At 67.8% G+C, this 461,373-nt stretch carries 375 protein-coding genes, 2 tRNA genes and 14 pseudogenes (2 of these 391 running past the window's edge); 200 read left to right on the top strand and 191 right to left on the bottom strand.

The window, feature by feature from the left end; all coding sequences use genetic code 11:
* From GobsT_RS36040 to GobsT_RS36030, 3 genes are all read right to left on the bottom strand, one after another.
* On the bottom strand, positions 1-43 hold the beginning of the coding sequence (locus GobsT_RS36040) for an inositol monophosphatase family protein (RefSeq protein WP_010037203.1). 767 nt of this gene lie to the left of the window's left edge; 43 of the gene's 810 nt are visible here — the first part of the coding sequence; it begins with the start codon at positions 41-43; its stop codon lies off the left edge, out of view.
* Between the two features lie 157 nt (positions 44-200).
* The gene (locus GobsT_RS36035) at positions 201-2,270 is read right to left on the bottom strand and encodes a HEAT repeat domain-containing protein (protein ID WP_010037206.1); all 2,070 of its coding nucleotides are present in this window, start codon (positions 2,268-2,270) and stop codon (positions 201-203) included.
* Between the two features lie 12 nt (positions 2,271-2,282).
* Entirely contained in the window at positions 2,283-3,461 is a 1,179-nt protein-coding gene (locus GobsT_RS36030; protein ID WP_010037209.1) for a metallophosphoesterase, read from the bottom strand.
* A gap of 151 nt (positions 3,462-3,612) precedes the next feature.
* On the opposite strand from GobsT_RS36030, the gene GobsT_RS36025 reads away from it, so the two are divergent.
* Positions 3,613-4,299 (top strand): dioxygenase family protein, encoded by a 687-nt coding sequence (locus GobsT_RS36025; RefSeq protein ID WP_010037213.1) that lies wholly within the window; start codon positions 3,613-3,615, stop codon positions 4,297-4,299.
* Between the two features lie 21 nt (positions 4,300-4,320).
* Positions 4,321-4,899 carry an EF-hand domain-containing protein gene (locus GobsT_RS36020; RefSeq protein ID WP_010037220.1) on the top strand — a complete coding sequence of 193 codons (579 nt, stop codon included), beginning with the start codon at positions 4,321-4,323 and terminating at the stop codon, positions 4,897-4,899.
* 138 nt (positions 4,900-5,037) lie between these two features.
* Here GobsT_RS36020 and GobsT_RS36015 read toward each other — a convergent pair whose 3' ends face one another.
* The 7 genes from GobsT_RS36015 to GobsT_RS35985 all read right to left on the bottom strand — a co-directional run bounded on the left by GobsT_RS36015 (position 5,038) and on the right by GobsT_RS35985 (position 14,832).
* Entirely contained in the window at positions 5,038-6,486 is a 1,449-nt protein-coding gene (locus GobsT_RS36015) for a RecQ family ATP-dependent DNA helicase (RefSeq protein WP_010037222.1), read from the bottom strand.
* Between the two features lie 89 nt (positions 6,487-6,575).
* Positions 6,576-8,402, bottom strand: a complete 1,827-nt coding sequence (gene treZ, locus GobsT_RS36010) for a malto-oligosyltrehalose trehalohydrolase (protein ID WP_010037225.1) — start codon at positions 8,400-8,402, stop codon at positions 6,576-6,578.
* 78 nt (positions 8,403-8,480) lie between these two features.
* Complete coding sequence (gene pdeM / locus GobsT_RS36005) at positions 8,481-9,116, bottom strand: ligase-associated DNA damage response endonuclease PdeM (protein ID WP_010037227.1); 636 nt, start codon at positions 9,114-9,116, stop codon at positions 8,481-8,483.
* Positions 9,113-11,644: a ligase-associated DNA damage response DEXH box helicase gene (locus GobsT_RS36000; RefSeq protein WP_010037230.1), complete on the bottom strand. Its 2,532-nt coding sequence runs from the start codon at positions 11,642-11,644 to the stop codon at positions 9,113-9,115. The genes pdeM and GobsT_RS36000 overlap by 4 nt, the downstream gene beginning before the upstream one ends.
* On the bottom strand, positions 11,641-13,293 hold the full coding sequence (locus GobsT_RS35995; RefSeq protein ID WP_010037231.1) for an ATP-dependent DNA ligase: 1,653 nt from the start codon (positions 13,291-13,293) through the stop codon (positions 11,641-11,643). The genes GobsT_RS36000 and GobsT_RS35995 overlap by 4 nt, the downstream gene beginning before the upstream one ends.
* Positions 13,290-14,330 (bottom strand): ligase-associated DNA damage response exonuclease, encoded by a 1,041-nt coding sequence (locus GobsT_RS35990; protein WP_029600767.1) that lies wholly within the window; start codon positions 14,328-14,330, stop codon positions 13,290-13,292. Before GobsT_RS35990 ends, GobsT_RS35995 begins: the two co-directional genes overlap by 4 nt.
* 55 nt (positions 14,331-14,385) lie before the next feature.
* Complete coding sequence (locus tag GobsT_RS35985; protein WP_010037234.1) at positions 14,386-14,832, bottom strand: hypothetical protein; 447 nt, start codon at positions 14,830-14,832, stop codon at positions 14,386-14,388.
* A gap of 983 nt (positions 14,833-15,815) precedes the next feature.
* On the opposite strand from GobsT_RS35985, the gene GobsT_RS35980 reads away from it, so the two are divergent.
* The 3 genes from GobsT_RS35980 (at position 15,816) to GobsT_RS35970 (ending at position 18,081) form a co-directional block, all read left to right on the top strand.
* On the top strand, positions 15,816-16,067 hold the full coding sequence (locus tag GobsT_RS35980) for a hypothetical protein (protein WP_029600768.1): 252 nt from the start codon (positions 15,816-15,818) through the stop codon (positions 16,065-16,067).
* 249 nt (positions 16,068-16,316) lie between these two features.
* On the top strand, positions 16,317-16,607 hold the full coding sequence (locus tag GobsT_RS35975; protein WP_010037237.1) for a type II toxin-antitoxin system PemK/MazF family toxin: 291 nt from the start codon (positions 16,317-16,319) through the stop codon (positions 16,605-16,607).
* Positions 16,608-16,866: 259 nt separating this feature from the next.
* Positions 16,867-18,081 carry an NADP-dependent isocitrate dehydrogenase gene (locus GobsT_RS35970; protein ID WP_010037241.1) on the top strand — a complete coding sequence of 405 codons (1,215 nt, stop codon included), beginning with the start codon at positions 16,867-16,869 and terminating at the stop codon, positions 18,079-18,081.
* A gap of 39 nt (positions 18,082-18,120) precedes the next feature.
* Here the strand turns inward: GobsT_RS35970 and GobsT_RS35965 are convergent, their stop codons facing one another.
* From GobsT_RS35965 to GobsT_RS35945, 5 genes are all read right to left on the bottom strand, one after another.
* On the bottom strand, positions 18,121-18,387 hold the full coding sequence (locus tag GobsT_RS35965) for a hypothetical protein (RefSeq protein ID WP_010037242.1): 267 nt from the start codon (positions 18,385-18,387) through the stop codon (positions 18,121-18,123).
* A 368-nt stretch (positions 18,388-18,755) separates the two neighbouring features.
* The gene (locus tag GobsT_RS35960) at positions 18,756-20,978 is read right to left on the bottom strand and encodes an alpha/beta hydrolase family protein (protein WP_010037244.1); all 2,223 of its coding nucleotides are present in this window, start codon (positions 20,976-20,978) and stop codon (positions 18,756-18,758) included.
* Positions 20,979-21,088: 110 nt separating this feature from the next.
* Positions 21,089-22,177: a DUF1501 domain-containing protein gene (locus GobsT_RS35955; RefSeq protein ID WP_010037247.1), complete on the bottom strand. Its 1,089-nt coding sequence runs from the start codon at positions 22,175-22,177 to the stop codon at positions 21,089-21,091.
* 81 nt (positions 22,178-22,258) lie between these two features.
* The gene (locus tag GobsT_RS35950; RefSeq protein ID WP_029600770.1) at positions 22,259-23,440 is read right to left on the bottom strand and encodes a glycosyltransferase; all 1,182 of its coding nucleotides are present in this window, start codon (positions 23,438-23,440) and stop codon (positions 22,259-22,261) included.
* Between the two features lie 75 nt (positions 23,441-23,515).
* Positions 23,516-24,157 carry a TIGR03000 domain-containing protein gene (locus tag GobsT_RS35945; protein ID WP_010037249.1) on the bottom strand — a complete coding sequence of 214 codons (642 nt, stop codon included), beginning with the start codon at positions 24,155-24,157 and terminating at the stop codon, positions 23,516-23,518.
* A 399-nt stretch (positions 24,158-24,556) separates the two neighbouring features.
* Here GobsT_RS35945 and mqnE point away from each other — a divergent pair, with 399 nt between their 5' ends.
* From mqnE to GobsT_RS35905, 9 genes and pseudogenes are all read left to right on the top strand, one after another.
* A complete protein-coding gene (gene mqnE, locus GobsT_RS35940) occupies positions 24,557-25,699 on the top strand; it encodes an aminofutalosine synthase MqnE (RefSeq protein ID WP_010037250.1) in 1,143 nt (380 codons plus the stop codon).
* Positions 25,700-25,760: 61 nt separating this feature from the next.
* Positions 25,761-26,687 (top strand): ADP-ribosylglycohydrolase family protein, encoded by a 927-nt coding sequence (locus tag GobsT_RS35935; RefSeq protein ID WP_010037252.1) that lies wholly within the window; start codon positions 25,761-25,763, stop codon positions 26,685-26,687.
* Between the two features lie 188 nt (positions 26,688-26,875).
* A complete protein-coding gene (queG, locus tag GobsT_RS35930; RefSeq protein WP_010037255.1) occupies positions 26,876-27,997 on the top strand; it encodes a tRNA epoxyqueuosine(34) reductase QueG in 1,122 nt (373 codons plus the stop codon).
* Between the two features lie 228 nt (positions 27,998-28,225).
* Positions 28,226-28,510, top strand: a pseudogene (locus tag GobsT_RS41385) (hypothetical protein); the annotation flags it as partial.
* Positions 28,511-28,650: 140 nt separating this feature from the next.
* A complete protein-coding gene (locus GobsT_RS35925) occupies positions 28,651-29,553 on the top strand; it encodes a transposase (RefSeq protein ID WP_232068511.1) in 903 nt (300 codons plus the stop codon).
* Positions 29,554-29,641: 88 nt separating this feature from the next.
* Positions 29,642-30,568 carry an aminotransferase class IV gene (locus GobsT_RS35920; RefSeq protein WP_010037260.1) on the top strand — a complete coding sequence of 309 codons (927 nt, stop codon included), beginning with the start codon at positions 29,642-29,644 and terminating at the stop codon, positions 30,566-30,568.
* Entirely contained in the window at positions 30,568-31,506 is a 939-nt protein-coding gene (locus GobsT_RS35915) for a hypothetical protein (RefSeq protein ID WP_010037262.1), read from the top strand. The genes GobsT_RS35920 and GobsT_RS35915 overlap by 1 nt, the downstream gene beginning before the upstream one ends.
* A 217-nt stretch (positions 31,507-31,723) precedes the next feature.
* Complete coding sequence (locus GobsT_RS40300; protein ID WP_010037264.1) at positions 31,724-34,696, top strand: proton/sodium-translocating pyrophosphatase; 2,973 nt, start codon at positions 31,724-31,726, stop codon at positions 34,694-34,696.
* Positions 34,697-34,950: 254 nt separating this feature from the next.
* Entirely contained in the window at positions 34,951-36,294 is a 1,344-nt protein-coding gene (locus GobsT_RS35905; protein ID WP_029600771.1) for an IS701 family transposase, read from the top strand.
* 546 nt (positions 36,295-36,840) lie between these two features.
* Here the strand turns inward: GobsT_RS35905 and GobsT_RS35900 are convergent.
* Positions 36,841-38,073, bottom strand: coding sequence for an ISKra4-like element ISGob7 family transposase (locus GobsT_RS35900; RefSeq protein ID WP_232068452.1), 1,233 nt, complete (start codon positions 38,071-38,073; stop codon positions 36,841-36,843).
* Between the two features lie 255 nt (positions 38,074-38,328).
* Between GobsT_RS35900 and GobsT_RS35890 the strand changes: the two genes are divergently transcribed.
* Positions 38,329-38,973, top strand: a complete 645-nt coding sequence (locus tag GobsT_RS35890; RefSeq protein ID WP_010037277.1) for an MBL fold metallo-hydrolase — start codon at positions 38,329-38,331, stop codon at positions 38,971-38,973.
* Between the two features lie 359 nt (positions 38,974-39,332).
* Here GobsT_RS35890 and GobsT_RS35885 read toward each other — a convergent pair.
* Together GobsT_RS35885 and GobsT_RS35880 are read right to left on the bottom strand one after the other, a co-directional pair.
* A pseudogene (locus GobsT_RS35885) lies at positions 39,333-39,750 on the bottom strand (VOC family protein).
* A 50-nt stretch (positions 39,751-39,800) separates the two neighbouring features.
* A complete protein-coding gene (locus tag GobsT_RS35880; RefSeq protein WP_010037281.1) occupies positions 39,801-40,283 on the bottom strand; it encodes a VOC family protein in 483 nt (160 codons plus the stop codon).
* Between the two features lie 133 nt (positions 40,284-40,416).
* Between GobsT_RS35880 and GobsT_RS35875 the strand changes: the two genes are divergently transcribed.
* From GobsT_RS35875 to GobsT_RS35865, 3 genes are all read left to right on the top strand, one after another.
* On the top strand, positions 40,417-41,574 hold the full coding sequence (locus GobsT_RS35875) for a transposase (protein WP_010033207.1): 1,158 nt from the start codon (positions 40,417-40,419) through the stop codon (positions 41,572-41,574).
* A 190-nt stretch (positions 41,575-41,764) separates the two neighbouring features.
* Complete coding sequence (locus tag GobsT_RS35870; RefSeq protein ID WP_010035721.1) at positions 41,765-42,145, top strand: hypothetical protein; 381 nt, start codon at positions 41,765-41,767, stop codon at positions 42,143-42,145.
* Positions 42,146-42,233: 88 nt separating this feature from the next.
* Positions 42,234-43,394, top strand: a complete 1,161-nt coding sequence (locus GobsT_RS35865) for a hypothetical protein (RefSeq protein WP_010035719.1) — start codon at positions 42,234-42,236, stop codon at positions 43,392-43,394.
* A 198-nt stretch (positions 43,395-43,592) separates the two neighbouring features.
* Here the strand turns inward: GobsT_RS35865 and GobsT_RS35860 are convergent, their stop codons facing one another.
* From GobsT_RS35860 to GobsT_RS35850, 3 genes are all read right to left on the bottom strand, one after another.
* Positions 43,593-44,774, bottom strand: a complete 1,182-nt coding sequence (locus GobsT_RS35860; protein WP_010040886.1) for a cupin domain-containing protein — start codon at positions 44,772-44,774, stop codon at positions 43,593-43,595.
* 365 nt (positions 44,775-45,139) lie between these two features.
* On the bottom strand, positions 45,140-46,696 hold the full coding sequence (locus GobsT_RS35855; RefSeq protein ID WP_010040888.1) for a Na+/H+ antiporter: 1,557 nt from the start codon (positions 46,694-46,696) through the stop codon (positions 45,140-45,142).
* Positions 46,697-46,723: 27 nt separating this feature from the next.
* Positions 46,724-47,464: an SDR family oxidoreductase gene (locus tag GobsT_RS35850; protein WP_029600928.1), complete on the bottom strand. Its 741-nt coding sequence runs from the start codon at positions 47,462-47,464 to the stop codon at positions 46,724-46,726.
* Between the two features lie 543 nt (positions 47,465-48,007).
* Here GobsT_RS35850 and GobsT_RS35845 point away from each other — a divergent pair.
* Together GobsT_RS35845 and GobsT_RS35840 are read left to right on the top strand one after the other, a co-directional pair.
* On the top strand, positions 48,008-50,707 hold the full coding sequence (locus GobsT_RS35845) for a DEAD/DEAH box helicase (protein ID WP_197905169.1): 2,700 nt from the start codon (positions 48,008-48,010) through the stop codon (positions 50,705-50,707).
* Positions 50,708-50,730: 23 nt separating this feature from the next.
* Complete coding sequence (locus GobsT_RS35840) at positions 50,731-51,591, top strand: SWIM zinc finger family protein (protein WP_010040892.1); 861 nt, start codon at positions 50,731-50,733, stop codon at positions 51,589-51,591.
* Between the two features lie 30 nt (positions 51,592-51,621).
* Here GobsT_RS35840 and GobsT_RS35835 read toward each other — a convergent pair.
* Positions 51,622-52,362, bottom strand: a pseudogene (locus tag GobsT_RS35835) (methyl-accepting chemotaxis protein); the annotation flags it as partial.
* Positions 52,363-53,062: 700 nt separating this feature from the next.
* Between GobsT_RS35835 and GobsT_RS35830 the strand changes: the two are divergent.
* Positions 53,063-53,476, top strand: coding sequence for an FHA domain-containing protein (locus GobsT_RS35830; RefSeq protein WP_010040894.1), 414 nt, complete (start codon positions 53,063-53,065; stop codon positions 53,474-53,476).
* A gap of 610 nt (positions 53,477-54,086) precedes the next feature.
* Here the strand turns inward: GobsT_RS35830 and GobsT_RS35825 are convergent.
* The 3 genes from GobsT_RS35825 to GobsT_RS35815 all read right to left on the bottom strand — a co-directional run bounded on the left by GobsT_RS35825 (position 54,087) and on the right by GobsT_RS35815 (position 59,196).
* A complete protein-coding gene (locus tag GobsT_RS35825) occupies positions 54,087-54,689 on the bottom strand; it encodes a cytochrome b (RefSeq protein ID WP_010040896.1) in 603 nt (200 codons plus the stop codon).
* A gap of 2 nt (positions 54,690-54,691) precedes the next feature.
* On the bottom strand, positions 54,692-55,795 hold the full coding sequence (locus GobsT_RS35820; protein WP_010040898.1) for a catalase family peroxidase: 1,104 nt from the start codon (positions 55,793-55,795) through the stop codon (positions 54,692-54,694).
* Between the two features lie 269 nt (positions 55,796-56,064).
* On the bottom strand, positions 56,065-59,196 hold the full coding sequence (locus tag GobsT_RS35815) for a PAS domain S-box protein (RefSeq protein WP_081471662.1): 3,132 nt from the start codon (positions 59,194-59,196) through the stop codon (positions 56,065-56,067).
* Positions 59,197-59,327: 131 nt separating this feature from the next.
* Here GobsT_RS35815 and GobsT_RS35810 point away from each other — a divergent pair, with 131 nt between their 5' ends.
* A complete protein-coding gene (locus GobsT_RS35810; RefSeq protein WP_010040900.1) occupies positions 59,328-60,764 on the top strand; it encodes a sigma-54-dependent transcriptional regulator in 1,437 nt (478 codons plus the stop codon).
* Positions 60,765-61,062: 298 nt separating this feature from the next.
* On the opposite strand, the gene GobsT_RS35805 is transcribed toward GobsT_RS35810, so the two are convergent.
* The 11 genes from GobsT_RS35805 to GobsT_RS38540 all read right to left on the bottom strand — a co-directional run bounded on the left by GobsT_RS35805 (position 61,063) and on the right by GobsT_RS38540 (position 70,141).
* Positions 61,063-61,539 carry a hypothetical protein gene (locus tag GobsT_RS35805; protein WP_010040901.1) on the bottom strand — a complete coding sequence of 159 codons (477 nt, stop codon included), beginning with the start codon at positions 61,537-61,539 and terminating at the stop codon, positions 61,063-61,065.
* 193 nt (positions 61,540-61,732) lie between these two features.
* On the bottom strand, positions 61,733-62,788 hold the full coding sequence (locus GobsT_RS35800) for a hypothetical protein (protein ID WP_010040902.1): 1,056 nt from the start codon (positions 62,786-62,788) through the stop codon (positions 61,733-61,735).
* Positions 62,789-62,967: 179 nt separating this feature from the next.
* On the bottom strand, positions 62,968-64,368 hold the full coding sequence (locus GobsT_RS35795; RefSeq protein WP_010040903.1) for a 3' terminal RNA ribose 2'-O-methyltransferase Hen1: 1,401 nt from the start codon (positions 64,366-64,368) through the stop codon (positions 62,968-62,970).
* 59 nt (positions 64,369-64,427) lie between these two features.
* Complete coding sequence (locus GobsT_RS35790) at positions 64,428-65,348, bottom strand: hypothetical protein (RefSeq protein WP_010040904.1); 921 nt, start codon at positions 65,346-65,348, stop codon at positions 64,428-64,430.
* A gap of 2 nt (positions 65,349-65,350) precedes the next feature.
* Entirely contained in the window at positions 65,351-66,235 is an 885-nt protein-coding gene (locus GobsT_RS35785; protein ID WP_029600929.1) for a DUF58 domain-containing protein, read from the bottom strand.
* Between the two features lie 80 nt (positions 66,236-66,315).
* Entirely contained in the window at positions 66,316-67,845 is a 1,530-nt protein-coding gene (gene glpK, locus GobsT_RS35780; protein WP_010040912.1) for a glycerol kinase GlpK, read from the bottom strand.
* Positions 67,846-67,920: 75 nt separating this feature from the next.
* Positions 67,921-68,361, bottom strand: a complete 441-nt coding sequence (locus tag GobsT_RS35775; protein ID WP_010040914.1) for an SRPBCC family protein — start codon at positions 68,359-68,361, stop codon at positions 67,921-67,923.
* A gap of 595 nt (positions 68,362-68,956) precedes the next feature.
* Positions 68,957-69,292 (bottom strand): hypothetical protein, encoded by a 336-nt coding sequence (locus GobsT_RS35770; protein ID WP_010040917.1) that lies wholly within the window; start codon positions 69,290-69,292, stop codon positions 68,957-68,959.
* Between the two features lie 81 nt (positions 69,293-69,373).
* Positions 69,374-69,619: a hypothetical protein gene (locus GobsT_RS35765; RefSeq protein WP_010040919.1), complete on the bottom strand. Its 246-nt coding sequence runs from the start codon at positions 69,617-69,619 to the stop codon at positions 69,374-69,376.
* Positions 69,620-69,651: 32 nt separating this feature from the next.
* Complete coding sequence (locus tag GobsT_RS38545; RefSeq protein ID WP_010040922.1) at positions 69,652-69,891, bottom strand: transposase; 240 nt, start codon at positions 69,889-69,891, stop codon at positions 69,652-69,654.
* Position 69,892: 1 nt separating this feature from the next.
* Entirely contained in the window at positions 69,893-70,141 is a 249-nt protein-coding gene (locus tag GobsT_RS38540; RefSeq protein WP_010040925.1) for a hypothetical protein, read from the bottom strand.
* A 557-nt stretch (positions 70,142-70,698) separates the two neighbouring features.
* Between GobsT_RS38540 and GobsT_RS35755 the strand changes: the two genes are divergently transcribed.
* Positions 70,699-71,943, top strand: a complete 1,245-nt coding sequence (locus GobsT_RS35755) for a serine/threonine-protein kinase (RefSeq protein ID WP_162542192.1) — start codon at positions 70,699-70,701, stop codon at positions 71,941-71,943.
* An 86-nt stretch (positions 71,944-72,029) separates the two neighbouring features.
* Here the strand turns inward: GobsT_RS35755 and GobsT_RS35750 are convergent, their stop codons facing one another.
* The 11 genes from GobsT_RS35750 to nusA form a co-directional block, all read right to left on the bottom strand.
* Complete coding sequence (locus tag GobsT_RS35750; RefSeq protein ID WP_109571392.1) at positions 72,030-74,423, bottom strand: hypothetical protein; 2,394 nt, start codon at positions 74,421-74,423, stop codon at positions 72,030-72,032.
* Between the two features lie 85 nt (positions 74,424-74,508).
* Positions 74,509-75,906: a transcription antitermination factor NusB gene (locus tag GobsT_RS35745; RefSeq protein ID WP_010048092.1), complete on the bottom strand. Its 1,398-nt coding sequence runs from the start codon at positions 75,904-75,906 to the stop codon at positions 74,509-74,511.
* Entirely contained in the window at positions 75,903-76,910 is a 1,008-nt protein-coding gene (gene fmt / locus GobsT_RS35740; protein ID WP_010048093.1) for a methionyl-tRNA formyltransferase, read from the bottom strand. The genes GobsT_RS35745 and fmt overlap by 4 nt, the downstream gene beginning before the upstream one ends.
* Positions 76,911-77,008: 98 nt before the next feature.
* Positions 77,009-77,563 carry a peptide deformylase gene (gene def, locus GobsT_RS35735; protein ID WP_010048094.1) on the bottom strand — a complete coding sequence of 185 codons (555 nt, stop codon included), beginning with the start codon at positions 77,561-77,563 and terminating at the stop codon, positions 77,009-77,011.
* Between the two features lie 189 nt (positions 77,564-77,752).
* Positions 77,753-78,079, bottom strand: a complete 327-nt coding sequence (locus tag GobsT_RS35730) for a DMT family transporter (RefSeq protein WP_029601220.1) — start codon at positions 78,077-78,079, stop codon at positions 77,753-77,755.
* A 69-nt stretch (positions 78,080-78,148) separates the two neighbouring features.
* Positions 78,149-79,402, bottom strand: coding sequence for an aminotransferase class I/II-fold pyridoxal phosphate-dependent enzyme (locus tag GobsT_RS35725; protein ID WP_010048097.1), 1,254 nt, complete (start codon positions 79,400-79,402; stop codon positions 78,149-78,151).
* Positions 79,403-79,614: 212 nt separating this feature from the next.
* Positions 79,615-80,421 (bottom strand): endonuclease III domain-containing protein, encoded by an 807-nt coding sequence (locus GobsT_RS35720; protein ID WP_010048099.1) that lies wholly within the window; start codon positions 80,419-80,421, stop codon positions 79,615-79,617.
* Between the two features lie 72 nt (positions 80,422-80,493).
* Positions 80,494-80,985, bottom strand: coding sequence for a 30S ribosome-binding factor RbfA (gene rbfA, locus GobsT_RS35715; RefSeq protein WP_010048100.1), 492 nt, complete (start codon positions 80,983-80,985; stop codon positions 80,494-80,496).
* A 339-nt stretch (positions 80,986-81,324) separates the two neighbouring features.
* Positions 81,325-81,621, bottom strand: coding sequence for a DUF503 domain-containing protein (locus tag GobsT_RS35710; RefSeq protein ID WP_010048101.1), 297 nt, complete (start codon positions 81,619-81,621; stop codon positions 81,325-81,327).
* A 105-nt stretch (positions 81,622-81,726) separates the two neighbouring features.
* Positions 81,727-85,311: a translation initiation factor IF-2 gene (infB, locus tag GobsT_RS40755; protein WP_010048045.1), complete on the bottom strand. Its 3,585-nt coding sequence runs from the start codon at positions 85,309-85,311 to the stop codon at positions 81,727-81,729.
* A 234-nt stretch (positions 85,312-85,545) separates the two neighbouring features.
* The gene (gene nusA, locus GobsT_RS35700; RefSeq protein WP_010048046.1) at positions 85,546-87,039 is read right to left on the bottom strand and encodes a transcription termination factor NusA; all 1,494 of its coding nucleotides are present in this window, start codon (positions 87,037-87,039) and stop codon (positions 85,546-85,548) included.
* Between the two features lie 598 nt (positions 87,040-87,637).
* On the opposite strand from nusA, the gene GobsT_RS35695 reads away from it, so the two are divergent.
* Together GobsT_RS35695 and GobsT_RS35690 are read left to right on the top strand one after the other, a co-directional pair.
* Entirely contained in the window at positions 87,638-89,116 is a 1,479-nt protein-coding gene (locus tag GobsT_RS35695) for a hypothetical protein (protein ID WP_010048048.1), read from the top strand.
* A 501-nt stretch (positions 89,117-89,617) separates the two neighbouring features.
* Positions 89,618-90,136 carry a general stress protein gene (locus GobsT_RS35690; RefSeq protein ID WP_010048051.1) on the top strand — a complete coding sequence of 173 codons (519 nt, stop codon included), beginning with the start codon at positions 89,618-89,620 and terminating at the stop codon, positions 90,134-90,136.
* Between the two features lie 332 nt (positions 90,137-90,468).
* Here the strand turns inward: GobsT_RS35690 and GobsT_RS35685 are convergent, their stop codons facing one another.
* From GobsT_RS35685 to GobsT_RS40745, 12 genes are all read right to left on the bottom strand, one after another.
* On the bottom strand, positions 90,469-91,665 hold the full coding sequence (locus GobsT_RS35685; protein WP_029601218.1) for a M20/M25/M40 family metallo-hydrolase: 1,197 nt from the start codon (positions 91,663-91,665) through the stop codon (positions 90,469-90,471).
* 393 nt (positions 91,666-92,058) lie between these two features.
* Positions 92,059-93,753 (bottom strand): GH3 auxin-responsive promoter family protein, encoded by a 1,695-nt coding sequence (locus GobsT_RS35680; protein ID WP_010041530.1) that lies wholly within the window; start codon positions 93,751-93,753, stop codon positions 92,059-92,061.
* A 73-nt stretch (positions 93,754-93,826) separates the two neighbouring features.
* Entirely contained in the window at positions 93,827-94,660 is an 834-nt protein-coding gene (locus tag GobsT_RS35675) for a hypothetical protein (RefSeq protein WP_010041531.1), read from the bottom strand.
* A gap of 63 nt (positions 94,661-94,723) precedes the next feature.
* Positions 94,724-95,716 (bottom strand): alpha/beta hydrolase, encoded by a 993-nt coding sequence (locus GobsT_RS35670; RefSeq protein ID WP_010041532.1) that lies wholly within the window; start codon positions 95,714-95,716, stop codon positions 94,724-94,726.
* Positions 95,717-95,870: 154 nt separating this feature from the next.
* The gene (locus GobsT_RS35665) at positions 95,871-97,160 is read right to left on the bottom strand and encodes a beta-ketoacyl-[acyl-carrier-protein] synthase family protein (protein WP_010041533.1); all 1,290 of its coding nucleotides are present in this window, start codon (positions 97,158-97,160) and stop codon (positions 95,871-95,873) included.
* A 106-nt stretch (positions 97,161-97,266) separates the two neighbouring features.
* Entirely contained in the window at positions 97,267-98,541 is a 1,275-nt protein-coding gene (locus GobsT_RS35660; RefSeq protein WP_033198501.1) for a beta-ketoacyl-[acyl-carrier-protein] synthase family protein, read from the bottom strand.
* Between the two features lie 226 nt (positions 98,542-98,767).
* A complete protein-coding gene (locus GobsT_RS35655; protein ID WP_010041540.1) occupies positions 98,768-99,259 on the bottom strand; it encodes a 3-hydroxyacyl-ACP dehydratase FabZ family protein in 492 nt (163 codons plus the stop codon).
* 86 nt (positions 99,260-99,345) lie between these two features.
* Positions 99,346-99,735, bottom strand: a complete 390-nt coding sequence (locus GobsT_RS35650) for an acyl carrier protein (protein ID WP_010041541.1) — start codon at positions 99,733-99,735, stop codon at positions 99,346-99,348.
* A 27-nt stretch (positions 99,736-99,762) separates the two neighbouring features.
* Positions 99,763-100,527, bottom strand: coding sequence for a 3-oxoacyl-ACP reductase family protein (locus GobsT_RS35645; RefSeq protein ID WP_010041542.1), 765 nt, complete (start codon positions 100,525-100,527; stop codon positions 99,763-99,765).
* Between the two features lie 80 nt (positions 100,528-100,607).
* A complete protein-coding gene (locus GobsT_RS35640) occupies positions 100,608-101,096 on the bottom strand; it encodes a 3-hydroxyacyl-ACP dehydratase FabZ family protein (RefSeq protein ID WP_010041543.1) in 489 nt (162 codons plus the stop codon).
* A 244-nt stretch (positions 101,097-101,340) separates the two neighbouring features.
* Positions 101,341-101,736 carry an ISAs1 family transposase gene (locus tag GobsT_RS40750; RefSeq protein WP_232068475.1) on the bottom strand — a complete coding sequence of 132 codons (396 nt, stop codon included), beginning with the start codon at positions 101,734-101,736 and terminating at the stop codon, positions 101,341-101,343.
* A 28-nt stretch (positions 101,737-101,764) separates the two neighbouring features.
* Entirely contained in the window at positions 101,765-102,487 is a 723-nt protein-coding gene (locus GobsT_RS40745; RefSeq protein ID WP_010035860.1) for an ISAs1 family transposase, read from the bottom strand.
* Positions 102,488-102,927: 440 nt separating this feature from the next.
* Here GobsT_RS40745 and GobsT_RS35625 point away from each other — a divergent pair, with 440 nt between their 5' ends.
* The 5 genes from GobsT_RS35625 (at position 102,928) to GobsT_RS35605 (ending at position 109,607) form a co-directional block, all read left to right on the top strand.
* Positions 102,928-104,298: a patatin-like phospholipase family protein gene (locus GobsT_RS35625; RefSeq protein WP_010041547.1), complete on the top strand. Its 1,371-nt coding sequence runs from the start codon at positions 102,928-102,930 to the stop codon at positions 104,296-104,298.
* Between the two features lie 166 nt (positions 104,299-104,464).
* Entirely contained in the window at positions 104,465-106,174 is a 1,710-nt protein-coding gene (locus tag GobsT_RS35620; RefSeq protein WP_033198504.1) for a DNA repair helicase XPB, read from the top strand.
* Between the two features lie 41 nt (positions 106,175-106,215).
* Entirely contained in the window at positions 106,216-107,214 is a 999-nt protein-coding gene (locus GobsT_RS35615) for a hypothetical protein (RefSeq protein WP_148087993.1), read from the top strand.
* A 43-nt stretch (positions 107,215-107,257) separates the two neighbouring features.
* Positions 107,258-107,485 (top strand): hypothetical protein, encoded by a 228-nt coding sequence (locus GobsT_RS35610; RefSeq protein WP_010041553.1) that lies wholly within the window; start codon positions 107,258-107,260, stop codon positions 107,483-107,485.
* 25 nt (positions 107,486-107,510) lie between these two features.
* Positions 107,511-109,607 (top strand): hypothetical protein, encoded by a 2,097-nt coding sequence (locus tag GobsT_RS35605; RefSeq protein WP_010041555.1) that lies wholly within the window; start codon positions 107,511-107,513, stop codon positions 109,605-109,607.
* Between the two features lie 4 nt (positions 109,608-109,611).
* Here GobsT_RS35605 and GobsT_RS35600 read toward each other — a convergent pair whose 3' ends face one another.
* A complete protein-coding gene (locus tag GobsT_RS35600; protein ID WP_010041556.1) occupies positions 109,612-109,863 on the bottom strand; it encodes a helix-hairpin-helix domain-containing protein in 252 nt (83 codons plus the stop codon).
* Between the two features lie 157 nt (positions 109,864-110,020).
* Here GobsT_RS35600 and GobsT_RS35595 point away from each other — a divergent pair, with 157 nt between their 5' ends.
* The 10 genes from GobsT_RS35595 (at position 110,021) to GobsT_RS35550 (ending at position 124,693) form a co-directional block, all read left to right on the top strand.
* The gene (locus GobsT_RS35595) at positions 110,021-110,659 is read left to right on the top strand and encodes a metal-dependent hydrolase (RefSeq protein WP_010041557.1); all 639 of its coding nucleotides are present in this window, start codon (positions 110,021-110,023) and stop codon (positions 110,657-110,659) included.
* Between the two features lie 419 nt (positions 110,660-111,078).
* Positions 111,079-111,927: a TIGR01457 family HAD-type hydrolase gene (locus tag GobsT_RS35590; protein WP_010041559.1), complete on the top strand. Its 849-nt coding sequence runs from the start codon at positions 111,079-111,081 to the stop codon at positions 111,925-111,927.
* A 493-nt stretch (positions 111,928-112,420) separates the two neighbouring features.
* Positions 112,421-112,795, top strand: coding sequence for a carbon storage regulator (locus tag GobsT_RS35585; protein WP_010041561.1), 375 nt, complete (start codon positions 112,421-112,423; stop codon positions 112,793-112,795).
* 295 nt (positions 112,796-113,090) lie between these two features.
* On the top strand, positions 113,091-113,723 hold the full coding sequence (locus GobsT_RS39175; protein ID WP_197905167.1) for a YHS domain-containing protein: 633 nt from the start codon (positions 113,091-113,093) through the stop codon (positions 113,721-113,723).
* 159 nt (positions 113,724-113,882) lie between these two features.
* On the top strand, positions 113,883-115,523 hold the full coding sequence (locus tag GobsT_RS35575) for a DUF1800 domain-containing protein (protein ID WP_010041573.1): 1,641 nt from the start codon (positions 113,883-113,885) through the stop codon (positions 115,521-115,523).
* Between the two features lie 126 nt (positions 115,524-115,649).
* The gene (locus GobsT_RS35570; protein ID WP_010041575.1) at positions 115,650-117,026 is read left to right on the top strand and encodes a DUF1501 domain-containing protein; all 1,377 of its coding nucleotides are present in this window, start codon (positions 115,650-115,652) and stop codon (positions 117,024-117,026) included.
* A gap of 280 nt (positions 117,027-117,306) precedes the next feature.
* On the top strand, positions 117,307-119,241 hold the full coding sequence (locus GobsT_RS35565; protein ID WP_010050398.1) for a hypothetical protein: 1,935 nt from the start codon (positions 117,307-117,309) through the stop codon (positions 119,239-119,241).
* Positions 119,242-119,330: 89 nt separating this feature from the next.
* Positions 119,331-120,596 (top strand): alpha/beta hydrolase family protein, encoded by a 1,266-nt coding sequence (locus tag GobsT_RS35560; protein ID WP_010050401.1) that lies wholly within the window; start codon positions 119,331-119,333, stop codon positions 120,594-120,596.
* A gap of 159 nt (positions 120,597-120,755) precedes the next feature.
* The gene (locus GobsT_RS39170; RefSeq protein ID WP_010050404.1) at positions 120,756-122,270 is read left to right on the top strand and encodes a TIGR02996 domain-containing protein; all 1,515 of its coding nucleotides are present in this window, start codon (positions 120,756-120,758) and stop codon (positions 122,268-122,270) included.
* A gap of 395 nt (positions 122,271-122,665) precedes the next feature.
* Positions 122,666-124,693 (top strand): hypothetical protein, encoded by a 2,028-nt coding sequence (locus GobsT_RS35550; RefSeq protein WP_010052675.1) that lies wholly within the window; start codon positions 122,666-122,668, stop codon positions 124,691-124,693.
* A 169-nt stretch (positions 124,694-124,862) separates the two neighbouring features.
* Here GobsT_RS35550 and GobsT_RS35545 read toward each other — a convergent pair whose 3' ends face one another.
* Together GobsT_RS35545 and GobsT_RS35540 are read right to left on the bottom strand one after the other, a co-directional pair.
* Positions 124,863-125,363 carry a hypothetical protein gene (locus GobsT_RS35545; protein ID WP_010044676.1) on the bottom strand — a complete coding sequence of 167 codons (501 nt, stop codon included), beginning with the start codon at positions 125,361-125,363 and terminating at the stop codon, positions 124,863-124,865.
* Positions 125,364-125,498: 135 nt separating this feature from the next.
* Complete coding sequence (locus GobsT_RS35540) at positions 125,499-125,975, bottom strand: hypothetical protein (protein ID WP_010044677.1); 477 nt, start codon at positions 125,973-125,975, stop codon at positions 125,499-125,501.
* Between the two features lie 695 nt (positions 125,976-126,670).
* Here GobsT_RS35540 and GobsT_RS35535 point away from each other — a divergent pair.
* The 3 genes from GobsT_RS35535 (at position 126,671) to GobsT_RS35525 (ending at position 128,828) form a co-directional block, all read left to right on the top strand.
* Complete coding sequence (locus GobsT_RS35535) at positions 126,671-127,744, top strand: AI-2E family transporter (protein ID WP_010044678.1); 1,074 nt, start codon at positions 126,671-126,673, stop codon at positions 127,742-127,744.
* Between the two features lie 90 nt (positions 127,745-127,834).
* The gene (locus tag GobsT_RS35530) at positions 127,835-128,410 is read left to right on the top strand and encodes a hypothetical protein (protein WP_010044679.1); all 576 of its coding nucleotides are present in this window, start codon (positions 127,835-127,837) and stop codon (positions 128,408-128,410) included.
* An 88-nt stretch (positions 128,411-128,498) separates the two neighbouring features.
* Positions 128,499-128,828 carry a low molecular weight protein tyrosine phosphatase family protein gene (locus tag GobsT_RS35525; RefSeq protein ID WP_010044682.1) on the top strand — a complete coding sequence of 110 codons (330 nt, stop codon included), beginning with the start codon at positions 128,499-128,501 and terminating at the stop codon, positions 128,826-128,828.
* A gap of 4 nt (positions 128,829-128,832) precedes the next feature.
* Here the strand turns inward: GobsT_RS35525 and GobsT_RS35520 are convergent, their stop codons facing one another.
* Positions 128,833-129,444, bottom strand: a complete 612-nt coding sequence (locus tag GobsT_RS35520; RefSeq protein WP_232068447.1) for a CE1 family esterase — start codon at positions 129,442-129,444, stop codon at positions 128,833-128,835.
* A 486-nt stretch (positions 129,445-129,930) separates the two neighbouring features.
* Here GobsT_RS35520 and GobsT_RS35515 point away from each other — a divergent pair, with 486 nt between their 5' ends.
* The 9 genes from GobsT_RS35515 (at position 129,931) to GobsT_RS35475 (ending at position 142,776) form a co-directional block, all read left to right on the top strand.
* Positions 129,931-130,380, top strand: a complete 450-nt coding sequence (locus tag GobsT_RS35515; RefSeq protein ID WP_010044686.1) for a hypothetical protein — start codon at positions 129,931-129,933, stop codon at positions 130,378-130,380.
* A gap of 166 nt (positions 130,381-130,546) precedes the next feature.
* A complete protein-coding gene (locus GobsT_RS35510) occupies positions 130,547-130,891 on the top strand; it encodes a hypothetical protein (protein WP_010044688.1) in 345 nt (114 codons plus the stop codon).
* A 647-nt stretch (positions 130,892-131,538) separates the two neighbouring features.
* The gene (locus GobsT_RS35505) at positions 131,539-131,748 is read left to right on the top strand and encodes a carbon storage regulator (protein ID WP_010044691.1); all 210 of its coding nucleotides are present in this window, start codon (positions 131,539-131,541) and stop codon (positions 131,746-131,748) included.
* A 338-nt stretch (positions 131,749-132,086) separates the two neighbouring features.
* Positions 132,087-133,253 carry an ROK family transcriptional regulator gene (locus GobsT_RS35500; RefSeq protein ID WP_010044694.1) on the top strand — a complete coding sequence of 389 codons (1,167 nt, stop codon included), beginning with the start codon at positions 132,087-132,089 and terminating at the stop codon, positions 133,251-133,253.
* Between the two features lie 229 nt (positions 133,254-133,482).
* A complete protein-coding gene (locus GobsT_RS40740) occupies positions 133,483-137,820 on the top strand; it encodes a PVC-type heme-binding CxxCH protein (protein WP_010044696.1) in 4,338 nt (1,445 codons plus the stop codon).
* A 191-nt stretch (positions 137,821-138,011) separates the two neighbouring features.
* A complete protein-coding gene (locus GobsT_RS35490) occupies positions 138,012-140,561 on the top strand; it encodes a PSD1 and planctomycete cytochrome C domain-containing protein (protein WP_010044698.1) in 2,550 nt (849 codons plus the stop codon).
* Between the two features lie 36 nt (positions 140,562-140,597).
* On the top strand, positions 140,598-140,876 hold the full coding sequence (locus tag GobsT_RS35485; RefSeq protein ID WP_010044700.1) for a hypothetical protein: 279 nt from the start codon (positions 140,598-140,600) through the stop codon (positions 140,874-140,876).
* The gene (locus GobsT_RS35480) at positions 140,873-141,292 is read left to right on the top strand and encodes a type II toxin-antitoxin system VapC family toxin (RefSeq protein WP_010044704.1); all 420 of its coding nucleotides are present in this window, start codon (positions 140,873-140,875) and stop codon (positions 141,290-141,292) included. The genes GobsT_RS35485 and GobsT_RS35480 overlap by 4 nt, the downstream gene beginning before the upstream one ends.
* Before the next feature lie 20 nt (positions 141,293-141,312).
* Positions 141,313-142,776, top strand: coding sequence for a DUF1501 domain-containing protein (locus tag GobsT_RS35475; protein WP_010044707.1), 1,464 nt, complete (start codon positions 141,313-141,315; stop codon positions 142,774-142,776).
* 277 nt (positions 142,777-143,053) lie between these two features.
* Here GobsT_RS35475 and GobsT_RS40265 read toward each other — a convergent pair whose 3' ends face one another.
* Positions 143,054-143,815 (bottom strand): hypothetical protein, encoded by a 762-nt coding sequence (locus tag GobsT_RS40265; RefSeq protein ID WP_010053007.1) that lies wholly within the window; start codon positions 143,813-143,815, stop codon positions 143,054-143,056.
* Positions 143,816-143,979: 164 nt separating this feature from the next.
* Here GobsT_RS40265 and GobsT_RS35465 point away from each other — a divergent pair, with 164 nt between their 5' ends.
* On the top strand, positions 143,980-144,717 hold the full coding sequence (locus GobsT_RS35465; RefSeq protein WP_109571394.1) for a YebC/PmpR family DNA-binding transcriptional regulator: 738 nt from the start codon (positions 143,980-143,982) through the stop codon (positions 144,715-144,717).
* A gap of 130 nt (positions 144,718-144,847) precedes the next feature.
* On the opposite strand, the gene GobsT_RS35460 is transcribed toward GobsT_RS35465, so the two are convergent.
* The gene (locus tag GobsT_RS35460) at positions 144,848-148,435 is read right to left on the bottom strand and encodes a VPS10 domain-containing protein (protein ID WP_010050660.1); all 3,588 of its coding nucleotides are present in this window, start codon (positions 148,433-148,435) and stop codon (positions 144,848-144,850) included.
* Positions 148,436-148,980: 545 nt separating this feature from the next.
* Here GobsT_RS35460 and GobsT_RS35455 point away from each other — a divergent pair.
* The gene (locus tag GobsT_RS35455) at positions 148,981-149,664 is read left to right on the top strand and encodes an NfeD family protein (protein WP_010050662.1); all 684 of its coding nucleotides are present in this window, start codon (positions 148,981-148,983) and stop codon (positions 149,662-149,664) included.
* Between the two features lie 132 nt (positions 149,665-149,796).
* Here the strand turns inward: GobsT_RS35455 and GobsT_RS35450 are convergent, their stop codons facing one another.
* The 4 genes from GobsT_RS35450 to GobsT_RS35435 form a co-directional block, all read right to left on the bottom strand.
* Complete coding sequence (locus GobsT_RS35450; protein ID WP_109571395.1) at positions 149,797-151,161, bottom strand: DUF1501 domain-containing protein; 1,365 nt, start codon at positions 151,159-151,161, stop codon at positions 149,797-149,799.
* Positions 151,162-151,240: 79 nt separating this feature from the next.
* A complete protein-coding gene (locus GobsT_RS35445) occupies positions 151,241-153,802 on the bottom strand; it encodes a PSD1 and planctomycete cytochrome C domain-containing protein (RefSeq protein WP_050790373.1) in 2,562 nt (853 codons plus the stop codon).
* 187 nt (positions 153,803-153,989) lie between these two features.
* Positions 153,990-154,403, bottom strand: coding sequence for a hypothetical protein (locus tag GobsT_RS35440; RefSeq protein ID WP_010049187.1), 414 nt, complete (start codon positions 154,401-154,403; stop codon positions 153,990-153,992).
* 16 nt (positions 154,404-154,419) lie between these two features.
* Positions 154,420-155,337 (bottom strand): DUF1559 domain-containing protein, encoded by a 918-nt coding sequence (locus tag GobsT_RS35435; protein ID WP_010049185.1) that lies wholly within the window; start codon positions 155,335-155,337, stop codon positions 154,420-154,422.
* 341 nt (positions 155,338-155,678) lie between these two features.
* Between GobsT_RS35435 and GobsT_RS35430 the strand changes: the two are divergent.
* A pseudogene (locus GobsT_RS35430) lies at positions 155,679-156,413 on the top strand (IS701 family transposase); the annotation flags it as partial.
* Between the two features lie 806 nt (positions 156,414-157,219).
* Entirely contained in the window at positions 157,220-157,681 is a 462-nt protein-coding gene (locus GobsT_RS35425) for a hypothetical protein (RefSeq protein WP_071529350.1), read from the top strand.
* A 76-nt stretch (positions 157,682-157,757) separates the two neighbouring features.
* Here the strand turns inward: GobsT_RS35425 and GobsT_RS35420 are convergent, their stop codons facing one another.
* Positions 157,758-158,420, bottom strand: coding sequence for a hypothetical protein (locus tag GobsT_RS35420; RefSeq protein ID WP_010043121.1), 663 nt, complete (start codon positions 158,418-158,420; stop codon positions 157,758-157,760).
* A gap of 540 nt (positions 158,421-158,960) precedes the next feature.
* On the opposite strand from GobsT_RS35420, the gene GobsT_RS35415 reads away from it, so the two are divergent.
* From GobsT_RS35415 to GobsT_RS35400, 3 genes and pseudogenes are all read left to right on the top strand, one after another.
* Complete coding sequence (locus GobsT_RS35415; RefSeq protein ID WP_148087992.1) at positions 158,961-159,218, top strand: hypothetical protein; 258 nt, start codon at positions 158,961-158,963, stop codon at positions 159,216-159,218.
* Between the two features lie 18 nt (positions 159,219-159,236).
* Positions 159,237-159,793: pseudogene (locus GobsT_RS41380) on the top strand (transposase); the annotation flags it as partial.
* A gap of 333 nt (positions 159,794-160,126) precedes the next feature.
* On the top strand, positions 160,127-161,983 hold the full coding sequence (locus GobsT_RS35400) for an RNA polymerase sigma factor (RefSeq protein WP_010043133.1): 1,857 nt from the start codon (positions 160,127-160,129) through the stop codon (positions 161,981-161,983).
* Between the two features lie 141 nt (positions 161,984-162,124).
* Here GobsT_RS35400 and GobsT_RS35395 read toward each other — a convergent pair whose 3' ends face one another.
* Both GobsT_RS35395 and GobsT_RS35390 read right to left on the bottom strand, forming a co-directional pair.
* Entirely contained in the window at positions 162,125-166,939 is a 4,815-nt protein-coding gene (locus GobsT_RS35395; RefSeq protein ID WP_010043136.1) for a hypothetical protein, read from the bottom strand.
* A 359-nt stretch (positions 166,940-167,298) separates the two neighbouring features.
* Positions 167,299-168,240 (bottom strand): HEAT repeat domain-containing protein, encoded by a 942-nt coding sequence (locus tag GobsT_RS35390; RefSeq protein ID WP_148087991.1) that lies wholly within the window; start codon positions 168,238-168,240, stop codon positions 167,299-167,301.
* Between the two features lie 239 nt (positions 168,241-168,479).
* Between GobsT_RS35390 and GobsT_RS35385 the strand changes: the two genes are divergently transcribed.
* Positions 168,480-169,331 (top strand): hypothetical protein, encoded by an 852-nt coding sequence (locus tag GobsT_RS35385; RefSeq protein ID WP_010043139.1) that lies wholly within the window; start codon positions 168,480-168,482, stop codon positions 169,329-169,331.
* Positions 169,328-170,137 (top strand): RNA methyltransferase, encoded by an 810-nt coding sequence (locus GobsT_RS35380; RefSeq protein ID WP_010043142.1) that lies wholly within the window; start codon positions 169,328-169,330, stop codon positions 170,135-170,137. Before GobsT_RS35385 ends, GobsT_RS35380 begins: the two co-directional genes overlap by 4 nt.
* Before the next feature lie 500 nt (positions 170,138-170,637).
* Here GobsT_RS35380 and GobsT_RS35375 read toward each other — a convergent pair whose 3' ends face one another.
* The 9 genes from GobsT_RS35375 to GobsT_RS35335 all read right to left on the bottom strand — a co-directional run bounded on the left by GobsT_RS35375 (position 170,638) and on the right by GobsT_RS35335 (position 182,024).
* Positions 170,638-172,359, bottom strand: a complete 1,722-nt coding sequence (locus tag GobsT_RS35375) for a hypothetical protein (RefSeq protein ID WP_010043146.1) — start codon at positions 172,357-172,359, stop codon at positions 170,638-170,640.
* 98 nt (positions 172,360-172,457) lie between these two features.
* Complete coding sequence (gene pilM, locus GobsT_RS35370) at positions 172,458-174,041, bottom strand: type IV pilus biogenesis protein PilM (RefSeq protein WP_010043148.1); 1,584 nt, start codon at positions 174,039-174,041, stop codon at positions 172,458-172,460.
* 110 nt (positions 174,042-174,151) lie between these two features.
* Complete coding sequence (locus GobsT_RS35365; RefSeq protein WP_010043151.1) at positions 174,152-175,798, bottom strand: type II secretion system protein GspK; 1,647 nt, start codon at positions 175,796-175,798, stop codon at positions 174,152-174,154.
* Positions 175,795-177,276, bottom strand: a complete 1,482-nt coding sequence (locus GobsT_RS35360; RefSeq protein ID WP_063744609.1) for a prepilin-type N-terminal cleavage/methylation domain-containing protein — start codon at positions 177,274-177,276, stop codon at positions 175,795-175,797. The genes GobsT_RS35365 and GobsT_RS35360 overlap by 4 nt, the downstream gene beginning before the upstream one ends.
* Complete coding sequence (locus tag GobsT_RS35355) at positions 177,276-177,737, bottom strand: type IV pilus modification PilV family protein (RefSeq protein ID WP_010043153.1); 462 nt, start codon at positions 177,735-177,737, stop codon at positions 177,276-177,278. The genes GobsT_RS35360 and GobsT_RS35355 overlap by 1 nt, the downstream gene beginning before the upstream one ends.
* Positions 177,734-178,279, bottom strand: coding sequence for a pilus assembly FimT family protein (locus tag GobsT_RS35350; RefSeq protein ID WP_010043155.1), 546 nt, complete (start codon positions 178,277-178,279; stop codon positions 177,734-177,736). Before GobsT_RS35350 ends, GobsT_RS35355 begins: the two co-directional genes overlap by 4 nt.
* A gap of 30 nt (positions 178,280-178,309) precedes the next feature.
* A complete protein-coding gene (locus GobsT_RS39165) occupies positions 178,310-178,774 on the bottom strand; it encodes a prepilin-type N-terminal cleavage/methylation domain-containing protein (protein WP_010043157.1) in 465 nt (154 codons plus the stop codon).
* Positions 178,775-178,913: 139 nt separating this feature from the next.
* Positions 178,914-180,125 carry a type II secretion system F family protein gene (locus tag GobsT_RS35340; RefSeq protein ID WP_109571397.1) on the bottom strand — a complete coding sequence of 404 codons (1,212 nt, stop codon included), beginning with the start codon at positions 180,123-180,125 and terminating at the stop codon, positions 178,914-178,916.
* Positions 180,126-180,254: 129 nt separating this feature from the next.
* Positions 180,255-182,024: a GspE/PulE family protein gene (locus tag GobsT_RS35335; protein WP_010049246.1), complete on the bottom strand. Its 1,770-nt coding sequence runs from the start codon at positions 182,022-182,024 to the stop codon at positions 180,255-180,257.
* Positions 182,025-182,541: 517 nt separating this feature from the next.
* On the opposite strand from GobsT_RS35335, the gene GobsT_RS35325 reads away from it, so the two are divergent.
* Positions 182,542-183,774 carry an ISKra4-like element ISGob7 family transposase gene (locus GobsT_RS35325; RefSeq protein ID WP_232068452.1) on the top strand — a complete coding sequence of 411 codons (1,233 nt, stop codon included), beginning with the start codon at positions 182,542-182,544 and terminating at the stop codon, positions 183,772-183,774.
* A gap of 45 nt (positions 183,775-183,819) precedes the next feature.
* Here GobsT_RS35325 and GobsT_RS40730 read toward each other — a convergent pair whose 3' ends face one another.
* Both GobsT_RS40730 and GobsT_RS40725 read right to left on the bottom strand, forming a co-directional pair.
* Positions 183,820-184,215, bottom strand: coding sequence for an ISAs1 family transposase (locus GobsT_RS40730; RefSeq protein WP_232068475.1), 396 nt, complete (start codon positions 184,213-184,215; stop codon positions 183,820-183,822).
* A gap of 28 nt (positions 184,216-184,243) precedes the next feature.
* Positions 184,244-184,966, bottom strand: a complete 723-nt coding sequence (locus GobsT_RS40725; RefSeq protein WP_010035860.1) for an ISAs1 family transposase — start codon at positions 184,964-184,966, stop codon at positions 184,244-184,246.
* A gap of 182 nt (positions 184,967-185,148) precedes the next feature.
* Here GobsT_RS40725 and GobsT_RS35310 point away from each other — a divergent pair, with 182 nt between their 5' ends.
* The 3 genes from GobsT_RS35310 to GobsT_RS35300 all read left to right on the top strand — a co-directional run bounded on the left by GobsT_RS35310 (position 185,149) and on the right by GobsT_RS35300 (position 189,267).
* Positions 185,149-185,937 carry a DUF1571 domain-containing protein gene (locus tag GobsT_RS35310; protein ID WP_010049248.1) on the top strand — a complete coding sequence of 263 codons (789 nt, stop codon included), beginning with the start codon at positions 185,149-185,151 and terminating at the stop codon, positions 185,935-185,937.
* Between the two features lie 69 nt (positions 185,938-186,006).
* Positions 186,007-186,738 (top strand): Bax inhibitor-1/YccA family protein, encoded by a 732-nt coding sequence (locus GobsT_RS35305; protein WP_109571398.1) that lies wholly within the window; start codon positions 186,007-186,009, stop codon positions 186,736-186,738.
* A 195-nt stretch (positions 186,739-186,933) separates the two neighbouring features.
* Positions 186,934-189,267: a COG1361 family protein gene (locus GobsT_RS35300; protein WP_010043533.1), complete on the top strand. Its 2,334-nt coding sequence runs from the start codon at positions 186,934-186,936 to the stop codon at positions 189,265-189,267.
* Positions 189,268-189,447: 180 nt separating this feature from the next.
* On the opposite strand, the gene GobsT_RS38530 is transcribed toward GobsT_RS35300, so the two are convergent.
* On the bottom strand, positions 189,448-190,335 hold the full coding sequence (locus GobsT_RS38530; RefSeq protein ID WP_010043534.1) for a hypothetical protein: 888 nt from the start codon (positions 190,333-190,335) through the stop codon (positions 189,448-189,450).
* A 149-nt stretch (positions 190,336-190,484) separates the two neighbouring features.
* Between GobsT_RS38530 and GobsT_RS35285 the strand changes: the two genes are divergently transcribed.
* A complete protein-coding gene (locus tag GobsT_RS35285; RefSeq protein ID WP_148087989.1) occupies positions 190,485-190,760 on the top strand; it encodes a hypothetical protein in 276 nt (91 codons plus the stop codon).
* Between the two features lie 2 nt (positions 190,761-190,762).
* Here GobsT_RS35285 and GobsT_RS35280 read toward each other — a convergent pair whose 3' ends face one another.
* From GobsT_RS35280 to GobsT_RS35250, 7 genes and pseudogenes are all read right to left on the bottom strand, one after another.
* Positions 190,763-191,266 (bottom strand): DinB family protein, encoded by a 504-nt coding sequence (locus GobsT_RS35280; RefSeq protein WP_010043537.1) that lies wholly within the window; start codon positions 191,264-191,266, stop codon positions 190,763-190,765.
* Between the two features lie 282 nt (positions 191,267-191,548).
* Positions 191,549-192,454 (bottom strand): S1C family serine protease, encoded by a 906-nt coding sequence (locus tag GobsT_RS35275; protein ID WP_010043539.1) that lies wholly within the window; start codon positions 192,452-192,454, stop codon positions 191,549-191,551.
* Positions 192,455-192,747: 293 nt separating this feature from the next.
* Positions 192,748-193,188, bottom strand: coding sequence for an ISAs1 family transposase (locus GobsT_RS40720; protein WP_010043542.1), 441 nt, complete (start codon positions 193,186-193,188; stop codon positions 192,748-192,750).
* Between the two features lie 43 nt (positions 193,189-193,231).
* Positions 193,232-193,861, bottom strand: a pseudogene (locus GobsT_RS40715) (ISAs1 family transposase); the annotation flags it as partial.
* A 176-nt stretch (positions 193,862-194,037) separates the two neighbouring features.
* Positions 194,038-194,337 carry a hypothetical protein gene (locus tag GobsT_RS35260; protein ID WP_010043546.1) on the bottom strand — a complete coding sequence of 100 codons (300 nt, stop codon included), beginning with the start codon at positions 194,335-194,337 and terminating at the stop codon, positions 194,038-194,040.
* Positions 194,338-194,757: 420 nt separating this feature from the next.
* Positions 194,758-195,009 carry a hypothetical protein gene (locus tag GobsT_RS35255; protein WP_148087988.1) on the bottom strand — a complete coding sequence of 84 codons (252 nt, stop codon included), beginning with the start codon at positions 195,007-195,009 and terminating at the stop codon, positions 194,758-194,760.
* A gap of 321 nt (positions 195,010-195,330) precedes the next feature.
* Positions 195,331-196,527 (bottom strand): amidohydrolase family protein, encoded by a 1,197-nt coding sequence (locus GobsT_RS35250; RefSeq protein WP_010043547.1) that lies wholly within the window; start codon positions 196,525-196,527, stop codon positions 195,331-195,333.
* A gap of 15 nt (positions 196,528-196,542) precedes the next feature.
* Here GobsT_RS35250 and GobsT_RS35245 point away from each other — a divergent pair.
* Together GobsT_RS35245 and GobsT_RS35240 are read left to right on the top strand one after the other, a co-directional pair.
* A tRNA-Ile gene (locus tag GobsT_RS35245) sits at positions 196,543-196,614 on the top strand.
* A gap of 108 nt (positions 196,615-196,722) precedes the next feature.
* Complete coding sequence (locus GobsT_RS35240; protein WP_010043548.1) at positions 196,723-197,925, top strand: tyrosine-type recombinase/integrase; 1,203 nt, start codon at positions 196,723-196,725, stop codon at positions 197,923-197,925.
* A 673-nt stretch (positions 197,926-198,598) separates the two neighbouring features.
* Here GobsT_RS35240 and GobsT_RS35235 read toward each other — a convergent pair.
* Positions 198,599-198,901, bottom strand: a complete 303-nt coding sequence (locus tag GobsT_RS35235) for a hypothetical protein (RefSeq protein WP_010043550.1) — start codon at positions 198,899-198,901, stop codon at positions 198,599-198,601.
* A 411-nt stretch (positions 198,902-199,312) separates the two neighbouring features.
* Between GobsT_RS35235 and GobsT_RS35230 the strand changes: the two genes are divergently transcribed.
* The 33 genes from GobsT_RS35230 (at position 199,313) to GobsT_RS35085 (ending at position 224,564) form a co-directional block, all read left to right on the top strand.
* Positions 199,313-199,639 carry a DUF1580 domain-containing protein gene (locus GobsT_RS35230; protein ID WP_010043552.1) on the top strand — a complete coding sequence of 109 codons (327 nt, stop codon included), beginning with the start codon at positions 199,313-199,315 and terminating at the stop codon, positions 199,637-199,639.
* Positions 199,640-199,784: 145 nt separating this feature from the next.
* On the top strand, positions 199,785-199,985 hold the full coding sequence (locus GobsT_RS35225; RefSeq protein ID WP_010043554.1) for a hypothetical protein: 201 nt from the start codon (positions 199,785-199,787) through the stop codon (positions 199,983-199,985).
* A gap of 41 nt (positions 199,986-200,026) precedes the next feature.
* Complete coding sequence (locus GobsT_RS35220; protein WP_010043556.1) at positions 200,027-200,251, top strand: hypothetical protein; 225 nt, start codon at positions 200,027-200,029, stop codon at positions 200,249-200,251.
* Positions 200,248-200,718 (top strand): ribonuclease HI family protein, encoded by a 471-nt coding sequence (locus GobsT_RS35215; protein WP_010043558.1) that lies wholly within the window; start codon positions 200,248-200,250, stop codon positions 200,716-200,718. Before GobsT_RS35220 ends, GobsT_RS35215 begins: the two co-directional genes overlap by 4 nt.
* Positions 200,718-200,873 (top strand): hypothetical protein, encoded by a 156-nt coding sequence (locus GobsT_RS38525; protein ID WP_010043559.1) that lies wholly within the window; start codon positions 200,718-200,720, stop codon positions 200,871-200,873. Before GobsT_RS35215 ends, GobsT_RS38525 begins: the two co-directional genes overlap by 1 nt.
* Positions 200,870-201,226, top strand: coding sequence for a hypothetical protein (locus GobsT_RS35210; protein WP_010043562.1), 357 nt, complete (start codon positions 200,870-200,872; stop codon positions 201,224-201,226). Before GobsT_RS38525 ends, GobsT_RS35210 begins: the two co-directional genes overlap by 4 nt.
* Positions 201,223-201,555, top strand: a complete 333-nt coding sequence (locus tag GobsT_RS35205) for a hypothetical protein (protein WP_109571403.1) — start codon at positions 201,223-201,225, stop codon at positions 201,553-201,555. The genes GobsT_RS35210 and GobsT_RS35205 overlap by 4 nt, the downstream gene beginning before the upstream one ends.
* The gene (locus tag GobsT_RS35200; RefSeq protein ID WP_010043566.1) at positions 201,552-201,962 is read left to right on the top strand and encodes a hypothetical protein; all 411 of its coding nucleotides are present in this window, start codon (positions 201,552-201,554) and stop codon (positions 201,960-201,962) included. The genes GobsT_RS35205 and GobsT_RS35200 overlap by 4 nt, the downstream gene beginning before the upstream one ends.
* Positions 201,959-202,537, top strand: a complete 579-nt coding sequence (locus GobsT_RS35195; RefSeq protein WP_010043568.1) for a hypothetical protein — start codon at positions 201,959-201,961, stop codon at positions 202,535-202,537. Before GobsT_RS35200 ends, GobsT_RS35195 begins: the two co-directional genes overlap by 4 nt.
* Positions 202,538-202,548: 11 nt before the next feature.
* Entirely contained in the window at positions 202,549-203,271 is a 723-nt protein-coding gene (locus GobsT_RS35190; protein ID WP_010043570.1) for a sigma factor, read from the top strand.
* A gap of 137 nt (positions 203,272-203,408) precedes the next feature.
* Entirely contained in the window at positions 203,409-204,179 is a 771-nt protein-coding gene (locus tag GobsT_RS35185) for a DNA-methyltransferase (RefSeq protein ID WP_010043572.1), read from the top strand.
* 51 nt (positions 204,180-204,230) lie between these two features.
* The gene (locus tag GobsT_RS35180) at positions 204,231-206,969 is read left to right on the top strand and encodes a DNA primase family protein (RefSeq protein WP_232068444.1); all 2,739 of its coding nucleotides are present in this window, start codon (positions 204,231-204,233) and stop codon (positions 206,967-206,969) included.
* A gap of 290 nt (positions 206,970-207,259) precedes the next feature.
* Positions 207,260-207,472 carry a hypothetical protein gene (locus GobsT_RS35175; RefSeq protein WP_010038304.1) on the top strand — a complete coding sequence of 71 codons (213 nt, stop codon included), beginning with the start codon at positions 207,260-207,262 and terminating at the stop codon, positions 207,470-207,472.
* Between the two features lie 25 nt (positions 207,473-207,497).
* Entirely contained in the window at positions 207,498-208,238 is a 741-nt protein-coding gene (locus GobsT_RS35170) for a hypothetical protein (RefSeq protein WP_010038306.1), read from the top strand.
* Between the two features lie 4 nt (positions 208,239-208,242).
* Positions 208,243-208,872, top strand: coding sequence for a terminase small subunit (locus tag GobsT_RS35165; RefSeq protein WP_010038307.1), 630 nt, complete (start codon positions 208,243-208,245; stop codon positions 208,870-208,872).
* The gene (locus GobsT_RS35160; RefSeq protein WP_010038308.1) at positions 208,853-210,379 is read left to right on the top strand and encodes a hypothetical protein; all 1,527 of its coding nucleotides are present in this window, start codon (positions 208,853-208,855) and stop codon (positions 210,377-210,379) included. The genes GobsT_RS35165 and GobsT_RS35160 overlap by 20 nt, the downstream gene beginning before the upstream one ends.
* On the top strand, positions 210,376-211,095 hold the full coding sequence (locus GobsT_RS35155) for a TIGR02996 domain-containing protein (RefSeq protein WP_010038310.1): 720 nt from the start codon (positions 210,376-210,378) through the stop codon (positions 211,093-211,095). Before GobsT_RS35160 ends, GobsT_RS35155 begins: the two co-directional genes overlap by 4 nt.
* A gap of 16 nt (positions 211,096-211,111) precedes the next feature.
* A complete protein-coding gene (locus tag GobsT_RS35150; RefSeq protein ID WP_010038311.1) occupies positions 211,112-215,509 on the top strand; it encodes a phage portal family protein in 4,398 nt (1,465 codons plus the stop codon).
* Positions 215,510-215,642: 133 nt separating this feature from the next.
* A complete protein-coding gene (locus GobsT_RS38520; RefSeq protein ID WP_010038312.1) occupies positions 215,643-215,792 on the top strand; it encodes a hypothetical protein in 150 nt (49 codons plus the stop codon).
* A 13-nt stretch (positions 215,793-215,805) separates the two neighbouring features.
* On the top strand, positions 215,806-216,978 hold the full coding sequence (locus GobsT_RS35145; RefSeq protein ID WP_010038313.1) for a hypothetical protein: 1,173 nt from the start codon (positions 215,806-215,808) through the stop codon (positions 216,976-216,978).
* 59 nt (positions 216,979-217,037) lie between these two features.
* A complete protein-coding gene (locus tag GobsT_RS35140; RefSeq protein ID WP_010038315.1) occupies positions 217,038-217,751 on the top strand; it encodes a hypothetical protein in 714 nt (237 codons plus the stop codon).
* A 50-nt stretch (positions 217,752-217,801) separates the two neighbouring features.
* The gene (locus GobsT_RS35135; RefSeq protein ID WP_010038316.1) at positions 217,802-219,007 is read left to right on the top strand and encodes a phage major capsid protein; all 1,206 of its coding nucleotides are present in this window, start codon (positions 217,802-217,804) and stop codon (positions 219,005-219,007) included.
* A 64-nt stretch (positions 219,008-219,071) separates the two neighbouring features.
* A complete protein-coding gene (locus GobsT_RS35130) occupies positions 219,072-219,482 on the top strand; it encodes a hypothetical protein (protein WP_010038317.1) in 411 nt (136 codons plus the stop codon).
* 57 nt (positions 219,483-219,539) lie between these two features.
* Positions 219,540-219,776 carry a hypothetical protein gene (locus GobsT_RS35125; RefSeq protein ID WP_010038320.1) on the top strand — a complete coding sequence of 79 codons (237 nt, stop codon included), beginning with the start codon at positions 219,540-219,542 and terminating at the stop codon, positions 219,774-219,776.
* Between the two features lie 33 nt (positions 219,777-219,809).
* Positions 219,810-220,034, top strand: a complete 225-nt coding sequence (locus GobsT_RS35120) for a hypothetical protein (RefSeq protein ID WP_010038321.1) — start codon at positions 219,810-219,812, stop codon at positions 220,032-220,034.
* 3 nt (positions 220,035-220,037) lie between these two features.
* A complete protein-coding gene (locus GobsT_RS35115) occupies positions 220,038-220,400 on the top strand; it encodes a hypothetical protein (RefSeq protein WP_010038323.1) in 363 nt (120 codons plus the stop codon).
* Between the two features lie 6 nt (positions 220,401-220,406).
* Positions 220,407-220,880 carry a hypothetical protein gene (locus tag GobsT_RS35110; RefSeq protein ID WP_010038324.1) on the top strand — a complete coding sequence of 158 codons (474 nt, stop codon included), beginning with the start codon at positions 220,407-220,409 and terminating at the stop codon, positions 220,878-220,880.
* Positions 220,877-221,161, top strand: coding sequence for a hypothetical protein (locus GobsT_RS35105; RefSeq protein ID WP_010038325.1), 285 nt, complete (start codon positions 220,877-220,879; stop codon positions 221,159-221,161). Before GobsT_RS35110 ends, GobsT_RS35105 begins: the two co-directional genes overlap by 4 nt.
* Positions 221,162-221,164: 3 nt before the next feature.
* Positions 221,165-221,566 (top strand): hypothetical protein, encoded by a 402-nt coding sequence (locus GobsT_RS35100; protein ID WP_148087986.1) that lies wholly within the window; start codon positions 221,165-221,167, stop codon positions 221,564-221,566.
* The gene (locus tag GobsT_RS35095; protein WP_010038327.1) at positions 221,563-222,075 is read left to right on the top strand and encodes a hypothetical protein; all 513 of its coding nucleotides are present in this window, start codon (positions 221,563-221,565) and stop codon (positions 222,073-222,075) included. Before GobsT_RS35100 ends, GobsT_RS35095 begins: the two co-directional genes overlap by 4 nt.
* Before the next feature lie 80 nt (positions 222,076-222,155).
* A complete protein-coding gene (locus tag GobsT_RS40710; RefSeq protein ID WP_010038329.1) occupies positions 222,156-222,284 on the top strand; it encodes a hypothetical protein in 129 nt (42 codons plus the stop codon).
* Positions 222,281-223,465: a hypothetical protein gene (locus tag GobsT_RS35090; RefSeq protein ID WP_010038331.1), complete on the top strand. Its 1,185-nt coding sequence runs from the start codon at positions 222,281-222,283 to the stop codon at positions 223,463-223,465. The genes GobsT_RS40710 and GobsT_RS35090 overlap by 4 nt, the downstream gene beginning before the upstream one ends.
* A 1-nt stretch (position 223,466) precedes the next feature.
* Positions 223,467-224,564, top strand: coding sequence for a hypothetical protein (locus GobsT_RS35085; RefSeq protein WP_010038332.1), 1,098 nt, complete (start codon positions 223,467-223,469; stop codon positions 224,562-224,564).
* Here GobsT_RS35085 and GobsT_RS35080 read toward each other — a convergent pair.
* Positions 224,545-224,952 (bottom strand): hypothetical protein, encoded by a 408-nt coding sequence (locus GobsT_RS35080; protein WP_010038333.1) that lies wholly within the window; start codon positions 224,950-224,952, stop codon positions 224,545-224,547. The two genes, GobsT_RS35085 and GobsT_RS35080, sit on opposite strands and share 20 nt — an antisense overlap.
* A gap of 103 nt (positions 224,953-225,055) precedes the next feature.
* On the opposite strand from GobsT_RS35080, the gene GobsT_RS38515 reads away from it, so the two are divergent.
* From GobsT_RS38515 to GobsT_RS35020, 11 genes are all read left to right on the top strand, one after another.
* Entirely contained in the window at positions 225,056-226,642 is a 1,587-nt protein-coding gene (locus tag GobsT_RS38515; RefSeq protein ID WP_029600821.1) for a hypothetical protein, read from the top strand.
* A 28-nt stretch (positions 226,643-226,670) separates the two neighbouring features.
* Positions 226,671-229,142, top strand: a complete 2,472-nt coding sequence (locus tag GobsT_RS35060; RefSeq protein ID WP_010038335.1) for a glycosyltransferase — start codon at positions 226,671-226,673, stop codon at positions 229,140-229,142.
* 60 nt (positions 229,143-229,202) lie between these two features.
* Positions 229,203-229,445, top strand: a complete 243-nt coding sequence (locus GobsT_RS35055) for a spike base protein, RCAP_Rcc01079 family (protein WP_010038336.1) — start codon at positions 229,203-229,205, stop codon at positions 229,443-229,445.
* Positions 229,438-230,262 (top strand): hypothetical protein, encoded by an 825-nt coding sequence (locus tag GobsT_RS35050; protein WP_148087985.1) that lies wholly within the window; start codon positions 229,438-229,440, stop codon positions 230,260-230,262. Before GobsT_RS35055 ends, GobsT_RS35050 begins: the two co-directional genes overlap by 8 nt.
* Positions 230,263-230,264: 2 nt before the next feature.
* Entirely contained in the window at positions 230,265-230,609 is a 345-nt protein-coding gene (locus tag GobsT_RS40245) for a hypothetical protein (RefSeq protein ID WP_010038338.1), read from the top strand.
* 33 nt (positions 230,610-230,642) lie between these two features.
* Positions 230,643-231,257 (top strand): hypothetical protein, encoded by a 615-nt coding sequence (locus tag GobsT_RS35040; protein ID WP_010038340.1) that lies wholly within the window; start codon positions 230,643-230,645, stop codon positions 231,255-231,257.
* A 53-nt stretch (positions 231,258-231,310) separates the two neighbouring features.
* Positions 231,311-232,474 (top strand): C1 family peptidase, encoded by a 1,164-nt coding sequence (locus GobsT_RS35035; protein ID WP_010038341.1) that lies wholly within the window; start codon positions 231,311-231,313, stop codon positions 232,472-232,474.
* A gap of 76 nt (positions 232,475-232,550) precedes the next feature.
* Positions 232,551-233,399 (top strand): hypothetical protein, encoded by an 849-nt coding sequence (locus tag GobsT_RS35030; protein WP_197905166.1) that lies wholly within the window; start codon positions 232,551-232,553, stop codon positions 233,397-233,399.
* Positions 233,400-233,474: 75 nt separating this feature from the next.
* A complete protein-coding gene (locus GobsT_RS38510; protein WP_010038344.1) occupies positions 233,475-233,615 on the top strand; it encodes a hypothetical protein in 141 nt (46 codons plus the stop codon).
* Positions 233,616-234,154: 539 nt separating this feature from the next.
* A complete protein-coding gene (locus GobsT_RS35025) occupies positions 234,155-237,202 on the top strand; it encodes an HsdM family class I SAM-dependent methyltransferase (RefSeq protein WP_232068443.1) in 3,048 nt (1,015 codons plus the stop codon).
* A 3-nt stretch (positions 237,203-237,205) separates the two neighbouring features.
* On the top strand, positions 237,206-237,946 hold the full coding sequence (locus tag GobsT_RS35020; RefSeq protein ID WP_010038347.1) for a hypothetical protein: 741 nt from the start codon (positions 237,206-237,208) through the stop codon (positions 237,944-237,946).
* Between the two features lie 132 nt (positions 237,947-238,078).
* On the opposite strand, the gene GobsT_RS35015 is transcribed toward GobsT_RS35020, so the two are convergent.
* Both GobsT_RS35015 and GobsT_RS35010 read right to left on the bottom strand, forming a co-directional pair.
* Positions 238,079-238,438, bottom strand: coding sequence for a hypothetical protein (locus GobsT_RS35015; protein WP_010038349.1), 360 nt, complete (start codon positions 238,436-238,438; stop codon positions 238,079-238,081).
* Positions 238,435-238,683 (bottom strand): hypothetical protein, encoded by a 249-nt coding sequence (locus GobsT_RS35010; RefSeq protein ID WP_010038351.1) that lies wholly within the window; start codon positions 238,681-238,683, stop codon positions 238,435-238,437. Before GobsT_RS35010 ends, GobsT_RS35015 begins: the two co-directional genes overlap by 4 nt.
* Positions 238,684-238,819: 136 nt before the next feature.
* On the opposite strand from GobsT_RS35010, the gene GobsT_RS35005 reads away from it, so the two are divergent.
* From GobsT_RS35005 to GobsT_RS34980, 6 genes are all read left to right on the top strand, one after another.
* Entirely contained in the window at positions 238,820-239,083 is a 264-nt protein-coding gene (locus tag GobsT_RS35005; protein WP_010038354.1) for a hypothetical protein, read from the top strand.
* Between the two features lie 66 nt (positions 239,084-239,149).
* Positions 239,150-239,440 (top strand): hypothetical protein, encoded by a 291-nt coding sequence (locus GobsT_RS35000; RefSeq protein WP_010038357.1) that lies wholly within the window; start codon positions 239,150-239,152, stop codon positions 239,438-239,440.
* A 75-nt stretch (positions 239,441-239,515) separates the two neighbouring features.
* A complete protein-coding gene (locus GobsT_RS34995) occupies positions 239,516-239,857 on the top strand; it encodes a hypothetical protein (protein WP_010038358.1) in 342 nt (113 codons plus the stop codon).
* Between the two features lie 53 nt (positions 239,858-239,910).
* A complete protein-coding gene (locus tag GobsT_RS34990; RefSeq protein WP_010038360.1) occupies positions 239,911-240,102 on the top strand; it encodes a hypothetical protein in 192 nt (63 codons plus the stop codon).
* Positions 240,099-240,482 carry a hypothetical protein gene (locus GobsT_RS34985; protein ID WP_010038362.1) on the top strand — a complete coding sequence of 128 codons (384 nt, stop codon included), beginning with the start codon at positions 240,099-240,101 and terminating at the stop codon, positions 240,480-240,482. Before GobsT_RS34990 ends, GobsT_RS34985 begins: the two co-directional genes overlap by 4 nt.
* 19 nt (positions 240,483-240,501) lie before the next feature.
* The gene (locus GobsT_RS34980) at positions 240,502-240,804 is read left to right on the top strand and encodes a hypothetical protein (protein ID WP_010038364.1); all 303 of its coding nucleotides are present in this window, start codon (positions 240,502-240,504) and stop codon (positions 240,802-240,804) included.
* A gap of 196 nt (positions 240,805-241,000) precedes the next feature.
* Here GobsT_RS34980 and GobsT_RS34975 read toward each other — a convergent pair whose 3' ends face one another.
* Positions 241,001-241,597, bottom strand: a complete 597-nt coding sequence (locus tag GobsT_RS34975) for a hypothetical protein (RefSeq protein ID WP_148087984.1) — start codon at positions 241,595-241,597, stop codon at positions 241,001-241,003.
* Positions 241,598-242,009: 412 nt separating this feature from the next.
* Here GobsT_RS34975 and GobsT_RS34965 point away from each other — a divergent pair, with 412 nt between their 5' ends.
* A complete protein-coding gene (locus GobsT_RS34965) occupies positions 242,010-242,474 on the top strand; it encodes a hypothetical protein (protein WP_010038368.1) in 465 nt (154 codons plus the stop codon).
* A gap of 832 nt (positions 242,475-243,306) precedes the next feature.
* Here GobsT_RS34965 and GobsT_RS34960 read toward each other — a convergent pair.
* Positions 243,307-244,089 (bottom strand): GNAT family N-acetyltransferase, encoded by a 783-nt coding sequence (locus tag GobsT_RS34960; protein ID WP_010038370.1) that lies wholly within the window; start codon positions 244,087-244,089, stop codon positions 243,307-243,309.
* A gap of 158 nt (positions 244,090-244,247) precedes the next feature.
* Between GobsT_RS34960 and GobsT_RS34955 the strand changes: the two genes are divergently transcribed.
* Positions 244,248-244,706 carry an NUDIX domain-containing protein gene (locus tag GobsT_RS34955; RefSeq protein ID WP_010038373.1) on the top strand — a complete coding sequence of 153 codons (459 nt, stop codon included), beginning with the start codon at positions 244,248-244,250 and terminating at the stop codon, positions 244,704-244,706.
* Between the two features lies 1 nt (position 244,707).
* Here GobsT_RS34955 and GobsT_RS34950 read toward each other — a convergent pair whose 3' ends face one another.
* Complete coding sequence (locus GobsT_RS34950) at positions 244,708-245,307, bottom strand: isochorismatase family protein (protein ID WP_010038375.1); 600 nt, start codon at positions 245,305-245,307, stop codon at positions 244,708-244,710.
* A gap of 152 nt (positions 245,308-245,459) precedes the next feature.
* On the opposite strand from GobsT_RS34950, the gene GobsT_RS34945 reads away from it, so the two are divergent.
* Positions 245,460-246,170 (top strand): hypothetical protein, encoded by a 711-nt coding sequence (locus tag GobsT_RS34945; protein WP_109571404.1) that lies wholly within the window; start codon positions 245,460-245,462, stop codon positions 246,168-246,170.
* A gap of 136 nt (positions 246,171-246,306) precedes the next feature.
* On the opposite strand, the gene GobsT_RS34940 is transcribed toward GobsT_RS34945, so the two are convergent.
* Entirely contained in the window at positions 246,307-248,940 is a 2,634-nt protein-coding gene (locus GobsT_RS34940; protein WP_010039493.1) for an AAA family ATPase, read from the bottom strand.
* A gap of 310 nt (positions 248,941-249,250) precedes the next feature.
* On the opposite strand from GobsT_RS34940, the gene GobsT_RS34935 reads away from it, so the two are divergent.
* The 3 genes from GobsT_RS34935 to GobsT_RS34925 all read left to right on the top strand — a co-directional run bounded on the left by GobsT_RS34935 (position 249,251) and on the right by GobsT_RS34925 (position 252,669).
* Positions 249,251-250,012 carry a hypothetical protein gene (locus tag GobsT_RS34935; protein WP_010039495.1) on the top strand — a complete coding sequence of 254 codons (762 nt, stop codon included), beginning with the start codon at positions 249,251-249,253 and terminating at the stop codon, positions 250,010-250,012.
* Positions 250,013-250,428: 416 nt separating this feature from the next.
* Positions 250,429-251,148 carry a Cys-Gln thioester bond-forming surface protein gene (locus tag GobsT_RS34930; protein ID WP_010039499.1) on the top strand — a complete coding sequence of 240 codons (720 nt, stop codon included), beginning with the start codon at positions 250,429-250,431 and terminating at the stop codon, positions 251,146-251,148.
* 162 nt (positions 251,149-251,310) lie between these two features.
* Positions 251,311-252,669, top strand: coding sequence for a homoserine dehydrogenase (locus tag GobsT_RS34925; protein WP_010039501.1), 1,359 nt, complete (start codon positions 251,311-251,313; stop codon positions 252,667-252,669).
* 359 nt (positions 252,670-253,028) lie between these two features.
* Here the strand turns inward: GobsT_RS34925 and GobsT_RS34920 are convergent, their stop codons facing one another.
* Positions 253,029-254,231, bottom strand: coding sequence for a lactate racemase domain-containing protein (locus tag GobsT_RS34920; RefSeq protein ID WP_010039503.1), 1,203 nt, complete (start codon positions 254,229-254,231; stop codon positions 253,029-253,031).
* Between the two features lie 118 nt (positions 254,232-254,349).
* Here GobsT_RS34920 and GobsT_RS34915 point away from each other — a divergent pair, with 118 nt between their 5' ends.
* From GobsT_RS34915 to GobsT_RS34890, 6 genes are all read left to right on the top strand, one after another.
* Positions 254,350-255,855, top strand: a complete 1,506-nt coding sequence (locus tag GobsT_RS34915) for an aldehyde dehydrogenase family protein (RefSeq protein WP_010039505.1) — start codon at positions 254,350-254,352, stop codon at positions 255,853-255,855.
* Between the two features lie 149 nt (positions 255,856-256,004).
* Complete coding sequence (locus tag GobsT_RS34910) at positions 256,005-256,241, top strand: hypothetical protein (RefSeq protein ID WP_148087983.1); 237 nt, start codon at positions 256,005-256,007, stop codon at positions 256,239-256,241.
* A 23-nt stretch (positions 256,242-256,264) separates the two neighbouring features.
* Positions 256,265-257,668, top strand: a complete 1,404-nt coding sequence (locus GobsT_RS34905) for an acetyl ornithine aminotransferase family protein (protein WP_010039510.1) — start codon at positions 256,265-256,267, stop codon at positions 257,666-257,668.
* 100 nt (positions 257,669-257,768) lie between these two features.
* Entirely contained in the window at positions 257,769-258,794 is a 1,026-nt protein-coding gene (locus tag GobsT_RS34900; RefSeq protein WP_010039512.1) for a methyltransferase, read from the top strand.
* A 59-nt stretch (positions 258,795-258,853) separates the two neighbouring features.
* Positions 258,854-259,867, top strand: a complete 1,014-nt coding sequence (rfbB, locus tag GobsT_RS34895) for a dTDP-glucose 4,6-dehydratase (RefSeq protein WP_010039514.1) — start codon at positions 258,854-258,856, stop codon at positions 259,865-259,867.
* 88 nt (positions 259,868-259,955) lie between these two features.
* A complete protein-coding gene (locus tag GobsT_RS34890; RefSeq protein WP_010039516.1) occupies positions 259,956-260,684 on the top strand; it encodes a sugar phosphate nucleotidyltransferase in 729 nt (242 codons plus the stop codon).
* 45 nt (positions 260,685-260,729) lie between these two features.
* On the opposite strand, the gene GobsT_RS34885 is transcribed toward GobsT_RS34890, so the two are convergent.
* Positions 260,730-261,800, bottom strand: a complete 1,071-nt coding sequence (locus GobsT_RS34885) for an FAD-dependent oxidoreductase (protein WP_010039518.1) — start codon at positions 261,798-261,800, stop codon at positions 260,730-260,732.
* 204 nt (positions 261,801-262,004) lie between these two features.
* Here GobsT_RS34885 and argA point away from each other — a divergent pair, with 204 nt between their 5' ends.
* On the top strand, positions 262,005-263,306 hold the full coding sequence (argA, locus tag GobsT_RS34880) for an amino-acid N-acetyltransferase (RefSeq protein ID WP_010039520.1): 1,302 nt from the start codon (positions 262,005-262,007) through the stop codon (positions 263,304-263,306).
* Between the two features lie 292 nt (positions 263,307-263,598).
* Here the strand turns inward: argA and GobsT_RS39160 are convergent, their stop codons facing one another.
* From GobsT_RS39160 to GobsT_RS34865, 3 genes are all read right to left on the bottom strand, one after another.
* Positions 263,599-265,086 (bottom strand): protein kinase domain-containing protein, encoded by a 1,488-nt coding sequence (locus GobsT_RS39160; RefSeq protein WP_261340050.1) that lies wholly within the window; start codon positions 265,084-265,086, stop codon positions 263,599-263,601.
* Positions 265,087-265,166: 80 nt separating this feature from the next.
* Positions 265,167-265,697: a protein kinase domain-containing protein gene (locus GobsT_RS40705; RefSeq protein WP_029600869.1), complete on the bottom strand. Its 531-nt coding sequence runs from the start codon at positions 265,695-265,697 to the stop codon at positions 265,167-265,169.
* Entirely contained in the window at positions 265,697-266,323 is a 627-nt protein-coding gene (locus tag GobsT_RS34865; protein ID WP_063744591.1) for a sigma-70 family RNA polymerase sigma factor, read from the bottom strand. The genes GobsT_RS40705 and GobsT_RS34865 overlap by 1 nt, the downstream gene beginning before the upstream one ends.
* A 269-nt stretch (positions 266,324-266,592) precedes the next feature.
* On the opposite strand from GobsT_RS34865, the gene GobsT_RS34860 reads away from it, so the two are divergent.
* Positions 266,593-267,729, top strand: coding sequence for a DUF6268 family outer membrane beta-barrel protein (locus GobsT_RS34860; protein ID WP_010039526.1), 1,137 nt, complete (start codon positions 266,593-266,595; stop codon positions 267,727-267,729).
* Positions 267,730-267,797: 68 nt separating this feature from the next.
* Here GobsT_RS34860 and GobsT_RS34855 read toward each other — a convergent pair whose 3' ends face one another.
* Positions 267,798-271,214: a cation-translocating P-type ATPase family protein gene (locus GobsT_RS34855; protein WP_010039528.1), complete on the bottom strand. Its 3,417-nt coding sequence runs from the start codon at positions 271,212-271,214 to the stop codon at positions 267,798-267,800.
* Between the two features lie 241 nt (positions 271,215-271,455).
* Entirely contained in the window at positions 271,456-272,085 is a 630-nt protein-coding gene (lexA, locus tag GobsT_RS34850; protein ID WP_029601378.1) for a transcriptional repressor LexA, read from the bottom strand.
* Positions 272,086-272,358: 273 nt separating this feature from the next.
* On the opposite strand from lexA, the gene trpD reads away from it, so the two are divergent.
* Entirely contained in the window at positions 272,359-273,396 is a 1,038-nt protein-coding gene (gene trpD, locus GobsT_RS34845) for an anthranilate phosphoribosyltransferase (RefSeq protein WP_162542193.1), read from the top strand.
* A 42-nt stretch (positions 273,397-273,438) separates the two neighbouring features.
* Here trpD and GobsT_RS34840 read toward each other — a convergent pair whose 3' ends face one another.
* Positions 273,439-273,813, bottom strand: a complete 375-nt coding sequence (locus GobsT_RS34840) for a hypothetical protein (RefSeq protein ID WP_010039538.1) — start codon at positions 273,811-273,813, stop codon at positions 273,439-273,441.
* Between the two features lie 424 nt (positions 273,814-274,237).
* On the opposite strand from GobsT_RS34840, the gene GobsT_RS34835 reads away from it, so the two are divergent.
* Positions 274,238-276,094, top strand: a complete 1,857-nt coding sequence (locus tag GobsT_RS34835; RefSeq protein ID WP_010039540.1) for a methyl-accepting chemotaxis protein — start codon at positions 274,238-274,240, stop codon at positions 276,092-276,094.
* Between the two features lie 63 nt (positions 276,095-276,157).
* Here GobsT_RS34835 and GobsT_RS34830 read toward each other — a convergent pair whose 3' ends face one another.
* Positions 276,158-276,517 (bottom strand): 2Fe-2S iron-sulfur cluster-binding protein, encoded by a 360-nt coding sequence (locus GobsT_RS34830; protein WP_010039542.1) that lies wholly within the window; start codon positions 276,515-276,517, stop codon positions 276,158-276,160.
* A gap of 133 nt (positions 276,518-276,650) precedes the next feature.
* On the opposite strand from GobsT_RS34830, the gene GobsT_RS34825 reads away from it, so the two are divergent.
* Both GobsT_RS34825 and GobsT_RS34820 read left to right on the top strand, forming a co-directional pair.
* The gene (locus tag GobsT_RS34825) at positions 276,651-277,619 is read left to right on the top strand and encodes an ABC transporter ATP-binding protein (RefSeq protein ID WP_010039544.1); all 969 of its coding nucleotides are present in this window, start codon (positions 276,651-276,653) and stop codon (positions 277,617-277,619) included.
* Positions 277,620-277,622: 3 nt separating this feature from the next.
* Positions 277,623-279,137 carry an ABC transporter permease gene (locus GobsT_RS34820; protein WP_010039546.1) on the top strand — a complete coding sequence of 505 codons (1,515 nt, stop codon included), beginning with the start codon at positions 277,623-277,625 and terminating at the stop codon, positions 279,135-279,137.
* 89 nt (positions 279,138-279,226) lie between these two features.
* Here the strand turns inward: GobsT_RS34820 and GobsT_RS34815 are convergent, their stop codons facing one another.
* Positions 279,227-279,922: a 5-oxoprolinase subunit B family protein gene (locus tag GobsT_RS34815; protein WP_033197983.1), complete on the bottom strand. Its 696-nt coding sequence runs from the start codon at positions 279,920-279,922 to the stop codon at positions 279,227-279,229.
* Between the two features lie 188 nt (positions 279,923-280,110).
* Between GobsT_RS34815 and GobsT_RS34810 the strand changes: the two genes are divergently transcribed.
* The 4 genes from GobsT_RS34810 (at position 280,111) to GobsT_RS34795 (ending at position 284,656) form a co-directional block, all read left to right on the top strand.
* Positions 280,111-280,602: an RNA polymerase sigma factor gene (locus tag GobsT_RS34810; RefSeq protein WP_010036681.1), complete on the top strand. Its 492-nt coding sequence runs from the start codon at positions 280,111-280,113 to the stop codon at positions 280,600-280,602.
* Positions 280,599-281,045, top strand: coding sequence for a hypothetical protein (locus GobsT_RS34805; RefSeq protein WP_010036683.1), 447 nt, complete (start codon positions 280,599-280,601; stop codon positions 281,043-281,045). The genes GobsT_RS34810 and GobsT_RS34805 overlap by 4 nt, the downstream gene beginning before the upstream one ends.
* A gap of 20 nt (positions 281,046-281,065) precedes the next feature.
* Entirely contained in the window at positions 281,066-282,559 is a 1,494-nt protein-coding gene (locus GobsT_RS34800; protein WP_010036684.1) for a hypothetical protein, read from the top strand.
* A gap of 387 nt (positions 282,560-282,946) precedes the next feature.
* Positions 282,947-284,656, top strand: coding sequence for a YegS/Rv2252/BmrU family lipid kinase (locus GobsT_RS34795; protein WP_010036686.1), 1,710 nt, complete (start codon positions 282,947-282,949; stop codon positions 284,654-284,656).
* Between the two features lie 46 nt (positions 284,657-284,702).
* On the opposite strand, the gene GobsT_RS34790 is transcribed toward GobsT_RS34795, so the two are convergent.
* On the bottom strand, positions 284,703-285,227 hold the full coding sequence (locus tag GobsT_RS34790) for a hypothetical protein (RefSeq protein ID WP_010036688.1): 525 nt from the start codon (positions 285,225-285,227) through the stop codon (positions 284,703-284,705).
* Between the two features lie 64 nt (positions 285,228-285,291).
* A complete protein-coding gene (locus tag GobsT_RS34785; protein WP_029600744.1) occupies positions 285,292-285,834 on the bottom strand; it encodes a hypothetical protein in 543 nt (180 codons plus the stop codon).
* A gap of 181 nt (positions 285,835-286,015) precedes the next feature.
* On the opposite strand from GobsT_RS34785, the gene GobsT_RS34780 reads away from it, so the two are divergent.
* The 3 genes from GobsT_RS34780 (at position 286,016) to GobsT_RS34770 (ending at position 294,918) form a co-directional block, all read left to right on the top strand.
* The gene (locus tag GobsT_RS34780; RefSeq protein WP_010036690.1) at positions 286,016-287,278 is read left to right on the top strand and encodes an MFS transporter; all 1,263 of its coding nucleotides are present in this window, start codon (positions 286,016-286,018) and stop codon (positions 287,276-287,278) included.
* A 125-nt stretch (positions 287,279-287,403) separates the two neighbouring features.
* A complete protein-coding gene (locus GobsT_RS40700; RefSeq protein WP_010036694.1) occupies positions 287,404-292,518 on the top strand; it encodes an alpha-2-macroglobulin family protein in 5,115 nt (1,704 codons plus the stop codon).
* A 516-nt stretch (positions 292,519-293,034) separates the two neighbouring features.
* A complete protein-coding gene (locus tag GobsT_RS34770) occupies positions 293,035-294,918 on the top strand; it encodes a M61 family metallopeptidase (protein ID WP_010036697.1) in 1,884 nt (627 codons plus the stop codon).
* Between the two features lie 7 nt (positions 294,919-294,925).
* On the opposite strand, the gene GobsT_RS34765 is transcribed toward GobsT_RS34770, so the two are convergent.
* Positions 294,926-295,507: a hypothetical protein gene (locus tag GobsT_RS34765; RefSeq protein WP_010036698.1), complete on the bottom strand. Its 582-nt coding sequence runs from the start codon at positions 295,505-295,507 to the stop codon at positions 294,926-294,928.
* Positions 295,508-295,706: 199 nt separating this feature from the next.
* Between GobsT_RS34765 and GobsT_RS34760 the strand changes: the two genes are divergently transcribed.
* Together GobsT_RS34760 and GobsT_RS38500 are read left to right on the top strand one after the other, a co-directional pair.
* On the top strand, positions 295,707-296,183 hold the full coding sequence (locus GobsT_RS34760) for a DUF1579 domain-containing protein (protein WP_010036699.1): 477 nt from the start codon (positions 295,707-295,709) through the stop codon (positions 296,181-296,183).
* Positions 296,184-296,739: 556 nt separating this feature from the next.
* Positions 296,740-296,892, top strand: coding sequence for a hypothetical protein (locus GobsT_RS38500; RefSeq protein ID WP_010036700.1), 153 nt, complete (start codon positions 296,740-296,742; stop codon positions 296,890-296,892).
* An 812-nt stretch (positions 296,893-297,704) separates the two neighbouring features.
* Here GobsT_RS38500 and GobsT_RS34750 read toward each other — a convergent pair.
* Together GobsT_RS34750 and GobsT_RS34745 are read right to left on the bottom strand one after the other, a co-directional pair.
* A complete protein-coding gene (locus GobsT_RS34750) occupies positions 297,705-298,157 on the bottom strand; it encodes a hypothetical protein (protein ID WP_010036701.1) in 453 nt (150 codons plus the stop codon).
* Positions 298,158-298,301: 144 nt separating this feature from the next.
* Positions 298,302-300,674, bottom strand: coding sequence for a tetratricopeptide repeat protein (locus GobsT_RS34745; RefSeq protein WP_071529254.1), 2,373 nt, complete (start codon positions 300,672-300,674; stop codon positions 298,302-298,304).
* 18 nt (positions 300,675-300,692) lie between these two features.
* On the opposite strand from GobsT_RS34745, the pseudogene GobsT_RS41375 reads away from it, so the two are divergent.
* Positions 300,693-300,884, top strand: a pseudogene (locus tag GobsT_RS41375) (transposase); the annotation flags it as partial.
* A 115-nt stretch (positions 300,885-300,999) separates the two neighbouring features.
* Positions 301,000-301,869 (top strand): IS3 family transposase, encoded by an 870-nt coding sequence (locus GobsT_RS34735; RefSeq protein ID WP_197905165.1) that lies wholly within the window; start codon positions 301,000-301,002, stop codon positions 301,867-301,869.
* Between the two features lie 328 nt (positions 301,870-302,197).
* On the opposite strand, the gene GobsT_RS34730 is transcribed toward GobsT_RS34735, so the two are convergent.
* Genes GobsT_RS34730 through GobsT_RS34720 form a run of 3 tightly spaced genes read right to left on the bottom strand, consistent with a single transcriptional unit; the run spans position 302,198 to position 305,116 of the window.
* Positions 302,198-303,343 (bottom strand): ISAs1-like element ISGob5 family transposase, encoded by a 1,146-nt coding sequence (locus GobsT_RS34730; protein ID WP_010033957.1) that lies wholly within the window; start codon positions 303,341-303,343, stop codon positions 302,198-302,200.
* Positions 303,344-303,377: 34 nt separating this feature from the next.
* The gene (locus GobsT_RS34725; protein ID WP_010036707.1) at positions 303,378-303,752 is read right to left on the bottom strand and encodes a protein phosphatase 2C domain-containing protein; all 375 of its coding nucleotides are present in this window, start codon (positions 303,750-303,752) and stop codon (positions 303,378-303,380) included.
* A 44-nt stretch (positions 303,753-303,796) separates the two neighbouring features.
* A complete protein-coding gene (locus GobsT_RS34720) occupies positions 303,797-305,116 on the bottom strand; it encodes a 3-deoxy-D-manno-octulosonic acid transferase (RefSeq protein ID WP_010036708.1) in 1,320 nt (439 codons plus the stop codon).
* 427 nt (positions 305,117-305,543) lie between these two features.
* Between GobsT_RS34720 and GobsT_RS34710 the strand changes: the two are divergent.
* A pseudogene (locus GobsT_RS34710) lies at positions 305,544-306,563 on the top strand (IS3 family transposase); the annotation flags it as partial.
* A 7-nt stretch (positions 306,564-306,570) separates the two neighbouring features.
* On the opposite strand, the gene GobsT_RS34705 reads toward GobsT_RS34710, so the two are convergent.
* Positions 306,571-307,728 (bottom strand): transposase, encoded by a 1,158-nt coding sequence (locus GobsT_RS34705; protein ID WP_010033207.1) that lies wholly within the window; start codon positions 307,726-307,728, stop codon positions 306,571-306,573.
* Between the two features lie 91 nt (positions 307,729-307,819).
* On the opposite strand from GobsT_RS34705, the pseudogene GobsT_RS34700 reads away from it, so the two are divergent.
* Positions 307,820-307,978, top strand: a pseudogene (locus tag GobsT_RS34700) (IS3 family transposase); the annotation flags it as partial.
* A gap of 87 nt (positions 307,979-308,065) precedes the next feature.
* Here GobsT_RS34700 and GobsT_RS34695 read toward each other — a convergent pair.
* The 6 genes and pseudogenes from GobsT_RS34695 to GobsT_RS34670 form a co-directional block, all read right to left on the bottom strand.
* Positions 308,066-308,602 carry a transposase gene (locus GobsT_RS34695; protein ID WP_081471511.1) on the bottom strand — a complete coding sequence of 179 codons (537 nt, stop codon included), beginning with the start codon at positions 308,600-308,602 and terminating at the stop codon, positions 308,066-308,068.
* A 10-nt stretch (positions 308,603-308,612) separates the two neighbouring features.
* Positions 308,613-308,861 (bottom strand): annotated as a pseudogene (locus GobsT_RS41370) (transposase); the annotation flags it as partial.
* 201 nt (positions 308,862-309,062) lie between these two features.
* Positions 309,063-309,533 carry an RNA polymerase sigma factor gene (locus tag GobsT_RS34685; protein ID WP_010036718.1) on the bottom strand — a complete coding sequence of 157 codons (471 nt, stop codon included), beginning with the start codon at positions 309,531-309,533 and terminating at the stop codon, positions 309,063-309,065.
* 2 nt (positions 309,534-309,535) lie between these two features.
* A pseudogene (locus GobsT_RS34680) lies at positions 309,536-309,802 on the bottom strand (RNA polymerase sigma factor); the annotation flags it as partial.
* 205 nt (positions 309,803-310,007) lie between these two features.
* Positions 310,008-313,754, bottom strand: a complete 3,747-nt coding sequence (locus GobsT_RS34675; protein WP_010036719.1) for a sigma-70 family RNA polymerase sigma factor — start codon at positions 313,752-313,754, stop codon at positions 310,008-310,010.
* A gap of 194 nt (positions 313,755-313,948) precedes the next feature.
* Positions 313,949-315,391 (bottom strand): ABC transporter permease subunit, encoded by a 1,443-nt coding sequence (locus GobsT_RS34670; RefSeq protein WP_010036721.1) that lies wholly within the window; start codon positions 315,389-315,391, stop codon positions 313,949-313,951.
* Between the two features lie 269 nt (positions 315,392-315,660).
* Here GobsT_RS34670 and GobsT_RS34665 point away from each other — a divergent pair, with 269 nt between their 5' ends.
* Both GobsT_RS34665 and GobsT_RS34660 read left to right on the top strand, forming a co-directional pair.
* Positions 315,661-317,781, top strand: coding sequence for a S9 family peptidase (locus tag GobsT_RS34665; RefSeq protein ID WP_010036724.1), 2,121 nt, complete (start codon positions 315,661-315,663; stop codon positions 317,779-317,781).
* A gap of 279 nt (positions 317,782-318,060) precedes the next feature.
* A complete protein-coding gene (locus GobsT_RS34660; RefSeq protein WP_010036726.1) occupies positions 318,061-318,495 on the top strand; it encodes a TIGR03067 domain-containing protein in 435 nt (144 codons plus the stop codon).
* 121 nt (positions 318,496-318,616) lie between these two features.
* On the opposite strand, the gene GobsT_RS34655 is transcribed toward GobsT_RS34660, so the two are convergent.
* Positions 318,617-319,513: a WD40 repeat domain-containing protein gene (locus GobsT_RS34655; RefSeq protein WP_010036729.1), complete on the bottom strand. Its 897-nt coding sequence runs from the start codon at positions 319,511-319,513 to the stop codon at positions 318,617-318,619.
* Positions 319,514-319,631: 118 nt separating this feature from the next.
* Between GobsT_RS34655 and GobsT_RS34650 the strand changes: the two genes are divergently transcribed.
* Positions 319,632-320,879 (top strand): tetratricopeptide repeat protein, encoded by a 1,248-nt coding sequence (locus tag GobsT_RS34650; RefSeq protein WP_010036730.1) that lies wholly within the window; start codon positions 319,632-319,634, stop codon positions 320,877-320,879.
* A 932-nt stretch (positions 320,880-321,811) separates the two neighbouring features.
* On the opposite strand, the gene GobsT_RS34645 is transcribed toward GobsT_RS34650, so the two are convergent.
* A complete protein-coding gene (locus GobsT_RS34645) occupies positions 321,812-322,534 on the bottom strand; it encodes an ISAs1 family transposase (RefSeq protein ID WP_010036735.1) in 723 nt (240 codons plus the stop codon).
* 193 nt (positions 322,535-322,727) lie between these two features.
* Between GobsT_RS34645 and GobsT_RS34640 the strand changes: the two genes are divergently transcribed.
* The 6 genes from GobsT_RS34640 to GobsT_RS34615 all read left to right on the top strand — a co-directional run bounded on the left by GobsT_RS34640 (position 322,728) and on the right by GobsT_RS34615 (position 330,525).
* Positions 322,728-326,111 (top strand): AsmA family protein, encoded by a 3,384-nt coding sequence (locus GobsT_RS34640; RefSeq protein ID WP_109571411.1) that lies wholly within the window; start codon positions 322,728-322,730, stop codon positions 326,109-326,111.
* Between the two features lie 100 nt (positions 326,112-326,211).
* Positions 326,212-327,444 (top strand): LptF/LptG family permease, encoded by a 1,233-nt coding sequence (locus GobsT_RS34635; RefSeq protein ID WP_010040997.1) that lies wholly within the window; start codon positions 326,212-326,214, stop codon positions 327,442-327,444.
* Between the two features lie 438 nt (positions 327,445-327,882).
* On the top strand, positions 327,883-328,356 hold the full coding sequence (locus GobsT_RS34630; RefSeq protein ID WP_010040999.1) for a UvrB/UvrC motif-containing protein: 474 nt from the start codon (positions 327,883-327,885) through the stop codon (positions 328,354-328,356).
* Positions 328,357-328,423: 67 nt separating this feature from the next.
* A complete protein-coding gene (locus GobsT_RS34625) occupies positions 328,424-328,897 on the top strand; it encodes a UvrB/UvrC motif-containing protein (RefSeq protein WP_010041001.1) in 474 nt (157 codons plus the stop codon).
* 96 nt (positions 328,898-328,993) lie between these two features.
* A complete protein-coding gene (locus GobsT_RS34620; protein ID WP_010041003.1) occupies positions 328,994-330,061 on the top strand; it encodes a protein arginine kinase in 1,068 nt (355 codons plus the stop codon).
* Positions 330,058-330,525, top strand: coding sequence for a VanZ family protein (locus tag GobsT_RS34615; protein ID WP_010041005.1), 468 nt, complete (start codon positions 330,058-330,060; stop codon positions 330,523-330,525). Before GobsT_RS34620 ends, GobsT_RS34615 begins: the two co-directional genes overlap by 4 nt.
* Positions 330,526-330,569: 44 nt before the next feature.
* On the opposite strand, the gene GobsT_RS34610 is transcribed toward GobsT_RS34615, so the two are convergent.
* Positions 330,570-331,037, bottom strand: a complete 468-nt coding sequence (locus tag GobsT_RS34610; RefSeq protein WP_010041006.1) for a VOC family protein — start codon at positions 331,035-331,037, stop codon at positions 330,570-330,572.
* 195 nt (positions 331,038-331,232) lie between these two features.
* Positions 331,233-333,665: a DNA translocase FtsK gene (locus GobsT_RS34605; protein WP_010041007.1), complete on the bottom strand. Its 2,433-nt coding sequence runs from the start codon at positions 333,663-333,665 to the stop codon at positions 331,233-331,235.
* Between the two features lie 202 nt (positions 333,666-333,867).
* On the opposite strand from GobsT_RS34605, the gene GobsT_RS34600 reads away from it, so the two are divergent.
* Both GobsT_RS34600 and GobsT_RS34595 read left to right on the top strand, forming a co-directional pair.
* On the top strand, positions 333,868-334,386 hold the full coding sequence (locus GobsT_RS34600) for a tRNA (cytidine(34)-2'-O)-methyltransferase (RefSeq protein WP_010041008.1): 519 nt from the start codon (positions 333,868-333,870) through the stop codon (positions 334,384-334,386).
* A 118-nt stretch (positions 334,387-334,504) separates the two neighbouring features.
* Complete coding sequence (locus GobsT_RS34595; protein WP_232068442.1) at positions 334,505-334,819, top strand: hypothetical protein; 315 nt, start codon at positions 334,505-334,507, stop codon at positions 334,817-334,819.
* A 34-nt stretch (positions 334,820-334,853) separates the two neighbouring features.
* Here GobsT_RS34595 and GobsT_RS34590 read toward each other — a convergent pair whose 3' ends face one another.
* Both GobsT_RS34590 and GobsT_RS34585 read right to left on the bottom strand, forming a co-directional pair.
* Complete coding sequence (locus GobsT_RS34590) at positions 334,854-335,483, bottom strand: redoxin domain-containing protein (RefSeq protein WP_010041011.1); 630 nt, start codon at positions 335,481-335,483, stop codon at positions 334,854-334,856.
* Positions 335,484-335,509: 26 nt separating this feature from the next.
* The gene (locus tag GobsT_RS34585; protein WP_010041015.1) at positions 335,510-336,475 is read right to left on the bottom strand and encodes a GNAT family N-acetyltransferase; all 966 of its coding nucleotides are present in this window, start codon (positions 336,473-336,475) and stop codon (positions 335,510-335,512) included.
* 135 nt (positions 336,476-336,610) lie between these two features.
* Here GobsT_RS34585 and GobsT_RS34580 point away from each other — a divergent pair, with 135 nt between their 5' ends.
* Entirely contained in the window at positions 336,611-337,843 is a 1,233-nt protein-coding gene (locus GobsT_RS34580; protein WP_010041017.1) for an outer membrane protein assembly factor BamB family protein, read from the top strand.
* 301 nt (positions 337,844-338,144) lie between these two features.
* Here GobsT_RS34580 and GobsT_RS34575 read toward each other — a convergent pair whose 3' ends face one another.
* Entirely contained in the window at positions 338,145-340,673 is a 2,529-nt protein-coding gene (locus tag GobsT_RS34575; protein WP_010041023.1) for a DUF1553 domain-containing protein, read from the bottom strand.
* Positions 340,674-341,087: 414 nt separating this feature from the next.
* On the opposite strand from GobsT_RS34575, the gene GobsT_RS34570 reads away from it, so the two are divergent.
* Complete coding sequence (locus GobsT_RS34570) at positions 341,088-342,416, top strand: serine/threonine-protein kinase (protein WP_010041026.1); 1,329 nt, start codon at positions 341,088-341,090, stop codon at positions 342,414-342,416.
* Between the two features lie 3 nt (positions 342,417-342,419).
* On the opposite strand, the gene GobsT_RS34565 is transcribed toward GobsT_RS34570, so the two are convergent.
* Entirely contained in the window at positions 342,420-343,862 is a 1,443-nt protein-coding gene (locus GobsT_RS34565) for an MFS transporter (RefSeq protein WP_010041029.1), read from the bottom strand.
* A gap of 625 nt (positions 343,863-344,487) precedes the next feature.
* Between GobsT_RS34565 and GobsT_RS34560 the strand changes: the two genes are divergently transcribed.
* Positions 344,488-344,718, top strand: a complete 231-nt coding sequence (locus GobsT_RS34560; RefSeq protein ID WP_029600934.1) for a hypothetical protein — start codon at positions 344,488-344,490, stop codon at positions 344,716-344,718.
* An 11-nt stretch (positions 344,719-344,729) separates the two neighbouring features.
* On the opposite strand, the gene GobsT_RS34555 is transcribed toward GobsT_RS34560, so the two are convergent.
* On the bottom strand, positions 344,730-345,290 hold the full coding sequence (locus GobsT_RS34555; RefSeq protein WP_010041031.1) for a GNAT family N-acetyltransferase: 561 nt from the start codon (positions 345,288-345,290) through the stop codon (positions 344,730-344,732).
* Between the two features lie 171 nt (positions 345,291-345,461).
* On the opposite strand from GobsT_RS34555, the gene GobsT_RS34550 reads away from it, so the two are divergent.
* Positions 345,462-346,787 carry a DUF1501 domain-containing protein gene (locus GobsT_RS34550; protein WP_010041033.1) on the top strand — a complete coding sequence of 442 codons (1,326 nt, stop codon included), beginning with the start codon at positions 345,462-345,464 and terminating at the stop codon, positions 346,785-346,787.
* A gap of 10 nt (positions 346,788-346,797) precedes the next feature.
* Entirely contained in the window at positions 346,798-347,466 is a 669-nt protein-coding gene (locus GobsT_RS34545; RefSeq protein WP_010041038.1) for a DUF1349 domain-containing protein, read from the top strand.
* Between the two features lie 14 nt (positions 347,467-347,480).
* Here the strand turns inward: GobsT_RS34545 and GobsT_RS34540 are convergent, their stop codons facing one another.
* From GobsT_RS34540 to GobsT_RS34470, 15 genes are all read right to left on the bottom strand, one after another.
* Positions 347,481-348,338 (bottom strand): WD40 repeat domain-containing protein, encoded by an 858-nt coding sequence (locus GobsT_RS34540; RefSeq protein ID WP_010041041.1) that lies wholly within the window; start codon positions 348,336-348,338, stop codon positions 347,481-347,483.
* A 26-nt stretch (positions 348,339-348,364) separates the two neighbouring features.
* A complete protein-coding gene (locus GobsT_RS34535) occupies positions 348,365-349,282 on the bottom strand; it encodes a WD40 repeat domain-containing protein (protein WP_010041044.1) in 918 nt (305 codons plus the stop codon).
* Positions 349,283-349,309: 27 nt separating this feature from the next.
* Complete coding sequence (locus GobsT_RS34530; RefSeq protein WP_010041046.1) at positions 349,310-350,359, bottom strand: WD40 repeat domain-containing protein; 1,050 nt, start codon at positions 350,357-350,359, stop codon at positions 349,310-349,312.
* A 21-nt stretch (positions 350,360-350,380) separates the two neighbouring features.
* On the bottom strand, positions 350,381-351,286 hold the full coding sequence (locus GobsT_RS34525) for a WD40 repeat domain-containing protein (RefSeq protein WP_010041048.1): 906 nt from the start codon (positions 351,284-351,286) through the stop codon (positions 350,381-350,383).
* A 98-nt stretch (positions 351,287-351,384) separates the two neighbouring features.
* Positions 351,385-352,329, bottom strand: coding sequence for a TIGR03009 domain-containing protein (locus GobsT_RS34520; protein WP_010041050.1), 945 nt, complete (start codon positions 352,327-352,329; stop codon positions 351,385-351,387).
* Positions 352,330-352,412: 83 nt separating this feature from the next.
* Entirely contained in the window at positions 352,413-353,594 is a 1,182-nt protein-coding gene (locus GobsT_RS34515; RefSeq protein ID WP_033198442.1) for a VWA domain-containing protein, read from the bottom strand.
* Between the two features lie 151 nt (positions 353,595-353,745).
* Positions 353,746-356,175 (bottom strand): DUF5682 family protein, encoded by a 2,430-nt coding sequence (locus GobsT_RS34510; protein WP_148087982.1) that lies wholly within the window; start codon positions 356,173-356,175, stop codon positions 353,746-353,748.
* A 222-nt stretch (positions 356,176-356,397) separates the two neighbouring features.
* Positions 356,398-357,591, bottom strand: a complete 1,194-nt coding sequence (locus tag GobsT_RS34505) for an ATP-binding protein (protein ID WP_010050046.1) — start codon at positions 357,589-357,591, stop codon at positions 356,398-356,400.
* 21 nt (positions 357,592-357,612) lie between these two features.
* Entirely contained in the window at positions 357,613-358,734 is a 1,122-nt protein-coding gene (locus GobsT_RS34500; protein ID WP_010050047.1) for a hypothetical protein, read from the bottom strand.
* A gap of 2 nt (positions 358,735-358,736) precedes the next feature.
* Entirely contained in the window at positions 358,737-359,087 is a 351-nt protein-coding gene (locus GobsT_RS34495; protein WP_010050048.1) for a hypothetical protein, read from the bottom strand.
* 569 nt (positions 359,088-359,656) lie between these two features.
* On the bottom strand, positions 359,657-362,152 hold the full coding sequence (locus GobsT_RS34490; protein ID WP_010051522.1) for a pentapeptide repeat-containing protein: 2,496 nt from the start codon (positions 362,150-362,152) through the stop codon (positions 359,657-359,659).
* Between the two features lie 158 nt (positions 362,153-362,310).
* A complete protein-coding gene (locus tag GobsT_RS34485) occupies positions 362,311-362,832 on the bottom strand; it encodes a hypothetical protein (protein WP_010051524.1) in 522 nt (173 codons plus the stop codon).
* Between the two features lie 277 nt (positions 362,833-363,109).
* Positions 363,110-364,255 (bottom strand): pentapeptide repeat-containing protein, encoded by a 1,146-nt coding sequence (locus GobsT_RS34480; RefSeq protein ID WP_010050674.1) that lies wholly within the window; start codon positions 364,253-364,255, stop codon positions 363,110-363,112.
* A gap of 178 nt (positions 364,256-364,433) precedes the next feature.
* Positions 364,434-365,918 (bottom strand): DUF1501 domain-containing protein, encoded by a 1,485-nt coding sequence (locus tag GobsT_RS34475; RefSeq protein WP_010050678.1) that lies wholly within the window; start codon positions 365,916-365,918, stop codon positions 364,434-364,436.
* A 46-nt stretch (positions 365,919-365,964) separates the two neighbouring features.
* Positions 365,965-366,639, bottom strand: coding sequence for an HAD family hydrolase (locus GobsT_RS34470; protein ID WP_010050687.1), 675 nt, complete (start codon positions 366,637-366,639; stop codon positions 365,965-365,967).
* Between the two features lie 88 nt (positions 366,640-366,727).
* On the opposite strand from GobsT_RS34470, the gene GobsT_RS34465 reads away from it, so the two are divergent.
* Positions 366,728-367,414 (top strand): metallophosphoesterase family protein, encoded by a 687-nt coding sequence (locus GobsT_RS34465; protein WP_010050690.1) that lies wholly within the window; start codon positions 366,728-366,730, stop codon positions 367,412-367,414.
* Positions 367,415-367,504: 90 nt separating this feature from the next.
* Here the strand turns inward: GobsT_RS34465 and GobsT_RS34460 are convergent, their stop codons facing one another.
* A complete protein-coding gene (locus tag GobsT_RS34460; RefSeq protein ID WP_197905164.1) occupies positions 367,505-367,933 on the bottom strand; it encodes a VOC family protein in 429 nt (142 codons plus the stop codon).
* Between the two features lie 29 nt (positions 367,934-367,962).
* On the opposite strand from GobsT_RS34460, the gene GobsT_RS39155 reads away from it, so the two are divergent.
* The 3 genes from GobsT_RS39155 to GobsT_RS34450 all read left to right on the top strand — a co-directional run bounded on the left by GobsT_RS39155 (position 367,963) and on the right by GobsT_RS34450 (position 371,523).
* Positions 367,963-368,238: a hypothetical protein gene (locus GobsT_RS39155; RefSeq protein ID WP_010047475.1), complete on the top strand. Its 276-nt coding sequence runs from the start codon at positions 367,963-367,965 to the stop codon at positions 368,236-368,238.
* Positions 368,235-368,666, top strand: a complete 432-nt coding sequence (locus GobsT_RS39150; protein ID WP_010047477.1) for an HNH endonuclease — start codon at positions 368,235-368,237, stop codon at positions 368,664-368,666. Before GobsT_RS39155 ends, GobsT_RS39150 begins: the two co-directional genes overlap by 4 nt.
* Before the next feature lie 85 nt (positions 368,667-368,751).
* Complete coding sequence (locus tag GobsT_RS34450) at positions 368,752-371,523, top strand: PSD1 and planctomycete cytochrome C domain-containing protein (protein WP_010047480.1); 2,772 nt, start codon at positions 368,752-368,754, stop codon at positions 371,521-371,523.
* Between the two features lie 238 nt (positions 371,524-371,761).
* On the opposite strand, the gene dxs is transcribed toward GobsT_RS34450, so the two are convergent.
* The 7 genes from dxs to GobsT_RS34415 all read right to left on the bottom strand — a co-directional run bounded on the left by dxs (position 371,762) and on the right by GobsT_RS34415 (position 381,496).
* Positions 371,762-373,672 carry a 1-deoxy-D-xylulose-5-phosphate synthase gene (dxs, locus tag GobsT_RS34445; RefSeq protein WP_010047482.1) on the bottom strand — a complete coding sequence of 637 codons (1,911 nt, stop codon included), beginning with the start codon at positions 373,670-373,672 and terminating at the stop codon, positions 371,762-371,764.
* A 136-nt stretch (positions 373,673-373,808) separates the two neighbouring features.
* Positions 373,809-374,711, bottom strand: coding sequence for a polyprenyl synthetase family protein (locus GobsT_RS34440; RefSeq protein WP_417936416.1), 903 nt, complete (start codon positions 374,709-374,711; stop codon positions 373,809-373,811).
* 107 nt (positions 374,712-374,818) lie between these two features.
* Positions 374,819-375,136, bottom strand: coding sequence for an exodeoxyribonuclease VII small subunit (gene xseB / locus GobsT_RS34435; RefSeq protein WP_010047486.1), 318 nt, complete (start codon positions 375,134-375,136; stop codon positions 374,819-374,821).
* 76 nt (positions 375,137-375,212) lie between these two features.
* Positions 375,213-376,511, bottom strand: a complete 1,299-nt coding sequence (gene xseA / locus GobsT_RS34430) for an exodeoxyribonuclease VII large subunit (protein WP_010047488.1) — start codon at positions 376,509-376,511, stop codon at positions 375,213-375,215.
* Positions 376,508-377,980: an ArnT family glycosyltransferase gene (locus GobsT_RS34425; protein ID WP_010047490.1), complete on the bottom strand. Its 1,473-nt coding sequence runs from the start codon at positions 377,978-377,980 to the stop codon at positions 376,508-376,510. Before GobsT_RS34425 ends, xseA begins: the two co-directional genes overlap by 4 nt.
* A gap of 350 nt (positions 377,981-378,330) precedes the next feature.
* Positions 378,331-380,067: an apolipoprotein N-acyltransferase gene (lnt, locus tag GobsT_RS34420; protein WP_010050473.1), complete on the bottom strand. Its 1,737-nt coding sequence runs from the start codon at positions 380,065-380,067 to the stop codon at positions 378,331-378,333.
* A gap of 223 nt (positions 380,068-380,290) precedes the next feature.
* Positions 380,291-381,496 (bottom strand): molybdopterin molybdotransferase MoeA, encoded by a 1,206-nt coding sequence (locus GobsT_RS34415; protein WP_010050475.1) that lies wholly within the window; start codon positions 381,494-381,496, stop codon positions 380,291-380,293.
* Between the two features lie 176 nt (positions 381,497-381,672).
* Between GobsT_RS34415 and GobsT_RS40235 the strand changes: the two genes are divergently transcribed.
* Complete coding sequence (locus GobsT_RS40235) at positions 381,673-382,323, top strand: hypothetical protein (RefSeq protein ID WP_010050477.1); 651 nt, start codon at positions 381,673-381,675, stop codon at positions 382,321-382,323.
* 48 nt (positions 382,324-382,371) lie between these two features.
* Here GobsT_RS40235 and GobsT_RS34405 read toward each other — a convergent pair whose 3' ends face one another.
* Complete coding sequence (locus GobsT_RS34405; protein ID WP_148087981.1) at positions 382,372-382,893, bottom strand: hypothetical protein; 522 nt, start codon at positions 382,891-382,893, stop codon at positions 382,372-382,374.
* A gap of 96 nt (positions 382,894-382,989) precedes the next feature.
* On the opposite strand from GobsT_RS34405, the gene GobsT_RS34400 reads away from it, so the two are divergent.
* The 3 genes from GobsT_RS34400 (at position 382,990) to GobsT_RS34390 (ending at position 387,612) form a co-directional block, all read left to right on the top strand.
* Entirely contained in the window at positions 382,990-383,445 is a 456-nt protein-coding gene (locus tag GobsT_RS34400; protein WP_010050483.1) for a YaiI/YqxD family protein, read from the top strand.
* A gap of 429 nt (positions 383,446-383,874) precedes the next feature.
* The gene (locus GobsT_RS34395) at positions 383,875-386,082 is read left to right on the top strand and encodes a DUF1549 and DUF1553 domain-containing protein (protein WP_010040599.1); all 2,208 of its coding nucleotides are present in this window, start codon (positions 383,875-383,877) and stop codon (positions 386,080-386,082) included.
* 168 nt (positions 386,083-386,250) lie between these two features.
* On the top strand, positions 386,251-387,612 hold the full coding sequence (locus tag GobsT_RS34390) for a DUF1501 domain-containing protein (protein ID WP_010040600.1): 1,362 nt from the start codon (positions 386,251-386,253) through the stop codon (positions 387,610-387,612).
* Positions 387,613-387,619: 7 nt separating this feature from the next.
* Here GobsT_RS34390 and GobsT_RS34385 read toward each other — a convergent pair whose 3' ends face one another.
* A complete protein-coding gene (locus tag GobsT_RS34385) occupies positions 387,620-388,186 on the bottom strand; it encodes a hypothetical protein (protein WP_010040602.1) in 567 nt (188 codons plus the stop codon).
* A 365-nt stretch (positions 388,187-388,551) separates the two neighbouring features.
* Here GobsT_RS34385 and GobsT_RS34380 point away from each other — a divergent pair, with 365 nt between their 5' ends.
* Both GobsT_RS34380 and GobsT_RS34375 read left to right on the top strand, forming a co-directional pair.
* Positions 388,552-388,857, top strand: a complete 306-nt coding sequence (locus GobsT_RS34380; protein WP_010040603.1) for a hypothetical protein — start codon at positions 388,552-388,554, stop codon at positions 388,855-388,857.
* A 901-nt stretch (positions 388,858-389,758) separates the two neighbouring features.
* A complete protein-coding gene (locus GobsT_RS34375) occupies positions 389,759-391,081 on the top strand; it encodes an RNA polymerase sigma factor (protein WP_010040604.1) in 1,323 nt (440 codons plus the stop codon).
* Between the two features lie 194 nt (positions 391,082-391,275).
* Here GobsT_RS34375 and GobsT_RS34370 read toward each other — a convergent pair whose 3' ends face one another.
* From GobsT_RS34370 to GobsT_RS34345, 6 genes are all read right to left on the bottom strand, one after another.
* Positions 391,276-392,979 carry an RNA polymerase sigma factor gene (locus tag GobsT_RS34370; protein WP_010040605.1) on the bottom strand — a complete coding sequence of 568 codons (1,704 nt, stop codon included), beginning with the start codon at positions 392,977-392,979 and terminating at the stop codon, positions 391,276-391,278.
* A 236-nt stretch (positions 392,980-393,215) separates the two neighbouring features.
* Positions 393,216-394,514: a hypothetical protein gene (locus tag GobsT_RS34365; RefSeq protein WP_010040606.1), complete on the bottom strand. Its 1,299-nt coding sequence runs from the start codon at positions 394,512-394,514 to the stop codon at positions 393,216-393,218.
* 834 nt (positions 394,515-395,348) lie between these two features.
* Complete coding sequence (locus GobsT_RS34360; protein ID WP_010040607.1) at positions 395,349-395,567, bottom strand: hypothetical protein; 219 nt, start codon at positions 395,565-395,567, stop codon at positions 395,349-395,351.
* A gap of 662 nt (positions 395,568-396,229) precedes the next feature.
* Entirely contained in the window at positions 396,230-397,663 is a 1,434-nt protein-coding gene (locus GobsT_RS34355; protein WP_162097345.1) for a transposase, read from the bottom strand.
* 184 nt (positions 397,664-397,847) lie between these two features.
* On the bottom strand, positions 397,848-398,123 hold the full coding sequence (locus GobsT_RS34350; RefSeq protein WP_010040610.1) for a hypothetical protein: 276 nt from the start codon (positions 398,121-398,123) through the stop codon (positions 397,848-397,850).
* Positions 398,124-398,947: 824 nt separating this feature from the next.
* A tRNA-Thr gene (locus GobsT_RS34345) sits at positions 398,948-399,019 on the bottom strand.
* 982 nt (positions 399,020-400,001) lie between these two features.
* Here GobsT_RS34345 and GobsT_RS34340 point away from each other — a divergent pair.
* A complete protein-coding gene (locus tag GobsT_RS34340; protein ID WP_010040612.1) occupies positions 400,002-400,892 on the top strand; it encodes a hypothetical protein in 891 nt (296 codons plus the stop codon).
* A gap of 406 nt (positions 400,893-401,298) precedes the next feature.
* Here the strand turns inward: GobsT_RS34340 and GobsT_RS34335 are convergent.
* A protein-coding gene (locus tag GobsT_RS34335) for an IS3 family transposase (protein WP_417936319.1) occupies positions 401,299-402,427 on the bottom strand; the annotation gives its coding sequence in 2 pieces (ribosomal slippage) (positions 401,299-402,147 and positions 402,149-402,427; 1,128 coding nt in all).
* Between GobsT_RS34335 and GobsT_RS34330 the strand changes: the two genes are divergently transcribed.
* Both GobsT_RS34330 and GobsT_RS39145 read left to right on the top strand, forming a co-directional pair.
* Positions 402,426-403,301, top strand: coding sequence for a ComEC/Rec2 family competence protein (locus tag GobsT_RS34330; protein WP_010040614.1), 876 nt, complete (start codon positions 402,426-402,428; stop codon positions 403,299-403,301). The genes GobsT_RS34335 and GobsT_RS34330 overlap by 2 nt on opposite strands.
* 249 nt (positions 403,302-403,550) lie before the next feature.
* Positions 403,551-403,817, top strand: a complete 267-nt coding sequence (locus GobsT_RS39145; RefSeq protein WP_010040617.1) for an H-X9-DG-CTERM domain-containing protein — start codon at positions 403,551-403,553, stop codon at positions 403,815-403,817.
* A 732-nt stretch (positions 403,818-404,549) separates the two neighbouring features.
* Here the strand turns inward: GobsT_RS39145 and serS are convergent.
* Together serS and GobsT_RS34315 are read right to left on the bottom strand one after the other, a co-directional pair.
* Positions 404,550-405,845, bottom strand: a complete 1,296-nt coding sequence (serS, locus tag GobsT_RS34320) for a serine--tRNA ligase (RefSeq protein ID WP_010040619.1) — start codon at positions 405,843-405,845, stop codon at positions 404,550-404,552.
* A gap of 67 nt (positions 405,846-405,912) precedes the next feature.
* A complete protein-coding gene (locus tag GobsT_RS34315) occupies positions 405,913-406,407 on the bottom strand; it encodes a DinB family protein (RefSeq protein ID WP_033198392.1) in 495 nt (164 codons plus the stop codon).
* Between the two features lie 690 nt (positions 406,408-407,097).
* Between GobsT_RS34315 and GobsT_RS34310 the strand changes: the two genes are divergently transcribed.
* The 5 genes and pseudogenes from GobsT_RS34310 (at position 407,098) to GobsT_RS34295 (ending at position 412,118) form a co-directional block, all read left to right on the top strand.
* Positions 407,098-409,314, top strand: coding sequence for an FG-GAP-like repeat-containing protein (locus tag GobsT_RS34310; RefSeq protein ID WP_010040623.1), 2,217 nt, complete (start codon positions 407,098-407,100; stop codon positions 409,312-409,314).
* Positions 409,315-409,701: 387 nt separating this feature from the next.
* Positions 409,702-410,232: an NADAR family protein gene (locus GobsT_RS34305; RefSeq protein ID WP_010040625.1), complete on the top strand. Its 531-nt coding sequence runs from the start codon at positions 409,702-409,704 to the stop codon at positions 410,230-410,232.
* Between the two features lie 68 nt (positions 410,233-410,300).
* Positions 410,301-410,768 carry an SMI1/KNR4 family protein gene (locus tag GobsT_RS34300; protein WP_010040629.1) on the top strand — a complete coding sequence of 156 codons (468 nt, stop codon included), beginning with the start codon at positions 410,301-410,303 and terminating at the stop codon, positions 410,766-410,768.
* Positions 410,756-411,274 (top strand): annotated as a pseudogene (locus tag GobsT_RS41445) (DUF7822 domain-containing protein); the annotation flags it as partial. The gene GobsT_RS34300 and the pseudogene GobsT_RS41445, both read left to right, overlap by 13 nt.
* A gap of 490 nt (positions 411,275-411,764) precedes the next feature.
* On the top strand, positions 411,765-412,118 hold the full coding sequence (locus tag GobsT_RS34295) for an RNA recognition motif domain-containing protein (RefSeq protein WP_010040634.1): 354 nt from the start codon (positions 411,765-411,767) through the stop codon (positions 412,116-412,118).
* A gap of 104 nt (positions 412,119-412,222) precedes the next feature.
* Here GobsT_RS34295 and rpsU read toward each other — a convergent pair whose 3' ends face one another.
* Positions 412,223-412,441 (bottom strand): 30S ribosomal protein S21, encoded by a 219-nt coding sequence (gene rpsU / locus GobsT_RS34290; RefSeq protein ID WP_029600920.1) that lies wholly within the window; start codon positions 412,439-412,441, stop codon positions 412,223-412,225.
* A 521-nt stretch (positions 412,442-412,962) separates the two neighbouring features.
* Between rpsU and GobsT_RS34285 the strand changes: the two genes are divergently transcribed.
* From GobsT_RS34285 to GobsT_RS34275, 3 genes are all read left to right on the top strand, one after another.
* Entirely contained in the window at positions 412,963-414,894 is a 1,932-nt protein-coding gene (locus GobsT_RS34285; protein ID WP_010052785.1) for a YncE family protein, read from the top strand.
* A gap of 485 nt (positions 414,895-415,379) precedes the next feature.
* Complete coding sequence (locus tag GobsT_RS34280) at positions 415,380-416,084, top strand: DUF6629 family protein (protein ID WP_010052051.1); 705 nt, start codon at positions 415,380-415,382, stop codon at positions 416,082-416,084.
* A 45-nt stretch (positions 416,085-416,129) separates the two neighbouring features.
* Positions 416,130-417,107: an acyl-CoA desaturase gene (locus GobsT_RS34275; RefSeq protein ID WP_232068440.1), complete on the top strand. Its 978-nt coding sequence runs from the start codon at positions 416,130-416,132 to the stop codon at positions 417,105-417,107.
* 82 nt (positions 417,108-417,189) lie between these two features.
* On the opposite strand, the gene GobsT_RS34270 is transcribed toward GobsT_RS34275, so the two are convergent.
* A complete protein-coding gene (locus GobsT_RS34270) occupies positions 417,190-417,381 on the bottom strand; it encodes a hypothetical protein (protein ID WP_148087980.1) in 192 nt (63 codons plus the stop codon).
* Between the two features lie 532 nt (positions 417,382-417,913).
* Between GobsT_RS34270 and GobsT_RS34265 the strand changes: the two genes are divergently transcribed.
* The 4 genes from GobsT_RS34265 (at position 417,914) to GobsT_RS40230 (ending at position 420,641) form a co-directional block, all read left to right on the top strand.
* Positions 417,914-418,201, top strand: a complete 288-nt coding sequence (locus GobsT_RS34265) for a hypothetical protein (protein ID WP_010052054.1) — start codon at positions 417,914-417,916, stop codon at positions 418,199-418,201.
* The gene (locus GobsT_RS34260; RefSeq protein ID WP_109571416.1) at positions 418,198-419,244 is read left to right on the top strand and encodes a hypothetical protein; all 1,047 of its coding nucleotides are present in this window, start codon (positions 418,198-418,200) and stop codon (positions 419,242-419,244) included. The genes GobsT_RS34265 and GobsT_RS34260 overlap by 4 nt, the downstream gene beginning before the upstream one ends.
* Positions 419,245-419,428: 184 nt before the next feature.
* Positions 419,429-419,881 (top strand): universal stress protein, encoded by a 453-nt coding sequence (locus tag GobsT_RS34255; RefSeq protein WP_010053284.1) that lies wholly within the window; start codon positions 419,429-419,431, stop codon positions 419,879-419,881.
* A gap of 130 nt (positions 419,882-420,011) precedes the next feature.
* A complete protein-coding gene (locus tag GobsT_RS40230) occupies positions 420,012-420,641 on the top strand; it encodes a hypothetical protein (protein ID WP_010053266.1) in 630 nt (209 codons plus the stop codon).
* Positions 420,642-421,484: 843 nt separating this feature from the next.
* Here the strand turns inward: GobsT_RS40230 and GobsT_RS34245 are convergent.
* Positions 421,485-422,576, bottom strand: coding sequence for a HEAT repeat domain-containing protein (locus GobsT_RS34245; RefSeq protein ID WP_148087979.1), 1,092 nt, complete (start codon positions 422,574-422,576; stop codon positions 421,485-421,487).
* Positions 422,577-423,253: 677 nt separating this feature from the next.
* Here GobsT_RS34245 and GobsT_RS34240 point away from each other — a divergent pair.
* From GobsT_RS34240 to GobsT_RS34230, 3 genes are all read left to right on the top strand, one after another.
* Positions 423,254-425,050: an RNA polymerase sigma factor gene (locus tag GobsT_RS34240; protein WP_010052802.1), complete on the top strand. Its 1,797-nt coding sequence runs from the start codon at positions 423,254-423,256 to the stop codon at positions 425,048-425,050.
* A gap of 557 nt (positions 425,051-425,607) precedes the next feature.
* The gene (locus tag GobsT_RS34235; RefSeq protein WP_010052806.1) at positions 425,608-426,294 is read left to right on the top strand and encodes a DUF6677 family protein; all 687 of its coding nucleotides are present in this window, start codon (positions 425,608-425,610) and stop codon (positions 426,292-426,294) included.
* Positions 426,291-426,488, top strand: coding sequence for a hypothetical protein (locus GobsT_RS34230; RefSeq protein WP_010052805.1), 198 nt, complete (start codon positions 426,291-426,293; stop codon positions 426,486-426,488). Before GobsT_RS34235 ends, GobsT_RS34230 begins: the two co-directional genes overlap by 4 nt.
* Before the next feature lie 327 nt (positions 426,489-426,815).
* Here GobsT_RS34230 and GobsT_RS34225 read toward each other — a convergent pair whose 3' ends face one another.
* Complete coding sequence (locus GobsT_RS34225; RefSeq protein WP_010047082.1) at positions 426,816-427,805, bottom strand: DUF1559 family PulG-like putative transporter; 990 nt, start codon at positions 427,803-427,805, stop codon at positions 426,816-426,818.
* 287 nt (positions 427,806-428,092) lie between these two features.
* On the opposite strand from GobsT_RS34225, the gene GobsT_RS34220 reads away from it, so the two are divergent.
* Positions 428,093-428,488 carry a response regulator transcription factor gene (locus GobsT_RS34220; RefSeq protein WP_010047085.1) on the top strand — a complete coding sequence of 132 codons (396 nt, stop codon included), beginning with the start codon at positions 428,093-428,095 and terminating at the stop codon, positions 428,486-428,488.
* A gap of 69 nt (positions 428,489-428,557) precedes the next feature.
* Here GobsT_RS34220 and GobsT_RS34215 read toward each other — a convergent pair whose 3' ends face one another.
* The 8 genes and pseudogenes from GobsT_RS34215 to GobsT_RS34175 form a co-directional block, all read right to left on the bottom strand.
* A complete protein-coding gene (locus GobsT_RS34215; RefSeq protein ID WP_010047088.1) occupies positions 428,558-429,082 on the bottom strand; it encodes a general stress protein in 525 nt (174 codons plus the stop codon).
* A gap of 166 nt (positions 429,083-429,248) precedes the next feature.
* Positions 429,249-430,202: a TIGR01777 family oxidoreductase gene (locus tag GobsT_RS34210; protein ID WP_010047090.1), complete on the bottom strand. Its 954-nt coding sequence runs from the start codon at positions 430,200-430,202 to the stop codon at positions 429,249-429,251.
* Between the two features lie 67 nt (positions 430,203-430,269).
* On the bottom strand, positions 430,270-430,566 hold the full coding sequence (locus GobsT_RS34205) for a hypothetical protein (RefSeq protein WP_010047091.1): 297 nt from the start codon (positions 430,564-430,566) through the stop codon (positions 430,270-430,272).
* Between the two features lie 361 nt (positions 430,567-430,927).
* Positions 430,928-431,407, bottom strand: a complete 480-nt coding sequence (locus tag GobsT_RS34200; RefSeq protein ID WP_010047093.1) for a hypothetical protein — start codon at positions 431,405-431,407, stop codon at positions 430,928-430,930.
* A gap of 100 nt (positions 431,408-431,507) precedes the next feature.
* Positions 431,508-432,449 carry a DUF1559 family PulG-like putative transporter gene (locus tag GobsT_RS34195; RefSeq protein ID WP_010047095.1) on the bottom strand — a complete coding sequence of 314 codons (942 nt, stop codon included), beginning with the start codon at positions 432,447-432,449 and terminating at the stop codon, positions 431,508-431,510.
* Positions 432,450-432,871: 422 nt separating this feature from the next.
* Positions 432,872-434,758, bottom strand: coding sequence for a glucosamine-6-phosphate deaminase (gene nagB / locus GobsT_RS34190; RefSeq protein ID WP_010047098.1), 1,887 nt, complete (start codon positions 434,756-434,758; stop codon positions 432,872-432,874).
* 173 nt (positions 434,759-434,931) lie between these two features.
* On the bottom strand, positions 434,932-437,571 hold the full coding sequence (locus tag GobsT_RS34185; RefSeq protein ID WP_010047100.1) for a beta strand repeat-containing protein: 2,640 nt from the start codon (positions 437,569-437,571) through the stop codon (positions 434,932-434,934).
* A 106-nt stretch (positions 437,572-437,677) separates the two neighbouring features.
* Positions 437,678-438,292 (bottom strand): annotated as a pseudogene (locus GobsT_RS34175) (IS3 family transposase); the annotation flags it as partial.
* A 116-nt stretch (positions 438,293-438,408) separates the two neighbouring features.
* On the opposite strand from GobsT_RS34175, the pseudogene GobsT_RS41365 reads away from it, so the two are divergent.
* Positions 438,409-439,492 (top strand): annotated as a pseudogene (locus GobsT_RS41365) (IS3 family transposase).
* A 50-nt stretch (positions 439,493-439,542) separates the two neighbouring features.
* On the opposite strand, the gene GobsT_RS40225 reads toward GobsT_RS41365, so the two are convergent.
* The 4 genes from GobsT_RS40225 to GobsT_RS34150 all read right to left on the bottom strand — a co-directional run bounded on the left by GobsT_RS40225 (position 439,543) and on the right by GobsT_RS34150 (position 443,983).
* Positions 439,543-440,154 carry an NADH-quinone oxidoreductase subunit B gene (locus GobsT_RS40225; RefSeq protein ID WP_010052562.1) on the bottom strand — a complete coding sequence of 204 codons (612 nt, stop codon included), beginning with the start codon at positions 440,152-440,154 and terminating at the stop codon, positions 439,543-439,545.
* Positions 440,155-440,157: 3 nt separating this feature from the next.
* A complete protein-coding gene (locus GobsT_RS34160; RefSeq protein ID WP_162542196.1) occupies positions 440,158-442,830 on the bottom strand; it encodes a serine/threonine-protein kinase in 2,673 nt (890 codons plus the stop codon).
* Positions 442,827-443,351, bottom strand: coding sequence for an NADH-quinone oxidoreductase subunit A (locus GobsT_RS34155; protein WP_033197972.1), 525 nt, complete (start codon positions 443,349-443,351; stop codon positions 442,827-442,829). Before GobsT_RS34155 ends, GobsT_RS34160 begins: the two co-directional genes overlap by 4 nt.
* Positions 443,352-443,428: 77 nt before the next feature.
* Complete coding sequence (locus GobsT_RS34150; protein WP_010036612.1) at positions 443,429-443,983, bottom strand: NuoI/complex I 23 kDa subunit family protein; 555 nt, start codon at positions 443,981-443,983, stop codon at positions 443,429-443,431.
* A gap of 191 nt (positions 443,984-444,174) precedes the next feature.
* Here GobsT_RS34150 and GobsT_RS38495 point away from each other — a divergent pair, with 191 nt between their 5' ends.
* Entirely contained in the window at positions 444,175-445,395 is a 1,221-nt protein-coding gene (locus GobsT_RS38495; protein ID WP_010036616.1) for a response regulator, read from the top strand.
* Positions 445,396-445,406: 11 nt separating this feature from the next.
* On the opposite strand, the gene GobsT_RS34135 is transcribed toward GobsT_RS38495, so the two are convergent.
* Positions 445,407-446,918 (bottom strand): hypothetical protein, encoded by a 1,512-nt coding sequence (locus GobsT_RS34135; RefSeq protein ID WP_010036620.1) that lies wholly within the window; start codon positions 446,916-446,918, stop codon positions 445,407-445,409.
* Between the two features lie 27 nt (positions 446,919-446,945).
* Positions 446,946-448,511 carry a hypothetical protein gene (locus tag GobsT_RS34130; protein ID WP_148087978.1) on the bottom strand — a complete coding sequence of 522 codons (1,566 nt, stop codon included), beginning with the start codon at positions 448,509-448,511 and terminating at the stop codon, positions 446,946-446,948.
* 694 nt (positions 448,512-449,205) lie between these two features.
* Between GobsT_RS34130 and GobsT_RS34125 the strand changes: the two genes are divergently transcribed.
* The gene (locus GobsT_RS34125) at positions 449,206-449,763 is read left to right on the top strand and encodes a hypothetical protein (protein WP_010036626.1); all 558 of its coding nucleotides are present in this window, start codon (positions 449,206-449,208) and stop codon (positions 449,761-449,763) included.
* 51 nt (positions 449,764-449,814) lie between these two features.
* On the opposite strand, the gene GobsT_RS34120 is transcribed toward GobsT_RS34125, so the two are convergent.
* Positions 449,815-452,280 (bottom strand): PEP/pyruvate-binding domain-containing protein, encoded by a 2,466-nt coding sequence (locus GobsT_RS34120; protein WP_010036629.1) that lies wholly within the window; start codon positions 452,278-452,280, stop codon positions 449,815-449,817.
* 1 nt (position 452,281) lies between these two features.
* Positions 452,282-452,920, bottom strand: coding sequence for a ribonuclease HI family protein (locus tag GobsT_RS34115; protein WP_010036631.1), 639 nt, complete (start codon positions 452,918-452,920; stop codon positions 452,282-452,284).
* Positions 452,921-453,043: 123 nt separating this feature from the next.
* Here GobsT_RS34115 and tsaB point away from each other — a divergent pair, with 123 nt between their 5' ends.
* Complete coding sequence (tsaB, locus tag GobsT_RS34110) at positions 453,044-453,730, top strand: tRNA (adenosine(37)-N6)-threonylcarbamoyltransferase complex dimerization subunit type 1 TsaB (RefSeq protein WP_010036633.1); 687 nt, start codon at positions 453,044-453,046, stop codon at positions 453,728-453,730.
* Positions 453,731-453,766: 36 nt separating this feature from the next.
* Here the strand turns inward: tsaB and GobsT_RS38490 are convergent, their stop codons facing one another.
* On the bottom strand, positions 453,767-454,201 hold the full coding sequence (locus tag GobsT_RS38490) for a hypothetical protein (protein ID WP_010036635.1): 435 nt from the start codon (positions 454,199-454,201) through the stop codon (positions 453,767-453,769).
* Positions 454,202-454,915: 714 nt separating this feature from the next.
* On the opposite strand from GobsT_RS38490, the gene GobsT_RS34100 reads away from it, so the two are divergent.
* Together GobsT_RS34100 and GobsT_RS34095 are read left to right on the top strand one after the other, a co-directional pair.
* A complete protein-coding gene (locus GobsT_RS34100) occupies positions 454,916-456,157 on the top strand; it encodes a molybdopterin molybdotransferase MoeA (RefSeq protein WP_010036637.1) in 1,242 nt (413 codons plus the stop codon).
* A gap of 690 nt (positions 456,158-456,847) precedes the next feature.
* The gene (locus tag GobsT_RS34095; RefSeq protein ID WP_010036639.1) at positions 456,848-458,863 is read left to right on the top strand and encodes an FG-GAP-like repeat-containing protein; all 2,016 of its coding nucleotides are present in this window, start codon (positions 456,848-456,850) and stop codon (positions 458,861-458,863) included.
* Between the two features lie 39 nt (positions 458,864-458,902).
* On the opposite strand, the gene GobsT_RS34090 is transcribed toward GobsT_RS34095, so the two are convergent.
* From GobsT_RS34090 to GobsT_RS34080, 3 genes are all read right to left on the bottom strand, one after another.
* Positions 458,903-459,271 carry a hypothetical protein gene (locus tag GobsT_RS34090; RefSeq protein ID WP_010036643.1) on the bottom strand — a complete coding sequence of 123 codons (369 nt, stop codon included), beginning with the start codon at positions 459,269-459,271 and terminating at the stop codon, positions 458,903-458,905.
* 59 nt (positions 459,272-459,330) lie between these two features.
* Entirely contained in the window at positions 459,331-460,764 is a 1,434-nt protein-coding gene (locus tag GobsT_RS34085) for a transposase (RefSeq protein ID WP_162097345.1), read from the bottom strand.
* An 89-nt stretch (positions 460,765-460,853) separates the two neighbouring features.
* A protein-coding gene (locus GobsT_RS34080) for a HEAT repeat domain-containing protein (protein ID WP_010036645.1) crosses the window boundary here: on the bottom strand, positions 460,854-461,373 show its 3' portion. The gene runs 383 nt beyond the window's last position; 520 of the gene's 903 nt are visible here — the last part of the coding sequence; its start codon lies off the right edge, out of view — the gene reads right to left on this strand; its stop codon occupies positions 460,854-460,856.

Here is a 461,373-nt window from a genome sequence, read left to right as displayed (position 1 = left end):
CCACGGACAGGTACTCGCGCAAACGGTCGGGTTCGGTGCTCATGCCAGAAATCATACGGAACGCAGTCGTTTCAAGTTCCAGGTTCCAGGTTCCAAGTTGGGAACCGGCTCGGCAAAAGCCCCAAGCCATTCGTGCGCCTTGAGCTTTACGTGGAACTTGGAACCGGGAACGTGAAACGATTGGAACCCGTCGGGCGGCGTTACTTCACCCCGGCCCGCTTCGCCGCCTCGGGGTCGATCGCCTTCAGCGCGGCGCGGGCCGCGGCGGCCAGCGCCGCGTCGCGGTGGCTCACCAGCTTCACCAGTTCGGGAGCGGAGTCCTTGGCGTCGACCCCGATGCGCCCGAGCGCCCGAGCCGCCATGCACCGTTCGCCCTCGCGGCGAGTGCCTTCCAGGTTGGACTCCTCCAGGGCGCGAATGAGCAGGGGCACGACGCGGGCGTCCTTGTTGAGCAGCCATGCCGCCTCGGCCGCGGTAATGCGCACCTGGTGGGCGCGCCACTCCAGGGCCGCTTCCAGCTCCTTCTCGCCGGACCGGTCGTCGGCTGTGCGGAGCAGCGCGAGCGCCGCCTGCGCGCGGACGAGCGCGTCGGGGTGCTTGAGCTTCCGCTTGAGGGCATCGACCACCTCCCCCGAGTCGGCAGGGCGGATCAGCCCGAGTGCTTCGACCGCCGCGGCCTGGACGAGCGCGGGCTCGTCGCCGTCGAGAACCGCGAGCAGCGGCTGAACGGCGTCGCGTGCGTCCGGTCCCACGCGCCCGAGCGCGCCCGCGCTCGCCGCCCGAACCGACGCGAACGGGTCGAACAACCGCTTGACCAGTTCGGGCACCGCCGCCTTCGCGTCGGGTCCGAACTCACGGCCGATGTCGGTCGCGACCGCTTCTCGCATCCTGGGCTCGTTGGATCGCAGCAGCCGGATCATGGCCGGCAGTGCCCGGGGGTGCCGCTCGATGCGCCACAGCGCGACCGCGCACGCGAACCGCACGTGTTCGTCGGACGCGTCGAGCGCCGCGAGCAGTTCGATGACCACCGCCAGCCCCGCGGGGCGCAGCTCTTTGAGCGCCTCGGCCGCCTCGCGGGCGCGGCCCTTGTCCTCAAGCAAGTCGGTGATGGCCCGCACCGCTGCTGGCGTGGGCGCGATGCGATACAGCGCGACGAAGTCCTCGGCCCACGCCCCGCTCCGCCGCGCGTTCATGTTCTGCCGGATCGGCTCCAGAGCGTCCCGCGCGGCCGGCCCCAGTTCGCCGAGCGCGGGTACCGCGAGCGCCCGGGCGGTGGAGTCGCCCTTCAGCAGTCTCAGCAACGCCGGTAGCACGGCGTCGGAGGCCGTGCCGAGCGTCTCGGCTGCGAGCACCACGTCACTCGAGTCTTCGGCTTTGAGCCACCGCTCAAGCACCGCCACCGTTTCTTTGGACCGGTCGATGCGCCACAGCGGGGCGAGTGACGAAACGCCCTCCTTCGTACCGGCGGACCCGTGTAAGAGCGCCACGGCCGCCGGGTCGCGATCGACGCGCCACAGCGCGAGTGCGGCTTGCGTGCGGTACAGGGCCGCGCCCGTACCCTCTTTCGTTCTGGCGCGGAGTGCAGGTAGCGCGTCCCTGGCCCCCGGGCCGATCCGCCCCAGCGCGTCGGCCAGGAGGCCGGTCAGGAGCGGGCTCGCATCGGCGAGGCGGTCGATGATCGCGGGCACCGCGGGGGCCGCCTCCGGGCCGAGATCGGCGAGCAACCGCGCTGCGACGTGGGCCTCATCGGGCTGTTCCGCTTTCAGCGCCTTTGTCAGTACGGGAATGACGGTGTCGGCACTCGCGCCCAAGGCAATCAGTGCCTCGGCCGCGCGCAGCCGGACCAGGGCCGACGGGTCATCGAGCAGCTTGGTGAGGGCCGGAACCGCTCGGTGCGCGCCAATCGCCCCGAGCGCGCGAGCGGCGGGTGCGCGCACCGACGGGTCGTCGTCGCCGAGCAACCGCACCAGGGACGGGGCGGCGGCACGCGCGTCCGGGCCGATCTGCGCCAGCAGCCCCACGCACGCGCGCCGCGTCGCAGTGTCGCCCCACAACCCACGCGTGAGCGCCGGGACCGCCGCCGGCCCGAGGGCAACGAGTTTGTAGGTCCCCCCAAAATCATTGCGTGCGTCCGAAACCATCGCGTCGAGTTCGGCTTCGGACGGCGACCGATGAGGCTTGGGCGACTCCGGCGTGGGTTGCCCCGTTGCCGGTACCACCGCGACACCGGCAACGACCGTGAGCACTGACGCAGCGATGAGCGTTCGCATAGCGTTTCTCGTTCAGGAAGCGGCGGACACCAGCGTGATACGAATTGCCTGCGGGTTGCACCGGACGCGCAGCGGTTCCTTCCCGCTCACCCCGCGGCCCACCACCAGCACCGAGCCGCGTTCGGCGAACACCCCGCAGTCGAACCGGCGGCCGTACACACTCGGCACGAAGATCGAACCGATGACGGGCACCCGGATTCCGCCGCCGTGGACGTGCCCGGACAGCATCAGACCGACCCCGTGCGCCGCGCCCCAGTAGAAGTTGTCCGGGGTGTGGCTCACGCAGAGCCGGAACGCCTCGCCGGGGTGCGGGGCGCCACTCAGATCCGGCCCGGGTCGGACCCACGGACCCTCGTGGCCGACGGTAACGCACCGAACCCCGCGGACGCGAACCTCCTGCCACCCGTTGCCGAGCACCGTGTAGCCCGCCGCCGCCAGTTCCGCGCGCACGCGGTCGGGGTCGTGGTACAGGTCGTGGTTCCCCAGCACTGCCAGCTTCGTCTCTTTTGCACGCAGCCGGCCGAGCAGCGGGCCGATCCACGCGCGGTGCGTGTCGGTGTCCACGAAGTCGCCGCCCAGGCACACCAGATCGGGCTCCGGCCCGGCGGTCAGCTCGTCAATGATACGCTCGAAGTAAAGTCGGCTCGGGGTGCCGTGAAAGTGGACGTCGCTCACGAACAGGATCGTGAGGCCGTCCCACGCGGGCGGCAGGCCCGGCAGTGCGAGCGTCAGCTCCGTGAAGTCGAACTTGAACACGCCGTTGCCCGGCAGCCGGGTCGCCGACTGCCCCTTCCCGTCGCCGACGAGCTTCTCCCCGAGTTCGGGCCACAGGTCCAGCGTCCGCGTGCGCTCGCTCACGACACAAGCCGGCGGCTTCCGCAGCGCGCGGCGGAGCGTGACGAGCGGGAACACCAGCCCGCCGAACGCGAGGCACGCGACCGCGTAGGCGAGCAGCCCGCGTTCGAGCGGCCCCTTCTCGGATTCGTGCGGTTGGTCGAGGAGGGGGTACGGGCCAAGGGGGCCGAGCACGAGCCACGGGAACGCGAGGATCGCGGCCCCGGTGGCGAACCGCCACACCTTGAGCGGCCCCTTCGGAAGCGGGCGGGCGTAGAGGTTGTTCAGAACCGCGACCCACACGCATGCGTGCCCGACCCACGCGACCGCGACGGCGAACAGTAGGAGCGTGATCATACCGTGTCATTTTACGGCGGGGCGCGGCAACCGGCCGGGCGCGCCCCGCGTGAACATCCGGTGAAGACAGTCGCAGCCAGGGGGCCGCCGCGTTTATACTGGGGACGCATGTTCCACTTCGTTCCCCTCTCACCGATCCGAGGCCCGGCTCATGAACGGTTCCCTGTTCGACCCCACGCGGCGCGCGTTCCTGGGCGCGCTGGGCGCGTCGGCGCTCACCTCGCCGGCGCTGTTCGCCGAGCAACTGCTCCGCACCCCGCCCCAGACCGAGGGGCCGTTCTACCCGGACAAGATCCCGCTCGACACCGACAACGACCTGATCGTCATCGGCAAGAACACCACCCCGGCGCTCGGCGAGGTCGCGCACCTGACGGGTAAGGTGTTGGACGTGAACGGCGCCCCGGTGAAGAACGTGCTGGTCGAGATCTGGCAGTGCGACGCCAACGCGGTGTACCTGCACTCGGCCGACAGCACGCCGAAGGCCAAGCAGCAGGACAAGAACTTCCAGGGGTTCGGCCGCTGCGCCACGACGGACAAGGGCGAGTACCGGTTCCGCACCATCAAGCCGGTTCCGTACCCGGGCCGCCCGGCCCCGCACATCCACTTCAAGGTCAAGCGCAACAACCGCGACCTGCTGACCAGCCAGTTCATGGTCCGCGGGCACGCCGGCAACGCCCGCGACGGGGTCTTCAACCAGATCCGCGACCTGATCGACCGCGAACTGGTGCTGGTCGACTTCAAGCCGGTCAAGGACTCGAAGATCGGCGAGCTGCAAGCGTACTTCGAGATCGTCATCGGCCTCACGCCGTCCGAAGCGGATATGAACCAGAAGAAGTGACCCCTAATAAGGAACCCGGCGATGCGCGCGATTGCTCTGGTACTGTTCACGGCGGCACTTCTCGGGGCCGCGTCGCTGACGTCAGCGCAGCCCCCGGGGCAGCCCGGTGGGAAGGGCGGAAAGGGAGGTAAAGCGGGCGGACGGGCGGTCACCGTCGATGACATGGCCGCCCGCGTCTTCGCCTACGACGCGAATAAGGACGGCAAGCTTACTAAATACGAGCTGACCGACGGGCGACTGCACGCACTGTTCGAGCGGGCCGACGCGAACAAGGACGGGATTCTCACGAAGGACGAGCTGACCGCGCTCCTGACGAAAGAGTCCGCCGCGACGGCCGGCGGCAGCGGTCCGGGCGGGTTCGGCCCGGGCGGCCCCGGTGGTCCCGGAGGTCCGGGGTTCGGGCCGCCGCAACCGGGGCAGGTGCTGCCGCCGTTCCTTCAGGATCAACTGAACCTGACCGACGCGCAGAAGAAGGAACTCGCCGCGCTCCAGAAGGACGTGGACGCGCGACTCAACAAGATTCTCACGGACGAGCAGAAGAAGGCGCTGCGCGAGCGCGGGCCGGGTGGCCCGGGCGGGTTCCCGCCGCCGCCCCAGTAACCACTCCAGCCCCGCACCAAGCGGGGCTTTTTGCTTGGCGATGAGCAAAATCCTTGGGCCGCAAGAAGGCCCGGACGGCACCGATGGGGCGAAGCCCGAACCGGCGGCGCGTGACGATCCTGCTCGGTTGGACCGCGGTCAGCAGCGGTCGCAGTGGCCGCACTTCGGCGTTGCCAGTTCGGTCCCCTCGCCGAAGTACTTCAGCACCGTGTGCCAGCGACAGGCGCGGCCCTCGGCGTACCCGACCAGGGTTTGCAGCTTGGCCCGGTCGCGCTCCTCCCGCTCGCGGTACGCCTGACCCTGGCGGGCCACCTGGTCGCGGTCCAGCCCGCGCGCGGCGAGTTCGTACCGGGCGCCGTCGGCCCGCGCGACGCCGCGGCCGGTCAGCAGGTCGAGGCACAGCTTTAAACGGGCTTTGGGCAATGGCGAGATCGCGAGCAGTTCGGTCAGGGTCGCGCCGCCCGGGGCGCGCTCGAGGGTGTGGTACGCGTTGACGAGGTCGGTATCGTCCGGGTACCGGCCGCGGCCGAAGAACCGCTGCAACTTTTGGTCGGCCGGGTCGTACAGCAGCACGCACCGCGCGGTGCCGCCGTCGCGGCCGGCACGGCCGAACTCCTGGTAGAACGCCTCCACCGTGCCGGGCAGGTGGTAGTGAACGACGGCGCGGATGTCGGGCTTGTCGATCCCCAGCCCGAACGCGTTGGTGGCCACCATCGTCCGCACCGCCCCGGACATGAACGCGTCCTGCGCCGCGGCCCGCTGCTTCGGCGGCAACTTGCCGTGGTACGCGGCCACGTCCACCCCCTCGCCGTCCAGGTACTCGGCAACGGCCTCGACCGCCTTCACGGTGGCCGCGTACACGATCGCGGGGCCGTCGGTGTTGTCCAGGATTTTGCTCAGCAGCGCGCACTTCTCGCGGTCGCCGGCCGCCGGGATCACGTCGAGCGTCAGGTTCGGCCGGTAGAAGCCGGTGTGAACCACGTCGGCATTCGGGATGCCGAGCCGCCCCAGCACGTCCTCGATCACGTCCGGCGTGGCGGTCGCGGTAAGGGCCAGCACCGGCGGGCGGCCGAGGTCGTCGATCGCCCGGCCGAGGGCGAGGAAGTCCGGCCGGAAGTCGTGCCCCCACTGGCTGACGCAGTGCGCCTCGTCCACCACGAACAGGTCGATGGGCACCCGCTTCAGGACCGCACGAAACTCCGGATTGGCGAGTTGTTCGGGCGTGGTGTACACGAACTCAGCCCGGCCCGACGCGATGTCCTCTTCCGCCCGGTGCCGCTCGGCGGCGGTCAGCGTGCTGTTGACGACGGCCACGTCTACGCCCTTGGCCCGCAGGGCGTCGGCCTGATCCTTCATCAGAGCGATGAGCGGACTGACGACGACCGTCGTGCCCTCCAGCTCGAGCGCCGGAAGCTGGAAGCACAGGCTTTTGCCGCTGCCGGTGGGCATGACGATGAGCACGTCGCGGCCCTCCATCGCGCACCGCACGGCTTCCAACTGGCCGGGGCGGAACTGGCGGAACCCGAAGTGCGCACGGAGCTTCTCTTGCAGGGCGCGAGCGGTGACGGTCGGCGGGAGAGCGGACATCGAAAACCTCGTGGTGCGGGGCCTGCACGCACAGAGGCAAAACCCGCGCCGCCCGGCCGCCACCGCGGGACGCGCCGAGCCGGCGGCGGTCACATGGGCGCCGGGCCGAACACCAGACATTCGTGTGGGTGCAGCTCCGTGTGGGCGTCGCCTTCCGCGCGCGGCCCGCCGTAGGTGCGCCACTCCGAGCTGTGGAGCACCTGCGCGCCTGCGGGCGGCCCGGCCGGTAGCGGTTGCGGGGCCGCGGACAGGTTGAAGTAGGCGTGCAGTGCCGACGCCGGATCGGCCCCGCGGACGAACTCCAGCACCGGTCCTTCGGCGGGATCGGGTACCAGCCGGGCGCGACGGTTCACGAAGTCTCGTAGTGCCGGCCACTGGCGGCAGGCGGCGAGCAGGTCGCGGTACAACTGGCGCAGCCCGGCCCGTGGCGATCCGTCCGGCCAGGACCAGTTCAGCCGCGACGCGGTGAACGACAGCGTGGCCTGCGGGTCCGGCACCTCGCCCGCCAGCGCGTAGTCGCGCCGCCGCCCCTGGCGCACGCCCTCGATCAGCCCGCGGTCGCCGAACGAGCAGAAGAACAGGAACGGGTTCGTCTCCCCGTACTCCTCGCCCATGAACAGGAACGGCAGGTGCGGGGACAACAGCATCAGGCTGGCGGCGAGCCGCTGCACCGGCGGCCCGGCCAGCGCCGCCAGCCGCTCGCCCCGCGCCCGGTTGCCGACGTGGTCGTGGTTCTGCACGCCGACCACGAACCGGTCCCCGGGCACGTCCCCGGCCGACGCGCCCCACCGCCGCCCGCGGTGCCGGCTGTACCGCCCGTCCAGCAGGTACGTGCGCTCCAGCACCCGCGGCAGGTCGGCGGCCGGGCCGAAGTCGACGTACTTGCCGTGCCGCTCGCCGGTCAGGAACGCGACCACCGCGTGGTGGAAGTCCTCGTTCCACTCGGCGTCGAGCCCGTACCCGCCGCGGTCCGGCGGGAGGACGATGCGCACGTCGTTGAGCAGGCTCTCGGCAATCACGTGGAACGGCCGGCCGAGCGGCGCCGCGGCCCGGTCCGCTTCGCGCTTGATCTCGGTGAGGATGTGAACGGGGCTGATGTCGAAGATGCTCTGGGTGGCGTCCAGCCGCAGCCCGTCGAGGTGGTACTCTTCGGCCCAGTGCCGGACGTTGTCCAGCACGAAGTCGCGGACCCCGTCGGACCCCGGTCCGTCGTAGTTGAGCGCCGCGCCCCACGCGGTGCGGTAGCGGTCCGAGTAGTACGGGCCGAACTCGCCGGCGTAGTTGCCCTCCGGCCCGAGGTGGTTGTACACCACGTCGAGGACCACCGCGAGCCCGTGCGCGTGGCACGCGTCGACCAACCGGCGCAGGGCGTCGGGGCCGCCGTAGGTGTCCTGCGGGGCGAACAGGTGGACCCCGTCGTAGCCCCAGTTCCGCGCGCCCGGGAACTGAGCCACCGGCATGACCTCGATCGCGGTGACCCCTAGGTCGCGCAGTTCCGGCAAGCGCGGGATGACCGCGTCAAACGTGCCCTCCGGGGTGAACGTGCCGACGTGCAGCTCGTAGAAGACCAAATCGTCACGGCTGACCCCGCGCCAGCCGCGGTCGGTCCACGGGAAGCGGCCCGGGAACACGACCGCCGATGGCCGGTGGACGCCGTCCGGCTGCCAGCGCGAACACGGGTCCGGGCGCTCCGGGCCGCCGTTGAGCCGGTACGCGTACCGCTGCCCGTCCGGCACGCCCGCACCGGCGTGAACGAAGTAGCCGTCATCCTCCGGGCGCATGGCGATCGGTTGCCGGCGGTCGCCGTCGATCAGGACCAGCTCGACGCGGTCCGCCTTGGGCGCCCACACCCGCCACGTCACGGCCCCGTCGGACCGGGTGACCGCGCCGCACCGCCGGATCTCCGCTGCTCCCATTTCGTCTCCCCGTGTCGCGTGCGCCCGCCCCACGGCGTTCCGTTTACTTCGGCCGAACGCGCAGTCAAGACTGCAACATCAGGGCCGCGACACGTCCACCACCGCGGTCCCGGCGACGGCGAATGCCCGATCGCCGCGCCGGATCGGCACGTTCGCCGCTCCGGTGAACGTACCGAACGCCGGCAGCACCCCGACCCGCGGCCCGAACCAGAAGCACGGCAGCCGCAACCGCTCGCGGCCCAGTACAACGCCCGGGTGAAGGTGCCCGGCCAGCACGTACCCGCCGTCGGCCGGTTCCGGGAAATGGGCGAACACGAACGGCTCGACGCGGAGGTCATTCGACCAGTCGCCCCACCCGTCCGGCGGCGGGCCGGCGCGGTCGTGGTTCCCGCGCACCAGCCGTACCAGCAGGCCCTGCCGTTCATTGCGCCACGCAGTCAGCCCCTCGACCACATGGGCGGTGCGCCCCTCACGCGCGTGCCAGAAGTCGCCCAGGACGAACAGGTGCTCGGCCGCGGTGTCGTCGAGCGCGGCGGCGAGGCGGGTGAGCGGTTCGGCCGAATCTCCCGGCACCGGTACTCCGGCGGCGCGAAACGCCTCGGCCTTGCCGAAATGCGGGTCGGCGATCACCAGCGCCCGCGCCCGCGGCCAGAAGAGGGACCGGTCCGGGCGCAGGACCAGCCGCTCGCCGGCGATTTCGATCTCTGCGGTCATTCCGGACCCGCCTTCCGCTCCAGCGCCGCGGCCAGCTTCCGCACCCGGTCGGCCAGCGTTTCCGACGACACCGCCGCGCGCATCCGCTCGACCAGCAGCGGGAACGCGAACGGCGTCGGCCGCGGCGGGTCGGTCACGACGAGCCGGGCGGCGCCGATCCGGTCGAGCGCGGCGCGCAGCCGCGTCACCTCGAACTGGCGGTCGAGCACCTCGCGCCGGGCCTGCCACAGGAGCAGGTTCGACGGGTCGTGCTCGCGGAACACGTCGTAGAACAGCCCGCTGGACGCCTGGAGCTGCTTGGCGGTGCGGCCCGCGTGCGGCAGCCCGGGGTTCACCAGCCCGGCGACGCGGGCCACCTCGCGGAACTGCCGCTTCGCCAGCTCGGCGGCGTTCAGCGACGCCAGCACGTCGTCCGTCAATCGGTCGGGGACGAGTAACTCTTTCAGCGCGATCGCGTCGAGGTCGAGCTGGTCGGACGACACCAGTTCGAGGCCGTAGTCGTTGCACGCCAGGGTGAACGTCTGCGGCCGCCGGCGCGACAGCCGGTACGCCAGCAGCGCGGCCACGCCCTCGTTGACGAGCCGCCCCTCGAACGGGTAGAGGAACAGGTGGTGCCCGTCGCGGGTGCTGAGCCGCTCCGCGAGCACCTCGCCCGCGGCGGGTACCCGTGACCACCGGGCCTGCACCTCCAGCACCGGCCGCACCGCCCGCATTTCGGCGTCCGCGAACAGCCCGCGGGCGGCCTCGTCCAGTTTGGCCCGCACCGCCGCCGACAGCTCGCCGGACAGCGGCAGCCGCGACCCGGACCAGCGGGGCTTCGTGTCGGCGTCTTTTTTCGCCAGCCGCACCCACGCCGTCATCTCGTACAGCTTGACGAACTCCAGCGTGCGCCCGGCGAAGGTGAACCGGTCGCTGGTCTTGAGCCGGGCGGCGAACGACTCGTCCACCGTCCCCAGCTTCGGCCCCCGGAGGAACCGCACCAGCACCGCGGCTTCGGACGTGATGACGCCGACCGACTGCCGGTGCCGGCGGGCGACCTTCGCGTCCGGTACGCCGTACACGCCGTCGCGCACCTCGACGCGGCGGTAGTCTGGGTACGCTTTCAGTGCCTCGCCGCCACGGGTGACGAAGTCGAGTACCCACGTCCATTCCGCGCCCGACAGGTCGCGGTACGCGTGGGCCGTCCGCACCTCCGCCAGCAGTTCGTCGGCCCGGAACCCGCCGGCCAGCGCCGAGCCGACGCAGTGTTGCGCCAGCACGTCGAGCGGCTTGTCGATCGGGAACCGGCCCTCGATCCGCCCTTCGGCTGCGGCGGCCCGCGCCGCGGACACCTCAACCAGTTCGAACGCGTGCGTCGGGACGCAGGTGACGCGGCTGGTTTCGCCTGGCCGGTGCCCGCTCCGCCCGGCCCGCTGCAACAGCCGCGCGACGCCCTTCGGGCTCCCCACTTGGAGCACCCGCTCGACCGGGGCGAAGTCCACGCCGAGGTCGAGCGTGCTGGTGCAGACCACGCACCGCAGCGTCCCGGCGCGGAGCCCGTCCTCCACCCAGTCGCGCGCCTTCCGGTCGAGCGAGCCGTGGTGCAGCGCCACCTGCCCGGCCCACTCGGGGCGGGCGTCCAGCAGCGCCTGATACCACTGCTCGCACTGCCCGCGGGTGTTGGTGAACAGCAGCGCCGTCTTGCCCTCATCGATTGCCGTGAGCACTTGCGGCAGGAGGGACAGCCCGAGGTGTCCGGCCCACGGGAACCGTTCCACCCGCGGCGGCAGGATCGCGTCGATGGCGATCGGCTTCGGCACGTGCCCGCGGATCACTCGACCGCGCCCGGTCTGCGAGCACGCTTCCGCAGACGTATCGCGCCCGGCCCCGGCAAGTGCCGCAAGCGCGTCGTCCAAGTTGCCGAGTGTCGCCGATAGCCCCCAGGTCCGCAGGCGCGGGCAGAACGTGCGAAGGCGGGCGAGCGCGAGTTCGGTGAGCACTCCGCGCTTCGAGCCGAACAGCTCGTGCCACTCGTCGCACACGACGCACCGCAGGCCCGCGAACTTCTCCCGCGCGTCCGGGTAGGTCAGCAGTAGCGACAGGCTCTCGGGCGTGGTGACGAGCACCGTGGGGAGCCGCTTCTGCTGCCGCGTGCGGGCCGCGGCCGACGTGTCGCCGGTGCGCGTCCCGACATCCCAGTTCAGCCCCAGCGGGCGGAGCGGCGCTTCAAGCGCCAGTGCGGTGTCGGCCGACAGCGCGCGAAGCGGGGTGACCCATAGTACGCGAAGCGGCGGAGGAGTTACCGCGGGGGGCTCGCTCACCGCTTCGAACAGAGGGCCGAAGTACGCCGCATACGTTTTACCGGTGCCGGTGGAAGCGTGAACGAGCCCGCTCGCGCCGGCGCGGTACGCCGCCCAGGTCTCTTGTTGAAACGGGAACGGTGCCCACCCGCGGCGCGCGAACCACTCGTCCGGCGGCACCACCTCCGCCGGGTCGATCGGGCGCGGCTTCGGCGTCTTGGTGCGGGGGGGCTTCGGGATGCCTCTCACGCCCCGCCCTCCGCCGGCACGTTCAGCAGTCCCTTGACGCGGTCGAGCGTGTCCGCCTCTTCCGGCTTCTTGTCCGTCCGCCAGCGGAGCATCCGCGGGAACCGCACCGCCACCCCGCTCTTGTGCCGCGACGACGCCTGAATGCCCTCGAACCCCAGCTCGAATACGAGTTCCGGCTTGACCGTGCGGACCGGGCCGAACTTCTCCAGCGTGTTGGCGCGGACGAACGCGTCCACCTTGCGGATCTCGGCGTCGGTCAGCCCGCTGTACGCCTTGGCAAACGGCACCAGCGCCCCGCCGTCCCACACGCCGAACGTGTAGTCGGTGTAGAGGCCGCTCCGCTTGCCGTGCCCGGACTGGGCGTAGATGAGCACCGCGTCCACCGCGAACGGCTCGACCTTCCACTTCCACCAGTCGCCGCGCACCCGCCCCACGCGGTACGGGGCCGCGCGGCGCTTCAGCATCATCCCCTCGACGCCCCGCGCCCGACTGCCCCGGCGCTCGGTCGCGAGCGATTCCCACGAGTCGAACGCCAGCCGCGGGGACAACCGCAGCGCGGGGTGCGGGGCGCGGGCCGCGAGCGCCTCGAGCCGTGCGCGGCGCTCCGAGAGCGGGCGCTCGCGCAGATCCGCCCCGGCCTCCTCCACGAGGTCGTAGGCCATGAGCACTGCGGGCACGTCTTCAAGCAACTTCTTTGAGAGCGTCTTGCGGCCGATGCGCTTTTGCAGCTCGCCGAACGGGAGCACTGTGCCTCCGAATTCGGGGGAACCCCCCGCGGGTTCCCCCGTGACCCCCTCCTGCCTCTTCCACGGCAGGATTTCGCCGTCGATCACGGTGCCGTCCGGCAGCGCCGCGGCGAGCGCCGCCAGTTCAGGGTAACGGTCGGTGACCAACTCCTCGCCCCGGGACCACACGAACGATCGGCCCCCGCGGCGCACCACTTGCGCGCGGATGCCGTCCCACTTCCACTCGGCCTGCCACTCGTCCGGCGAACCGAGCGCGGCCGGCTTACCTTCGAGCGGGTGCGCGAGGAAGAACGGGTACGGGCGGCTCACGTCGGCGTCGCCCGAGTCGGGCGCCACTAGGGCGGTGTAGAAGGCGGGCGTCGGTTCCCACGCGCCCATGAGCCGGTGCGACACGGTGTCGGTCGGGAGCCCGCTCACCTGCGCCAGCGCCCGCACCACCAGCAGTTGCGACACCCCGACGCGGAACTCGCCCGTGATGAGCTTGTTCCACACGAACCGCTGCCGCTCGTCCAACTCGTCCCACGCCGCCACCGCCGCTGCGCGCTGGTCCGGTTCGTCCATGGCGCGGAGCGGCAGCAGCCGGTTCTCGACCCAGTCGGCCAGCGGTCGGGTACTCGCGGCGGCAGCGGGCGGCAGTAGTAGTGCGATCGTTTCGGCCACATCGCCGACGTGGTGGTAGCAGTCGTCAAACAGCCACTCGGGCACGCCGGCGAGTTCCCGCGCCCACAGCCGCAACCGCTTCGACGGCACGGCCTGCCGCGGCTTACGACCGCTAAGGAAGTAGACCGCCCACGCGGCGTCGGCCGGCGGCGCGGCGGCGAAGTAGCGGGCCATCGCCGCGGTCTTCTCGGCGGTGCGGGTGGTCTCGTCCAGCGCCGCGTACAGGTCGGCGAACGCTTTCACCCTTCTACCTCCTGCTTACCCGAATCGCTGCCCTCTTCTTCGTCGCCGTAGCGCGTGGCGATCACCCCGGCGTCGAGCCCGCCCTCGCGCAAGTAACGAGCCAGTTCGGCCGCGAACCCGTGCGTCGCCAGAACCCGGGACGCGCCGGACTCGCGCACCGCCGTCAGGAGGCCGGGCCAGTCGGCGTGATCGGATAGCACGAACCCGCGGTCCACGGCCTTGCGCCGCCGCGCCCCGCGGACCCGCGCCCAGCCGCTCGCCACCGCCTCGGACGCGGGCTCGAACTTGCGCGCCCAGGGCGAACCGGCCGCCGACGGCGGCGCGAGCACCAGCGCGCCGGCCCACGGTTTCGCTTTCCCCCGTCCGGTGGTCACCTCGCTCACCGGCACCGTGGGCGGGAGCAACACCCCACTCTCGCGGTACGCGCGGGTCACCTTCTCGACCGCGCCGTGCGTGAAGATCGGGCCGATAGACGGATCGACACCGGCCATGACCCGTTGTGACTTCCCGAGCGCGTACGCGTACACGATGCTGCACTTGCCGGCCGCTTTGTTCGCCGCCCACCAGGCGTTCACACCGCCGAACAGCACATCAGGGGTTTCCCAGCGGTAAATGGGCAGGCCGAACGTCGATTCGGTGATGAACGTGTGGCAGCGGAGCGGCTCGAACGGCTGACAGGTCGGGTCCGGGTCGAGTTTGTAGTCGCCGGTGACGACCCACACTTCGCCGCGGTACTCCACCCGCACCTGTGCCGAACCGAGAACGTGTCCGGCGGGGTGAAAGGAGACGTGAACCCCATTGTGCTCAGTCGGCTGGCCGTACGGCACGGTTGCGATGTCGGCCGTCGCGCCCAGGCGGGTGTGGAGCAGGTGCGAACCGGGCGCGGCGGCCAAATAATGGCCGCACCCCCAGCGGGCATGATCGGTGTGGGCGTGGGTGACCACCGCCCGCGGCACCGGGTTCCACGGGTCGATGTGGAACCCGCCGGCCGGGCAGTACAACCCGTCGTCGGTGAGTGAAATCAGATCTTCAGACACCGACTTGCTCCACCCGTGTATGGCGCCCGTCGTGAACCGCAGCCGCGGGCGCAAATTAACGGCCGGCGCGGCGGTCCGCGAGCGCCCCGAAGGTCGCGCCGGCCACGAGCCCGCCCAGGGCGTACAACCCAACCGTCATGAGAGCGGTACGCGAGGTTCGGCGGCTCGGCGCGGTGCCTAAACCGAGCGGGCCGGGTAAGAACACCGCGCCTAATCCCGCCGCCAGCCCCAGCAGCGCGCCGCGGGTGACCGCTCCGTCCGCCCCGCCCAGGCCGACCAGTGCGTAGTACGCGCCGTTCGAGGCGAGGTCGCCTGCGAGCGTGACGGCGTGCATGGCAGGTTCCCCCGGCGGTGCGACATCGGCCGCGCGAAGGCCGGCCGCGAGCGCCCGCTTGCCGAGCACGTCCATTCGCGGTGCGTCGGCCACGGTGCAACGGGTCGCCTCGTGGGCCAGGGTAAGCGCTACCGCCCCGGCCGCTCCGCTCGCAATTGAGTCGATCATGAAGTGCCTCCGCGCAGTACAGCCGCGCCGTAAAGCGAACGCAAACGGTGGGCCGCTCCGGTGTATTTCGGGTGGCTTGTTCCGCTTCGGTGGTGCCGATATCCGCCGCATTGGTGGATTGCGGGAATTCGGCGTTGCGCGGGTGCGACTGCTGTCGGTCGCAGGTGTACTGGAGGTACACCTTGAGGACGTAAACCCAGGGGATGGCACGGCACTGGGGCGGCGTCCAAGAAACGGTGGCGGAATGGGCGGCTGTCGTGGTTTCGCTTCGTTTCGGCCCACGCGGGCCTTGCGTTCATGAAGGCCGGTTTTGACAGGATTTACCGGATCAAAACAGCTCTATTTGGAATCATGTGGACGGCCCTCGACTGTTGTCGGTTAACGCTTGCCCGACACCGTTCAGTCCAGGTGCGTCACGATCTGCCCGCGGGGACGGAGGGGGGCGCGCAGCTTGCGTCAGGTTCTGTCTTTTCGTTGAGTCAATTTGCAGGATCGCACACGGCCTGTATTGAAACAACGCGAAAAGCCGGTCAAAACGGGTGGTCATCCCGTTTCCACCACTGGTCACGCAATAATTTCTCAGCGTAAGGCGTTAAGATTCAACTGGTTAAGTGATTCGCGAATTCCACACGGCGCAATTGGCACATCGCGTGCTTTTTAGTGTGTCGAGCCGGTTTGCGAGTCCCGGCTCAGGTAAGATCTTCCCCACCAAACATGGGCACGGGAATAGCGGGGGTATGCGAGTCCCCCCGCCGAATCCCGTGCCCCACTTCTTTTTTACTCTTTCACTAACTGTCCATCCGTTCTTCACAGTCCGATTTTCAGCCCGCAGCACCGTCCGCGACAGTTGTTTCAGGTTCCGAGTGGGAACCGACCCGGCTGGGTCCGGTTCGGGCGCGAGCGGGGAGTCGGTCTTTCATTCACGGTCCGGTTGCTGGCGTCCGTTCCTGTCTGATGTCTTTGTGGGGCAGACATTCCTGTCCGTGCGACGCCGCGAATTCGGCGATTACGTTGTCGCGGGGAAGCCGTTGCTTTTCGGTACGTCGCTAACCAAACTATCTGTCCGACGCAACCCTCTGCGGTCGTTCCGGCTGTGCCCGGACGCTCAACTCGCGCCCGACATCGCGAAGCAACTGAGCCTGACGCCCAACGACCTGTTCGTCTGCCTCGACGCAGCCCTGGACGACACGCTCGCCGCGAACCGCGCGCTCCAGTGCCGGCTGAGAACCGTGTGACGGTTCGGCCTTTGCGCCGGCCCGCGGACCGGAGATGATGGAAGGGACACCTACCGCGATAAGGCGACCTCATGCCGCACGAACCACCGACCGACGCGACCGAACGCGAACAGGCGCTTCTGCGCGCGGTCGTTGCGGGCTACGAGGCCCTGGCCGCGGCCCCCGACGCGCTCGCCGAGGAGCGCGCCGAGCGGGCGCACTGGGACGCGACGCTCGCGGACGAACTTCCGGCGCCCACGGGAGAAGCTGATGACGGCCCCGGTCCGCGGAGAGGTGTGGATGCTCGACCTGTCCCCGGTGCGGGGGCACGAGCAGCAGGGCACGCGGCCGGCGCTGATCTTGAGCGTGGACGCCTTCAACAGCAGCAAGGCGGAACTGGTCGTGGTCCTGCCGGTCACGTCGAAGAAGAAGTACGCCCTCCCGACCCACATTCCGCTTGACCCGCCGGAAGGCGGGCTGACGATGCCGAGCGTGGTTCTGTGCGATCAGGTGCGCGCGGTCAGCAAGGACCGGCTCATCCGCCGGCTGGGCGCCGTCTAACCGGCCCCGCTCGCGTGCGTCGAGCCGGCCACGCTCGCGTGCCCTGCTGGGCCTCTCACTTTCCCGCCCCGATTGCCCCATGAAGTTCCCGTTTGATGCCAACCAGCCCGACCCAGGCGGAGCGCGGCACATCGCGCTCGGTCACCCGCCCGAGAACCGGCCCGCCCCGAAGCGCCGGGGCCTTCTGTTCACCTCACCGCGCCACGGATAAACTAGCCGCTTCACGCCGTCCGCTCGTTACCCTTTGGAGCCGTTCCCCGTGGCCAAGATCAAGGTGAAGAACCCCGTCGTCGAGATGGACGGCGACGAGATGACCCGCATCATCTGGCAGAAGATCCGCGAGAAGCTCATCCTCCCGTACCTCGACATCGACCTCAAATACTTCGACCTCGGGATCGAGTACCGCGACCAGACCGACGACAAGGTCACGTTCGAGAGCGCCGAGGCCACCAAGCAGTACGGCGTCGCGGTGAAGTGCGCCACCATCACGCCGGACGAGGCCCGCGTCAAGGAGTTCAACCTCAAGCGGATGTACCCGTCGCCCAACGGCACCATCCGGAACATCCTCAACGGCACCATCTTCCGCGAGCCCATCGTGTGCTCGAACGTGCCCCGTCTGGTGAAGCACTGGGACAAGCCGGTCGTGGTCGCCCGCCACGGGTTCGGCGACCAGTACAAGGCGAGCGAGATCCTGTTCCCGGGCGCCGGCACGGTGAAGCTCACCTACACCCCCGCCGACGGCGGCCCGCCGGTCGAGAAGGAGGTGTTCAAGGCGCCGAGCGGCGGCGTCACGCTCGCGATGTACAACCTCGACGACAGCATCCGCGGGTTCGCGCGGGCGTGCTTCAACTACGGGCTGAACCGCGACTACGCCGTGTACCTCAGCACCAAGAACACCATCCTGAAGGTCTACGACGGCCGGTTCAAGAACCTGTTCCAGGAGGTGTTCGACGCCGAGTTCAAGTCGCAGTTCGAGGCGAAGAAACTCACCTACGAGCACCGGCTGATCGACGACATGGTGGCCGCGAACCTGAAGTGGAACGGCGGCTACCTGTGGGCGTGCAAGAACTACGACGGGGACGTGCAGAGTGACACCGTCGCGCAGGGGTACGGCTCGCTCGGGCTGATGACCTCGGTGCTGACGACGCCGGACGGCAAGACGGTCGAGGCCGAAGCGGCGCACGGCACGGTGACGCGGCACTACCGCGAACACCAGAAGGGGCGGCCGACCAGCACGAACCCGATCGCGAGCATCTACGCCTGGACCCGCGGGCTGATCTACCGGGGCAAGATGGACGGCACGCCGGACGTCGTGACGTTCGCCGAGACGGTCGAGAAGGTGTGCGTCGATCTGGTCGAGGGCGGGAAGATGACCAAGGACCTCGCCCTCCTGATCGGGGACAAGACGCCGTACCTCACCACTGAAGAGTACCTCGACGCCGTGGACGCCGAACTGAAGTCGCGGATGGCGTGACGCCGCCGGCGCGAGCGGGGCGCCCGCCCCGCTCGCCGCTCACCACACCTCATCGTCCGCTTCCCGCACCGGAACCGGCTGCCAGTTGCACCGGCGGGCGGACCAAACGAGACCGATCAGACCGCCGACCGTCGTGCCGAGGAGCAGGGTGCGGAGCCACGCCTGCACCGAATCCCAGGCGGACGCGTACCGGACAAGCCCGATCTCTTCGCAGGCGATCGTTGTAACAACGCTCACCGCGCCCCCGACGAACGCGAGCCCGATCACGCAGACGGGTATTTGCAAGATTTCCTTGATGAGTCGCACGCTGGTGCTCCGATCACCGGAACGGGTTCCGAACTCGCCCAACCGTAGCACGCGTGACGTGCGTATGCGGCGAGTTCTGCCACGTAAAGGGGGCGGCGCGCGTTTTTCACGAAATACCTAAACAATTCGCATTGTCTGCGCGAAAAATTGCTTGACCGCAAAAGCACCGATGTCGGCCCGGCGGGGCGTTGATGTGGCGCCTTCGGTGTGGTCCGGTTAGACGCGACAAAAATTCGCTTCTGGTCTTCAGTGTGGTCCGCTCGCTCCGCGAGCGGTTGCATTATTGCAAGTGACGATACGAGAAGTACACCTGACGCGCAGTACCGCAATGCCGCACCGATTCATGCCACCGGGTACGAGACCGGCAGCTACTTCGGGTAATCGAGGTGGTTCTTCAGGAACGCGAACGTGCCCTCCGCGTTGATCTGGTGCCCGCCCGGGAAGAACTCGATGGCGGTGCGCGCGGGGATCTTGAGCCGGTTGGCGTACAGGTAGCGCACCTTCGCGTACTCGGAGGCAACCATCTCGTCAGTGCCCACGCCGTCGTCGTGCCCGCGCTCCACCATGAACGGCCGCGGGGCGATGAGGTACGCCATCTCGGCATAGTTGAACGTGTTGCCCAGGTCGAACTCGTACATCTCGTACTCGCCGGTCCACATGTAGCTGCGGTCCAGATCGACGGACACGTTCTTCCCGATCCACTCGTTGAAGTCGCCGGAGCAGATCGAGAGGCAGTACCGTTTCTCCACCGCCGGGACGCGCATGGCGGTTTTGCCGCCGTAGCTCAGCCCGTAAAAGGCGATGCGATTCGGGTCCACGTTGGGCAGCGTTTCGAGCCAGTCGAGCGTGCGTTGGTGCTGCCGAATGATGAAGCTGAAGAGCGAGAGCTTCAGCGGGTTCGCTTTGCGCTGGAGCTGTCGAAAGGTGTTCTTGCCGTAGTAGGGGTTCTGTGGGGCGTACACGATGTAGCCCAGCTCCACGAGCCGCCGCGAAAAGTGGTTGTAAACGGGCCGCTTCTCCACCTCGATCGTGTCGCGCGGCGTGCCCTCCAGCCCGTGCTGGCACACCACCACCGGCCGCTTCTCGCCCGGCTTCAGATCCTTCGGCAACAAGAGAATGCCGGTCGCGAACACGTCCTCGTAGCAATCAAGCACAACCTCGTAGCCGGTCCAGGTTTTCTCGTCGTACACCTGTCGCGTGCGCGGGTTCAGCGGCATCGTCGGTTCGGGCAGCTTCCCGATCACCTCTGTGTGGAAGTAATCGCGGTACGCGTCGCAGGACTTCTCCCACGCTTCGGGTGAACTGGCATCGGCCTTCGCCCAATACAATTTGCGCACGGCTTCGGAGTCGCGCCAGAGCTTCTGCGTGTACGAAACGAGCTGGTCGAACTGCCGCTTGTGGCGGTGTTCGGGGGCCGGCAGTTTCACCTTGGGAGTTCGAAACGGCACTCGGTCCGATTGTTTGATCCCCAACCCGCTCAGGAAGCACTTCGTGTCGACCCCGTGGTCAATCAACCCACCGCCCTCAATGACCACATCATTCCTGAGCTTCGGATCAAAGAAACTGCGGTATCGGTGCCCCTCGACGAAATCGTTCCTCATCTCGCCTAGCGTTCCGGGGGCAGCGCCCGCGCGTCCGGGTTTCGACGAAACAGGACCGGTCCACTTGGGGGGCTCGTCATGGAGCCCGGGATTGAACCATCGCGGGTGAATCATCGCACCAAGTTCCGCATCGCCGAACTCGGTGAGCAGCCCCCACACGTTGCGGTCGATCGGCTCTTGGTGTAGTTTCTCGCGCTCGTTGAAGTAGCCGGCGAGTTGAACAGACGCGAGACGCTCGTCGATCGCGCCGGCGTACAGCGCGATCATCCCGCCGTCACCGTAGCCAATCACGCCGACCGGAAGTTTGGCGTCCTGCGATTTGAACCAGTCGACCGCCGCGAACACCTTCTGCACTTCGTACCCGGTGAGCGTGCGGCCCATCTCGTAGGCCATGCGGTACACGAACTCGCGGTGCGGGAGGTTCGTTTGCCGGTTCAGCTTCGGGTTGCCCGACAGGTCATCCTTGCGGTCGATGAGAACGGGAACCAGCACACGGCACCCGTTCAGCGCGAGTTGAAGCGCGAACGCATCGCCTTTCGCGAGCCCTGCGATTTGCTCGGGTGTTTGGTCGGAATGCGGAACGGCGATGGCACACGCTTTCGGGGCGCCCTTCGGCTCAATGAGCAGCCCTTCGGCGTCGATTCCCGGTAGCACCGCCCACCGCACCGCATGAACCTTGCACCCGCCGATTTCGGCGAGCAGTGACGGCCGCCCCGGGCCGCTCACGTACTCGAGGTTCGGCTCGGAACGCGGATCAACCACGCCGAGCAGTTTCTTGAGTCGCTCCCGCTTAGCGGGCAGTGACTTCGCAAGCGCCTTTTCCGACACGAGCGCGTCCTTCCATACCGCGTCGCGCTCCTTCCGCACCGCGGCGAGGGCACGATCGAGGTACTTGTGCATCCCGGCAACCTGCTTCTCTGCGAGGTTGCCGTCTTCGGTGAGGAGCTTCGTGTTCGGTAGCGGTTCCGCGCCGCGGGACGAATAACTCACGACAAGGGCACAAAGGAGACACAAAGGCGCACGAAGGGGGCGTTTCTTGAACACAGTTACGTCCTGCCTTTGTGTGCCAGAGAGGACCGACGCGGTGCGCTCTTTCGCGATCAGAACAGTTCCGCGACCGGCGTGCCCGGGTACACGTTCACCGATGTGCCGTCCGGCCCGGGGATCGTGGCGTTGTGAGGAACGCCGAGCGCATGGAAGACGGTGCTGACGAGTTCTTGCGGCGTGACGGGCCGCTCCGCGGGTTCGCAGCCGGTGGCGTCGGAGGCGCCGATCACCTGACCGCCTTTCACCCCGCCGCCGGCGACGAGCGCGGTCCAGCACCCGGCCCAGTGGTCGCGCCCGCCGTTCGAGTTGAGCTTCGGGGTGCGCCCGAATTCACCTGTCGCCACTACGAGTGTCGATTCGAGCAGGCCGCGCTCTTCGAGGTCGGTGAGGAGTTGCGCAACGGCGGTGTCGAAGCTCGGGGCAACGATGTTGCGCACGTCCGCGAGCGTGGTGCGGAGTGATCCGCCGTCCGCGTGGCAGTCCCAGGAAGGGGCATCAAAGACGGTGGAGTACATGTTGACCGTCGCGAACAGCCAGCCGATTTCGATCAACTTCGTGGCGTAGTTCAACTTCTCGCCGAGACTCGACGGCCATTCGAAAATATCGACGTCGGGCGCCCAGGCGTTTTCGATCCATCCTCGCCCCTGCCCGTGAGAGACGGCGATTCCGGTGTCGATCTGGGCGGCGTCGGCAATCACAGTGGACGAGCGGTGCGTCAGGCGCGAAACCACCGCGCCGGCGCTCGGCCACTCGGGGCCGTCGCGGAACAGCCGGCCGGTGTTCAGCAACTGGAACCCGCTCTCGTGGACCGGCGGGGCGTCGTGGTGCATCGACCGCACCAGCGCGAACTTATCGCTGACCGCGGCAAGCTTCGGGAACAGTTCGCTCAGGTGCAGACCCGGCACCTTCGTTTGAATCGGGCTGAACGGCCCGCGCACATCAGAAGGCGCGTTCGGCTTGGGGTCGAAGGTGTCGAGGTGCGCCGGTCCGCCCACCATGTTGATGAAGATGCACGACTTCGCTTTTCCGATGGCGAGCGGGGGGCGTGAGCCCCCCGAGGCGCTCGCTGCGAGGGTCAACCCGACGGCTCCGGCGGCGGTGGTGCGGAAGAAGTCGCGGCGGGTGGGGTGCGTGGCTGGCATGGCGCGGTCCGTCCGGTGGGTGCGGGGCGGGTCGAAGTGGCCCCATCGTACCGAACTGAGCCGCTGATGCAATCAGGCGGCTTACTTCTTCAGTACGGCGAGCGACTGTTCCAATCCTTCAGACGCGGTCCGGGCGGCCGTGTCCCAACTGTGGTGCCGGACCACCCACGCGCGGGCGGCCGTGCCCGCCGCGGCGCGCTTCCCGGCATCGGACCACAGCTCGCTTAGCGCGCCGGCCCAGTCTTCCGGCGATTTGGCGAGTCGCGTGCCGCTCTCGGACGGGCTGCGGAGGCCGTTCAGCGCGACCGACGAGCAGACGATGGGCTTGCCCATCGCGGCGGCTTCGAGGAACTTGTTCTTGATGCCCCCGCCGCTCACGAACGGGAACACCACGACCTGATGCGACGCCACCGCGGGGCGTAAATCCGGCAAATCGGGAATGAGTTCGATGCCGTCGCGCCCCACGAGCGCCCGCACCGCCGGGGTGGGGCTGAAGCCGTAGACGGTGAACGTTGCGTCGGGGTGGGCGGCGCGGACCCGCGGCCACACCTTCCCGCAGAACCACTCGAGCGCCTGCACGTTGGGGCCGAAATCGAGCCGCCCCCAGAAGGTGCAGCTCCGCTCGCGCTGCGGCACGTCCTGCGGCTTGAAGTGTTCGGCGTCCACGCCGTTGGGGACCACATCGATACCACGCACGCCCGCGACCAACCGCATCGCGCGGCGGTCGGCGTTGGTGACCACCCACACGCGGTCCAGCATGGAGCGGTACGCGCGCTCGTACAGTCCCTTAACGAGGGCCTGCTTGAACTCGCCCCACGTGTGGCGCTGGAACAGCCGCACCTGAGAGGTGTGGTGCCAGGCCCACTCGTCGGCCGCGTACCACACCCGGAGCTTCCCCTTCACCGCTCCCAGGTAGGGAAGGACGTTCAGCCCCACCACGACCACGCCGTCGGCGCCCATGTCGAGCGCGGACTGCCCGACGCACCGCACGCGGTTCTCGTCGATGCCCCAGTAGCCCTGGAACTTGCGCTGGAGCCAGCGGTAATTGGGTACTGGCCCGTCCGCCGGTTCGCCCCGCTTGGGGAACGTGCGCTGGAAGCTGAGCGGGAGCCCCGCGACCGCTTCGGGAAGTGGATCGGCCGCGGTGAGGAGGCCGACTTCGTGGCCCAGGCGGGTGAGCGCCTGCATCATGTGGAAGCAGTGAACGTCGTGCCCGCTCGACCGCGGCCAGGAGAGCGAGTCTTTAACGAACAGCAAGCGCATTGAAATCCCCATCGCGCCCCCGGTTCGTTCGCGCGAACCGGGGAACGCCGCTGATCCGTTACCGCCGCGCCGGGGTCACTTCGCGCCGGCGGTCGCGATGCCGGTCGGCGCGAGGGTCACCTGTGCGGTTTCACCCGCCCGCACCACCACCGTCTCAGTGACGCGCTCGGTGCGCCCGTCGCGGGCCACCTCCGCGGTGAGTTCGTACCGGTAGCTTACGCCCTTCTGGAGTTCCGGCGTGCGGAACGTCCGGACCGCGCCGGTCCCGGCCGCCGGGGCGCCGTTGAACAGCAGCTTCGCGTCGGCCGGCAGGGTCACCGCCACCTCCGCCGCTGCCGTCCCGGGGTCGGCCTTCGGCGCGTCCTTCTGTTCGGCCGGTGTGCTCGGCGCGGCCGGCGCGGCGTCGCCGCTCGTGTGCCCGCTGAGCGGGTAGTTGTAGTACCCGGCCGGGCCGTGGTACGAGTACCCGGCGTACCCGCCGCTCGCGGCCCAGTTTGCGTACGGGCCGTAGCTGAAGTCGTAGTACGCGTACCACGGGTAGAACCACTGGTGCTTGTACGTGCTGGTGTACCAGCCCGGCGGGTTCGCCGACGGCCACGTCACCGAGCTGACCACCGGCTGGTGGGGCCGGTGGTGGCGGTACTGCGCGTCCGCAGTGCCCGCCGCACCCACCAGCCCACCGCCCGCGAGCACCGCCGCCAGTAGCAACTTGCGCATGAGAGCCTCCGTGATGCCTGTTTCAGTCGTTCCAAGTTCCAGGTTCCAAGTTCCACGTGAAAGCTGAGGCACACGAATTGCCCGGGCTTTTGCCGAGCCGTTACCAACTTGGAACCTGGAACCTGGAACTTGGAACTACTGTGTTCGCGTTGAAATGCGCGCACCAACCCGATTCTGCGCCATAACCCGGCGGGTTCAATCAGTTCGCCCAGAGTTCCGGGCTTATCGCGTGCCGGAGATACGGGTTAACCCTCCGGCGCCGATTGCGGTTAGCGCGGGGAGCGATAAAACATCGTGGAGCGTTCCAGGCTCTGGGTTCCAGGTTCCGACCGGGCGCCGGCCCCGCCCGGGTCTCGACTTGTGACGCCCGGAACGTGGAACCCGGAACTCGGAGCGCACATGACCACGACCGCAGCCCGGCTCGCCGACATTCGCGACAAGGTCCATTCGGGCACGCGACTCACGTTCGACGACGGACTGTTCCTCGACCGGAACGCGGACCCGTTCACCCTCGGCGAACTGGCCAACTTCGTCCGCGAGAAGAAGAACGGCAACGTCACGTATTACAACGTGAACCAGCACCTGAACCCGACCAACGTGTGCGTCTACCGGTGCGCGTTCTGCTCGTTCCGGGCCGACCTGAAGTCGCCGTCCGGCTTCGTGATGACCGACGAGCAGATCCTCCAGCGCGCCCGCGAGGCGAGCGCCCAGGGGGCTACCGAGTTGCACATCGTCGGCGGGCTGCACCACCTGCTGCCGTACGAGTGGTACCTCAACATCATCCGCAGCATCCACCGCGAGTTCCCGGACCTGCACCTGAAGGCGTGGACGGCGGTGGAGTGGGACTGGTTCGAGCGCATCACGAAGCGCCCCACGAAGGAGCTGCTCGCGGAGATGAAGGAGGCGGGCCTCGGCTCGCTCCCCGGCGGCGGGGCGGAGATCTTCCACCCCGAGGTGCGCTCGAAGCTCTGCGACTATAAGGCCGACGCGGACCAGTGGCTGCGGGTCCACCGCGAGTGGCACGAGCTGGGCGGGAAGTCGAACGCCACGATGCTCTACGGGCACATCGAGACCGCGGAGCACCGCCTCGACCACATGCTCCGGCTGCGCGAGCTTCAGGACGTGACGGGCGGCTTCCAGACGTTCATCCCGCTGGCCTTCCACCCGACGAACAACCCGCTCGGCAAGGACATCCCGAAGCCCAGCGGGCTGATGGACCTGAAGGTGATGGCGCTGGCGCGGCTGATGCTGGACAACTTCCCGCATATCAAGGCGTACTGGCAGATGCTGACGGTGAAGGTGGCGCAGGTGGCGCAGAGCTACGGGGCGGACGACATCGACGGTACGGTGGTCCACGAGACGATTTACCACGCCGCCGGGAGCGATTCGCCGCAGGAGCTGACGGTCCGCGAGTTGCGGCGGCTGATCGAGGAGGCGGGCCGCGTGCCGGTCGAGCGCGACACGCTGTACAACGAGGTGGTGCGCCAGGCGCCCGCCGAGAAGAAATGGGCCACGGGGCGGAAGCTCGTTCCGTTAAACTGATGCACGTCTGCTGCCCCGTGCGGCCGACGCGCATCGATCTCCTCTGACGAGAGAACGCCCAATGACAACTCTCGACCGCTACCGCGGCTGCCTGCTCGGGCTGGCCGCCGGTGACGCGCTCGGCACCACTCTGGAGTTCGAGCAGCCCGGCTCGTTCGAGCCGCTAACCGACATGGTCGGCGGCGGCCCATTCAACCTGAAACCGGGCGAGTGGACCGACGACACCTCAATGGCCCTGTGCTTGGCAGAAAGCCTCGTCACGCGGCAGGATTTCGACCCGGTTCACCAGCTCGAAACGTACTGCCGGTGGTGGCTCGACGGGCACCTGAGCGTCAAGGGGCGGTGCTTCGACATCGGGAACGCGACTCGCGGCGCGCTGGCGCTGTTCAAGCGTAACCCGCACCCGTTTTGTGGCGATCCCAGCCCGAACGCGGCTGGGAACGGGTCGCTGATGCGGCTGGCGCCGGTGCCGCTGGCGTTCGCCCGCGATGCCGAGAAGGCGATTCACCTCGCCGGAGAGAGTTCGCGCACCACACACGCTGCTGCCGAGTGCGTCGAGGCGTGCCGCTACTTCGCGGGCCTGCTGCTCGCGGCCGTCAGCGGGATGCCGAAGGCACAGATCCTGAACAACAACCACGAGCCGGCGCTGGCGCACTTCCTCCGCAGCCCGCTGACGGGCAAGGTCGCGCAGATCGCCGGCGGGTCGTTCGCGGTGAAGGAGCCGCCGCAGATCCGCGGCAGCGGGTACGTGATTCATACACTCGAGGCGGCGCTGTGGGCGTTCCACGGCACCGACACCTTCCGCGACGGCGCGCTGAAGGTGGTGAACCTCGGCGAGGACGCGGACACAACGGGCGCCGTGTACGGGCAGATCGCGGGCGCATACTACGGCGCCGACGGCATCCCGGCGGAGTGGCGTGCGAAGCTGGCGATGCGCGACCTGATCGAGCAGCGGGCCGCCGAACTGCACCAAATGGGGCTGGAGTGATTCGCCCGGACGGGGCCGGTAGCTGTCGCTCAGATGGAAAGGCCCAGAAGATTTTGACAGGATCGACAGGATAAACAGGATGAAGATAGATCAATTTGAAATCCTGTCGATCCTGTCAAAATCTGTCTTCGCGAACACGAGGGCTGAAACGAAGCCACGGTCATTCGCCCCTTCCGCTACCAGTTCTTATGGGTGACATCGAAGAGCGTCTGAAGGCCGAGGCCGCGCGGCTGGGGTTCGCACTGTCGGGCATCGCCCCCGCGACCGACGCCGACGGCTTCGGGCGGTTCGCGGTGTGGCTCGACCGCGGGTTCGCCGGCGAAATGAGCTACCTGCCCAAGTTGCGGGCGGAGCGACAGCACCCGCGGAGCGTGCTGGACGACGTGCGCAGCGTGTTGATGGTGGGTCTCGAATATAGTGGAGTGCGGAGTGCGGAATTCGGAATTCGGAGTGAAAACGAAACCCAAGAGAAAGGCGAAACGAGCAGCACGAATTCCCCTTCTGCTGTTCCGCATTCCGAATTCCGCACTCCGCATTTCGGAAGGGTCGCCGCCTACGCCGCCGGACCGGACTATCACCGTTACATCTGGGACCGGCTCAACGCCCTCGCGGCGTGGCTCGAAGAGCAGGTGCCCGGATCGCGCACCGAAGCGGTCGCCGACACCGCCCCCCTTCTCGAACGCGACTTCGCCCGGCGCGCTGGGTTGGGGTGGGTCGGCAAGAACACGATGCTCATTAACACCCGCCGCGGGAGCTTCTTCTTCCTCGGCGCGATTCTCACGACCCTCGAACTGGCACCCGACCCGCCTGCTACCTCTTCGCACTGCGGAACCTGTACCCGGTGCCTTGAGGCGTGCCCGACCGGCGCGTTCACCGAGCCCTACGTCCTCGACGCGCGCAAGTGCATCAGCTATTTGACCGTCGAGCTGCGGTCGGAAATTCCGGTCGAACTCCGCGAGCCGATGGGGCACTGGCTGTACGGCTGCGACGTGTGCCAGGACGTGTGCCCCTGGAACCGGAACGCGGGCGAGCGGACCGTTGCGTTCCCGCACGACCCGGAACTGGCCTGGCTCGACCCGATTGAACTCCTTGGGCTCGACGCCGACGCCTTTCGCAAGCGCTTCAAGAAAACGTCCCTGTTTCGCAACCGCCGGCCCGGTCTCCTGCGGAACGCCGCCATCGTTTTAGGTAACATCGGCGACTCGCGGGCCGTTCCGGCGCTGGAGCAGGCGCTCACCGATTCCGAAGAAACGATCCGCGAAGCCGCCGCGTGGGCGCTCGCGCAAATTTGCCTACGGTCAGGCGGGTGAGGCCCACTCGCGCCAGGTGCGCATCAACTCGGTGAGCACCGCGACGTTATCCACTTCGTAAATCTTGTGGCTGAACCACCCCCAGTTGCTTTCCTTCTTCAGCAAAGCTGCACTTTCCGCGAATTTATAGGCCGTTGGCGTGTTGGCGTGAGCCCCGGGATTGGTAGTAGACGAGTGCCGGTCCGCCCGGGACGATGGCGTTACCCACCACCAACGTACTCCGAACGGATGCGGCCACGTTATCGTCGCATACCCCGGTCCCTCGATACCAGTGGTTTTCGGTGCTCGCGGGGGGCGTTGGACCCGCGGTCCGGGTGCCGGCTGGTGGTCCTGTTCTTGGGCCTGATCCGGACCCGCGGGCGCCGCGCCCTCAGCAACAGGATTCGGGCCGCCGGGCGCTCCACCCAGTACCGCCGGTGCTACGCCACGGTCGCGGCCGTCGGGCGCCGCGCCGACCGCATCGCCACGCGGCTGTTGCTCAAGGTGCTCAAGCCCGTGGTGGCAACGGGGCCGCGGGTGGTGCTGGCGTTGGACGACACCCCGACGGAGCGGTACGGCCCGAAGGTGCAAGGGGCCGTGGTGCATCACAACCCGACACGAGAGGGCGGGAGTGCGTTCGCGTACGGCACGTGTGGGTGGTCCTCGGGTTATTGGTGTCGCACCCGCTGGGCGGGGGCGTGGCGCTCCCCCTGTTGGCCCGGCTGTACATCCGGAAAAAGAACCTGGGGGCGGCCCGCGCGGCCGACTGGCCGCCGTTTGCGACCAAGCGGACGATGGTCGTGGGCTTGGTGCGGTGGCGCCATGGGTGGCTCCGGTTGTGGGGCAAGGCGGTGTGGGTGGCGGCCGACGGGGCGGACACCCAGGGGCCGGTGCTCAAGCCCCTGCGGCAACTCGGGGTGACGGTGGTGAGCCGGTTGCGGCGGAACGCGGCCCTGTGCTCGGTGCCTGGCCCGCGAGCCCGGGCACCCACGGGTGTGTGGCACGGACCGGGGGGCACTGGTCAAGCGGGCCGCCCACCACGGCGGGTAGAGCACCGGCACATTTACCGTGTACGGGAAGACCGTGCAGAAGCGGTACAAGACGTTCGTGGCCACGTGGCGCCCGGCCGGGTGTGCGACCCGGGTGGTGCTGGTGAACGAACCCCACGGGTGGGGCGCGTTCTTCGGCACCGACACGGCCCAACCGCGGCCCATGTCCTGGAACGGGTGGCCGACCGGTTCGCCCTGGAGACGTGCTTCCGGGACCTCAAGCCGACCGCCGGTGCGGGCCGCCAACAGGTGCGCCGGTTGCCGGCCGATATCGGATCCTTTCATCTGTGCCTGTGGTCGTTCACCATGACCGAGGTATGGGCCTGGGACCGGAAGGCCGAAGAACTGGTCGGGCATCGGTCCGCCTCTCCGTGGGATGACCCGAACCGGCGCCCGAGTCACGCGGACAAGCGCCGAGCCTGGCAGCACCAGTTGCTGGCCGAGGAGATTCAGGCCGTTGTGGGGGACCAACAGGATCCCGCGAGAATATGCGCCCTCGCGCGCCGGTGCCTGGATCTCGCCGCTTGAGACCTATAACTTCGCGGAAACTACATCTGTTGCGCGAGCGGGCAGTGGGACCCGTCCTCGTAGCCGAAGCTGGACTCAGGGATAAGCCGTGAACGCCCCGCTCGCGTACTTCAACGGTCGGCTCGTGCCTTTTTCGGAAGCCGCGCTCTCACTCCACGACGCCGGGTTCGTTTCGGGCGCTACGGTGGTAGACAACGCCCGCACCTTCCGCCACAAACTGTTCCGCTGGGCGGACCACCTCGCGCGTTTTCGGCGGGATTGTGTCGCGTGCTACGTTCCACTCGGTTCGACCGACGAACAGCTCACCGCCGCCGCCCACGAATTGGTTGCGCACAACGCGAAACTGCTGCCGCCCGGCGGCGAACTTCAGTTGGTGACGTTCGCAACCCCCGGGCCGCTCGGCTTCTACCGCGGAGAGCCGCAGAACGGCCCGCCGACCCTCGGGATGGTCACTTACCCACTTCCATTTGCCCGGTACCGGACGTTTTTTACCGAGGGCGTCCGACTCGGTGCCGTCGCCAACGTCTGGTCGGCGCCAAACGGTGTCGTTCCGCCGGCGGTGAAGCACCGCAGCCGCATGGCGTGGCACGTCGCGGACAACCAGGCTCGTGCGCTAGCCGGAAGCACCGCCTTGGCCCTCGCCGTTGAGGACGAGTGCCTCACAGAAACCAGTGTCGCGAACATCCTTATCGTGCGCGACGGAGGGGTCGTTAGCCCACCGCCGGGAACCGTCCTTGATGGGATCAGCTTGAAGGTGACGCGCGAGCTGTGTTGTGCTGTCGGTGTTCCGTACACCGAGGCCCTGGTTCACCATCGGGATGCCGCTCACGGGTCCGAATTTCTGCTCACAGGTACCGGATTCTGTCTCGCCGCGGCGCGCGAGCTGGTCGGCGGAACGGTGTGCGCCTCGCAAACGTTCGAGCCGTTCGGGCCTGTGCTGGCGAAACTGCTCGCGGCGTGGTCCGATCTGGTCGGCGTAGACGTCGCGCGGTCGTTCACCGACGCGAGGGCGTGATGCCAGCGAACCCGTTCGATAAGGCGGCGCGATACGTCACGAAGATGGACCCGCTTGCGTTCCTCGCGTGGGCGTTTGGGGTTCCCACATCGGAAATCACGTTCGGCGGCTGGCTCGACACGCGGGCCGTTCCCCTACCGCATGAGCCGGACCAGATCGGCGATACGGTGGCCCGCGCCCGTAACTTTGGAACCGAAGAGGCCCCGTGGGCGATCGCGATCGAGTTCCAGATCGAGCCGGACCCGATGATGTTTGGGCGGCTGATGATCTACCTCGGGCACCTGTGGCAATCGCTGAAGCCGGACCCGGAGCGCGGCAGTCGGTTCAACATCGGGGCGGTGGTCGTAAACCTGACCGGTACGGGTCGCGCTTCGCGCGAGATGCGCTGGCCCGGCACGCCGCTGGTCACGCACCTCGGCGTTGTCGAACGGAACCTCGTAACCGAGCGCGCCGCCACCTTGCTTGCGGGAATTGAGGCCGGGCACTGGTCGCGGGCGCTGCTGCCGTGGCTCCCGCTGATGACCGGTGGCGACGATGCGGGTATCATCGACCGGTGGAAGGTGCTTGCGGAAGGCGAGTCGGACCGCCGTGCCCGAGGCACCTACGGCGGTTTGGCGCTCGTCTTCGCCGCTGCCGCTGGTCGCCGCGAGGTTTGGGAAAAGGCACTGGAGGGTTGGAACGTGATCGAATCACCCGTCGTGAACGAGTGGATCGCTCTGGGTAAGGCTAAAGGCGTGGCCGAGGGGCGCGCCGAGGGGCGCGCCGAGCAGGCGGTCCTGATGCTCCTGAACGTCCTCGTGGCCAAGTTCGGAAGCGCCCCGGCCGAAGTGGAAGCGGCCGTTCGCTCGTGCGCCGACCTCGTCAAACTTCAAGTGTGGACGACCCAGGCGGCGACAGCAGCTACGCTCGCCGAGTTCCGCACCACGACCGGGTTGTGATCCGCTTCTTCTTCGGAGTGGCGTCCACAATGTCCGAATCTGGCGAGTAGACGGCGCGTTCTTCACAGAGTATTCTTACCACCCTTGCTGGGGTTTGTGACAGCTTGTTACAAGCCCCGCGCTGTTCCGGTCGAGACCGCCGAACGGTGGGCTTTCGCTCTTTCCGCTCGCGACCGAACGGCTCGGACCGCCAAGACCCAAGCGCCAGGACACTGTAATGTCCCTCTCTCGCTCTCGCGCCCGCCGGCCGCGGTTCCCGTGGCTGCTGCTCGTCGTTTGCGCCCTCCCGATCGGGTTGCTCGGGGCGGGCGACTTCTCGGGCCGCCCGACTGCCGATTGGACCGTGTTCGGCTCCGCCTGGGAGCCGTTCGCGTTTCTTACGTCGGGCGCTTACGGGTTCGGTGAGAAGCTCGGCCTGCTCGGGTGCCTCGCGGTCGCGGTCGGCGGGCTCGTGTACGCCGCCCGGCTGATGAAGGAGGTGTACGCGGCCGACACCGGCACGCCGGCGATGCAGAAGGTCGCGCAGGCGGTGCGCGAGGGGGCGAACGCCTACCTTCGACGCCAGTTCGCGGTGGTCGGCGTGCTGATCGTGCTGCTGACGGGCGTCATCATCGCGTCGAAGTGGCCGTGGGAGGCCGAGCCCGGGATGCACTCGATCGACGAGCTGAAGACGATCGCGGTCGGGCGCGGGGTGGCGTTCCTGATGGGCGCTCTCTTCTCGGCCGCGGTGGGCTTCACCGGGATGCGGCTCGCCACGGCGGGCAACCTGCGCGTCGCCGCCGCCGCCCGCGCGCGGCGCGAGGCCGGCGACACGAGGGCGAACTTCGGCGCCGCCATGCGGCTGGCGTACAAGACCGGCACCATCACGGGCATGTTCACCTGCGGGCTGGGGCTGCTCGGCGGCACGCTCATCTTGCTCGTGTTCGGCGAACTGGCTTACGAGATCCTGATCGGCTACGGGTTCGGCGGGTCCCTTCTGGCGCTGTTCATGCGCGTGGGCGGTGGGATTTACACCAAGGCCGCCGACGTCGGCGCGGACCTCGTCGGGAAGGTGGAGCAGTCCATCGCCGAGGACGACCCGCGGAACGCCGCGACCATCGCCGACAACGTCGGCGACAACGTCGGCGACTGCGCCGGGATGGCGGCCGACGTGTTCGAGAGCTACTCGGTCACGATGGTGGCGGCGGTGATGCTCGGGTACGCGGCGTTCGGGTTCAAGGGGATGATCTTCCCGCTGCTCGTGCAGGCGGTGGGCGTGGTCGCCAGCGTCATCAGCACGTCGCTGGTCGGTGCCGGCATGACGACGGGCAGCAGCTCGACCGCGATGGGGGCGATCAACCGCGGGTTCTGGCGCAGTGCGGTCATCAGCACCCTCGGGTTCATGCTGTTCGGCCTCATCTATCTGCGGTTCGACGCGGCCTACATCGTGGAGCGGGGCATCGACCGCGGGATGTACCAGGAGCTGTTCGACAACACCGACCTGCGCGCCGAACTGGGGCTCACGCACGCCGGCCCGCGGACCGTGGCGTCCGAGGTGAAGGAGCTGCGCGACCTGCGGAGCGGGGCCGAGCGGAGCGCCCCGAAAACGGTCGCGCTGGAAGCGGAGGTGGACCGGCACCGGACCGACGCGCTGGCGGTGTGGCGCAAGCTCGCCCCCGAGGCGCGCGACCAGCTCGCGCAGCGCCGGGTCAAGGTGGCCGCGGCCGGGGGCGAGCACGAACTGCAACTCGTCACCGACCTGCGGACCCGTCGTGTGGCCCAGGACGGGGAGCTGCGTGCGACCGCGACGCTGCTCGAACTGGCGCAAGCCCGGTACCACGTGCCGCTGCGGCCGGGGCTGAACCTGGCGGTCGCGTGGTGCTGCCTCATCGGCATCCTGCTCGCGGTGCTGCTCAACAAGTGTACCGAGTACTGGACCAGCACCGAGTACAGTCCGGTGCGGGAGGTGGTGCGGGCCAGCAGCACCGGGCACGCGACCAACATCATTTCGGGCCTGGCACTCGGCCTCGAAAGCTCGGTGTGGGCGGTGCTCCTTATTTCCGGCGCGATCCTCGCTGCGGTTGCGGTGTGCGGCGACTCGCAGAACCTGTTGTACCTCGCGTTCGGGGTCGCGATGACCGGCATCGGGATGCTCACGCTGACCGGCGACACGATCAGCATGGACGTGTTCGGCCCGATCGCCGATAACGCGAACGGCATCGGCGAGATGTCGTTCAACCGTGACGTGAACGGCCAGAACTTGAAAGACGGTGAACCCGGGTTCATGCCGGACGCCGAGAACGCGGACGCGCGGCAGATCCTCGCCGACCTGGACGCCGTCGGGAACACCACAAAGGCCATTACCAAGGGCGTGGCGATCGGCTCGGCGGTGATTGCGGCGGTGTCGCTGTTCGCCAGCTTCATCGCGGTGCTGGTGACCGGCTCCGAGGAGAAGATCGGCCAGCTCCTGATCGGCGATTTCACGCAAGGGGCCTCGAAGCTCACCGTCGCCGAACCGCTGGTGTTCATCGGGATGCTGATCGGCGGCGCGGTGCCGTTCCTGTTCAGCGCGATGACCATTCGCGCGGTGGGGCGCGCGGCGTACCTGATCGTGTTCGAGTGTCGCAAGCAGTTCCGCGACCCCGAGATCATGGCGGGCACGAAGACGCCGGACTACGGGCGCGTGGTGGCGATCTGCACGGCGACCGCTCAACACGAGCTGATCGGCCCCGGGCTGCTCGCGATCGGCACGCCGCTCGTGGTGGGCTTCCTGCTGGGGCCGTTCGCGCTCGGCGGGTTCCTCGCCGGGATGATCCTCACCGGCCAGCTCATGGCGGTGTTCATGTCGAACGCGGGCGGATCGTGGGACAACGCCAAGAAGATGATCGAGGACGAGCCGAGGGACAAGGAACGCAACACCGGTAAGGGCAGCGAGAAGCACAAGGCGAGCGTCACCGGCGACACGGTCGGCGACCCGCTGAAGGACACGAGCGGCCCGGCGATCAACCCGCTCATCAAGGTGATGAACATGGTGAGCCTGCTCGCGCTGCCGCTGGTGATGATGCACAACGTGAAGGACGGGGCCGGGAACTGGACCGTGGGCGCCGCGGTCGCGGGCGTGGCGGGGCTGGCGGTGCTGTGGGCGTGGTGGCAGTCGAAGAAGGAGACCGCCGAGATGAGCGCGATGGACAAAGAGCCAGTTCAGAAGTAAGTGACCGCGACCGCCCCGACCTCTGGGGAGCTCTGGCCGCGGTGTTCGTGCCGTCGCCGGTTACAATGACCGGCGACGGCGAAACGTGAAACTGGCGAAGATTCGTATCGAGAATTTCCGGCACCTCGGCACCGGCCTGTACTTTCCGCGAATTTGTAGGTCGGGAGGTGATGGTGGGTTCGGAGTAGACGAGTGCCGGCCCGTCCGGGAGGATGGCGTTACCACACGACCAGCCACCCCGAACGGACACGGCCATGCCATCTGCGCATACTCCGTCCCCGCGTTGCCACTGGTTTTCGGTTCTGGCCGGGGCACTGGATCGGCGCTCGGGTCGGCGGTTGGCGGCCCTGTTCCTGGGTGTGCTGCTGGCCCGCGGGCGGCACGCCCTGAGTTGCTGGATTCGGGCGGCCGGATTATCGTCCCAATACCGCCGCTGTTACCCCACCGCGGCCGCGGTCGGGCGCCGGGTCGAGCGCATCGCGACCCGGTTGTTGGTCGAGATCCTCAAGCCCCTGGTGACCGGGCCGCGGGTGGTGCTGGCGTTGGACGACACACCGACCGCCCGGTACGGACCGAAGGTACAAGGGGCCGGGGTGCATCACAACCCGACACCCGGGCCGGCCGGGAGCGCATTCGTGTACGGGCACGTGTGGGTGGTGCTCGGGTTGCTGGTGGCGCATCCACTGGGTGGGGTCGTGGCTCTGCCCCTGTTGGCCCGGTTGTACATCCGGAAGGCGAACCTGGGCGCGGTGCGGGCGACCGATCGGCCCCGGTTCGCCACCAAGCTGGCGATGGCCGTTGACCTGGTGCGGTGGGCGCACGGATGGCTGAAGATGTGGGGCATGGCGGTGTGGGTGGTGGCCGACGGGGCGTACGCCCAGGGGCCGGTGCTGAAGCCGGTGCTGAAGCCGCTGCGGAAGCTCGGGGTGACGGTGGTGAGCCGGCTCCGCCGGGATGCGGCCCTGTGCTCGTTACCGCCCGCGCGGGAGCCCGGGCTGCGCGAGCGCCCGCGGGTGTACGGAACGGCACGGATCTCGTTGGCCAAGCGGGCCGGGCACAACGGCGGGTGGAGCACCGGCACGTTCACCGTGTATGGGAAGACCGTCGAGAAGCGGTACAAGACGTTCGTGGCCACCTGGCGCCCGGCCGGTGGGGCGATCCGGGTGGTGCTGGTGGACGAGCCCCACGGATGGGTCGCGTTCTTCAGCACCGACCCGGGCGCGACGGTGACCGACATCTTGGAACGGGTGGCCGACCGGTTCACCCTGGAGACGTGCTTCCGGGATCTCAAACAAGTCGCCGGGACGGGCCAGCAACAGGTGCGCGGGGTGCCGTCGAACGTCGGGTGCTTCCACCTGTGTGCATGGGCGCACACCCTGACCGAGGTGTGGGCCTGGGCTCGGAACGCGGACGAGTTGGTGGGGCACCGGTCCGCGTCCCCGTGGGACGATCCGAGCCGGCGCCCGAGTCACGCGGACAAGCGCCGGGCCTGGCAACACGAGCTGTTGGCCGAGGAGATTCGGGCCGTTGTGGGCGAGCACCACGACCACACGAAAATCCGCGACCTCGCCTACCGGTGCTTGGACTTGGCCGCGTGAGCACGGCTGATTCGCGGAAAGTACAGACCGGCGGAAAACCGTTCGAGTTGGACTTTACGGACCCGCTCGGCCGGGGCACGATTTCACACTTCTGGTCGGCCTAAACACAAGCGTCAAAACGATGGTCCTTGCCGCGATTGCCGCGGCGCTCGGGCCGAGCCTCGAAATGCCCACGCTGAGACCTGGCTTCAAACTGAGCCCACGAACGGTCGTTTCTCGCGGCGCGCTTCAGGCCAAGGTGATGTGCTGGCTGCGATCTGATGATGAGGAGATTCGGACTGCGGATGAAGTGCGAAAACGGGCCGACCTCTCGGGCTTTGCATCCGCCCTCCCGCTCACACCAAATCGGAAGCTGACACTGTTGCCGTCAGCGTCTAACGCGGTGGAACGCGCCAACCGCCGCCACCACAAGATGTAGAAAACCGTCTACCGGGTCCGCACCCGCGAGCACACGCACAACCGCATCGCCTTGGACACGCACCGCGAGTCGCAGACCGAAACTCGCCGGCAAACTCTCGTACGGGTGCCCCTCTGGATTTTGGCCCGTTATTGGTTTTCCCAAAACCCCTTCCACTCCGGCCCCGCTGCTAATGCCCCCAGTTCGACAAACGGTGCCACATGCCCCAGATTCCATCTCGCCCCAGTTTGTTTCATTCTGATGTTGAGCAATTGCTTAACCGTTCCCTCCACCAACCCGCTTCCAATCGACTGCCCCCGCCGCAAACGCACCGCATAATTCAACCGCCCCTGTTGGCCACAAAAGTAATTCAATACGCCGCCCAAGGCGGCTCCGTCGCCTCCGGCGGGCATCTGCCCGGTCAGTTCTCCGATCCAGTCCACCAACCCGGGATATCCGTCTTCCAGCAGCTTCGACTTGCCCCGGACAAACGCCGTCGCGGCTTGGACCCCGGGACCGAACACCGCCTTCGCCCCGCTGGCGAGGTACTCCGCCCCATGCCAGAAGTCGAGGACCTGGGTCGCGTCACGGAAGTGCTGCTCGGACACGTTCCACAACCACTCGGCCCCATCCCCCAGTACCGTCATTTGGCTCGAATCGGTCCACTCCAGTCGCGTGGCCTCGTCGTGACACCGCTTCCCGAACAGGCTCGCCTCCTCCACGGCCGCGATCACCGACCGCGCCAACGGGGTTGGCAGGTCGCGTCCCTCCCAGTCCATCGCCGTGGTCGGCGCACTTCGCTCGCGCCGGGCAAAAACGGCCATCTTGAGATCCCGCCAACCGTCCTCCACAGTGTTGACCTTGCCCGCGTCGATGTGCAACTCGCTGTCCACCGGCCGCTCGGTCCTGGCCGCGGCTTGGGCTCGGGTGAAGACTTCAGCGGTCGAGCGGTGTTGCCGGGTGGCGGTGGCCTGGGCCGCCGTGGCGTGGCAGAGTTGCCGGATGGTGTTGTCGTCCAATTCCCAGCCGACCACCTCGGCCAGAGTCACTTCGGCTTTGGCGAAGGACTGTTGGACGCCCAGCAAGACGGCCATCCGACAGGCGCCCGGGGTGACGTAGCCGCTGAGGCCCAGCCCGCGATCGGCTCCGAACTCGCCTTGCCCGCAAGTGGGGCAGTGGAAATACCTCCGCTCCAGCTCAATCGGACCAACGGCGGTCACAACCGTTCGGGTGTGCGGTCCTTTGGAGCGCCCGGGGTGCGTCTTCGCGCAGGTGCGGGCGCGCCCCCTTTTTGCTCGTCCTTCTCGATCCGTGAACCCAAGGCGGCACCGAGTGTGGTCCGCAACAGTTTGCGCCCTTGATCGAGTGCATGCTTCTCGCAGGCGGCCAGGACCGTGCCGTCGGGAGCTTCTTGGGCCAGACGATTCAGGTCCGTGAAATAGCCCAGCAGTTGTTCCAAGGCCAACCGTTCGGATTCGGTACTGTATTCTATAGTCAGCGTCGGCATCAGTATCCCTCCCAGATTGCCACGGCTTCCCCAGCCGGCTCCCATACCGTTCACAAATGCCAAAATCCAGAGGGGCACCCCGCGTAAGATTGCTGTCAACGCGCCCCGTCCCCGATTGTGGAAGGCCCCGATGGCGGTCCAGATTCTTACCGTCGAGTCGCAGCCGTTCGCCGAGAACTCGTACCTCGTGTGGAAGGACGGCAGCCCCGAGGCGTTCGTCATCGACCCGGGGTTCGAGCCCGATCTGATCGAAGAGGCGCTCGCCGAGCGCGGGCTAAAGTTGGTCGCGCTCGTCTGCACGCACGGCCACTGCGACCACATCGCCGGCAACGCCGCGCTCAAGCAGGCGCACCCGGAGGCCCCGATCGTCATCGGCGCCGGCGACGCCGCAATGCTGACGGACGCGAACAAGAACCTGAGCGGCCCGTTCGGCTTCGAGGTGCTCAGCCCGCCGGCCGACCGGGTCGTGGGGGAGGGCGAAACGCTGACCGTCGCCGGGATCGCGCTGGAGGTGTTTGAGGTGCCGGGGCACTCGCCGGGGCACGTGGTGTACGTGGTCCGCGAGACGCAACCGGTTACGGTGCTGGGGGGCGACGTGCTGTTCCGCGGGGGCGTGGGCCGCACGGACTTCCCGGGGGGCAGCTTCGAGCAACTGAAGGCCGGCATCCAACGGGTGCTGTGGCCGCTCCCCGCGGACGCGGTGGTGTACCCGGGCCACGGACCAGTCACCACCATCGGGCACGAGAAGCGCACGAACCCTTTCGTTGCGGACTGACACCGAATCCAGTCGTTTCAAGTTGGTGTGGCGGCCGTGCGTTTCTGGCCGTTGAGTGCCGCGCCGCTCATTCCGTGGCGGTCGCTTTGGGGCTCGGAGGTGCGTTGCGCACAGTAGCCAGACCGGCCGCACGAGGAGCGAACCGGGGCCGCGGAGCAACCGCTCACAGAGTGAGCGGATTGCAATCAATAAATTAAAAGAATCAACAAAATAGAAAAAATAAGATTTTTAATCGGACGCGCGATGGCGGCGCAGGTGTTTCGGCACCGAAGATTCGAAGGTAATGGCGCGGCAATGTGCCCCAGGCCGTCGGCGGACGGGCGCGGGGCGTGGCATGGCGTTGTAATCGAGCCCCGAAGTCATGCCCCCGGGGCCTTTTCGCAGTTGATCATCCACGGGACGCCGAACTTGTCGGTGACCATGCCGAAACGAACGGACCAGAAGGTTTCGCCGAGCGGCATCTGGACCGCCCCCCTCGGAGAGTGCCGCGAACAGCCGTTCCGCCTCTCCGGGCGTCTCGACCTGGACCGCGACATCGCAGCCCCTGATCCCGTCATACGGCATGGCGGGGTGGGCGTCGCAGCCCATCAACACCTGGTCGCCCAGGACGAGGCGGGCGTGAATGATCCTGGCCCCAGTGTCGGCCGGCATGTGATCCTTGGCGGGGGTATCACCGTAGCCGATCATGGCGACGATCTTGCCGCCCAGGTGCTTCTCGTAGAACTCAAACGCCTCTCGGCACTGGTTGTTGAAGGCGATGTGCGGGTTCCACTTCATCGGCTCGCTCCTTGTATTGTGTTGGTGACATTGTTCGCGGCGGCGCCGTCTCAACCGCGGCGTGCCGCGTCGATCGCGGCGACATCGATCTTCGTCATCGTCATCATGGCGGCGAACGCCCGCCGGGCCTCGTCGCCCCCTTTGGCCAGCGCCTCGGTCAGCGTCCGCGGGGTGATCTGCCACGACAGACCCCACTTGTCCTTGCACCACCCGCACGCGCTCTCCTGCCCGCCATTGCCGACGATGGCGTCCCAGTACCGGTCGGTCTCCTCCTGGGTGTCGGTGGCCACCTGGAAGGAGAACGCCTCGCTGTGCTTGAACACCGGTCCGCCGTTCAAGCCGATGCAGGGGACGCCGAGGACGGTGAACTCGACCGTCAGCTCGTCGCCCGCCTTGCCGCCCGGGAAGTCGCCGGGAGCTTTGTGGACGGCGGTCACTTGACTGTCCGGAAAGGTGGCGGCGTAGAACCGGGCCGCCTCCGCCGCGTCTTTGTCGTACCACAGGCAAATCGTGTTCTTCGCGGGCTTCGCCACGTCGCATCTCCAAAGAGAGGAACTCCGGAACCGGAACAAATCCAGTAGTTTCAAGTTGGGCGATTTATGAGTAGCGGGCCGCATGGGTTTACCGGTCAATGGTGGTTACCACGCCTCCACTGTCGGAGCCCCCATGCGACCCAAACGTCAGTCTATCCGAGCCACCCCGGCCCACGCCACCCGGCACCTCCGTCCGGTCCTGACCGACTGGCTCGGCCGTGCGGTCCAACTGCCCAAGCGTCGCCGCACCTGTACACCCGAGGTGGTGTGGCGGGTGGTGCTGTTCGCCGCGGCGTTCGCCCGCTCGGTGGCCGCGGCCTGTGCCGCGATCGCCGACGCCCCGTCCGGGCAGGCCATCTGGGATTGCTTGTACCTCACGCTGCCCAAGCGGCGCCGCACCCTCGAGCGGCGGTTGCGGCCGGCCCTCCACGCCCCGCTCGGCAAGCGGAAGCGGGCGGCTCGGGTCGCGATCGACTACCACCGGATCGGGTACTTCGGGACGCCGAACCGGGACACCACCCGGTCCAAGGGGGCCGGCGGCACCCACACGTTCCACACGTACGCCACCGCGTGCCTCGTCGGGGGACCGGACCGGTACACGCTCGGGTTGACGGCCGTGGGCGAGAAGGAGCCGATGACCGCGGTGCTCACCCGGCTGTTGGATCAGGTGACGGCGGCACGGGTTACGGTCCGGGTCGCGCTGCTGGACAAGGCGTTCTTCTCGATCGCGGTGATGCGGTTGCTCCAGGCGCGGGGTGTGCCGTTCGTGATCCCGGCCGTGGTCCGGGGCCGCAAGCCCCGGCCCGGGGTGAAGGGGGTCGGGTTGCGGGCCGTGCGGCGGCGGGGCGCGGGTCGATATGCGTACACCCACGCGGATCGGGGCACCTCGGTGCGGGTGCACGTGGTGATCGCTCACAAGAGCTACCGGTACCGGCGGACCGGGGGCCGGCGGAGCAAGAAGTTACTGTACGCGGCGTGGCGGGTGAGCGGGAGCCCGGTGGCGATTCGGGACCTGTACCGGACCCGATTCGGGATCGAGAGCAGCTACCGCCAGTTGGGGCAGGTTCGGCCCCGGACCTCGACTACCGATGGGGTCGTGCGACTCCTGTGGGTGGCCGTCGGGCTGATCCTGCGTAACGCCTGGTTGTGGTCCCGCTCAGCCCGCGGCCTCGGGTGGACACTGGCGGCGGTATGCCTGATACTGTTGGCCGATGGGCTGGCACCTACAGATGGCGAAAATAAGTCCATTACTACTGCACGATCGGCCAACAAAACCAAGCCGCCAACTTGAAACTACTGAAATCCGGTTTGGTGGGAGGGGGGTGAAGCTAACCACGGCCGGGTGACGTGTCAAACTGCGTAGCCGGTTCAGCGTTTCTGCGGAGGTCACGCCACGGTTTGCAGTAGGCCTTGCGGTCCTCGGGGCACGGGATAGGAAAAGCGCGGGGCGATTTCGCCGCAACTCTCGTGCGGGGCGAGTCATGAGCACACCGCGTTTCACGGCCGAGGAACTCGACCGCCTTCGAGCACTGGCGGCGGAGTGGGGCAAAATCGTTTCCAAGCGGGCGTTCGGGGACGACGGGCCGGGATTGGACGTGGACTTCCGGACGATGGAGCAGATCGCCACCGCGGCGGCACAAGGGCTCACCGAAGGTGCCCTCCAGCAGATGCTCCACCAGCAGGCCCGGAAGGTGCCCGAACAGGTTCCGTGTCCGGTGTGTGGCGAGCCGTGCCCGACCCGACCACACACCCGCACCCTGGCGGCCCAAGGGGCCACGGTTCAACAGGCCGAACGGATCGCCCATTGTCCCGCCTGCCGGCGGGACTTTTTCCCCCCTGCGGCTGGCCCTCGGGCTGGATGAGCACGGGTACAGTTCCTCGGTCGTTCAACGCATCGTCACGGCCGCCGCCCGGTTCTCCTCGTTCCGGGATGCCGCCGAGGCGGTGCGGATGACCGGGGTCACGATCAGCGACAACCAGGTGCGCCGACTGGCTCACGAGGTCGGGCACGAGTTGATCGCGCGGCGCGATCGGAAGGCGGTCGAGCACCGGCGCCGCCAGTTAGAGCCGCGGACCGCGGTGGTGCCCGTGGCCGTGGTGGTCGAGGTCGATGGGGGGCGCATCCGCACCCGCGCCGCGGGCGCCGGCCCGGGTGTTCACGAGGCCCAGAACAAGGAGGACAAGGTGGCGTGCCTGGCCACCCTGAGTGGCCCCACGTTCGCCACGGACCCGTGCCCCGAGCCGCCCGAGTCGTTCCGCTGCCCGCGCCGGGTGCGGCGCCTGGTGCAGCAGATGAAGGGCCCGGCGGGCGAGGTCGCGCCCCCGGAAACCGTGGACGAATCGACGCCCCCGGTGCCGGCCGGGGAACCCGAAGGGGCCGAGCGGTGGTCCCCGACGCGGTTGGTGCGGACGTGCGTGGCGAGCCTGGAGGGGAGTACCGCGTTCGGCCCGATGATGGCCGCCGAGGCCCAGGAGCGGCGCTTCTATGAGGCCCCGCGTCGGGCGTTCGTAGCCGACGGTCAGGCGTACAACTGGACCATCTGGCGCGGGTACTTTGGTGCGTTCGAGCCGATCGTGGATTTCCTGCACGCGGTGTGTTACGTGTTCTCGTCGGCCGCGGCCGTGAGCCCCGATGAGGCGTCGGGTTGGTCCCAATACGTGGCCTGGATGCGCGCGTGCTGGCAGGGTCGCGTTGGAGAAGTGCTCACCGAACTGGATCAGTGGCAGGCGCGGCTGGGTGAGCCCCCACCGGGTGAGGCGGCGACGGCCGAGGAGCGCCGGGACCCGCGCCGGGTGGTGGCGCACGCGCGGACCTACTTGGGGAACAATCGGGATCGCATGGCGTACCCGCGATACCGGCGCAACGGGCTACCGACGACGAGTAGCTTGGTCGAGTCACTGGTGGGCGAGATCAACGCCCGGGTGAAGAGCACACAGAAGCATTGGACCCGGCCCGACGGTGCCGAATCGATCCTGCAACTGCGGGCCGCCGTGCTGAGCCAAGACGACCGGCTCCCACGGTTCTTCGCCGAACGGCCGGGCTCCTCGTTCCGCAAACGAGATACACTCTGCCACAAATCAGAGGGTGCCACAGCACAAACCGTGGCGTGACCTCGTTTCTGCGGAGGTCACGCCTCGGGCCAGTGGTGCGCCCCAGAGCGAGTCTCGTGTTCGAGAAGAGAGCGTTGCGGAAACGGAGCCGCTATCCGGATGTGCCGCGCCCCCGCGGCCCCAGAAGTAGCTGGGGCCGCGGGGGCGCGGCACATCCGAATAGCGGCTCACGCTGGCGGGCAAGTGGTGCCCCGGACGTTACTCCCGCGCTCCGTTCGCCGGCGAGATGAACACGTCTTTCTTCGGGAACTTCTCGAACACCGCAGCCGGCTTGCCGAAGTTGGTGGCCAGAACGTCGATCGGGTTACCGGCGATCCACTCGGTCAGGTCGATGTCCTCGTACACACCGGAGTTGAACCCGATGAGGATACGAGCCGGCTTGTCGCCGGTGTTCTCGAGCGAGTGCCCGTACCCCTGCGGGATGTACCCGACATCGCCCGCCTCCAGCGTCTCGGTGCGGTACCGCCCGCCCGACCCGAACATCGTGACGCTCACGTTCCCGCCGAGCACGTACTGCCACTCGTCGGCCGTCGGGTGCCAGTGCAGTTCCCGCAGCGCGCCGGGGGCCAGATCCAGCACCGCGCCGGTGATGGTCTTGGAGATCGGGAACTTGTTGGAGTCCACCATCCACAGCTTCCCGCCGCGGTTGTCGACCAGCGGGGCGTCGGCGAACAGCCGGTACTTGTGCGTCAGCTTCGGCGGGTAGCGCCCGGCCAGCGGGTTGGCGGCCGGCTCGGGCGGCTTCGCCCCGCGGGCGAAATAGACCTCGCTCTTGGGGAACCCGTCGAAGGTCGACTCGGGGACGCCGAAGTTCTTCGCGAGGAGCGGCTTGGGCGTGTGCCCCATCCAGTCGGTGATGCTGAACGTGCCGAACTCCGAGAAGTAGCCGTTGTCGAAGATCAGGATGAAGTGGCAGGGCTCGTCGCCCAGGCACTCGAGCATGTGCCCGTGGCCGCGCGGGAAGTACCAGATGTCGCCCGGCTCGAAGTCGTTCGTCTCCGCGCTGCCGCCGGGGGCGATCACGGTTGTCCGGACCCGCCCCTTGTGGACGAACGCCCACTCGGCGGCGGTGGCGTGCCAGTGGAGTTCCCGCATCGCGCCCGGCTCGAGCCGCATGGAGACGCCGGCGATGCCTTTGGAAATCGGCAACTGTTCGACGGTGGCCTCTTTCCCGGAACTCTTGCCGATCACCTTCCCTTCCGTCTTCTCCAGGGCGAACTTGAACGTGGGCAGTTCCTTCCCCGCGAGCAGCGGATCGGGGACGTTGTTCGCGAAGCTCGGGTCACCGGCGGCGACCCGGCCGCCGAGGCCCATGGCCCCCGCCGCGGCACCGAACACCATCGAGCGGGCCAGGAAGTCACGGCGCTGAAGCATCGACATCGCATCTCCTTGTTAAGTGACATCGTAGCCGGTGAGAGCAAACGCACGTTACGTGTACCGCCGGAGTGAGCGATCGCGGCCCGTCCGTGTTCGGACGGCTTGCGATCTCGTTGCCCTTCTCGGGGCCAGCCAGTCGGGTACGCAGGACCTAATTGCAACGGGTGTGCCGACCACGTAGAAATGCGATTTCGCCCTGAAATCGCAGGAGATGAGCCCAAATGAGCGGAATCAGGGAGGGTGATTGGTGCAGGAGGTGCCAGTCTGTAATCGATCGATCCACCGCAACGTCGGGGACCGGTGGAACGAGCGCGTTTGCCGGTGAGACACGTGTCAGTTTGCGACCGATCAATCCACGGCGCGGGCGCCTACGCCCCGAAGGTCAGCTCCTCGTGATCCAGCGCCTGTTCCGCCCGGCGGCGCGTCTCGTCGCCGATCCGCCCGTCCGCCCACAGCGTCCGGACCGCTTCGCGCTCGGCTTTCAACAACTCCCGTGTCAGCGCGCTCAGACCGCCCCCGGTGCCCGCCGGGGACGGCGCATCGAGCCCGGTCTGGTACTGGCGCAGGCAGAACTGGTACATCTCGCGCAGGTGCCCGAGGGCGTCGGCCGGCCCGCCATGCGCCGCCTCGAGTTCGTCGAGGCGCCGGAGCGCAGCCGCCACCGCGGCCAAACGGGCAACGGCGTCCTCCCGGCGCTCGGCGTCGTCCGACGGCAGCCCGAGCGTGCGGATCAGGATCGGCAGCGTGAGCCCCTGGAGAACAAGCGTAACGAGGATCGTGCTGAACGCGACGAGGGTGATCAGGTCCCGTTGCGGGAACGGCGTCACGCCGTCGGCCATTACCAGCGGCAGGGCCAGCGCCGCGGCCAGCGAGTCCACCCCGCGCATCCCCGCCCAGCCGATCAGCACCGCGTGCCGGAACCGGGGCACGTGATCGGGGGCGGCGCGCCGCGCGAAGAGCGGCGCGTTCCAGGCGAGCGTCCAGATCAGCCGCACGGCAACGGTGGTCGCACAGACGACCGCGCAAGTGACCCAGGCGCTGGCAGGCACGGGCTCGGACAGCACGGCGCGGAGCTGAAAGCCGATCAGAACGAACGCCAGCCCTTCGAGCAGGAACCGCGTCCCGTCCCAAAACGCGACCGCCTGGATGCGATCGGTCGGGGGCAGCGTCGGAAGCAACACGTGCCCGACGAACAGCCCGGCGGCGACCGCCGCGAGCACCCCCGACGCCCCGACCGCTTCCCCGCCGAGGTACGCGGCGAACGGGGTCAGGAACGAAGCCGCCGTGTTCACGGCGGGGTCGCTCACGCGGCGCCGCGACCAGGTCGCCAGGGCGCCCACGGCCAGGCCGACGCCGATCCCGCCGACCGCCCCCCAGGCCAGACTCAGGCACGTCAGGCCGGGGGAGAACGTGCCGGTCGCGACGGCCCGCACTGCCTGCTGGTACGCGACCAGCGCCACCACGTCGTTGAAGAGGCTCTCGCCTTCCAGGATGCGCTCGACGCGGCGGGGGATCGGCAGCCCCCGCGCGACCGCGGCCACCGCGGCCGTATCGGTCGGCCCCGCGACGGCCGCCAGCACGAACGCGGCGGCCCACGAGAACCCGTCGTCCGCCCACCGCACCACACCGGCCACGCAAATCAGGTTGAGGAGCATCAGCCCGACGGCTAGCCGGAAGATGGGCCACCGGTGGTGCCGCAGGTCCCGCAGCCCGAACCGCGACGCGACCTGGTAGACGAGCGGCGGTATGAACACCAGGAACGCCACGTCCGGGGGGATCTGGATGTGCGGAAGCCCCGGCACGAAGCCCAGCGCCAGCCCGCCGAGCACCAGGACCGCCGGGTACGGGACCCGTAAACGCTGAGCCGCCGCGGCGAGGACCACGGCGACCAAAATGAGTCCGACAACGATTTCGACCGGGTTCATACGACGAGCCGCCGCACGGTCAGAGGATCAAATCAGCCCGCCGTTGGCCCGGACGTTCTGGCCGCTCACCCACCGGCCGTCCGGCCCGACCAGCGCGGCGACCACCCCCGCGATGTCTTCCGGGGTGCCCAACCGCCCCAGCGCCGCCATCCGGGCGTAGAACTGCTTCTGTTCCTCGGTCTTGCCCTGGCCAAACAGTTCGGTGTCGGTCGGCCCCGGCGAAACCACGTTGACCGTGATGCCGCGCGGCCCGAGTTCCTTGGCCAGCACGTGGCTCAGTTGCTCGACCGCCCCCTTGGTCGCACAGTACGCCGCGTAGCCGGGCAGCATCATGGCCGTGGTGGACGACGACAGGTTAACGATCCGGCCGCCGTCGGCCATACGCCGGGCGGCCTGCCGGCAGCACAGGAACGTGCCGCGCACGTTCACCGCGAACAACCGGTCGAACTCTTCGTCCGTGATCTCGGCCACGGGCTTGGTCAGCAGCGCCCCGGCGTTGTTCACGAGCGCGTCGACCCGCCCCCACGCGCGCACGCTCTCGTCGAACAGCCGCGCCACCTCGTCGGTCTTCGACACGTCGGCCCCGACCGCGATCGCTCGACCACCGGCCGCGGTGATCTGGGCGGCAACCGCTTCAGCGGCAGCGCGGCTCCCGGCGTAATTAACGGTCACAGCGAACCCGTCGGCGGCGAGCCGTAACGCGATCGCCTTACCGATGCCGCGTGACGCGCCGGTCACGATAGCTGAACGGGGTGCTTCTTGGCTCATGTCATTTCTCACTACTGTTGGACGCGCGGAATTAACGATTGGCGGTAGCGCCTCGCGGTATCGTTTGATACCGGTGCGGTTGATGTGTATTTCTGCCGGCCTCGACCAACGGATTTCAATCGCTGGATGGTAAATCCGGGCAACGACTTAGGAAACCCGTGCGGGGGTATTGTTCGGAGCGGGTCAAAACCCGTCGCTACCTCACTCGCGGCAGAGTGACATAAGCATCACGAACCCCATGAACAATGACAACATCGCCTGCCAGTATCCGTTCACGGTTTGGCTATCGGTGCGGGGAATGGGGTGCGGGTGTGCCGTTTCGGGGGGCCGGAATGGCGGCGGCCAGGAAGTTGCGCCCCGGCGGTCGGTATAAGGCGACGGCGGTGTGCGCCCGTCCGACGAAACGTGGGGCGCGGGCCGCCGCACGAGCCAGCGCCCGGGCAACGGGACACAAACCCGAACGCTGACTCAACGTCCCGCGCTCGCGCCCATGCGCCCAGCAATGTAGAATGGTGGCACCGGACCGGATTCCCTCCGAACGTCGTGAGTAGCGGCAAGATGTACGAGCTGGCGATCACACCACAAGGTCACCTTCTCGTTCGGGAAGAGCCGTCCGAAGCGTCGGATCCGAAGCTCCCGAAAGGGTTACTGGACGCCTACCGCGAGAGCCCGGCCGGCGGGATGCTCCGCTCCGCGAGTGAAGACGCGGAGGCCGTGCTGCCCCCGTCCTTCGAGTTCGCACGATCGATTGCCCGGCTCTACCTGACGGCGCTCTGCAGAGTTGCTCCCGCGGAAGTCGGCGCGACGGTGCCCGAGCTCCCGCCCCCCGCGGGCGACCTGGACCGGGCCGTTCTTCAGGCCCCGCCCATGACCGGGCTGGAGTACCTGACGCCGGCCGCCCTTTCCGACTGGTGGCGCGAGCTCGACACGCTTGTTCGCGGCGAGATCGAACGGCACCCGGGCGGCGCGCACGGCTACCTGCGCGAGCGCAACCCCCAATGGCGGTTCGTCGGCCGGGTCACGTTCCACCTCGCGGAGAACAAACGGAACCCGGACTACCCGTTTGCCTTCCTGGCGACGTTCGCGAACGGCCTGACGCCGCAAGGTAAGGTGCGGCACGAGCCGCTGGGCCAGGCCCTTCAGCAGTACGCCGGGGAGCAGAACCGCGCGGCGATGCTGAACCTGCTGCTCCCGGTCTCTCGGGCCGCGGAGTCCTCGGAACTGGTGCGGCGGCTCGTCGACTCCGGGGAGATCTACCGCCCGCTCGCGTGGTCGCCGCGCGAGGCGTACGCGTTCCTCCGGGCGATCCCGCTTTTCGAGTCGAACGGGTTGATCGTTCGGGTGCCGGACTGGTGGAGCGCTCAGAAACCGCCCCGCCCCCGTGTCAGCGTGAAGGTCGATTCGAAAAATGCCACCGGCATCGGCGTCGATGCCATGCTGCAATTTTCTGTCGGCGTGAGCCTCGACGGGGAAGCGCTCGGCCCGGACGAGATCGCCCAGTTGCTCGAATCCAGCGGGGGGCTGGTCCCGTTAAAAGGGAAGTGGGTCGAGGTGGATCGGGAGAAGTTGCAAGAAGCGCTGAAGCACTGGAAGGAGGTCGAGCGGGACGTTCGTTACGAGGGGATTTCGTTCTTCGAGGGCATGCGGCTCCTGTCCGGGGCGAACATCGTCAAAGAGGACGGCGGCGAGCACCCGGCGGCGGACCGCGAGTGGTCCGGCCTGACCGCCGGCCCCGGGTTGGACGCGATCCTCGAAGGGCTGCGCTCTCCGGACGCTCAACGGGAACCGGCCCCGCCCGGCCTGAAGGCCGAACTCCGCCCGTACCAGCGGGCCGGCTACGGGTGGCTGCGCTTCGCCACCCGCCTGGGGTTGGGCGCGTGCCTGGCCGACGATATGGGGCTCGGCAAAACGATCCAGGTGATCGCGCTGCTGCTCGACCTGAAGCGCGACGGGCGGAACAAGGCGAGCCTCCTGGTCGTGCCGGCGTCGCTGATCGCGAACTGGAAATCGGAACTGGCAAAGTTCGCGCCGTCGCTCTCCTTCGCCGTGGCGCACCCCTCGGAGACGGGCGCCACGGACGAGGAAATCGCGTCCGCCGCGGATTCGCTCGATCTGGTTGTGACCACTTACGGAATGCTGGTTCGCCAAGACTGGATGAAGCGGCACAACTGGCGGTTGGCGATTCTCGACGAGGCCCAGGCGATCAAGAACTCCGGCACGAAGCAGACCCGCGCGGCGAAGGAGCTGACGGCCGACGGCCGGATCGCGATGACCGGCACGCCGGTCGAGAACCGCCTCTCGGACCTGTGGTCGCTTTTCGACTTCTTGAACCCCGGCCTCCTGGGCACGGCCAAGCAGTTCGGCTCGTTCGTCAAGCGGCTGCAAAGCGCCCCGACGCCCTCGTTCGAGCCGCTGCGCAATCTGGTGCGGCCGTACATCCTCCGGCGGCTCAAGACCGACAAGCGGGTGATCTCCGACCTGCCGGACAAGACGGAGGTGAAAGCCTACTGCGGGCTGAGTAAGCACCAAGCGGCCCTCTACCAGCACGCGGTGGATGACCTCGCCCGGCAGTTGGAAGGCACCGACGGCATCCAGCGCCGCGGCATCGTTCTGGCGCAACTGATGCGGCTGAAGCAGATCTGCAACCACCCGGCCCAGGTGGCCGGCACGGGCGACTACGCCGCCGACCGGAGCGGCAAGTTCCGCCGGCTGGCGGAGATCGCCGAGGAGATCGCTTCCCGACAAGAGAAGGTGCTCGTCTTCACGCAGTTCCGGGAGATCGCGGACCCGCTGGCGGAGTTCCTCGCCACGCTCTTCGGCCGGTCCGGGCTGGTGCTCCACGGGGGAACGAGCGTAAAAAAGCGAAAGGAGTTCGTCGACCAGTTCCAGCGCGAGGACGGGCCGCCGTTCTTCGTGCTGTCGCTGAAGGCGGGCGGCACCGGCCTGAACCTGACGGCCGCCGCGCACGTGGTCCACTTCGACCGCTGGTGGAACCCGGCCATCGAGAACCAGGCCACCGACCGCGCCTTCCGGATCGGCCAGAAGAAGAACGTCCTGGTCCACAAGTTCATCTGCCGGGGGACGGTGGAGGAGCGGATCGACGAGATGATCGCCCGGAAGAGCCGGGTCGCCGACGAGGCCATCGGCGGGAGCGACAGCGGGGAAGTCTTGTTGACCGAAATGGACAATGATACGCTGTTACAATTCGTAAAGCTGGATCTGCACCAAGCGTCCGACGGCTGATGCGGACCGTCCGGGAGCGACACATGGGCTGGTACGAATTCAAGCCTTACGTCCCCGTCGCGCAGCGGCGCGCGCAGGCGGCGAAGGAAGTCGCCAAGCGGAACAAAAAGGGGCCGCCGTGCTCCCCCGTGAACATCGAAGGCAAGTCCATCGCCGCGACGTTCTGGGGCAAGGCGTGGTGTACCAACCTGGAGGGCTACAGCGACTTCGCCAACCGCTTGCCGCGCGGCCGGACCTACGTCCGGAACGGGTCCGTCATTGACCTGAAGATCGAGAAGGGGCGGATCAAGGCCCTGGTGAGCGGGTCAGAGCTGTACGAGATCCGGATCGACATTGCGGCCCTGCCGGCGCACACGTGGGCGGCGCTGAAAAAGCAGTGCGCGGGCAAGATCGGCACGATCGTTGAGCTGTTGCAGGGCAAGCTGTCGAAGGCGGTGATGGAGACGGTCACGGACCGGACGCGCGGGCTGTTCCCGAAACCGAAAGAGATCGAGATGAGCTGCACCTGCCCGGACTACGCCGGGATGTGCAAGCACATCGCCGCGACGATGTACGGGGTGGGCAACCGGCTCGATTCCGCGCCGGAGTTGTTGTTCACCCTCCGGTGCGTGGACCACACAGAACTGATCGAGCAGGCGATCCCCGCCGCACCGCTCGCGAACCCGAGCGGCCCTGCAATTGCGGCGGACGATCTGGGAGCCATCTTCGGCATTGAACTCGGCGGCGCGGAAGCCGCACCACCGACGCCGCCGGCTCAGAAAAAGCCGACGGCAAGAGCGGCTGTCAAGAAACCAGCGGCCGAAAAGAAAACGCCCGCGGCGAAAAGGGCCACCACGAAAAAGCCGGCCGCGCCGAAGAAGAAATCGGTTCCGAAGAAGGGGTAGCAAGCGGGCACAACCGCCGCGCGTGCTGGCTCAGAACTCGGCGAACCCGTTGCCGCCCTCGTGCGAGTGCCCGTTGCTGAGCGCTTTGGCCACCGCCGGGTGGGGCTTGTGCCCGGCCTTCTTGGCAGGCTTGGCGGCCGACCGGGGCGCCCCTCGGCCGTCGCCGCTGAGTTCGAACCGCGCGACTAGGTTGTGGAACTGCTCCGCCTGATCGGTGAGGGCCTGGGAGGTGGCGCTCATCTCCTCGGTCTGCGAGGCGTTGCGCTGGGGCACGCTGTCCATCTGGCTGACCGCTTTGTTCACCTGCTCGATGCCCGTCGATTGCTCCCGGCTCGCGGCTGCGATCTCGGTCATGATATCGGCCACCCGTTTGACACTGGTGACGATCTCGCCGAGTGTGGTGCCGGACCGGTTGACCAGTTCGGTGCCCGCATCGCCTTTCTTCACCGAGTCCTGGATCAGGATCTTGATCTCCTTGGCGGCGGTGGCGGACCGCTGGGCCAGGTTGCGGACCTCGGTGGCGACCACCGCGAACCCGCGCCCCCGCTCGCCGGCGCGGGCCGTCTCGACGACGGCGTTGAGGGCCAACAGGTTGGTCTGGAACACGATCTCATCGATCGTCGTGATGATGTCCGCAATCTTCTTCGACGACTCGTTGATCTCGGCCATCGCTCCGACCGCGCCACCGACCACCTGACCGCCCTTCTCGGCGACCTCCTCGGACCCGTCCACGAGCTGCCGCGCCTGCTGGGCGTTGTCCGCGCCCTGCCGCTATTTTCACTGAATAAAACAATGCGATTTTGATTATTCGACGAATCATGACCCGTGTTCCGGACCCGCACCCGGGGCGTGCCGCGGCACCACCACTCGGCTCTGGAGCCAACCTTGGCACCGAAACCGGGCCCGAATCGGCCTGCAAACGTACGCGCGAGTGCCGACCGCGCGAGAGAGCACGGGCGGCCGGTGCGTGGTATCACTTGGTTTTGTAAACAGTTGCGCCTCCTGGCATTATCTGGTGCGGCCTGCGGCATTTGCCTGCCTGTGTCGCGTGCAGTAATCCCGGCGCGTTGTGAACGCGTCCAGCCATTCCCGCAGCGCCCTCTCTCTCACCTCCTCATTCAGTCCGTTTGGGTGTCGGATTTCACGTCAGTGTCCGATTCACGTGCGCAAAATTGCCACCCTGTGCCGTTGCTCGCATGTTCCGCGCACTAAGGTGCGGTGAGCGAATTCATTGGCGGGCTGAGCCCCACGGGGTCAACGCCCCAATACCGGCGCCAGTGCCCGTAATCGCATATCGGGCGCGGGCGGCGACCGGCGCGGGCGCGGGCCGGTGGACGAGTTCGCACTCGCGCGACGCTCCGGCCCGCGAACCTGGTATGCCACGTTCGGCCCGTGGCACCGTTCGGCGACCCGGCAACCGTCTCCAACCACCCGCGGACCAAATCGGGCGGCAAACGCTCCGGATTATCCGATGAACGATCTCGAACAACACGCGGTCCACCAAACGATCCCCGCAACCGATCCGGCCGATCACCAGCCGACCGCGCCGGCGGTGCCGGCGGTGAAGCCGAAACTGGTGGTGCTTCGCGGCATGCGGATCGGCGCCGAGTACCCGGTCTACGAGGGGCGAAATGTGATCGGCCGGTTCGCGGACAAGCCGGTGGACATCGACCTCGTGAGCCAGGAATCGGTGGAGCAAATCTGGTGCTCGCGGCAGCACGCGGTACTGGTGCTCGACGACGGGAACGTGCAGATCGAGGATCTGAACAGCTTGAACGGCACGTGGCTCAACGGGGTGCGCGTTCGTGCCGGTCAGCCGCGCCCGGTCAAGCCCGGTGACGTGGTGCAAATCGGCACGGTTCAAATGAGACTCATGTTGGTCTGATCGGCCCGGCCGGACGGTGCCCGTTCGCTCCGGCCGTCCGAAACGGGTCTCCCCTTGCAGCGATCGTCACCCGCCCGCTCGCGTCGCGCCACGGACAAGTCCGTGTAGCCGTCCACCGACATCCCGAGCGCCCCACCAGCCGCGCGTACGCGTGCCCCCCGAACGCGAACGGTAGCTTCGCGGTGGGCACCCGCACCAAACGTGTCACACAGGCGCTCGATTAATTGATTGATCTATAGTTTCCAGCACGCCAGCGATTATGATCGCCCGTATGACTCGAGCGAGGTTTATCTACATATTACTTATGCGAATGATACAACCTGCCCGGTTTCCTAAATCAACGAAATCGACAAATCAGCACTCGCTCGAGGCGTTCAGGCTCAACCCCGCGCCAGGCTCGGCGGGCCGACTTTCCAACGGCCCAACATGCGACTCCAACGGCAGATGTACGCCCGCGCCGCCGAGGGCAGGGCGCCGAATGTGGGACCCGTCGGAAGGGCGCGAGAAGGCACTACAACTGGCTACCGCAGCGAAGCGGTTACACCCGCCACGTTTGAAATCCGTTGGTAGAGCCCGGCTACAGAAGAAGGTTACTCTTATCGCCTACCGCTCAACTCACTCCGGCCTTTCGTGCGGTAGCCGGGTCGCTCGGCCCGGCCGATGGAGCGGCACCGGACCGCACGGGCCATGGCACCATCCGCCGCCAGAGGCCGTCTCCCACCACGAGCGAATGGAACAGCACCGCCGCCAAGTGGGAGAGGATCACCAGCAAGAACCCGGCCGCGAGTACGGTGTGCGTCTTCCGCAGCACGGCGTAGAGCGGGGCGCTGTGCGGCAGGATCTCGGGCAAGTGGAACGAGCCCCACATCACGGCCGGGTAATGTGCCGCGGACAGCATCCCCCACCCGACCAGCGGGAGAGCAACCATCAACCCGTACATGGTGTATTCGGCCCCGATGGCCGCCAGTCGCTCGGTGCGCGAGATCGACGCGGGGAGCGGCGGGGGCGGGTTGAACAACCGGTTGACCAGCCGAACGACGGCCAGAACCAGGATCGCGATCCCGAGCGGCCGGTGAAGCGCCAGTAGCGCGTGGTAGCTCCCCAGCGATGCCCACATCGCCGTGCCGGTCCCGAGCGTCGTGAGGATTATCGCGGCCATCAGCCAGTGAAGCAGCCGCGAAAAAGCGGTGAACCGCGGTTGGTCGGCGGGCATGGTTATTTCCCTCCCCGGGCGTCGGCCGGCGTGACCGCGGCCGGTTGCTTCGGCTCGCCCGCGCGCCGGGTGTACGAACGCGCGTAAACGGCCGATCGGGCACTGAGCAGCGGATCGTTCGAGGGCGCGATGCCCGCGGGCAGCACGAGTGGATCAAAGGTGATGTCCGTAGATAGAGCCGTGTCATCGCTCTCCACCCCGTCCAGCACCAGCGTGCCGGCGTCGACTCGTTCCCGATCGGCCGGCCACGGAATTGTGGCGTCGTCGGTCGGGTCGCCCGGTTGGCCGACGACCAGAATCAGCCGCCACCGGAGCGGCTGTCGCGGGATCTGCGTGATGATGTCGTCGAACAGGTAGCTCTTGTCGCGTTGACCGGGTGCCGCATCGGCGGCAACGAACGGCTGTTCCGGGGTCAGTTCCCAGCGGACCGGCGTAGACGCGCCTGCGGCGGCGGTAAAGAGGAACGCGTTCAGCCCGTGGTACGCGCTGTTACCGAACCCGGAGGGCACGGGCAGGGCCTTGAGCGCCCCCAGAACACGCGCGGTTTCCGGGTGCCGGGCCAGGAACGCTTGCCCGCGGGCCGGGTCGGGCTTGCCCGTCTGGGGATCGGGTTTCGACGCTTCGAGGTTCTCGTGAAACGCCTCGGGCGTGCGGAAGGGGAAGATCGGCAGGTTAATCATCGCGGTCCGCCAGAGTTCCCCGTTAGTCTGGGTGAACTGGAGGCCGAGCCCGCGCACGGCGGCCGGTGAGTCCGCTCCATACGGTTGACCGCCGCCCAGAGAGAACCGCCCGATCACCGGGACCCGCCCGGGGCGGAACACCAGCGCCTTCGACAGGCGCTCACCCTGTCCGTTGCTGTCGAAGTGCCCCGTCACCCCCACGCCCTTCGCGTGGTTCCGCCGGAACCCCGGGTGGGGGCCGTCCACCTGCTCGAACGTGTCGGTGAACCGGTCCGGGGTCAGGCGGCCCGGAGTGAACCAGCCGCGGAGGTACGCGAACGTCCCCCCGATTGCGGCGAGAACGGCCCCGATCAGGGCCAGCCCTACGACGACACGGGCGCGGGGCGGGCGCGGCGCGACGGGCGCGTGCGGAGTGTGAACGTCCATCGGTGCTCCGATGTCGAGAGCGGGGTGTACGTCCCGCGGGTTCGTGAGCAAACGGTGATGCCATCGCAACGCGGATGCCGGACCATAGATTCTGCGCGGGAGGGGGCAAAATGTGGCGACCGACCGCCGGTGCGGACCTGTAATTTCAAAGGGAGCGCGGGCACCGGACGAAAAACAAAGAACGCACCGCACGGCCCCGTGAGGAGAACCCGCCTTCAACCCGTGGCCCAAGTGAGCCACGGGCCGTGGCCAGTCGGTTGCCAGCTTGGTCACTCCGGTTCCGTCGGAGCGCGCCCGGCCAGCGTATAGAGATCGGCAAGCATCAAGCCGTCAACGGCCCGGAGCAGCGCCGCTGTCGCACGCTCGACCTGTGCCGCCAGTTCTGCGGCGGCGGCCGCTTCCCCGGCTGCGGCCCGGTCCTCGGTCGCGGACGCGAGTTCTCCGGCGGCCGTCGAGAACGTGGCGAGCATCGCGCTCAGTTTGTGAGCGGCCTCCCGTAGCCGGACGGTATCGGCGGCCTCGCGAGCCGCCGCCAGCGCGGCCACGTGCCCAGGCGCGCGGTCCTGGAACGACTGGCACAGCCTGCCGAGCAGCCCGGCGTCGCCGTCGCACGCCATCAGCAGCACCTCCGGGCTGAGCCCGACTGGGACGGCAGGCGCGTTAGTCGGAACGAGCCGCTCCATCGCGGCCAGTAGGTCGGGGAGCCGGACGGGCTTGGTCAGGAAGTCGTCCATCCCGGCAGCCAAACACTCCTCGCGGTCCTCGGGTCGGGACCGAGCCGTCAGCCCGATCACCGGCAACTGGCTGCCCGCGGCCCGGAGCGCCCGAACCACCTCGAAGCCGTTCAACTCGGGCATGTGAACGTCGAGGAGCAGAACGTCGAAATCGTTTGTGCCGGCGCGTGATAGGGCCTGGCGCCCGTCGGCCACGACTTGAACGCGGTGCCCCCGGCGGACCAAAAGCTCCTCGACGAGCCGGGCGTTGAACTCGTTGTCTTCGGCAACCAGAACACGAAGCGCCCGCGCCCCTGTGGCCGGCTTCTCGGGTTCCCGTTCGGGCACTGTCTCGGCCGAAGTGCGCATCACCCGGCGGATCACGCCGAGCAGCAGGTCGGCCTGGATCGGTTTGAGGACGTGCGCGTCGATCCGGAGTTCGCGCGAACGGGCCGGGTCGTCCGGCCGATCGCCGGAGGTCAGCAGCACGATCCGCGTGGCGGCCAGCGCGGGCGCCTCCCGAATCCGCGCGGCCAAGCTGAACCCGTCGGTCCCCGGCATCCGGGCGTCCAGCACCACGAGCGGGTACGGTTGCCCCTGGCCGGCGGCGTGCCACAGCGCCGAAGTAGCGTCGGCGGCGTCCCCGGCCGTGTCGGGCGACATCTGCCAGTTCCGGAGGGTGGCGGACAGGATGCGCCGGTTGGTGGCGTTGTCGTCCACGACGAGCACCCGCAGCCCGCGCAGGGCCTCGGGCGTCGGGATCAGTTCGACACCAGAGGGACGGGCGCACCGGCCGAACCGAGCGGTGAACGCGAACGTGCTCCCCCGCCCGGGCTCGCTCTCCACTCCAATCGCGCCGCCCATCAGCGCGACCAGTCGGCCCGAGATCGTGAGGCCGAGCCCGGTACCGCCGTACCGCCGGGTGGTCGACGTGTCCTCCTGCTCGAACGCGTGAAAGATCCGGTCGAGCTTCTCGGGTTTGATCCCGATGCCGGTGTCCCGAACCGTGAACCGAACGGCAGATCCCCCGATGTCTGACGGGTCGGCGGGCTCGACGCCGACGACCACCTCACCCGCCGGAGTGAACTTGATCGCGTTCCCGATCAGGTTGAACAGCACCTGCCGCAACCGGCCCGGGTCGCCCACCAGCGCGTCGGGCACCGCCGGGTGGACGTCGCCTACGAGTTCCAGCCCCGCCCGGTGTGCGCGGGCGGCCAGCGCGCGGAGGGTGTCCCCGACCACCGCCCGAAGGGAGAACTCGGTCGGGTCGAGTTCGAGCTTACCCGCCTCGATCTTCGCAAAGTCGAGCAGGTCGTTGAGGATGCCGAGCAGGTTATCGGCGGCCGACTTCACGGTCGCGAGGCACTGCCGCTGGTCCTCACGCAGTTCCGTCTCCAGCACCAGTTCGGTCATACCGAGGATGGCGTTCATCGGGGTGCGGAGTTCGTGGCTCACGTTCGCCAGGAACTCGTCCTTGGCCCGGTTGGCCGCCTCCGCCGCCTCTTTTGCAACGAGCAACTCGCCTTCCAGGCGCTTCCGCTCCGAAATGTCCTCGACCACCCCGATGCTGTGGAGGGTTCCCTGAACCGGGTCCCGCTGTGCCGAGACGGTCACGACGGTCCACTTCACCGCCCCGTCCTTACACACGTGGCGCTTTTCGAGCGAATAGCTGCGGACCTCGCCGCGCATCAGGCGCTCGAACTGGGTGCCGCTCCCGGTCCGGTCGTCGGGGTGCGTGACGGCACGGAAGTCCAGCCCGATCAACTCCTCCCGCGGGTACCGGAGGATGTCGCAGTGCTTCTGATTGACGCGAAGGAACCGGCCCTCCGGGTCGCAGTGGGCGATCCCGACGGCGGCGTTCTCGAAGGTCCCGCGGAACCGCTCCTCGCTCTCCCGGAGGTTGCCCTCGGCGCGCTTCCGCTCGGTAATGTCCTCGCACAGACCGGCCACCCGCGGCTCCCGGCCGGCCTCATCGCCGAGCGGGAACGAGCGGAGCCGGACCCACCGGACGGCGCCGTCCGGGCGGACGATGCGGAACTCGCGGTCCGTGCGCGCCCCCCGCCGAACGTGGTCGAATTGTTCGGTTGCACCGGAACGGTCGTCCGGGTGAACGGTGTCCAGCCAGGCGCCGGCCGCGGACCGGTACAGTTCCTCCCGGGAGCGACCCCACACCTCTTCGTAAGCGGGGCTAACGTAGACGGGTCGGCCGACGGGGTCGAGCGCCCAGAAAATGTCACGGATGTTCTCGGCCAGATGAAGGAACCGGGCTTCGGCGTCTTTGACGGCCGTCGCCGCCCGCGCCCGCTCCTCGGCAACGAGCCGCAACCGGGTACGGTGGAGGGACTCGCACAGGGCGCTCATCATCGCCCCGACGAGCAGGAACATCGGCAGCGCGACGGCCGCGTTGATGCTCTTGATGCTGAGCTCGAAGTGCGGCGGGGTCAGGGCGAAGTTGGCGATGAAGGCCCCGATGGCGGTGGCGAGCAGGCCGGGGCCGAGCCCCCCGTAGTAGGCCGCGATCAGCACGGCCGGGAAGAACCCCATGTGGGGCACGTCGTCGTGCAGGACGGGCCAAACGGCCCACCGGACCAGCGCCGTAACCACCGTCGCGGCGACCGCGACGGCGTACCCCCTCCGCCGACCGGTGCGTAAGCTCTCCATCAGGTCAGTATGCTGTTCCGGTCGCATGATCGGCAATTGCTGAGTTTTCGGTTCAGGACCGGCGGCGCGGCCGCGTCGCCGGGTGGACAGCCGCAGCGGGAGTGCGGATACTGACGGTAGCTCTCACACCTCTCCGCCCGCTACCGTTCCGGAGCCACATGGCCCACGTTCTGCTCATCGACGACGACCCCGAACTGCTGGCCGATCAGGTGCGGCACGCGTTCCCGCCCCCGGCCAACCGGGTCGAGGTGGCCCGGACCGGCGCGGAGGGGGTCGCCCGGGTCCGGGCCGAGCGGCCGGACGCGGTGCTCCTCGATCTGCGGCTCCCGGACCGCACCGGGCTGGAGGTGTTCGAGGAGATCCGGGCGCTCGACGCGCGGGTGCCGGTCGTGTTCGTCACGCTGTCGAAGGCCGCCGACGCGGCCATCGAGGCGATGCGGCGCGGGGCGCTCGACTACCTGTTCAAGCCGGTCGATCCGGCCCAGCTCCGGCGGGTGATCGGCGAGGCGGTCGAGGTGGGCAGGCGGATGCGGGAGCCGGCCGTACTCACCGAGACGCCGCCGGACGAGGACGGGGGCGGCGCCATCGTCGGGGCGTGCCCGGCGATGCGCGAGGTGTATAAGGCGGTCGGCCGGGTCTCCGCCCAGGACGTGGCGGTCCTTATCACCGGCGAGAGCGGCACCGGCAAAGAGGTGATCGCCCGGGCGATTTACCAGCACTCGAAGCGGGCGGACAAGCCGTTCCTGGCTCTTAACTGCGCGGCGATCCCCGAGCCGCTGCTGGAATCGGAACTGTTCGGACACGAGAAGGGCGCGTTTACCGGTGCCGACCGGCGCCGGATCGGGCGGTTCGAGCAGTGCAACGGCGGAACGCTGTTCCTCGACGAGATCGGGGACATGCCGCTGGCGCTCCAGTCGAAACTGCTCCGGGTGCTCCAGGAGCAGACGTTCGAGCGGGTCGGCGGCGGCGAAACGGTCACCACCGACGTGCGAATCATCTCCGCCACCCACCGCGACCTGAAGACCCGGGCGGCGGACGGAACGTTCCGGGCCGACCTGTACTACCGGCTCGGGGTGTTCACGGTCCACCTGCCGCCGCTCCGCGAGCGCGGGGACGACCTGGCGCTGCTCGCCCGATACTACGTCCGCCGGTTCGGCCGGGAGCTGGGGCGGGACGTTCGAGATGTGAGCGCGGAAGCGCTGGACCGGCTGCGGGCGTATTCCTGGCCCGGTAATCTCCGGGAACTCCAGAGCGTGCTGAAGCAGGCACTGCTGCGAGCGGTCGGATCGGTGCTTTTGCCGACGATGCTTCCCGAACTGTCGACCGAGCCGCCCACGGCCCTGCCGCCAGCGGCCCCGACCGCCGGTCTGGCCGAGTTCATCGGCCGCCGGCTGGGTGAGGGCTCGGAATCGTTGCACGAAGAGGCCCACCGCGAACTCGATAAGATCCTGCTCCCGCTCGTGATGGAGTACACGCGCGGGAACCAGTTCCAGGCCGCCAAGGTGCTCGGCGTTGCTCGTCAAACGTTGCGGCGCCGGCTGCGCGAACTCCAGATCGTGCCGCGGTTCACCGACGAACCGGACGACGCACCCTGATACCTTTTTGTTCGGGGATGAGCATAGCAACCGGCGCGCCGTGCCTTGTTTGAAGTGTGTCGGCCCCGCGCTACAAGGTACAGCACGCACAGCGAGCGCGGACCGTTGCGCCCCGGTTGTCAGTTAGGACATTTCCGTACCAGTAAGACTGCATACGGACGTGAGAGGCGTTCTGCCCAAACGCTGCGAAGTTGCGATTCATCTACCGTATCAGTGGTGATTCCAATGCAACGAAGCCGGGGCGCCACACGCGGCGCCCCGACCTCGTTGTGATGACCACATCCGCAGGCCGCTACCGTCAATCGTCGTAATCGACCCGTACCGTGCCGTTGTTCCGGAACTCGATCTCCACTTCACGGCCGCCAACGAACTCGAACCGGATCGAGCGTTTATCGACTTCAAAGTCCCTGAGCTTCCCCGGAGGCAGCGTGAAGCACACCTTCACCGGCTGCCGCGTAACCGGGTGAACCACCCACACGTCGTGCTTGCCCGGGGTCGGGGTGAAGTACCGGGAGAATTCGCCCAGCGTGAGCGCCGCGGGCGCGACCGGCTCCACCGGCACGGAAATGTCCGGCGGCGGGTACAGCGCCGGCGGGGGCGACACCGGAACGACCACCACGGGCGGACGCGGCGGCACGAGGACGATCGGCGGGCGCGGGGCCACAACTATGACCGGCGGGCGCGGCCGCACGACAACGACCGGCGGGGGCGGAGGGGGAAACGCGGGCGGGTGGGCCGGGGCGGTCAGCGTCATCGAAAGGAGGAGGGCGTTCATCGGATTCGCTCCGTTGGGGTTCGGCGGTCAGTTGTGCCAGTTGAACGCCCCCGCTGCCCCAACTTGCGCTTCCGGCCAGAATCGCTAAAGCTGCGCCCGCGTTGACTGCGGCACTCGCACAGAATGCCCCTTCCACACCGTTTGGAGAATGCACCGCACGTGTTGTGACGCACGGAGTTTCCTGAGAACCGTATCAGCTCGAAACCGCTAATGTACGGCTGGCTTCTTCTGACATGATTCGGTCCCACAGCCGAGTGCGAAGAGTGTAGATTTCGTGCCTTGGAACCCAACCCTTGTCACGAACCAAGCCGCTGAGCGAATCGTCTCCGTTAGCCGAAGACCAGTCGAACGCGCCGGAGCACACATCCACGGCTCGCTCCGGGGTGTAACCCACGTTACAGTGTGGCGGGAGCGGATCGTCGAACCAGTGTTGCACGAGTTCGAGCCACACACGCACGCGGTACTCCCAGCTCTCATACGACATCGCCGAGTGGCACGCCCGTAGCTGACGCGCGACCTCGGCGACACTACCGCCAAGGTGCCGAAACCCGTGGTAGGTCCATCCACCCGTACCGGTGCCCGGTCCGTGTGTCTCCCAGTGGGAGTCGAAAAGGAGCCGATCGAAGTACGGGCGCCCGGTTTCGCCGAACAGCGCGATCCCATACACCAACCCGCCGTTACAGTCGGTGGACGCGGTCGTCTGTCCCATATCGAAGAGGAGCGGAAGCAGCTCCGGGTTGCCGACCTTATGCGCGAGTATCGGGAGAAACTCTGGGAACAGGTTCTTTCCGGCACACGCCCGAACCGCGGACTCGATTTCTCGTTCCAACCCGTCGCACGGCAGGCTCAACAGTCCGAGAGCCGCGCACTTCTGTTGGTAGTAGCCTGTGTCAGTTTCACCCGCGGCGTACTGCCAGAGGACATCGCGCACTTCCATGCAACCAAGGAACCCAATTGCGTGTAGCACATCTCCTCGAACCTTAGCCCGCAACCGCCCGCCGGCGAGACACGCGGACGCGAGCTTGCGGGCCGTGTCGCGGGTGCCGCGCCGCATGACCGCGTCGAGTACGCCTGCGCGTTGGTAATCGGCCGGGTCTTCGAGAAACACTTCGAGCAGCGCGTCGGCGTCTTCCGGACTGCCGTGCCGCGCGACGATCGCAACGCGAGCGCTGGTGAGAACGCAGGGCGCGTGCGCACCTGGAGAGAAGGCGCGAAGGCTGTCGATCAGTTCGCGGGTAACCTTCAGCACGATCCGCCTCCGAGGCCGACGGTGAATCGCCGCGAACGCACAGCTACTTTAGTTTAGCAGACCGTTGATCCGACCTCAGCAGACCGATCGAGGTCACAGTTTTCCTGCGTGCGGCAATTCAGGTCCGATTGACGCGCTGTCAGAGACTTTGGCGAAGGTGATGCGGCTGACTGGACCGCTCACGTGCGCGTGAACGTCGCCACCTGGCTCGGCGCCCCGACCTCCGCATCGGTGGCGCCGAGCGGGTCGATCCGGACCGCGTACCCGTGAGCCGCACACACCTTCGCGCACCACTCCGCGAACTGTGCCCGGGTCCACTCGAACCGGTGGTCCGCGTGGCGGAACTTGCCCGCGGGCAGGCCCTCGAAGCGAACGTTGTACTCGCGGTTCGGCGTCGTCAGGATCACGACGCGTGGCTTCGCACCCCCGAACAGCGCCCGCTCGAACGCCCCCAGCCGCGGGAGGTCCAGGTGTTCGATCACCTCAACGACCGCCGCGGCGTCGAAGCCCACCAAGCGCGCGTCCCGGTACGTGAGCGAGCCGTGGAGCAGTTTCACGCGGGCGCCGAGGTTGTCGGGCAGGCGCTGCCGGTCGAGCCGCTGGCGGGCGATTTCCAGGCTCCGCACCGACACGTCAACGCCGACCACCTCCGTGAACCGCGGATCGGCGGCGAGCAACCGGAGCAGTTTCCCTTCACCGCACCCCAGATCAAGAACGCGCGTCGCGCCGGTGGCCTGGAGCGCGCCGAGAACGGTCGCCAGCCGGTGCTCGTGGAGGCTGACGCGGGATTCCAGCCGCTCCTCGGCGAGGTCCTGTGCCGCCAGCGCCTCCGCGGGCTCCTCAGTGTCGTTCGGGTCGAGTGCCGCCAGGACCGACCGCACCAGCTTGCTCTGGCGCCGTAGGTAGCGCTCCGCGATCCGTTCTTTCTCCGGGTGCGAGTTGAGCCAGCCCTCGCCGTGCCGCAGAAGCTTCTCGACCTCGTCGTTGCTCACCCAGTAGTGCTTTTCGTCGTCGAGCACGGGGACCAGAACGTAGAGGTGCGAGAGCAAATCCGCGAGCCGGACCGTGGCCCGCAGCTCGACGGTGAAGTACGGCGACTCACCCCATTCGGGGAACTGCGCGTCGAGTGGGTGGCGGGTGGCAGTAACGACATAGCCGAGCGGCTCGAACAGCCGGCGCAGGAACCCCTCACCCCCACGGCGACACGGAAGCACGCTGAGCCGGGCCACAAGGGGTAACGGCTCTTCTGTGAGTTCCGGCCGGGCTTTACAACTGCCGTTCAGCGCGCTCCCGAGCACCTGCGAAAGGGCGACGCTGAGGAACGACGACGCGACATACGGGCGGTCGTTCACGTACTGCGCGAGCAACTCGTTTCCGGTGTTCCGGCGCTGGCGGGCGAGTCCGACGGGATCGACTTCGAGCAGGAGGGCGGCGGCACAGCGTTCCTCGCGTGCTTCCGGGTAGAAGACGTGAGCCTGCCCGAACGTGAGAGGGAATGATTGCGCCTTGTCCGGGTGCTTGTGCAGCAACCACCCGAGGTCGGTGGCCGGCGTGCGGGTCGTGGAGATCGTGAGCAGCATTCGTTGCGCCCGTTGGGATGCGGGTCAGATTGGTAGGAGGCGCGTGAGCCGGTGCAGGTTCACGCACCGGGCTCCGGGTCGGTGCGGTCGAGCCAGTCGCGTGCGGCGCCGATCAGCGTGGCGCAGCCCTCAACATCAGGGGCCGTGCCGGCGAACTTCGCGAGGTCGCACTCGTCGAGCAGCCCGCGCAGCACCCGCGCGCCGTCCACGGGCCATCCGCCGAGTGTAATGGCTTCGTACAGTTCGGCGGTAGTTAGGCGTGTGGCCGGGATCGCGAACCGGCGCTCCACGTACCGCCGCAAGACGCTCGCGAGCCGCTCGGCGAAGTCCGGACCGCCGACGTATTCGGCTTCCAGTGCCGCGAGGGCGGTCCGTGCCCACGCGCCGGGAGGGACCGGTTTCGGCCGCCGCACGCGGCGCCAGACGAACACGAGAAGCATCGCACAGACCGCCGCAACGGCCGCGGCGACCAGAACCGTGCCGGGCGAGCGCCCCGCGGGCGTATCCGCCGGCGGCGGAAGTTCTTCGATCGTGGTGACCGGGAGTGATTCGGGCAGCGGGGTGTCGTCCCCGCCGGTGCGCTCGACCGTCACCTCAACGGCGAGGGTTTGGGTGAGCGGCTTGCCGTTCACGCCGACCGGCGCGAGTTCCGCGCGGAGCGGTTTTCCCGGCGCGTGCGGGTCGAGCCGGAACGTCTGCTTCCACCGCTCGCGCCCGTCCGGGAGCGGGAGCACTTCGGCGTCGCCCTTCGGGCGGATGCGCCAGTCGCCGTTGGTGGCGTCGGTGAGCAACTGCTTCGGCAGTTCCACGGCGGCGCGCATCGGGGCCGGGCCGTCCACCGTTAACGTCACCTGAACCGGTTCCCACAACTTGATCCGGTCCCGGTCGGCGCGGACGGACGCCTCGTATTTCGGCGGCTGCGCGGCGCTCGCTCCGGCGCTGAAGGCCAGAGCGAGCGCGGCGAAGAGCGTGTTCCGCATTTCTACCCGTGCCTCCGGCGCCGGTCCCGCCGGCGGAAGAAGTTCAGCAGCGCGTCGAAGTGGTCGCCGTCCGTGCCCGCTTCGATGAGGTCGGCCTGGCACCCGCGGGCGAGTTTGGCGAACTCCTCGTCGCGGGTCTTGGCGGTCGCGGCGAATTCGGCACGGACGCGGGCGTCGCTGGTATCGACGAGCCGCTGGCGACCGGTTTCAGCGTCCTGTAGCCGCACCAGGCCGACCGCGGGCCAGTCGCGCTCGCGCGGGTCGCTGGTCCGCACCGCGATCAGGTCGTGCTTGTGCGCCGCCCGCCGGAACGCGCCGGCGAAGTTGTCGCCGACGAAGTCGCTCATGAAGAACACGATCGCCCGGCGGCGCTGCACCTTGTTCAGGTGGTCGAGCGCGCCGGCGAGGTCGGTGCCGGTGTGCTTGGGCTCGAACGCGAGGATGTCGCGGAGCAACCGGAGGACGTGCCGCGGCCCCTTGTTGGGCGGCACGAACCGCTCGACCTGGGACGTGAACGCCAGCAGCCCGACGCGGTCGTTGTTGCTCACGGCGCACAGCGCGAGCAGCGCCGCGAGTTCGGCCGCGGCGGACCGCTTGGTGAGCACCCGGGTGCCGAACGACTGGCTCGCGGACACGTCCACCGCGAGGATCATCGTCAGCTCGCGCTCCTCGACGAACCGCTTGATGAACGGGTGCCCGACGCGTGCCGTGACGTTCCAGTCGATGGTGCGCACGTCGTCGCCGGGCTGGTACTCGCGCACCTCCTCGAACGACAGCCCCGCGCCCTTGAACGCGGAGTGGTACTCGCCGCCGAGCAGCGTTTGAACGAGCCGCCTGGCCCGCAAGTGCAACCGTCGAACCTGGCGCAGAACGTCGGCGGGTAGCACGATCAACCTCGGGTGTTCGGTCAGTTCATTTTATGCCCGGTCGCGCGCCCTCAAACGGATACGGTTCCGGGCCGCGGCGATCAAGCCCCGCCCGCGTAGAACGCGACCACCGCGCGAACGGCCTTGCGCCACACGGCGAGCTTGGCGGCGCGTGCGGCGGCCGGCAACTTCGGCTCGAAGTGTGTTGCGCCCGACACCAGCTTCCCGAGAGCCGGTTGGTCGGCGAGGCCGGCGCCGACGGCCGCAAGGAACCCGGCCCCGAGCGCGGTCGATTCGCTCTGGGAGGCGCGGGCGACCGGTCGGCCGAGCGCATCGGCTTGGAACTGCAAGAACCAGTCGTTGTTCGCCATCCCGCCGTCGACGCGCAGCGGCCCGGTCCCGGCGCGCTCCCCTCCGGGGAATGAACGATCCCCCCGCGCGTCTTGTTCCGCGGCTTCGATCAGATCCGCGACCTGAAACGCCACGCCTTCCAGCGCCGCCCGCCCCAGGTCCGCGGCCGTGGTGGCCCGTGTAAGGCCGAAGATCACGCCCCGCGCTTCGGGCACCCAGTGCGGCGCGCCCAGCCCGACGAATCCCGGCACGAACGACACCGGCTCCGACGGGTTCGAGGCGTGCGCGAGCCGCTCCACGTCCGCGGCCGACGCGAACAGCCGCAGCCCGTCGCGGAGCCACTGTACCGCCGCCCCGGCGATAAACACCGCGCCTTCGAGCGCGTACTTGGGGCGGGAATCGGTCATCGCGGCAACGGTGGTGAGTAACTTGCTCCGCGACACTACGGCTACGTCACCCGTGTGAAGCAGGTAGAACGCGCCGGTGCCGTACGTGCATTTCGCCTCGCCCGGGCTGAAACACCCCTGCCCGAAGAGCGCGGCCTGCTGGTCGCCCGCGACGCCGCGAATCGGCACCCCGTCCGGCAGGAAGTCGAGTCCCTTCGTGGTGCCGAATTCTGCGACGCTGGGCTTCACGTCCGGCAGCGTGGCGCGCGGCACGCCGAAGTAGCTCAGCAGTTCGTCGTCCCACTGAAGGGTGTGGATGTTGAACAGCAGCGTGCGGCTGGCGTTGGTGGCGTCGGTGGCGTGAGCCCTTCCCGCGGTGAGCCGCCAGATCAGAAACGTGTCGATGGTTCCGCACGCGAGTTCGCCCCGTGCGGCTCGCGCCGCGAGTTCAGAATCGCGGGCGAACAGCCAGTGCAGTTTCGTACCGGAGAAATAGGGATCGAGGACGAGGCCGGTTTTGGCGGTCAGCGCGGGCTGGTCCGCCGCCCGGGTGCGGCAGAAGTCGGTGGTGCGGCGGTCCTGCCACACGATCGCCCGGTGTACGGGTCGGCCGGTGGCGCGGTCCCACACGACGACCGTTTCGCGCTGGTTGGTGATGCCGACCGCCGCGACGCTCTTGGGATCGCGCCCGGCCTTCGCGAGCGCCTCACGCACGGTCCGCGCGACCGAATACCAGATGTCTTCGGGTTCGTGCTCGACCCAGCCGTCGTGCGGGTAGTGCTGTTCGATCTCCTGTTGCGCGGCCCCCAGAACCGTGAACGTTGAGGCGTCGTACACGACGGCGCGCGAGCTGGTGGTCCCCTGGTCGATGCTGAGCAAAACGGGAGAGGTCACGTCACGGACTCCGGCGGGGAGAATCACGGTGAGAGAAACGCACGAGCCATCGCCGCGTACTCGGCGCGGTCGGCCTTAGTGCCGCCCCATCACGGCGAACACCTGCGCGAGCCGCCGCTTGACGATGCCGCTCCCGAGTACCCGTCCGGGCCAACCCAAGGGGACGCGATACTCGATGCGGTCTTCGAGGAACGAGCGGTCCGGGCCGTTCGGGATGAAGTCATGGTTGTGGTTGAAGGCCGCGAACGGCCCCTCGATCTGTCGGTCCCGGAACCCGAGCCCCGGGCGGAAGTCGTAGGACTCGGCGAGCCACGTTCCACTGACCGGACCAACGACGTTGGTGCGGAGGGTGACGCGGAACCCGTCCGCACCGAACGCCCCCTCTTGCTTCACGACCCGGGTATCCTCCCAGGGCGGCGCGCGCCGCCGGAACGCGAGCGGGCGGGCGTGCCAGGCGTACAGTTCGTCGGCCGACACGGGCATCGGCGAACGCAGGGTGAACACATCATCGGGCATGAGCGGACCTCAAGTTCGGCGCGGCCAGTTGGTGAACCGCAACAGGCGCGCCGGCCACCACCGAGCACCGGCCCACGTCGTCGCAAGTCGGTCATTCCCGCTCTTTTGTCCCTCACGGTTCCGAGCCGAAGCTCGGATTCGAGCGCGGGAAATATCAATTCGCCCGCAAAGCGGCGAATGCAAAGCTAAACACGGCAACGTGTTGCATCTCATTTCCTGATTAATGCTGGGGCCGCGTTCCGAGCGTTGAAGCGTGGAATTCGTGGTAGCAACCAACCAGCGAATTGCCAGTCCGCGACCCGCCCACCGGCAGCGAATGTCCCGTCGGCGTCCCATCAGTGCCCCCGTTACTTGCGGGCGGTGACACGCCGTATACTCCGCTACTTCCCCGGTGAATTGAGCCGCTCATCGCACAAGCTCCGCCGAAATCATCGGGCATTCGGGTTGTCGAAGGGCGCGGTTGCGACCGGTCGCGCCCCCACATCAAACCGCTTCATGCACCGGATGCTGATACCGCCGTTGCCGCGACGCGCTGCCCCATTCGGCAGATGGCACCGCGGGCGGCACGTCACGTGCCTGGGTGTATCGACTCGGGTTAACTTTTGCCCAGTACCAAGTCTACCACCCAGCACCCGCGGACGTGCGGCCCCGGCCCGCGGCAGTGCGCAAGAACGATCTTGCTGTCGCACCCGGCGTCTTGAAGGGCGTCGGCAAGAATCGGCATCGCGCTGAAGTCGCGTGAGTGGTACATCTCGCGCGATAGGGCCACCGCGGTGTCGGTGATCCATTCCGGGGAGAGCGCAGCCGGGTTGAACAGGTCACCGAAGATGTCGCGCAGCAAACCGACCTGGGCGCGCCGCTCCTCGAGCGGACCGCTCCAAGAGGCCTGAGAAAGCGCGTCGACCGCCCCGACGATTTGGGTCAGCGTCATCAAGGGGTTTGAGACATCCGATGACGCTCCAGCCAGATGGATCAGCCGGTCGTCGCGTTCCGCAACCGCTTCTTCGAACGCTTATTCGAACGCTTCTTCGGCCGCGGCCGAGAGCCGATCGAGTTCGCGTTCCGGCAGCGAATCATCGGCGTACCGTTCAGACGCCTCGATCGCTTCGCGGCACCGCCGGTCTTCGATCTCGTCCCAAAGCCGGCGACAGGCCGCACATCCGAACAATCGGATTTTCCGTCCGGTCACGACTTCGGACATCGCCCCGTGCAGCATGAAGCGAGGGTCTTCACACGCCAGCCACTCGGCTTCCGTCATCGCGTCACCCCGGATGACTCATCTTGCTCGCCTCAATCCCACACATATCGTTCGTCCCATTCCTGTTCGTGCCGGGTCAGGAACTCGCGGTACTCGTCCTGGTAGTTTTGCTTGCGGTGGTGCTCCTCCTGGCGTCCGATGTAGGCCCGCACCGCCTCGACGTTCGACTTGCTGACCGCGAACGCCCCGTACCCGGCCTGCCACGCGAACCGCACCGCGGGGAACGTCTCATGAACCCACGCGGACGGGGCCGCCTTCAGGTCGAGGACCAAATCAGCAACGCACCCGCCCCCCGCATCGACCGAGCGACACGAGCAGGTGGATGTGATCGACGCCCCCGCCGACCGCAATGAGCGGCGATCCGGCGATCCGGGCTGCACCGAAGTAGCGGTAGAGCCGCGGGGCCAGGTCTGAAATGATGAGGGGTTCGCGGAACTCCGCATGCTTGAGGTGGTCCCACCCACCAGTGTCCCACGGGTTGAGATCCGGAGCTGCCCCCGGCGACCGTTCGACCTCGATCACTCGACCCTCGGGCTGTGCAAGAAGTCCATCACGAGCGCACGCCGATTCATCGGCGAGCCGTCCCGAATCACACACAACCGCGATCCCGCGTGACGTACCACGTGCCGCAAGAATTCCAAACTTGCCGTTCCCATCTGACAGGTCAAGAGTGTGCTTCGGGCCGAAACAGCGCACGTTCTCCACAGTTAGCGACGGGAAGCGTGCCGGCAGGCACTCCGGATCGGCTCCAGACGACGGGGCACCGTTGGTCGGTGGCTTCGGAGAGGTGCTTTCTGCCGAGCCATATTCGTGCGGGTGCTGAAAGAATTCGGGGGCGCGACGGCATTCACTTTACCGCGACGCCACGGGGGTGTCGAGTTGGCCGGGACATTCCTTTGGCAAACGTTTGACTTCGCGCCGGCGTTCTGGCATGCTGACTTTTAGTGTGGGTTTCACTTTCCATCCGTTCGCTAGGCAATTAAAATCTCCGCGGGTTTGGTCGGCCCGCGCCCGGGATCGCCATGTCTCCGCCGGGCTCGCGATTCGCAGCGCGCCCACTGCCTTCAGGGTCACACCGAATGCCCGAACCACCTCGCACCGGTGACGCCGTCCTCGAACTCGTGCGGCGCGCCGAGATCACGGACGACGACGCACTCAGCGGGTTCGTCAGCCGGTCCGGGCCGCTCCCCCCGACCGCGTCCGACACCGCGACGCGACTGGTACAGGCGGGCATCCTCACCCCGTTCCAGGCGAAGCTCATCCTCCAGGGTAAGCACAAGGGCTTCCGGCTGGGGCCGTACCGCATCCTGAACCAGATCGGCGCCGGCGGCATGGGAACCGTGTTCCTCGCCGAACACGCCGCCCTCCGCCGCAAGGTCGCGCTCAAGGTGCTGCCGGGGCGTCAGGCCCTCGACCCCGTCAACGTGGAGCGGTTCTACCGTGAGGCCCGCGCCGCCGCGACCCTCGACCACCCCAACATCGTTCACGCCTACGACGTCGCCTGCGACAAGGGCACCCATTTCCTCGTACTCGAGTACATTGACGGCGAGACCCTCGACCGCACCCTCACCGCGCGGGGGCGGTTGCCCGTCGGCGAGGCGGTCAGTTACGCCGTGCAGGCCGCGGCCGGGCTCCAGCACGCGCACGACAAGGGCGTCGCCCACCGGGATATCAAGCCCGCGAACCTGCTCGTCGGGGGCGACGGCATCGTGAAGGTGCTGGACCTCGGCCTCGCGGAGTTCTTCGAGGAATCGGGAACGAAACTTGCCCGCAACAGCGGGCTACTGGCGACCACGGACTACGCGGCCCCCGAGCAGCTCCGCAATTGCGAGAGCGCGGATCATCGGGCCGACATCTACAACCTCGGCGCCACCCTCTATCACTTGCTGACCGGCCGCCCGCCGTTCGCCGGGACGACCGCGGCGAAGATGATCGCGCACCAGCTCACACCGGTGGTCCCGCCACGCGAGCTGCGCGACGAGATCCCCGAAGCGCTGTCCGACGTCGTCGAAGTCATGCTCGCCAAGGAGCCGGGGGACCGTTACCCGACCGCCGGCGTGGCGGTGCAGGCGCTGCTGCCGTTCGTGAACGTCCCGGACCGGCACGGGCAGCCGTCCGGAAAGCTGCCCCCGCTGGCGGCGGCGGCGGTGCAGGAAAGCACCGGCGGGCTCGATGTGGGGCCGATCCGCGAAGCGGCGGCGGCGGCCGAAGCGCTGGCGCGGGCGCAACGCACCGCACGGCTCGCGATCACGGGGATGATCGCGGGGGTGCTTTTCGGGCTCGTGTGGCTCGCGGTTGCGGTCGTGATCTACCTGGCGAAGTAGTGTTCGGTCCGGGCGTGCGAAAACGGCAGGGGGGCGAAGCCGGAACAGCTTCACCCCCCTGCCGTTTCGCACGCCCGGACCGAACACTACTTCGGTTCCGGGGCGAACCACTTCGTCAGCCAGTATCCTCGGCTGTACTCTTTTTCCTCACCGGTCTGCGGGAACGCCGACGGCGGCAACTTGTCGAACGCCTCCTTCATCCGATCCCGAATCGCCGCCATGCTCACCGGGTCGTTGTTCTGCTTGAACGCGTGGTACATCAGGCTCAAGATGATAAGCTCGTCGACCGTGCCCTTGTGTTGATCCAGCAACCGGCTGGCCTCGCCCAGCAGATCGTTCGACTTGCCCATCTGCTGGTACGCCTTCAGGATTCGGAGCGAGGCCTGGAGCCGCAGCCACTGCTCGCCATCCTTGAGCTTTGTGTTCCGCTGCTCGATCCGGTTACAATCCGCCACGATCTGTTTGAACGCGGCCACCGCCTCCTCGCGCCACTTCGCCGCGTCCGCGGGCTCCGTGCCCGGTGCATCGGCCTTCCACAGCAGGCACACGCCCAGGAGCAACCGCGCGAGCGGCGCCTCGGGGCCGTTCGGGTAGATGCTCAGTTGCGTCCGCACGCGCGCTTCGGCGTCGTTGAAGTTGCCCTGCTGAATCAAGTCGTTCGCCAGTTCGGTGAGCGCCCGCTCGTGGTACTCGCGCTCGGCCGGCGAAACGTTTTGCTGTTTCGCGATCTGCTCGAACAGCGCCCGCCCCATGGGCACCAGCCCCGCGTGTCGCGAGTCCACGAACTGGCGTGCCAGCCGGTACCGCGTGGCGGTGGACGCGTACCCTTCGGTGGCCATCACCTCGTTGAACACGCGCCACACCCCGTCGGTCTGCTTCGCGGCGAGCATCGCGTCGGCCAGCTCCAGCCACACCGAGCCGATGAGTTGCGCGGGGATGTTCGGGAGCTTCACCGCCTCCTGCAACCGCTGCACGGCCGCCCCCGGGTCGTTGGCGCGGCGGTACAGTTCCGAGGCCCGGCGCAGCAGTTCCAGTTTTCCGTCGGTCCCGGGCTGAAACGCGACCAGCGCCGCGTACTCATCGGCCGCAGCCTTCAATTTCGGCCCCGCTTCGGTCGGGCTCTGGGACTTCATAATTGCCGTGCCCCACGCGGCCAGCACGTCGGCCCGCTTCTCGCGCTCGCGCCCGGATGCCGCCACCGCGCCGTACGCGTCCGCGACCGTCAGCGCGGGCTCGAACGCACCGTCCGCGAGCAGCGTGGTGACCGCGAGTTCGAACGCGGCCTGCACCTCGGCAACCGCCACGAACTCGTTCCGGAAGTCGGCGGCGCTCTTGGCGGCCTTGACGGCGTCCATGAGCAGCGGCACCGCCGCCTTGTGTCGGTTCTGATCCTGGGACCGGAGGTGCAATTCGGCCAACTGAACGGCGGCGGCGACGGCCTCTTCGCCGGTGCCCTTCACGGCTTCCTCAAAGAGTTTTAACGCGGCATCGGGCTCGCGCAACCGCAGCTTGCACACGCCGAGGTCGTAGGCCGACCCCACACGGTACACGGTCGGCAACCCGGGCACGGCGCGCAGCGCGTCCAGCTCCTTCGTGGCTCCGGCGTAGTCGCCCTCGGCCATTAATACCCGGGCCATCTCCGCTTTCGCGGGGGCGAACACGTCGACGGGCGCGTCCGCGCCGATCTGCCCGAGCCACTTGCGGGCGTGCTCGTATTCCTTCGTGAGGAGGAAGATGGCCGCCAGCTTGAGCCGCGCGCGTGCGAGCGAAGCGGCTGGCGTGACCGGACCGGCCGACCGGACATAGTCGTTCAATGCGACTTTCGCACCCGCCAGGTCGGGTGGGTTTTGGCGCAGGGCCAGGTCCGCAATAAGGCGCTTGGTGTCGCCCCCCTCTTCGCCCGGCGGGGGAGCGTTCAGTACGGTGGTGAGGAGCGCGAGGTCGGCCGCCGGTGCGTCCGCCGGCAGCCCGACCGCGGCCCGCACTTTTGCCTTGCGGAACGACAGCCGCGGGGCGTCATTCGGGTCGCGAATCTGGTTCTCATCGACCCGCTCGAAGTGCTGCCGGGCGAGCGTCCAGTACCCCCGAGACTCCTCCAGAGCGGGGGTGATCTCGGCGAGCCGAACGTACCCGCTGCCCAGGTGGAACCGGGCGAGCGGAGCGTGTTCGGGGAAGGTGTCGATTTCGGTCGCCACCCTGGTGAGGTTGGCTTTCAGCTCCTCAGGATCGGGGGCGTGCTTCTCGTAGCTGCCCCGAAGTGACTCGACGGCGCGCCGGAACGCGGATGCGGGGTCGCTCTGCCCGGCCGGGAGCCACCCCTGCCACGCGGACACGAACACGCCAACGCCGATCAGCAGCACCGGCAACTGCCACAAGTGCGTCGTGGGGTCGGCGGCCGACGTTTGAGCGCGCCCCCCCCGCGGAGCGGGGCCAAGGGCGCCGCCGGGGGCGGGCGAAGGCGGGGCCGTGTCCGTGGCCATAGACGTGTTCCGGTTGGTAATCGCGAGAACCCGAACCGAGAGTAGACCCGCCCCGGTCGGACCGCGTCAAGGCCAACCGTGCCGGCTACGCGTTCGCCTTCCGAAGTCGCGCCCAGTACCCGCCATCGGACGGCCGCCCCGGGACCGAGTGGTGTTCCGCTTCGAGCGTCAGCCCGCGCATCCCGCGGAGCACCGCTTTCACGACACCCTCGTTCTCGTCGGGCTCGATGCTGCACGTGGAGTACACCACCGCACCGCCGGGCTTGACGCGATCGGCCGCGAGGATCAGCAGTCGCGTTTGAAGGCGGATGAGGTACTCGAATTCGTTCGGTTTAAGGCGCCACCTCACCTCCGGACGGCGCCCGATCACGCCCGTATTACTACACGGCACGTCCACCAGGGCGGCGTCGAACGGCCCCGCGGGGAACTCCTCATTATCCTTCAGCAGAACGGTTTCGATGCCCGTGAGCCGCATCCGCTGTGCGAGGGCGGCGACCGTTTCGAGCCGCTTCGGGTCGATGTCGCACGCGGTGATGTGCCCGCGGCCGTCCATCAGTTCCATCAGGTGCGTGGTCTTCCCGCCCGGCGCGGCGCAGGCGTCCAGAATCCGCATCCCGGGCTGGACACCCAGCGCGGACGCCACCAACATCGACGAATGGTCCTGCACCGCGAAGTCGCCTTCGGCGTACCCGGGCAGGTCGCGGATGCTGTGATGCTGCGAAAACCGCAGCGCCTGCGGGTGCTCGCCGGGTTCGACCTCGATCGTCTGCGCCGCGAGCTGGATGCGGTAGCTCTCGCGGCTCGCGCGCAGTTTGTTCACCCGAACCCACAGCGGCGGTGCGGCATTGAACCAAAAACCCAAGCGGACGCACTCGTCGACGCCGTACCTCTTCAACCAGCGGTTCGCGAGCCACTGTGGGAACGAGAACGCCGCGGCGAAGTATGGTGCCGGATCGGTTGCGGGATCAGGCAGAACGGGTTTGGTAAGCCGGCGGTAAGAACCCCTCCCGCCCCCTTCCGACGGCGTCGGGGCGCTTTCGACCAGCGCGAACGGCACCGCAGCGGCCCCAGGCGCGTCCGTGAACTCGTCGGTGGTCAGCTCCGCGATCCGGCGCAACACGCCGTTGACGAACCCTTTTGCCTTCGGCGCGCCGACGTGCTCCGCGAGTTCGACGGTCTCGTGAACGGCCGCGTGCTTCGGAACGTGCGTGAGAAACGTAAGCTGGAACGCCCCGAGACGCAGCAAATCCCAAACGCGGTCCTGAACCGCGTGCGTTGGCAGGTGGATGAACGGCTTGAGCAACGCGTCCAGGGTGCCGCCGCGGCGGATCACCCCGAACACCAGTTGCGTAACGAACCGACGATCCTGCGGAGAGAGGTTCGCGGCGTTAACGGCGTCGTCCACGAGTTCGGCGGCGAACCCGTCGCGCGACCGGGACCGGTTCAGCACGTCGGCCGCGACCTGTCGTGCGGTGATACTCATGACAGCACTTCCGGTCCGAACCGCATACCTTCAACGATCGGATAACCACGAAGGAACTCCTCCGCGGTCATCTTCTTCTTCCCTGCGGGCTGAAGTTCGGAAAGGTCGATGGAGATGTTGTCTCCCACCCAGACACTAATGACCACGTTGCCGGACACAGGGTCCTTTCTGCTGCCGCTGACAGTCCCCGTCGCGGGGCGGTTGGGGCCACACGGGCACATCGCACCGCACGCGACTTTACTCACGATCACCCGCATCGGCTCCTTACCGGGGCGGTGCAGGAACGTGTACGCGGTCGGCCACGGCTGCATCGCACGCACGAACCGCTCGACGTAGCCCGCCGGTTTCGTCCAGTCGATGAGCCCGAACTCCTTCTTGATCTTCGGCGCTTTCGTTACTAGCGCGGGGTCTTGCTTCGCACCTTCGACCGGGCCGCCCGCGGCGTACTTCTGCGTGGCCTCGACCGCCATCCCCGCGCCAAGGGTTGCGAGGCGAGCTTCCAGCGTGCCGGTAGTATCGGTCGGGAGAATGTCGAGCGATTCCTGAAGGACCATGTCGCCGGAGTCGAGCCCGGGCGTCACCTTGATGATGGTCACGCCGGTTCGGGCTTCGCCCCCGAGGATCGCATAGGCGACGGGCGCGGCCCCGCGGTACTTCGGCAGCAGCGAGGCGTGAACGTTGATGATGCCGCGGGTCGGTGCGTTGATGACGTCCTTCGACAGGATCTGCCCGTATGCCGCAACCACGAGCAGGTCGGGCGCCATCGCCTGAAGTTGTGTTAGCCCTTCGGGTGTGTTGATGCTCTCGGGTTGAGCGACCGGGATGTTCGCCGCGCGGGCGATGTTCGCCATACCCTTGCCGGTCTGGCGCGTGCTGCCGCGCTTGTTGCCGGTGTCGCGCTCCGGTTGCGTCACCAGCCCCACCACGTCCGCACCGAACGCCGCGATCAGCGCCTCGAACGTCGGCTCGGCGAACGTACCCGTCCCCATCATCACGATGCGCATGAAGTTGTCGGTTCTCGGCGGGCGGGGTCAGTCAGCGGAGCGAGTGGCCGGTGCTGTCAGCGCTGACTGATAGCTGACAACCGATTACGGGCCGAACGTCACAGCGCCTGGACCATGTCCGGGGGCAGATCGCCCTTCTTCTTGTCTTTCTCGAAGTCCGAGATGAACTTCTCCAGATCCTTCTGGCTGCGTGACAGGCCGAGCGACCCCATCTTGTCAATAAACAGCGTGCCCTGAAGGTGGTCGATCTCGTGCTGCCACACACGGGCCGCAAGGTCGTGCGCCGTTGTTTGAACCAGTTCGCCCTTCAGGTTATAGAACTTGACCGTCACGGTCTTGTACCGGCGCACGTTTTGGTACAGCCCGGGGAAACTCAGGCACCCCTCGCGGTCGTTGATCGTGGAGCCCTTCGCCTCGACGATGACCGGGTTGATCGCAACGACCTCCTGGTCCGGTTGGTCGGCCTCGCCCAGCGGGTTCAACACGATCATCTGGTAATCGAGCGTCACCTGAGGCGCGGCCAGCCCCAGGCCCTCGCTCCGGTACATCAGCTCGACCATCTGCGCCGCAGCCTTCTGCACGTCCGCGTCGATGGCGATCACCGGTTTGGCTTTCGCCCGCAGTGCCGGGTGCGGGTACCTCACGATCTTCATTTCACCTGCTCGTTGAGCTTCGATTCTCGGGACGTTGAATGTGATTATAGCAGAAGCGGTTCGGGCGGCGGGACGTCGGAAAATGACCGCAGGAAAGGCCCCAAAGTGGGTGGAACCGAGCCTGAAGGCAGGAACAAACGCCCCCGACTCCGCGCCCCCCACTTTTGGGGCCTCGTTGCGGCCGATCCCTCACTCTTTTTCTGGCGAGACGATTTTCAGCCCGATGATGCAGCCGATCAGGCCGGCCAAAAAGAACAGCCGCCAGAACGTGGCAGGGTCTTTGAACCACACGATCCCGATGATCGCAGTGCCGGCCGCGCCGATACCGGTCCACACGGCGTAGGCCGTGCCGAGCGAGATCTTCTGAGCCGCGAGCGTGAGCAGCCCGAAGCTGATGATCGACAGCAACACGAATGCGAGCGCCCAGCCGAGCTTGGTCAGCCCTTCGGAGAGCTTCAGGCAGGTGGTGAACCCGCACTCGCAGCAGCCCGCGAGGATCAGATAGAGCCAGTGCATCATTCGGTTGCGCGTAGCACTCCTTGGCTCCTCGTCTGATACCAGTCTGACCCTACAAGCACGGGGAAATCATGCCGCAGCCGCGGTCGCCGGTTCGGGAACTGCGGTCCCGGCTGCCAGGGCGGTGAGTGCGTCGAGCAGCCCATCGACCTGTGCCGGTGTGTGGTTCGCGTTGACCTGCATCCGCAACACCCCGTGCCCGTGCGGCACCGCCGGGAACACGACGGACTGTGCGTAATAGCCCTGTTCGTACAGGAACCGCCCGGCCTTCAGGGTCGCCTCCTCGCCGCCGATCAGCACCGACACGATCGGCACCAACCCGCCCAGTACGGTGAACCCTCTTCGCGCGGCACCCTGGGCGAGCTTGCGCACGTTCGCGTCGAGTCTGGCCCGTAGCGCCGGATATTCGGGCGACATCAGAATGTCGACGACGGCGCAAACCGCTTCGAGATACGGCGGCGGCACCGGGCCACCGAAAATCAACGAGTTCGAGCGTAGTTTGAGCACGTCAACAGCCGCTTGTGAACCGGCGACGAACCCGCCCAGACAGGAGAAGCCCTTCGACAGTGAGCCCACCGTCAGCACGTTGTCGTAGTGCCCGAGCGAGGCCAGCACCGTACCGCGACCGTGCTCGCCGAGCACCCCGCTCGCGTGCGCGTCGTCCACGTACAAGCACGCGTTGTGCGCCCGGCAAATGCGGTCGAACTCCTGAAGCGGCGGGAGTTCGCCGCTCATGCTGTACACGCCGTCCACTGCTACCACCGCGTGCCGGAACGGCTGCAAGCCCCGGAGCGTTTCTTCAAGCGCCGCGGGCGAGTTGTGCTCGAACTTCGCCGTCCGCACCCCGCGAGCCTTTGCGAGCTTCAATCCCTCGTCAATGGAGTTGTGCGCGAACTGGTCCGCGACCAACACGTCCTGCCGCGTGACGAGCGCCGGCAGCGCCCCCACGTTCGCGAGTGTGACGGACGGGTAGATGAGCGCCGCTTCCGTGCCGAGCCACTCGGCGAGTTTACGCTCGGCACGAACGTTCGGTTCGGCGCTGGAGAAGGCGCGCGAAGTGCCGTTGTGCGTGCCCCACGTCCGCACGCCCCGTTCGAGCGCGGCACACACGCGCAGGTCTTGGTCCAGGCCCAGAAAACTGTCGGAACCGAAGTTGGTGACCCACCGCCCGCCGAGCTTGATCGTGCGGTCGGGGTTCACGGCCTCGACCGTCAGGTCCTTCATCAGGAGGTCGGGGTAGTCGTCGAACATGCGGCGGAAGAACCGGGTCATTCCGGTCCCCGCGAGCGATCCCACGAGCCGATCGAGCGGCGCGGACGTCATAGAGCCTCGACGGATTAGGCGGCTGGCAACAGGCTTGATCGGCCATGAGGGCCGTGCGGGTTGAGCAATTTGTGCGGCCCGTCCTCATCGGGCAGACGAGGCCATGACCCGAGCTTGCGCCAGTTAGATTGGGAGAAGTGGAGAAAAGGAGCGGCAAAACGTGACGTGTCGGCGGACGGGGGCATGAGCCCCCGGTTCGTTAGAAAACGGGCTCAGCGCGACTTCTTCGGCTTCGGCTCGGCCTTCTCTTTGTCTTTGTCGGACTTCTTCGACAAGAGTTCGATCCCGGTGGGGCACTCGCCCTTGAGCACACACTGGCCGCACAGCGGGGTCTTCTCGATGCAGGTCTCCTTGGCGTGGATACTCATCAGCTCCGTGAACTCCTCGCCACGCGCCTTCGGGATCACGTGCTCGATGCCGCCGCGGAGCGACTCCATGTCCTCGGCCTCGGCCTCCTCGACCACATTGAGCCGCCGGAGCACGCGAAAGGTCGGGCCGTCCAGGGGGATCGCGTGCCCGCCGAGGGACCGCTGGACCACCCACGCCACCGCGAAGTCGTTCACCCGCTTGAACCGCTCGATCTGCTTCGCGGCCTGCTTGAGCCCCTTCGTTTCGAGGTCCTTGGCGTTGAAGTAGCGGGAGATCTGCTTGGCCGCGTTCTTGAGCCCCTTCTTCTCCATGTCGCCGAGGTCGTAGGAGTAGTTCATCTCGAACACGGCGTGCAGCACGCCGATGATCCACCCCGCGCGCGGCCCCGGGTTGGGCAGCGGCCGCAGCGCGTCGGCGACCTCCTGAACCGTGCTGACGCGGATCTCGTTCCAGTCCACGAAGACCTTCCGGATGCGCGCGTAGGCCTCTTCCGCGTCCTCGGTGGTGCTGCCTTCTCGGCAGATGGCGAAGATGAGTTCATCGAGCAACAGGCGCGGCTCGCGCGGCTCGGGGGTGGGGAGCGGGTACCTCTTCTTGAGGGCCGCCTGCGCCTGCGTCAGGAGCTGCTGCTTGTTCGTGATGGCCGGCATGCGGTGGGACTCCGGTTCCGTTGGCGTTCGCCCGTGGGGACTGCTGCGAAGCGGGCGCGGCCCGCGCCGCGGCTACGGTTTCGGGCGGTCCGTCGTTCCTTCGGCGGCTTCGGTCGTTTGTCCGTGCTCGGCTTCGTCCGTCGATTCGGGATCGCTCTCGGGCGAGTCGCCCCCCGGCTCCCCTTCAGGGGGCGTCTGGGCCGCGCCGCGATCGGCTTCGAGCCGCTCGTTCTCCTCGCGGATAATCCGGGCGATCTCGATGCTCTTCTTCACCCCCTCGTCCAGGATGAACGTGACGTGGGGGACGTACCGCGACGTGAGCCGGTCGGCGATCTTCGTCTGCACGTAGGCCGCGGCGCTCTTCAGCCCGTGCATGGTCAGCGACTGCTCCTTCTCGCTCCCCATCACCGAGACGAACACCTTCGCGTGCTGAAGGTCGGCCGACACCTCCGCGCGCGTGACCGTCACGTTCTTGACCCGCGGGTCTTTGATCTCGAACAGGATGGCGTTGGCCGCCGTCTCGCGGACCACCTCCGACACGCGTGCTAACCGGTGCGATTTCATTCGGGTTGTTCAGACCTCGTGGCAGATGAATTCAATCCTGCGTGCCAGTCGCGGAATTTTTTGATAAAAAGCAGCAAATTGACACCGGAAAGAACCGCGACACAGCCCGACATATCAATCCGGCTCTGACCGTCCTGGCTGAACAGATCGAAGTAGAGTAACAGCCAGAATACCAAACTCAGCAACCACAAGGATGCCGATACCAAGTACGCAGGACCGTGCCACTTTCTCCACGAGCGAGCGACATCAAGCCGAGCGCAGTTCGGACAGTATCCGCTGCCCACGGTCACGAGTTGGGCGCGGCAAAACGGGCACGGTCGGGTCACGGCAACCTCGCGGCTAAACCACTTCCGACCCCACCGTGACCTCGCTGCCGAGGTATTCCGCGACCGGGTGGACGCGCAGGGCGTCAGCGATCTTCTGCAACGCGCTTTGAACTGCGGCGGTCTCGAACCCCACCGCGGCGAACGCGAGCGTAACCAATTTTACGTCGTCGTGCGTGTCCACCTCCGCCGCGGAGACGTTGAACGCCGCCCGCATTCGGTCGAGGACGCTGCGCACGACCTGTCGTTTGTCCTTCAAGGTCCGGCTCTCGCGCACGAGCAGCCGGACTGATAACGAGCCGATGACCATCATTTGGTAATCCGCAGTGCGGCGTTCGGAACGCGGAATCGAAGACAACAAAGCCGTTACGTCTTTTGGTCTTCGATTCCGCGTTCCGAACGCCGCACTCCGAATCGGTTACAGGGTACGGGCACGAACCTCGATCTTGAACGCCTCGATCACGTCGTCGACACGGATGTCGTCGAAGTTGGAAACCTTCAGACCGCACTCGAAGCCCTCGCGGACCTCCTTGGCGTCGTCCTTGAACCGCTTGAGGCTGTCGAGGCCGACCACCTTTTCGGCGGGCGGGAACACCACGACGCCGCTGCGGATGATCCGCACCCGGGCGGACCGTTCGAGGACACCGCTGGTGACGTAGCACCCGGCGATGGTGCCCACCTTGCCCACCTTGAAGGTCTGGCGGACCACCGCGCGGCCCAGGTGAACCACCTCCTCGATCGGCTTGAGACGGCCTTCCATCGCCGCCTTCACGTCGTCCACGAGGTTGTAGATGATCTGGTACTCGCGGAGGCTGACGCCCTGCTCGTCGGCGAGCCGCAGGGCGGCGTCGTCGGCGGTCACGTTGAACCCGATGACGAGCGTGTCGTCGGGGCTGATGCGGGCGAGCTGGACGTCCGACTCGGTGATGGCCCCGATGCCGGCGTGCAGCACCCGGGTGGTCACCTCCTCGTGCGTGAGCTTCTCCAGCTCCTTCTTGATCGCCTCCACCGAGCCGCGGGCCTCGGCCTTGAGGATGATCTTCAGCTCCGTGACCTTCAGCTTGCTCTTGGCCGCGGTCAGCGAGTCCAGGTCCTTGACCGCCTGGAACCGGTTGAGCGACGCCTCGCGGTCCTTCTTCTCACGGGCCTCGGCGATCTTCGCCGCGGTCGTGAGCTCGTCCACCGCGTAGAACGGGTCGTCGGCGTTGGGCACGCCGCCCAGGCCGGTGATGCGAACGGGGGTGCTGGGGCCGGCCTCCTCGATCGCGACGCCGTGGTCGTTGTACATCGTGCGGACGCGGCCGTAGTTCGCACCGCACAGCACGATGTCGCCCGGGCGGAGGGTGCCCTGCTGCACCAGCACGGTCGCGTTCACGCCCTCGCCGGCGGTCATGTACCCTTCGAGGCAGGTGCCGAACGCCGGGCGGTCCGGGTCGGCCTTCAGGTCGTCCGCGAGGTTGAACTCCGCTTCGAGCGAGATCGCGGTGAGCAGGTCGTCGATGCCCTGGCCGGTGAGGGCGCTGGTCTCGACGAACTGGATGTCGCCGCCCATGTTGTCCGGCAGCAGGTTCAGGTTGTAGAGCTGCCGCTTGGTGCGCTCGACGTTCGCGTTCGGCGCGTCGACCTTGTTGATCGCCACGATGATGCGCACGTCCGCGGCCTTGGCGTGGTTGACCGCCTCTTCGGTCTGCGGCATCACGCCGTCGGTGGCCGCCACCACGATGACCGCGATGTCGGTGACGTTGGCCCCGCGGGCGCGCATCTTGGTGAACGCCTCGTGGCCGGGCGTGTCGAGGAACGTGATCTGCTTCTCGAGCAGCTCCTCGTTCGGGTCGTCGGGGTTGAGCACCTTGTGGGTGACCGACCACGCGCGGATCACCTGCGTGATCCCGCCCACCTCGCCGGCCGCGACGTTCGACTTCCGGATCTTGTCGAGCAGCGACGTCTTGCCGTGGTCGACGTGACCCATGATGGTGACCACCGGGGGCCGCGGGCGCAGCTTCTCGGGGTCCACGTTCTCCATCATCTGCTCGAACTCTTCGATCAGCTCCTCTTCGGCCGTCTTCTGCCGCTTGACCACCAGCTCGATGTTGTTGTCGACGGCGATCATCGCCGCCGTGTCGAACTCCACCGGCGAGTTGTTGCCGTAGAGCTGGTTGGTCTCCTTCATGAGGCGCTTGATGAGCTCGCCCGCCTTCACCCCCGTCGCCTCGGAAAGGCTACGCACGGTGATGGGCAGCGTGATCTCGATCTTGCCTTCCTTCTTGACCGGCGCGACCTTGCCGCGCATGGCCTTGCGCATGAGCGCGGCCCGCGGCCCGCGGCGGGAGCCCCACTGCTGCTCCACGATCTCGACGCCGCCCGGCCCGAGCACGACCGACCCGCGGTCCACGCGGGGGCCGCCGGACGAGCGCCCCCGGTCGCCGCCGCCGGTGCGGCCCTTGTGCCGGGAGTCGCGGCCGATGACGCCGGTCTTCTTCTTTTCGTCTTCTTCTTCGTCACCACCGACCGGGCGCGGGGCGCCTGGGGTCGGTGCGCCGCCGGTGCGGGCGGGGCCGCCCGGGCGGTTCGGTTCACCGGGCCGACCGGGCGCGCCAGGCGCCGGGGCGGACGGGGTCTTGGCAACCTCGTTGATCGACAGCCGCTGCCCGCGGGCGCTGGCCGCGCGGAGCCGCTCGATCATCTCCGGGGTGAGCTTCACCGACTGCCCGGGGCCGCCCGGCTTGGCCGGACCACCGGGACCGGAGCGGTTCTGAGCCCCTGGCCCGCCTTGTCCCGCTCCCGTGCGCGGCGATCCGGGACCGCCCGGACCGCCAGCACCACCAGGACCGGAGGGACGCGGGCCGGGTGCGCCGGTGGCCCCGGACGGCGGCCGCTGGCCGCTCGGCGGCGGCGCCTGGCCCACCGACGTGCGAGACGGGGCGATGTGTTTCGGCGGCGGCGGGGCCGGCTTGCGGTCCAGAACGCCCGGGCGTGTCGGCTGGCCGAGGTTCGTCGGGATGATGTTCTTCGGCGGCCCCGGGGGCGCGGGCGGGGGCGTCGGACGGGCCGGCGGCTGGTGGGCCGCAGCGGCCGGTACGTTAGGCTTCGGAGCGACGGGCGAGGGCGGCACCGCCGGGGCGGTCCGAGCCGGCGCCGCAGGCGCCGGCTTCGCTTCGGCCGCGGGGACCGGCTTCGCCTCTGCCGCGACTGCCGGTTTTGCCTCAACCGCGGCGGGCGCAGGTTGTGCAACCGGCGCGGGTGCTGCGGCGGGAGTCACCGGGGTAGCCGGTGTGGTAGCGACCGGGGCAGCGGGAGCCGCCGCAACGGTAGTCGGAGTGGTAGCTGCCGGGGCAGCGGGAGCCGGCGGCGTCGCCGGTGCCGGCCGCTGGGGGCTGAGATTCGCGGGGCGGCCCTGGTTCAAGTTCCGCATGCCGCTCCCGCCCAGCGACGGGATCACGTTCTTCGGGGGCGCGGCCGGCGCAACCGGTTGGGGCGCAGCAGGAGCCGGTGCAGGCTTGGGCGCTTCGGCGACGACCGCCGGGGCCGGCTTCACCTCCGCCGCAACCGGTTGGGGCGCAGCAGGAGCCGGCGCGGGTTTGGGCGATTCGGCGACGACCGCCGGAGTCGGGGCGGGCGCCGCGGGCTGCGCGGGCGCAACAGGAGCGGGAGCCGCGACCGGGGCTTGCACAGCCGGTGCGGGCGGTTCGGCCGGTTTGACCGCCGGCTTCGGAAGCGGTTTCGGAATCGCAGGAATGGGCTTGGCCAGTGGAGGAATGACGTTTTTCGGCGGCGCGTTCGGGGCCGGCGCGGGCGCGGGACCGCTTTTCGGCCCCTTCTTGACGCGCTCTTTCAGCGCGTCCGCCTGCTCCGGCTCCAAGCCGTTGAGCTGGTTCTTGATGTCGGCGAACCCGAGTTCCTTGCAGTAGTCGAGGAGCACTTTGCTCTCGACGTTCAACTCTTTCGCCAGGTTAAACACCCGGACTTTTTTGTCTTTCGTGTCTTTCGACGTCGGATTCGACAAGCGGAACTCCTCTTGGGGGTGCCCCGAGCAACCCCCGAACCGGCCCGCGCGAGCGGGCATACCGGATCGACCGATCGCGCCCCGAATGAGTTATATTCTAATCCCGCCGGCCCCATAGAAAAGGGGGACTCTCGGCGGGATAGCCGGAGGCACGAGAATGAGCGGGTCGGGGCACCGAGCCAGTTCCGACCGTCGCATCAACGACTCATACTTCGCTCCCGTTCGTTGCTGGCGTCATTCGGCCGGTTTGTCCGCGTCGGAAGGCGCGTCCGCCGAACGATCGGTCACCTCACCAGAGGTAGAGGCCTCGGCCACCACATCGGGTTCGGCCGCGGCATCAATTTCGCCAGATTCCGCACCCGCGGCCACTTCGACCGCTTCGTCGGTCACGCCAACTTCGCCGGTCGCGTCCGGGTTGAGGGCGCCTTCGGTCAGCCCCACCTCGGCCGCGGCCTGAGCTTCTTCTTCGGCTCGCGCCTGGGCGTCCGCGTCGGCCTGCTCCTGCAGCCGGGCCTCCTTCGCGGCCAGCTCGGCCTGCCGGCGCTCCTCCTCGACGCTCCGCTCCATGACGTCCGCGTACTCTTCCGCGTACATCACCACCTCGTCCGCCGCCTCCTGGGTCAGGCCGGTGAACTCGGCCAGCCCTTCGTCGTCGGTCATGGTGATGTCGTTGTACGACAGGAACCCCTCTTCAATCAGAGCGTTGGTCAATTCCGGCGAGGCGTGCGGGAGCTGACCGAACCACCGCTCGGCCCGCTCCAGCGCCTCGGCCAGCTCGTCGTGGGTCATGATCTCGATGTCCCAGCCCACGAGCTTGGACGCCAGCCGCACGTTCTGGCCCCGGCGGCCGATCGCCAGCGAGAGCTGGTCGTCGGTGACCAGCACGATGGCCCGCCCCAGCTTGGGGTAGGTGAACACGTCGGAGATCTGGGCCGGCTGGAGCGCGTTGGGGATGAGCACCTGGAGCGCGTCGTTCCAGCGGACGATGTCGATGCGCTCGCCGTTCAGCTCCTCGATCACGTTCTTGATGCGGCTCCCGCGGACCCCCACGCACGCGCCGACCGCGTCCACCTTCATGTCGATGCTGGTGACCGCGACCTTCGACCGGTACCCGGCCTCCCGGGCGACGGCCCGGATGTCGATGATCCGCTCGTCGATCTCCGGGATCTCTTCCTCGAACAGCGCCTTCACGAACTCGGGGTGCGCGCGGGACAGCACGATCTTGACGCGGTTGCCCTGCTTGCGGACCTCCATGATGATCGCCTTGACCCGCTCGCCGACGTGGTGCGTCTCGCCGGGGATCTGCTCGCTCCGCGGCAGCAGGGCCTCCGACTTGCCGAGCGACACGATGGCGGTGCCCGCGTCCACGCGGGTGACGGTGCCGACCAGGAGTTCGTACTTCTTGCCGGTGAACTCGGTGAATACGGTGTCCGACTCGGCCTCGCGGATCTTCTGGATGATCATCTGCTTGGCCGACTGCGCCGCGATGCGCCCGAGGGTGATCGGGTCCAGCTCCTGGTCGCCGTACTTGGCGACGATGTGGCCGGTGGCCTCGTCGATGCTGACGAACACCCCCTCTTCCACCTGGAAGTGGCGCTCCGCGGCCACCTGGATGGCCGACGAGATGCCCTTGAAGATCACGTCCTTGGCGATCTTGCGTTCCTCGTGGAGCTTGTCCACCAGTTCGAGGATGAGCGTCCCGGTGTCTTTCTCTTTCTTGATCGCCATGTCGCTTGACCCTCGGCTCACACCGCGCCGGTAAACGCCGGCACCGGCCCTGGAAGCGCCCACGCCGCGGTTGCCGGGCTACCCGCCCGGTCCGCCGGTGGGCGGTAGGGGACAAGCGACCCGACACCCCGACGCGGGCGGCCCGAAGCCGGTGCATCGTTAGGTGTGGTTGTCGGAGTTATTTTTGCGCACGTCCGGTACAGAAACAAGAGGGCTTGAGGAATTCGGGCTTTTCCGCCCGCGATTCTGGTTCAAAAGCGCGAAAAGACGGGTTGGGCGAATCACCGAAACGGATGGACGCTCGTCAATTCTCACAACATCTGGACCAGGGCAGGCTGGCGCCGCTGGTGCGCGACCGCTTTCGGCCCGCTTGAGTGTGACCCGCGTGCGGAGCTTGAGTCACGGGGCTTCCGCCCTGTGCGACGCCCGGCGCCCCCTCCGGGGTGCAAAGACAACGAGCACGCGCCGCCATTATTTCCGCTGTTTCACTCCCCGCGTGCCGCGGCGTGACGGCGCGGGGCCGCTGTACCCTGAAGACCGGTCCTGAATCGGCCGCGCACTAAAATCACCGTCGCCCCCGCACCACCGAGGACACCCGATGTACCGCTCCCTTGCCGTCGCGGCGCTGCTCGCGTGCGCGCCGGCCGCCGGCGCCGGCCCCTACGACGACCTGCTCAAGCACAGCTCCGCCAACACCAACGCCCTCGTCCTCATCGACGTGAAGGCCGCCGCCGCCAGCCCGCTCGCCAAGAGGGACAAGTGGGCCGAGAAGGTTCAGCAGAGCGGGCACGGCGGGCTCGGGTTCTTCCCGCCCGACGCCGACCTCGTCGCCATCGCCGGGGAGGTCAACTTCACCACCATGAGCCGCGACTTCCAGGTCGGGCTCGTGAAGGTGAAGGGGCTCCCCAACTTCAAGACGCTCGCGGCCCAGGAGGGCGGCACCACGGACGAGATCGCGGGGCAACTGACCGTCGTGTCGCCGCGCGAGGTGTACTTCACCAGCTTCCCGGGCGAGACGCTCGCAGCGGTGTACCCGGCCGACCGGCAGTACGTGTCGCGGTGGCTCAAGGCGCACCGCGGCGGCAAGCTGCCCCCGCTGGTCCCGTACCTCAAGACGGCCGCGGACGCCGCCGGGGGAGACACGGTCACGATCGCGCTCGACCTCGAAGACGTGCTGGAGCCGGCGCTCCTCCGGTACGGCTTGAGCGTCAGCCCGGTGCTGGTCAAGCACAAGGGCGTGAACCAGTCCGCGCTGGCGGCGTTCTTGAGCCGCGTAAAAGGGCTCACGTTCTCCGCAAAGGTGACCGACGCCGTGGCCGGGAAACTGGTCGTCGATTTCCCCGAGGACGTGAACCGGTACAAGGGGGTGCTGAAGGACCTGTTCCTTGAAATGATCGACGGGTACGGGGTCTCGCTCGCGGGCCTGGAGAAGTGGGAGGCGACCTTCACCGACAAGACGATGACGCTGTCGGGGCCGCTGTCGGGCGACGACCTGCGGCGCATCGTGTCGCTGTTCGCGTTCCCGCGGCCGGAGGGCACCGACGCGCCCGCCGCACCCGGCGACGCACCGAGCGCCGGCGCCACCCAGCGCTACCTGCGCGCGGCCGACGCCATCCTGACGGACATCAAATACGTGAAGGACAGCAGCGACTACGGCAAGACCGCGACGTGGCACGATAAGGCCGCGGCCCAACTGGAGCAGCTCTCGCGGCGCAACGTGGACCCGGCGGCTGTGGACGCGGCGCACCAGGCCGCCCAGGGGCTGCGTGCCATCGCGGCCAGCCTGCGCGGGGTGCCGGTTGACGTGACCGCGGCCGCGTCGAAGGGCTACTCGTACACGCAGTGGGGGGTGTACCCGAACTGGGGCTGGCCGCATTACGGCGGGTGGTGGGGCGGGTACCGCGGGGCGATCGTCGCGCCCCAGGGGGTGCAAACCAACCTGCCCCAGGTTCAGGGCGAGATGGCGAAGGTGGTCGCGGACGACCACAAGCGCCGGATCGCGACCTGGAGCAAGATCGATCAGACCATGTCCGACGCCCGCCGCAAGCTCGGCGAAAAGTACAAAACGGACTTCTGACCACGATACCGGTGCCGCGCCGCGAGCCTTTGCCCTCAAGGCGCGTGATACCAAGTGCGGTCCATTCCCGCTAGCGCGGCCTTGGCGATCGGCCGAGAGACCCGAACACGCCGCGGTTGCACCCGCCTGCGTCGGCAGGCGGGTGACGCACCCAATCGCCGCTCTTCTTCAACCACACTTCAGTGATTTCAAGTTGATGTGACGCACCCATGCACAGCCTTATGAGTGTGGCCCACTCACGCCGTGAGTGAATGCTCCGCGCGTCCGGTCCGCTCCGCGTGCATGCCGGCCCTGCGGATCCGACGCGTGAGGCGCTCGTTCAACTCCGTTCGCGGACAACGCTCAAAGGCGAGAATCACGCCGCGCGATGAGAACACTTCGGGTTTCTGGAAGTGGAGCCGAACATTCGGCACCGCGTGTGCTTCTACCTTCTCCGTCTGCATCGGGTTCGGGCCGGCAGGGGAAACCCATGCCCGCCCTTTCTCAGTCGGGAGAACGGACATGAAGAAGGCAACGGCGAACGCGGTTGTGGGCGTGTTCTACACCCGTTCGGAAGCCGAAACGGCGATCAACGAGCTGCGTGACGCGGGCTTCAGCGACGATAACATCGGGATGATCGCCCGCGACGCCGACGGCAACATGGTCAACGAGCGCAACAACGAGACGCTTGCGGGCGAGGGCGCGGCCGCCGGAGCCGTAGTAGGCGCCGGAGCCGGTGCGCTGGTGGGGCTGGGTGTACTCGCCGGAACCATTCCGGTGATCGGGCCGGTGCTGGCGATCGGCACGCTGGGCACGGTGCTGCTCAACGCCGCCGGCGGCGCCGCGATCCTCGGGCTGGTGGGGGCGCTCATCGGCCTGGGCATCCCCGAAGACGACGCCCGTTACTACGAGTCCGAAGTTCACGGCGGGCGGTTCCTGGTGACCGTCGAAGCCGGGGGCCGGACCGCAGAAGCGTGGTCGATCCTGCACCGCTCCGGCGGGTACAACCGCACCATCCCGCCGCTCAACGCCGCGGTGTAAGCGCTGCATCAGTACCAGGTAACGGAATGCAACGAACCCGGCCACCAGCCGGGTTCGTTGCGTGCGCCTGATAAGAACTGATGGCGGAGTGGGTAGATGATCGCAGTTTCGGTCCGTGCGAGTCTCGTATGCACGAACACAATTTTTGACAGGATGAACAGGATTCACCGGATCAAGACAGATCGAGTTGAAATCCTGTTCATCCTGTCGATCGTGTCAAAATCTTCTCGGCTCATCCGTCGAGCGTTGATGCCACACGCCCTCGTCCCGGGCCGGCCACGAAGCCGAACTCATTGTGGCACGATCCCCAAGACGTTTAGCATTCCACTCATTCATTCGGCGGTCGCGAGCACCAGTGCCAATTGGCACGCGCTCTCGAACTCGCGCAGGTCCACGAACTCCTTGACCGTGTGAATCTCGTTCTGTCCGGCCCCGAAGGTCACCGTCGGGATGCCGTGCTTCACCATCCAGTTCGCGTCCAGCCCGCCGTTCGTCGTGCGCAGGTTCGGCGTGCGCCCGATCTTCTGAATTGCCACCTCGGCCAGTTTCACAACAGGCGCGTCGGACTTCAGCCGGAACGGCACGTAATCGAGTCGCGAAGTGAACTTCACTTTCGCGGCCCGGCCCTCGTGGTCTTTGACCTTCGCGGCGGCGTTGGTGAACGCGGTCTTATAAGCGGCGGTGATCTCGCGCACGAACTTCGCGTCGTGGCTACGGCTCTCGCCCTTCACGTGTACGAAGTCCGTGACCACGTTGGTCGCGTCCCCGGCGCTCTTGCCGTCGGCGGTGCCCACGAGCCCGACGTTACTGGTCCCCTCGCGGCCGTCCTTGATCACCTTGCCGAACCACCCGCCCTCGTACACCTCGGCCATTGCCAGCGCGAGTACCATTGTGGCGGAGATGCCCTTTTCCGGAGCGACCCCGGCGTGCGCGGCTTTCCCGCGAATGTCCACGAACCAGCGGTCGGCCCCGATCGCGCCGACGATCACGTCCGCGGCGCTGCGGCCGTCGAAGTTGAAGCCCACGGCGGGGCCGCCCAGGTCGACGGGGTTGAGGTGCTTCGCGCCGAACAGCCCGCTCTCCTCGCGGACCGTGAACAGCATCGTGATGGGCGGGTGCGGGAGTTTCTGCTTGATGAGTTCCGCGGCCAGGGTTACGAGCACCGCACACCCCGTGCGGTTGTCGCCGCCCAACGCGGTGGTGCCTTCCAGTTCGTTTACGACCCGCTTGCCGGCGATTTTCGGCTTCGCACCGGCGCACAGCGGGACCGTGTCCATGTGCGTCATGAACAGGATCGGCTGCGCGCCCTTCTTCCCGGTACCGGGAAGTTTGACGATGAGGTTGCCGATCGGCGTCGGCTCGGGGATGCGCGTGTGGGCGTCGTCGAAGGTGATGGCCTTCGCCGGCACGCCGACTTCCTGAAGCGCCGCGGCGAGTTCCTTACCGATGGGACCTTCGTGCCCGGTGATCGCGTTGACCGACAGGAAGCGCAAGAGCCGCTCCACGGCGGCGGCGGTGTCGACAGTAATTGCGGGCGCGGCGGCTGGCATGACAACTCACTCGGCGAGGGTATGAAACAGGGGTGAGTATATCGATGCGGCGCTGGAGCGCGGGCCGCCGGCCCGCCTCGCGACACAACCGCAACCACCTTCACGATGCGCGAATTGCCCGACCACACAAAGCACGCGGGCCAGTCGCCAAGAACGGGTGACGGGACGGGCGGATAGTCGCGGCTGCGTTTCGCGCCCACGCCGGCCTCGTGTTTACGAAGGCGATTTTGACAGGATCGACAGGATTCACCGGATGAAGACAGGTCGATTTAAATCCTGTTTATCCTGTCGATCCTGTCAAAATCGCCTTGGCTCAGCCGCCGCTTTGGTGCCGCGCTGCCACCCCGAGCAGAACGCCCCCGGCCACGCGCACTAGGCGCCGACCTCACGTAAGACGGTCATCGTGTCGCGGAACTTCAGGTCACCGATCAGGCACGGGTGCTTGTACTGCTCCGGCGAGCCGCCCGTTTGTGCCAGTCGCGCGCGATCCCATGCCCCCCAGGTGCCCGCGGGGACAACCGCGGCCCGGAGCGCCCCGAGCCGCCCGCTCTCGCGCTTCGCGGCGTACTCCACGTTCTCCACGCCGAGTCGCGCGTCCAGCGCCGCCAGGAACGGCTTGAGGGACCCGTTCGCGGCGTCCGGCTCTTCGAGGAAGAGTGCGTAGTACGGTTGCCGGTCGTCCCAGATCGGCGCGATCGAGTACGCGGTCACGGGAAGCGGCACGCCCTGCGCCACCGCGTCGAACGCCTTGGTCACGTGGTACTCGCTCAGCTTCTCGCCGGTGAGGTTCGCGAACCGGTGGCCCTTCCCGAGGAACTCGACTTCGGGCGTGCGACCGTAGAACCCGGTGACGCGAACGAGGTCCGAAATGTGGTAGCGGTACAGGCCGTAACTCGTGGTCGGCAGGATGAAGTAGCTCTTGCCCTCCTGAAGTTCGTGCGCGCCGAGCACCGTCGGCCGCGCGGACTCCATTTCGGCTTCCGGCACGAACTCGAAGTAGTGCGACCAGATGTCGAGCACGCCGCTCGCGGTGCCGCCGGACAGCGGGATCGTGAACCGGCCCTCGCTCGCGAGCAGCCCGAGATCGTGAACCGGCGGTGTGCCGTAATACTGCGGCAACTGGCGCAGGTACGGCCCCATACTGCCGCCGGTCCAGGTGTTGATGACCGTCCCTTCCGTGGGCCACACGTCCTGCGGGTACAGCCGACCCATCTTCGACGCGACCGCGGACAGCTCGCGCGCCCGGGCCGCGTCGCGGGACACCCGCGGCTCCAGGTACGCACGAACGTCGGCAGGAATGTCGAGGTCCGCGCGGAGCGTGCCGTTCTGAAGGTCGCGCAGCAGGTGCTCTTTTTCGGCGTCGAGGGTGCGGGCCAGTTGGACGAGCGTGCTCGGGTTGGCGGCCATCAGTTGCGACACGTTACGGCCGACCGAGAACCGCAGCGCGACGTAGTAGCGCGCCCGGGCGTCCTTGATTTTGCCGGTCACGTACGGCACCGCGTACATCCGCTTAATGATCCGCTTCTGCACCATCGCGGTGTAGCCGGAGAGGTTGCCGCACGGGGTGCCCGCCGGGGTGCGGAACTCTTCCGGGTCGCCGCCGAGCTGCACGATGGGCCGCATGGCGATCCGGCGCCCGCGGTTGTCGCGGTACATCTTCACGCCCCACATGTTCCACCCGCGCCGGTACGCCGCCAGGTAGGCGTCCGTCACCGGGATCAGCTTCCGGCTCGCGGTGGTGCCGCTCGTGAGGGCGAACATCAGCACCCGCTTGTCGGCCAAGAGCGCGCGGGTGTCGCCGTTCTGCACTTTTTCGATGTAGGGGCTAACGTACTCATAAGGCGCGACCGGGACGTTCGCCCGGAAGTCCGCGACGGCGCGCACCGTGCCGAACTTGTGGTCGCGGCCGAACTGCGTGTCCGCCTGCTTGCGGATGATGTCGCGGAGCAGTTCCGTTTGAACCGCTTCGGGGTTCTGGCACGCGACCTCGAACTGGCGCAACTGCCGCCGCACCGGGTAGGTCAGGAGCCGACCGAGGCGGACGAGGAGGAAGCGTTTCAGAGACATAGCACACCCGCGCGCGACGAAACCCGCGGCTGGGCCGCGGGTTTCTGACAGTTTCACCGAACCTTCGGGCGGCTCACGGGACGACCGAGAAACTGGTCGCCGGGTCGCCGTTGAAGTTCACGTTGCACCACTTCCATTCGCCGCCCACGCGGTACAGGGTGAACTTCCACACCGCCGTGCCGCGCTCGTACTTGTCCAGGTAGATGAACCGGACCAGCCGCCGGCCCACCGCCTCCGTCCGCACCCACTCGGCATCGCCCTGTGACTTGCCGAGCAGCGCCGCGGCGTCGTCGCGGAGCTTGGCGAACGTCTTCTCCACCGGACCGCGCTCCGCAGAGATGACGTTTTTTCCGTCGGCCCAAACCACGTCGAACAGCCCGGACACGCCCCCCGCCTTCAGCGCGTCGAGCGCGGCGCCGGCGTTCCTCTTCGCGTCCGCGAAGTCGGCGTCCGCCGCGAGCGCCCGGAACTCCGCCTCGGAGCCGTCGCCCGACTGGAAGGTGAGGCACCGCCAGTCACCGCCTTCGGCGCGGTAAAAGGTGAACTGCCAGATGACCAGCCCGCGCTCCATCGGCTCGGCGTACACGTACCGCACCAGCGACCGGCCGGACACGTCGGCGCGGAGCAACTCCGGGTCGCCGGCCGGCTTCCCGAGCGCCTGCACCTGCACGTTGCGGACGCGGAGAAAGTTGGCCGCCAGTTCGGCCCGTTTGTCGGCCGCCGGCGGGCTCCCGGTCTTCTCGTCGAAGACGAACTCGATAACACCGCTCATGCCCTCGGTCTTCAGCCGCTTCAACACGGTCTGCACGTGCCGGTCGGCGGTGTTCCGGGGGGCGGGCAGAACGGCGGGCTCTGCCGCGGCGGCCGGCAGAGCGGCGATGACGAGGGTCACGAGACAGGTACGCATGAGCGGCTCCGGGGGAAACGAGCGCCGCCTTATTCCCCCCGTCTCTCCCAGCGTCAAGCCGACCTACCCCACCGCCTCCAGGGCTTTTTTCGCCAGGTGCCGGTCGAAGAACTCGGTCACCGTGCGGTTGTAATCGTCGGTCGCGACGTGCAACGCCTGGTTGTGTTTCGCGTTGGGAACCACCCACAGCTTCTTACGACCGGTCGCGCGGGCGAACAGCGACTGGGCCATTTCCGGCTTGATGTACGTGTCGCCGCCGCCGTGGATCATCAGCAGCGGCCGGAACAACTTCGCCGCGGCCTTTTCCACACTCGGGTACGTCACCCCGCGGTTGCGTGCCACCTTCTTCACGCCCACGGTGCCGATCGCGCCGTAGAACCAGTTCGGCAGCACCTTCTGGATGCGCCGGTTTCCGCTGTAGATCTGAATCCAGCGCTGCATGTACGGCACCAGCGTCGTGTGCGTGCCGTACATACCGTCGGTGACGACGCACTTCACCCAGGGGTCGGCGGCGGCGACGATCAGCCCGGTGCTGCCTCCCTTGCTGATCCCGAAAATGCCGATCCCGTTGGCCGGAGCGTCCGGGCGCGACTTCAGGTACGCGACCGCCGACCGCATGTCGGACACGTCCCGGTCCGTGACCCACTGGAGCGGTTCGTAGTTCGCATCGCGCTCGCTCTCGCCCTGGTTCCGCGTTTCGACCGCGAACACGTCGTAGCCGGACGCGATCAGCGCCTGGCAGTACTGGCGACACGCCCACCGGTTGGAGCCGAATTCCAGGCCGAACAGGATCACGCCTTTACGTTCGGGCGCGGTGGTCGGGATGTAACACCCGCGCAGCGCCAGCCCGTCGGCCGCGGCAATGGTGACCTCGCTGGCCAGCGGGTCCGGCTCGCCGCGCGGCACCACGAACAGCGGCTTCTCCTGGAAGATGCGGGTCAGGAACCCCATGTACCGCCATCGCACGTACAGGTACACGACGGACAGGAATAACCCGGCCGCGACCGGCGGGACCGCGATAAGTAGCGAGACGACGATCGTCAGCCAGAAAACCACCCTGGACCTCCCGGGTCGGAATGAATCCAACGCGACCAGCGCCGCCCGCCGCTTGACCGACGGGGCAACCTCCTGTCACCGGCTCCTGGTTAGAATCACCAACTTCTTATCATCGGAGCACCGCCCCGGCCATTCACGGGGGCCGCGGAGCGACTCACCCCCGGAACGCGCTCGCGACCAGTGCGATGTTCTGCCCGCCGAAGCCGAAGCTGTTCGACAGCACGTGGTCGAACCGCACCTCGCGCGCGGTCCTGGGGACGTAATCGAGGTCGCACACCGGGTCCGGCGTCTCCAAATTGATCGTCGGGGGGATCACACCTTTCTGAAGCGCCATTACCGAAATCACCAGTTCGGCCACGCCGGCCGCAGCGATTAAATGGCCCAGCATGCTTTTGCTGCTCGACACCGGCAGCTTGTAGGCGTAATCGCCGAACACCGCCTTGATGGCCGCCGTCTCCGCGGAGTCGTTCGCCTGGGTGCTGGTGCCGTGCGCGTTGATGTACCCGATGTCGGTGGGGTTCAGCCCGGCGTCCGCGAGCGCGTCCCGCATGCAGCGGATCGCCCCGCGCCCTTCCGGGTGCGGGTCCGTCATCCGGAACGCGTCGGCCGTCGAGCCGTACCCGGTCAGCTCGGCGAGGATGTTCGCGCCGCGCTTCTTCGCGTGCTCCAGGTCCTCCAGCACGACCAGCCCCGCCCCCTCGCCGATGACGAACCCGTCGCGGGTCAGGTCGAACGGGCGGCTGGCGGTCTGGGGGCTGTCGTTGCGCTGCGAGAGGGCCGTCAGCCGGTTGAACCCGGTGATGCCCAGCGGCATGATCATGCTGTGCGACCCGCCGGCGAGCATCACGTCCGCCTCGCCGGTGCGGATCATCTCGGCCGCCTCGCCGATGGCCTGCGAGCTGGCCGCGCACGCCGTTTGGCACGACGCGAACGGCCCCTCCAGCACGAACGTGTCGGCGAGGTAGCCGGACGGGCCGTACATCTCTTGCTCGGCCTCTTGCGGGCCGCTGAGGCGCCGGTACAGCAGCCCGACGGCCTCGCGGATGTTGCACACCCGCTCGCCCGGGGCGGTGGCCTGCGCGGTGCTGGTCGTGAGGGCCTCGAAGTCCTCTTTGCCCTCGCCGGAGCCGAGGTACACGCCCATCCGCGACCGGTCGCCCTTCACGTCGAGCAGCCCGGCGTCGGCGAGGGCCTGCTTGCCCGCGGCCAGCGCGAACTTCGTGTTCACGCCGCAGTTGTCGAAACGGTTCGCGTCCGGAAGGTACTTCGCGAGATCGAACCCCTTTACCTCGGAGGCGAAGGTGGTCGGGAACGTGCGCGCGTCGAAGTGCCGGATCGGGCCGACCGCGGTGCGCCCCGCGGCGGAGTTGGCGAACAGCTCGGCCACGCTGTGCCCCAGCGGGGTGATGACGCCCATCCCGGTGATGACGACCCGTTTACGCATCTCTCCGCCTCTCACCAAAGAAGAGCGTTCGACGGGGACAGGAAAGGCGAAGAACTGGCTCCCGCCTCTCGATCCCGCTCGCCCCCGGTCAAAACTGCTCCGCGGTCTACGAATCCCACCGCTTCACCACCGCCGCCGCACACTGGCCCAGGTCGGTGTAAGTGACCTTCACGACGTACGGCTTCGTGACGGGCCGGGGCGCGCCAACGTGGACGCTAATAGGACACGCCGGATCGGGGCTCTCGTGGTTCAGCGTTCCGGGCAGCAGGCCGTTCTTGAACGCCTGCACGCTGCACGCCAGTTCCATGAGCCCGGACGCGGCCCCGAGGTTGCCGAACCGGCTCAGCGGCGCGAAAACCGGCACATCCCGCCCGAACACGTCGGCAATGCCGCGGGCCTCGAACGCATCGCCCACCGTGGTGCCGGTGCCGTGCGCGTTGACGTGGTCCACGTCCTTCGGCTCAATGCCGGCCGCCGCCAGCGCGTTCCGGATGACGCGGGCCAGCCCCGGCCCCTTCTTCCCGCGGTCCACCCCCGCCGCCCACCCGACCAGTTCGCCGACGATGTTCGCCTTCCGGCCCCTGGCGTGTTCAAGCTCTTCCAGGGCGAACACCGCCGCCCCTTCGCCGTACACGGTGCCGTCGCGGGTGAGGTCGAACGGCCGGACCGCGTGCGCCGGGTCGTCGTTGCGTTTCGACAGTTGCAGGAACAGGTTGTAGCGGCTCAGCGTGATCGGGTTGATGCGCCCCTCGCTGCTGCCCACGACCATCACGTCGGCCGCGTCGCGGCGGATGATGCGGGCCGCTTCGGCGAGGGCGACGAGGCCGGAGGTGTCGCCGGGGATCTGGGTGTTGCTCGGCCCCTGGATGTCGTAGAGGATGGTCGTGTGACACGCCGGCATGTTCGGCAGGTACTTGAGCATCCAGAGCGGCGCGATCTCGTTCAGCCCGGCCGAGCCCCAGACCCCGTAGTCCAGCGTTTTTCCGTCGGGCGACGCGATCCGGCTGGCCGCGGCCATGTCGTTCAGTTCGGTAGCACCCATGAGCGACGCGAACTCGATCCCGATCCGGTGCGCCGGAACGGTCCCCTTCGCGATCCCGGCGTTGGCCAGCCCGAGCTGCGACCCGATCACCCCCAACTCGACGGTGCGTGCCATCGCGTTGAGCGAGCGGCGGTAGCTCTTGTCGATCATCGCCTTCGCGGAGAAGTTCGGCACCTCGCCCGCGATGTGGCACGGCAGTTCGGACGCGTCCAGGAGCGAGATCGTGCGAACGCCGCACACCCCCGCGACCAGGGCGTCCCAGAACGCTTCGGGCGTCGAACCGATCGGACTGAGCACGCCGAACCCGGTCAGCACGGTGCGGCGGGGGGTACTTGCCATGTCGGCCACTCGCGCTGAACTCCGCGGGTCCGGTCCGCTCCGCGCGGGTACCGGTTATTTCAAGTGGTAGTGTATTCCGCCGCCGGACTTGCGTCCGATTCGCTTACACTCTCAGGTTTTGCGTTCCGGAAAGAGCGGTAAAACGGGTAATTTGGGTTATTAGGCCCGAGCGAAATAAGAGAAGCCCCGAACGGGGCTTCAGATCGTTTCGCGCTCCGTAGTACCGCTACCCGCCGGCGGCCGCAGGTTTACTTACCGCTGCGGCCATCCGCAACAGGTGTGTCAGCTCACCGTTGAACACGAATTTGGTGTCGGGCAACCCCGGCGGGAGCTGGCTCGGGTTCGCATGCGCGAACAGAATCTCACCTTCCACAACCAGATCGGCACCACTGCGCGCGGTCGCGGCGACCCGAGCCCCGGTGTCGTTGAGGTCGATCAGCGTGGTCGTGTAGGTCAATTGTTCGCCCGCGAGGGCGTCGCGGTGGAACTTCATGTTGGACATTTTCGCGAGCACAACGTTCTCGCGGTACTGCCGAGCCTCGCCGACGAGAATGCCGCCGGTCTGGGCGAGCCCTTCGAGGATGAGGGGCGCCGGCATCACCGGGAAGCCCGGGAAGTGGTCCGCGAAGTGGTCTTCGGCGAGACTGAGGTTCTTCACCGCGGTCGCCGATTTGCCGGACTCGAACGCCACGAACCGGTCGATCCACGTCCAGCGCATAAACAGTTCTCAGTGCGGGGCATGCCGTTCGAGCCGGGGAGCGGGCAACGCGGCGCCCGGGCACCCGCCTCCGCGCCGCCCGCGGCTCACTTCTTCCCGACTTTGGATTCCAGGTAACGAACGATCAGTTCCACGGTGAACAGGTCCTCGACCTTGTCCAGACGCGGGTCCTTTTTGAACTCGGCGAGGTCCGCGTAGGGCATCTGCTTTTCGAGCTCGGCCAGCCCCACCGCGGTGACCTTCCCGCCGGAGACGAACGCCGCGTCGCCCTGGAAGATCGACTCGGGGAAGAGCTCTTCGCGCGGGATCTTCACGTCGAACTGCTTCTCGAGCCTGAACACGATGTCCAGGAAGTCGATGGACTCGGCCCCCAGGTCGCCCTTGAGCCGGGCGGTCGGGGTGACCTGATCGTCGTCGACGCTCAGGGCCTCAATCAGGGTCTTGCGGACCTTGTCGAAAATATCTTCGCGTGTCATCTGAGTGTTCTCCAACCGGCTTGGGGCTCAGCCGGACACCGCCCCGAGGCTGAGGCCGCCGTCCACGGTAATCACCTGCCCGGTGACGTACGCCGCGGCCGGGCCGCAAAGGAAGAGGACCACGTTGGCGATGTCGTCCGGTGTCCCGAGCCGCCGCACCGGAATGATCTTTTTGAGGTTGTCTTCGCCCGCCAGGTTGCGCACAGCCTGGCTCATGTCGGTCGCGATGAACCCGGGGGCCACCGCGTTCACCAGCACGTTGCGGGCGGCCAGTTCCGCGGCCAGCACGCGGGTGAAGCTGTTGACCGCGCCCTTGCTCGCCGCGTAGTTCGCCTGGCCCTTGTTCACGTGTTCGGCGGCGATGCTGGACACGTTCACGATCCGCCCGGACCGCTGCTTGAAGGCCATCTGCTGGGCGACGGCCTTGCAGAACGCGAACGTCCCGGTCAGGTTCGTGTTGATGACCGCGTTCCAGTCGTCCGCTTCCATTTTCAGGAACAGCTTGTCCCGGATAACGCCGGCGTTGTTCACCAGAATATCGAGCCGCCCGTGTTCCGCCAGAACGCCGTCCACAACGGTCTGTGCGGCGGCCGGATCGGCCACGTCGGCCTGAACACCCTTCGCGGTGCCACCTGCAGCGGCCACCTCTTGCGCCAGTGCGTTGGCGGCGTCGGCGTTGCTGTGGTAAACGAAGGTCACCTTCGCGCCTTCGCGTGCGAGCGCCAGCACGATCCCGCGGCCGATCCCGCGGCTCCCGCCCGTTACCAGCGCGATTTGGTCCTTCAGCAGCATTCGTGCGTCCTGTCTATCGTTCCCGGTCCGCCTGTTTCTTTGAGAGGAGAGACGGAACTAAACCGTCTCACTCCAAACTGTTAGCCGCGCAACCCGCCGGTAAGCAGCGCCCACCGCGCCTTCCAGTGTTCGATCAACTTCGCGTCGGTCGCGTCCCCGGTCGGGCCGCGACCCGCGAGCGAGTAACCGTGGAGCACGAAGTTCGCCTTCACCGTCGATTCACGCGATTCGTTCGCGCCCTCGGCCTTAAACGTCGCGGTGCCGGCGGCGGCGTCCGTTTTGGTCAACTCGACGGTGACGTCCATGCGGTGCCCGGGCAGCATGAACGTCCCGTACTTTACAAGTTTCAGATCGCGCAGCACGATCACCGGGTGCTCGTAATCCGTGGTGGCGCGCCACAGCCATGCGGCCGCCTCGACACACGATTGGAGCATCAGCACGCCGGGCATGACCGGGAACTGCGGGAAGTGGTCCTTGAGGTACTCCTCGCCCAGCGCCAGGAACTTCGCGGCGGCGAGGGACTTGCCCGGCTCGCAGCGGTCGATTCGGTCGATCAGGTGGAACCGCATCCGCGGCGCTCTCCGTCCCGCGCATTGTAAACAAGTAGAAAGTATATCGACGGTGCCAAATACGGACAACCCGGACCACCGGCACGCGGCACCTCATCAAACCCTGCCGATACTGCTATCGGCTACGGCGTGCCCCCGCATCCGGCGGAGAATCGTCCCACCGCCCCGAGGGCTCGCGAGCGGCGCCGCTTGCGCCGGTCGAACGGGTTCTAACGGGTACCCCAGGGCCTTTCCTTGATTCACTCTACGTAACTCCGATAAGTCCCTTGGCCATTGCCGGGTCCATCTGGAGCCGCTCGATCGCCTCCGGGCAACTCACCGCCTTGACCTCACGCCACAGGTGCACCACGGCGTTCCGCAGCGCCGCCAGCACCTGTGGTGCGTGCCCCATGCGCACACGACACGCGTCCTCGCCCAGTGTCACGTCACGCACGTAATGCAGTTCGTTCTCGATGCGCCAGTGCGTCCGCACATGGTTCAGGAGTGTGGCCGCATCCGCCTTCTCGGCCGACAGGCTCGTGATGCCGAAATGCACTTCGACCGTCGTTTGGCCTCGGACCGTCCGCTCACGCGTCAACTGGAAGCCCTGCTTCACCCCCGCCCACGTCGGCGAGCACGTCAGAATCGAGGTCGTTTGCAGCGTCCGCTTCTCGATGCGGCCGTGACCCTTATCGACGGTCGTGGCGATGCGGCTCGGGGCGGGCGGAGGCCGATCCCCAGGGGGAAGTGGCCGCCGCGATCGATCGGGCGGCGGTCTCGAAGGCGAACCCGGCTCGGATGTCGATCCCCAATCCGGGTTGGTTGTCCTTCACCGTGAGCACGTAGTCGCCGCCGGCCCCGACCACCTCCTCGGCCAGGTCTCGCTGGCAGAACATGGCGTCGCCGACCACGACCTTCCCTCGCAGCGGCAGAATGCCGAGGAGCGTCAAGGCGGCCTTGTGCTCGTTGGTGCTCGCATCGACCTTGACCTGGGCGAGTACGGCACCGACGGTGGGGGCGTATGCGGCCAGCAGGTGCTGACCGGGGATCGCGCCGTTGCGAGAGCCTCGAAGGGTCTTGCCGTCGATGGAGATGTGTGTGAAGGCGGCCGGGTCGACGCGGCTGGCGATCCAGTACGAGAGGACGTGCTCCAGTTGGTCGGCGTCGAAGCGTCGCAGGGTGCGGGAGAGCGTGGAAACGGCCGGGGTCTTGCCGCGTCGGAAGCCGAGGGCATGGGCGAGGGCGGGTCCGTGCTGTCGCCCGAAGCGAGCGATGCCATTGAGGCTGGTGCGCCCCATGAGCATGGCGAGGGCGACGAGTCCGAGGAAGGGGGCGAGTGGGTGGATAAGGCCGTGCTTGCTGCGGGGATCGGGAACCGCCGCCAGGGCATCGACCAGGGTGCAAGGAGACATGGGTACCTTCCTGGCTGCGAGAAGGCGCCCCACATAGCCACGTTCCCTCGTGTAAGCAAGGTGAAATAAGGAAAGGCCCTGACGGGTGCGGCGCCAGGAACACGCGACAGGGCTTGTCGCGCGCCGGGCGGCGGCGTAGAACCTCTCTTTCTTAAACGAAACACGAACCTCACGTTACCAATTCAGACTTCAGGAGCGAGCTATGGGGCGGCGACGCGGAACCGGACGGCGTAAGGTTGGGCGGAAGAAGCGTCGGATGCGTTCCCGGATCCGGCACCGCAAGTAAGCGCATCTCGACTCGCGCACAGGACTTTCCTTCATGTGCGCCGTTCCCAGCACGCCGCGCCGTTTCGTCGCTCTCGTCTGGTAATTCTCTGTCACTGTGCTAAACCTCCGGCTCGCGGGACTTCCGTCCCGCCGGCCAGGGAGGTTTGTTGCACATGTCTCGTCGCGCGTTCCGGCCCGGTTCCGCGGCCGCACTCGCACTCCTCGCCGGGGCGCTGATCGGGTGCCAAACCGAAACCGGCTCGCTCCGGAAGGCCCGATCGCCGGTTCGGTCCGGGTTAGGCACTAACGACCTCGTTGACGTTCGCGGCCAGATGGACGCCGACGAACTCGGAGGGAACGAGGCCGCGTACGCGCGGGCCGAATCGCTGAAACAGAAGCCGACACCCGAACAGGCCGCCCGGCGGCGGTCGGTGCTGTGCCTCTCCGGGGGCGGCTCCTACGGCGCGTACTCCGCCGGCGTGCTCGTCGGCTGGACCGCGAGCGGCGACCGCCCCGGTACCAACGGCCGCCCCAACTTCGATGTCGTCACCGGCATCAGCACAGGCGCGCTGATCGCCCCGCTCGCCTTCCTCGGCCCCGAATACGACCCGCAGATCCAGCGGTTCTACACCACTATCGAAAAGAAGGACGTTTACACGCTCCGCCCGGTGCGCGGGCTGTTCAGCCTCGCGCTGGCCGACAACGGGCCGCTCGCGGAGTTGGTTGAACAGGTGCTCACACCGGACGTCGTGTGCCGGATCGCCGCGGAGCACCGCAAGGGCCGCCGCCTGTACATCGGCACCACGGAACTCGAGAGCAAGCGGTTCGTGTTCTGGGACATCGGCGAAATCGCCAACCGCGGGACCGCCGGCGACCGCCTGCTGATCAAGAAGGTGCTGCTCGGGTCGTCCGCGATCCCGGGGTTCTTCCCCCCGTCGAAGATCCCCGTGACCGTGGACGGCAAGACCTACGTCGAGGAGCACGGGGACGGCGGCACCACGGTGTCGATCTTCTTCCGCCCGCCGTTCGTCCCGCCCGAACAGCGCACGAAACAAGGCCCCGACCTCGTCGGCGTGGACCTGTACATGATCGTCGCGGGCAAGCTGTTTGCGGACGCGACCCCGCTGAAGCAGCGGTCGCTCACGATCGCGGCCAGCAGCGTCTCGTCGGTGATCTACGCCCAGACCCGGGGCGACCTCCAGCGCATGTACCTGATGGCGCTCGTCACGGGCATGAACTACCACCTCGCGGCCATCCCCGGCGACTTCCCGGCGCCGACGTCGAGCACCGCGTTCGAGCGCGGGCCGATGACCGAGATGTTTAACGAGGGGTACCGCCTCGCCGCTGCGAAAGAGGCGTGGCGCTCGACCCCGCCGTGCATCGGCCCCGGCGAGAGCCTGCTGGGCCGGTACGGAACCGACCTGACCTACCAGCGGCGCGGACCGGGTTTGGTCTTCATCAACGACCAGCCGACGACGTTCCCGCCGGGGCTCGCGCCGGGGCTGATGCCGGTCCCGGCCCTCCCGGGGCGAACGGACAAGTGACCCGCTGACCGGCCCCGTCCGCGCGCCGCGCGACTTAGACTTGTCGCTGCGCGGCGCGCGCCGTTACTATGGGATGTTCGCGCCGGGCGGAGTGCCGGCGGACCCCACCCCGACGGTGACAATGCCGCCGAAGATCACGAAAGCTGCGCCCGCGCCGGCGGCCCCAATGACGTTCGATCCGACGAACCCGTTCATCGTGCAATCGGACCGGTCCGTGCTGGTGGAGGTAGACAACCCCAAGTACACGGAGGCGCGCGACGCCATCGCGCCGTTCGCGGAACTCGAGAAGAGTCCCGAGCACATCCACACGTACCGGATCTCGAACCTGTCCCTCTGGAACGCCGCCGCCGCGGGGTTCAGCGCGGACGAGGTGGTCGGCGTACTCCAGAAGTACACCAAGTTCCCGATCCCGCAGAACATCCCCACCGACATCGCGGAAACGGTGTCGCGGTACGGCCGCGTCAAGCTCGAACGCATCGACGCCGAGCACCTCAAGCTCGTGTGCCCCGACAAGCCGCTCTTGGCGGAACTGGCCCGCAACAAGAAGGTTAAAGAGTTCCTCGGCGACAAGATCGACGACACGACGTATGGGGTCTCCCCGGCGTTCCGCGGCGTGCTGAAACAGGCGCTCATCACGGTGGGCTACCCGGCGGAAGATATCGCAGGGTACACCGAAGGCGCGATGCTGCCGATGGAGCTGCGCGAGACCGCGGCGAGCGGCGTCCCGTTCCGGGTGCGAGACTACCAGCGCGAGGCCGCCGACGTGTTCCACGCGGGCGGCGACGTGCGCGGCGGCAGCGGGGTGATCGTGCTCCCGTGCGGCGCCGGGAAAACCGTTGTCGGCATCGCCTCCATGTGCCTGCTCCAGAAGAACACGCTCGTACTCACCACCAGCATCACCGCGGTGAAGCAGTGGCGCCGCGAGATCATCGACAAGACCACGCTGACCGAAGACGAGGTGAAGGAGTACACCGGCGAAACGAAGGACATCGGGCCGGTGACGGTGGCGACGTACCAGATCATCACCTACCGCCCGGACAAGACCGAGGCGTTCCCGCACTTCGGGCTGTTTGAGCAGCGGGACTGGGGCCTCATCGTGTACGACGAGGTCCACCTGCTCCCGGCCCCGGTGTTCCGCGTCACGGCGCAGATCCAGGCCCGGCGCCGGCTCGGGCTCACGGCCACGCTCATCCGCGAGGACGGCCGCGAGGGCGACGTGTTCTCGCTCATCGGCCCGAAGAAATACGACGTGCCCTGGCGCGAGCTGGAAACGAAGGGTTGGATCGCGTCCGCCAGTTGCAGCGAGATCCGCGTCGCACTGCCGACCGACTCCACCCGCATGGAGTACGCGGTCGCCGACCACCGGGCCAAGTACCGCATCGCCAGCGAGAACGTCGCCAAGGACGAGGTCGTGGCCGAGCTGCTGAAGCGGTACCACGACCAGCGGGTGATCGTGATCGGGCAGTACCTCTCGCAACTGAAGCGGCTGAGCGAGCGGTTCGAGATCCCGATGATTACGGGCAGCACCGGCAACGCCGAGCGCGAAGACCTGTACGGCAAGTTCCGCCGCGGCGATGTCCGGCACCTGGTGCTGAGCAAGGTGGGGAACTTCGCGATCGACCTGCCTGACGCGAACGTGCTGATCCAGGTGAGCGGCACGTTCGGCTCGCGCCAGGAGGAGGCGCAGCGCCTCGGGCGCATCCTGCGCCCCAAGAGCAGCGGCGACGGCGAGGCGCACTTCTTCACGCTGGTGACGCGCGACACCCGCGAACTCGACTTCGCCCACCACCGCCAAATGTTCCTGACGGAGCAAGGCTACAGCTACGAGATCCTCGACGAGCGCGACGTGATCCCGCCGAAATCGGCTACGTGTTAGGGCGTCAAGGAATGACGAACGGGGCGCATGGGAGCGTGCGGATGTTCTGTCGGCATCTCGGCCTTGCTTTCGCTCTTTTCGGTCTCACCGCCTGCGTGACACCGAAAGAAACGTCTGCGGCGCCGGTCCCGCGCGCACCTGCGCCGGCCCGATGGGAAGTTTTCTTGGAGTGGCTACCCGAAGACACAGAAACCCTTATTGTCGCGCCGACTGGCTTTAAAATCCCAAGCCAAAAAGTGGAAAGCGACAAACAAGTAAGCTTTGCAGATTTAGTCCAACACATGCCATCCCTGCCGCTCTTTACCTTAAAAGATGGCCTGCTCGGAGAGTTGTTAGCCGAGCAAACGGTACTGTGTGTTGTCGAGGGCAGCCGCCGCTTCACAAAGCCGGAAGAGTTCGGGCTGATGCCTTACGAAGGCTGTCACATTTTCCAGTTCGACAGCGAAGCGGACGCGACTCTCAAGAAAAGCGTCCAGGAGTGCCAAAACAAGGCAAATAAGACGATCGAGTTGGCCGGGTTCAAGGTAGCCGTATTTACCGAAGACGCAACGTGGTCCTATTTCGTCTGCCGGCCACTGCCAAACGTTTTGATCTGCGCGACGAACCAAAAATATCTCGAAGAGACATTAAGGCGCATCGACAAGAAGCCCGCTACACGCGCCCTTCCGAATCACCTTCCCGAATGGAAGCATGTTAACTCCAAGGCGCGTGTCTGGGCGATTCGGCACTATCAGGCGGACTTTGCCAAAGAGGACCCGACCTCGCCGATTGCCCCCGGCGGGAGCGACGCGAAAGCCGTTGGCTTCACCTTCTGGCTCGACGCCGATTCCGGAAGCACCGCGCACATCCGCTACCTGTCGAGTGCCGAAGGTGCGCTCAAAGCCACTAAAGCCGAATGGACGATGCCGGAGGCAAAGCTCAAGGCCCGTCAGGGGGCCGCGGGTGTAATCGAACTTACGGTGTCTGCTACCGGTGGTGACAGCGCAACGATGCTCTGGCTTGTTCTGATGATGCGTCTGGGCCACTGCATAGTGACTTAACTTGTCCAAGACAACCGACCACGTTTCACGGTTTAGTTTTCCAATGACCAACCCGACCGCTCGCCTGCCCGCCAAGTTGCACCGCCGCGTGTGCCTCGTTCTCACCGAAGACGCGGTGCTGGCCGAGGAGTTGCTCGCGCGGAAGAAGCTCTCCGCCGAGGTCGCCGGGCGGCTCTCGGAAAAGGTGCTGCTCATCCGCCCCGGGCGGCTCGATTCGGTGCTCGAAGAGCTTCGCAAGATGGGACACACCCCGCAAGTGGTCGGGAAATAAGCCGCCTTCGCCATACAACATTTCGATGCCCCAGACCTCCGACACCGACTGGTCCGAACGCTGCCGCGATGCCCTTCTGGGGTACAGCGAGACCCTTTTGCGCGCGGTGGGCGACAAGCTCGTCCGCCCGCGGTCCAAGCTGCCCGTCGAAGAGCTGATCGAGAAATCCGTCGCGATGGTCACCAACGCGCCGGTCATCGACCGGCGCATCAAGGAGCAGCCCCCGGCCGCGCGCAAGGTGCTCGCGTTCATGGGGCTGAGCCGCCAGCCGCGGTGGAAGGTCGGCCACCTTCTCACGCTCCTTGCGGCCCTCGACCACAACGACGGGTTCACACCGGTTCAGGCTCTGCTCGAGACCGCCCTGCTCTTCCCCGACCGCGGCACGGACGAGCCGCCCGTCGAGGACTTCGCGGCGTGGTTCGGGCTGGCAGGCACGCACAACGCGGTCGTGTTCGCGCACCCGGGCGTCGCGCTCCGCGCGCGGGGCGAAAACCTGGAACTCCCGGACCTCACGAACCCGGACGACGAAGTCGGTAGCCCGCGCCAGGCCGACGGCCTCGAATGGCCGCTACGCCTCGCGGCGGCCTGGCAACAGGTTCAGAACGAGCCGGTGCGGCTCACGCAGGGCCACACCCTCTTCAAGCGCGACCTGCTGCGGCTCCAGGGAGACGCGGTGCTGGCCGCGCCACCGGTCGATCAGATCGCGCTCGTCGCCGACGCCGGGGTGCTTGCCCTGCTGTGGGCGCGAGCCGTCGAGCTGCTCGCCGAGCGCGGCGGGGCGCTCGAGGCCGACCCGTTCCCGGCAACCTGGGAGGGGCCGCTGCTCCCTCTGCTCGGGCAACTGATGCGGGCGCTCCCGCTCGTGGAGCCGTGGGACCCGCTGACCGGCTACGCGCCAACCGAGAACGGGCTCTCGCCGACCCCGACCGCCGGCCTCCTCAGTCTGCTCCTGGCGCGCGACTTCGTTCACCCGGATGCGGTCGCGGAGTGGCTGTGGTCGCACCACCCGTCGTGGGCCGGTGTGATCCCGCCCGACGCCGCGAGTGATAAAGGCGCCGGTTGGGTCCGCGGTTACCTGCTCGGCGTCGCGTATTCGCTAGGAATTGTGGAGGTGTCGGGCGAACTCGTTCGACTCTCTGGCCTCGGCCGGCACCTGCTCTTCGGCGACCCGGAGCCGCCGGTTCCGCCGGCGTTCCCGCAAACGCTGATGGTCCAGCCGAACGCGGAGATCCTCGCGTACCGGCAGGGGCTGACGCCGGCGCTGGTCGCGTCGCTCACGCGGTTCGCGGCGTGGAAGGGGATCGGCCCCGCCTGCACGCTCGAGCTCACTCCAGAGCAGACCTACCGCGGTCTGGAATCGGGGCTGACGCTGCCGATGATCGTGCAGACGCTCAACCGCCACGGCACGCGCCCCGTGCCCGCGGGCGTTGCGGACCTGCTCCAGCGGTGGGCCAGCAAGCGCGAGCGGATCACCGCGTTCGCTTCTGCGGTGTTGGTCGAGTTTCAGACGCCCGCGGAACTGGACATCGCGGTGGCGCGCGGGGTGGTGGTGCTGCGGCTCACCGATCGCATCGGAATGACCGCCGACGGGCGCGAGCCGTCGCTCTCGAACCTGCGCCTGATCGGCAACCGCGACTACGAATCCAAGCCACAGCGGTGCCTCGCACCGGCGGACGACGGCGTCACGCTCACGGTTGACGGCCCGCAAGCAGACCTGCTGCTCGAAGCGGAACTCAAACAGTTCGCAGAGCCGCTGCCGATCGAGCAGAACGGGGTACAGCGGTTCCGGCTCACACCAACCTCGCTGCGAAAGGCTGTTGAGGGCGGGCGCACGTTGGCGGAGCTTGATGCGTGGTTCTTGGAGCGGAGCGGCTCTCCGCTCTCCGCCGCGGGCCGGTTGCTGCTGCTCGGGTCGCAACTCTCACAACCCCGGGCGGAGCGCCTGTTGGTGGTGAAGTTGCCGACGGTCGAAATCGCAGACGGGTTGGTGCAGTGGCCCGGAACCCGCGCGCTGGTGGCCGAGCGCCTCGGCCCGCTGGCGGTGAGCGTGGCCGAAGACCAACTCGCCGCGTTCCGCGAGGCGCTCAAAGAGATCGGCGTGCGCGTGGACGGCGTCAGCTAGCGCGTTACGCGGCCAGGCCGTTCGCCACAACGTACTCGGCGATGGTCAGCGCGAGGCTCTTGCCGATGCCCGGAACGCGCTCGAGGGCCGGCACGCCGCCGCTGGCGACGATTTCTGTCACGTCGCCGTGAAGGCCCATGACCGCGATGGCCGCCGACCGGAACGCGCGGACGCGGTACAAGTTGCTGCCGGACCGGGCCAGGTCGTTCGCGTGCTTCCGCAGGCGTTGGGCGATTACTTCGTTCGTGGGGTTCATTTCGCGTCCTCCTTTCAGTAAACCATACTCAGAGGGAACGTCTGTACACAAGGCCCGTTGCACAAAATTACAGTATCGCGAACTGAAGTTTCGGGCGCCGGCGGGGCGCGGTAGGATGCTCGGCAGTTTGGGGTATCTCCGTTAAGGAGGGCGACGCGTGGCCGGGTTCCGCACGCACATCACGGTGTCCGGGGGGCTGGGCATCGCTTACGGCGGGTTCGCCGTTCAGCCGCTCGGGTTCAGCACGGAAGTGGGCATTCTGGCGGCCGGGGTGACCGCGGTCGGCGGGATGCTCCCGGACCTCGACAGCGACTCCGGGGTGCCCGTGCGCGAGATGTTCGGGCTGCTGGCCGCGGTCGTGCCGATGCTCTTCATCCGCCGCATGATGCACGCGGGAATGCCGCTCGAGAGCATCTGCGCCACGCTACTGTTCGCGTACCTGTTCATCCGGTACTTCGTCGCGAACGTGTTCAAGCAGTTCACGGTTCACCGCGGGATGTACCACAGCATCCCGGCCATGCTTATCGCGGGGCTGTGCGTGTACCTGGCGTACCCCGACCGCGGGGTGCGGTTCATCCTCGGCGTGGGCGTGATGGTCGGGTTCCTGTCGCACCTGATCCTGGACGAGATTTATTCGGTGGACTGGCGCGGCATCAAACCGAAACTCAAGGCATCGGCCGGCAGCGCGCTGAAGTTGGCCTCACCGTCCGTACCCGCGACGATGGTGTGCTACCTCATCCTCGGCGGGCTGATGTACCTCGCGTACCTCGACTTCAAGAAGAACTTCTCGCAGTAGAAACAGTTGCCCCGCCCGCTAGCGCGGGCAGTGCGAACGATCCCCGACGATTTGAGTGATGGGACGCTCAGGCCGCCGAACGTCTTGATACGCCCGCCGGTTCGGACACAGTGCGAACGCGGGAGGAAGTGGGCCACACCCCGTTTACCCTTTCGCCTGTAAGGGATTTCGGTCGAATTGCCTGCTCTTTACGCATCCGGCGTATCTTCACATCAGCCACATTTCGTTTGCAAGCTGTTGCCCCGCATCACCTTACTGTCGAGACCGCGCCAATCCGGCCGGTGCGGCACGCGGCATGCTTTGGTTACTACCATCCTCCTCCGCACCGTCCCCTCTCGACGGCTTCTCCTCCTCCCGTTCTCCGGACCTCGCCACGGGTACGAAACCCGTTGGGCCTGATTTTCACTACTGAGGAATGAATGGTGCAGCACAGCACACCGAAGTTCGGCTTTCTGATCGATATGGACGGCGTTCTCTACCGCGGAACGGATCTCATCCCCGGCGCAGACCGCTTCGTGCGCGAGCTGCGTGAACGGGACATCCCCTTTCGGTTCTTGACCAACAACAGCCAGCGCACCCGGCGCGATGTCGTCGCCCGGCTCGTCCGCCTGGGGCTCGATGTCGAAGAGGAACACGTCTTCACCAGCGCGATGGCAACGGCCCGGTTCCTCGCACAACAGAAGCCGGGCGGCACCGCTTACGTGATCGGCGAAGGTGGGTTGCTCACCGCGCTGCACCAGCACGGGTACGCGGTCGTCGATCACGACCCCGACTATGTGGTCGTTGGTGAGGGCCGCACGTTCAACCTGGAGCTGGTCGAGTCCGCGGTGCGGATGATCCTCGGTGGGGCGAAGCTGATCGCCACCAACATGGACCCGAACTGTCCCACGCAAAACGGCATCCGGCCCGGGTGCGGGGCGTTCGTCGCGCTGCTCGAAACCGCGACCGGCGTCAAGGCGTTCAGCGTCGGCAAGCCGAGCCCGGTCATGATGCGCGCGGCCCGCAAGGAACTCGGGCTCACCACCGATCAGACGACGATGATCGGCGACACGATGGAGACGGACATCCTCGGCGGGGTACAGCTCGGGTTCCACACGGTGCTCGTACTGAGCGGCGGCACGAAAGCCGAAGACCTTCCCCGGTACGCCTACAGTCCGGAAACGGTGGTTCCGTCGCTCGCGGAACTGGCCGACCTGTTCGACGAGAACGACTGGCTGCCGCCCTGGAAGGTGACCGCCCCGCGGCCGCGCGTTCCTGCCCTCGTTTAACCGTAACTTGTCCGGGGAGTGGGCGGTGGGTGTTAAAACGCCTGCCGCTCACTCCCCGGGCGTTTCCAATCAGCACCGAAACGAGCAGCAAGCCTCCCAAGTTTCCAGAAGCCCTCAACTTGTCACAGAGCAGCCTTGACAGCGCCGATCTCGTTCGGTTACCTTTTTCTCTCAAATCAGGTTCCAGTGAACCGTTCCGGCTGCAACAGAGCCGGTAGTAATTTTTCTTTTTCCAGTTTGCAAACGCTTGCCCTGTTTTTTCGTCTTATTTGATATCGGCGCCTAAATTGCTGAAGTTTACGCGGCCGACAACCGACATGACGCGAGGCTCGAACGGACTGTAACGTGTCGGTAACGGCGGGCCAGAGCTTGAGAAAAAAATGAGTTCGGCCTGCAAGATGCGACAAATTGTGTCGTAGAATTAGTACGAGGACCGCCGGCGGGGTCAGTTCAACCTCTCCCGTCTGCCGGCACCATCCAGGAGGGACATCTGATGCTCGTTCTCACCCGGCGCCCCGGCGAATCCATTATCATCGCTGGCGACATCAAGCTCACCGTAGTTAGCGTCGGCCCCGGCCGCGTCAAGATCGGGATCGAAGCCCCGCAGCACGTGCGTGTGGACCGGCAAGAAATTCACGACAAAATTGAACAGTCTTCGGACGTTCTTGCTCTGGTCGGCCAGGCGGTCAACGGCGGTTCCCACAACACGATGGTTAACACGGGCGGCGACACCGCAATGATTGTGGCCGGCGGCGCTCCCGCGGAAAACACGCCGAACGTGGCCGCCGTTCCGAAGCCCGAAGTTCCTGTACCTGCATCGGTTCCGCCGGTCGGGAAGGCCACCAAGTACCGCAAGCCGCGCGTGTGATACCTTCGGTGCTCACGCACTTCAACTCCAACTTCTCCAGTGAGAAGCGAATGCCCGCGCGTTTGCGCGGGCTTTCTTCGTTTCGCCTCTTCTAATAGATCCTGTTGAAAGGGCTGGTCTGTCGCGTCGTCTTTTCGGAGAACCACCCGGGGCTCCGCCACCTCGCGAGGAACCGGTCATGACCGCTGTTGTTCTTTTGGTCACGTGTGCGATTTCTGACCACGCCGCGCGCGACTGCGACACACCTTTCGTGCGTCACACGGCTCCTGGGCACAATGTGCCCCCGAAGGAAGCATTGCAGCCATTCAACGTGCTCGTGGGGGGATGGAAGGGTAGCGGGGCACCCGAGGGAACGAAAGAGGAGCGCGCCGCCGGCGCCTGGGAAGAAAAGGTTACATGGGAATGGAAATTTAAGGACCAGGATGCGTGGCTGGCGGTGACATTCGACAAAGGTAAACACTTTGCAAAAGGGGAACTGCGTTACACACCTGAGAAGGACGCTTCCGAACCGAAGTTCACGCTCACGCTCACGACCGCAGACAAATCGACCGCCACCTTCACCGGCACGCTGACCGACAAGGGAAAAGTTCTCACGCTGACGCGCACGAACGCCCCGGCGTCCGAGGAGCAGCGACTCGTGTTCAGTCTGCTGCACAGCAACCGGCACCTGTACCGGCTCGAGAGCCGGCCCGCGGGGACGGCGGTCGCATTCACGAAGAAGTACCAAGTCGGCGCGACCAAAGAGGGCGAGCCGTTCGCCAGCGTCGCCAAGGGGCCGGAGTGCATCGTCAGCGGCGGCCTCGGTACAATGAAAGTTACGTACAAAGGGAAAGACTACTACGTGTGCTGTTCGGGGTGCCGTGACGAGTTCAAAGAGAACCCTGAGAAATACATCAAAGAAGCCGAAGCGAAAGCGAAGAAGCCGTAATTCAAGAGCTGCAAATTCTGACCGCGTTTGGGGTTAATTGCCTCCGGTCCGGGAACCCGGAACTTGAGGCTTGGAACTCCAGCCGCTCGTGGCAATAATGCGGTCGCCAGTCCGAACCTCCTCCCGGCATCCCGCCGGTGCTTCACGAGGAACGCGCCCGTGGCCGAGTCCCTTCCAGCCGATCTGAGCAAAGTTGATCCCGCCGACGCTTGGCGGCCGTGGCAGCCGGCCGCGGGCGAATGGAACCGCAAGTGGGTCGCGCACCTGTACCGGCGCGCCGGCTTCGGGGCCACGCCCGCCGAGATCGATCAGGCGCTCGCCCAGGGTCCGACCAAGACGCTCGACCGGTTCCTGACCGGCGAACCGGACCAGGCCGAGCGGCTCGAGTTGCTCACCGAGAGCGGGAAGTTCTACACCGAGCCGGCGAACCTGCGCGTATGGTGGCTGTACGCCATGACCGAGGGCGGGCACCCGCTGCGCGAGAAGCTGGCGCTGTTCTGGCACAACCACTTCGCCACCAGCTACGCCAAGGTTCGCAGCACGAGCCTGATGTACGAGCAGAACGTCACCATCCGCAAGCACGCGCTCGGGAAGTTCCGGCCGTTCCTGCTCGACATGAGCAAGGACCCCGCGATGCTGGTGTGGCTGGACTCGAACCGCAACGTGAAGGGGGCGCCCAACGAGAACTACGCCCGCGAGGTGATGGAACTGTTCTCGCTCGGCGTCGGCAACAACAACTACACGGAGAAGGACATCCAGGAGGCGGCCCGCGCGCTCACCGGCTGGCACCACGACGCCGAGGTGAAACAGTTCGAGTTCAACCGCGACCTGCACGACGACGGCACGAAGACCGTTTTCGGGAAAACGGGCCGGTGGACCGGCGAGGACGTGGTCCGGCTCTGCTGCGACCACGCCGCGTGCCCGAAGTTCTTGGTGTCGAAGCTGTACGCGTTCCTCGTGAGCGAGGAGGCGCCGCCCAAGGGGCTGCTGGCCCCGCTCGCGGACCAGTTCCGGAAGTCCGACTACGACATCGCGGACCTCGTCCGAACGGTCCTCGGGTCGCGGCTGTTCTTCAGCGCGCACGCGTACCGCAAGCGGGTGAAGTGGCCGGTCGAGTGCGCCCTCGGCGCGGTGCGCACCGCGGTTGCCACCCGCGTGCCACTCGCGGACCTGCTCGAGCCGCTCGCGAAGATGGGGCAAGCGCTGTTCTCACCGCCGAACGTGAAGGGCTGGCGCACCGGCACCGACTGGCTCAACAGCGCCACCCTTCTGTCGCGGAACAACTTTGCGGAGAAAGTCGCACTCGGAACGTGGAGCCAGAGTGGGCGCTCGGAGTCCGGGGCCGTGGCTCTAAAGACTTACGCGACCGAACCCAACGTGCAGGAATATGGGCCGGGTCCGGACGCGAAGTTCGACGTGTGCGCCGCCGTCTACGCCGGCAAGCCGAAGGACGTGACGGCTGTTGTGAAACGGATGGGCGAACTGCTGTACGGTGAGGCCGTTACGCCGGCGCAGGCCAAGAAGATCGAAACGTTCCTGCTGACGCCCGGTCCGGCGGCCCCGGCGCCGGCTAACCCGAAGGGACCGGCTGCGAAGGGTAAGGGGGCCAAGGTCGCCGCACCATCTCAGCCGCCGGAAGCCCCGAAAGAGGCCCCGAAGGGGGAGAAGAAGGATTCGAAAAAAGAGCCGCACAAGCCGCTCGATCCGAAGGACGTGAAGCTCGATTCTGCCGACTTCAAGGCCCGCGTCCGCGAGGCTTATCACGCGATGATGTGTCTGCCGGAATACCAACTGAATTAGAGCATTTTTCACCGCAGGGAGCACAAGAGGGCGCACAGAGAATTACGGCGAGGTCGGAATCGTTCTCGCTCGTGTGCTTTTCTCTGCGTCCTCTCCGGTACGTTCCCTTCTTTTCCGGAGTCTTCGATGCCCACGAGACGCGACTTCCTGAAGACCACCCTCGGTGCGTCGAGCCTGTTGGCCGTCGGCGGGGTGGTGCCGGAGTTTCTCGCCACCACCGCACTCGCCGCGGAGAAGGACGATAAGAAGAAGGACACGGTCCTGGTCGTGGTCGAGTTGACGGGGGGCAACGACGGGCTCAACACCGTCGCGCCCTACGGCGACGACCTGTACCAGAAGGCCCGCCCGACGCTCGCGTTCGCCAAGAAGGACGTGCTCAAGCTCGACGACTACCACGGGCTGCACCCGCGGCTGGGCGAACTGAAACGGCTGTACGACGAGAAGCGGCTCGCGGTCGTTCAGGGGGTGGGGTACCCGAACCCGGACCGCTCGCACTTCGAGTCGATGGACATCTGGCAGCTCGCCGACCCGAAGCGGGCCGGCACCAGCGGGTGGCTCGCCCGGGCGATCCCGGGGATGCGGGTGAAGGACGCGGGCGTGCCGGGCATGTACCTCGGCGACGACCGGCTCCCGGTCGCGATGCAGGGCGCCGACGGCGGGGTCATCAGCCTCGCCGACCGCGCCAGCTTCAAGCTGCAACTGACCGGCAACCAGTCGAGCCGCAAGTCGCTCATCGAGAGCCTGAACAGCGGCAACGACGCCGGCAAGGCCGACCTCGCCGCGTTCGTGCGGAAGCGCCAGCTCCAAACGTACACCAGCCTCCAGAAGATCGAGGACGCGCTGCGCGAGGCCGGGAGCAGCGGCCGCGGGCAGACCCGCGAGTTCGTCGACGGCCGGTTCGTGACCACCGACCCGGACTCCCTCAACACCCTGAGCGGCAAGCTCGGGCTCATCGGCCGGATGATCCAGAAGGGGCTCGGCACGCGGCTCTATTACGTGCAGCTCGGCGGGTTCGACACGCACTCCGAGCAGGCCGAGGCGCACGCCAAACTGCTCGGCGAACTGTCGAGCGCGCTGGGCAGCTTCTTCAACGCCCTGACGCCCGAGCACTCGGAGCGCGTGGCGGTGATGACGTACTCCGAGTTCGGCCGGCGGGTGAAGGAGAACGGCTCGCGCGGCACCGACCACGGGAGCGGGTCGTGCATGTTCGTCGCCGGCTCGCAGGTGGTCGGCGGGTTGGTGGGCAAGCACCCGAGCCTCTCGGACCTCACCGACGGGGATGTCAAGTACCACACCGACTTCCGTCGCGTGTACGCCACACTGCTCGACGACTGGCTGGAGGTGGACAGCCGCGGCGTGCTGGACGACACGTTCGAGAAGCTCCCGCTGATCGACCGCAAGAAGAAGGCCCCAAAGGGCACCCCGACGCCGCCCACCGTCCCCCCGGGAAGCGCACCGCTCCCGCTGGTCGAAGAAGTCCCGCCGCCGGTCGAGAAAATGTAACCGCGGCGGGCGCGCGTCTACGGCGTCTGGCCCGGTGGATTATGACCGTTGATCCATGCCGTACCTTGTCTTCTGTAGCCGGCCTCTGTGAGGCCGGTGCTACATGGGTCGTATCGCACCGGCCTCACAGAGGCCGGCTACAGAAGATAAGGCGTTCTTCGACCGGATCGTGATGACGCGCCGGGTGTATCCCCGCCGGTGTACTTCTCGATCGTCTTTCGTTCACATCACCCGAACGTTTGCTCGGGGGGCGTGAGCCCCCCGCTCGCCAGGAGCATTCATGACCCGCCCGTTCGCTCTTGCCGTCGCCGCGCTCGCGCTCGCCGCACCCGCGCGCGGTTCCGACGACGCGCCCGAAACCTTGCTCGCCCCCACCACGCAACTGTACGCGCGGTGGGACGGCGTCTCCGCGCACAACGAGGCGTACAAGAAATCAGTCTGGGGGCCGGTCATGGCCGGGCCGACCGGCGACAACGTCCGCGCGCTGCTCGCGAAGGGGCCGCGGCTCTTCGGCTCGTCGCTGGTCGCCGACCCGCTCCTCTCGGGTCGCGATCCGGGCGAACTGAAGGCCAACCTCGCCGACCTCAAGGCCGTCGACAAGCTGGTCGACCTGCTCGCCGACCGGGGCGTGATCGTCGCCGCCGAGGTGCGCGAGCCGGCGCCCAGCCTCAAGGGCGTCGGGAGCGCCCTGACCGGGTTGCTCGGCGGGAAGGCCCCCAAAGCCGACGCGCTCGTACCGGACGCGCACCTGCTCGTCATCGTGCCGGGCGCTGCGGATAAGGCCGGCGCCCTGAACGGCGCCGTCCGGCTCCTGATGCGCCTCGGGGAGAACAAGGTCGAGGCGTTCGCCGCGAAGGGGCGCACGGGCTACCGGTTCGTGCTCCCGAAGGAGGGCGCTCCGCCGTTCCCGCTGTTCGCGGCGTGGTGGGGTGAGGGGGCGCACTTCGTGTTCTACGCCGGCACACGGGCGCCCGAAGCGGTCATGGACGAGTTCACCGCCAACGCCGCGAAGGGCGGGCTCACCGCCAGCCCGCTGTACCAGCGCGCGGCGAAGCTGGGCGAGTTCGAGAGCGTCGCGCGCGGGTTCGTGGACACGGGCCGGGTGGTCGGGCTGGCCAAGAGCTTCGCGGGGCCGTTCGTGCCCGGGTTGAATGACCGGCTCAACGGCGTCGGGCTCGGGTCACTCAAGGCGGTGGTGTTTTCGTCCGGGTTCGACGGCAAGGAGTCACGCGCGGTCTACGAACTCGACACGCCGGGCGAGCGCAAAGGGTTCGCCCGGGCGCTCAAGAACGAGCCGCTGGGCCTGAACGACCTGCCCCCGATGCCGCCGGACGTGAGCCGGTTCTCCGCGCTCCGGCTCGATCCGGCCGCCACCTATGACGCGGGCCTGAGCCTGGTCGAGTTCCTCAAGGCCGGCGGTGCGTTCGGGGTCGAGGGCGACAAGAAAGGTCTCGTTCCGGCGCGGAAGGAGTACCTCGCGAGCGAGGCCGACAAGTTCCTGGGCGTCCGCGTGAGGGACGACATCATTCCGCACCTCGGCGACAAGCTGGTGCTGTTCCAGAGCCCGACTGAGGGGCTGTCGCTGTTTGGTCAGGTGGTCTGTGTTTCGTGCAAGGACCCGGCCAAGATCAAGGCCGCGACGGACAACATCCAGCGCGCGCTCGAGGGCATCGCGAACAGCCCGATCAAGGTGCGCAAGAAGGTGCTCAAGGGGGTGGAGGTCCGCGAGTTCTACGCCCGCGGGTTCGGGGTGGTCACGCCGACCTACGCCATCGTGGGCGAGTGGCTGGTGGTGGGCGGGCACCCGCAGGCCGTGCAGGGGTTCGTACTTCGCGCGAAGGGCGCGCTGGACAAGTGGGCGCCCGACGCCGAGACCGCGAAGCGGCTGGCGAAGCTGTCGCAGGACGGGTGCGGGCTCCAGTTCTGCAACCCGAAATCCACTACTCAGAACCTGTGCTGCGTCGGCCCCATGTTCCTCAGCACGCTCGAGCTGCGCAACCGGTTCCGCGAGAACAACGAGTCGGACTTCGACCCGATCGACGTGGGACTGGTCCCGAACGCCCACGAGCTGAGCCGCCACCTGTTCCCGAACCTCACCGTCACCCGTAACGACGGTAAGACGATCCGGATCGAGACGAACGAGTCGTTCAGCCTGCCCCTCGAGTTCCTCGGGCTGGAGCCGCTCGCGTTAGCCGCCGTGTCCGCGCTCAACTGAGCCCGCACCGGAATTCGCCTCACACTCCCGCCACGTTTGGTGTACCTTCGGGGGCTTCGGCCCCCGTCGCTGTTTCTGGAGCGGTTCACATGCGACTCTCCCTCGCGAGCCTCGGCCTTCTCCTCATGAGCGCGATTGCCACCCCTGCCGATTTCCCGCCGCCGGACAAACTTCCCTCGGCGGCGGAGTTTCCGGACGTTCTCACCGCGCGCGACGGGACCAAGGTCACCACGCGAAAGGAGTGGGAAGAGAAACGCCGCCCCGAGCTGAAGGCGCTGTTCGAGCACTACATGTACGGCCGGTTCCCGGAAAAGCCCAAGCAGGTGACCGCGAAGGTGCTGTTCGAGGACGCGAAGGCGCTCGACGGTAAGGGGACGCTCCGCGAGGTGGAGCTGACGTTCGGCCCGCCCGAGTGGCCGAAAATCTACCTCCTCGTCGCGACGCCGAACGACAAAACGCCGGCGGCGTGCTTCGTAGGGCCGAACTTCGGCGGCAACCATCTGCTCACGCCGCACGAAAAGGTCCGCGTCCCAACGGCGTGGGTGCCGGCGAACTACCCCGGCGTCGAGAAGGGCACGAACAAGGCGACCGCGGCGGGCCGCGGGAAGCAGGCCGACACGTGGCCGCTCCGGCAGGTCGTGGAGAAGGGGTACGCGGTCGCGACGTTCTACTGCGGCGACGTTCAGCCGGACCGCCCGAACGTGCGCGAAGGGATGCGCGCGACGCTCCCGCCCGCGGAGGGCGGGGCGCCCGGCGACGAGACCGCGACGGTCATGTGGTGGGCCTGGGGCTGCCACCGGGCGGTGGACTTCCTCGTTACGGACAAGGCCATCGACCCGAAGCGGCTGGCGGTGGTGGGGCACTCGCGCCTGGGCAAAACGGCGCTGCTGGCCGGTGCGTTCGACGACCGCATCGCGGTGGTGATCCCGCACCAGTCGGGGTGCGGCGGCGCCGGGCCGAGCCGGAGCAAGAACCCAAAGGCCGAGCCGGTGAAGCGCATCACGACCGTGTTCCCGCATTGGTTCTGCGGGCACTTTAGCGCGTTCGGCGACGACACCACGAAGTTACCGTTCGACCAGCACGGCCTGATCGCGATCTGCGCCCCGCGCCCGGTGCTGCTCACGAACGCCGAAGACGACCAGTGGGCCAACCCGCCGGGTCAGTTCGACATGCTGGCCGCCGCGGCCCCGGTGTACAAGCTGTACGGCGACGACCGGCCCGTTGCAGCGAAGGTGCCCGAGCAGGGCAAGCTGAGCGACGAGCGGCTGGGCTACTTCATCCGCGCCGGCAAGCACGCGATGACGCCCGACGACTGGAAGGTGTACGTGCAGTTCGCCGACAAGTGGCTCCGCTGATTCACGGTCCGGTATCGGTGCCGGCTTCGGCTGTTGTCTTTATGAGACGGGCATTCATGGCGGTGTCGGGCCTTATCCGGCCCGGTCTTCTGATCCCTGCTTCCTGCCCTCGGCCCGCTCTGCTACAGTGCAGCGGGCTCATCTCTTCGGGGTCGTCCAATGCTGTCCGATCGCGACGCGTTGCTGGCCGCCATCCGCGCGCACCCGGATGAGGACACGCCACGGCTCGCGTACGCCGACTGGCTCGACGAGCACGGGGACGCCGCCCGGGCCGAGTTCATTCGGGCTCAGTGCGAGCTGGCCGCCGCGGCAGACGAATACGGCGGCAGCCACGCGATGTACGAGTTCCTTCGCGACCGCTATCACCACGGGCTGCTCACCACCGACTGGTCCCGCATCGACGCCGGCGTCCACCGGCTCGTGAGCCTCGAAAGGCGGGCCAACGAGCTGCTGGACCGCCACCGCGGCGCGTGGGAGCCGCCGCCGGGCGGGTCGGCCCGGGTGCGGTGGGCCGATCGGTACGACGACGCGACACGGCTGAACGGGTTCGCGCGCGGGTTCCCGCACCGGTTAGCACTCGACGAGCCGACGAACGTTAAGAGCGCCGCGCGGCGTCTCCAGGAGGTGCCGCCCGTCACGCTCGTGGCGCACCACGGGTTCTCGGCCAAAACGGTGGAGCGGCTCGCCGAGGTCGGGCTGACGGGTTGGGTCACCGGGCTGGACCTGCGCGGCGGCTGCGCGGACGGGCTGCGTGCGTTCGGGCACCTGCCGGCGGCCGGGTTCGTGCGCCGGCTCACGATCCGCTACACAGATGTGGCGGCTACCGTCGCCGCGCTCGCCGACGCCCCGCACTGGACCGGCCTTCGCGAACTTGATCTGTCGGAAACCGAGGTGCGTGCCGAAGCGCTCGAAGGGCTCCTGGCGGCGGGGCGGCTCGGCGGACTGCGCCGGCTCCGGCTCCGCGGCGGGTACGACTGGCGTCCCGATCACGTTCGCGCGCTCCTCGCCGCCGACCTGTCCGCCCTCAACTCGCTCCGGCTGACGCACTGCAACCTCGACGACGAGTCGGCCGAACTGCTCGCGCGGGCGCCGGCCCTGGCGGGCCTCCGCGACCTCGATCTGGCGCACAACCGCATCCACGGCCCCGGCGCCACGGCGCTACTGTGCTCGCCCCACCTCCGCGGGGTGGCGTACCTCGGGCTCGATTTCAACCCGCTCTCGGGGCTCGACGCCGGGCGGCTCGAAGCGGCCCCCGCCGCGGCCCTGCGGCTGCTGAACTGTCACGGCGCGCGGCTCCGGACCGCGGACGTGCGCGCCCTGGTCCGGTGCCCGCGGGTGCGCACCGTCTGGTACCTGGACCTCGACGACAACGGCCTGGGCGTGCAGGGGGTGCGCGAGCTGGTGCGCGGGTGCGGGCGGTGGTGCCCGCCGCTCCTGTGGCTGATCCGCAACCGCATCGACGACCGCTCGGCCGAACTGCTGGCCAACTGGAAGGGCGCGTCCGGGTTGGTAGCGCTGCACGTGAAGTACAACCCCCGGCTCACCGACACCGGGCTCAAACAGTTGCTCGCCAGCCCGCACCTGGCGGGCCTGGGGGCGCTCGGCGCCTCGCCGAGCGGCGCGCGAGCAAAGGCCCAGTTGCGAGCGCGGTTCAAGCACGGAGAGGAGTACTGATACACGTACCCGGTAATATTGTCGCTTTCTTGACGAGCCGCGACCGCCAGGGAGCGGGATACGTGGCACCGCTCCCTGGCGGTCGCGGCTCGTCAAGAAAGCGACACCGCGGGTGGGTTCATGTATGAGGCCAGACCCGGCCGCCTTTTGTGGCCGGCTTTCTCGTTCGGGTGATGCGCCACCGCGGACAGGGCCGGGGGACCGGCGGTGTGTCGCGCAAACGCCCACTGATATACGAAGTTTATCGGCATGGCGGGTTCCGATCCGAAACGGTCAAGTGCGGTCGTGCCGCACAAGTCGCGGATCGGCTCACCCGTCTTTCCGGGTGGTGGCGTGCGGTTGGGTAACTCGTATCTTGACCGGACGCGCCGTCCCGTTTCACCCGATTACGCCACATGCGTGTTGAACTCTGTTGCCCGTGGCGGTCGGTGTGGGCGGCCCGGGCGCTCGCCGCGGTCGCTCTGGCCGTCGGTGTTCCGCTGTTCCTGCGCATGCCCCCGTGGTGCGACCTCACGCTCTATCAGATGGCCGCCCGCAACCTCATTGAAGGCGGCACCCATTACAAGGACATCTTCGACACCAACCTGCCGGGGTTCGTTTGGGCGCTCACGCTGATCCAGTGGGCGTTCGGCGAGAGCGTGGTGGTGGTGCGGGCCGCCGACCTGCTCATCGTGGCCGGGGTGGTCGCGCTGATCGACCGGCTGGCGAAGCTCGGCGGGGCGCCGCCCGCGGCGCGGTGGTGGGCCGTGGCCGGGGCGGCGGCGCTGTACCCGTTCACGATGGAGATGTCGCACGCCCAGCGGGACACCTGGATGGCGCTCCCGGGGCTGGCCGCCGTGCTGATCCGCGTGCGGCGGGGGATCGGCGGGCCGGAACCCCTTCCCTCAAACTCGCACGTGGAGAGCGCCTCCGCGGTTCTGGGCGCCGGGCTTCCCGTGCCGGACATGCCCGCGGGCAGCGGGTTCGCTCCCGCCGCCCTGGAAGGCGCGCTGTGGGGCGCGGCGCTGTGGGTGAAACCGCACATCGTGGTCATGGCCGCTACCGTCTGGTTGCTCACCGCCCGGCGGCTCGCGGGCCGGCACCCGCGGCCGTGGCGCGCGGCCGCCTTCGACCTGTTGGGTAACCTCGTCGGCGGGCTCGTCGTCGGGGCCGCGGGCGTGTTGTGGCTGGTCGCGTCCGGGGCGTGGGGGCCGTTCCTCGAGGTGTTCACCGAGTGGAACCCGGACTACATGCGGCTCGTGCGGCAGGAACTCGCCCAGCGGAGCGACCAGCAGCTCGACTGGTTCCCGGGGTGGAGCCTCGGGCCGTTCGTCACGGTGCCGCTGGCGCTGCTTTCCGTGATCGACATGGCCCCGTGGTCGAGCCGGCGGGCCGCGGGTGCGGTTCCCGGGCGCGCCGGCCCGCTCGGGTACTGGCTGCCGCGGCACCTCTGGGACAAGCACGCGGACGCGGACGCGCGGTTCGTGCGCGGGACGCTCGGCGCGCTGTACCTGGTTTGGCTGACGCAGGCGTTCTTCCTCCAGCGCGGGTTCCAGTACGCGCACGTGCCCGAAACGCTCCTGATGCTCGGCGTGTGGGCGTCGCACCGGTGGGCGTTCACGTTCGCGCTGCTCGTGTGGTTCGCACTGGTGGCCGCGATGTGGGGGGCCGCCGGGGGCAGCCCCCAGGCGCAGGCGTGGCTGAGTTCCGTTCCGGAGAAGGTTCACGAGCGGTACCTGCCGCGGCACGTCGCGTTCAACTTTGAGCGGCTGAAGCAGTGGCCCGTGTGCTGGCGCACGAACCTGAGCGACGCGGAGCGGTACGCGCTCTGGGACCGCCTCCGGCTGCACCCGCCGCACGAGGCGGTGGTCGGCTGGGTCGAGATCGCCGAGGTCGCCGAGTACCTGCGCGCCCAAGGCGCACGGGACGGGGAGGTGGTGGCGTGGTTCGACTCGCCGCACGTGCTGTACATCATCATGCACCTGAAGCCCGGGCTCCGGTTCATGCACGTGTACACGGCCATCTCGATCGGTCAGGGGCCGGACGTGTCGGTCACCGGCCAGGAGCGGGTGATGGCGGAACTCGCGGCCGCGCCGGCGAACCGGCGGTTCGTGATCAGCGATCTGGAGTGGGTCGCGCTGCCGGCCACGGACCCGGAGGTGCGGGCGCAACTGCTCGGCCCGCCGGGGCGCCCGCACCCGCACCACCTCTTGCCTGCCGAGTCGCCGTACCCGGCGTCGTTCCCGTTCAACCAGCCGACCCTGTTCCGCAGCCGCGGCGGTAAGGGCCGGTACGTGGTCCACGAACTCAGCTCACGGAGCGACGACAGCACCGAGTATTTTCTGCTGTGGTGCGGCGCGTGGTCAGTCGCCGACGGCGCGGGTACGTGCCCGGTGCCGCGCGCCAAGCAGCGATTGATCCTGTGGCCACCACCCGGACCATGACCCAAGCCACGTGTATCCCTTCAGCTTAACGTGGAGCTTGGAACGACTGCTCTCGGTACGACGGGGCAGGGGCGCGTGCGACGGATGATGTGTCCGTCGCACGCGCCCCCGCCCCGTCACACGATTACCTGCTTCTGCCCGCACCGAATGACGTAGAACGTTTCGCGGCTCAGTGGGTCACAGTCGAACCGCATTGCGATTCCATTGTGCGGTACTCAGCCTCCAGGCGGACCCGGAGCGCGGCCTTGCGCGACGGGTCGTGATCGAGCTGCCGGACGGCGCGGTCGATCGTGTGCCGGGCGTGCAGCAGCCGCGGGTCACGCAGGTCGGGGTAGAACGCCGCCAGCGCGCACTGCCAGCCGGTGTCGTTGATGAACAACTGGCCGATCTCGGCGGAGACGGCCGGAAGGGTGTCTTCCCCTGCGATGAGTCGGGCGGCCAGTTGGTCGGCCCGCCCGCGGCGCCGGGTGTCGCTTTCGGCCTTGGCGTCCATGTCGGCGCGTTCGTCGGCGAGTGACTGCTTCTGTGCGTCGAGCGCGGCGTAGTTCCACACGTCCAGCCCGGCCGCGCGTGCCCACTCCGGGGCCAACAGGTGCGCCGCGCCCAGGCTGACGATCAGTCCAACCAGGACGGCGGCCGAAGCAGCACCGGGACGACGAATCGTGGCCATCACAAGAACCTCCGTAAGGTAACCTCGGTCCGACCCGCGGGCGCCTACGGCCGACATCGACCGGGGGCGCGCGGGGCGCGGGGGTAGCGGAGAGGGAGTGGCCGGGGCGCCGGCCGGGAGCAGGATGAAGCGCGATCAGCGGGCGGCGGCCGCCTGCTGGAACTCGGCTTCAAGGCGCTCAGAGAGGGCCGCACGGGCGGCGGCCGGGGTGCGCCCGAGGGCAAAGGAGATCACGTTGCGAGCCGTTTTCTCGCGGTCCGTGGTGCCCGGGTAGGCGAAGCGGATGGCGTTCAGTGCTTGCGGGCGGGCGGCGTTCAGTTGCGCGAACCGGTCGGTCGCTTCGGTCAGGGTCGCGCGGCCCTCGATCAGTTCCCGGACGATCGACTCTTTCACCGCGATCCGGTTCAGAACCGTGTCGTCCTCGGCGCTGAGCCGCGCGCTCTCGTCGGTCGCGGCGCGGACCTGATCGCGGAGGTTCGAGACGTTCCACACGTCCGCGCCGAGCGACTGTGCCAGTGTCGGGTGGCTCACGAGAGCCACGAACGCCACGGCGAAGAGGGCGGCGGTCACGATGCGGGGGCGCGTCTGAAGGTTCGCGAACAACTTGGTCATCTCCGTAAGGTCAGGGGCGAAAACAACGGACCTCCCTACCACCCGCGGCGCGGTTCTACGCGACGGGTGGAGACACGAACTTCGGCCGACGGCAACGCACGACCTCATCCCCTCCTGTCGGGGGGCGGGCGCGGCGGGTCGGAAATCACACACTAGGACCGGGGAACAGGGCCGGATCCAACGGACCCGATCCATCTCCGGCGGTCCACTCGCGGGCAGCTCGGGCCGGCGTGCGTGCGCACGTTACGGCGCGAATCCCCCGCGTCTGGTGAGGACCGTTCGCCTTCTCACGTCGGTGTTCCAAGCCGACGCGGACGCGAGCGGTAGGGGTGGGGAGTTCTGCTCTTCGTACTCGCTCTCAGGATAGTTCCGGCTATCCTGCGGGTAGCTTACATCACTTGGTAGTGCAACCGCTGAGCCGGGTTCCCTGTTCCGCGGATCATTCTTGCAAGTCATTAATTGGAAGCAATTTGCGGAGCAAGTTTTTCTTGTGTATTTTTTCACAAGGCTCCGGCTGCCTCAAAATCGCGCGCCGGCTGCTACAGTTCACAACATTCACCGCCCGTGATCAGAGCCTTGGTTCTACCTTCAACGCCATCTGCTGGACTTCCGGAAACGGGGCGATGGTTCGGGTAAGAAACAGGGGGTAAGATGCCCGGACCTCGATCCCGGCTCCGACCGCCCGAGACGAACTCATGTCCGCGCACGACCCGACCCATGACACCTCGCAGTTCCCGCGCTGGCGCGCGCCCGACACGCTCCGCACGGTCGCGTTCGTGCTGATGGGCGCGGCCGCGGGGTGGTACCTGATGCTCCAGCTCGCGTCCGTACTGCGGCCGTTGCTGGTTGCGGTGCTCCTCGCGTACGTGCTGATGCCGTACCACTCCCGGTTGCGGAAACAGGTCGGCACGCCGGCGTCGATCGCGATCCTCGCGGGCGGCACCGCCGCCGCGCTGGTCGGCCTGGCGTTCATCACCTCCGCGAGCGTGCTCGCCCTTCGCGACGACTTGCCCCAACTGACGCAGCGCGCCGACGACCTGTTCGTGACCCTCGAGCGCGGCGTTTCGGCGCACGCCCCGTGGGTGTCGCGCAACGACACCCGGCCCATGCGGGTGCAGGCCACCGAGCAGATCGGGCTGGTGGTGCGGCTGATCGTCGCCGGCGTCGCGACCGCGATGATCGAGGCGGGTGTGGTGGGGCTGTACCTGCTGTTCCTGCTGCTCGAGGGCACGCAACTCCCGGCCCGGGTACGCCGCGCGTACCCGAAGGAGCGGGCGGAGCAGATCCTCCAGGTCGCCGGTGAGGTCAACGCCGCGGTCATCAGCTACCTGAAGGCGAAGGTGAAGTCGAGCTTCTTTCTGGCGGCCCCGGTCGGCGCGGTGCTGTGGGCCACGGGGGTGAATTTCTCGCTCCTGTGGGCGGTGCTCACGTTCCTGTGCAACTTCATCCCGTACATCGGCACGGTGGTCGCTTACTCGCTGCCGGTGGGGTTCGCGTTCCTGTGGTTCGGGCCGTCGTGGGAGCCGTTCGCGGCGGCGGCGCTGCTGCTCGTGTGGCACGGGGCGTCGGCGTCGGTGATCGAGCCGATGATTCTGGGCAGCGCGGTCGGCATCAGCCCGCTGGTGATCCTCGGCTCGCTCGCGTTCTGGGGCCTGCTGTGGGGCGTCCCGGGCATGTTTCTGGCGGTCCCGCTGACGGCGGTGCTGACCATCGTGATGGAGCACTTCGAGCAGACGCGGGCGCTGGCCAAGCTCCTCAAAGGCGGGTGAGCGGTTTTCCTGAAGCTCTTGCACCGGCGGTGCGGCTATAATCCCCCCACCCGCGGGGCCGTTCGCTCCCGCACCTTCCTGAGGTACGCTATGCGCTTCCGCCTGCTCGCCGTGTTCGCCCTCGTGCTCGCCCCGCTCGCCGTTCGCGCGGCCGACGAAGAGAACCCGTACAAGAAAGCCAAGGTCGGCGACTTCGCCGAGTACAAGCTGACCACCAAGTTCGGCGAACTGTCGATCCCGGGCACCATGCGCCAGGTCGTGACCGAAAAGACCGATAAGGAGCTGACGCTCAAGATCACCAGCGCGGTCGAAATCGGCGGGCAAAAGAAGGAGAACGAGCAAACGCAGAAGATCGACCTGACCAAGCCGTTCGACCCGACCAAGGGCGGCGCGGTCCCGGGCGGCGGCAAGGTGGACATCGAGAAGCTGAAGGACGGCAAAGAGAAGGTCAAGGTCGACGGCAAGGAGTACGACACGGCCTGGACGACCTATAAGGCCAAGATGAAAATATTCGGGCAGGAGATCGAGTCCGAGATGAAGGTGTGGACCTCGAAGGACATGCCGCTGGGCATGTTGAAGATGACCATGACGGGCAAGTTCATGGGTCAGGACATGGAGAGCGCGGTGGAACTCACCAAGTTCGGCAACAAGAAGGAAAAAGAGTAATCCGGCAGGTACGTGTGCCGCGTGGCCATGATCGCGCGGCATGTACCGCCCGCAGCACTATGTCCGAACCGACGTTTCAGGAGTTCCTGTGAACGCTCTGTTCGTCTGCGAGGGAAACCGGCACCGCAGCCCGACCGCCGCTCGGTTGTACGCGAACACGCCTGGACTCAAGACCAAATCAGCGGGCCTTTCATCGCTGGCGCGAGTCGAACTCACTGAAGAATTGCTTGCCTGGGCCGACACCATTTTCGTGATGGAAAGGCGCCTCGAAAAGCTCATTCGCCGCCGGTTCGCGTTGGAAGTCGGCGACAAGCCACTCGTCTGTCTTGCGATTCCCGACGATTACCAGTTCATGCAGCCCGAGTTGCTCGCGGTTCTTTCCGAAAGGCTCACTCCGCACCTTGGTGCTCCTGCGTGAGCGTTCACTTTTTCGCGTGCTGTTTGAAGAACGTGACGATCCGCTCCGCCCCGTCGGTCGGAAACGTGTGCCCACCCGGATACACCAACTCCACGAACGGCGTTCCGCGTTTCGAAGCGTAAACCACGCCCGCCGGGGTCTTCTCTTTGTCCCACGGCGCTCCTTCGGATTCGCAGCCGTTCAACTTCCGCACCGCATCCATCGTCTGCTTTTGCCACGCGAACTTGACCAGTTCGTCCTTCTCACCCGCGATGTGTAAGCACGGCTTTGGCTTGAACGATTTCGTTAAACCGACGGCAGTCGTGCCCGACGGCGCGACCGCCGCAAACACGTCCCCGCGCTCGGCCCACAAGAGTTGCGTAAACCGGCCGCCGTTCGAGTGCCCGGTGACGTACACCCGCGTTTCGTCCACTTTGTAGTCCGCGCGGAGCGACTTCAGCATCGCGTCGAAGAACTTCAGGTCGCGGTCGTTCTGCTCGCCGGCGGTGATCTGCCACCCGCTCTTCTTGCCTTCGGGGTCGGTAAGTTTGACGGGCGTGTTGAGCCCTTGCGGGTACACGCAGATGGCCTCCGGCCAGTGCGGGTGAACCCCGATCGACACGGACGCGTGCCTCATCGTGCCGCCGTGACCGTGAAAGACGAACACCAGCGGGCTGGCCGCTTTTGTTGCGCTCGCGGGAGCACAAACCAGCGCCTCACGCGGGGTATCGCCGACCCTCCACTCCGCCCGTTTTGCCGCCGGCTCTGCGGCCGGTGTCGCTGTGCCAGTTCCCACAAAACACAGGCTCAGAAAACACAGCCGTAACACGATTCGCCCTCCTCAAATTCGGCACCACCGGCGCACACCAGTTCCAACACCTCTATTCCTCCTCCGTTACAGACCACAAATGTCACTTTTCGGGCAATTATCGTTGTTAATAATGTCCATCAAAATAACGAATCACGCCCAGGCAAAAAGAAAATCGAAAAATCCGCGCGGGAGTTAGTTGACACACTTGGTGTACAGGTGTATAAGTAGTGTGTCGGATGCAACTGAGGAGTTGGAACTGCAACCGAACGGGTTGAACGCGACCAAGCGAACACGAGTGCGGAGGGCGGAACCATGGAAAGCTGGCGTCTGGTGTGGCGGGACGGGTTCGTGCCGGTGCTCTCGACGGCCGGGTTGGAATCGCTCCGCGATGCGCTCCGTGGCGACGACCCCCGACTGACCCAAGGCAGCACCACCACCCCTCCTCCGCTCATGTGTGTTCAGGACTGGCCGGTCGAAGCGGCCTGTGCCCTCGGGTTCTGCGGCTGGCAGGGCGACGAACTCGAATCTGTGGGCCAGGTCGAGGAGTTCTTCGCCCGGGCCTGCTTCGAGGCCGACCAGCGTCTCGGTGAACCCGCCGCGTGCCGCTGGTTCCTCAACTGGTTCGACGACACGCCCCGCGACGAGATGCGCCGCGAGTTGCTTGCCGAGGTCGAACTCGCGATCGCCCAGCGGCTCCCGATCGAGGCCCCGAACCCGGCGAACAAGCCGCTCACGATGCAGCCCGAAATCGCCGCCGCCTGAGCGGCCCTTCCAGACAACACGGGCGACACGAGTCCCGCGAGGTCCGCAGTAGTCATCTGAACAGTAAATCGGTGTCGGTGGGAGTGAAAAATCGCTTCTTTCGGCACGGCCCGCATACGAGTTCCCGACCCGAACGCACGCACTTACCCAAACCTCGGATATCGCCATGAACCCGATCTGCCGTCACTGCACGAAGTCGAAGGTGAACCGTCCGCGCGGGCTGTGCTGGAGCTGCTACTACACCCCGGGCGTGAAGGAACTGTACCCCTCGACCTCGAAGTACGCCCGCCGCGGGGTCGGCAACTTCACCGGCAGCGCGCCGCTGCCCGGCGCCCCGACGACCGCCGCCCCCGGCACGCCGGAGAAGCTCGCGGTGCTGGAACAACGGGCGAAACTGAAGCAGGCGATCTTCCACCCGGCCGACGCCCGTTACGAAGGCGACCCGCGCCCGGTCGAGTTCCTCAAGAACAAGTCCCGCAGCGCCGCGTCCGAGATGTTGTGCGTGGCCTGACGGGCCGCGGGTTGTGGTTGAGGCTGCCGTTCGCCCGCAGGTGCGCCCCACCAAATGGTGTCTGTCGCCCACGGACTTCCCGTCCGTTTAATTCTCAGACACAAACGATAAGCGCCCGACCTGAACGCGAACGGAACCGTGCCTCCCACAACCCGCTGCATTCCGAAGTTGAGGTAAGTGCGGCTGATTAATACCAATTGATTCGCATTAGCAGACCGTTTCGACGGTCTGCTAATGTTTTTGCTGGCCGTTTCTGTCCGTTTCCGTCACTTTCTGTAAATCGCCACATGAGCCGAATGGCAAATCGAGATTCGGTTGGGCTTGAGTTTCCGAGCTAGTGACTCCTCGCCAACGTGTCCGCTGCGGTTTGGTCGGAAGAATTTTGCGGGTCGCGGCACCACGGTCTGTGAACCCCGGCCCGATCGCCGACTCAACGGGACGGTTTGACGCGATTCGGCTCTCAATGCGGGCCGCGCCCGGTGTTCATACGTATCGGTGTGTGCTGCACCCATTATGACGGCGGTGCGCTCGGTGCCCCCAGGTGTCGAAACGCCAATTCGTAGTGCGCCGCAACCCCCTGCAGAATCATGACGTAGAATTGGGGAGCGTTTTACGGACGAGTGACGCACAACGGAGGGACGCGACCCATGCTCGTTCTCAGTCGCAAACTGGGTGAAAAGATCTTCATCGGCGACAACATCTGCATCACGGTCGTTGACATCGATCGCGGCAAGATTCGGCTCGGAATCGAGGCCCCGCGGGACGTGCCCATCTACCGGCAGGAGTTACTGCCCCTGGAACAACAAAAGCAGCGTGCTGACGCCGCCGGACAACCGAACGTGCCGACCGTCTCTTGACGGACTCGGTTCGCTCGTCCGAACGCTCCCTTGCGGCGGTTGCTCTTCTCTGGAAGAGCGACCGCCGCGGGCGTTTTGCCGCTCTCCTTTGGGAAGTGGACAGCCCGTCCGTATCCGCCTCGTCAAGAACGATCCAAACCCGACACAACTGTCCACTCACACGGCGATCTGCCGACAAGACCTAAATTTCACACGACAGAATCCGTTCCTTTTCGCCGTGTTTATGGCACCTGGGCGGGTGCGGTCCATTTCTAAGCCAGATTTACTAAAGCCTCTTTACAAACAGTTATGGTTCGTGTACCTTGTCCATCAACACACACAGACGGGACGCGCGAAGGATGTCCGCGATCACCACGATTCGCCCCGCGTTGGTCGGGAAACTGAACGAGCGACAGGTGCTGCGCGTCATCCAGTCCCGCGGCTCCCTCTCGCGGGCGGAAGTGGCACGGGAGAGCGGGCTGAGCGCGCCGACCGTTTCCAAAGCGGTTGAGTCGCTGCTGAAGGCCGGGCTGATCGAAGCGACGGACGCGCCGGAACTCACGCGGGGCCGCCCCGCCCCGAAACTGAGACTCGCGACCACCTCCGCGCAGGTGCTCGGTGTCGCGATCGATGTCTGCCACTGCGAGGTGGTGTCCACGGGGCTCGACGGGGCGCTCCGCGACGACACGCTGACCGTACCGACGCCGGCGACCTACCCCGAACTGATCGACGCGCTCACCCGCGCGGCGCGAACGTTCATGGCCCGGCCCGGGGTGACCACGCTCGGCCTCGGCGTGAGCCTCCCGGGGCTGGTCGACTACCGCAAGGGGTGCGGGGTGCTGTCGCCCAACGTGGCGATCACCAACAACCACTGCCCCGCAGCGGATTTGGCCGAGCGGCTCGGGATCGAATGTACGGTGCTCCAGGAGTCGCACGCCCTGTGCCTCGCCGAGCGGCACTACGGGCTCGCCAAGGGGCTCGACGATTTTGCACTGTTGGACGTTGGCGCCGGCGTCGGTTTAGGGATCATGAGCGGCGGGCGTCTGTTGAAAGGACGGTCGGGCCTAGCGGGCGAGATCGGGCACTTCACCGCGGTGCCGGTGGGCGGGCGGCGGTGCGGGTGCGGTAACACCGGGTGCCTCGAAACCGTTGCCAGCGACTCCGCGCTGGCGTGGCTCGCGTCGCAAAAGCTCGGCCGCACGGTGAACGTCGACGAGGTGATCGACCTCGCGCGGTCCGGATCTGTGGACCTCAGCGCGGAGCTGCGCGAAGTGGCGGGGTTCGTGGCGGTCGGCCTGGCGGCGGTGATCAACCTGTTCAACCCGGCAACGGTGTTCATCCACACGCCCCTGTTTGAAATCGACGAGGCCCTCTTTGGCACGGTGGTCGGGCGGGCGCGTGAGCGGGCGCTGCCGCCGTCGTTCGCGGACTGCACCATTGTGCGTGCGAAGGGGAGCAAGCGGCAGGGGGCCGTCGCCGGGATCATCCAGCACCTGACCGATTCGGTAGCACCGGAACTGGTGTAAAGACGGAAGATCGAGTGGCCACAAAGAAGTACAAAGGACACAAGAGGAAACCAAGAGCAAAGAGATTTGCGGAGCCGGCAGAACAGGCAAGGCCGGTGCGGCCCGGGCGGGCCTGCCTTGTTGTTCGATCCCGTTGAATCCTGTTAATCTACTCTGTCCCTGGTTCCCTGCCTTTTGGGCTCGTTGTGCTCATTTGCGGCTATTGCTCTCTCTCTCGCTTGGAGCAGCCATGCGTGTCTTACTCTCTCTGATCGCGCTGACGTTCGCAGCGCCGGCGTTCGCGGCCGAACCCGCGAAACTGAAGGTGCTGTTCCTGGGCGACACCGCAGGGCACCGGCCCACGGACCGCTTCAAGCAGCTCCACCCGGTGTTCGCCGCGCGCGGCATCGAGCTGACCTACACCGACAAGCTCGACGACCTGAACGCCAAGACGCTCGGCGGGTACGACGCGCTCATGATCTACGCCAACCACACGAAGATCTCCGAGGAGCAGGAGAAGGCCCTGCTGGAGTACGTGGAGGGCGGCAAGGGGTTCGTGCCGGTTCACTGCGCGAGCTACTGCTTCCTGAACTCGCCGAAGTACGTCGCGCTGGTCGGGGCGCAGTTCCGCAGCCACGGCACCGGGACGTTCCGCACCGAGACCGTTAAGGCCGACCACCCGATCATGCAGGGGTTCAAGAGCTTCAGCAGTTGGGACGAGACGTACGTCCACACGAAGCACAACGAGAAGGGCCGCACGGTGCTGGAGGTGCGCGCCGAGGGCGACCTGAAGGAGCCGTGGACGTGGGTCCGCGAGCAGGGCCGGGGCCGCGTGTTCTACACCGCGTGGGGCCACGACGCCCGCACCTGGAGCCACGAGGGGTTCCACAACCTCCTCGAGCGCGGGCTGCGGTGGGCGGTGAAGCAGGACCCGGCGGCGGTGGGGGCCTACTTCGACGCCCCCGAAATGACGAAACTCCCGAAGGACGTGAAGCCGTTCGAGTACGTGGACGCGAAGGTGCCGTTCTACCCGGCCCGGGGCGAGCGCGGCGGCCCGCTCTCGAAGATGCAGAAGCCGCTATCTGTCGAGGAGAGCCTGAAGCACATCAGCACGCCGGTGGACTTCCAGGTCAAGGTGTTTGTCACCGAAAAGGAGCTGGGCGGTAAGCCGATCGCAACCACCTGGGACGAGCAGGGGCGGCTGTTCGTGTCGGTGACGGTGGACTACCCGAACGAGATGCAGCCCGCCGGGCAGGGCCGCGACAAGATCGTGGTGTGCGAGGACGCCGACGGCGACGGCGTCGCGGACAAGGTGACCACGTTCGCGGACAAGCTGAGCATCGCGACCAGCCTGTTGCCCTACGCGGGCGGGTTGATCGTCCACCAGGCGCCGGTCACGCTGTTCCTGAAGGACACCGACGGCGACGGCAAAGCCGACGTGCGCCAGGAGTTGTTCCGCGGGTGGAGCACCGGCGACACCCACGCCGGCCCGAGCAACCTGCGCTACGGGTTCGACAACTGGGTGTACGGGGCCGTCGGGTACGCCGGCTTCAACGGCACGGTCGGCGGCGAGCGGCACAACTTCCGCCAGGGGTTCTACCGGTTCAAGGTGGAGCCCGCCGGCGCCGCGGACGCGCCGCTGAAGGTGACCAAGCTCGAGTTCCTCCGCAGCACGAACAACAACACCTGGGGCCTGTGCTTCGACGAGAGCGGTGAGCTGTTCGGCAGCACCGCGAACGGGTGCCCGCTGGTCCACATGCCGATCCCGAACCGCTACTACGAGAAGGTGAAGGGCCTCGCGCCCACCGTGCTGCAAAACATCGCGGCCGACAACCACATCGAGCCGATCACCGAGAAGGTGCGGCAGGTGGACTGGCACGGCGGGTTCACCGCGGCGTCGAACATCGCGGTGTACACCGCCCGCACCTACCCGCGCGAGTACTGGAACCGGACCGCGTTCATCTCGGAACCGACCGGGCACCTGACGGCGACCATGACCCTTCAGCCGGCGGGGATGAGCTTCCGGGGCAAGTACGGCTGGAACCTAGTCGCGAGCGACGACGAGTGGTGCGCCCCGATCGACGCGCAGGTCGGCCCGGACGGGCACGTGTGGGTCGTGGACTGGTACGCGTTCATCGTGCAGCACAACCCGACCCCCGCGGGCTTCCGGAACGGCAAGGGGAACGCCTACGAGACCGAGCTGCGCGACAAGGTCCACGGCCGCATCTACCGCGTCGTGTACACCAAGGCGAAGGACGAGAAGCCGTTCACGCTGAAGGGCGCGACGCCCGAAAAGCTGGTGGCGGCGCTGAAGCACCCGAACATGACGTGGCGGCTGCACGCCCAGCGGCTCCTGGCGGCGAGCGCGACGCCCGAAACCGTCGGGGCGCTCATCAAGGCGCTGGGCGACAAGTCCGTTGACGAGACCGGCAACAACCCGGGCGCGGTCCACGCGCTCCACACGCTGGCGGCGCTCGGCGCGCTCGACGGCAAGAACGAGGACGCGGCGAAGGCGGTCCTCGCGGCACTGGCCCACCCGTCGGCGCCGGTGCGGACGGCCGCGTTCGCGGTGCTCCCGCGCGAGGACAAGTGGTTCGCGCAGATCCCCGCATCGGCCCTCGCCGACGCCGACGCGAAGGTGCGCCGGGCCGGGCTCCTGGCGCTGGCGGAGCTGCCGCAAGGTGGCACGGGTTCGGCGTTCGCGCTGCCCCGGCTGGTGGCGGCCACCGGGGACGCCGACGCGAACTCGCCGGCGCTGCTGGCCGCGGTCGCGCGGCACTCGCGGGCGCTCCTAGCCGGCGCGGCCGACCTGCCCGACCGGGCGGCACTGCTGCCGCTGGTGGAGACCGCCGCCCGCGCGCTGGCCGACTCCGACGCCGCCGGGCTGCCGGGCGTGCTGGCGGCGGCGGCGCGGGCGAAGCCGGCGGTGGCCGAGCGGATCGTGGCCGGGCTTGCCGCCGGGTGGCCCGCGGGCCGCGCCGCCGCACTCACCGCGGCCGAAGAGGAGGCCGTCGGGAAGTTACTCGGCACGCTCCCGGCGGCGTCGCGCGGGCGGCTGGTCAAGCTCGCCTCAACGTGGGGCGTGAAGGGCATCGAGGCCCAGCTCGCGGAACTCACGAAGGCCGCGTTCGCCACCCTCGCCGACGCCAGCGCGAAGGACGCCGACCGCGTCGCCGCGGCGCAGCAGGTGATCGAGTTCCGCCCGAGCGACGACGAGGCCGCGGCCAAGTTGCTCGCGGCGGTGACCGCGGACGCCTCACCGGCGCTGGCCGGCGGAATCTTCGAGGCGCTCGGACAATCTAAAGCCAAGGGCGCGACGGTCGCGGTGGTCGCGAAGCTGAAAGACCTGCCGGTCGGGGTGCGGTCCGCGGCGCTGCAACTGGTGCTCGCGAAGACCGACTCCACGAAGGCGTTCCTCGACGCCGTCGAGAAGGGGCAACTGCGGTTCGACCTGCTGGCGCTCGACCAGCGGCAGGCGCTCGCGTCGCACCCCGACAAGGAGATCGGCGCGCGTGCCCGCAAGATCCTCGAACTGGGCGGCGGGCTCCCGAACGCCGACCGGCAGAAGGTGATCGAGGAGCTGAAGACGGCGCTCGTGCGGACCGGGAACGTCGAGAACGGCAAGAAGATGTTCGTCGCGCACTGCGCGAAGTGCCACAAGCACGGCAGCGAGGGGACCGCCATCGGGCCGGAACTCACCGGGTTCGGCGTCCACCCGCGCGAGGAGCTGATGATCGCGATCCTCGACCCGTCCCGCAGCGTGGAGGGCAACTTCAAGCTGTACCGCCTGACGACGGTCGACGACCGCACCGTGATCGGCATCCTGGGGGCACAAACCGGAACGTCGGTGGAACTGATCGACGCCGAGGCCAAGCGGCACCAGTTCGCGAAGACCGACGTCGTGAGCATGCGGGAGACCGACAAGTCGCTCATGCCCGAGGGCTTCGAGAAGGTGATGAAGCCCGAGGAGCTGACCGACCTGCTGGAGTTCCTGGGGCAGAAGGGCAAGTACGTCCCGCTGCCGCTGGACAAGGCGGCGACGGTGGTCAGCACGAAGGACATGTTCTTCGACGCCGGCGGCACCGCGGAGCGGCTCGTGTTCCCGGACTGGAAGCCCAAGACGTTCGACGGCGTGCCGTTCGTGCTGGTGGACCCGCAGGGCGACAAGGTGAAGAACGTCGTCCTGCTGAACGGGCCGAACGGCGTCGTGCCGCCGAAAATGCCCAAGAGCGTGTCGCTGCCGTTCAACGGCAAGGCGAAGGCGGTCCACCTGCTGAGCGGCGTGGGCGGGTGGGCGGCCCAGCAGCCGGCGCGGAACGGCCCGGTGAGCATGACCGTGCGGCTCACCTACGACGACGGCAAGACCGAAGACCACGCGCTCCGCGACGGGGTCCACTTCGCCGACTACATCGGCAAGTTCGACGTGCCGGGGTCGAAGCTCGCGTTCACCCTGCGGGGCGGGCAGCAGGTCCGCTACCTGAGCGTGACCCCGAACCGCCCGGACGCGGTGGTGAAGACGATCGAACTCGTAAAGGGCTCCGACCGCTCCGCCCCGATCGTGGTGGCGGTGACCGTCGAAACGCCGTGAGCCGATTGGGACCGTGTGCCGCCCGCGCCCCGGGCGGCCCGCGGTGCCGCCACTGAAAACCCAAGAGCGTGCCGCCCGAGTCGCCCTGTGCGGCCCGGGCGGCGCCCCCGAGAATAACCGAGAGAGTGCCCCTCCCCGGCGCGACCGACCCACCGATTACGCAATCGCCCCCCGCCTGCCGGACCCACGCCATGACCTCACGCATCTCACGCACGCTCGCGCTCACCGGCTTCGCCGCGGCGCTGGTCGCGTTCGCCGGCGGGTTCCGCTCCCGCGCGGCCGACGACAAGGCGGCCGAGCCCGCGCCGAAGTTCACCGCCGCGCAGGTGAGCTTCTACGAGAAGGAGGTGCTGCCGGTGCTCACGCAGCACTGCCTCAAGTGCCACGGCGCCGACCCGGCGAAGCTGAAGGGCGAGTTCAACCTCGCCACCCGCAAGGGCGTGCTCGCCGGCGGGGAGAGCGGCCCGGCGGTCGATCTCAAAGCGCCCGCGGACAGCCTGCTGCTCAAGACGATCCACTACAAGGACGACGCGGCCAAGATGCCCCCGAAGGGCAAGATGCCCGACAAGGACATCGCGACCATCGAGAAGTGGGTGAAGGACGGGCTGCCGGTCCCGGCGGACCGGCTCGGCGGCGCCGAGAAGGCCGCGCACAAGGGCGTCGTCACCGAAGAGGCCAAGAAGTACTGGGCCTACCAGCCCGTCACGCGCCCGGCCGTGCCGGCGGTGAAGGACGCGGGGTGGGTGAAGACGCCGATCGACGCGTTCGTGCTGGCGAAGCTCGAAGCGAAGGGGCTGAAGCCGGTCGCGCCCGCGGAGAAGGCGGCGCTAATCCGCCGCGCCGCGTACGACCTCACCGGGCTGCCGCCGTCCCCGGAAGAGGTGGACGCGTTCGTCGCGGACCGGTCGCCCGACGCCTACGAGAAGCTGATCGACCGGCTGCTGGCCTCCCCGCACTACGGCGAGAAGTGGGGCCGGCACTGGCTCGACGTGGTGCGGTTCGCGGAGACCAACGGGTACGAGCGCGACGGCCCGAAGCCGTTCGCGTGGCGGTACCGCGACTACGTCATCAAGAGTTTCAACGACGACAAGCCGTACGACCAGTTCGTGAAGGAGCAGCTCGCGGGGGACGAGGTGCCGGGCTACAACCCCGACGCGGTGATCGCGACCGGGTTCTACCGGCTCGGCATCTGGGACGACGAGCCGGCCGACCCGCTGCTGGCCGTGTTCGACGGGTACGACGACATCGTGTCCACGGTGGGCCAGGGGTTCCTGGGCACCACCTTCAACTGCGCCCGGTGCCACGACCACAAGGCGGACCCGATCCCGGCCGCCGACTACTACAAGCTGGTCGCGTTCTTCCGGGACATCAAGCCGTACTCCGAGAACCGGGACGTGCGGTCCGCGAACAGCCTTTCGGACATCACCCCGCCGGAGCAGCGCGCGAAGTACGAGGAGGACCTCAAGAAGCGCATGGCCCGGGCGGCCGAGATCAAGAAGCTGATGGAGGAGATCGAGGAGAACGTCATCAAGACGCTGCCCGCCGAGGACCAGCGCGCCTCCGAGGGACCCGACCGGCCGCAGGTGATCGAGCGGAAGGTGGTCCCGGCCCTGAAGGGGGCGGTGAAGGACGGGTACGCGGCGCTCAAGGGCGAGCGCGCGGAGCTGGAAAAGCGGACCCGCCCGGCGGGCCAGCAGCTCGCGCTGTCGGTCAACAACTGCGAACGGACCCCGCCCACCACGCACATTCTGGTGCGCGGCTCGCCGCAGGCGAAGGGCAAGGAAGTGAAGCCCGGGTTCCCGGAGGTGCTGGGGCTGCCGGAGCCCGAGATCGCGCCGCCCAAGCCGGGCCAGAAGTCGAGCGGCCGGCGCACCGTGCTGGCGAACTGGATCGCGTCGAAGGACAACCCGCTCACCGCCCGGGTGATGGTGAACCGGGTGTGGCAGTACCACTTCGGCCGCGGGATCGTGGACAGCGCCAACGACTTCGGCAAGCTCGGCTCGGCCCCCACGCACCCCGAGCTGCTCGACTGGCTCGCTCAGGAGCTGACGGGCGGCGAGTGGAAGCTGAAGCGGCTCCACAAGCTCATCATGATGTCGAGCGTGTACCAACTGTCGGCCCGGGCCGACGCCGGCAACCTGAAGGCGGACCCCGCGAACAACCTCCTGTGGCGGTTCAACATGCGGCGCCTGTCGGGCGAGGAGGTGCGGGACTCGATCCTGGCGGTGAGCGGCGCGCTGAACCTGAAGATGGGCGGCCCGAGCACCTACCCGAAGATCCCGAAGGAGGTGCTGGCGGGCCAGTCCGTGCCGGGCCAGGGGTGGCCCACGTCGCCGCCGGACGAAGGGAACCGGCGCAGCGTGTACGCGCACGTCAAGCGGTCGCTGCGGGTGCCGATCCTGGTCGGGTTCGACCAGCCGGACCCGGACTCGAGCTGCCCGGTGCGGTACGTGACCACGGTGCCGACGCAGTCGCTCGGGCTGCTCAACGGCGAGTTCGCTAACGAGCAGGCCGAGGCGTTCGCGAAGCGGCTCCAGAAGGAGGCGCCCGACAACGTGGCGGCCCAGATCGCCCGCGCGGTGCGCCTCACCACCGGGCGGGTGCCGTCGGCGGACGAGGTGAAGGCGGACGCCGCGTTCATCGCCCAGTTGAAGGAGAAGCACAAGCTGAGTGACGCCCAGGCGCTCACGCGGTACGCCTTGCTGTGCCTGAACGCCAACGAGTTCGTTTACCTGGACTGAGCCGCACCTGTTACGATGCGAACAGGAGGGCCGCGCATGACGTTCCCGATTTTTGTGACGCAGTCCAACGGCACGTTCACGGCGAGCGTGCTCGGGGACCCACGAGTTGCGTCCGAGGGCGCGACCAAGGAGCAGGCGGTGTCGGCCGTCACAGCCCAGCTCCAAAGCCGTATGACTGCGGGCGAGGTGGTGCTGGTGACGGTCCCGCCGCCCGCTCCTGACGAGTCGCCCGATAAGGCTCAAGCTTGGCGCGAGTTGTGTGACGAGATCTACCGGGAGCGCGACGCCCAGAAGGCTGCGGAGTTTCCGGAATGACGGCACTCGACACCGACGTGCTGACGGAACTCTTCGCCGGCAACGCGGTGTACGAGCGACGGCTCGGTGCCGTTGCTCCCGCCGAACGGTTTGTCCCGATCGTCGTTGCGGGGGAAGTCGTTCGTGGCTGGTTGAACGCCGTGCGACAGGCCGAAGCCGGCAAAGGGCGAATGAGTTTAGAATTCGCATTCGGACGCTTGCAGGAAAGCCTGACGGTTATAGTCCCGTTCGCGCTTCTGCCGTACACCGCCGCGGCCGATGCGCTGGTGCGTCAGTGGCGAGCGGCCAAGATCCGCGTTGGAACGAACGACCTCCGTATCGCCGCGATCTGTGTTGTCCACGGGGCCACGCTCGCGACCCGAAATGCCCGCGATTACGCTCAGGTGCCCGGGCTCACCTTCGACGTGTGGAACTAACCGAAACCGAGGCTCACGCCATGCACAATAACGACGCCGACCAGTTCTGCCGCCGGACGCGCCGCGAGCTCCTGTGGGAGACCGGGGCCGGGTTCGGCGCGCTCGGCCTTACCGGGCTGTTCCACAACGACAGGCTGCTGGCGAACGAGGCGCCGAAGTCCGCGGGCACCACGTTCACGAACCCGATGGCGCCCAAGGCCCCGATGTACCCGGCCAAGGCGAAGGCCGTCATCTTCCTGTTCATGTACGGCGGGCCGAGCCAGGTCGACACGTTCGACGAGAAGCCCGAACTGGCCCGGCTCGACGGGAAAACCATCCCGGTGAAGACGTTCGGCCGCGGCGGGCACAAGAACACCGGCCGCGTCGTCGGGCCGAAGTACGCGTTCAAGAACTACGGCAAGTGCGGCAAACGGGTCAGCGACCTGTTCCCCAACGTGGGGCAGTGCGTGGACGACATCGCGTTCATCCACTCCATGTACGCCGAGTCGCCGATCCACGGGTCCGGCCTGCTCATGATGAACAGCGGGCGGCTCCTGTCCGGCAGCCCGTGCCTCGGGAGCTGGGTCACCTACGGCCTGGGGAGCGTGAACGAGAACCTGCCCGGCTTCGTGGTAATGCTCGACCACAGCGGCGGCCCGATCAACGGCCCGAAGAACTGGTCCAGCGGGTACATGCCGGCCGCGTACCAGGGCGTGCAGATCCGCGCCGACAAGACCCCGATCCACGACCTCGCCGTGGCCGAGGGGATGACCCGCGCGCAGCAGCGGGACCTGCTCGACCGGCTCAAGGAGAAGAACCAGGAGCACCTCGCGGCGCGCCAGGACAACAGCGAGCTGGTGGCCCGCATCGCGAGCTACGAGCTGGCGTACAAGATGCAGGAGCACGCCCCCGAGGCCGTCGACTTCGCCAAGGAGACCGAGGAGACGAAGAAGCTGTACGGGATGGACGACAAGAAGACGGAAGACTTCGGCCGGAAGTGCCTGCTGGCCCGGCGGCTGGTGGAGCGCGGCGTGCGGTTCATCCAGATCTACTCCGGCGGCAACCACAACGACCACAACTGGGACGCGCACGGCGACCTGGTGAAGAACCACTCGCTGCACGCCGGCGCGACGGACAAGCCGATCGCCGGGCTGCTCACCGACCTGAAGCGCCGCGGGCTGCTGGACAGCACCGTCGTGATCTGGAGCGGCGAGTTCGGCCGCCAACCGACCGCGGAGTACGCCCAGGGCACCGGCCGCGACCACAACGCCTACGGGTTCACCTCGTGGCTGGCCGGCGGCGGGATCAAGGGCGGCGTGAGCGTGGGGACGACGGACGAGTTGGGCAACTTCGCGGTGGACGACCGGTTCCACGTCAAGAACCTGCACGCCACCGTGCTGCACCAGATGGGGCTGGACCCGAACAAGCTCACGTACTTCTACGGCGGGCTCGACCAGAAGCTGGTCGGCGTTGAAGGGGCCGAGCCGATCAAACAGATCATCTAAAAACGAACTGAGCAGTGTCGACCGCCTCCGGAACCAGTGGCGGAAAGAAGCCGCGCGCCTGGAAAAGCCAGGCCCGCGGCTTCTTTCCGCCACTGGTTCTCAACGCGAGATGAATCGTGGCAAAGTAAGTCATCGCTTGATACTCCAGCGCCTGTGGTTGAGTGCGACCTCGGAGCGGTTGTGGCTGTTCGCGGGGCCAAGTGCAGCCGGGCCACAACAACCAGCCCCAACCAACCGGACCGACGCACGGGGTTTCCGCTCGGAACCCGCCCGCGCTCTACTCCTTGCCCAGCACCAGATCGATCACCCAGCACCCGCGGGCGTGCGGCGCCGGGCCGCGGCAGTGGTCGAGGACCCGGCCGCTCTCGCACCCGGCGTCTTGAAGCGCATCGGCCAGAATCGGCATGTGCTCGAACGCGTGCCCGTCGTAGATGTGGTTCGCCAGCGCCCGCACGTCGGCCGTAAGCCACGCGGGATCGGGCACGACGAACCAGAACCGGTCCGCGAACAGGTCGCGCACGAGTTCCGCCTGCGCGACCTGTTCGGCACAACCCGCGTCCGCCCCGGCGGCGCGCACCGGCCAGCCGCTGAGGGTGCTGCGGAGCGCGGCCGCTTGCGCCGCGCCACGCGCCGCTTGCGCCGCGTCCCGCCCGAGGCCCCCGCGGCTGATGATCAAGGCGACCGCCGTGCTGAGTTCGCGCAGGGCCGAGTACTGGGCCTCCAGCAGTGCGGACGCGTGCGCGTCTTTCGGCTGCCGGGTCCCGCTGCGGGTTTCGAGTTCGATACGGCGGTGAGCGGTGTGCAGGTCTTCGCCGACCCGCCGCCAGGCGTCGCGCAGCTCGTCGCTCGAGACGTGCCCGTCGGCGAACCGTTCCGCGACGTCCAGCGTCGCGGGGTTCCAGAGGTGCGGGAGCGGCGCCTCCAGCCGGCGGCAGCACGCGCACGCGAACAGGCGCAGCTTCCGCGGGCTGGCGAGGTCGCCCAGCGCGTCGAGCATCGGCGCGGGCTCGCGGCACGCCAGCCAGTCGGCTTCGGTCATACGCTCACCTCGCGCCAACGCGGCCGGGCTTTTTTGTTCTCGGGGCGCAATTGTGGCCGCCCGCTGTGGGTGCCGTGATCGTACCACCCGGCGGGCGCGGACGCCACGCCCCGGGCCGACTGCTATACTGGTTGCACCACCCGTTCCCGAGAGGTTTTGGAGACATGGCAGGCCACAGTCACGCGAAGAACATCATGCGCCACAAGGCGGTGGTGGACGCGAAGCGCGGCAAGCTGTTCAGCAAGCTCAGCCGGTACATCATCATCGCGGCCAAGAACGGTGGCGGCGACCCCACGATGAACCTGCCGCTCCGGTACGCCATCGACAAGGCCCGGTCCGTGTCGATGCCCAAGGACAACATCGAGCGGGCCATCAAGCGCGGCACCGGCGAGCTGGAAGGGGTCACCTTCGACGAGATCCTGTACGAGGGCATGACGAACGGGGTCGCGGTGCTGGTGGAAGTGATGACCGACAACCGGAACCGCACCAACGGCGAGATCAAGAAGATCTTCGAGCGGGCCAACACGGAGCCGGGCAAGCCGAACAGCGCCCTGTACCTGTTCGACCGCAAGGGGTTCTTCGCCATCGACGCGACCAAGTTCAAGGACGAGGACGCGATCATGGGCGTGGCGCTGGAGGCCGGCGCCGACGACATGAAGCGCGAGGGCGACGCGTTCGAGATCACCTGCGACCCGTCCAAGTTCTCGGCGGTGCTGGAGGCGCTCAAGGCCGCCAACCTCGAGACGTTCGAGGCCGAGGTGAAGTTCCTGGCGAAGGCGCCCAAAGAGATCGACGTGGAGACCGGCAAGAAGGTGGTCCGGTTCATGGACGCGCTGGACGACCACGACGACGTCCAGAACGTCTTCACCGACGCCATCATCACGGACGAAATGGCCGAGTAGAAGGCGAAGGCGTGTTCACCGCAGAGGGCACGAGAGGGCGCAGAGAGGGAGCCAGGAGAGTTGAACTTCTCCCCTGGCTCCCTCTCTGCGCCCTCCCGTGCCCTCTGCGGTGAACACGCCTTCGCTCGTCTCAGTCCCGTGCCTTCGGGATGAACGGCGCCACTTCCTTCCTCAACTCCTCCTCTTCCTCGTCGCCGTCGGCGTCCCCGCCGGGAACCGGTTGCGGGGCGTCCGTGATGACCGCCTTCGGGTCCGCGTTCGGGTCGTTCTCGACCACCGCCATCTGCGCGTACTCCTTACCGTCTGCGGTCAGAACGACGCGGTACGCGCCGGCCCGCGGCGGCGCCCACGTGAGCTTGTGGAACCCGGCCGCCGCGGGCGGGCCGCGGAACTCGCGCACCACCTTGTTGTTCACGTCGAGGACCTTCAGGCTCACGTCCTTCGCGGGTTTGGTGAGCAGGTACTCGATGCTGCCGCCGGGGGCCGGGTTAGTGCCGTAGAACTTGCGCACGTCCCGCGAGTACGGGAAGCTGCCCGGCCCGAACTGCCACCGCGTCACCGGCGCCGGCGCGAACAGGGTGGCCGGGGCCGCGAGCGCCTCGGGCTTCATCTGACGCAGGCTCGCCACGTCCAGCACCCACACGCTCCGGCCGTGCGTCGCGACCACGATCTCGCTCGCGGTCGTGGGCTGCGCGACCTCATGAACCGCCACGGTGGGCAGGTTGCTGTTCAGCTTCGCCCAGCTCGCGCCGCGGTTGACCGACACCCAAATACCGAACTCGGTGCCGCAGTACAGGATCTCGGGCGCCGTGATGTCCTCGCGGATCACCCGCGTCGAACCGAACGCCGGAAGGTTCCCCGTAACGCTCTTCCAGGTCGCGCCGTAGTCCTCGGTCACGAAGAGGTACGGCTTGTCGTCGTCGGAGCGGTGCCCGTCGAGGGCCACGTAGCACAGCCCTTCTTTCGTGCGCCCGGGCTCGATCGCGCTGACGCACCGCGGCCCCGGCAGCCCGGCCTTCTTGAGGGCCTCCAGCGCGTTGGTCCAGTTCCCGCCGCCGTCCCGCGTCACCCACAGGTTGCCGTCGTCGGTGCCGGCCCACAGCACGTCCGCGCTCTTGGGGCTCTCGGCGAGCGCCGTCATCGAGCCCTGTTTGGTGCGCGTCAGATCGGGGCTGACGGCCTTCAGGTTCTCCCCGCGGTTCACCGAGCGGAACACGTACTGCGCGCCACAGTAGAAGATGCCGGAGTTGTGGGCCGACAGGATGAACGGCGTGTTCCAGTTGAACCGCAGCGCCTCGCCCGGCTTGACCGGGCGCGGGCGGGTGCCCTTCTGCTCGCCGGTCTTCAGGTTGATCCAGCCGATGGCGCCGTTCTGGCTCTCCGAGTAGACCACGTCGGGGTCGTTCGGGTCCACGCGGCACACGAACCCGTCGCCGCCGCGGAGGTACTGCCAGTCCTCGTTCGCCGGGCCGGTGCCGCGGAGCGTGCGCGACGGCCCGCCCCAGCTCCCGTTGTCCTGCAACCCGCCGTACACCCGGTACGGCTTCCGGGTGTCCACCGCGACGTGGTAGAACTGCCCCAGCGCCAGCACGTTCAGGTGGTCCCAGGTGGCGCCGCGGTCGTAGGTGGAGTAGAACCCGCCGTCGCAGCCCAGGATCATGTGCCGGCTGTCCCGCGGGTCGATCCAGAGGGCGTGGTGGTCCGGGTGGACGGTGCTCGCCTGCGCGCTGGCGAACCGGTTCCCGCCGTCGGTGCTGCGCCACAGCACGGTGTCGCCGAGGACGTAAACGGTTTTGTCGTCGGTCGGGTCGACGCGGACGTTCGAGAAGTAGAACGGGCGCGGGTTGAGGCTGTTGACGCGGGTCCAGGTGTCGCCGTTGTCCTTCGACACGAACACGCCGCCGGTCTGGTAGCCGTCCTTGCCCTGGTTGTTCTGAACGTTCGCCTGCTGCCCGCCCACCTGCGTCTGCATGATGAACGGCCGGGCCGACGGGGCAGTCGGGCGCCCGCCGCCCCCGCCGCCCCCCTGGAACCGCGTTTCGGCCGCCGCGAGCGCGAGTGTCACCTCGAAGGGCTTCTTGTCGCCCTCCTGGAACGACACCTTCACCTTGTCGCCGGCCTGCCGCGGGTTCTCGACCTTCCCGCCGACGCGCAGCTCGGTGCGGTACGCGCGGAAGTCCGGCGTGTCCGTTCCTTCAACGGCCACGATGGTCATGCCGGCCTTCACCCCGGCCTTGGCCGCGGCGCCGTCCTTCGGCACGTCCGCGACCTTCACCGGCGCGTCGAAGCCCGCGACCTCGACCGCCAGGCCGCCGGGGGAGAGCGTCTGCTGGCCGCCCTTCGGCTGGAACCCGCCCTTCTTCGGCTCGGGGGTGCTGGGCCGGGCCGCGAGCTTCAGCTCGACGGTGAGCGTTTCGGTTTCCGCTTTCGCGTCCTTCTTGTCACTCGCTTTGCCCTTCGCACGGACCACGGTGAGCTTCACCACGTCGTCGGGCTTCTTGCTCGTCAGGAAGTCGAGCACCTCGTCGTAACTGGCGACCTTCTTGCCGTCGATCGCGGTGATGAGGTCCCCCTCTTTCAACCCGGCTTTCGCGGCGGGGCCGTCCTCGACGACCGCGGTGACCTTCGCCCCTTCCTTCTCGCCCTCGCCGGAGACGCCCATGTACACCGTGAGCACCGGACGCCCCTTGCCGATGTTCTCGGTGTCGATGATCGCGTACACGAGCCCCTTCGTCTTGCGCGAGTAGTCCAGCCCGATGCGGCCGGTCTTCGCGGTGGGCAACCCGGGGGCGGCCTTCTCGCCGGTGAGCTTCTTCCAGGTCTTCCCGGCGTCCGCGGTTTTGAACAGCCCGCCCCCCGGGCCGTGCGCGACGATCGGCCCGTACTGGTCCGGGCCGGGCCACGGCCCCTGGCCGAAGAACCCGTCGAACTCGTCCCGCTTCCGCTCCCACAGCCCCGCGAGCAGCACGTTGGGGTCGGTCGGGTCCATGCGCAGCTCGATGGCCCCGGTCCGGTCGTCGACGTACAGCACCTTCTGCCACGTCTTCCCGCCGTCCGCGGTCTTGAAGACGCCGCGCTCCTCGTTCGGCCCCCACACGCGGCCCATCGCGGCGACGTACACCGTGTTGGGGTCTTTGGGGTGAACGACGATCCGCCCGACCGAGAACGACTTCTTCAGCCCGACGTTCTGCCAGGTCTTCCCGGCGTCGGTGCTCTTGTAAACCCCGTCGCCGTAGGACACGGAGTTGCGCGGGTTGTGCTCGCCGGTGCCGACGTACACGACGTTCGGGTCGCTCGGCGCGACCGCCACGTCACCGATGGAGACCGTCGCCTCCTTCTCGAACACGAAGCTGAAGGTGGTGCCGTTGTTGACGGTTTTGAGCAGCCCGCCGCTCGCGGTGGCAACGTAGTAGGTGTTCGGGTCGCTCTCCACGACCGCCAGCGCGGTGATGCGCCCGCCCATGTTCGCGGGGCCGATGTTGCGCCACGTCATCTTGGCGATTGCGGTTTCGGGGATCGCGTTAGGCGCCGGGGCGGGCGGCTCGCCCTTGCGCAGCGCGTCCAGCTTCTTTTGAAGCAGATCGATCTGCTTCTGAACGTCCGCGATCTCTTTCTTGGCGTCATCCTCTTCGGACTTGGCGATGCCCGGAAAACTGAACACGAGCGCGGCGAGCAGCGCGAACGCGGCCCGGCGCCCGTTAAGCTGTGACGGCTTCACGGTGCTTCACTCTCGGTAGGATTGAATGCGGGAGAGCCTATTTAAAGTACCTAATTTTACCCGCGCTCGCGACGACTTCGCCAGTTGGGTAAGGTGGGGCGACTGCAAATAAACGGAATCTGTGCCCGTGACGCGGATGAGAGCGGTTGCCCGGCTGCACCGCGAAATGGCGCGTATCCGTGCGCTCGTCGCACCATCCGAATAGCCGGGAAATGCTGCGCAAAGCACCGGGCGGGAGCCCGCAGCTCGGGGAACGAACCGACGCCGCGAGCGGCTTTGAGCGGATGCCAATTCTGACGGCCCCGCTCAAGGGCGCCGGGGTGCGGCTCTATCGAGGTGATGAACCACAGCTACAGCGAAACCCCGTACGCCGGCGGGTGTTGGGTGGTAGACTTGCTTTTGGGCAAGGAGTGACGTGAAAAGCTGAACCTGGCGCGGCACCGGACCCATCGACGTGAAACGGATTGCAGGTTGTCACCGCACACTGGAATCGCGGCTGGGCCGCTGAACGGGGTCCTTAAACCACAGAAGGCAGAGGGGCGGTCGTGGCGGTGCGCATCGGTGACAGTGGGACGGCGATGACCGCGCTCCGCCCGCAGGGGGTGGTCCGAATCGGCGGAACCCGACACGACGCCCGCTCGGAAGGCGGGTACGTCGAGACCGGGTCCGAGGTCGTCGTGGTCGGCGGTGACAACACGGGGCTGATTGTGCGCCGCGTCGAACCCGGACCGGCCGTTGCCCTTCCCAACCACGGCCGGGAGGTTTACGGTTCCTTCGGCGCGCGGGTCGCCGCAGAGGGGGCGCGAGAGGACGCCGAGCGAGCGCGGTGGGAATCGGCCCGGCGGCGGTACGGGTTCGTCGTCGGTAGTTTGTTCGGGGCCTTGGCCGGCGGAGGCGGGACCGCGCAGTTGTGGGGACCGATCGTCGAGCGTGCCGGGGCGCCGTGGGCAGTCGCGGCACTGGCCGCAGTCGGCGGCGCGGCGTGGGGGGCGTGCCTGTTCCGCGGGTTGGACGCGAGGCTGCGGGAACTGGGTGGCGATTACTGGCGGTTCACGACGGCGTCCACCGGCTTGGGATTGACCGGCGGGGCGCTCGTCGCGGCGTGGGGCGTCCCGGCGGTCGGGCTTGGCTTGGGATTGGCTGGCGCGATTGGGGCAACGCTGGCTTTCGCGGTCATTCCCCCCGCACTCGGGATGCTGTTCGAGTGGGTGGCGGGCGGCGAAGACTGACGTTCCCGGACGCCGTCGCCCCACACTGCGGCACAATGGCCGGTCGCGAGTGTGGGGGTGTCGGTTCACTTCTGGGGCAACCTTGCCGCTCGGAACGCGCCCGGCCGAATGCCGGGCGCGTTCCAACGCGAATCAGGCGAAGATCTCTTTGACCACGTTGCCCTTCACGTCGGTGAGCCGGAAGTCGCGGCCGGCGTACTTGTAGGTCAACTTCTCGTGGTCCAGCCCCATGAGCGCGAGCAGCGTGGCGTGCAGGTCGGTGGTGTGCATCCGCCCTTCCACCGCCTTGATCCCGTACTCGTCGGTGGCGCCGTAGGTGACGCCCGGCTTCACCCCCGCGCCGACGAGGAACATCGGGTACCCGGTGATGTTGTGGTCCCGCCCGTCCTGCCCTTGGGACGTGGGGAGCCGTCCGAACTCGCTCCCGAACAGCACCAGCGTGTCGTCCAGCAGCCCGCGCGCGCCGAGGTCCGCGAGCAGCGCCGCGGTCGGCCGGTCCACCGACCCGCACCGGTCGATGAGCCCCTTGTGCAGGTTGTTGTGGTGGTCCCACCCGGGCTGGCAGATCTCCACGAACCGCACGCCCGCCTCGCTCAACCGCCGGGCCATCACGCACTGCCGCGCGAACGCCCCCGCCGGCCCGTCCGTCACCCCATACGCCTCAAGCACCTTCTTGGGCTCCTTCGAGATGTCGAGCAGCTCCGGCACCTTCCCCTGCATCTGGAACGCCAGCTCGAACGACTCGATCACCCCGTCCACCGCGTCCGGCGCCCCGGGGGCCGCGGCGAGGTCCCGGTTCATCCCCTGGATCAGGTCCAGTTGCTTGCGCTGCAAGTCGCTCGCGGCGGTGGCGCGGAGGTTCGGCAGGTGCCCCCGGTCGGTGAGGCGGGTGCCCTGGAAGTGGGCCGGCAGGAACGCGCTGCCGTAGTTCACCGCGCCGCCGAAGTTGGGCGGCGGGTTGACGGTCACGTACCCGGGCAGGTCCTGGTTCTCGGTGCCCAGCCCGTACAGGAGCCACGCGCCCAGGCTGGGCCGGGTGAGCGCGGCGTTCGCGCTGCCGGTGTGCAACTGCACCACCGCCTGCGGGTGCGCCGGGGTGTCGGTGTGGAGCCCGCGGAGCCATGTCATGCTGTCCGCGTGCTTGGCCAGGTTCGGGAGCAGTTCGGAGAACCACGACCCCGTGCCCCCGTACTGCTGCCACTTGAACTTAGACGCGGTGAGCACCCCGCCGCCCGGCCCCGGCTTGCCGTTGTCCTTCACCAGTTGCGGCTTGTAGTCGAACGTGTCGTGGTGCGACATCGCCCCGTTCATGTGGACGAAGATGAGCCGCTTCGCCTTGGCCGGGAAGTGCGGTGCCTTCGGCCCAAGAGGTTTGGGGGCGGCCTTCTCGGCCGCGCGAGCCTGCTCGCCCAACAGCCCCGCCAGCGCGAGGTAGCCGAACCCGGCGCTGGCGGATTTCAACACGCTGCGGCGTGACACGGACGGGAACTGGTGCATGGGAGTGTTTGGTGTTTGGTGTTTGGTGTTGGTGGTTTTCGGCGTCGGCCCCGGTGTCGATCCAGGGCCGACGAGCCGGTCACTTCACGTAGCGGAACTCGGCGCTGGCGAGGAGGGCTTGTGTGAACGCCATCCAGGCGGCGGTGCGCGGGTCCTTCGCCTGAACCACGTCCTCGGTGACGGTCTCGCTGGTCTGGTCGATCTGGTCCGGGTCCTGGGCCGGGTCATCGACCTTCTTCGGTGCGGGTCCCTTCTTCGGAGCCGGCGCCTTGACCACCTTCGGCGGGTTCTTGCGGTACTCGGACTCGTAAGCCCCCACGAACGCCCGCGCCCGGTCGACCTCCGCGTCGGTCGGCTCGCGGCCGACGCTCAACCGGTACGCCGCGCGAACGCGGTCGGCGTCGGCCGCGTCGCGGTCCTTGAGGAGCCGCTCGGCGAACACCAGGGCCTGCTTGCGCACGAAGGGGGAGTTGAGCAGGAACAGCGCCTGGGCGGGCACGGTGGTGGTGTCACGGGTGCCGCTGACCAGTGTCTGGTCCACCGGGTCGAACGCCTCCAGCGCGTGCGGCGTTACGCCACGCAACAGCGGCAGGTAGACGCTCCGGTAGGTCGCGGCGTCGGCCCTCTCGTGGATCGCGTTGGACTCGGGGCCGTTGTCCCGCATTTCGACCATCCGCAGCGCGGTCGCGGGCGACCCGTCCGGGCGCTTCGGGTCCAGGGCGCCGGCCGCGGCCAGCGCCGCGTCCCGCAGCTCCTCGGCGCTCAGCCGCCGCGGCGCGTGGCGCCACAGCAGCCGGTTGTCGGGGTCCGCGGCCCGGTGCGCCGCGGTCGCATCCGAGCTGAGCCGGTACGTCCGGCTCAGGACCAGGTGCCGCACCAGCTTCTTCGTACTCCACCCGTCCGCGAGGAACTGCCGGGCGAGGTGGTCGAGCAGTTCGGGGTGCGACGGGGCCGCCCCGGTCACCCCGAAGTTGTCAACGGTGTTCACGAGCCCGGTGCCGAACAGGTGCTGCCACACGCGGTTCACCGCCACCCGCGGGGCCAGCGGGTTACCCGAACTGGTGAGCCACTGGGCCAGTTCCAGGCGCCCGCTCTGCTTCGGGTTCACCTTCGCCGCCCCGGGCACCTCGAACGCGGTCAGGAACCCGCGCGGCACCACCGGCCCGAGCTTTTCCGCCTCGCCGCGGACGCGCAGCTCGGTGTCGGCAACTGTTGTCGCGTCCCGCGCGCCGTGCGCCGCCAGCCCGCGTGCCGCCGGGTCGGTGAGCGCGTTCAACTCGCCCTGGAGCGCTTCGTACTTGAGCCGGTACGGGCGCTGCGTCGGCTGGCCGTTCGGGGCCGGTTTGAGGCCCTCGGGGGTGCCGCGGATCGCGTCCCAGGCCTTCTTCGCTTCTGCCACTTCGGCGGTCAGTTTGGCGACCTTCTCGGGGTCCGCCGGCGGCAGATCACCGGTCAGCCGCACGAGGTTCGCCGGGACGTAGTACGCCAGCCCGGCGCCGCCCATCTGGTTCCGCAGCCCGGACGCGTTCTCGGTGCTGGTGAAGATGCCGGCCAGCGCGTAGTAATCGACCATCGGCACCGGGTCGAACTTGTGGTCGTGGCACCGCGCACAGCTCACCGTCAGCCCGAGCACCGAGCGGGTGACCGCGTCCACCTGCTCGTCCACGTTGTCCATCACGAACCGGACCTTGAACCGCTGGTTCACGTCCTTCACGCCCAGCGCCAGGAACCCGGTCGCGGTGAGCAGCCGGTTCCGCTCGGCGTCGTCCTTTGCGGGCAACAGGTCGCCGGCGACCTGCTCGCGGACGAACCGGTCGAACGGCACGTCGGCGTTCACCGCGTCTATCACGTAGTCGCGATACCGCCACGCGTGCGGGTACGGGATGTTGCGGCTCGGGCCGGTGCTCTCGCCGTACCGGGCCACGTCCAGCCAGTGCCGCCCCCAGCGCTCGCCGAACTGGGGCGACGCCAGAAGGCGGTCCACCACCTTCTCGAACGCCGTGGGCGATTCGTCTTTCAGGAACGCGTCGATCTCGGCGGGCGTGGGCGGCAGCCCGGTGAGGTCGAACGTCACGCGCCGGAGCAGCGCCACCTTGTCCGCGTCGCCGACCGGCTTCAGCCCCTTCGCCTCGAGCGCGGCGAGGATGAACCGGTCCACGGCGCCCCGCGCCCACGCCGCGTCTTTGACTGCGGGTGCTGTGGGCTCGGCGAGCGGCCGGAACGCCCAGTGCTCCTTCTTGAGCTTCTCGTACTCGGGTTTCGCCTGGCCCAGCGAGGCCGGCACCCGGACCGCCGGCCACGCGGCGCCGTCCTTGATCCACTGGCGCAGCACGCCCACCTGCTCCTCGGACAGCGCTTCGCCCTCGCTGGGCATGCGCCGCTTCTCGTTCTTGGTGGTGACGCGGGTGATGAGCAGGCTCTTCTCGGGCGCGCCGGGCACGACGGACGGGCCGGTGTTGCCGCCGGACAGCAGCCCGTTGCGGTCGTCCACCCGCAGCCCGCCGGCCGGCTTGGTGTCGGCCGAGTGGCACCCGTAACAGTGCCCCGCCAGGATCGGGCGCACCTTCTTCTCGAAGAACTCCACCTTCGCGGCGTCCGGGTCCGCGGCGCGGGCGGTGGCCGAAAACGCCAGCACCAGCATCGCGAGTGGGATCAGTCGGAACCGGTTCACGGTATTGTTTCCTCGGTGTTCGATGGTGACTGACGCGGTTCGCACCCGCCCGCGTAGGGTCGCTCTCCCACGACCCCTCGCCCGTCCGAAACCGGCGGGCCGGGCAGCGCCTCTCCCCTCGCCACCCGATCCGGGGCGGGGCGAACCGCGTGGCTCGTCATTTCGGGGCCACGGTCAGCGTCACGTCCCCGGGCGCGGGCACCGTGACCCGCCAGCCGGCGGTCTTCTGGTCCAGGTAGCGGGCAGGCACGTTCGGCTTCTTCGCTTGCCCGTCCCCCTCGTCGGTCAGGATCAGCCGCGCCTGGTACTCGCCCGGCGGGAGGCCCGGAACCGTCTTGCCGTCCACCAACCGCTCCAGCGCGAAGCGCCCGTCCGGGCCGATCGTTCCGAACCCGCGCACGCTCAGGTCGTCGACCCGCGTCACCTCGACGAAGTGCCCGCCGAGTTGGCCGCCGGACCAGACCACCTGCCCCGCCGTCGGGTGCCCGCCCTCGCCCCGCGTGCAGCCCGCGGCGAGAGCCGGAACCAGTGCCAGGGCGAGCGCGCGAGCGAGTCGTATGTCTGTGCTCATCGTCGTCCCCTCGCGGCTAGTAATCGTTCGACACCACTTCACTGCCGGCCCGCGTGACCAGGGCGGTCAGCACGTTCACCGGGGTGCTGATCCGCAGCGAGCGGACGCTGCCGTCCACGAACACGAAGTTGGTGACGCCCGGGTGCGGGCCGCCGAAGCTGCTGTTCGCGAACGGGAGGTTCTGGTTGTCGGGCGGCAGCAGCGGGCGCACGTCGCCGTTCACGCTGCTCGTGCCCATCATGCGGCGGATGTTGTTGCGGTTCCCGCCGAACACGCTGCGGTCCTCGTTCTTGCCGCGCAGCGAGTTCGGGCGGATCGACTTTTCGCCGAACATTGTGGTGTTGCTGGCGCCGTCCGTGACGCTGCCGAAGTTGGTCTGGCTCGACCACTTGGTGACGTACACACGGCCGCCGGAGTCGGTCGCGACGTAAGGCAGGTTCGGGATGATCGCGCCCGTGGAGGACGTGTACGCGGCGTGGGTGCCGAAACTCGCCGCGTAGTCGGTGAGCGCGGCACCCTCGGGCCGGAAATCGCTCACGCTCAGCACGGGCGCGGGGCGCGACGGGCACAGGTAAATCTTGACCTGCGTCTGCACCGCGGCGAGCGGTTGCTGGGACGCGAGGTAGCGGATGTCCCACAAGTTGTACTGGGCGGTTTGCTCGATGTACGGCAGCAGCAGCGCGCCCCACGTGGCCCAGCCGTCAAGGGCCTCGGAGTTGTCCCCGATGAACGCCGGCGGCAGGAACTGGTAGCTGTCGTGGAAGTTGTGCGCCGCCAGCCCGATCTGCTTGAGGTTGTTCTGGCACTGAAGCCGCGCCGCCGCCTCGCGAACCTTCTGGACCGCTGGTAGCAGGAGCCCGATCAGAATCGCGATGATCGCGATCACCACCAGCAACTCGATCAGCGTGAAACCACGCCGAATGCGAACAGTCATGGAATCCCTCCGAGAAGAGGTCACTGGAGCCAGATGAGCGGCTCACCTTCTATCGCACTAAGATGATGACTGCGATGATGTATTTCAATCGGGAACCACCGCATCCATTCCGTGCAGTGGACTACTCCGTCAGGTCAAGAAGCGGCCCTCATCGCTTGAATTGACGCAAACTAATTCCAATTAACATCTTGTGACACCACAAGCATCACCGTGTTGTTGTCATGTTGCTGGGCTGCGACTTGACGAAGTGGGCTCGCGAGACGGTCCAACCCAGGGACCGAGGCACCTTTTTGATTCCAATTCACGACTAAATCGATTAATTAAGAAATCATTCGGGACGATTGCTTCCTCTCTGGTTGCCCACCGCCCGTGGAGACACGATTTTGGCCCACCAGGACGAGGAACGCGAACGCCCGAACGACCCGGCGTCCGGCCTCACCCTTCGCGACGGGTGGCAGACGCGGTTCGAGGAGTACGCGGCCCGCTTTCGCGTGACGTTCCAGCGCGCCGACCAGTTCCTGCGCTTCCGCGTGTACCTCCGCGGGTTGCTCGAACCGTCCGATCGCAAGAACGTCGAGTCGATCGCCGCCGCGGCCGGGCGGGTCATCACGACCGAAGCGAACTTGGCACAAGCGCTCCAGCACTTTGTCAGCCACAGCCCGTGGGACGCATCGCGGCTGTTCGCCGCGGTCCGGCGCACGCTCGCGGTGCGAGCCGATTCGGGCGCGGTGTGGGTGATTCACGACGGCGCGTTCGCCAAGAAGGGGCGGCACTCGGTCGGGGTGCAACCGCAGTTCGCCCGAGCGCTGGGCAAAAAGATCAACTGCCAGGTGGGGGTGTTCGTAACGCAGGTCGGTCCGGCGGGGTACTTCCCGCTCACGGCGCGGCTCTACCTGCCGGCGGCGTGGCTCCGCGAACACGGTGCGGGCACGGCGGTCCCGGTGGACGCCCGGCAACCCGCGTCCAAAGCCGAGATCGCGCTGCGGCTGCTCGACGAGTTGCGCGGCGAAGGGGAAGTGCCGGCGGTCACCGGAGAGCCCGGTTACCTCGAAGACCCTGGTTTCCAGGAAGGGCTTCAGGCGCTCGGCGGGTCGGTCCGGAGCGAGTCCGCCGGTGCCGTCGCTGGCGCGGTGTTACGGTTCGATTGGCTGCGGAACGCGTTGGGGTTGGATCACTTCGAAGGCCGGACTTGGCACGGCTGGCACCACCACGTCGGGCTCGTGTTCGCCGCTTACGGGTTCCTGTGTTCCGAAGCCGGCGGGGAAGAGGCACCGCCGTTTCGTTCACCGCACCTATCACCGTTGTGATGCTGACAGAGTGGGGCGCAACCCCGGTTTGCTGATAGGCGCCGGGGCACCGGCGCGGGTAATTTGCGTTCAACGAAATCACCCGACCGATCCAGCAAATGATTCGCCGGATCGGTCGGGTGGCGTGTGTCGCCGGCAATCAGTTTGCAGAGAACAGAGGCGGCCAGGGGCGACGGCGGCGGAGTTGCTCGCGGGTGCGTTCCGCGGCGAGTTGATAAATCGCTTGAACGTGAGTCTGCTGACCCACCGGCATCGCCGCGAACACCGGACACGGCACGAACGCACACGAAGGGGCCGCCAACATAACGGGCGACACGGGTGCGGCATTCGGGAGGTGTTCGAGGAAGCGGTGCGCGGACATGAGTGGTCCTCAGTCGGAATTCGTCAGCGATTGATCACTAGAATAGTTAACTTAGTAGTGTATCTACTCGAATTCTAACCTCGCGCCGGAGAAAAGCAACTGCGGTAATGCGCTTTTGCGTGTTTCGAAGCTGAAGTGGTGTAATTTGCTTGAAATCGAGCGGTCGGGACGGAGGGAAGCCGACCGTAACTTTGTCCCTCAGACGGAGCTAAACATGACTACCGCAATGATGATGGACCGCGCTGCGATGACCGGAATGGGCTCGGCGGCGATGCCGATGGGCACGAACGCGATGCCCACGACTGCGAACATGGTGATGGTGCCGCGGTGCATGATGAAGGTGGAGAAGTGCGCCGGCGGGATGAAGATGACGTGCGAGTGCGACGACCCGGCGGCGTGCACGATGATGCAGAACCTGTGCGCGATGATGGCCGGGGGCATGTGCTCGCTGTGCTGCACGATGAACGGCATGACCGTGTGCTGCTGCAACATGACGATGGCGATGTGCAAGTGCGAGATGACCGCCAACGGGTGCTGCGTCACCTGCACCAGCGGCGACGCCGCGTGCTGCGCCATGATCCAGGCGTGCTGCGACTGCGTCATGGGCTGCATGAAGGCCGGCTGCACCTGCTGCCTGATGATGGGCGGCACCCCGATCGCCTGCTGCGTGTGCTGAACCGCCTACGAACTTAAAACAGAAGCGCGGCACGGAGAGGGGGCTCTCCGTGCCGCGCTTCGGCTTTGGTTGCTGCTCACTCCGCCCCTGTTGCGCTCGTCGTCCGCTGTTTGCTCCGGGAGCAACTGTAACCGGGCGCCCACTCCAGGGCTTCACCGCCGGCCGGGTCGAACAGCGCGCGAACGGTGCCCTCGTACTTTGCCGCGTGCGCCTCGTGGAAGAGGACGAGTTGGATGCGCCCCCCGGGGTCGAGGTGGAACCGGAGGTTGTAGGGGCGCAACAGGGCGACGCGCCGCTCGCGCATGTGCCTCTCCTCCCACCACCGGGTGCCGGTCCGGGCCGACTCCTCGACCCGGCCCATCAGCCCGTCCACCAGGAGCCGGAACTCGCGGATGCTGTCGCCGTCCACGACCACCGTCGGTGTGCCCGGGATCTGCCCGCGCGCCCGGGCGGCGCCCCCGCGCCCCAGGTTCCAGGCCGCGATCCACGCGTTCAACCGCGCGCCCCACTCGGGCTTACCGTATCCGGTTTGGATCACGACTACCGGCGGCCCGTTGCGCAGGCTCGTTTCGAACAGCAGGTCAAATGCGTCCGAGTCGACGTAGTCGAGCTGTACGGGTTGAAGGTCCGCTTGTGGCTGCGAGCCGCGCGGTTCCGGCGGCTTCGCGGACTGGCACCCGGGCGCGACCACGAACCCGAGACTGACCAGCGGGGCCAGCCGGGACAGAGCCGATCTCATCGCACGCCCCCGTGTGCCCGCGACGGTGGGGGGGCAGGGTCGCCCCCGCGAAGGACTCCCCGGACGCGGGCTATCTGTCGTGTGCTATGCGTGCGCTCATGCCATGAACGCGGCCGGCGGTCCAGGGAAGTTTGTTGAATTGTCGAGATTCGGTGGGTGTGCCACGGTGAATGGAGCGTCGCCGCCCGCGGGCCAATGGCGGGATAGAGTTCGGTCGGGCGCCTGCCAGGCGCGGAGGCGATAAAATCTCACAATCATTCAATTATTAGATATAATATTAATTATGTCTAATCGCCGATTCGGCATATTTTGCGATTGAGCCGCACCCGCCAAGCCTTTACATGTCGCCCATTCGATCACCGTCAGGGCCAACGCCGCAGACGCCGCAACCGACAGCGCACGCCGCGGTAAAATAGTATACATAAAAACACTATAAACTGTTGAGGCCATATCCACTGGCACATGACGTGTGCCAGGCGTGTGGGCGAGTCCGCGCGCTGTTGGCAGGTTTCTTTTCCTCCTGCTCCATGAGGTTCGTCCATGCCCTCTCCTCGCCGGATTCTCCCGACCACCCTCCGGATGGGAGCCCTCGAAGACCGCGTGGTGCCCGACGGCACTCCCGGCGCCACCTTCGTCCCCACCGCCCCCGACACGGTCACGGTCGAGTGGCAGGGGCAAACAAAGCTGGCCGCCCCGGGCCGGCGGATCGTTCAAGTGAACGAGATGGGTGGGACGATCGCCGAACAGAGTGAAGTTCCCCACGAATGGTGGACAGTGGGAAAGCGGTGTAAACTCTGAGCAGAAGGAGACACACCGATGGCTGGCAAGCGTAAGGTGTACACGGCGGAGTTCAAGCTCTCAGCCGTCCGATGATTACCGAGCAGAAGCTCTCCGTGGCCGAGGTGGCACGCCGCCTCGGGGTCACCGAGAACCGGCTCCACGACGGGAAGAAGGGGGTCCTCAAGAAGGGTGCCGAGGCGTTCCCGGGATCGGGGCACCTGACCCCGGTCGAAGAAGAGCTGCGACAACTCCGGGCCGACGTCAAGCGACTGGAGATGGAGCGCGACATCCTCAACAAAGCCACGGCGTTCTTCGTCACCCAGATGAACTGACCTTCGCCGGGATCGAGGAACGCAAGGCCGCGTGGCCCATCGCGTTGATGTGCCGGGTGCTGGGGGTGTCGCGGTCCGGGTTCTACGCGTGGCGGTCGCGGGAGCCCAGTGCCGCCGAGGTCCGACGCGAGGAGTTGACCGAAGAGGTGAAGGCCATTCACGCCCAGGTGAAGGCCCGGTACGGGGGCCCACGCATCCACGCCGAGCTGGCGGCGAACGGGCACGCGTGCAGCGTGAACTTCGTGGCCCGGGTGACGAGGGGGGTGTCCTGGGTGCCCGCGTACTGGCTCCTGGCCCCGACCAGTAAGCTCGTTGCCAAGAGCCACACGCCCGACGAACTCGTCCCGGTGCTCGAAGAGCGGCTGAAGCGCGCCGGGGCGGACCGTTAGCCGCCCGCCGCCTTTCGCTCCGACCTTGTGTCGCCCTCCGCACACCTCCACTGGCGGGCGCCCGGCCCGGCCGGGTACCCTTTCGGTTCAGGGTCCGCCCCGGCTCCGCGTTCGGAGATTTTTCCTCCACTTCGGCGAAGGGTCGGGCGGTGCGGCGCCAGTATCAGGGTGGGCGGGCACGACACCGGCCCGCGGAGGCAACGGAATGTCGCAGAGCGTACTGACCGGGGCGGTCAACCGGGCGCGGCGGGCGGCCCGGGCGGACGCGACCGACGGCGAACTGGTCGCCCGGTTCGCGGGCACCGGGGACCCGGACGCGTTCGCCCAGTTGGTGCGGCGGCACGGGCCGACGGTACTGGCGGTGTGCCGGCGGGTGACGGGTCACCGGCACGACGCCGAGGACGCGTTCCAGGCCACGTTTCTAGTGCTGGCCCGGCGGGCCAGTGAACTGGACTCGCCGGACACGGTGGGCGGGTGGCTGTTCGGGGTGGCGGTGAACACCGCGCGGGCGGCCCGACGGCGGTCGGCCCGGCGGGCCGCGCGGGAGTCGCTGACGGGTTCCCCGCCCGACCGCGCGCGGCCCGAGCAGGAGCCGGACTTCGACACCCGCGCGGCGGTGGCCGCGGCGGTGGCCGAGTTGCCCGAGCGGTACCGCGCCCTGGTGGTCGCGTGCGACCTGCGGGGCGAGTCCCAGCCGGCGGTGGCGCGTCAGCTCGGTGTGCCGGTCGGGACCGTGTACAGCCGGCTCTCGGCTGCCCGCCGGTTGCTCGCCGAGCGGCTCCGGCGCCGGGGCGTGGAGCCCACGGCTCTGGCCGTGGGGCTCGGTGCGGTGGCGCCCGACGCGGTCTCGCTGCCGCCGGTTTCCGAGTACCCATCCGCAAGCGTCACGGAACTGACGGAGGGGATCATGTCGCAAGGATCTGCGCTGAAATGGAAGCTGGCCGCGTGTGTGCTGCTGGTCGGGGTGACGCTGGGCCTGGGCGCGGATCGGCCCGGGCCGGCCCCGGCGGTCGCGCCGGCCCCGCGTCCGGCGGACGAGTCGCGGCTGGTGCTGGGGTTCGCCGGGCACGTGCGGTTGCTGAAGGCGGACGGCACCGAGGTGGCGCGGGTGACGGAGGCGGACGCCGGGGCAGGGGTTGAGTTGAGGCATACGGCTGCAACCAAGCTCTCTTCGACAAGCGGGCTAAGTGCGATCCTGGCGCAACCGTTGGGCCCGTGCGGGCGGGCCGCGCCGGACGGCCGGCTCCCACTCAATACCCGCAAGGGGCTGTACCTGCTCAGCCCGGGGGCGCCTCCGGTGGTCGCTCCGGTGAAGGCAGCGAAGGGGGACGAGGCGCTGTTCGCGGCGGGCGGGGTGCCGTACATCACGGCATGGTCGCCGGACGGGAAGAAGGCGGTCGGATTCCGGTTCACACAACCTCTGATCGGCCCCCAGGGCTACGAGCACGTGCGGATCGACTTGGGCGCGGGGAGAACAACCGCCCTGAACGTGCCAAAGTATCACCGGGTTGTGGACTGGGCTCCCGACGGCACGTGGTTCCTGACGATCCGAGACGAACATTCGATTAATTTTAACCTTGAGTACAGCACCCGCGGGGTGTTGTGCAAAGTCTCTGCGGACGGCAAGACGAGTGAGGTGCTGTGTCCGTCCAAGGAGGCCGCCGAACCATTGATGTCGGTGGTGTGCGCCGCGCTGTCACCGGACGGGAAGCGGGTCGCGTACCAGTACGGAACCACGCACCCGGTCAAAGATGGAAAGGAAACGGTTCACATGCCGGGGGTTCGGGTGGCCGTTCTCGACCTCGCGCGGAACACGCACACGGTTGTCGCGTCCGAACCCGGTAGCGCGGATGTCGCCAACGACCCGTTCGGAGTGCGCTGGTCGCCCGACGGGGCGCGCGTCGGGTTCCTGTACTCCCACCGTCAGTTCGGAGAATTGTTGAGTGTCGGTTGGCGGGTCGGTGTGGTGAGGGCAGACGGCCGGGGGGCAAAAACGGTCTTCGCTTCGGACCGAGCCGAACCGAACGCGGCGCTCGCATTGACGCTGTTCGACTGGCGGTAACGCACCCGGCGGTTGGCCGGTCGCCATCGGTACAACACGGCGACAGGCGGCCACGACTGCGTTTTGAGCAAACGCGCGACGGGCACGGGCCGGCACCTCGCGAGGTGCCGGCCCGTGCCCGTCGCCATCTCGTTCCGTCGCTTACGGGCGAACGCGGTCGATGGCGTCACGGGCCGCCCCCTGGAGCGGCGACAGCGCGTCGCTCGTCGTGCTGTTCGGGGCGGTCGACACCTTCTCGCGCTCGGCCCCTTGCGCGAAGTCCTTTTTCGCCTGCTCTTCGTCGCCCCGCGCCCACCGCGCGGCGCCCAGGAAGTACCACGCCACCGGGTCCGCCGGGTTGTGCTTCACGGCGTCCAGCAGGGCGCTCACGGCCGCGTCATACCGACCGCCCTTGTACGCCGCGATGCCGGTGTTGAGCGAACCGGCTGCGGCGCGAAGGTCCACCGGCGGGAGCACCACGGGCCGGCGGAACGCCGCCGCCGGGTCCGTGACCGCGTCCAGCCCGGTGTCGGCGGCGACGGCCCACGGCTTGCCCGCTGCCGCCTTGTGCGCGGGGCTGCGCCGAGCCGCCTGGAACATCTCCCGCGCGCTCGCCAGTTCGCCCCGGATCAGGTACGCCAGGCCGGCAACTGTTTGCCCTTTTGCCGCGTCCTCGGAATCCGGGGACGAACTCGCGATCGTCTTCTGCGCCGCCGCGAGCGCCGGGCCGGCGTCCGACGCCCGGCGCAGGTCGGCGAGGATCGGTATCCAGAGGTCCATCACCTGCCCCGGGGTGACGGCGCTCCCGAGCTGCTTTTGGAACTCGATCTCGCGCGCTGCGGCTTTTTTCTTCTCGGCTTCCGTCTTGTCCTGCTCGGTGCGGAGGGCGGTCGCGTGCTCGTCCTTGAGTTTCGCCACCGCCGCGGCGTAGTCGTCGGTCAGCTTCTTCGAGTCGGCCGCGTACTTGTCGGTGAGCTTCTTCAGCTCCTCGGCGCTGCCGTCCTTGAGCGCCTTCACGGCCTCGGCGTGGGCGTCGTTCAGCTTCTTGATGTCAGCGGCGTAGGCGTCGGTGAGCTTCTTCGCCTCGGTCGCTCGCTCCTCCTTGAGCTTCTTCGTTTCGGCGGCGTGGGCGTCGGTGAGCCGCTTGGTTTCGGTCGTCAGCTTCGCGAGCGCGTCCTTTGCGACGGTCTCGGCCTTATTCAGCCGCTCGGCGATCTCCACGAGCTGCCCCGTAGTCAGCCCGCCCCCGCCGACCGCCGCCATCGTGCTGGGAACCAGCGCCTTCAGGTCCGGCCCGGTGGCCCGTGCCACGACGGCCTTGGTTGCGGCGAGCAGGTCCGCCGGCCCCCACTTGTCCGGAACCGGTGTGGCCGGTTTCAGCACGTCCGCCAGGGCCGCGAGGGCGCCTTGCTTCGTTTCGATGTCTTTTGCGGCGGCTTTCAGTTCGTCCGTGGCGGTTGTGAGCTTCGCCTCGGTGGTCTTCAAATCGGCCGCGGCCTTTTCGAGCTTCGTCTCCGCTTCACGCTTGGCCTGTTCGGAAGCCTTCGCGTCCGTGCCGAGCTTCACCACCTCGCCCTCGAGCTTCTTGACCGCCTCGCGGGCCGCGGCGACTTCCTTCTCGGCCGCGGTGGCAACTTCGGACGATTTGGCGAACGCGTCGAGCGACTTCGCCAGCGCGCCGCCGTCCTTCTTGATCTCCGCGATCATGTCCGGGTTGCCGGACACCGCCCCGCGTAGCTTCCAGTACGCCTTCAGGTCGTCGCAGGCCCGGGCGAAGATCTGCTCGCGCGGGTCGGACAGCGCGTTGACCCCGCGGCCGCTGAACCCGGGTGCGAGCTGCTGGTGCGACTCCTTCGCCTTATCGATCAGTTCGAGCGCGTCCTTGTACTTACCGGCGCCGGCGGCCTTCACCGCCTTCCAGTAGTACACGCCGGGCTCCACGGCGCCGGCCGCCGGCGCGTCCTGGAGCAGTAACGCGGTCGCGAGCAAGAGGCCCGTTTCAGGCGACGCCGGGCGGCGCGACGTGCCGCTCGGTGCGGGCGGCGCGGTCGCGTCGAGCCGGTCGAGGTGGGCCTCGAACGTGGCCTTGTGGGCCGGGTACCGTTCCGCCGCCTCGGTGTACACCTTGCGAGCGGCCTTGAGGTCGCCCGCCAGTTCGTAGGACGCGCCGAGCGCGACGCTGGCCTTCACCCCGCGGGCCACGCCGCCCGGCTCGGCCGTCGCGTCGGGCCGCGCGATCACGTCCTCAAGATCCTTGCGGGCCGCCAGCAGGTCGGCGTCGTTCGCGGGCACCGTGGCCCCGGCGGCGAGCGCCTGGGCCTTGGCGAACACGCGCACGTAGCCCGCGTCGGTCTTCTCGGTCAGCGTCGCGGGGGGCGTTGCCTTGTAGTGCTCGACCGCCTTCGCGGCGGCGCCCGCGGCGAACGCGGCCTGCGGGTCGAGCGACACAGCCCCGGCCGGTGCGGCCGGCGCCGGGCCGGCCGGTTTGGTGCCGGTCTGTGCCACCGGCGCGGCCCCCGAGCCCGGCCGCGCGTTCGGGATCACGTCGCCGAAGTACACCCCGGCCCACGCCCCACCGGCGGCCAGCGCGCCGAACAGCGCGCCGACGAGCAGCCCGCTCCCCTTCCTGCCCGCGACAACGCTCTCTTCGGTTCCGGTCTCGTCGGCGTTCGCGAGCCGTGACGGGGCCACCTTCGTCGGCTTGGTAACGGTGTCCGGCTCGTCCGGAACGGCGGGCCGGCCCTTCTTGCTCTTGTCCTTCGCCTTGCTTTTCGCGGCCGCCCCGGCCTGAAGCGGCAGCGCGAGCGCGGACCCTTCGGTCGATTCGGACAGGTAGTCCAGGCTCACCTCGGGCGGCCGGGTTTCGTCGTCCGGGTTCGGAACGCGACGGGGGGCGATCCGGGTGCTCATCTCCTCGGAGTCGTCCGGCAGTTCGTCGCGGATGATCGCGGAAAGGGACACGTCCTGTGGCGCGGCGCGCGTGTGTTCCCCGTCGTCCGCGTCGCCCATTTCGAAGTCGATTTGTCCGGCCTCGTCGTCCGCGGGGCCGCTCTTGGCACCCGGGAGTTCGAAGTCGCGGGAGTCGATGTTGGGCACGGCGGGCCGGTTCTTCGAGCCGGTGCCGAGCGGTTCCGCCGCGACGGTTGCGTCCGGAGGCACCGGGGGGGCGGTGCGCTTCCCGCTCTTATTTCCGGCGTCCCGGGCGCCGGAGAAGATGCTCGACGGGGCCGATGAGAGCGGGGCATCGTCGTCGAGCAAATCGAGGTCGGTCGGCTCGTCGCCGCCCGAGCGCCCGGCCAGCAGGTTGGGGCCGCTCTGCTCGTCCCAACCGGTCGCCCCGCCCCCCTGTTCGGCGTCCCCGAACAGGTCGGCCGAGATGGGATCGTCGGGCACCGTCAGTTCGAAAGCGGCCTCGGACGGCCCGCTCCCCAGGGTGCGCGCGATCCCGGGCGCTTCGACCTGAACGGACGACGCGTCGTCCAGCGTGAAGTCGGGCGCGCTCAGGTCGGCGAGGATGCTGGACGCGTCCGGGGTGAACGCCGGCGGCGCGCCGTAGTCCGGCTCGTCGTCCGCTCCCGGCGGCAGGTCCGGCGCGTTGACGAGCGGTCCCGAGTCGAACAGCGGCCCGCCCGCGTCCGGCGCCGGCATGTCGTGGATCGATTCGTCGTCGCCGCGCAGGGCGTGCAGGTCCCCGCTCTCGGGGGCGTCGTCCACCTCGGCCAGTGGCAGGTCACTGAAGTCGTCGTCCTCGTGGGACGCGCTGCCGAGCGGCGGCGGTACAACCTCGAACGGCTGAGAGCCGGAGGTCGCGGCCAACACGTCGGACGTTTCGGACGGCTCGGCGTGGGGAGCGGGCGCGGCGAAAATGTCCGACGCGCCCACCGCGTCGGGGTGCGGCGCGGCCGACAGGTGTGATTCGGGGTCGAGCCACCCGGACACAGGGGCGACCGGCTCGACCGGTTCCACGTTCCCGAGCCGGACCGCCGGGTCCGGCGCCGGTGTGGCCTTCGCGACCGGACGGCCGTTCGCGTCGAGGTCCGCGAACGAACCCCGGCTACCCACGTTAATGAAGTCGAACGAGGCGTCTCGCGGAACCGCCGCCGGGCGCGGCGGGAGCGTGCCGAAGTCGCTCTTCGACCCGAGTTCGTCCGGCCCCGGGACCGGCGGCAGATCGCTGTAGGTGTTGACGCTGGAGGGCAGTTCGAACTCGAACGAGCTGCCGCGGACGTCCGCGGGATTCAGCGAGGCCCGCGGCAACTCCGCGGTGGACCCGTTCGACGCCGGCCGGGCGGGACGCAGCGCGTTCACGTCCGGCACGCTCCCGAGTGAACCGGCTTGAGGTGCCCCAGCCCCAAGGTTGACGGACGAACCGTCGGGCAGCTCCTCGAGTTCAGCGACCGGGATCGGCTCCGCGTGGGCGCCGTCCGCGATCGGAAGCGCTTCCAGTGTCGCGTCGCTCAGATCGATCTCGGCGAGCGCCATGTGATCCGGCGCCGGCTCGACCGGCGGCTCGGGCAGCTCGAACGAATCGGCAATCGGCTGATCCAGGTCCGCCACACCGGGCAGGTCGGCCGAATCGAGGTGGAGGGGCGGTTCGAGCGGTTGAGCGTCCGGGGGTGTTAAAAGGGCGGCCGAGTCGCCCGCTCCGGCCGACAACTCGGGCAGTTCGAACGCGTCCTCGGCGGGCACCGGTTCGAGTGCCGCTTCGGGAACCGGCGGCAGGCCGAAATCGCCGAACGAGCCACGGCTCTCGGGCGTGCCGAACCCGAACGGGTTGGGCGGCGGCGGCGGCGCGAGCCCGGGTCCGCTGGCAAAGTCCGGGGACGGGATCGGCGGCAGTTTGTTGAACGTGTCCGCGTCCTCAGGGAGTGTGAACTCGAACCGCGAGCCCGTGCCCGTGTTCGCGTCCTCGTTTTGCGCCGCGTGGTCGGGCGAATTCGGGCCGTTCGGGTCGTTCGGATCGGCGGGGTTCGACATGGGTGCTGCTCCGTGCGTGCGGGGAGCCACGGGTTCGACTGGGGTTCCACGGCCGCGGGCCGCGAGCGCGTATTTTCGACATGTTAACCGTTGTCGGGCTGTGACGCGCCCGGGCGGGCGGATTTTTCTCCGCTTTTCCGCTGCGTCCGACCGAACCGTCGGAACCCGCGGCCTTTGCCCGCTCATCCGGTTTCGCCACCGCTTCCGAATCTTGCGCCATTGTTCGGCTCGTGCCGATCAGCACAATTGATACGATCGGTGAAGGCGAGCGAGAGTCGACAGAACGTCGATGAGATGGGAGTGGGGCGCCGAGGGTCTTCCCGGGCGCCCCTGAAACGATCGTGGCTCGATCCGTGCGATCACTTCTTCTGCCAAAAGGCCGCGTTCTGGATGGTGCTCTCGAACCAACTCGGCTCGGGGGCGATCGTGACGCCGGCCTGAACGACCTCGTTCCACTGCTGCGGGTCCGGCGGGAGCCGCTTGCCCGTCAGCTTCATGAGCCCCGCGTGCGACTGCCGGGCGAGCACCACGTCCTTGCCGGCCTGCTGCTTGAGCACCTCCGCCAGCGCCGCCACGGCTTCGGGCTGGCGGCACTCGCTCAGCCCGCGCACCGCCGCCTGGCGCACCTCGGGGTCGTCGCCGCCGGGGGCCGACGCGTCCGCCCCGCCCGCGCCCACGACCACCGCCAGGAACCGGGCCGCTTCGGGCTTGTGAGTCCGCCCGAGCGACTCCAGGCACCGGCACCGCAGGGCCGCGACGGTGTCGGGCGCGTACCCGGCCGGCCCCTTCAGCGGGCCGATCTCCAACCCCGTGCGGGTCGGCAGCCGGCCGGCGCTGGCCCCGGCCGGCACCACCGCGGAGCGCTCCGCCGCCGGCTTCGGCGCCGCCCGCTCCGCGTCGGTCAGCCCGTCGGCCGTTTGGTACGCGCTGATGAGCACCTTCATCGCGCGCTCGTCCTCGAACCGCCCGAGCGCCTCAATGGCCGCGAACCGCAGCACCGGGCTGGGGTCGCTTGTCGCGGCCCGGGTGAGGATCTCCATCATCTGGTCCTGGTCTTCCTGCGAGCCGCCGTTGCGGGCCGGCTCCTTGAGCCGGTGCATCGCCTTGGCGCGGTCGTCGCCGGTGCGGTCCGGGCCGCCGCGGAGCACCGTCACCGGGTCCTCGGGCACGACCACGTTGCGGACCGTCTTGTACGGGGCCTCGCGGAACTGGCGGCTGGTGACCGCGTCCCACATGTTGGCGCAACCGGTCGGCAACAGGGCTGCGACGGCCGCGGAGGCTATGGTCAGTGCCCGGTACAAGTTTCCCCCGGCCCGCGGACGGGCGTGAGCAACCGAAGATCGCTTGGCGTGCGGCCGGAATAGCGACCCGCCGGGGGGAGGTCAACCGCGGTCTCGGGCCGCCCGCCCCTTGCCCCGCGCGGGCCGCGCGGATAGCGTGTTGGCGTCGGTCGGGGCGTAGAACCCGGCCGAGGGCCTGCGGGAACGCCCCTGGCTCTGGAGTTCCGAACCGTTCCGAAGTCCCTCCGGGCGAGGCCGCCGTGACGTTGCTCCTGGTGTTCGTGCTGCTGACCGGTGGCCTGTCCGCGCTGTTCCTGGGCGTCTCGATCGTGGCGCAGGGGTACCTGTACCAGGAGGCAGCGTCGCGGCTGCCGGTGCGGGCCGCGGTCGGGGGGCTCTTGCTCGGCGGGTTCATTACCTTCTGGTCGGCGCTCGACAAGTCGAACCCCGGGCGGTACGACACGTTCTTCAACTTCGCCCCGTACAGCACGGCCGAGTTCACGGAGTTCGAGGCGGTGCGGTGGCCCGCGGTGGCCGGCGTGCTCCGGACCGACGCGAGCGGGAAGACGGTCGAGGAGGTCGTAAAGTTCAAACGCGCGCCGGGGGGCACCCAGTTCCTCCGCGAGGGCACCGGCGAGCCGTTCATCATGAACGGGAGCGACAACTCCGGGTCGTTCATGACCGGGGCGATCCGCCTGAAAGGGCCGGAGGACCCGGCCCCCGTTCGCTACAACGCGATCGTCAAGGAGACCGCGGGCGGCAAGTCGAAGAGCTACACCCCCGAGCGGCGGTTCAACGAGGAGAACGGCAGCCGGTACGTCGAAGCGGTGCAAATGGGAACCCTGTTCGTGCCGAGCAACAAGACCGTGTTTCTGGCGCTGCTGCTGAACTTCGTGCTGCTGGTGCTGTGGCTGGCGGTGACGTGGCCGGTGCTGCGGTACTCGCTCGCGCACGCGCTCGGGCTGACCGCGGTGGGCACACTCGTCACCATGCTGGTGCTGATGCCGCTGCTGTTCCGGTTCAACCGGCCCGCCGCCAAACCGGCCCCGGCCCCCGCGCCCGCAACCACGTCCGTGCCGGTCGTTACGGGCGCGCCTAAAATCGCTTCATGACCGACCTTCTGACCCGGTGCCGCGTGGTTCTGGTGCGCCCGCACTACGCGGGCAACCTCGGTGCCACCGCGCGCGTGATGCGCAACTTCGGACTGTCCGACCTCGTGCTGGTCGCGCCCTACGCGTCCACCGGCGACCTCGACGCCCGCCGGATGGCGACGCACGGGCTCGCGGTGCTCGACGCGGCCCGCGTGGTGCCCGATCTCGGCGACGCGCTCTCCGACTGCGTGTTCTCCCTCGCCACGTCCTCGCTCACGGCCGGCGTGTTCCGCTCCGGAACGATCGGCACCGCGGCCGAGCAGATGCCCGAACTGCTCGCGGCGGCCGAGGCCGGCCCGGTGGCGGTCGTGTTCGGCCCGGAGCCGCACGGGCTGAGCAACGAGGAGATCGGCCGCTGCCACGGGCTGGTGAACGTCCCGTCCGACCCCGCGTCCGGCTCGCTCAACCTCGCACAGGCGGTCGCGATCTGCTGCTACGAGTTCCGAAAGGCGTGGTCGAAGCGGCTCAACGACGCCCGCGGCAAGCCCGAGATCCCCGAGCGCGCGGTGGCCCCGTTCGCCGACCAGGACCGGATGTTCGAGCACCTGCGGCACGCGCTCACCGAAGTGGGCTACCTGTTCGGCGAGAAGGGCGATTCGCTGATGCACGCCATCCGCCAACTCGTCGGCCGGGCAATGCCGACGCCACAAGAAGTGAAGATCCTGCACGGCCTCGCGCGGCAACTGCTGTGGGCCTCGCGCCAGATGAAGCGCGACGGCGACACCGACGCGCCCGAAGCGGACCGACGCGACAAGTCCGACGGGTGAAGCGACGCGCGTCTCGTGTTCAACCGGCCCCGGTCGTCGGCACATCGGATATCCTCGCTCGCCTTTTTTCGCCGCGGCACTTCCGGCAGTCCGCGGCTCTACCGGCTGATGTCAAGCGGCAGTAACGGCCGCGCGGCTACCCGAAAGGCAAAGCCGTGCGTGCGAGATAAATTGGACGCAAGTGACGGAACGGGAAGCTATTGCGTCCGTTGTCCGGCTTCTATTCGAGCAGTCAGTGCCGGGCCTGCAAAGCGGATCTACAGACTGGGAGGGTGGGGGATTTGTGGGTAGCAACACGCCAGCAAATGATCAGCGAACAGCCAGTCAGGTGCCAGCGAATGTCCCGTCCGTGACCCGGCAGTTGCCCCGGTTGAGTTGCTGTAACGGAGTCAGCACCGCAGGAAGGGCACTTTCACCGTAAAGGGGCGAAAACCACCACACCACAGCGTCGTACAGAGCGGCCCCACAAGATGAGGGGCCGCTCTGTGCGAGAAGCCTCATTACTGGTTCACGGCAATTTCGAGCATCGGGCCGCTGTCGGCCGCCTGCTTGAGGACCTTCTGTGCGTCCCGCTCGCTCAGCGGTCCATCCTTGGTCATCGTGTAGAGCGACTGCCCGACGGTCCAGCGGTAGAGTTTCGGTGCGCTGGCGACGATCCCGGCCCCGGACGCCATGTTCCCGCCCATTGCCGCCACCGGGTTCGCCGGCCCCTGCTTCGGGGGCGTCGCGCCGCGTGGCCCACCCGGTCCGCGCGGTCGCGGGGCCTCGGTCTTCGGCGCGTCACCGCTCGGCTTCAGGTCTTCCAGGATCAGCCCCTCGCCGTCCACCCCGATCACCTTGAAGGTGCGTTTGGTCCCGCTGCTGTCGTCCGAAATCAGCAGCACCCCGCTCTTGTCGACCTCATCTTCCTTCTTCTTGTCCTTGATGTAGTAGAACTTACCGACGGTAACCTTCTTGCCCTCGATCTCGATCTCATACCGCTGCCGGTTGGCCCCGTCGCGGATCGCGGCGGACGCGGTGCCGTCCTCGTGACGGATCGTGAGCATGGTCAGGATGATCGCGTGTGACACGTCGTCTTTGATCGGCGGCGTGACTATTGGGGTCTCCGGTTCCGGCTCCACCTTCACCCGGAACGTGGTCCGGGCCTCTTTGCCTTCGGCGGATTTGGCGATCACCTCGACCTTTGCCGTTCCCTCACCCGCGGAAGTCTTGGGCAGTTCGAACGTCGGCCCCCGCCCCTTGATCTCGCCCTCGGGCAACGGCTGGCCGGACACGTTCGACACGATCATCCGGTACGTGGCGCCCGCCGCCCCTTCGCCCTTCGCCGCCAGCTTCACCGTTGCCGCCCGGGTGTCGTTCTGCTTGACGGTCACATCTTTGACCGGTTCCAGCGAGAACGGCGGCGGCGGCGGGAGCGGGCCGTTGAACGGGTCCTTGAGCACGATCAGGCTGTAGTCGCGGGGCTTGGTGGCGAGCACCGGCAGGGACGGCCGGGCCGACGCCCCGCGCCCGATTTCGGTGTTGCGTTCCAGCACCTGTTGCAGCCCGCCGCCGCCGGCCGCGGCGAACGCGCTGGGCACCGCGATCAGCGTGCGCCGGTACTGGGGTCCGGTCGTCATCCCCTCCACGATGATCGCTTCCGTGGTGAACTCGAGCGTCAGGTCGTTGCGCTTCACCGGCCCTTTCGCGTTCTCGTCGTCCTTTTTCAGGTTGAAGTGGGTGATCTGGTGCAGCAGGTTAAGCTCGTAGTACGCCTTAAGGACGTCGCGCACCACCCACATGTCGGCCTTCCGAACCACCACCGTGTAGGCCAACTTGGTGTACATCGGCTTGCCCTTGGACAGCTCGGGCACGCCGCGAGCGCTGTTGTCCACCGCCTTCACGTTGATCGCGGCTTTGATCTCGCCCCTGGGCACGCCCGCCTCCTCGGCGGTGTGGATCGCCCGACCGATCAGCGACTCCAGCGCGACGAAGTACTCCTGCTTGGCGATGGTCTGATCGGCCGGCAGGCTCTGGACCTGCTGGACCTTGAGCATTTTGAGCTTGGCGTCCTGCTGGTCGGCTTTTTCGCGGAGTTCCGCAATTTCGCCTTGCAGCTCGGCCTCCGCGGCCCGCCCCTTCAGGATCGGATCGTACACGAAAAAGTAGCCGCCGAGTATCCCCACGATCAGGGCCGTGGCGCCGATCAGCAGGAGGGCCATCTTTTGGTCGCGCGGGGTCATCGGTCGGCCTTCTTCGCGGTGGTTCGGTGCGTCTCACCCGATCCGGCTGGCGGTCCGGGCGTGTTGTTTTTTGGTGTCGGCGGTGCGGCGCGCTGTCGTCACTGGGACGCGGGCAGCCCCCAGCTCCGTTTCGGCGGGGTGAACTTCGGCGCACGGTCGTACTTGTTCGGCTCGCGGTAGTTCACCTGGGTCTTCACCGTGAACCCTTGCGTGTGCTTGCTCGAACCGGAGCTGGTCAGAGCGCCGCCGCCGGTGGGGTTGGTGCCGATGTAGTACTTGTTGACCACCTTGCCCGCCTCCGGGCGCGGGTTGTCGTTCTCGAACGCGGACACCAGGTCGTGGACCGGCGGCCCGGCGACCGCGGCGACCCGCAGCTCCACGTTCGCTTGAACGGGCTGCTTGCCGTCCTTCGTGATCTGGCCCGGGGTGGACTTGATTTCGGTGACCCGGATGCTGTCGTCGCCGGGCATCCGGTCCGCGAGGTCGTGCAGCTCGTCCAGGTACACGACCCGGCGCTTGGTCCACGCGTCGATCGCGTCGGCCTGCTTCGCGCCGGCGGCCCCCTTCTCGATCCGCCCTTTCAGCTCGTCCCGCTCGGCGGCGAGTGCCTCCACCCCGCCGACGGCCCAGTCCCGGAGCAGCACCCCGACGGCGAGGCTCCCGCCCACCAGCAGGACGGCCGCGAGCGCGGCGAACAGGAGCCGGCGCTTCCCGGGGTCGCCGGTGGTCCGCGGCTGGCGGGGCGAGGCGAAGTTGATCGGCAGGTCGGCGGCGTGGGCCTTGGCCGCGAGCAGCCCGACGGCGCCGGCGAACCGCCCGCGGAGGTGCTCCGGAACCTTCGGCACCGCCCCGGCGAGCGGATCGTAGTCGTGAACCGGCACGCCCAGCGCGGTCTCGAGCCGCCCGGCCCAGCCCGGGCCGACCTCGGCGAGGTACACGGCCGTGATCGGGTGCCCGGGGTGCTGGCCCGCGTAGACGGTGAGGTTGCGCCGCAGTTGCGCCACCAGCATTGCCTCGCTGACCATCACCGGCGCCGGGATCGCGAGCGTCAGCACCATCTCGCCGCCGCGGACCACCGTGAACTCGCCCCCGCCCGGGCCGAGCGTGAGCGCCGCAACCGTGTCCGTTTTCTGCTCCGGCGCGGGCGCTGCGCCGAGCGCGAACGCCCGGCCCAGCCCCGCCGCGACGGCATACGGGCGCGGGGTGGCGCCGGCCAACTTCAGCCCCGCGGCGGTGGTCATCGCCGTAATCGCGTTGAGCACGTCCTTGCGGAGCATCACGGCCATCGCGCGCCGCTCGCCCGCCCCGGCGCTCGTATCCCCAATCGGCACGTAGTCGAGGACCACGTCGTCCGGGGACTCGGACATCTCCTTGACGGCCTGGAACCGGATGACCGCGGGCTCGTCTGCCGGCGGCACCGGCGGGTGCCGGAGTTCCTTGAGGATGACCCGGTCGCGGCCGACCGATACGAGCACCGGCGCGGGCGCGATACCGGCGTCCTTGAGCTTCGCGCGGAGGGCCTCGCCGAACGACTTCGCGGTTTCGGCCGACAGCGGCGGCGGCGGTTCCTCGTCCGTGTTGGTCCAGGCGAGCGCGTGGAGCACTTTCGCGCCGCCGCGGGTGCCCCCAGATACGGCGTACACGCCGCCCGCTTCCAGATCGATCGCGATGAAGTTGGACACTTGGCGTCTGGGTGTTTGGCGTTTGGATGTTCAGTATTTGGCGTTCCGCGTTTAGCGGGTGCGCCGGCTTTCGCGGCACGGCGGGCACTCGGCCCCGATCCCGAAACACGTCATGGCTTCGTCACTTTCGCGGGATCGAACCCGCGCGGGCTGTCGAGGTCCGTGAGGTCGCGAACGAACAGGAACCGCGGGGCCCCCTGGTTCGTATCGACCACCGCCTCCATCCGGGCCACCGGGCCGCCCTCCAGGAAGTACCCGATCGACTGCACCCGGTAGACCATCGTGCTGCCGGTGATGTACTTCTCGTACGCCTTGAACATCGCGGGCGTGATCCCGGCGGACGTGATTACCCAGGCGGCCGACTGGTACGCCGGGTCGCCCGGCAGCACGCTCGCTCGCGCCGTGATGATCGCGTCCGCGTCGGCGTCGGTCATGCCGGGGATCGCCATCAGCACCTCGCGCGGCGCCGTGTTCACGTTGATCCGCGGCACCAACTCGACCGCCTGCTTGGTGGTGGTGCGGTCCATCAGGGTCGCGAGCAGGGTCGCGCGTTTGGTGGCGTCGCTCAGCGGCGAGTACGCGACCACGTCCGGGTCTTCGTCCTTCGCGTCCGCGGCCCGGGGCAGGGTGATGCTGGTGTCCACGAGGTCCAGCAGCGATTTCACCCGGTTCCCGCCGGTAAACGTGTTCGCCATCTTCGTCGACACCGCGGCCTGCAACTCGTCGAGCGTCGCGGCCCGCTTGGCCCGCTGGGACGTACTCCCCGTATTCCCGCCCGTCTGAACGGTCGCGTTCAGGCGAACCGTTGCGCCCGAGGTCGCGTTCGTGCCGCTGAGTGTCACGCGTGTACTCGTGCTGGCCGCGGTCACGGTGAACAGCTTCGACGCGAGCACGTAAGCGGTCAGTTCGTCCCCCAACTGCGGCCCCAGTTGCTGCTGGAGCGTCGTGAGGTTGTCGCCGTTGAGGTACGTCCGCACCTGCCCGTCGGACGCGACGTTCAGCTCGCGCCCGTATACGGTGAGGTAATCGGCCCACCCGCCGTCCTGGCTGTCGTCCCCGTCGTCGTACACGCCGTTGCGGTTCCGGTCCCCGCCGTACAGCAGGTCCGGGGTGATCCCCTGAACCAGCAGCAGTTCGTCGAGCGAGTTCAGCGGCCCGTTCTTCGCCTTGTACGGGTTCGAGCGGGAACCGTACTCGGCGGATTCGGCCCCGCTGGCGCGTTTCGTGTCGTCGGCGTCCACCCAGTCGACGATGGCGTCGGCGATCTCGGGCGTCATGTTGGGGATCTTCAGCAGCGCGTTGTAGAGCACCTCGCCGGTAGGGTCGAGCGCGATCAGGCTGTTGATGTTGAGCTTCCCGCCCTCATCAATGACCCCGAACCGCTGCTCGCGGGTGCCGCTGGCGGTCGTGGCCACGCACCGGATGTCGAAGTACGCCGTCTTGCGTGCGGGGCCGTCGCCCCCGGCCGTTATTTCGAAGCGCTCGAAAATGTCGGGATTGTCGAACGGGTTCCCGCCCAACTCACTACTGAGCGTCTCACGGTCCGAAAGGACCGCGGCGGCGTAGTGCAACCCGGACAGCGCCGCCGACTTCGCCTGGGCGTCTTCGCCGGCTCGGGCGCCGGCCCGGTACTCCCCGCTCATCGCGTCGGCGAACCGGTACGCGACGAGGGACAGCACCACCACCACCACGAGGACGGCAAAAATGACGTACCCGGGACGCGCATCGCGTTCCGCACTTCGTGTGTGCAGTTTCATCGCCCGCCTCCGGCTCCGCCACGCCCACCGCCACCGCCACCGCCACCAGTCGCAGCCCCCCCGCGCCCGCCACCGCCGCCGCCGGCACCACCGCCACCGGTTGCGCCACCGCGGCCGCCACCGCCACCGCCGGCACCCATTCCACCGCCGCCCGCACCGCCTCCACCACCGGCCGCGCCACCACGTCCTCCTCCACCCGCGCCGCCTCCACCGCCGGTCGCACCACCACGGCCACCGCCTCCACCCATTCCACCGCCACCTCCACCCGCACCGCCTGCCGCGCCACCACGGCCGCCACCGCCTCCACCTCCGCCGCCCATTTCACCACCGGCCCCGCCACGCCCGGCACCTCCACCCATCCCGCCACCACCCGCACCACCCCCACCACCGGCCGCACCGCCACGGCCGCCGCCTGCACCACCCATACCGCCGCCAGTGCCCCCGGTCGCACCGCCAGCCGTCGCGCCACTACCGTCGGTCGTGCTGCCGGTCGTGCCGCTGTCGGTAACGCCGGTGGCACCATCAACTGGCGCCTCGACGAGTGGGACCGTGTAGGTGCCGGGCGCCGCGCGGACCGCGATCACGTGCGTCACGGTCTTCTCCACGACCTCGTTCTTGCTCAGCGGGATGCGCATCGTGAGCGTCACTTTGATCGCGCGGGGCGGCCCCAGGGGCGTTACCCCGTCCGGGCCGGGGGTCGCGCCGTCCCACTCGGTTTCCCAGGTGCCCGAGCCGTCGGTGTACTCGAACGTCAGGTCCACAACCTCTTCGGCCAGCAGAACCGCGTCCGGGGCCGACGGGTCGGGGTCGTCGTTGAGCGTGTCGCCGGTGATCCACGGGCGCTCGCGCCGGTACAGCCCGCCGCCCTCCCCGATCCAGTAAACGATCTGCCGCTGGTCGCTCCGGGCCTGATCGCCCGAATCTCCGAACCGCGTGTACGACTCCGGGGTCCGACCGGCATAAACCGTCAACTGTTTGTCGGTCCCGACCACGCCGCCCTGGAACGAGGGGCTAGCTTCGACCGCCGTTGCAGTATCGGTCGTACTGGGCGTTGAGGTGTCGGTCCCAGTGCCCGTGGAGCCAGTTGTAGTTGTCGCCCCGGCGGCACCGGTTGCCGAACCGGTAGAACCGGTGCCGCCGGTTCCGGTAGCACCGGTTGCCGACGCCGTCGAGCCGGTGTCTGTTGCGGTCAGGACCGTTCCGCCGCCCGGCGCGGCGTTCCCGCCGGACTTGGGCGGGAGGGGGGCCAGCGTGCCGCTCAGGTCCGTCGAGAACTTGTTGAACACGCCCCGGTACAGGTGCTCCACGTCGCTCGCGTCGCGGCTCACCTGGGTCTGGCGGACGGTCACCGACATGGCCATGTACAAGGCGGTGAGCAGCGCCGCCGCGAGAACGGCGGCCAGCAGCAGTTCGAGCAGCGTGAACCCGGAGCGGCGCGCGGCCCGGCATTTCACACCCGCCGGCACGGTCAGCAGCATCACGGGGTTCCTCCGGTCGTGGTCGAACTGGTGTCGGCGGGCTCTTCGGCCGGCGGGCGCTCGGCCTGGGCCGAGGAGCCGGTCATGGCCGGGTCGAAAATCATCTGCGTGAGCACGACATCGAACGATTGTCCGCTTATGGTGCGGGACACCTTGACGGTGACCTTGTACAGGTTGGGCGGGCCGGCCGCTTCCGGCGTCACCGCGTAGGCCCAGCCGGCGTCGTCGTTCTCGAACTGCCCCGTCGCGGGGCTGTCGAGCGGAACCGTTCCGGCCTCGACTTCGGCCATTTTGCTCTGCGCCAGCCTGGCGCCGCGGGTGGACGCGCGGGCGTAGTCCCCGTGCTGCGACCCCACCTCCACGAGCCGGTTGACCGCGGCCAGCGCGAACATCAGAATCGCCAGCGCCAGCAGCACCTCGATCAGCGACAGCCCGGGGCGCGGGGCGGGGCGGCGAATCATTTCCGGTTCTCCGGGGCGGCGGTCACGATGCGTGCGGTGGCGTTCAGCCCGCGGATGTTCACCCGGACCACCGCGTTGGGGTTGTCGCGGTCCCGCACGCCGATTGTGAGGGTGTCGTCCAGGCAGGTGCCCGCCGGCAGCACGACGGCGATCGTCTGCCAGCCGTCCGGAGAGACCGACGAGGACGGGTCGGAGAGGATTTCGGCGGTCGCCCGCTCGAACTCGAAGTCCACGGCGACCGAGGCCCCGTCCGGGTGGTCGGTCGCCGCAGCGCCGGCGAAGTCGTCCCCGTCCGGGGCGCGGCGGAGCCGGTTGCCGGCCGCGTCAATGGCGAGCCGGTACGGGCGGTTCTCGAGTGCGGCCCGCGACCGGGCGGCCCCCAGTTCGGTCCGGATCGCGTCCACCGCGGCGTACTGCCGGGAGTCCCCGCGGACCGTGTTCATGCCCGGCAGGATGACGGCGGCCAGCAGGATGAGCACCGCCATGACGAGCAGCACTTCGAGCAGCGTGAAGCCGCGGCGGCGGGCGGTGCGGGTGGTCACGGCAACCGCTCCTCAGGGTACCGGGGCAGGTTACTGGTTCACGCGGGACTTCGCGCCAGCCCCGAACTGGCTGATCTTCGTCCCGTCCGGGGCGGTCGTGTACACGAGGATGTACGGCGTGATGCCGTCGTCCTTGACCGCGTTCATGGCCTGATAGCGGTTGCCCCACGGGTCGATGAGGCTCCGCTCCCCGTCCGGCAGGAACGACGAGGACCACCCCGGGTTCGCCAGGGCTTCCAGGTTCTGCGGGAGCCGCTCGTCGTCCGAGGTGCCCGGGTTGGACACGCTCGTGCTGTACAGGTCAACGGCCTTCGAGATGGTGGCGCACCCGGTGATGGCGGTGCCCTTCTTGGCTTCCATCATTTGCTTCGGCACGGCGACCGCGGCGATGGTGGCCAGGATCACGAGGATCGCGACGACCACCAGGACTTCGATCAGGGTGAACGCCTCGCGGCGGCGGGCCGGCGAGGGGCGGCGGGTCGTGGTCAGCAGCATGGGTCGGAACCTCATTCGGTAGGAGCGGACGGCGGCTTGCGGCCTACAGTCAGTATATCCCGCGGGACGGTTAACCCGCCATGAGAAGGCGCGGGCGGGGCACCCGCCCGCGCCTTCTCGTGGCGATTGTACGAGCGGCTCAGTCCAGGGTGTTGCTCAGCTTGAACACCGGCATCAGCAGCGCCACCGCGATGGTGCCCACCACCGCGGCCATGCACAGGAGCATCAGCGGCTCGAGCAGCTTCACCATGAGCTCCAGGTTCCGGGCGGTCCGCTTGTCCAGGCCGTCGGCCACGTCCACCAGCACCTTTTCGAGGGTGTTCGCCTCCTCGGCGATCGTGATCATCTCGACGAGGTCGTTGGGGAAGTGTCCGCTCTTGCGGAGCGGGTCGGCCAGCTTCTGCCCGGCGGTCACGTTCTCGGCCGCCTTCTCGATGGACGCGGACAGCAGCTTGTTGCCGGTCGAGTCCTTGGCGATGGTCAGCGACTTCAGCAGCGGGATGCCGTTGTGCAGCATGGTCCCCAGGATGCGACAGAACCGGGACAGGGCCAGCCCCATGAACACCGGGCCGAACAGCGGGAGCCGGATCTTGATCCGGTCCAGGAGCATGCGCCCGTCGGGCGTCCGCGACCACCACCGGAACGCGAGCGCGGCGCCGCCGACCGCGAGCAGCACCAGCCACCAGTAGCCCTGGATGAAGTGGCTCACGTCCAGCAGCAGGGACGTGATGTCGGGCATCTGGTCCTTTTCCTTGAGCTTCTCGAAGATGGGTTCGAATTTGGGCACGAAAAACACCATCAGCACGGCGACGACGCCGGCCCCGGCCAGCGCCAGGAACACCGGGTACGCCATCGCGCCGACCACCTTCGATTTCAGGTCCTCCTGGTGCTCGACGAACGCGGCGATGCGCTTGAGCACGTCCTCGAGGAACCCGCCCTCCTGGCCGGCGCGGACCATGCTGACGGCCAGCTCGTTGAACACCTTGGGGTGCGCGGCCATCGACTGCGCCAGCCCGGTGCCGTCGGCCACCCGGGCGCGCACGTCGCGCAGCACGGACTGAAGCAACTTGTTGGTGCTCTGGCGCTCGAGCAGCTCCAGCGACCGGAGCAGCGGCACGCCGGAGTGCAGCAGGTCGGCGAGCTGGGCGTACATGGTCGCCACCTGGCGCCCGCTGACCCCCGCGAAGAACCCGCCGGCGCTGGCCGCCTGGTTCTTGGCCAGGTTGATCTTGAGCGGGAACAGCCCGCGGCCGTCGAGGATCAGCGCCGCCTCGCGCTCGCTGTTGGCGGTGAGCGTCCCGGTGGACTTGGCCCCGGTCCGGGCGAGCGCTTCGTAGGTGAAGTCAGGCATAGCGCGAATTCGGAATGCGGAGTTCGGAGTGCGGAACGAAAACAAAGTCCCAAGCCGCGTACAGGCTGATTGCGAAACGCGAAACTCGGCGCGTGTTCTCACTCCGAATTCCGAACTCCGCGTTCCGAATTATGAGATGTCGCCCGCGGTGGTGCGGGTCACCTCGTCGACGGTGGTGGTGCCGTTGAGCACCTTGCGCCACCCGTCCTGGCGGAGCGTGATCATCCCGGCCTTGAGCGCCTCCAGGCGGATGACGCTCGAGTTCACCCGCTGGACCACCAGCTCCTTCATCACGTCGTTGTTGAGCAGCAGCTCGTGGATGCCGGTCCGGCCTCGGTACCCGCCCTGGCGGCACGCGCGGCACCCCGTCCCCTTCCACAGCTTCCCGTCGGCCGCCGGGCCGGTGTTCATCATCTCCACCAGCCCTTGCTGGATCGCGATGTCCGGGGCCGGCTGCGGGGCGCCCTTGCGGCCGGGGAAGTCCAGCGGCAGCTCGTCCGGGTCGGGCACGTAGGTGGTCTTGCAGTCCGGGCAGATGGTCCGCACCAGCCGCTGGGCCATCACCCCTTCCACCGTCGAGGACACGAGGAACGGCTCGACGCCCATGTCGATCATGCGGGTGAACGCGCTGGGCGCGTCGTTGGTGTGCAGCGTGCTGAACACCATGTGGCCGGTGAGCGACGCCTGGATCGCCATCTCGGCGGTCTCCTTGTCGCGGATCTCGCCCACCAGGATCACGTCCGGGTCGTGCCGCAGGATCGAGCGCAGCGCGTGGCTGAACGTGAGCCCGATCTTCGCGTGCGTCTGGATCTGGGAGATGCCGTCCTGGTTGTACTCGACGGGGTCCTCGACCGTGATGATCTTGGTGACCTCGTCCTTGATCTCGTTGAGCGCGGAGTAGAGGGTCGTGGACTTCCCGGACCCGGTGGGGCCGGTGACGAGGACGATCCCGTGGGGCCGGTCGATGACCTGCTTGAACTTCCCGTAGATGTCCGGCAGCATCCCGCAGTTCTTGAGGTTGAACGACATGCGGCCCTTGTCGAGCAGCCGCATGACGATCCCCTCGCCGTGGATCATCGGGATGATGGACACGCGGACGTCGATCTCGCGGCCCTGCACCTTCATCTTGATGCGGCCGTCCTGCGGGAGCCGCTTCTCGGCGATGTTGAGTCGCGCCATGATCTTCAGGCGGCTCACGATCGCCAGCGCGAACCGGTTGATCTCCGGCGGCAGGTTCTGGTTCTGCAGCAGCCCGTCGATCCGGTAGCGGATGCGGATGCCCTTCTCTTCCGTCTCGACGTGGATGTCGGAGGCGCGCTCGTTCGCCGCCTCCACGAGGATCTGGTTCACGAGCTTGACGACCGACGCCTCCTGGGCGGCCTTCGCCATCTCGGAGTCGTCGGTCTCGAGCGCCTCGAGCAGCTCGATGTCGTCCTGGTTCTTGGCCTCCTCGGCGAGCGCCGCGACGGTGTCGCCGCCGACCCCGAAGTGCTGCTTGATGAGGCGGGTGATCTCGCGGGCCGGGGCCAGCACCGGCATCACGTGGAGCCCGGTGAGCGTCTGCAGCTCGTCGAGCGCGTACACGTCGAACGGGTCGCTGGTGGCGACGATCAGGGTGCCGTTGTGCCGCGCGACCGGCATCAGGTTCTTGCGGTGGACCAGCTTCTGCGGCATGGCCGCGAGCACGTCCTTTTCGATCTTCGCGTGGGACAGGTCCACCTGTTCGAGGCCGAACTCCTCGGCCAGGACCGGCAGGAGCGCGTCCTCGCGAACGAAGCCCTTGTCGATCAGGACCTGGTGGGGCGGGTAGTCGGGGCTGGCTTTGATCGCTTCGCTGGCGCGGAACCGGTCGCCCTCGGGGAGCAGGCCGCGGTGAACGAGGGTCTGAAGTAGTTGCATAGTGATACCTACCTCCGCCCACACGAATCCGTTGGCGGGTGGGGATCGTTACCTGTGGTGTGTCGGAGGTGTTTCGAGCGTAACCGATTTTACTCCGGAAGAAATGAGAACACGCTGAATCTGGGTAAACCGTAAGGGCTTACGACCGGCACGACCCGCCGCGGATTACGAGCGGAGGAGCGGATATCATCCGGGTGAGGGTTAAAACGGAAACGCGGGCTGCCGGCGCCCCCAATTCGCAGCAAAAACTGAGTCTGTAGCATCACCACCGGGACTTTAGTCCTTTTCGGGTGCGGTGCAGGGTTACGAGAGGGGTGCCCCTCTGGATTTTGGCATTTGTGAACGGTATGGGAGCCGGCTGGGGAAGCCGTGGCAATCTGGGAGGGATACTGATGCCGACGCTGACTATAGAATACAGTACCGAATCCGAACGGTTGGCCTTGGAACAACTGCTGGGCTATTTCACGGACCTGAATCGTCTGGCCCAAGAAGCTCCCGACGGCACGGTCCTGGCCGCCTGCGAGAAGCATGCACTCGATCAAGGGCGCAAACTGTTGCGGACCACACTCGGTGCCGCCTTGGGTTCACGGATCGAGAAGGACGAGCAAAAAGGGGGCGCGCCCGCACCTGCGCGAAGACGCACCCCGGGCGCTCCAAAGGACCGCACACCCGAACGGTTGTGACCGCCGTTGGTCCGATTGAGCTGGAGCGGAGGTATTTCCACTGCCCCACTTGCGGGCAAGGCGAGTTCGGAGCCGATCGCGGGCTGGGCCTCAGCGGCTACGTCACCCCGGGCGCCTGTCGGATGGCCGTCTTGCTGGGCGTCCAACAGTCCTTCGCCAAAGCCGAAGTGACTCTGGCCGAGGTGGTCGGCTGGGAATTGGACGACAACACCATCCGGCAACTCTGCCACGCCACGGCGGCCCAGGCCACCGCCACCCGGCAACACCGCTCGACCGCTGAAGTCTTCACCCGAGCCCAAGCCGCGGCCAGGACCGAGCGGCCGGTGGACAGCGAGTTGCACATCGACGCGGGCAAGGTCAACACTGTGGAGGACGGTTGGCGGGATCTCAAGATGGCCGTTTTTGCCCGGCGCGAGCGAAGTGCGCCGACCACGGCGATGGACTGGGAGGGACGCGACCTGCCAACCCCGTTGGCGCGGTCGGTGATCGCGGCCGTGGAGGAGGCGAGCCTGTTCGGGAAGCGGTGTCACGACGAGGCCACGCGACTGGAGTGGACCGATTCGAGCCAAATGACGGTACTGGGGGATGGGGCCGAGTGGTTGTGGAACGTGTCCGAGCAGCACTTCCGTGACGCGACCCAGGTCCTCGACTTCTGGCATGGGGCGGAGTACCTCGCCAGCGGGGCGAAGGCGGTGTTCGGTCCCGGGGTCCAAGCCGCGACGGCGTTTGTCCGGGGCAAGTCGAAGCTGCTGGAAGACGGATATCCCGGGTTGGTGGACTGGATCGGAGAACTGACCGGGCAGATGCCCGCCGGAGGCGACGGAGCCGCCTTGGGCGGCGTATTGAATTACTTTTGTGGCCAACAGGGGCGGTTGAATTATGCGGTGCGTTTGCGGCGGGGGCAGTCGATTGGAAGCGGGTTGGTGGAGGGAACGGTTAAGCAATTGCTCAACATCAGAATGAAACAAACTGGGGCGAGATGGAATCTGGGGCATGTGGCACCGTTTGTCGAACTGGGGGCATTAGCAGCGGGGCCGGAGTGGAAGGGGTTTTGGGAAAACCAATAACGGGCCAAAATCCAGAGGGGCACCAGGGCCTTTCCTTGATTCACTCTACGTAACTCCGATAAGTCCCTTGGCCATTGCCGGGTCCATCTGGAGCCGCTCGATCGCCTCCGGGCAACTCACCGCCTTGACCTCACGCCACAGGTGCACCACGGCGTTCCGCAGCGCCGCCAGCACCTGTGGTGCGTGCCCCATGCGCACACGACACGCGTCCTCGCCCAGTGTCACGTCACGCACGTAATGCAGTTCGTTCTCGATGCGCCAGTGCGTCCGCACATGGTTCAGGAGTGTGGCCGCATCCGCCTTCTCGGCCGACAGGCTCGTGATGCCGAAATGCACTTCGACCGTCGTTTGGCCTCGGACCGTCCGCTCACGCGTCAACTGGAAGCCCTGCTTCACCCCCGCCCACGTCGGCGAGCACGTCAGAATCGAGGTCGTTTGCAGCGTCCGCTTCTCGATGCGGCCGTGACCCTTATCGACGGTCGTGGCGATGCGGCTCGGGGCGGGCGGAGGCCGATCCCCAGGGGGAAGTGGCCGCCGCGATCGATCGGGCGGCGGTCTCGAAGGCGAACCCGGCTCGGATGTCGATCCCCAATCCGGGTTGGTTGTCCTTCACCGTGAGCACGTAGTCGCCGCCGGCCCCGACCACCTCCTCGGCCAGGTCTCGCTGGCAGAACATGGCGTCGCCGACCACGACCTTCCCTCGCAGCGGCAGAATGCCGAGGAGCGTCAAGGCGGCCTTGTGCTCGTTGGTGCTCGCATCGACCTTGACCTGGGCGAGTACGGCACCGACGGTGGGGGCGTATGCGGCCAGCAGGTGCTGACCGGGGATCGCGCCGTTGCGAGAGCCTCGAAGGGTCTTGCCGTCGATGGAGATGTGTGTGAAGGCGGCCGGGTCGACGCGGCTGGCGATCCAGTACGAGAGGACGTGCTCCAGTTGGTCGGCGTCGAAGCGTCGCAGGGTGCGGGAGAGCGTGGAAACGGCCGGGGTCTTGCCGCGTCGGAAGCCGAGGGCATGGGCGAGGGCGGGTCCGTGCTGTCGCCCGAAGCGAGCGATGCCATTGAGGCTGGTGCGCCCCATGAGCATGGCGAGGGCGACGAGTCCGAGGAAGGGGGCGAGTGGGTGGATAAGGCCGTGCTTGCTGCGGGGATCGGGAACCGCCGCCAGGGCATCGACCAGGGTGCAAGGAGACATGGGTACCTTCCTGGCTGCGAGAAGGCGCCCCACATAGCCACGTTCCCTCGTGTAAGCAAGGTGAAATAAGGAAAGGCCCTGAGAGGGGCACCCTCTTACGCGAACTGCTCTTCCCCGATCCGGGCGCGGTTGTTATGTGGCCCGCAAAGTGTCCCGATTCGGTGTCCGCGGGGGGAGCGAACATGCGCGCGAAGGCGTGGCTGGCGGTGGCGTTTGCCGGGGTACTCGGCGTGGGGGCGGTCGTCGCCCAGCCGCCGAAGGGCGGGGCGCCCAAAACCGAAGCGCCTAAAGCGCCCGAGGGTGCCAAAATTACCGACCCGCTCGCGACCATGATCGCGGAGGCGAAGGGCGCGCTGGGCAAAACCCGCGACTACACCTGCACCTTCACCCGCCAGGAGGTGGTGAAGGGCGCGCTGTCGGCCGAGCAGGTCGCGGAGATGAAGGTGCGGCTGAACCCGGGCGGCGTGTACGTGCGGTTCGCCCGCCCGGACGCGATCGCGGGCATGGAAGTCGCCTACACCGCGGCCCGCAAGAATGACAAGTTCCGGTACCGCCCGGCGGGCGTCGGCGGCGCGAAGGGGTTCCGCACCCTCGACCTGGACGACTCGAAGTTCCTGGCCGAGAACCGGCACCCCGTCGCCGACTGGACGATGTCGGCCGTCGTCGATCGCGTCGCGACCGCCGCGGCCCGCGAGAAGGCGCTGAACAACCCGGTGGAGGTCTACACGGGCGACTTCCAGTTCGCCGGCCGCAACGTGACCCGCTACGAGATCTTCACCCGCCGGCCGCACGCGTTCCGCCACGCCCACCGCACGCTGGTGTACGTCGACAAGGAAACGAAGCTGCCGCTCCGGTACGAGGCCTACGACCAGCCGAAGTCCGGCGCCGCGGTCGGCGACCTGTTCGAGGCGTACAGCTTCAGCGACGTGAAGCGGAACGTCGGGCTGGGCGAAGCCGTGTTCGACCTCTGATCGCGATCGGAACTTGTGCCGGGGCACGACAGTTGCGTAGAATTGGGGTAACCATTCGGAGACCCAGGCATGAGTTACCTCGTTGACGGCTACCACAGTGAACCGGTCGCGGCGGCGCCGCCGAACGTGCGGCTCGCGTTCATCCGCCGCACCTACGCCCACCTGACCGGTGCGATCCTGGCGTTCGTCGGGATTGAGGCCGTTCTGCTCGAGTCGGGCCTCGGCCGGGACATCGTCCGCTCCGTCTTCATGGGCGGCGGGAACATGGCCTGGCTGGGCCTGATGGTGCTGTTCGTGGTCGGCGGGCTGGCGGCGCAGGCGATGGCCCGGTCGCGTCAGTCGATCGGGTTGCAGTACGCGGGCCTCACCCTGTACGTGCTGCTCGAAGTGGTCATCTTCCTGCCGATCCTCATCGTGGCGACGCAGGCGCCGCAGTACGCGGGCAAGGCGCTGCCCCTCCAGGCCGGGATCGTGACGCTCGCGGCGTTCGCCGGGCTGACGGCCGCGGTGTTCCTGTCCGGTAAGGACTTCTCCTTCCTCGGCCCGATCCTGTGGGTGGGGGCCCTGCTCGCGCTGGGGCTGGTGATCGCGGCGGTGATCGGCGGGTTCAGCCTGGGGCTGGTGTTCGCCGTGGCGATGGTGGCCCTCGCGTGCGGGTTCATCATCTACGACACGTCGAACATCATCCACCACTACGGCACGGACCAGCACGTGTCGGCCTCGCTGCAACTGTTCGCCTCGGTGGCGCTGCTGTTCTGGTACGTGCTCCGCATCTTCATGAGCGTCAGCAACGACGACTGAGCGGGCGGCCGGAGCGGTGATGGTTCGGTGAGCCGGCGGCGTGGGCGACGGGCAAGGTGTGCCGTCGCCCACGCCGCCGGCTCGTTTCGACCAACCGCCCGTGAACCAGGAGACACGCCCCCGCACTCCGGCTTGCACTTCTTTCCGCTCTTGCGTATTCCGCCGCCCGGCCCCGGAGCGGGAGGAACGCAACCGATGTCTGTACGCCTCGCCGCTGTTATCGCTCTCGCCGCGACCGTGACCGCGGGCGGGTGTACGTACACCCCGGGATACTTCCCGTACCTCATCCCGCCGGGGCCGATCGAGCAGACGCACGCCAAACCGGGCGGGCGCGGGTACTTCCGCGACTTCGACCCCAAGTCGCACCGCCTTGAGGTCAAACCCGGCGGGCTCGTCAACGCCCCTCTCGGGTCGCAGATCGTCCTCGTGGCAACCGTGTACGACAAGGACGGGACGCCGCGCCGTGACCGGCGCGTGGAGTGGATCGTCGAGGGGCCGGGGAACATCATTGAGGCCGACGAGTCCGGGGTCACCCGCGGGCGCGGGTACCTCATCGACAACAAGCGCGCCGTCACGCACACGTCCTACGTCCCCAAAACCATAACCCGGGGCAACGACGACCCGAAGGACGATGTGGCGGTCGAACCGGGGCAAACGTTCGTCGTGCTCAGCTCCGCGATCCCGGGCGAGACGGTCGTGACGGCGTACGCGCCAGAGGTGTTCAACTGGGACAACGGCCGCGTCGTGACGAAGGTGATGTGGGGCGACGCGCGGTTCAAGTTCCCCGAGCCGGTGACCGTGCGGGTCGGCGGCGAGACCACGCTCGCGACCAGCATCAACCCGACCGCGACCGACGCCGGCGGCAACTTCCGCGTTCGCTACCGCGTGCTCGAAGGGCCGCCGGCCACGCTGGTCGCCGCCGGTAACGAAACGGTCGCCCTGTCCGGGTCCGGCGGGAAGGAGGCGGAGGCGAGCCTCGAGGGCAGCAACGAGGCGACCGTGCGGCTCGTCCAGCGCGACCCCAAGGCCGGCAAAACGCGGGTCGCGGTGGAGGTGGTGAAGCCGTCCGAAAGCGGCGTGGGGCCGGGCGCCGTGGTGGGCCGGCGCGAGACCACCATCGAATGGGCCGCGCCCTCGGTGAAGCTCAAAATGACCGCCCCGCCGGTGGCCGGCCCCAACAGGCCGTTCCCGGTCACGGTGACGCTCGAAAACGTGGCCGGTGTGGACAGCCGGGACGCGCGCATCAGCGTCGCGCTTTCGGACGGCGCCACCCTCGAGCGCAGCGACCCGCCCCCGACCGGCCTGGACAAGAGCGGCGCTCTCACGTTCGACCTGCCGCCGGTGAGCGGGAAGGGCAAGCAGCAGGTCACGCTCCAGGTGGTGCCCGCGAAGCTCGGTGCGGTCACCGTTCGCGCCGACGCCGTCACCGGGGACGGGCTGCAGGCCGACACCAGCGAAACGGTGCGCGTCGAGCAGGCCAAGCTCCAGGTGCTCGTCGAGGCGCCTGCGATCGCGCTCGCGGGCGAGAAGATCGCGGCCCGCGTTTTGGTCACCAACACCGGCGCGGCCGCCGCGGCGAACGTGACGGTGTGGGCACGGGCGGACGACGGGTTGGCGCCCGCGGCCGACCGCAAACCGATCGAGCTTCCGGCCGGTACGCTCAACCCGGGCCAAACGAAGTCGCTCGACTTGCCGCTCAGCGCCAAAGCGGCCGGCAAGTTCGGCGTCCGCGCCAGCGCCACGGGGGACGGGAACCTTTCCGGCACGGCCGAACCGCTGACGATCGAGGTGCGGCGCGCCGAACTGGCCGTTGCGGTGAGCGGGTCGAAGCTCGCGTACCTCAACCAGCAGGTCTCCTGGACCGTTACCGTGACGAACCGCGGCGACGCGGCGGTGTCGAACGTGGTCGTCCGCGCCGCCGTGCCGGCGGAGGTGAAGGTGACGGCCGCGGACGGCGGGTCGGTCGGCGCCGGTCCCGTTCAGTGGAAGATTGCGGAACTGGCCCCCGGGGCGCAGAAGTCGTTCACGCTCGACGCCGACGCGGTCCGGCTGGCGCCGCAGGGGGCCGTGACGGTGTCGGCGCTCGGCGACGCGGTCAGCAACGGGAAGGCGGTCGGCGCGCCGGTCGAGGCCCGCGGCGAGGCGGCCGTGGCGATCATCGGGACGGCCGCCCTGGCGCTGGAACTGGCCACGCCCCCGGGGGTCGTGGAGGCCGGCAAGCGGGCGAAGTACCAGATCCGCGTGAAGAACCAGGGCACCGTCTCGGCCCGGAACATCGAAGTGTCCGCGACCGCGACCCCCGAACTGAAGTTCGTCCGCGGCAGCGGGGCCGCCGAGGGCCGCGCCGACGCGAACGGGCGCATCACGTTCACCGCCGTCGAGGAGTTACCGCCCGGCCGAACGCTCACGTTCACGGTCGAAATGGACGCGGCTCAGGCGGGCGACGCGCGGTTCAAGGCCGAGGTGAAGGCGGCGCACCTGACGAACCCGCTACGTGAGGAGCAGGCGACCCGCGTCACCGGACGATAGCCCGGTGGGACGGCGGTTCACGGAAGACCCGGCGTGTCCGGAGTGTGGCCCGCTCGCTCCGCGAGCGGTTGCGAAAACGGTCGGTGTCGTGATGGTTGTTCGATCACCGCTCTCGGGATTAGGCAGGCCGCACTCAACACCAGCTGTACGCCAAGCAACATCAGCCCACGCCGCTCGGTGTTACTCGTGAACCTGAAACGATGTGAACATGCGGCGGACGGCCGCGCTGTCGGGCGAGATGTTGGTGGCCTCCAGCCCGTACACGTAGAGCCGCGGGCGCGGGGCGGCGGGCCGCACGATCAGCCACTCGATCACCTTCCCGCGCGGGGTGTCCATGTGAACCTCGTAGCCCCAGCCGGAACCGGCCTGCACGCCGCCCTCCTTCGTTATGGTGCCCCGGAGCCGTGACGCCTCGCGCACCAGTTCGGCGCGCAGGGCGTGCGAAGCCGTTTTACCCTCCTTGTCGGCCGCGACGGACTTCGCGAACGCGGGGTCGAGGTCGCTCCAGGCGAGCCACGCCGCCGACCGGGTGAGCCAGCCCTTCGCGTCGTACCGCTTACCGCCGGTCGTGAAGCCGTCCGGGTTCGCCTCCATCGATTGTTCCGACGGCGTTGCCGGGAGCAGCACCGAACACGACCAGTCGGGCGGCGTGTACTCGGTCCAGAACCACTCCTGCACGCGACCGGACCCGTACCCGCGCGCCGCAACGGTCAGCAGCAGCGCCGCGAGCGAGACGCCGGCGACGGCCGCGACCGTCGCGGGGCGGAACCGCGGAGCCCTCGGGCCGGGCCGCGCGACCGGGGGCTCGTCGTCGTCGAGCGAGAGCGGTTCCTGCCCGTGCGGCGTTGTGACCGGTGCGGGGCGTGCCCGGGGGGCGTCGGCGGTATACTTCTTGAGCCACTTCGGGGCCGGTGGTTCGGTCGGGGCCGCGGCGGGCCGTGGGGATGCGGCGCCCGGGAGGACGGCCACGTCGGCCTGGCACCACGGGCACCGAGCCGTTGGCCCGGGCGCGGCCTCGGGCACTTGGAACGGCTTTCCGCAGTTCGTGCAGCCGACCGAAACGAACATAAATCGAGCCCCACCTGGGAACGTGTGCGGTTACTCCTCAAGACGAGGCCGCCGGTACGATAGGTCTAGTGACGCGGGGGAATTCGGGAGAGCGGCGCCCGGGCCGTGGCGTCGGCTGTCCGATTGAGACGGACCGAGACGTTCATCTGGTGACCGCACCACAGGAGATCGCCATGCGCCGGCTCGCCCTTGCCGCCGCCCTCGGCTGGACGGTCCGCGACCGCCCCGCGCCCAAACTGCCCGCGGCCGTGCGGGTGCTCCGGGTCGGCGGCGACCCGGCCGCCGGGAAGTACACCCCGTTCCACGTCAACGACCGGGGGCGCAAGTTCCATACGGGCGAGGCCGTTGAACCCGACCGGGCGTTCATGTTCCACATCTGCTACCCGGACGGCAGCGTCACGTACATTTACGCGACCCGCGACTGACGTTACGCGCCCGGGACCGGCTCGCGGCACCAGTAAATGAAGTCCGTGACGGCGGGCGCGCCGCCCGCGGCCCGAACCAGCATGGCGATCTGGCCCCGGTGGTACCACGAGTGCCCGAACAGTTGCGCCAAGATGTCCCCGATGGCATTGCGGAACCGGCCGCCGTCGAGGCTCCGGTACTCGAACGTCCGGGCCAGCGCCGCGGCGTCGAGGCCGGCGAGGAACGCCGTCCAGTGCCCCTCGACCTCCCGGCACTCGGCCGCCACCCGCTCGAACCCGGCGCCGTCGGGGAACAACGTGGCGGTGCCGGGCGGGAGCACGCCGAGCCGCTCCAGCCACACGCGCCGCGCGGCCACCACGTGCGCCAAAACGGACACCGCCCGCTGGTACTCTGGTCCGTCGCGCCGGTCCGGGGGAACGGTTTCCAGGGACGCCAGCACCTTGGCGTTTGCGTCCCGCTCGTACTCGAACCAGCGGCGGTACTGGTCGCTCATCGCGTCCGTCATCGGTCACCTCTCGAGCCCGTCGTTACAATCGCCGAGCTTCGCAACGCCCCGCAGGCTCGGGAGCAACGGGGCGGTCCGTTTCTCCGCTTCGAGGAGCGTAAACCCGAGTGATGAGCCGCGTCCACCGCAAAAGCAATTTCAGAAGTCGGGCCGCGGCCGAGTGCCGTCTGGCAAATTCGAGTGCGACAACGCGAAAACACGGGCACCGGAACGCCCGCGGTGGCCGAACAGCGAAACGGCCCCGGCCATGAGCCGGGGCCGCTCAAACAGTCCATATGTTGCTCAGTCGATGACCTTCCCGCGGGGCTTCCCGACGAGCTTCAGCAGCCGCTCCACGGTCGAGCGGTACTTCTCGGGCACCTTCCCGAGTTCGGCCGCCTCGATCGCCTCGTCACCCGCCTTAACGCTCACCTTTTCGGCAGTCACCCCGTCCGGTCCAACTTTACCGGTGATGAGGTAGGACACGCCGTCCTGGGTCGCGTCGATGGTAAACGTGTCACCCGACACCGACACCGAGGCCGAGTTCCCGGCCCGGCCCTTGTCCGACGCCCGGGGGTTCAGCGGCAACTCGAACGCTCGGGGCTGTTGCGTCACCGCGGGCAGCTCGATCCCTTTCAGCTCGACCCTCTTGCCCTTACGGACGACGACCGCGTCGACCTTCTCGCCGGCCTTGGCCTCGCCCACCCGCCGCATGAAATCCGCCGGGTCGGGTGTCGCTTGGCCGGCGAACTCGACCACGATGTCGTGCACCTTGAACCCGGCCTTCTCGGCTGCCGAGCCCTCCAGCACGCCGGCGATGGCGACGCCCGCATCCAGGCCGAGCTGATCGCGGACGATTGGGCTCAGCGGCTCGAGTTGGACGCCCAGGCGCGGCCGTGTGGCGGGAGCGGGGGGCGTGAGCCCGGGGAACCCGCCGGGTCCGGCAGGGAACCCCTTCATCATCCGGCCCCAGGCCTCGTCGAGCAACTGCCGCGCGGCCGGGTCGTTCGGGTCCTTGGCCAGCGCTTCCATCGCTCGCCGTAACTGGTCCTGCGCTGGACCGAACTCGCCGGGGGCGACGAGCGGAGCGGGCTGCGGCTTCGTTGCCTTCGGCTCATCGGCGTTCGACAGCGACACCCCGATGCCGACGGACAGGGCGGCGGCGCCGAGCACGCCGGCCGCCACGATTCGCTTTCCGAGCACGGACATAACTGCGCAACCTCCTTTGGTGCGTGAGCCGCCCGGCCCCGTTTCGCGGGGCACTGCTGCGGGTGGGCGGTGGATTGTTACCGGCGGCGAATTGGCAACCGAGCCGGCTTCTATTTCTACGGGCGGCCGGGGAGCGAGGTTCGCACCCCAAGTCTGTCGGACACCGCCTCATCTCCAGTTTACGCGCGCCCACCCGATCATCTCAACAGCGCGGGTCGCTCCGCGGGTAACAGTTACGCAGCCGCGCCGCGCTTCCGTTTATCGGTCCTCCGGTTCCCAGCAGGGCCATTCCGTTATTCACGTTGGGTGATGCCGATAAGGTTGTGTGCGTGTTCGGGGTGTCGCTGGAGCCATTCGAGTTCTTCGGGCGTGCGGTCGGCGGGTACGGTGGCGAGCAGGTGAATGGCGGCGTTGCGGAGGGCCGCGAGCACCTGCGGTGCGGCCCCCTTGCGGACCCGGCACGCATCCGCGCCCAAGGTCACATCGCGCACGTCGTGGCGTTGGTTCTCGATGCGCCAATGGGACCGCACCAGGCCCAGAAGTGCTCGCGCGTCGGCCCGCTCGACCGGCCGGCTGGTGATCCCGTGCACCACCTCCACGGTGGTCACACCCTTCACCGTCCGGGTGCGGGTGAGCCGAAATCCTTGCTTCAATCCGGTCCACCGATCGTGGCACGTCAGCAGCGGGGTGGCCCGAACGGTCCGCGTCTCGATCCGCCCGGGCCCCGGGTCCACCGACGTGGCCGGGCGCCCCAGTTGCTCGGGCGTCGGGACCGGCTCAGGGGGACGTGGCCGCCGCGAGCCCTCGGGCGGCGTCCTCGAACCCCAACCCGGCCTCGATGTCGGCCACCAGGCCGGGTTGGTTGTCCTTGGCCGTGAGCACGTAATGGCCCCCGCCGTCGACCACCGCCGCGGCCACGTCCCGCGGGCAGAACGTGGCACCCCCGGTCAAAACCGAGCCGCCCACCGGGACGATCCCGAGCAACGCCAGGGCGGCCTGGTGCTCGTTCGTCTGGGCGTCCACCCGGATCTGGCCGAGCACCGCCGCGGCGTGCGGGGCGTACGCGGCCACCCGGTGCGGGCCCGGCACGTCCCCGTCCCGGCTCCCGCGCAGGCACTTGCCGTCCAGGGCCACATGCGCGCGGGCGTCCGGGGTCAGGCGGCCCGCGATCCACCGGCCCAGGGCCGCCTCCAGTTGCTGCGGGTCGATCCGCCGCAAGGTCTGGGACAGGGTCGACGCGGACGGCGTCGGGCCCCGCCGGAACCCCAGCGCGTGAGCCAACGGGGTCCCGTACTGGCGCCCGAACCGGGCGATCCCCTGAAGCCCGGTGCGGCACACCAGCACCGCCACCGCGACCAACCCGAGGACCGCCGGCAGCGGGTGGATCCGGCCCTGCAACCCGCGCGGGTTGGGGACCGTCGACTACTCCTCATACTGCCAGCGCGCGGGCATCGGGCACCTCGGGTCGAATGAGTGCCCCATGTACCCAACAGGCCACTCGCGCCAAGATGAAATAAGGAACGGCCCTGGCTTTACCTGGACCACGGCTCCGACCGGCAGTTACGGATCAGTCGGATTTGGCATCAGTACTGCCGCTGAATGGGCGGCTCGGCCCGCACGATCGTTCCGTCCTCGGTGGCCGTCACGAAATAGCTGTTGGGGATTGCGGCTCCAGCGCTCCCGCCGGCCCACACGTTGACCCGAAAGTTGTTGCCCCAAAGGTTCTTAACCGACACCTGTAACAGCCCCGCCGGGCGCCCGAGCGCCGCGAGCACCCGCGCGCGAATCCCCTCCTCGCGCCAGCCGCTCTTCTCGTGTGATGGGCACACTTTGAGTTCGCCCGCGCGTTCGGTCAGCGCCGCGGAGCTGGGTTGCTGGGACATTGGAACCTCGGGTGTGCGGTGCGAACGGATCACGGCCGCGGTGGGCGACCGCCCGGGCGGAGAAGCGAGGGCGCGTCGAACGGCCTCACCCGACCCGAGGCGGGGTTCCGAAGGCGAACCGGAACTGAGCAGCGGTGTTTCGTGTGGCAAAGGTGGTCTTGGCAGATAAACACTAGCAAACGTTCTTCTGCGAGGCTTGAGATTCCGCCTGTTTGTTCGCTGATAATACGTTTGTGACCCCGCCGCGAATTGTTACCGCAGAGGTGTCGGATTTCCTGACGGGCTTATCGATTATCAATAATTGCCGCAATCCGCACGTGACATGAGCTACACAGGTGCGTATACTTCCTTCGGGCCGGCAGCGGTTATCGCACTGAATGGGCGACGGTGCGGTAATTTAGCTGCCGGTCCTTTTTTCGTTCACTTCTTGCGACCGATCTCAACCTCTTGAATCAGTACCCGATTTCCCTCCTGCCACAGGCGAAGGGCATTCCGCCGGGCTTCGCTCTGGTCAGGGTATGTGCCACAGACACGCCAGCCCGATCCGTTTTGGACAAGCACCTGGAATTGAACTTTTACTGACTCGCCGGCGTGTGCCGGCTGCGCGGCCGCGCTGAATCCACCAACCGAGCCGGCTGCGATCACCCAGACCAGTACGAGCTTGCGGAGCACGGGAATTCTCCTCGGCGGGCCGGGTCCGTCCAGCCGTTTCGTACTTCAAACGCACCGGTCGTGAGTGCTTGCGCGGGTTCCTTCACACGGGCGGTAGAAGCCGTTCAGGAATAAATCCTCACCGGGCACGAACCTCCCCTCCCAACGGCTGTCCCTAACTCGACCGGTTCGGGGCTCGTGCTGCCCCGAGAGGCACCGTCCGACGGTTGCGGCGCTGGGTCTACGAAACCCGGTTGGCTGGTTCGACTCCAGCACGGTGTACTTTGGTCGCGGTTCTGCCCTGTAACGGCCTCACAAAGCGACAAGGTGCGGCCGCCGCCCTCACGGGGTGCTCGACCTCCAGGCGCCGCGGAACATCGTTCGGCGCTCGCCGGGGTGTTGCGCGAGTAGCAGCTCATGTGGGTCGGCGTGATCCGTGTTCGGAAGTGGTACGGCGACGAGATCGGCACTCTTGCCGGGTTCGAGGCTGCCCGCTTCGTCGGCCCAGCCGAGCGCTTCGGCTCCCGAGAGTGTGACCATCCGCAGCAGTTGCGCCGCCGGAATGTCTGGGTAACGTGACCGCACGAACCGCGCCTCGCTCAGGACATCGAGATCCGGGTTCGAGGCGAGCCCGTCGGTGCCGAGGCACACACGGACGCCCCGCGCGAGGAACGCCCGGAAGGGGTGCGGCGGGTGGCCGAATGCGGCATGCGTACGCGGACAGTAAACAACGGACTGGTTGTCGCGGAGCCGGGTGTCCGGCGGCAAGTAGTTCCCGTGTGCGAACAGGACGTGCGGCGCGCGCCGCGTCCGCCACAGGATGAACCGGAGCGAATCGGCGAGCTGCCCCGGCTCCCAAAGGTTCATGGACGCCAGGAAGTCGCGGAACGGGCCGGAGTGGTGCTCGAGCAGTTCCATCTCGGCGGGTGATTCCGCGAGGTGAACCGTCATGGTCCACCCTTGGTGGGCAACGAGACGGATGAGCGGGCCGCTCACGCTGTAAGCCGCGTGCGGGCTGGCCGCCGCCCGGCAGGTGGCCGGCGTGACGTGATCCTTCCGCCACCGATTGAGGGCGGCGTGCGCTTCCGTGAAGCGCGAGCCCGAGAGCCCGATGAGTTCGCGGAACACAACCGCCCGCGTCGGCGCTTGTGCGAGTGCGTCCCAGCTCGCGCCCTCGCTCGCGATGTCGCCGACGAGGGTGGTGCCGTGTTTCAGGCACTCGGCCAAACCGGCGCGAATGTCCGCTTGCGTTTGTTCGGTGCTTCGCGTGCGCCGGTACGCGATCACCCCCTTCAGCCAGTCGGTGAAGTGGTCGGGATCGGTCGGCGGGATCAGCCCGCGCGCGCCGCTCAGGTCGAGGTGCGTGTGCGGGTTCACCAGACCGGGGACGAGCGCAACGTTTCCGAGGTCCTCGTCGGCGGAGCGCTCGCCGCGGGTGAGCACCGCGCTAATACGGTCGCCGGTCACTGTGACGGTGCCGTTCGCGAGCGGCGGGCCGCTCACGGGGAAGACCCAGCGGGCCGTGAGTGTTCGTGACATGCGGTTGAGATACACAGGTCGGTAGCCAAGTGGTAAGGCACGCGTCTGATGAGCGCGCAACCGTGGGTTCGATTCCCACCCGACCTATTCGCCGAATGCTTGGTTTCCCTGTCGATTTCCGTCACTTCTGAACTTGTAGTACCGTCGTGATTTGTCTAGTTTCGTGGTAAGCTACCACGAAACCCGAGGTCACGAATGGCGCGCCCACGAAACCCCGTTCCGAAGTACCTCCTCCACAAACCGTCAGGACAGGCCCGTGTTCGCGTTGCCGGGCGAGACGTTTACCTCGGACCATACGGCTCCGCGGAATCGAAAAAGGAATACGAACGCGTCCTGGCGGAACTGGCGGCGCAGGCCCCGGCCGTGGCAGCCGCTCCCACGACCAAGTCTCCCCGCTCGCTGACGGTAGCCGAAATGGTGCTTGCATTCTGGGGGCACGCTAAAGAGCACTACCGTGACCGCGACGGGAACCCGACCAGCGAAATCCGGTGGCTGAAGGAGTCGCTGGCGGAGGTTCTCGAGCTGTACGGCCACAAGCCAGCCGTCGAGTTCGGCCCGCTCGCGCTGAAGGCGGTGCGCAAAAAGTGGATGAGTCCGGAATTGGATCTGTGTCGCGGCACTATCAACGCACGCGCGAACCGCGTGCGGCGTGTGTTCAAGTGGGCCGCATCTGAGGAACTTGTGCCGATCACGACGTACACCGCGCTCACCACAGTCGCTGGCCTTGAACTCGGGCGCACCAAAGTACGCGAGTCCGAGCCCGTCGGCCCTGTTCTCGATTTGCACGTCGGGGCGGCCCTGCCGTTCCTCAATCCGACGGTGCGCGCGATGGCTCTCGTGCAGCGGTTGAGTGGGTGCCGGCCCCAGGACGTGCAACGGATGCGCGCCGGCCAGGTCGATCGCACTGCGCTGCCGTGGGTGTACCGGCCGCCGCGGCATAAGACCGATTACAAGGGGGCCACCAGAACAATCCTCTTTGGGCCGGAAGCCGCCGAAATCCTCGGGCCGATCCTCGACAAACTGCAACCGGACGACGTGGTATTCAGTCCCGTGCGGGCCAAAGCTGAGCGGTATGCTGCCCTGCGCGCGAAACGCAAAACGAAGGTGCAGCCGTCGCAAGAGAGCCGGAAGAAGAAGCCTGCGGAGCTGAAGCACAAGACGCCGGAGATCTACACCCGACACACCTACGGAAAGTCGGTGCGTGCGGCGTGCATAAAGGCCGGTGTGCCACACTGGCACCCGAACCAACTGCGGCACACTTACGGCACCGAGATCCGGAGAATCTTCGGGTTGGAGGCCGCCCAGGTACTGCTCGGCCACTCAAAAGCCGACGTCACTCAGGTGTACGCGGAACGCAACCTAGAGCTCGCTTCAGCAATCGCGCGCAAGATAGGCTGAGTAGCGCAGCGCATCCGGCAGAACCCGCGGAATTTACAGCGCGCCCCGCGGAATCGTCAAAATCGTCAGCGCCTTTGTGCCCTCCAGCCTTTCGACACCCCCACACTCCAGGCATAATTCTCGGAGTGCGGGGGTGTTTTGCGTTCCCAAAGGCACCACATGCGCAGTGAACAAAAAGTCAGGTTTTGTGAACTAACGCGCACGGAAATCAGTCAATAATTTCCTGTGGGGGTCTTTGGGTCGGTGCTATGTGTGGATCGAGGATACACCGCATGGACGCGCAGTGCTCAGGTCTCGTGTTCGACCGCATCCCGGGAGACCGGCAACAGATTGGTGCGCGAGGCACGGCTTTCGGAGAAGGCGCGGTGAAAGGATCTACCAGCAGAGGTGGCAACGTCGCCGTACCTGAAGGGGGACTCCTTCAGCTGATCTACACGGCCCCAGACGGGCGCGCAGAGGTCTTGGCGGAGAGTACCGAGAACTTGTGCGACTTCGACCCCACCAGCGAGGATGCGTTCTGCCTGACCGTGCGCGGTCGGGACCGGCAGCTAATCGAGGTCATAGACGTGCCGCACGGGTTGACTCGCATCCCAGAAGAAGAAACGCCAGCTCGCGCCTGCTAATCTCGGCCGCAAACAGGTTCCGCATGGCATGACGGTCAGGCTTGTGGCCGTCACTCATCATCTGGCCGTTCCTCCAACTCTTTCAGCCGCTTCTTAGCCAAATCGATAAGCAACTTTCTTACAATAGGGCGAGCGTGCTTTTTGTAAGTCTCGGCGACATTCATACCGAGGCGGTCTGCGAGTTCGGCGATATCTTCCGCGTCAGGAATCAGCACCCGCAGAGTGGTGTACGCCTTCTTTTCTTCTGCCTCGCCGGCGCCCTCTGGCGCTCGCGAGGATTGCTGGTCGGGTGGCGGCGGCGTGGGCTTGCCGCCACTGTTCTTTCCCTTCGCCATCGTATTTACCGCACTCATAGGCACCCTTCCCGGCGCACCCGCGCCAGGGCCAAGATTGTGACTGTACCGCCTCTCAATCTTCGCGTCTACAATCCGCACATTTTGCTACGGCGTATATTGACCGGAATTCAGCTATGGCATATATGTGTATATGACATAGCTGAAGCGGAGGGGTTGATGGCGAGCCACACCGTAAAGCAGACGCACGCGACTCAAGCGGCACCCCCTGATCGCCCTAAAGTCACGACCGTGAGTTCCTCGCGTGCCTTTGCGGACGCCGTTGGAGCTGCCGCGTTCGGCGCGGGCGTGAGCGTTGCTGTCTATCTCGACATGCACTTTCTTGAACCAGCTAAACGACTCGCGTCCGAGGAACTAGCGAAGCGAGCGGAGTCGTTCGCTGGTGCCCCCGTTCCGGCGGGGGAGTGACCCATGACGCCCATGCCGCGTGTACTCACTGAGTCAGTGCTGACCTTTGCCGAAGCCGCCGCGGCGTGCCCCGCGATCGGCGGGAAGAGGCCGTCACCGAAGACGATTTACGGGTGGGCTGACACCGGCCTGCTCATGAGCGGCGACCGCGTCAAGCTGGAGACTGCCCGCATCGGCGGCCGCCGGGTGACCAGTAAGGAAGCGATCGCCAGGTTCTTCGAGACCGCATCCGCCGGAGTCGAGCAACCTGCCGCACGTACTCCCGCCGCGCGAAACAGTGCGGCGGATCGAGCCATGAAAGCACTTCGCGCCGAGTTCGCGAAGGTGTGAGAGCACCTGCCCGGGTCGAGCGCGGCTGATGAGCGCGGCAGCGCTCCCCGGGTGGGGCATGAATCCACTGCGATAAGTCCGAGTTGCCTCTGGCGGCGTGAACGCCGTGGGGCTGCTACGTACCCACGTTCCCCGGAGCCGTGTGATGTGTGCCAAGTGCCGTGATGAGTTTGGGGAGCTGCTCCACGTCCGCGGGCTCGTGAGCGCGAACCTCCAATGCGGTGAGTGCGGGCCGGTGATGTTTGTGCGGCCCGCGCCCCTGCTCGACGCGATGCTCATCGCGCTCGTCGCGGCGGCCGCCACCGCTTCCGCCACGTTCCTCCTGACGATCGCGTTGGGCACCTGAGATACGCGGGGGTGTCTGACACCCCCGCCGGAGAACGCCCAATGCCGAGCGAGGGTAGCCCCCGGGTGACGTTCCGCTGTCCGCGTGAGTTGCTCGCGTGGCTTGAGGAGCAAGTTGCGAAGAGCCGCACCCGGTTCCAGGGCGAGCACACGATTTCCAGCCTGCTCGTGCAATTGGTCGAGGAGGGGCGCGCGAAGCGGGAGCGGTCGCGGACGTGGCGGCGGCGGAAGAAGCAGTTGCAACAGGAGCGGGAGGCCGGCGGGTGATCACGATTTTCTTCGACGGTCTGTGTGAGCCGTTCAACCCCGGGGGCGTCGCGTGCTTCGGGTGGATCGCCCAGGGGCTCGACGCGCCGCTCGAATCACTCGCGGGGTGCGGGGTGATCGGGGCCGGCGCCCGGATGACCAACAACTTCGCCGAGTGGGTGGCGTGCGGGAAAGGAATCGGCGCGCTGGTCGCGCTCGGGATCAGGCCGGACGGGATCACGATCCTCGGTGACTCCCAACTCGTGATTAACCAGCTCACGGGCGATTGGGAGTGCCGGGACGAGCGCCTACGCGAGTGCCGGGACCGGTGCCTGGAGTACCTGACAACGCTCGGGTGCCGGTGGAAAGCGGTGTGGGTGCCGCGCGAGCAGAACACGCACGCGGACCTGTTGAGTCAGGCCGCTTACGTGGGCCGGACGGGGAAGCCCGTGCCGGTTCGACCCAAGAGAGTCAAAGGGGGTACGTGATGGGCATCAAGTCAGCCAAGCCGCGGGCCAAGGAACGAATCGGCGTGTGCGCCCGTGCGGCGCTCGCGAAGCCGTCGGGCGGGTCGCGAGCGGACGCGGTGCTCGAACGGTTCCGGGTGCGACTCCAACAGCGCACGCGTGAGGGCCGCGCGTGAACGTGCTCCTGCTGCCAAACGGGCGTGACCACCGCGCCGACCAGTCCGCCGAGCGGCAAATCCGCCGGCTCGGCATGACCCCGGTGCCGCTCGGGGTGGTCACCCGGATCGACGCCGTTGTCCTCGTGTACGGAGCGGAGCCGGTGGCGTACCTGGCAGCGGGCATCTACGTCGGTCGCAAGTGCCCCGTGGCGTACTTCGCACCGGGCTGCAAATCGCCGGGGCTCGCGGGCGAGGTGATGTTCATCGCCAGCAGCCCCGCCGAGCTGTGCGACTGGCTCGACGACGTGTACTCGTCGGGCATCGAAATCGGCCAAGCCGAGCCGTCGGCCAAGTACCGGAGGGGCGAATGATGCTGACCGTTGCCGCACTACCCGCGCCCGACGCACAGTCGCGGAAGGCGCTCTGGGAGATCACCGCAATCGAGTTCCGGACGCAGCACACGTTCACCTTCTTTGCCGTGACGCTATCGGCGAGCGAGCCGCCGGACACCGATGCGGCTTGGCGGGCGGTTCGCGGCGGGGACAATCCCGGCGCAATCGCGGTTCACTCGGTCAGGCGGGTGTCTCGCATCCGCACGGCCGAGACCGCGGGACGGCTCGCGGGCACGGTGTTCTGTGATGTCGTGGCGGACCTGCGGCCGCGGGCCGTTGCTCCGGCCCGGCTGGGGTACGACGCATGACGCGCCCCGCGCCCCGGCTGTCGTTCGGCAAGCACCAGGGCGAGACGCTCGCGGAGTGCCCGCCCGATTACGTGGTGTGGCTGGCGGGGAGCGATCAGGTGCCGTCCGTGTGGCGGGAGCTGGCGCGCAAGCACCTCGGGCTTGACCCGGTGGACGACGGGCCGGAGCCGAGCGCGGAGAGCGCGGCGGTGCTGTTCCCCCGGCTGCTGTTCGACTGGTACGACCTGATGCGGCGGGAGTTCGCGGGGGATGCGGCGGGGCTCGGTGTGGTGGACCGCGGCTTCGCGCACCTCAAGCGGATCTGCGCGAAGGTGACGGGTCGGCGGTGGCCCACTGATCAGGAGTTCGCCGCGGCGCGTGCGGAATTGGAGCGCGAAGAACAAGAGCGGAGGGCCGGTGCGAAATGAGTGACCCCATCCTGATCTCGTGCCCAAAGTGCGGCTCTTCGTCCGGCGACGTGTGCCGGACCAAAGGGGGGAAGCACAAACGCACCTGCGCCGAGCGGGTGCCCGCCGGTGCGACCCCGCCGCCCGTCTCGAAGTCGGTCGGCCAGTTCGTTCCGGACCTGCTCGCGGGCATCGACGACCCGCCCCCGGGTCGGGCGTCCGCACCCGCGCCGGTCACCGCTCCCCCGCCGAAGCCGGCCGACGACTTCGACGAGAACACGCCCCCACCGCGCGGCCGGCCGCAGGGCGAGCCGCTTCGGAAGTTCGTCGAGCTGCCCCCGGGCGAGCCGGTCCTATCGCTGTTCGAGCAGTGGGACAAGGACGGCAAGTTCCCGGCCGGGTGCGTCCTCGCCGAGCACGTCCGCGACGGCTACCGGCTCACCGCCGGCACGCTCGCCGAGGCGCGGATCGGGAGGCTCATCCCGGACAAGGTGCTCGAGCCGCTCCACATCTGGAGTTCGGTTCACTTAAGGCCCGGGAAGTTCCCCGAAGTGCCGCGGTCGTTCGTTGTCTTCTCGTTGGTTCGCAGGATCTGAGGAGGGTGAATATGGGATGGCCGCAGAACACACGCCCCCCGTTGACGCCGGAGCAACGGGATCTGGCCGGCGCGCCGGAAAGCATCGCGCTGGCGTTGTCGGTGGCGAACCGCATGGCCCGGAAGTGCCCGGGGCTGGTCGAGGAGTACCGGGCCGAGGCGCTGTACGCCCTGTGCGAGGCGGCGGCGTCGTACCGGCCGGAATCGGGCACCTGGGAATCGTGGGCGCGTCAGATCGCAACCGGCCGCGTGATCGACATGGCCCGCACCGAACTCGGTCGCGGCATGGGCATTCCGCGGCGACTCCGGAACGAAGGCCGGGCGCCGAGCGTGGTGCATGCGAGCGCCCCGGCCTCGGGTTCCGCCGACTGGCGTGACCTGACCGTGGCCGACACGCTGCCGGCTGACGAGTTGCCGGTGGGCTGGGAGGTGGAGAGCGAGGATACCGTGCTGGTGTACAGCACCCGAGTACCCGCCGCCTACGGGGAGGCACTCCGCGCGTACCTCTTGCGCGCCGATTTGCACGGCCGCACCTACGACGTGGCCGAGCACCTGGGGCGCGGCCAGTCGTGGGTGTCGCTGATGCTCTCGGGCGCCACCAAGATGCTTCAGGCCCGCGAGGGCTCAACGACTGGCGAGAAGAGCGTTGCGTACGTGACGCCGCAATCCGTTCATCCCCATGCCGTCAGGGCACTGCGGCACCGACGCAAGAGGCGGGCGGTCGCTTCCAAGTGACCCCACTCGCTTACCACCCGTGTTCCCCGCGCGATCGAGATACCGGAGCGGCGTGAGGCCGCCCGCGGGGCCGCGTGCAATCTGCTTGTGGCTCGGGTGCGGCGGACACGCCCGACTGACGCGAACCAGGGGACGGCATGAAGATCGAGTTGCCAACGGCGGCCGAACCGGTGCGGATCGTTCAGGGCGAGTCGCTGGCGGTACTGGTGGACCTGCCGAGCGAGGCGTTCGATTTGGTCCTCGCGGACCCGCCGTATTCGAGCGGCGGGTTCACCCGCGGGGACAAGATCAGCGGCGTCCGCAAGAAGTACCAGCAGACCGGCACCAGGCGCGAGTACCCGGCGTTTGCCGGCGACACCCGCGACCAGCGCGCCTACGGGTACTGGTCGGCGCTGTGGCTCGCTCAGTGCTTACGGGCGGCCCGGCCCGGAACCATTTGCGGCGTGTTCGCCGACTGGCGCCAGCTTCCCGTGACCGTGGACGCCATCCAGGCGGGTGGGTGGGTCTACCGCGGCATCGTTCCGTGGCACAAGCCGGGCGCGAGGCCGACACAGGGGCGGTTCACGTCATCGTGTGAGTATCTGGTGTGGGGCACGAAAGGGCCGCGGCCGCTCGAAGGCGCACCGCTACCGGGCTTCTACTCGGTCGGCGTGAAGCAGGCCGATAAGCACCACTTGACCGGTAAGCCGACCGAGTTGCTGCGCGAGTTGGTGAAGATCGCGCCGGCGAGCGGGCTTGTGCTGGACCCGTTCGCCGGCTCGTTCACGTCTGCCGTTGCGGCCGCGCTCGAAGGGCGGCGGTGCCTGGCGATCGAGTGCGAGGCGCCGTACGTGGCGATCGGTCGGCAGCGCGTGGCGGACGCGCTGGGGCTGGCGGAGGTGCCGGGATACCTCGCGGGCGACGCGTGACGGGGGCGGCGGTGGGCCGGACGTGGGGCACGTGGGCGAGGGCGGCCGGTGGTGACCGAAACGGTAAGCAGCGACGCGACCGCGTGGCGCCAGCGGGCCGACGACCTGGCCCGGTGGGCGATGCTCCGCATCGTGAACCGCACGGACCGGTGCGGCGGGTGTTACATCGGCGACGACGGCGAGGTGAAGCGGACGACGCGGCCGAGCCGAGGGGCGCAGGCCGGGTTCGTTGATCACGCCCGGCTCGTCCGTCACTTCGGTGCGATCGACACCCCGCACGTGATGGGGCTGCACGCGATCGGGCCGGACGGAACCGGCAAATGGGTCGGGGTGGACATCGACGCGCACCCCGGTCAGCCGTGCGACCCGGCCGCGAACGAGCGGTTCGCTCTGTCCGTTTACGCGCAACTCGTCGAGTTGCGGTTCCGCCCGGTGCTCGCGGAATCCAACGGCTCCGGCGGGTATCACCTGCTCGCCCTGTTCGCCGATCCGGTGGCCGGGAGCTCGCTGTTCGCGTTCGGGCGCTGGCTCGTCCGCGACTACGCGCAGTTCGGCTTCGGCAAGATGCCGGAGACGTTCCCCAAGCAAACCGAGATCAACGAGAGCACCAAGTACGGGAACTGGCTCCGGCTGGTGGGCCGGCACCACAAGCGCAATTTCTGGCCGCGGGTGTATGACGGCTCGAACTGGCTCGACGGTGCCCGGGCGGTCGATCACGTGCTTTCGCTCACCGGCGACCCGACGGACCTGATCCCGCCGGACGCGCTCGAAGTCCCGCAGGCGCCGCAACTCCGGCCCGCCCCGGCGCCTCGTGCCGCCCGCGTGACCCGCACCGCCGTTGCCGCGGGAGGTGCTTCGGGTCCGGACGTGTTTGCGGCGTTCAACGCGGCTGCTACCGAGCGGTCGGTTGCGGACATGCTGGAGAGAAACGGTTGGGTCGATGCGGGGCGCCGGGGTGCCCGCTGGGACTTTCGCCGTCCGGGCAAGGGTGGCGACAAGAGCGGCAACATCATGGTCGTGTCGGGTGTGCCGCTCTTTTACGGCTTCACCGACGCGGCCGGCATCCCGTTTAACCAGGGGCTCAACCCGAGCTGGCTCCGCTGCCATTTGGAGTTTGGGGGCGACTTCGCCCGCCTGGCCGAGCGGCTCCGCGACGAGGGGTATGCCCCGCGCCGCGTGCGCCCGGCCGCCCCTGTCGTCGGTGGACCGGATTCCCCCGCCCCTCCGGAGGGCGGGGCGGCCGCCGGCGAGGGCGACGAGGAACCGGTTCACGAGGAGTTCATGGACCCGCACCGGCTCGGGCGGCTGCTCGTGCCCCGACAGGGCGACTTGCCGACCGCCATTTACCACCGCGGCGAGTGGTGGGAATGGCGGGCGGGCAAGTACGTCACCGTTGCGGACAACGACTTCGATCTTCGCGGCTGGAACATCCTGCGGGCCGAGTGCGAGGCGGCGCACCTGGTCGCGGTCGCGGCTTGGGAGCACGGCGGCCGGCAGGGCGCCCGGCCCGCGGTGCCGAAGCTCGACACGCGGAAGATCAGCAACGCGGTGACGGCCGCGGCGTCGATGGTTCACCTCGAAGCTGACACCACTTGGCCGGCGATGCTGTCGGCCGATCCGCCCCGGCCGAACCGGATTCCGCGCGTGCGTCCGGCCGCCGAGCAGCGCGAGTACATCGCGTGCGCCAACGGGCTGCTCGACGTGGCCGAGCTGCTCGCCAGCGGCGCCCCGACACTCGTGCCCGCCACCCCGCTGTACTTCACGCCGGCCGCGATCCCGGTTGCCTTTGACGCTTCCGCGAAGTGCCCGCGGTTCGATTCGTTCCTTGAGCGCGTCACTGACGGGGACCGCGAGCGGCAACTGATTCTGCAGGAGATCGCCGGTTACCTGCTCCGGTTCGACACCCGATTCCAGCAGTTCTTCGTTTTGACCGGCGAGGGGTCGAACGGGAAGAGCACGTTCCTGGCGGTCCTTCGGGCGCTGATCGGTGACCACAACTACGCGTCGGTGCCGCTGGAGGAGTTCGGCGAGCGGTTCGCGCTCGGCGTCACGCTCGGGAAGCTGGTCAATGCGGTGGCCGAGGTCGGGGAACTGGACAAGGTCGCGGAGGCGAAGTTGAAGAGCTTCGTCGGCGCGGACCTGATGAGCTTCGACCGGAAGAACAAGGCCCCGATTTCGGCCCGGCCCACGGCCCGGCTGCTCCTCTCGACGAACACCCTGCCGCGGTTCGCGGACCGGTCGGAGGGCGTTTGGCGGCGTTACCAGTTGGTGCCGTTCACGACTGTGATCACCGACGGCGAGAAGGTTCACGGGATGAGCGACCCCGGTTGGTGGATCGCGTCCGGCGAGCTGCCCGGCGTGCTGAATTGGGCGCTCGCGGGGCTGCACCGGCTGTACCAGCAGGGCGGGTTTTCGTCGTCCAAGGTTGGCGAGACGGCGAAGGCTGAGCACCGGGAGATCTGCAACCCGCATCGGCAGTTTCTGGAGGATCATCTCCAGCTCGCGGACGCGGACAAGACGGTTCGGACCACTGAGGTGTACGCCGCTTACGTGGAGTGGTGCCGCGCCCGCAAGTTCCTCTCGCTCAACGACGCGAACTTCGGCGTCGAGCTGCGGAAGGTGTTCAAGGGCGTCACCAAAGTCCGGAAGCGGGTCGGCCGGGACCGCGAGCAGGTGTACGCCGGCGTGTCCTGGGGCGAGGGGGGCCGGCCGGACATCTTGCTTGGTGAGTACGACCGGAAGCGCCGGGACTCGTCCGGGTGGAGTCCCGATCAGGACGTTCCACCGTAGTGGTCACACCGAACCGGCTCCCCGGTCACAGCGATTTTTTCGCTATGGACACCGCAAGTGCTTGCGGTGCAAGGGGTGGTCACAGCGGTCACAGCGGGCGCAGCGTTCCTTATCCCCGAGAACACACGGCGCCGCCCGCCTGCCGTCTCGGTCGTCTCGGCTGAGGTGACCGAGAGCACCGGACCACGGAAGTGTTTAGCTCTTTCTTCTAAAAGCCTATGACCGCTGTGACCGCTATGACCAAGGCTAGAAAACAAAGGGTTCCGAGTGTCCATAGCGAAAAAATCGCTGTGACCACCGCTGTGACCACCCCGGTGTTTGTGCTCTGGCGGAAGCTCCACGTGAAGCGAGCCCGCTGGGAGCGGGTGGGCGACGCTCCGACCGAGGCAGCGGCAACGGCCCTGATGAGCGGCAGCGGCGATTTCCTGGTCATTGAAGGCAACCGGCACCCCACCGCCGGACGACGAACCAAAGTGAAGCCAGCCCCGTCAAACGGGCACTAACCTCCCCTGTACGAACCGGAAGCCAATGGCTCACTCGTTGCCCATTGTCCGCGCCTGCGGGCTGCTTTATCAGTTGCCCTTCGCGGACCTGATCCGGCCCCTCACCGAGCGCGAGGCCGCGGAACTACGCGTGTCCATCGGCCAGCACAAGAAAGTGCTGGTGCGGGTGGTGACGTACGACAGCCCCGTTTGGGGTGAACGGTGCGTCATTGACGGGGCGAACCGCATCACCATCGCGGCCGAAATGGGGCTGGACCTGCCGGTTCAGCACCGCGGCACACTCACCGACGAGCAGGCCCGTGCGGAGTGCTTGGCGCTCAACGTGGACCGGCGGCAGCTCACACGCGAGGAGCAGGAAGCCTCGCGCGCCCGGCGGCTGCAACGCGTCGTTACCGCCCGCGCCGCCGGAGCCAGCACGCGGGACATTGCCCGCGCCGAAGGTGTAAGCCAGACGCGGGTGATTCAGGATCTGGCAAAGGCGACAGACATGTCCGCTGAACAGGGGTGTTCACTTGCCCCGCTCGACCGGACGCTGAAGGCGTTCGAGCAGTCGATGCGCCGGCTCGTGTGCATGAAGCGGCCGTCGAAAACGGCTCCGCCGCAGCCGACGGGCGTGCTACCGGATCTGTTGCGCAGCCCCCACCGCGCACGCCTGGAACGGATCGCGTCCCGTCACGGGGTGCCGCTTAGCGGCGACTCCTGGCCGCTAATGGATTCGTTGCTGGCGGTCCTGGCGGACCTCGAAGCGGAGGCCGCAACGGAGTAACGAAATGGCCCTCACAGCACAGCAAGAGTTGTTTTGTGTCCGGTACATCGCGCGGAAGTTCAACGCGACCGATGCTTATCAGGACGCGTACCCGAAAGCGAGCCGTGCGGCGGCGCGTGCGAATGCCCCACGTTTGCTAGCAAATGATGACATCTCGAAGAGGGTGGCCGAACTGTTCGATGCCGCGGCCGCGGCGGACGGCATCACCCCTCAGCGCGTCATCCGAGAGCTTGGCCTGATCGCGTTCCAGCGCAACAAGTCGCTGTACCGCGACGACGGCACCTTCAAGCCGCCGACCGAATGGGACGAGGCAACGGACGCCACCGTTGCGGCGGTCGAGACCGAGGAGGAGTTCGCGGCCGACGACTCAGAGCCGGAAGAAAGCCGCGAGCCGCAGGCCCACGGTGGCGAGTTGAAGCGGGCGCGCTTGAAGGTCAACATCGTCCGGACGGTGAAGGTGAAGCGCTGGGACAAGTTGCGGGCGCTCGAAATCCTCTCGAAGCACTTTGGGTTGCTCAAAGAAGATGGCCCGCACCAGGACCGGCCCAAAATCGACACGTCGAAGCTCACCGACGCCGATAAGCGCGCTGTCCTCGCAGCAGCTCGACGAGCAATTGTCGGCCCTTCCACCTGACGCCGTCGCGGACCTCGTCGCCGCGCTGCGGCAGTGGGAGGCCGGGACACTTAGCCCCGGTGCGTGGAACCGCCAGTTTCTGCCGGAATACTTCGGTCGGTTCCCCCCGGCCGATTTCCATGCCGATTTCGAGCGCGACCTGGACGGCCTGCACACGCGGCGCGGTTCGCGGTTGAGCTACATTGCGCCCCGTGGGGGGGCGAAGAGCACCTGGAACACGCTAGCCTATCCGCTCCGCGCGGCCCTGGAGAAGTGGGAGCCCTATACGCTCATCCTGTCCGATTCGAGCGACCAAGCCGATCTGTTGTTGGGCCACATCCGCAAGGAACTGGAAGAGAACGACCTGCTTCGCGCGGCTTACCCCACAGCAACGGGCACCGGCCCGGAGTGGAAGGAGTCGCGTTTGAGGCTCCGCAACGGGTCGCTGATCGAGGCCCTCGGCTCCGGCAAGAAGGTGCGCGGGCGCCGCAACCGGAGCAACCGACCGAGCCTCATCATTTTCGACGACATTCAGAACAACGAGGACGTGACCAGCCCCGTGAAGCGCGCCCGCGCGTGGCAGTGGGCGACGCGTGAGGTGATGCCCGCGGGCGACGAGCGAACGAACTTCTTGGCGGTCGGCAGCGCGCTCCATCGTGAGGCCGTCGCGGTGCGCATCGGGCAACTGCCCGGGTGGACCGGCCGGACGTTCCGAGCCGTTCACCGCTGGCCCGATGACATGGAAAGCTGGTCGGAGTTCGCGCGCCTTGCATCGAACCTCGCCGACCCCAACCGCGAAGAGACCGCCCGGGCGTACTACGCCGCACGCAAGGCGGCGATGGACCGGGGGGCGCGCGTGTACTGGCCGCAGCGCTGGCCGCTGGTCGAGCTGATGTTGCTGCGCGCGACGATCGGGGCGTCCGGCTTCGAGACGGAGTACCAAGGCGTTCCGGGCACGATCGAGGGGGCCGAGTGGCCCGCGGAGCTGTTCGACCGCACGGACCTTTGGTTCGAGCAGTGGCCCACGGACATCGTTCTGAAACTCCAGTCCCTCGACCCGTCGAAGGGCAACTCGGACAAGAGCGACTTTCAGGCTCACGTGCAACTCGGGTTGTCCCGGTTCGGGCTGCTGTACGTGGACTGCGAGATGCGCCGCGAGCCGGGCTGGGTGGAGCGCGCCATCGACCTCGCCGCGAGCTGGGGGCCGCTGGAACTGGTCGCCGAGGTGAATAACACGATGGGCTTGTTTCGGCCGACCGCGGAGCAGATCCTGCGTGAGCGGCGCGAGGCTGGCCGCCCGGTCATGCTCACCTACACCGAACGCACACAGGTCATCAAGAAGGAGACGCGCATCCGCGTGCTCAACGATTACCTGCGCCGCGGCCAGTTGCGCGTTCGGAACACCGTCGGGGGCCGGATGCTGGTCGACCAGTTGCGCGACCTGTTCAACGGCGACCACGACGACGGCCCCGACGCGCTGGCGACGGCAGTGATTCGGCTCCAGGAGCTGGTGGGAGGCGGAACGTGACCGGTACACCGGGCAGCGGGCTCATGGTCGCCTGCACGGCGGTCGGGCCGCACATGGGGCGCCCATGTGAGGGCGGGCGGTTGCACACGCCAACCCTACCGTTCTCCCTCGAATGCCACGTCTGCAACGGCACGGGCCTCGTGCCCGCGCCGGTCACCTCCGACGAAACGGCCCTGCTCGCCGCCATCATCGCGCAGCCCGACGAGGACACGCCGCGGCTCGTGTACGCCGACTGGCTCGCGCAGCACGGGGACGAGCGGCGGGCGGAGTTCGTTCGCGTGCAGTGCCGGATCGCGGCGGTTGCCCGTGGTGACGTGTCGGGCGATCTGCCCGCGCTGTTCGCGCGCGAACGAGACCTGTGGCCGCGCGAGGTGTGGCGGTGGCCCGACGAGGTGGTTTGGCGCCGCGGCTTTGTCGACGAGGTCGTCTGTTCGCCCGGCGCGTGGTTCAATTACGGCGACGAGGCCCGCGCGAGCCACCCGGTCGCGCGCGTTCGCCTGACGGCGCTATTGAGCATGGACACCGTGACGCACATCGTGAACCCGGCCCCGCCCCCGCTTGATTCGTTCCTGATTGCCGATCGGTGGGTGAACTTTTGCGACGACGACATCGACGTTGCCGATCCGCCCGACACGTACTGGAAAATGAACTGCTTTTTGAACCGCTTGCTCTTTCAGCGCCGTTGGCCCGGCGTCACGTTCGAGCTGCCGGCGTGAGTGACATCGGCCGGGCATGTACCCTGCCGCCATCACGCTGAGCGTATCCGATCACTTCCCCGGCGCTCCGGCCGTCGAGTCGGCATCGCTCGCGCAGTTGAAGCGTGAGCACGCGGCCAAGGTGCGGCGGCTCGAAGAAACCCTCCTGTCACTCGACAACCTACTCTCGCCTCAAGACTGGCTGGACGCCGGCGATGGCTTCCCCGGCTACGGCTCGTGGCGTGTGAACCGCCCGGCGCAGCGCACCCAGGACCGCACCAAAGCGCCCCTCTCGTACCTGAACGAAGACGAGTGGCGGCAGCATGTGGCGCTGGCCCGTGACCTGTGCATCCGCAATCACCTCGCGCTCGGGTTCCGCGACCACATCTCCAACTTCGTCGGCTCGATGCAACTGGCGTTCGTGCCGCGCCGGCGGGGCGACGCGCAGGCCGAAGCGGTGGCGAAAGCGTGCCTCGCGCTGTGGGAGGAGTGGTGCGAGTTCGCAGAGTGGGGGCAAGGTGAAGAGGATCGCGAGGAGGAATGTCGGCGGCGGCTCATCGTGGAGGGTGAAACGACGCTGCGGTTCTTTGTGGGCGACGACACATCGGACGGGCTGCCCTATGTGCGTCACATCGAGCCGGAGTTGATCCGCACCCCCGACGGTCACAGCACGCTGGACCCGTTCGGGTGGGGAGTGATCACCGCCGAGGGCGACGACGAGCGCGAAGAAGGCCTCTGGCTCTGCGATCCGGCCAACGTGTCACGGGGGCGGCAGGTGGCGTCGTCCGAGTACGTGCGGATGAAGGCCAACGTGGACCGCACGGTGAAGCGGGGGCTGTCCGATTTCTTCCCGGTGGGCGAGCAGTTGCGGAAGGTGCTGGGGCTGCTCGACAACATGGCCCACGTGGCCCGGGTGCAAGCAGCCATCGCGTGGTGGGAGCAGTACCCCAACGCGACTCTCGATCAGGTCATCAACTCGGTTCGGATGGGCGAGGACTACAGCCGCGTTAAGCCCGCGGGCAACCCCGGCTCATCGACCAGTGTGACGGGTTACGAGGCGGGAACCGTCGTGCGCACCGAGGGCGGGCGCGAGGTGAAACCGGGGCCGGTGTCGAGCGGTACGGCCGGGTTCGAGACCGTTGAGCGGTTGGTGTTGAAGGGCGTCGGGTTCCGCTGGGGGTGCCCGAGCTACTTCAGCGGCGAAGGGGACGCGAGCTTCGCCAGCGTGCTGGTAACGGGGTCGCCGTTCGTGCGGCTGACACAGGGGCGGCAGGAACGGGTGAAGGCGTTCGCGTGCCGGGTGGCGACGCGCGTACTCGAGTTCTGCGAGCGCTCGGGCCGGTTAGCGCGGGGAACCTCGAAGCGCGTCAAACCGGTCGCCACTGCCGGCCCGGTGGTGATCGCGGACGAGGAGAAGAAGGCGCGGACGTTCCTTTCGCTGTACCAGCAGAAGTGCGCCAGCCCGCTCGAATTCATGCGATCGACGGGTGCCGAGCCCGATCAGGTGGCAAAGGACATCGCGGAGTGGCAGGCCAAGTTCCCAGACCAGGGCGGCGGGGGACTACCTCCGGCCTCGCCTCCCCCGGGCGCACCTCCCGCGCCCACCGATCCGACCTCGACACCGCCGGGCAGCGCCGGCGGGGATGGGAGCAGCCCAAACCCGACGGACATCTTCGGTGAGCAGATCCTGCGCGAGAAGTTCACCGGCGACATCACCGACGCCGCGGGGCGGAAGCGGCATTACGTGGACGGGAAGCAGGTCGCCCAACCCCAGGCGGGCAACTCGGATGCGGGCACGAAGCCCAGCGCAGATGGCACCGTCGAGCAGGTGCCCGACCAGGACCGCGCCGACATCACGGGCGGCATCGACCAGGCCGTTGCCGCGCTGCCGGAAGCGGAGCGGCCGGCGGCGTCTGTGGTGGCGAAGGCGAAAGACGTCGCTCTGACCGCCGCGGCGAAAACGTACATCTGGGCGGTCAAGGTCGCGAACTCCCCCAAGACCGCGGCGCTCGGTAGCCTCTTGGCGGACATCTTCGACACGCCCAGCGATCTCGGGAAGTTGGGGTACAACCCCAACACATCGAGCGGCACCGCGAACCCGCGCAACGCCGACTTTGTCAGTGCCAACCTCGCCGACACGATCGGCGTGGGGATCTCCGGGCATCTGGTGGCTTCGATCGCGTCGAAACTGATCGTGAAGGCCGGCGCGTGGGCGGCGGGTCAGGTGCGCGGTCGGGCGGAAGCCGTCGAGACCGACGGCGTGAACGAGTGGGCGGAGATTATCGCCGAGCTGCTCGCGCACCTGCACGAGCAGCTCGGGGTGCAGGCGCCCACACCGGATGCCGCGACCGTCGAGCAAGGGTTGCGGTCCGCGCTGGCCGAGCAAAGCGAGATCGCCACCGAGGCCAAGAGCGAGGGGGAGACCTGGCAAGGTGATTCCGGGCGCTGGTTCACTTTGAAGAAAGGCCACGTTGTACCCGCGCCGGCGCCCCAGAAGGACACCGGCAACACGAGCCGCGCACCGAGCGCTGCGGTGCTGAAAAAGCATCCCACTGCTGACAAACAGTACCTGAACCATCTTGCCGAGGCCGCGCCCACACAGGACGTGCGGGATTACCTTGAAACGGCCGCGTGGAACGTGCCGGGCGAGCAGGTCCCGCTCTCGCCCGAAGCTCGGCGGCACGCGACCGTCGAGCGCCTTGCAGCCGTTCACCGCGACGCGATCAAAGACGGCAAGCCCGAAGTCGCCGAGCATCTGGCGAACGTGATCCGCTGGTTCGGTGGCACGTTCGAGGGACCGGAGGCCGGCCAGACGACGAAGTTTGACGGGGCGCTATACCACACCGCTGACGGCGCATCGGCCTGGACCGGTGACGCGGTGGTAGTGGTGCGTCAGCCGGTGCGCGGGCCGGATCGGCAGCTCGCAATCAAGGGGCTCGTGAAGACCGGTCATCAAGAATCGGTCGCAAGCGAGCACATCGGCCGCACCGCGGAAGGTCACGAGTGGGTGAGTGAGGCGCTGTACGCGCTGCTCAGCACCGAGGCCCGGGCCGGTCTCACGCTGATGACCATCACCGATCGCAACGGCAATCAGGTGAAGCGCTGGGTGAGGGCGGGAGTGGCTCAAAACACTCAGCCACAGCAGCGCGGCGCGGATCACGTCGTTTCGCGCGCGCTGGCCGATCCGTCGAGCCTGAGCGCGGCAGACGTCAAAGCGCTGGCTGACCACGCGGCCGGGTTGTCGAAAGAAGACCTGCGGGCGCTCAACCTGGAGTTCCGGCAGAAGATCGGCGGCAGCAAAGCCGCGCTCGCAAGCCGACTGGTCGAGCACGTCCGCCAGCAGGGCGCGCAGACCGCTCCGGCCGCACCGGCGAACGCGCCGCCGAAGCCCGGCGAGGTGCGGACTGTGCCGACCCACGAACTGAAGGTGGACCCGGGACGTTTTCAGTTCAAGCTGAACACCAACAACCCGGCCGGCGTGACGAAGGAACTTGAAGGGGTGAAATCGTTCAACCCCGAGTTCGCGGGGGTGGTCAGCGTGTGGCGCGATCCGGCGGACGGAGAAACGTACATCGTCAACGGCCACCACCGGCACGAGCTCGCGGCGCGCACCGGTCACCCGGATCTGGCTGTGCGTTACCTCCAAGCCAAGGACGCGCGCGAAGCTCGCGCGAAAGGGGCGTTGATCAACATCGCGGAGGGCCGCGGCACCGCCGTTGATGCGGCGAAGTTCATGCGGGACATGGGGGTCAGCCCGGCCGATTTGGAGAAGCACGGGGTGAGCCTGAAAGGCAAGCTGGCCGAGGATGCGGCCACCATGACCAAGCTCAACGACAAGGCGTTTGATCGCGTTGCACGCGGCACGCTGGAACCGGAAAAGGCTCTGGCCGTAGCAAAGCACCTCGACAACCCGGACCGGCAAGAGAAGCTGTTCAAGCTGCTCGACAAGCGAGAAGAGAGCGGCAAGGACCTGTCGAACCGGACCGTCGAAGAACTGGCCCGACAGATGGCGGCCGTGCCCGCCGTCACCACCGTCAACAGCACGCTGTGGGGTGACGAGGAGAGCGAGGACGATACCTTCGTCGAGCGCGCCGAGCTGGCCGGACACGTGCGCAGCGCCCTCGCCCAGGAGCTGAACGACTTCCGCGCCGTCGCCAGCACGCGCCGGGCCGGTCGCGTAGCCGACGCGGGCAACTCGCTCAACACCGACGAGAACAGGCGCCGCGCTCAGGAGTTGGAGTCGCACAGTAACACATACGACCTGCTGGCGAACCGCAAGGGTGCGATCTCCGATGCGCTCGACGCCGGCGCCGTGCAGATGAAGAAAGCCAAGACCAAAAAGGAGAAGGACCGTGCCCGCGCCGAAACGCTCGAAAACGCAAAGAAAGCGATCCGAAGCACGCTCGACAACCTCACCCGACGCCCCGGCGAGTGAGGCTGAGAAGGCCGCCTGGATCACTGACGCGCTGAGGGAAGTTGAGTTGAACAAACAGCACAAACCACCGCACAGCCCGCAAACGCCCGACGAGCAGGCGAACGCGCGGCTCGCGTAGGAGACCGAAACACCGATGAACGACGTACTCACCGCCGCCATCCTTCAGGCCCGCGACGAGGGCGACGACGCGACCGCGGAGCGCCTTCAGGCGATGGCGGACGATCCCGAGCAACTGGCCGAGCTGCTGAAACACCTCCAGAGCAACGCAACCCCGGCCGCGTGACATCGGCCGGGGCATGGCGAAGAAAAAGCGCGTCGCGGAAGCGGCCACCACCCAACAACTCGTGCGCGAGTGGACCGCGGAGCCACTCCGCGGCGCCAAGCCGAACCGCACCGCGGGCACCATTGACGGCGTGCTCATCTGCGGCACCAGCAGCGCCAACGGGCGCGATTACCCCGTTGCCGTGCTGAAGCGCGACTGCGCGAAGTACGAGGGCCGGCCCGTCAACTGTGACCACAGCCGCGAGAGCACTGTTGAGCGCCGGCTCGGGTGGTTCACCAACGTCCGCCCCGGACCCGACGGCCGCCCGCGCGGCACCTTGAACCTCCTCAAATCGCATCCGATGTACGAGCGCGTCATGGAGGCCGCCGAGCGCAACCCCGCGCTCTTCGGCTTCAGCCACGTCGCGCTCTGTGACACCCGGCCCGGCACCGGCGGGCGCGAAATGGTCGAGGCCATCCGCTCCGTCGAGTCGATCGATCTCGTCGCTCAACCTGCCACCACCAAAGGCTTATTCGAGGGAACCGCCGTGAAGACGACGCTCCGGGCCGTAATCGATCGACTCCGCGGGCGACTCGTCGAGTCGCGCCAGCGGGCCGCGCGCAAGCTGCTACTGGTCGCCGAGGACGACGCGGCGATGGGCGGCCTGATGGATTCACCGGTCGACGAGCCTGCGGGGGATGCGGACCCGAGCGAGGGCATCACCGCGGCCTTTAATCAGGCGTGCATGGGCCTGGTTCAGCAGGGTCTCGACGACCCGGCGAAAGCCAAAGAGGTGCTCGGCAAGCTGAAAGAGATGTTCGCCGCGCACGCCAAGGTGAACACGGACGGCACCCCGAATAAGGACGGCGACCCGGAAACCGGGGGCGGCGACGACGGCGACGACACCACGCCGGAGAGCCGGCGGCCCGCGAGCAACGCGATCAGCGAGGCGCTGGACGTGTGTGATTCGATCGGTTACCGGCCCGATCGCGCCGACCTGGACACGATCGCAGCGGCTCCAAAAGAGCGGCGTAAAGCCGTTGCCGAGCGGCTCAAGAAAGCGAGTGGTGCCCCGGCCGACGTTCCCGAGCGGCCGAGCAGCGCGGGCCGGGGGCGCATCACCACCGAGGCCATCACGCCGCCGAAGAAGGCCACCGAGGGGGCGCCCCCGTCGGACCCGAAAGAGTTCGCGGCGTGGATCGCCTGATCGGCTGAGCCCGCCGCCCGTTGCCCGTCCACTTAACCCGTCCACACGAGACCGCGACCATGAACATCGTTCGCATGGCCCAAGTCCTGAAGGAAGCGAAGGACCTGCACGGGGTCTACGATGACTTCCCCTGGTACATCAGTCCGCACCTCTGGACAGCCGTCCTCACCGACGCCGGGTCGATCGCCGCCGCCGGCGTCGGCGGGATCGCCACGCTCACCAACTCCGACGGAAGCGTAGCCGACAACGACGAAGCGTACCTCGCCACCACCAACGCCTTGTTCAAGCCGGCGGCCAACAAACCGCTGTACGCCGAAGCGCTGATCCAGTTCACCGAGGCGAACACTGCGGCGGCCAACGTCGCGTTCGGCCTGGCCTCGTCGCCGGCGGCGGACCTGATCGTCGACAACGGCGGTGGGATGCGCGCCAGTGGCGCGGTGATCGCGATTTACAAGGTGGACGGGGAAAACGTGTGGCGGTTCGTCACCCGCAACGGGACCGACGTGACCGTCAGCCAGAGCGTCGAAGCGGCCGGCGGGGCGAGTTACCAGCAGCTCGGCATCGAGATCCTCGACGCGTTCGGCAACTACGCGACCTGCGTTCCCACGATCGACGGCCGGCTCATGATTTCGGCCGCGACCGGTCAGCCGATCCGCCACCAGTTGCTGCTCACCGCGATCGCGAACGTCAACCTGTTCGTGGGCGGCAAGAACGGCAGCACGAGCCTCGAAACCACGCTGGTCGATTACATCGGCTGCTGGCAGGCGCGCTAACACCCGACCCCGAACAACGCCCCCACCACAGACCACCCGGGACCGACGCAATGAACACCGCCAAGTTGGTTGAATCGTACAAACGCCACCCGGCGGAAACGGAGGCCGGGCTGCGGGCCTCGCTCCGCGGGGGCGCGATCCGCACGGATGACCTGGACCTCGGCGACCTGTTCGTCGAGTGCTTCGGGTGGAACAACTTCCGCCACTGCCGCCAGAACCTGGGCGACTGCGCCGAGCGCGCGCACGGGGTGCTACGTGCCGCGCGAGTCGAGGAGTCCGCGGGCGCGAACAGCACCACCGCATTCCTCAACATCACCCAGCAGTTCGCCTACGAGCGCGTGCTCGCCGCTTACGATGTGCCTGCCCGCGTGTTCGTGAACGCCATTCCGACCCGTCCGAGTAAGTTCAAGTTCGAGCGCATCCCGGGCGTTACCCACGTGGGCGACGAAAGCGATGTGGTCGAGGAGGGGAAGCCGTACCCGGAAGTGGGCGTCGGCGAGGACTGGACCGACACGCCCGAAACCCGCAAGCGCGGGATGGTCGCGCGGGCGACGAAGGAAGCCGTGTTCTTCGACCAGACCGGCGAGTTCATGACCAAGCTCGACTCGCTGGGCGAGTGGCAGGGCGTGAGCGACGAGAAGCGCGCCATCACCTGCATCGTGGACGCGGGGGAGACCCCGAAGAACCAGTATCGCTACCGCTGGCGCAACTACGGCCCGTTGCCGACCTACGGCGACAACAGCGGGCTCCACTCCTGGGATAACCTCGTCGCGTCCAACGCGCTCGTCGATTACACCGACGTTCAGGCCGCGTGGCAGTGCCTTGTGGAGATGCTCGACCCCGCCACCGGCGAGCCGCAGAACGTGACCGTGAAGCACATCTGCGTTCCCCCGGCGCTGGCCTTCACCGTGCCGTTCGCCCTCAAGGGCATGGTGCGCCGCACCGCGCCCGGGTTCGCGACCTCGGGCAACCCGGCCTCCGCGGAGATCCCCAACCCGACCGGGGATATCGTCGGCCAGATCCAGGCGATGAGCAGCCAGTTGTTCCGGGCCGTGTCCGGCTCCGACACCACCTGGTTCATCGGCGACATCGGCGCCGCGTTCGAGCAGATCGAGAACTGGCCGCTGACGGTCACCACGATGGGCGCCGGCAGCCAACTCGAGTTCGATCAGGACATCATCTTCCAGAGCAAGGTGTCCAAGCGCAGCACGTTCAGCACCGTCCAGCCGCGCAAGATGGTGAAATGCACCGCGTGACAGCGCGACCGCTCGCGCGCCGGGCGGCCCCTGTCTGACACCCTGACCACAAAGGGCAACGATCATGGCCGAGAGCCAGACCAGCGAACTTCAGGCCGCCGCGGCAGCGCTCGCGGCCGGCGGCAGCCAGACCGAGAGCAAAGCCCCGACGCCACCGAAAGCCACCGGGAAAACTCCGGGCAGAGCGGGGCGCCAGGGCGCCGGCAAGGCGAAGGAATCGGAGGAAGGGGCCGAAGAGACCGCGCCCGCCTCGGGCCTCGCGCGACTGTGCGAACCGTCAGACCGCGCCGGCGGCGGGCTGAAGCGCTTCAAACTGCGCCTCGAAGGGCACCCCTCGGGCGTGCGGACCCAACGGTATGTCCTCGCACCGGACCGCGCGGAGGCCGAAGCGGAATACCTGCGCGCCGAAAAGGTTGATCCCGAGGACATCGACAGCAAGGCCGTCCGCCTGGTCGTTACCGAGCTGCCGGACTGAGGGGCAACCACGATGCGGATTGACGGACGTGATTTAGTGCATCCGGACGGGACGCGAGTGACCTTGCCCGAGAAGGTCACCGCCACCAGACGTGACGTGAACGGCGTTGAAGCCACCGTTCTGGTGGCGCACCTGGGCGGCCGACGTTATGGCCTGGCCGTGCCGGACGATGCGACCTCGCTCCGCATGCAACAGGCCGTCATGTGGATGCGGAACAAGATGGCCGCCGAAGAGCCTCGCGCGCCACTGTGGGACCGCCTGCTCAGCGGCGCATCGCTGGCTCTGCCGGACTGACGTGACATCGGCCGGGCAAAGGAGAACGAGCCGATGCCGACCCCGCTCCAGAACTTGCAAGCCGCCTACCGCGACGTGACAGCGAAGATCGCGGAAGTGCTTGCGAATCCACTGCCGAACTACACGATCGACGGCGTGAGCATAGACCGCAAGAGCTATTACGAGAGCCTGTTGGAGCAAGAGAAGAGCCTGCGCGCGATTCCCGGGGCCGCTCCGGAAACCAACCCTGTGTTCACGCACCGCAGCGTTGCGAGGTAAACCGTGGCCGATCCGTGGGCCGAAGCGTTCGCAAACATCGGCGCGGACTTCGAGCAGTTGATGGCGCCTCTGCTCGCTCCGGTCACCGTCACCCGCGCCGATGCGGACGCCGGCACCGCTGTCACAACAGTAGCAGCGGTGCCGGCGCTGAAACGCGGTCGCCGGCGTCAGCCCTTCGGCGTGGGCGGCGGTGGCGATGTGGGTTCTGATGCCACGCGATTCGTGATCAAAGCAGACCGGGTCACGTGGGCGCTGAAGGCGAAAGACACCATCACTGAGGCCAGCGGAACCGTGTGGGTGGTAACGGACCTGGAACAGATCGCAATGGGTCAGGTGTACACCGCGAACGTGGTGATCAAGAGGTAGCGGGCCGTGGCACTGAGCGTCAGCGAGGCTGTTGGTGATGCCGCGAAAGCCGCGGTCGAAGCGCTGGGGCTGACGCGCCCGGCCGCGGGTGAACCGCTCACAACGGCGGTGCCGGTCACCAAGCGGAAAACGCCGAGCGTACCCGATGGCGACCGCAAGGGGCTCCCCCAGGTCGTGGTGAGCGTGGGTGAGTTCGGGGCCGTCGAAAAGATCGACGCCGAAACCGACCTGGTGAAGTACCCCTGCGCCGTCACGATCGTGACCGCCGGCGGCGAGAAGGCCGGCGACGATCCGGCGGTGCGCGACTGGCTCGATCGGGTGCGGAAAAAGTTGCAGGCGGTCGGCAGTTGGGCGGGCGTGACCGACTTCAACACCGTCACCACCGTGGGCAAGGCGCCGTTCGACCCGGGCGCGCTAAGCAAGGCGTTCAACTTCTCGACACAGGTGTTTACCGTCGAGGTTTTGGAGACACGCACGTGAGCCGAGAAACGCGATACATCCCGCTGTTCCAGCGATTGCCCGCGCCGGGTGCGCCGCCCTCGCGCAAGATCGCCGGGTTGTCCGCGGCGCTGAAGCCCGGCGACGACGAGGCCAGCGAATCCGTGACGTGGCTGGTGGATTCCCATGGGCTCCGCGACCTCGTGCCGCAAGCCGAAACCGACTACCTGCGCGACACCGCCGGGCGCTGGTGGCGCGCGACCGCCGTCGGCGAACTGGCGGACGACAAATACCCGATCACCTGCGCGCGGTGGAGGAGCTGAGACATGCCCCCAATTTCAGGCAGTCACATTGCCGTCAAGATGGGTGGCATGAGTCCCGTGCTGGTGCCCGGGGCACAGATGTGGAGCGTGGGCCCAGAGCTACAGGAATTGGACGCGACTACCGGCGAGGACGAAGGTTACGACTGGCCGGAAGGTGGGGTCATCGGGGCAACAGTCAACATCACGTTCGTCGTCGACATTGTGGACGGCGACTTCAGCGGCGTGGCGACCGGCACCGCTCTCCAAGATTTGAAGTTGTACACGAACCTCAACGACGTGGTGCCGGCGTACCACTTCCCAAACGCTAAGGTGTTTCGGGCCAAGTACGGCGGGGAAGTCAAGGGCCGCGTCATGTACGACTGCACGGTTAAGAGCCAGGGCGCGTTCACGGAGAACATCGGGTGACACTCGCAGACTTCGTCAACGCCCCGACCGAGTTCGTTCTCGACGGGAAAACCTACCGGATCGGCAAGCCCACAAATGCGCATCAGGGCGAGTACCAAGTGTGGCTCGAGCAACTCGCCTACGATGGCATTGCGCGCCGCCGCTACCAGGACGACGCCGCCCGCGAGCGGGCCGAGCGCTTTCACGGGCAGGACGTTGCCGCAGGCGTGTATGAATGGGGCGGAGAGATCGTCGTCAAGCGGTTGATGACACCGCTCGGGCTGGCCAAGTTGCTGACGATCATGTGCCGCGATCAGGGGCTCACGTTCGAGCTGGCCGAGCGGCTCGTCGAACTCGAGGCCAAGAAAATCGCCGCACTCATGGTGAGCAGGGCGACCAACGACCCAAAAGTCTTAGAGGCAGTCCGGGTGACGCTCGGATTGCCAAGCGACTTCTTCTCGTCCAGCTCGCCAACCCGCCCTTCAACCACCGAATCGACTACCTCGCCGGGCTCACCGACGACCAGCTAACAGCGCTGTTTGCGCACCACCGCGACGGCGAGGGACGGCCGGAGCTGGCGCTGCCAGCGGGGCCGCGCAAGCCGGGCGAGATGGCCCTCTTCGCAACACGGTGCTTTTACCTCGGCATCACGGACCCCGAGCGCATCGCGCGGGGGTGGGCCGAGGAGCAAGCCAAGCGGGCCGCGCGTGAGGAACGCGAGAAAAGGGTGCAACAGTGAACGACCCCGCACTTGCCGCCGCGCTGCAACTCCTCGCCGGGGCAATCTCCGGGCTGCCCCAGGCGATTATCTTCGCCAACCAGCAGGCCGAGCGCGATACCAACGACGGCGGCTGGTTGCCGATCCACGACCGGCCGCAACCCGTAATCGTCGTCGGCCCAAAACCGCTTCCGGTCAGCGGTGTCGCCGGCGGCGCACCGCCACAGCCTACCCCGGCCGGCCCGGCTGACCCTGCCCCCAGTCGCCTCGGGAGCATGTTTGCGCCCGTGCTCGCCAAGTTCGCTGCTGTCGCCGGGCCGATGGCGGTCCTGGGGGCCGCGCTCGGGTCGGTCACCAGCGGGTTTGGCACCCTCGGCAAGTCGGTGCAGTTATTCGCCGCGACCGTCGCGCCCGTGCTGCTCCCGGCGACGGTGCTACTCGCCACCGCGTTCACGTCCGCGGCGGCCGTACTCACCAACGCCATCGGGCCGGGCCTGGAAGGGTTCCTGACGACGATCATCGGGCTCGGCATTCCCGTGCTCGTGACGTTCATCGGGGCCGTGCAGACCGTGGCGTCGGCGCTCGCGGATCTGGCAAAGTGGGTCGAGGACAACTTCGGCAACCGCGACCGCAACGGCGAGCGCATCACCGACCCGCGCGCGACGGAGGGCGATCGGAGATGGTTTGGGCTCGGGTGGGACACGGTGTCCGACCCGGAACGTAACACCCAAGCTTACTTCCGGCTGTTCGACGAGGAACTCAGGAAGCTCACAGACGCCGACTGGAAAGACCCGAACGCGCCCTGGTACACGACCCGGAACGTTGACCGGGAGAACGAGGCCCGGCGGCTCGCGGACCTGCGCTACGCCGAGGGCGAGCGGGGCGGCGCGGGCGCCGATCCCAGCAGCCCGCAAGCGATGGTGCTGAGCGCGCTCCGCGACGTGGCGAAGTCGTTCGCGCTGAGCGTCGGTCCGAAGGCGTCCATTTCCGGGCTGGAAGGGGTCGGGAAAAGCGTGCAGATGGCCGCGCTAAACGGCGATCCCATCGAGCAAAAGATGCTCCGCGTGCAACAGTCGATCGCGACCACGCTCATGCGCGCCGTGGACGCGCTCACGGCCGGCGGCGGGGTGTGGCTGCCCGGGGAAGGCGATTTTGGGGCGCGGCCCGGTGGCGGTGGCGCGTTCGAGGGGGGGAGCTTCTGATATGGCCGTCACGCTGCCCACGAACCCGAACGGCTCTCTGCGTGCGTTCACGGACACCGAAGTAATCGCCATGAACCTGCGCCGCCGCGGGATCAAGGCCGAGCACGACCACATCACGACGATGCTCGGGCCGGACGGCTCGTACTGCACCCGCCGCTTCTCGTGCGATTGGGATCAGCGGTACAACGCCGCGGTGCATTTGGTTGGCGCCAGCAAGCTGTACGACGACACCGGGGTAACCAAGCTCTCGCGGCTGATGCCGCAACGGGACCCGGTGTTCAACAATTGGGCGTGTACCAAAGTCGAGATTGCGCCGTTCCGGTTCATGCAAAACACGGTCGAAGCAGAAGACCCAGAAGACCCGGACTCGATCGAGGACGTGAACCCAGGGTACAAGGCTGGGGTTCACGTGCCGGAGTTTTGGCGCGCGGAGCTAAAAGCAACGTTCGAGATGTGCCCGTTCGGCTTCAAAAGTGATGCAGATACCGAGTCGGAAACGGAGCGATACACCACCAAGCCCGGGGCCGTGCCCGGCGGCGCGGTGTCGGGGGAGCCCTCTTACATCTCGCTTCCCGGCGGCGCGTCGGGGCAGGTGTACAGCACCGACACGGGCACGGGCAAGCCGGCCGGCGTGCCGATCCCTTACGGAATCGGGTTCATCGAGCCGCAACGCAAGTTCCGCATCGTTTGGCGCCGCCTGCCGTTCGATGCCTGGGGGCCGGGAAAACCACTTTTCAACCGCGTCATCGGAAATGAGGGTAGCCGTGGCTTCTTCGGGGCCGTGAACAAGACGTACTTCCTGGGCTACTGGTCGCTGACCCTGCAACTGGTGGGCGTCGAGGAGACGCTCCTTCCCGACCCGACCGGGCTCGGCTACTCGTGGGACTTGGCTTACACCTTCGTTCACAAGCCCGTGCCCTTTGGGCACCTCGGATTCTACTTCTTCGACCCCGCGACCACGGGCAACGTGTCGGGCTACTACCAAACCCAGCGGGCCGGGCTCAACACGCGCATCACCGACGAAACACTTATCACCGACGGAAGTGCATTGTTTCCGGTCCGCGAGTTCGAGGACTTGTTTAAGGTCGGGGCGGCGTAGCGTCCTTGGCTTTCGGCTTCACCTTTGACCGGTTGTGCCCGATGTCGTTGTTGTTGACGACCTTCTCAACCACGTAGACGTTGCCCTTCTCGTCCGTGATTTCCGTCTTCGGATTCGGCACGGCGACCGGGTGAGCTTTCGTGCAGAACCACAGCTCGCCATCCTTCTCGTAACGAAACGCGCGCACGTCCTTCACCGGTTCCGCGACCAACGCTCCGTTGGGTCGAATGCCCGCCTCGAAGATCCGCACCGTCACCTTTTCGGTGTAATTCTTGTCGACGTTCGGGTTCGGCATCTTCTTGTCCTTGTCCTGCGCGGTGGACGGAACGCCCGCCGCTAACAAGAAGATGCCACAGAGCAGAATCGCCGGGAAAGTCAGTGCGCGCATGAATGGGCCTCGGTTGGGGCGAACCACCAAAGGTAACCGCCCCACCGCTCGCGCGCGAAGTGGACGGGCGCCAACCTCCGCCGCAACGTGACATCGGCCGGGCATGGCCCGATTCCGCACACCGCCACCGAACGCGCCCCCCCGGGCCTACAGCTCGCCGTTCTTCGTCGTCCGCATCACAGAGGCCGCCGCCCCGAGCTACCAGTGGGTGGAGGTGTGGGATCAGGGCGCCGGTGCGCTCGTCGAGCTGGTGGGCGGCCGGTACGGCACCGCGGAAAATCCTGGCGTCGCGGTGCTGGGCAACGCCTTCGCCGCGGGCGATTGTGCGCTGTGTCGCCAGGCCGACGGAAGCGCCGGGCTGACATGGGAGCTGTACGCGCTGCCGAACGGGGCCGGTCGGTGCGGCACTGCCACCACCACGACCACCACCGCTGGCCCGTGCGCCGGCGCGTGCCAGTGGACCTACTCCGCCTCCTCGAAAATCTGGACCCGCACCACCTCGACCTGCGCCACCGACTGCCACTGCCTCGCCCCGACGTGGTGCCCCGCCGCCGACGCCTGCGCCACCACCGCGTGTGGCGCCCTCGCCGCCGACGCCAAAGCCCCAAACTGCACCGGCGCGACCACGACGGGCGGCCCGTGCCCGGCCCCGTCGGACTGCACCGAGGGGTGCGACTGGTTCTGTCACCCGGTCCGCGGGTGGGTGCAGACGCGCAACGGGTGCGCCGGCTACTGCGGCTGTCAGCCGCCGGCCGGGGCGTGCTCGTCCTGTGCGCCGGCACACACCCCGTGCGTGGTGCCGCCGTCGTTCTGCAACGGTGGGTGCCGCTGGGTGTGGGTGTCGGGGGTGGCGGGCGAGAGCGACCGCTGGGAGAAGATTGGCGACACCTGCGCCGGCTCGCGCGTGCCCAACTGCTCCTGCGACGCGCCGGCCGCCCCCGGGAACTCTTGTGGTCACGAGGCCGCCACCCCCTGCTACGTCCACGGCGCCGCCGACCCGTGCGCCGCGGTGACCACCGCGTCCCCGGCCGGGTGCGGCGACTGCATCTGGGGCTCGGACAGCGGCACGAGCTGGGACAAGGTGGTGCGGCCGTGCGGGAACGCCGGCGGGTGCTCGTGCCAGGTGCCGCCCGGCGCCCCGTCCGGCACCTGCGCCCAGGCGGCCGGGGCGTGCGTACCGCTGCCCGTCACCACCACGGCCGCGCCGACCACCACCGCCGGGCCGCCCACCACGACGACCACCACCGCGCAACCGTTCTACTGCTGGCAGTGCCGGTACCAGGGTTTCGTCCGGTTCGTCTGCACGAACGAACCGGGCCACCCGTGCGAGAATTACGAGACCCCGACCCTGCGGTCGCAGTTCCCGTCCGAGGTCGCGTGCGCCAACGGTTGCGGCCCCGGCGGCGGCACGACGGCGGCGCCGACCACGACCACCAGCACCACCACACCCGCGCCGACCACCACGACGGGCGGCCCGGCGGTGGACTACTACTGCTGCCAGTGCCCCGGGGGCGCGGCGCTGTGCTCCTTCGATCCGATTAACCAGTGCGCGGGCTGCACGGTCACGGGGCCGATGTCCCTGGCGTCGTGCAACGGCACCTGCGCGGGCGCGGGCACGACCACCACACCGCCGCCACCGCCGCCGCCGCCGCCCGTAACCACCGGGCTCAGCACCAGCAGCCCGTTTTGACCGGCCCCAGCTTCACGAGACGAGCGACATGAGCAGCCCGCTGACGATCGGCATGGCGACCCGGGGCGAGCCGGACCACGTGTGGTTCGTGCTCTCGGGCCTGGCCGCGAACCACCCGAAGGTCGAATACCTGGTGGTGGACAACACCCAGGAGCGGGACCCACGGGTGGAGGCGATCACCCGGGCCGTCGGCGGCCGGTACCTGCACCGCCCGGACCTCACCGGCACCAGCAAGCCCCGGGACGCCGTGTTCCGGTTCGCCCGCACCCCGTGGGCCATGTGCCTCGATTCGCACGTGATCCTGGAGACCGGCGCGGTGCAGGCGGCGCTGGACTTTATCGCACGTTATCCGGACTCGCGGGACATCATTTCCGGCCCGCTGGTGTACGACGACGGCCGGGGGCTGAGCACACACTGGCGACCGAACCCGGGCGGCGGGCTGTGGGGCACGTGGGACACGGATAACAGCATCCTGCTCGGCAATACGGCCAAAGAGATCCCCATGATGGGGCTCGGCCTGTGGCTGATGCGATGCGCGGCGTGGCCCGGGTTCAACCCACTGTTCAGCGGGTTCGGGGGCGAGGAGGGGTACATCCATGAGCTCGTGCGACAGCGCGGCGGGAAGGCTCGTTGCCTCCCGGCCCTGCGGTGGCGGCACAAGTTCCGCGACGTGTCCGGCTGGCACAACAACCCGCCGCCCCCGTACCCGCTTCGCACCGAGGACCACGTGTGGAACCTGCTGGTCGGTCACCGGGAGCTGGGAATCGACGCGGTCCCGCAGATCCGCGAGCACTTCGGCAAGGGGCTGTCCGCGGACACCTGGGGGCGGCTGGTGGAGCGGTCCGAAGCGGCGCAGCCGTTCGGCGGCCCGCGCCCGGAGCCGAAGCGGCAACGCATCCTGGCGGTGTGGTACTCGGACAACACGCCCCCGCCGGCGCTGCTCCAGCGGAGCGCGCTGTCCGTCGCTCAGGCTCAGGAGCAGACGCTTCGGCACGACGTGACCGTGAGCGCATGCGGGTGGGCGGAGATCCCGGGCGCCCCGTTTGATCGCTTCACAACGCACCGCGGGGAGTCGAGGCGGTCGCACGCCACCATCGTGGCGCAGATCCGGCAGGCCGTCGCGGCTGCGATCGCGGACGGCTCGGCATTCGACGCCGTTGCGTTCTGCGAGCACGACGTGCTGTACCCGCCCGGGTACTTCGATCGCCTTGGGGATGCCCTGGCGGCCAACCCGAATGCGCCAGTGGTGTCGCACCTCGATTACATCGGGCTCAACGGCACCGGCTGGCAGCGGGTGCGCGAGCGACACGAGCCCCTGCACCAACTCTGCTTGCGCTGGGGCACGTTCCTCGGGAACCTGGCCCGCGCCGAAGCCGAGGCCAAGTCCGGAAAGCCCGTCGTGTTGGAACCGGACCACGGCGCCGACCGGTCCGCCTGGGCGCGCCTGGAACCCGCCGACCCCTCCGGGCTGAGCGGCACCCCGAGCGTCCACGTGAACCACACCGCCGGCCGGTTCACGGCGCACGGGGACGTGTGCTACGAGCCGCGCGGCGCGTCCCTGTGGCACCCGCACTGGGGCGAGGCGCGGCACTGGTGGCCCGGCCCGATGGTCACCGTGTCGAACGTGGACGTGACGCAGTTCAAGGCGCAGAAGCCGGCCGGGTGCTCGGCGTGCGAGGCGAACGCGCACCCGACGCCCGCCGCGTGGGCCGAGGCGTCGGCCGCGAAGCCGTCCGACTTCCACGAGCACGTTGGCACGCTCCGGGAACTGGCGGCGAAGTGCTCGAGCGCCGCGGAGCTGTCGCTGTGGATGAAGCCGGCGGACGCGGCGCTCGTCGCCGGGCTGCCGGCGGACGGCACGTTCGTGAGCGTGTGCCCCCGGCCGAAGCCGCAATGGGCGCGGTTGAGGGGTTGGCTGGGCGCGCGGTTCGAGGGCCGCACCGCCGACCCGGCGGCCGCGGACCTGCCCCCGGTGGACCTGCTGTTCATCGACACCGAGCACACCGCCGACGCCCTCATGCCCCTGCTGGAGCGGCACCGCGAGCGGGTCGGCAAGTACATCGTGGTTCACTGCACCGAGACGTTCGGGGAGAGCGGCGACCGGCCCGACGCCCCGGGCGTGTTGCACGCGCTGCGAACCTTCTGCCACCGCCACCCGGGCTGGGTGGTGACGCGCCGCGACCGGAACAACCACGGGCTGATGGTTCTGTCGCGGTGCGCCGAGGACGTGAAACAGAAGCCGGCGCTGTGGCGCCAGGCGATGAACTACACGGCGGCGATGGCGCGGCACGTGGCGGGCGGGCGCCGGACGGTGCCGCTGGAGGTGCTCGAATCGCGTCAGGCGGAGTGCGCCCTGTGCGAGGAGCGGGCGCTGGACGCGTGCGCCGCGTGCGGGTGCCCGCTGGAGGCGAAGCTGCCGCTCGCAACCGAATCGTGCGGGCTGGTCAAGAAGGGGCAGGCGCCGAAGTGGGGGCCGTGGCCGGACGCGCCGACCGGGTGATTGTGTCTCACGTGACATCGGCCGGGGGAGCCTGACCGCACCCCGACGAGAGCCGCGCCGATGCCCGCGAGCATGTCCGACCCGAGCGACTACTTCTTCGCGGTCACCCCGAGCAACGCGGCGAACGCCGAGCGCGCGTTCCGGTCCTTGCGGGTCGGGACCGCGGGCGACGTAGTGGTAGTGCGAAAGGACGGCGCGCCGGTCACGTTCAAGAACTGCTCGAACGGCGAACCGCTGCCCGTCGAGGGCATCCGGGTGAACGCCACGGGCACAACGGCCAGCGACATCGTCGCCTATGCGTGAGGGCCGCGCGATGCGTTTGGGAGTGGGCTTGGCAATCAATCAGTTGCGGCGGCGGGACGGGCTCACGAACCCGCTCGCCGCGTTCGGCGCCTCGTATTCCGTCCTCGCGGCGTGGATGCGTACAAACGGGCTGCTATACCAGGACGCGGCGAAGACGACTCGCGCGTCCTCGCACCTCGATCCGGTGCGCGTGGCCGTGTGGCCTTATGGTCCGTCAGGGGCCGTCGAGTTCGTCGCCCCGAGTGACGCCGCTCGACCGTTGCTGTATTCGGAGGGCGGCAACCTGTACTCACTGAGTTTCGACGGGGTTGATGATTGCTTGATAGCTAACGCGAACGAACCCGTTCCGTTGGGTGGCTCTGTGACAGTCGGGATGCGGGCGAATGCCTCTGTCAAAGCATCTTCTACCGCTTGCCTTTACGGCTCTTCCAGCGTCGGCGGAATTACCCGTGGTCACCATGTGAGAATTCCACCCAACTCGATAGGGCTTATAGCGATCCTGTACGGTTCAAACGGCGGCGCGGGAACGTTACTATCACAAACCAGTGGAACTACTTTCACGGCGGGAACACCATTCACGCTTGTAGCTGAGTTCGATGCGGGCATTTCGCAAACCAGGCTGTCAAAGGACGGCGGCGCGCCAGCGACGATCAACTGGTCAACCGGAGTACCTTATCCGGCAACATCTTTGAATATTGGTGCGGAAGCGGGTTTAAATAATTACCTGGGCCGAATGCCGGGCTTCTCTCTTCTGTTCGGCGATCCGCTCAGCGCCGGAACCAAATCGGCCCTTGAAGCCTATCTCGGAGGGCTGTAGCGGTGCCAGCCGCCTACGTTATCGCCATCGTCCCCGCCGCCGCCCGCGCCCCCGCGGAAGCGGCCGTATCGCCCTACCTGACCTCGCCCCCGGCCCCGGGCGCCTACTCGTTCAGCGTACCCCTCGTGCCGTTCCCCGGCCCGTCGGACGTGGCCCTCACCGCCTACGGCTGCTGCGCCCCGTGCGGCCCGGAGACGGTCGCGGCGCTCGGCGGGCTCACGGCCGCGATCCCGGGCAGTTCCGCGTATACGGTCGATCCCGCTGTGTACGACCGCGAGACGCATTGGGTCGCGTGGCTCGCCGCTCGTGGGTTACAGCCCCACGTGCAGGAGTCCGAGCCCCTGTGACATCGGCCGGGGGTACCCACGGAGGCCCCCACGATGCGATTCTGTCTCCTGCCCCTCTTTGGGCTGCTCGCGCCCGCGTGGGCACTCGCCCAGCCCCCCACCCCTCAGTCGATCGACCAGTTGGCCGAACAAGTCAGCGGCATCCGGCGGCAGCGCGCCGAACTCGATAAAGCCGAGTCGGCCGCGCTCGCCTCGATCGCGGCCGAGCTGAAGCGCCAGCGCGAGCTGTTGGAAAAGCTCGGGATCGACGGCCCCGCGCCGAAGCCCCCAACCCCACCCACGCCCCCGACGCCACCCGCCCCGGTCGATCCGCTCCGCTCCAAACTGAAAACCGCGCTCGACGCGGGTGCCGGCACCAGCGCGGAGAAGGGGGAGTGGGCGCGCGACCTGGCGGCCCTGTACCGAGCTGCCGCCAAGCTCGCAGGTGATTCGAGCCTGAGCACCGCCGGCGCGTTGCGGCTGAAGCTCAAGGAGGCGGCGGCGGCCCTGATCGGAGAGGCGGCGCTGCGCGAGGTCCGCCAGGTGGTGGCCGTCGAGCTGGCCGCGGTCTTGCCCACCACCGACGGGGAGTTGACCAGCGACCAGCGGGCGGGCGCGGCCGACTTGTTCCGGAAGCTGGCCGCTCACCTCGAAGACCTCGCGAAGTGAGCAGCCCCGCTCACGAAACGTACCAGCACGCCCCACCCCAACGAGGTAGCCGAATGAGTAATGACGCGCAACTGAACCCGGAGCGCCGCGAGCGGCTCCGCCGGCTGGCAATTCTGGCCTTGAAAATCATCCTCCCGCTGGTGCTAGGCACCGGCGTCGGGGTGCAGGTCGCGCCCGAGCGTGTGCGCGAGATCGAGAAGCGGGTTGAGGTGCCGACGCCCGCGCCAAGCGAGCGGCTCGATGAGTTCGAGAAGCCGACCGGGTGGGTTCGCGATCCGGACGTGATCGAGCGGAACCTGGATCAGACGAAAACGCTGCACTTCGAGCAGACGCCCGCCGGTCGGGCCGCGCTGGGCGATGACGACGTGTTCCTATTCCGCGCGGTGCGCAAGGCCGCCAAACTGCCTGACACCGCATACCCCAACGTCAACCAAGGCAGCGTGGGCTGTTGCGTCGGGGCCGCCACGAAGCACGGGTGCGACACGGTCCAGGCAACGGCCATCGCCCAGGGCGCGAGCTTTGAGTGGAAGCCGGTGAGCGTCGAGGTGGTTTATGCCGGCTCACGCATCGACGTGGGCAAGGGCCAGATCCGCGGGGATGGGTCGCTCGGGCGGTGGGCGTGCGAGTACGTGGGTCGGGTGGGCGGCATCGCGCCGATGGAGCGGATCGGTTCCACGGACCTGACCACGTTCAGCCCGGCCCGCGCCCGCGAGTGGGGCGCGCGCGGCATCCCTGCCGAGGTGAGCGCGGTTGCCCGACAACATCCGGTAAAAGGCGCGGCGCTGGTGAAGAGCGCCGCCGACGTGAAGCGCGCCATCGCTCAGGGCTATCCGGTGGTGGTGTGCAGTGACGTGGGGTTCGACAACCGCGACGGCTCGGTGGGCACCCGGGATGCGCAGGGGTTCTGCACGCCGCGGGGCACCTGGCCGCACGCGATGTGCTTCATCGCGTGGCGCAATGGCAGCCGGCCCGGTGTGCTCTGCCTGAACTCGTGGGGCGATTCGGCCCACGGCGGCCCGGTGTGGCCCGAGGATCAGCCCCGGGCCGCGTTCTGGATCGATGAGGCTGTGGCCGATCGGATGGTCCGCCAGGGGGATAGCTTCGCCCTTTCCGATGTGCAGGGGTTTCCCGCGCGGCGAGTCCCGATCGACTGGATCATTCGCACGCAAGAACGACACCGCGCGCCGGCGCTAGACACTTTCGCGCTGGCGTGGTGATTGCATAACGAAGAACCGGCGGGGTCTGATCCACCCCGCCGGTTCAGGTCCGCTTCCTCACTGTGGAGACCTGGACATGCGAACCGTATGCCGAGTGGCGCTCAGCGCCGCACTTCTGATCACCCTGACCAGCTCCATTTTCGGAGCGGAACCCGACTCCGACCGCGACCGCAAGGCACGTGTGGCCTTGGCTCTGGCGGGCCGCCCCGCGCCCGTGATCGCACCGGCCCCGCGGCTGGCAGCGCCGAAGGATTACGCGACCGGCTACCGCGTTGCCGCGGAGCAGTCCCGGCCGCTGGTGGTGTTCGTGGGGTGCAAAGAGCCGCACCCGGCCCCGGGAGCGGTGGTGGCGCGCACCGACGTGCTCGACGACGTGACCGGTCCTGCCGCGGTAGTCGGCTACCCCGTCGATGGGACGTTGTTCGTTCATACCGTGATGGCCTGCCCGGTCGAAGATGGGGCACTCAAGAGCGCCATCGACAGCGCGGCCAAGAAGATCGACCGGCCCGCGCCGAAGCCCGCCGGGGACAAGCCCGCGCCGAAGCCGCTGAGTTGGGAGATCCGCGCGACCACCCCGCCCGTGTGTGACTGCGAGACCTGCCCCCACTGCGGGAAGTCGCTGAAGGAGGCGCCGGCAAAGGACCCGGAAAAGGCCCCCGCGAAGGCCGTGGAAGCCGAATGCTGGGACCGCGAGGGGTTCCCGCTGCGGCGCACCGCACGGGGCGCTTACGAGCGCATTCCGGGTGCCGCGGCGGTGCCCGTGCCGAGCAGCTCGCCGGCGGCCTGGTCGAGGACATCGACGGCGCCGAGCTGCTCGGGTGGATCGTGCCCGACCGTGCCGCAGTACGCGTTCCCGCAGCAGTACGTGATTCCGGCAGGCGCAGTGCCGAGTTGCTCGAACGGTCGGTGCCCGACGCCGCGCTGAGTGGTCCGCTTCAACCCGGTGCGGGCGCCCGCACCGGCTCTCAGATAGCTTCTTCGCCCGTCGAGGACCTCCACCGTGTTCGACCGTCCCCTTTACCCCCGCGACCTGGTGGCCGGCGCGTACCTGGCCGGCGCTGCCGGCATCGCGCTGGTTGGTGCCGCGCTGTTCTTCCGCTGGCCGTTGGCGCTCCGGATGTTCGACGTGTTCACCCACTGATCTGCTTGGTTCCGGTGCTCGTTTACCAGACCTCGCCCAATTCCGAAGGAATGCGCAAGGACAGTAACCGTGACTGTTTCATTCGACCTGGGACTCCAATCGCAAAGGGGTAGGTGGGAACCAGGGAACCGATTGACTGGCACCCTCGTACCCTACCTCTCGAACAAAAGTCAGACTGGAGGACTGGGCACGAGGAGAAGGAGGTGATGAATATTACAACTGCGCGCAACATACGCATTAATGCCAGCGGTCCGGCCGTTACTGCCTGTGATTTTCAGCGATTCGACCCTATCTATCTTTCGCGCCGCCGTAATACGCGGCAATCTGTGCCGGCGGGATGGCCTGAGTACGTCCGCTCTTTCACGGAAAAGCCGGAACCACCTGGACTTCCAACGGGGCGCTGTGCAAAATCACATGCGAGAGATACTGCGCGCCCAGCGAGTGATCCGGAGTGGCCGGATGCCTGACTATCGTTGCCGGCAGTCGCTAATGAATGTCTTAACCACATTAACCCCATGCCGTCCCGGTCAGCAAATCAATTGCGCGACGAACTGCTCGGCTACGGAGTAGCCGAGGACAATGTCCGCATTTTCGGACAGCAAGTTCCTTCCCCTGATCTTCAAGACTACCTCACCCTAAATTCGCTTCGCCGCAAGAACCGGCCTTCACCTGACGGTGTCGCCGAGTATCAGGGCCGGCCCGTCCTGTATTTCGTTGATGAGCAACGGCTTGGGCAGCAATCACCGAAAAATAACCTGTTCCATGACGAGCCGGACGAAATCCCGATTATTTTCCGTCAACTCGCCTGCCGCGGGGAGCGAGTTTATCTCGCTCGGATCGATCTCGGCAAGATTACCGTCGCGCCAGTCTCCCTAACTGACAAAACGCCGAACTGGGTCGAATATACACCGGGTTCGACAGAGGGCCGGTCCCTATTCTCCCGGCTCGCGTTTGGAATGGCTGAGGGCGAAGACTTCGGGGCAGGCGATGCTGTGTTTGGCCGGTTGTTTAACCTTATAAAGCACACCGCAAGCAAGATCGCCAGGAATGAAAGCCTTCGGCCGGATGCGATATCGCTCGTCGGACGGGCGCTGTTTTTTCGATTTTTGCGAGATCGCGGGGTTTTAGACAACTATTCGTTCTCGAAGATCGCCCCTAAGGCGCTAGATTGGACGGAGTGTTTTCGAGACGCAGAGAATTCGGCGAACACTTGTGCGTGGTTAGACAAAACTTTTAACGGGGATTTCCTGCCACTCACCGACGGGGGCAACGCCACTTTCTTCGAGCGTATTGCGACAGTCACCAGTGGTGACGTCTTCCGGCATTTGTCGGCAGTGGTCAGAGGGCACCAGCCACGTGGTAACAGCTATCAGCCGATGCTCAAGTGGGAGTGGCAAGAATTCGATTTTGCCCACATCCCCGTCGGTCTACTGAGCCAAGTTTACGAGGCGCTGTGTTGGGAGTGGACGCCGAGAGAGGCTAAGAAGACCAGCCAGCGGTACACCCCGCGAAACATCGCGGTGACGTTGCTGAATGAGATGCTGGAAGGTATCACAAACATTGAGGCCTGCCGGATTCTTGATCCAGCATGTGGCGCCGGAGTTTTTTTGGTTCTTTCGTTCCGTCGCCTCTATCTCGAGCGGTGGAGGGCAGCCGCAGATAAGAAACGGCCAGATACGGCTGTCATCAGGGAGATTCTCGAGAAGCAACTCGTTGGCTTGGATATCAGCGAGGCTGCGCTCAAATTAGCGGCGTTGAGCCTGTATCTCACGGCCGTCGAGCTAGACCCGGAACCGCAGCCACCGGACAAATTGAAGTTCAAGAACCTCCGAGGCCGCGTTCTCCATAACGTGCGGGAGGACGGTGTATCGACAGATTCCCAAGCCCTCGGCAGCCTTGGTGCACACGTCGGCAAGAATTTTGACGGTAAATTTGACATAGTTGTCAGCAATCCTCCGTGGACTAGCCTCGATAAGAACATGGGCAAGAGGTTGGCGGGCGCTTACGAATCTATAATAAAACGAGTAGGTGACGATAATAGTGTAGAAGTAGTCCTCCCGGACAACAATCCGGACCTGCCATTCTTGCTACGCTCAATTGAGTGGTGCAAGCCGGGAGGGCGGATTGGTATGGCTTTGCCTGCCCGTCTGCTGCTAAAGTCGGCGAAAAACCCAGCCGCGGCACGGGCGATGATATTCCGCCTGCTTCGTGTGGACGGAATTATTAACGGGACCAATCTGGCAGACACGCTGGTTTGGCCGAAGATGAATCAACCTTGGATGCTGCTTTTCGCCACCAACGAGCGGCCTCCACAAGGCCATCACACATACTTCGTGACGCTTCCGCTCGACCTGGCGCTAAACAAAGCGGGCCAGTTTCGAATCGACTCGGAGTCCACCCGGCCGATCGACACAGCGCTTGCGACTAAGAAGCCATGGATTTGGAAGACGCTTTCGATTGGCACTATGCTCGATGTAGAGGTAATCGAGAAGTTGAAGGCGGTGGGCGAGCCGCTCGCCAAGTATTGGAGGCGGGTTGTCGGCAAGAATCGCAGTGGGAAAGGCTATCAATTAGCGGAGAAGCAGGATGGGCTCAGCGATTGTTCCTTCCTAAAGGGACGGCCAAACCTCACGTCTACTGACCTATTTCAGTTCAAGGTTGACACTGCAGGACTTCGTGAGTTTACCCGCGATCTAGTGTGGCGGCCTCGCAAGCCAACCATTTACGACCCGCCACTGGCGCTCATCCGGCAATCGCCGGGAGAGAGCCGGGAGGTTGGGCGCGCGCTCCTCTGCTTTGACAAAGTAGCCTACAGCGAAGTTTTCAACGGCTACTCTGCTGCCGGACATCCGGATGGGGAACTGCTTGCTCGCTATCTCCACCTGTTCGTGCATAGCGACATTTGGCTCTATTATCTCCTGGCCACGAGTCCTGAATTCGGAGCCGAACGCCGTCGCTCGCGGAAGGCCGACCTAGAACATTGTCCGATTCCGCCGCTGGAAAATCTGACACCGACTGATCGCAATGAATTAATGCGTCTGTCTGAGTCGCTGGAAAGCAACTCGGCGATACCATGGGACGATGTTGATACATTTTTTGCCAAGCTGTATCAATTGCGCGACTATGATCTCCAAGTTATTCGCGACACACTGGCGGTAGCGCTTCCATACGAAAGATCCCGTGAACGTGCGTGTAGGCCAGCTACTGAAGCTGAACGCGCTACGTTTATTGCGTATTTAGCAAAGGCTATTTCGCCCATTGTTACACCGGCGTTTGGGACGCTCCACATTCATCAAGTCAAATCGCCGGCCGAGAAAGGCAAGTTCTCCTCCCCGTTCGATGTATTGTTTCTCACGACCAAGGCTAGCAACGCTGCAAACCTTGACCTGATCTTGAATGGGGGGTACCGGCTAATGGAAGAGATTCTTCAGATCGCGGATGAGACTGGCGCGACTCAAATTATACACACCGAAAGCTCTGGCCTCGTCGTTGGCATCTTTAACCACTTTCGGTACTGGACAATATCTCGCGCTAGGTTGCTTGCTGGTGACATTATTCGTTTGCACTTAGACGCAATCACCGGTTAAATCATGCGGATTGGCTTTTATACTAAAGGGCCCGTCTCACTGCCCCATCAACCCTATCCCAAAGCGACCCTCCTCTTGATTGAGAGGGCGGTTGTTGCGGCATGGCAGGAGATTGTGAATCATCCCGACGGCGATTTCGACATCACGAACGCTAACGAGGATCGCATTACTCGCGAGTTGCGTACGTGTTTGGTAAACCGGATTCTAGATGGTTCGGAAGTGCCAGGTTTCACCTCCGAACAGTTCAGTATCACCCGTGAAGCCAAGTTTGAGTCTTACGATGGAACACACCTTGATGACATGCCTGATATTCACGTTTCCATCAAAAGAAACGGAACAGTTAGCGTTGCGTCCAACGACGGGCTTTTCGTGGAATGTAAACCCGTAGACGTTGACCACCCAGCAGGCAGGGATTACTGCGACAAAGGCCTGCTCAGATTTGTAAACGGTCATTACGCTTGGGCACTACCGCAGGCTCTTATGATCGGCTATGCCGATCCCACCTACGCCATCTCTAAGAAACTAAAGGCGGCCTTTAACAAACGCAAGGCAACAATCAAAGCGACTGGAAATCCTATAGCTTGTCCAGATTGCAATTCAACCGATTTGTCTCAGGTCACTTATATCACCGTCCATGATCGCGGCTTCATCTACCCGCTGACCAGCACCATTGCCCCCGCCATCACCGTGCGCCATGTTTGGTTGAATACACGCAAAATTTCCGTTGCAGTCCCTACCAGGTAAAGCTCTCGGGTAGGCGGCTTGCCGGTTGCTCCTTTGCGTCACAGCATAAACGGCCCCATTCGCAGTCGATCGTCTTATTAATGGTAATGCAGGCTCTTCTCGCGCCTGCCAGCCAGAAACAAGCCTCGTAGCTCACCGCTCCTCAAATCGGATCTCCGTCCACTCCGGCACCAGCACGCCATTCACCGCCGCGGCCGGGTGGTCGATCACCCGCAGCACGCCGACAGCCCGTATCCGCTTCCCCGTGCGCAGGTCGCCGAGCCGGTTGCCCCGCAGTACCACCGTCCGTTCCTGGCCGTCGTCCAGCTCGGCCGGGCCGGTGACGGTGCGCTCCTCGCCCCCGATCGGCCAAGTGTGCTCCGGGCGGTCCGGCCGGAACTCGATGCGCACCGTCGCGCCACTCAACGGCCGGGCGTCGGCTACGGTGATGTGGTCGAACTGCACCGTCGGCGGCGGGGCAGGCTGAGCGCAGAGGCAGAGTAGGGCGATCATGTCTTGCGACTCCGTTTAGCAGTGGGCTTCTTTGCGTTACCCGGTTTCGGTCCCGGCGGCGTCTTGCGTGGCGTTCCGGCCGGCGCGCCTTTCTTCGGTGGTTCGTACTCGGTGCCCGTGTCTCGCGCGATCAGCTCGCACACATACTGCGTCAGCGTAGTCTCTCCCCGCTTCTCGTCGGCGGCAACTTTGAGCGCGGGCGGCAACTGCACGCCCACTTGAACGTACCCCTCGCGACTCGGCATCCGCACCCCTCAGAGGTTACTTCCGCAGGCAGTCTACACCGCGCGGAGAAAAAAGACTAGTCGGGGTTGACGTAGATAAATGACTAGTCTATTATTTCCGTGTCGAGACGACGGACGCACAACACGGGGCACGGAAATGAAGACGGTCTACCTGCAAGTGATACACGACGAAAAGAACCTCCTGGTGATCTTCCGCGGGGCGGATCTGCCGCCGGGGTTCGCGGCATTCGGTCGCCAGGTGCCCGACCAGCAGAAGGTTGTGGTTACCTGCCCGGGTGGAAACGGGAACGGTTACGACCTCTTCCCTGCTCGGGTCGCGTGCGACTGGTTGCGGGACAACGACATCTCCAACTTCGTCAACGATGGTTGCAGCACGAAGGGAATCACACACGGCTTCTGAGCTAAAAACCGGGCCGGTCGCAGTTGACCGGCCCTTTCCCCGAACCGGAGATCACCCGTGCGAAAAATGACCCCTGACGGTGTGTGCGAGTGCTGCGGCCGGGCCGGTTCGACGTGGACCACGATGGTCGCGGGCGAGGAGCCGCGAACCGTGGTGCCCGCCGATCCCGGCCCCGGGATCGACCCGCCGCTCTGCGACCGCTGCAACTACGCCCAGCAGTGCTGGGACGCTCGGCAATACGAGCTGAAGCACATTGGGGCGGGCTACCCCTACGCGGACAGGCCGCCGGTGAGCCCGCCCATCCGGCGGCCGGGTGACCGGGACCTGGGGCCTGATGGGTGGCCGAAGTCGAAGTGAGAACGACGCGGGCCGGAGATGGCGGCAACCATCTCCGGCCCACTTCCAAACCCCTGATTACGCAGGAGCAAGGCCATGACAGTCTACACCGAATTGCTGGAACCGACCAAATCCGAGAAGCACGGCTCGATCATCTGGACGCCCGCGGGTGAGGAGTACGGCCACCGGGCCGGGACACTCACGATTAGCGGCACCAAGTCGTTCGCGGTTTACGACGTGGACGAATTCCCATGCGATGAGGGGCGGGGGTTTATGCTCCTCAAAAAGACCCCGGGCACGGACGCGACCGAAGACCACTACTCCGTTCACGTGGGTAGCGACCGGTCGATGCGGTGCGAGTGCCGCGGCTTCTACTCGCACCACCACTGCAAACACGTCTCTGCCATCTTCGAGCTGCTGAAGGCGAAACAGCTCTGAGTTGCTTCCCCAACCCGGCCCCGAACGATCCGGGGCCATTTCGGAGAGCTGACGTGAACGACCTGATTCAGGAACTCGAAGAAACGGCGGCGTGGCTCGACGGGCGGGCGGAGATCCTCGACCAGTTGGCCGCGAAGGTGAGGAAGGCGAACCAGCACGAGGCGACCGCCGAAGCCGCTCGGTTTCGCGGCCGGGCTGCTCTGCTCCGCCAGGTGGTGATTAACGCGAAGGTAGGTGCCAAATGACCACCGCGGACGACCGCTACCTTCCGGGGAGCCCCTCGAAACGGCTGCTCACGAGTGTCCGCAGAACCCTGAAGGGATACGGAATGCGGCCCCACAACCTCACGTTGTGGCGTGATACCTGGGCGTGGGCGCTCGCGGTCCGAAACAGCTACCTGTTTCACCAGCGCTGGCCGAACGCGAACGAGATCGCGGCTCAATACGTGACGCTCCTGCTGGCCGACATGCGAGCCACCCCCGGCTTCCGCCTGCCGTTCCGCGCCACCGAGAAGCAGACGCCCGCCGTTCAGGCCCGGCTTGCCGCGGCAGCGGGTCGCGCCCTCCCCGGGGCTCAAACGACCGAACCGAAACTACTCCCGCCGGCGGAACCGCCCGCGGCCTAACCCTTACAGGAACACGCCCGTGAAACTTCTCAGCTCCGTCCGCAACTGGTTCGGCTCGTCGCGCCCGAAGCGGGAACTCGCCCAGGCGAAAGTCAAGGACACGCCGCCGACCGAGCAGCCGACCTGCAAGCTCTCTGTTTGGCTTCTGGTGAACGACCGAGGGGAGTTCGTTGCGGGGAGCAACCCGCTAGCACTCAACGACGAATACAAGTACCTCACCGGAGGGGGCACCGACTACAGCCGGCCGGTCCAGTTGGTGGAGTTGACCGTTACGCTGCCGCTACCGCGACCGATCGAGGTGGCGGTGAGAGCCGGAGGGTAGAAGTTGAAGGGACCGGCTGGCTCGCACCTTGTGCCCAGCCGGTCGGGCAGAGGCCGGAACCGCGCCCACATCAGTAGCGGGCATTCGCACCGGCTGACGCGGTCGCGGGAGGTATCCGCCGGGTACTCGCGTCTGATCCTATGACAGCGGCGATGTGCTTCAGTGCGCAATAGACTTTCATTCACCAAGCCAGCGTTCATGGCGCTTTTGAAGCAGGCATTTCTTTTATATATATATTTGAATCTTGTGTTTTTATTGCGTCATCTTTGGGATAAAACAATGCTCCAAGAAGGGGCAGCACCAACAAGAAAACGGCAATTACGAACCCCTTTGTGGCGGTGTCCACGTCGTGGGCCTTTTCAGTCACAACTGTGCGCATTCTTGCAGAGCACAATTCCCATTGAGTTGCCATGATCGCTTTCAGCTTTTCAGCAGCGTGTTTGTCTCCATGGAATTGGTTCGCGACTTCGATCAGACTTCCAGCAGTCGGGGGGGGGAAAACTTTCTTAGTGCAGCGAGCCCGAGCTGCGAGACACAACGCTGCTCCGCTGCACGCGATGGCGGGGAATGTAAATATCACAACTAACGAGCTGACCGACGAGTTGAGCACGGTGAAAAGCGTGCCGAGAGTTGCGAGGCCGGTGCCTCCACCCATGTAGCCGATGATAGCGCCAGCTTTCGCATCAAGGTCATCAAAGGCCTTCATGAACGCGTCGTACTTGCTTTTGGCAACGTCGGCGATCCAAGCATATGGGACCTCATCCTGGGGCACGACGCTGCGAGCGACGGCCAAGGCGTCCCTCTCGTGTTCCGGAATTAGCTCGGCGTTTTGGTCCATTGTTGCACCACTCACGTTCGGTACTTATCGCCGTCGCGGCTCTTGCGGTAAGGCTGGTCTTCCCGTGGATACGTTAGTGGCGCTCTCGGAGGCGGTGGTGAAGGAGGTGGGGCTGGCGGGGGCGGTGGTGGTGGTGGTGGTGGTGGCGGCGGGGAATTCGGCATTGGGCGCTCCTTTTGGATTCAGGACCGCCACTTTATCGCGCACGAGCCGTCACAGCAACTGGCTACAAGCAGCGTAACAAGTGCAGGATAGGGGGAGTTCCCGGAACAAACTGGAACATACACCCCTCTTGTTCGATACTGAACATGCGGCCATATTCAGGAGCATTCCGGCACGGTGCCGGTGCGTCTCGAAGGTGCCCGCCGTGTGTGTTGCCGTCGCGCTCGACCTGAGCGAACTCCCCGAAACGCTGATCGCAGAACACCAGCTCGAGAACCGCATCCACACGCGCGGCGAACGCGAGGTGCGGTTCTACTGGCGGGCCGCGCCGCAACTCCTGCCGGTGTGGTGGAACGGGGCGCTGCACATCGTGAAGTGGGGAAACCGGGACCGGGCCGAACGGAAGCTGCCGCCCACGGGCTGGACTTGGCGCGAGACCGTCGAAGAGGGAAAGTGGGCCGCGATCGAGCCGGAACCCGTGCTGGTGCCCGCGACCTACGGGCTGATGAATGGGGTGTGGTTCAAGGTGAAGACCGGTTTGCGTGGCTCGCTCGTGCGCGACCAGGCCGGGGCGCCCGTGGTGTACCTGATCACCGAGCCGGCCACGCGTTACTACGGGGTGATGTGCAGTGCGGAGTGGATGCCGGTTTTGGAGGGACAGGTGATCTGACACGTGCCCCCGCAGGTTCTTGTTAAACGACCTGGAGGTTTCGTGGTAGCCTACCACGAAACCCCCGGTACATCCCCAGAATCACCGGGGAATCGGCGGATATTCAGGAAAGCACGGAAACGGCGGGTTCGTGGCAAAGTCTTGAAAATGCAAGCGAAATAAGGCATTTTGTGGCGTCGGGCACCTAGCCTGATGAGCGCGCAACCGTGGGTTCGATTCCCACCCGACCTATTCGCCGAGTTGTTGCGGGAACGCGCCCGAGGCGGGCGACGAGCCACGTAGCGATTCCGCCCACTTCAAGTTCCGGCTTCGACGATCAAGACCGACAGCGCGTGTACCGAGGGAGTAGTCACGTTGGCCCCCAAAACGGGAACGGTAGAACGCGATCAGCCGCTCGGTCGTCGAGCGGTGGGGGCGAGAGGCTGAGTGAACAGAGATGATTGCAATTGAATCATCTGTCGAATTATAAATTGATATTTCTTGATAATTATTTCGACGGTTCGGCGGAGTTCTCCGCCCGCTCCGTTAGGGCCGGCCCCGGTCGGGTCTGCGGTGACGTGATCAGAAGCGTCGGGTGGACTGGTGCAAATCCAAGAGGGCGCGAGTCGCTTGAGCCGCGCCCGCAAATTCCCTCATGGCAATTCGATAACTTCTCTGCCCCCGGTTTGCTCCCGGGACGCTGTTCGGAGCTAGCAGCGGCAGCGGCTCGTGCGAGGGGGTACGGGTCGCTGTGCTTGCGCTTTCTTGAAGTCGACTCCGGCGGGGTCCGAGTGCCCATAGGGTTCTGCCGGAGTCGTTCTTTGTAATTGCACGACGCGTTCGCGCACCCGATTTACTCGACCGGACGCAGGCGCGGCTCGCAGCCCGGCGGCAGCGTGCCGTCGTACAGCGCCGTGCCCGGAGCGTTACGGTACACCCGCTGGTGCAACCCGCCGACGACTTCGCGTAGCCGCTCGGCTGTGAACGCGGTCTCCGGAGTGTCCACCGGCTTCAAGAACAACTGAAGCGGCACCGGTGCTGCGTCCGGGTCGTCGGAGAAGTTCGGCGACAGGAAGTTCACCCCGTCGATCCACGCCCCGCCGACCCGGTCGAACAACCGCTTGCGGGCGGCCCAGACCTCCCACTCAGCGTCGGGCGCGTCGGGTTCCGGCCTGTGGCTCTCCCAAATTACGAACGGCAGCGGTTCCCCCAACTCGCCGGCGTCGACCTTCAGCACCTTGAAAAAGTGGTCGAACAGCCGGCGCCCGACGCCGAGTCGGCGCGCCGACTCGGCAACCCCCACGTAACACAGATACCCGCCGTACCCCGGCAGAAACGCGCCGTACACGTATCCGGCCAGCGCACCGGGATCATCCTGACGGTTCTCGGGGGCGGCCAGCAGCAGGTGCTTGTGCCACCCGTTCGTCCGCGGCTTGCTCTTCACCCGTTCGCGAATCGATCGCTCGATCCACGCCCACGGGATGCGCTCGTCCGCGGGCAGCGTCTCTTCGTAGAGTTCGCCCGCGGCTTTCGTCATCGGGTCGTCCGGATCGAACGCCTCCCACACGACCAACTTCGGAACCGCCGGGGCCTTTACCGGCGCAAATTGTAACGCCGAAACCTGTTGCAACTGCACAAAGCACCTCTCCTTTGGTGCCCCGGCGCACCGGGGACACTCCCATTCTACCGGTAGGTCTGAATTTCCTCCGGTTGGCCGACGCGCCGGCAGCGGGTAAGTTACTCAAGGCAGTTCTAAACCGTCGGCGTAAGGTCTTGTCTGGTGTGGAGGTTGAAATGCCCACAAAAAGCGATCCGAAGCACACTTACGATTACCCGCGCCCGGCCTTGACCGTGGACGTTGCCATCGTGACCCGCGAGAATCGGCCGCGTGTCCTTTTGATTCAGCGCAAAAAGGCCCCGTTTGCCGGGGGGTGGGCGCTGCCGGGCGGGTTCGTTGAAAAGAACGAAAAGCTTGCTGATGCCGCCCGGCGGGAGCTGATGGAGGAAACCGGCGTTGCGGTCGCGGACCTGGAGCAACTCTACACCGCGGGCGACCCGGGCCGCGACCCGCGGGGCTGGACCGTTAGCGTCGTGTACCTGGCACGCATCGAAGCCGGCGCGGTAAAGCCGGTTGCAGCCGACGATGCGTCCGCGGTGGGGTGGTTTGCTCTGGATGAGTTGCCGGCACTCGCGTTCGACCACGCGATGCTGCTGGGCCGCGTCCGGGCGCGACTCGTCGACCGCGGGGCGTGAATCACTTCCCGAACGCACGGCACACGTCGGCAACGATACCGTACCGGATGCCGAGGGTCAGCCCCTCATTCCTGGCCTGTGCCTGGAACAACCCGGCCACAGGGACATCGATTCCGGCGCTGGCATCCTCGACCATCAGCACCTCGAAACCGGCGCGTCGCAAGTCGCGGGCGGAAAAGAAGCAGCAGATGTTGGTCGCGATGCCGCACACCACAACCGTTTCGATTCCGGAGGCGCGCAGAAACGCCGCGAAACCCGGGTGCTGCGCGGTCACCGCGTAGGCCTCGAAGTCGTGGTCGTAGCCCTTGCGCCACACCGCACCGAACCGGTGCGTGTGCAGCCCCGGAAGAAATTCCGCGCCCGGCGTGTTCATCACGCAGTGCGGCGGGTACAGGTTGTCGGTCCGGCCCAGAAACGAGCGGTGGTCCGCCGGGTGCCAGTCCTGGGTCGCATCGATCCGGGCGAACGGTAGCGCGAGCAGGGCGTTCACCCCTGCGACGATGTCCGCCCCGCCCGGGACCGGCAGTTCCGCGGGGCACAGGTCGGTAAAGCCCCGTTGGGCGTCCACCACGAGCAGCGACGTTGAAGTGGGGGTGAGCATAACGCCAGTGTATTCGCCCCGCACAGCGGTCGGGAGGCGGGCGGGTGAGCCTTTTCGCCCCGGTTGTCCTTCCGGGCGGCACACGAGCCGCGTACAATCCGACGAAATGGCACCAGCGGAACACCCTGCCATTCGGACGGAGGGACGCAACAATGACCCCGCATCTGAAACAGGCCGCACTCGCGCTCGGCGCGGTGTTGGCGTTCGGGGGCGCCGCGAGCGCCGCCGAACGCGACACCCTGCCGACCGCGGGCGGTTCCGGCACAACGATGACGCTCGGCGGTAAGGGGACCACCGAGCGCGCCGCGACTGAAGACAACGAGTTGACGCACGGCTACCGCCGGTACGGCGGGTATCACGGGTGGGGCGGCGGGTACGGGTACCGCGGGTATTACGGCAGCCACTATTACCGACCCTACTACGGCGGGTACGCGTCGTTCGGCTACTACCGTCCGGCATATTACTACGCGCCGCGGGCGTACTACCCGAGCTACTACTACCCCGCGCCAGTGTACTCGTCGTACTACTACGGCGGCTCCGGTGTCGGGTTCGGGTTCTCGATCGGGATCGGTGCCGACGCGGTCACGCTCAGCGCTCCGGCGCAGAACCTGGGGACACAATCCCTGCGCCCGGCCCCGCAACAAATGACACCGCTTACACAACCGATGGCACCGCCCGCGGCGCCCGGCGACGGCACGTTCCGTTACGACGGCGGCCCGGCAAACCCGGTCCCGGTTCCGAAGGCTGATCCGCAGCCGACGGTTCCGCCGGGTGGCGCCGCATCGCCGACCGACCTGCCGGTGTCGCTGAAACCGAAGCCGACCCCCGCGCCGTACAAGTACAAGGCTTACGGCGAAAAGTGATACGAGCGCAGCAACGTGAGCCGCCGGCGATCTCGTGATCGCCGGCGGCTCACGTTATTACGTGTTCCCGCGCGCCAATTGCTCGCCCGGCGCGCTCGCCGCCGTAACCGAGCCCGTCCACCCACACGCTCTCGAATCACAGCCGCGGGTCGATCGGCTCGCTCTCCAGCGCCAGGACCGCGAACACGCACTCGTGAACCGCGCGCAACTCGGCCCCGCGGGCGAACCGCTCCAGACCCTCCAGCCCGAGCCCGAACTCGCGCCCCGCCAGTCCGCGCTTCGCTCCCACCGCCCGGTGCTTCAGCCGTCCCAGGTGTTCCGGCGCCAAGTAGTCCGGCCCGTAAATAATCCGCAGGTACTCGCGCCCGCGCACTTTCAGCGCCGGCTGGGCGTAGAACTTGCGCCCACGGGTCAGCGGTTCGAGCGGCTTCACCACCATCCCCTCGTCCCCGGCCTCCGTCAGGTCCAGCCACCAGCGCGTGGCGGCCTCCTCCTGGGCCGGGTCGGCCAAGTCCACCACACGGAACGGGGTGGCGAGGACCTGCGGGGCGGTCGCGAGTTCCGCGAGGGCCCGCATGTGCCACTCGTGCGTCCGGTCGAAGTACAGTTGCCCCTCCGTGGCGAGCAAGAAGAACGGCGCGAACTTCAGGTCCGCGACCGAGTTCACCGGCCAGCAGTACCGGCGGTACGCGGCCACGAACCGGTTGGCGGCTTCTGCCTTGGCCGCGAACCGGGTCGCGAGTTCGGCGGCACCGCCCGAACCGAACAGCGTGTTGGCCTCCGCCAGCGCGGCGGTCGCGGCGCTGCCGGTGGCGGCGTACTGGCGCCGCAACAGTTCCTGGGCCTTCGCGGACCACGGCATCAGTTCGCCGTCGAGCGCGACCCAGTCCGTACCGAACTTCGCCCACCAATCGGCCCGGGTGAGGGCGTCGCGCAGCAGCCCCAGGAACGCGGCCTCGGTGGCCGGATCGTCGAAGAACCGGCGCCCGGTGCGGGTGTAGATGATCCCGCTCTCGCCCTCCGCGCCGAACCGGCGGGCCGCCGCGGCCTCGTCCCGGCACACGATCGCCACCGCGCGCGAGCCCATGTGCTTCTGCTCGCACACCACCCGGTCCGCGCCCTCGTTCCTGAAGTAGCGGAACGCTTCGGCCGGGTGTTCGAGGAACTCGGGCCGCGCCGACGCCTCGCACGGCGACATCGTCGGCGGCAGGTACATGAGCCACCGCGGGTCCGCCGCGAACCGGGACATCGCTTCCAGCGCCGCGGCCGCGTTCTCTTCGCGGATCGTCACTTTCCCGGCGAAGCGCGTCTCGATCGTGCGCCGCCCGATCACATCGGCGAGGTCCAGGTCTGCGGAACGTCTGTCGCTCGCGCCTCCTTCTAGCGCAGGAGGGGATGAGCGTTCGCGCGCCGTCAACGTGCCCGCTCGTCCGTCGCCCGGCCCGGCCTGTCCGCCGGGGACGAGGGCCTGCGGGGGAGGTGCCAGCGGGCGCTTCGGCTCGGCGTACTCTTTCTCGGCGGGAACGCTCACCAGTTCCTGCTCCGGGTAGCGGAGGGCGGTGAGCTTCCCGCCGAACACGCACCCGGTGTCGATGCAGATGCACCGGTTCACCCACTCCGGGGTGAGCGTCGGCGTGTGCCCGTACACCACGTTCGCCCGGGCGCGGTAGTTGGCCGCCCAGTTCAGGCGCACGGGCAGCCCGAACTCGTCGCTCTCGCCGGTCGTGTCCCCGTAGATGGCGAACGCGCGCACCTTGCCCGATACGCGGCCGTGCATGTCGGCCGTCAGGCCCGCGTGGGCCACCACCAGCCGCCCGCCGTCGAGAACTAGGTGCGACGGGAGCCGGGTGATGAACTCCCGCACCCGCGCCCGCTGCTCCGGCGGCTCCTTCTCGAACTGCTCCACCGACTGCGCCAGCCCGTGCGTGAGTTTCACCTTGTCGGGGGTGTTGAACCACCGCAGCAGTTTGTCCTCGTGGTTCCCGAGTACGCAAACCGCCGCCCCGCGCTCGACCGCGTCGATGACCAGCCGGTACACGCCGGGCGTGTCCGGGCCGCGGTCGCACAGGTCACCGACGAACGCCAGCCGGCGCCCCTCCGGGGGCGCTGCCCGCCAGAAGGTGACGCCGTCTGCGGCCGTCTCCTGCGTGAGCGTGTAGCCGAGCGCCCGGAGCAGCGCGAGCAACTCGCTCAGGCACCCGTGAACGTCGCCGATAATGTCGAACGGCCCGCGCTCGTCACGCTTGTTCACCGGCAACCGGTACCGCTCGAACGTCGCACCGGCGACCTGCTCCTCGTCCTTCAGCACGAACACCCGGCGGACGCCCTCGTCTTCGAGGCGCCCGAGCGAGCGGCGCAGGTCCTCCGCGTGGCGCTGGGTGACGTGCGGGCCGAACGGGCGCTCCGCGGCCCGCTGCTGGTTTCGCGCGTGACAGAAGTCCGCGCTGAAGTCGAACACCACCGCCGTCACCTGCGCGTGGTACTTCCGCGCCAGTTCCAGAAACGGCTTGCGCGCCTCGGTCCGCACGTTGGTCGCGTCGATGACGGTGAGCTTGCCGAGCCGGAGCCGCTTCTCGCACACCAGGTGCAGCAGCTCGAACGCGTCTTCCGATGCGGCCTGGTTCATCTCGTCGTCGCACACCATGCCGCGGAAGGCGTCCGACGACAGCACCTCCGTCGGACGGAAGTGCTTGCGCGCGAACGTGGTCTTGCCGGACCCGGACGGGCCGACCAGCAGTACGAGGGCGAACTCCGGAATGTGAATCGTCATGGGCTGAAACAGTCTCCTCAACGAGTCCGAGAGACTCTGATTTTAAGCTGGAACCGGAATGACTCCACCTTCCGGAGCCGGGTTCACGTGTCACCAATTCTGCCGTCGGAATAATCGGCACAATCGCTACCAACTGCCTATTCTGTGCCGTTGAACGACTCGAACTCCGGAGTAACATCGTGAGTGTTCGGCACAACTCGCCGGACAGCTCCGACCGCCCAGCGGGCGTCCGGAACGCGTTTGCTCATCGTTCGGCCGGCCGGTCCCCCTCAAAACCGATCTGCTGAACCCACCCCAGGAGTTGCTCGTAATGTTCTCCCGTTTCGCCTCGCGGACCCGCCTCGCGGCGGTGGCCGCGGCGGTGGCCCTTTGCGCATCGGCCGGCGCCGCTCGGGCCGACTACGTCGACTTCAGTGGCTCCCGCACCGGTGACGATCCGGTCAGCTTCAGCGGCCGGCTCACCTTGGGCCCCACGACCACGGTCGGCGGCACCACGACCGCCACGCTGACGGTCACCCTGAACAACACGACCCCGACCACCAGCGACGCGTACGCCTACGGGTTCATCACCGGCTTCGGCTTCAACGTGCCGACCGGCGTGACCGCTTCGAACCCGGTCGTCAGCGACACCGACTTCAAGCTCCTGAACGCCGCGGCCAACGCCACCAACCTCCAGGGCGGCGAGTTCGACTACGCGTTCAGCACCAACTCGAGCCAGTTGCACACGGTCGCGACTGCCGAGATCGCCAAGGGCATCGGCGCTGGCGGCTCGGCGACGTTCCAGGTGACCCTCACGGGCAGCGCGCTGCTCGGCCTGACCGCGGCCGAACTGATCGGCGAGAAGAGCGCCGGCACGGGTTCGAGCGCGGTCCCGTTCTCGGTCCGGTTCCGCTCGACGAACAAGACCAAGTACGCCGGCTACAACGACCCGGACGGCGACAAGGTGCCGGTCAGCGTTGTGACCAGCCCGCCCCCGACGCCGCCCAGCGCGATCCCAACTCCTCCGGGCGTCGTGCTCGCGGGCATCGGGTTCGGCAGCCTGCTCCTCGGCCGGCTCCGTCGCGCCAAGTAAATTGAGCTTAGATTAGACAGTCGTGCCGCGGCCCACTTCTGGGCCGCGGTTGTTTTTTGCGCCCGTGCCGCTCCGTGTTTCACGGCGCCCGCGGGCTCGGGTTGTTAAACGCCCCCCTATGAACCCGGAGCGGCCCTGGCGCCCGTGTAACGCGCGCTGTAAACGCGGGCGAGCGCGGGGCGCATCCGCCGTGCGGGTTCGCTAACAGCTTCCCCCGATCCCGGACCCGGCGGAGGCCCCGCACTTCGCGCCAATTGGCTTGTTTCTCAGGGCTTTCAGCGTTCGGCCCGGCGCAAGCCGCGCGTGCCCCGCGCGTTCGGCACAGTGGGTGCTAAAGGAGCGGCACACAGCACCGGCAAAGCCGGCGCGAACGAACCGTCCCCTGCGGTTCACTGCCCCTGAAGGAGCGATTCGAAATGTTGGTCCGTCCCGCCCGCCCGCTCGCCGCCGCGCTCGCCCTCCTCGGCCTCATGGCCGCCGCGCCCCGCGCCTCCGCCGAAACGATCAACCTGACGCTGAACAACAGCGGCACGAGCGTCACCTACAGGCCCAACGGCGGCTCGTCCACGACGGTGAACGGCGGCCCGTTCCACTGGACCCAGAGCGCGCCGCTGAACGCCAACTACGCGACCGCGGTCACCACCTACTGCATCGACCTCGACCAGACCGTCAGCACGGGCGGCACGTACACCTACACCGTGCAAACGGACCTGAAGCTGGCCCCGACGATCGGCACCGCCGCGAAGGCCGCGGTGATCACCGAGCTGTTCGACCGGTACTACAACACCAGCCTGACCAGCGCCGCCAGCGCGGCGGCGTTCCAACTGGCGCTGTGGGAGCTGGTGTACGACGGGGCCACGAGCAAGAGCCTGACCGCCGGCCGCATCCAGGGGAGCAACTCGCTGACCACCAGCATGTTGAACAGCCTCGGCGGCGCGTACTCGACCCACGACCTCGCGGGCTACCACCTCGTCGCACTGGTGTCCGGCACCAAGCAGGACCAGATCATGGTGGTGCCGGACTACTGCCCCCCGCCGCCCAGCGCGGTTCCGGCCCCCCCGGGCGTCGTGCTCGCGGGCATCGGGTTCGGCAGCCTGCTCCTCGGCCGGCTCCGTTTTCGCAAAGCCCGAGCTTGAGAAGTCTCAAGTCGGCAGGTCGCAAGTCGTAAAGTCGAAGACCTTCACAGTGGAGGTCTTCGACTTTACGACTTGCGACCTGCCGACTTGAGACTTCGAAAAGTGGCCGCACGCGCCAGCGCCGCGATAATACGCCTACCCTCGAGAAGGCGGTAGGCACTTATGAACGACACGCTGGGCATCGCACTCATCGGCTGCGGGACCGTCGGCGGCGGGGTGGCGCGGGTGCTGCTCGCGCACGCGGACCGCGTGACGCAGCGCGCGGGCCGGCCGCTCGAACTCCGGCGGGTGGTGGTCCGCGACCCGTCGAAGTCGCGCGACCCGCTGATCCCCCTCGACATCATCTCGACCGACATTCACGCCGCGATCAACGACCCCGGCGTCCACGTCGTAGTCGAGCTGATCGGCGGCACCGGGCTGGCGAAGCGGGTGGTGCTGGACGCGCTCGCGGCCGGGAAGCACGTCGTCACCGCGAACAAGGCGCTGCTGGCCGACGCCGGCGCGGAGGTGTTCGAGGCGGCGCGGCGGGCCGACCGGACGGTCTGTTTCGAGGCGGCGGTGGCGGGCGGGGTGCCGGTCATCCGCGCGCTGGGCGAGAGCCTGGCGGCCAACCAGGTGACCGCGATCCAGGCGATCCTGAACGGCACGTCGAACTTCATCCTGACCGCGATGGCCGAGGGCGGGAAGAGCTACGCGGACGCGCTCGCGGAGGCCCAGAAGCTGGGGTACGCCGAGGCCGACCCGACGCTGGACGTGGACGGCAGCGACGCGGCGCACAAGCTGGCGATCCTGGCCCAGATCGCGTTCGGCGTGGCGGCCAAGCCGCACGAGATCGCGCGCCAGGGGATCGACACCATCGAGGCCATCGACATCCGGTTCGCGAACGAACTCGGGTACACGATCAAGCTCCTGGCCGAGGCGTGGACCGGCGGGCACAGCCACTCCGGCAACGGGGCGAAGTTGAGCCGCAGCGGGGCCGTGCCGGCGGAGCCGACGGTGGCGCTGCACGTGGCCCCGGTGCTGCTGCGGCACACCGACCTGCTGGCCCAGGTGCGGGGGGCGTACAACGCCGTCCTGGTGTACGGCGACGTGGTGGGCGAAACGCTGTACCAGGGGCCGGGCGCCGGCCAGATGCCGACCGCCAGCTCCGTGGTCGCGGACCTGATCGACCTGGGGGTGGGGCGGGCGCAGCGGACGTTCGCGGCGGCGAAGCTGTGGAGCCGCGAGGACCGCGGGTTCACGGTGGAGCCGCCGGAGCGGGTGCGGAGCCGGTTCTACCTGCGGTTGCAGGTCGTGGACCGCCCCGGGGTGCTGGCGGACGTCACCCGCATCCTGGCGGACGAGGAGATCAGCATTTCGAGCCTCGTGCAGCACGAGGCGGAAGAAGAGGGCGGCGGCCCGGTCCCACTGGTGGTCGTTACGCACTACGCCTCGACCGGCCGGTTCCGAAAAGCGCTCGACCGCATCACCCGGCTCCCGACGACCGCCGCCGCGCCGGTGTTCTTCAGTATGGGCGACTGATACCGCCCCCGACTGGATTGCGCCGGCGTGCGGGCCAATGGAATCTATTGTGTTGCTTCGGGGGGCTTGGGATTTGCGCCGGGCTGAGCACCTTCCTCCCGGCGTGAATCGCTGATAACCTCCCAGCCCGATCCGGCGCGAATAGCTCCGATGCGCCTGTGTCCTGCTCGATCCGGACGCATTCAACGCGCGTCCGCCTACGTTCAAGTGGGGGCTCCGCGGCGCGCCCCGAACGGGCACACCCACGAGCCCTCTTCCGACGCGCCCGCAAGCGCCCCAATCGACCACGAAGCACACCACCACCCGATACAAAGTCAGTGCCGTTGGGCCGGAGGAGGCCCGCGCTCCGACGCCGGCCATTAATCCACGGTAATCATCGCCCGGTGCGCGTCCGGGATCAGCAGCACGGTACCGGTGCCGGTATCGATCAGCCGTTGCGCCTCCGACCGGGTGTAAATCGGCGTGCAGAATAGCTCTTCAGCAACGTCCTCGGGATAGCCGCTCGCGAAGAACATGCTCGCCGACTTTGCGGCGTACACCCACAAACTCGCCGCGGCCCAATCACTCGGCTTCTCGTTCGCGAGCAACTTCTTGGCGCCGGTCGGCCCTTCCAGTTTGCGGAGCAACTCGGCCCCAGGGCCGAGTTCCGGGGCGGCGGTCGTCAGCAGCGCGATCCGCCCGCCCTTTTTGACCGCCCGCGCCGCGGTCGCTGCGGCCTGGGCCAAATCGAGAAACGTGATGGCGTCGGGTTCGCCGCTCACGGCCGCAATCACCGTGTCCACTTCTTCCGAAATGGCGCCGCGCCAGCGGGCGTCCTGCTGGCGGATGCCCTCGGCCCCGCTCTCGAACAGCCCCCCGACCACGCCGTGAACGGTTCCGGCTTCGCCTTCGATCACCTGAACGAAGAACGGCGCACCGAGCAACCACGCGACCTCCGCGGCCTCGGTCTCGCGGTTCCCGTCGGGCGCGGCGGACGAGAACCGGTCCGCGAACGCGGCGAGCGTTTCGGCGTTCGAAAGCGCCGGGAACAGGGCCGCTTCTGCGCCCGCGTACCCGGTGTGCGGGTCGTACCGGCGGCCGGCCAGCACGACCACGAAGTCCGCCTCCGCGACGCGCCGGTTGAGGTACACCCGCCGACCGCCCTTCGTGGTCGCGACGTACATGAGCTTCTGCACGTCGTCGGGGTCGTGCGTCTCCGCGGTGATGTCCTCGAACTCCTCGGGCAGGTCGTCGATCCACGGCTGCGGCGCGCCGGGCGGTGACACGACCGTCACCGCGGCGAGCGGCACCCCGGCCGACCCGATGTGCGAAAGCACTTCCGCCAGCATTTCCGTGAGGTGCGGCAGGCGCGGGTCGATCACGACGGCCACGCGGTCGTCGGGGGTGAGCGCGCGGCGGAGCGGCTCGAACTTGAACGGCCGCTCCAGCGCGGCCCGCACCAGTTCCGCGGCGCCCGCGGACGGGGGGACAAATGACGCGCGGCGCACGTGAACCGCGCGGTCCGCGGGTACGGTCAAGGACCACGGTTCGGAACCGACGACGAGCGGGATCGTTTCGGGCATGAGCGTTCCTCGGTGCAGGCGCATCCGTGCATTCTACGGGCCGCGCCAAGTGCCTCGTGCTTGCTCGCCACGAGCGGGCCGGCGTACAATGCGGTAGCGACACATCCGGAGGCGCAGCATGGCCCATCCTCTCCCGATCCCGGGCCGCTCGTTCATCGGCGGCGATTGGCACGCCCGCGAGGACTTCACCAGCCTGAACCCCGCGAACCTGAGCGAGGTGGTGGGCACGTTCCCCGCGGCCACGCCGGCCGAAGTGTCCGCGGCGGTCGAAGCTGCCCGGGCGGCGTTCCCGGGCTGGCGCCGCACCTCACGCATCCTGCGGGCGGAAGCGTTCGACCGACTCGCGCAGCTCATCAAGCGCGACACCGATGCGCTCGCCACGCTGATGGCCCGCGAGTGCGGCAAGAACGTCACCGAGTGCCGCGCCGAGGTGGTCGAAGGGCTGCACATGGTGCAGTACGTGTTCGGCACCGGGCGCACCGGCGTGTACGGCGAGGTGGTGGCGTCGGAGATAGCCGAGAAGGACGCGTTCACCCGGCGGAAGCCGTGGGGCGTCGTGGCGGTGGTGACCCCGTGGAACTTCCCGTTCGCGGTGCCGCTCTGGATGCTGGGGCCGAGCCTGCTCGAGGGGAACACCTGCGTGTTCAAGCCGAGCGAGGAGACGCCCGCCATCGCGCTGAAACTGGTGGAGCTGTTCGCCGAAGCCGGCTTCCCCGCCGGCACCGTCAACCTCATTCACGGCCGCGGCGACGTGGGCGAGGCGCTCGTGAAGAACCCCGCGGTGAACGTGGTGTGCTTCACCGGCAGCTACGCGGTCGGCGAGCGCATCCAGCAGGCGTCGGCGACCATCCCGAACCGCATCGTCGCGGCGGAAATGGGCGGGAAGAACGCGGTCATCGTGTGCGACGACGCGCGCTTCGACCTGGCCGTAAACGCAGGCATCCTCAGCGCGTTCAAGACCACGGGCCAGCGGTGCGTCTCCGCGAGCCGGATCATCGTCCACGAATCGCTGGTCGAGCGGTACGCCAAGGCGTTCGTTGATACGGCGAAGCGGCTCCAGTTCGGTGACCCGCTCGACGCGAAGAACTTCGCCGGGCCGCTCGTGAACCGGAAGGGCGTCGAGAAAGTCCTGAACTACAACGCGCTTGCGAAGTCGGAAGGGGTGGAGGTGCTGCTCGCGCCCAACGGCCCGCCGGACGCGAAGGGGTGCTTCCTGACGCCGTTCGTGTACCGCACGGAGGCCAAGCCGAGTCTGCGCGTGACGCACGAGGAGGTGTTCGGGCCGCACGTCGCGCTGATCCCGTTCAAAACGGATGAACAGGCCGCCGCGATTTACAACGACACCGAGTACGGCCTCTCGATGGCGGTGATTACCGAGAGCTACCGGCGGATGCGGTTCTTCCGCGACGAGTGCGAGTACGGCATGGGCTATGTGAACCTGCCGAGCATCGGCGCGGAGGTCCACCTGCCGTTCGGGGGGGTGAAGAAGAGCGGCAACGGGCACCCGTCGGCCGCGGCGCTGGTGGAGGCGGTGACGCACAAGACCGCGTGGACCGTGAACCACGGCACCGACATCAAGATGGCACAAGGGCTGACGACGGCGATCGACGGAGGTCCGGCGTGACCAGCGAAACGAGGCGGGCCGAACGCGAGAGGGTGCGCCGGACACGTTGGCGAGGGATGAAGGGTACGACCGCCTTACTCGGGGTGGCCCTCTGTTTTCCCATGCTTCAGCCCCCTGTCAGTGGGGCAAGGCCTCTTTGGTTCGTGCTCGTGGCCGGCATCGTCGCTTGGGGCGCTGCGGTGTTCGCGCTCGCGCACCTGCGCGCGGTGGCGGAAGATTACCGCCGCGCCGCGTGGACGCAGTACGAGTGGTTCGGGTTCACTAATCGCTTCGCCGCGACCCGTGAGGTCAACGCCGGTCACTATCTGAGCGCGTTCGGCTTGGTAGTCGGCGGTGTGGCCATCGGCGCGTTTCACGTCTCGAGTGCGCTCGTTCGGCTGGGGTGATTTAACTCGGCGAGGGCCAAACGATGTGGATGTTCGACAACGTTGTGGTGCCCGACATCCGCACGCCCCTGCCGGGGCCGAACGGGGCGGAACTGCTCGCGCGCGACAAGCGGTACGTCTCGCCGTCGTACACCCCGATGTACCCGCTGTTCGTCGAGCGCGCCAGCGGGTGCGTCGTTCAGGACGTGGACGGGAACCTCTTCCTCGACTTCACCGCCGGTATCGCGGTCACCAACACCGGCCACTGCCACCCGGAAGTTGTGGCGGCGATTCAGGACCAGTCCACGAAGCTGCTCCACATGAGCGGCACCGACTTCTACTATCGACCGCAAATCGACCTTGCGGAGAAGCTGGCGCAGGTGGCGCCGGGGCCGACACCCAAGAAGGTGTTTTTCTGCAACAGCGGCGCGGAAGCGATCGAGGGCGCGCTGAAGCTGGCGCGCTGGCACACGAAGCGGAACCGCGTGGTCGCGTTCTTCGGCGCGTTCCACGGCCGCACCTACGGGGCCATGTCGCTTTCCGCTTCCAAGCTAATCCACCGCAAAGGGTTCTCGCCGCTCGTACCGGACGTTCACCACGTGCCGTTCCCGCGCGAGTGCCAAGGCGGGAGGGGGGCGCGGGGGGAACCTGTGGGAGGTTGCCCCCCCCCGGGAGAAATGTGTGTGACGAGGTGCGGGCTCGCCGCGACCATCGACGACACCATCTTCAAACGCACGTGCCCACCGGATGAGGTGGCCGCGATCTTCGTCGAGCCGATTCAGGGCGAGGGCGGCTACCACCCGATGCCGCCCGCCTGCCTGACGGCCCTCCGCACGCTGTGCGACAAGCACGGCATCATGCTCGTGGTCGATGAAGTGCAGTCCGGGATGGGGCGCACCGGGAAAATGTTCGCGGTGGAGCACTACGGCGTCGAGCCGGACATCATCTGCTCCGCGAAGGGGATCGCGTCGGGGTTGCCGCTCGGCGCGATCATCGCGAAGGCGGACGTGATGGACTGGCCGTCGGGCAGCCACGCCAGCACGTTCGGCGGCAACCCGGTGGCGTGCCGGGCGGCGCTGGCGACGATTCAGTTACTCGAGCGCGAGCTGATGGCGAACGCGGCCGACCGCGGGGAGCAACTCCGGGCCGGGCTGCGCGAACTCGGTGGGAAGCACCCGGCCCTGACCAACGTGCGCGGGCTCGGGCTCATGACCGCCGCCGATCTGCCGTCGCCGGCCGTGCGCGAGCGGGTGATTCAGACCGCATTCCACCGCGGCCTGCTTCTTTTGGGGTGTGGCGAAACCGCGCTGCGGTTCATCCCACCGCTGTGCGTGTCCGCGGCGCAAGTCGATACCGCGCTTGGCATTCTGGACGGCGTACTGGGAACGGTCGAGCCGGCCTTGGCCGCGACCGGCGCGCCCGCCGGGGCGGCCCTTCCGGTGGTGTGAGCGCGGCGCGGGTCCGCCTTGCATTTCTCCGAATTTAACGCTCTTCTGCGCTCGTAGTGCAAGCCGTCGCCCGCTTACGAACGCAGAAGGACGCTACGCGATGCCCGCTCCGCAGTCGCCCGAACCGCTCCCGCCCCACGCGGTGCTGATGCAACTGGTGTTCGGAAAGCTCGTTACGCAGGCCGTATCCGTTGTCGCGCGGTTCAAACTCGCCGACCAGATGGCCGCCGGCCCCAAAACTGCGGCCGAACTCGCTTCCGCCGCCGGGCTGAACGCGAACCACCTCTACCGCGTCCTTCGCGCGCTGGCCGGTTTGGGCGTGTTGAGGGCCGAGGGAGAGCGGTTCGCGCTCACGCCGGTGGGCGAATTCCTGCGGTCCGACGTTCCAGGCTCCATGCGTGCCATCGCCACCTACGTCTGCGATCCGTGGAGCTGGAAGCCGTGGGGCGACCTGGCGGGTAGTGTGAAGGCCGGGGCGCCCGTTTTCGACCGCATGTTCGGTGAGGGGGTGTTCGACTACCTCGCGAAGCACCCGGACGAAGCCGCCACGTTCAACGAGGGTATGACCGGGTTCTCACAGCAGGCCGCCGCCGCGATGCTGAAGGCCTACGACTTCACGCCGTTCGGCACGATCGTTGATGTGGGCGGCGGGCACGGCGCGATCCTACGCGCGGTCCTCGGCGCGGCCCCCAGCGCGCGCGGCATCGTGTTCGACGCCCCACAAGTCGCGGCCGGGGCGCACGAGCCGATCCGCGCCGCGGGCTTGGCCGACCGGTGCAAGGCCGAAGGCGGCGACTTCTTCCGGGCGGTCCCCGCGGGTGGCGACCTCTACATCCTGAAACACATCATCCACGACTGGAACGATGCGAAGGCCACGCAAATTCTGAAGTCCGTTCGCGCCGCGATCCCGGCGACCGGCAAGCTGCTCCTCGTCGAAATGGTGGTGCCGCCCGGGTTCGCACCGCACTTCGCCCACATCCTCGATCTCGAGATGATGGTGGTGTGCGACGGCAAGGAGCGTACCGAACAGGAGTACCGGGAACTGCTGGCGGGGGCCGGGTTCAAGCTCACCCGGATCGTCCCGACCGAGGGGCCGCACGGCCTGATCGAAGCCGAACCGGTTTGACGCCACACGAGTTCCGACTTACAAACCCTTCGTAGCTCTCCGGGCGAAGGGTGTGGTTCATGCCGACAGTTTTGATCACCGGCGGTGCCGGGTTCATTGGGTCCAACTTCGTCCGCCACCTGCTGGCGACCGACCCCGCCGTACAGATCGTCAACTTCGACGCGCTGACCTACGCGGGCAACCTCGCGAACCTCCGCGACCTCGACGGCCACCCGCGGCACACGTTCGTGCGGGGCGATGTCACCTCCCGCGACGACGTGCGCGGCGCGATGCAGCGCGGGGTGACGGATGTCATCCATTTCGCGGCCGAGAGCCACGTGGACCGTAGCATCCATGACAGCGGCCCGTTCGTGCGGACCAACGTGCTGGGCACGCAGGTGCTGCTCGACGCGGCCCGCGAGTTCCAGGTGAGCAAGTACGTTCAGGTCTCGACCGACGAGGTGTACGGGAGCCTGGGCGCGACCGGGCTGTTCACCGAAGAGACCCCCCTGCACCCGAACAGCCCGTACTCGGCGAGTAAAGCGGGCGCGGACCTGCTCGTGCAGGCGTACCAGCACACGTTCGGGCTGCCGGCGGTGATCACGCGGTGCTCGAACAACTACGGGCCGTACCAGCTCCCCGAGAAACTGATCCCACTGTTCGTGACCAACCTGCTCGCCGACCAGCAGGTGCCGGTGTACGGCGACGGCCAACAGGTCCGCGACTGGATTCACGTGCTCGACCACTGCCGCGGGGTCGAGGCCGCGTGGCGCCGCGGGGCGCCCGGTGAGGTGTACAACTTCGGCGGCCGGTGCGAGATGGCGAACCTGGACCTCACGCTGCTCCTGCTCAAGCTCCTCGGCAAGCCCGAGACGCTCATCAAGTACGTGGCCGACCGCTTGGGGCACGACCGGCGGTACGCGATCGACTGCACGAAGGCCGAGCGCGAACTGGGCTGGGCGCCGCAGGTGAAGTTCGACGCGGGGTTGGCCGAGACGATCGGCTGGTACAAGGCCAACACCGCGTGGGTGGCGACGATCAAGAACAAGGACTACCTGAGCTACTACGAGAAGCAGTACGGGAAACGGGGATAGTCCCACGTCTCACGTCGGCAAGTCTCAGGTCGGAAAGCCGATCGCGGACCTGCGACCTGAGGCCTTCTGACTTGAGACCGGAGAAAAGATGTCCATTCGCGGCGTGATTCTGGCGGGCGGCAAGGGCACCCGCATGGGCGAACTCACACGGGTGACCAACAAGCACCTGCTGCCGGTCGGCGCGTGGCCAATGGTGTACCACCCGCTCAAGAAGCTCACCGGGGTGGGGCTGCAAGAGATCTTGCTCGTGTCCGGCACCGAGCACATGGGCGACTTCGTCGAGTTGCTCGGTTCGGGCAAGGACCACGGGTGCCGGCTCACATACCGCGTCCAGGACGAGGCCGGCGGAATCGCCCAGGCGCTCGGACTGGCCGAACACTTCTGCATGGGTAGCCGGTCGCTGGTGCTGCTCGGCGACAACATCTTCCGCGACCCGCTCATCGGGCTGCTGGAGAAGGCGAACACCCGCCCGGACTGGGCCTGGATCGGGCTGAAGGAGGTTCACGATCCGGGGCGGTACGGGGTCGCGGAGTTGGACGGGGACAAGGTGCTGGGCATTGAGGAGAAGCCCGAGAAGCCCAAGAGCCCGATGGCGGTGGTCGGGATCTACATCTACCCGCCGGACGTGTTCGGGCTCATCAAAACGCTCAAGCCGAGCCGGCGCGGCGAGCTGGAAATCACGGACGTCAACAACCACTACATCCAGCAGGGCCGGATGGGGTGCTTCAACCTCGACGGCTACTGGACCGACGCCGGCACCCTCGACAGCCTCGACTACGCGAACGAACTGGTCCGCAAGGAGCCGCCGCGGTTCTGACGGCGTTCGGCACCGAGAGCTCCGAACGCCGCGTGAAAACCGACCTCAAATCAGCCCGTGGTGGCCGAGGTAGCGCTCGGCGTCGAGCGCGGCCATGCACCCGGTGCCGGACGCGCTGACGGCCTGGCGGTAGTAGTCGTCGGCCACGTCACCGGCGGCGAACACCCCTTCCACGCTCGTGTACGTGCGGGCCAGCGTGGTCCACTTGATGTACCCGCCCGGGTTCAGTTCGAGCTGACCGTCCAGGAAGCCCACGTTGGGCGTGTGGCCGATCGCCAAGAACAGGCCACTCGCCGCGAGTTCCTCCGTCGCGCCGGTCTTGTTGTTCTTCACCCGCACCGCGGTGACACCCTTCTTGTCGTCGCCGAGCACCTCGTCGACCTCGGTGTTCCAGCGGATCTCGATCTTCGGGTTCTGCTCGGCGCGCTCGGCCATGATCTTGCTGGCGCGGAGCACGTCGCGGCGCACCAGCAGGTAGACCTTGCTGCCGAACTTTGTGAGGTACCCGGCCTCTTCGACGGCCGTGTCGCCGCCGCCCACCACCACGATCGGCTGGTTCTTGAACCGCGGCAGGAAGCCGTCGCACACGGCGCACGCGGACACGCCCTTGTTCTTGAACTTGTCCTCGCTCGGGAGCCCCAGGTAGTTGGCACGCGCGCCGGTGGCGATGATGAGCGTGTGCGTCTGGTACGTCTTGCCGTCGTGGGTGGTGAGCGTGAACGGGCGGCTCTTCAGGTCCACCTTCACGACGTCCTTCGACTCGACCCGGGTGCTGAAGTTCTTGGCCTGCTGGCGCATGAGCGCGACCAGTTCCGGCCCGTTGATCCCGTGCGTGGGCTGCGGCTTGTCGTCCGACACCCAGTACGGGAAGTCGGGGTCGTCGGCCTTCAGCGCGGTCTTGAGGTACTGCCGGGTGTCCCCCGCGGGCCACGACGGGAAGTTCTCGACCTCGGTGGTGAGCGCGAGCTGTCCGAGCGGGAGGGTGCCGTTCTGCCGGTTCTTGTCGTCGTTCGGGTTGCCCTCGAACACGAGCGGGTTCAGTGTGGCCCGGGCCGCGTAGATGGCCGCGGTCCACGCGGCGGGGCCGGAGCCGATGATGATCACGTTTTCGGGCATGGCGTTCTCGGGAGTGGTCGGTACGCAGCTACGGGTTCTCGGTCGGCGCGGCAAACGGGTGTCGTCGCCGCCGGCGGTCGTGCTATTCTAGATGTTCACCCGGTGCTGTCCTGATCGGCGTTCCAATCGCGGGGCATCGGCAAAACCGACCGACCGACCGGCGAACCGTTGAGTACCACAAACCGACAGGAACAACTCCCCCCAATGCACGAACGCCTGACGCACTTCCGCGAGATCCTGCGCTACGTCCCCCGGTTCCGCGACCGGGTGTTCGTGATCGCCCTCGACGGCGCCGTGGTCGAGGACGACAACTTCCCGAACCTGCTGCTCGACATCGCGCTGCTGCGGAGCCTGAGCATCCGGGTGGTGCTGGTGCACGGCGCGGCCCTTCAGATCAAGCGCTACGGGGAGCTGATCAAGATGACGCCGTCGGACATCGACGGCACCGGGATCACCGACCGCGAGACGCTCAACGTCGCCATCACCGCGGCCAACCGCGTCACCCACGAGATCCTGGAGGGGCTGACCGCCAACGACCTCCGGGCCGTGTGTCCGAACGCGCTGGTCGCGCACCCGGCGGGCATCCTGGGCGGCGTCGACCACCTGTTCACGGGGCGCGTCGAGCGGGTCGACACCGGGCTCCTCGAACTGCTCCTCGAGCGCGACATCGTGCCCGTGATCCCGCCCATCGGCATCGACGGCGCCGGCGCGTCGTACCGGCTCAACTCGGACGCCGTCGCGGTGGAGCTGGCGAAGTCGCTCAAGGCCGTGAAGCTCGTGTACCTCAACACCGAGGGCGGGGTCCGGGACGCCCGGGGCGCGGTGATCCGGCAGATGACCGCGCAAGAGGCCGACGCGGTCCTGAAGAAGAGCCGGGCCGAGTTGCCCCCGGGGGCGGTCACGAAGCTGACGGCCGCGGTGCGCGCGTGCAAGGAGGGCGTGGAGCGGGTCCACATCATCGACGGCCGCGAGCAGGAGGGGCTGCTCGGCGAGGTGTTCTCGAACGAGGGCATCGGCACGCTGATCCACGCCAACGAGTACCAGGCGATCCGGCAGGCGCAGAAGAAGGACGTGCGGGCGGTGTTCGGCCTGATCCAGCAGGGCGTTCAGAACGACGAGCTGCTGAAGCGGTCGCGGGCCGAGCTGGAGAAGATCATCGGCGACTACTTCGTGTTCGAGGTGGACCGCAACCCGGTCGCGTGCGCCGCGCTGCACACGTACCCGGAGGAGAACATGGCCGAACTGGCGAGCGTGTTCGTTGCGGATCGCTACGGGAACCAGGGGATCGGGGCGAAGCTGATTCAGTTCACCGAGGGGGCGGCGCGGCGGCGCGGCATCGCGAAGCTGTTCTGCCTCTCGACCCAGGCCATCAACTACTTCGTTCAGAAGGGCGGGTACGCGCTGGGCACGCCCGACGACCTCCCGCCGGCGCGGCGCGAGCGGTACGAACAGAGCCGCCGCAAGTCGCAGGTGCTGATCAAGCAACTGAGCGACCGGCCCGCGTAACGCCGCGCTGGCGTTTCGGGCTCAGCGAAGAACGCCGGGCGCGATGAGTTGCGCTTGGGGGGCGCTGCCGGTCCGAGCGTAAGGCCACAGGGCACCAAAGTTCGGTAGCGGGGTCAAGAAGATTTTGACCGGATCGACAGGATGTTCAATCCACATGTCTTCATCCGTCAATCCTGTTCATCCTGTCAAAATTGGTCTTCGTGAACACGAGGCCCGCGTGGGTCGAAACGAAGCCGTGACCGTCCGCCCCTTTCGTTACCGATTCTTACGCCGTGAAAACGTGGGCCGGGCCTCACCAGGGCATCTCAAACGGGCGACCGATCAGCGCCTTCCAGATGGCGCGCTGTTCCGAAGTGAGTAACGTCACCGGGTCCGAGGCCGGGTCGATGCCGCCCGGCCGGCGGTCGTCCAGGAGGACGGCGAACGGCGGGCCGAGCCGCAACGCCACGGGCGGCTGGAGCAACCGGATCTGCTGCCGCTGGTGGGGGGTGAGGCCCAGCGCTTCGACGATCTCCGGATCGCCAAAGGCCATCGGCCCGAGGCACCGGAGGAACAGTTCGCCGAGCCGCTTCCGCTGCGGCCCGGTCAGCGGGCGGAGCAGTTCGTTCCGGGCGGTCGGGTCGCTCAGCAGGCGGGCGATCTTGCCCCGCAAGTTGAGGTCATCGCGTATCGTTCCCAGGCCGGCGGTTGCGGTTCCCGGCTCCAGGCCGCGGACCCGGAACGACTGCCGAACCTGTTCCTCTTGATCCGGGGACAACCGCAGCTCCGCCCGCACCGGTTGAAACCACAGCAGCCCCACCCGCCACGACTCCCGGGCCGCCTTTTCCTCAGCCAAAAGCTCCTCGACCCGGGCCGTCGCGCGGTCCAGTTCGGCACGGACCTGGGGGTCGTTGTGCCCGGCTTCGTTCAGTTGCCGGTAGTTCTCCAGGGCGGCCAGCAGGAGGCGCCGGCGGGGTCCGTGGAACGAGACGTTCGACCGCCCCTCTTCCTCGCTGATCTGGATCATCAGGTCGCCGAGCTGTTTCGACTGGTAGAACCGCCGCTCGGCTTCGTCCGCCCGGTCCCGCTCGGCCCGGTACGCGCGCTGGTTGAGTGCGGCGATGGCGCCCGACCCCGCGGTCAAGAGCACGAGGGCGATGGCCGCGCCGGCGACGACCGCCGGGTGCCGGCCCGCCCATTTCCGCGCCCGGTCCCCGGCGCACGGGCGCCGGGCCGCGATCGGGCGCCGGTTCAGGAACCGGTCCAGGTCGTCGGCGAACTCGGCGGCCGTTGCGTACCGGTCGCGCGGGTCCGTCTCCAGCCCCTTGAGCAGCACCGCTTCCAGATCGCGGGGCACCGTCGGGTCGACGGACCGGGGGGCGGGCGGGGCGCCCCGCGCGATCTGCAACAGCAGCGCGGCGGGCGTCTCGGCCGGGAACGCGGGGCGGCCGGTGGACAGCTCGTACAGGGTCGCGGCGAGGGAGTACACGTCGGCCCGGTGGTCGAGCCGGCGGCGGTCGCCTTCAGCTTGCTCCGGGCTCATGTACCGCAATGTCCCGATGGCCGTTCCGGTTCCGGTGACGGTCGCCGCGTCGGTGAACTGTGCGAGCCCGAAGTCGGTCACCCAGATGTGGCCGTCCCGACCGAGTAACAAGTTCGCCGGTTTGATGTCGCGGTGGACGACCCCGTTCTGGTGCGCGTGGTCCAGGGCGCGAGCGACGAGCCCCCCGATCCGGGCCACCGTCTGGTGAAACGCCGGGCGGTTCCGGCGGCGGAGGTCGACAAGTTCCTCCGGGGACAGGACCGACTCGCCGCCCCGTTCAGGCGCGCTGAGGCGGGGCGCGTGTGGTTCACCGCCCGCAGGGGGCTGGTACGCTTCGATCAGGACATCAAGGAAGCCCCGTCGACGAACTGCATCGCGTAGTAATTGACTCCGCGGTCCTCGCCGACCGCGTACACCGGAACGATGTGCGGGTGCGCGACCGCCGCGGCCGCGCGGGCCTCCACCTCGAACCGCCGCAACCGGTCCCGGTCGGTCGCCAGTGAGCGGGGGAGTATCTTGAGCGCCACCCGACGGTTGAGGGCGGGTTGAAGGGCCTCGTACACGACGCCCATTCCCCCGCGCGCGATCTCGCGGACCACCTGGAATTCACCAACTCGGGCGCCGATCAGGCCGCTTTCCGCCCACACCACGGGCCGGTCCGCGCGGGTGAGAACCCCAACTTCTTGGTAGAGAATGTCGATCCCATCAAGGCCGAGGGCGACCACGGAGGCGAGGTGCGGGTGGCGTGCGAGGAACCGGCTGCGGTCGGGCCGCCCCCGCTCCCACGCGGCCTCGTACTCCTTGACCAGTTCCACGACGCGCGGGTCGTCCGCCGGCTCGCACTCCGGCCCCGCGGCGCGCGTTCCCATCACGGCCCCCCAATTAACTGCCGGAGCCGAACGACCCCGCGGACCCAGAGCTTTTCGACGCTGTCCACCGACCGACCCATGCGGGCGGCCACCTCCGCGAACGCGAGGCCTTCCGCGAACCGCAGGAGCACCACCTCCCGGTAGTCATCTGGGAGCCGCGCCAGGGCGTCGGCGACCAGCACCGCCCGCTCGTGCCGGCAGGCCGCCTCGCTCGGGCTCGGCCCCGGGGCGGCGAGGCGCCCGACCAGCGCGGCGGAGGACCGGTCCACGTCGGCAGCGATCACCTGTTCCAGTCGCGGGTCGCGCGCCTGGGTGCCCAAATAGTGCTGGACGGTGTTGGACAAGACGCACGCGAGGATGCGGCGGAGCCACGCGGCGAGTTCCGCCTCAGTCGAGCCGCGGAAGTTCGAGAAGTGGCGGTGCGCCTGAAGGAACGCCTCCTGGACCGCGTCGGCCGGGTCCAACTTGCCCTGAAGCCGGCGCCCGATCTGCACCCGGGCGAGGAGCGTGAGATAGTTGACGTACCGGTCGAACAGTCCGCCGAGGGCCTCCCGGTCGCCGGCCCGCGCGTCCCGAATCGCCTGGTCGGTTTGAACCGAGCCGCTGCCCGCGTAACCGAATTTCATCTCCGCCGTCAGATTGCCCACGCCAGAGCCTCAGGTGGATACCCGCTCGGGTCGGATGCGGCCGCGGTTTTCCGGACCGAAGGAGTAACCCGGCGGGGCCGACGTTGTCCAGCCCAACACCGCCTCCCGGCGGCCGGAGCGTGCTCGGGCAAAAAATTGTCGCCCGGCGCGGCGGTTTTGGTACGCCGTCCCTGACTGGCTCTGTGCAGACGCCGGGCGCGAGGCTATAGGCCCGCACGCGAGTCGCTCGAACAAGGAGGCCGTCGAAGATGTCGATCCGGCGGGTGTTACTTCTGGTGGTACCGGTTGCGATCGGCCTGAGCTTCGGAACGGCTCTGGCCCAAGACGAGCCGCCCGCGACTCGCGCGGACGCGCGCACGCGGCTCGGCGCTCCCCAACCGGCGCCCGATCCCACGACCGACCCGAGCCCGGAAGCCCCGCCCGCCGCTGACGTTCCGCCCCGGCGCCCGCCCCGCCCGGACATGATGAGCGGCGACGGGTTCGGGGGAGCGGGTGGGTTCGGTGGAGCGGGGCGGGCCAGCGGCGCCTGGTACGCGGCGAGCTGGTACCCGTCGCGCCCGGTGAAGGGACAGAACACCGACTTCGGGGCGGTCCGACAAAACCTGTCTGTCAGCGCACCCGTGTGGAAGGACGGCGCGGACAGCCTGTCCCTCACGCTGGGCGTCCGCGAGACGCATTTCGACACCGACGCCCTGTTGCCGGACACCCGCCGGCCCTTCCCGCGCGACCTGTGGAACGTGAACGTGGGGGCGAGCTACAACCACGTGTTCGAGAACGGCTGGGTCGGCATTCTAAGGGCCGACTTCGGCTCGCCGAGTGACAAGCCGTTCAACAGTTTCGACGAGCTGAACGTCTCGCTCACCGCGCTGCTGCGGGTGCCGGCCCGTAACAGCCGGGACGCCTGGATGTTCGGCCTCGCGTACTCCTCGGCCGGGAACCTGAACTTCCCGCTCCCGCTGATCTCGTACTCCTGGAACCCCTCGGAGCAGTTCCAGATGAACATCGGGCTGCCGCTCTCGCTCACGTGGCGGCCCGCGGAAGACTGGACCCTCAACGTGACCTACGTGCCGCTGACGAACATCAACGCCCGGGTCACCTACCGCGCGACCGAGCGGCTGAACTTCTACGCGGGGTACGAGAACGTCACCGAGTCGTACTTCCTGGCCGACCGGGCGGACAAGAAGGACCGGTTCTTCGCGGCCGAACAGCGGGTGCTGGCGGGCCTTCGCTGGGGCGTGTTGGAGCGCGCCACGCTCGACTTCAACGCCGGTTACGCGTTCGGTCGTCGCTTCGGTGAGGGGCGGAACCAGGGGTCCGATATGCACGACCGGGTCGATGTCGAACCGGGAGCATTTCTCGCGGGCACGTTACGGATTCGGTTCTGATCGGTTGGAGGTTGCGCCCACCGGCAAGTTTGGAACGACCGCGGCGCCGAGCGGCCCGGCGTTCGGCATCACGGGTCTTTCTCGATCGTTCGCGGCGCGACCAGTTGGGGGACCTTGAGCAGTTCCGGGTCGAGCAGGAACAGGTGCCGGCGGCCCGGCGCCTCGGGCGCGTCGATGATGACCTTGTCGCGCGACTTCAGCACGTCCACGACGGTCTGGTACGTCAGCCGCGTTTCGAGCAGCGCGCGGCGCTCCGCCAGCGTGCGGGTCCGGCGCTCTGCGAGGTCCTTGTCCACCGCGGCCGGATCTTGCTTCGCCGCGATTCGGTTCGCCCGCTCGGCGGCGAGGGCGGCCTCCTCGGCGTCGGTCAACTGCGCGCGGGCCGTGTGCCACGCGAGGAACGCGTCCCGGTCCGCCTTCGCGCTTTCAACCTTCGTGTGCCGCTCGGCTTCGGTGCGCTTCAGGATGCGGTCCGCCTCTTCTTCCGAGCGGCGCCGGGTGCGCAGCGCGCCGGCGAGCGCCTCGTTGATGGTGCGGTCGCGCTCCTGAATCGCCTTCGCGACGGAGTGGTACGAGTTCACCACTTCCGGCGGCGGGTGCAGGTCGTGCAGCGTGAACCCCTCGAGGGTGACCCCGAGCCCCTCCGGAGCGACCTCGGCGAGGCGCTGGGTCAGGCGGTTCGTGGCGTCGCGCTCCAGTTCCGCCCGCTTGAGCGTGAGCAACTCCAGAAACCGCCGGCTGGCGACCAGCTCGCGCAGGACCGCTTCGGCGGCCGAGCGCATCAGCGCGTCCGGGTCGCGGGCCGCGAACAGGTACTGGCGCGGGGCGCTGGCGCGGTACCGAACAGTGGCGAGGATCTCGACCAGGTCGCCGTCGCCGGTGACCATCACGGCCTCGTCGGTGAGCCGCCCGACGCCGTCGCCGTGCCCGCTGGTCCAGGTGTTGCTCGTAGACGCTTTCTTGCTCTGCGGCTCCGCCAACACACGAAACCCGAGTTCGACCGTGCGCACCTCGTCGGGCCGCACGCGGGTCACGGTCTCGATCGGCCACGGCCAGCGCACGTGCAGCCCTGGCGGCAGGTCCGCGGTTATCGCCCCGAACTGTCGCACCACGCCCACCTCGTCGGTTTCGACCTGCGCGAACGAGGTGAGCGCGAGGGCGACGAAGAACGCCCCGAACGCGCCGGCGCGGATCAGCTTCCACCGGTGCGCGACGGCGTGCAGGGTGTCGTCAATCGAAAACCGGTTCAGCCACCCCTCGACCGCTTTCGCCGCCCCTTTGGCCCGCGAGAGGGTGCGGTTGTCCGCCCGGTCGAACGCGAGCAACCGCATCGAGTTCAGCAGGACCGCCAGCGACCCGAACTGGTGGTAGATGACGCCCACCAGCGGGGCCGACTCGTACCACTCCGGCGAGGTCGCGAACAGCGGCCACAACAGCCCCGTCAGCAAGATGCCGACGAGGTTCACCCCGAACGCGAAGATCAGAATGTTCTGCCGGATGATGCGGACCGTTTCGCGCGACAGCTTCACGAGAAGCGGCAGCGGCGCGAGCGGGGCGCCCATCATCACGACGTCGCCGGCCTCGGCGGCGACGTCCGTTCCGCTGCCGATGGCGATCCCGACGCCGGCCCGCGCGAGCGCGGGTGCGTCGTTGATCCCGTCGCCGACGAACGCAACGGAAGAACCTCTCCCTCCAACCCCTTCCCCTGGGAAATCAGGGAGGGACTCGGGGGCTCGCGTTGCGACCGGCCCTGCAACCGGATCGGTTGTTGGACGTTGCTCCTCTCGGGCGGGGTTACTGTTACTGTCAGTTTCCCCCCCAGGAGAGGAGGGTGCAGCGGAGGCCGGCTTCTGCGCCGCTACCCATTCCGCCTTTTGGGCCGGAAGCATTTCGGCGTGGACTTCGGTCACGGGCAGTTGCTCCGCAACCGATCGCGCCACCGCGGCCCGGTCGCCGGTGAGCAGTGCGACGGGCCGGATGCCCAGCGCGCGCAGTTCGGCGAGCACGTGTGCGGCTTCGGGGCGGAGCGTGTCGCGCGCACCGAGTACGCCCAGCACGACGCCCGCACGGGCCACGACGAGCGATGTCTGCCCGGCCGCGTCGAGCCGTTCCAGCGCCGCCACGGCCTCCGGCGGCAGCGTTACGCCCCGCTCCTCCATCAGCCGGCGCGTCCCCACGACGAGCGCCCCGCCTTCGGCGCGGGCGGTAACGCCCGCGCCTGGGTGCGCGCGGAACTCGTCAACGGTCGCGAGGGGCAGGCCACGCGAACTGGCCTCGCGCACGAGGAGCCGCGCGAGTGGGTGCTCGCTCCGCTGCTCGGCCGCGGCCGCAACCGCAAGAAGTTGGTCCGGCGTGGCGCCCGAAAGGGGGATCACGTCGCCCAGTTCGAGCCGCCCCTCGGTGAGGGTGCCGGTCTTGTCGAACGCGAACGCGGTCACGCCGGCGAGCCGCTCCAGCGCCGACCCGCCCTTGATGAGCACCCCGGTGCCCGCCAGCCGCCCCAGCGCGGCGATCACCGCGGCCGGGGTCGCGAGGATCAGCGCGCACGGGCACGCGACCACCAGCACCGCGAGCGCCGGGTACGCGGCCACTTGCGCGGCGGCGCGCAGGGTCGGCTTCGGAAGCCCCGGGGCCGGCGTACCGGTCATTTGGTAGCCGACGTTGCCCAGGAACGTGACCAGCGCCAGCACGAGCACGAGCGGCAAAAAGTACCGCGCCAGCCGGTCGGCGTACCGTTCGAGCGGGGCCTTGTCTTTGAGCGCCTGGCCGGTCAGTTCGATCACCTGTCCGGCGACGGTCTGCTTCGCGACCTTCTGCGCCTCGACGGTGAGCGCGCCCTGCTGCACGATGCTCCCGGCCAGAACCGCGTCGCCGACCCCCTTATCGACCGGCAGACTCTCGCCGGTGATCGCACTCGCGTCGACCGCCGAGCGCCCGTCGGTTACCACGCCGTCAACGGGCACCCGGCCGCCGGGCTTTACTACGACCTTGTCGCCGACGATCACGTCGGCGGTGAAGGTGCGGACCTCGGCGCCGTCGCGCAGCACCCAGCACCGGGTCGGGAACAGTTCCGCAAGTTTGCCGAGCGCGTTTTGTGTGCGCGAGAACGTGTACGCTTCCAGGCACTCGCCAACCAGCCCGATGAAGACCACCTCCGCGGCGACGACCGGTTCTTTCAGGATGATGGCTGCGAGGCACGCGATCGCGAGGGCGAGGTCGGAGCCGATACGACCCTCGAACAGCGATTCCAGGGACGTGTACAACACCCGCCCGCCGCCGATGACGGCCGCTACGAGCGCGTAACGAAACCCATACAGTTCGCGCGCCCAGGTGTACGTCTCAATGCCCTGGCCCTTGAGCCACGCGGCGACGACGGGCCACAGGTCCGCCGCGACCAGCCCGCCGATAACAGCGGTGAGCAGGTACAACCCGAGCGGTGTCTCGGACCGGAACGGGTCATCGACAGTACTGATCTCGCGGTGCATGGGGAAAGTGTCGAGCTTCTTGACGGCGTGTCAAGTTCCCGTTCCCTCGCCCACCTTTCACCGGCGAACCGAGTTGCCTTCACGACAGGTGGCGCACAACGATCGACGGGAAGCGTTCGGTTCCTGAAGTTGGTGCGCGGAACCGTTTGCGTCCTGTCGGTTCGGTCAATTGCCACGAGCCGGATCGGCGCCAGTAAGCGCCGATCCGGCTCGTGATTCTTTGCCGCATCTATTTTCTCGATCAGCACTTACGGATGACGCCGGCCAGTATGCCGAGGATACGGATGTCCTCACGGGAAGGGTCCACGATGATCGGCTCCATCGTGCTGTTCATCGGGTGCAACTGAATCTCATTCTTCTTCTTGTAGTATTTCTTGAGCGTCATCGCCTTCTCAATCATTGCGACAACTTTCTCGCCGTTTTCACACGTCTCGGCCTTGCGGATCACCACAAAGTCGCCGTCCGCAATGTGCCCTTCGATCATGGACGTGCCGCGCACCTTCACGACAAACAGGTCCTCACTGCCGAACAGTTCGCGCATTTCGAGCCGCTGATCGTCCTCGGCGGACTCAATGGCCTTGCCCGCGGCAACCACGCCGACGAACGGCAGGCTGAACCCACCAGACGTAACTCCCGGGATGGTGATCCCGCGGGCTTGCGCCTTTTGCGAGTTCTCGCCCTTCTGGACGCGGTTGATGTACCCCTTCGTCTGCAGCGCCTTCAGGTGGCACATCACGCCGTTGGGCGAGGAGATGCCGAACTCCGTGCAGATGTCTCGGATCGCGGGCGGGAACCCCTTTTCCTCGATGTGCTTGCGGATGTAGTTGTAGATCGACTGCTGCTTGGGCGTGAGTTGCACGCGCTCCGACATGGGGTCGTCTCCGAAGGCGGATGGAGCGGACAGACGGCCCACCGAGAGGATGTCCGTGCTGTCGGCGGGTTCGTGTTCGGTGGCGGACGGCGTCGCGAGCATTCGATCTACCCCAGGTTGCCCGACCGGAACAATCGCTACACCCGTCCACTACATGAATGGAAGTATAAGTAACAACTGTTCACAGCGGAAGAGAAAAATTGCAGCTTTCGGTATCCGCGCGATAGCATTTCGCGAGGTACACCGGTCTTTCACCCCTGTAGGGCGTGTGTCTTGGAGCTACCGACCCCAACTTGGTTCCCCGAACTGTTTTCGGCGCTCCTGTCCGGGCGGCACCTGACCGCGGCCGAGGTCACCGACGCGGTCCGCGACCTCGTCGCCGGGCGGGTGGACGAGGTTCGCGGCGCGGCGTTCATCACCGCCCTCCGCATGAAGGGGGAAACGGCGGAGGAGGTGGCCGCGGCGGCCCTCGTGCTGCGCGAGCAGATGCTCCAGCTCGTGCCGGTGTCCGGGCCGGTGCTCGACACCTGCGGGACCGGCGGCGACGACAGCGGGACGTTCAACATCAGCACCGCGGCGGCCCTCGTGGCGTGCGGCGCGGGCGTCCCCGTGGTAAAGCATGGGGGCCGCGCCGTTTCGAGCAAGTCCGGCAGCGCGGACGTGCTGCGCGAACTCGGCGTACCGATCGAAGCCGGCCCCGAGTGGGCGCAGCAGTGCCTCGACCGCACCGGGTTCGCGTTCTGCTTCGCCCCGCACTTTCACCGCGGCATGGCCCACGTTTCCGCCCTCCGGAAGAAGCTCGGCGTTCGAACCCTGTTCAACCTGCTGGGGCCGCTGGCGAACCCGGCCAATGCACCGTACCAACTTCTCGGCGTGGGAAAATCTGAGTTGTTAGACCCGTTGGCGGCGGCGCTGGCGCGGCTGGGCGTCCGGCAAGCGGTTTTGGTGTGTAGCCGGGATGGGCTGGATGAGGTGAGTCTGACGGCACCGACGATGGTGCGGGTCGTGCGCGGCAACGAGTACGAGGCCCGCGAGTGGCAGCCGTCGGAGTTCGGTTTGGCCCCTGTGCCGCTCGCGGCGATCCGCGCGCAAGACGCGACCGAGAGCGCGGCCGCCGTTCGCGGGGTGCTGGCGGGCGCGGACGGCCCGGCCCGGCGGATCGTGCTGGCGAACGCGGCGGCCGCCCTGTGGGCCGCGGAAGCCGTGCAGACTCTCCGAGAGGGGGTGGAGCGGGCCGAAGCCGCGCTCGACGCCGGCAAGCCCCGCGCGGTGCTGGAGGCGCTGTGCCGGTCAGCGAGCCGCGCGGGCTGACCGTCGCCCGTTCGGGTCTGCCTCACCGCAACTTCGGGTTCGTCACCGGAAGGCCCGCCGGACCCGAGGCTCGTTCAACACGGTGAGCCCCCAAATGCCGAACGGGAGGCCGAGAACGAAGCACGGGCCGAGGCACGGGATCATACCGAGGACGCACGCGGTCAGCGCGAGCGGGTGGCTCTCCAGTTGTTTCATGCGGAGCGCCCCGTTGATGATCACGAAGTTGGCCACCAGCATCGCCGCGCCCCACGTGGTCCGGACGACCACCTGCGTCTTCTGCGGTGGTTCGAGGCGAAAGGTGGCCAGAATGACGACATCAATGATGAGCGCCACGATGAGAGCCGTGACGCTGATGGCGGCGGTCACCAGCAGCCCCATTGCGGGGCCGGACACCTGGCTGCGGGCGTAGCGGCTCAATGACCTCTCCTGGTGCGGACGAGCGGGGCGGGAACAAGTCGCAGATCACGCCACCAACCTAACCGGCGGCCCCCGGCGTTGCCAAGTCCGTCGGGCACATCGGCCGCAAACTTGCTCCCCACCGAGACATTCGACCCGGCCCAGGCCAGCGAATTATGGTGTGAGCAAATCCGTGCGGAAGGAATCGATCCTATTAGTCGGGGCCGCCGGTGAGCATACGGCGCCCCGTTCCGTTGTTCGAAAGCGGTCGTCCGTGCGACCGGGAGCGCGTGCCCCGCTCCTGCCGGCCGCGCGGCGATTCGCGCCGCTTCGGTCGCCCGCCGGCGAAAGCGGCCCAGCCGGCCCGTGCGAGCGGGGCTGCTGGGCCGCTTCCGAATTCGGCACGCGACCTGAATCGCTACCTCCTCCGGACCAGTGACACGTTATGGGCTTTTTCAGCCACACGCCCGCCGCGGGACGGACCGCCGCCAAGGGAGCCGGGGCGCTGCCCGCCGAGGTGCCGGCGCACATCCTGGATGCCGTCGAATTCAACGTCATGTTCTGCGACACGCAGTTCGTGATCCGGTACGCCAACGCGGCCACCCTCCGAACCTTGAAGGCGCTGCAAGAGCACCTGCCGGTCCGGGCCGAGTCGCTGGTGGGGCAGTCGATCGACGTGTTCCACAAGCGCCCCGAGAACGTCCGGCGAACCCTCACGAGCCCCGACACCATCCCGCCGTCGACGCTCATCCGACTCGGGCCGGAGACGCTCGAGCTGCGCGTGAAGCCGTTGTTTTCGGCGACCGGCGCTCGGCTGGGCACCATGGTCACCTGGGACGTGGTCACGAAGCGGCTCGCACTGGAGGCGGCGAACGCCGACTACCACGGGCAGATCGCGGCCATCCGCAAGGCGATGGCGGTGATCGAGTTCAACCTCGACGGCACCGTCGTCTCGGCCAACGACACCTTCCTGACGATCTTCGGGTACGCGGCGCACGAGATCCAGGGGCGGCACTACAGCATGTTCGTGGAGCCGGCGCACGCGTCCGGCCCCGAGTTCCGCGAGTTCTGGGCCAAGCTGAACCGCGGGGAGTACGTGGCGGGCGAGTTCAAGCGGGTCGGCAAGGGCGGCAAGGAGTTGTGGGTCCAGGCCTCGTACAACCCGATCGTGGGCACCGACGGGAAGCCGTACAAGGTGGTCAAGTTCGCCACCGACATCACCGAGCAGAAGCGCAAGGTGGCGGTGGTGCTGGGGGCCGTCAACCGGATGGCGGCGGGCGACTTCGCCCAAACCATGCCGGCCCTCGGTAACGACGACCTCGGACAGGTGGGGGCGGCGCTGAACGAGGCCGTGGGGAGCGTGCGGTCCGCGCTGGAAGGCGTGCGGGAAGTGGCCGAGGAGCTGGCGGACGCGTCCGGGCAGTTGTCCGCCGCGAGCGAAGAAATCTCCACCGGCGCGCAGCAGCAGGCCAGCAGCCTGGAGGAGACCGCCAGCACCCTGCAACAGATTACCTCAACCGTGCGGCAGAGCGCCGACAGCGCCCAGCAGGCGCGGCAACTCGCCAGCGGGTCCAAGGAGGTCGCCGAAAAGGGCGGGAGCGTGGTGAGTTCCGCGGTCGGCGCGATGAGCGAGATCAACGCGTCCAGCAAGAAGATCGCCGACATCATCACCACCATCGACGAGATCGCGTTCCAGACCAACCTGCTGGCCTTGAACGCGGCGGTGGAAGCGGCCCGGGCCGGGGAGCAGGGGCGCGGGTTCGCGGTGGTCGCCACCGAAGTTCGCAACCTGGCGCAGCGGTCCGCCACCGCGGCCAAGGAGATCAAGGCCCTGATCCAGGACAGCGTGAAGAAGGTGGACGCGGGAACCGAACTGGTCAACCGGTCCGGCACCACACTGGCCGAGATCGTCACCAGCGTCAAGCGGGTCACCGACATCGTCACCGAGATGGCGTCCGCGAGCCGCGAGCAATCGACGGGCATCGAGCAGGTGAACAAGGCGGTGGCCCAGATGGACACCGTCACCCAGCGCAACGCCTCGCAGACCGAGGAGATGAGCGCCACCGCCCAGACCCTGACCGATCACGCGGCCCAGCTCCGCGATCTGGTGGGCCGGTTCAATCTGGGACCGGGCGGACACGCACCGGCCGCGAAAGCGGCGAAGCCGGCGAAGAGGGGGGCCGCCCCCAAGCCCCGGGCGGCGGTCACGAAGGCGATCAACCACCGGCGCAGCAGCAACGGCAACGGCCACGCGCGGGGCCACGAACTGGATTCGTCCGGCGACGGGTTCAGTGATTTCTGAGCAACAGCCGCGGGCGGCGCACCCGCGGCGCCGGTGCCGACCGCTCCGGGGCTCCTCCCCGTCTCACCCCTTCGTCGTCCAGGCCGGGGGCGGGTCGATCGCGTCGCCCGGGCGCGTCCCTGCGTTCTTGCGCCCGCTGCCGGCGAACCGGCTCACGCACCTCACCGCCAGGTCCGCGTCGCACGCGATCTGACAGCTCAGCCGCACCCCGCTCAGCCCCTTGGCCGCGAGCACCCGCTTCTCGGCCTCCGTCATCTGGTCGGGCTCGCCGGAAACGAACTCCACTTTGCAGGTCGTACACGCGGCCTTGCCCCCGCAGGCGTGGAGCTGGTCCACGCCCGCCTCGTCCACCAGCGCCAGCACGAGCCGCTTGCCCGCGGGCACCTCGAACTCCCCCACACCTTCGACGGTTAACTTCGGCACGGCAGCGGCCCTCGCGGTTGTACAGGTTCGGCCCCCCGTTGTTGTACTCCATTGCTCCCGCGCCGGGTTGTCCGTATCTTCTGCGTGACGGCACATTCGTTGAAGTCAGCGGCCCCATGCACCGGAGGCGCCCGTGTCGGTGATCGAGACGGTTGAGCTTCGCAAGACCTACGGCCGGCTCCAGGCCCTTAAGGGCGTGTCGCTCCGGGTCGAGAAGGGACAGATCTACGGACTTCTCGGCCAGAACGGCGCCGGCAAGACCACGCTCATCAAGATCCTGCTCGGGATCGTCGGGCTGACCGAGGGGCAGGCGTCGCTCCTGGGCGCCCCGGCCGGCGACGCGAACGCCCGCCGCCGGGTCGGGTACCTGCCCGAGGACCACGCGTTCCCCGGGTACCACACCGGGTACTCGCTGATGGACTTCTACGGCAGCCTGTACGGGGTGCCGAGCGCCGAGCGCAAGAAGCGCATCCCCGAGACGCTCGAGCAGGTCGGGATCGCCGGCCGCATGCACTACAAGATCAAAACGTACTCGAAGGGCATGAAGCAGCGGCTCGGCATCGCGCAGGCGATGCTGCACCGCCCGGACCTCATCATCCTCGACGAGCCGACCGACGGCGTGGACCCGATGGGCCGGGCTGAGATCCGCGACCTCATGGCGCAGCTCAAGGACGACGGCCACACCATCTTCCTCAACTCGCACCTGCTCGGCGAGGTGGAACTCATCTGCGACCGGGTGGCCATCCTCCAGCAGGGCAAGCTGGTGCGCGAAGGCACCATCGCCGAGCTGACCAAGACGAAGGGGACGTTCGTCCTCGGGCTGCTGGCCGGCCAGACGTTCCCGACCGACGCCGTCGCGCAACTGGGGTTCACGGTGCGCAAGCTGCCGGACACCCCGGGGCACGTCGAGGTGACGCTGCCGGACGGGCAGACCATCGAGCCGGTGATGAAGCTGCTCTCCGGCCAGGGGCTGACGGTGACCCACATCGTCGAGAAGAAGCAGTCGCTGGAAGACGTGTTCATGACGACCGTGGAAGGGGCCGAGCCCGGCGTGGACCGCGGCCGCCGCCGCCGCGCACGCCCGGTCGGCGGGGGGGAGTGAACCGTGCAACAGTTCTTCGCCATCCTGAAAGACTCGTTCCGCGAGGCCGTGGACGGGTTCGTCATCTACCTGATGCTCGCGCTGGCGCTGCTGATGGTGGTGCTCGTGGGGAGCGTGTCGTACGAGCCCGAGGGGCCGGGCGAGGGCCTGCCCGCGGTGCTCGACCAGTTCAACATCGTGTTCCCGGACAAGGGCCGCAGCCAGTACCCGGTCGGGATGCCGATGCCGCTCGCGTACACGCCGTCCGAAGCCGGGTTAGCGGCCGACGGAACCATGACGTTCAACCTGACCGTCGAGTACACGGACCAGCCGTTCCGCACGCGCAAAGCCGGGGCCGCGAACGACGCGTCATCTGTGAAAGAAGGCGGCGCCACGGACGAAAAGAAGGACGAAAAGAAAGAGGAGAAGAAGCCCAAACCCAAGCCCCCCGGCGGGGCGGACGTGTTCCGGTTCGCGGTAGCGGCGTGGAAGCTGCCGGCCGGCGAGAAGATCAAGGAGGACCCGCGCCAGAACCGGAACCGGCTCCTCAACCAGGGCGGGACCGACAAGAAGCTCGAAATCGTGATGCCCCCGAACATGAAAGACGAGGACATCAAGGGCGTGTCCGACGAGGACATGGCCGAGTTCCTGCAGTCGCAGTTCGTTACGTTCGTCGGTGTGAGCAAGTCGGACGTGGTCGTGAAGCGCAAACCGGGGGTGGCGGAACCCGAGTACCAGTTCGAGGTGACGCTCAAGAGCGTGACCGGCGCCCGCGGGTGGCCGCACAAGATCCACATCCTGTTCAAGGCGTTCACCATCGATCGGGTCCCGCTGGGGTTGGCGGTGTACTTCGTCCAGGATCAGTTGGTGAACGGGATCGGGGCCGCGGTCACACTCCTCCTGAGCGTCGTCATCACCGCGTTCTTCATCCCGAACATGCTCCGCAAGGGGAGCCTGGACCTGCTGATCTCCAAGCCGATCGGCCGGGTGCAACTGCTCGTTTACAAGTACATCGGCGGGCTGACGTTCATCTTCCTGGTTTCGACGTTCACCATCGGGCTGGTGTGGCTGGTCACGGCGATCCGCTCCGGGTACTGGGACCCGAGCTTCTTGCTGGTGATTCCGGCGCTGACGTTCACGTTCGCGGTCGTGTACGCGGTGTCCACGCTGGTCGCGGTGCTGACCCGCAGCGCGATCGCGTCCATCCTGATTTCGGTCGGGTTCATGTTCGGGATGTGGGTGATCGGTGGGGTCGTCAAAGGGTTCTTCGACCGCAACAAGGTGACCCAGCAGGTGAACTTGCCCGAGTGGTCGTACACCCTGGTGGACACGCTCAACAACATCCTGCCGCGGTACAAGGACCTGGACAAGCTGACGACCAAGCTGATCGCCGACGCGAACCTGCCGACCGGTTTGTCGCGGTTGCTCGGGCTGCTGGTCGAGTTCCCGTCGTTCGGCGGGGCCGTCAGCGTGTCGCTGATCTTCATCGCCCTGGCGCTTGGGCTCGCCTCGTGGCGGTTCGCCAAGCGCGACGGTTGAGCCGCCCCTTCGGGTCCGTCAAAGGTCGAAAGCGAAAAGGCAAAAGGGAAACAGCGTTAGCCGTTCCCTTTTGCCTTTTCGCTTTCGATTTACTTCAATCGCTCGCCTTCTAACTGACGGTACCGCGCCTCGTCGATGCGCTCGAAGCGGACCGTGTCCCCCACCCGCAGCGGGAAGAACCCGTCGGCCACGTCCACAATCGTCAGCGGCGTTCGGCCGATCAGGTTCCAGCCGCCGGGGCGCGCCAGCGGATAAATGCCCGTCTGGCGGCCCGTCAGCCCGACGCTCCCGGGCTCGACCCGCGTCCGGGGGCTCGGCAGCCGTCGCACCCCACACAGTTCCGATGGCAGATACCCCAAATACGGGAACCCCGGCACGAACCCGATTGCGTACACCGTGTAAACGGTCGCCGTGTGCCGCTCGATGACGGCGTCGGCCGAGAGGCCGGTGTGCTCGCACACACGGGCCAGGTCGAGTTGCATCTCGTAACACACGGGAACGCGAAAGGCGAGTGGGGGGCGTGAGCCCCCCGAGTGGGCATTGCCGCCGAGCACGGCCTCGGAGGGTTCGCTCTTCTCGCTCGCCAGCGCGTTCAGCCAATCCATTACGTCTGCGGCGCGAATTTGGTCGGCGTCGAAGAACACCCCGACGCTCGCGTAGGCCGGGACGACATCGAACAGCCAGACGGGGTTAGCCGCGCGTACCGTCGCGGCGAGCGCCACCGCCGCGGGTTCGTCCGCGAGGTACGCCAGCACCGCCTGATCGCCCAGAGGGGTGAGTTTCATGCCCGTTCCGATCGTTTCCGGTTCCACGCCTGCGTTCCAGGTCATACGTTCGGAAGGGTCTGCATTCCACGACGCCGAGCGATTTTCGCCGCAGAGTGGGAACCCGAAACCCCGAAACGACTGCGTTTGATATAGTGGCGCCGCGGGCGCCTGAAATGCCACGGCGGGAGCGGCGTTAGTACCTTTCGATGGGACCGGAGCAGCTAGCCGAACTGGTCGATCGGTACGCGGCGGCACTCGTGCTGTACGCGCGGCAGTGGTGCGCGACCCCGGAGGACGTGGTGCAGACCGCGTTCCTCAAGCTGGTCCGCCTCGGCACCCCGCCGGACAACCTGCTCCCGTGGCTCTACAAGGTGGTGCGGAACGGGGCCATCGACGCCAGCCGGGCGGCCCGCCGGCGGCACCGGTACGAGGCCGCCGCCGCCGACAGCGCGCCCCGGTGGTTCCAGCCGTCCTACGACCCCACCGGGCTGGACGCGCGGGCCGCTTCCGAAGCCCTCTCCGTCCTCCCCGCCGAGACGCGCGAGATCATCGTGGCGCACCTGTGGGGCGGGCTGACGTTCGAGCAGATCGCTCAAGCGGTGGGCAGTTCCGCCGCGACCTGCTACCGGCGCTACGCCGCGGGCATCGAAACCCTCCGCCAGAAACTCGGGGCCGAGCGCCCCGTTCGAGCCACATGAGCACCCCCGCACCCCAGCATCCGCCGAACCGGCCCGACCCGCTCGCGGTCGCACTCGCGCAGCTCGACCCGTCCCCGCACGGGTTCAACTGGCACGCGCTCATGTTCGCCGCGGGGCGGGAGTCCAAGGCCCGGGCGCTTCTGTTCTGGCGCGTCGTCGCGGGGGGCTGCGCGCTGGTCGCGGTCGGGTTGGCCGTGGTGCTCGTCTTCCGGCCCGCTCCCCAGCCGACCGAGCGCATCGTGTACATCGACCGGTTCACGCCCCCGCCGAAGGGCGCCGCGCCCGCGGTGGAACCCGCGCCCGCCCCGTCGTGGACCGACAGCCCGGCGCCCGAACCGGGCGCGGCGGTCCGCTGGTTCGGGGTCCGCAACGAGGTGCTCACGGTCGGGCTCGGCGCGCTGCCCCCCCTCGGCCCCTCGGCGCCCCCGCCGGGCGAGAAGTGAAGCATCCGGAGGGACCAGACATGGCACGCGTGTTGATCTTCCTGCTCCTGGCGTGCGCGCTCGCGGGGGCACAACCACCAGAACGCGCGCCCGAGCCGAAAAAGGACGCCCCGCCCGACGGTGTGGAGCGTTCCCACTCGCCGGCCGCGCTCGTCACCCGGCTCGCGGCGTCGCCGGCCCCGGCCGCGGCGCCGGCACTCAAGTACGAACTGTTGCCCCGGCTCCGCGACCGCAAGCCGGGCAACGCCGCGATGGACTACCACCGCGCGAAACTGCTCCAGCCGAGTTGGCCCCGTGACGCCCAGGAATCGAAAAAGCTCCAGGACACGCTCATCCGATGGGAAGAGGGGACCGTCGACGCCCTGCCGCTGGCGGAGGTGAAGAAGTACCTTGCGACACACGCGGCCTCGTTCCGCGCGCTCGACGACGCCGCACGGGCCGACCGGTGCGACTGGGAGCTGGGCTCCAAGCTGTCGGTCGGTAACATCGACGGGTTGCTCGCGGAGGTGCAAACCTTCCGTGAACTGGCGCGGTTCCAGAAGCTGCGGACCCGCGTCGCGCTCGCGGAGGGGAAGTTCGACGAGGCCGTCCACTGCATCCAAATCGGGATGCGGCTCGGCAAGGACGTGGGCGAAGGCCCGACGCTGATTCACACGCTCGTCGGCGTCGCGGTCGCCAGCATTTTCCTGGGCGAAGTGGATCACCTGATTCAGCGCCCGGGCAGCCCGAACATGTACTGGGCGCTCACCACCCTTCCGCGCCCGGTCATCGACCCGCGGATCGCGTTCGAGGGCGAAGCCCGGCTGTTCGACAACCTGTTCCCGAACGCGCGGCTGCTCGAAAAGGGGGCGCTCTCGACGGACCGCGCGAACGCGCTGCTCGAAGAGATGATGACCGCGTTCCAGACGATGGGCCGCCCCGACGACAAGCAGATCGGCACCGGCGGCATCGGTACGACGGCGTACGCCACCATGAACTACCAGGGCGCGCGGAAGCAACTCCTCACCCTGGGCTGGGACGCGGCGGCGATCAAGGAGATGCCTGCGGCGCAGGTAGTGGCGCTGCGGGCGGTCGCCGCGTACCGGTCGTACAACGACGACCTCGCGAAGTGCTTCAGCCTGAACGTCCCCGACGCCCGCACCGAGATTACGAAGGTGCGCGAGCGGTCCGAAAAGTTGCGCAAGGAGAGCGGCGACCCGATCGTCAGCGTGTTCGCGATGAACGTGCCCGCGATCGAGAAGACGTTCGAGGCGCACAGCCGGCTGAACCGCCGGGTCGCGCTGATGCGCGCCGTCGAGGCCGTCCGGTTGCACGCGGCCGCCGGCGACGGCAAGCCGCCCAAATCGCTGGCCGACATCAAGCTGGTGCCGGTGCCCGAAGACCCCGACACGCTCAAGCCGTTCGTGTACGAACTGAAGGGCAACACGTTCACGCTGACCGGCGCGCCCCCGGCGGGTGCTCAGCCGAGCATCAACAACCAACTGCGGTATGAGATCACTCTGCGGGTAAAGTAGGGTCCAATGGCTTGTCGGGCCGCCGGGGCGAGCGGTTCTTCTCCTCCCCCCGGCTGTTGAGCGATCGCCCGCACTCCGCTGGGGTGATGCCTGCCGAAGTGGGCCGCTTCGGCGCCACTGCGATACGTCGGAACACTACATCTGTACCACGTGCGGCACTTTTCTCGGTGCGGCGTGTCTAACGTGATCGCTCGACGTTTGATCCGATATTTGTGTCCGCGAAGCCTCGAAGTGGCCCCGGCCGCTTCGCGCGACACACCGTAATCTGGTACGATGCCTCGTGATTTAACCGGGCGCGGATGGAAACGGCCCGGAAATCGCATTCGCACGTGCGGTCACGGACTCGGCGCGGCGACGCCCACTCTATTTCGGCGGTGGCAGATCTCCATGAAGGTGTGCGTACTGTTCAACCCTCGTGCCGGATCGGCCGAACAGATCACCGCCCTGCGAACGGCCCTCGAAGCCGAACCCGGTGTGACGTTGCACGAACTCGGCCCGGACGACGACCTCGCCGGGCTCGCCGGCGCGGCGGCGGTCGATCATGACGTAGTCGCCGTGGCGGGCGGGGACGGGACCGTTCACGCCGGGGCCAACGGGCTGCTGACCGCGAACGGGCGGGCCGTACTGGCGGTGCTGCCGCTCGGCACCGGAAACGACTTCTGCCGCACGATGGCGGTCCCCCTCGACCCGGTCGAGGCGGTCACGCTGCTCCGCGCCGGGGCACCGCGGGCAGTAGACGCGGTGCGCCTCGGTGGGGGGCGCACCGGCTATATGGTGAACGCCGCGACCGGCGGGTTCAGCGGCAAGGTGGCCGCCGACGTGACTCCCGAACTGAAAGCGTTCTGGGGGCCGCTCGCGTACCTCCGCGGGGCCGCCGGGACCATTGCGGACCCGCCCCAGTTCCGCCTCACGCTCCGGTTCGACGGCGGCCCGCCCGAAACGTTCGACGCGCTCAACCTCGTGGTCGCCAACGCCCGCACCGCGGCCGGCGGGATCACCGTGGCGCCGACCGCGAACCCGGAGGACGGGTTGCTCGACGTGATCGTCGTCCGCTCGGGCGACGCGCTCGACCTGTCGGTCGTCGCGGCCCGGCTGATGCACGGCGACTACCTCGGCGATGAGAACGTCGTCCACCGGCTCGCGCGGGCGGTCGAAGTTGAGTCGGACCCGCCGCTGCCGCTCAGCGTGGACGGCGAACGGTGCGAAGGGTCTCGGTTCACGTTCGAGGTGGTTCCCGGCGCGCTCCGGGTTCTGACCGGTCCCGGGTATCACGCGAGTCCGGACGCCGAACCGCCGCTCGAAGGGCACGACGAGCCGGCGCCGGCCGCGCCGCGGCCGAAGGGGATCGGCCCGCGGCTGTTCGGGTTGCTCGGCGGTGCGCTCCTGCTGGCGAAGCGGGCGCCCCGCGCGGACCTCTTCGGCCTCGGTGCGGCCGCGGTGGCGGTTCTGCTGTTCGTGTGGCTCGCGCGCGGGGTGACCGGCGCGGAGTGGCGCGAGTGGGACGAGCGGACCGGTGCGGCCGTCCGCGGGGGCGGCGAGCTGACGGGAGCGGCACGGGCGGTCACGACGTTCGGAGACCCCGGCGCGTTCGCGGTGCTGGCAGCGGCCGCGACGGCGCTTCTCCTGACCGTGCGGCGGTACGTGGACGCGGCGGCCCTGCTCGCGGTCGTCGCCGGGGTGGTTGTGCTCGAGTTGGTGATGAAGCCCCTGTTCGCGATCGCGCGACCGGAACTGCCCGACCCGCGGTACACGGCCCGCGGGTTCAGCTTCCCGAGCGGTCACGCGCTCCGGGCGGTCGGGTTCTTCGGCTACCTCGGTTGTGTGGCGGTCGCCGGGGCGTGGCGAACGGGGTGGCGGTGGGCCGTGGCCGGTGCGTGCGGCGTCCTCGCGGTGTGTGTGTGTTGGAGCCGGGTGTATCTGGGTGCCCACCACCCGACGGACGTGATCGCCGGGGCGCTGGCCGCCGGCGCGTGGGTCGCGGCGTGCGTGATCGCCCGGCAGCACGCGGTGGCCCGGACGCGGCGCGCGACGGCGCCTGAGCCGGTGGGGCGCCGGCCGGGTGGCACTCCGAGCCGGCACGGCGCGCACGATGACTAAAGCGCCAGCAGGGTTCAGCAAGCAACGTCCCGGCCGCTCCGCGTCGTCACCCGATTAGGAACGCGAAGGCGAGCATGATCGCCCCCACGACACACGTCACCGGGATGGCGATCAGGTGGTACAGGAACGCGACCAGTGCGGCCCGTTTGAATGTGGTCGGCAGGGTGACGGTTAGAAGAAAGCTGAGCCCGAACCCGGTGAACGGCAGCCCGGCCAGGAAAATCAACACGACCCCGGCGGGCTCGTCCACGTTGACCCTCAGCAACTCCGCGGCCACGAACACGAGACACAGGTATCCGACTGCGGCCGTAGCTCCGAGCACGAACGTGACGAGTGCCCCGGTCAGGAACCCCGGCTCGGGGACCGCCCGAGCCGGAGCCGCGCGCGGGATCGGTGCCGGCTCGTCGGTGTCCCAGTCGTCCCACTGCCCGAACGGGTCTTGCGGCTTGGGTGCCCCGATCAACCGGTTCGCCGCGGCGACCGCGGCTCGGAGGAGCACACCGCTAACGGCCAGCGCCACGCCCGCACCGACGAGGACGCACACGCACCCGAGCCCGAACATAACGGCCATAACCCATTCCCGCGACGAACGAAGCGGTCGTATCGTATCCTGTGAGCGAGGAACGCCCGCCCGCTCAAGCGTCGCCGCTGCCGCCGGCTAGGCCCTTGAGCAGTGCGATCAGCCCGCCGACGAACAGCACGATGCCGTAGATCGAGATGCGATCGTTTGCCCACGCCAGCGCGAACAGCCCGCCGCCGATTACCATCAGGATCACCCCGCCGACGATTTCGCGGATGGCGCTAGTGCTGTTGGTGTTCTCCATGCGGTCATAGTCATCCCGGGGGAACGACCGGGCCGCCTTGATCTTTTTTTTCTTCTTACGCGGCCTCGGCCGCTCTTCTTCATCGTCCTCGTAACGCGACTTCGACACTCCGTAGCCGCGCCGGTCCTCATCGTCGTCGTCGTCGTTCACCCGCGCGGGAACCGGCTTGCCGCGCACCTTGGGCGACGGGGCGGGCGGCGCCGCGGTGTCGTCCACGATCTCGAACGTCGGCTCGGGTTCCGCCGCGGGCACGGCGGCGACACCGTTACACGCGGGGCACTTGACGTGCTTGCCGGCGTGCTGGTCCGGAACGCGCAGCGTCTTCCCGCACCCGCAATCGAACATGATGGGCACGGCCGCCCTCCCGGAGTTGAAGAACGTGTGAAGCGACGGTCACCGTCGGACCTGCGCAATTGAACCCGGGCGGGCCGAAATTGCAAGCGCGGTCGCTGCGCCCGGCCGCCGCGCACCGCCGCGCGGGGCTCCGCACTGATACAACACGCGTGTCCCCCTCTCGCCCCCACCCGGAGTCCCGATGTTCGGCTCGGTGCCAGGACGGCTCGCACTGATGATGTTTTTGCAGTACTTCGGGCTGGCGGCGGTGATCGTGCCGCTGACCCGGTACCTCCAGACAGCGGCCGACGCCGGCGGGCTCAACTTCCGACCCACGCACGTGAGCCTGGTGTACGCGACGTTCGCGATGGGCGCGGCGGTCACCCCGCTGGTGGTCGGGGTGCTCGCGGACCGCTGGTTCGCGGTGGAAAAGGTGATCGCCGGCACGCACGCGCTCATGGCCGCGCTGGTCGGCGCCGCCGCGGCGTGGTGCGACACCCACGACGGCGCCACCGCGGACCCGGCCGACGCCGTGGCGCCGCTGTTCCTGCTCGTCCTGGGCTACGCGGTCGGTACCCAGATCACGCTCACGCTCGCGGTGGTCATCAGCTTCCGGAACCTCCCCGCGGGCGGCGGGACGTTCTGGTACGTGCGGCTGGTGGGCACGTTCGGGTGGGTGGTGGCCGGGTTCGTGACCGGGTGGGCGCTGAACCCGATCTCGCCGCAGCCGCTGTACCTGGCGGCGGCCACGTCGGCGGCGCTCGCGGCGTTCGCGCTGGTGCTCCCGCACACGCCCCCGAAGGGGCACGGGCGCCCGCTCCGCGAGGTGCTCGGGCTGCCGGCGGTCAAGATGTTCCGGGACCGCTCGTTCCTGGTGTTCGCGCTGGTGCTGCTGGTGTGCAACCTGATGAACCAGTTCTACGCGCAGTTCGTCTCGCCGTTCCTGAAGGATCTGGGCGTGGAACTGGACCTCGGGCGCTACGGGCGGCTCGCGCCCGAAGTCGTGATGACGCTGGCGCAGGTGTGCGAGATCGGGTGCATGGCCGCGACCCCGTGGCTGCTGCGCCGCATGAAGCTGAAACACCTCATGCTGATCGGGCTCGGCGGCCTGCTGTTGCGCAACGCGCTCTTGTACCTCGCGAACGTGCCGGCCGTGGTGGCGGTGGCGCTGCCGATGCACGGCTGGGGGTACGCGTTCTACGGCCTGCTGGGCTCGTACTTCGTGGACCGCGAGGCCCCGCCGCACCTGCGCGCCGGGGCGCAGTCGCTGGTGACCTTCCTGGGGAGCGGCCCGGCGGTGCTGGTGGGCAACTTCTTGGCCGGCGGTGTGGTGGAGGCGAACCGCGCCGGCACGGTCACCGACTGGCCGACCGTGTGGGCGGTGCCGCTGATCGGGTACGCGCTCGCACTGGTAGCGTTCGCGCTGCTGTTCCGCGAACCGCCCGAGCCCGGCGCGCACCGGTGACGGGCGCACGTCGTGTTCTCTCCACCGGTTGCGCCGACGATCTGGACCGGCGCATGCCCCTTACCAACGTTTCCGCGCCCCGGGCGTTATAGCGCGTGCCTGTGAGCGTCCCGGAAAGGGGTGTGATGATGCGGTGGGTTCACTCTCTTCCGCGCTGGCTGTCGGCAACGGCGGCCGGCCTCTTCCTCATTTCTGCGGTGCTCGCGCTCGGCAGCAAGCCGCCAGGCCAGACCGAAGGCGAATCGGAAAAGCGACTTGCGGCGAAGGAGCCGGAGCTGGTGCCACTGTTCGCGCAGGTGGAGCCCGCGGCGAACAAGCCCGAACTGATCCTTCTGCCGGACGAGACCGGGCTCCGCGGCTGGGTCGCGGGTGGCCGCAGCTACGACGGCGCAACGGTCACCATCAAGGCCGGCAACGTCGAACACAAGGCCACCCTCAGCGAGGACAACACGTTCGAATGGGCCAACTCCGGCGCGACGCCGCGGCCGGTAACCGTGACCGTCCCGGCACGCAACGGGAATAAGGCGCTGACCGCCCGGACCACCCTCCCCGCGAAAGCGGAGCGCGTGCGCCAGTCCGCGTTCATCGTCACAGACCGCTCCGCGTACCGCCCCGGGCACACGCTCAAGTTCGTGGCGCACCTGCACCACACCGCCGACGGGCTGGAGTTCACGCCGCTCGCGAACCGGGACTTCATGGCCGAACTGGTGAGTGAGACGCGCCGCACCCGGGCGGCGCGGGTGAAGGTCCGCTCCGACGCGAGCGGGCGCGTGACCGGCGAGTACACGTTTGCGGATGCTGATGCGCTCGACCACTACACCTTGCGAATCCTGCACGAAGCCGGCGCGACGCCGCTCGACGGCGCCGCCCGGGTGCTGCTCGGCGAGTACCGCAAGACGCAGGTGAGCCTCAAGCTCAAGGGCGAAGTCCGGGGCGGCAAGCTCGTCGTCACGTTCGACGCCCGCGACTACCTCGGCCGCGCGGTCGCGGGCGCGTCGGCGACGTGGTCCGCGGTGGTCACCCGGGCCGCGGAGGTCGGTAAGCTCGCGCTGGAGCCGGAGCAGTTCGTCGCGAACGAGGGCGGGCCGCCGTCGGCCGACGACTTCGACGCGCTGCCGAGCGACGAGCGCCTGCTGACGCTCGCGAACAACGTGTCCGCGATGTCGTTCGCGGGGCTCGGCGCCCGCACCGTCGCCGCCCGCGAGGGCAAAGCGGAGTTCGCCCTCGGGCGGCCGACGACCACCGAACTCGACCTGTGGCCGGCGTGGCTGCGGGGCGAGCACTCGGTCGCGGTGACCGCGCGCTTTCTGGACGAGACCGGGCGCGAGAGCAACGCCGCCGGCACCTTCTCGCTCGCGCCCGCAGGCGCGAAAGCGCTTCGCATCGTCACGCCAAAAGAGCTGTACACCACCGACGAAAAAGTGACCGCAACAGTCACGATCGACGGGCTGGGCGCGCGGGAGGCCCACACCACTACTGTCGCCGTGGTGAAGCTCGGGGCCAACTTCGCGGCGCCGTGGGCGACGCCGGCGGCCGACAGCGAGCTGACATCGGGCGGCCCCCGGCTGGCGCCGCTCGGTGCGCCGGCCCCCGCCCCGGTGCCGGCGACCGGGTGGACCGCGCGACCCGTGTTCGACCCCGTGAAGCGCACGTTTCAGAGTGTCGTGCCGGTCGCGAACGGCGCAGCCGATGTCATGTTGCGCGAGCCCGGGGCGTACAAACTGCTCGCGGTGTCGCGGCTGGGCGACGGAACCGTACTTCAGAGCGAAACCGGCGTGGTGGTGAAGCACGTCGAGCACCTCCCGGGGCTGGCGCTGCGGCTCGACGCCCGCGAGGTGCCCGCCGGGAGCACGCTGACCGGCGCCGTTCACACCCGGTTCGCGGGTGCGCGGGTGCTGCTCACGCTGCGCGACGCCGCGGGCGTGAAGCTGGTCAAGGTGCTCACCACAGGGCCAAACGGGGTGGCGCGCGTTGATGAGCAACTGCCCGCGAACCTGCGGTACGGCTGCGCCGTGTGCGCGCAGTACCCGGAGGCGCCCGGCCGCGTCCACGCCGACCAGCACGATCTGTACGTCGTCCCCACCGACCGCACGCTGACGGTCGCCACGACCGTGCCCGAGACGGTCCGCCCCGGCGCGGAGGTGAAGCTCGGGTTCCACGTGAACCGCGCGGAAGAGGTCGATTTGATCGTGTCGGTGTTCGACGAGTCGCTGTTGCGGGTCGCGGGTGATCTGTCGGTTGATGTCCGCAGCCGGTTCCTGGCGGACGCGCGGGGCCGCGGCCGGGCCGCCCGCGATCTGGTCGCGACGCGCCTGGGCTCGGTCGGTGTCGCTGAACTGGTCGCGAAGGCCCGCAAGCTGCTGGCGGATAAGGCCGCGCTCGCGAAGGAGCCGGGGGTGGAGCACCAGCTCCAGCACCTCGCGCAAAGCGGCCCCGCAGGGGTGCTCACGCTGGGCGACATTGTCACGCTTGTGCGGCTCGCCGGGTTCACGGTGTACGTGGCACAGCCTTCTCACCCTCAGGCGCCGCAATGGAAGGTGCCGAAGGCCGCCCTGCTCGCCGACCTGTTCCGGCCCGACGCGGTCGCGGAAGAGACGCGGCAGCGCCTCTCGGCCGCGGTGATCGGCACCGAGGTGCTGATCGGGCTGGTTCCCCACAACGGCCCCGATCCGTGGGCCGGGCACCGCGGTAACCTGAACCAGGCGGTGCCGTGCTACGGGTTCGGATGCAGCGGAAGCATGCCGTCCGGTAGTTTCTGTGGCGGGTTCAACTGTGGCGGCTATCAGCCCAACGGGCAGTTCGGAATCGCCGGGTTCTCGGGCGGCGGGTTCTCGGGCGTCGGGGGCGGCCAGCTCGGCCAGTACGGCAACCTCGGCAACGGCATCGGCGGGTTCGGCGGCGGGTTCGCCGGCATCAATGGCGGGTTCGGCGGCGGTATCGCGGGTGGCATCGGCGGTATTGGTGGCGGTGTGGCGGGGCACGGCAATGCCCCGCGCCCCGGCGCCGGCGGGGCGGAAGTCGCGCCGCCACCGGGACCGGTCGGGCTGGCCGGCGGACCGCTCCCCGGTGCCGCTGAGCCCGGGCTCGGGGCGGGCGAAGAACTGGTGCGCCGTGACCGCGCCGACAGCGCGTTCTGGAGCGCGAGCCTGCGCACCGACCGGGCCGGCGCCGCGACGGCAACCTTCAAGGTGCCGGACGCGCTGACCGGCTGGCGCGTCCAGGTGACCGCGGTCTCGCCGAAGATGCACGTCGGTACCGCGACGGCCCGGTTCGAGACCTCGCGCCTGGTGATGATCTGGCCGATGCTCCCGCGGGCGTTCGCCGAGGGGGACGTGGCCCGCGTGTTCGGCACGGTCCACAACCTGAGCGACCAGGAGCAGAACGTCCGGGCGCACCTGCGGGCGGAGAACGGGCGGGTGCTCTCGGCGGCCGAGCAGGTGCTGAAGGTGCCGGCGAACGGCACCGTCCCCGTGTACTGGACCTATAAGGCGGGCGCGCCGGGCACGACCGAACTGCTCATGTCGGTAAAGTCCGACGCCGGCACCGATGCCGCGCTCAAAAAGATCCCGGTCACGAGCCCGGCCGTACCGGAGCGCGTGACCGTGTCCGGGGTTGTTGGCCGGGGCGCGCTCACGTTCGAGATGCCGGAGGGGTTCAACCCGAAGACCGCGCAGGTCACGGTAGCGGTGGCGCCGACAATCGCCGCCGACCTCGCGGACACGCTTCCGTACCTGGTCGAGTACCCCTACGGCTGTGTCGAGCAGACGATGAGCCGGTTCCTGCCGGCCTTGCGGGTGGCGGCCATCCTGAAGCAATCGGGAATTGGGGTCACCAAAGAGCTGGAGGAGAAGCTCCCGAAAGTGGTGGACGCCGGGCAGAAGCGGCTCATCCAGCTCCAGCAGCCGGACGGCGGGTGGGGCTGGCAGGGGAGCGGCCAGACCCACGAGATGATGACGCCCTACGCGCTGTTCGGGCTGCTGGCGGCCGAGGACGCGGGTTACCCGTGCCCGAGCCCGACCGCCATCGGCCGCGGGATGGCGCGCCTCAAGCAGTACCTCGACCACACCGCCGGGCCGTGGGACCTTGCCATCAGCCGGGGGTGGGGGACGGCGTTCGGGGCCGGCGGGCGCAATGCCACTGAAGTGAACGACGCGCTGTTCTGCCTGTGGGTGGCGGGGCTGAGCGGCGAGCACCTCCGGACCGCGGGCATCGACCTGAGCCCGTGGTTCGGGCGGATCGACAAAACTGCGGGCCACAAGGAACTGTCCGACACCGGGCACGCGCAGGCGCTCGAACTGGCCGTGAAGCACCGGCACCCGGCACTGGCGGACAAGCTGGCGAAGGAGCTGCACCGCCGCGCGAAGAATTCGGGGGAGCGGGTGTTCTGGACGCGGGCCGGGTTCTCGCGCTGGGGCGACAACACGACGGAGGTCACCGCCACGGTGATGAAGGCGCTGGTGGCGCGTGACCCCACGGACCCGCTGATCCCGGGCGTGCTGGCGTACTTCCACGGCACCAAGCGCGGCGACCGGTGGGACTCGACGAAGGACACCGCGTGCGTGCTGTACGCGCTGTGCGACTACCTGGCGGCGGTCCGCGCCGGCCCGGCGGCGCTGGGATCTGTCAAGGTGTTCGCCAACGGCACCGAGCGCGGCGGCGCGACGCTCGATTCGACCGCGTCGAAGGTAATGACGTTCGGGGGCGCCGCACTGAAGCCCGGTGACAACACGATTGAAGTGCGGGGCGCAGAGGCGGCCGGCGCGCTGGTCCGGGTGCAGGTGCGGTTCACCCGCGCGAGCGGCGAGGCCACACCGGCCCGCGACCACGGCGTCAAGATGACGCGCACCGTGAGCGTGCGCGGCGCGGACGGGAACTGGACCGAGCTGGCGAGCGGCGCGAGTGTGCCGGTCGGCAGTTTCGTGAAGGTCCGCGTGACCGCCACACCGTCCGCGGGGGCGCTCCAGTTCTTCCTGATCGAGAGCCCGAAGCCGGCGGGTGCCGAGACGATCCCCGCGACCGATAAACGGTTCCCCACCGCCAGCGGGCACGTGCTGCGTGAGGACCGCGAGGGGATGACGTGCTTCCACTACGAGACGGCCCCCGCGGCGACCGCGGAGTTCGTGGCGCTGACCGAGTTCGCGGGGGAGTTCACGCTCCCACCGGCCCGCGGCGAACTGATGTACCAGCCGGCCAGCGGCGGGCACAGCGACTCGTTCGTGCTGAAGGTGACGGCGAAGTAAGCGCCGCTGTGGTTTGGAATGTGGCCCGCTCGCTCCGCGAGCGGAACGCTGTGCGGGCGGGTAACATCCGTGGTCGATCTGATCCGCATCGCACCGCTCGCGGAGCGAGCGGGCCACACTCCAAACCACAAAAGCGTATCGTGAGTTTGCCCCCGCCCGTCGGTGCTGTAACGCCCGTTACAGCGCCGATCGGTCGCAACCGACGGGGTCATCGACTGGACACTCGCTACCGCCCGACTGGCAATTCGCTACCAATTCGCTGGGCGGTTGCTCCCACCGAATCACACGCCTCAAAACCCCATCACGCCCTCGGGACACGTCAACATCGGTCCCGTGCCATCTGTAAAGATGTAGCGCGATGTCTTGCGCATTCGCTGACCGCAGACCATTTGGGTCGTGCAAGCGGCTCCTCCTTTGGGCAGGAACTCGGTGGAACCCACATCCAGAGCATGGCCGCGCGGGACCGCCTCGGTTACGCTGGCGGGACGGCAATTAACCCAACTGGGCAAAAACCTTATGTCGTTCGTCCGTTCCGCTGCCGCGGTTGCGGCCCTGTGCGTCACGGTGCTCCCGGCGATTGGCGCCGACGCGCCCGCGCTGGCCATCGAAGTTGACGCCCGCGAACTACCGCGGCGACTCGTTCACACCACGCTCGACATCCCGTGCAAACCCGGCCCGCTGCGGCTGGTGTACCCCAAGTGGTTCCCCGGCTCGCACGGCCCGCACGGCCGGGTCGAGGACGTGGCCGGGCTCCGGATCGAGACCGACAACGGCACCGCCGTGCGCTGGACCCGCGACGAGGTGGACCTTTACCGCTTCGTCCTCACGGTGCCGGACGGCGCCACCAAGCTCCGCGTGAAACTGGACACGGTCTGCGAGTCGGCCGGGGCGGACCGCGCCAGCACCCACACCGTCGGCACCCCGGACCTCGGCGTTATCAACTGGAACACGTGCCTGCTCTACCCGGAGGGGCCGGCGGCCGACGACCAGCCGGTGAACGTGCGGCTGCAACTGCCCGCCGGGTGGAAGTACGCCACCGCGCTGAAGGCGGACGGCGAGAAGGGCAAGGGCGACGCCGTGACGTTCGGCACCGCCTCACTCACCACGCTGGTGGACTGCCCGCTCATCGCCGGTCGGCACCTGAAGACGTTCAAGCTCGACGCCGGCGCCGGGCCGCCCGCGTTCCTGCACGTGACGTCGGAATCGCCGGAGGTGCTGAACCTGGACCCGAAGATCGTGGACCTGTACTCGCGGCTGGTGCGGGAGGCGTGGGCGCTGTTCGGCGTCGCGCACTACCCAGAGTACCACTTCCTGGTGGTGTGCAGCGACACCCTCGGCCAGTTCGGGCTGGAGCACCTGTCGTGCAGCCTCAACGGGGTAGGCGAACGCGGGCTGGTGGACGAGCGGCTCCGCAAGGGGTGGTGGCTGGCGAACCTGCTGCCGCACGAGTACGCCCACTCATGGTGCGGCAAGTACCGGCGCCCGGCGGCGATGGTCACACCGGACTTCAACACCCCGCAGAAGACCAAACTGCTGTGGGTGTACGAGGGGCTGACCGAGTACCTGGGAGAGGTGCTGTCGGTGCGGGCCGGGTTGCTCACCCCGGAGGAGTACCGGCTGACGATGACCGGCAAGATCCGCTCGCTGTCCCGCACCGCCGGGCGGCAGTGGCGGCCCCTGGAGGACACCGCGGTCGCGGCGCACCTGTCCCGCAACCCCGGCAACTCGTGGAACCAGTTGCGCCGCCTGCAGGACTTCTACATGGAAGGGATGCTGCTCTGGTACGAGTGCGACGCCATCATCCGTGAGAAGACCGAGGGGGCGAAGTCGCTCGACGACTTCTGCAAGCGGTTCTTCGCGGCCGTGCCGGGCAAAAAAACGGTCGCCGGGTACGAACTCGCGGACGTGGTGCGGGACCTGAAGGCGACGGCCGAGTACGACTGGGAGCCGTTCCTCCAGCGGCGGGTGGCGGCGCCGCAGGAGTCGCTCCCGCTGGAGGTGGTGGACCGGCTCGGCTACCGGCTGAAGTACACCGACAAGGCGCCCGGCGCGGGGCGGCCGAGCGCGCCACCGGACAACCCCGCCGCGGACTCGCTGGGGATGTCGGCGCCCGGCGGGGTGATCGCGAGCGTCGATCCGGGGCTACCGGCGGATAAGGCGGGCCTTTCCCCGGGTATGAAGGTGATCGGCGTTAACGGCAAGAAGTTCAGCGCGAACCGGCTGCGGGACGCCATCGCCGACAGCGTGGCCCGCAAGAAGGTCGAGCTACTGGTCGAAGACGGCGAGGACTTCCGCACTGTAGTGGTGCAGTACGCCGACGGGTTGCGTTACCTGGACCTGGAGCGGGTGCAGTCGCAAGCGGACGTGCTGGGCGAAATCCTCAAACCGCGTGCGAAATGACGCGTCCTCAGCCGGCCGGCGCCACGAGCGTGTCGGCCGGGTTCTGCTTGATGTCGAACGCCGTCAGGATGACGGTTCCGCCACCCGGCAGCGGGATGACGAACGGATCGGTGAGCGAAGGCCGATCCCAGCCGGTGTGGTCCGGCGATCGGTTGTTCCCGCTCGCCGTCACCACAATCATGAGGGCGGCGGACTTCTTCCACCCGAGCCGCAGCAACCGGTCCGTGACGCTTACGAACGTTCGCCGCCATTCTTCGCCCGCGCGGTTCCCGTCGTGGACGAGGACGAATTCGGCGAACGCCCAGCAGTGGTGGGCACCGTTGTCGGGTCCGCCGACACGCAAGTCCCCGCGGTTGCGGTTGGAGTCGTCGTCCGGCACGCCCTCGCTCGTATACGTGGGTTCGGCCGCGACTTCGCAAAACGGGTAACTCGCCTCCCGGTGCTTGCACGCCAGGAAGGCTTCGCGGTTGAGCCACTCCCCGAACGGAACGGCGGCTTCCACCAGCAACCGCAGATCAAGCGCTTTAGAGGCGAACCGGTCGCACACGGTTCGGAATACGTCAACGGCAAAGGAGCACGAGTCGGTCATTGGCATTCTTCGATCGGGTGAAGCCGCGTCGGTCCGGCCCGGCAAGCTGGCACTTTACGCAACGGCCCGCCGTTCGTCCCGGCGCCGGGCACGCGTGCCGGGACGAACGGCGATGTGTCATCGAGAACCGACTGCTGACCTCGACACGCCAGGAAGCCCCCCTTACCTTCCTCGCTTCGCCCACTCAACGGAGGCTGCCATGCACGCGGAACCGCAAAAGGAGCACAAGTGGTTGGAGCAACTGGTCGGCGAGTGGGTGATGGAGATGGACGGCGGCGGCCAGGATCAACCGTCGACCAAGCAAATCAACACCGAAACTGTTCGCTCGCTGGGGGTGTGGGTGCAGTGTGAGGGCACGAGTTCCATGCCCGACGGTTCCCCGGCCCGGACCGTGATGACGCTCGGCTACGACCCGGCCAAAAAGAAGTTCGTGGGCACGTTCATCGGGTCCATGATGACCAACCTCTGGGTGTACGAGGGCGAACTGGACGCGGCCGGCAAGGTGCTCACGCTCGACGCGGACGGGCCGAACTTCGCCGACCCGACCAAAACCGCCAAGTACAAGGACGCGATCGAGATCGTGTCCCCGGATCACCGCACGCTGACATCGCGGTTGCTCGGCGACGACGGTCAGTGGCACCACTTCTGTACCGCCCACTACCGCCGTAAAGCCTGACCCGCCAACCGTGGCCGACGTGCCCGCGCAACTGTTCGCCTGCGCCTCCCTGGTCGTGTCCGTAACGAACTCCAGTCCGTCATGGGGCCTGCCATCAGTGAAGTGTACGACGCACTCCGTGCGCAGGGCGTTGCCCCACCGGCTTGTGGTTCCCCCATCACCGGCCGGTTGACGGACACTTCCGACTTCGACGCCTGCGTACCGGTCGCGACTCCGGTCGAGCCGACCGGGCGGGGCCCGGGCCTTGATGCAAGGCGGCTACGAGGAGTTGGGGGCAGCGTGAGGTGAGTTCTGCGCGTGGACTGGTAGCAGCGGCCACGTACCGCGGGAAGATTTATGGGAACGTTATCTTGTCGAGTCGGAAACCAGCGACAACTCTGTCGACGGGCACAACGAACTCAACCGCCCGCTGGTGGGATGCTACCGCGTTTCGCCGCCCGGATGGAACAGCGATCTGGGCGGCGGAACACGTTTTTTCAATCCGTGCGGGCCGGCACGCGGCGTGCAAATGTTCAACACCGAACGGACGCCGCCCTCAACCGCACAGGATGCTCCGATGAACGCCACCCAAAAGAAGACCACGAAGGCCGCCCGCAAGCCCGCCCGTCCCGTTACCGAAACGCTGCTCGAACTGGTGTACCTGATGCACACCACCAAAGTGGTCGGCCGGCGCGAACCCGAGGCCCCGCGCCCCGGCCGGTCCGTCTGACCGCACACGTTATTAGAGAACTCACGCGCTGCCTGCCGGCCCCGGCACGGCAGCGTGACTCGTTTACAGGACCCGATGACCGTTCGGACCGCGGAGCATTCTTCCGTCGTTGTGTACTGCCGTGTAAGAGCTACGCAGGCGATCTCCTGAACCTTCAAAAGCCTTGCAACGCGCCTACCGACCTCGACAGCAAAAACGAACGGCGCGGGGGAACGATCTACAAAGTGACAATTTGATCCGGAACTGGCCTGAAGACGCTCGGGGATGCTCTGTGAATCGCGCGTGGCTCAAGAGCAGCGGTTGGGATGTGCGGCGATCAGAATGGGTGTGAATGCTGACACAAAAGAATGGGGGCGGCGGAGAAAAGAGTTGCAGAAGCAATTACGAAAAAACGACCGGCCGCAAGCTGTCACACTGTCGCCCATTCAGTGTGGCTGCCGCGGCCGGTCTGAAAGAACTATAGCCCACACACCATGTCAGAATCAACCCATTGAGTCGAAATATTCGGCGCTAAACAGGAGGTGTCAGAAATTCCGTCTTATCTGAATAGTTGCGAAATCGTCTTGCGAAGTGCGGTAACTAATAATGGTGACGTATGTTACGCCCATCCGCCGGGATTGCACTATACACGGCGCAAGACCTGGTATTGAGATTCGGATCGCAGCTACCGTTTCGCCTACTTTTGCCTTCATTACCAGGCGTGTCCAGCCGTTCGCACTGCCAAGGCACGTTTGTTCACGTTCTGGGTCGCCTTCGGAACACCTCCCGTACCGGGGAGGCGGCCCTTGAGCCGGTCTCCCCGGTGCGGCGTGTTACGTGCGATCCAACCCGCGCACCACACTTCCAATCGACCGACCAGTCAGCGCCGCGACAAGCGCCGGCCCGCCGACCTCGAGCGTCTCACCGAGTCCGGCCACCGGTACATCCATTGCCACCGCGAGTTGCGGCAACAGGTCGCTCGGCCATCCGGCCAAGTGGTGTCGCACCGCCTCGCCCGGGGTGACGCAGTCCGGACGCACGAACGCCCGGAGCACCAACCGGTCTGCGGTGGTAAGCACACCGTCGGTAAGGGGTACGCGCAGCAGGTACGTCTGCTCGGGGATCAAACTGTCGTCGCACACCACGGTCACCAGCGCCAGCTCGCGCGACAGCGCGGGATCGATCGCCCGAGCGTCTAGACGCCCCGCGAGTACCTCGTGAACCGCCCGGCGGCCGAATTTGCGGAGTTGGGCGTGTGCGTCGAGTGCGAAGTGGCGAATTTTCACGTGCGGGGAACCTCTATGCGTCCCGATTCGGCGACCGTCCTGGTCGCCCGTCCTGCGCGTCAGGGGACCTTTACTTTAACGCCGGGACGCGTCGCGACCAGAGCGGATTCTTGGCGCCGTGCGCAACCGTATGCCGGAAGGCTGTTAAGCGGTGAAGTTCAGGGCTTTGAGGATCTCGACGCGGGACCCGGTGGCGCACTTCGCGTACCGTTTGTCGAGCTTACCCGCCCGTCGGAACGCGGCCCGCGATTCGGCCGGCTGGCCCATCCGGTCCAGGAGCCATCCGAGCCGGAAGAACGTGCCCGCGTCCTTCGCGTCCCGCTCGGTCGCCTCCCGGTACGCCGCGGCCGCGCCGGCCAAGTCGCCTTTCTTTTCCAGCACCGCGGCAAGCGTTCGCGGCGCGGCGGCGTCGGCCGGGTCGCGCCGAACCGCCTCTCGGATCGCTTCGACCGCCCCGCCCGAATCGCCGCTTTTTTGAAGCGCGATCCCCAGGTTGTGGTGCGCGGGCGCGTAATCCGGATCGAGTCGGAGCGCGTCGCGGTAAGCGGCGATCGCGGCGTCGAGCTCGCCCTGGTGGGCCAGCGCGTTCCCGAGGTTGTAGTGGGCGCGACCGAACGACGGGTCGCACGCGATGGCCTGCCGGTGCGCGGCCAGTTCCTGCTCCGCGGAACCGAGATCGTGCAGCACGAGGCCCAAATTGGAGTGCGCCTTCGCGTACCCGGGATCAAGCTTGATCGCTTCGCGGTACGACTCGGCCGCCGGTGTGAGTTCGCCTTTCGCGTGCAGCGCGATCCCGAGGTTGTAGCGAACGGTGGCGTCTGTCGGGGCGAACCGGGACGCCTGCCGGTACGCCTCCACCGCCCCGTCCACATCGCCGCACTGACGCAGTGTGATGCCGAGGTTGTTCCACACGGCCGCGTTCTTCGGCCGGAGCGCCAGAGCCGCTCGGTACCACCCGACTCGCTCCGCCGCGGCGTCGGCCGCCGGCGCGGGGCCGGGGGATGCGAGGGCCATCAGCACCAACAGGCTGTCGGGCTGGCGCTCGTGGGCGGCGCGCAGGATCTGTGTGCGGCGCTCCGGGCGGATGCTCTCCTGCTCGCCCAGCACGGCCGCGAACTGTGGCGCCAGTTGGAGCGCATCGGGTTGGCCCGCGAGCCGGGTCAGCCGCTTTGCGTCCCGCGCGTGGATCGCCTCGCGCACCCGGCACCGGTAGGCGTTGGGGTCGACCGCACTGAGCAGTTCGAGCAGCGCGTCGGACGGCTCCGAGGCGAACCACTGGTCGAGGGTGGCGAGGAGCCGGCGCCCGATCACGGACTCGCGGAGCAGCTTACCGACCGCGGCGTGGGGCGTGCTCCCGGGTGCGATCCCGTGCCGCCGGAGCGCCTCCGCCCAGGCGGTGACGATCGCCGCCCGCGGGGGCAGCTTGTTGTCGCTAACGGTCCACCGCAGGTCCTCAATCCGGTCGAGTTCCTGAAGTGTGGTGAGGTCCGCGCGGGCGCGGGCGAGGCGCGGCTCGAACCCGTCCGCCCCCTCCACGGCCCTCCGCTCGGCCTGCTCGAGGAGGATGGCGGTACTGGAGGCGTCGTCATTCTGAAGAGCGTCTTCGCACTGCTTCAGCAGCGCCCCGACCGCGTCCGCGTTCCGGGCCAACCGCTCGCGCTCGATGCGCAGCTCCACCCCCGCCCGGAACGCCGCAACTCGGTCCGCGACGGCCGCTCCGTCCGAAGGGCGGTCCTCAGGGCTCGGCGCGAGGCACTGCTTCGCCAGTTCCACCAGCTCCGGTTCGGCCCCGCACGCGTCGAGCCGTGCGAGCGCGTCGCCCACGGTGCCCAGAACGGCTTTGGCGCGTACCTCCGCGGTCTTACCGGTGTACGGCGGGCGACCGGTCAGCACCTCGCACAGGATGCCGCCCAGCGCGAACACGTCCGCGCGCGGCCCGACGGCCGCCCACTCCCCCTGCGCCTGTTCGGGCGGCATGTACTGCGGGGTTCCGAACGAGCTGCCGGCGCGGGTCAGCGGGTCGGCGTCGCGCGACAGCTCGATCTCGCTCGCCGGGCCGGTGTCGTCCGGAGAGCCGTGCTCGGCGGCGCCCCCGTCGGCCGCGCCCGTGAGCACCTTGGCCAGCCCCCAGTCCATGACCTGAACCTCGCCGAACGCCCCGATCATCACGTTGGCGGTCTTCAGGTCCCGATGGATCACGTTCCGGCTGTGCGCGTACGCGACCGTCTGGCAGATCTGTTCGAACACTTGGATGAACCGCGCCCGCTCGTACCCGGGAGCCGGGCGCTCGCGCAGCAGGTCGCTCAGGGTGTGTCCCTTGATGAGTTTCATCACCAGAAAGGGGCGCCCGTCCGGAAAGGTGCCGAGGTCGTGAACGGGCGGTACGCCGAGGTGCTGGAGCTGCCCGGTGATCTGGCCTCGTCGAGGAACCGACGGGTAATGGCAGGGGTCCGTGGCGGACCGGCCCTGTGAGGTGCTGACGATTTGGCGGACAGCCCAACTGCCTAAGATGGCCATCGCCACAGGAGTTCGACGATGCCTCGAAAGGCCAGCCCACCGGCACCGACCACGTCCCGACGGAAGTTCACGGAGGAGTTCCGCCGCGAAGCCGTTCAGATGCTCCTGGATGGGCACACGGCGACCAGCGTGGCGGAGCGGCTCGGGCTCGACGACCCCACGCTCCTGTACAAGTGGAAGGCTCGGCAGCTCGAACATGCCGGCCCCGTCGCTTCGACCCTCGAGGATCGCGTGAAGCAACTCGAAGCCGAGTTGCTCCGCGTCACCCGCGAGCGCGACGTGCTAAAAAAGCGCTCGCCATTTTCGGCCGCAACGAGTGAGCGACGTGTATGCCGCCATCGAGTCCATCGCTCAGGACACGAGCATTCCTACGGTCACGATCTGCGACGCGCTCGAGGTGAGTCGCTCGGCGTACTACGACTGGCTCACCCGAGAACCCGGTGCTCGCGAGCAGGAGCTCGACGAACTCACACCCGCCATCGTGGACATCTTCGTGAGGCATCGCCGTCGCTACCGGGCCCGACGCATCGCCTCGGAATTGGCGGACGAGGACATCGTGTGCAGCCCGAAGCGCGTCGCGTGGGTCCTAAAAAGCCAGGGCTTGCGAGCGATCCAGCCGAGGTCGTTCGTACCCAAGACGACCGACTCGCGTCACACCCTGGGGTACAGCCCGAACCTGTTGCTCGAGGCGGATGAGCCGACGCGGGTCGATGAGTTGTGGGTTGGCGACATCACGTACCTGCCGCTGCGTGGCGGCGGGTTCGGGTACCTGGCCGCGTTGCTGGACCGGTACTCGCGTGACATCGTGGCGTGGTCGATTGACGCGACGATGACGGAGCCGCTGGTGCTGGACGTGTTGCGCCGTGCGATCCGCGAGCGCCAACCGAGGGCCGGTCTGGTGCATCACACGGATCGCGGCGGGCAGTACGCCGGCACCGAGTATCGAGCTGTGCTGCGTCGTGCCTCAATGAAGCAGAGCATGAGTCGGGCGGACAACTGCTACGACAACGCGTTCATGGAAAGTTGTTGGAGTTCGATCAAGCGCGAACTCGAAGTGGCCGAGTGTGACAGTGTCGCGGCGGCCCGGACGGTCGTCGCGGAGTACGTGAGGTACTACCGACTCGAGCGGGAGCATTCGGCGATCGGCTACCTTACACCCCACCAATTCGTAACCCGCACCATGGCCCAGAACTAAGCAGCTGGACTGTCCGCCAAATCGTCAGCATCCCAGAGGACCAAATCCTGACGTGGTCCCGGTGGCGACAGGAGCGCAACCGGATCGCCAAAGGGTGCCACCGCAAGCGCCGCCAGGCCGTGTTGAGCGCAGCCGATGTCGAGAGGCGGAGTCGGGGACAACCAGAGGCGCTGTAGTACTAAAGCACGTCTACTTTTCGTGGGGGAACTCCACCTGTGGGGCCGCCGCCGCACATCACGACTGCCGCGCTGTCACCACACGATGGCCCGGTGACGTGTCCCGCTGTTACCCGTAACGCGACCAGCGTGGTGAATCAGGGCAAACGCACTCAATCCTCGGGATTTTTCAGTAGTACCTGTTCGAGGTAGGTATTATCCCATCCGGCCTTGAGTCGCCGGTTCTTGATCCCACATTTGGCGTTTGCCTTCTTCAACATCGCCAAGGCGATCTTGCGCACGAGGGCCATATTCTGCGGGCCGTGCCCTTCACGGAGTCGGTGGTCGTCTTCTCGGAACGCGACATCCAGCACCCAATGGCATGAATTCTCGATGCACCAATGAGCCCGGATCCACGTTTGGAACCGCTTGGCCGATGCCTTCCGCGAGCTGATGTAATACCGCACCTCGTCGCTCGTCCTACCGGCGACCGTGCGGCTGCTGACGAGCACCACGACGGACCGCAACCGGGGCCACACATTCCGGTCCCGGATCGACTCCAGGTCGTCGATCACGAAGCAGAACCGCATCTCCTCGCGCCCGTGGCCCGTTCCTTCGTTGAGGTCGGTCGAGCGGCCCGCGTAGCTCGCCTCTAGGGCCCCCTCGGCCAACCGCTGGATGTCCTCGAGCAGCCGCGGCTGGTTGTCCTTGACCGCCAGCAGGTAGTCCCCCTTGGCGGCCACGATCTGCTGGGCGATGTCCTTCTGGGTGCCCATCGCGTCGATGCTCACCAGGGCCCCCGCGAGGTCCAGCCGCTCCAGCAGTTCCGGGATCGCGGTGATCTCGTTGGACTTCTCGTCGGTCTTCACCTGGGCCAACGTGAGGCCCAACTGCTGAGCCCATGCGCTGACGATGTGTGTGGCCTTGCGAGCCCCCGTGCCGGTGACCCGCTTGGACCCCCGCATGGTCTTCCCGTCGATCGGGATGTGGGGCACCCGGAGGCCCTCGGCGGCGTCCGCGACCCACGCCCGGAAGCACCGCCCGAACGCCTCCGGGCGGACCAGCGCGAACACCCGGTTGAGGGTGTCGTGGGACGGAATCCCGTTGCGCAGCGTCAGCCCCAGCCGGTCCCGGAACCAGGACTCCTTGGCCCGCGCGAACTCGGCGATCGACACGAAGTCATCGGCCCCGACGATCGTCCCACAGGTCACGATCATGAGTACATCAATCAAGTCGTGGAAGCACTTCAACTCGACCCGCGGATCCGGGATCTGGGACAGGTACTCGATTAACGGGCGTGGGCCGGGGGCGGCACTCATCGGCAGACTCCGAGGCGGTGAGGGCGCGCCAGAATCATATGGAGGCGGGGCCGCACATGCGCAGGAGGCGAGCGATGGCCGCTCGATCACACGCCTCAAAATTAGCTAGAATCCAGCGATTCCTAGGGGATTGAGTGCGTTTGCCCTGCGTGGTGAATCCGGCCGTGGAATCGGCCGCGACGGCGTTGTCGGCGCGTGACAAAGCGTCGGCCCAATCGGTCTCAGGCCCGCGCATCAACTCTTCAAGTGCGACTTGACAGGCGAGTCGGGCCGCCCGAGCGCCGCCTGCGTGCACGCCCTGGCCGTCGGCGAGCGCGACGACATAACCGCCCGGCACCTCGCACACGAGAAACACGTCCTCGTTGACGGCGTGCCCGCCCGCGGCGCTGAAAGTGTACGCCCGGATCATTCGCGCCTCGGGTCGTGAGTTCACCGGGCCAATTGTAACTGAGGTTATGCGGCGCGAGCGACCGCAAGTGAAGGGATGACGGAATCAATTACGTCGAGCGTGCGAAACGTCGCGCCCTGTTGGCGCTGGACCAGTTCGCGGGCCGAACGACCCATTCGCGCCCGCAGGTCGGGGTCGTTAAGGAGCTTCATCAACTCCGCCTCAAGGACATTTGCGTCGGGCACCATTAAGGCCCCGCCCGCTTCAACTAGGCGTTTGGCGGCGTCGCGGAAGTTCCACACGTGCGGCCCGAACACGCACGGCACCCCGTACCCTGCGGGCTCGATCATGCTCTGCCCGCCACGCACTCCGTCGAGGCTCCCGCCGGTAAATCCAACGTCCGCCAATCCCCACGCGGCGCCGAGTTCGCCCACCGTGTCGAGTAACATGACCGCCGGGGCTTCGGCCAGAGGGGTCGAAACGGTGGAACGGCGCACGAACGGCAGTTGCGAGGCTTCGACGAGCCGCACGACCTCCTCGAAACGATCGGGGTGACGCGGGACGAGGAGCAGTTTCACGTGCGGGAATCGCGTGCGCAACCGAGCGAACACGTCGAGGACGGTTGTTTCCTCTGGCGCGTGTGTGCTGCCGGCCAGCAGAACGAGGGAGGAGCCGCCCGACGGATCAGGTCCGACCAGACCAAGAAGCCCGCGCAGCCGCTCCGTTTCTGGTGTGCTGCGTGTGCGCAGCGCGCCGTCGTACTTGATCGACCCCGTCGTGACGAGCTTCGTACCCGTTACGCCGAGTTGCCGGAGGCGGTCGGTGTAGTCCGCCTCTTGGACCGCGAATCGCGTCACGTGGCGGAACAACAACAGTCGGGCGAGTCCGGCCACACGCTTCAGGCGCCGGAAACTACGCGGGCTCACCCGCGCGTTCACCACGACCACGGGCACATTTTTCTGACGTGCAGCGGCGAGAAAGTTCGGCCACAGTTCGCTTTCGGCGAGAACCACCAACGAAGGCTTTACCGCGCAAAGTGCCCACGCGACCGCCCAGGTGAAGTCGAACGGCCACGCGATCACATCCAGATCGGTGAACCGGCGTTTGGCCTCGCCGAGCCCGGTATCGGTGGTAGACGACACGACGACGTGCCAGTCGGGATGTCGCTTGCGGAAGGCCGGAACGAGCGTCCCGAGCAGATTGACCTCACCTACGCTGACCGCGTGAAACCACGCCACCGGCTTTCGCATCGGGTTGGTGATGCGGACTCGTCCGAACAACTTCGCGGCAAGGTTCTGGCGATAGCGACCGGTTCGAGCCGCGCGCCAGAGCAGCCACGGCGAGAGCGCGAGCAGAGCCAACAAGTAAACGAGATCAAGGAGCATGGGAATCGCAGTCCAAGATGCGGTGCGGCTGAGAGGATCCCCCCTTCCAGCCGCGATTCCCATTCTAGTTTGCTACCAGTCGCTGCCCAGCACCTCGCCACTCCCGAGCCTCACCGCGGCCCAGAAAGTGGCCGGACTCATGGACGGAGAAAGTACGCGAACGCTTCCATCTGCCAGCGCAACAATCATCCCTTCACGATGCGGCGTTTGCGGAACTGACCAGTCACATTCGTTAACCCATAGGGCACGAGGATTTTCCCAACTGTCTTGGAACCAAACTTGAGGTGCGACCTGGAACGTAGCCCCTGTGCGACTCGGGCGTGTAATCACCGGGTTGCCACTCGAAACCGGATAAACGTCTGAAGTTCCCCACGAATGGTGGGCAGTGGGAAAGCGGTGTAAACTCTGAGCAGAAGGAGACACACCGATGGCTGGCACGCGCAAGGTGTACACGGCGGAGTTCAAGCTCTCAGCCGTCCAGATGATTACCGAGCAGAAGCTCTCCGTGGCCGAGGTGGCACGCCGCCTCGGGGTCACCGAGAACCAGCTCCACGACGGGAAGAAGGCGGTCCTCAAGAAGGGTGCCGAGGCGTTCCCGGGATCGGGGCACCTGACCCCGGTCGAAGAAGAGCTGCGACAACTCCGGGCCGACGTCAAGCGACTGGAGATGGAGCGCGACATCCTCAACAAAGCCACGGCGTTCTTCGTCACCCAGATGAACTGACCTTCGCCGGGATCGAGGAACGCAAGGCCGCGTGGCCCATCGCGTTGATGTGCCGGGTGCTGGGGGTGTCGCGGTCCGGGTTCTACGCGTGGCGGTCGCGGGAGCCCAGTGCCGCCGAGGTCCGACGCGAGGAGTTGACCGAAGAGGTGAAGGCCATTCACGCCCAGGTGAAGGCCCGGTACGGGAGCCCGCGCATCCACGCCGAGCTGGCGGCGAACGGGCGCGCGTGCAGCGTGAACTTCGTGGCCCGGGTGATGCGCGAGGCCGGGATTGCCGCGAAAACCAAACGCAAGTTCCGTCAGACGACGGACTCCAACCACGGGTTGCCGGTGGCCGAGAACGTGTTGGCTCGGGCGTTCGACCCGGACGAGCCGAACACGCGCTGGTGTGCCGACATCACATACATCCCGACCCGCGAGGGGTGGCTGTACCTGGCGGTCGTGGAAGACCTGTTCCGCCGCCGGATCGTGGGCGGGTCGATGGATCAGACGAGGACCCGTCGGTTGGTGGTGGACGCGCTGGAGATGGCCCTGGCCCGTCGTCTCCAGGGGGCTTCGCCTTCGGCTCTGGTGGCGCACTCGGATCGTGGCAGTCAGTACGCCCGCGAGCATTATCATGCGTCGGTTGCGCGAGGAGCGGATCGCGTGCAGTATGAGCGGTGTGGGTCAGTGCTGGGATAATGCGGCCATGGAGTCGTTCTTCGCAAGCCTCAAGAAGGAACTCAGTAGTTTCAAGTTGGCGGCTTGGTTTTGTTGGCCGATCGTGCAGTAGTAATGGACTTATTTTCGCCATCTGTAGGTGCCAGCCCATCGGCCAACAGTATCAGGCATACCGCCGCCAGTGTCCACCCGAGGCCGCGGGCTGAGCGGGACCACAACCAGGCGTTACGCAGGATCAGCCCGACGGCCACCCACAGGAGTCGCACGACCCCATCGGTGGTCGAGGTCCGGGGCCGAACCTGCCCCAACTGGCGGTAGCTGCTCTCGATCCCGAATCGGGTCCGGTACAGGTCCCGAATCGCCACCGGGCTCCCGCTCACCCGCCACGCCGCGTACAGTAACTTCTTGCTCCGCCGGCCCCCGGTCCGCCGGTACCGGTAGCTCTTGTGAGCGATCACCACGTGCACCCGCACCGAGGTGCCCCGATCCGCGTGGGTGTACGCATATCGACCCGCGCCCCGCCGCCGCACGGCCCGCAACCCGACCCCCTTCACCCCGGGCCGGGGCTTGCGGCCCCGGACCACGGCCGGGATCACGAACGGCACACCCCGCGCCTGGAGCAACCGCATCACCGCGATCGAGAAGAACGCCTTGTCCAGCAGCGCGACCCGGACCGTAACCCGTGCCGCCGTCACCTGATCCAACAGCCGGGTGAGCACCGCGGTCATCGGCTCCTTCTCGCCCACGGCCGTCAACCCGAGCGTGTACCGGTCCGGTCCCCCGACGAGGCACGCGGTGGCGTACGTGTGGAACGTGTGGGTGCCGCCGGCCCCCTTGGACCGGGTGGTGTCCCGGTTCGGCGTCCCGAAGTACCCGATCCGGTGGTAGTCGATCGCGACCCGAGCCGCCCGCTTCCGCTTGCCGAGCGGGGCGTGGAGGGCCGGCCGCAACCGCCGCTCGAGGGTGCGGCGCCGCTTGGGCAGCGTGAGGTACAAGCAATCCCAGATGGCCTGCCCGGACGGGGCGTCGGCGATCGCGGCACAGGCCGCGGCCACCGAGCGGGCGAACGCCGCGGCGAACAGCACCACCCGCCACACCACCTCGGGTGTACAGGTGCGGCGACGCTTGGGCAGTTGGACCGCACGGCCGAGCCAGTCGGTCAGGACCGGACGGAGGTGCCGGGTGGCGTGGGCCGGGGTGGCTCGGATAGACTGACGTTTGGGTCGCATGGGGGCTCCGACAGTGGAGGCGTGGTAACCACCATTGACCGGTAAACCCATGCGGCCCGCTACTCATAAATCGCCCAACTTGAAACTACTGGAACTGGTTCACGACGAGGACTACGCCACCCGCGATGAAGCCAAGGCGAGCATCGTCGAGTACATCGAGGCGTTCGACAACCGCGTCCGCCGGCACTCATCGCTGGGCGACGTTGCCCCAGATGAGTACGAACGAACGCACAACCAAACCCACCGCTAGAACCTGTCTACTTTTCGTGGGGAACTCCAATCCCGGCCTCGGCGTCCACCTCGTTCACCCGCGCCATCTCAGAGTGTGTTTTGAAACCTATGGGTTGGGGTGCAGTTTGCGGAGTATGCGGTGAATCATGGCGGCTTGGATCATGGCTTCGGTGGTTTCGGTGTGGTACTCGTAATCGACCATGAGCCGCCGGTACCGGACGAACCAAGCGAACGTGCGCTCCACCACCCACCGCCGGGTGTGCACCTTGAACCCGTCCTTGGCGTTGGCGGTGATGGTCACCGCCCATCGGCACACGTTGCGGACGAACTGCTGGAACCGCTTGGAGAACCCGCTGTCGGCGATCACCTCACGCACCCGCGGCAGTCGGTGCCGCACCGCGCTCAGCAGCCACCGCCCGCCGTCCCGATCCTGGATGTCGGCCGTGAGCACCGACAGGGCCCACACCAACCCGAGCGAATCGACCCCGATGAACGGCTTGCGGCCGTTCACCTTTTTTCCCCCCGTCGTACCCCTTCGGGCCGCCGCGGTGGGTGATCTTGACCGTCTGACTGTCGACTCGCAAGGTCTCCGGGGTGGCGGGGTACCCGGCCTCGATGCGCACCTCCTCGCGGAGCGCCGCATGCACCTGATCCCAGGCGCCCGCGAGGCGCCAGTCGCGGAACAGGCCGTACACCGTTTGCCACGCCGGGAAGTCGTGGGGGAGCATGCGCCACGCCCCGCCCGCGCGCCGGTGGTAGAAGATCGCGTTCACCACCTCGCGCCGGTCCACCACCACCGGGTGACCACCCTTGGCGGTCCCGCACTTGGGCTTCGGCAACAGCCGGTCCAACTGCTCCCATTGCGCATCCGTCAGATCCGTCGGGTATCGCTTCCTACTCATGGCGGCCATGAGTAGACCATCTGCTGCTCAAAATCTAGAGCGGTTTCAAAACACACTCTGAGGGCCGTCCGCCTTCAGCAACCTCACCTGCACGGCGAACCCCGGCACCAGCCGCGACTCGCCCGCCGGACGCGGGGCCGGCACGGGCTGCTCCGCGCCCAGGCCCAGCGTCACCCCGACCAGCAGCACACACGCGGCCAGTTACCATTTCAGCGCAGATCCTTGCGACATGATCCCCTCCGTCAGTTCCGTGACACTCGCGGACGGGCACTCGGAAACCGACGGCAGTGCGACCGCTTCGGGCGCCACCGCACCGAGCCCCACGGCCAGAGCCGTGGGCTCCGCGCCCCGGCGCCGCAACCGCCCGGCGAGCAACCGGCGGGCGGCCGAGAGCCGGCTGTACACGGTCCCGACCGGCACACCGAGCTGACGCGCCACCGCCGACTGGGACTCGCCCCGCAGGTCGCACGCGACCACCAGGGCGCGGTACCGCTCGGGCAACTCGGCCACCGCCGCGCGGGTGTCGAAGTCCGGCTCCTGATCGGGTGGGCGCTTCCACGCCCGTCTCGGTCGCGGTCGGGCGGGGAACCCGTCAGCGACTCCCGCGCGGCCCGCCGGGCCGACCGCCGGCGGGCCGCCCGCGCGGTGTTCACCGCCACCCCGAACAGCCACCCGCCCACCGTGTCCGGCGAGTCCAGTTCACTGGCCCGCCGGGCCAGCACTAGAAACGTGGCCTGGAACGCGTCCTCGGCTTCGTGCCGGTGCCCGGTCACCCGCCGGCACACCGCCAGCACCGTCGGCCCGTGCCGCCGCACCAACTGGGCGAACGCGTCCGGGTCCCCGGTGCCCGCGAACCGGGCGACCAGTTCGCCGTCGGTCGCGTCCGCCCGGGCCGCCCGCCGCGCCCGGTTGACCGCCCCGGTCAGTACGCTCTGCGACATTCCGTTGCCTCCGCGGGCCGGCGTCGTGCCCGCCCACCCTGATACTGGCGCCGCACCGCCCGACCCTTCGCCGAAGTGGAGGAAAAATCTCCGAACGCGGAGCCGGGGCGGACCCTGAACCGAAAGGGTACCCGGCCGGGCCGGGCGCCCGCCAGTGGAGGTGTGCGGAGGGCGACACAAGGTCGGAGCGAAAGGCGGCGAGCGGCTAACGGTCCGCCCCGGCGCGCTTCAGCCGCTCTTCGAGCACCGGGACGAGTTCGTCGGGCGTGTGGCTCTTGGCAATGAGCTTACCGGTCGGGTCCAGGAGCCAGTACGCGGGCACCCCGGACACCCCGCTCGTGCCCTTGGCACCGAGCCGCCCTTGCGCCCAAGGTAAAGCGAGTTCCTTGAGCGCCGCGCGCCAGGGCGCCGCCTCGTCGTCGAGCGACAGCGACAGCGTCGTCAGCCCGCGGGCGGCGAACCGCTCGTGCAGCGCCTTCAGCGCCGGCAACTGCTTCTTGCACGGCGCGCACCAGTTCGCCCAGAAGTGGACCACCGTGTACCGGCCGCGGCAGTCCGCGAGCGTGCCGGTCTTGCCGTCGGCCCGGTCGAACGCGAGCGCCGGCGTGTCACCGACCACCGGGATCGGCTCGACCTCGGCCGTCACCTCCGGCACCTTCAGTTCGCCGCGCGCCGCGTCCGCGGGCGTCACCGTCACCCGCACCACCCGCCGGGCCAGCGGGTCGATGAGGCACCCGCTCGGCTTCGCGTACACCGCCACCGCCAGGTCGTACTCCCCGGCCGGCACCCCGCTCACCCGGAACGTGCCGTCGGGCGTGAGTTTTACGAACCAGGATTGGAGCGTGCTCAGGTACGCGAGCCCCTCCGGCGTGTTGCGCCAGGTGTCCCGCCACCCGTTCCGGGCGTCGAACCCCGCGGCGGCCACCGCCGGCGGCGGGGCGATCCCCGGTTCGCGACGGACCAGATAGTTGATCGAGTACGTGCAGTCCAGATCGGCCGGCACTTGGCCCGTCAGCTTCACCCGCCCGGTGAGCGTCGCGCCGCCGGAGCCGAGTTCCAGATCGGTGCGTGTGCCCGGTTTGAGCGCGAGGTGCACGCCCGGCCCGGAGCGAAAACCCGGATCTTCCCACGGCCCCAAAGAAACCCGAACGTAAATCGGGCCGGGCGGGACACGAGGAAGTTCAAATCGTCCGTTCGCGTCGGTGGTGGTGTGGAGTTTGAGGAAGACCAGCGGCTGGGTCCGGTCTTGAACGCGAACCGGTGCCACGAGCACCGTGGCGCCGGCGACCGGCTTCCCGCCGTCATGGAACGTTCCGCGGACCGTCCCCCACGGTTGGAGTTGGAGCGTGCCGGCGTCGGCCCCGTCGGCCGCGAACTCGGCGACCGCGATTCCCGCTTCGGACTGCGCGACTACGGCCCACGGCGCGCCCGGGTCGGGGAACTCGAACCGCCCCTGTGCGTCGGTGAAGATGCAGTAATCGAGATTCTTTGAAAGGGTCACTTGTTCCGTCGGGGTGGCGATCTGGACCTGGGCTTTCGCTACGGGTTTGCCCGCGGTGTCGGTTACGACACCGGTGCGCGTCCGGCTCGGGACGAGCTTGAAGTCCTGTTTTCGGCTCGTGGGATCGCCGGCCCGGAGTGCCGGTCCGTCCTGGGTACGATACCCCGGAGCTTCGACCCGGAGGCGGCGAAGCGGACTGTTGCCGTTGGGCACGGCGCGGAACTGCAACCGACCGTCCTCGCACCGCACCGCCGCGCCGCGCCATGCGAACACGACGTCGTCACTGAACCCGCTCACCGGGATGACGGTGAACTGTGGGATCGGCCGGCCCGTGACCGCATCCGTCACAGCTCCGGTAATGCGGGGTGTGGTTTTCAGTTCCACGGTTCGGTCCGCCGAGCCGCCGGTGACTTCCAGGTCGGTGTGGACGAAGTCGGCCGCATCGATCCGCACCTTCACCGGGCCGTCCGGAGCCGACCGCCACTCCCAGACGCCGTTCGCGTCGGTGCGCGGGGGAATGCCGGTGCCCGGCACCTTCGGATGGTTCGGGTTGCGCTCCGAGTAAATCGACTTGCTCCCCTTCCACTCCAGCAGGGTGATGTGCACCCCGGGAACCGGTTTACCGGCCTCATCGACAATGCGCAACCGGACCGGTTTACCCGCTGTCAGCCGAAAGTCCTGGGCCGGCATGTCCGCTTTGAGTTCGACCGTGCGGAGCTGCGGCGCCCAGCCCGGGGCGACAACGGTCAGCGATGTCTTTCCCGGAGCCAGTGCCGGGAGCCGGAACGTGCCGTCGGCGCCGGTTGCGAAGGTGCTCGTGACGCGCCCCGAGTGGGGGGCGTCGCCGTGAATCACGAGCGCATCCTTGATCGGTTTGCCCTCGGGGTCGGTGACCGTCCCGCGGACGCGGACCCCGGCCTTCAGCGCGAGCGTTGCCGTGCCCTTCCGGAGCGCATCCATCGTGACTCGTGCGCTCTTGGCAGCCTGCTCCCACTTGTCGTTCGCGAAGTCCGGGTGTGTCGCCAGGAGGCTCAGCTCCACCTCCGGGTGGTCCGGGACGTTGTCGATGCTCCACCGCCCGTTGGCGTCCGTTGTGGGCGAATAGTCACCCCACGCCAACGTGTGATCGTAGCGGACGCGGTTGTCGCTCCCGACGGGCTTGGGGTCGTTGGCCAGGTGTACCTCAACCCGGGCGCCGGCGACCGGCTTCCCCTTCTCGTCAACGATCCGCCCGCCCGCGGTCACGGCCGGCTCGAGCCGGAATGTGTACTCGGCGGGCACGCCCTTCCCGCTCGCCAGCTCGCTCCGCTCCCAGTTCGCGAACAGCGTGGCGAACGACTTCTTCCCCGCCCACAGCCGAAGGATGGTGAAGGTCTTCGGGAGCAGGACCCGGGTGGCGCCGGCGGCGTCGGTCTCGATGTCGCGGTTGGCCTGAAAGCCCTCCTCCTCGGTCCAGATGCTCGAGTGGACGTTCGCGCCCGGCAGCGGCTTGCCCGTGGAATCGAGGACGACCACCCGCATTGCCTCGACGGCGGGCGGCTCGGGCACCCGCTCCTGTGGGGCCGCAGGTTTGGGGGCTTCGCTTGGGGCGGCCCCGGTGCGTGCCGCGAGCGCGCCGGCCGCCGCGAGGCACCCACACAGGAGCACCGCGCCGAGCGCGCCCCGGAATTTGTTCCAACCCGTCATGCCGATTCCTCCGTGTACGAGTTCGCCGACTTGCGACGAGAGCCCTGCGGCGCCCGGGCCGCCGGTCGCGAGCGCGAGGGCGGCGCGGACCACGGCCTGTGCGAGGCGGTTCGGTACCGCGACCGCGGACGGACCGAGCAGGAGCGTGCCGAGAAGGGCGGGGAGCCCGATCCCGCGCCGCGCGAGCGCGTCGCGGAGCCGCCGGCGGCCCAATTCGAGGCGCTTTTTGAGCGTGGCCAGCGGGCACCCCAGGCGCTCGGCCGCCTCGTCCCGGCTCGCACCCTCGAGCGAGCAGAGTACCAGCGGCGCACGAAGCACCTCGGGCAGCGCGAGCAACTCCTCGTCGAGCGCCGCGAGCAGCTCGCGCCCGGTCATTTCGTCGAGCGGGTCCGGCGGGGTTCGGGGCGCGCCGCGCTCCTCGCGCCGCGCCCGCCGGGTCGCGGTCCTGCGGGCCTTGAGCGCCAGCAGGTGGGCGGTCCGGTGCAACCAGTTCGCGACCGACGGCTGCCACCGGCCGCCCGCCGCCTTCCGGGCCAGGAGCAGAAATGCGGCTTGGAACACGTCCTCCGCGTCCTGGCTGCGGCCGAGCACCCGGTGCCCGGCGGCGAGCACCATCGGCCCGTGGCGGCGCACGAGCGCTTCGAACGCGGCCTCGTCCCGCCGGTCGGCGAACCGCTGAAGCAGCTCCCGGTCCGTGCCCCCGACCTCCGCGTGCTCCCCGACGAACCGCCGCACGCACTGCCGGTCGATCCCGATGCGTGGCATCGTTGAGCCCCTCCGTTCGAACAGGCTTCCGGCCCGTCGCTGTACATGAAATCCCCGCCGGCGCCGGATCGGCTAACGGAAGCGGCCACCTTTTGTGGCGGCCGCGCTGCGGAGTTGCGATGGGTGAGTGAAGACTGGCGCCCGCCACGGCGGGCCGGAAGAACATGAAACCAGGGGCGAGCAAGAGGCGGGCGTCACTTCTTTCCGAACAGCGACCAGCCCCGTTTCCCGCTCGTCTCGCCTTCCCGGAACAGCACCCCCTCGCGATGGAACTGGCGTACTGCGGCGAAGAGGCCCGTAAGCACGCACGCGGCCAGCACTCCGAACACGACCGGCACGTGCCCCCACGGGAACGCGTCGGTCCGCACCGCGAGCAGCCGCTGCTGGAACAGCAGCGCGTTCGCCACCGGCACCCAGCGGGTGAACTCGCTCAGCTCGATCCCGGGCGTCATGCTCCAGTACGCCAGCGGCAGCACCACGAAGAACAGCGGCACCATGTAGTAGTTGCCTTCCTTCGTGCTGCGTGCGAACACACCCAGAGACAGCGCCAGCGCGGCGAACAGCAGCGCCAGCGGGATCGCGGCCAGGAGGCACGCGGCCAGCCCCGCCAGCGAGATCAGCCCGTGCCCGAACAGCCCCGGGGCCAGCAGCGGGGCGGCGGCCACCGCCACCAGCATCAGCGCCACGTTCCACAGCGCGGTGCCGAAGCTGAAGCACGTCGTAGCCAGGAACTTCCCCGCCACGATCTCGGTGCGCTCCGCCGGGCTGATGAGCAGCGTCTCCATCGTGCCGCGCTCCTTTTCGCCCGCGGTCATGTCGATGGCCGGGTAGATGGCGCCGGTCAGCATCCACATCACGAGCAGGAACGGGATCACCTTCACCAGCATGTCGCGCAGGTCGTCGGCGATCTTCTTCTCGCTGGTCTTCTCGGACTGCGGGTCGCGGATCTCGATCGGGTGGTCGATGTCGGCCGGCAGCCCCAGCCGGGCGAACCGGGCGGCCTTGAGGTCGTTAGACCAGTGCTCCAGGACGCCGGTGACCCGCTGCACCGCGAGTTTCGAGTTCTCCTCGCCGTCGCGGCCCAGCACGCGCACCGCGGGGCGCGCCCCGCGGTCCACCGGAACCGTTGTCGTGGCCACCGGGAACGTGCCCACCGCAACGGGCACCTCGATCTCGGGCCGCTCGTACCGCGCGAGCCGGGCCGGAAGGTCGGAATCGAGGACCACGATGGCGTCCACGCGCCGCTGCGCGAGCAGTTCGCGGTACTCGTCGTCGGTTCCGGCCGGGAGCGGCTCGACGCCCATGGGCGCGGACACGAGCGCGGTGCCGGTGTACCGGGGGGCGAACTGCCCGTCGGGGCCGAACAGCGCCGGGTACGCCCGGAGTTCTTGCGCCGCGGCGCCGGGGCCGCCGAGGACCGGGGTCAGGTCCGGCTCGGCCGCCGGCGCGTGCCCGGGGCCGACCACCCCGACCACCAGCTTCTTTTCCTTCAGGGCGGTGACGAACAGGATGCCGACGCCCACGAACAGCGGGTACATGAGCACCGGCAGCCCGAGGATGAGGAACAGCGTGCGGCGGTCCCGCAACTGGTCGCGGACTTCGCGACCGGCGATCAGTCTGACGACGGGCCAGCGCATAGGTTCTGTCGGCGTGCGGTGTGGAGGGGCCTTTTCCGCTGTTATACGCGCCGCACGGGCCGCACAGCTCTGCCGCCCTCACTTTGAACTCCGCGACGCGCGACCGGCGGGGAGGTTTCGCCCCACACACGAACTCTCAGGTTCCGCTCCGTGCTGCGTCCCAGACGCGGCGGGTTCTTTTTTGCGCGCGGTGGTTCGGGTACAACGGTTCTACCGCGGCCCGCCCCTCTCACGGGCCGCCGCCGACCGACTACCGGACAGGTGCGTTTATGCGTTTCCGTTTGCTGCTCACGGCTGCGGTGCTGATCGCGGCGCCGCTCGCTTTGCCCGCCGCGGACAAGCGGCCGATGAAGGTGCAAGACCTCTTCGCGTTCAAACGGGTCGCGAGCCCGCAAATCAGCCCCGACGGCAAAGCCGTCGTCTATCAGGTCACCACGGTCGATCTGGGGGCCAACAAGTCCTCGACGGCGCTGTGGCTCGCGGCGACGGACGGGAAGACCGAGCCGAAGCAGATCACCGATCCGAAGGGCAAGAAGGACATGAACCCGCGGTGGTCGCCGGACGGCACGCGCGTGCTGTTCGAGTCCACGCGGTCTGGCACCCCGCAACTGTGGGTGCTGACCGTCGGTGAGGAGCCGAAGCCGGTCACCAGCATCAGCACGGGCGCGTCGAACGGCACCTGGGCGCCCGACGGCAAGTCGGTCGCGTTCGTATCGACGGTGTACCCGGAGTTCAGCGAGAAGCCGTTCCCGGAATCGGACAAGCTCAACAAGGAGAAGGACGAGGAGATCGAGAAGAGCCCGGTGAAGGCGAAAACGTTCACGAAGCTGTTCTACCGGCACTGGGACGATTACGTCGGCGACAAGCGGCAGCACCTGTTCGTGTGCAACCTCGACGGCACCGACACGCGCGACGTCACCCCCGGCGACCGCGACGCCAACCCCACGTCGTCTACCTTCAGCAGCGGCGACGACTTCACCTTCTCGCCCGACGGCAAGTACCTGGTGTTCACCGCGGTGCCCGACAAGGACGAGTCGTGGAGCACCAACTACGACATCTGCCGCGTGTCGGTCACGAACACCTCGACCAAGTGGGAGTGCCTGACGAAGGACAACAAAGCCGCGGACGGCGGCCCGAAGTTCAGCCCGGACGGCAAGAAACTGGCGTGGCGTGCGCAGAAGCAGGCCGGCTACGAGGCGGACAAGTGGGACGTGCTTGTAGCGGATGCAAAGCCAGATGGCACGCTTGTCGGCAAGCCGCGAAGCATGTTGGGTTTCGATGACGTGTCAGCGAACGAGTTCTGTTGGTCCGGCAACGAATGGCTGCTTTTTACCGCCGATCGCAAGGGCTTCACCGCCCTTCACAAAACCACACTCGCGATCGACAAGGGGAACATCGGATGGAACCCCGGCCGCACCGGGGCCGTCGCAGGTGTAAGTTCCGACAAAACTGGTGAGCGAATCGCGTTCACCAAAGCCCAAATGGACCATCCGGCCGAGGTCTTTTCGGAGTTTCAAGGCGACCTGTCGGGTGTAATCGGGAACAACATCAGCCGCGCGAACGACAAACTGCTCGCCGAACTCGATCTGCCGAGGCCGGAGTCGGAGGAGGTGCCGGTCGAGGGCGGGGTGAAGATGCAGATGTGGGTGCTGAAGCCGCCCGGGTTCGACGCGTCGAAGAAGTGGCCGGTGGCGTACCTCGTCCACGGCGGCCCGCAGGGCGCGTGGGAGGATTCGTGGAGCTTCCGCTGGAACCCGCAGGCGTGGGCGGCGCAGGGCTACGTGGTGGTGATGCCGAACCCGCGCGGGAGCACCGGCTTCGGTCAGAAGTTCGTGGACGAGATCACCGGCGACTGGGGCGGCAAGTGCTACCGCGACCTCATGGCCGGGCTCGATTACGTCGAGAAGCTGCCCTACGTCGATAAGGACCGGATCGGGTCTGCGGGCGGCAGCTTCGGCGGGTACATGATGAACTGGTTCGCGGTGAACGACGCGGCGAAGCGGTTCAAGTGCCTCATCACGCACTGCTCGGTGTGGAACTTCGAGAGCATGTGGGGCACGACGGACGAACTGTGGTTCGACGAGTGGGAGCACGGCGGGCTGCCGTGGGAGAAGCCCGGCAAGTACGCCGAGTTCTCACCGCACAAGAAGGCTGGCAACATGGCGAAGGCCAAGACGCCGATGCTCATCATTCACAACGACCTGGACTTCCGCTGTCCGATCGGGCAGGGGCACGAGCTGTTCAGCGCGCTCCAGCGCCAGGGGGTGCCGTCGCGGTTCGTGAACTTCCCGGACGAGGGCCACTGGGTGCTGAAGCCGAAGAACAGCGAGCACTGGCACAAGGAAGTGTTCGCCTGGCTGAAGAAGTACGTCCCGCCGGGGCCGAAATAGCATTTAAAAACGCAGAGACAGTTTGGCCACAAAAAAGCACAAAGGGCACAAAAGAGAACCGAAGAGAAGAACTGATTTCAATTAGTGGCGGCGGGTCCACCCCAGCGCTCACCGCGTGGTGGCACGCGTCCCGCCGCGTTGCCACCAGATCGGCCCCGCGTGTGTGGCGCACAGACCCCGGTTACCGGCCCGTCGATCAACGGCAGATCGCAGAGGCGCCGGGGCCGTGAAGGCGTAAACTGACCGCGTACTGTGTACCCCTTAAACGCGAGGCTTGGCATGGTTCGGTTCGCACTGCTCGGTTCGCTGGTGCTCGCGCTCGTGTCTCACGCTTGGGCGGAAGACAAAAAAGACATGCCGAAGGAGCTGGTTCCGTTTCAGGGCACCTGGAAGGTGGTCAAGGCCGAGGTCAAAGGGGAGGCGGTCCTGGAGAAGGATTTCGCGGCCGGCCGGTTCATCTTCGAGGGCACGAAGGTGACGGTGATCGAGGACGAGAAGAGCAAGCCCGATGTCGGCACGTTCGCGGTGAGCAACGAGAAGGAGCCGTTCACGATCGACCTCGTCCAGCCGGACGATAAGGCACTCGGGATCTACAAGTTCGACAAGGACGGCAAGCTGACGATGTGCTTCGCCACGGGCAAGGACGCGACGCGCCCGAAGGAGTTCGACGGGAAGAACGCCGCGCTCCTGGTGCTGGAGAAGGTGAAGAAGTGACCGCACCCAGTGGTTTCAAGGTCCAGTTCCAAGTTGGGAACCCGCTCAGCAAAAGCCCTTGGGCCATTCGTGTGCTTTTGGCTTCACCTGGAACTTGGAACGACTGGCATCAAGATGCGGCTCACAGGTCAACGTCCCACACCACGATCTTACCACGGGCCGCGGCGGCGCACCGCAGACCGTCGGCGCTAAAGCAGACCGCTCTCAACTGCCCGACGCCCCACGCGAACCGCTTCAGTTCGGTGCGCGTGGGCACCTCGTAAAAGACCACCTCCGGCTGTCCGGCCGTGTACGCCAGTACCGGCCGGCTCGGGTGGAACGCGAGGTCTCGGCCCGGCCGGTCGGCGGCTTCGGCGATCGTCCACACCTTGCCATCGCCCACCGCCCCGAACCAGACCGCGGGGCCGCGGAACGCCGCGAACGTCCCGTCAGACGCGAGCGCGAGCGCGCGGACCGCCGCGCCGTTCGCGGTCTTGAACTGCCGGGCCGCCCGGGCGGCCGGCTCCGGGCCGCCAAAGCCCCACACGCGAACGTTGCTCCCGCGCGCGCCCGCGACCCACTGCTCGTCGGCCGAAACCGCCAGCACCCGGAGGTCGCCCCGCCCCCACGCTCCGGGTGTCGTCTTGCCGGAGAGCGGGTTCCAGCGCACGATTCGGAATTGACCGGCGCTGTCGTGTGTGAGGTACACGAACTGCCCGGTGCGCCCGACCTCGAACGCGAACCCGTGATCCTTCGGACACGCGCGCACGGGCGCGTCGGGATCGAGCGGGTACACCTGCACCGGCGGCCGCAACCCGTGGCGGAACGCGACAACCGCGCGCCCGTCGGCGGTGAACCCGACCCCGGGCGCCTCGTGCGGCATCGGATCGGGTGTACCGAACCACCCCAGCACGGCGCCTGAAAGGGCGTCCAGAACGCACACCCGGCCGGAACCCCACGCGGCGAGCGCCCGCCCGTCCGCGGAGAACGCGAGCGCCAGCGGCCGGAAGTCCGGTTCCGATAGATCGAAGGCGCGCATCTCGGTTTCACTCAGGGCGGATGTGAGATAAGATACCTGAACCGGGCGCCCGCGCCGCGGGTCCTTTTCAGGTGCCCATTCGCTCCCCCGCCGCCTAACGACGGAACGAAACCCGCACATGCCACGCGACCGCGCCACCGACGACGCCACCGACCTGTACACCCGCGGCCACAACGCGCTCACCGCCGGCGACTACCAGGAGGCCGTGGAGTGCTACTCCCGCGCGATCCGGTTGCGCCCGGGGGACTTCGCCGGGTACCGGTTTCGCGCACATGCGTACATCGAACTGGGCGATCGGGTCCGGGCGCTCAACGACCTCGATCAAGCCATCCGGCTCAAGCCCGATGACGCCCAGACGTACGCCGACCGCGCCGAAGAGCTGTTCGCGCAGGTGCAGTACGACCAAGCCATTACGGACTGTGATCGGGCGCTGAAACTGGACCCGAAGCGGGTCGCATTGGTGGCGCTCCGGGGCCGGTGCCACGCCGACCGGGGCGACAGCGAGGCCGCGTTCCGCGACTTCGCCGCGGCCATCGACGCCGACCCGAATAACGCCTACCGCTACCGGCTGTGGCGCGCGCAGCTCCACCTCGATCTCGAAAACTATACGGCCGCGCTCGATGACGCCACCACGGTCATCGCCGCGGACCCGCGGCACGCGGGCGCGCTTGCGCTGCGGGCCACCGTGCGGCAGTTCGCCGGCGACTACGCGGCGGCGGTCGCGGACTACACCGCGACTCTGGAGGTGAAGCCGAACGACCCGCTCGTACACCTGGGGCGGGCGGTGTGCCGGCTGCTGCTCCGCGACTACGTCGGCGCCGCGGCCGACGCGGACGAGGTGATCCGGCAACTGCCGGGCGTGGTGCGGGCCTACGAGATCCGCGGGAACTGCCGCAAGGCGCAGGGCGACCTGACCGGCGCGCTGGCCGACTTCAATGAGGCCATCAAGCTCGCGCCGGGGGCCGCGGTGCCGTACAACGAGCGCGCCGGCGTCCACTACGCGCAGGGCCGGTACGCCGCGGCGATCCGGGACCACACCGACGCGCTGAAGCGTGACCCGCGCTCGGCGTCCACGTTCAACCAGTTGGCGTGGATCTGGTCCACCTGCCCGGACCCGGAGGTGCGCAACGGCGACCGCGCCCGGGACTGTGCGACCCGGGCGTGCGAACTGACCGAGTGGGGCGAGCCGAGCTTCATCGACACGCTCGCCGCTGCGTGCGCCGAGTGCGGCGAGTTCGACGACGCCGTGCGGTGGCAGGAGAAGGCAATGGACCTGGTCGCGGAGCCGGAGCGCCGGGCCGACTACCGGTCCCGGCTGGCGCTGTACGAGGCCGGGAAGCCGGCCCGCGCCGCCGGCGGCGCGTAGGCGAACGGGCGCGGGCGGTCGTGCCGCGTTTCGCGCAACCGGTCCTTCTCCGGCCCGTAGCTTCTTGCGCATGCGATTGTCGGGCCGGCTGGTGAAGACGCGGCTCCGTCGCCCCCGCTCAGTGCCGCCGCACGCAGTCGGCGAATCGATTCGGCTCCGTGCGTGCGGGTCCAATGGTTCCGCCTGTCCTTCACCCGTGTGTTGAATCCCCCCCCAACGAATCCACAGTGAACACCGCGACGCGCGCCGGGAGTTGCAGACCGCGGTGCGCAATCACATTCCGTTGGCGTGTGACCGACCTCGTGGGCCAGCCGCCGAAGCTGGCTTTCGCTGAACTCGATCCTGCCATCTGGATCGCAGAAGTGGTATCGCGTAACGAGCAGAACCGAGCGGTCGCGGTAACGATGGGTTCGATGACGGAGGCCAACGCCCTAACTTCGCCCGGTTACCAGGATCAACACACGAAACGGTTCTTGGGCGCCGGACAGGGCCGTTCCTTTATTCAAGTTGGGGGATCCCGATAAGCGCCTTCGCTTGTTCGGGGTGCATCTGTAACCGTTCGATGGCTTCGGGTCGGCTCTTGGCACCGACCGTTGCCAGCAGGTGAACCACGGCATTGCGCAGGGCGGCGAGAACGTGCGGAGCGGCGCCCTTGCGGACCCGGCACGCCCTCGCCCAGGGTCACGTCCGGGACGTAATGCAACTGGTTCTCGATACGCCAGTGGTCCCGGAGTAGGCTCAGAAGTGCCCCCGCGTTCGCCCGGTCCGCCGAGAGGCTGGTGATCCCGTGTACCACTTCGACCGTCGTCACGCCGTTCACGGTCCGCTCGCGTGTGATCTGGAACCCTTGCTTGAGGCCCTTCCAATCTTGCCCCGCGGTCCGGATCCGCGTCACGTGCAGGGTTCGCTTCTCGATCCGCCCGTGCCCCTTGTCACACGACGTCGCGATCCGGTCGGGTGGGACCGGCGGGGCGATGCGCCCAGGGGGAAGTGGCCGCCGCGATGGATCGGGCGGCGGTTGCGAACGCGAACCCACCCTTGATGTCGGTGACCAGGGCGGGTTGGTTGTCCTTGGCCACGAGGACGTAATCGCCCCCGGCCTCGATCACCTGTTTGGCCAGGTCCCGTTGACAGAACATCGCGTCCCCGGTCACCACTTTGCCCGCCACGGGTACGAGGCCCAACAGTTCCAACGCGGCCTTGTGTTCGTTGGTCTTGGAATCGACCCGCACCTGGGCCAGTACGGCCGCGACGGCCGGCGCGTACGCGGCCACCAGGTGCTGTCCGGGCACCTCGCCGTCGCGGCTGCCACGCAGGGCCTTGCCATCAATGGCGATGTGCTCGAACGGTGTGGACGCGATGCGGCCCTCGACCCAACGCGTGAGGGCGGCTTCGAGTTGTTCCGGATCGAACCGGCGGAGCGTGCGTGAGAGGGTGGATTTGGCGGGCGTTTTGCCCCGCCGGAAGCCGAGGGCGTGGGCCAGCGGGGTCCCGTGCTGTCGCCCGAAGCGTGCGATCCCGGTCAGGCTCTTGCGTCCCATGAGCAGGGCCAATGCGACGAGCCCCATAACCGCGGGCAACGGATGGACCCGGCCGTGGCGGCTGCGTGGGTCGGGAAGTGTGGCCAACGCGTCGTACAGCGTGCAAGGGGGCATACGCGCCTCCGGGACCAACAGGCAATGTCCCCCGATTAACCAACCGCACCCAAATCCACAACATGAAATAAGGAACGGCCCTGGGGCGCCGGACACTCGCAATTGACCGGACCGCGGGCTCGGCGTATTGTCCTGCCGCTTCGCGCCCCGGCTCTCCGGCGGCGCACCGTGAAGAACACCGGGGCGGGCACGGATGCGCGTTCGCAGTTGGCTAATCCGCGGGCTCATCCTTGCCGGAGTCGCGGCCCTTGTCGCACTCGGCTGGGTCGCGAACTCGTGGATCAGTCCGGACCGCGTGCGCGAGAAGGTGATAGCCACCCTCGCGGACCAACTCGATGACGTGGACGTTCAGGTCGGGTCCGCCCGGCTCCGCATTTTGGGCGGAATCGCGGTCACCGACCTCCGCCTGACGCGCCGCGGGGACCCGCCGGACCAGCCGTTCCTCGCGGTCCCCAGTGCGGTTCTGTTCCACGATAAGGAGCAACTCAACCACGGCCGGCTGGTCATCAAGAAGGTGCAACTCGAGAACCCGACCATCCGCATCGAGCGCGCGGCGGACGGGAAGTGGAACGTTGCGGAGGTGGTCCGGTCCGGTCCGGCCGACAAGCCGGTGCCCACGTTCGAGGTGAAGGGGGCCACCGTCGTCGTAACCGATCACGCGCCGGACGGGCTGCCGGCGACGACCTTTACCGGGGTGCAAGGCACGCTGCAAAACGACCCGCTCCCGACCCTGACGGTACAGGGCAGCGGGACGGCCAAGCCGTTCGGCCAGGTGAAAGTGAGCGGGCGGCTCAATCGGATCAACAGCCACCTGGCACTGACCCTCAAGCTGCCCGAGTTTCCGGTGGGGCCGACGGCCGTTTCAGCGGCCCGGCGGTTCGCCCCGGAACTGGCCCCGCACCTTGCAAAGCTGACGGCGGTGGCGAACGTGACGGCCGAGGTGACCTACGCGCCCGAGGGGGCTCCCAACTGGCGCCACGACGTGCGGCTCGACGTGAAGGACGCCAAGTTCGAGCACCCTGACCTGCCGAAGGTGCTCGAGAACATCACCGCGACGGTGCGCAGCACCGACGGCCGGGTGAAGGTCGATGAGGCGACCGCGACGCTCGGGGACGCGAAGCTCCGGGTGGCACTCGAGACGCGTCCGGAGGCCCCGCCGGCGGTTCCCGGCGACGACCCGCTCAAGCGGTTCGAGGACCGGCTCCAGCGGCTCGATCTGGCGGTCACCGGCGTGCCGCTGGACGACGCCCTGTTCAACCGGCTGCCGGACAAGATGAAAAAGGCCCGGCGCATGTTCGCGCCCACCGGGCTCATCGACGTCGGGTACAAGCTGACGCGCGAGGCGGGCGGGTGGCGCCGAGAGTTGGAGGCCCGGCCCCGCAACGGCGGGCTGACGTACGAGAAGTTCCGGTACCCGGTTGCGGACGTGCGCGGGCTAGTCAAGCACACCGTAACTCATGCCGGCGGGGCGAGCACCACGATCGACCTGCTCGGCGACGCCGCGGGGCAACTGATTACCATCAAGGGGCGGCTGGACGGCGAGGGCGAGGACCCGGCGATCAGCCTCCGCGTCACCGGGACGAACGTCCCGCTCGATGAAGCCCTGTGCAAGGCGCTACCGGCGAAGTCCGCGGAGCTGGTGCGCGAGTTCCGCGCCAGCGGGCGGGGCGACTTCGTAGTCGAGGTCACCCAGCAAGCGGGGGTGAACCTGACCGATAACGAGTTCCGCATCGACGTGAAGGACGGGAAGCTGAACTACACCGCCTTTCCGTACCCGCTGGAGAAGGTGAAGGGGCGGCTGGTGCTCCGCACCAACTCGACCGACCTCGACCGGCCGGTGCGGCCGGGAGGGCAACGCGAACCTTTGCCGGACCGGGACGAGATCATCTTCGACGGGTTCACCGCGGTCCACGCGGGCGCCGCGGTGTGGATGAACGGCTCGAAGCGCCCGATCCCCGACAGCCGGGACCGCAAGCTGATCGTTCACGTGGGCGGGACGTCGGTCCCTCTGAACGCGGCCCTGAAAACGGCCCTGGGGGCGGTGAAGGCCGAGAACCTCTGGGCGGAGTTCCAGCCCCGGGGGGCCCTCACCTTTACCGCAGACGTGGAGGTGATCGACCGCGCGCCCCCCCCGGACCGCCCGGACTTCGACCCGCCGCTGAACCCCGCGACCGACGTCAAGGTCACGTTCGGGTTCTCCGGCCCGACCGTCACTCCGCGGTTCTTCGCCTACGAGCTGACCGAGTTCTCGGGCTGGCTGGAGTACAAGCAGAACCGGCTCGATGTCGCGCACCTCTCCGCGCGGCACGGGCCCAGCCGGGTGAAGCTCGCCGCCGGCGAGGTGCGGTTCTATTCGGACGGTGCGGTGTGGGCCAACCTGGGCGGGATCGAGGTGAAGCCGTGCGTCGCGGACGCCGACTTCAAGAAGGCGCTGCCCGGCAAGCTCGGGGCCGCCCTGGACGAGTTGCAACTGCGGGGCGGGGCGGAACTGCTGGTGAAGCACCTGGTGATCAGCGCGCCGCCCGGCGCGAGGAGCGAGCCGAGCGCGGTCGTCACCGCCGGTGCGTCCGGCGCCGCGCCGGACGCACTCGGGGGCCTTACGCCCTCCGTCCGCCCGGAGCCGGACCCCATCGTGTACTGGGACGCGGAGCTGAAACTGTTCGGCGCGGCGCTGGACACGGGCATCGCGTGGGAGGACGCGTACGGGGCCGTCTCGTGCCGCGGGCGGTACGAGGGCACGCACCTCGGCGCCGTCCGCGGCACTGTGTGGCTCGACCGCGCGGTGGTGTCGCGGGTGCCGGTCACGGTGGCCCGGTGCCAGCTCCGGGCCGACCCCCAGCAGCCCGACCCGGCCCGCCCGGGCCGGTTCCTGCCGCCCCTGCTCCAGCTCACCAACGTCGCCGGGGACCTGTTCCACGGCGAACTCGGCGGCCAGGCCTGGGTCGTACTCGCCGAGGGCACCCGGTACGAGGTGTGGCTCACCGCCGCCAACGTGCAGCTCGAGGAACTCGCGCGGCACTACAACCTCAACAAGCCGGGGTCCGATTCGGACCTGAAGGGCGTCGCGCAGGCGCAACTGTTGGTGTTCAACCGCCCCGACCCGAGGACCGGCCGGCTCACCGTCGAGGGGACCGGCAAGATCGACGTGCCGACGGGCCGCATGTACAACCTGCCGGTGCTGTTGGAGCTGGTGAAGGTGCTGAAGCTCCAGGCCCCGGACAAGACCGCGTTCGAACAGGCGCACGTGGTGTTCCGGCTGCTCGGCGACCGGATCAAGGTGGAGCAGCTCGACCTGATCGGCAAGGCGATCTGCCTGGGCGGGTCGGGCGAGCTGGACACGAGCGGCGAGTACGTGAAGTTCGAGTTCTACACGGTGCTGTCGCAGGTGCTCAAGATGTCGGACACGCTGGTCGGCGACCTGACCGCGTTCCTGAGCCGCAACCTGTACACCATCAAGTTGACCCGGGAGAACGGGGAACTGAAGTACCGCCAGCAGCCGGTGCCGGCGATCACCGACCCGGCCCGGGCGGTGCTGGAGCGGCTCAAGCGCGGGACCGCGCGGTTCACCGGAAAGTGAAGAACGAGGGGTGCGGCCGGAGACGAAGTCGGGCCGCACCCCTCGTTCCTGACGGCCCGACAGTTCCCCTGTGTCGTCGCGCGTGCCGCGAGGAGAAGGCGTGTTTGGAACGACCCTGAACCGGATGATCTTCTGGGAGCTGGTGCGGGTGTTCCTGCTCTCCCTCGGCTCGCTCACCGGGCTGGTGCTGGTGGTGATGTCCGTGCAGCAGGCGTCGCAGCTCGGGCTGTCGCTGGCGCAGCTCGTGCGCGCGGTCCCGCTGCTGGTCCCGAGCATCCTGCCGATCGCGATCCCGGCCACCACGCTGTTCGCCGCGTGCGTCGTGTACGGCCGGCTGGCCCACGACAACGAGGTGATCGCGCTGAAGGCGGCCGGGGTGCACCTGTTCGGGATCGTGAAGCCGACCCTGCTGCTGGGGGTGCTGACCACCGCCACCACCGCGGCCCTGGCGCACAGCACGATCCCGCGCACGCAACAGATGTTCTGGGACGAGATCCTGTCGGACCCGGAGGAGGTGCTTTACAACATGATCCGCCGGGACCGGTGCCTGCGGCACCCGAGCCTGCCCAACGTCCTGTACGTGCGCGACGTGGAGGGCAAGCGGCTCATCGACGTGGTCGTCAAGCGCCGGATCAAGGAGAAAGACCCCCGGACCGGGGCCGAGGTCGTCATGGGGTACGACATGGTGGCCCGGATGCACGAGGCCCAGTTACGGGTGGACGTGGCCGCCGGCACCCTGTCGATCGAGCCGGACCGGTTGGTGATTGATGGGAAGAACGCGTCCGGGTCGGCGGCCAGCAGCGGGGCGTTCGTGATGGACCTGCCGGACTCGGTAACGGGCAAAGAGGCCCGCCTCAAGACCAGCACGCTGACCTGGGATGAGCTGCCGGAGAGGGCGGCGGGCGTGGCCGCCAAACTGGACCGGATCACGCGCGAGCGGGCCGCGCGCCAGGCCGAAATCAACCAGATGGACCCGAACCTGCGGGCCAACGCCCAGGCCCAGATCGAGGGGTACAACTTCGAGATCGCCGGCACCACGAAGCAACTGCGGAACCTGCAAGCGGAGGTCCACGCGCGGCCCGCGCTGGCCGTGAGCTGCCTGGTGTTCGCGCTGGTCGGCTGCCCGGTCGGTGTGTACCTGAACCGGTCCGATTACCTGAGCACGTTCATGATGTGCTTCCTGCCGACGCTGCTGGTGTATTACCCGCTGCTGCTGGCCGGCACCGACATGGGTAAAAGTGGCCGCCTCCCGATGGCGCTGGGGTGCTGGGCCGCGGACATCGTCATGGGGGCTGTCGGCGTGCTGCTGGCGTGGCGGCTGTTGCGGCGCTGAGCGCGACCGCGGCCGTCTGGTGCTATTCAGACCGAGCTGCCACCCGGGCAGGCACGTCAGTGTGTCATGCCGTTTAGAATTGCCTCATGCGGCCCCGCGGCGTGCGTGGGCGTTGTGGCGGGATGTGCCCCCTGAGCAGTGAGCAACAGGGGCACATCCCGCCGTTGCGTGCGCAGGGCGGCCACGGATCTGGTGATCCGTCGGGTTAAACGCATTCGCGCCTGGCGCGACGCCAAAACAGTTGGCACGGGGGATGACTGAGGGGCCATCTTCCGGCCCGCGCCTCTTCCGGCAGTAACAGGCTTCGGCTCCGAACTCTCACGGGCGCCTGAAAGGGCCGGGATCGAACACGGCCACTTACCCCCGGGGCCGCCCGCGCCACTGACAACGTGCGGCGATGGTGGTAGAATGCACTGCACGAGGCGGGGGGCCGGGCGAATGAAGTGCATGCGGTGCGCGAAACAAGCCACCTACCACATTACCGAAGTGTTGCCCGAGGAGCGGTTCGAGGAGGTTCACCTCTGCGAGGACTGCGCCAAGAAATACCTCTCGCAACCGCATAAGAAGCCGGCACCTGCCAAGCCCGTCGACGTGCGCGAGCCCGGCGAGGAGGTGCTCGCCGGGCCGACGTGCGGCAAGTGCGGCCTGTCCTACCTCGAGTTCCGCAACCACGGGCGGTTCGGCTGCGCGCACGATTACGACGCGTTCAAGGGCGAGCTGCTCCCGCTGCTGGAGAGCATTCACGGCGAGGTGCGGCACGTCGGCAAAACCCCGCGCCGCTTGCCCCGCACGCAGAGCGACCAGGTGGAGCTGACCGCGCTGCGGCGCCGCCTCCAGCAACTGGTGACCGAAGAAAACTACGAAGAGGCGGCCCGCGTTCGCGACCGCATCCGGGAACTCGAAAACGGTTAAGCCGAGAGCCGCGGGGCCGAATTCGGGCCCCGCGGTCGGGCTCGGGCTTCCCGACGGGAGGGTTGGGGTGAAGTGCCAGATCTGTGACGCCCCGGCCACGTTCCACCTGACGGACGTGGTGAACAAGAAGCGGCGCGAGCTGCACCTGTGCGAGCGGTGCGCGCGCGAACGCAACCTGATTCCCGAGCCGCCCGGCCCGCAGATCGATCTGAAGGCGCTGATGGGGCTGCTCACGAACCCGTTCCACGCGCCCCCCGCGCTCGCGCCGGAGCCGGCGCCCGAGCCCGTATGCGCGCAGTGCGGGATGGCGGTGCCCGAGTTCAAGGCCACCGGCCGCCTCGGGTGCTCGCACGATTACGAGGCGCTGCGCCCCGCCCTCGAACCACTGCTGGAGCGGATCCACCGCGCGATGACCCACGCGGGCAAGACCCCACGGGCCGTGCGGGTGAGCGAGTGGAAGCGGCGGCTCGGCGCCGCGGTCGCCGCGGAGAACTATGAAGAGGCCGCACGGCTCCGCGACCTGATCCGCGCCCACGAATAGTTCCACGGTTCACGTTCCAAGTGCCACATCGAAGCCGGCCCCCCTGCCTTCGTGCCTTGAACTTGGAGCTTGGAGCTTGGAGCTTGGAACTTACCGATGAACCTTGACAGCCTGCTCCCGAACCTCGGCGAATGGCTCCGCGGCACCGGCCCCGAGTCGGACGTGGTGGTGTCCACACGCATCCGGCTGGCGCGGAACCTCGCCGACCTGCCGTTCGCCACCCGCGCGACCGCGACCCACAAGGCGGACGTCATCCGCCTGGCGAAGGAGGCCGTCGCCAAGTGTGGCGGCGCGCACCCGCTCGAGTACGCCGACGTTCAGGCGATGTCGCCGCTCGACCGGCAGTTCCTTGTCGAGCGGCAGCTCATCAGTCGCGAACTCGCGAGCGGGCTGGACGGCCCCCGCGGGGTCGCGTTCGACCCGACCGAGACCGTCAGTGTGATGGTGAACGAGGAGGACCACCTGCGGCTCCAGGTGCTCCGCAGCGGGTTCGCGCTCGACGAGGCGTGGCGGGACATCGACCGCCTCGACGACGCCCTGGAGCAGCGCCTCGCCTACGCGTTCCACACGCAGTTCGGGTACCTGACCGCGTGCCCCACGAACGTCGGCACCGGGATGCGGGCCAGCGTGATGTTGCACCTGCCGGCGCTGGGACTGACCAAGCAGATCGACAAGGTGTTCCGCGCGCTCCAGAAGATTAACCTGGCGGTGCGCGGGTTGCACGGGGAGGGGTCGCGCGCGTTCGGCGACCTGTACCAGATCTCGAATCACGTCACCCTCGGGAAGAGCGAGGCCAAGATCCTCGACGAGATCCGCGAGGTGATCGTGACGATCATGCAGTACGAGCGCCAGGCCCGCGCCGCGCTGATGAAGGAGCGCCGGCAGGCCGAGCACGACCGCGTCGCGCGGGCCATCGGCACGCTCGGCAGCGCCACCATGATCACCGCCGAGGAGACGATGGAGCTGCTCTCCGCGGTGCGGCTGGGCATTCACCTGCACCTGCTCGACGGCATTCCGGTGACCGCGGTGAACCAGTTGTTCATTCACACGCAGTCCGCACACCTCCAGAAGCTCGCCGGGCACGCGCTCGGCGGCGAGGAGCGGAACACGGCGCGTGCGAAGTACCTCAAGACGCGGCTCCGCGACCTCGATTCGCACAAATGATGAGCGCAGACACTTCACCACCGCCGAACGGCCCGCCGCCGGGCGCGATCGCGCCCGAGGGGCTGCCGGCCGGCCGGTTCGACCTGTTCCGGTTCGTGGTCCTGGGCGGGTTCCTGGGGCTCTGGACGTGGAAGCTGCTCGAGCCCAGCCCGGTGCCGGAGGCGCTGGCCGCCGAACTCGACAACGACTGGCGGTTCTTCCTCGCAAAATCGCTGCACGGGGGGGCGTACGCGTTCCTCACGGTTCTGGTGTTCGCGCTCCCGGTGGCGCGGTGCTGGCACTGGTTTTTGGTGGGGCTGCTCGCGCTCCACGGCGTCGCGACCGAGATCGGCCAGACGTTCGTACCGAACCGCTCCGGGAGCGTGCGCGACGTGCTCATTGACTGGGCCGGCGTCGCGCTCGGCGTGCTGATTTGCTACTGGGCGCGTCGGTTGGTGGGCGGGGGGCGTAAACCGCTCGCGTGAGGCACGGACCGCGCCGTGCTGGCCGCGAACGGCCCCTTTTCCGCTTAAGCGCTCTGCCCCATCATCGCGGCGAACCGGCGCTGCATCTCTTCCGGCGAAACGTCCTCAATGTGAGTGGCCAGCGTCCACTGGTGCCCGAACGGGTCGAGTAGGGTGCCGGAGCGGTCGCCGTAGAACTGGTCCTGCACCGGGCGCACGACCTTCGCGCCGGCGGCCACGGCGGTCGCGAAGGCCGCGTCCACGTCCGGCACGAACACGCACAGCCCGCCGCTCGTTCCCCCCAACGATTCGGGGCCGCGGTTCCCCCACTCCGGCATCTCGTCGGCGAGCATGACCCGCGCCCCGCCGATCTCGATCTCGGCGTGCGCGATCACCCCGCCGGGCAATTCGAACCGCATCACTTCCGAGGCGCCGAGCGCGTCCTTGTAAAAGGCGAGCGCGTTCGCCCCGTGGCGAACCGTAATCGACGGGGTGACGGTGTGGTACCCGGCGGGCCGGTAACTGGTGGACATCGCGCGAACCTCCTTCGGGTGAGTAGCCGCCGCGAAGGTAGCTGCGCGCCGATGTGTACACAAGGTCAGGATGGGCGATTCGCCCTCACCTGCGGCGGACAATTCCATGCCCGCCGCAGGTGTGAAGTTCCCTCCGAGCGGTGAAGATGATGGCTCATATTTTCTACGGAGTATTGGCCGATTCGGTCTGATCGATCAGACCGCCGCCCCGCGTTTCCGTGCCTCCCACTCGTCGCTTGAAATCAGCACCTGTCGCGCGTTGCTTCCGTTGAACCCGCCGACGAGCCCGTCCTCGGCCATGTAGTCGATGAGCCGCGACGCCTTCCCGTACCCGATGCCGAGCGCGCGCTGGAGGAGCGACGTGCTGCCCCGCTGCTCGCGGATGACGATCTCCACCGCCTGCTCGTAAATCGGGTCGCGCTCGCGCAGCTTCTCCCCGATCTCCCCGCCGCCCCCGCCGGACTCGGTCTGGTCGCGGGTCTTGAGGTTCTGAAGCTCGCTGTCGTAGTTCGGGGTGTCGGTGGCGATCGCGCTCACGACGCGCTCGATTTCGGCGTCCTCGACGTACGCCCCTTGCGCGCGGGTCAGCACCCCGGTTTGCAGGAACAGCATGTCGCCCCGGCCCAGGAGCCGCTCGCCCCCCTTCTCGTCGAGCACCACCGCGCTGTCGGACCGGTTCGTTACGCGGAAGCAGATGCGCGCCGGCAGGTTCGATTTGATGAGGCCGGTGACCACATCGACCGTGGGCTTTTGGGTGGCGAGGATCAGGTGAATGCCCGCGGCCCGAGATTTCTGCGCCAGCAGGATGATGTTCCCTTCGATCTCCTTTTTCATCTTCATCATCAGGTCGCCGACCTCGTCGATCACGATGACGATGTACGGCATCTTCCGCGGGATCGCGCGCAGCTCCTCCTCGCTGTCCGGGTTCACCCGGCGCGCGATCTCCTCGAACGGCAGCTCGTTGTAGCTCGCGATGTTGCGGACCCGCGCGCGGTGCAGCCACTCGTACCGCTCTTCCATCTTGTCCACCGCCCACGCCAGAATCGCGTCGGCCTTCTTGTCCTCTTTCACCACCGGCGTCATGAGGTGCGGGATCTGCGCGTAATCGCTCAGCTCGACCTTCTTCGGGTCGATGAGGATCATCCGGCACTCGTCGGGCCGGCGCGTGAGCAGGAGGGACACGATGATGGTGTTCAGGCACACGGATTTACCGGTGCCGGTGCTACCGGCGATCAGCAGGTGCGGCATGGTCGCGAGGTCGTAGGCGAGGGGGCGCCCCTCCACGTCCTTGCCGATGAAAAGCGGGAGCTTGAACTTGCTCACCTTCGGCGTCGGTGCGAGCGCCCCGACCAACTCTTTCAGTTGGACCGTTTGGCGGATCTCGTTGGGCACCTCAATGCCGACGGTGTTGCGCCCGGGCAGCGGCGCGACCACCCGCACGCTCGCCACCCGCAAGTTCAGCGCGAGGTCGTCGGCCAGTGTGGTGATCTTGTTCAGCCGGGTGCCGGTTTCGAGGCTGATCTCGTACTGCGTGATGACCGGCCCGGTGTGAATGCCGACCACTTTCACCGTCAGCCCGAAGTCCTGGAACGTCTTCTCCAGCAGCACCGCCATCTCGCGCAGCTTCTGCTCGTGGTCGTCGACCGGGAACGGCTCGGGGTCGTTCAGAAGCGACAGCGGCGGCAGCTCGTAATCGACGCACGAGGGCTGCTCCTCCAGCGACGGGACCGCGAACGACATCGACACCGGTTGCGAGTCGGCGTGAACGTGAATCGGGATGTTCTCGGGCCGCGCCGGTTCGGAGGCGGGTTCCCCTTGTGCCGCGGGTGCTGGTTCGGGCGGAACGAGCGACTTCACCGGGGGCGGGGTTGTCGTCAGGTTCGGGATCGGTCCGCCCTTCGTAATCGGGATCGGCGGTGTCGCAGGATGAGCGGGCGCGGCGGACGGCTTACGCGCCGGGATGGCCGCATAGGCGGCCCGCGCCAGTCCCGCGCCCGTACGCGCGACCGCCTTCAGCCCGGCGCCGATGCGGACGAGTACGATCTCCATCCCATCGGCCACACGATCGTTGACCCACACCGCGCCGCCCCACACGGCGCGCAGGGCGGCCCGCGCCCACCGCGCGAGTAGCAACATGAGCCAGTCCGCGACGAGGAGTACGCTCGCGACCGCCGACAAACCGAAAATGACGAGTGCCCACACGGGCTCGGTGGCGTCTTCGAGGCCGAACCGCAGGTACGCGCCGACCGACCCGCCGCGCCCGGCAACCGAGGGCGGCGCGAGCCCCTGGCCGAACCAATCGACACCCATCGCGGCGACGGTCGTCACCGCGCACCAGCCGAACACGCGCACCGCGAGCCGCGTTGGCGTGCGGTTGGCGATCAGCAGCGCGGTCACCGCGAACCAGCCGGCGAGCAGCACGAACGCCGCCCACCCGAGCGGTTCCAGCAGTAGAGCCGCGGCATCGTCGCCCCAGGTGCCGAACGCGTTCGGCCCGGCCTTCAGTGGGCGGGCCGTTCCGACGGCCGTCGCCAGCAACCCGCCCACCGCGAGCAGGGTGAGCGCCAGGGCATCGACGCGCCAGGGCGACCGGGGCGGCTGAAGCGTTTGTTCGTCCTTTTCGGCCATCGGCTCGGCCCTTGATCCGCGCGAGTTGCACAACCCACATTGTCACGCGTAGGACGCAACCGCTGAACCCGACATCGCGCACCACAGCCCGGGTTTTCGTGTTCGCCCCGTCGCGCGGTCGGTACAACACGAACGGCCGGAACAACTGGAGCGGCCGTGAAGCAGCGCGTCGCTGCGACGGGCCGCGAGGGGGCAACTGTTGATGCTGCACGTCGCGCTGTGGGAGCCGGAGATTCCTCCTAACACCGGGAACATCGCGCGCCTGTGCGCGGCGACCAACACGCGGCTGCACCTAATCGGCAAACTCGGCTTTCGCCTCGACGACCGTGCCCTGAAACGCGCCGGGCTCGATTACTGGCACGCGGTCGATGTGGTGCGGCACGTGACGTTTGCGGACTTCGAGCGGGCCCTGACCGGGGAGGTGAAACGCGACTCCCCCTCCGGCACCACCACCGATGCGGATAGAATCGAGCACCCCCTTCCGCGCGTGTGGTGCGTGGAGACGCCGGCCGAGCGGCCGTACACGCGAGCCGAATTCGCCGACGGCGACTGCCTGCTGTTCGGGAGCGAGTCGAGCGGCCTTCCCCCGTCGGTGCGGGAACGCTATGCGGACCGGCTGGTGGGCATCCCGATGCCGGGCGGTGCGGTGCGCAGCCTCAACCTCGCGACGGCCGTCGGGATTGTGCTGTACGACGCGCTGCGTCGCCTGCACGGGTGGTAAAATCAGCCCCGGCTCGCCGAGTTGCGCTCCGCTTCGCGGCAACCGACCGCGACACGCGGGCCGCAGCGCGGTTGGATAAATGTTCGTCGAGTCGGGGGGCGAACGGTTCGAGGTGTTGATGTCTCGTGCGGTTGTTGCATTTTCGGGCGCGGAAGAGCTGGCCCGGTACGTTCACACGGTACTCTGTGACAGGGACGCGCTGGACCCCAACCAGTCGCCGCTGGTGCGCACCCCCCTCAATCGCGGCGCCCGGGTGTGCGGGTTGGTGTTCCACGTCGAAGGCCCCCGTCTCTTGCGCACCAGCGCCGTTTGGTCCGCCGACGACGCGCGCATCATCTTTTACGATTCGTCCGGTGTGCGCTTTCAGGACGTGACGCTGAGCGAAAGCCCGGCCTTGAGTGAGCCCGGCCCGCAGGGGCCGGGGGGCGGCTGAAGATGCGGACAATTTGTCGCACGGCGTGCCCGGTTCAGTCGTCGTCGTCCTTCTTCTTGTTGAACACGATCCGGCACCCGCCGGCGGCGCTCGACTCCGCGACCGCCGCGGGCTTGCCCGCGAGCACCTGCTTCACCGCCTCCTCGACGTACTTCACCTTGGGCGAGGCGCCGGAGTTGTCGTCGAACGCGCCCATGTACGCTACCTTACGGTCCTTCGTCAGAACGAAGCACTCGGGCGTGTACATCGCGCCGTAGGCCTGCGCGGACGCCTGCGACGGGTCGTAGAGGTAGGTGAACCCGAACTTCTTCTTGGTCGCGCGTTCCTTCATCGCGGGCAGCGCATCGACCTTACCCGTGTTCACGTTGATCGCGACGAACCCGACCTTGCTGTCGGGCTTGTTGCACCGGGCCGCGAACTCCACGAGCCGGTCCTCGTAGCCCTCCGCGATGATGCAACTGTTGCAGGTGAACACCACCACCAGCACGTCCTTGTCCTTCCAGTCGGCGAAGGAGTGCTTCTTGCCGTCGGTCCCTTCGAGGTCCTTCCAGGTCGGCGCGGCGTCGCCGATGTTGAGCTTCTTGTTGAACTTGCCGGCGCCGGCCGGCGCCGGCGCCAGCAGACCGGTAACGAAAGCGAGGAGCAAAGCGGGAAGGAGCTTCATCGGTGTCCCTCTCGGGCCTTTCCGGCTCACACCTTTTTGAGGTATGTGGTTCCGGTGTCCACGTGATCGAGCGTGACCGAGCGGCACAGCCCGACGAGCGCCGGGTCGGCGGCCGGCGCTTGGACCTCGCAGATGCCGAAGAACTGGTCCTGGAGAAAGCGAAGGATCTGCGACAGCAGGAGCTTTGCCAGCCCGAGCCGCCGCAGATCCGAGCGCACCTGGATGTCGAGCACGCCGGCCGACGGGAACCCCCAGCGCCAGCCGTACCCCTCCAGCTCCCACACCAGCGCCCGGGCCGCAATGAACCCGCTCGCCAGCTTGTCCACCATCCGGAACTCGACCGGGTCCAGCGTGCCCCACACGCACTCGTGCCACCAGCTCGGCACACCGGCCGCCCGCATCACCTGCGTCTCGTACCGCTTCCGCAACATGCTGAACCGCGCGTCCGGGATCGACAGCGGCGCGTCCAGCTTCTTCTGGAACACCAGGGTTTGTTCGCCGGGCTCGTAGCCCATCTTCTTGAAGAACGGGTCGGCGGCGGGGTCGGAGGCGAGGAACCCGGGGCAGTTGGTCCCGCCGTACAGCCCGAACCCGAACGGGCAGTGCGGCCACACCGGCCCGGCGCGGAGCGTCGTCGCGCCGCGCGCCGTGAGGTACTCCTCGCACCGCTTGACCAGCGCCGCCCCGACGCCCTTGCGCATCACCGAGGGCCGGACCGCGACCGAGCAGATGACGCCGTGCGTGCGGTCCAGGGCGGTGAGGGCCTCGTTCGGGCCGAACCCCGCCAGGGCGTACCCGACGATCTTGTTGTCGGCCTCGTCGTCGACGGCCACGATCAGGCCGTCGTGGTCGAAGTGGGGCTTGGAGAAGATCCACCGCTCGAGCAGCGCGGGCGTGCGCAGCGGGAAGCTGCCGCGGGCCGTGTGCGACTCGTTCCACACGTCGGCGAGGGCCGGCGGGTCGGTGTTGCGAAAGCGGCGGAAGACGATCACAGACGACTCTCGCGGGCCGCCAGGGGGAGGAACGGCGGCGGTAAACAGATTACGGCATACTATAGGGGGAGTCGCGCCCCCGCAAGCCAGCCGCCGGGCCTTTCGCCGCACCTCCCGAAGCCAACGGAGCGCCCCATGTTTCGCTCGATCTGGTGCCCCTCGTTCGCACTCGTGCTCGCGCTCGCGGCGGCCGTCCGGGGCGCGGACTGGCCGCAACTGCACGGCCCGGCGCGCGACGGCCGTTCCTCGGAAACCGGGCTCAACTGGGACTGGGCGCCGGGCGGGCCGGAGTTGGTGTGGAAGCTCGACGCCGGTCACGGCTGGGCCGGCCCCGCGGTCAGCGGCGACCGCCTGATCCTGTTCCACCGCGTGGGCGACGACGAGGTCGTCGCGTGCCTCGACGCCGCGACCGGCAAAGAGAAGTGGGCCGCCAAGTACCCGACGAAGTACAAGGACGACTTCGGCTTCGACGACGGCCCGCGGGCCACGCCCACGATCGCCGACGGGGTGGTGTACACGCTCGGGGCCGACGCCGACTTCACGGCGACCGAACTCGCCACCGGTAAGACGCTCTGGGCGCGCAACCTGATGGCGGACTACCGGCCCCCGAAGGGGTTCTTCGGGGTCGCGTGCTCGCCCCTCTTGCACGACAAGAAGCTGTACGTGAACGTCGGCGCGAAGGGCGCGGGCGTGGTGTGCTTCGACGCCGCGACCGGCAAGGAGGTGTGGAAGTCCACCGGCGACGGCGCGAGCTACTCGTCCCCGGTGCTCGGCGAGTTCGACGGCAAGCCCGCGGTGGTGTTCCTGACCCGCGCCGGGCTGCGGGTGCTCGCCCCCGCGACCGGCAAATCGGTGTACGACTTCCCGTGGCGCCCCCGCGACACCAACAGCGTGCAGGCCGCCAGCCCGGTGGTGTGGAAGGACGAGGTGTTCCTCACCGCGTCCTATGACACGGGCGGCCTGCTGGCCCGGCTCAAGGGCGGCCAGGTGGAGGAGGTCTGGTCGAACGATAAGACGCTGTCGAGCCAGTACAACACGCCGGTCCGCGTCGGTGACTACTTGTACGGTACGCACGGCCGCTCGGACGCAGGCGCGGCGCTCTTGCGCTGCGTCGCGTGGAAGACCGGCGAGGTGAAGTGGAGCGAGCCGAAGTTCGGCGGCGCGTCGCTGATCGCCGTGGACGGCGGGCTGCTCGCCCTGAACGAGGGCGGCGAACTGGTCCGGTTCGACGCCTCGCCTGACGGCTACAAGGAGCGCGCCCGCGCCACGCTGCTCGCGAAGGGAACCCGCCCGGCTCCGGCGCTGGCGAACGGCCGGCTCTACGCCCGCGACAGCAAACAACTCGTGTGCGTGAGCCTGAAGAAGTGAACGTTCAGTCGTCCAATACGCGCCCGGTCTTCCGGAAGTCCGAATCCGGTTTTGCGGGGGCGGTGCCACGTACCCCACTGTCGGGCGGCTCGCCAACAAAAGCGACGCCACCGCAGGTTCACGTGTCAGACGGGATCGGAGGCGATCAACCCCGAGCTGTTTCTCGAACGTCCGATGGGATGGTGCCGGTGATTGGGCGTATGACCCACCGGCCGACGGGCGTCGGCCGGTGGGGGGAAACTGGCGTTCCTGATGAGCGGTTGCGAAACTGCTCGCGCCGGAAACACGTGCGATCGGGCGGTTAGTGGCGGAACAGGAACTCGCGGGTGTTGATGAGGGCCCACACGAGGTCTTCCCACGCCTTGCGTTTGTCCTCGCGCTTGGCCACGTGCTCCAGCGCGATCTTCCGCTCGTCGTCGAACGGCGCCCGGCCCAGGGCCGCGAAGTAAAGGCTCGTCAGGATCTCACCGTCCGACTTCTTCTCGGCCAGCAGCTTGCCGAGGCGGTTGCCCGGGTTGCGGACCTTCTCGTTCACCGTCGGGCCGTTGATGAGTTGGAGCGCCTGGGCCAGGTTCCCGTCGCTCTCGCGCTCGCACTCGCACGCCAACTCGCGGGCCGGCTGGCCGAACGCCTTCAGGAACGGGTGGTTCACCTCGCCGTCGGGCAGTTGCACCGCCCGCGTCCCGGCCGGCAGCCCCGCGAACTTCTCGGGCACCCCGGTGAAGTCACAGATCGCGTCGAGCAGTTGCTCCGCCGTCAGCAGCTTCGTGACCGCGTGCGAGAAGTACTTGCCGTCGTCGCGGTTCGAGTCGTTCGGCTGCGCCGAGAGCTGGTACGTCCGCGACTTCATGACGGTCTTCACCAGCCGCTTCATGTCGAACTTGTTTTTGGCGAAGTCCTTCGCGAGCGCGTCGAGCAGTTCGTCGTTGCACGACGGGTTCGACTCGCGGAAGTCGTCCACGGGGTCCACGATCCCCTTGCCCATCAGGTGGAACCACACGCGGTTCACCACCGACTTCGAGAAGAAGGCGTTGTCGGCCGAGGTGAGCCACTGCGCCAGCACGGCCCGGCGATCCTCGCCGGCCTTCACCTCGGCTTCGCCGGTGCCGATGTACCGGGGCTTCATCGCCCGTCCCGACCGCGGCTGGCTGACCTCGCCGTCGCGGGCACTGAACACCACCTCGGCGCCGGGCGCCCCGCCCGGCGGGCGGGTGCCGACCACCGGCTCCGGCTTGGTCCTCACCCGGGCGAACCACGCGGCCATGCCGTAGTAGTCGTCCTGGCTCCACCGCTCGAACGGGTGGTTGTGGCACTTCGCGCACTGCATCCGCACCCCGAGGAACAGTTGCGCGGTGGTCTCGGCCAGCGCGGTGGGGTCCTTGGCGATGCGGTAGTAGTTCGCGGGCGGGTTCTCGTAGGAGTTCCCGTTCGCGGTGATGATCTCCTGCACGATCTTGTCGAGCGGGGTGTTCTTCTGGAAGTGCCCGCGGAGCCACGCCTGGAACCCGTAACTGCCCTTCACCTGGATCGTCTTGCGGCTGGACCGCAGCACGTCGGCCCACTTGAGCGCCCAGAAGTCCGCGAACTCGTCCGTGTCCACGAGGGCGTCGATCAGGTGCTCGCGCTTCTTGGCGCTGGTGTCGGCCAGGAACCCCTTCGCCTCGTCCGCGGTCGGCATGCGGCCGATGCAGTCGAGGTACGCGCGGCGGACGAACTCGTGGTCCTCGGCCAGGTCCGACGGGGCGATGCTCATCTGCTTGAGCTTGGCGAACGTGTGGGTGTCCACGAAGTTCGTTTCGGGCGGGTTCGGCCACACGAACCCCTCGCGCGGCTCGAGATACGTGATCCGCACCGCGACCAGTTCTTCGAGGTACCGGGCCAGGATCGCCACTTCGCCGGACCGCTTGAACTCCACGAGCCCGGTCGGGGTGACGTCGGCGATGGAGGGGTCGCTGCTGCTGAAGTTGGTGAGCCGGGTCACGTCGCGCGTGGAGCCGTCGACGAACGTGACGGCCACGCCCAGTTGCTGCCACTTGCCCGGGGCCTTCAGGAGCCGCGCCGGCGGCGTGACTTCGACCTTCTTGACCGGCGGCAGGGCGGGGGCGTCGTCCTTCAGCCCTTCGGCGAGCCACGCGCTCACCACCTCGCCGGGCACGCTGGTGAGGCCGAACCGCTGGCCGCCCTCGTGCGGCACCGCGCCGACGCCCTTCAGCAGCAGCAGGCTCTGCTCGGGGCTGTGCTTGCCGGTGCGGCGGCCGAACTGGTCGCGCGTGAGCTGCAGGTAGTCCGCGGCCGGGTCGAACCCGCGGAGCGACAGCTTGAACCCGTTCTTGCCGCTCGGGGTGCCGTGGCACGCGCCCATGTTGCACCCGCCGACGTTCATCGCGGCGATCACGTCGCGCCGGAAGCTCACCGGGGCGGGACGGTCCATCCCCTCGACCGTGACGGGCACGCGAACGACCGTGCCGTTGGCGCTCACGATCACCGTCGCGGTGCCGTTCTTGATCGGGCGCAGGTAGGCGCCCTCCTGAAGGTCGACGACCCCCGCGGGTTCCACGGCCACCTCGGCAAGCGCAGTGAGGTCGCGTGCGGACCCGTCGGCGTACTTCCCGCTGACGACAAGCTGCCGCGCGTCACGCACCCCGCGGAGCGAAACGCTCCCGGGTGAAACCGTGACACCGTCGGGCCGGCCGATGGTCGCTTTGCGCTCGCCGGGGTCGGTGGGCGGTGCGGCGACGGCCGCACCGGGCGCGAGCGCGAGGAGGGCGGTAACGATTCCGCGTGCGCAAGCGGATACGGAGAGGTACGTTCGCGTGACGGAGGGTCGCATCGGCGTGTTCCTCGCTGGGAGTGCGAGCCGGGGCAGGGCGCCCGGTGTCAGGTGGGGTCGCGTGGAAAGGCAGCGCCTTCGGTTGGTGAGATGGTTTAGTGTAAACCGCCGGTGGCCGCAGAGCGAGAGGAAAAAGCGCGAAGCTCCAAACGCCCCCAGAATCGCCACTTCGCGCCTCGCGCGAACTCTTCGTTACGGCGCAGTTACAGCGCCCCCGCGGGCTCGGCCGTCTTGAGTTTGCTGGCGCCGTGAGAATCGAACGGTCACGCGAGTTCCGCACAGAAGTAACGGCTCGGGCCGGAATCGTCTCCTACATTCGGAGTGGTGCCCGCGGCCCGACCGCACCCGTTCCGGCCGACACGACGTCGCCGGCCGCCGAACCGACAGGACCCCGCCGCCGGCGCGGAGCGCTCAATGCCCACCCCGACCGCCCGCACGCTCGTCGACCGTATCGCATATTTCGACGCGGTTTGCGCGGCCGGCGTGCTCGCCCCCAACCAGCTCACGCGTGCCGCGATGGCCCCGGGCCGGACGGCGGCGGAGTTCGCCGCCGGTCTGGTCGCCGCGGGGCTGCTCACGCGGTTCCAGGCCGACCGCCTGCTCGCGGGCCGCGCCGACGGGTTCGTGTTCGGCCCCTACGTGATCCTCGAGCCGGTCGGCCGCGGGTCGATGAGCCGGGTGTACAAGGCCCGGCACCGCACCATGAACCGGGCGGTCGCGATCAAAATTCTGTCGGCCGAGCTGACCCGCACCGCGGCGGACCGGCAGCGGTTCCAGGCGCAGGCGCGGGCCGCGGGCCGGCTGTCGCACCCCAACGTCGTCACCGCACTCGATGCGAACGTGCTGGCCGACCGGTTTTACCTCGTTCTGGAATTCGTGGACGGCCCGAACCTGGAGGTGCTGGTCGCCCAGCGCGGGCCGCGTCCGGTAGACGAGGCGTGCGAACTCGTGCGCCAAATCGCCCACGGGCTGCGGCACGCTCACGAGCGCGGGGCCGCGCACGGGCACTTGGCCCCCGACAACGTGCTGATCTCCCGCCCCACGGCGCTCGGCCCGCCGACGGTCAAGATCACGGGCTTCGGGCTCCCGCCGATGGGAACCGGCCCGTCCGCTTACCGCGCGCCCGAAAGCTTAACCGCGCCGCACGCGGCCGATCCGGGTTCCGACCTGTACGCGCTCGGGGGCGTGTTCTACTTCCTGCTGACGGGGCACGCCCCGTCCACCGGTGCCGCCAACGCGTCGAGTCGGCAACCGGCACCAGTTGCCGCCTTGCGGCCCGACGTGCCGCCGGCGGTGGCCGCGGTCGTTCACCGGCTGATGGCACCGCACCCGTCGGCCCGTTTTGCGTCCGCGGCGGAGCTGCTGGCCCACCTCGACGCCGCCTGCGTGCCGGCGGCGCTCCCGGTGGACGGTGTGAGCTTCGACCTACCACCGGAAGCGGCGTACGCACCCGGCAGCGGCTACCTGACCGGGCGCCAACCGCTCGCACCCGACTCCGGGGAGCTATCGTCGGACGTGTTCGTGCTACCGGAAGTCGTGCCGGAGCAATCGCCGTGGGCGCAGCTCACCGAGCCGACCGCCGCCGACGCGACCGCGTCTGATGTGTCCGACACCCGGATCCTGTCACCGTACCGGGTGCCGCGCCTGCGGCCGCCCTTCACCGTACCGGTGTGGGTCGCGGTAGGGGCGGTGCTGTTCTCGCTCGTCGCACTCGTGGCGGCGGGCAAGTTCCTGGTGAAATGACCGCTACGCCGCGGGTTCTTCCACGGGTTTGGTGGCGTCGAGCAGGAACCCGCACACCGCGGACGCGGCAAACGCACCGGCGAGACACGTGAACGCCGTGTTCCAGCTCGTTGCGTGCTGTAGCTCGACGAGCACCCGGGCCGAAAACGCGGCCCCGAGGTTGCCCCACATGTTGCCCCACCCGAGCGCGGCGCCCACGTTCTTCCCGCCCACGTCCTGAGCGAACGACCAGATCGTCGGGTTGTGCATGTCCACCAGGAACGCCATTACCCCCAGCGCGATCACCACGGTCCAGGCGTCCGGCAAATGAGGGATCAGCAGGAACGCGACCGCGCACCCGCTGAGCGCGGCGCCGATGGGCACCGCACGGCCGGCCTTCGGCCCGAGCCAGCGGCGCGTGAAATCGGTGAACACGCCGCCGAAGATCATCCCGAGGCACCCGATGCCGAGGGCCACGGTTTGCATCCGCCCGGCCTGGTCGAGGGGCGTGTCGTGTACCTTCTCGAGGTACTTGGGGAGCAGGGTGACCAGGAACGCCCACCCGAGGTTCATGCCGAACTGCATCGCCCCGAAGAGCCACATGTTGCGTGACCGGGCGAGCGCCGCAAATCGCGTGACGAGTGACAGCTTCGCCGGATCGTTGCCCCCTTCGCGTGCGGGGGCCGGCGCACCGGGCGGGTTGTCGCGAACGATCAGCCAAAACAGGAGCGCGACGACCACCCCGCACAGCCCGTACACCACGAACACCCCGCGCCAGTTCACCGGCGCCTCGTTCGCGTCCAGCGCCGCCGGAGACGGCGTGATGGCCCACTCGACGAGCGCGACGCCCGCCAGCGCGGCGGCCAGCACCGCGGTGAGCCACGGGGCAACGACCCCGCCGATCCGCCCGCCGAACGCGACGACCGAACTGAACCGCCCGCGCTCTTCGGGTCGCGCCCAGCGTTTCACGAGGCCCGCAGCCGCGGGGTACGCTCCGGATTCGGTCACCCCGAGCAGCAGGCGGATGCCGACCAGGGCGACCGCCCCGCCGACGAACCCGGTTAACATGGTGACGACCGACCACGCCGCGATCGAGACGGTGAGCACGGCACGGGCGCCGTACCGGTCGGCGAGGCTGCCCATCGGGATCTGGAACAGGGCGTAGGTTAAAAAGAACGCGCCGAGGATGTCGGCCAGACGCTTGTCCGCCCACTTCTTCTTCTTGGCGGCGACAACGTCTTCGGGCGACAACTCGGCCCCGGCGGGCGGGTTGGGGCCGAACTTCTTCTTCTTGGCCGCCGCGATGTCGTCGTTCGAGAGGGTGTCGGCGTCGGTGGGCTCGGGCGCGAGCGGGAGCAGCAGCTCGCGCTCCATCGGCGCGGCGAGCGTTGAGAAGCAAACGCGGTCGATGTACATCCAGAAGGCCGCGACCGCTGTCACGGCGACGATGAGGTAGCGCTGAGGCATTGGGAGTCCGGCTCGGTCGATGCGGATCAGGGGCGGCATGCGTGGAGAGACGCACACCAGCGCCCCGGGTGGGAAGGCCCCAGAGTAGCAAGCCCCCAAAGCAGATGCACGGGGAAACACCCGCGGGCGCGTCTGTCCGTCTGTCTCACGACGTTTGATCTTGCTGCCGATCGGCGGCCGGGGGTGCGTCTCCCTCCGGTGCGCGGGCGCGCGTCCGGTCCGGGAGGGACGGTTATCGTGCGCTGGGGTGTGTTGGCCGGGTGCGCGGCGGCCGGTGTGGGGGCCGCATTCGTCACTGGGGCCACGGCGCTTCCCCGCCCGCCGCTGCCGGTCGCACGCGGCCACAAAACCGGCTACTTCAACATGGCCAATGTGATGTGCGAGTACGAGCGCGCCAGGGCCGCGGCCGTGCGACTGGAAACGCGATGCGGCCGGCTCGCGGCCAACCTCGTCGGCCTTCGGGCGATGCACGCCGACCTGAAAGTCCGCCACATCGCCGTAACCGACCCGAACACGGAGTTCGACCTGCTATCCGAACTCCGCTCGCTGACCCGGCTCGTCGAAGCCTGGACCGCACCATCGCCAAGATGCTCAACACGCGGGCCAGCATTATTATCGTCGAGCTGTGCGACGGCATCCGGACCGTCGCCGCCGCCATGGCTCGGGAGAATCATCTCGCGGCGCTGCTGCCGACCCGGACGCGGTCACTCCGCAAGAGGCCGAGAACCCACTGTTCAAGGAACTGGAGCTGAAGCCGACCGCGCTGCAGCCGTTCTACGTCGATCCGGGCGCCGAGTTCTCCGACGAGATCGTCCGCCGGCGGAACGAGAAGTTCGCCACCGAAACGGCCCACTGAATGCGAGCCGATCAGCCTTCGGCCCGGGACAACACATAAACAGCGCCGGGATCGGCGTATCCCGGCAGTTCGACCTGCCGCTGGTACCGGAGTCCCACCTTTTCCATCACGCGCGTGGACGCACGGTTGGTCACCAGCGCCACCGCGACCACGGCCGTCACCGCCGGGTTCGCCAGTGCCGCACGGACCAGCGGGCCGGCGCACTCGGTGGCGTACCCGTGGCCCCACGCCGCGCGCCGGAACCGGTACCCGAGTTCCAGTTCGGTGTCGCGCGTCCAGCCGATGGCGGACGCCATCCGGTGAAACGGCGCCGGGCGGACGAACACCCACCCGAGAATGTCCCCGGTCGCGCGTTCTTCGACCGCCCACACCCCGCCCGGCGGATTTTCGTAGAACGGGAGCCACACGCGGATCAGTTCGCGGTAAGCGGCCACGCTCTCGCGCGCGAACGGCCCGATGTAGCGCATCACCTCGGGATCCGCATCAAGTTCGAGCAGCCGTGCGGCGTCCGCATCGGTGCCGGCGAACCGCCGCAACCGGAGCCGTTCGGTTTCGAGCAGCACCTCGCTCACGACCCCTCCCACTTGTTACCCGCGAGGTCACACCCGCGCCACCCCGAACCCGAGCCCGGGCACCAGCCACGAGTTCCGGCACACCGTTGCATGTGCTAACCGTTCCGTTTACAATCGTCAATCGCCGCCTCGCGCCCGCCCGCCACCCGCCTCCGCCACGGAGCACGTCTCATGCTCACCGTCTTCGGCAACCGCACCCGGTACTGCGACGGCCTGTCCCGCCGGTCGTTCCTCAAAGTCGGCGCGCTCGGCGTCGGCGGGCTGACGCTCCCGGACCTCATGCGGGCGGAGGCCAAAAGCGGCCGGGCGTCGCACAAGTCGGTCATCATGGTATACCTGTCGGGCGGGATGGCGCACCAGGACACGTTCGACCTGAAGCCCAACGGCCCGGCGGAACTGAGGGGCGAGTTCAAGCCCATCGGCACGAACGTGACCGGCGTCCAGTTCGGCGAGCACGTCCCGAAGCTGGCGAAGTGCGCCGACAAGCTGGCGGTGATCCGCTCGCTGGTGGGGCAGCGGGACGAGCACAGCTCCTGGCAGAGCTACACCGCCACGACGATGGACGCCGCGCGGCGCGAGAACAAGCCGCACTTCGGCAGCGTGGTGGCCCGGATGCAGGGCCAGACCGACCCCACCGTGCCCGCGTTCGTGGACCTGTCGCCCACGATGCAGCACAAACCGTACAACACGCCCGGCCCAGCGAACCTCGGCCGCAGCGCCGCCCCCGCCAAGGTGGACGGCGACGAACTGGCGGTGATGAAGAACCTCGCGGTCACCCCGGCAGAGCTCCAGGACCGGAAGGCCCTCCTCGAACGGGTGGACGCGTTCCGCAAGACCGCCGGCCAGAGCAACGCCGTTAGCGCCGACACGTTCCACGACCGGGCGTTCGACGTGCTCACGTCCAGCAAGCTGGTGGAAGCGCTGGACGTGACGAAAGAGAGCCCGAAGCTCCGCGAGCGGTACGGGAAGGGCTCACCGCGGCACCTCGGCGACGGCGCTCCGCAGTGGAACGATCAGCTTCTGATGGCCCGCCGGCTCGTCGAAGCCGGGTGCCGCGTGGTCACGGTGGCTTACGGCTTTTGGGACACGCACGGGAACAACTTCAAGTACCTGAAGGACCACCTGCCACTGTTCGACACCGGCGTCTCGGCGCTGGTGGAAGACATCTACACCCGCGGGCTCCAGGACGACGTGACGGTGTGCGTGTGGGGCGAGTTCGGCCGCACCCCGAAGATCAACAAGGACGCGGGCCGCGACCACTGGTCCCGGGTGAACTTCGCGCTCCTCTCGGGCGGCGGGATGAAAACCGGGCAGGTGATCGGCAGCACCGACAGCGCCGCCGGGGAGGCCAAGGACGACCCGATCCCGTACCCGAGCGTGCTGGCGAGCGTGTACAAGAATTTGGGTCTCGACCCGCACGCGATGGTGTACGATGTGTCGAACCGCCCCAACCCCATTCTCCCGGGTGGTGTCCTTCCCATCGAAAAACTGTACTGAGGACCGCCGCATGACGCGTGCCTTTTTGCTGGCGACCGTGTGTGCTAGCACGTGGGCGGTAGCGGCCCCGGTGCCGCCGCCGTCCGAACAAGAGCTGATCGCCAAGCACTGGGGGAAACCCGAGGGCGAGGGCAAGTTCGAGTTAAAGGGCAAGCAACTCACCCTCCGCGCGACCGGGGACGGCCCCTCCGACATGCGCGTCACCCGCACCGTCCGCGGGGACTTCACGGCCCGCGTGACGCTGGCCGAGGTCGCCACCCCCGCCAAGGGCGACGCCCGTCGGCCGCACGCTTACGCCGGCCTGTGTGTCCGGGGAGGCGGTTACAGCCTCTCGCACTTCCTGCTTCAGATATACAACCGCGGTGACGACGGAGAACTGTATGCCGCCCCGCAGCGGTCCGTGTGGACGGACCGGTTCATTGACGGGCAGGGCGGTGGCGGGACCAGTTTGAAGGAGGTGGAGCAGGGGCAAACCGTTCACTTCGAGGTCACGCGCAAAGACAAGACCGTCACCGTGTCGTACAGCCTTGATGGCAAGGAGTGGGCTGCGCCGCAGGCGTTCGGCGAGAAGCTGGACTTCCCCGACGAGGTGACCGTTTCCGTGTACCTGAACCACTGCACCTGCCAGAAACTGCACGCCACGTTCGACGGCTTCACGATCACGCCCCTCAAGAAGTGATCCCGGAGGAGCGGTTACACTTCCAGATCCCACACGACCACGCGGCCGGCGTCCCCGGCCGCCGCGGCCCGCGTTCCGTCCGGCGAAACGGCGATCGCACGCAACGGGCCGATCCCCCAATCGAACGACTTCTCCAGCTCCCACGAGGTCGTCGAGTACACCCGCACCGCGCCTTCTTTGCTGGCTGTGAAGAGGGACCGTCCGTCCGGACTGAACGCGGCGTCCATGAAGGGTTTCGCCGCCAACTGCACCCCAGCAATCTCGCGGCACTCCGGCACTTCGCGAACGAACATCTCGCGCCCGGCGGAGTAAACCAAAAACCGCCCGTCCGGGCTGAGGGCCAGCGCGAACGACCCGCTCGACAGCGCCCGGTGCGATTCGCTCGCTCGCTCTTCGAGGGTGTCGGCCGCCAGTAAATAGAACCGCTTGCACCCGACCGCGGCGAGCCACTTCCCGTCGGACGACGCCGCGAGCCGGTTGACGGCCCCGGACGCGAGTTCCACTTCGGCGCCCGCGGTTCCGGTGCTGAGATCGTACCGACCCAGACGATCATTACGTGTGCCGGCGACGAACACGGCGCGCCCGTCCGGGGCCGGCGCGAACGACTGGCAACGGTCGCCGAACCGTCGGATCTCGCCCCCGGTGTTCCGGTCCAGCACCGACAGCCCGCCTTGCCGACACAACACGCCGTCGGGAACGAACGCGAGTGACAGCCCGACCGCCGAGTTGGTTTCTGCGGTCCAGAGCCGCGCGCCGGTAATCGGGTCGATGAGCTTGCACGCCAGGTAGTATCCGCTCAGCGCGAGCGCGTGCCCGTCGGGGGTGAACGCGAGCGCATCAATGGGCCGCGAGTGCGCTTTCCAGATCAGCATCCGCTCATGATATGTGCGACGGGCGGTCAGAGGTCAACGTCCCAAACGATCACCTTGCCGTCCTCGGTGCCGGCCGCGGCCAGCGCGCCGTCCGGCGAGAACGCTACCGACACGAGCTTCCCGACCTTCCAGTCGTAGGTGCGGGCCCGCTTGCCTTTCTCAGTGTCCCAAAGCGTGACCGTGCCATCGTTTCGGGTACATGCGACAGTTCCGCCGGGGTGAACCGCGATACCGGTTACAAACGACCGTCCGGGGTGAACCAACTCGCCCACGGGAGCGCCGGTGATCGCGTCGCACATCTGAACCTTGCGGCTATCGGTACGAACCAGCAGTTTCACCCCGTCGGCAGTGAACGCGAGTTGTCGAACCGGGCTCGCCGAATCCATCGGAACGGACACCCGGAGTTCGCCGCCCGCGGCGTCGCGAACCTGAACGGATTGCTTCGGGTACGCGAGCCCTTCGTAAACGGAAAGTGCGAACCGGTTTCCAGTCGGAGCCAAAGCAACCGAGCCAAAATACGTGTCAGAGTTCCAGCGGTCCTCACGGTCGCGAACCCACCGGACATTCATGTCCGGCACGCCCCAGCACGACAGGGCCGGGGCCACTCCCCCCCGCGCCACAATTACCCGGTCGTCAGCAGCGGCATTTTCGTTCCCCCCCTTCGTTTGCGACACTTCAACGGGTTCTCTTCCCGGAGGCAGTGCGAACAGCCGATCGCACTCGAAATTGGAGACGAAGAGGTACGCACCGCCGAGCAAAAACGAGCAGTACCGAAACGCATCCAGTTCGAACGCGATTCTCCACACGGGTGCCCCGGTGCTCGCGTCCCACGCTTCCGCGCCGCCAGCCGCAGTGAACTGACTGTAAGCCGCCACAATCAAGCCGCCGGGGCCGATTGTGAGTCGGTCCAGCGGGCGCGAGGTGGAACTCTGAATAATGCGCACGACGGCTCTTCCGGTTCCGACCTCGGGTCACACATCCACGTCCCACACCATGACGGTTCCGTCGTCGCTCATCACCGCCGCCCGGGTTCCGTCGGCGCTGAAACACACGGCCCGCAACGGCCCGATCTTCCAGTCGAACGCTCCGACGGCCTTCCACGACTGCGTGTCGTAAAGCGTCACGGCCCCGCTCTCGCTTGCCGCCGCCAGAACCGTGCCCGCGGGGTTGAACGCCACTGCGGTCACCTCCGGCGGCGGCTTGGGCTTTCTGGCCTTTTTCGCGGTGGCTTTCGCCGCGGCCTGTTTTGCCTCGGGCTTCTTCAGAACGGGAACCTTCGCCCGCACCTTCACACCCTCGGCCGTCGCCCGCAGTCGCACGTCAGGACCGTCCGGGTATGCCATGTACCCGCCCGTGGGGTGGACGGCGAGCGCCATGCCGGCCTTACCGAGTAGTTTGCTCGCTTCGTTCGACTTGAGCGCGCGGTGAAACACAACCGAACCGTCCGCCACTGAACGCACGGTGAGACCGTGAAACGGTTCGCCACCACCGAACTTGTACTCCAGAGCCACGAAGACACCGCCCGGACCGCAAATCGCACCGAACCAGTAGTGTGACCCGAGCGGGCGGCGGTGCCGGCCGGTGTCTTCGGAGTACCGCGCCAGCGCCCACGCTTTGCGCACCTTTTTCTTGAGTTCCGGAGCGTAGTCGTACCGCGTGAGCCAACCCTGCCCGTGGGACACCAAAAAGAACCCGTTGGTCGCGTCGAAATGCGCCCACGACGGGGCATCCTTAGGTAGCCCCGCCCCCTTGGTCGTCCCGGTGGCGACGGTGAGTACGTCGGTGAAGCTGTTCCCGGACCGATAGAGGTATACGAGCGATCCGTCGGGGTTCAGCGCCACCCGCTCCAGCGCGCCCTCATTCGTGACCACCGGGCGCGGCGTCCGGTCGAGCCACCGCGGCCACACTTGAACGCGATCCCCGACGGACGCGAGCAGAGCGGTACCGTCGGGCGAGAACGCGAGCCGGGCCGGTCTCCGTGAACCGCTCTCCGGCGCCAGATCGGATTTGAGTGTAAACATCGTTATTTAAACGGTACCACGTCAGAGGTCCACGTCCCAGACCACGACCTTGCCGGTGTCGCTACCCGCAGCCGCCAGCGCGCCGTCGGGCGAGAACGCGACCGACCGCATCCGCCCGACGGCCCAAGTGAACGTGTGCGTAACCTCCCAGGCGGCGGTGTCGAACAGCTTCACGGTGGCGTCGTTGCTGGTAGCCGCGAGGTACCGGCCCGACGGGTGAAACGCGATACCCGTAAAGTGCTTCCGGCTGTCGTTGGCGATCGTGCGCGGCGGGCGGGCGAGGTCGCCCCCGGGCCAGGCCGCAAGTACCGCTTTCGCAGCCGCGATCAGCGTCCCGTCCGGCGCGGCCGCCAGGGTGCAGGCCGACGAGCCCCACACCGTTTTCGCGACCACCCCGCCGGTTGCCGCGGCGCGGACGGTCACGGCGGTGCGGTATTCGGGAAACTCGCCCTCCCACTCCGCAACCGCGAAGCGGTCGGTACCGGGAACCCAGGCCAGGCCCCAGTGCAGGTTCCCGTCGCCGGTCGGGTCGGCCGGCCAGTCCGTATCGATCGCGTTGGAGACATCAGCATACCGCCGCAGGCGGGAACCGTTCCGCTCCAGGTCGAACCGCCCGCTGAGCACCGCACCGCCGTCGGTGCCGAGCGCGAACCGATCGGCGTAAGTTAGGCGCTGGAACCGCGGGCGGAAGCCGCTGCCGTCGATGTCGTCGACCCGGAAGTCGTTACCGGCGAGCGCGAACAGCCGCGGCCGGTGGGGGTGAAAGGCGAGCTGGCGGACCGCACCGGTCCGGAGCCGGACCGGCAAGCGTCGGTCATCGAACAGCGAGAACACAACGACCGCCCGGTCGCCGACGGCCAGGGTTCGCCCATCCGGGGAGAAGCACACCGCCCCGGCCCCGTTCGCGCCCGCGTCGAGAACCCGCATCGCCACCCTCACCGGAGCCGCGCTCGACAGCCTGGAGCGCCCTTCGCCCTCACGGTAGCCCCGAGGGCACCCGCCCTCGGACCGCGGCACTACACCCACTACGGTTTCGGCTCCTCGGTCTCACTCGTACTTCCATCGGCTTTGAAGAGCTTCCACCCTTCCTCTTTGATCTCGACGTACTGGAAGTGCTTCGGCTCCACGCCCGGAAGATCCACCTGGGGGTTTGTGAACTTCCACACTTCCGTGTCGTCGTTCGGCTTGAGCACATACACCTGGGCCGGCAGGTAGGCGACCTTTGCGGTAGCCGGTCCCGTGCCGTACAGGGCCAATCGTAGGTGCTTGAACTCGTGCTGGTCCTTGCCGAGCCGCGGCTTGATGTCCAGGTAGATGTAATTCTCGTCGGTCTTGTAGACGGAGATGTCGAGTCGCTCTTGCAGCTCACTCGCCTTGACGCGCGTAAAGAACTGCAGCGGAATGCGCTGGAGGAGCTGAGCCGGTTCGTGCAGGCGTGACCGCCACCACCGACGGACGGGGTTATCATCCGGCACCGCGTCTGCCGCCTGATCAGCAGGGGGGCGCCTGAACTCGGTCACCGTCTTTGCGAGCCCGCTGTACCAATACGCCGCCGTCTCGTTGCAGATGTACGCCTCGTAGTCGGTGCCAGTTTTGTCCGCGGCATTATTGAGGCGCAGAACGGCACAGTTGGGCTTCATGCACAGCACCTGCCCGCTGTAGGCTGTGGACTTCTGGCTCACGTTGTCGGTGCGGGTGAGCCCGACCTCGGCCCGGACGTTCGTCAGTGCGGCGGTCTTCTCTTCCCATGCCTTCAGGTGTTCCGCGACCAGCGGGGCAACGGGCTCCGCGGGCTTTTCGGCCGTTTTGGGCTTCGCCGGCTCTTCCACCTGGGTCGCTGGCGGGCTGACGGGGTCACTGATGACCACCGGCGCAGGTTGCGGGCACCGCGGGACGTACACAACCCGCCCGCGCCGCGGCGGGCAGGCGGCGATGAGCGAAATGGCGAAGAGAATGGCGACTGAGCGCACGCGCACCTCCGATTCGGTACGGACGCGTCCGGCGCGCCCGCGGCTGGCGTGAGACTATACCCGCCACTCCGACACTTGAAAGATCAGCCGCGGATGATTTGTGCCATACACTCCGCGAGCTTCTCCGGCGTGCAGACCAGGATGTCCATCCCGGCCTTGCGGCACTTCCCGGCGGTGTCCTTGTTGTACGACGGTCGGGCGTCGTACCCGAGCGCGCCCAGGCCGATCATGCGCACCCCGCCGTCGGCCATCAGCCGCGTTTGCGCGACCAGATCGGCCTCCGGTCGGCCCTCGTAGAAGTCCGTGATGAGAACGACGATGGTACGCTGCGGCTGGCGCACCAGCTCGTTCGCGTACATCAGCCCCTTCGTGATGTCGGTGCCGCCGCCGAGCTGGATCGAGAGCAGCACGTCCACCGGCTGCCCCACCTGGTCCGACAGGTCCACCACCTCGGTGTCGAACAGCACCAGCGAGGTCTTCACGGCCGGCAGTTCGGCAAAGATGCTCGCCATCACCGCGGAGAAGATCGCGCTCTCGAGCATCGACCCGGACTGGTCCACCACCACGATCACGTGCCAGGGCTTCTTCTTCCGCTCGGCGGCGTAGAAGTACACCTGATCGACCAGCAGCTTGCCCTTCTCCGCGCTGTAGTTCTTGAGGTTCCGGCGCAGCGTGGTCTTGAGGTCCAGGTTGCGGAACACCTTCCGCGGCGAGTGCCGATCCCGACGAATCGCGCCGGTGATCGCCTGCTCGACCTGAACCTGCATCTTCCGCTTCAGCTCTTCGACCACCTGCTCGATGATCTTGCGCGCCAGTACGCGGGTCTTTTCGTTCAACAGCCCGCGGTGGGTGAGCAGCGTTTTCACCAGCTCTAGGTTCGGTTCGATCTTCTCCAGAAGCTCGGGCTTCTCCATCAGCTCCGCGATCCCGCGGCGCTTGACCAGCTCCCGCTGCATCACCTCTTTGGACTGGTTCGGGAACAGCTCGTTGACCGCGTCCACCCAGTCCGGGACGGTGAGCTGCGGGCCGCCGCTGCCGCCGGCGCGCGACGCCGAACGCCCGCGCCCGCCCCGGCCGCCACCGTTCCCATCACCGCCGGGCTCGAACAGGAACCCGACCAGCTCTTCCACCCGCTCGGCGTCGCCGTCGCCCCCGCAGTTGATGCCGTGCTGCTCGGCGGTCTTGCCGAGCACCAGGCGCCAGCGCGCGAGGGTGTGCGGGTCGGCCGGTACTGGACCGGCGTCGCTCTCGTTACCGGTTGTCACGTTCGCGCTCCCAATGGTCGCACTCGAAAGGCCGATTTTCACCGCAGAGGGCACGAGAGGGCGCAGAGAGAAAACGAGAAACGGCGTGATGAAGCCGAGCCTTCTTTCTCTCTGCGCCCTCTCGTGCCCTCTGCGGTGAAACATGTCTTCATCACAACGGCCAGTTCCGCAATGTTGCGGCCACCGCGGCATCAAGCCGGGCCACCAGTGCTGTCGCGCCCAGGCTCCCGCTGACGGCGCGCAGGTCGGTCGAGCCGTCGAGCCCGTAGTGCCGCGCGACGGTCGCCGCGAGCGCGTCCTTCTGCGGGTTCGACAGCCGCTCGATCGCCGCCCGGAGCCGCGGAAGCATCACCAGGAACGGGTCCCATTCTGCGGCCTTCAAGAGGTCGTCGATTGCGGTGACCAGCGCGTCGGCGCCGAGCATCAGCGACGTGCGCGACACCGCCAGCATCCCGTCGAGCAGGTCGCCCGCCGTGACCATCACCTCCGTGGACGCCTGCGCCAGGTTCGACACCTCGGCGGCGAGCACGCCCGGCGCAATCACCCGGATCTCGCACAGCAGCCCCAGGAACGCTCCGCGCAGGAACGGGACCGTCGATTGCGCGGCGGCGTTCTGCGCCGCCTGTGCGAACAGGGTGCGGTCGTACCGCACGCCGTCGCGCAGCACGACCTCGGCCAGCCCGATGAGGCCGTCCACGACGCCCTGCTGCTCCTCTTCCGGCACGTTGGCGGCGTTGGGCAGCGCGAAGCACGCGCGGTCGAAGCAGCGGTTCAGCAGTTCCGCGATCACGTCGCGCCGCAGCCCGCGGAACGCGGCGTACTGTTCCAGTCGGCCGAGGTACTGGAGCGCGGTCGCCTGCGACGCGAACGACGGGTCCGTATCGACCGCCGGCCCGCACGCGTCCTCGGCGGCGGACACGAGGTCCGGCATGTCCATATCGACCGCTTCGAGCAGCCGCGCGCAGGTCTGGCCGGCGCTGCTCCCGGCCTCGGCGAGCGCCTCCCGGAGCCGGTTCAGCGCCGCCGACTCGACCGTGTCGCCGTACAGGTTCTGCTCGATCAGCGCGGGCTCGGTGCGCGGGTCCCACTTGAGGTGCCACTCCTCGCGGAACAGCGTTCCGGAGAAGTCCCCGCCGGTGCCGGTGATCGCGGCGAACGGCACCTTCAGGTAGGACACCCGGTGCAGGAACGCGGACCGCCGCGCCGCGAGCGGGTCGCGCTTGTCGAGCTTCGCCGACATCTTCTTTTCTTTGCCGAGCACCTCGCCGAGTTCGAGGTCGGCGATCTGCGCGTGGAAGTCGTTCACGATCGGCAGCCGGCCGATCTTCGACGTGACCTTGCCGATCCGGTTGCCGATCCCGGCCTGGTCCATCGCGTCGCGGAGCTTCCGGCCCTCTTCGTTCGGGTTGCCCTTGCAGCAGCACGTGACGAGCGCGTCGGAGATGTCGTCGAGCGTCGGGTGGGCGCGGCCCCGCAGGCGCGCGAGCATCCCGGCGTGGTGCGTGACCGAGATCGCGTCGGCGGTGGAGAGCGGGTCGCCGCCCTTGCGCATCGTCCGCAGCACTGCGATGGCGTGCTCCATCGCGATGTCGCTCGCGCGCCCGGCGGCGGTGAGGTCGTAGCACGTCTGGTAGAACTGCGGCGCCCGGTTCCCGGCCCCGTACCCGGACAGCTCGGAGATGCGGAAGTACGAGTACGGCACGACCGTGGTGTAAACGGTCCCCTCCGGACACGGCGGCGGCGCGGCCTTGTCGTCACGGTCGAGGAACAGATGGAAGCCCCCGCAGACGACCATCGCGTCCGCGGGCTTCAGCTTGCGCGCGGCGAGCGTGTCGGCGATCACTTTCAGGAAGTGCCGCTCGCGCTCGACGGTGCCTTCGGCGTGCTCGGCGGCGTGGTCCGCGGTCGCGCGGGCGGCGGCGCAGAACGTCGCCAGCTCGCGGCGGAACGCCTCGTAATCGGTCCCCTCGGGGTTCTCGAACAGCGTGTCCCACGCCTCGCTCCAGCTCTTGAACCCGGCGGCCTCGGCCAGATGCTTGTAGAACCCGCTCGACGTGATGAGCCGGTCCTCGTCGGGCGCGACGCTGGGCGCCTCGCGCGGCGGCTGCTGGCCCTGCGGCTCCGGCACGTGACGCTCGACGCGGGCGTAGTGCGGCAGGTCGATAAACACCACGGCCGCTTTGACGGTCGCCGCCGTCTTCATCGCCACGTACTCGGGCGAGTACGGCGTGAGCGGGTACCAGACCGCGAACCGGGCCGGGATGTCGGCCGCCGGGCTGACGTGGCCGTTCAGCCCCAGCACGTTGTCGTCGTCGCGGTACGAGGAGTAGATCGCGACCGGCGGCGCGGTCGCCGGGTCCGTCACGAAGGGGATGAGGTCGTTGGCCTCGAACGGCCCCTCAATGAAGATCACCTTCGGCCTGCGCGCGGCAATCGCGCTCTGGACGTGGCGCGCGGTGGTGGGCGAGTGGTGCCGCACCGGGAACCAGTACAGCGGGTCCGCGAACACGGCGTCGACGCGCCGCGCGATCTCGGCGGGGTCCAGCCCGGCGTCCGTCAAAGTAGCAGAAGATGAAGACATAAGAGTGTTCACCGCAGAGGGCTGAGTGCGAGAACAGGAAGGCAGTTTCTGACAGGATTAACAGGATAAACAGGATTTAAAAACAAAAGAAATCTGTCTTGGTCTTTATCTTGTCAATCCTGTTGATCCTGTCAAAAACTGCCTTCCTGCCCACAACTGCCCCTCGAGTTCCAACACGCGGACCTGCCCGACGACAGTGGGCTGTAAAACTGTCTTCCCCTCCTACAACTGCTCCACGAGCGCGTCGTGGAACTCCTTCCAGGCTTTCTCTTTCGCGCCGCGCTTCTTCGCGACCACGGTCGCGTACTCCTTCAGCGCGTTCTTGTCATCCTGGTCCTCCTTCACCACCGCGCCGATCATGTTGCGGGCGATGTCCGCCGGCCCCACCTCGCCGGCACCGAAGAACCGGGCGTGCAGCGCCGCGTCCAGCGCCACCCCGATCGCCTCGGCGGTGGAGAGGGTGGTGCTCGGCTTCTTGATGCTCACCCCGTCGCTGCTCTTGCCGTTGCGGATCTCGCGGAACACCGTCGCCAGCAGCTCGATCACCGGCGGGCTGAGCTTCGCCGGCAGGTTGTACCGCTCCAGCAGCTCCGCCGACCGCTGCTGAACGATCTTCACCTCGGTCTTCTGGTCGCCCACGATCGGGATGTGGACGTAGTTGAACCGGCGCTTCAGCGCGGCCGAGAGCTCGTTCACGCCCTGGTCGCGGGTGTTGGCCGTGGCGATGATGTTGAACCCCGGCTTCGCGAACACCATCGCGTTGTCGGGCAGCTCGGGGACCGCGACCGCCTTGTCCGACAGCATCGACACGAGCGCGTCCTGAACGTCCGGCACGACGCGGCTCAGCTCCTCGAAGCGGAAGAGCGCCCCGGCCCGCATCGCGATCACGGCGGGCGACGGAACCATGTTCTGCGGGCTGTACCCGTGCGCGATCAGTTGCGCGATGTTCCACGAGTACTTGATCTGCTCCTCGGTCGTCCCCGCGGTGCCCTGGATGGTGAGCAGCGACGTGCCGCAGATGGCCGCGGCGAGGTGCTCGGACAGCCAGCTCTTCCCGGTGCCCGGCTCGCCGACCAGCAGGAGCGCGCGCTCGGACGCGAGCGTCACGATCGACCGCTCCACGATCCCGTCGTCGCCGAAGAACTTGCGCGTGATCGGCACCTCGACCGCTTTACCGTTGATGGTGGCTTTGAGCGGTTTGGGCGTGCCGACGATGTACGCCAGCACCGCGCGGGGCGACAGCTTCCAGTTGGCCGGCGGGGTGTCGGCGTCGTTCTGGCGCAGCGCCTCGAGCTGGTCCGCGTACCGCCGCTCGGCGGGCTCGCGGAGCACGGTGTCGGGCGTCACGGTCGGCGCCGGCCCCGCGGCGGTCGCGAGCGCGGGTGTCGGGGCGGCGGGTACGGGTTTCTTGGCCATGTTGAGCGCAGAAGGTTCGGGTTACGAGGTAAAGTTCATCGCCTTGAGCAGCGCGGCCTTGTTCACGTTCTCCTTGGAGATCGTGATGTAGTCCGGGCCGCCGGCGAACGTGGTCAGGGGCTGGAGCACGAGCCGGCACCGCTCGTAGTGCATCACGCCGAACAGTGGCGGGTTCGGCACCTTCGCCTTGCGCACCTCCTCGAACGCGGCCCGCAGCGCCTTGCCTTCCGGGTTCGCGCCGACGACCGCGTGGAGCTTCAGCCGCCCGGCGGTCAGTTCGTACACCGTCTGGCCCGGTTCGTCGCCGTCCCCGGGCTTGCCGATGTCGTAGTCGCGGATCACGACCTCTTCCTGAAGCTCGGTGTCCAGGTCGAGCGGCCCGGCCGCGTGCTTCGCCAGGCGCTCCGCCGCGGCCGGCGCGGACCACTGGAGGTAGCGGTCCCACTGCGCGAACGGCTTGCCCACCGTGACCGTGCTCTGGTCCGTCAGCGACAGCTTCCAGCCGCCGACCTCGTCGCCCGACACGGCCGCGTTCGTGACGTTGAGGCTGGTGCGTTCGAGGAACAGGAACGGCGAGAACTTCTGCTTCTGCGGCAGGTGGAGGAACCCCTCCGGCGGGATGTCCTGGTCCTTCTTCAGGGGGAACACCGTGGACCAGCTCACCTTCTGTCCCGCTTTGATCGGCCCGGCGTCCGCGACCGCCCGCAGCCGGAACTCGAACATCGCGAACGCGTTCTCGGCGACCTTCTTCACGACCCCAAGGTTCACCACCTCGACGGCGGGCAGCGGTTGCGACGGCGGCGCCCAGGTGAGGCGGTCGTACTCCTTCTCGTCGCTCGCGTCGAGCGCGTGAATCATCCCGCGGCTGAGCAGCCACGCGCGGTTCAGGAAGAACGTGAACCGGCGGCGCGAGAACGTTTTCTCCTGGCGCGTGAACCGGCCGAGTTCGTCGGTGGCGACGCGGAGCGTGCCGCCGAGGCGCAGGAGCCGCATCCGGGCGGCCTCTTGCATCGCCCCGGCGAGCGTCTGCCGGGTCGCATCGGAGGCGGTGGTGAGCCCGCCGAGAAGCAGTTCTTCGACCGCGATCGACAGTTGGTCGAGCGTGGCGCGGAGCTTCGGGCGGTCGGCGGCGGGCGGTAGCACGGCTAGGCGTCCTCTTCGTGTGCGTCTTCGTCGCCGAACTCGGGCGCCGGCGGGGGCGGCGCGAGGACGCCGCGGGCCACTTCGAGCGTCAGCATCCGGTCGAACAGCCGGAACGTCGTGACCGCTCGCATGAGCGCCCCGGCCGCGGACCGCTCGCCGGCCTGTACGGCATCGACGAGCGTCGTCAGCTTCTCGGCCAAGTGCTCAGCGCCGGCGGTGCGGAACTCGTCGCGAAGAGAGGTCAGGCGCGCGAGGTGGGCTGAACCCGCGGCCCGCACCCCGCGCACCACGAGGTCGTCCATCGCGGCGTGCAGCCGGTCGAGGGCGTCGCGGAGTTCGGCGATTTCGTCCATCGGTCCGGCCTTTTGTCCGTTTTCTACGGTCGTCGCAGCCCCGCGCCGACACGAAACGTTACACCCGGTCACGCCCGCCGTTACGACACAAGATTATTCGCACCAGAACCTTACACCAACAGGGCCGACAACAAGGGCACTCGAATGAGTCGGGCGTAACCGCCGTTGAGCCGTTCGCGGGCTGCTGCCGCGAGTCACTTTTGTGCCACTTCCGGACCAGCTCGACGGCACTCTTATGCCGCTTCCTGTCCACTCCCCGACCCAGCGGGCCACCAAGTTGTTCAAGCGGCTGACTGGCACCACCGAGCTAATTCACGGTCCGGCTTGTGGTGTCTGTTTCTTGTGGCACAGACATTCCTGTCTGTGCGGCGCGAGAAGGCCGCACAGACAGGAATGTCTGTGCCACAAAGACAAAACCAAAACAGACACCAGTAACGGATCGCGTATCAGGGAACCAATCACCGATCCTGTGTCGCTTCGCCCACCGAACTCGCGCGGAACGTGTGCCGTGGAGATAAACGGCTGATGGCACGCACCTGTTCTGGAGCGCTCGCGCTTCGCGGAGTCGATCACATGGCGTAGAAGTCCTCGGGAACCGTCTCCGTCGGCCGCCAGTCGATCTCGCCGGCTTCCGCGCCCTTGTACTTCAAGAAGGTCTCACTCAGGGCGTCCTTGTTCAATGTCGGCTTGTGCGCCTTACTCGCCGTCACCCAGTTGTCCGCCGCCGCCGGGTCCAATTTCCCGGATTTCGCGAGCCCCACCACCAGCACCAGCAGGTGCTTGCACAGCGCCCCCTTCAGCCCGCCGCAAACGTTCAGGTTCTGCGTGCCGCAGCAGAACGTGCCGTCGCTCGCGAGCCGGCACGAATACACCAGGTCCGAGTACGACTGGCTCTTGACCACGCCCACGAGGTGTGTGTCGGTCACGTCGGCGAACAGTTGGAAGCGTTCCGCCTTGAGCATATCCGCCGCTTTTTCGATCCGCGAGGGATCTACCTTCCGAGGCAGTTCCTTGAGGAACGTGTCGAAATCGAGGCTGCCCGCGACCGCCAGGGCGACGGCTGGCACCACTTTCCCGGGGTGCGGTCCTTCCCCGACCCAGTTCGCGCCTTCGGGCGCGGTCAGGCCCTTCGGGAACTTGGTGTCGGCGTCGAACTTCGCTTGAGAGAACGAGGCGTTTTTCAGCGTCGCGCCGGTGAAGTCGGCGCCGCGCAGGTCGGAGAAGGCGAAATCGGCACCCGTCAGATCGACGTTCTGGAAGTTGGTCCGCAGGAACGTAGCCGCCCGCAGGTTCGCGTTCGCCAGGATCGCGCCGCGGAACACCGCGTCGGCCGCTCTGGCGCTCGCGAAATTCGCCTTACGGGCCGGTACGTCGGCGAAACTCGCGCCCTGAATCTGGGAGCCAGAGAACGACGCCTCACTCAGCATCGCGCCGTCGAACTTCGCCCCGCGCAAGTCGAGGTTGTTGAGCCGCGCCCCGGCCAGCTTCTCGTTGCTGAGGTCCGTGTCGCGAAGCGAGCCGAGCGCCTCGCGCTCCTTGTCGGTGCGGGCGTTGAACCGGGCGACCCCGGCTTTACCGCCGCGCAGGTCCGTCAACATTTGTTCGCGCACCTTGTCGCCGGCCGCGGTTTGCGCCTGTTCCTGCCGCGCCCATTCGTCGGCGCTGGGGATCGGGACCTCCAGCGCCTCGCACCACGCGGCACGGGCCAGCGCGAGCAGCTCTTTCGGCTTCAGCGGGCACTTTTTGCTCTCGACTTTGATCGAACCGAGCCGCGGCGCCCCCTTCGACCAGAGATCGACGAGGTTGAGCATCCCCTGCTCGAACGTCGGCGCGTCTACGGAAGAGCTGAACGTGTGCCGGCGCTCGGGCTGGTAGTGCATGTACCCCCCTCCGGGGTACTGGTGTGTGCCGTAACTGCGCAGCGACGCGTGCAGCTCGACGTGCTCCGTTCCGGTCAGCCCCAACTCGATCGACGCGGTGAGCTGTTTGGATTGTTTCGCCGCCTTCGCGAGTTCGAGCATGTTCGGGCCGACCGCGCGGGGCGGCTTGTGAACGAAGCCCTTTGCCTTCGAGGCGTCGAGGCCGTCCACCTTCGCCCCGGTGAGGTTCGCGCCGGTGAAGTCGGCCCCAGCCACGTTCGCCCCGGTGAGATCCGCCCCGGCGAGGTTCGCACCGCGGAAGTTGGCCTTACGCAGGTCCGCGTTTGTGAAGTTGGTACCGCGCAGGTCGGCGTCCACGCACGTCGCGCCGGCGAGGTTCGCGGCTGTGAAATCGGTCTTTTGCAGCTTGGCGTGCGACAGATCCGCTCCGGTGAAGTCGCACCCGCCGAAGTGCGACTGCTCGAGTTCCGCGCCGCTAAGGTCGGTCTTCTTGAACGTGCAATCGGTCGCGCGGGTGAAACTTCCGGTGCGGATCTTCAGCGTCGCGCCCGAAAAGTCGCACCGCACGAACTCCGCTGGGTTCCAGCGGACACCATCCATCTTGACGTTCTTAAGGCTGCAATTCTCGGCGTCCGAGAACGAGCCTTCGGTGAACCGGGCGCCGTCGAACTTGGCTCCCTTAATCTTGTCAAAAGACACGTTGCTGAGAGAGCAATTGCGGAAGTCGCTGCCGTCGAGGGTGATGCGGTACAGGGTCGCCTCCGCGAGTTCGATCGTGCGGAAGTCCGTCCCAGCCAGGTCGAGCGTGGCGCCGCTGACGCTGAGTCGTGACTGCATCCGGCTCCAGAACTGGTGATCGCGACGCGGCCCCTTAAGAATTGCAAGGAACTCGTCGGCCGTGGGCAGAACGAGCTGGTAGAAGCCCGCGGCATCCAGCACCCGCACGCTGGGGTGCTGCTTCTGGATCTTCGCGACGGCGGCGGGCGGCTTGCCGCGCGTCCCTGCCCCTTGAACCACAATGTCCGGAGCGGCCTGCTCGCCATCCACGAGCGTACCGCCCTCGTCCTTGATCGCCTGTTCGAGTTCCGTCTGCTGGGACCAGAACTTGCCGACGAGCGCGACCTTCTGCCCGGCGAGTTTGCCGGTCGGTGCCTTCGCTTTTGCTGCTTTCGCTGCCTTCGCCATGGGCAAACCTTTCAAGGCTCCGACTGTTTGTTCGGTTCCCTGGGACCGCGGGCGTCCCGCCCGCCGCTCCGCGCGTGGCATCGCAACTCGGTCCGCCGAAACGTCGCTCGACACGCGAAGCCAGGCGGGCCAGAGGCCCGCGCTCCGGCGCGGTCACATCACATCGCGTAAAAGTCTTCGGGCACGGTTTCCGTGGGCCGCCAGTCCACCTCACCGGCCTCCGCGCCCTTGTACTTCAGGAACGTCGCGGTCACCACGTCCTTGTCGGGCTTGTGGCCGTCCGCCGTCTTCCCCATGCGGCGGGCCTTGTGCAGCCAGTCGAGCGCGGTCGCGGGGGCGAGTTGTCCGGCCTTCACCAGCCCGGCCACGAGCACCAGCAGGTGCTTGCACGGCGCCCCGCGCGACACCACGCACTGGATCAGGTTCTGGGTGCAGCACGAGTACCGCCCGTCCTGCGCGAGCCGGCACACGTACACGCGCGACGCCGACGACTGGCTCCGCACGATCCCGCATACGAACTCGGTCTGCACGTCCGCGTAGAGCTGGAACCGCTCGCCGCGGAGCATCGTGAGCGCCTTCGACAGCGCCCCGGAGTCGGTGACGCCCTGCGCCGCGTCGAGGAAGTCGTCCCACGGCGTGCGCGTTTCGGGGATCTTCGGTGTGGCCTTGGATTTCGCCATGGGCGTACCTCACTCGGTGCGATCGGAACCCAGGGGCTCTCGCCCCTGGCTACTCAGCGGCCGCCCCTTTGGGGCTAAAACCAACACGCGTCTGATACATGAACCCATCTGCGGTGTCGCTTGTGTTGACGAGCCGCGACCGCCAGGGAGCGGTGCCACGTATCCCGCTCCCTGGCGGTCGCGGCTCGTCAACACAAGCGGCAGTATCACCGGATACGTGTATGAGAGCCCTGGAAGGGCGACGGTCTGGTAGCCAGAGACTCGCGCTCCGGCGCGGTCACATCGCGTAGAAGTCTTCCGGCACGGTCTCGGTCGGGCGCCAGTCGATCTCGCCGGCCTGCGCGCCCTTGTACTTCAGGAACGAGTCGGCGATGTGGTTCTGCACCGTCTTGTTCCACCGCGGCCCCTTGCTGTTCGCGGCCACGACCCACTTGTCCGCGGTCGCGGGGTCGAGCTGTCCGGCCCGGGCCAGGCCGATCACCAGCACCAGCAGGTGCTTGCACGGCTCGTCCGCGAGCCCGCGACACTGGGCCATGTCCGCGGTGCCGCACGAGTAGGTGCCGTCCTCCGTGAGCACGCACGAGTAGACCGTGTCGATGTCGCGCTGGCTCTTCACGATGCCGCGCACCATCGCCGGCTCGACCTCGGAGAAGATCTGGTTCCGCTGCTTCTTGAGCATGTCGAGCGTGCGGGCCATCCGCTTCTCGTCGATGACCGTGTGGAGCCGGGCCATCAGCCCGTTGATGTCGTGAGCAGCCGCGTTCTTGCCCCGGCCCGTCAGCCGCGGGTCGGTGCCCGTGCCGTGCCAGTGCATCTCACCCGGCGGCACGAAGCCCTCGGGCCACGCCGTGTCCTTGTCGAAGTAGGAGTGCATCAGGGCCACGTCGGTCAGCGTCGCGCCGGTGAAGTCGGTCCCGGTGAAGCCGACGTTGGTGGCGTCGGCCCCGGTGAGGTTCGCGCCCGCGAACGTCCCCTTGCGGAAGCTACTGCCCGACAGCTTCGCGCCCGCGAGCGCCGCACCGGTGAAGTCGGTCGCGTCGAACACGCCGCCGGTGAGCCCCGCGCCGGTGAGGTCGGCCCCGGCGAACGACGCCTTTTTCCAGGTGCCGCCGAGCCGGGTTCCGTCGAGGCGGGCGCCCGCGAGCTTGCACCCAGCGAGTACGGCGCCGTCGGCCGACACCCCGCGCAGGTCGATGCCGGACAGGTCCGCGCCGCTCAGGTCGGCCCCGGTCAGTGGGATTGCGGCCCGCGCCGGGCCGGTGAGCCGGTTCCACTTCGCCACACCGGCGGCGCCGCTCTTCAGCACCGCGACCCAGTCGGTCGGGGGCTTCTTCCCGGCGCCGGCCTTCTTGGCCGCGGGCTTCTTGGCCGCGGGCTTCTTGGCCGCGGGTTTCGCGCTCGCGGCGGGCTTCTTCTTGGCCATCGGGCTCACATCGCGTAGAAGTCTTCGGGCACGGTCGCTGCTTTCGGTGCGGCCTTCTTCGCCGCCACTCTGCCGTGACTCTCTTGGGCCGAGTTGTGCAGAATTATGACGCGCGAACGCGCGCCCGCAAGGTGCGCAGAGCGCGAAAAACGCGTGAAGCCGGTGGGGCCGGAACGCGTCACGCGAGCACTTCGCGCAGCACCTCACCGTGAACGTCGGTCAGCCGGCGCTCGATGCCGTTGTGGTAGAACGAGAGCCGCTCGTGGTTCAGCCCCAGGAGGTGCAGCACCGTGGCGTGGAGGTCGTAGATCGTGGCCCTCTTGTCCGCGGCCTCGTAGCCGAAGTCGTCCGTCGCGCCGTGGCTGAACGCGCGCTTCACCCCGGCCCCCGCGAGCCACACCGTGAACCCTTTCGGGTTGTGGTCGCGGCCGCTCGCCCCCTTCTGGAACGTCGGCATCCGCCCGAACTCCGTCACCCACACCACTAACGTGTCTTTGAGCAGCCCCGTGCGCTTGAGGTCGGTCAGCAGGGCCGCGAGCGGCCTGTCGAGAACCGCCGCGTGGGTCTCGTACTGCGGCTTGATGGTCTTGTGCCCGTCCCAGTTGCCGACGCCCTCGCCCATCGCGTACGCGCCGTTGAAGAGCTGGACGAACCGCACGTCGCGCTCCAGGAGCCGCCGGGCGAGCAGGCAGTTGCGCGCGAACCCGGCCTTCCAGCGGTCCTTGTCGTCCGTGCCGTATTCCGTGTGAACCCGCGCGGGCTCTTTCGACAGGTCGGCGACCTCCGCGGCGCGGAGCTGCATCCGGGCGGCCATCTCGTAGCTCGCGATCCGCGCGCTCAGTTGCGAGTCGCCGCCGCGGGCCTGCGCGTGCTCGGCGTTGAGCAGCTTCAGGAAGTCGCGGGTGTCGGCGTCCGCCTTCGCGGTCACGCCCGCGGGCCGGGCGAGGTGCGGGATCGGCTTGTCGGCGCTGAACGGCGTGCCCTGGAACACCCCGGGCAGGAACGCGCTGCCCCAGTTGTTCGGCCCCACCTGCGGCACGCCGCGCGGGTCCGGGATCGCGACGAACGCGGGCAGGTCCTTGTTCTCGCTCCCCAGCGCGTAGCTCACCCACGCGCCGGTGCTGGGGAACCCGTCGAGCGTGAACCCGGTGCTCATCTGGTTCTCGGCCGGGCCGTGCGTGTTGCTCTTCGCGGTCATCGAGTGAACGAAGCACATCTCGTCCGCGAGCCCGGCGAGGTTCGGCAGCAGATCCGAGACCATCTTGCCGCTCTGGCCCCGCGGCCTGAACGCCCAGATCGGTTTGACGAGGTTCCCCTGCGCGCCCTGGAACGTGACCAGCTTGTCGCCGCCCGGCAGGGGCTGGCCGTCGCGCTTCACCAGCTCGGGCTTGTAGTCGAAGGTGTCGACGTGGCTGACCGCGCCGGAGCAGAACACGACCAGCACCCGCTTCGCCTTCGGCGCGAAGTGCGGCTCGCGGGCGCCCAGCGGGGCGTTGGGCTTGATGTCGGGCCGGAGGGGGGACGCGGCGTCGCCGGCGAGCAGCCCGTGCTCGGCCAGCAGCGCGGCGAGCGCGATGCCGCCGAGGCCGGTGCCGGCGTCGCGCAGGAACGCGCGGCGGTCCGTGAGCCAGTGCGGGGCCCGGGCGGGGGGGCGGAGGGGCATCGGTGGGGTCTCGCTTCGGCGGAGGGTCGAAACGAGGATACCCGACTCAGGCCCACGCCGCGAGCAGTTTCGTGTGATCCGACAGGTCGCTGAACAGGAGGTCCGGGGCGCACCCGGCGAGTTCGTCGAGCGGGTGCCACCCGGTCGCGACCGCGACCGCCTTGGCCCCGATCGCGCGGGCGCACGTCACGTCGTGCGGGGTGTCGCCGATCACCCACACGTCCGCCGGGGCGACGTCGCGCCCGAGGTGCGCGACCGTGTGCGCGAGCGCGGCCCGGGCCACGTCGTCGCGCTCGTACCGGTCGTCGCCGAACCCGCCGCACACGAAGTAGTCCCACAGCCCGAAGTGGGCGAGCTTGTGCTGCGCCCCCACGCGCACGTTGCCGGTCAGCAGCCCCAGCACCGCCCCCGGTTGCGCCGCGAGGTGCGCGAGCAGCGCGGGGATGCCCGGGCACACCTCCCCGCCGCGCTCCCGCAGGTGCCCGGGCAGGTTCGCGAGGTACGCGTCGCGCAGCTTGTGTTGGTTCGCGAGCGTCGGTTCGATCCCGTGAACGACCAGCAGGTCGCGGCCGATGGCGCCGTCCGTGCGCCCGCTGTACGTCACGTCGTCGCGCAGCTCGGCCACGCCGAACGCGGACGTGAGGGCCTGCTCCATGGCGGCCTTGCCGGCCCCGCCGGTGCGGACCAGTGTGCCGTCGATGTCGAAGAGGATGATTGGCATGATTGGCGTTATACTGAGTGCGGGGTGCGGAGCCCGGAACGAACGCATCTCCCGTTCGCGCTGCGCGCCCCAGATCCGGAAAGACCTTATGCGCGTCCTTGCGATCGGTGACGTACACGGCTGCCTCGGCCACCTCGACGACCTGCTCGCGTGGGTCGCCCCCGCCGCCACCGACGAACTCATCTTCCTGGGCGACTACGTGGACCGCGGCCCCGACACGCGCGGGGTGCTGAACCGGCTCATCGAGCTGAAGCAAAAGCGGCCGGTGGTCTGCCTGCGCGGGAACCACGAGGTGATGATGCTGGAGGCGCGGTTCGGCAGCCGCTCCGACCGCAAGCAGTGGCTCTCCGTGGGCGGGGTGCAGGCGCTCGGCTCCTACGGCCCGGCCCTGGGCGTGAGTGGCACCTTCGACGACGTCCCCGGTGGGCACTGGGAGTTCCTCGAGTACGAACTCGTGCCCTACCACGAAACGGACCGCTTCATCTTCGTCCACGCCGGCGTGTACCCCGACGCGGCGCTGGACGACCAGCCGGACAACATGCTGTACTGGGAGTTCTTGCCCGAAGCGATGCGGCACTGTTCGGGCAAGCAGGTGATTTGCGGGCACTCGTCGCAGCGGTCGGGGCTGCCGAAGGTGATCCCGGGCGCGGTGTGCATCGACACGCACGCCTACGCGGGCGGCTGGCTCACCTGCCTCGACGCCATCTCCGGCCGGTACTGGCAGGTGGACGTGATCGGCCGCAAGCGCGAGGGGCGAGTGGATTACGAGGAGTAAACTCGGTCCCAAGTCCCAGGTCTGAAGGTCGCAGGTCGTAAAGTCGAAAACCTCCAGGGGGTTGGTTTTCGACTTTACGACCTGCGACCTTCAGACCTGGGACTTGGGACTGATTGAGAAGTGCGGGTTCTGGATCAGCCCGATGTGGTTCCCGAACGGGTCCGCGACAGTCGCCATTTTGATACCCTCGCCCACGTCCTGAATCGGGTCCACGACCGTCGCACCGAGTCCCGTGACGCGTGCCAGCTCTGATGTGATGTCGGCGGTACCCCAGTAGGCGACCGTCCCGCCCGGCCCAATTACCCCTTCGGGGTGCAGCCCCAACTCGAACCCGCCCACGTTGAAGCCCACGTAAAACGGCTGGTCGAAGTAGGGCGCGACGCCCGCGAACCCGGTGTACCACTGCTTCGCGGCGTCGAGCTGCTCGGGGCGAACGTGAACGATCAGGGTGCGAAGGCCGAGGAGCATGAATTCCGCCTGTTGTGGGTTGATCGGTTTGAGGCGCGGGGGCGATCGCATTACAATGCACGGGAGCCGGGAGGGAAGCAATGTCAGCCAACGCGCCGATCGAACCCGAATGGCGAACGGCCCTTCTGTCGTCTGCCGCTGCGCTCCGTCGGGTTGCGAACTACACGCTGCCGCACGAACTCGACCGCCGCGGGCTGGAACTCGGCGAGCGAAAGGACGCGCTGACCGCGGACGAACGCGCCGAACTGCTCGCGTGGGTCGCGTTCACACAGCAGCGGTCCGCCGAAAAACTCGAAGCAGAACTGGCCCTGCGCCGGCTCGTGTCGATCTGCCCCGAACTCGCGAACCCGGCGTGAGCGCCTTCTCCGAGGTGCGCCGGTCCGAAGTCGCCACACGCGCCGGTCATCGTTGCGAATATTGCCACCTCCCGACCCGCGGGCAGGTGGCCACCTTTCCCATCGACCACATCCTTCCGCGGCGCGATGGCGGCACCACCGACCTCAGCAACCTCGCCCTGACCTGCCCGCACTGCAACGCTCACAAATGGACGGCCGCCACCGGTTCGGATCCCGAAACCGGCGAAACCGCTGCTCTGTTCAATCCCCGTATTGATGATTGGGAGTTGCATTTTGCTTGGGCCGATGACGGCTCAGGCGCGTTGCGCGGACGCACGGCCACTGCCCGCGCCACCATTTCCGCGCTGGGTATCAACGATACCGACATGCTCGCTCTTCGGATTCTACTCGCGGAGCTGGGGCTGTTTCCTGAATCGGCCGGCGGATAGCTCGGCGTGCGCCAGAAACCCTCTTCCGATCACCCGGCGCAAGCGGGTAGGATAGCAGGTCTGCCGGCACACACTCGGAACCGCCATGCGCCTCACTCTCCTCCTCGCGCTCGCGCCGCTCGTCAGTTCCACGGCCGCGGCCCGCGACGACCGCGCGAAGCCGCCCGCGGTCGATTTCGCACGCGACGTGCAGCCCGTTCTGGCGAAACACTGCGTGTCGTGTCACGGTCCGGACAAGCAGAAGGGCGGGCTGCGCCTCGACCGCGGCGCCGACGCACTCAAGGGTGGCGATTCGGGCGCCGCGATCGTTCCGGGGAAGCCGGCCCACAGCCCGCTCCTCCAACGATTGACGGCGGAGGACGCGAGCGAGCGCATGCCGCCCGACCGCGATCCGCTCACGCGCGCGCAAATCGAAACGCTCTCGAAGTGGGTCGAAGCGGGCGCGAAGTGGCCCGCCGCCACCGGGACCGCCGAGCAGCACTGGGCGTTCGTGCCGGTCAAGCGCCCGACCCCCGATCCGAAACACCCCGGACGCAATCCGATCGACGCGTTCGTAACCGCGAAGCTCAGCGGCAACGGGCTGTCCCTGTCCCCGCAGGCGGACCGCCGCACGCTCCTGCGGCGCCTGAAGTTCGACCTGCTCGGGCTCCCGCCCACGCCGGAGGAAGTGGAGGCGTTCGCCGCGGACAAGAGCCCGGACGCCTACGAGAAGCTCGTGGACCGCTACCTGGCGTCGCCGCACTACGGCGAGCGGTGGGCGCGCCACTGGCTCGACGCGGTCCGGTTCGCGGAGTCCAACGGGTTCGAGACCAACCAGCCCCGGCCGAACGCGTGGCACTACCGCGACTACGTCATCAAGGCGCTGAACGACGACAAGCCCTACGACCTCTTCGTGCGCGAGCAACTCGCCGGCGACCTGCTGGGCGCGGACGCCGCGACCGGGTTCATCGTCGGCGGCGCGTGGGACGAGGTGAAGAGCCCCGATACCACGCTCACACTGAACCAGCGGGCCGACGAACTGCACGACATGGTCGGCACCACCGGGGCCGCCTTCCTGGGGCTGTCGGTGGCGTGCGCGCGGTGCCACAGCCACAAGTTCGACCCCATCCCGCAGCTCGACTACTACCGGATCAAGGCCGTGTTCGCGGACGTGCAGCACGGCGAGCGCCCGGTGCGGACCGGCGACCCCGTCGCCCGCGCGAAGGAGGCCGACCGCCTGCGCGCCCAACTCGCGGCGCTGGAGCAGCGACTCGCGGCGCTGGAGCCGCTCGCCGACCCGGTCGCGGCCGACGCCCGGCGCGCCGCGGTCAACCCGAAGCGGAACACCGACCGCATCAAGCCGGCGCGGGCGAAGTTCGTGCGGTTCGTGGTCTTCGAGACCAACAACCTGGAGCCGTGCATCGACGAACTGGAGGTCTTCTCCGCCGGGCCGAACCCGGTTAACGTCGCGCGAGCGTCCGCCGGGGCGAAGGCGGTCGCGTCGGGCACCTACCCCGGCTCGCCGAACATCCACGCGCTGGCGTTCCTGAACGACGGCCGGTACGGGAACGGCCGGAGCTGGATCTCGAACCGGAGCGGCCGCGGGTGGGTGGAACTCGAACTCGCCGAGCCGGCCCTCATCGACCGCGTCGTGTGGGGCCGCGACCGCGAGGGTCGGTTCGCGGACCGGCTGCCGATCCGCTACCGCATTGATGTCTCGCTCGACCGCGAGTCGTGGAGCGTGGCGGCGTCGTCGGACGACCGCGCGCCGTTCGCGAAGGACGCCGCACTCGTTCCCGGGGGCCTGACTGCCACCGAAAAGGCCACCTGGGCGTCACTCGCGCAGCAGATCGACGGGTTGCGGCAGAAGCTGACCGACCTCGATCGCGGGCCGGTGGCCTACGCCGGCCGCCTGGCGCCGCCCGAGGTGACGTACCGGCTCCACCGCGGCGACGCGACGCAGCCGCGCGAGGCGGTCGGCCCCGGGGCGCTCACCGAACTCGGGCCGAAGTTCGACATCCCCGAAGGCGCGAGCGGACCGGAGCGCCGGCTGGCGCTCGCGCGGTGGATCACCGACCCGCGGCACCCGCTCACCGCGCGCGTCGCCGTGAACCGGCTGTGGCAGCACCATTTCGGCGTCGGGATCGTGGACACCCCGAGCGACTTCGGCAAGAACGGCGCGAAGCCCTCGCACCCCGAACTGCTCGACTGGCTGGCGTCCGAACTGGTCGAGCGCAAGTGGTCGCAGAAGGCCGTTCACAGACTCATCGTGACGAGCGCGACCTACCGGCAGGCGTCGGCGGAGCGGCCCGACGGGCTCGCGAAGGACGCGCAGTCGCGGCTCCTGTGGCGGTACCCGCCCCGCCGCATTGAGGCCGAACCGCTGCGCGACGCGGTGCTGTTCGTGAGCGGGACGATCGACCTCACGATGGGCGGCCCCGGGTTCGACCTGTTCGAGCCGAACGGGAACTACGTGAAGGTGTACGCGCCGAAGAAGCGGTTCGGCCCGGCCGAGTTCCGCCGGATGATCTACCAGCACAAGCCGCGGATGCAGCTCGACGACACGTTCGGCGTGTTCGACTGCCCGGACGCCGGCCAGATCGCGCCGAAGCGCAACGTGTCCACCACCCCGCTGCAAGCGCTCAACCTGCTCAACAGCGGCTTCGTACTTCAGCAAGCCGATTCCTTCGCGGACCGGGTCCGGAAGGACGCCGGAGCAGATGTCGGAGCGCAAGTGAAGCGTGTGTTCGCGCTGGCGTTCCAGCGCCCCCCGAGCGCGAAAGAGTCGAGCGCCGCGGCCGCACTCGCGCGGGAGCACGGGCTCGCGGCGCTGTGCCGCGCGGTGCTGAACGCGAACGAGTTCGTGTTCGTGGACTGACATCCGGTGTGAAACGAGTTCAGCCGTTTCTCGTTCGCCCCCGACAGCCGCCCGCAAGAGTGCGGGGTGCGGCGCGGAAGTCGTTCGTGAGTGATCTGCGCGGCGGTGCGGCGAGTGGCGATCGAGGAGATGGGGACCGGGGCCGCACGGACCGAAAAAGCCGAGCCGGTCGTGTACGCGCTCCCGCGCCCTTTTCAGAGGCGGCGGGAGCGGTTCCGTCGGCCCGGTTCATCACCCTTTAGCGGGCGACTTCCGCCGCCCGGCTCGTGCGGACCAGGTCCGCCAGCGCGTCGGCGCTCAGCCCGATGTCCGCGAGCAGTTCGTTCCGCTCGCCGTGCTCGATGAACCGGTCCGGGATGCCGCGGCGCACGACGTTCCGCGTGTCGAGGCCCGCCGCGTTGGCGGCCTCCAGCACCGCGGAGCCGAACCCGCCCTCAACGGTCCCTTCCTCCACCGTCACGACCAAGGGGAGGGCGTCCACCGCGCGGAGGATGGTGTCCTTGTCGAGCGGCTTCACGAACCGGGCGTTGACCACGCCCATGTGGATGCCCTCCGCCTTCAGCTTCTTCGCGGCGGCCACGCAGTTCGACAGCAGCGTGCCGAACGCGACGAAGCACCCGTCCTCGCCCCACTCGATCACCTCGGCCTTGCCCAGTTCGATCGGCGCCACCGGCTCGGCGCGCTCCATCGTCTCCAGGTTAGCCTTCGGGTACCGGACCGAGATCGGCCCGGTGTGCTGCAGCGCGAACTTGACCATCGGCGCCACGTCGGCCTCGTCGCCGGGGGCCATGCTCACCATGTTCGGGAACAGCCGCATGTACGGCACGTCGAACACGCCGTGGTGCGTCGGGCCGTCCGGGCCGGTCAGGCCGGCGCGGTCCATCAGGAACGTGACGTGCAGGTTCTGCAGGCACACCTCCTGGAAGATCTGGTCGAAGCTGCGCTGCAGGAACGTGCTGTAGATGTCCACCACCGGGTTGGCGCCGGACTTGGCCATGCCGGCCGCGAACGCGACCGCGTGGCTCTCGCAGATGCCCACGTCGTGGAACCGGTCCGGGAAGTCCTCGCGCACCTTCTCCAGCTTGTTCCCCTGGCACATCGCGGCGGTCATCACCGCGATCGTGGGGTCGTCCTGCATCGCCCGGTGCAGCGCGACGCTGACCGCGTCGGTGTACGCCCTCGCCCCGCCCTTTTTGAACGACACGATCGCGCGGTCCGGGCCGACCTCCGCGAACACCGGCGGGGTGTGGTACGTCACCGGGTCCTCGGCCGCCTGCGGCACCCCGTGCCCCTTGTTGGTGAGCACGTGCAGCAGGATCGGCCCCTTCTGCCCCTTGAGGTCCTTGAGGATCTTGCGCAGCGCCGGCAGGTCGTGCCCGTCCACCGGCCCGAAGTAGCGGAACCCGAGCTCCTCGAACAGCATCCCGTCCTTGATCCACGCCTTGAGCCCGTCGCGCATCGCCTCCAGCGACGCCCGGGCCGTCTCCCCGATGAGCGGGACGTGGTCCAGGATCTGGTTGATGCGCCGCTTGCCGCCCTGGTAGAGGCCGGTCATCCGGCACTGGTCGAAGTACTTCGCCACCCCGCCGGTCCGCGGGCAGATCGACATCTTGTTGTCGTTCAGGATCACCAGCGTGTTCTGGCCCATCCCGCCGATGTTGTTGAGCGCCTCGAACACGATCCCCGACGGGAACGCGCCGTCGCCGATCACCGCGACCGCGTGGTTGTCGGGGCGGCCCATCAGCTCGTCGCCGGCCTTGAGCCCGGACGCGGTCGAGACGCTGCACCCGGCGTGGCCGGTCATGAACAGGTCGTACTCGCTCTCGCCGGGGTGCGGGAACCCCATCAGCCCGCCCTTGGTGCGGATCGTGTGGAACTGCTCGTAGCGGCCGGTGATGAGCTTCTGCGGGTAGATCTGGTGCCCGGTGTCCCAGATGAGCCGGTCCTTGTCCTTCGAGAAGTCGAAGGCGAGGTGGAGGGCCACCGTCAGCTCGACCACCCCGAGGTTGCTGGCGAAGTGCGCGGGCCGCGTGGTGAGCACGCGGATCAGCTCGTCGCGGATCTCGTGGGTGAGCTGCTGCAACTGCTCGTCCGAGAGCGCGTGCAGGTCGGCCGGGGATTGGATCTGCGGCAACAGTTGCGTCGTCATGTCGTTCCCCCGGGAAGCGGTGGGGAGTGACCCGGAAAGAGCGGGGCGTGGGGGCGGAGGCCGGCACCGGCGGGTGCGCCTTCACCCCTCACCCCTCACTTCCGGCCCTCACTCCCCACTCCCCACTCCCCACTCCTTACTTCTCTCGAGTCACCACGTACCGGGCCAGGTCCGCGAGCGGTTCGCTGCCGAGTCGTTCGGCGGCGGCGACCGCGAGCTGGCCCAACTCGGCCGCCCGCCGCCGGGACGCCTCAACGCCGAGGAGCCCCGGGTAGGTCAGCTTCCCGCGGGCGGCGTCTTTGCCCACCCGCTTGCCGGCCTTGTCGGCCGTGCTCTCGACGTCCAGCAGGTCGTCGGTCACCTGAAATGCCAGTCCGAACGCGTCCGCGTAATCGTCCGCCGCCTTCAGCGCCTCCGGGCAGGCGCCCGCGGGCCGCTCGGCCTGCGCCGCGAACACCCCGAGCCGCAGCGACGAGCGGAACAGCGCGCCGGTCTTGCGGCGGTGGATGTCCTCGAGCCGCCCCACCCCTTGAAGGGCGGTCGGGCCGGCGGGGACGCGGCCTTCGGCTTCGAGGTCGAGCGTCTGCCCGCCGACCATCCCGACCGCCCCTGCGCCCTTTGCCAGCTCTCTGCAACTAACCGCAGCGGTCCGGGGCGCGTAACCCGCACACACGACCTCGAACGCGGCCGTCAGCAGCGCGTCGCCCGCGAGGATCGCGAGCGCCTCGCCGAATTTCTTGTGGCACGTCGGCTGCCCGCGGCGCAGGTCGTCGTCGTCCATCGCCGGCAGGTCGTCGTGGATCAGCGAGTACGTGTGAACCATCTCCACCGCGCACGCCGACGGCAGCGCCGCATCGGGGGCGCCGCCCGCCGCCTCGCACGCGAGCGCCACCAGCAGCGGCCGCAGCCGCTTCCCGGGCGAGAACAGGCTGTACGCCATCGCCTCGGTCAGCGCCGGCGGGGCATCCCGGGTCACCAGCCCCAACGCGTCCCGGAGGGCCAGTTCGACCCGCTCCTGGCGCGCCTTCAGTGCGTCCAGTAGCCGATCGGCCGCCGAACCGGCGCAGCCCGCGGGAGCAGCAATGTTATTAACTTTGCGTTGCAAAGCCAACCGGGTTTGGGTGTCACCGGTGTCAGATCCCGAAGTCATTCCGTTATTCCCGGGTCGCGTGCGGGCGGCGGTGCGGGCTTGCGCACGGCGGCCTTCGCGGTTTCGATGGAGGCGACGTGATCGAACGGGCGCAGGTCGGCACCACCCTCTTCGTTCAGGCCGGCGAGCAGTTTCACCTTTTGCTCGGCGTCGCGGAGCTGGCCGTAGCACTGCCGGAGCAGGCTCACGCCCCGCTCGTAGCGGCTCAGCGCGTCTTCGAGGGTGGTGGTGCCGTCTTCGAGTTCGCGCAGGATGCCGTCGAGTTCGTCCAGCGCGAGTTCGAACGGGACGGGCGCGGCGGGTGGCTCGGGCATGGCGTGCGTCCCGTCCCTGGGGCAGAGAAAGAAAGGCGAAGTGCGGAGCCCGGGGCGACGGGCGGCGCCGGCGGTGCTACCCGCCGGCCGCTGGGGTCTGGTCCGGGTCCGAATCTCGCGCTCCGGGGTTCGTGCGTTCCGGGTCCGTCGGTTCCGTGGCCGTCACCAGCGAGCGAACGGTGCCGCCGCGGACGCGGGTGAGGAGCAAATCGCCCGGCCGCAGGTGGTCCACCTCGCGGACCAACCGGCCGTCACCCGTGTGCGTCAGGCTATAACCGCGGCCGAGCACCTGCAAGGGGCTTAACGATTCTAACTGCGCGGAACGCCCGGCCAGCTCCTGTGCCGCCTGAAGGAGCCGGTGGCGGGCCGCGCGGTGCAGCCGCTCGGCGATGTCGTCGAGCCGCTGCCCGGAGTTGTGAACCCGCTGGAGCGGGAGCCGGAACGCCTGGCGCGCGGCGATCTGGTCGAGCCGCTGCTTCGCGAGCCGGAGGCGCCGCGCCACCGATTCGCCCATCCGCTCGCGCAGCTCCCCGAGGGACGCGAGCAACTCGCGCCGGTCCGGGGTGAGGGCGATGACGGCGGCGGTCGGCGTCTCGGCGCGGTGGTCGGCGACCAGGTCGGCGACGGTCACGTCCGTCTCGTGCCCGACCGCGGACACCACCGGCACCTCGGATTTGAAGACCGCGTCCGCGACGACCTCTTCGTTGAACGCCCACAGGTCTTCGGCGCTGCCGCCGCCGCGGCCCAGGACGATCGCGTCGAAGGCGAGCTTGTTGTTCCGGTGGAGCCAGTTCAGTTGCAGCAAGGCACGGGCGACATCCTGTGCGGCGCCCTCGCCCTGCACCCGCGACGGGCGGACGACGAGTTCGGTGAAGGGCCACCGCTGCGCGAACACCTCGATCATGTCGCGCACCGCCGCGCCCGTGGCGCTGGCGATCAGCCCGACCCGCTGCGGCGGGCGCGGGAGCGGGCGCTTGCGCGCGGGGCTGAAGTACCCCTTCGCGAGCAGCTTCTCCTTCAACTGCCGCAGCGCGAGTTCCGCGCCGCCGACGCCCTTCGGCTGCACCTCCTCGACGACGAACTGGTACTCGCCCTTGGGGTCGTAGACGGTGAGCCGGCCGCGGGCGATGATCTCCATGCCGTTCCGGAGATCGAACCGGAGCCGCAGGTTGATCCCGCGGAACGCGACGGTTTTGATCTGGGCGGTGGCGTCCTTGAGCGTGAAGTACCAGTGCCCGCTGCTGGCGCGGGTGAAGTTGGACACCTCGCCCGCGACCCACACGGACAGGAACTTGGCTTCCAGTGTGCCGCGCACCTGGGCGGTGAGCTGCGACACCGTGAGCGGCTGAACGGCGGGTTTCGGGACCGCACTCATGGCCGACGCACCAGGTAAATGGGGTCACCCTGCTGATCGTGCATACAGCATACCAGCGTGAGATGTCCGAACGCAGCCCGGTCGGCCCATTCCTGCTCGATCAGCAGCGCGGCCGCGCCGGGCGGTAACGATTGCGGGTCCGAGAGCCGCACCGCGGGCCGGGCGTAGTAGAACGTTACCCCCTCGTCCTTCAGCTTGAAAACGTGCAACGGCCCGTCCGGAACGTGCTCGCGCAAGGCGGCACCGGTGGCTTCGGCGTTCCGCCCCGCGGTGCGGCTCGGGACGACCACCTCCACGAACACGACCTTCGCCACCGCCCAGCAGAGCAGGAAGGTGAGGAGCAATGGCAACCTACCCCCCAGCGCCCTCCCTGAAGGGAAGGGGAGAGAAGGCACTCCGGAACCGGTTCGCGTATTCGGTTCGCTGGACGGATCATCCGAACTCCCCCTCCCTTCAGGGAGGGGGTTGGGGGGTGGGTTGCCTTTCGTGCTGACCCACGCGAGCAGCCCCATCACCGCGAGGCCCATGAGGCCCGCGCTGACGGGCAGCGCGTACCGCACGTTGTGGTTCGGAACGAGCGTCCAGAACAGCAGGTTCGGCCACGTCCAGCAGTGGAGCAGTTGCAACAACAGCTTCCCGCGCGCGTCCCACCGCTTCCAAACGCTCGGCCGGAACGTGAGCAGCGCGAACCCCGACACCGGGAAGTGCGCGGCGAGCACCGCGAGCGGGTACGTCACGAGTTCGGCCCACGGGTAGCCCTTACTCGCCTTCGGGGCGAACCGGTACGCCGCCTCCTTGCGGACCGTGTCCGCCAGCGCGTCCCAGCCCACTTCGTGGACCACCGCGGCGGCCCACAGCGCGCACGCGGCGGTCGCAACACCGACCGCAACGAGGTGGCGCCAGCCGAACAGCAGCCCGAGGCGCCCGCGCCAGATCAGCAGCGGGACGGCGGTAAGGTAAAAGAACGCCGGCGCGGTCCACTTCGTGAGCGCCCCGCCCGCGACACACAGCAGCGCGCCGACCCAGAAGCCGAGGGCAACTCGGCGGCCTTCGGCTTCAACCGCGCGGTACAGGAGGACGATCGCGGCCGTCACCCAGCCCACGAGCGTCATGTCGATTTCCGCGCTCGGCACCTTGTCGAGCCACAGCACCGAACACGGGAGCAAAAGGGCGATCAGCAGCCCCGCACGCGCGCCTAGCGTGCGGGAAAAGAGGCCGTACATCAGTACGACCGACAGCGCCGCGGCCAGAGCCGAGGGGAGCCGCGCGGTGGCGGCGGTGACCTCGCCGAAGGGGAGGCTGCACAGCCCGATCGCGACGTAATGACCGGGGGGCTTCGTGAGGAACGGCTCGCCGTATAGCATCGGGTACAGCCAGTGCCCTTCGAGGCACGAGCGGCCGATGATCGCGCGGAGGGCTTCGGTCCGGTACAGCGGCCCCGCGGAGGTGCCGTACAGGAACAGGAACACGCACCAGCCCGCGACCAGCGCCGGCGCGAGCCGCCCGCGGGGCAGCGAGACGTGCAGAGGAATGCGTGTCGCGAGTCGAATCGGCGGCCTCCTTGCTGCGCCGGAGCGCGGGCCTCCGGCCCGCTCGGTTGCCCCGGCCGTATTGCGTTACGACCAGTCGCGCGCAATCTTGATTCACGGTCCGGGTGGCTGTGTCTGTTTCTTGTGGCACAGACATTCCTGTCTGTGCGGCGCGAGATGACCGCACAGACAGGAATGTCTGTGCCACAAAAACAAAACCAAAGCAGACACCAGTAGCCGGGTACGAGTATGAGTGCCGTCGGGAAGCGGGCCAGAGGCCCGCGCTCCAGTTACACCACCTTCCGCCGCACCAACCCAGCGGCAACTCCCACGAGAGCGATCAACCAGCACCCCGCGGGCACCCAGTCGCCGAACTGGGCGTAGAGTGAGCCCCGCGCGTCGATCGGCACGACCGCGGTCACGATCGCGTCCACCTTCTTGGAATCGCTCCACCGGTCGGTGGGCAGTTTCACAATTCGCCCGTCCGAGTCGATGAACCCGGAAATGCCCATGTTCACGCTGCGCACCACCGCCCGCCGGGCCTCGATCGCGCGGAACCGGCAGATCGCTAAGTGCTGCTCGTGCTCCTCGGTGCCCTTGAACCAGCCGTCGTTCGAGATGTTGACCAGGAAATCCACCGGCTCGGACGCCGCGTACTGCCGGGCCAGGTAAGGGTCGGAGTCCTCGTAGCAGATCAGGCACCCGAAGGTGAACTTGCGCCCGTCGCGCGCGGCCAGCGGGAACCGGGTCCACCGCTCGCCGGGGCGGCACGCGTAGTCGTGCGTGTACGGGGTGAACCGCTTCATGAACGGCAACTCGTCCCCCAGCGGCACGTACTCGCCGAAGGGGACGAGGTGCATCTTGTCGTACCGCCCGGCGGCGGCGCTGAAGGCGATCTGCGGGTCGCCCGGCTTCCAGAGCGGGTCGCGCGCGAGCGGCTTCACCAGCAACGCCGAGTTGTACTTCCACACGCGGGCGCCGTCCCACTCGAGCCCGTTCAGCCCGAACAGCACGTTCGTGCCCCATTGCCGGTTCAGGAACCAGTCCTGCGAGTTGACGCGGTGCCGCTGGAACCCCGGCACGGAGTCCCCGAGGGACGCGCCCGGCGCCACATCGCACCAGTCCACCGGGCAGCACGTTTCCGGCCACACGACCAGGTCCGGCGGGTCGCCGTAAAAGCGGTTCTCGGTGCGGTCGTACTGGATGGCCTGGTAGTGCAAGTCGCTGTACGACTGAAGGAGCCCGTTCGGGTCGTCCATCTTGTCGTCCTGCGTCAGGTTCCCCTGAACCGCGCTGACCTTCGGCCCCTCGCCGAAGGGGGCGTGGTTGAGCCGCCAGCCCCCGTACCCGAGGCCGACGCCGAGCAGCGCCAGGGCGAAGGCCAGCCCTCCGCCGACCTTCTTCCAGGACGGGAAGGACGCGCCGGCCGAACCGCTGACGGGTTGAGGCGCCGGCCGCGCGCAGAGCCGCAGAACCAGTTCCGCCACCGCGCCGTTGACCGCACCCACCACGAACGAAACCGCGTACACGCCGCCCACGTCCGCGATCTGGATCAGCGGCGTGAAGGCGTGCTGGGTGTACCCGAGGAAGTACCACCCGAACCCGATCATCTGGTACGCGCCGACGTGCTTCATGAACGTGAAGCCGGTCGGGAAGTGCATCCGGAAGAACTCGAACGCGACCCACGCCACCGGCACCGAGACCGCCAGCGGCAGCTTCAGGGCGTCGAGTTTCCGCAGCACGGCGAGGGCGGCGAGCCAGAACAGCGGCATGACGACCGCCAACCCGAGCCATGACCCGTACATCATCGGGTGCGCGACGCGGACCCATTGTGTCGCGAGCGCGAAGAACGTGAACCCGCCGAGGTACGCGGCGAGGTACCGGCGCCAGCCCGAGACGGGGGCACGCACCAGCGTGAGCCACGGCACCAGCGCGACGAACCCGAGCGGCCCGAGGTCGCACGGGAAGAACGCCAGCCACAACAGCACGCCCGAGGCGATCGCGGGCACGAACACGCGAGGCTTCACGCGGAGTCCTTCCGGAGTGACAAAGGCTTAGAAACGGTGGTCGGATGGGCGCATGGTCGTGGCTTCATGTCGGCCATACGGGTCTCGTGTATGAAAGCAGATTTTTGACCGGATCGACAGGGTAAACGGGATGAAGGCAGATCAATTTCAAATCCCGTTTACCCTGTCGGTCCGGTCAAAAACGGCCTGCACCCATCCGTTCGTTGTGGTCCTCGCGCCCGTTTTACAGCAGCACCACGTCCGCGAGCGTGCCGGCATCGGCGCGCGTGTTGCCGGCCGGCAGCACCAGGAGCGCGTCCGCGCGTTGCGTGCTCACGAGGTCGGGTGAGCCGGTCGTTGTGAGCGGGCGCACGCCCCACCCGGTCGCGTGCGGCTCCAGTTTCGCCGGGCGGTAGGTGGGCCGGTCGGTGCTCTCGGCCAGACCGTCCGCCAGCGGCAGCCTGATTGTGCGCGGACCGGCCTCCGCGTGTCCACCCAGGATTCGGAGGGCCGGCCGCACGAACAGCTCGAACCCCACGAACGCGCTCACCGGGTTGCCCGGCAGCCCGAACACCAGCGTGCCTTTTTCCGTGGTGCCGAACAGGATCGGCTTGCCCGGCTTCATTCGGATCTGGCGGAACCGGATGACTACGCCGAGTTCCTTCAGCACCTCGGGCACGAAGTCGTGGTCCCCCACCGACATCCCGCCCGCGATCACCACCACGTCGGAAACGTCGAGCCCTTCGCGAATTAGCGACTCCGTGACGGCGCGGTCGTCGCGGGCGATTCCCAGGTAGCGGGGCCGTCCGCCCCCGCGGGCGGTCAGGGCGGTGAGCATCGGGCCGTTCGAGTTACGGATTTGTCCGGGCCGCGGTTTCGTGCCCGCTTCGACGATCTCGTCGCCGGTGACGATGACCCCGACGCGCGGGAACGGGAACGCCGGTACCGCCGTCTGCCCGACGCTCGCGAGCACACCGCACGCGGCGGGGGTGATCGGCGTCCCCTTCGCCAGCACGACCGCCCCGGCCCTCATCTCCGCGCCCTGAGCGTACACCCACTGGCGCGACTTCACACCGGCATCGACGATCCGCACACGCCCGCCGCCGAGTTTCTCGGTGTGCTCCTGCATCACAACCGCGTCGGCGCCGTCCGGGATCGGCGCCCCGGTGAAGATGCGGGCCGCCTCGCCGGTTCCGACTGACTTGAGGGGCACCTTTCCGGCGGGCACCTCCTCAACCACCGTTAACTCGGCGCCGGCCGACGCGCAGTCGGCGCTGCGGACCGCGTACCCGTCGCGAAGCGACTTCGCGAACGGCGGCGAGTCCGCGTCCGCGGTGATGTCGGCCGCGAGCACCTGCCCCAGCGCCGCGACGGAGAGCGCCGCGACTTCGGCTTCCAGCGGCCGGGAGTGGCTCAGAACGGTAGCGAGTGCGTCGGCGACTTCGAACATGGTGTTGCACCTCCCGGAGCGGTGCGGATGGTATACCGATACCCGGTGCGTGAGCTATCCTGATCGTTACTGGGGCGCGAGCCTCCGGCTTTTGCGGTGTTGGTCGTGTCGCTCAACAGACAACCGGCTCCGCTATCGCGGCTCTTGTAACCGACGCGGGCCAGAGAGCAGGCACCATGACCGAAGCGGAATGGCTGGCGTGCGACAACCGTCAGCCGATGCTAGAGCACTTCCGGGATCGCTTCAGCAGCCGGAAGTTGCGGCTATTCGCCTGTGCCTGCTGCCGCCGCGTCTGGCCGTTTCTGTCACCCGGCAGCCGCACAGCTTTGGAGATCGCCGAGCGGTTCGCCGATGACGAGGTCGGAGCCGCAGAACTCGAACTGGCGAGCGAACGTGCGCACACGGCCGCGAGAAGCGCCGAGGATGAGGCGGTCGTCCTCGCGACCCTTCCGGACGCATGGTTCGCCGCTGTGGATGCGGCGTCTTCTGCGGCCGGCCGGGAGAGCTTCCTCGGCTGGCCGGGACGGAACGAGTACAACGGCGAGCGGTTGATGGAGGAACACCGGGGCTTCGCCGAGTTGCTCCGCGACATCTTCGGGAACCCGTTTCGGCCGATCGCCTTCGCCCCGGAGTGGCGCACGGACACCGTTCGCGCCCTGGCACGCGAGATGTACGAGTCGCGCGACTTCGGCGCGATGCCGATCCTCGCCGACGCGCTTCAGGACGCCGGGTGCGACAACGACGACATCTTGAACCACTGCCGCGACCCAAAGGGCGCTCACGTCCGCGGGTGCTGGGTCGTGGATTGGGTGCTGGAAAAGGGATGACGGCTCACGAAGCGGTGCTTCGTGAGCCCTCTTCAACGTTTGGAAATGTCAGGTCGCGCCGGGAGCAGAAGTCTGCGACGAGTGCAGGTCGTGCCCGTGCTGGTGCAGGATCTCCCACGCCCGCGGGCGGGCGTCGCCGGCCGACACGGCCATCACGAACGGCCCGTCCTCGCGGTCGGTCGCGGGCACCTCGGTGCTGCGCCGGTGCATTCCCATGCCGATCCAACCGCCGAAGAAGCCGACGAGCATGGCGCCGCAAACGCCCGCCGTGACGCCCAGGCCGAACAGGTCGTGCGGTCCGTTCAGGGGCGATAAGACCCGGTTCAACAGCGGCGTCAGTGCGATACCCACTGCCGCTCCGATAACGCTGCCCAGAACCGCACCAGCGAAGGTGTGTCCCCGCTCCAGCATGTCGACCGTGTGGCCGTTGTGTAGCCGGCCGGTGTACCCGATTTGCCTGTCGCGGAACCCCGCCAGCCGTAACCGTAGCAGGGCCTCGTCCGCGTCGCCCTGGTTGTCGAACGCCGCGACCACATCCGCGCGGCACGAACTGCTATTATGCCCCCACATGGTTCCCTCTCCCGACGGTTGGGTTGGGCAACCGGTAAAGGGTGCAACTGCCGCGCCGAAGGAGCGCCGCTCGGGTCAACCGGAACCGAGGTACACATGCTGACGATCTACATCGACGCGGACGCCTGCCCGGTCAAGGACGAGGTGTACAAGGTGGCCCGGCGGTACGGCATGAAAACCGTGATCGTCGCGAACAGCACCATGCGCGTCCCGACCGACGCCATCTTTGAGCTGGTCGTGCGCACGGGCTTCGGCGCGGCCGACGACTGGATCGCGGGCGTGATCGGTGCCGCCGACATCTGCATCACATCGGACATCCCGCTCGCAGCGCGGTGCGTCGCCAACGGGGCGGTCGCGCTCGACCCGAAGGGGCGGCTGTTCACCGCGGACACCATCGGCGAGGCGGTCGCGATGCGCGACCTGATGGACGAACTCCGCACGACGGGTCAGGCGAGCGGCGGGCCGGCAGCAATGACCCCGAAGGACCGCTCACGATTTCTGGCGCGCCTGGACGAGGCGGTCAACGCCGCTCGTCGCGCTGCGAAGACATGAAGAGGATTGGCCACAAAAAAGCACAAAGGGAGATCGAAGCAGAAGAGGATTGGCCACAAAAAAGCACAAAGGGCACAAAAGGGAACCAAAACAGATAGAGAACAAAGAGAGGTTGGCCGCAAAAAAGCACAAAGGGCACAAAAGGAAACCGAAGACGAAAGAGCGAGTTCAAAACTCTTCTCTATCTGTTTTGGTTCCCTTTTGTGCCCTTTGTGCTTTTTTGTGGCCAATCCTCTTCTGCCTTCGTCTTTCGTGCGTTTTGCGGCCAATCCTCTTCTGCCTTCGCGGCCCGGCAGGCTCACGCGTGGCATGGCCCTTTCGCGCCGACGATTGTCAGGCCAATTTCTGACGCTAGGGTGTCGAGTTACGCGCGCCGCGCTGGTACACTCGGCCGAAACACGCCCCGCCCGCGAATCGGAGCTGCCACCGATGCGGTTCAAGATCCTCTTCGCGCTGCTACTCGTGTCCGCCGGCGCGCCCGCACGGGCCGCGGACGTGTCGTTCGAGCGCGAGGTGCTCCCGGTGCTCACCCGCGCCGGGTGCAACATGGGCGCGTGCCACGGCAACCTGAACGGCAAGGGCGGGCTGAAACTGTCGCTGAAGGGCGAAGACCCGGCCGGCGACCACGCCGTTCTGACGCGGGACATGTTGGCCCGCCGGACGGACCCGATCCGCCCGGACGAGAGCCTGTTGCTTCAAAAGGCAACCGCACAGGTGCCGCACGAGGGTGGCGCGCGATTCACTAAAACCAGTTCCGAATATGTGATCGTCCGCGAGTGGATCGCGAACGGTTGTAAGGTGGACGCCCCCGGCGCGCCGACGCTGACGAAACTCGTCGTCACGCCCGGGAGCAAGGTTCTCGTGGAGCCGGCGGACCGGTTCCACGTTAAAGCGGTGGCCCATTTCTCGGACGGTACGACGCGCGACGTCACGTCGCTCGCCGCGTTCGAGTTCACCCAGGTCGGCGTCGCGAAGGTCGGCGGCGACGGCGAGGTCGTTCGCGAGCAGCCCGGTGAGGTGGTGCTGCTCGTGCGGTACCACTCTATTGTCGAACCGGTGCGTGTCGTTTTTCTCCCGCACCGGCCGGTTCCCGAAATGAGCAACTTCCGTTCGACCAATAAAATCGACACGTTCGTTATCTCTCGGCTTCAAGAGCTGCGGATCAAGCCTGCGGAACTGGCGCCCGACTATGTTTTCTTGCGGCGCGCGTATCTGGACGCGCTCGGGGTGCTCCCCGCCCCCGCCGAGACGCGCGCGTTCCTGGCCGACGCGGACCCCAAGAAGCGCGAGCGGCTGATCGACGCCCTCCTCGCGCGGCCCGAGTTCGCGGAGTTCTGGGCGCAGAAGTGGTCGGACCTGCTCCGGAACGAGGAGAAGGCGCTCGACAAGAAGGGCGTCGCGGTGTTCTTCCGGTGGATCGCCGCGCAGCTCGCCGCCGACCGGCCGCTCAACGAGTTCGCCCGCGACGTGCTGGCCGCGAAGGGGAGCACCTACGAGAACCCGCCGGCGAACTTCTGGCGCGCGGTCCGCGACCCGCTCGCCCGGTCGGAGTCGGTGGCGCAGGTGTTCCTCGGCGTGCGGATCGGCTGCGCGCGGTGCCACAACCATCCGTTCGACCGCTGGACGACCGACGACTACTACAGCTTCGGGGCGCTGTTCGCCCGCGTGGACTACCGGGTGCTGGAGAACAGCAAGCGGGACGCGCTCGACAGTCACGAGTTCGTGGGCGAGCAGGTGGTGTGGCAGAACCGCACCGCAGAAATGACGCACCCGCGCACCAGGCGGCCCGCGCCGCCCCGGTTCCTCGGCGCTCGAACGCCCGACGTCGGCGGCGACCGGCTGGGGGCGGTTGCGGACTGGGTGGCCGCGCCCGACAACCCGTTCTTCGCCCGGGCGCAGGTCAACCGCGTCTGGCTGCACCTGATGGGGCGGGGGCTGGTCGATCCGAACGACGACTTCCGCGCGACCAACCCGCCGAGCAACCCGGAACTGCTGGAGTGGCTGGCGGCGGACTTCGCGAAACACAAGTTCAGCCTGAAGCACGCGGTGCGAACCGTGATGACGAGCCGCACGTACCAGCTCGCCGCGACGGCCCGGGATCGCACGACGATGGGCGACGAGTTGCACCACTCGCACGCGACCGTTCAGCCGCTGGAGGCGGAGCAACTGCTCGACGCGCTGTCGAGCGTGACCGGCGTCCCGGTGCGGTTCGCGGGGTATCCGGTCGGCTTGCGCGCGAACCAGATCCCGGCCCCGCCGCAGAGCGGCCGCCGCGGGTTTGACGGGATGGGCGAGAAGTTCCTGAAGACGTTCGGCAAACCGGAGCGGCTCCTCACCTGCGAGTGCGAGCGCAACGACGACCCGGGGCTGCTGCAAGCGTTCCAGCTCATCACCGGCGAGCTGATTAACGCGCTCGTGAAGCACCACGACGGGCGGCTCGGGAAGGGGCTCTCCGCGGGCCGGACCGATGCGGAGATGCTGGACGAGTTCTACCTCGCGGCGCTGTGCCGCAAGCCGACGCCTGTGGAAGAGAAGAAGCTGCTGGCGTACCTCGCCGGCGCGACGGACCGCCGCGCCGCGTGGGAAGATGTGCTGTGGGCGCTGCTCAACAGCAAGGAGTTCCTGCTGCGGCGGTGACGGTGAGTAGGTGCCACAGGGCTCCCGCCCTGTGCTACGTGCGGCGCCCCCTCCGGGGTGCAAAGACAACAGGTATACGGCTCAGGTCGCTTGCCTCTCCGCCCCGAAGGGCGGGCGGGCGTAGCACAGGGCGGGAGCCCTGTGCCCAAGCAGGCATTGAGGTGAACCGTGTTCAATCACAACGCCGTTTCCCGTCGGGCCGTGCTCCGCGTCGGCGGGGCGTCGCTGCTCGGGATGTCGTTCCCGCAACTGCTCGCCGCGGCCGAATCGGCGAGGGCGAAGCACCGCGCCACCGCCAAAAGCATCATCTTCCTGCACCAGTGGGGCGGGCCGGGGCAGCACGAGACGTTCGACCCCAAGCCCGACGCGCCGGACAACGTCCGCGGGTGGTACAAGGCCACCAAGACCAAACTCCCCGGCGTCGTTTTCGGCGAGCGGATTCCGAAGCTCGCAGCGATGGCCGACAAGCTCTGCGTCGTGCGGTGCATGCAGCACGCGATGAAGAACCACAACTCCGCGGGCTACTACTCCCTGACCGGCGTCGCGCCGGCCACCGACGACCAGCGGCTGCGCGACTCGCTCGACCTGTTCCCCGCCTACGGAAGCATCGTCGATAAACTGGCGCCGGCACCGAAGGGGGCGGCCACGTTCGTGGCGTACCCGCACGTCATCGCGGACGGCAGCATCACCCCGGGCCAGCACGCGAGCTTCTTGGGGAAGGCCCACAGCCCACTGTTCGTGAACCAGGACCCGAACCGGTCGGACTTCAAGCTCCCGGAACTCACGCTGCCCGACAGCCTCAGCGCGGAGCGCCTGGGGAACCGCACCGACATCCTGAAGCTCATCGACGAGCAGAGCGACCTGCTGGAAACCTCGCTGGTGGCGCAGGGGCTGGACGAGAGCTACCAGAAGGCGGTGGCGATGCTCACCAGCCCGCGGTTCAAGCAGGCGTTCGACCTCTCGAAGGAGAGCAAGAAGACCCGCGACGCCTACGGGCGCACCACCTACGGGCAAGGGTGTTTGCTCGCGCGCCGGGTGGTCGAAGCGGGGGCGAAGTTCGTGAACGTCTACTTCTCGCGCGCGATCGGCGGGAAGGGCCAGGGTTGGGACTACCACGGCTTCCGCGGCGAGGACGTGCCCGCGCGGCTGGACGAACTCCTGCCGATGACTGATCAGACGCTCCCGGCGCTCATTACCGATCTGGACGAGCGGGGGCTGCTCGACAGCACGCTGGTGGTGTGGGTCGGGGAGTTCGGGCGCACGCCGCGGATCAGCTCGAACGGCGGTCGGGACCACTGGCCGCAGTGCTACAGCGCGGTGCTGGTCGGCGGTGGCGCCAAGAAAGGGTTCGTGTACGGCGCGTCCGACAAGATCGGCGCCTACGCCACCACGGGGCAGGCGCGGCCCGAGGATCTGGCCGCGACCATGTTCGAGGCGCTCGGGATCGACCCGGAAACGGAGATCCGCGACAAGCTCAACCGCCCGCTGCCGATCGCCCGCGGGAAGCCGCTGCGCGAGCTGTTCGCCTGACCGGGCGCTACCGCCCCTCGAAGTCGCGCAGCGCCTCCTGGTACACCTTCTGCGACGCCGCGGCGGCGGCGTTGGCCTCGTCGAACCGCTTCTTGTGCAAGCCCTCGCCCGTCCCCTGCGCGATCTGGAACTTGCGGTACGCCAGGTACGCCTCTTTGCGCTGCTCCTTGAGCGCGTCCACGTTCTTGGCCAACTTTTCGATCGTCGCCTTCCACCGCGCGTGCGTCTCGTCCTTCGTTACGAACGTCGACACGTGCTTGCCGTTCGCCCACTCGGTTTTCCCCTCGCCGCGGTGGAGCCGTCGCAGCTCTTTCTCCAGTTCGGCCAGCCCCGCGGACCGTTTATCGATTTCGCGCTTGAGTTCGTCCAGCGCCGCCTCGACTTGCGGGAGGTGCTCCTGCCCGAATTCTTCCAGGTATGCGTCTGGGCCTGCGGATCTGGGCTTCGGCGGGGCCGGGGGTGTGGTGGGGACCGGTGGCGGAGGGGGCGGCTCGCTCCCGCACCCGCCTGCGGTTCCGAGCAGGATCGTGCCGAACAGCACAGCGGCACAGCGGGAACCGGGACCGGCGCTCATTTGCTGCCCTCCGACGGGGACCGAATCACGCCAATAGTAGCAACCACCGGCGCGGGCGGGAAGGCAGACCGGGCCGCGATCGGCTTCTCGGGTGCGTACCCGGCGGTCGTCCTCCGGTCTTGCGGCGCGCCGCCACGCGGTCGCGAATGCGCTACGCCGGACGGGCGCGCAACCGGTTGCATGCGAGCCGGTTACACCTCAGCGAAGCACCAGCGCCGTTGCAACCCAACGGATCAGAGCCGACACAACTGCTTGCAGACCAACTCGACAACGGATACAAGCACAGTGCCCTGTGCCGGCCGAATGCTCGATGCCGTTCCCTCTCATACGTTCAACGCAAGGTCGTGTCACCGGAGGCTTCTGGCGTGAATTGGGATAATCGCCCCCACCGCGGCAGGTTGCTCGCGTTGCTCCTCGGCGCGTGCGGTGGCCCACCTGTATCGGTTACCGCTTACCTCGCCGCCGCGTCGTGGATGTCGCTGTCGGATGGGTGGGGGGTGGGGTTGGTGCTCGCGGTGGCGTTCGGTATTGCCATCGGGCTCACGTGCGTCGCGCGGCTGCCGGAATCGGTAGCCGTGCGTGCAGGGTTGGCAGCGCTATACGTGCCCGCCGTCGTGGGCGGGCTCATGCTCCTCTGGGCATTCGCCGACCAATTCTCACCGGGCGATTAGCCCGCGCGTGAGCACCGTATCACTTGCAGAGGGAGAGCCCGTTGGCTACTACCAACGGACCGGCGGTTGTGCGTGACTTGGCGGCCCCGGCTTACGACCGGGCGAGGCGCTGATAAGGGCCGTCTGGACGTCGAACTCAATTGGGGGATTAGAGATCTTTTGCGCTGAACTCATCCGCCACTGATGTAGCTGAATATATGCAAATTGCCTGATTGTCGCCAGTCTGATTTACGGCGTACCGACGGGCCGACGGCTCTCCCAGCGTGCTCCGCACCGGCAGCACTCCATGTCGCGTGTGTAGACAAAGTAAAAATCGTTGACGACATCGCCGTGGCGTCGCCACCACGGCCAGTGCAGCAGGGTGCACTTGAGGTAGTCGATGAGGGCACGAGTGCGCGAGTTGGCAGGCATGCGGCAGCTCGAGTAGGGGGTATTTGACCGGAAGCAGGGGATGAGTGTACGGCGGGCTAGAATATGAGTCTAGTGAAAACTATCCGTTAATATCGTCCTGTTGTCAGTTCAGTTTTTGGACAGGGTGTGTTCATTTTCTGAACAGGGTGGTGAAAATCACTGTGCGATAATGAGTTGCGAAGTAAGGCCCCGGCGGCCGTGGGGCGATTACGTGTAATGCGCCCTCCGACTTTAACGATTTTAAGGCGTTGCGGCCGCTGGCGCTCGGCTCGCTCCCATTCGAACCCAGCGCGCCGCCGCGAGGGGGCGTGACCGCGCGACAAGGTGGTCAAGGCCAGAACCGCGTCGCGAACGTGAAACGACCGGACTTGGCGACAGATGGTCGGATGGGCCGGAAAAAGCGTATCAATTCGGCCGCGACAAGGGAATAGTTGGGTGAGGTACCAACGTAGGGAGGCCAATGCACTCAGCTTTTCATGCGATTCGGCGGGTGGCCGTTGAGGCGGCACGAACGGACGGTCAGCTTCTGGAGGCGTACTCCGACCACCGGGACGGTGCCGCGTTCGCCGAGTTGGTCCGCCGCCACGGTCCGATGGTCTGGGGCGTGTGTCGCCGGATGCTCCCGAACCGCCAGGACGCTGAAGACGCCTTCCAGGCCACCTTCCTGGTCCTAGTTCGCAAGTCCGCGTCGGTCCGGCCGGCCGAGCGGGTCGGGAACTGGCTGCACGGCGTGGCCGTCCGGTCGGCTCAGAAAGCGGCGGCGGCCCGCCGGCGCGAGCGGCCGGTCGAGAACGTTCCCGATCCGGCCGTGGTCGAAAGCGGCGTGTGGCGCGACGTGCTCCCGATCCTCGACGAGGAGGTGGGGCTCCTGCCCGACCGGTACCGCTCCGTTATCGTCCTGTGCGACCTCGAACAGATGACCCGAGCGGCCGTGGCGCGCCGGCTCGGGGTGCCGGAAGGAACGGTCGCGGGGTGGCTGGCGCGAGCACGCGCGTTGTTGGGCAGGCGTCTGGCCCGGCGCGGGGTCGGCACGCCGGCGCTGGCTGCGCTGATTTCCGAACGAATCGTGTCGGCGACTGTTCCGGCTTCGGTTGTCCGGACGGCGACCGAAGCCGCGAACCAATCGGGATTCGTCCCGGTTGGGGTTGCAACTCTCACGGAAGGGGTGATCCGAGCGATGTTCCTCAACAAAATTAGGGTCGCGGCAACGGCACTGTTCGTGGGGTGCGGCGTGATGGCGTCGGGCGCGGTGCTCCTGACTCGCCCCACGGCCGCCGCCCAACCGCCCCGTTCCGAAACCACCGCCACCGCGCCACAGACCGAGCATCCGGTGAGTGGTTCGACCGAAGGTTACATTCGGGTCGCCCGCAGCGAGATGTCTGCTGCCCGTTACAAGGTGATCTTCTGTAAGGCTTTGGAGGCAGTTGGCGAGCACTTTGAGCAGATTTACGCCGACGCGTATACCGGCAAGATCGAGGCGGTGCGGCGGATACCTGACAAGCGAAAAGTAGTTGTCGAACTCCGTGCGGCGGAGGAGGGCGGGTACTCGGTCAACGTCCGGGTGCTTCACGAGGCGGCTACAGGCAAGCCCGAGCGCCGGGACGTGGATCTCGAGCAAGTGGTTCTCCGGCGGCTGTGCGCACGACCCGAAGGCCGGGCCGATCAGACGGTTCCGTCTCGCGTGCGGGAGCCCGGCGATTCGGAGGGTGACACGAACAAGCGGTTGCAGAAGGAAGTGGACGAACTCCGAGAGCGGGTGCGGGCACTCGAGCGGAACCTGTCCGATCGGGAGAGTGGTGCCGCCCGGCCGTGACGGCCGGTGAGCGGTCGCCCGAGGTCGCCCGCCTGCCACCGCAGGCGACCTCGGATGGTTACATGGGCACAACGAATCCAGAGTCAAAAACCGAACGGTCGTGAGTGACGGAAAGCTCCTGGGGTGCCCGCACTGCCGTTCGTCGGCGAGTAACTCGGTTGTTACGGGGGCACTCGCTACCGCGCCCCGGTGGCCTATTGGCCGCCGTTCGTCTTGACCGGCGGAATCGTCGGCGGCGCGGGTGGTAGCGACTCGAACCGACCGCCGGGCGGGGCCGCCGGGCGGAGGTCCGACTTGCGCGACTTCATCCACTCGATCCAGGCCGCTTCCAGGGCCGGAACGTCCCGTAAGCCGTACACCTCCTTGACCGCCTTATCCCAGCCGTCTTTGGCACCAAGCCGCAAAAGGTCTCCGATTGCCGCGCGACCCCGGTACTCGCCCCCGGCGTCGGGTCGCACCAATAAAAAGCGACCGACGGAGTGGGCCTGAGCCGTCGCGACCTCGGCGTCCCGGGGCGCCTCGGCCAGGGCGAACAGCGCCCGGAGGCGGATCCCGCGCCCCTGGTTCAGGCCCTCGCGGCACCGGGCGTCCGCTCGGGCCTGCCGCCGGGGTGAGGTCGCCAAAAGGGGGAGCCCCTCGTTCGCCCACCACGGAAGCGCCGCCCCGAGTTGCTCGGCGAACACCACCCTCGTCATCTCTTGCGGCAACTGATCGTCGATTACGGGTTCGAGCGCGCCCGACAGGTCCACCCAGGCGCGGGTCATCTTGCCGCCGCCGAACTCCAACTGGGTCGCCGACCCTTCCGCGCCGCCGGTCCAGTACATCACCCGAATGTCGTCCGCGTTCGGGGGCATCACCGGGTTACCTTCTCGCGCCCCGAGCGCCGCCACCTTCCACTCCCGCCCCGGCCGCTTGTCCGGCCCGAACCAGAGGGCGGTGAGTTCCGAACGAAGGAACTCGGCTTCGGCCGCCACCGCCCGAATGGCGCCGGGGGTCGGTCCGCTGACCGACCCGGCGCCCGGTTCAAAAAACGGTTGCAAATGGGCCTTGGGCTTCGGCGCGTCGCTTTGCTCCGGGCGGGCGGGCGGGGCGCTCGCCCCACCGAGCCCGATACCGACCGCGACGAATGCGACCGCCGCGGCCGCCACCCACCGGTACACCGTTTGTGCCATCATGGCTTTCACCGCTCCTTTCGCGAGTGCGGCCGGACGGGCTTCCGTGCCGGCCAAAAAATCGAGCGCCACGGCCACCGTTCGTTCCGCCAATCCCGCCGGCAGCGGCGCGGCCCGGCCGCCCCCGCCGGCCATCGCGATCGCTACCGCCGGCGCGACGCCCCGCCGCACCAACCGGCCCCGGAGCAGGTCCCGGGCACGCTCCAACCGCCGCCTCAGCGTTCGGGGCGTGCAGCCGAGGTCCGCCGCGACCTGGTCCTGCGGGCGCTCCCGGAGAAGGCATTCGACGAGCGCCGCGCGGAGCGCGTCCGGGAGGCGCGCGATCTCCTCGGCGAGCACGCCGTCACGGTCCGTCGGCTCGGCCGCGGGTGCGGCCGGCGGCCGCCGACCGGCGGCCGCCGCTTCGTGGCGGCTCCTGCGGCGGACCGACCGCCGCACCTGGCAGGACACGCGCCGGGCGACGCCGATGAGCCACCCGGCGACGGACCCGGTCGCCGCGGCCGCGCGCGGGCGGGCCGCGAGCACCAGGAAGGTGGCCTGGAACGCGTCATCGGCGTCGGCCGTGCCAACCAGTTGCCGGCAGGTGCGGTACACCTCCGGGCCGTAGCGGCGCACCAGTTCGGCGAACGCGTCCTGGTCGCGGTGGGCGGCGAACTGCTCCAGCAGAACCCCGTCGGCCGCGGCGCGCGAGGCGTGCCGCATCAGTGATAACAGGGGCAGGGCCATGCCTCGAACCTCGGTGGTGGGCAGTAGCATATGTCCGGTCGCGGGCCGTAGCGGACACAATAATTTCTCCGCCCGGTCGCGCGGGACGGGCGCGAGAGCCCCGCGCCCGGTCATTTCAGGCGGGCTGTGGGAAGTGAAGTGGGACGGGTGGGGTGCTTCGGCGGCCGCGGCGCGGGCGCCGCGGGGGCGAATGGTTGCGTTCGGGACTCGTGCGAAACTTCCGGCGCGCGGGGCGCTCACTTCTTCCAGTAGTTCGGCAGGTCCGGGAGCGTGTCGCGCAGGATCTCCAGCACCGCCTTGCGGTCGTCGGCCGACAGGTGCGCGAACGCCGCGGACGTGTCCGCGCCGGTGAGCGCCTCGTACATCCGCTTCAGGGTGTGGTCTTTCACCTCCTTCGGCAGCGCCTGGAACCCCTGCGAGTACACCAGGTAGCTGCACGGGTACTTGAACAGCCGCGCGTTGAGGTCGAACGCGCGGAGCGTGCGCCCCCGCTTGTCGAACGGCCCGCGGGCGGCGAACTCCTTCGCGAAGTCCGACGTGCCCGCCACCGGCCCCTCCAGCTTCGCCTCCCCGCTGAACAGCAGGTACTTCGCCAACTGGTCGCCCAGCGACTCGATGCGCCGCTTCGCGCTGTCCCACCGGTGCCCCGTCGGCTCGCCCAGGTCCTTGTTGAGCGTCTCCTCGTAGTGGTGCGCCTGCCGCGTGCCGACCAGCGCCCGGGCGATGCGGTTGTGCGCCTCCGCCTGGTGCTCGAACACCAGCAGCGCGACGATGTCGCTGTGCGGCGTGAGGTAGTTTGCCACCGTGAACCGGCCCTTCAGCTCGGTCACGTTCTGCCCGCCCGCGTTCCCCTCTTCGGTCGGGTTCTTCTTGTTCTCCACGGTCCAGTTGCCCATGTGGGTCTGCTTGCCGTGGGTGCCGGTGACGTACCACCCGCCCCAGCGCTCCGAGAAGGGGCTGGAGTGATCGGTGCGGAACGTCCCCGCGCTCAGCACCGGCATCCCGTTGCGCTCCGTGAACACCGACCGCACCAAATGCCCCGGCGCGCCGCCGGTCGCGTTCGAGGCGTGGCACGAAAGGCAGTTGTCGCGCTGGCGCAGGAACTCCGGCTTGCCGTCGGCCGCCGGCTCCTGGTCGAGTGTGTAGAACGCGGTGCCGAGCTTCGTGTCCACCGCGGAGAACTCGAGCACGTCCCCGCGGAGGCAGAACCCGACGTACACGTCGTCGTTGAAGTACAGCGCCCGCGGCGTCTTGGGCGTGATCCGTTCGCGCTGGAAGCTGGTTTTGGAGAACACGAGCACCTGCGACGCCGGGCTGACGTTCAGCTCCTTGAGCAGCGAGGGCAGGTAGCCGTGATCGTCGGCGAATTTGAGTTTGGCCTGTCCCGCGTTGATGCGCTTCTGGAGCGCGGTGAGGACGTTCTCGGCCTGGGCGGTCTTGTAGCTGATGGGCGGGCGCTCGATGGCATCGATCTGGGCCGCGACCGGTGCCGCGGCGGCGCACGCGGTCACGAGCGCGAGAGTGAGTCGGAGCATGCCCAAACCTCGGAGCGGAAGAGCGTACCGGCGGGCGGTTCGGCCGTGTAGGGGCAGTATAGCAGATTAAAGAGGATGAATCGATCCTTTTTGCCCGGGTTGAGCGAAGATGCTGGCGGTGTGCTCGCTCAGACGGCGTAGCGCTCAAGGAAGTCGGGAATCTGGAGCCGCCGGACCGCGGCGGATGCGCTCACAGTCACGACGAACGCGCTGCGCCGGGTTTGACGAACTGGTTGTCGGCCTCGTCCCACTCGCACTCTCCGAGAATCGGTTGACTTGCGAAGCCAACCAGTCGGAACCCGATAAGGCCGCGACTCGTCTGCCGGTGGCGGTTCCGAAATCGAGTGTGGAGGGTGATTCGACTTGCACAACGCCTGCACAGAAGCCGGCGGGCGAGGGTAGTTCTGAGCGGGTGACAGGGCCGGGACATGGAACCAGCCCCGCGACCGCTGGAAACGGTGGCGAGGCTGAAAAATAAGCAATTCGCAGTGATTGGCAGGGCGTTACGCCCGTCGAGCCGAAGAGCCACCTGTGAGATTCGAACTCACGCCCCCCCCCCGCTTTACGACAGAGACGTTGCCACGCCACAAAACCCATGTCCCGAGAGCATTTGTGGCGACGGCAGTGGGCGACTTACACCGCTGCTTACACACATCCGGGCAGACGCCGAATTAGCCCGAGTCGTCGAGCAGTGGCCGACACTCCCCAGGAACACCCAAATCGCCATTCTTACGCTGCTACTCTCGCGTTGAAATGGCCTGTAATGGGCAGGGCTTCCGGTGGACGTCGATCGGAGGCCCTGCCCACGTCATGTGTTACCGGCTCGAAACCCGATCACTCCTTCTTGTCACCGGTCTTCGGTGTTAGCGGCGTGATGGCCCCGTTGTTGGGTTTACTGCCGAACGGCTTGGGCTTGCGAGCCCGTTCGGGCGGCTTCCCGTTCGGCAGCGCGCTCTTGGGCGTCGCCTCGATTACGATCGGTGCCGTGTCGGCGATCGTGTCATCGGCCGCCGCTTTGATCGGTTCGTTAGCCGGCGTCTTGCTGGTTGACATGGATGTGCATCCAGATCGGGTTTGGCGTCACCCTCAAGCTGACGGGTGAAAGGGCAAGCGAGGAAAGTCCCGCGGCCCCGAGTCCCACCGCCTTAGCGACTCACTCCCCATCATTTCAGAATTTCGCCAGCGCACAATATCAAATGGTTTATTTATTATTTTTAGATTTATTCCGAGTTGTGCCACTATTGGCCCCGCTCTTCGTGTCCCACCTCCGACGTTCAACAATCCCGTTCGCCGGCACTCCTTTCCCAGGCGAACGATGTCAAATCCCCTCTACACCCGCAACGCGCGAACGGGTGTTTCCGGTGTCGTGGGCGAGCAAGTGGTGCGGTCGATTCGCAAAAGAGGCGGTTGCTGTTACTTTTGCGATCACGGTTACACGATCAGGCGGGTCGCGAGCGCCGATCTTACCGAAGGGCCTTGTGATGATGTTCGTCTTTTACTGAATGACGCTTGCGTTCGGTGGTCTGGTGACAGTGCTGGGAATCGTTCTTCTGGTTCTGGCAACGTTCCGCCAGCGCGACCGGCGGGCGCTTCTGTCCTTGGGCCTGACCTCGCTGTTCGCGGCCTGGGCGCCGACCGCTGTGTTCTTTGTCCTGTTGTACGCCGCTGGCGCTCGCCCCGCAGGAGGCTGACGCCAGTGCTGTGCACAACTGAGTTCAGGGATCCTCGTTGGGCTTGTGGGCTTGTCGACGCCGTTGGACGGAGGTGTGTGCCCCCTTCTGTTTCGCGGCGTGCGGGTGGGCACGGGGCGCCTTGTTGCGTGTCTTGTCCCAGCCCGGCTTCCACATCGTGCCCAATAACTGATCCAACAACGTTCCCACACTCTCTGCCGTCTGATCCGTCGGGATCAGGGACACGATCATCGACACCTCGACCAACTCCTTGAGCGCGGCCAACTGACGATGCCAGTCCGTGCAGAACTGCGCCGTCGAGAGGTCGTCGATGGTCACCTTCCGCTTCGCAACCACATAGCCCTGGAGGACCTGCACCACGTTCGCGAGGACGAAACACATCGACGCCTGAAACACGGTCGCCTCCGGTGTCGAACCGATGAACCGACCCAGGGCGAAGATCGCCGTCACCTTTTGGAACGTGCCTTCGATGGTCCACCGGATGCGGTACAGGTCCAACAGATCGGTCGCCGGGTATGGGGCCGAATCGAGCAGGTCCGTGAGGATTGTAATCGCTTCGCCCACCGGGCGCGCGACGGTGATCCGCCGGACGTACCGGCGGAGCTTGTCCTTGGGCTTCCCGGCCCACCCCCATTCTTCGACCACGGCTCGTTGGGATGGGTCCGCGGTCGTGACCGCGGGGCGCTTCGGGTCGGGTTCGAACGACAGGGTCCGCGCGTACCGCACCACGAAATGACCATTGTCCTTGGTGAACTCGGCGAAGTGCTTCGACGCACAGAACAACCGATCCCCGACCACCAGTTTCGCCGGACCGCCTCGGGCGTGCACTCGGGGCATCAAATCGGGGATCAGTTTGGCCTCGTTGGTTTCGCCATCGAGATCGGCCGCCATGTCGAGCACCAACCCGTCACGGGGCCGGTACGCCACGAGCAGTTTTCCGCCCAAGAGCTTGCCCGGTGTGCCCCGCGTGTCGACGAGTCGCTTGGCCACCTTCTTGAGACTCTTGCCGTCGAGGATCAGAACCTCCAGGCGGTCGAAGGAGGTCGGAAGGCGGTGCGCGACGACCTCGGGGAACAGGGCGGTGAACCGGTCGGTGACGTCCCGCAGGAACGCTTCGCTCAGGCCCCGGGGGATGCGCCGGAGCTTGCCGTAGAACGCTTCGTGGCACCCGTCGTCGGGTTGCCGGTGGCGTCGCAGGTGGGCCTGCCGCCCCGAGCCCTGGTGTTCGATGAGCGCATCGAAGATCCAGGTGACCAGTTGGGCGAAGGTCACGACGTCCTCATAGCCGCGTCCCCGATGTCGCTCGTAGAGGTCCGCGAGGACCGGGTCGGGAACGCCATAGGCGAAGAGTGCGAGCGACGCGTGGGCCAGTGGCAGGCCCTCCAGGACCTGGCGCGCGAAGTCCGTGGGCGCGTGCGGTTGGGAGCGTGGGACGCGCTGATGAGGTGGCAGAATCACGGTGACCTCCATGTCCCGGGTCGCGGACCCCGCACCACCCCGCGTCCCACGACCACTCGGTTAACCCCAATTTCGTCGCAGTGAAAACCCTAAATCAGCAATCCGCAATCAGTTATACAAATCCAAGATGTGCATAGCACTGGTATGACGCACGTCCGCTCGCCCGGCACTTCTACCGCCGCGTTCATTCTTTCCCGAGCACCAAGTCCACAACCCAGCATCCGCGGACGTGCGGCCCCGGCCCGCGGCAGTGGTTGAGCACGTCGTCGTTGTCGCACCCGGCGTCTTGCAGGGCGTCCGCGAGGATCGGCGTCGCGCTGAAGTCGCGGGACTCGTACATGCCCTGCGCGAGTGACAGCGCGGTGTCAGAACGCCAGGACGGGGCGAAGGTGACAGGGCGGAACGGGTTGCCGACGATGTCGCGAACCAACAACGCCAGCGCGTTGCAGTCTTTAGTCATGAGGCCCACGTTAGGCGGATGAAACTTAGAAACGCACCTGATTAGAACCTCAATATCTCCAGACAATAAATTTGATATTGCAGAATGTGCAGCCATGCCGAGACTATAGTCGTGGACCTGAGGAATCCAGCACTCTAATAAACGATCTCGCACTGATGCAGAGTTTAACTTCACGCTCTGGCAATCAGCGGCACGCTGAGCGCATCGCAATAGATCTTGATGGCCCTCGCAAAGCCACTCAACCGGAATCGTCTGACAGGCCGCCACTGCGATCATTCGCCGATGGCGGTCGGATAGCGGTCTGACGCCCACGCGAAGCATCGCGACAGGTTCACTCCCGGTCAGCCATTCCGCTTCCGTCATCGACTCCCCTCGCTGAACTCACCCCAGCATGACCGACGCATCGCCCGGTGCCAAGCGCCATCGTCCGCGCCGCCCATGAACCAAGAACCTCTTCCGTCGCCGGTTCCGGACGGCTTCCCGGACCGTCACCCGTTCCGCCCTTCCACAGTTGGCATCGCTCGTGACGGCGTGTTTCGTACTTGACGGGGATCAACCGCGGGTCGATTTGCACGCCGGACGCACGAAACCTGTCGGAACTCGATAAGACCGCGACCCGTCTACCGGTGGCGGCTCTGAAATCGAGTGCGGAGAGTGATTCGACTTGCACAACGCTTATATGGAAGCCGACGGGTGAGGGGCGTTCTGAGTGGGTGACAGGGCCGGAAAATGGAATCAGCCCCGCGACCGCTGGGAACGGTGGCGAGGCTGAAAAACAAGCAATCCGCAGTGATTTGCAGGGCATTACGCCCATCGAACTTGAGAGCCACCTCAGGGATTTGAACCCTGGACCCCCGCTTTACGAAAGCGGTGCACTACCACTGTGCTAAGGTGGCTTGTTTGCTGCGATTCTTCGCGAATCAGCAACACCCGAGCCTGCTCTTACTTAAATACCCAATAACCCTGGATGCGGCTATAGGGTGCTTGACACCCCTTGGGCCGCCACCACGGCAACCGTTTTCGAGAAACGGCCGCCGTGTCTGAGAGAGATTCTACCGCGCCGAGGTTCACCGGCAAGCCAAACAAACCACACCCAGAATTTCTGCTCTTTGCGCACGTCACCAACCGCCGGGCGAAGAAGCCCCGCGGGCGTTGCACGGCTTCGGCCCGCGGCACGATCCTGATGAGTTGCGGAAGCGATACCGCGAACACGAAGGACGTGCGGCGTTCCGGGCGAAAGCCGCGCGGGGCGTCAACGGGTGTCACGGTCAAGGGTGTGGCGAACGTACACCCGGACCACAAGAAGGCCCATAGGAAACGGTGGCGAGCGGTCGCCGCGCACCCGGCGGAGCGACTCACCGAGACTTGCCAAGCTGGACGTTGCCGCGTTCGGCCAGTCTCGGTGAGTCGCGGGCCTGCGGCATGTCGAAACTGGCCGCGCACCACCTGTGGAAGGTGATGGTGCGGTTACGTCGGTTACGGGATGGGGATTGCTTATACCGGCCTCGGAATGACGCCCGACCCACAGCCAACCGTGAGCTGACATCCGGGCGGGAGGAGGTCAGTTCGCGGTCGGCGCGCAGGGTGCGGAAATCCCGGAAAAACGTTAGGATTCGGCGGCGCGTTCGGCCCGATCTCGCGAGATTGGGAAGCTACCTTCCCGAATCCGCGCGCCCAAGTTAAATCAGGATAACGAATTGCAACGATCAATCGGACCGCTGATTGTTCCGCACGCAAGCCGCGGCTCGACTGGCCGCCCGCACTACCAACCTTGCAGATTTGATGCGCACTCTAAATAATTGGGTGTTTGAGCTTAAGTCACCGAGTTCAAAACGGGTGCCAACTGCGAAGCCCCGTTTTTCCTTGCGAGACGCCCAAGTGAAAGAACTGCAACTGACGCTCTACGAAGTCTTCGGCTACCTTCTTCCCGGTGCCGTGCTGACTGGTGGGGTGTCGCTCATCTTCTGGGCCGCGTTCTTCCCGCAAACGGCCATCGACTTCGACATCAAGACCCCCGAAGTGTGGGGGACGTTTCTGGTGTCGTCCTACATCGCGGGGCACGTCGCTCAGGGGATCGGGAACGCGATTGTCCGCCGCTTCGAGTCCGCCGAAGACCATGCCATTAACACCGTTCTCGAACCCGAGATTGTCGCCGCTTGCAAAAAGAAGGCGAAGGAACTGACAGGGGCTGACGTTGAGAACGCGAAGCCGAAGTGGCTTTACCGGCTCTGCGACGACGCCGTGATTCGCTCTGGCAAGATCGGTGAACGCGAAGTCTACGTCTACCGCGAAGGGTTCTACCGCGGCACGTTCGTTGGGGCCGTGTTCATCGTTCTCGGCTTCGTGTTGCTCGCCATTCGGGTACTCAGCCAGAACGACAACCCCGAGGTTCCGCGGCCTGCGTTCCTTCAAATCCCTACGGTGTGGTGCGTCATCGTCGCCGTGGTGGTTGTTTTCCTTGCCGGTGGGTTCTGGGACCGCGGCAAGAGAACCTGTGCAATGGTAAGCGGTTGGCTGGGCATCTTCGCGATTGTCGTGGCGGGTTTGTCCTTGCGGTCCGCCAACTGGTTCGCGTTCGCGTCAATCGGCCGCATGGAGCTAACCGGCGGGCGACTGCTGTTCTTGGCCGCAATGTCCTGCATAGCTGCGTGGTTCCTCTGGCACCGGTATTGGCGATTTGCCGAATACCGAGTCACTCACGCCATGTTCGGTTTCCTCACGATCAAGGACGACAAGAAACCCGAAGCCCCAAAGACCCCCGCCACTTAACAGGTTCCAAAAGCCAATTCAGGAGTAAGGCCCAATGCCCTGGACGTACCCCAATTCTTCGTTCATCTGGGTTTTTCCGGTCGGACGTGGCAACTGTGCGTTCCTGCGTACCGGACTCAATCACGGGTTCATTCTGGACATGGGTTCGGAATACGACTTCGACATCTCGAAGTTCATCAAGAAGGAATTCGTCCCCGAACTCAGCGGGTACCCGGACGCGAAGGGTAACAGGATCGCCCAAGTGGTCCTCTCGCACCCGCACGAGGACCACATCAAGAACTGTGAGTCGCTGAAGGAATCCGAGCTCCGCCCCCACTTGATTACTTGCCCGAACGACAAGTCCGACGTCGAAAAGTTCAATTTACAGTGGACCCCATTGTCTAGACCAAAAAGTTGCTATCCTTCGCTACTGTTTCGTCGGGGCCTTCGTGGCTCCGACGCCATACACCTGAGCCGGGGTGCGGTAGTCCAGGGACTGGTGTAACCGCTCGGTGTTGTAGAACCCGAAGTACGCCCGGAGCCCACTCTCCAGGGCCGGCACCGACTCGTAACCCTTGAGGTACACGTCCTCGTACTTGACGCTCCGCCACAGGCGCTCCACGAACACGTTGTCCAGGCACCGGCCCCGCCCGTCCATGCTCACCGCGACCCCGGCCCGCTCCAATCGCCCGACCCACGCGGCGGCCGTGAACTGGACTCCCTGGTCCGTGTTGAACACCTCCGGCTTGCCCCGGCCCAAGGCCTCCTCCAGCATGTCCTGGCAGAATGACCCGTCCAACGTGTTGGACAGTCGCCAGGCCACCACGTACCGGCTGAACCAGTCCATCGTTGCGGCCAGGTACATGAACCCGGTGGGCATCGGGATGTACGTGATGTCCGTGCTCCACACCTGATGGACCCGGTCGATGGCCACGCCCCGCAACAGGTACGGGTACACCTTGTGCCCGGACCCGACCGACAGCTTGGGCTTGGGGTACAGGGCCTCCAACCCCATGATCCGCAACAGCCGCTGCACCCGCTTGCGGTTCACCTCGTGGCCCTGGGTGCCCAGCCACGCGGCCAGGCGCCGGCTCCCGTAGAACGGGCACGTCGTGTACTGCTCGTCGATCAACCGCATCAGCGTCAGGTTCTCCGCGCTCTCCGGGGTCGGCTCGTAGTACACCGTCGAGCGGTTCAATCCGATCAGCTCGCACTGGCGCCGGACGCTCAGCTCCGGGTGCTCGGCCTCGATCCGGGCACGCTTGGCCTCAGCCGAGGGCGGCCGATTTTTTTTTCACCCAGTCGAGTTCCACCTTGAGGCGGCCGATCTGCTCGTACAACTCGGTCGTCTTGTCTTCCGGGGGGCCGGTGCCCTTCGCCCCCGAGGCGAACACGGCCTCGGCCCCGGTGAGCAACTGCTTCTTCCACCCATGAATCAGGGTCGGGTGGACGCCGTGCTGACTCGCCAGTTCGTTGATGGTCTTGTCGCCCTTGAGGGCCGCCAGCGCGACCTGGGCCTTGAACGCCGCCGAGTGACTCTTCCGCTTGCCCGCCATGGGTTCCCCTTTCCTGGGCCTCCGGTATAGCTTAACCGGCGGTCCAGTTTTCGGGGTCCACTATAATTGGGACCGGCACGGCAACCCCGAAGGCACCGAGGAACTTATCGAAACTTACAAGTCCCTCTACGCCAGCCGCAACCCGCCGCTCCAGTCGATCAAGTACGATGGCAACCTCACCGTACCAAACATGGAGTACGGACTTTACTACGTTCGTCCGCCAGTGTGCGAAATCCTACACCCCTCGGACGACAACAAGTACGGCAACACTACCAGCATCATGTTTTATTATAAGCATGGTAGCCACTCGATTCTGTTCCCTGGCGACATGACCCCGGAAGGCATGACGACCGTACTTGACGAGAAGCAGGGCATGGAAAAGCGGTACACCCGGTTCGGTGCCACGGTTTCGCCCTCAACGATGGACTGGCACACCAAGACCGGACGCCAGCCTTCGCTAAAGTCACTGCTGGGCAAGCACGGGCTAACGGTCCTCATGGCTCCACACCATGGGTTAGAATCGTGCTACTCTACCGACCTCTATAACGCGATTAACGGCGATTCTTTTACCGCAGTCCGCAAGCCTCAACTGGTGGTTGTATCTGAACGACGGAAACGGCACGAGAACGACGGTAACACTGACTCCCGGTACTACGGCACGAGCGGCGGAACGGGAGTGACCATTACGAAAGACAGAAACGTCGAGACAGGGCAAGGCTTCATCTCAACGAAGGGGGGGCACCATATTCTGATTATCTTTAACGGAACAGGGCCGGTGAAAGTGTACGCCGATACCGAACCCGACAATCTGTTACCGTACATCAAGACGGCACCGGCGAAAGTGGGTTCCTCGTTCAAGCAGTTCCCGAAGTAATTCAGGCCTCCACATTCTAAACATCGTGGCCATGAATCAGCATGGGCTTCGTACTTTACTCCAGCGCGTTCGCCTTGATTACATCGGCCAACACCTACGCCTGTTATGGAGTCACGTTCAGAACCGGCATCGAACGGGTTTCCGTCGTGGACACGTTCAGCGTCTCAACGGCCTTGCTCGATATCCGATCATACCGCTCGTGAATCGCGGCCAACTTCAGCTTCCGAGTGCCCGGTCACTCGGGCCGGCATGACAAGTCTTGACCTGTATTCCGGTTCCGGTGAGTGCTTCCGTCTTTACCCCGACCTGCCCGACTGTGGAACGGGGAGCGCCCGGTTCCAGCCCCGCAAGCTCGACGACGCCTGCGGCGTCATGCACTTCTGGTCGCTGCACCCCGGCGGTGCGCACTTCCTGCTCGCCGACGGGAGCGTGCGGTTCCTGTCGTACCACGCGGCCGACATTCTTCCCTCGCTTGCCACCCGCGCCGGCGGTGAAGCCGAAACCGTCCCGGAATGACACCCGGTCCGATTGGGCTCGGTGCCATCAGGTTAATAGAGAACGGCCGGACCGGTTGCCGTGCGGATCACGCGACCGCGGCCCACCCGCGCGGGTCTGTCACGGGGGTACGCTCGCGTCACGAGCGGCACCCCCGGACGGGCCGGGCGACGGGCCGCGAGCTACCGCCCCGCGGGCCATTCGCTGCCCGTCCGCTGGTGCTCCGCTACCACCGGGCCGCGCCCTCAAAACCCGGATAACGCTCCCGGGCCGACCGCGAGCGGCTTTTCACGTGAGCCAAGATGTATGCCGCAAAATGCGTCTGGAAATGTTGTTGTGACGAAATCGGCTCGGTACGCGGGCTCAGCTTTTTTGGACGAGAGACGCCCCGCCGGGGCTATTCGGACGGCCTCGGCGACCACGCAAAGAATCCGCGACGAGAGCGAACCCGGTGCCGCGACACCTACAGTACCCGGCACATCCGCACGACGGGCCACTCGGGCGTGCGTTCCTGGGTCCCGGCGAACGTCCGTGCGGCTCTCCTCATTCACACATGAACCCGCGACGGGTGTCGCTTTTGTTGACCAGCCGCGACCGCCCGGTCAACAAAAGCGACGCTACCATCGGAGCCACGACGGCCCCGACGAAACAGTCGCGAAGGATCACAACTTTTTGGTCGAGACAATGGGTGCCACTATCGTCCGGTGCCGCACAAGCATGTGTTCGCGGAGCGACCACCCAGACCAACTGGTGTTACGCCTTGCGCGGCTCGATCTTATCCTTCCCGACCCACGGCCGCAGCACCTCCGGAATCACCACCGACCCGTCGGCTTGCTGGTAGTTCTCGAGGATCGCCACCAGCGCCCGCGTACACGCGACGGCGGTCCCGTTGAGCGTGTGGGCGAACTTGGTCCCCTTGAACCCCTTCCCCTTGTACCGGATGCCGAGCCGGCGGGCCTGGAAGTCGGTGCAGTTCGAGGTGCTGGTGATCTCGCCGTACGCGCCGCCGGTGCCGCGGCCGGGCATCCACGCCTCCAGGTCGTACTTGCGGTACGCCGGGCCGCCGAGGTCGCCGGTCGCGGTGTCGATCACGTGGAAGCACAGCCCCAGTCCCTGGAAGATCTTCTCTTCGAGGGCGCGGATCTCCTCGTGGATCGCGTCGCTGGTCTCGGGCGTGCAGAACGCGAACATCTCCACCTTGGTGAACTGGTGGACCCGGTACAGCCCCCGCGTGTCGCGTCCGGCGGCGCCGGCCTCGGTGCGGAAGCAGTGCGACAGCCCCACGTACCGCTTCGGCAGCTCGGCCTCGTCGAAGATGCGGTCGCGGTGCATCCCGCCGAGGGTGATTTCGGCCGTCGCGATCAGGCAGAGGTCGGTGTCCGCGACCGTGTACACCTGGCGCGTGTCGGGGTTCGGGTCGCGGGGCATGAACCCGATGCCTTCCAGCACCTCGACGCGGGCCAGGTCCGGGGTGATGATCGGCGTGTAGCCGGCCTTCACCGCGGTCTGCATCGCGTACTGCACGAGGGCGATTTCGAGCAGCGCGGCCTCGTTCTTGAGGAAGTAGAACTTCTGGCCCGCGACCTTGGTGCCCGCCTCGAAGTCGGCGAGGTCGAGCGCCTCGCACAAATCGACGTGGTCCTTCGGTTTGAAGTCGAACGCGCGCGGCTCGCCGAACTGCGCCACCACCTTGTTCGCGTCCTCCCCGCCGACGGGGGCCGCCGGGTGCGTCATGTTCGGGATCTGGAGCAGATTCAACGTCAGATCGTCCTTGACGATCTTCAGTTCGGCGTCGATGACGCCGACCTCTTTGTCGACGGCCGCGCCTTGGTCCTTGAGGGCCTGTTTCTCTTCGGCCGTCTTCGCAGTCGGGAACTTTTTGCTGATCTCGTTCTTCTTGGCAGCGGTCTCGCCGCGCGTCCGTTCCAGTTCCTTGCGCTTCTGCTCGAACGCGATTACTCGGTCGACGGCCACGTCGGACACGCCGCGGTTCTTGCAGTTGAGCTTTACGGCGTCGGCGTTGTCGCAAATGAATCCGGCGTCGAGCATGACCTTGTTCCGTTTGGCTGCGGTGTAGCGGGTTCATCAGACAGGATAGGACCCGCGCCAGGCGGGTTCACCAGATCGGGGCGTGGCCCAGCATCCGGCGGAGCAGCGCGACCTGCCCGCAGTGGATCATCTCGTGCAGCGGCGCGTAGCGCAAGGCGCCGAGGCGGGTGCCGAACAGCGGGTGCGCGGCCAGCGGCGCGAGGTCGAGGTCCGCGTCGGGGTACGCGGGCAGGTCTTCCATCACGCGGGCGTGAACGGCGTCGAAGACCGTGAGGATTTGCTCCGCGGTGTACCCGGTGACGGCCGCCGGCAGCGCCTCGCGCCCGAACATCGCGATGAACGCGTCGGGAATGAGCGCCTCGTCTGCGGCCGTCCGCGGGCGCAGGCGCGCGAGGCACAGCCGGTATTCCGACGACGCGAGGTGCCCGACCTGCCACGCGATGTGTGACACGCTCCCGGGTGTGACCGTGAACCAGTCGCCCGGCGGCACGCTCACCGCCCGCTCGCGGGTGTAGCGGCGGGCGAAGTCGATCTGCTCCAGCGCATCCATGAGGCGAGACATCGGTATCAACCCGGAGCCAGTCGTTTCGAGTTGGTATGGCGTACCTATGCAGTGGGCGTTGGGTGCGGACCTCTGCGCTCCGTGAGCGGACGCTCGGGGCGCGCAACGCCGGGGCAGGCAAGCCCGCGGAGCGAAGCGGATGCGAGGAGCGACCGCTCGCGGCGCGCTGAGATATTATCACGGATTGGACGCGGCGGCGCGCTGAGTAACGGGGCAGCGGCAAAATGAGCCCGAATCGAGCCATTCCGACCACGAACCCGCTCCTGCCGCTCGCCATACCCACCGCACCCACCGGCACCGAACCCAAACCGTGATAATACCTCTGCACTCCGCTAACGGACCACAATTAAACCTGAGCGTGGCGAACTCGGAACTCGAAACGCCTGAACTCTTCTTGGGTGCGGACCCAGAATCAGGTGCCGGAGCGGCGCAAACAGCGGTTCGCCGGGCGTCGCGTGGTTGGGGCCGGCGCCCAGCTCGACTGTCACGTGAGCCAAGACCTCGGTTGCGCACAGGCACTCGGGCATTCGCGATTGGGTTTCGGCGGTCACCTCGGTTATACACGGGCGATACTTTTAATGTGATCGTTAAGCCCTCTTATCGCCGCAACAACTCAGTTGCTATAAAATCCCGGTTCACTGCCAAACGCTGCCAAATGTGCCGTTTTCTTATTCACCGCAGAGCCCCCAGATGCCCATTAGCAGCCCTTTTCGCGCCGCATTCCAGATCGAAGAGTTGGAGCCGCGCTTCACCCCGGTGCTGGCCAACACCAGCTTGGCCCCGCTCGTCGCCGCCGGGACCGGGTACGACGGCGTGGTGCTGATCACCACGACGTTCGGCGCGGACACGTTCACCGGCACCGGCTTCCTGCTGCCCGACGGGCGGCACATCCTCACGGCCGCGCACAACTTCACCACCCCGGGCACCGGGACCGTCGGGATCACCGCGGCGGCCCGCGTGTCGTTCGACATGCCGACCGCTGGCCGCATCGACATCGACGTGCCGGTCGCCGGGGTCACCGTTCACCCCGGGTACACCGGCGGCAACGAGAACGACCTGGCGGTGGTGACGCTGCCGGTGCTCGCCCCGTCTGGGCCGACGGGGACGCTCGGGGCCGAGCGGTACGCGATCTACCGCGGGTCCGACGAGGTCGGGCAGGTGGTCACGATCGTCGGGTACGGGACGATCGGGACCGGGACCACCGGCCAGCAGACGAACGAGGACCTGACCAAGCGGATGACCCGGAACCGGTACGAGACGCTGGGCGACCGGATCAACTACGGCGGCACGCAGGCGCTGATCTACGACTTCGACAACGGCCTCGCCGCCAACGACGCGCTCGGCCGCATCCTCGGCATCAACGACCTCGGGTTGCCGGACGAGGGCACCGCCGGGCAGGGCGACTCGGGCGGCCCGGTGTTCGTCACGGTGAACGGGCAACTGTTCGTCGCCGGGACCACCACTAGCGGCCCCGGGGTCGGGAACCCGGACAACCCGGCCCGGCTGAACCCGGCCGTCGAGGCCGGGTTCGGGACCCTCTCGCACGACACCCGGCTGTCGTTCCACCAGACCTGGATCGACGCCAACTCGGCGTCGCCCGCGGCCCAGGTGCTGGACCTCCGGTTCCAGGTCGCCGGGCGGGACGCGGCGGCCGACCAGATCCTGGTGCGGGTCACCGGCGCCAACCTCGAACTGCTGGTCAACAACCAGGTGTACCAGACGGTCCCGGTGGCCGGCGTCACGTCGCTGACGCTGGTGGGCGCGGGGACCGGCACGCCGTTCGAAACCACGGCGACGATCGACGCCTCGGTGCCCCTCGGGCTCGCGGTCACGTACCAGCGCATCCTGACGGCCACTGACAACCGGGCGGGCGGCGGCACCTCGTCCCCGCCGGGCGGGGCGGCGGCCCTGCCGGGGCCGACCCCGGCCGGCGCCACGGGCGTGCCGCGGACCAGCCTGCCGGTCAACCTGGAGTCGTTCCCGAACGCGATCAGCCCGACGGACCTGGTCGCCGTCGGGGCCGGGGCGGGCGCCGACCCGCGGGTGCTGGTGGTCAACGCGACCACCGGGGCGGCCGTGCGCGACATCGTGGCGTTCGCCCCGACGTTCCGCGGCGGGGTGCAGACCGCGGTCGGGGACCTGACCGGGGACTTCGTCGACGACGTCATCGTCGCCGCCGGCGCGGGCGGCAACGGGCACATCAAGGTGTTCGACGGGGCCACCGGGGCCGAGGTCCGCAGCTTCCTCGCGTTCCCGGGGTTCAACGGGGCGGTCGCGGTCGCGTCCGGCGACGTGAACGGCGACGGGGTGGACGACATCGTGGCGGCGGCCGGGGCCGGGGCGGCGGGCGGCCACGTGAAGGTGTTCGACGGGGCCACCGGGGCGCTGCTCCGCAGCTTCTTCGCGTTCGGCAGCGGGTTCCTGGGCGGCGTGAGCGTGGCCGCCGGGGACGTGAACAACGACGGGTTCGCGGACATCGTCACCGGCGCGGGGGCCGGCGGCAACGGGCACGTGAAGGTGTTCGACGGGGCCGCCGGAACCGAGACCCGCAGCTTCTTCGCGTACAGCGGGTACACCGGGGGCGTGTTCGTGGCGGCCGGGGACGTGAACGGCGACGGCGAACTCGACATCCTGACCGGCACCGCGGCGGGCGGGCACGTGAAGGTGTTCGACGCCCTGGCCCGCACCGAGCGGCTCAGCTTCCTCGTCGGGGGCTCGGCGGGCGGGGTCCGGGTCGCGGTCGCCGACGCGGACGGCGACGGGCTGTCGGACCTGGTCACCGGCACCGGGGCCGGCGCGAGCCCCAGCATCCAGGTGTTCGAGGGCGAAACCGGCGGGCGGCTCAAGGCGCTCGAGTCGTTCTCGGCCGGGTTCCTGGGCGGCGTGTACGTCGGCGGGCGCGGCTGAGGCGCCCCGGCCGCACCCGCCCGCGGGGCGCGGAAAGTAGTAGTAGTGCAAAGCGATTCGGTCCGGGGTCACTCCCGGACCGCGGGACCGGCACTCGGTTCGATGCGGCCGGACCGAACCCACACCCCGGCCGCCCGCCGGTCTCGTCACGTCCGGGCCGCAACCGCAAGAACACCGAGCAAGGGCCGGGAGTGTTGCGCGGGACGAAACGGTCCTATGCTATCGGGCGAAGCCTTGCACGCTAAAGAGGTTCCAGAAGTTCCAAGTTCCAGGTTGGGAGCGGTCTCGGCAAAAGCCCCAGGCCGTTCTTGCCCCTTTCGCTTTACGTGGAACGTGGAACGTGAGACGGCTGGAACGACTGGGCTCGGCAAAAGAGGGGCGCGTCGAATGGCGGAGACGTTCACATTCTTCTGGAAGCATCGCCTCAGCCAGTGGCACCGCGCCCCGTTCGTCATCTGCGGTGTGACGTTCACGCACGCCGAACAGTACATGATGTACGCCAAGGCGCTGCTGTTCGGTGACCGCGAGACCGCGGGCAAACTCCTCGCCGCCGAGACGCCGCGGGAGCAGCAAGCCCTCGGCCGCGCGGTGCGGGGGTTCGACGAGTCCGTCTGGGTGCTGTTCCGCGAGGGCATCGTGTTCGCGGGCAACTACGCTCGGTTCGGCCAGAACCCCGACCAGCGGGAGTTGCTGTTCTCCACCCGCGGGACCACGCTGGTCGAAGCGTCGCCGCACGACCGGGTGTGGGGCATCGGGCTTTCAGCCGACGACCCGCGGGCCCGGGACCGGTCGCGGTGGCTGGGGCTCAACCTGCTCGGCGCGACACTGACCCGTGTCCGCGAGGCACTGCTGTTCGAGTGCGGCCGGGCCGAGCAAAGGCCGGCCGAACCTGGCGCGGCACCGGACCACGGCCCGTAGCTTGCTTCCCGCACCGATCGCGGCGTGTGCGGCGCAGGCAAGCCGTTCGTTCGGTGAGGAGACGCAGAATGCCCGAGTACAAGAAGCTCATGAAGCTGATCGCCACACAGACGGGCACGAAGTTCCGCGCCGCCTCGTCACCCGACCTGGCTGAACTCCGGGCGCTTCGGCTGCCCGGTCCGGTCGTGGATTTCTACGCCCGGCACGAGCCGAGCGAGTGCGCGGAGGGCCAGGTTCGCCTGTGGCCGATCGCCGATGTGCTTCGAGAAAACCGCGACCTCATCCCCGGGGCCTACGTCGCTCCGCTCGGTTACGTGGTATTCGCGACGACGCTCTGCGGTGACGCGTACTGCTTTGACGTTAACGTCACCTCGCCGGAGGGCGAGCCGCGCATCGTTCTCATCTCGCACGAGGCGGTCCGGAAGGACATCACGGCCGAGAGGGCGCAGCAGCTCGCGAAGTCGGTGGCTCGGGACCTGCACGAGTTCCTGGAGAAATTCGAGCAGATTGAGTTGGACGAGGAGTGCGTCTACTGACCGGCGCCGCAGTGCCGCCGCGCCGAACCTGGCGCGGCACCGGACCACGGCCCGTAGCTTGCTTCCCGCTACTTACCGGTCGCCGGCGCCGCTCGCTGGTGTCGCGGTCGCGCCCGGTGATCTGTTTGTTCAGCGAGCCGAGGGGCGTTGTGGCGAACCGCAGCTACCTGTACGCGGCCGATGCGTTACCCACCTCGGGGGCCGAGAAGAAGCCGCGGATCGTCGACATCGCCGAATGGAAGTACGACATCCCGATCGCCTTCCGGCTCCTCCTGTCGGCCTAGCCCCGCGCGTGCCGCTCTTTGATCTGGGACGTTCCTGACGAGATCGCCGTTGCGGGTGACTACGAGCAGGGCGTCAAGCGTTTGTTCCGCTTCCTGGACGGTGTCGAGCACCCGGGGATCGCCGGGTTACGGGACGAGGCGCGAGCGTTCCTCACCGCCGCCGAGAACAAGCGGCAGTACTCTATCCTGGAGTGTGGCGAAATCTTCATGATGGACAGCAGGCCGCTCGCCACGCAAAACGACCGGCTGCTAACGGAACTCCTCGAACTGGAATCGAAGGCCCCCGCCCGACCGCCGCGCTGGACATCAACTCGCTCGGCCTCGGAAACTGGTCGAACATCTTGTACTTCGCCCCCGGTGCCGGGTAGCGCCCGGCACCGGGCACCGCTGCGGGGCATTGTGACAGGCGGTTCACCAGCATCACGCCCGAATCGCGCCTGCGGCGACATCAGATCCGGCCATCGAGTTCCGGCCCCGTTACTCGCCACGCGAGCCCGGCAGCGGCCGCTTCAGGTGCTCTTTCGTCAGGCAGACGAAACGAACCGCGAGCGTTCCATCCCGCGCACGCTCGCGCCTTTTACTCCTCGGAGCTACCGATTTCTTCGGATTACGTTCGTCCGTTGCGCATCCTCGGGTACGATGGACAGGGGGCGGGCTTTCTGCCCGCGTCCGCTTGGCGGCCCGACCGGGCCCAGGGGTAGCGATCGTGGCAATGAACTTGTATGTGGGCAACATGTCGTTCTCGACCACCGAGGACGAGCTCCGAGAGCTGTTCTCCCAGTACGGCACGGTAACAAAAGCACAGATCGTCATGGACCGCGAGACCGGGCGGCCGCGCGGGTTCGCCTTCGTCGAGATGAGCGACGGCGGCGAGCAAGCCATCCAGGCGCTCAACGGCACCCAGGTCGGCGGCCGCAGCTTGACCGTCAACGAGGCCAAGCCTCGTGAGGGCGGCGGTGGCGGTGGCCGTGGTGGCTACGGCGGCGGCGGCGGTGGCCGCGGCGGCTACGGCGGTGGCGGCGGTGGTGGCTACGGGGGCGGTGGTGGCGGCCGGCGCGGCTACTAAAACGGTACTCGGACCCGCTTGGGCGCGGCCGGTGGCCGTTAGCCAATGCCGGTCTCGACTACAACGGCCGCCCGGGCACGTTCGTTTGCCCGGGTAGGCGAAACTCAGAACGGCCGTTCCTTCCGGACCGGCTTGCCGAGCGCGGCCTTCTTGATCGCGCGCAGCCGGTTCGCCTCCTTTCGGGTCCGCAGCTCACACGGCTTGACGTAATACTCGTGGGCCCGGACCTCTCGCTTCAGCCCGCTGCGCTCGACCAGCTTTTTGAATCGTCGCAGGGCGGCACCGATCGGCTCCCGATCGTGGACCCGCATTCGCAAACCCATTTCGTCTCCCGGTTGTGGTGCCCGTTGGGGCACGCCACCGTTTCAGTTAAGTAACCACCCGAACGTATTAGGCCGCGAACGTCCTGAGCGGCAGGGCGGGGGGCCGCACTCTTTGCGTGCGCCCATTGGGCGCCGCATGAATTCGGCATTCGAGGCCCACTTCAGCTCTCAAAGCTACTCCTTCCCGAGCACCAAGTCCACCCCCAGCAGCCGCTCGCGCGCCTTAAAAGCCACGCGCTTACGCGCAGGTCACAGGAACGAATTCGCCTCGCTGAGTGGGCTCTGCCAACCACGGGTTGCAACGACGAGCACGGGCACCCGAGCCAAGCGTGACCGTTTTCAGGCGCTCTCGTCCGGCGCGGCCAAGCGAGCGAACGGCCGTTCGCTCGCTTGGCCGCGCCGTAAGCAGATGACACCTGCCGGATCGCTACGGTCCCGCGCACGAGCGTCCGCCAGTCGGTACACTGTACGAACGGCGCCCCCGCGACGGGCGGGCGCGCCGCATCACGGAGACCTGCCCGATGCGCCCTCTCCTTACCGCCGCGTTCTTCGCGGTGCTGCTCGCCCTGCCGGCTGCGACGGCCGAACCGCCCGAGCCGATCACGGGCACCCTGCTTCCGCTCGCGCCGCCCGGCGGCTGGGCTATCACCGCCGACGGAACCACGCTCGTCGTGTCCCAGCCGGAAAAGGGCGAGCTGGTGTACTTCGACACGGTCGCCGAGCGGGAGGTGAAGCGGGTCACGGTCGACTTCAAGCCCGGGCCGATGGCGCTCCAGGGTGACGCGCTGTACGTCGGCGCGAAGGGCGCGTCCGTGGTACACGTCCTGGACGCCAAAACCGGCAAGCCGCGGAAGGAAATTGAGCTCGGCGGGGAGGCGGTGGCGCACCTCGCCTGCCACCCGACGAAAGGCCCGGTGTACGCGTCCTCGGCCACCTATCAGGTCTTCTCGATCGACCCGGCTACCGTGAAGGGGACGAAGACGAAAGCCGTGGGCTACTTCCTCGCGGTGGACCCGACCGACGGGGGCACCCTGTTCACCGGGGTACAACCGCCGCTCGACGAGACCGAGGTGTTCGTGCAGGACCTGCCCGGCGGTAAAATCCGCGTCTTCGTCGACACGTGGGGCCGGCGGGCGTTCGTGCTCAAGTACACGGCCGATGTCAAGGGCGGGCTGAAGTTGGCGTCCGCGCAGCCGAACGCGGCGGTGAACGCGTACTCGCTGGCCGTCACCCCCGACGGGAAGAAGGTGATGATGACCAGCGGCGGCGGGTGGCGGCCGCCGGCCGGCGGCGGGACCGGTGGCGGGTACGTGTGCGCCGCGTTCAACACTGACCGGCTCGAGTCGCGCGTGGGGGAGGCCCCGTCGGGCACCAACATGGCCTTTCACCCGGTGCTCAACCTCGGGGTGCTGAACCAGAACGGCCGGGTGCTGCAACTGTTCAACCCCAAGTCGCTGGTCGCCGGCAAGGCGTTCGAGGTGGCAAAGGGCGCCGACGCCCGGCCGCTGCTGGTCACGTTCGCCGCGAAGGGCACGAAGATCGTACTGTGGAACGGGGACAACCCGCAGAACCCTCTGGAGGGGCTGCACTTCCTGCCGCTGGCGCTGACCGCGGCCGACCGGGCCGCGTTGGAGAAGGCGTACGGCAAGCTGCCGCCCGCCGCGCCGCCGAAGGCGCCGGCCGTCGCGGTCGCCCCGAAATCGCAGGGCACGCCCAAAGGGCCGCGCCCGCCGGTCACGCCGAAAACGCCCACGCCCACACCGCCCCCGACGCCGGAGCCGCCCGCCCCGAAAACGCCGCCCGAGCCGGCCGCCCCGCTCCCGCCCGGGGTGATCGCCGAGACCGGGTTCAACGGCTCGAAAGGCATCAACGCGAGCGACACGAACCCGCCGTACCCGCTCGGCAAATCGAACACCCGCGGCGGAGCAGGCGAGCGGGGGTGGAGGGGCGTGTGGCCGGCGAGCGAGCGGGCGACGTTCGTAAAGGAGCCGGTCGCAGAAGGCGACGGGGCGCTGTTCCTGACTCCAACGGTCAACTACATTCGCGCGTGGGCCAAGCCACAGAAAGGGCCGTTCGTGGCCGAGGTCAAGGTCCGCTGCCCGGAGGACGGTGGCGTCGCCTGTTACCTCCAGGAGGACGGGCACTACGGCACCGGGCCGTTCTGGCGGATCACAGACGGCCACTTCCGCGCCCTCGACGGCAACGGCTCCGAGAGCGGCGGCACGTGGGTGAAGGTGGCCCCGTGCGAGCCGGACAAGTGGTACACGGTTCGCGTCACCTGCGACGCGACGAAGCAGAAGTGGACGATGGCGGTCGACGACACGAAAGGGGAGAAGGAGTTCCGGTTCCGGTTCAGCCCGAAGGCGCTGAACCAGATCAACTTCCTGGTGGAAGGCAAGGAGTCGATCTACCTGGACGCGATCCGCATCCTGGAGCCGGACGCCAAGAAGTGAACGGGCCGCCGCCACGCGACCGGGGTTCCGCTCCCGGAACCTGATCCGCCCCGGTGGACCGAAGCACCCCACCGGGCCGGCCATGAACCCGCCGACCGGCCCGGCGGCAAACGTTACAGGGCTCGCGGTGCAAAAGTACGGTGAGCCGAGAAGGTCAGTCATCCGAACTCCCGTTGTTTCAATTTCGCGCGACGTTGGCGGGCGGAACACCCGCCCGCCAACGTCACACCCGCCACCGCAGCCGGCGGCACACACGTGACCAACCGGGAGCGACTGAACTCCGAATGGAGCCGGCGCGCGGGGGCCGATCGGCCGGGCCAAAATCGCTCCTTGTCGTTATCCCGGTAGCCGTTACACCCCTTCCCTCATTTCCGCAAAGCCATCAAGCCGCGGCGGAGCCGATCAAGCGCGGCTCGCTCCGATGAACTTCTGGGGTGAGCCGACGAACCGCCTCGGGCCGCGGGTGTCCCCACACGGGTGCTCACATGTGCCTTTCGACCGAAGTCAGCCTCGCGACCGGGACGGCCCTTGTGACGATCGGCGGGCACTGCGCGCGCACGGCCTGGCGCAGGAACCGGGCGTACGTGCCGCTCGCGGTCGTGCCCGTCCTGTTCGGCGTCCAGCAACTCTTCGAGGCCGGCGTGTGGGTCGGCCTGGACCGGGCGTCGCCGGTTCTCGTCAAGACAGCGGCGCTGGGGTTTTTGTTCTTCGCCGCGGCCCTGTGGCCCTGTTGGTTGCCCATCGCGGCGGCCGCGATCGAGGAACAGCGTGCGAAGCGGAAGCTGTTCTACGCGTTCGCGTGGGTCGGGGTCGGGTTTGCACTCACGGTGTACCTGCCGGTTGTGGCCCGCGCGAACGACGGGTTCCGGGTCGTTCCCGTCCGCCACTCGCTGCGGTACGACGTGTCCGGGGTTCCGACCGGCGTCGGGGCGCTTGGGGCGCTCGGGCAGGCGCTGTACCTCGCCGCGGTGAGCGTTCCGCCGCTGCTGTCCCAGGACCGGCGGGTCCGGGTGCTCGGCGCCGGGCTCGTTGCGTCGGCGGCGGTCAGCGAACTGGTGTACTGGTACGCGTTCACCTCCGTTTGGTGCTTTTTCGCCGCCCTACTTTCGCTATACCTTGCCTTCGTCGTGCATCGGGTACCTGAGCCATCAGACACACGTTGCTCGGCAAACGCGCTGGCGGCACCATAGTTGCTCATGCCTCAAGGCTGATCTTTCCTCTTGGAGATTCTGTACGTGGCTAACTCTGTGGCCGTGGCGACAACGCATCCGGTTGACCTCGACACCACCGGTCGACCGGTTCGGCACGGGCCACCAGCTACGCGCTGGGCGACGGTGATGTCGTGGGCGGCGGTGCTGACGGGTGTGTTCGTGCCGCTCGCGGGGGTCGCCGTGGCGGCGGCGCTGGCGTGGCGGAACGGGCTGCTCGGCTGGGCCGATGTCGGCCTGTTCCTGGGCATGTACGTGGCGGTCATGCTCGGCACAACCGTCGGGTTCCACCGGCTGTTCACGCACCGCTCGTTCGAGACCGTCAAGCCGGTTCAGTTCGTTCTCGGGGTGCTCGGGTCGATGGCACTCCAGGGTCCCCTGCTGCCGTGGGTGGGATTGCACCGCATCCACCACCAGCACTCGGACCAGGACGGCGACCCCCACTCGCCGCACGCCCCCGGCCGGCGCGGGTTCTGGGGCCGGTTCCGGGCGTTCTGGCACGCGCACATCGGCTGGGCGCTGCCCGCCGAGACGACCGATTTGGAGCGGTACGCACCGGACCTGCTCAAGAGCCCGATGCTCCGCGCGGTGAACGCGCTGTTCCCGGTGTGGGCCGCCTTGGGAATGCTGATCCCCGCCGGAATCGGGTACGCGCTGGGCGGGTGGCACGGCGCGCTGACCGGGTTCCTGTGGGGCGGGCTGGCGCGGCTGTTCCTGGGGCACCACGCGACGTGGAGCGTGAACTCCGTCTGCCACCTGTGGGGCACGCGCCCGTACCACAGCGGGGACGAAAGCCGGAACAACCCGGTGGTCGGGGTGCTGACGATGGGCGAGGGGTGGCACAACAACCACCATGCTTTCCCCACCTCGGCCCGGCACGGGCTCAAGTGGTGGCAGCTCGACGTGAGTTATTACGTCATCCGCCTGCTCGCCACGGTCGGGCTCGCCTGGAACATTAAACTGCCGACGGCGCGCGGCCTTGAGGTGCGCCGCGCGGCGACTTAAGCGCCTCGGTTGTTCGTACCGGCTACGCCCACACGCCGCGCAGGGCTTCACGGGAGCCGCCGTACCGGTTGCTCCCGTCCACTCACCGCAGTCCGAAGTTCCCTCGCGCGGGTAGCAGGAGCGGGCCGAGCTTGGTGCCGCTGAGCGGCACGGCAACGAACGGCACGCTCCTGTCGAAGTCCGCCCGCTCGCCCGCGGGCATGGCGGCCCGAAGCCCGTGGAGCGTTTCACCACGGCCCAGCTTCCGGCGCGTTCTGGCACATGCCGGTGCCATTTCCGACCGCCGGGTGCCACCACACCACACACAACGCTGTTCATGACCTCGTTCCCTGGGAGCAAATGCACGCATCGCGGGAGCGCTTTTGGAACCGAATTCCGCTTGCCCAGAAGCCACCCGATCGGTTTTTGATGCTCGGATTCGGGGTAGCAACTGCCCAGCGGACCGGTAGCGAATTGCCAGTCGGACGCCGGCGAATGTCCAGTCCGCACCCCGTCACCGTGACGCACGACACTGGTCCTTGCAGCATCGCGACCCGCAGCACGACAGTTCGCGCCGCGTCAATCGCCACCGGTTCCGCACTGTAACCCCCGTGACAGTTCCGCGCGGGGTGCGTTGGCGCCGTGCGCCGCACTGTACCCCCCGTTACAGCCCCGCGCGGCAGTCGTCAGCGGTCCGGGTTCTTTCGGCGCATGCACACGTCGGCCCCGGGACCATTCAGAAGGGGTGTAGCAACGTTTCCTGGTGTTTTTTGGAACCCGTTGGTAAATGAGGAGATCTGCCCCCGAACCGGGAAAGGACGCCCCCGATGTCAACGACGTTCACCGCCGAGAATGCAACGGAAGCGTTGATCTTGGAACAGGCCTTGGCTTACGCCCGGCAACTCGCCCGCACGGCGACGGACGCCCCCGATGGGCAGGTGCTCCGGTTGGCCGAGGCGTGCGTCCTGGAGCAGGGCCGGGAGCTGTTGCGTCGGTCACTGGCGATCGTGTTACAAGCCCAGGCCGAGGGGGTCGAAAAAAAGGGGCCCCGAGCCGCACCTGCGGGTGCGGCACGCGACGCGCCAACAAGGGCCGATCCGACCACCAACTGGTGACCGCCGTCGGCACCATCGAACTCCGCCGCACCTACTTCGTGTGCCCCGGGTGCCGGGACTCGGGGTGCCCGCTGGATGACCGCATCGGGCTGACGGATTCCGTCTCACCCGAGGCGCTGCAGCTGATCGTGCTGGCCGGCGGGAGTTGGTCGTTCGACGCGGCACGCACCAACCGGACGCGGTTCTGTGGGGTCGAAGTATCCGATGAGTTGATCCGTCCGCGCACGTTACGAGAAGGCCCGAAGCTGGCGGCGTTTGGAGCCTCGGCGCCCGAAGCCGCAGTCCCTTTTCGGACCGCTTCGGGGGACATCGAATTCGAGACCGATGCGACCAAGGTGAACACCGTGAGCGGGTGGCGGGACGCGAAGATCGGGATCTTCGTGAAGCGAGTTCCGGGCCCCGGGGCGACGGTTGCCGAGTGGGACACGCGCACGTTGCCCGCCCCGACGGCCCGGTTCGCGTTCGCGGAGGTTGCGGAGAGCGACGCGTTCGCGTCGCAGTGGGTGCCGCGGGCCGAGCACCTGGGGATCGATCCGCAGTCGCGGTTGAGCGTGTTGGCCGATGGGGCCGAGTGGATCTGGAATCGGACCGCCGAAGCGTTCCCCAACGCGCGAGGGGTGTTGGACATCTTTCACGCCCTGGAATACGTGTCGCATGCGGCGAGGGGGTACTTGGTCAATGCCCCCGAGGCGGTGGACGAGGCGACGGCACGAGGCCGAGAGTTGTTACTGGGCGACGGTTACACGGGTGTGGTGGATTGGGTCGGTGAGTTGGGGTTGCACCCGCGCGGGGGCGATGGGGCGTCGTTGGGTGGGATGTTGAACTATTTGGCCGGTCACCAGGACCGGCTGCCGTATGCGTTGCGATTGCGGCGTGGCCAGACGATCGGGAGCGGTCTGATCGAGGGGGCCGCGAAGAACCTCATCGGCCGGCGTCTGAAAGCGAACAACGCGCGGTGGGTGCCGGAGAACGTGAATCGCATCGCGGGCGTCTGCTGCGCCCTCTACAGCGGAACTTGGGACGCGTACTGGGAATCGAACTGACTCGGCAAACTGGGGCGGCACCAGGAAACGTTGCTACACCCATTCAGAAGCGCGAACGGTATCCGAACGGGACGAACGCGCCGCACCTCGCACACTTAACTGATGGCACCGCGACCGGCGCCGGACGAGATTGCCCCCTGCCGGCTAAAATGCCGGTACCGCCCCTACCTCGGGAGCCGCACCCATGATCTCCATCCGCCGCATCCTCGTCCCCACCGATTTCAGCGATTGCGCCACGAAGGCCGTTCGGTACGCCGCCGAACTGGCCGACAAGTTCGGCGCGGAGTTGGTGCTCCTGCACGTGGTCCCGGACACGGTGCTGGCTCTGCCGGACGCCGTCATGCCCGCCCCGGTGCCCGTCACCGACCTCGAAGCCCTGACCGAAGCCGGCAAAGTCGGGCTGGCGAACCTCGTGACGGCGCTCGGGCTCCAGCCCCGCAACCCGCGCCGGGAGGTGCGCCTCGGGGCGCCCGAACAGGAAATCCCCGCCGCCGCCAAAGACCTCGGAGCGGATCTGGTGTGCGTCGGCACGCACGGGCGCGGCGGGCTGGCCCGCGTGTTCCTCGGGAGCGTCGCGGAGCAGGTGGTGCGCCACGCCCACTGCCCCGTTCTTACGGTCCGACCGGACACGCACTGACGCCGCATCCGGTTGTTCCCAGGTTCCAAGTTCCACGCGAAGCTGAAGGCACACGAACGGCCTGGGTTTTGCCGAGCCGGCTCCCAACCCGGAACTTGGAACCTGAAACGACCGGATGCGGAGGTGCGGCATGACCGAAGTAGAATGGCTGGTAAGCGAAAACCCTGATGCGATGCTCAACGCCCTCACGTCGCCGAGTCAACGCAAGGGAATTCTCTTTGCGTGTGCGTGCTGCCACCGCATCGCTTCAACGCTGACGGCTTTTGGGTCGCAGGCGATTGCCGTGGCCGAGCGGTTCGCGGACGGGCATGCGAACCGGGAGGAGCTTTTAGCGATCAACCCGAGCCCGCCGAAGATTACGTCGTGGGACTACGGCGACCACATCGATTCAGGGGCCGCCGTCGCCTGCGCGGTCGACGGTGGCGAGGCTTCGCACCGCGGCTGGAAGCGAGCGAATCAATGGGCCGCAGTGGCGACCACGAATGTTCCGGCAGAATGGCGGACGCAAGCAAACCTCCTCCGCGACATCTTCGGGAACCCGTTCCGCCCCGTCACCTTCTCCCCCTCCTGGCGCACCGGCACGGCCGTCGCGCTCGCCTCCGGCATGTACGAGTCCCGGGACTTCAGCGCCATGCCCATCCTCGCGGACGCGCTTCAGGACGCCGGGTGCGACCGTGCGGAGGTGCTCGAACACTGCCAGAGAGACGGGCCGCACGTGCGCGGGTGCTGGGTGGCGGATCTGGTGCTGGGCAGGGAGTAACGCCACCGCTCGCCCCGGGCCGGCGCGTAACAAAGACGGCCCCGGGATCACTCCCGGGGCCGTCGCGTCACACACCGTTTCACACTGAGGACCCAACCGCCCGCCTTCGCGGACAGTTGTCGCTACCTCCTCCGTGTAGCGCCCGGAGAGCCAACCGGGGCACCCGGATTATCGACGCCGCCGGGCACGATTTGCGTGCCCGGCGGGAGTCGCGCCCCGCCGCAAATCGCGCCCGCGCGGCTCGATAATCCGGGTGTGCTCCCGGCCTCACTCCCCGGGACGCTGTTTCAGAGCCAGCAGCGACCGCGACCCGTGCTGGGTGCGGGTCGCGGTGCCCTCGCTCTTACTCACCGGCTCCGGCGGAACCCGACCCAACGGGCGCTCCGCCGGAGCCGTTTACTTGTTCCGCAGCCGGTTCCGGCAGACGGCACCAGTCGTTTCAAGTTCCAGGTTCCACGTTCCACGTGAAAGCTAAGGCACACGAATGGCCTGGGGCTTTTGCCGAGCCGGTTCCCAACTTGGAACCTGGAACCTGGAACTTGAAACGACTCACGATGAGTCCGGTTATTTCCCGTTCGCGCGGCAGTTCTGGCCTGAAGTGTGGCCCGCTCACTCCGTGAGCGGTTGCTCCGCGCATCCGCTCCGCGTGCAGTCGGTCCGGCGGTTGTACGCGACGCACATCCGAGCCCCGGCCCCCGCTCACGGAGTGAGCGGGCCACATTGAGAACCCGTACACGGCTACGCGGCTCGAACGGGAAACCACTGAAGCCCTTCGAGCACCTGGGCCGCCGATCCCGCTGGGGCTTGCCGGCGCGCCCGCTAGAGGTCGCGCACACGTCCGACTCACTTATCCGTCGTCATGCCGATCAACTCCAGTGCCGCCTTCGCGGCGTTGCGAACGTTCTCGTCCGGGTCCGTCTTGGCCAGCGACTTTAACCGGCTGCGGATCGCGGTGTCGCCGACGATAGCCTTTGTGTTCGCTTGCAGCCGCTTCACATCGAACGCCGCGCCGCGCAAAGCGGCGTGTGGCGGTGCCTCGTCGGCCGGCGCAGCAATTCGGCCCAGGTGGCCCGCCGTCAGCCGGCGGGTGCGGGCGTCCGTTCCCGCCAAGAGTTTCAGGAAGGCGTCCCGGGTGACCGTCGCCGACTCCTGCACGCGGTCCTCCATCATCGTCGTCACCCCTATGGCCCCGATCCGGTACCCGGTGCGCTTCGACTTTTCTGGCTCCGTTGCCGTCATCGGTAGAGCGGGCAAGCTGGCCACGTCGTCTTGATGCCGCAAGGCGTTGCCGAAGAACTCGGCGACATCTTTCGTGAGCTGGAACTGGGTGTAGGCCGCCACCCGTCGGACCTCCAGTTCCGGGTCAGTCGTCGCCTTGAGGATCAGTCGTGCGACCGCGGGCTGTTGGTCCAGTACCTTCCGAGATGCCGTATCGCCGGTGAAGTTGTTGACCAGAACGACGCCGTCCATCCGGCAGTGCGGGTCCGGTGACCGGAGGAGGCGGGCGATGGTGGGAAGAAGGGCTGGCGGTGGCGGCTTGAACTCGTGCAGCGCGGCGATCGCGTAATACGGCACGTGCCGGACCTCGGGATACTCAGGGTCCGGCTCCCGGTCGAACAGGGCGTCGAAAACCACTTGCGGGCACGCCACCTTGTTCGCCCTGGCGATACGGCCGAGCGCGTACACGGCGTACCCGCGCACCTCCGGGGATTGATCGAAGGCGGCCACGTCTTCCAGCGGCTTGAGCGCGTTGGCCACGCTCGGCTCGTTGGCATGCTTGACGAACCACGCTGCCGCCGCTTTCCGCACATCAAAGGGCCTCGACTCCGCGAGGGCGGTGAGCTTTTCGGCCACCAGCCCGGCCGTGATCGGGGCCGGGCGTTCCTGCAACACTTCACTGAGGAGCAGGAGCAGCGGGAGCAATGCCGGTAACACGTCTGTCACCCGGGGAAATGCGAAACGGGACGCAGAACCGATGATACGGCAACCCTCGACCGGCACGGAGGGCGAACCCGCTGGGCCTGTTCGCGGGCGAATCGAACCGCCGGCTTCACCCGGCCCGCGGTGTCCCACCGCGACCTGACCGAACGGCGGGTTCGCGCAACGACACGGGCCGGGATCACTCCCGGCCCGCTCGCGTTCCCGTGGCGTTCACTTCTCTTCCTGGGGCGCGGAGCGCTCACGGCACCGCCGGGCGAATTCGCTCCCCGAGCGGTACTGAACTCCGTCTGGCGGGGTTGTCGCAGCCAGTACCGCTCGGGGAGCGAATTCGCCCGAAAGCGGTGCTGGAACAGCGCTCCCCGCGAAGCATGCGCTGGTAGAAGCTCGGACGACGCAACATCGTCCTGTCGCAGAGCGACGAGCTAAACGGGTCACGAGAACGGGGTGATGGTAGCCGAGGTGGGGGCGGCGTGCAAGCGCCCAAGGCAGTCTTCCGGAAGACCGTCTTGGGCAGGTACGTTCGGAACACGTGCCGCGCGTCCATGCGCACACCCCACTTGGTAACCGGTTCGAGGGCACCACTTCACCCGCCCGAAATAATTGGCCACATCCCCCGACGGCGACACACTACTTGAGTTAAGTCGCTGCCCCGCCCGACACGAGGGCCACGGATGCCCGTTTCGCTCCTCAAGCTCTGCCCGCCGGCCGAAGGGCTGACCCCGGACGCCGAACTGCTCGGCCGGTTCGCGGCCACGCAGGACGAGGCCGCGTTCACCGAACTCGTTCGCCGGCACGGGCCGATCGTGTACCGCGCGTGCCGGCGGCTGGTCCCGGGGCACGCCGACGACGCGTTCCAGGCCGTGTTCCTGATCCTTGCTCGACAGTTCGCGACTGTGCGCAAACCTGCGGCGGTCGGGAGCTGGCTCGTCGGGACGGCCGGGCGCGTCGCCCGACAGATGCGTAAGGCGGAACACCGCCGCACGCGGTGCGAGCGGCAGGCCGGGCGCGATGAGGTCCAGGTCGCGCCGCCCGACTTCGGCGAGCTGGCATCGGCGCTCGAAGACGAAATCGCCCGACTGCCGGACGAACTTCGCGACCCGGTGGTGCTTTGCTGGGTCGGCGGGCGCACCTACGAGCAGGCGACGATCGACCTCGGCACCAGTGCGCGGACGCTGCGGCGGAAGCTGGACCGGGCGCGGGCGGTCCTTCGCGCGCGACTGGCGCGCCGCGGGATCGTTCCGGCCGTGGCGGCCGTGCTCGTCGCGGGTCCGAGCGAGGCGGCCGTGGCGGTGCCGGCCGCGCTCGTCGCGCGGACGGTGTCGGTGATGTTTCAGTTCCTCGACGGCGGCGCGCCGCACACAGCGGCGGTCGCAGTTGCGAAAGGAGTCGTGGACGGCATGGCCAAGCTCAATGTGTCCGTTGCGATGGCGACCGCGGCGGCGGCGCTCGTGTGCCTCGGGGTCGTATGGTCCCAGGATCAACCGGTTCCTCCTGGAACTCCGACGCCCGCCGGGGCGGGGCATTCTGCGGTCCTGCCGTTGGCCGGCGCCCACGGCGCTCCGGAGGTAGAACCGGAGCGCATCCCGGCGCGCGACGTGAACCGGACCGAGTCCAAGACCGCCAACTTCGTGGTCCACGCCCCGACTCCGATGATGGCGCGGGTCATCGCGGCGGAGGCCGAGCACCACCGGCGCGCGATCGCGCTGGCGTGGCTCGGCCAAGAACTTCCGCCGTGGCCGAAGCCGTGCGTGATCCGGTTCACCCCGGGCGGCTCGAGCGGCGGGGCCACCGGGTTGAAGTTCGGGACGAACAACAACGGCGAGCCGGCCCTGGCGACGGCCGAGATGGAGGTCCGGGGGGATTTCCTACTCGTGCTCGCGTCCACGCTGCCGCACGAGGTCACACACACGGTCTTCGCCTCCCACTTCGGCAAAGCGCTCCCGCGGTGGGCCGACGAAGGCGTCGCCGTCATGTCTGAATCCGACGACAAGCAGTTGAACCACGACGTGCGCGCGCGTGAGTTGCTCGGCTCCGGGCGGGGGATCCGCCTCAAGGTGCTGTTCCGTCTGACCGAGTACCCGCGGGACATGGTCGTCCTGTTCGCGCAGGGGCACTCCGTGGCGCGGTTCCTGGCGAGCGCACCGGCGGCCGGAACGCCCGTACTCAAGGACATCCCGAATCTTGACCGATTGTTTCGGAACCCGGGAGCGGACGGGCGCCGCCGGTTGGTCGCGTTCCTCCAATTGGGCACGGACGGCAACACGGCCGAGTCGTGGGATAAGGCCGCCAAGGCGGTGTACGGCTACGGGTCGATGGACGCGCTGGAGGAGGCGTGGCTCGAGTGGCTCGCCAAGCCGGAAAACGTACTGACGCGGAAGGACACGACGCCCCGCCCGGCACCGGTGCCAAAGCCCGGCGGCGAACTGATTCCACCGGTTCAATTCCCGGTCGCGCCGGGACGTCCGTAATCCGTTGGTCGAGTCACGTGTTGGTGAGTGACCCGGTCGCCCTTCCGACTACAGGGCGCGGCAGCGGCGAGCAGCTCGCTCACTGCCGCGATCCGAAGGGCGCATCCGCGGTGCCGGGTGGGTACGTTCGGCGCGAGAGGACCGGGCCGCAGCGCATGACCGAATCTGCAAGAAACTCCAGCAGCCCGACCTGATGACAATTTTGCCGAACGGAGTTCGACGAATCGTCGGAGATTTCCGCGGACGACCTCGCGGACCGCGTGAACGATCAATGTTGGAATGAATCTTCCCGCAACTTCGACCGATCCTGATTCACAATTTGGCTTTACATCGCGGCGGCTGTGACCCCGCTGCCGCTCGGTCACGGGCTGCGGTGGCTACCGCCGTGTCACCGCAGAGGGCGCCCGCCGCCCGCTCGCCCATATTGGCCCGGGTCGGGCGGATCATATAATCTTGAGAATCGACAAGGCGACCCGGTCGCCGGCGAACACCGAAAAGGGCCGCCGGTCCTTGCGGACCGTGTCGCTTGCCCGGAGCCACTCCGCCGAGGCCCGCTGATGGCGTCTTCGCCGACCAACGACCCGCCGCTCCCGCCGATCAAACTTGATGTTCTCGCCGGCGGGCTGAGCTACCTCGTCCCGGGGCTGGGCCAAATCTACCAGGGGCGGGTGGGGAAGGGGCTGCTCTTCTTCGGCGGGCTGTACCTGCTGTTCTTCTACGGCATGTGGATGGGCAACTGGCGCAACGTGTGGCTGCCCGACACCGAGGACCTGCCGGACGTGCAGTTCCTCGGGACCAGCATGCCCGGCCCGGCGAAGGCGATCTCGCACCGGTGGCAGTTCCTCGGCCAGGTCTGGATCGGCGCGGCCGCGTGGCCCGGCGTGTACCAGTACGCGGTGTTCGACAAGACCAAGGACGTCGGCCCCGTGTTCGGCAAGTTCCAGCGCATGCCCGACGAGCGGGAGCTGAACGACCTCCAGCGGAACGGCAACAAGCGCTGGGACCTGGGCTGGGTGTACACCGTGATCGCCGGCGTGCTGAACCTGCTGGTGATCTACGACGCGTTCGCGGGGCCGATGTTCCGCGAACCGCCCCCGGACTGGGCGTCGCACCACGGCGAAGCGGCCGCCGCGCACGAGGGCGAAACGGTCGCAGCGCAGGTCGCGCCCCCGGTGCCGCCCGCTCCACCGGTTGCCGCCCCGGCCCCGGTCACCGCTCCGGCTAACGAAGGAGGCGCGCCGTGAACCTTCCGCTTCTGGCCGTCAGCATTTACTGGGACCTGCCCGTGCTGCTGGTGGTGGTGAGCCTCGTGTACGCGGCCACCCGCCACGACCGCTGGGACAAGATCATCCACGAGGCCACCGGGTGGGGGCTGCGGATCACGCTGTTCCTCGCGGGCATCGGCCTCGTGCTGTACCTGCTCTCCACCTACCTGTAACGCCGCAACCCGGCGCCGGTCGGCGGTTCGTCGGTCGTGCGTACCACCTCCGGCGTCAGCAGGTGGGAGGGGGCGGCGCGAACGAAACGAGCGGTGCGGGTGAGCGAGGGCGACACGGCCCCGCACTCACCCGCACCGCTCACTCACACAGAATCCAGTAGTTTCCCGTTCGCGCAGTCTTGGCAATCGGCCGGGAGATCGGAACGCGCCGATCTCCCACCCGCCTGCTGACGCCGGAGGTGGCGCACACAACTGACGAACAGGAAGCTACCGAACCCGGTATCACGCCCGGCGCGCACTGCCGGGCACGCTCGATCAAATCCGGTGTCAGTCGTCGATGATGGGCTCGCCGCCCGCGCGGGTGATCATGTTCCGCAGCGTCCGCTCGGACGTGTTCGGCTTGATCGGCCGCACCGACCCGTCGGCCATCAGCACCGTCGCCCCGTACCCGTCCGGCGGGCCGAGCTTCGGCAGCGGCGTCCGGTCGCTGTACCTGAACTCGCGGGGCTCCGCCCACGGCACGTGCTCGGCCGCGTGGACGATCATGATCGTGTTCGAGGTCCCGTCCGTCACAGCGACCAGCGGCACCGGCTTGCCGTCCTCGTTGAACAGCGCGCCGCCGCCGTAGAACACGCGGTACGGCGTGCTGGCGGACGGCTCCGACAGGTGCGGGGCGGTGAACACCGCCAGCTTGGTGTTCGAGGCGGGTTGGTTCTTCGGGCTGTTCCACGGCTGCGACAGGTCGAACTGCTTGTGCAGCGAGTTCTGCTCGAGGTACGGCAGCAGCCCGACGCGGAAGCTCAGCTTGTCGTTCGTCCCCCCCATCCCGTTGCGAGCGTACGGCCCGGCGAAGCCGGTGTTCGCGTCCTGGTCGTTGTGCGCGGCCAGCCCGAGCTGCATCAAGTTGTGCGTGTCCTTCACCCGCTCGCGGATCGGCTTCATCAGGGCGACCGCGCCGATCCCGATGCCGACCCACACGAGGATGCCCAGCCCGCTGGCGAGCAACCCGCCGATCGCCATCCCGCGCCCGTTCGGTTTGCCGAGCGCGAGCAGCGAGCAGATCCCGCCCGGGATGCCGGACAGTCCGGCCGTGCAGAACGACAGCAGCCCCAGAATCAGGCCGGCCATCGCGAGGCCGCTCGACCCTTCTTTTGGCGGCCGGCGGTCGTCGTAGTCGTCCCCCGCGCCGCGGCGCCGGCGCGGCCGGTCCCCGTCGTCGTCGCCCTCCTCGTCGCGGCGCCGGCGCGGGCGGTCGTCGTCGTCGCGGTCCCGGTCGTCCCGGTAGCGGCTGCGCGGGTACTCGTCGTCGTCGGCCATCGGTGAACCTCACGGCAAAGCGGATCGGCTGACTAGGATAATAAGGGCGCACGCCCCCGTTCGCCATCCCCGAGTTCGTCCCGTGCGTTCCCCCCGCGCGGTCCCGCTCCCGGGCGGCCCCACGCCGACGCCTCGCTGCTGCGCGAGCGGCTCCAGGAGCGCGCGGCGAGAGCGCGGCGCGGAGGGGCCGCCCGCTCTCGCCGCGCCGGCTTCTTGTGACCGCACGGCGCGGTTGGTATCCTGACGGGTGACCGACACGCGACCGCAATTGATTGAGGGCCGGCACAATGGCCGAGCAGAAGCTCATTCTGGTGGTGGACGACGACCGCGAGCTGGTGGACGCGATGCGCGCCGTCCTCGAGCGGCAGGGCTACCGGGTGATCCAGGCGCACGACGGGCACCAGGGCAAGCAGGCGATCTACAACCAGCGCCCGGACCTCGTGATCCTCGACATGATGATGCCCCGGATGGGCGGCTACCCGGTGCTCGAGCACTTCAAGGACAAGGGCGACGCCCCGCCCATCATCATGGTCACCGCCAACGAGGGGAGCCGCCACAAGGTGTACGCCGAGTACCTGGGCGTGGTCGACTACATCCGCAAGCCGTTCGCCATGGAGCGCCTGCTCGACACTGTCAACCGGACGCTGTCCCCGAAGCCGGCCGACGAGAACAAGGCGGAGTGACGGGACGAAACGGCGAGAGGTTGCGCGGGCTACGGGGCCCCGCGCAACCTCCGACCGGAAGCGCCCGTGTCAGTACGGCGTGGCCGGCAGCGCGTTCCCCGGAATCGCGGTGTCGGCCGACGAGCGGTGGAACGCGCCGTGCCGGTTCATGACGTCCCGCGCCAGCGCGGTGTTCGCCGTGCGAACGGTCACCACCACCCGACCGGCCTCCAGTTCGGTGGCGTACCGCCGGGCCTCCTCTTCCGAAACGCCCAGCCCGACGAGGGCGCCGACGACCGTCCCGAGCCCCGCCCCGGCACTCGCTCCCGCGATCACCGCCACGATCATCCCCCCCGCGACCACCGGCCCGAGCGGCGACATCAGCCCGACCGCAAGGGCCGCGCCGAGGCCCAACCCGGCCACCCCGCCGACCGCCGCGCCGATCCCGGCGTTCTCCTCCCAGCTTGTCGGGTCGTCCGGCCCGAACACGCCGATCTGGTCGTCTTGGTAGCCCGCCGCGCGCAGCGCGTCGACGGCCCCGCGGGCGTCCGCGTAGTCCGGGAACACCCCGACCACGGTGACCGCGTCCGGTCCGTCGGTGTTGCTCTTCTTCATGTTGCCCCTCCCGGTGTCCCGCGCCGGCCGTGGGTCGGGCCGCGCTGGTACCGAAGGAGAGTGCAATCGGAGAGCCAACGGCGGTGCCGAAACGGACCTTTTTGCAACCGTCGTCGCAATCTCTGCTGTCTGAAAGCGTATGCGTCTGGGCGAATGAAATGGAAGATCACGCCCCGCGCTCGCCGCGCCAGCGGGCGCACAGGTCGCGGGCGGCCTCGGGCCAGGTCGGGAACCGGAACGCGAACCCGGCCTCCTGCAGCCGCTTGGGTACCACGCGGCGGCTCTTCAGGACCAGTTCCGATTCCGTGCGCAGCAGCCACGCACCGACCTCGACCATCCACCGCGCCGCGGGCAGACCGAACCGCGCGCCCCACGCCGCGCGCAGCGCACGCATGAAGTCCGCGTTGGGCAGCGGGTGCGGGGCCGCGATGTTCACCGCACCCGCGATGTCCTCGCGCCGAAGGAGGAACTCGACGGCCGCGATGAAGTCGTGGTCGTGAACCCAGGACACGAACTGCCGGCCGTCACCGGCGCGGCCGCCGAGCCGGCGGCGCACCAGCCCCAGCAACACGTCGAACACCCCGCCCCGGTCCGGGCTGAGCGTGATCGCGGCGCGCATCGCGACCTTCCGCGTGCGCGGCACGTCCGCGGCTTCCAGGGCCTGCTCCCACCGGGTCGCCACGTCGAAGCTGAACTTCCAGGTGTCGGGAGCGTCCGGTTCGGCGCCGAGCGCGCCGGTCTGCTCGTCGTTGGGGGCGTCGTACCGGTGGGCGTAGATGGTCGCGGTGCTGGCCTGGAGCCACACCCGCGGCGGGCGGGCGCACCGCGCGACCGCGTCCGCGAGCAACTGCACCGACCGCACGCGCGATTCGACGATGTCCCGCCGGTTCGCGGCCGTGTACCGGCAGTTCACGCTCCGCCCGACGAGGTTGATGACGGCGTCCGCGCCGTCGAGTTCGGCGCCCCACGCGCCGGGCGAGCGCGCGTCCCACGGGAGCACCTTCCACGGGGCCGGCCGGAGCACGCGGCTCAGCACCGCGACCTCGTGGCCGTTGGCGTGAAAGTGGCGCGCGAGGACGGTGCCGACCTGCCCCGACCCTCCGGGAATAACGACCTTCATGTGACGTGCCCGGAGTGAGAATGATGCTCCGGGGGACCAACCGCCAGACGTGAGCGGCGCGCAACCGCTACTTGTTGAGCAGCGCGAAGCCGACCAGCCCGAGCCCGACCGCGGCCAGCGTTAGCGCTGCGAAGATGAGCGTGCGCAGCAAGCTGTACATCGCCCGCAGCGAGCCGAGCGCCTTCATCAGGTGCCAAACGTCCTCGTTCCGGGTCTCCACGACCTTGCGGAACGAGGTCGCGGCCCCGCCGGTCCAGAACCCGACGCACAGGCACAGCAGCGCCGCCGCGCCCAGCCCGAGCGCGGGGCCGTAGTTGCCGCTCGCCTGTGCCGCCTGCGCGACCGTGAGCGCGGCCAGCGCCACGAACGCGAGCCCACCAGCATCATGAGGTTGGAGGTGGCGCGCATCGCGTCGGCGAGGGCGGAGATCTCGCGGTTGTGCTCGTCGCTGAACTCGTACTGCTGCGACTTGTACTCTTTGATCGGCGGCAGGTCGGGTGCGGGGGTGGACACGGTTCGGGCTCCGCGGAAGGAGTGCGTTCGCGCTCTTTCTAAGTAGTTCGCCGCGGGCGTGTCCGGCTTTTCGGACGAGCCGGGCGCGCGGCGGTCGCGTGCATTCGCCCCGTGTTCCCAGAGCGTTGTCCCGAGTCCGAAACGGCCCGGTCGTTCCCAGTTCCCGGGGGCAAAACCCCGCGCCCCGGAACTGGAAACGACTCGTCGAGGGCTCACCCCTGCGGCTTGGCGACGTCGATCACGACTTCGTCTCCAGCCTTCACGTCCCGGAGGATCTGGGTTTTCTCCGGTGTGAACTTGCCGCCGAAGTAATCGGGGGTGTCCGGAGAGATCCCCATCCGCCCCGTTACCGCGATCCGGTAGCGCCCGGCTTTAATCCCCTTCCCGTCGATCCCTTTCACCTGGAACGTGCCCGCGTCGGCGTTCACGTCGGCGGTGTAGGACTCTTTCGTGTCGCTCGAGATGAACACGATCGAAAGCGCGCCACTGACCCCGGGGGGCAACGACCGGGCGCCTTTCGGAACGGGAACCTTGGACGCGTCCAGCGCGAACGGTTTGTTGTTATCGACCAGCTTGCCGTTGACGACGCCGCGCGGCGAGTCGTCCCGGTTGCCCTGCGAGCCGCCGCAGCCCGATGCGGCGCAGATGGCGAGGAACAAAATCGCTTGAAACGGACTGATCCGGCGAATCATGCTTAGCGCTCCGACGAAATGATGGAAAGCCAAACGGCACGGGCGGAGCCATCGGCCCCGCCCATGCGGACTGGCGAACGCGCGGCGGGGCGGCGCGCCGTTAGTAGTTGCCGGTGATGGGCTGGCCGTCGTTCCGCTGCCCGAGGCGGTTGAAGGTGGTGATGTCCACGGAGTAGCTGATCAGCTTGACGGAGCCGTCGCAGAAGACGGTGACGAACCCGCCGGAGTGGGGGCCGCCGAAGCAGCCGTTGCCGTCGCCCGTGTTGGTGTCCGGGAGCGGGAGCCGGTCGGTTTCGCGGATCACGTCGTGGTCCCACCCCGAGGTGTAGCCCTCGTTGTCGTCGCCCTGGAACCCGCCGAGCGCCGCGGAGTTCAGCCGCTTCTCGCCGATGAGCATGGTGTTCGAGGTGCCGTCCGTGATCGCGGCCAGGTTGAGCATGTCCATGGCCGGGGTGAACGTGTTCGGCGCCGGGGCGGGCCAGCCGCTCCACTTGCAGTCGTGGTAAGAGATCGCGCCGTTGTTGCTCGTGCCCTGGCAGCCGGCGTAGTCGCTCTGCGCGAAGTTCACCGTCCCGCCCGGGCCGTACCACGACCCGCCGCTGAACACGCGGGGGCTCGAGCCCGCCTTCGACGGGCAGTAGAAGGCTTTCACCGGCGTCCCGCGCACCTGCGTGGACGCGGCGTCCACGGTCGTCGTCCCGCCGCCCTTGTACAGGCTGTCCTGTTCCAGGAACGGCAGGATGTGGAAGCCCCACCCGCAGCCCTGGTCCTTCAGCCCGTACGGGGTGCCCGGGGCCGAGTAGGCCGGGGCGCGGTCCCAGCCCGTTCCGCCGTGGGGGAGGTACCCGGTGGTGTCGTGGTGGTTCTGAACGGCCAGCCCCATCTGCTTGAGGTTGTTCGTGCACTTCATCCGGGCCGCGGCCTCGCGGACCTTTTGCACGGCGGGGAGCAGGAGGCCAATGAGGATCGCGATGATCGCGATCACGACGAGTAGTTCGATCAGCGTGAACCCACGCCGCGAACGGGGAGAGAGGGAGAGCATGAGCGACGGACCTCTGAGAAAATGAAGGCAAAAACGCACCGGCAATGAGCGCGTCAAAAGGACCGCCGAACCACCGGTGCAAAGAAGGTGCGAGCGTGCTAGGAGAGCCTACACCCGAAGCTCACATTACCATGGCGCCGGTAGGATGCAAGGAAAATCGCCAGATAGACGGCCCTGTGCCGCCGGCACATCGGGCGACGGCGGTTTTTACCGAACAGAAGAGGTCGCGACCGTCGGTGCGGCACTCGTTCCGGCACGGGCGCGCATCCGCGCCGAAGTCTTCGAGTCACGCAGGTGAGCAGCGGTGGCGAAATGTTACGTGATGTTGTGGGGCCGACCGCCAGTCGGCCGATCGGCCCCGCACCCGAGTTGATCCGCAATTCCCGTGCGAGCCGGCGCCCGGGAACGGGCGGCCGGCGGCGTCAGCCGTCGTTCCACTTCACGAACGCCTCGAGCGCGTAGTACTCGGGCAGCCCGAGCGCGTCGTAGGTCCGGGCGGTCGCGATGTTCCGCTGCTCGGCCCGCTGCCAGAACTCGCGCCGGTCCGTGCCGCCCGGGAACATCGCCTTGTCCTTCTGGCTCTGGTGCCGGAAGATGGCCTGCTTCTTGCGCTCCACCACGTCGGGGCTCAGCGGCACCGCCATCTCGATCTCGTGCGGCTCCCACTCCTCCCACGCGCCCTTGTACAGCCACACGTCCGGGGTCACGCCCTCGGCCCGGACCCGGCGCACGGCGGCGAACACCGCCTCGGCGCACACCCGGTGCGTGCCGTGCGGGTCGCTCAGCTCGCCGGCCACGTACACCTGGTCCGGGCTCAGCCGCTTCAGCAGCGCCACGATGTCCTCGATGTCCTGCGGGTGGATCGGGTTCTTGGTGCGGGTGCCGGTGTGGTAGAACCGCAGGTCCATGAACTCGAGCTGCTCCGGCGGGATGCCGCACACCAGCGCCCCCGCGCGGGCCTCGGTGGTGCGGATCACGGACTTCACCTTGAGCACCTCCGGGCTGTCCCGCTCGCCCGCCTTCTTGGCGTCGAGGAACTGGTACACCCGCTCCTTGAGCGTGCCCGCCGACGACTGCTCGGCCGAGGTGCCGAACGACTGGAGGAACTCGTCCACGAAGTCCACGAACCGCCGCGCGTCGTGGTCGAACACCGCCACGTTCCCGCTGGTCATGTACGCGATGTGGACCTTGTGCCCCTGCTCGACGAGCCGGATGATGGTGCCGCCCATCGAGATCACGTCGTCGTCCGGGTGCGGCGAGAACACGATCGCGGTCTTGCGGTCCCCGTCGCCCGTCACCCGCCCGGCCGGGTACGGCTTAATCGTCTCCATGCGGTCGTGGAACACGGCCTCGCCGATCTGCTCGGCCGGCCCCTTCTCGCGCAGCAGCTCGTACAGGTGGTGGTCGCGGAAGTCGTCGTCGTTGAGCTTCTGGAGCCCCTTCTTCACGGTCAGGGCCAGGGCCACAACGGCCTTGCGGACCAGCTCCGGGCTCCACCGGCACGGCCCCACCTCCCACGGCCGCTTGATGGCCGTCAGCTCGGCCGCCGCGGCCTCGTCGAGGACGAAGGTGGCGTCCCGGTGGTCCTGCAGGAAGCTGGCGGAGATGGCCTCGGTCGGCGCCTGCTCGACGGCCTTATAAACGATGCTCGCCTTATGCTCACCGAACGCCATCAGGAAGATGCGGCGGGCCTCCAGGATGCTCGCGACGCCCATCGTGAGGGCGTGGTGCGGCACGTTCTTCTCGCCGGAGAACCCGTCGGCGGCGTCGCGGCGGGTGATGCTGTCGAGGGTGACCAGCCGGGTGCGGCTGTTCTGCGGGCTGCCGGGCTCGTTGAACGCGATGTGTCCGGTGCGGCCGATGCCGAGCACCTGGATGTCGATCCCGCCGAACGAGCGGATCTTCTCGTCGTACTCCTCGCACGCCGCGTCCACCTCGTCGGGCTTGAGCGCGCCGTCCGGGATGTGGATGTTCTCCCACTTCACGTTGATGTGGCTGAACAGCGTCTCGTGCATCCAGCGGAAGTACGAGTGCTGGCTCTCCTTGGCCATCGGGTAGTACTCGTCCAGGTTGAACGTGACCACCCGGGAGAAGTCCAGCCCCTCTTCTTTGTGGAGCCGGATCAGCTCGCGGTACAGGCTCACCGGGGTGCTGCCGGTGGCGAGCCCGAGGACGGTGTGCTTGCCGGCCGCGTTGCGGGCCCGGATCAGCTTGTCGATCTCCTTGGCGACGTGCCGGGCGGCGGCGGCGGCGGTGGGGAACTTGACGGTGCGGGTGCGGGTGTGCGGGAGCGGGTGCGGAAGGCTCATGCGCGGGTTCCGTGGTCTCGGCGGGCCGGAAGGTGATGTTCTAAGCACGCCGGCCCGGTTGTGTAGGCCGCCCGCGGGCCGGCGCGCACGCCGCCGGGCGCACGACCGGCTACGGCCCGGCGCAGAAGGGCGGTCCGCCCGCGCCGGCCCCAAGCTCCCGCACCGGCAGCCCATTAACCAAACGGCCGGACGCTGCGCACGACCGCCCAATCGGACCCGCGGAACGCTTTGACGTGTGACGGGTCCGTGGCCGAAACGGCGACCACGTCTGGCGCCCCGTCCCCGTCCGCGTCGGCCACGCCGACCGCCGACACCCCGCCGAGGTACGGCGCGTCGAACGCGAGCGCGCCGCCCAGCGGCGACGCGTCCCGCCCGTCAAACACCTTCACGTGCCCCCCCGGCGCGCCCGCGCCGGCGCCCACCACCAAGTCCGCGCGGCCGTCCCCGTTCACGTCCCCGGCGCCCACGAACACCCCGCCGCCGAACCCCTCGAACGCGAAGAAGCTCCTCAGCACCGACAGGTCCCGGCCGTCGAGCACCTTCACGTGGCTGCTGCCGCTCCCGGTGCCGACGATCAGGTCCGCGCGGCCGTCCCCGTTCACGTCCCCGGCGCCCACCCGCACCCCGCCGCCGAACCCCTCGAACGCCAGCACGCTCTGGAGCAGCGCCCCGTCGCGCCCGCCGAACACCTTCACGTGCCCGTTCGGCGCGCCCGCGCCGGCCCCGACGATCAGGTCCGCGCACCCGTCCCCGTCGAGGTCCGCGGCCGCCACGCTCAGCCCGCCGGCGAACCCCGCGAACGGCAGGAAGCTCATGAGTTCGGCGCCGGTCGCCCCGTCGAACACCCGCACGTGCCCGCCGGCCCCGGCGGTCGCGGCCACCGTGTCCGCAACCCCGTCGCCGTTCACGTCGGCCGCGGCCAGGACCACCGCGCCGGCGTACCCCGCGAACGGCGCGAACTCGCGGACCGCCCCGCTCACCGGATCGAACACCCGGACCGTGCCCGAACGGCCCGGGGACGGCACCAGGATCGGTGAGCCCGTCGCGGGCGCCTCCGCCCCCGCGCCCGGAACCGTGAGCACCACGTCCCCGCCCGCGCCGCCCCGGTAGGTGATCCGGAACGTGACCCCGCCGGCGGTAAACACCGCCCCTTCGGGCAACCCGTCGAACGTGCCGGAGACCGGCGCGCCTGAGTTGTTCTGAACGATGGTGAACCGGCTCCCGGGCGCAGGCGCGAAGCCGACCCGCAGGTTCAGCCGCGTGCCCGCCAGCGTCACCGCGCCGCGGGTCGCGATCTGGTCGTACCCGCCCCCCGGGACCGAGCCCTCCAGCTCGATCGTGATCGTGTCCGTCGGCCCCAGGGTCAGGGCGCCGACGTTCAGCCGCCCGGGGCTGTTACCGGGGCCGAGTTCGCCCCCGCCGTTGGACCCGATGTTGCCGGTCGTGCCGCTCCCCTGGAAGATCGAGTCGTCGAGGGTGATGTCGGTGAACGTTGTGCCGTTCACGTTCAGAACGGCACCGTCCCGCACCACCGTGCCGCCGGTGTACGTGTTCGCGCCCAAGAGGCTCAGCCGCCCCGGCCCCGACAGCGTCAGCCCGCCGGTCCCGCTGATCACCCCGTTTATCCTCTCTTCGGGAAGGATCGAGTTGATGGTCAGCCGGCCCGATCCGAGCAGCACCCGGGACTGCCCCACCGCCCCGATGGGAGGTGCGGCGTCGCCCACTCCTCTCACGGTTTGGTCGAACCCGTTGAGGTCGAGCGTGGTCTCGAACAGGAACACCTGTCCGCGGGGCGACAGCGTGCCCGCGGCACCCGCCCGGAGGGTCCCGGCGTCGACGTAAATCGCGCCCTCGAACGTGTTGGGGCCGGACAGCGTCCAGGTCCCCAGGTTCGCGTAATTGACGCTTCCGGCGCCGACAAACGCGCCCGCGAACGTGACGTCTTCAGCCGGATCACCCGTGTTGCCGACGAACAACGGGACCGTGCTCGCTAGGATCACGGTGCTACCGATGTCTCCGGCCAGGGATTTCAGAACCACGAGTTCGTTTGTCATATCAAGGGTGGCGCCGGCGCCCAAGGTTACGGCCGCGGTCCCCTGCCGCACCAGCCGACCGTTGTACGGCGGAACGCCTGGTCCCTCATCGAACTGCGCGTGCCCGGAGACCACCGCACGGGCACCGGGTCCGAGCACTAGGCTGTCCCGCACGGTGGCACCGAACACGTACCCACCGGCCTGCTCCAGGGTGCCCAGGTAGGTGGTACCACTGAGTAGCTGAACGGGACCGGAAAAGCTGGAGCCGGTGGTCTTGTTCTGGAGGTCCAGCCGCCCGTCGCCGGTCTTGGTGAGCCCGACGGTGCCCGTGATGTACGCCCGGACCGTCAGCTCGGCGCCGGTGTCCGTGTGGAGCACCGGGGCGCCACCGACCAAGTCGAGTTGGCTGGTCGAAAGGATCTGGAGGTCCTGGTTGACGATCGCGTTCCCGGTGCCGCCGCTGATCACGTTGTCGGGCAGCACCCCGCCGTTGAGCCGTAGTACCGTGTCGGTGGCGATTTCTACCCGGTTGTTGCTCCCCAGGAGTTCGATCCGATCGACGGTCAGTCCGGTGACATCCATTGCGGACGCGACCCCGCCGTTGAACTGGATCACCACCCCGGCCGGGTCGGTCGTGGCCGCGGTCGGGGCCACGTCGCCGACCCAGTTGGCGGCGGTACTCCAGAGGGCGTCGGCGCCCCCACCGTCCCACACGAACACGGTGGCCGGCAGGTCCCGCGATTCCAGAAGTTCGGGCGAGCGGAGGGGCGACGAAGGCATGTTAGTGTCCTGCTGTTGGCTTCGGCGGATTGTCATTATCAGACCCCGGATGTGGAGTTTCCCACAAAAAAGCGGCTGCTTTTAGCGGCGGGGGTTGATTGTACGTTCACTCGTGTTCATCTGGCGCAACGTCGCCTAGTGACGCGCACCTTCGAATCCTGTCGTATAACGTTTTAATGTACTCGAATATGCTGGCTCGTGCCTGCCCGCGGGTGACGTAATCCTCGTGGTGGACCAACTCCTTCTTGAGCGACGCAAGACGCTCTCCATCGGCGCGTTGTCTCAGCACTGGCCGACCCGCTCATGCGGCACGTGATCCGCTCCTCCGCCAACCGCCGCTGGTCGTGCTGGCTCGCGTACGGGCTCCCCCGATCCGAATGAGCCACCAACCCCGGAGATGGAAGCCTGTGGGGGCGAGGCGGGCCAACGCCATCTCCAGCGCGTCCACCACCAGCCGGCTGGTCATCGTTTGATCCATCCACCCGCCCAGGGCCACGCGGCGTAACAGGTCCTCGACGGCCGCCAGGTACAGCCGCCCCTCGCGGGTCGGAATGTCGGTGATGTCCGCGACCCACACCGCTTCCGTCTGGTCCGGGTCGAATGTCCGAGCCAGTCGGTTCTCGGCGACCGGCAGCCCGTGGTTGGGGTCGATCGTCTGCCGGAACTTGCGCTTCGTTTTCGCGGCGATCCCGGCTCCCCGCATGAGTTCGGCCACGGCGTGAAGTTCCCACGAAAGGTGGACAGCGGCAAAGCGGTGTAAACTCCGAGTATTCAGACACCACAACGGCTGGTACGCGCAAGGTCTACACGCCGGAGTTCAAGCTCCAGGCGGTCCAGATGATCACCGAGCAGAAGCTCTCGGTGGCCGAGGCGGCGCGCCGCCTCGGCCACCGAGAACCGGCTCCACGACGGGAAGAAGGCGGTCCTCAAGAAGGGTGCCGAGGCGTTCCCGGGATCGGGGCACCTGACACCGGTCGAAGAGGAACTGCGACAACTCCGGGCCGGCGTCAAGCGGCTGGAGATGGAGCGCGACATCCTCAACAAAGCCCCGACGTTCTACGCCACCCGGATGAAGTGACGTTCGCCGGGATCGAGGAACACAAGACCGAGTGGCCCATCGCGCTGGTGTGCCGGGTGCTGGACGTGTCGCGGTCCGGGTTCTACGTGTGGCGGTCGCGGGAGCCCAGTGCCGCCGAGGTTCGACGCGAGGAGTTGACCGAAGAGGTAAAGGAGATTCGCGCCGACGTGAAGGCTCGCTACGTGAGCCCACGCGCCCACGCCGAACTCGTAGCGAAGGGGCACGCGTGTTCCGTGAACTTCGTGGCCCGGATCGTGCGGGGGCGGAATCGCTGCAAAAGCCACGCGCAAGTTCCGGCAGACGATCGACCCCAACCACGGGCTGCCGGTCGCACCGAACGTCCTCGACCGGGATTTCGACCCAGAGCAGCCGAACACGCGCGGGTGTGCGGACATCACGTGCATCCCGACCCGCGAGGGGCGGCTGTACCTGGCGGCCGTCGAGGACCTGTTACGCCGCGTGGCCCTGGGCGGGTGGATGGATCAAACGATGACCAGCCGGCTGGTGGTGGACGCGCTGGAGATGGCGTTGGCCGCTCGTCTCCGGGGTTGGTGGCTCATTCGGATCGGGGGAGCCCGTACGCGAGCCAGCACGACCAGCGGCGGTTGGCGGAGGAGCGGATCACGTGCCGCATGAGCGGGTCGGCCAGTGCTGGTATCATGCGGCCATGGAGAGCGTCTTGCGTCGCTCAAGAAGGAGCTGGTTCACGACGAGGACTACGCCACCCGCGCGGACGCGAAGGCGAGCATCTCCGAGCACATCAAGGCGTTCTACAACCGCGCCCGACGGCACTCATCGCTAGGGCACGTTGCCATAGAGGTGTACGAGCGAACGTATAACTAAACTCGCCGCTAGAGCCTGTCCACTTTTCGTGGGGAACTCCACTCGCTCATTCACTTCACCGGCCTGGCGCGTTCCTTGTTGTCCTTCAGGAACTCGACCGCCTTCGCGGGGTCGGTCAGTTCCGGCGGGAGCGCCACGCGACCCGTTCGCGCCGGAACCGGGAGCGTCGCGGGCCGCCCCTCTGTAAGCTCACGCATCTTGCGGATCTTGTCCTGCACGCGCATGAGCCCTTCCAGCAACGCTTCCGGGCGCGGCGGGCACCCCGGAACGTACACGTCCACGGGGACGATGAGATCGACGCCCTTCGCGACGTTGTAGCCGTACTTGTAATACGGCCCGCCGCCGCACGTGCAGGCGCCCATCGCGATCACGAACTTTGGGTCCGGCATCTGGTTGTACAGGCGCCGCACCCGCTCCGCCATTTTCAGGTTCACCGTGCCGGCCACGATCATCAGGTCGGCCTGGCGCGGGGTGGCGCGGAACGCACCCGCCCCGAACCGGTCGATGTCGTACCGGGGCGCCCCCGTGGCCATCATCTCGATGGCGCAGCACGCCAGACCGAACGTCATGGGCCACAGCGACGACTCCCGCGCCCAGTTGATCGCGTGCTCCAGGTTCGTGGCCACGAACCCGTCGCGCATCGCGCCTTCGAGCAGTCCCATGAGTCACTTCTCCGGTTTGGGGCGCGGGGCCGGGGCGCCGGCGGGGGGCGGCGGGAACCGTTTCCACAGTTCGGCCCGGAACGCCTGGAAATCGCCCCGCGCGCGGACCGGGTCGAGGTCGGCGTCGGTGTCGATGTGGCGGGGGTTCGTCGGGCCGCGGTAGAACGGGCCGTCGAGCAGTTCGGTCAGCAGCGCGACCGCCCGGGCCGCCCACCGCTCGCGGGGCTCGGGGGGAGCAGACCGGGCCGCCTGCGCGAGCGCGCAGGCGGCGTTGTACCGCACGCCGGCCAGGTTCGGGTCGCGGCCGGCGGTGGCGAGCAAATCATCGACGCGGCGGTCCAGATCGGCCACCTCCCCGGCTTGTACCCGGTGGACCAGCGCGAACGAGCGCTGGTTGGCGACCATCTGCCGGACGAACGGCGTGCTGGGCGAGGTCTTCAGAACGACGTCCGCCGCGGCCATCAGTTCGGCCCGCCGCCGCTCGGCGTCTTCCGTCCGCCCCAGGCTCGTGAGCAACCGGACCTCCTGGTTCAGGATCATAATCTGGTAGGACCGGTACTGGAACGCATTCGGGTAAACGGCGAGCAGCCCGTCGAACACCTCCGCGCCGGCGCGGAGCTGGGCGACGGCCCGGGCCGGTTGGGCCGTCGCCAGCGCCATCCCGTCCATCGTCTTGAGCAGCCCGTCGGTCATATCGAACAGGTCCCGGTAATGCGCCGGGGCGGCGGGGTCCGGGGTCGTTTCGGTAACAAGCGTGGACGCCCGCCGCACCTTCGCCAGCCCGTCCGCGGGGCGGCCGGCGTTGAAGTCGAAGATGGCCACGGAAGCGATCGCGTAGACCGCAAGGGCCCGGGGGGCGAACGGGCATTCGGGGCGGGCGAGCAGTTCGTCCACCTCCCGCAGTGCGTCGCGGAACAGCGGACCGGCCGTCCGCGGCTCCGACTGCATGGTGAAGAACCCGTACCCGATCAGGCACGACACGAGCGTCTGCCGGGCGTCGTCGCTCGGCGCGGTCGCCGCGGCCCGCCGTGCCGCGGCGACCGCGTCCCGGTACACGGCCAGCGCGTCCCCGGCCCGCCCCGCGCTGGCCGCCTCGTTGGCCGCGAACAGCCGAGCTTCGGCCAGATCCGCTACGAACCGCGGGTCGTCCGGGAAGTCCGCGACCAACCCTTCGCACAGGACCCGCGCCCGGCCCAGGTAGTCGCTGGCCTTCGGGTAATCGGCCAGCAGCAAGTACGCCCCGCCGATCCGCCGGTACGCCACCGCCGTTTCCCGCCGGATGACCGGGTCGTCGGCCTCCCCGAAGCCCTCGTAAAACGCGAGCGCGTCTTCGAGCACCCGGCGCCGCTCGGCGGCGAGGGCCGGGTCCCGCGCCCACCGCGCGGTGCCGGCCCGGTTCACCGCCTTCTCGATCGCCTCGACCGCCTTGCCGAGCCGGGCCGCCGCCCGGCCCCGCTCCCGCTCGGCCACCGCCCCGAGCCGCCGCGCCTCGGCCTCGGCCGCCTGAGCGTCCGCTTCGGCCGCCTTCGCCTCCGCCCGCTCCCGGTGGGCCTTCACCATCCCGACCGCGGTCCCCGCAACACCGAGCAGGAGAACAACAATGAGAGCCGCCCCGCCCGCGATAATTGCCTTGCGGCGCTTCTGCTGTTCGCCCTCGCGGACGGCCGCGGCGAGCCGCTCCCGCTCCGCCGCCTCGGCCCGCTCGTCGGCCGCCTGCCGCAACCCCGCAACGGCGGTCGCGACTTCGGTCGCCGTCGCGGGGCGCACCGCCGGGTCGGTCGCCAGGCACCGCTTGCACAGCGCGATCAGTTCCGAATCGGCCCCGCTCGCGTCCAGCCGCCCGAGCGCCTCCTCGGTCCGCCCGGCCGCCGCGTTCCGCCACACGGATTGCGCGCTCGCGCCGCCGAACGGCGGGGCACCGGTCAGGAGCGCGCACAGCATTGCCCCGAGCCCGAACACGTCCGACCGACAATCGACGCTTTCGCCCGCGCCGCGGGCCTGTTCCGGCGGCATGAACGCCGGCGTGCCGAGAACGCTCCCCACCTGCGTGAACGACGCGCTCGATTCGCGGAGCGACAGGGCCTCGCCGCCCGCGGCGGACTCGCGGCCCGCGTCCGCCGCATCGCCCGGGGTAGCCGGGCTCAGGAACTTGGCGAGCCCCCAGTCCATGACCTGCACTTCGCCGAACGCCCCCACCATCACGTTGGCCGGTTTGAGGTCCCGGTGGATGACGCCGTGCGCGTGCGCGTACCCGACCGCCTGGCAGACGCTCTCGAACCGGCCCAGCCAGCGCGTCGGCGACGGCCCTTCGTCCTTCAACAGCTCTTCGAGCGTGCGCCCTTTAATCAGTTTCATGGCCAGGAACGGCCGCCCGTCGTCCCAGGTCCCCACTTGGTAAACGGCCGGGATGCCCGGGTGCTGGAGCTGCGCCGTGATGCGGGCCTCTTCGACGAACCGGGCCGCCGCGGCGGAGTCGGGGGCGTAGCGGTCCTGGAGGAGTTTGACGGCCACCTCGCGGGCGAGCCCGCGATCGAGGGCGCGGTGAACGACGCCCATGCCCCCGCGCCCGACCTCTTCCAACAGGTCGTACCCCGATCCGATGGAAACGGGCATGCCGGCGCGCGGTTCGCCGGCCGCTTCGGGGGCCGCGATCCCAGTCAGTGTGGCGTCGTTCATGTCGTCCCGTTTTCGGGTTCGGGGCCTTGCGCGGCAACGCTGCGGACCCATTCCAGGTCGCCGCGCCGCCACAGGTACGCGAACCCGACCAGCAGCACGCCGAAGAACACCATGATGTCCGCGAAGGCGATCCACGCGAGCGCCCGCGCCGCGGCCGGGTCGGGCGCGACCTGTTCCCCGGGGTTCGCTCCCCGCGGTTGCAAATTCGCAGCCGCTTCGGCCCGCACCGCCACCGGCTTGGACTCGTCCGCGGCGCGGTTCGCGCTGCCGAACACCACCGCCCAGGGGAAGAAGAACGCGAGTTCCACGTCGAAGATCACGAACAGCAGCGCGACCACATAGAACCGGAGGTCGAACTGCACCCACGCGCTCCTGACCGGTTGCTCGCCGCACTCGTACACCTCGGCCTTTTCGGGGTTCGGCCGGTCAGGGCGGACGAACCAACCGATTACGAGGTTCGCGGCCAAGAGCGTCGCCCCCACCGCGAGGAAGATCAGCACAAAGAGGACCAGAACAGTCATGGGCAGCGTCCACATCGGCGTGAGTCGCGACCAACACTCCGGAGGCTCGCGCCACCGGCCCGTTGCGGCCGATTACGTTACGCTTTCCCATCCGCCACCGGCTTCGCGGCTTCGGCCGTTTTCGTCCACACCGGCAGGCTGACCCGCTTCGACTCCTGAACCGCGGTCGGGTTCAGCGTCGCCTGCCCCCACGCCACCGCGAGGGGCAGCTTCGCGTAATCGACGACGCACCCGTCGCGGGTGTACGTGCTGATGTCGTGGTTCGATCCCATGAAAATGCAGTCCACGGGGCACGGGTCCACGCACAGCGCGCAGAACATGCACTTCGTGTAATCGATCTTGAACCCGGTCACCACGAACCCCTTGTGGGGCGGCGGCGCCTTTTCCTTATCGATGTAGATGCAATCGACCGGGCACGCGCGGGCGCACTTGTCGCACCCGATGCACGTGGTCAGGTCGAACCGGTGGAACCCGCGGTAGCGGGGCCGCACCGGCACCGGCCGCTCGGGGTACGCGAAGTGCGCCGCGAACGTGCCGCGCCGGAACGACTGCACGAAGTACCGGAGCGTGACGGACATCCCGGCCGCGAGCGTGGTCGTCGCCAGGTAAACGTTGCGAATCCAGGTGCGCATCGGCGTACTTGTGAAAGGGGAGGACGCAACGGAAGCTGATTGTACGCCGGCGCGGCGCCGCGCCGCAAGCCGCTCAGCGGCCATCGAAGCGAAACCCGCGGCGGCGCGTGCGGTCCGCACGCACATCGGGTACACTGGAACGACCGGGCTGAGCGCCCGGGTACGCCCGTACCGGACTCCGGCGACCACCCATGCCACACGTCCTTCTGGTCGAAGACGAGCAGGTGAACCGCGAAATGTTCCGGCGCCGGCTGGAACGCAAAGGGTACACCGTGCTCCCTGCCGACACCGGCCTCGGCGCCGTCGCGCTCGCGCGGAGCGAGCGGCCGGACGTGATCCTCATGGACCTCGGCCTGCCCGACATCGACGGTTGGGAGGCCACGCGCCGGCTGAAGGCCGACCCGGCCACCGCGCCTATTCCGATCATCGTGCTCTCCGCGCACGCCACCTTTGACGCAAAGGATAAGGCGTTCGCCGCCGGGTGCCAGGACTTCGAAACCAAGCCGGTCAACTGGGACGCACTGTACCGCAAGCTCGATGAGTGGCTGGCGAAGGGCCGCGAGGCCGCGGCGGCGCACGCCGAACCGGAACCGGACCCCGGGGCCACGCTCCTCCCCGACTCGCCCGCGCCCCCCAAGGCCGAACGGGCGGACACGTGCGCCGTCGGTCCCAAGCGCATCCTGGTGGTCGAGGACAACGACGCGAACCGGGTCATGCTGTGCCGGCGGCTCGGCTCCCGCGGCTTCCAGACCGTCGAGGCCGCGAACGGCCGCGAGGCGCTCGACGCGGTCCGCCGCGCCCCGTTCGATCTGGTGCTGTGCGACATCATGATGCCGGAGGTTGACGGGTACGAGGTGCTGCGGCAGCTCAAGGCCGACCAGAACTTACAATCGCTACCGGTCATCATGGTCTCGGCGATCGACGAGACGGCCGAGGTCGTGAGGTGCATCGAGATGGGGGCCGAGGACTACCTCCACAAGCCCTACGACCCGGTCCTCTTGCACGCGCGCGTGAACGCGTGCCTCGACAAGAAGCGGCTCCGCGACCAGGAGGTCGCGTACCTCCGGGCCGTGGCGGCGCTGACCCGTGCGGCCGAGTTGGTGGAGCGGGGCGAATTCGACCCGAAGTTGCTCGCGCCGGTCGTAGCCCGCGGGGACGATTTGGGCCAACTGGCCCGGGTGTTCGACCGCATGGCTCGCGAGGTGCAAGCCCGGGAGCAGCGCCACAAGGACGACGTGCGGCACCTCACCCGGATCGAGTTCGACGCCGCAGAAGTCGCTCGCGAGGTGGCCCGGGTGACCGCGTCGGCGGCGTTCGAGAAGGCGGCGCGGCTCGCGGCCGCGGCCCGCGCCCGGCGTCTGGGCGAACCGAGCCCGACGACCGAAACCGTCCTCCTCCACAAGCTAAAGTGAGTGCCAGTCGGTCACGGCTTCAGAGCGGGAAGCGGCACCCGCACGCCGAGATCGTCGCCGCGCGGCTCGTCGTCGCGCCCGCGCCCGCCGTCATCCTTGCCGTTCTCCCCCATGCTGTAGAAGAAGTACCCCTTCTCGGCCGGCTGGTAGGTGAGCGGCTTGCCGGTGAACAGGTCATCGGGAACGGCGGCCATGTACTTGGGCGCCAGGTCGGCGAGCTTCGCCGGGTACCGGCCCGTGTCCTTACGGTACGCCGCGAGCGCGAACGCCAGTTGCAGGTTCCGATCGGTCTGCGTGGCGCGGTCGAACGACCACTGGCATTTTTGCAGTCCGGGCATCACCAGCGCCGAAAGCACATCCCCAATCTCTTTGCCAACGAACTTTCCCGGGTTATTGGCGCGAGCCCACTTCTGAAGTATGTTCAGGTCGCGGTTCTTGCGGGCAACCTCGTCCAAATCTGTTCCAACAGCGTTGAGCTGCTTCTCGCGCGCCGCGCGGTCGGTCAGCCGCATGGCGGCAACCATCTGGTCGAACGCCGCGTTCATTTTCCGGAACGCCGGCTCCCACTCGATCATGTCGAGCGCCTGGGCCTCCTCCGGGGTTGGGTGGTCGGGTCCGTCCTTGCCGCTGCGGACCATTTGCAGCACGTCCAGCGCATTGAGACGCTCCCCGAGGTCCACCACATCGGCCGCAGGTGGTGCCGCGGGAAGGTCTCGCAGTTCCTTCAGCTTCGCGAGCAGTTGCTGGGAGCTCAGGTCGGTGTGTTCGAGGTAAGCCAGCGTGGCGTTCGCAGCGATGGCGCGCACCGAGATGCCCACGAGCGATTCGATGAACGTGGCCCCGTGCATCAGGTGGAGCCCCAGGCGGTGGCACGCGATCAGGTCCGCCCAGGCGGCATCGAGCTTCCCCTCGTGGGTGCGGAGCAGCGCCCGCGCCACGAGTGCCTGCGCGAGTGCCCGGCCGCTCTGCGTCGAAGGGATCAGGCACCCCATGATCGAGCTGATGTCGTCTTTGCGGTTCGACACCAGCGGGTTGAAGTACGCCGGGCGCCGGGTCGCTTCGATCACGACCGCGAGGGGCTTCTCGTTGAGTTCCAGCCACTCGGCGACCCGCGGAAGCTCCTTGGCGGACCACGCACGCGAGGCCGCCCGGGCTTGCTGGTCGTAAAACGCCCGCGCGTCTTCGTCACTCAGTTTCGTGCGCCGGGCGTAGCCGCGTCCGCTTACGAAGTAGTCGCCGGCTTTCGGCGGTTCGACGATCCCGAGGCGCCGGAAGTACTCGGGCGGCATCGAACCGTCGTCCGGCTTCGGCCCCAGCGCCTTCCAAATCAGCACGTTCGCGTTCTTGTCAGGCGTGATGCCCGCGCCCAGTCGGTCGTTGAGCGCGGCCTCGTAATCGATGTACCCGTTCTTGTCGAGCGGCCCGGTGACGAAGGTGGTGTCCTTCGCCACCGGCACCTTCGGGACCGGCGGTTCATCCGCGGCGCACACCAGCACGAGCGACGACAGCAGAGCGGCGTTCATCGGTCCCTCGCGGAACGAGGATGGGTGTCAGTTCTTCTTGAGCGGCGGGAGCGGCATCCGGATCGGGAGGTCGTCGCTGCCGAGGGGCTCTTCCCCGTAAGTCGTGCCGTCGTCGTCCTTACCGTTCACACCGAAGCTATAAAACAGATACCCCTTCTCGGTCGGCTTGTAGACGAGCGGCTTGCCGGTGAACAGGTCGTCGGGAACGGCGGCGATGTACTTGGGCGCTAGATCGGTGAGCTTCGCCGGGTACCGGCCCGTGTCCTTCTGGTACGCGGCGAGCGCGAACGCCAGCCGCAGGTTCGCCGCCGTCTGCTCGCCGCGATCGCAGGCCTGTTGCACCTTCTGAACGGCTGGGGTCAGCAGGCTCATGAGGGTGTCGGCGAACAACTTGCCGAGCGCCGGCCCCGGGTCCTTACCGTCCAGAATCTTCTTGATCTTCGCTTCGTCCACGAACTCCTTTTTGACCGCCGCGAGTTCCGCCTCGAATTTCTCGTACGCCTTCGCACGAACGTCCCGGTCCTTGATGCTCAGCACCTCGGCGAGCCGGTCGTACCGGGCGTTCATCGTCCGCATCACCACGGTCCAGTCGATCACCTCGAACACCTTCTTCTTGTTCGGGAAGGCGAGTTCCGCGTCCAGCGCCCCCGCGAACGGGTCGGCCCCGCTACCCGCGCGGCGGATGTTCTGGAGCGCGTCCAATCCCATCATCCGCTCCGAAAGGCGGACCGTCTCCGCCAGCGCGCCGGGCCGGGGCACCAGTTGAAGGTCCTTGAGGCACTGCGCGGCCTTCTTGGCCGTGAGGCCCGGGTGGTCGAGGAACGCGAGCGAGGAGTGGTTCGCGATCTGGCCGATGGCGACGCCCACCAGCATCTCAATGAACGTCGCGCCACGGCTGAGGAGCCGGCCCAGGCGGTGGCACGCGAGCAGGTCGGCCCAGGCGTCGTCGAGCTTGCCTTCGTTCAGCCGCAGCATCGCCCGGGTGGTCAGGGCGTTGGCGAGTTCGCGGTTCTTTTGAACGGTCGGCAAGAGCCCGGCGATGAGGTTGCTCCCCTCGCCGGGTTTCCGCCGCGACACCATCGGGTTGAAGTACTCGGGCCGCTTGGTCGCTTCCAGCGCCAGCGCGAGCGGCTTCTCGTTCAGCTTCAACCACTCCGCGAGCGGGGGCACGTCCTTCGCCGCCCACGGGCGCCGGGTCGCGTCGCTTTGGGCGTCGGAGAACGCGACGAGGCGGTCGCCGCTCAGGCCCAGTTGCTTGACGGCGTAGGTTTGCGCGCCGACGAGGTACTCGCCGTCCTTCGGGAGCACCGGGATGTCGAGCCAGCGGAAGTACTCGAGCGGCAGTTCGCTGCCTTCGGGGGCGGGGCCGAACGCCTGAATCAGCAGCGCGTTCGCGTTGTTCTCCGGGGTGATGTTCTTGCTCAGTTCCGCGTGGAGGGCGACCTCGTAGTCGATGTACCCCTGCTTGTCGAGCGGTCCGACCACGAACGTCGTGTCTTTGCCCAGCGGCAGCTTCGGCGCCGGCGGCGCCTTGTCGTCGGCAGCGCCGACGAGCGCGACAAGCAGGCAAAGCGGGATCGCGAGAAACTTCATGATGCACCCGAAGGGGACGGCAGACTCGGAGATGGAAACGCGGAACCGCAGTGCGGCCGAGTCTTGTTTAACGTCTCGGTCCAGACTTCGTTCCACCCCGATCACGATTTCGCCCACTCAACCGGTGCGCCAAACGCACACAACGTCCCGGCCGGCCACACGAGGTGCGGGCCGCATCCCGTCATCACCAACGCACTCGCACAGGCGCGCGGATCGCGTTATCTTGTGACGCGGTATCTCGGATCACCAGCGAGCAGCGAACCGCATGCGATACGCCATTGTCGGGGCCGCGTGGTTGTGGGGGCTCTGGGCGCTCACGGTGTTGAGCGACACCGGCTTTGATTTCTGCGGAGCGGCGGTGTTGCTGTATCTCGGCGGCATCGTCGGGTGTGCGTGGCTCACTTACGGGCTGGCATCTCCGGTACAGTCCGCCTTCCACGGGCTCATGTGGCGTCAGAGGTGGACTGTGGGCAGCAAGAGCCATGTTGGTCTAAAGTTAGCGCCAGCTATTCACCTCTGACACCTCATGCGCCAACCGGTGTACCGTCAGAATCCGCTCGGTTCGTGTCGGCACACACACCTTTACGGCCCGTGGTGGCGCTTTCGCGAGTCCTGGGACTAACTGCCAGCGTGTGCATCAAAGCAGCCCCCGCGAGTACCAACGCAACGCACGAAATACGACGAATGGTACGACATGGACAGTCGCATTGCGTTCGTTCTTATGGCCCCGCTATGGCTCTGGGGCCTGTTGCCGTTGTGGGTATCGTCCGGCGGCGCAATCGATATTGTTGAAATGTTTTTCCTGATTTTCACCGTTGGCTGCGCGTCGTTATTCTGGCTGTTCAACGTGGCAATTGTGCTGAAGGCAGAGCGGTTCCGCACACTGGGAATCTGGCTTTCGGTTCCGATTGTGTGGGTCGCAGCGGTAGCGGTTTCAGCTTCCGACGTGCCGTTCCTGATTCGCTTCAGGCTAAGCGAACCGGACCTCCGGCAATACGCCCAAGCCGACGCGCCGAACCCGTCACACGACATGAGAGCGAGGCACCTGGGGCTGTTCGACATTTCCGACGTTTGGCGCCACGGAAGAACGGTCGCCTTCAGCACCGACGGAAAACTCTTCGACCGCGTCGGTGTGATCTACGCGCCGGACGGGTTGCCAGCGGAACCGCTACCGATCGAAGTCGAGGAATTGCTTCGCGCGCAATACACGCACCTGGACGGTCCCTGGTACAAGTTTGAAATCGGCGACTGAATTGTCGCGAACATGCGGGTTCCGGGTTACGCGCCAACCTTGGAATTCGGCTCACGCCGTCTCGCCCAGCACCGTTACCGTACCGCGGGCGCCATCGACGCGAACCATCTGTCCCGTCTTGATTTGCTGTGTGGCGCCGGGCAAGCCCGCGACCGCGGGTAGACCGAACTCGCGCGCCACAATCGCACCGTGCGACAACACCCCGCCCGTTTCCATCACCAGCGCGCTCGCGTGAACGAACAGCGGGACCCACGCGGGGTCCGTTGACGGGCACACCAGTACGTACCCGCCCTCGGGCGGCGCCGCGGTGGGCTCCGTGAGCACCAGCGCCGGGCCTTCGGCAACGCCCGCGGAGAGCGCCACCCCTTCAAACTTGCTCCCTCCTTCAGGAACCGGAAGCGGGCGGCCGATCGCGTCCAGGTCGTCGCTGAACAGCACCGGGGGCACCTCCAGCGACAGTTCCGCCTGCCGCCGCTTCCGGGCCGCCGCGATCTTGGCGGACAGGTCTTGACCTTTGATCAGGTCCGGCAGATCGGCCGGGGTGAGGAAGAAGATGCCGCCGCGCAACCCGAACCGCTGGTCCAGTTCGACCAGGGCGCGGCGGATCACCGCGTACCCCATTAGCAGGTAGTGCTTACCCGCCTCGCGCAGCCCCAGGAACGTGCGGAGTCGATCAACCTTCGTCGCGAGTTGATCGCGGAGGGGGCCGACGAGCTTCGCTTCTGCGGCGATCGCACCGACGGCCACCTCATCCGCGGGGCGCGAGCGCGAACCGACCCCGCGAATCAGCTTGTCCAGTTCCTGCGGCGCCTCGGACCACCTCGGCTGGGCGAGTTCCATCTCGTTGGTGCCGCGGTGCCCGAACTGGTCGAGGAAATCGGCCCGCGACAGGTGACCGCTCGCGAGGTCGCGAACGGCCTCCGCAAGGTTGGCCCCTTTCGGTGGCGCGGCCCCCAAACTCAGCTCCCCGACCGCGGCCCGGGCGCGTTCCTCTCCCAGCTTGGGCTTCAGGAACTCGAACGCCTCGGACCAGGCCAGGTCGGCGAACACGGTCGCCTTGAGGCTCTCGCGGGCGAAGTCCACCAGCGTCCGGTTGATCCACGCATGAAATTCCAGCAGAAGCGCGTCCGGCTCGCACCCGGACCACCGTTGAGTGAGCGCCTGCGCCACAGACCGGGCGAACGCGGGCGCCGTCTCCTGCTCGAACCGCTGCGCGAAGTCGGCGGACCGCCGCTTCGTCGTGTTCATCAGCCGCATGAGGCTCAACATCGTTCCGGGAAGCGCGAGCACGCCGAGCACGCACCCCGCCCCGGCCAGCGGTTTCAGCACCGGCTTGGGGTTCAGGGCCTTCCGCGGGTCCCGTTTATATTCGCCTAACGGATACTCGAAGGGGGGCCGGGAGAATTGCATCCGCGGCAGCCGCGACAAGTTGGCCATCGGCCGCCCCGCGACGAGGTCGAACCCCGACAGCGCCCCGAGGGCCGGGTCGGGCTCCGCGCCGAGGTCGCGGTTCATGGCCCCAAACCCGCCGTCGGCGCTCAGCAGCCGCTGCACCACGGCCCACGTCATCGGCGTCGGCGCGGGCAGCACCTCGCTCAGGTTGTACCGCACCCACACGGTCCCCTTCGGGTACGCCTTCGCCCGCAACTCGGCGACCACCACCCTCCGCACCCGCTCGCGCTCCGCGGCGCCCGCGGCCGTGATCGGCCGCGCCTGGAGCAGCGCGAACCGGCCGCCGGCGTAGGCCCACTCGATGTCGCGGGCGTCGCCGTAGAACGCCTCGACCCGGCGGCCCAGGTCCGCGAGGTCGGCGAGCGCCGGGTCCGTGAGGCTGAACTGCCGCTGAAGCTCCGCTGGGACGTGCTCCTCGGCCCCCCCGACCACACGAACGGCCTTCGAGCCGAGCGTGCGGCTCAGCACGGCACCGGTACCGCGATCGAGTGTGAAGCGGTCGGGCTGCACGCGCCCGGAAACGACGACCTCCCCCAACCCCCAGGCGGACTCGACGAGCATGCGCCGGCCGTCGGGGTCGAGCGGGTCGCGGGTGAACAGCACGCCCGCGGCCTCGGCCGGCACGAGCTTCTGAACCACCACCGCCATCGCGAGCGCGGCGTCATCGACGCTCTGCCGGCTCCGGTACGCCACGGCCCGCGCCGTGAACAGCGACCGCCAGCAGTGCTCGATCGCGTCCAGCAGCGCGTCCCCGCCCCGGACCCCGAGAACCGTCTCCTGCTGGCCCGCGAAGCTGGCGTCCGCGGCGTCCTCGGCGGTCGCGCTCGACCGCACCGCGACGGCCCCACCGCCGAGCGCGTCGTGCGCGCCGAGGACCGCCCGAACGAACCCCGGATCGGACCGCACCCCGCGCTCGACCAGTCGCCGGTACGCCTGTGTGGTGACCACGAACCCGCCCGGCACGGGCAATCCGGCGCGGGCGGTCTTGCCCAGACTCAAACCCTTCCCGCCGACGAGGGCCGCTTCGGCGTCGCCGATCTCTTCGAGCAAGAGCAGGTCCGGCATCTCACTTCGCCTTCTTTTTGAGCACCCCGGACTCTTCCAGCAGCGACCACAACTGCTCCCACACCGCCTCCGGGGGGAGCCCCTTAAGGCCCTTAGCGGCCCAGTGGTTCGCGGCGTCGGTGAGGCACCGGACCGCGTCGGTACGAACCGGGGCGTCGGACGCCGGGGAAGGGTGCCCTCCGGCCCCATCTTCCGGACGCGGGGTGTGGACCGGAGGCGGGACTTGCCCCCGCTTCCGCGGGCGCCCGTCGAGCGCCTCGTTGCCGATCGCGTCGGCGCGCTTGTTTTGCTCGCGCCGCACGTGCGTGATGGTGACGCTCTCGAACTGCTTCCGCAACCGGCACGCCTCCTCGTACAGCGTGCGCAGGTCCTCGTTCTTCACCTTGTACGCGCCCGCCATCTGCTTCACCATCAGCTCGCTGTCGCTGAACACCTGGAGCTGTTTCACCCCGAGTTCGGCCGCGAGCCCCAGCCCCTCCACGAGCGCCGTGTACTCCGCGACGTTGTTGGACGCCGTGCCGATCGTGTCCGCCTCCTCGACGACCGGAAGCCCCGGGCGCGCGAGCACCACCGCGTACGCGGCGGCCCCAGGGTTCCCCCGCGACGCCCCGTCGATGTGCATGGTGGCCGTATCCGACATCTCCGCACCGCCTTCCGTGCCGGGCTCTTAGAATGCTCTTACATTCTGCGGATGTGATCGTACCGCGGACAGCACCCGCCGGCGCGGTCGGTTGCGCCCGCTCGGCACACGCGGCAGGCACGAATGACTCAGAACTGGCTGATCCTGGAAACCTCCGGCCGGGTCGCTCGCGTCGGACTGGCCCGCGCCGGTGCCATTGTGGGCCGCGCCGAACTCGATTCCTCACGCCGCCACGCCCGCGAGATGATGCCGACCGCCGGCGCTCTTCTAAAAGCCGAATCGCTCGCGCCGCAGGATCTCACGGGCGTGATGGCGAGCACCGGGCCGGGCAGCTACACCGGCCTCCGCGTCGGCCTCGTGACCGCCAAAGCGCTGGCTTACGCCCTTGGATGTGAACTTCGGGCCGTCGGGGCGTTTTGGGCCGTCGCGCACCAAGCGCCCGCAGGGGCTCAGCACGTGTGGGTCATTTCGGACGCGCTTCAGGGGCAAGTGTACGCCCAGCGGTTCGCGCGGCAGCACGACGACTGGCTTCCGAGTACCGATCTGCAAATCACTTCTGCCAAAGATTTTGCGGCCGTAATTGTCCCAGAAGACTGGCTGAGCGGTCCCGGGCTGGCGGTGTACGATTCCCAGCTCACCGCCACCAACCCGCGGGTTAACGAGACCGACCGCGAGCCGCGCGTCGAGAGCATTTTTGCGGTGGGGAGCCGACTCATGCGACCGCTCACCCGTGAAGAAATGTTTGCACTAGAGCCGCTGTACCTGCGTGGCAGTTCCGCTGAGGAAAAAGCGAATGAGCCGCGCGGGTGACCGGACTCACCCGCGCGGCTCGTTCGTGATCCGCTGTTACTGCTTCGGCAGCGGCATCGGGGCCGGGAGTTGGTTACCCGGCGTCACGGTCGTACCGGGGGTGAGCGGTTGCGGCGAGCCGATCGAGGGCGATCCCTGCGACGAAACCACGATCGGCGGGTAGCCGGTCACGTCGATCGGGCCTCCCGAGAGCCCGACCGGGATGCCCGGTGCACCTCCCGCACAGCCGTGGCACGGCGGCGCGATGGGGCCGACGACGGGACCGCCGACCACCGGACCGCCCACGACCACGCCGCCCGGCTCGCCCAGGATCGCCCGGCGGGTCTGGATCGGGTGGAGCAGAGGGTGTACGCCGGGGCCGCACGACAGGCACGGGTGGTTGGCCCGGAACCGGGCGATCGGGTAGCACCCGGTCACCAGCAGTTGCGAAACCGCGGCCACAAGGCCGAGGCACAGAAGGCGCTTCTTCATTGTGGTGGACTCCTTTACGCGGCAAATCGCGGCGTCCCGCTGCCGACGCATGAATCATGCGCGGGGGGCGGAGTCGAGCAACTTCGGCGGAACGAATTCAGCCGGAGTTTAGGAGAATTCGAGAGTGCTGGCGCGACGGGGAAAACCAACCCGGTTGGCGAAACGGGTCCGTTCGTGACGGTCGTGCGGGCTCGCCGCCCTGCGCCCGCTGCCGTTTGTGCGACGTGCGCGGGTTCGCAGGTTCTGCTCAAGGGGTTTGCGGTTACGGCGCGGCGCTCGGGACGAACCCAGCGGGCAACGTGCCGCGGTCCGGGCAGCACGGCGGCGGGGCGAAACTGCCGGAGGACGAATTGCAGTTCCGGCGGCACCCGCACCCCGACAAGGGCAGGAGGAGCGAGAACGCGAGTACGGACAGGAGAAAGCGGCGGGTTGTCACGGGAGTCGCTCCATCTGTGGTGTTGGCGTCGTCCATGGCGCGGCAGTTCGGTTAGTCCGGATTTCAATCTCGGGTGGCCGCGCACCGGGCACGACCGGTACCAATGACATCCAAATGTAGGGCCGACTTGCGACCTCTCAACTTGCGACTTGAGCGAAACTCCTGAGAATCCGTTCCCAGACGAATGATTCTGCGGGTTGTACCGAACAGGCACGTTTGCGAATCGCGGGGGACACGATCGGTTACACCGGTCGCACCGGCACCGGAGCCGACTTTTGATGAGCGAAACAGACAAAGTGCCCTTCTACGACGTGCGAATGAAGGGGTTCCGCGAGCGCCCGAGCGTGGGAGCCGTTCTCGAACTCCTCGATTCACGCCTCCGGCCGCTGTCGCCGGAACCGGTCCCGCTGCTCGAAACGATGGGCCGGGTGCTCGCCGAGCCTGTTGTTTCTCCTGTCAATGTTCCGTCGTTTCGCAAGTCCGCAATGGACGGCTTCGCCGTTCGTGCCGCCGACACGCAGGCGCCAGCCCCCTTGGTGGTGACCGGCGAAGCGTTCCCGGCCCGCCCGTTCACGGGAACAATTGGGCCAGGTGAGGCGGTGCGGATCACGACCGGCGCCCCTGTACCCGACGGGGCCGACGCCGTCCTGATGGCCGAGTTCGCGCAACTGCAACCGGACGGACGGGTGATCGCCCGCTCACCGCTCGCCGCCGGGAAGAACGTTGTTGCGATCGGCGAGGACGTAGCGCGAGACCATGAGGTGCTCCCCGCCGGTCGCGTTTTGCGCCCCCAAGATGTCGCCCTGGCTGCCGCCCTGGGGGTGAACGTACTGCCCGTGCGCCGCCGGCCGCGGGTCGCGGTACTGGTGACCGGGAACGAACTGCTCCCGCCCGGGTCGCTCCCCGACGGGTTCAAGACCGCAGACAGCAATTCGCCGATGCTCGCGGCACTCGTGGTTCGTGACGGGGCGAGTGTGCAGCCGGTGCGCTACGTCCCCGACGACTTCGGCATCACGTGCGACGCCGTGCGCGCCGCCGCGGCAGAGGCGGACGTGGTTCTGATCACGGGCGGCACATCGGTCGGGGTCGAAGACCACGTACCGCGAGCGGTGGCGGAACTCGGCGAGTTGGCGGTTCACGGCGTCGCGTTGCGCCCCGCCGGGCCGACCGGGATCGGGTTCGTCGCGCGCGCCGCCGTGTTCCTGCTGCCCGGTAACCCGGCATCGTGCTTGTGCGCGTACGACCTGTTTGCGGGGCGTGCGATTCGACAGCTCGGCGGGCGCCCGCGGGGTTTGCCTTACAAAAGCGAAGAAGTCAGACTGATGGAGCAGGTTCAGTCCGCGCCCGGCCGCACCGACTTCGTTCGCGTGGCGCGCGCGGGAGGCGGTGTCGCGCCGGTCACCGGCGGCGCGGCCAGTCTGAGCGCGTCGGTCCGAGCGGACGGGTTCATCTTGGTGCCGCCCGAGCGCGCGGCGTTATTTCCGGACGAACCGGTAACGCTGTGGCTGTACGACGCGTAAAAGCACCGCGGCCGCAGAAAAATCTAAATAAACGCGCATAAGAACCACATCGCCACACCTTGTCTTGTTTCTGCGTCGCACCCGTCCGCGGTCGCCATTTCGCTTTCCGCTTTCGCGGAACGACTTTACGGCGTTAGACCGGGCTGTTACCTGTCAGGTTGTTCGACAGTTGCTTCCCGTGTACAGATCCGGAAGCGCGCGTAACGCCGCGCAGCGGAGGGGCAACGCGTTCCCGCCGCTTTACAGGCTCCGTGCTGCGAACTGAAAACGGGGTGCGTTCGGCCCCGACCTTTTGATGCGCCCAGCATAACGGGCAAAAACCTGTAAATCGCAGCAAACCAGCCGTTTGACCCGCCGCGCAACGGTGTCCTAGGAAGTGGTAACTAAGACGCTCGACCCGATCCGGACCGGCCCCGCCCGGCCGTCGACGAGCGGGTGCCCGCGAGGGCACCGACCGAGCGCCACGTGCCCGCCGCGAGGCCGGGACACGATACAGCGAGGTCCACTCCCGAACCGGTCCGCCGCGCCGACTCGCACTCGGCGCCCGGACGGTTCCGCCCGACGCGTGTCGCACGGGCGCACGATTACCCGACACTCACAGACCACCCGTGACAGCCGGTCGGACCGGTGCGGGCGCGCACGCGCCCCCGCACCGCCGTCCCGTGCCCCGCCACGGACCGAGGCACCCGCATGTTCATTCGGACCGGGCCGACCGGAAGCACGACCGCCACCGCCCTCCGGCTCGAACAGCTCGAAACGCGTGACGTGCCCGCGATCGTCTTCCAGATCGACTACTCGCGCGACGCCGGCGGGCTGTTCAACAACCCGGAAGCCCGGGCCACGCTGGAGCGGGCGGCCAGCGACCTGGGCGGTTTGCTCAGCGCCAACCTGGCAGCCATCTCCCCGGGCGCCGGGGGCACCTGGACCGCGTCCTTCACCGACCCCGCGACCGGCGGCCGGCTGACCGTCCCGAACCTGTCCGTCGGCGCCAACACGCTCGTCATCTTCGCCGGGTCGCGTGACCTGCCCGGGACGACGGCGGGGTACGGCGGGTACGGCGGGAGCAGTATCTCTGGCACCCAGGCGTGGATCAGCTCCGTGCAGACCCGCGGGCACTCCGGGTTCGCGCCGTGGGGCGGCAGCGTCACGATCGACACCACGCAGAACTGGCACTTCGGGCTGACCACCGACGGCCTGGACCGGACCGAACTGGACTTCTACTCCGTTGCGATCCACGAACTGGGTCACATCCTCGGAATCGGCACCGCCCCCCAGTGGACGAGCCTGGTCCGCAACGGCGCGTTCACCGGGGCCAACGCGACGGCGGTGTACGGCGGGCCGGTACCGGTCGACGGCGCCGGCGCGCACTGGGCCGACGGCGTGATCGTCGGGGGCCAGCCGGCCAGCCTGGACCCGAGCACCACGATCGGCTCCCGCATCCTCTGGTCGGCCCTGGACTCGGCTGCTCTCCGCGACCTCGGGTGGGGCACCGCCGCGCCCGCGAGCCCGGCGCCGGCACCGTTCGCCCCTCCGGTCGAGGGGCAGCACCCGGTCGCGTTCACCGGCAACACCGACGGCACCGTGTCGCTGTTCATCGTCTCGGGCGACACCCTGAGCGACACCGGGCGCCGGCTCACGCCGTTCGCGGGCTACCGCGGGGCGCTGCGGGTCGCGAGCGGCGACTTCAACGGCGACGGGGTCACCGACTACGCGTTCACCACCGGGGCCGGGCCGCAGGCCGTCGTTCAGATCATGGACGGGCGCGACGGCTCGATCATGGTGGGGCAGACGGTCATCTTCCAGGGGTTCATGGGCGGGCTGTTCCTGGCGGCGGCGGACATTGACCACGACGGCAAGGCGGAGCTGGCGGTGTCGGCCGACGCCGGGGCCGGCCCGCACATCCAAACGTTCCGCGTGGCCGGCGGAACGCTGCAGGTCCAATCGAGCTTCTTCGCGTTCGACAACCCGGCGTTCCGGGGCGGGGCGCGGGTCGCCGCGGGCGACATCAACCGCGACGGGTTCGCGGATCTGGTGGTGACGACGGGGGGCCAAGCGGAAGGGCGGGTGGCGGTGTACAGCGGGGCGGACCTGCGGAACGGGGTGGCGACCCGGCTGACGCCGGACTTCATCGCGTTCTCCGGGCTGTGGTCCGGGCTCAACGCGGCGGTCGGGGACATGGACGGCGACGGGTACGCGGAACTGGCGATCACCCCGGACCGCGGCCCGGCGCACATCAAAGTGTGGTCCGGAGCGACGCTGACGGCCAACGCGGGCACCCAGGCGAGTTCGCTGCCGCTGCTGGCGAGCTTCTACGCCTTCGCCCCGAACGACCCGAGCGGGGCGCGGCTGTCGCTCCGCGACACGAACGGGGACGGCCGCGCCGAACTGATCGCGGCGAGCGCGAACCGCGAGAGCTCTTACGCCCGGTCGTTCAGCTTCGAGCAGGCGACCGCCGGGGGCGGGAACGCGCCGTCCACGGCCCCGTTCGGCACGCCGATCACCTACGACGGGCTGTACGCCGGGGTCCAAGTCGCGTCGAGCAAGGTCCCGGCGCCGGCGGCCGACCCGGCGGCCCTGCCTGGTGACGAGGTGTACACCGTTACGACCGCCCCGATGCCGAACAAGTGCGGGTGCGGCGGCTGCACGGCACTCGCGCAACTCGCCGGGAACGCCGACTCGCTGGTTCCAACGATCCCGGTCGTGTGAGCGGGCGGCGCCCGCCCGGGTCCGGAAGCGGGCGCGGCATCAAGGAAGCGGAACGTCCTTGAACGTGAACCGCACCTTGTACTCCAGAACAACCCAGTCTTCGACGATGACGCGCCGGGCGGGTGCGTTGAACCAGCCTGACGGGCGCCCGAACCACCCGGAGATGTAACAATCGTCTCCGGATCGTTCAGATCCGCTTCCCGTCCGGGGCAACCGGTTACCCCAGATGTCCTCGACGGTCACTCGCTGGTACCAAGACCGCCAATCCGTTTCCCTGATCTCGAGGGGGGGCACCTGAAGGTTGATGGTCGTATCTCCGGTGAGGCTGAACTTGGCCTGTTGAATTGCCAGCACGTCGTCGCCGACGCGGAACTTTTGCCCCTTAGCGCCCGTTGGAACGACCTCCACCCGCCGCCGCTCCACGACCGCCCGAAGCGGTATGACCCCAGTGCTGTGCACAACTGAGTTCAGGGATCCTCGTTGGGCTTGTGGGCTTGTCGACGCCGTTGGACGGAGGTGTGTGCCCCCTTCTGTTTCGCGGCGTGCGGGTGGGCACGGGGCGCCTTGTTGCGTGTCTTGTCCCAGCCCGGCTTCCACATCGTGCCCAATAACTGATCCAACAACGTTCCCACACTCTCTGCCGTCTGATCCGTCGGGATCAGGGACACGATCATCGACACCTCGACCAACTCCTTGAGCGCGGCCAACTGACGATGCCAGTCCGTGCAGAACTGCGCCGTCGAGAGGTCGTCGATGGTCACCTTCCGCTTCGCAACCACATAGCCCTGGAGGACCTGCACCACGTTCGCGAGGACGAAACACATCGACGCCTGAAACACGGTCGCCTCCGGTGTCGAACCGATGAACCGACCCAGGGCGAAGATCGCCGTCACCTTTTGGAACGTGCCTTCGATGGTCCACCGGATGCGGTACAGGTCCAACAGATCGGTCGCCGGGTATGGGGCCGAATCGAGCAGGTCCGTGAGGATTGTAATCGCTTCGCCCACCGGGCGCGCGACGGTGATCCGCCGGACGTACCGGCGGAGCTTGTCCTTGGGCTTCCCGGCCCACCCCCATTCTTCGACCACGGCTCGTTGGGATGGGTCCGCGGTCGTGACCGCGGGGCGCTTCGGGTCGGGTTCGAACGACAGGGTCCGCGCGTACCGCACCACGAAATGACCATTGTCCTTGGTGAACTCGGCGAAGTGCTTCGACGCACAGAACAACCGATCCCCGACCACCAGTTTCGCCGGACCGCCTCGGGCGTGCACTCGGGGCATCAAATCGGGGATCAGTTTGGCCTCGTTGGTTTCGCCATCGAGATCGGCCGCCATGTCGAGCACCAACCCGTCACGGGGCCGGTACGCCACGAGCAGTTTTCCGCCCAAGAGCTTGCCCGGTGTGCCCCGCGTGTCGACGAGTCGCTTGGCCACCTTCTTGAGACTCTTGCCGTCGAGGATCAGAACCTCCAGGCGGTCGAAGGAGGTCGGAAGGCGGTGCGCGACGACCTCGGGGAACAGGGCGGTGAACCGGTCGGTGACGTCCCGCAGGAACGCTTCGCTCAGGCCCCGGGGGATGCGCCGGAGCTTGCCGTAGAACGCTTCGTGGCACCCGTCGTCGGGTTGCCGGTGGCGTCGCAGGTGGGCCTGCCGCCCCGAGCCCTGGTGTTCGATGAGCGCATCGAAGATCCAGGTGACCAGTTGGGCGAAGGTCACGACGTCCTCATAGCCGCGTCCCCGATGTCGCTCGTAGAGGTCCGCGAGGACCGGGTCGGGAACGCCATAGGCGAAGAGTGCGAGCGACGCGTGGGCCAGTGGCAGGCCCTCCAGGACCTGGCGCGCGAAGTCCGTGGGCGCGTGCGGTTGGGAGCGTGGGACGCGCTGATGAGGTGGCAGAATCACGGTGACCTCCATGTCCCGGGTCGCGGACCCCGCACCACCCCGCGTCCCACGACCACTCGGTTAACCCCAATTTCGTCGCAGTGAAAACCCTAAATCAGCAATCCGCAATCAGTTATACAAATCCAAGATGTGCATAGCACTGGTATGACCCCCGAAACGGTTGCGAGTCGCGTACCCTGCTTCGGCGAGCGCCGCAAAAGTCCATGCACGGACGCCTCGTACTCCGTGCCAGTGATATCCCAACCAAAGTAGAGCGTCCGCCCTTCGTCTGGTGCCTCCCGGAGCTTTCCGCCCCGGTCATCCACGACCTCGGCGAACTGAGCCGGCCCGCCGCCCAGAATGGCGAATCGAGGCTCGGCAAGTACCGACAAGTGAAGCGTCAACTTGTGATCGTGTCGGCCCGGCGTCCCCTGACTGAAATCGATGTTGCGGTCCTCGTGAATGTTTTCCAGTGTCACCCGAAACGCGCCGTCCCGAACGGTGAACGGTGAACGTGCGGTTCCGGGAACCAGCCGGATATTTTCGCGTGTTGTGACGATGGACCGGTTGGTGCGCTCGGCGATGCGATCCACGGCCTCCCAAAAGGTCCCGTCCGGCACTCCGAACGTG

Source organism: Gemmata obscuriglobus (assembly GCF_008065095.1).
GTDB classification, from domain to species: domain Bacteria; phylum Planctomycetota; class Planctomycetia; order Gemmatales; family Gemmataceae; genus Gemmata; species Gemmata obscuriglobus.
Note: the sequence above shows the minus strand (reverse complement) of the source record. Positions and strands in the feature narration are given on the sequence as shown.

Coding starts and splice junctions, on each gene's coding strand:
- GobsT_RS36035 (WP_010037206.1), bottom strand. CDS start 2,270: ATGCGAACGCTCATCGCTGCGTCAGTGCTCACGGTCGTTGCCGGTGTC.
- GobsT_RS36030 (WP_010037209.1), bottom strand. CDS start 3,461: ATGATCACGCTCCTACTGTTCGCCGTCGCGGTCGCGTGGGTCGGGCAC.
- GobsT_RS36025 (WP_010037213.1), top strand. CDS start 3,613: ATGAACGGTTCCCTGTTCGACCCCACGCGGCGCGCGTTCCTGGGCGCG.
- GobsT_RS36020 (WP_010037220.1), top strand. CDS start 4,321: ATGCGCGCGATTGCTCTGGTACTGTTCACGGCGGCACTTCTCGGGGCC.
- GobsT_RS36015 (WP_010037222.1), bottom strand. CDS start 6,486: ATGTCCGCTCTCCCGCCGACCGTCACCGCTCGCGCCCTGCAAGAGAAG.
- treZ (WP_010037225.1), bottom strand. CDS start 8,402: ATGGGAGCAGCGGAGATCCGGCGGTGCGGCGCGGTCACCCGGTCCGAC.
- pdeM (WP_010037227.1), bottom strand. CDS start 9,116: ATGACCGCAGAGATCGAAATCGCCGGCGAGCGGCTGGTCCTGCGCCCG.
- GobsT_RS35985 (WP_010037234.1), bottom strand. CDS start 14,832: ATGATCGACTCAATTGCGAGCGGAGCGGCCGGGGCGGTAGCGCTTACC.
- GobsT_RS35975 (WP_010037237.1), top strand. CDS start 16,317: ATGACGGCCCCGGTCCGCGGAGAGGTGTGGATGCTCGACCTGTCCCCG.
- GobsT_RS35955 (WP_010037247.1), bottom strand. CDS start 22,177: ATGCCAGCCACGCACCCCACCCGCCGCGACTTCTTCCGCACCACCGCC.
- GobsT_RS35950 (WP_029600770.1), bottom strand. CDS start 23,440: ATGCGCTTGCTGTTCGTTAAAGACTCGCTCTCCTGGCCGCGGTCGAGC.
- GobsT_RS35945 (WP_010037249.1), bottom strand. CDS start 24,157: ATGCGCAAGTTGCTACTGGCGGCGGTGCTCGCGGGCGGTGGGCTGGTG.
- mqnE (WP_010037250.1), top strand. CDS start 24,557: ATGACCACGACCGCAGCCCGGCTCGCCGACATTCGCGACAAGGTCCAT.
- GobsT_RS35935 (WP_010037252.1), top strand. CDS start 25,761: ATGACAACTCTCGACCGCTACCGCGGCTGCCTGCTCGGGCTGGCCGCC.
- queG (WP_010037255.1), top strand. CDS start 26,876: ATGGGTGACATCGAAGAGCGTCTGAAGGCCGAGGCCGCGCGGCTGGGG.
- GobsT_RS35915 (WP_010037262.1), top strand. CDS start 30,568: ATGCCAGCGAACCCGTTCGATAAGGCGGCGCGATACGTCACGAAGATG.
- GobsT_RS40300 (WP_010037264.1), top strand. CDS start 31,724: ATGTCCCTCTCTCGCTCTCGCGCCCGCCGGCCGCGGTTCCCGTGGCTG.
- GobsT_RS35905 (WP_029600771.1), top strand. CDS start 34,951: ATGCCATCTGCGCATACTCCGTCCCCGCGTTGCCACTGGTTTTCGGTT.
- GobsT_RS35890 (WP_010037277.1), top strand. CDS start 38,329: ATGGCGGTCCAGATTCTTACCGTCGAGTCGCAGCCGTTCGCCGAGAAC.
- GobsT_RS35875 (WP_010033207.1), top strand. CDS start 40,417: ATGCGACCCAAACGTCAGTCTATCCGAGCCACCCCGGCCCACGCCACC.
- GobsT_RS35870 (WP_010035721.1), top strand. CDS start 41,765: ATGAGCACACCGCGTTTCACGGCCGAGGAACTCGACCGCCTTCGAGCA.
- GobsT_RS35865 (WP_010035719.1), top strand. CDS start 42,234: ATGACCGGGGTCACGATCAGCGACAACCAGGTGCGCCGACTGGCTCAC.
- GobsT_RS35860 (WP_010040886.1), bottom strand. CDS start 44,774: ATGTCGATGCTTCAGCGCCGTGACTTCCTGGCCCGCTCGATGGTGTTC.
- GobsT_RS35855 (WP_010040888.1), bottom strand. CDS start 46,696: ATGAACCCGGTCGAAATCGTTGTCGGACTCATTTTGGTCGCCGTGGTC.
- GobsT_RS35850 (WP_029600928.1), bottom strand. CDS start 47,464: ATGAGCCAAGAAGCACCCCGTTCAGCTATCGTGACCGGCGCGTCACGC.
- GobsT_RS35840 (WP_010040892.1), top strand. CDS start 50,731: ATGGGCTGGTACGAATTCAAGCCTTACGTCCCCGTCGCGCAGCGGCGC.
- GobsT_RS35830 (WP_010040894.1), top strand. CDS start 53,063: ATGAACGATCTCGAACAACACGCGGTCCACCAAACGATCCCCGCAACC.
- GobsT_RS35825 (WP_010040896.1), bottom strand. CDS start 54,689: ATGCCCGCCGACCAACCGCGGTTCACCGCTTTTTCGCGGCTGCTTCAC.
- GobsT_RS35820 (WP_010040898.1), bottom strand. CDS start 55,795: ATGGACGTTCACACTCCGCACGCGCCCGTCGCGCCGCGCCCGCCCCGC.
- GobsT_RS35815 (WP_081471662.1), bottom strand. CDS start 59,196: ATGCGACCGGAACAGCATACTGACCTGATGGAGAGCTTACGCACCGGT.
- GobsT_RS35810 (WP_010040900.1), top strand. CDS start 59,328: ATGGCCCACGTTCTGCTCATCGACGACGACCCCGAACTGCTGGCCGAT.
- GobsT_RS35805 (WP_010040901.1), bottom strand. CDS start 61,539: ATGAACGCCCTCCTCCTTTCGATGACGCTGACCGCCCCGGCCCACCCG.
- GobsT_RS35795 (WP_010040903.1), bottom strand. CDS start 64,368: ATGCTGCTCACGATCTCCACGACCCGCACGCCGGCCACCGACCTCGGG.
- GobsT_RS35790 (WP_010040904.1), bottom strand. CDS start 65,348: ATGCGGAACACGCTCTTCGCCGCGCTCGCTCTGGCCTTCAGCGCCGGA.
- GobsT_RS35775 (WP_010040914.1), bottom strand. CDS start 68,361: ATGCCCGATGATGTGTTCACCCTGCGTTCGCCGATGCCCGTGTCGGCC.
- GobsT_RS35770 (WP_010040917.1), bottom strand. CDS start 69,292: ATGACGCTGACCCAAATCGTCGGGGCGGTCGACGCGCTTTCTCAGGCC.
- GobsT_RS35765 (WP_010040919.1), bottom strand. CDS start 69,619: ATGACGGAAGCCGAGTGGCTGGCGTGTGAAGACCCTCGCTTCATGCTG.
- GobsT_RS35755 (WP_162542192.1), top strand. CDS start 70,699: ATGCCCGAACCACCTCGCACCGGTGACGCCGTCCTCGAACTCGTGCGG.
- GobsT_RS35750 (WP_109571392.1), bottom strand. CDS start 74,423: ATGGCCACGGACACGGCCCCGCCTTCGCCCGCCCCCGGCGGCGCCCTT.
- GobsT_RS35745 (WP_010048092.1), bottom strand. CDS start 75,906: ATGAGTATCACCGCACGACAGGTCGCGGCCGACGTGCTGAACCGGTCC.
- fmt (WP_010048093.1), bottom strand. CDS start 76,910: ATGCGCATCGTGATGATGGGGACGGGTACGTTCGCCGAGCCGACGTTC.
- def (WP_010048094.1), bottom strand. CDS start 77,563: ATGAAGATCGTGAGGTACCCGCACCCGGCACTGCGGGCGAAAGCCAAA.
- GobsT_RS35730 (WP_029601220.1), bottom strand. CDS start 78,079: ATGCACTGGCTCTATCTGATCCTCGCGGGCTGCTGCGAGTGCGGGTTC.
- GobsT_RS35725 (WP_010048097.1), bottom strand. CDS start 79,402: ATGACGTCCGCGCCGCTCGATCGGCTCGTGGGATCGCTCGCGGGGACC.
- GobsT_RS35720 (WP_010048099.1), bottom strand. CDS start 80,421: ATGCCGGCCATCACGAACAAGCAGCAGCTCCTGACGCAGGCGCAGGCG.
- rbfA (WP_010048100.1), bottom strand. CDS start 80,985: ATGAAATCGCACCGGTTAGCACGCGTGTCGGAGGTGGTCCGCGAGACG.
- GobsT_RS35710 (WP_010048101.1), bottom strand. CDS start 81,621: ATGATGGTCATCGGCTCGTTATCAGTCCGGCTGCTCGTGCGCGAGAGC.
- nusA (WP_010048046.1), bottom strand. CDS start 87,039: ATGGCGATCAAGAAAGAGAAAGACACCGGGACGCTCATCCTCGAACTG.
- GobsT_RS35695 (WP_010048048.1), top strand. CDS start 87,638: ATGTACCGCTCCCTTGCCGTCGCGGCGCTGCTCGCGTGCGCGCCGGCC.
- GobsT_RS35690 (WP_010048051.1), top strand. CDS start 89,618: ATGAAGAAGGCAACGGCGAACGCGGTTGTGGGCGTGTTCTACACCCGT.
- GobsT_RS35680 (WP_010041530.1), bottom strand. CDS start 93,753: ATGTCTCTGAAACGCTTCCTCCTCGTCCGCCTCGGTCGGCTCCTGACC.
- GobsT_RS35675 (WP_010041531.1), bottom strand. CDS start 94,660: ATGCGTACCTGTCTCGTGACCCTCGTCATCGCCGCTCTGCCGGCCGCC.
- GobsT_RS35665 (WP_010041533.1), bottom strand. CDS start 97,160: ATGCGTAAACGGGTCGTCATCACCGGGATGGGCGTCATCACCCCGCTG.
- GobsT_RS35660 (WP_033198501.1), bottom strand. CDS start 98,541: ATGGCAAGTACCCCCCGCCGCACCGTGCTGACCGGGTTCGGCGTGCTC.
- GobsT_RS35655 (WP_010041540.1), bottom strand. CDS start 99,259: ATGCGCTGGACGTGGATCGACCGGTTCGTGGCGTTCGAGTCCGGCAAA.
- GobsT_RS35650 (WP_010041541.1), bottom strand. CDS start 99,735: ATGACACGCGAAGATATTTTCGACAAGGTCCGCAAGACCCTGATTGAG.
- GobsT_RS35645 (WP_010041542.1), bottom strand. CDS start 100,527: ATGCTGCTGAAGGACCAAATCGCGCTGGTAACGGGCGGGAGCCGCGGG.
- GobsT_RS35640 (WP_010041543.1), bottom strand. CDS start 101,096: ATGCGGTTCCACCTGATCGACCGAATCGACCGCTGCGAGCCGGGCAAG.
- GobsT_RS40745 (WP_010035860.1), bottom strand. CDS start 102,487: ATGTCTCCTTGCACCCTGGTCGATGCCCTGGCGGCGGTTCCCGATCCC.
- GobsT_RS35625 (WP_010041547.1), top strand. CDS start 102,928: ATGTCTCGTCGCGCGTTCCGGCCCGGTTCCGCGGCCGCACTCGCACTC.
- GobsT_RS35620 (WP_033198504.1), top strand. CDS start 104,465: ATGACGTTCGATCCGACGAACCCGTTCATCGTGCAATCGGACCGGTCC.
- GobsT_RS35615 (WP_148087993.1), top strand. CDS start 106,216: ATGTTCTGTCGGCATCTCGGCCTTGCTTTCGCTCTTTTCGGTCTCACC.
- GobsT_RS35610 (WP_010041553.1), top strand. CDS start 107,258: ATGACCAACCCGACCGCTCGCCTGCCCGCCAAGTTGCACCGCCGCGTG.
- GobsT_RS35605 (WP_010041555.1), top strand. CDS start 107,511: ATGCCCCAGACCTCCGACACCGACTGGTCCGAACGCTGCCGCGATGCC.
- GobsT_RS35600 (WP_010041556.1), bottom strand. CDS start 109,863: ATGAACCCCACGAACGAAGTAATCGCCCAACGCCTGCGGAAGCACGCG.
- GobsT_RS35590 (WP_010041559.1), top strand. CDS start 111,079: ATGGTGCAGCACAGCACACCGAAGTTCGGCTTTCTGATCGATATGGAC.
- GobsT_RS35585 (WP_010041561.1), top strand. CDS start 112,421: ATGCTCGTTCTCACCCGGCGCCCCGGCGAATCCATTATCATCGCTGGC.
- GobsT_RS35570 (WP_010041575.1), top strand. CDS start 115,650: ATGCCCACGAGACGCGACTTCCTGAAGACCACCCTCGGTGCGTCGAGC.
- GobsT_RS35565 (WP_010050398.1), top strand. CDS start 117,307: ATGACCCGCCCGTTCGCTCTTGCCGTCGCCGCGCTCGCGCTCGCCGCA.
- GobsT_RS35560 (WP_010050401.1), top strand. CDS start 119,331: ATGCGACTCTCCCTCGCGAGCCTCGGCCTTCTCCTCATGAGCGCGATT.
- GobsT_RS39170 (WP_010050404.1), top strand. CDS start 120,756: ATGCTGTCCGATCGCGACGCGTTGCTGGCCGCCATCCGCGCGCACCCG.
- GobsT_RS35550 (WP_010052675.1), top strand. CDS start 122,666: ATGCGTGTTGAACTCTGTTGCCCGTGGCGGTCGGTGTGGGCGGCCCGG.
- GobsT_RS35545 (WP_010044676.1), bottom strand. CDS start 125,363: ATGGCCACGATTCGTCGTCCCGGTGCTGCTTCGGCCGCCGTCCTGGTT.
- GobsT_RS35540 (WP_010044677.1), bottom strand. CDS start 125,975: ATGACCAAGTTGTTCGCGAACCTTCAGACGCGCCCCCGCATCGTGACC.
- GobsT_RS35535 (WP_010044678.1), top strand. CDS start 126,671: ATGTCCGCGCACGACCCGACCCATGACACCTCGCAGTTCCCGCGCTGG.
- GobsT_RS35530 (WP_010044679.1), top strand. CDS start 127,835: ATGCGCTTCCGCCTGCTCGCCGTGTTCGCCCTCGTGCTCGCCCCGCTC.
- GobsT_RS35520 (WP_232068447.1), bottom strand. CDS start 129,444: ATGAGGCACGCGTCCGTGTCGATCGGGGTTCACCCGCACTGGCCGGAG.
- GobsT_RS35515 (WP_010044686.1), top strand. CDS start 129,931: ATGGAAAGCTGGCGTCTGGTGTGGCGGGACGGGTTCGTGCCGGTGCTC.
- GobsT_RS35510 (WP_010044688.1), top strand. CDS start 130,547: ATGAACCCGATCTGCCGTCACTGCACGAAGTCGAAGGTGAACCGTCCG.
- GobsT_RS35505 (WP_010044691.1), top strand. CDS start 131,539: ATGCTCGTTCTCAGTCGCAAACTGGGTGAAAAGATCTTCATCGGCGAC.
- GobsT_RS35500 (WP_010044694.1), top strand. CDS start 132,087: ATGTCCGCGATCACCACGATTCGCCCCGCGTTGGTCGGGAAACTGAAC.
- GobsT_RS40740 (WP_010044696.1), top strand. CDS start 133,483: ATGCGTGTCTTACTCTCTCTGATCGCGCTGACGTTCGCAGCGCCGGCG.
- GobsT_RS35490 (WP_010044698.1), top strand. CDS start 138,012: ATGACCTCACGCATCTCACGCACGCTCGCGCTCACCGGCTTCGCCGCG.
- GobsT_RS35485 (WP_010044700.1), top strand. CDS start 140,598: ATGACGTTCCCGATTTTTGTGACGCAGTCCAACGGCACGTTCACGGCG.
- GobsT_RS35480 (WP_010044704.1), top strand. CDS start 140,873: ATGACGGCACTCGACACCGACGTGCTGACGGAACTCTTCGCCGGCAAC.
- GobsT_RS35475 (WP_010044707.1), top strand. CDS start 141,313: ATGCACAATAACGACGCCGACCAGTTCTGCCGCCGGACGCGCCGCGAG.
- GobsT_RS40265 (WP_010053007.1), bottom strand. CDS start 143,815: ATGACCGAAGCCGACTGGCTGGCGTGCCGCGAGCCCGCGCCGATGCTC.
- GobsT_RS35465 (WP_109571394.1), top strand. CDS start 143,980: ATGGCAGGCCACAGTCACGCGAAGAACATCATGCGCCACAAGGCGGTG.
- GobsT_RS35450 (WP_109571395.1), bottom strand. CDS start 151,161: ATGCACCAGTTCCCGTCCGTGTCACGCCGCAGCGTGTTGAAATCCGCC.
- GobsT_RS35445 (WP_050790373.1), bottom strand. CDS start 153,802: ATGCTGGTGCTGGCGTTTTCGGCCACCGCCCGCGCCGCGGACCCGGAC.
- GobsT_RS35440 (WP_010049187.1), bottom strand. CDS start 154,403: ATGAGCACAGACATACGACTCGCTCGCGCGCTCGCCCTGGCACTGGTT.
- GobsT_RS35435 (WP_010049185.1), bottom strand. CDS start 155,337: ATGACTGTTCGCATTCGGCGTGGTTTCACGCTGATCGAGTTGCTGGTG.
- GobsT_RS35425 (WP_071529350.1), top strand. CDS start 157,220: ATGACTACCGCAATGATGATGGACCGCGCTGCGATGACCGGAATGGGC.
- GobsT_RS35420 (WP_010043121.1), bottom strand. CDS start 158,420: ATGAGATCGGCTCTGTCCCGGCTGGCCCCGCTGGTCAGTCTCGGGTTC.
- GobsT_RS35415 (WP_148087992.1), top strand. CDS start 158,961: ATGCCCTCTCCTCGCCGGATTCTCCCGACCACCCTCCGGATGGGAGCC.
- GobsT_RS35400 (WP_010043133.1), top strand. CDS start 160,127: ATGTCGCAGAGCGTACTGACCGGGGCGGTCAACCGGGCGCGGCGGGCG.
- GobsT_RS35395 (WP_010043136.1), bottom strand. CDS start 166,939: ATGTCGAACCCCGCCGATCCGAACGACCCGAACGGCCCGAATTCGCCC.
- GobsT_RS35380 (WP_010043142.1), top strand. CDS start 169,328: ATGACCGACCTTCTGACCCGGTGCCGCGTGGTTCTGGTGCGCCCGCAC.
- GobsT_RS35375 (WP_010043146.1), bottom strand. CDS start 172,359: ATGACCCCGCGCGACCAAAAGATGGCCCTCCTGCTGATCGGCGCCACG.
- GobsT_RS35365 (WP_010043151.1), bottom strand. CDS start 175,798: ATGAAACTGCACACACGAAGTGCGGAACGCGATGCGCGTCCCGGGTAC.
- GobsT_RS35360 (WP_063744609.1), bottom strand. CDS start 177,276: ATGCTGCTGACCGTGCCGGCGGGTGTGAAATGCCGGGCCGCGCGCCGC.
- GobsT_RS35355 (WP_010043153.1), bottom strand. CDS start 177,737: ATGATTCGCCGCCCCGCCCCGCGCCCCGGGCTGTCGCTGATCGAGGTG.
- GobsT_RS39165 (WP_010043157.1), bottom strand. CDS start 178,774: ATGCTGCTGACCACGACCCGCCGCCCCTCGCCGGCCCGCCGCCGCGAG.
- GobsT_RS35340 (WP_109571397.1), bottom strand. CDS start 180,125: ATGCCTGACTTCACCTACGAAGCGCTCGCCCGGACCGGGGCCAAGTCC.
- GobsT_RS35335 (WP_010049246.1), bottom strand. CDS start 182,024: ATGCAACTACTTCAGACCCTCGTTCACCGCGGCCTGCTCCCCGAGGGC.
- GobsT_RS40725 (WP_010035860.1), bottom strand. CDS start 184,966: ATGTCTCCTTGCACCCTGGTCGATGCCCTGGCGGCGGTTCCCGATCCC.
- GobsT_RS35310 (WP_010049248.1), top strand. CDS start 185,149: ATGCGCGCGAAGGCGTGGCTGGCGGTGGCGTTTGCCGGGGTACTCGGC.
- GobsT_RS35305 (WP_109571398.1), top strand. CDS start 186,007: ATGAGTTACCTCGTTGACGGCTACCACAGTGAACCGGTCGCGGCGGCG.
- GobsT_RS35300 (WP_010043533.1), top strand. CDS start 186,934: ATGTCTGTACGCCTCGCCGCTGTTATCGCTCTCGCCGCGACCGTGACC.
- GobsT_RS38530 (WP_010043534.1), bottom strand. CDS start 190,335: ATGTTCGTTTCGGTCGGCTGCACGAACTGCGGAAAGCCGTTCCAAGTG.
- GobsT_RS35280 (WP_010043537.1), bottom strand. CDS start 191,266: ATGACGGACGCGATGAGCGACCAGTACCGCCGCTGGTTCGAGTACGAG.
- GobsT_RS35275 (WP_010043539.1), bottom strand. CDS start 192,454: ATGTCCGTGCTCGGAAAGCGAATCGTGGCGGCCGGCGTGCTCGGCGCC.
- GobsT_RS35260 (WP_010043546.1), bottom strand. CDS start 194,337: ATGTCCCAGCAACCCAGCTCCGCGGCGCTGACCGAACGCGCGGGCGAA.
- GobsT_RS35250 (WP_010043547.1), bottom strand. CDS start 196,527: ATGTCACGAACACTCACGGCCCGCTGGGTCTTCCCCGTGAGCGGCCCG.
- GobsT_RS35240 (WP_010043548.1), top strand. CDS start 196,723: ATGGCGCGCCCACGAAACCCCGTTCCGAAGTACCTCCTCCACAAACCG.
- GobsT_RS35235 (WP_010043550.1), bottom strand. CDS start 198,901: ATGAGTGCGGTAAATACGATGGCGAAGGGAAAGAACAGTGGCGGCAAG.
- GobsT_RS35230 (WP_010043552.1), top strand. CDS start 199,313: ATGACGCCCATGCCGCGTGTACTCACTGAGTCAGTGCTGACCTTTGCC.
- GobsT_RS35225 (WP_010043554.1), top strand. CDS start 199,785: ATGTGTGCCAAGTGCCGTGATGAGTTTGGGGAGCTGCTCCACGTCCGC.
- GobsT_RS35220 (WP_010043556.1), top strand. CDS start 200,027: ATGCCGAGCGAGGGTAGCCCCCGGGTGACGTTCCGCTGTCCGCGTGAG.
- GobsT_RS38525 (WP_010043559.1), top strand. CDS start 200,718: ATGGGCATCAAGTCAGCCAAGCCGCGGGCCAAGGAACGAATCGGCGTG.
- GobsT_RS35205 (WP_109571403.1), top strand. CDS start 201,223: ATGATGCTGACCGTTGCCGCACTACCCGCGCCCGACGCACAGTCGCGG.
- GobsT_RS35200 (WP_010043566.1), top strand. CDS start 201,552: ATGACGCGCCCCGCGCCCCGGCTGTCGTTCGGCAAGCACCAGGGCGAG.
- GobsT_RS35195 (WP_010043568.1), top strand. CDS start 201,959: ATGAGTGACCCCATCCTGATCTCGTGCCCAAAGTGCGGCTCTTCGTCC.
- GobsT_RS35190 (WP_010043570.1), top strand. CDS start 202,549: ATGGGATGGCCGCAGAACACACGCCCCCCGTTGACGCCGGAGCAACGG.
- GobsT_RS35185 (WP_010043572.1), top strand. CDS start 203,409: ATGAAGATCGAGTTGCCAACGGCGGCCGAACCGGTGCGGATCGTTCAG.
- GobsT_RS35170 (WP_010038306.1), top strand. CDS start 207,498: ATGGCTCACTCGTTGCCCATTGTCCGCGCCTGCGGGCTGCTTTATCAG.
- GobsT_RS35165 (WP_010038307.1), top strand. CDS start 208,243: ATGGCCCTCACAGCACAGCAAGAGTTGTTTTGTGTCCGGTACATCGCG.
- GobsT_RS35150 (WP_010038311.1), top strand. CDS start 211,112: ATGTACCCTGCCGCCATCACGCTGAGCGTATCCGATCACTTCCCCGGC.
- GobsT_RS38520 (WP_010038312.1), top strand. CDS start 215,643: ATGAACGACGTACTCACCGCCGCCATCCTTCAGGCCCGCGACGAGGGC.
- GobsT_RS35145 (WP_010038313.1), top strand. CDS start 215,806: ATGGCGAAGAAAAAGCGCGTCGCGGAAGCGGCCACCACCCAACAACTC.
- GobsT_RS35140 (WP_010038315.1), top strand. CDS start 217,038: ATGAACATCGTTCGCATGGCCCAAGTCCTGAAGGAAGCGAAGGACCTG.
- GobsT_RS35135 (WP_010038316.1), top strand. CDS start 217,802: ATGAACACCGCCAAGTTGGTTGAATCGTACAAACGCCACCCGGCGGAA.
- GobsT_RS35130 (WP_010038317.1), top strand. CDS start 219,072: ATGGCCGAGAGCCAGACCAGCGAACTTCAGGCCGCCGCGGCAGCGCTC.
- GobsT_RS35120 (WP_010038321.1), top strand. CDS start 219,810: ATGCCGACCCCGCTCCAGAACTTGCAAGCCGCCTACCGCGACGTGACA.
- GobsT_RS35100 (WP_148087986.1), top strand. CDS start 221,165: ATGCCCCCAATTTCAGGCAGTCACATTGCCGTCAAGATGGGTGGCATG.
- GobsT_RS40710 (WP_010038329.1), top strand. CDS start 222,156: ATGGCCCTCTTCGCAACACGGTGCTTTTACCTCGGCATCACGGACCCC.
- GobsT_RS35085 (WP_010038332.1), top strand. CDS start 223,467: ATGGCCGTCACGCTGCCCACGAACCCGAACGGCTCTCTGCGTGCGTTC.
- GobsT_RS35080 (WP_010038333.1), bottom strand. CDS start 224,952: ATGCGCGCACTGACTTTCCCGGCGATTCTGCTCTGTGGCATCTTCTTG.
- GobsT_RS38515 (WP_029600821.1), top strand. CDS start 225,056: ATGGCCCGATTCCGCACACCGCCACCGAACGCGCCCCCCCGGGCCTAC.
- GobsT_RS35060 (WP_010038335.1), top strand. CDS start 226,671: ATGAGCAGCCCGCTGACGATCGGCATGGCGACCCGGGGCGAGCCGGAC.
- GobsT_RS35055 (WP_010038336.1), top strand. CDS start 229,203: ATGCCCGCGAGCATGTCCGACCCGAGCGACTACTTCTTCGCGGTCACC.
- GobsT_RS35050 (WP_148087985.1), top strand. CDS start 229,438: ATGCGTGAGGGCCGCGCGATGCGTTTGGGAGTGGGCTTGGCAATCAAT.
- GobsT_RS35040 (WP_010038340.1), top strand. CDS start 230,643: ATGCGATTCTGTCTCCTGCCCCTCTTTGGGCTGCTCGCGCCCGCGTGG.
- GobsT_RS35035 (WP_010038341.1), top strand. CDS start 231,311: ATGAGTAATGACGCGCAACTGAACCCGGAGCGCCGCGAGCGGCTCCGC.
- GobsT_RS35030 (WP_197905166.1), top strand. CDS start 232,551: ATGCGAACCGTATGCCGAGTGGCGCTCAGCGCCGCACTTCTGATCACC.
- GobsT_RS35020 (WP_010038347.1), top strand. CDS start 237,206: ATGCGGATTGGCTTTTATACTAAAGGGCCCGTCTCACTGCCCCATCAA.
- GobsT_RS35015 (WP_010038349.1), bottom strand. CDS start 238,438: ATGATCGCCCTACTCTGCCTCTGCGCTCAGCCTGCCCCGCCGCCGACG.
- GobsT_RS35010 (WP_010038351.1), bottom strand. CDS start 238,683: ATGCCGAGTCGCGAGGGGTACGTTCAAGTGGGCGTGCAGTTGCCGCCC.
- GobsT_RS35005 (WP_010038354.1), top strand. CDS start 238,820: ATGAAGACGGTCTACCTGCAAGTGATACACGACGAAAAGAACCTCCTG.
- GobsT_RS35000 (WP_010038357.1), top strand. CDS start 239,150: ATGACCCCTGACGGTGTGTGCGAGTGCTGCGGCCGGGCCGGTTCGACG.
- GobsT_RS34995 (WP_010038358.1), top strand. CDS start 239,516: ATGACAGTCTACACCGAATTGCTGGAACCGACCAAATCCGAGAAGCAC.
- GobsT_RS34985 (WP_010038362.1), top strand. CDS start 240,099: ATGACCACCGCGGACGACCGCTACCTTCCGGGGAGCCCCTCGAAACGG.
- GobsT_RS34955 (WP_010038373.1), top strand. CDS start 244,248: ATGCCCACAAAAAGCGATCCGAAGCACACTTACGATTACCCGCGCCCG.
- GobsT_RS34950 (WP_010038375.1), bottom strand. CDS start 245,307: ATGCTCACCCCCACTTCAACGTCGCTGCTCGTGGTGGACGCCCAACGG.
- GobsT_RS34945 (WP_109571404.1), top strand. CDS start 245,460: ATGACCCCGCATCTGAAACAGGCCGCACTCGCGCTCGGCGCGGTGTTG.
- GobsT_RS34940 (WP_010039493.1), bottom strand. CDS start 248,940: ATGACGATTCACATTCCGGAGTTCGCCCTCGTACTGCTGGTCGGCCCG.
- GobsT_RS34935 (WP_010039495.1), top strand. CDS start 249,251: ATGTTCTCCCGTTTCGCCTCGCGGACCCGCCTCGCGGCGGTGGCCGCG.
- GobsT_RS34930 (WP_010039499.1), top strand. CDS start 250,429: ATGTTGGTCCGTCCCGCCCGCCCGCTCGCCGCCGCGCTCGCCCTCCTC.
- GobsT_RS34925 (WP_010039501.1), top strand. CDS start 251,311: ATGAACGACACGCTGGGCATCGCACTCATCGGCTGCGGGACCGTCGGC.
- GobsT_RS34920 (WP_010039503.1), bottom strand. CDS start 254,231: ATGCCCGAAACGATCCCGCTCGTCGTCGGTTCCGAACCGTGGTCCTTG.
- GobsT_RS34915 (WP_010039505.1), top strand. CDS start 254,350: ATGGCCCATCCTCTCCCGATCCCGGGCCGCTCGTTCATCGGCGGCGAT.
- GobsT_RS34905 (WP_010039510.1), top strand. CDS start 256,265: ATGTGGATGTTCGACAACGTTGTGGTGCCCGACATCCGCACGCCCCTG.
- GobsT_RS34900 (WP_010039512.1), top strand. CDS start 257,769: ATGCCCGCTCCGCAGTCGCCCGAACCGCTCCCGCCCCACGCGGTGCTG.
- rfbB (WP_010039514.1), top strand. CDS start 258,854: ATGCCGACAGTTTTGATCACCGGCGGTGCCGGGTTCATTGGGTCCAAC.
- GobsT_RS34890 (WP_010039516.1), top strand. CDS start 259,956: ATGTCCATTCGCGGCGTGATTCTGGCGGGCGGCAAGGGCACCCGCATG.
- GobsT_RS34885 (WP_010039518.1), bottom strand. CDS start 261,800: ATGCCCGAAAACGTGATCATCATCGGCTCCGGCCCCGCCGCGTGGACC.
- argA (WP_010039520.1), top strand. CDS start 262,005: ATGCACGAACGCCTGACGCACTTCCGCGAGATCCTGCGCTACGTCCCC.
- GobsT_RS40705 (WP_029600869.1), bottom strand. CDS start 265,697: ATGGGAACGCGCGCCGCGGGGCCGGAGTGCGAGCCGGCGGACGACCCG.
- GobsT_RS34865 (WP_063744591.1), bottom strand. CDS start 266,323: ATGAAATTCGGTTACGCGGGCAGCGGCTCGGTTCAAACCGACCAGGCG.
- GobsT_RS34860 (WP_010039526.1), top strand. CDS start 266,593: ATGTCGATCCGGCGGGTGTTACTTCTGGTGGTACCGGTTGCGATCGGC.
- GobsT_RS34855 (WP_010039528.1), bottom strand. CDS start 271,214: ATGCACCGCGAGATCAGTACTGTCGATGACCCGTTCCGGTCCGAGACA.
- lexA (WP_029601378.1), bottom strand. CDS start 272,085: ATGTCGGAGCGCGTGCAACTCACGCCCAAGCAGCAGTCGATCTACAAC.
- GobsT_RS34835 (WP_010039540.1), top strand. CDS start 274,238: ATGGGCTTTTTCAGCCACACGCCCGCCGCGGGACGGACCGCCGCCAAG.
- GobsT_RS34815 (WP_033197983.1), bottom strand. CDS start 279,922: ATGAAACTCACCCCTCTGGGCGATCAGGCGGTGCTGGCGTACCTCGCG.
- GobsT_RS34810 (WP_010036681.1), top strand. CDS start 280,111: ATGGGACCGGAGCAGCTAGCCGAACTGGTCGATCGGTACGCGGCGGCA.
- GobsT_RS34805 (WP_010036683.1), top strand. CDS start 280,599: ATGAGCACCCCCGCACCCCAGCATCCGCCGAACCGGCCCGACCCGCTC.
- GobsT_RS34800 (WP_010036684.1), top strand. CDS start 281,066: ATGGCACGCGTGTTGATCTTCCTGCTCCTGGCGTGCGCGCTCGCGGGG.
- GobsT_RS34795 (WP_010036686.1), top strand. CDS start 282,947: ATGAAGGTGTGCGTACTGTTCAACCCTCGTGCCGGATCGGCCGAACAG.
- GobsT_RS34790 (WP_010036688.1), bottom strand. CDS start 285,227: ATGGCCGTTATGTTCGGGCTCGGGTGCGTGTGCGTCCTCGTCGGTGCG.
- GobsT_RS34780 (WP_010036690.1), top strand. CDS start 286,016: ATGTTCGGCTCGGTGCCAGGACGGCTCGCACTGATGATGTTTTTGCAG.
- GobsT_RS40700 (WP_010036694.1), top strand. CDS start 287,404: ATGATGCGGTGGGTTCACTCTCTTCCGCGCTGGCTGTCGGCAACGGCG.
- GobsT_RS34770 (WP_010036697.1), top strand. CDS start 293,035: ATGTCGTTCGTCCGTTCCGCTGCCGCGGTTGCGGCCCTGTGCGTCACG.
- GobsT_RS34765 (WP_010036698.1), bottom strand. CDS start 295,507: ATGACCGACTCGTGCTCCTTTGCCGTTGACGTATTCCGAACCGTGTGC.
- GobsT_RS34760 (WP_010036699.1), top strand. CDS start 295,707: ATGCACGCGGAACCGCAAAAGGAGCACAAGTGGTTGGAGCAACTGGTC.
- GobsT_RS38500 (WP_010036700.1), top strand. CDS start 296,740: ATGAACGCCACCCAAAAGAAGACCACGAAGGCCGCCCGCAAGCCCGCC.
- GobsT_RS34745 (WP_071529254.1), bottom strand. CDS start 300,674: ATGGCCATCTTAGGCAGTTGGGCTGTCCGCCAAATCGTCAGCACCTCA.
- GobsT_RS34730 (WP_010033957.1), bottom strand. CDS start 303,343: ATGAGTGCCGCCCCCGGCCCACGCCCGTTAATCGAGTACCTGTCCCAG.
- GobsT_RS34725 (WP_010036707.1), bottom strand. CDS start 303,752: ATGATCCGGGCGTACACTTTCAGCGCCGCGGGCGGGCACGCCGTCAAC.
- GobsT_RS34720 (WP_010036708.1), bottom strand. CDS start 305,116: ATGCTCCTTGATCTCGTTTACTTGTTGGCTCTGCTCGCGCTCTCGCCG.
- GobsT_RS34705 (WP_010033207.1), bottom strand. CDS start 307,728: ATGCGACCCAAACGTCAGTCTATCCGAGCCACCCCGGCCCACGCCACC.
- GobsT_RS34695 (WP_081471511.1), bottom strand. CDS start 308,602: ATGCGGCGCTCCGCGAGGAGGTGCGCATCGAGGCCGGGTACCCCGCCA.
- GobsT_RS34675 (WP_010036719.1), bottom strand. CDS start 313,754: ATGCCACGCATCGGGATCGACCGGCAGTGCGTGCGGCGGTTCGTCGGG.
- GobsT_RS34670 (WP_010036721.1), bottom strand. CDS start 315,391: ATGCGCTGGCCCGTCGTCAGACTGATCGCCGGTCGCGAAGTCCGCGAC.
- GobsT_RS34665 (WP_010036724.1), top strand. CDS start 315,661: ATGCGTTTCCGTTTGCTGCTCACGGCTGCGGTGCTGATCGCGGCGCCG.
- GobsT_RS34660 (WP_010036726.1), top strand. CDS start 318,061: ATGGTTCGGTTCGCACTGCTCGGTTCGCTGGTGCTCGCGCTCGTGTCT.
- GobsT_RS34655 (WP_010036729.1), bottom strand. CDS start 319,513: ATGCGCGCCTTCGATCTATCGGAACCGGACTTCCGGCCGCTGGCGCTC.
- GobsT_RS34650 (WP_010036730.1), top strand. CDS start 319,632: ATGCCACGCGACCGCGCCACCGACGACGCCACCGACCTGTACACCCGC.
- GobsT_RS34645 (WP_010036735.1), bottom strand. CDS start 322,534: ATGCCCCCTTGCACGCTGTACGACGCGTTGGCCACACTTCCCGACCCA.
- GobsT_RS34640 (WP_109571411.1), top strand. CDS start 322,728: ATGCGCGTTCGCAGTTGGCTAATCCGCGGGCTCATCCTTGCCGGAGTC.
- GobsT_RS34630 (WP_010040999.1), top strand. CDS start 327,883: ATGAAGTGCATGCGGTGCGCGAAACAAGCCACCTACCACATTACCGAA.
- GobsT_RS34620 (WP_010041003.1), top strand. CDS start 328,994: ATGAACCTTGACAGCCTGCTCCCGAACCTCGGCGAATGGCTCCGCGGC.
- GobsT_RS34615 (WP_010041005.1), top strand. CDS start 330,058: ATGATGAGCGCAGACACTTCACCACCGCCGAACGGCCCGCCGCCGGGC.
- GobsT_RS34610 (WP_010041006.1), bottom strand. CDS start 331,037: ATGTCCACCAGTTACCGGCCCGCCGGGTACCACACCGTCACCCCGTCG.
- GobsT_RS34605 (WP_010041007.1), bottom strand. CDS start 333,665: ATGGCCGAAAAGGACGAACAAACGCTTCAGCCGCCCCGGTCGCCCTGG.
- GobsT_RS34600 (WP_010041008.1), top strand. CDS start 333,868: ATGCTGCACGTCGCGCTGTGGGAGCCGGAGATTCCTCCTAACACCGGG.
- GobsT_RS34595 (WP_232068442.1), top strand. CDS start 334,505: ATGTCTCGTGCGGTTGTTGCATTTTCGGGCGCGGAAGAGCTGGCCCGG.
- GobsT_RS34590 (WP_010041011.1), bottom strand. CDS start 335,483: ATGAAGCTCCTTCCCGCTTTGCTCCTCGCTTTCGTTACCGGTCTGCTG.
- GobsT_RS34580 (WP_010041017.1), top strand. CDS start 336,611: ATGTTTCGCTCGATCTGGTGCCCCTCGTTCGCACTCGTGCTCGCGCTC.
- GobsT_RS34575 (WP_010041023.1), bottom strand. CDS start 340,673: ATGCGACCCTCCGTCACGCGAACGTACCTCTCCGTATCCGCTTGCGCA.
- GobsT_RS34570 (WP_010041026.1), top strand. CDS start 341,088: ATGCCCACCCCGACCGCCCGCACGCTCGTCGACCGTATCGCATATTTC.
- GobsT_RS34565 (WP_010041029.1), bottom strand. CDS start 343,862: ATGCCTCAGCGCTACCTCATCGTCGCCGTGACAGCGGTCGCGGCCTTC.
- GobsT_RS34550 (WP_010041033.1), top strand. CDS start 345,462: ATGCTCACCGTCTTCGGCAACCGCACCCGGTACTGCGACGGCCTGTCC.
- GobsT_RS34545 (WP_010041038.1), top strand. CDS start 346,798: ATGACGCGTGCCTTTTTGCTGGCGACCGTGTGTGCTAGCACGTGGGCG.
- GobsT_RS34540 (WP_010041041.1), bottom strand. CDS start 348,338: ATGCTGATCTGGAAAGCGCACTCGCGGCCCATTGATGCGCTCGCGTTC.
- GobsT_RS34530 (WP_010041046.1), bottom strand. CDS start 350,359: ATGTTTACACTCAAATCCGATCTGGCGCCGGAGAGCGGTTCACGGAGA.
- GobsT_RS34525 (WP_010041048.1), bottom strand. CDS start 351,286: ATGCGGGTTCTCGACGCGGGCGCGAACGGGGCCGGGGCGGTGTGCTTC.
- GobsT_RS34510 (WP_148087982.1), bottom strand. CDS start 356,175: ATGTCTTCATCTTCTGCTACTTTGACGGACGCCGGGCTGGACCCCGCC.
- GobsT_RS34505 (WP_010050046.1), bottom strand. CDS start 357,591: ATGGCCAAGAAACCCGTACCCGCCGCCCCGACACCCGCGCTCGCGACC.
- GobsT_RS34495 (WP_010050048.1), bottom strand. CDS start 359,087: ATGGACGAAATCGCCGAACTCCGCGACGCCCTCGACCGGCTGCACGCC.
- GobsT_RS34490 (WP_010051522.1), bottom strand. CDS start 362,152: ATGGCGAAGGCAGCGAAAGCAGCAAAAGCGAAGGCACCGACCGGCAAA.
- GobsT_RS34485 (WP_010051524.1), bottom strand. CDS start 362,832: ATGGCGAAATCCAAGGCCACACCGAAGATCCCCGAAACGCGCACGCCG.
- GobsT_RS34480 (WP_010050674.1), bottom strand. CDS start 364,255: ATGGCCAAGAAGAAGCCCGCCGCGAGCGCGAAACCCGCGGCCAAGAAG.
- GobsT_RS34475 (WP_010050678.1), bottom strand. CDS start 365,918: ATGCCCCTCCGCCCCCCCGCCCGGGCCCCGCACTGGCTCACGGACCGC.
- GobsT_RS34470 (WP_010050687.1), bottom strand. CDS start 366,639: ATGCCAATCATCCTCTTCGACATCGACGGCACACTGGTCCGCACCGGC.
- GobsT_RS34465 (WP_010050690.1), top strand. CDS start 366,728: ATGCGCGTCCTTGCGATCGGTGACGTACACGGCTGCCTCGGCCACCTC.
- GobsT_RS34460 (WP_197905164.1), bottom strand. CDS start 367,933: ATGCGATCGCCCCCGCGCCTCAAACCGATCAACCCACAACAGGCGGAA.
- GobsT_RS39155 (WP_010047475.1), top strand. CDS start 367,963: ATGTCAGCCAACGCGCCGATCGAACCCGAATGGCGAACGGCCCTTCTG.
- GobsT_RS34450 (WP_010047480.1), top strand. CDS start 368,752: ATGCGCCTCACTCTCCTCCTCGCGCTCGCGCCGCTCGTCAGTTCCACG.
- dxs (WP_010047482.1), bottom strand. CDS start 373,672: ATGACGACGCAACTGTTGCCGCAGATCCAATCCCCGGCCGACCTGCAC.
- xseB (WP_010047486.1), bottom strand. CDS start 375,136: ATGCCCGAGCCACCCGCCGCGCCCGTCCCGTTCGAACTCGCGCTGGAC.
- xseA (WP_010047488.1), bottom strand. CDS start 376,511: ATGAGTGCGGTCCCGAAACCCGCCGTTCAGCCGCTCACGGTGTCGCAG.
- GobsT_RS34415 (WP_010050475.1), bottom strand. CDS start 381,496: ATGTTCGAAGTCGCCGACGCACTCGCTACCGTTCTGAGCCACTCCCGG.
- GobsT_RS40235 (WP_010050477.1), top strand. CDS start 381,673: ATGACCGAAGCGGAATGGCTGGCGTGCGACAACCGTCAGCCGATGCTA.
- GobsT_RS34405 (WP_148087981.1), bottom strand. CDS start 382,893: ATGTGGGGGCATAATAGCAGTTCGTGCCGCGCGGATGTGGTCGCGGCG.
- GobsT_RS34400 (WP_010050483.1), top strand. CDS start 382,990: ATGCTGACGATCTACATCGACGCGGACGCCTGCCCGGTCAAGGACGAG.
- GobsT_RS34395 (WP_010040599.1), top strand. CDS start 383,875: ATGCGGTTCAAGATCCTCTTCGCGCTGCTACTCGTGTCCGCCGGCGCG.
- GobsT_RS34385 (WP_010040602.1), bottom strand. CDS start 388,186: ATGAGCGCCGGTCCCGGTTCCCGCTGTGCCGCTGTGCTGTTCGGCACG.
- GobsT_RS34370 (WP_010040605.1), bottom strand. CDS start 392,979: ATGGCCCTGCCCCTGTTATCACTGATGCGGCACGCCTCGCGCGCCGCG.
- GobsT_RS34365 (WP_010040606.1), bottom strand. CDS start 394,514: ATGCTCCGACTCACTCTCGCGCTCGTGACCGCGTGCGCCGCCGCGGCA.
- GobsT_RS34360 (WP_010040607.1), bottom strand. CDS start 395,567: ATGTCAACCAGCAAGACGCCGGCTAACGAACCGATCAAAGCGGCGGCC.
- GobsT_RS34350 (WP_010040610.1), bottom strand. CDS start 398,123: ATGACTAAAGACTGCAACGCGCTGGCGTTGTTGGTTCGCGACATCGTC.
- GobsT_RS34330 (WP_010040614.1), top strand. CDS start 402,426: ATGGGTTCCCCTTTCCTGGGCCTCCGGTATAGCTTAACCGGCGGTCCA.
- GobsT_RS39145 (WP_010040617.1), top strand. CDS start 403,551: ATGACAAGTCTTGACCTGTATTCCGGTTCCGGTGAGTGCTTCCGTCTT.
- serS (WP_010040619.1), bottom strand. CDS start 405,845: ATGCTCGACGCCGGATTCATTTGCGACAACGCCGACGCCGTAAAGCTC.
- GobsT_RS34315 (WP_033198392.1), bottom strand. CDS start 406,407: ATGTCTCGCCTCATGGATGCGCTGGAGCAGATCGACTTCGCCCGCCGC.
- GobsT_RS34310 (WP_010040623.1), top strand. CDS start 407,098: ATGCCCATTAGCAGCCCTTTTCGCGCCGCATTCCAGATCGAAGAGTTG.
- GobsT_RS34305 (WP_010040625.1), top strand. CDS start 409,702: ATGGCGGAGACGTTCACATTCTTCTGGAAGCATCGCCTCAGCCAGTGG.
- GobsT_RS34300 (WP_010040629.1), top strand. CDS start 410,301: ATGCCCGAGTACAAGAAGCTCATGAAGCTGATCGCCACACAGACGGGC.
- GobsT_RS34295 (WP_010040634.1), top strand. CDS start 411,765: ATGAACTTGTATGTGGGCAACATGTCGTTCTCGACCACCGAGGACGAG.
- rpsU (WP_029600920.1), bottom strand. CDS start 412,441: ATGGGTTTGCGAATGCGGGTCCACGATCGGGAGCCGATCGGTGCCGCC.
- GobsT_RS34285 (WP_010052785.1), top strand. CDS start 412,963: ATGCGCCCTCTCCTTACCGCCGCGTTCTTCGCGGTGCTGCTCGCCCTG.
- GobsT_RS34280 (WP_010052051.1), top strand. CDS start 415,380: ATGTGCCTTTCGACCGAAGTCAGCCTCGCGACCGGGACGGCCCTTGTG.
- GobsT_RS34270 (WP_148087980.1), bottom strand. CDS start 417,381: ATGGCACCGGCATGTGCCAGAACGCGCCGGAAGCTGGGCCGTGGTGAA.
- GobsT_RS34265 (WP_010052054.1), top strand. CDS start 417,914: ATGTCAACGACGTTCACCGCCGAGAATGCAACGGAAGCGTTGATCTTG.
- GobsT_RS34255 (WP_010053284.1), top strand. CDS start 419,429: ATGATCTCCATCCGCCGCATCCTCGTCCCCACCGATTTCAGCGATTGC.
- GobsT_RS40230 (WP_010053266.1), top strand. CDS start 420,012: ATGACCGAAGTAGAATGGCTGGTAAGCGAAAACCCTGATGCGATGCTC.
- GobsT_RS34240 (WP_010052802.1), top strand. CDS start 423,254: ATGCCCGTTTCGCTCCTCAAGCTCTGCCCGCCGGCCGAAGGGCTGACC.
- GobsT_RS34235 (WP_010052806.1), top strand. CDS start 425,608: ATGGCGTCTTCGCCGACCAACGACCCGCCGCTCCCGCCGATCAAACTT.
- GobsT_RS34225 (WP_010047082.1), bottom strand. CDS start 427,805: ATGGCCGACGACGACGAGTACCCGCGCAGCCGCTACCGGGACGACCGG.
- GobsT_RS34220 (WP_010047085.1), top strand. CDS start 428,093: ATGGCCGAGCAGAAGCTCATTCTGGTGGTGGACGACGACCGCGAGCTG.
- GobsT_RS34215 (WP_010047088.1), bottom strand. CDS start 429,082: ATGAAGAAGAGCAACACCGACGGACCGGACGCGGTCACCGTGGTCGGG.
- GobsT_RS34210 (WP_010047090.1), bottom strand. CDS start 430,202: ATGAAGGTCGTTATTCCCGGAGGGTCGGGGCAGGTCGGCACCGTCCTC.
- GobsT_RS34200 (WP_010047093.1), bottom strand. CDS start 431,407: ATGATTCGCCGGATCAGTCCGTTTCAAGCGATTTTGTTCCTCGCCATC.
- GobsT_RS34195 (WP_010047095.1), bottom strand. CDS start 432,449: ATGCTCTCCCTCTCTCCCCGTTCGCGGCGTGGGTTCACGCTGATCGAA.
- nagB (WP_010047098.1), bottom strand. CDS start 434,758: ATGAGCCTTCCGCACCCGCTCCCGCACACCCGCACCCGCACCGTCAAG.
- GobsT_RS34185 (WP_010047100.1), bottom strand. CDS start 437,571: ATGCCTTCGTCGCCCCTCCGCTCGCCCGAACTTCTGGAATCGCGGGAC.
- GobsT_RS40225 (WP_010052562.1), bottom strand. CDS start 440,154: ATGGGACTGCTCGAAGGCGCGATGCGCGACGGGTTCGTGGCCACGAAC.
- GobsT_RS34160 (WP_162542196.1), bottom strand. CDS start 442,830: ATGAACGACGCCACACTGACTGGGATCGCGGCCCCCGAAGCGGCCGGC.
- GobsT_RS34155 (WP_033197972.1), bottom strand. CDS start 443,351: ATGACTGTTCTGGTCCTCTTTGTGCTGATCTTCCTCGCGGTGGGGGCG.
- GobsT_RS34150 (WP_010036612.1), bottom strand. CDS start 443,983: ATGCGCACCTGGATTCGCAACGTTTACCTGGCGACGACCACGCTCGCG.
- GobsT_RS38495 (WP_010036616.1), top strand. CDS start 444,175: ATGCCACACGTCCTTCTGGTCGAAGACGAGCAGGTGAACCGCGAAATG.
- GobsT_RS34135 (WP_010036620.1), bottom strand. CDS start 446,918: ATGAACGCCGCTCTGCTGTCGTCGCTCGTGCTGGTGTGCGCCGCGGAT.
- GobsT_RS34130 (WP_148087978.1), bottom strand. CDS start 448,511: ATGAAGTTTCTCGCGATCCCGCTTTGCCTGCTTGTCGCGCTCGTCGGC.
- GobsT_RS34125 (WP_010036626.1), top strand. CDS start 449,206: ATGGACAGTCGCATTGCGTTCGTTCTTATGGCCCCGCTATGGCTCTGG.
- GobsT_RS34120 (WP_010036629.1), bottom strand. CDS start 452,280: ATGCCGGACCTGCTCTTGCTCGAAGAGATCGGCGACGCCGAAGCGGCC.
- GobsT_RS34115 (WP_010036631.1), bottom strand. CDS start 452,920: ATGTCGGATACGGCCACCATGCACATCGACGGGGCGTCGCGGGGGAAC.
- tsaB (WP_010036633.1), top strand. CDS start 453,044: ATGACTCAGAACTGGCTGATCCTGGAAACCTCCGGCCGGGTCGCTCGC.
- GobsT_RS38490 (WP_010036635.1), bottom strand. CDS start 454,201: ATGAAGAAGCGCCTTCTGTGCCTCGGCCTTGTGGCCGCGGTTTCGCAA.
- GobsT_RS34100 (WP_010036637.1), top strand. CDS start 454,916: ATGAGCGAAACAGACAAAGTGCCCTTCTACGACGTGCGAATGAAGGGG.
- GobsT_RS34095 (WP_010036639.1), top strand. CDS start 456,848: ATGTTCATTCGGACCGGGCCGACCGGAAGCACGACCGCCACCGCCCTC.